Origin of the sequence: Kribbella sp. NPDC051137 (genome assembly GCF_040682535.1) — a bacterium.
Classification (GTDB): domain Bacteria; phylum Actinomycetota; class Actinomycetes; order Propionibacteriales; family Kribbellaceae; genus Kribbella; species Kribbella karoonensis.
In genome coordinates this window covers 386,610-834,246 of sequence record NZ_JBFBBI010000006.1, presented here as the reverse complement: position 1 = coordinate 834,246, position 447,637 = coordinate 386,610, and the positions used below count along the sequence as shown (strand labels likewise).

Below are 447,637 nucleotides of genomic sequence, written 5' to 3'. Positions count from 1 at the left end.
CGGTGGTCGAGTACTTCATCGCCACCCACGGTGCCCGGAAGGGCCTGGCCGACACCGCGCTGCGGACCGCCGACTCGGGGTACCTGACCCGTCGTCTGGTGGACGTCTCGCAGGACGTGATCATCCGCGAGGAGGACTGCGGCACCGAGCGCGGCCTGCCGAAGAAGATCGGCGAGAAGGGCCCGGACGGCAAGGTCGTGCACGCCGAGAACGTGGAGACCAGCGCCTACGCCCGGACCCTGGCGACCGACGCCTTCGACCCGGACGGCAACCTCGTCCTGGCCGCCGGCAGCGACCTCGGCGACGTCTCGATCGCGAAGCTGGTCGCGGCCGGACTCGAGGAGGTCAAGGTCCGGTCGGTGCTCACCTGTGACGCCAAGACCGGTACCTGCGCGAAGTGCTACGGCCGTTCGCTGGCCACCGGCAAGCCGGTCGACATCGGTGAGGCGGTCGGCATCATCGCCGCCCAGTCCATCGGTGAGCCCGGTACGCAGCTGACCATGCGGACCTTCCACACCGGTGGTGTCGCGGGTGATGACATCACCCACGGTCTGCCGCGTGTGGTCGAGCTCTTCGAGGCCCGCCAGCCCAAGGGCAAGGCGCCGATCTCGGAGGCCGCCGGCCGGATCTCGATCGAGGACACCGACAAGACCCGGAAGCTGGTGCTCACCCCGGACGACGGTTCCGAGGAGGTCGCCTACCCGGTGTCGAAGCGTGGCCGCCTGCTGATCGAGGAGGGTCAGCACGTCGAGGTCGGTCAGCAGTTGACGCAGGGTACGCCGGACCCGCAGGAGGTTCTGCGGATCCTGGGTGTCCGCAAGGCGCAGGAGCACCTGGTGGACGAGGTCCAGGAGGTGTACCGGTCGCAGGGTGTTGCCATCCACGACAAGCACATCGAGATCATCGTCCGGCAGATGCTGCGCCGGGTCACGGTGATCGAGTCCGGCGAGGCGAACCTGCTGCCGGGTGAGCTCGCGGACCGGATCATGTTCGAGGCGGAGAACCGTCGCGTCGTGGCCGAGGGCGGTACGCCGGCCTCCGGTCGTCCGGTGCTGATGGGTATCACCAAGGCCTCGCTGGCCACCGAGTCGTGGCTGTCGGCCGCCTCCTTCCAGGAGACGACCCGGGTCCTGACCGAGGCCGCGATCCACGGCAAGTCCGACTCCCTGGTCGGTCTGAAGGAGAACGTCATCATCGGAAAGCTGATCCCGGCGGGTACCGGCATGGACCGTTACCGCAACATCCGGGTGGAGCCCACCGAGGAGGCGAAGGCCGCGATGTACTCGATGGTCGGCTACGAGTCGTACGACTACGACTTCGGGCCGTCCAGCGGTCAGTCGGTCCCGCTCGACGACTTCGACCTCGGTTCGTACCAGAACTGAGCCGAATCACCCCGCCGAGGGCGGTACTTCCCACCTGGGAGGTGCCGCCCTCGCGGCGTTTACCAGCCGGTACGGCGAGCGCCGGAGAAGACACTCGGGGTGGCGGCTGAAAGTGTGCCCGGGATGCGCCAAGATTGGTGCATGACGGATCTGCCGGCCTACCTGCGGCCTTTCGTCTTGGGGGTTCTGGAAGGTTCTGGAGTACGCGTCGATCGCCTGGGGGAGATCGACCTGTACCGCCCGCCCGGTACCGCCCGAGGCGGCGCAATTCTCTTCGTGCACGGGGGACCAGGGCCGGACGGCCTCGAGGTGATGCCTCGGGACTGGCCGGTCTACAAGGGCTACGCGACCGCTGCCGCCAGGCGAGGCCTGGTGGCCGCAGTCGTCGACCACAGCCTGATCCACGGCCTCGACCGCCTGGTCGAGGCCGCGGACGAGGTGGAGGCCGCGGTCGCCGTACTGCGTTCGGATCCGCGCGTCGACCCCGATCGGGTCGGCCTGTGGTTCTTCTCGGGCGCCGGCCTGCTGGCCGGGGAGTGGCTGGACAGCCGCCCCGACTGGCTGCGCTTCGTATCCCTGACCTACCCGTTGCTCGCCACCCCGCCCGGTGTCGACGATCTGGTAACTGCTGCCGAGGTGATCGGCAAACACAAGGACCTGCCGGTTTTGCTGACCAGAGCTGGACTCGAGCGTGAGGAGCTCGCCGGTCCGGTCGCGGAGTTCGTATCCGCGGGAGGCGCCGCGCTGGACATCATCGACGTACCGAAAGGGCACCACGGGTTCGACATGCTCGACCACACCGAAGAATCACGCGCCGCCGTGACCAAGGCTCTCGACTGGGCGATCGCCCACCTCGGCGAGCAGCCCGGGGACGACGGCAAGCTCCTCGTCCCACCACCTCCGGCCCGTAAGAAGGCCGCCACCCCACGCCGTCGTACGCCGGCCACGGCCAAGGCCGGTGTCGCCGTGCAGGAGACGCCGGTGGCTGCTGAACCCGCTACTCAGCAGGCACCCAAGGCCACTCCCGCCCCTGCCGCGCCGGTCGCGCCGGTCGCGCAGACACCGCTCGTGGATCTCGGTGCGGCGACGGTCGCCGCCGTCACCGTGGACACCCCGGCAGCGCGGGCGATCGGCCGCGAGCACGCGGCGTACGCCGCCCACGACCTCGAGGCGTTCCTGGCGATGTACTCGCCGACCGCCCGGATCCAGCTCGCGGACGGCTCCGAACTGAAGGGCCGCCGGTTCCTTCGCGAGTACTACCGCCCGCGCTTCGACGCCGGCCGCTGCAAGACCGAGGTCATCCAGAAGATCATGCTGGGCGAGTGGGTGGTGGAACACGTCAACTGCTACGAGGACGACGGTCCGACCGCGCAACTGGCCCTCTACCGGGTCGTCGACGGCCTGATCACCGACGTCGAGTTCCGTGCCTGACCAGTTAGACCATCTGATCGAGTTCGAGCGCGCGGCCGCGGACTTCGCGGCCGCCCTCGGGTGGGTGGATCCCGCCGCCGCGGTGCCGGCCTGCCCGGGGTGGACGGTTGCCGACCTCGCCCTGCACCTGGGGTCGGGCCAGCGCTGGGCGGCGTCGATCCTGCTCAGCGGTACCTCCCAGCAGGTTCCGCAGGTGCTGCGGACGACGATCTCCTGGAGCGACTGGTACTCCGGCACGAGCGCGGCGCTGGCCGCGGCGATCCGGGCGGTCGATCCGGACGAATCCTGCTGGAACTTCGCGCCGGTGGACCAGCGCGCGGGCTTCTGGGCTCGGCGGCGCCTGCATGAGACGGTTATCCACCTGGTGGACCTGGTCCAGGCCGGCGTGGCAGCGGGCGAGCAGGTCGACACTGGTCTGGCCGTCGTACCTGCGGCGCTCGCGGCCGACGGGGTGGACGAGGTGTTCGAGGTGTTCCTGCCCCGGATGGCGGCCCGCGGGTTCGCGCCGGCGGTCACCCGGCAGCTCGGCGTACGGGCCTCCGACACCGGTGACGAATGGACGCTGACGCCTGTGTCACAAGGGATTGCGCCGCATGTGGAGCGGGGGAAGGCGGTCGGGGAGGCGGTACTCTCGGGCGCCGCGGCCGAGCTCGCGCTGTGTCTCTGGAAGCGCTTGCCGCCGGCCGTTCTGAAGGTCACCGGAGACCCTGCCGTGGCCGCCGGATTCCTGACCGGGAGGGCCACTCCGTAGGCCTAGTACACTGAACTGGCGGAATGCTCCCGACGGCGGTCAATTACTCATTTTGACCGTGCTTGGAGCAGCCGCTAGTCTTAACGATCGTGCCCGGGGTCTTTCCTGGGCCGTCATGCGTGCCCCTCGTCCAACGGGTCGGGCCGCGTGGCACGGGACTCCTGCCGACAGTCTGGAAGATTACGGCTTCGGTCTGCTCGTGCGCACGCGACACACCCGACCGCGGGGGTCAGGTAACAAGCAACAAACCCAGCCGGACGACAGAAAGAGCTACGCGGTGCCCACCATTCAGCAGCTGGTCCGCAAGGGCCGCCAGGACAAGGTGTCCAAGAACAAGACGCCGGCCCTGAAGGGTTCCCCTCAGCGTCGTGGTGTGTGCACGCGCGTCTACACGACCACGCCGAAGAAGCCGAACTCGGCCCTTCGTAAGGTTGCGCGTGTCCGCCTGACCAGCGGCATCGAGGTCACCGCGTACATCCCCGGCGTCGGCCACAACCTGCAGGAGCACTCGATCGTGCTCGTCCGTGGCGGTCGTGTGAAGGACCTTCCGGGTGTCCGGTACAAGATCATCCGCGGTTCGCTCGACACCCAGGGTGTGAAGAACCGGAAGCAGGCTCGCAGCCTCTACGGCGCGAAGAAGGAGAAGAGCTAATGCCGCGCAAGGGCCCCGCCCCGAAGCGCCCGGTCATCATCGACCCGGTCTACAGTTCGCCGCTCGTCACCCAGTTGATCTCGAAGATCCTGGTCGACGGCAAGAAGCAGATCGCCCAGCGGATCGTCTACGACGCGCTCGAGGGCACCCGGACGAAGACCGGCACCGACCCGGTGATCACGCTGAAGCGTGCGCTGGACAACGTGAAGCCGAGCATCGAGGTGAAGAGCCGCCGCGTCGGTGGTGCCACCTACCAGGTGCCGATCGAGGTCAAGCCCGGTCGTTCCACCACCCTGGCGCTGCGCTGGCTCACCACGTACTCCCGCGCCCGTCGCGAGAAGACCATGTCCGAGCGACTGATGAACGAGATCCTGGACGCGTCCAACGGTCTCGGTGCGTCCGTGAAGCGCCGCGAGGACACGCACAAGATGGCCGAAGCCAACAAGGCTTTCGCCCACTACCGCTGGTGATCCGGGGTCCGATCCGGACCCCAGCTTTCACCCTTTGACGCAGTACAGAATCGAGAGGTAGACCACCGAGGTGGCCGTACAAATCACCACCGACCTGGCCAAGGTCCGCAACATCGGGATCATGGCCCACATCGACGCCGGCAAGACGACGACGACCGAGCGGATCCTCTTCTACACCGGTATCACTTACAAGATCGGTGAGGTCCACGACGGCGCCGCCACGATGGACTGGATGGAGCAGGAGCAGGAGCGCGGCATCACGATCACGTCCGCCGCGACGACCTGCACCTGGAAAGACCACACCATCAACATCATCGACACCCCCGGACACGTCGACTTCACCGTCGAGGTGGAGCGCTCGCTGCGCGTGCTCGACGGCGCGGTCGCGGTGTTCGACGGCGTTGCCGGTGTCGAGCCGCAGTCCGAGACCGTGTGGCGTCAGGCCGACCGGTACGGCGTACCCCGGATCTGCTTCGTGAACAAGCTGGACCGGACCGGCGCCGAGTTCATGCGCTGTGTCGACATGATCGTCGACCGGCTGGCCGCGGTGCCGCTGGTGCTGCAGCTGCCGATCGGGTCCGAGGCCGACTTCATCGGCGTCGTCGACCTGATCGGGATGCGCGCACTGACCTGGCGTGGCGAGACCACGATGGGTGAGGACTACACGGTCGAGGAGATCCCGGCGTCGCACACCGAGATCGCCGCCGAGTGGCGCGACAAGCTGATCGAGACGCTGGCCGAGGCCGACGACGAGATCATGGAGCAGTACCTGGAGGGCGAGGAGCCGACCCAGGAGCAGCTCGTGGCGGGCATCCGCCGCGCGACCCTGGCGAGCAAGCTCACCCCGGTGCTGACCGGCACGGCGTTCAAGAACAAGGGCGTCCAGCCGCTGCTCGACGCGATCAACGCCTACCTGCCGAGCCCGATCGACGTCCCGGCCATCGAGGGCCACGACGTCAAGGACCCGGAGCAGGTCGTGCTGCGCAAGCCGGCCGACGACGAGCCGTTCTCGGCGCTGGCGTTCAAGATCGCGGCCGACCCGCACCTGGGCAAGCTGACCTTCATCCGGGTGTACTCCGGCAAGCTGGAGACCGGCACGCAGGTGCTGAACCCGACCAAGGGCCGCAAGGAGCGGATCGGCAAGATCTACCGGATGCACGCGAACAAGCGTGAGGAGATCGCGTCGATCGGCGCCGGCCACATCGTCGCGGTGATGGGCCTGAAGGACACCACCACCGGTGAGACGCTGTGCGACCCGGCCAAGCCGGTCGTGCTCGAGTCGATGCAGTTCCCGGCCCCGGTCATCTCGGTCGCCATCGAGCCCAAGTCGAAGGCCGACCAGGAGAAGCTGGGTGTCGCGATCCAGCGGCTCGCCGAGGAGGACCCGACCTTCCAGGTCCGGACCGACGAGGACACCGGCCAGACGATCATCGCCGGTATGGGCGAGCTGCACCTCGAGGTGCTGGTCGACCGGATGAAGCGCGAGTTCCGCGTCGAGGCCAACGTCGGCAAGCCGCAGGTCGCCTACCGCGAGACCATCAAGAAGAAGGTCGAGAAGGTCGACTACACGCACAAGAAGCAGACCGGTGGTTCGGGTCAGTTCGCGCGCGTGATCATCGACATCGAGCCGACTTCGGTCGAGGCCGGTGGCGAGGGTGGCTACGAGTTCGTCAACGCCGTCACCGGTGGCCGCATCCCCCGGGAGTACATCCCGTCGGTGGACGAGGGCGCCCAGGAGGCGATGGAGTTCGGCGTACTGGCCGGCTACCCGATGGTGGACGTCAAGGTGACGCTGCAGGACGGCGCCTACCACGACGTCGACTCCTCCGAGCTCGCGTTCAAGATCGCCGGTTCGATGGCCTTCAAGGACGCCGCCCGGCGGGCGGATCCGGTCATCCTGGAGCCCATGTTCGCGGTCGAGGTCACCACCCCCGAGGACTACATGGGTGAAGTGATCGGCGACCTCAACTCTCGCCGTGGCCAGATCCAGCAGATGGACGAAGGCCCCGGTGGCAGCCGGGTCGTGAAGGCCCTGGTGCCGTTGTCGGAGATGTTCGGGTATGTCGGTGACCTGCGGTCGAAGACCCAGGGCCGCGCGTCCTACTCGATGCAGTTCGATTCCTACGCCGAGGTTCCGAAGAACGTGGCGGAAGAGATCATCAAGAAGGCCCGGGGCGAGTAACAACTCGTTCCTGGCCACCACACCCAAAGCGCGTCGGCGTACGGCGTAGTCAACATTTATCTAGGAGGGCCCCAGTGGCGAAGGCGAAGTTCGAGCGGACTAAGCCGCACGTCAACATCGGCACCATCGGTCACATCGACCACGGTAAGACCACTCTTACCGCGGCGATCACCAAGGTGCTGCACGACAAGTACCCGGACCTGAACGAGGCTTCGGCCTTCGATCAGATCGACAAGGCGCCGGAAGAGCGCCAGCGCGGTATCACCATCTCGATCGCGCACGTCGAGTACCAGACCGAGGCCCGGCACTACGCCCACGTCGACTGCCCGGGTCACGCGGACTACATCAAGAACATGATCACCGGTGCGGCCCAGATGGACGGCGCGATCCTGGTCGTCGCCGCCACCGACGGCCCGATGCCGCAGACGCGTGAGCACGTGCTGCTCGCCCGTCAGGTCGGCGTGCCGGCGATGGTCGTCGCGCTGAACAAGTGCGACATGGTCGACGACGAGGAGATCCTGGAGCTCGTCGAGCTCGAGGTCCGCGAGCTGCTCTCGGAGCAGGAGTTCGACGGTGACAACGCGCCGATCGTGCGGGTTGCCGCGCACCCGGCGCTGCAGGGCGACGCCAAGTGGGGCGAGTCGATCCTCGAGCTGATGAACGCTGTGGACTCCTACATCCCGCAGCCGGAGCGCGAGATCGACAAGCCGTTCCTGATGCCGGTGGAGGACGTCTTCACCATCACCGGTCGCGGTACGGTCGTCACCGGCCGGATCGAGCGCGGTGTCATCAAGGTCAACGAGACCGTCGACATCGTCGGCATCCACGAGACCAAGCTGACCAGCACGGTCACCGGCATCGAGATGTTCCGCAAGCTCCTCGACGAGGGCCAGGCCGGTGAGAACGTCGGTCTGCTGCTTCGTGGCACCAAGCGCGAAGAGGTCGAGCGCGGCATGGTCGTCATCAAGCCGGGCACCACCACCCCGCACACGAACTTCGAGGCGTCGGTCTACATCCTTTCCAAGGAGGAGGGCGGCCGTCACACGCCGTTCTTCCAGAACTACCGCCCGCAGTTCTACTTCCGTACCACCGACGTCACCGGTGTCGTCACGCTGCCCGAGGGCACCGAGATGGTCATGCCGGGCGACAACACCGACATGTCGGTCGAGCTGATCCAGCCGATCGCCATGGAGGACGGTCTGAAGTTCGCGATCCGTGAAGGTGGCCGCACCGTCGGCGCCGGCCGGGTCACCAAGATCATCAAGTGATCTCATGAGGTCCGCGAGGGCTCGGAACTGAGCCCCCGCGGACCTCTGCTTTGCGCCCGATTCGGCGCTCAGGTGGTACCGGATCAGGCGTGAAGCCACCCGATTGGCGTTTCGGCGCCGATCTCTGGCACAATATTCAGGTTGCTCAGGCGAGGCCGCCGGGGTGCGCCCCAGATCTTCTTGATCTGGCTGGTGCGCCGGACCGGAGACCATGCCGAGGTTCCGGTCCGAGACCGGGCCCCGATCTCCATCCCAGGGTCGACAAAACGGTGAGTCACGTGCGTGCCGCGCGCGCGACACACCCGACCGCGGGGGTCGGAGCGACGAAGGCGAAGACGATAGAGAAGGACGAAGCGAAGCGATGGCGGGACAGAAGATCCGCATCCGGCTGAAGGCCTACGACCACGAGGTCATCGACAGCTCGGCACGCAAGATTGTCGACACGGTGACGCGTACTGGTGCGAAGGTTGCTGGCCCGGTGCCGTTGCCGACGGAAAAGAACGTGTTCTGCGTCATCCGCTCGCCGCACAAGTACAAGGACAGCCGCGAGCACTTCGAGATGCGCACCCACAAGCGGCTCATCGACATCATCGACCCCACGCCGAAGACCGTCGACTCGCTGATGCGTCTCGACCTGCCGGCCGGTGTCGACATCGAGATCAAGCTCTGAGGACGCGGAAAGACCAATGAGCAACGTGAAGAACACGCGCGGTCTGCTGGGCACCAAGCTCGGCATGACCCAGACCTGGGACGAGAACAACCGAGTCGTCCCCGTCACCGTGATCCAGGCCGGCCCCTGCGTCGTCACCGGTGTCCGTACCTCGGACCGTGACGGCTACGACGGCGTCCAGATCGCCTTCGGCGACATCGACCCCCGCAAGGTGAACAAGCCCATGCGCGGTCACTTCGACAAGGCCGGCGTGACGCCGCGGCGCCACCTGCTGGAGCTGCGCACCGCCGACGCCAGCGAGTACACCCTGGGCCAGGAGATCAAGGCCGAGGCATTCGCGGCCGGTGAGCGGGTCGACGTCTCCGCGACCAGCAAGGGCAAGGGCTTCGCCGGTGTGATGAAGCGGCACGGCTTCCACGGTCTGCGCGCCACCCACGGTGTGCACAAGAAGCACCGCTCGCCGGGTTCCATCGGCGGCTGCGCCACCCCGGGCCGGGTCTTCAAGGGCCTGCGGATGGCAGGCCGCATGGGCCACGAGCAGGTCACCACGCAGAACATCAGCGTTCACGCGATCGACACCGAGCGCGGCCTGATCCTGCTGAAGGGCGCCGTACCCGGCCCCAAGGGCGGCCTGGTGCTGATCCGCAACGCCGCGAAGGGAGCTGCGAAGTGAGCACCGTCGACGTCGTCGTCGTGAAGGGCGACAAGGTGAGCAAGAAGGGCTCCGCCGAGCTTCCGGCCGAGCTGTTCGACGTCCAGGTCAACGTGCCGCTGATCCACCAGGTCGTGGTGGCCCAGCTGGCCGCGGCCCGCCAGGGCACGCACAAGGCGAAGACCCGGGGCGAGGTGTCCGGCGGTGGCGCCAAGCCGTACCGCCAGAAGGGCACCGGTCGCGCCCGCCAGGGTTCGACCCGCGCGCCGCAGTTCACCGGTGGTGGCGTCGTCCACGGCCCGGTGCCGCGCGACTACAGCCAGCGGACCCCGAAGAAGATGATCGCCGCCGCGCTTCGCGGCTCGCTGTCGGACCGGGCCCGTGACGGCCGCGTGTTCGTCGTCGAGAGCTTCGTGGACGGCGACAAGCCTTCCACCAAGTCGGCGCTCAAGGTGCTCGGCGAGGTCACCGACCCGGGCAAGGCGCTGGTCGTGGTCGACCGCGCCGACGAGCTGACCTGGATGAGCCTGCGCAACGTGCAGCACGTGCACCTGATCGCGGCCGACCAGCTGAACGCGTACGACGTGCTGTGCAGCGACGCGGTGGTGTTCACCAAGAGCGCGCTCGATGCGTTCGTCGCCGGCGCGCCCAAGGGCAAGTCCGTCAAGGCCGTCGCCACGTCGACTGAGGCCGAGGAGGTAGAAGCATGAGCCACGGAGTCAACAAGGATCCCCGCGACGTGCTGCTCCGGCCGGTCGTGAGCGAGAAGAGCTACGGCCTGCTGGACGAGCAGAAGTACACGTTCGAGGTCGCACCGGACGCCAACAAGACCGAGATCAAGCTCGCGGTCGAGAAGGTGTTCAAGGTCAAGGTCAGCGACGTCAACACCCTGAACCGCAAGGGCAAGCGGCGCCGGACCCGGTCCGGCTTCGGTAAGCGCCCGGACACCAAGCGGGCGATCGTGACCCTCAAGGGCGACGACCGCATCGATATCTTCGGAGGCCAGTCGTAATGGGAATCCGCAAGTACAAGCCGACGACGCCGGGCCGCCGTGGCTCGAGCGTGGCCGACTTCGTCGAGCTCACCCGTTCGACCCCCGAGAAGTCGCTGCTGCGTCCGCTGCCGAAGAAGGGCGGCCGGAACAGCTCGGGCAAGATCACCACCCGGCACCACGGTGGCGGTCACAAGCGGGCGTACCGGCTGATCGACTTCAAGCGCTACGACAAGGACGGTGTGCCGGCGAAGGTCGCGCACATCGAGTACGACCCGAACCGCACCGCGCGGATCGCGTTGCTGCACTACGTGGACGGCGAGAAGCGCTACATCCTCGCCCCGTCCAACCTGCAGCAGGGCACGATCGTCGAGAACGGCCCGGCCGCCGACATCAAGGTGGGCAACAACCTGCCGCTGCGCAACATCCCGGTCGGTTCGACGATCCACGCGGTCGAGCTGCGGCCCGGCGGTGGCGCCAAGATGGCCCGTTCCGCCGGTTCCAGCATCCAGCTGGTCGCGAAGGAAGGCCGGATGGCCACCCTGCGGATGCCGTCCGGCGAGGTCCGGATGGTCGACGTGCGGTGCCGCGCCACCCTCGGTGAGGTCGGCAACGGCGAGCAGTCGAACATCAACTGGGGCAAGGCGGGCCGGATGCGCTGGAAGGGCAAGCGCCCGACCGTCCGCGGTGTCGCGATGAACCCGGTCGACCACCCGCACGGTGGTGGTGAGGGTAAGACCTCGGGTGGTCGCCACCCGGTGTCCCCGTGGGGCCAGCCGGAAGGCCGGACCCGCACCCGCAAGGAAAGCGACCGCATGATCGTCCGGCGCCGCAAGGCCGGCAAGAAGCGCTGATAGGGAGCCGGCCAAATGCCACGCAGCCTCAAGAAGGGCCCGTTCGTCGACCACCACCTGGCAAAGAAGGTGGAGGTGCAGAACGAGAAGGGCACCAAGAACGTCATCAAGACCTGGTCCCGCCGATCGATGATCGTGCCGGACATGATCGGCCACACGATTGCGGTGCACGACGGCCGCAAGCACGTGCCGGTGTTCGTCACGGACTCGATGGTCGGGCACAAGCTCGGCGAGTTCGCGCCGACCCGGACGTTCAAGGGTCACGAGAAGGACGACCGGAAGTCACGGCGTCGCTGACCCGCCAGGGACAGTGACGAAGCGAAAGCAATCTACGGAGAGATTCGAACATCATGAGCGTTCAAGAGCGTAGGGCGATCAGCGCCCGTCGCGAGAGCCTGCTGGGCGAGCAGCCCGGGGCCTTCGCGGTCGCGCGCTTCGTCCGCGTGACGCCGATGAAGGCGCGCCGCGTGGTCGACCTGGTGCGCGGTCTGGGCGTCGACGACGCACTCGCCACTCTGAAGTTCGCCCCGCAGGCCGCTGCCGCGACCGTGTACAAGGTCGTCGACAGCGCCGCGGCGAACGCCGAGGGCACCGAACACCTGAACCGGGCCGACCTGATCGTGGTCAAGGCCTACGTGGACGAGGGTCCGACGCTGAAGCGTCACCGCCCGCGTGCACAGGGCCGGGCCACCCGGATCGACAAGCGGACCAGCCACATCACCGTGGTCGTCGGCCCGCGGGAGACCGACGAGCCCGTCGAGAAGGCGCCGGCCAAGAAGGCGGCCGCCAAGAAGTCGGCGGACGCGGACTCGGCCAAGAAGGCTCCGGCGAAGAAGGCGGCCAAGAAGGCTGCCGACGCGCCGGCCAAGGACGAGGCCGCCGAGAAGCCGGCCAAGAAGGCGACCGCGAAGAAGGCCGCCAAGAAGGCCACCGCTGAGAAGAAGGAGTCCTGACGTGGGACAGAAGGTAAACCCGCACGGGTTCCGTCTCGGCATCAGCACCGACCACAAGAGCCGTTGGTACGCCGACAAGCTGTACAAGGACTACGTGGGCGAGGACGTCAAGATCCGCCGCCTGCTGAGCAAGGGCATGGAGCGCGCCGGCATCTCCCGCGTGGAGATCGAGCGCACCCGTGACCGGGTCCGGGTCGACATCCACACCGCCCGTCCGGGCATCGTGATCGGTCGCCGCGGCGCCGAGGCGGACCGGATCCGGGGCAGCCTGGAGGAGCTCACCGGCAAGCAGGTGCAGCTGAACATCCTCGAGGTGAAGAACTCCGAGGTCGACGCCCAGCTGGTAGCGCAGGGCGTGGCCGAGCAGCTGTCCGGCCGCGTGGCGTTCCGCCGCGCGATGCGCAAGGCGATGCAGACCACCATGCGTGGCGGCGCCCTGGGCATCCGGATCCAGTGCTCCGGCCGGCTCGGTGGCGCGGAAATGTCGCGGTCGGAGTTCTACCGCGAGGGCCGCGTCCCGCTGCACACGCTGCGGGCCGACATCGACTACGGCTTCTACGAGGCCCGGACGACCTTCGGCCGGATCGGCGTGAAGGTCTGGATCTACAAGGGTGACGTGGCCGGAACCCGCGCCGAGCGTGAGGCGCAGGCGGCGGCCCGGGCCGCGACCCAGCAGCGTGGCCGTCCGGCCCGCCGTGACGGTGGCGACCGCGGTGACCGTGGCGGTCGCGGTGGCGACCGTGGTGGCCGTGGTGGCCGCGGCGGCGACCGTCGGGACTCGCGTAACGACAACAACGCGACCGCGACCGCGACGGCCGACAAGGCCGCCGAGGCGAGCGCGCCGGTTGCCGACAAGGCCGCCGAGACGACCGGAACGGAGAGCTGAACCATGCTCATCCCCCGCAAGGTCAAGCACCGCAAGCAGCACCACCCGAAGCGCACCGGCGCTGCCAAGGGTGGCACCACGCTGGCCTTCGGTGACTTCGGCATCCAGGCCCTGGAGAGCCACTACGTCACCAACCGGCAGATCGAGTCCGCGCGTATCGCGATGACCCGGCACATCAAGCGTGGCGGCAAGGTCTGGATCAACATCTACCCGGACCGCCCGCTGACCAAGAAGCCGGCCGAAACCCGGATGGGTTCCGGTAAGGGTTCGCCGGAATGGTGGATCGCCAACGTGAAGGCCGGGCGCGTGATGTTCGAGCTGTCCGGTGTTCCGGAGGAGATCGCTCGCGAGGCGATGCGCCGCGCGATCCACAAGTTGCCGATGAAGTGCCGCTTCATCACCCGAGAGGCAGGTGAGAACTGATGGCTACCCTGACCGCCGCCGAGTTGCGGAACCTGGGCCGGGACGAGCTTCTGACGAAGCTCGGCGAAGCCAAGGAGGAGCTGTTCAACCTCCGGTTCCAGGCTGCCACGGGCCAGCTGGAGTCCCACGGCCGGCTGCGCGCCGTCCGCAAGGACATCGCCCGCATCTACACGGTGCTCTCCGAGCGTGCGCTCGGCATCACCGAAGAGGTCGACGCCCCGGCCGAGGAGGCCGCGGCTGAGGACACTGCGGACGACAGTGAGAAGGCCAACGCATGACCGAGAACGTGAAGGACGAGACCGTGAGCACGACCGCCGAGGCGCGAGGCCGCCGGAAGACCCGTGAGGGTCTGGTGCTGAGCGACAAGATGGACAAGACCGTCGTGGTTGAGGTCGAGGACCGGGTGAAGCACCACCTGTACGGCAAGGTCATCCGGCGGACCAGCAAGCTCAAGGCGCACGACGAGCAGAACGCCGCCGGCATCGGCGACCGCGTCCTCCTGATGGAGACCCGGCCGCTGTCGGCGACCAAGCGCTGGCGCGTCGTCGAGATCCTCGAGAAGGCCAAGTAGTTCCCGTCCCCCCGGGGCCGGCAACCAACCGAAATTTATTCGTTCCGCAAGGCTCACGTGAGTGAGAACCAGCGAGACAACCAGGAGATCAACAGATGATCCAGCAGGAGTCGCGACTGAAGGTCGCCGACAACACGGGCGCGAAGGAGATCCTTTGCATCCGCGTTCTCGGTGGCTCCGGTCGGCGCTACGCCGGTGTCGGTGACACGATCGTCGCCACCGTCAAGGACGCGATCCCCGGCGGTGGTGTGAAGAAGGGTGACGTCGTCAAGGCGGTCGTCGTGCGGACCGTGAAGGAGCGCCGGCGTCCGGACGGCTCCTACATCCGCTTCGACGAGAACGCCGCGGTGATCCTGAAGGCCGACGGCGAGCCGCGCGGTACCCGCATCTTCGGCCCGGTCGGCCGGGAGCTGCGCGAGAAGCGCTTCATGAAGATCATCTCGCTCGCACCGGAGGTGCTCTGAGATGGCTCAGCAGAAGAAGCTGCACGTGAAGAAGGGCGACCAGGTCCGCGTGATCTCGGGTCGTTCGAAGGGCCTTGAGGGCAAGATCATCCAGGTCTTCCCGGACGACGAGAAGGTCATCGTCGAGGGCGTCAACCGGGTGAAGAAGCACACCAAGGTGCAGCAGGCCCAGCGCGGCGGCACCACCGGTGGCATCGTCACCCAGGAAGCCCCGATCCACGTCTCGAACGTGATGCTTCTGGTCGAGGTCGAGAAGGACGGCAAGAAGCAGAAGGTGACCACCCGCGTCGGCTACAACCGCGTCGAGGTGCAGAAGCGCCGTCCGGACGGTTCGACGTACACCGGCACCCGGAGCGTCCGGATCGCCCGGCGTACCGGCGAGGAGATCTGATGAGCACGGCAGTTACCGAGAGCAAGGTCCAGCCGCGGCTGAAGACGAAGTACCGCGAGGAGATCGTCGGCAAGCTGCAGGAGCAGTTCCAGTACGCGAACGTCATGCAGGTGCCCGGCCTCACCAAGATCGTGGTGAACATGGGCGTCGGCGAGGCGGCCCGGGACGCGAAGCTGATCGAGGGCGCGGTGAAGGACCTGGCCGCGATCACCGGTCAGAAGGCCCAGGTCACCAAGGCCCGCAAGTCGATCGCGCAGTTCAAGCTGCGTGAGGGGATGCCGATCGGCGCCCACGTGACGCTGCGCGGCGACCGGATGTGGGAGTTCCTGGACCGGCTGCTGGCGCTCGCGCTGCCCCGGATCCGCGACTTCCGCGGCCTGTCCGCCAAGCAGTTCGACGGTACCGGGAACTACACCTTCGGTCTGACCGAGCAGGTGATGTTCCACGAGATCAACCAGGACCGGATCGATCGTGTCCGGGGCATGGACATCACCGTGGTGACCACCGCGAAGAACGACGACGAGGGTCGGGCCCTGCTGCGGGCGCTCGGCTTCCCGTTCAAGGAGAACTGACGTGGCGAAGACAGCACTCAAGGTCAAGCAGGCCCGGAAGCCGAAGTTCGCGGTGCGTGGCTACACGCGCTGCCAGCGCTGCGGCCGGCCGAAGGCGGTCTTCCGCAAGTTCGGCCTCTGCCGGATCTGCCTGCGGGAAATGGCGCACCGGGGCGAGCTGCCCGGTGTCACCAAGTCCAGCTGGTGACCGTCTCCACCCCCGAACTTCTCCCCATTCACCACCATCTAGTCACCGTAGGTCGCCGAACGGCGAAACCACGGCGGGAAAGAGGCCCCAGGCCATGACGATGACCGACCCGATCGCAGACATGTTGACGCGTCTGCGGAACGCCAACCAGGCGTACCACGAGTCGACCACGATGCCGTACAGCAAGATCAAGCAGGGCATCGCCGACATCCTCCAGCAGGAGGGCTACATCGCCTCCTACAAGGTCGAGGAGCCCAAGGAGGGCGCCGTCGGCAGGACCCTGACCGTGGACCTCAAGTTCGGCCCGAGCCGGGAGCGCTCCATCGCGGGTGTTCGCCGGATCTCGAAGCCGGGCCTGCGGGTCTACGCGAAGTCGACCAATCTGCCCAAGGTCCTCGGTGGCCTGGGCGTCGCGATCATCTCGACGTCCCAGGGACTGCTGACCGACAAGCAGGCCAAGAACAAGGGCGTCGGCGGGGAAGTCCTCGCCTACGTCTGGTGACGAAGAACCGGAAGGAGGACCACAGAAATGTCTCGCATCGGTAAGCTCCCGGTCACGGTCCCGTCCGGCGTCGACGTCACGATCGACGGCCAGACGGTCACAGTGAAGGGTCCGAAGGGTCAGCTGTCGCACGTTGTCGCTGAGCCGATCGCGGTCGACCGCGACGAGGACGGCGCGATCGCCGTCACCCGTCCGGACGACCAGCGCAAGAGCAAGGAACTGCACGGGCTGTCCCGCACCCTGATCGCCAACCTGGTCACCGGGGTGACGGAGGGGTACGAGAAGAAGCTCGAGATCGTCGGTGTCGGTTACCGGGTGATCTCCAAGGGCCCGACCCAGCTCGAGTTCTCGCTCGGCTACAGCCACACCATCACGGTGGACGCGCCGGAAGGCATCACGTTCAACGTCGAGGCGCCGACCCGGTTCTCGGTGATCGGTATCGACAAGCAGTCGGTCGGCGAGGTTGCCGCCAACATCCGCAAGCTGCGCAAGCCCGAGCCGTACAAGGGCAAGGGTGTGCGGTACGCGGGCGAGCAGGTGCGCCGCAAGGTCGGAAAGGCTGGTAAGTAACCATGGCGATCGGACTGCGGCACAACAAGCACTCCGCCAAGAAGACGGCCTCGCGTACGCGTCGCCAGATTCGGGTCCGGAAGAAGATCAACGGCACGGCCGACCGGCCGCGCCTGGTGGTCACGAAGTCGTCGCGGCACCTGTTCGTTCAGGTGATCGACGACGTCGCCGGCAAGACGCTGGTGTCCGCCTCCACCATGGAGGCCGACCTGCGCGGCGCGGCGGACAACAAGACCGACAAGGCCAAGACCGTCGGCGGCCTGATCGCCGACCGCGCCAAGGCAGCCGGTATCGACGCGGTCGTCTTCGACCGGGCCGGGAACAAGTACCACGGCCGGATCGCGGCCCTGGCCGACGCCGCCCGTGAGGGCGGGCTCGGGTTCTGACATGGCGTACACAAAGGAAGGTAGTTCGAAATGAGCGGAGGCCAGCAGCGTCGCGGAGGCGGCGCCGGTGGTGAGCGCCGTGGCCGCGACGGTGGTCGCGGTCAGCAGGCGGACAAGACCGCCTACATCGAGCGCGTGGTAGCCATCAACCGGGTCGCCAAGGTCGTGAAGGGTGGTCGGCGCTTCAGCTTCACCGCCCTTGTGGTCGTCGGTGACGGTGAAGGCACCGTCGGTGTGGGTTACGGCAAGGCCAAGGAGGTGCCCGCGGCGATCGCCAAGGGGGTCGAGGAGGCCAAGAAGGCGTTCTTCAAGGTGCCGAGGATCCAGGGCACCATCCCGCACCCGGTGCAGGGCGAGAAGGCTGCCGGCGTGGTCATGCTGCGTCCGGCCGCGCCCGGTACCGGTGTGATCGCGGGCGGCTCGGCGCGCGCCGTACTGGAGTGCGCCGGGATCCACGACATCCTCAGCAAGTCGCTGGGTTCGTCCAACTCCATCAACGTGGTGCACGCCACCGTTGAGGCGTTGCGCAGCCTGGAGACCCCGGAGGCCGTGGCCGCGCGCCGTGGCCTGCCGGTCGAGGACGTCGCTCCGGCAGCGCTGCTGAAGGCGCGGGCGGAGGTGGCTTCCTGATGGCACGCCTGAAGGTGACCCAGGTCCGTTCGGGCATCGGTGGCAAGCAGAACCAGCGCGACACGTTGCGCACCCTGGGCGTCAAGCGGATCGGCGACAGCGCGGTCCACGAGGACAAGCCCGAGGTCCGGGGCATGGTTCGTGCGGTTCGCCACCTCATCACCGTCGAGGAGGTCGACTGACATGGCGCTCAAGGTTCATCACCTGCGTCCGGCGCCCGGTGCCAAGACCGCCAAGACCCGCGTGGGTCGTGGTGAGGGCAGCAAGGGCAAGACCGCCGGCCGCGGTACCAAGGGCAGCAAGGCGCGGAACAACATCCCCGAGTGGTTCGAGGGTGGCCAGATGCCGCTGCACATGCGGCTCCCGAAGCTGAAGGGCTTCAAGAGCAGGAACCGAGTGGAGTTCCAGGTCGTTAACCTGGACAAGCTCGGACAACTGTTCCCCGAAGGTGGCGAGGTCGGCGTGGCCGACCTGGTCGCCAAGGGCGCGGTACGTCGTGGTCAGCCGGTGAAGGTGCTGGGTGACGGCGAACTGACCGTGGCACTGCAGGTCTCGGCGCACAAGTTCTCGAAGTCTGCCACGGACAAGATCCAGGCGGCCGGGGGAACCACGACCGAGGTGTGACACGAGGTCCAGGGCTCGTAACGATCGGTGCTTGATATCCTGCGCCGGTCGGACGGGCCCTGGCTCGTCTCTTGCCCAGAGGCTTAGCTAGGCCCCTGCCGTGCCCGCGGCCAGGGAAACTTGTGGGAGGACAGGGTGTTAAGCGCCTTCGCCAACGCGTTCAAGACGCCGGACCTGCGCCGGAAGATCTTGTTCGTGCTCTTCATCGTCGTGATCTTCCGGATCGGCTCCGTGGTGCCGGCCCCGGGTGTGAACGTTCAGTCGCTGCACACTTGTATCAAGATCTCCCAGGGCGGCCAGAACGCCAACCTGTACAACCTGATCAACCTGTTCTCCGGTGGGGCACTGCTGCAGCTCGCGATCTTCGCGCTCGGCATCATGCCGTACATCACCGCCAGCATCATCCTGCAGCTGCTCACCGTGGTGATCCCGCGGCTGGAGTCGCTGAAGAAGGAGGGCCAGGCGGGGCAGGCCAAGATCACCCAGTACACCCGGTTCCTGACCGTGGGGCTGGCGATCCTGCAGTCGACCGCGTTCGTGGCGCTCGCCCGGACCCCTGGCCGGCTGTTCCAGGGATGCACCGAGCCGCTGCTCTACAAGGACGACTGGTTCACGGTCACCGTGATGGTGCTGACCATGACCGCCGGCACCGGCGTGATCATGTGGCTGGGTGAGCTGATCACCGACCGTGGTGTCGGTAACGGTATGTCGATCCTGATCTTCACCCAGATCGTCGCCACCTTCCCGACCCAGCTGTGGAGCATCCGCAAGCAGAAGGGCGTCACCACCTTCGTCGTGGTGATCGCGATCGGTCTGGTCATCATGGCGGCGGTCATCTTCATCGAGCAGGCGCAGCGCCGGATCCCGGTGCAGTACGCCAAGCGGATGGTCGGCCGGAAGATGTTCGGCGGTACGTCGACCTACATTCCGCTGAAGGTGAACCAAGCCGGTGTCATCCCGGTCATCTTCGCCTCCAGCCTGCTGTATCTCCCCGTCCTGGTCAGTCAGTTCCAGCAGGGCAAGAGCTGGTCCAACTGGATCCAGGGCAACTTGGTCAAGGGCGACCACCCGATCTACATGGTGACCTACGTCGCCCTGATCATCTTCTTCACGTACTTCTACGTCTCGATCACCTTCAACCCGAAGGAAGTCGCGGACAACATGAAGAAGTACGGCGGCTTCATCCCGGGCATCCGGGCGGGGCGGCCGACCGAGGAATACCTGAAGTACGTGTTGGACCGCATCACGCTGCCGGGCGCGATCTACCTCGCGGCGATCTCGATGATCCCGCTGGTTGCTCTCGTCCTGCTGAACGCGAGCCAGAACTTCCCGTTCGGTGGTACGTCGATCCTGATCATGGTCGGCGTCGGACTCGACACGGTGAAGCAGATCGAGAGTCAGCTGCAGCAGCGTAACTACGAAGGGTTCCTACGCTGATGAGAATGTTGCTGATGGGTCCGCCCGGGGCGGGCAAGGGCACGCAGGCAAAGGTGCTTGCGGAACGCCTCAATATCCCGGCCGTGTCCACCGGCGACATCTTCCGTGCGAACGTGAAGGACGAGACGCCGCTCGGTGTCGAGGCGAAGCGCTACATGGACGCCGGCGACTACGTCCCGGACGAGGTCACGAACGCGATGGTGCGCGACCGGCTGTCCGAGGCCGACGCCGGCGACGGCTTCCTGCTCGACGGGTACCCGCGGACGCTGGCCCAGGTCGGCACGCTGGACGAGATCATCGCCGACCACGGCCACAAGCTGGACGCCGTGGTGGCGCTGGTCGCGGACACCGACGTACTGGTCGGCCGGATGCTCAAGCGGGCCCAGTCCGAGGGTCGCTCGGACGACTCCGAAGAGGTCATCCGGCACCGCCAGGACGTGTACGCCGCCGAGACCAAGCCGCTGCTCGCGGTGTACGGCGAGCGCGGCCTGCTGGTCGAGGTCGACGGCGTCGGCGAGATCGACGAGGTCAGCGAGCGCGTGCTGGCCGCCCTCAAATCGATCACGGAGTAACGAGAGCACGTGATCTTCAGGGACCGCGGTATCGAGATCAAGACCCGCGAGCAGATTCTGGCGATGCGCAAGGCCGGCCTGGTGGTCGGCCGCACGCTGGAGCTGCTCCGCGGTGCGGTGCGGGCCGGCATCACCACCGGCGAGCTGGACGCGATCGCGGAGGACAACATCCGGTCCTCCGGCGCGACGCCGTCGTTCAAGGGGTACCACGGCTTCACCGGGTCGATCTGCGCATCGGTGAACGACGAGATCGTGCACGGCATCCCGGGTGAACGGGTGCTCGCGGACGGCGACCTGATCTCGATCGACTGCGGCGCGATCGTCGACGGCTGGCACGGAGACGCCGCGATCACGGTCCCGGTCGGCGGTCCGGAGGCGGTCGCCGACGAACTGCTCGAACTGGCCCGGATCTGCGAGGAGTCGATGTGGCGCGGGTTCGCGGCCGCGCGGCTCGGCGGGCGGCTGTCCGACATCTCGGCGGCCGTCGAGGCGCACGTCCGCGCGAACTCGTCGTACGGGATCGTCGAGGACTTCGTCGGGCACGGGATCGGCTCGGCCATGCACCAGCCGCCGAACGTGCCGAACTTCGGCCGTCCCGGCAAGGGGCCGAAGCTGGTCGAGGGGATGGCACTCGCCGTAGAGCCGATGCTCACCCTCGGCAAGCAGGAGAACCACACGCTCGAGGACGACTGGACCGTGGTCACCGACGACGGCCAGGCCGCCGCACACACCGAGCACACGTTCACCCTCACTCCGGAAGGCCCCTGGGTGCTGACCGCCATCGACGGCGGCGAGGCCAAGCTCGCGGAGCTCGGCATCACCTACGGCCCGCTCGCGGACTGACGCGTCGGCCCGGCAGTCCGTTCAGCGGATGCCGAACACCTTGACGAACATCGGCGTATCGATGAGCGCATGCGGCGCGATCGCGTGGTACGCCCAGACATGCGTCGAGGCGTTGCCGGTGCGGATCGTGAGGAACGTCTTGAACATTCCCGGTCCGGTGTAGAAGAGCAGCACGTACAGCAGTGAGATCACGGCATCGGTCGGCGAGACGAAATTGGTCCAGCCGTCGAACACATGCAGCAGTGCGTACGTGAGGCCGCCGAGGACGAGGGTGGCCGGCACCGAGCCGGTCAGCGCGAGGTATCGCGGCGTGAGAATGCTGTAGACCAGGATCATCGTGGGCAGCACGGTGCCGGCGAACGACAGCGCCACGGTCAACGGGACGCCGAGCAGGAACTGCCGGAGCCCCAGCTGCAGTACCGCGGGATTCAGCAGGAGCTGCACCGTCGACTCGGTGACCAGCACGACGACGACGAGCAGGAGGTCGGCGCGCCGGTTCGAGGAGCGCAGGCTCAGCTGCTCAGGGGTGTACCGGCGCCGGAAGACGACGTACGGCACGACGGCGTACGCCAGCAGGTTGTACGCGGCCCAGCAGAACGTCTCCGCCGGCGTGACGTCCTGGCCGGTCCGGATGATCATTCCGTCCAGGTGGAAGCCGAACGCGTGCCACCCGAACGCATGCCCGAGGAGACAGCCGCCGAGCATCGCGATCGCCGCGTACCCGAGGACGAGCGCTGTCTCGCGGCGCGCGACCTCCCGCCCGGGCGCGCGGCCGGCGAGGTCGGGCACCTGGCGACGACGGGTCAGCAGGTGCACGAGACCCATCAGCGCGAAGATCTCCAGGTACATCAGGTTGGTCTGAAGGATCTCTCCTGACGCGGGCGGCTCGGTCAAGGACGACGCGTGGAAGGGCAGTTTGTCGCCGGCCAGGGCGAGCAGCACGGCGTTGATCGCCAGCCAGCCGCCGAGGGCACCACGGACGCTGCGACGGCGCAGGACGGCGATCAGCCGGCTGCTCTCGCGCGAACGGGGACTGGACAGGCGAGGCTCGGAGGTCGTCATCGCTCGACCATACGACTGTATAGTACAAGTGTATAGGCATTATCCCGACCGCGAAGGACAGCTGCGCATGGCCGAACCGACCCTGGACCGACTGCTGGACGCGTTCGCGACGATCACCGCGGAGCGCGGACTCGAACAGGCGACCATGCGGGAGGTCGCGGCCGCGGCCGGTGTGTCCGTCGGGACGGTGCAGTACTACTGCCGCACGAAGGACGAGATGCTGCTGCTCGCCTTCAAACACATCATCGACCGGATCACCACCAGAGCGGCCGGCGTCGAGCACACCGGCCCGGTGGGATCGGTGCTCAAACAGATCGTGCTCGAGTTCCTGCCGCTGGACGAACTTCGGCAGCGTGAGAGCCGGGTCTACCTGGCCTTCGCGGCGCGAGCTGCTGTCACACCCGCCCTGACCGGCTACCAGCATTCGCTGCTGGCCGATCTCCGCGATCAGTGTGCGCGTGCGTACGTGCTCGCGAAGGAGCGTGGTGAGAGCGTCACCGACTTCGATCCGGTCCTCGCGTCGATCCAGACGGCTGCCCTCGTCGACGGACTGGTCCTGCAACTGCTGAGCGATCCGGACGGGCTGTCGATCACGTCGGCAGTCGAAGCCGTCGACGCGCATCTGCGCAGGTACGTCGACCTCGGGTGATCAGGGAGCGCGGCCGACTGACGGACCCTCCGGGTCCACCCGTTGGGGGACGCGGAGGGGACCGGGGCTGAGGCACACTTGAGACATGCCTCAGTACCAGCCGCATCAGCGATTCACCGAAGCCGACCGGGAAAAGATCGCCGGGCGGCTGCAGGACGCGTTCGCGGACGGGCGACTGGACCAGCCGGAGTTCTCGTCCCGTCTCGACCAGCTCTACACGGTCCAGACGTACGGCGAACTCGAGCCGCTGGTGCGTGATCTGCCGCCGGTGCGTACGTATCAGACGCCTGAGGTGGTCCAGGACACCAAGCCGGCGCCGGAGCCGGGCAGCTTCCCGGAGCGGCGACGCGAGCGGCGGCCCGACCGCCGTGGCCGCTCGATCGGCGGCTTCACCGGCGTGGTGGCGATCAACGTCGTGATCTGGTTCGTGATCGGGCTCGGCAACGGCGGGCACTGGCCGCACTTCTGGCCGGTCTGGCTGCTGATCCCGTGGGCGATCATCGCGCTCGGCGGTCTCGGCAGGCGCCGTTGACCGCACACCCTGACGGCCGCGTGTCGAGTCCGCGGCTGCGGCCGGTCTGGGCGTGGCAGCTGCATCAGGGAGCCGCGGTCGTCTATGTGATCTGGTTCGTCGTCGCGGTACCGCTGGCGGTCGTCGGGCTGTTGCTGGAGCCGCGTTGGGTCGGATGGTTCGTGCTGGGGTGGTTCCTGGCGCTGGTTGCGCTGACGCTCGGCCTGCGGCTGGGAGAGAACCGCCGGCGGCGTGCGTGGGCGGACGCCGCGGGGCAGCTCGGCTGGCGGGTGAGTGCGTCCGCGGACGAGTTGCTGGATCGTTGGCCGTTCCCACCGTTCGACGCGGACCCGCGCGCGGAGGTCACGGAGGTGACGTCCGGCCGGCATCGCGGGCGGGAGTTCTGGACCGGTAGGTTCCGGCACAAGGTCCGGCGGCGTGAGCTCGGCTTCGACTTCCTCGATCTGCAGGTGGACCGGCCGCTCCCGCCGTTGCAGGTGCTGCCCGCGCGGCTCGCCCCGGTCGCGGCGGCGAGCCTGCTGCCGTTGCCGCTCACGGTCGACGGGCTGCCCACGCACTACCAGCTGTTCAACGGACGTGAGGATCACGCGCTGGCGGTGCTGCACCCGCGGGCGGCCGAGGCGCTGGCCGGCGTACCGGAGTTCGGGTTCAGCTGCGAGGGGCGGCGGTTCGTCGCGATCCTTCCGGCGTACCGCGATTCCGCCACTGTTCTCGCGCAATTGGATGCAGCCTGTGATCTTCTGGATCTGATGCCCGAGCAGGTCTGGCGCGCGGGGGAGCAGTGGGCCGCGACGCAGCAGGAGCCGTGACCTGCGGCATCTGCTCTCAGCGCGGCGACGGCTCGGCCGCGGTGCTCATGAGCGCGTAAGTCATGGCGGCCAGGCCGCACGCGGCTCCGGTCCCGCGCGCATTACCGACAGCCTGATCGAAGACCGCCGAGGGCAGGTCGCCGGTTCGGTGGTCGTAGCTCGCCTGGGCGTTGGTGCCGAGCCAGTCGAGATACTGCGTCTGCCCTCCCAGGGTGATGAACCTGGACAGCCCGCGCAGGAGGATGCCCTTGAAGACGATCTCGTAACTGTCGACCGGATCCGGCCGATAGCGGCCTTTCCCGTCCACGTCGTCCTCGTACACGACGAGCTGGCCGGAACCGGTCGTGAAGTGGGTCCTGGCGAAGTCGGCCACCCGTACGCCGTCGGCCAGGTAGGAACGGTCCTTCGTCAGGTCGTACAGGTTCGCGGCCAGTTCGAGGAACACCCCCGCGTTGTACGTGTAGAGGTTGCCGTCCCACTCCCGGCCGGAGAACGAGTTCTCGAATCTGCCGTCCGCACGCAGGAAGCTGTCCTTCAGCCAGTCGTAGGTGTCCTTCGCGATCTCGAGGTAGGTTCTGCCGGTGCCGAGCGGATCGTTGTGCACAGTCTCGGTCGGGTAGTACCTGGCCAGCTCCGCGGCAGCGATCGCGAACCCGTTCGATGGCACGTCCTTCTGGTCCTTGGTGCCGCGCTCGCGCCAGAAACCGCCGCCGTACGCGTCGTCGTAGTAGCCGCGGTAGAAGAAGTCGGTGTGCCACTTGGCCTGTTCACGCAGATGGCGGTCGCCGGTGACCTGGTACGCCGCGAGCGCGAACTGGACAGCCCAGGAGTAGTCGTCGTTCCAGTCGGTGTCGTTCGCGATCCAGCACTCGGGGTTGCCGAAGCGATCCGTCGAGTGGGTGTTCTCGTAGCGGTAGTACGTCTTGCTGATCTCGTCGTGCCACTGCCCGGTCAGCCGGGACGCGTCGGCCAGGGTCTGCCGGACGAAGGCCGCCTCCCAGAAGTGCAGCGGCTCGGCGTGCTCGAGATCGGTCCGGAAGTCTCCTTCGGCGGTCCCGTACGTCTCCAGGAAGGCGTTCACGGCCCGGACGAGATCCGCCCGGGTGAAGGTCACGATGTGTCCACTTGGCATGGCTCTGTTCTACCCGAGAGTGCGGTGTCATCACCCTGTGTAGCGGCTGCCATCGGCAATCGGTGGGCCCAGAGGGTACCCTTCGAGGGCCGATTGGGTTCATTGCCGCGCGTGGCGTAGACTTTCTCCTTGGCTCTTTGTAGCCATAGCCAGTCACGTCTACAGAAGTGCGAGGACATGCCCAAAAAAGAGGGAGTAATCGAACTCGAGGGCACCATCGTCGAGGCCCTGCCGAACGCGATGTTCCGTGTTGAGCTGTCCAACGGGCACAAGGTGCTCGCGCACATCAGCGGCAAGATGAGGCAGCACTACATCCGGATCCTCCCCGAGGACCGGGTCGTCGTGGAGCTGTCGCCGTACGACCTCACCCGGGGTCGGATCGTCTATCGGTACAAGTAACACCACCAACACCTGTCGAAGAAAGTAGCTCGATGAAGGTCAACCCGAGCGTCAAGAAGATCTGCGACAAGTGCAAGGTGATCCGCCGGCACGGCCGGGTCATGGTGATCTGCGAGAACCCGCGGCACAAGCAGCGGCAGGGCTGACAAAGCCTTCACGCAGTAACACGGCACTTTCGCACCACAGCGCGCATGCTCGTCCAGGATCCGTCCTGGACGTCGCCCCCGGAACAGAGGCCGGGGCCCTGCCGGTGAAACAACACTCACCGAGGCGGGCAGGGACGCAGCGCGCCACCACACCTCTGCCGACGAAAGGAACACCGCCACATGGCACGCCTCGTAGGAGTCGACCTGCCGCGCGACAAGCGCATCGAGGTCGCTCTCACGTACATCTTCGGTGTGGGCCGCACGCGCGCACTGGAGACGCTGAAGAACACCGGGGTCTCCCCGGACAAGCGCGTCCACGAGCTGGGCGACGACGAGCTGGTCAAGCTCCGGGACTGGATCGAAGGCAACTACAAGATCGAAGGTGACCTCCGTCGCGAGGTGACCGCGGACATCCGCCGCAAGATCGAGATCGGGTCGTACCAGGGTCGCCGGCACCGCAGCGGGCTTCCGGTGCGCGGTCAGCGCACGCGGACCAACGCCCGTAGCCGCAAGGGTCGTCGTAAGGCGATCGCCGGCAAGAAGAAGAAGTGACCCGGATGACCGTCAACCCCAGGAGCAACTGACCTATGCCTCCCAAGAGCCGCACCGCGGCCGGCGCGAAGAAGGTGCGCCGCAAGGAGAAGAAGAACGTGGCCGCCGGCCACGCGCACATCAAGAGCACGTTCAACAACACGATCGTGACGATCACCGACCCGACCGGCGCGGTCATCTCGTGGGCCTCCGCGGGCACCGTCGGCTTCAAGGGTTCGCGCAAGTCGACCCCGTTCGCCGCGCAGATGGCCGCCGAGGCCGCCGGGCGCCGGGCGATGGAGCACGGCATGCGCAAGATCGACGTGTTCGTCAAGGGTCCCGGCTCCGGCCGTGAGACCGCGATCCGTTCGCTGGGTGCGGTCGGCCTCGAGGTCGGCACCATCCAGGACGTCACCCCAGTCGCCCACAACGGTTGCCGCCCGCCGAAGCGGCGCCGGGTCTGATCCAGAGAGGTAGGTAGCGAACCATGGCCCGTTACACCGGACCTATGACCAAGAAGTCGCGCCGTCTCGGGGTCGACCTCGTCGGTGGCGACAAGGCGTTCGAGCGTCGTCCGTACCCGCCGGGTATGCACGGCCGCGGCCGCCCGAAGGAGAGCGAGTACCTGCTCCAGCTGCGCGAGAAGCAGAAGGCGCGTTACTCGTACGGCGTTCTCGAGAAGCAGTTCCGCCGGTACTACGAGGAGGCCTCGCGGCGCTCCGGCAAGACCGGTGACAACCTGCTGCAGATCCTGGAGTCCCGGCTGGACAACGTGGTGTACCGCTCCGGTCTCGCCCGTACCCGCCGCCAGGCCCGCCAGCTCGTCGTGCACGGTCACTTCACCGTGAACGGCGTCAAGGTGAACATCCCGTCGTACCGCGTCTCCGCCCACGACATCATCGATGTCAAGGCGAAGTCGGCCGAGACGACGCCGTTCATCATCGCCCGCGAGACGCACGCCGAGCGCGTCGTCCCGGCGTGGCTCGAGGTGATGCCCGAGCGGCTGCGGATCCTCGTCCACCAGCTGCCGACCCGGCAGCAGATCGACACCCAGGTCGCCGAGCACCTGATCGTCGAGCTCTACTCGAAGAACTGACCCGGTGCCGGTCGGCGGTCGACGGACCGCCGGCCGGTCCGGTGCGTTCTTCACCACTCGCGACCTCAAATAGTGGTCGTCGCGACGAAAGAAGGAATCAGAAGTGCTTATCGCACAGCGCCCAACCCTGACCGAAGAGGTCGTCGACGAGTTCCGCTCGCGGTTCGTGATCGAGCCGCTGGAGCCGGGCTTCGGCTACACCCTCGGGAACTCGATCCGCCGGACCCTGCTGTCCTCCATCCCGGGGGCGGCCGTCACCAGCATCAAGATCGACGGTGTCCTGCACGAGTTCTCGACCGTGGCCGGGGTGAAGGAAGACGCCACCCAGCTGATCCTGAACCTGAAGGACCTGGTCGTCTCCTCCGAGCACGACGAGCCGGTCACCATGTACCTGCGCAAGCAGGGCCCCGGTGACGTCACCGCCGCCGACATCGCGCCGCCGGCCGGTGTCGAGGTGCACAACCCGGACCTGAAGATCGCCACCCTGAACGAGAAGGGCCGGCTCGAGATGGAGCTGGTCGTCGAGCGGGGCCGCGGCTACGTGTCCGCCGTACAGAACAAGTCCGCGGACGCCGAGATCGGCCGGATGCCGGTCGACTCGATCTACTCGCCGGTCCTCAAGGTCACCTACAAGGTCGAGGCGACCCGTGTCGAGCAGCGCACCGACTTCGACCGCCTGGTGGTCGACGTCGAGACCAAGCCGTCGATGCTGCCCCGCGACGCCGTCGCGTCGGCCGGTAAGACCCTGGTCGAGCTGTTCGGTCTGGCCCGCGAGCTGAACGTCGAGGCCGAGGGCATCGACATCGGCCCGTCGCCGGTGGACGAGCAGATGGCCGCCGACCTGGCGCTGCCGGTCGAGGACCTGCAGCTGACCGTCCGGTCGTACAACTGCCTGAAGCGCGAGGGCATCCACACCGTGGGTGAGCTGATCTCGCGCAGCGAGCAGGACCTGCTGGACATCCGGAACTTCGGCTCCAAGTCCATCGACGAGGTCAAGCTGAAGCTGGCCGAGATGGGTCTGTCGCTGAAGGACTCCCCGCCCGGGTTCGACCTCCGCGCCGCGTCCGGTGCCTACGGCAACGAGGCGGACGACGAGGACGAGAGCTTCGCCGAGACCGAGCAGTACTGAGCTGACCAAGGCCCGTCGGGCCCTACATCCCTTCGGCCCGACGGGCCTTAGATTCCTGGAGTTACGAGATGCCAACCCCCACCAAGGGTGCCCGCCTGGGCGGCAGCCCGGCGCACGAGAAGCTGATCCTCAGCAACCTCGCGACGTCGCTGTTCGAGCACGGCGCCATCACCACCACCGCGGCCAAGGCCAAGCGCCTGCAGCCGCTGGCGGAGCAGATGATCACCAAGGCCAAGCGCGGTGACCTGAACTCCCGCCGCCAGGTGATGAAGCGGATCAAGGACAAGAGCGTCGTGCACGTGCTCTTCACCGAGATCGGCGAGCGGTACGCCGACCGTCCGGGCGGCTACACCCGGATCACCAAGCTCGGCCCGCGCAAGGGCGACAACGCCCCGATGGTGAAGATCGAGCTGGTCGAGGCGCTGTCCGACTCGCCGAAGGCGAAGAAGACCGCCGCCAAGAAGGCTCCCGCGAAGAAGGCCGCCGCGGCCGAGACCAAGGTCGAGGACAAGGTCGAGGACGCCCCGGCCGAGGACGCTGCCCCGGTGCAGGACGTCGTGGCCGGCAAGTACGAGAACTCCGCCGCCCCGAACGCCGACGGCTCCGCGCCGGAGGGCTACACGGTCAAGGGCAACGAGGACTCGATGAAGTACCACACCACCGAGTCCCCGTGGTACGAGAAGACCGTCGCCGAGGTCTGGTTCAAGACCGCCGAGGACGCCGAGGCGGCTGGTTTCGCCAAGGCCGGCGGCTCGGACGCCGACGACAAGTAACGCTGCCGACGAGGCCCCCGCACCGCACGGTGCGGGGGCCTCGTTGCGTTAGATTGGCGTGTGCGCTGGCGGATTGATCTTCGGTACGACGGAGCGGCCTTTCACGGGTGGGCCCGTCAGGAAGGTCTCCGGACCGTGCAGGGCTCGCTCGAGGAGGCCTTGCGGGTCGTACTGCGCCTGCCGGAGCCGTTGACCGTGACCTGTGCCGGGCGGACGGACACCGGCGTACACGCTCGCGGCCAGGTCGCCCATGTCGACGTCGAAGGCTCTGTGGACCCGCTACGGCTCCTCAGAGGGCTGAACGGCGTACTGCCCGCGGACGTGGCTGTGACGGCCGTGGTGGCGGCTCCAGAGGGTTTTGACGCCCGGTTCTCGGCGCTGGCCCGGCGGTATGTGTACCGGCTGTGCGACGATCCGGCCGGCTGGGACCCGCTGATGCGCGGCTACGTGCTGCGGGTGGGGCGGCCGATGGACGTGGACCGGATGAACGCAGCGGCGGCCAGGCTGCTGGGGGAGCACGATTTTGCCGCGTTCTGCAAGAAGCGTGAGGGTGCTAGCACCGTACGGGCCTTGCTGGAGTTCGCGTGGCAGCGGACGGGCCCCGGGCTGTTGGAGGGCACTGTGATCGCGGACGCGTTCTGCCACTCGATGGTGCGCGCCTTGGTCGGTTCCATGATCCCTGTGGGGGACGGGCGGCGGGACGTAGCGTGGCCGGGAGCAGTACTCGCCGGAAAGGTGCGGGACTCGGCTGTGTCGGTGCTACCGGCGCATGGACTCACGCTGGAGGAAGTGCGGTACCCGGCGGACGACGAGCTGGCCGCCCGAGCGTTGCAGGCGCGGCAGGTGCGAGGAGAGGTACATCAGCGTGGGTGACCACTTCTTTTCGGCGGACCCTGCTTCCGCGGACGTACGGCGTACCGTCGAGGCGCGGATCTGGGACAGGCCGTATGTGTTCACGACGGCGACCGGGGTGTTCTCACGGGACCGGTTGGACATCGGTACGTCGGTCCTGTTGCGGTCGGTGGACGCCCCGTCCGGCGCGGGGACGTTCCTGGACCTCGGGTGCGGGTACGGGCCGATCGCCTGCGCGCTGGCGGTGGAGGCGCCGGACGCGACCGTGTGGGCGGTCGACGTGAACAACCGGGCGCTGGAGCTCGCCCAGCTGAACGCGAAGGCGGCCGGCGTCGGGGACCGGGTGCGGGTCGCGGTGCCGGACGACGTACCCGAGGACGTGCGGTTCGACCAGATCTGGTCGAACCCGGCGATCCACATCGGCAAGGCCGAGCTGCACAAGATGCTCCTGCAGTGGCTCGGCCGGCTTGCCCCCGGCGGCGTGGGATGGTTCGTCGTCGGCAAGAACCTGGGCGGCGACTCCCTGCAACGCTGGATGACCGATCAGGGCTATCCCTGCACCCGTGTCGCCAGCGCGAAGGGTTTCCGCGTTCTGCGTGCAACGAACGCGGGTACAGCGCCGTCCTGAGGACATGGAGGCAGCCTTGGCGGCAGCGGAGGTGCGGGTCGAACCCGTCGACTTCGAGGCGTGGGTCACCGAGAAGGCCGACGCCTTGCTGCGGTTCGCCTATGTGCTGACCGGGGACTCCAACCTGGCCGAGGACGCCGTACAGGACGCCCTGACGACCGCCTGTGCCCGTTGGGGGCGGGTGAGCCGGGCGGACGACCCAGAGGCGTACGTGAAGCGGATGGTGGTGAACGCGCACATCTCCTGGTGGCGGCGGTTCCGGCGGCGGGAGGCTCCCGTCGACGACCCGGTAAGGACGGCGCGTGCAGTGCCGGACGGTACGGCGCAGCGGGCGGAGGCGGACGCCATCTGGGACCTGTGCGCGACGTTGCCGGACAAACAACGGGCAGCCGTCGTACTGCGGTTCTACGAGGAGCTGTCGTAGGCCGAGATCGCCCAGCTGCTGCACTGCGCGGAAGCGACGGCACGGTCGCACGTGCACCGAGCCCTGGCGACGCTGAAGACCACACTGAGCGACACGGAAGGAGCCGAGGATGCCTGAGCACGACCCTGAGCAGGAGCTCGGCCCCAAGATCACCTCGGCGCTCCAGGACCACGCGGACCTCACCGGCATGCAGAAAAGCGGCCTGGCGCGTGAAGCCCGTCGCCGGGTGCACCGGCGCCGGCAGGCGTGGTCGGCGGCAGCCGGCGCGGTGCTGGTCGCCGCTGTCGGAGGTGGCGTGTGGGGGCTCGTCGGTAGCCAGTCGCCGGTCGCCTCCAGCCACAGCGATGCTGCGTCGGCTCCTGCTGCGGGCACGGCGAAGGGCAGCCCCGGAATCGTCGGCCCACGGCTGCAAAGCGTGTGCCCTGGCGCCCCCGCGATCCAGCGGGCCGCAGGACCGAACGCATTGCCCGCCGGCACGGGTCTTGACCTCAGCACGCCGGTGACAGGCATGACGGCGTGCCGCTACAAGCTGTCCGACGGCACGGTGCTCGGCCAGCAGTCGTTCGACGCGTCTGCCGCGCGGCAGGTGGTCGCTGCGATCAGGGGCCTCCCGGAGCGCAACCCAGAGCTCCCGGTCTTCAAGTGCGCCCCACAGACCGCGAAGCCGGCCGAGGCGATCGTGTTGCGCTTCGACACGGCAGACGGCGTACGGGAGATCTGGGTGGAGTACGACGGGTGCGAGTCGCCCGGGTTCTTCACCGGGACCCACATCTACGGCCTGTACGCCGCGCCGCTGAAGCTGTTCATGGTCGGCGCCGTCCGACCGTCCGGCAGCACCTATCTGAACGCGCTGCAGGGCTGGTAGTCAGTCGATCTCGCGCTTGGGCGTCGGCTTCTGCAGCCGCCGCACGTTGTCCGGCCGCTCGCCTGTGCTCTTGTACACGCCGTGGCTACCGGGGCCGGTGGCGCTCCCGAGGAACCCCCGGAGCCGCTTGAGCTCCGCCTCGTCCGGTGCCTTCGCCCGCCCGGCCGGGCGGTCCGGTTCCTGCCCGTCCATCGCACCTCTTCCTCACCTGGCTCCACCCGATCATAGGGAATGACCGGGGGCGCCCGGCGATAACCGGTCGCCCGGTCCGTGGACTGTTGACAGACTGGGGCAATGGGTCACGTGGATGTCGCCGGGGTCGGGTACGAGTTGCCGGACGGGCGAGTGTTGCTGGACGACATCACGTTTCGGGTGGGGGACGGGGCGAAGGTCGCGCTGGTGGGGGCGAACGGGTCGGGGAAGACGACGCTCACGCGGATCATCGCGGGTGACCTGAAACCGCACAGCGGGAGCATCTCGCGGTCGGGCGGGCTCGGGGTGATGCGGCAGTTCGTCGGGTCGGTGCGGGACGAGTCGACCGTGCGGGACCTGTTACTCGGGGTTGCGCCGGAGGCGATCCGGGAGGCGGCCGCCAAGCTGGACAAGGCCGAGCTGGCGATGATGGAGGCCGACGACGAGAAGACCCAGCTCAAGTACGCGCAGGCGGTGGCGGACTGGGGCGAAGTCGGCGGGTACGACGCCGAGGTGCTCTGGGACGTCTGTACGACGGCCGCGTTGGGGATCCCGTTCGACCGCTGCCGTTGGCGTGAGGTCAAGACGCTGTCCGGCGGCGAGCAGAAGCGCCTGGTGCTGGAGGCGTTGCTGCGCGGGCCGGAGCAGGTCCTGATCCTTGACGAGCCGGACAACTACCTCGACGTACCAGGGAAGCGGTGGCTCGAGGAGCAGTTGCGTACGTCGGACAAGACCGTCCTGTACATCAGCCACGACCGGGAGCTGCTGGCCAACACCGCTACCCGGATCGTCACGGTGGAGCTCGGCGCGGCCGGCAACAACGCGTGGACGCACGGCGGCGGCTTCGCGACGTACCACGAGGCCCGGCGGCACCGGTTCGAGCGTTTCGAGGAGCTACGGAAGCGCTGGGACGAGGAGCACGCGAAACTGCGCGCACAGATGCTGATGTACAAGCAGAAGGCGGCGTACAACTCCGACATGGCGTCGCGGTATCGCGCCTCCCAGACGAGGCTGCGTAAGTTCGAGGAGGCCGGTCCGCCGCAGGCGTTGCCGCGCGAGCAGAAGGTCAGCATGCGGCTGACCGGCGGCCGTACCGGTAAGCGGGCTGTCGTGTGCACAGGGCTCGAGCTGACCGGCTTGATGAAGCCCTTCGACCTGGAGGTCTGGTACGGCGAGCGTGTGGCCGTGCTGGGGTCCAACGGCTCCGGGAAGTCGCACTTCCTCCGGCTGCTGGCGGCCGGCGGTTCTGACCCGGACGTGGAGCACCAGCCGATCGGGGACGTGCAGATCACACCGGTGGCGCATACGGGCAACGCGAAGCTCGGCGCGCGCGTACGGCCCGGCTGGTTCGCGCAGACGCACGAGCACCCGGAGCTGGTCGGGAAGACGTTGCTGGAGATCCTGCACCGCGGTGACGACCACCGTGAGGGCATGGGGCGTGAGCTGGCGTCACGGAAGCTGGACAGGTACGAGCTGGCGCATGCGGCCGAGCAGACCTTCGACAGCCTGTCAGGTGGTCAGCAGGCCCGTTTCCAGATCCTCCTGCTCGAGCTCTCCGGTGCGACGCTGCTCCTGCTCGACGAGCCCACCGACAACCTGGATGTCGAGTCCGCCGAGGCACTGGAGGAGGGCCTGGACGCCTTCGACGGCACTGTCCTGGCCGTGACCCACGACCGCTGGTTCGCCCGCGGCTTCGACCGCTACCTCGTCTTCGGCGCCGACGGCTCCGTCTACGAACCAACCGAACCCGTCTGGGACGAAGGCCGCGTGGACCGCGCCCGCTAGGGCCTTTTACGGCTGCAGGCACCAACCGTTGCGGTACGCCGTCCAGTCCGCGTCGGTGGCGGCGAAGTCGACGTACAGGGCCAGGCCGAAGTTCTTGCGGTCGGAAGTGCCCAGGCCGAGCCGGGCGCCGCGGACTGCGGCGCTGACGGTCTCGGCGTGGCCCCAGTGGGCGGGGTTGTTCTCCCAGTACGCCGGCAGCCCGATCAGGACGTCCGTGGCCGTCGGAGCGACCTCCAGGGCCAGTTCGGTCTGCTTGGCGACGTATCCGCCGTACAGGGACTCGAGCGGCATCGCGGTGTCGTACGTCATCACGGCGATCTGATCGACCCGCTCAGCGACCTGGCGGAAGTAGTCCTGCGACCACCACTTCTCGATCGGGATCGCGTGCAGGTACCAGAGCGGGTCGATCTGCGCCGCGGCCACGGACAGTGTGGTGCCGAGCGCACGCGTCTCGTCGAGTACCGCGAGATACCCCTTCGACCCGGACCGGACCGGCTCGAAGTCGTAGTGGATGCCCTGGAACCCCTGCTGCAGAACCGCTTCCGCCGACGCGACCACCTGTCGGCGTACCACCGGGTCGTCGAGGTTCATCCCCGGATTCTTGCCGGGCCGTACGACGTCGCCGAGCCACGCCTGCACCCGGATGCCGGGTACCGCCGCGTGCATCGCGTCGACGAACCAGCGGGCCTTCGGCGAGACCTTTGCCAGCGGCAACGACCCGTCGTGCTCCAGCGGGCCGGTGTGCACGTAGAGGTCGTGGATGCCGGTGTCCTTCAGGTGATCTGCCAGCGTGGTGACGTCGGCGGCGGTCTTCCGGCCGTCGACCCATGCATGGCCGAGCCACAGCGCGTCCTGGCCCCGGGTCCGGGCGTCCGCGGACGGGTCGCCGGCGTACTGCACGCGCAGCGAGATCGCGTACGTCCCGAGCGGTGCGACCACCAGCAGGACGATCGCCAGGACGACCGCGACCGTGATGCGGCGCGGGCGTGACCAGGGTCGCCGTTTCACGTAGGCGGCTTCAGGCCGTCGTACACGAGCGCGAGCATCCGGTCCCGGGTCTCGGCGTCCAGCCTGGCCGCGGTGGCGCCGCGGGACGAGCCGATCAGCAACGCGTACACCTCGGGGAAGTGCGCGTCCGGGCGGACCGCGCCGGCCTTCTGCGCGGCGGTGAGCAGGCCGTCGAACGCCTCCCGCATCCCGTGCCCGGCCGCCCGGGCCTCCTCGCCGGCCGCCGCCACGCCGGACGCGGTCAGGGCCTCGGCGATCGCCAGCTTGGACGCCGACTCCGAGACCACCTGGGTGAAGAACTCGTAGAACGCCGCGCCCGGATCCGCGCTCCCGGCCAGCTGCAGCGCCCGGTCCCGCAGCCGTTCGAGGCGCAGCGTCAGGACCGCCTCGAGCAGCTCGGTCTTGGTCGCGAAGTGCCGGAACACCGTGGCGATCCCGACCCCGGCGAGCTTCGCCACGTCGTCCGTCGACGCCGCCGGCGACTGTCCGAAGACCTCGTCCGCCGCCGTCATGATCCTGGCCCGGTTGTCCCGCGCGTCTGCCCGCACCCCAGCTCCCGTCCGTCGCCCCTCCGCAGCCATCAGCCTAGAAGACGCCCGGAGTGCTGATCCGGTTGTAAACGAAGTCACTACTCCATATATTTGATAGTCGTCACTCCGTTTAACTCCCGTGAGGAATCCGATGACTCCCGAAGAGGTCTTCCTGAAGCTGGTCCACGGCGTCGCCGACCGCGACTTCGCCGTACTGCCGGAGCTGTACGCCGAGCAGACCGACGTCCGGCACCCGATGAACCCGTACGGCGACCGACCGCTGCTCAGCCGGGACGCGCTCCGCGAGCACTTCGGCGGCGTCGGCCCGCGGGTGACCGAGGTGGTGCGCTTCCAGCCGGACAACATCCGCGTCCACCACACGACCGACCCGGAGGTGATCGTCGCGGAGTTCGAGTACGCCGGGACGGTCGTGGCGACCGGCGAGCCGTTCCGGGTGCCGGCGATCTTCATCCTCCGGGTCCGCGACGGCCTGATCGTGGAGTCCCGGGACTACATCGACCACCTGGCGATGATCCGCGCTCGCGGCCAGGTCGACGAACTCGTCAGCCACCTGCGGGAACCGGCGGACGCCCCGTCCGCGTCCTAGGACGCAGAGGCGCCGGATGGCCCCGGACCGCGGCTGCAGAGCCCGCCCGGGGCCATCTCCAATTCAGTACTCCAGCCGGCGCCCGTCCAGCTTCAGCCGCCGCACGGTGGTCTCCGGGAACCGCGCCCGGTCCCGAACGTCCGGGTACGGCGTCACGGTCACCGTCTGGCCCTCGATCGTGGCGATCTCGTCGATGAGGCGCTCCCGTAGCTCGGTCGCGACCTCCTGGTGGCCGGCGCTGTCGATCAGGTTGTCCAGCTCGTACGGGTCGGCCTCCAGGTCGTACAGCGCCCGCTCCGTGTAGTGGTCGGCCGCTGGTACGTCGCCGGCGTCCGGTGCGTGCACGTAGTACTTCCAGCGACCGGTCCGCAGCGCCCGGCCGACCTCCGATTCGCTCACCTGGATCAGTACGGCGTCCCGCCGGGACTCCCGCAGCGGTACGCCGTCCAGGTCGTGCGGCAAGGCGATGCCGGCCGCGTCGAGCAGCGTCGGTACGACGTCCACGGTGCTGACCGGGTTCGTCACCCGCGCGCCACCGCGGTAGCCGGGCCCCTCGACCACCAGGGGTACGCGGATCGAGCCGTCCTGGGGCGAGCGTTTGTACTCGCTGTTCCGCGTCTTGAAGTGCGAGCCGTGGTCCGACGTGTAGAGCAGGAGCGTGTCGTCGTTCAGGTCGAGGCTGGTCAGCGCGTCGCGGAGGCGGCCCAGGCATTCGTCGACGCGTTTGATCTGGCCGTAGTACCCAGCCGCGTGCTGGTGCGCCGTACCGGGAAGGGTGGCCAGGTCCGGTGGCAGCCAGGCGCCGGTGTAGGTGTCGCGGTAGACCTCCGGTGCCGGGTAGTCGTCGTGCTCGTTCTGGTGGTGCGGTTCGATCAGCGACAGGAACAGCAGGAAAGGGCGGTCCTCCGCCGACGCGCGGGTGACGTACCGGATCGCGGCGTCCGTGAGCGCGTCCGGCCGGAAACCTGGGAGGAAAACGTGTTCGCCGTTTCCGTCGGCGACCACGGTGCGGTACGCGTCGGAGGTGAACTCGAGCAGGTTGGACGCCAGCCAGTAGTCGTACCCGGCCTGCTCCTCCGCCGGCACCGGGTCCGTCGTCCCCAGATGCCACTTGCCGATGTACGCCGTCTGGTAGCCGGCCGCGCCGAACAGCCGGCCCAGGGTCGGCGCGTCGGAAGGCAACGGAATGTTGTTTCGGAAAACGCCGGCATTGGTCGGAAAACGACCGGTCTGCATGGCCGCCCGGGCCGGCGCACACACCGGGTTCGTGGTGCAGGCGGTCTCGAACATCGTCCCGCGGCGGGCCATCAGGTCGAGGTTCGGCGTCAGCCCGAGCGGGCAGCCGGCCGCGCCGACGGTGTCCCAGCGCTGCTGGTCGGTGAAGAACACGATCACATTGGGGCGCGTCAAGAGCTACTCATTTCAGTCCGGAGAGCGCGATGCCCTCGACGAGGAACTTCTGCGTGACGACGAAGAACAACGCGGTCGGCACGAACAGGATCAGCGCGCCGGCCGCGGTCAGGTTCCACTGCGTGAAGTACTCCTGGTTGAACAGCGTCAACCCGATCGGCAGCGTCCGCATCTCGGTCCGGCTGGTGGCGATCAGCGGCCAGAGGAACTCGTTCCACTGGAAGACGAACGTGAACAGCCCGAGTACGGCCAGCGCCGGCTTGCACTGCGGCAGGATCACCCGCAGGTAGATCCGGAACTCGCCTGCCCCGTCCACCCGGGCCGCCTCGAGCAGCTCGTCCGGCAGCGGCCGGATGAACTGCCGCATCAGGAAGATGCCATAGGCATCCATCAGGAAGGGCACCACCAGCCCTTGGTAGGTGTCGATCCAGCCCAGGCTGGCGAAGATCGAGTAGATCGGCAGCATCCGCACGAAGAACGGCACCATCAGCGTCGACAGCACCGCCACGAAAGCGGTTCGCTTGCCCGGAAACTCCAGTTTCGCGAACACGTACCCGACCAGCGGGTCGAAGATCAGGTGCGACACCGTGATCGCGCCCGCCATCACGAAGCTGTTCAGGAAGAACCGCCCGAACGGCGCGGCCTCGAACAGCCGGGTGAAGTTTCCCCATTGCAGGTGGGCCGGCCAGAGCACCGGATCCCCGGACTGCACCTCGCCGTCGCTCTGCAGCGCCAGCACGATCATGTACAGCAGCGGCAGCACGGTGACCAGCGCGAGCGCGACGAGGACGACGTACGCCGCGACGCGGTCACCGGGGAAGAGTCGTTCACGCATCGGCCCGGTCTCCGATCCGCAGCTGCGCCAGCGACAGGATCAGGACGACGACCAGCAGCAGCAGGGAAAGTGCTGAGGCGTATCCGAAATCGTTGTCGTTGAACGCGACCATGAACAGCCGGTGCGCGTACAACGAGGTCGCGTTGCCGGGACCGCCGCCGGTCACGATGTACGGCAGGGCGAACTGCTGCAGTGTGCTGATCAGCCCGATGATCGAGACGAACAGCGTGGTCGGCGCGAGCAGCGGCAGCGTGATCGCGAAGAACCGCCGCCACGGCCCGGCGCCGTCGATCCGCGCGGCCTCGTAGTACAGGCCCGGAATCCCTTGCAGGCCGGCCAGGAACAGCACCATCGTGTACCCGCCGCTGGACCAGACCGTGATGCCGACGATCGTCGCCAGCGGATGCGTGCTGAGCCAGGTCTGCCCGGGCAGGCCGATTGCCTCGAGCAACCGGTTCAGGATGCCGACCTGCGGGTCGAGGATGTTCCGCCAGAGCAGGCCGATGATCGACACCGACGTCAGGTACGGGATCAGCAGCACGGAGCGGAACAGCGTCCGCCCGCGCAGCGACTGGTTGAGGATCACCGCCAGCCCGAGGCCCACCGCCGTACCGACGACCAAGGTGCCGGCCGCGTAGACCAGCGTGATCAGGAACGAGTGCAGGACCTCGGGATCGCCGAACGCGCGGCTGAAGTTGGCCAGGCCGACGAACGAGGTCCCGTCGGAGTCGTACGCGCCGGTCAGCAGCTGGTTGCCGATCGGGAGGAAGAACAGCAGGACGAAGAACAGCACGGCCGGGGTGAGGAACAGCCACGCGGTCATCGCCTGGCGGCGACGGATCACAGCGCCGCCCCGGCCTGCTTGCGGAAGTCGTCCAGCGTCGGGCCGACCGGCGCGTGCTGGATGATCATCTGCTGGTACGCCTTCTTCCAGAGGTCCTGGATCTGCGCGGCCTTCCCGCTCGCCGACAGCGCGATATCTTGTTTCGCTACGACGGAAAGCGATTTCGCGATCACGGCCAGGTTCGGGTCCGCGGCGACGGACGGGTCGGCGGCCCAGCTCTTCCGCGGCATGGACATGCCGGCCTCCTTGGTGGCCGCCAGTTCGGTCTTGACCGCGCCGAGCCGGGTGATCAGCTCCCAGGACAGCTTCGGGTCCTTCGCCTTCGACGGGATCATCAGCCCGGAGCCGGCCATCGCCGCGGACTGCACGGTCCCGGTCAGCGGCTCCGCCAGCCCGAGCTCGATGTCCGGGCTGCCCTGGCGGATCGGGCCGATGTCCCACGGACCCGAGACGAACATCGCGGCACGCTTCGCGGAAAACAGCTTCTGCGGGCCCGAGTAGTCGGTGGTCGCAACCGGCGCGGGGGAGACCTTGTGCGTGTAAATCAGGTCCTGCAGAAACTGCATCGCCTTCAGCGCGTCGTCGGCGGGCTGCATGAACTGTTTGGCGGCGACGTCGCTGAAGTCGACCTTCTGCTGGTCGTAGTACGGCGCCGCGTAGCTCGGGTCCGAGTTCAGCGAACAGCCCGAGACCTTGTCCTTGGTGGCCGACTTCGCCGCGTCGAGGAACTCGTCCCACGTCGTGGGCGCGGTGCCGATCATCGCCTTGTTGTAGAAGAGCAGGCCGTTCGCCGTCAGGTGCAGCGGGACGGAGTACGTCTTGCCCTCGTACTGCCGGGCGACCACGGCCTGGTCGAGGTAGTCGCCGGGGAACCCGAAGGCCTTGTCCGCGGCGGCGAAGTCGTCCAGCGCGAGCACGTTCCCGGCCAGCCCGTACTGCGTCCCGGTGCCGGCGGAAACCTCCTCGACCAGGTCCGGAACATTTCCGGAACGGAAATCCGCGGTCAGCTTGGTGGTCAGGTCCGGCCACTGGAACTTCTGCCAGTTGATCTGCAGGTCGTGGTCCTTGCCGAACTGGTCGATCACCTGCTGGTACGCCTTGTACCCGTGGCCGGCGTTCCAGTAGATCGTGAACGTCCGGCTGTCCTCCTTCTTCGACGCGGGCTTCGCGGGAGAGCAGCCGACGGCACCGAGCACGGTGACGCCCAGCCCCAGCTGCAGGAACGAACGACGGTTGACGGCATGGCTGACAGGGGGCATGACAAACCTTTCGAACGGCGGTACGGCGGAAGCACCCGGCGCAGGGGCTACGCGGATGCGCGGTGGTTCAGCACCCAGGGCATCAACAGCTCCCGGGCCGGCAGCGTCGGATCGTCGATACGCGCGAACAGCGCCTCGACCATCTCGGCGAACTCGAGCTGGTGCATGCCGACGCTGGTCAGCGGCGGCAGGGAGTACGTCGCCTCCCGGGTGTTGCCGGTGCCGATCACGGCCAGGTCGTCCGGCACCTTCACGCCCCGGTCCGCGGCGGCCTGCAGCGCGGCGAACCCGCCCCGGTCGGACTCCGAGACGATCGCGTCCGGCGGATTCGGCCCGGCCAGCAGGTCGCGGACCACCAGCACCGCGTCCTCCCGGGACGCCGCGCCGACCCGGACCAGGTCGGGGTCGACGGCGCGGCCCGCGCGCTGCAGGGCGTCGACGTACCCGAGGTAGCGGTCCTCGCGGGCGTTGCTGTGTGAGAGGAACGCGATCCGCTCCCGGCCGGCCTCGATCAGGTACGTCGTGGCCTCGGCGAGCGCCGACCGGGCGTTGTTGCGGATCACGTCCACGCCGGGCATCCGCAGCGTGTCGCTGAACGCCATCAGCGCCCGGGTGGACCGGCGGGCCGCGGTCAGATCGAGGTCGTCGCTCAGGCTACCGACGAAGATCGCGCCGTCGACGTGCCCGCGGGTGATCACCCGGAGCGACTGCGCCGCCCGGTCGAGACGCCGTACCGGGACCCCGATGACCGAGTACCCGTGCGCGGCGGCGACGTCCTCGCACTCCCACGTCAGCTGGTCCAGCCACGGCCCGACCGGCGGCGCGTACACGATCGCGATCAACTCCGACCGCTGCCGGCGCAGGCTCCGGGCGGCCGTGTTGCCCTTGTACCCGAGCCGCCGGGCAGCCTCCTGCACCCGCTGCCGCGTCGGCTCCGGCAACGGCGTCGTCCGATCCGCCCTGCCGCTCAGAACGTACGAACAGGTAGCCACCGACACCCCCGCGGCCGCAGCCACGTCCCGAAGCGTCGTACGCCCTTCCCTGCTCATGGTGAAAGCATTAACCTGCCTACAGAAGAGAGCAATACCCCTAAGTTGGTTAATTCCCTACACATTAACCACCTGAGCACCCCCAAAGGTCACCGCTCCGCGGCGGCCACCCATCGGCCGCCTCCGGCGGCGTGCGCGGACTGCGGTCACGCGCGGAGGCCCCCGGCGCCGGGTGCTGCGTGTCGGAGCGTCGCAGCCGGCCCGCGCGAAACAGTCCGGCGTGTTGAAGGAGACGACTGATGGTGAAGATCGCAACGAGTGTGCCGCTCGACGACGTACTTGCCGCGATGGTTCGGCACCGGCCGGTCTTCCATTCCGAGGCCGATCTGCAACATGCATTCGCCTGGGAAGCTCACCGTCTCGATCCCGCGCTACAGGTGCGCCTCGAGACTCATCCTGAACCCAACGTTCGCCTGGACCTGCTCCTGTCGCGCTCTGATCTTGATCGACACACGGCGATAGAACTGAAGTATCTGACCGCCCTCTGGAGCGGTGAGTACGCCGGCGAGAAGTTCGCCCTGAAGAACCAGGGTGCACAGGACGTTCGGGCGTACGACGCCGTGAAGGACATTGGCCGACTCGAGCGGTTCGTTCGTCAGCGAAACAACTGGACCGGCGTCTTCATCGCGATCACGAATGACCCGCTGTACTGGCGCGCGCCGACCCACGGCCGCGCCACCAATGCTGCGGCCTTCCGCATCTACGAGGGAAGTGCCCTGTCCGGGCTTCGCGCCTGGGGACCGAACACCGGTGCAGGCACCGTGAAGAACCGAATGGACCCGATCCAGCTGGCCGGTTCTTATGACCTCACCTGGCGCGACTACTCCCGGATCTCCGGAGCGCGAGGGCAGTTCCGGGCCCTTGTGGTCGAGGTTGACTGATCCCTACTGCCGCTCGCGCAGCCGAGTCCGTTCCCGGCGCGTCGGAGCCTGATCCTGGCGCCGACTGCCTTCGCTCGGATTCACGGCCCGCGCACGCCGCCGGAGGCGGCCAAAAGACAGCCGCCGCGAAGCGGTGTCCGATTCGCGGCGGCTGTGGGGAGAACGGGTCAGCGGTCGCCCATGGGGACGTACTGGACGCCGCGGGCTCCGGTGTAGATCTGCTTCGGGCGGGCGATCTTCTGGTCGCTGTCGCCGAGCATCTCCAGCCACTGGGCCAGCCAGCCGGACGTCCGCGGGATCGCGAACAGGACGGTGAACATCTCCGGCGGGAACTGCAGTGCCTCGTAGATCAGGCCGGAGTAGAAGTCGACGTTCGGGTAGAGCTTGCGGGAGACGAAGTACTCGTCCTCGAGCGCGATCTTCTCCAGCTCGACGGCGATCTTCAGCAGCGGGTTGATGCCGGTGACCTCGAAGACGTCGTCGGCGGCCTTCTTGATGATCTTCGCCCGCGGGTCGTAGTTCTTGTAGACCCGGTGGCCGAAGCCCATCAGCCGCTCTTCGCCGTTCTTCACGCCCTCGATGAACGCCGGCACGTTGTCGACGGTGCCGATCCGGCGGAGCATCTTCAGGACCGCCTCGTTGGCGCCGCCGTGCAGCGGGCCGTAGAGGGCCGCGATGCCGCCGGTGACCGCGCTGTACGGGTCGACCTGGGTCGAGCCGATCGCCCGGACCGCGTTGGTGGAGGCGTTCTGCTCGTGGTCGGCGTGCAGGATGAACAGGATCTCGAGCGCACGCACCAGCCGGTCGTCGGCGGCGTACTTCGGTTCGCTCATCTTGAACAGCATCGACAGGAAGTTGGCGGCGTAGCTGAGCTCGTTGTCCGGGTAGACGTACGGCTTGCCCTGCGCGTGCCGGAACGCGAACGCGCCGAGCGTCGGCATCTTCGCGATCAGCCGGCGGATCTGCAGCGCCCGCGACTCCTCGTTGAAGATCTCCCGCGACTCCGGGTAGAACGTGGACAGCGCGCCCACGGACGCGAGCAGCATGCCCATCGGGTGCGCGTCGTACCGGAAGCCCTGCATGAAGGTCTTCAGGTTCTCGTGCACGAACGTGTGATACGTCACGTCGTGTGCCCAGGCCTCGTACTCCGCCTTGTTCGGCAGCGCGCCGTTCACCAGCAGGTACGCGACCTCGAGGTAGTTGGACTGCTCGGCGAGCTGCTCGATCGGGTACCCGCGGTACTCCAGGATGCCCTTGTCGCCGTCGATGAAGGTGACGGACGAACGGGTGGAAGCGGTGTTGACGAAGCCGGGGTCGTAGGTGGCCAGGCCACCGTCTCCGTCGGATGCACTGATCTGCTTGAGATCTGCGGCACGGATGGTGCCATCGGTGATGGCAAGGTCGTAGTCCTTGCCGGTCCGGTTGTCCCGGACGGTGAGCGACTGTTCGGTCACGATGCCCTCTTCGGAAGCTGGCGTCATCGCCTGGATGAATGAGGGTAGATCAGCCGGCGGGACGCGGGTCTGGACTGCAATCTTCACCGCTAAACTAGTGCGGTCCTCAGCTCGTTCCAAGCCGGGGTCGGTTCGGCGGGTCAGCTCACTTTGACCCGCACCTGCCGTCGCCGGTATTCTGGGCTGCTGTTGTGCGTATCAGGTCCAGTACAGACGTCTGTCTTGTCGGCTGACCGCTCGCCGACGTCCAGTTCTAGTCAATCTCTGAGAAACGAAGGTCAACGACCGTGCGCACGTACAGCCCGAAGCCTGCTGACGTCACTCGCGAGTGGCACGTGATCGACGCCACCGACGTCACGCTCGGTCGGCTCGCCGTCCAGATCGCAACCCTGCTGCGCGGCAAGCACAAGCCGACGTTCGCCCCGCACGTTGACGGTGGCGACTTCGTCGTCGTCGTCAACGCCTCCAAGGTGGCCCTGTCCGGCACGAAGCGGACCGACAAGCTGGCCTACCGCCACTCGGGGCACCCGGGTGGTCTGACTGCCACGCCGATCGGCGAGATCCTCGACAAGGACCCGCGTAAGGCCGTGGAGAAGGCCGTCTGGGGCATGCTCCCGAAGAACCGCCTGAGCCGGAAGCTGCTGACCAAGCTGAAGGTGTACGCCGGTCCGGAGCACCCGCACACGGCCCAGCAGCCGAAGCCGTTCGAGATCACCCAGATCGCCCAGTAAGCGATCGACGAACCAGGTAAACGAGGATTCACAGCGTGAGCGACATCACCACCGAGACCGAAGAGTTCGACCCCGAGGTCCCCATCGACAGCGAGGGCCCGGTCGCCTACACCTCCGAGACGAACCCGGCTCCGGAGCAGCGCGCCGAGACGGGTCGGGTCGCGGTCATCAACCCGGCCGGCGCCACTGGTCGCCGCAAGGAGGCCGTCGCCCGCGTGCGGATCGTCCCGGGCTCCGGCAAGTGGAAGATCAACGGCAAGGACCTTGACGTCTACTTCCCGAACAAGGTGCACCAGCAGCACGTGAACGAGCCGTTCGTCGTCGCGGGCCTCGAGGGTTCGTACGACGTGATCGCCCGGATCAACGGCGGCGGCATCACCGGCCAGGCCGGTGCGCTGCAGCTCGGTGTGGCCCGCTGCCTGAACGCGGCGGACCTCGAGGCGAACCGCCCGGGTCTGAAGAAGGCCGGTCTGCTCACCCGCGACGCGCGGATCAAGGAGCGCAAGAAGGCCGGTCTCAAGAAGGCCCGTAAGGCGCCTCAGTACAGCAAGCGCTGATCATCTGATGGGGCGTTTGTTCGGTACGGACGGAGTCCGTGGCCTGGCGAACGTGGACCTGACCGCGGAGCTGGCGCTCGACCTCTCGGTCGCGGCAGCTCACGTACTCGGCGAGGCCGGTGCCTTCGAAGGGCACCGGCCACGCGCCGTTGTGGGGCGGGATCCGCGTGCCAGTGGTGAGTTCCTGGAAGCCGCCGTGGTGGCCGGTCTGGCCAGCGCCGGCGTCGACGTCGTCCGGCTCGGCGTACTGCCGACCCCGGCCGTCGCGTACCTGACCGGTTCGACCGGTGCCGACCTCGGTGTGATGCTGTCCGCCAGCCACAACCCGATGCCGGACAACGGCATCAAGTTCCTGGCCCGCGGCGGGATCAAGCTCGACGACGTGATCGAGGACGCCATCGAGGCCCGGATGGGCGAGGAGTGGCAGCGCCCGACCGGCGCGGCTGTCGGCCGGGTGACGGACGACGGCCAGGGCTTCGAGACGTACGTCGCGCACCTGGTCCGCTCGGCGCCGAACCGGTTCGACGGGCTGAAGGTCGTCATCGACTGCGCGAACGGCGCCGCCTCGGAGACCGCCCCGGAGGCGCTCCGCCGGCTGGGTGCCGAGGTGATCTCGGTCGCCGCCGCGCCGGACGGGCTGAACATCAACCTGAACTGCGGATCCACGCACATCGAGGGTCTGCAGCGCGAGGTGGTCGGGCACCGCGCGGACGTCGGCATCGCGCTCGACGGCGACGCGGATCGCTGCCTGGCGGTGGACGCGAACGGCGAACTCGTCGACGGCGACCAGATCCTCGCGGTACTGGCGCTGGCGATGCGGGACAGCGGCCGGCTGTCGAACGACACCGTGGTCGCGACCGTGATGAGCAACCTCGGCTTCGTCCAGGCGATGGTGCGGGAGCGGATCGCGGTCGAGCAGACCAAGGTCGGCGACCGGTACGTCCTGGAGGCGATGAAGGCCGGCGGTCACAAGCTCGGCGGCGAACAGTCCGGGCACGTGATCCTGTCCGACCACGCCACCACCGGCGACGGCACCCTGACCGCGGTCAACCTGCTCGCCCGGGTCGCCCAGACCGGCAAGTCCCTCGCCGACCTGGCCGGCGCGATGACCCGCCTCCCGCAGGTCCTCGTCAACGTCAAGAACGTCGACAAGTCCCGCGCCGGCACCGACCCAGCCGTCCAGTCCGCCGTCGCCGAAGCCACCACCCGCCTGGGCGACACCGGCCGAGTCCTCCTCCGCCCGTCGGGCACCGAGCCCCTGGTCCGGGTGATGGTCGAAGCGGAGTCCTCGGACACCGCCCACGAGATAGCCCACTCCCTGGCCGACGTGGTCGAGAGTTCACTGAAGCTCTGAAACCTCAAGTGCGCCGGAGAGATCCTTCTCTCCGGCGCACTGCTGTTTTCAGGGCTCGAGTTCAGCGCGGCGTGCGCTGAGGCGGCGTTCGGGGGCGGGGGCGGCTTCGGCGAGGAGCTTGGTGTAGTCGTGTTGGGGGTTGAGGATCACGTCGTCGGCGGGGCCTTGTTCGACGACCTGGCCGTGGTAGAGGACCATGATTTCGTCGCTGAAGTGGCGGGCGGTGGCGAGGTCGTGGGTGATGTAGAGGACTCCTAGGTTTTCCTCGCGTTGGAGGGTGGCCAGGAGGTTGAGGACGCCCAGGCGGATCGAGACGTCGAGCATCGAGACCGGTTCGTCGGCGACCAGGATGGCCGGTTCGGGGGCGAGGGCCCGGGCGATGGCGACGCGTTGGCGTTGGCCGCCGGAGAGTTCGTGCGGCTTGCGGTGGGCGTAGGTCTCGTCGAGGCGGACTCGGCGGAGGAGTTCGAGGACGCGTTCGTCGACCTGGTTGCGGGTGAAGGCCGGGTGGTGGAGTTTCACCGGGCGGGCCAGGTGGTGGGCGATCGAGTGGTACGGGTTCAGCGACGCGAACGGGTCCTGGAAGACCATCTGGACGGCTTTGCGGTACGTCGCTGCCGCCGCGCCGCGGTACTCCATCGGCTTGCCGTCGACCAGGATCTCGCCGGACGTCGGGCGCTCCAGTTGGAGCAGGAGTTTCGCGATCGTGGACTTGCCCGAGCCGGACTGGCCGACCAGCGCGATCGTCCGGCCGGGCTGCAGTTCGAAGCTGACCTTGTCGACGGCCCGCAGTCGCTTGGTCCGCAGCCCGTTGCGCAGCCGGTACTCCTTCACCACGTCGCGCAGCTCGAGCGCACTCACAGTGCCTCCTCGACGCCGGTGCGGACAAAAGCGCCGCGTTCACCGGTCAGGCTGGGGAACGACGACAGCAACCGCTTCGTGTACGGGTGCTTCGGCTTCGTGTAGAGCGTCAGCGCGTCGTCGAGTTCGACGATCAGGCCGTCCCGCATCACCGCGATCCGGTCGCTGATCTCCAGCAGCAGCGGGAGGTCGTGGGTGATGAAGACGACCGCGAACCCGAGCTCGGCCCGCAGCCGGGTGATCTCGCGGAGGATCTCGCGCTGTACGACGACGTCCAGCGCGGTGGTCGGCTCGTCCATGATCAGGACCTGCGGTTCGAGCGCGAGCGCCATCGCGATCATCACCCGCTGCCGCATGCCGCCGGAGAGTTCGTGCGGGTACGCGCGCAACCGGTCGCGGTCGACGCCGACCCGTTCGAGGAGTTCGCCGCAGCGCTCCCGGCGTTCGGCCTTGCCCAGCTCGGGCCGGTGGGTGATGAAAACGTCTTCCAGCTGTTCGGAAACTCGCAGTACCGGGTTGAGCGAGTTCATCGCGCCCTGGAAGACCATCGCGATCTTGTCCCAGCGGAACGCGCGCAGGTCGTCGCCGGTCAGCGCAGCCAGGTCGATGTCGTACCCCTCGCGGGACGAGAACACCACCCGGCCGCCGGTGATCCGCGCCGGCGGTTTCAGCAGCCGGGTGATCGCATACGCGAGGGTGGATTTTCCGCAACCGCTTTCTCCCGCGAGCCCCAGGATCTCCCCGCGCTCCAGGGTGAGCGACACCTCGCGTACGGCGTGCACGGTGGTCTCGGCCAGGTAGTCGATGCTGAGATCCTCGATGCTGAGCACTCTCATGCCTTCACGCTCCACTTGTTGCGCTCGGCACGCGTCTGCGAGCGCAGCTTCGGGTTGATGATCTCGTCGATCGAGAAGTTGATCAGCGACAGCGCCGCGCCGAACAGCGCGATCGCCAGCCCCGGCGGCGCGAACCACCACCAGGCGCCGAGCCGCAGTGCGAGCCCGTTCTGCGCGTAGAACAGCATCGTTCCCCAGGTGAACGAGCCGGACGCGCCGAGCCCGAGGAACGACAGCCCGGCCTCGCCGAGGATCGCGAAGATGACCGCGAACACCACCTGCGAGGCGAGCAGTGGGATCAGGTTCGGCAGGATCTCGACGGCCAGGATCCGCCAGCGTTTCTCGCCGCCGATCCGTGCCGCCAGCACGTAGTCGCGGCTGCGGACGCTCAGCGTGAACCCGCGCAGCACCCGGGCGGACCCGGCCCAGCTGGTGATGGCGAGTACGGCGGCCACCAGCCAGATCGACTTGTTCGGAACGTAGCTGGAGATCACGATCACCAGCGGCAGCCCCGGGATCACCAGCATGATGTTGGTGAACAGCGAGAACGCCTCGTCCGCCCAGCCGCCGACGAATGCGCCGACCACACCGAAGAACGACGACAGCAGCAGCGTGATCGCACCGACCACGACGCCGATGATCAGCGAGCCGCGGGTGGCGTACGCGAGCTGGGCGAACACATCCTGCCCGCTCTGGGTGGTGCCCAAAATGAATCCGTGGCCCGGCCCTGTCAGGCCGATGTCCCGGACCGTCGACGGATTGCCGACCAGGAGCGGTCCGAGCACGCCGAACAGCACGATCAGTCCGGTGAGCGTCAGCCCGACCGCGAGCTTGAGGGTCATCGGCGGAAGCCGGCGCCGGGTCTGCGTGGCCGGCGACGGGCCGTCCGCCGCGGCGGTCTGTGCGGCCCCTTCAGTGGTGACAGTCATAGCGCCCTTCCTCAGGACCGCGCACGCGTGCGGGGGTCGATGACGCCGTACAGGAGGTCGACGAGCAGGTTCGCGCCGAGGACTGCGAGTGTGATGATCAGGAAGACGCCCTGCATCAGCGCGTAGTCGTTGTTGCCGACGGCAAGCAACAGCGCGGACCCGATCCCCGGGTACCCGAACACCGCCTCGGTCACGATCGACCCGGCGACCACGAAGCCGAGCGAGATCGCGAATCCGGAAACCGATGGCAGAATCGCGTTCCGGGCCACGTACCGGGACCGGATCCGGCGCGGCGTCAGGCCCTTCGCCTCCGCGGTCACGACGAAGTCCTCGGACAGCGTCGAGACCATCATGTTCCGCATCCCGAGCATCCAGCCGCCGATCGAGGAGATCACGATCGTCAGCGCGGGCAGCGCACCGTGGTACAGCACGGACTGCAGGAACGGCAGGCTCCAGCTCGGCGTCACGGAGTACACGTCGTACCCGCCGCTCAGCGGGAACACCGGCCAGCTGCTGGCCAGCAGGAAGAGCAGCAGCAGCGCGAGCCAGAAGTACGGCACCGACTGGAGCATCGTGGTGAACGGGATCAGGTTGTCGATCCAGGACCCGCGCCGCCAGCCGGCCGCGCGGCCGAGCAGGATCCCGACCGCGAACGAGATGACGGTCGCGATCCCGATCAGCCCGACCGTCCACGGCAGCGTCTGGCCGATCACCTGCGAGACCGGCGCCGGGAAGTACGCGATCGACGTACCGAGGTCACCGGTCAGCAGGTGGTGCAGATACCTCCAGTACTGCGTCCAGAGCGAGGAGCTGGTGTCCGTCCCGAGCAGCGCCTGGATCGCGGTCCGGGTGGTCGGGGTGACCGGGCCTTTCGTCGCGAGCTTGGAGAGCATCAGATCGACCGGGTTCCCCGGCATCAGCCGGGGAATCAGGAAGTTCAGCGTCAGCGCCGCCCAGAGCGCGACCACGTAGAAGGCGAGCTTCCGGAGCAGGTACCGCATCAGCTGGCGGGCTTGATCGTCTTGAGGACGATGCCGGCGTCCCACGCCTTCCACGCCGCGGGCAGCACGTACAGGTTGTCCTTGGTCGGCCAGCCGGTCGCACGCGAGGTGTTGAACTCCGTGAGCATCGAGTTCACGTAGACCGGGATGTACGGGAGCTGCTCCGCGATGATGCCCTGGATCTTCGCGTACTCCGCCTTCTGCGCGGCCTGGTCCGTGGTGCCCGCGGCCGCGGTCAACGCGGCGTCGACGGCGGGGCTGGAGAACCGGGACTGGTTACCGGCCGAGGCGCTCTTGCCGACCGGCGCGGTGTTCGTGGTGGCGAGCTTGCTGTCGTAGGTGAAGTACGGGTTGGTGGACGCGCCGAGGCCGACCGAGTCCAGCGACAGCTGGAACTTGCCGTTGGTCTGCGCGGCGTTCCACTCGTTCCACGACACCTGGCTCGGCTTGAGCTCGATGCCGACCGCGGCGAGCTGCTGCTTCAGGGTGTCGTTGATCAGGATGTAGTCGCTCCACCCGGTCACGGTCTGCACGGTCAGCGACAGCCGCTTGCCGTCCTTGGTCCGGACGCCGTCGCTGCCCTTCGTCCAGCCGGCCGCGTCAAGGGCCTTGTTCGCCGCGTCGGTGTCGGCGCTCTGCGGGAGTTTCGCCGTACCGGCGTCCGCGATCCACTGGTCGTCGCGGCCCGGCAGCAGCATGGTCGGCGAGCCGACGCCCGCGACGCCGCCGCCGGCCAGCTTCGCGAGCTGCTCGCGGTTCATCGCCAGGTAGATCGCCTTGCGCACGGCGGGATCCGTCTGCGGGCCGGTGCAGCCGAGGGCGGCGTTCGAGCAGCTCACGATGACGGTCGTCATCACGGGCGTGTTCACGTACGTGAGGTTCTTGCCGGACTTCATGATGTTGTCGATGCCCGGCAGGTACGCGCTCGCCCAGTCGACCTTGCCCGCGACGAGTGCGGCGCTCGCGGCGTCCGCGGACGTGACCGGGAGGTACCGGACCTCCTTGATCGTGGGCTTGCCGGCTTCCCAGTACTGGTCGTTCTTCGTCAGTACGAAGCTCTGCGGCGTGTAGGACTTCACCTTGAAAGGCCCTGTGCCGACGGGGTTCTTGTTGAGGTTCGTCGTCGGGTCCTTGATGTCCTTCCAGATGTGCTCGGGCACGATCGCCTGGTTGGCGAGCACGGCCGGCTCTTGCATCAGCGACTTCGTCTTGAACGTCAGTACGGCGGTGTCGTCCGACGTGGCCTTCGCGGTCGCGGCGAGACCGGACGGGTTCAGCGCGGGCGTCTTCGCGACCAGATTGAAGGTGAAGGCGACATCCTTCGCGGTGAACGGCTGGCCGTCGTTCCACTTCACGTCGTGCCGGGTCTTGATCGTCAGCTCGGTGCCGGCGGCGTTCCAGGAGAAGCTCGACGCGAGGACCGGCGTGGGCTCGGACTGCTTCGCGAAGTTGTACCAGTACAGCGGCTCGTAGATGACGCCGAGCGTCGGCTGCAGCGCCGTACTGCTGAACGGGTTGAAGTTCTCGGTGGTGATGTCGCCGGCCGCGACCGTGATCGAGGCGTCCTTGGCGGTGCCCTGGCTGCCGGTGGCGGCGCCGTTGCAGGCGGCGAGCAGCAGAGCGGTGGCGGTCACGACGGCAGCGGCGCTCACCAGGCGCCGGCCGCGGGTTCGGTTCGTCGGGTTCCGGAGCATTGATCAAATTCCTTTCCAACGCGGTCTTCGAACGCGTCACCCGGCACCCGCCAGGGAAGCTGGCCGTAACTTAGTTCGCCTAACAAAGAAGGCGCAAGGGGTCAGCGCGGTAACGATTTCGACACCAGGAGTGTTTGGAAAGGGTTTGCTAGGCAGAGATCGCGCGCTCGGAGCGGAGCATCATCAGCGCGGCGCCGATCGCGGCCGCGTCATGGCCGCGTTCGTCCAGCACCACCTCGGTGTTCACGGCCCGCCCGAACGCGGAGCTCATGATCCGGTCCTGGATGATCGGCAGGTAGATCGTCCCGGCGACGGCGAACGCCGGACCGGTCAGCACGAGCAGCTGGACGTCGTACATGTTGGTGATCGTCTGCGCGCCGAGGGCGAGCCAGGACGCGGAGTCGCGCAGGATCGCGTCGGCCCGCGAGTCCCCGGTCAGCGCCAGCCGGGCGATGGCAGCGAACGCCGCGACCCCGGTACGGCGCTGTGACCCGAGGTCGAGGCCCGCGGCCCGGGCCTTCGCGACCACCGTGGCCGGACCGGCGATCGCCTCCAGGCAACCGGTGCTCCCGCACCAGCACCGCGGCCCGCCGATCTGCACGCAGATGTGCCCGACCTCTCCGGCGTTGCCGTGCGCGCCCTGGTAGACGTTGCCGTTCAGCCGCAGGCCGGAGCCGATGCCCTCGCTCATGAACAGCCCGGCCATCACCGATACGTCGTGGCTGGTGGTGAGCCGGGTTCCCGCGGCGGCCGCGGTCGCGTCGTTCTCGAGCAGCGCGGGCAGACCGAGCCGCTCCTCCAGGCGCTCGTGGATCGGGAAGCCGACCCAGTTCGCCATGCTCGGCGGGGCCGAGGTGACGCCGAGGTTGCGGATCAGCGGGCCGGGACAGACGAATCCGAGGCCGAGGATCAGCTCCGGGTCGACGCCGGAACGCTCGATCAGCTCGGTGGTCTCGGCGGCGATCCGCTGCACCACCTGCTCCGGGTCGCTCTCGTCGCCCGGACCGGCCCGCCGCCAGCGCGCGAGCACCCCGCCCGCGTAGTCGACCAGCACGTACGTCAGGCTGTCGGGGCTCAGGTGGACGCCGACGACGTACCGCGCGGCGGCGCGGATCCGGAGCAGCGTGCGCGGCTTGCCGCCGGTGGACGAGCCGCGGCCGGCCTCGTCGACCAGGCCGTCGTCGATCAGTCGCCGGACCAGCGTGGTGACCGAAGGGGCGGTGAGGCCGGTGATCTGGGTGAGTTCGACCCGGCTGACCGTGCCTGCCGAGCGGATGCTGTCCACAATGAGGGCACGGCTGTTCGTCGGCGCCGGGTCGTAGCCCGGCGATCGCGACGCGTCGCTGACCTGCTGCATCGGGACATCCGCAATCTGTCGAGTTTGTTAGGTCTGTGAATATAGTGGCTTCGACGGCCTTGGAGGGCAGTTTATGCAGGAGCGCGAGCGGATCGCGGGGCTGGTGCTGGCGCGTCCCGGGCGACTGCTCGGGATGGAGCCGTTCATGGCCGACGTCGTCCAGGGGATCGAGGAGGTCTTCGCCGGGCGCGGCTGCAGTCTGCTGATCGAGTTCGCCGCGGACACTACCGCCGAGATCGAGATCTGGCGGCGCTGGGTGGCGAACGGGTACGTCGACGGCATCGTGATGGTCGACCTGCGGGCCACCGACCGGCGGCTCGACGAGCTGCAGCGGCTCGGCGTACCGGCGGTGCTGCTCGGCGGGCCGGAGCTGAAGGCGCCGATCACGAACGTACTGGTCGACAACGCCGAGGGCGCCCGCGCGGCGGTCCGGGCGCTCGCGGATCTCGGGCACGCCGACATCGCCCGGGTCAGCGGCCCGCGGGACATGCTGCACTGCCTGGCGCGCGACGACGCCTTCATGGCGACCTGTGCCGAGCGGGACGTACGCGCGCGCGTGATCGAGGGCGACTACTCGGAGGACTCCGGGCGGGACGCGACGAAGCAGTTGCTGACCGGGAGCCAGGTGCCGACGGCCGTTGTCTTCGACAACGACCTGATGGCGATCGGCGGGCTGGCGGCGGCGAAGGAGCTCGGCGTCGCCGTTCCCGAACAGTTGTCGGTGATCGCCTGGGACGACACAGCGGTGGCGCGGCTCGCCACGCCACCGCTCAGTGTCGTCACCGTCGACGTCCACGGCCTGGGCACGATCGTCGGCGAAGCGATCCTCGCCGTCATCGAGGGTGCCGGTCCCACCACCCACCACGTCCCGCAACCGACGATCCGCCTGGCCAACTCGACGGCTCCGCCGGCCGCGCGAGCCGATCGCCACGGCTCGGTGAAGGGGTCAGGCGAGGCCGACCGCGGCGAGGGGGTTGGGCCAGGACTTCAGGGCGGCGAGTAGGTCGGGGTTCTGGGTCGTCGACAGCGCCTCGGTGTGGGCCTCGGCGACGATGTCGGTGATGCGGACCGGTACGCCGGTGTTCGCCGAGCGTACGGCGGCCTCGACCATCGCGAGGCTGACCACGTTCGAGTGGACCTCGGACTGCGGAGTGGCCGACGTCCGGACGGCGTGCACGAACTCCGCGAGCGAGCCGGCGATCTCCTCGGGCTCGTCCCCGAGCGGCGCAGGTACGTCGGGTTCCGCGACCGGGGCGTTGTCGCCGTCCCAGGTCGCCGTACCGCTCGGGGTGCCGGCCCGCCAGAAGCCGTTCCAGGACGTCTCGAGACCCGGGGCGCACCAGCTTCCGGCGAAGGTGAAACGTGTTCCGTTGGCGTACGTGAAGATCGCCGATGCCGCCGCGTTGCCGTCGAACCAGCTCCAGGGCGGGTTGTACGAGTCGCAGTACACGGAGACCGGCTCCGACCCGATCAGCTTGCGGGACAGGTCGAACTGGTGGATCGCCATGTCGACGAGCAGCGGCTCGGCCATCCGCTCACGGAAGCCGCTGAAGTGCGGTGCCTTGTAGAACTCGCACGACAGCGTGCCGATCGGCCCGAGCTCGGCGATCTGCCGCTGGAAGGCGTTGACCGCCCGGAAGTACCGGCGGGACTGCGACACCATCAGCAGTTGCCCGCTGGCTTCGCTTGCGGCCGCCATCTGCAGACACTCACGAACGGTTTCCGCCAACGGTTTCTCGCACAGCACCGGGACACCGCGCAGCAACGCTTCCACACTGACTTTCGGATGCGCTACCGGCACGGTCACGTCGACGACGGCGTCGAACTCGACACCCAGTTTGTCCATCGAGGCCGCGACCGGCAGGCCGGAGTAGCCGTGCTCGTCGGCTGCGGCTCGGGCGGTCCCGACGTCGAGGTCGACCAGGCCGACCAGCACGACGTCGGGGTTGGCGGCGATGGTCCGCAGCCAGGCGCGGCCCATGCCGCCGGCTCCGACCTGCAGCAGGCGTAGGGGTTCAGGCATCGGCAGGCTCCTCGATGGGTCCGGTGTACCCGTGTCCGTTGAAGAAATCGTCGGTCTCGTAGCGCAGCAGCGTCGGCAGTTCCCGCTTCGGCAGGTCGGTCCGGGCCCAGGCGACGCCGTTCGCGATCACTTTACGGACGTCCTTGTGGTGGTACACCGGGAAGTCCTGGTCGCCGGGGGAGAAGTAGAAGATCTTGCCGTGCCCGCGGCGGAACGTGCAGCCGGAGCGGAACACCTCGCCGCCGGAGAACGAGGACACGAAGATCAGCTCGTCCGGCACCGGGATGTCGAAGAACTCGCCGTACATCTCCTGCTGCTCGATCTCGATCGGGTGCGGGACGCCCTGGGCGATCGGGTGCGTGGGGTTGACCGTCCAGACCAGCTCGCGGTCCCGCTCGCTGCGCCAGCGGAGCGTGCAGGTGGTACCCATCAGCTTGCCGAAGATCTTCGACCAGTGGCCGGAGTGCAGGACCACCAGGCCCATCCCGGACAGCACGTGCTGGTACACGCGCTCGACCACCTTGTCGTCCACCTCGCCGTGCGCGGCGTGGCCCCACCAGACCAGGACGTCGGTCTGCGCCAGTACCTCCTCGGTGAGGCCGTGCTCGGGTTCGTCGAGGGTCGTCGTGGAGACCTTGACGTCGGGCAGGTTCTCGGCGATCCCGGCCGCGATCGTCGAGTGCATGCCGTCGGGATAGATCTCCCGGACGTGCGGCTCGACCTGCTCGTGCCGGTTCTCGCCCCAGACAAGTACGTTCATTTTGTTGGTATCCCCAATGGTCATTTGACGGCGCCGCCGATGGCACCGGCGGCGATGTACTTCTGTGCGGCGACCAGCAGCACGACGGCCGGGATCGCCGAGAGCACCGCGGTCGCCATCACCGCGTTCCAGTTCTGCACCTGGGTGCCGAGGTACTGGTAGATCCCGAGCGTCACCGGCCGCACGCCGCCCTTGGTGGTCAGCGTCAGCGCGAACAGGAAATCGCTCCAGGAAAACAGGAAACTGAACAGTCCGGCCGTGATCAGCGAGTTCCTGCTGATCGGCAGCACGATCGCCACGAACGCCCGGAACAGCCCCGCGCCGTCCACCCGCGCGGCCTCCACCAGCGACGGCGGCAGCGAGAGCATGAACGACCGCAGGATCAGGATCGCGAACGGGATCCCGCTGGCGCAGTTCGCGATGATCAGGCCCGGGATCGAGTTCAGCAGCCCGATCCGTTCGTACGCCGTGTAGAGCGCGTTCGCGATCACGATGCCGGGGATCATCTGCGAGATCAGGATCGCGAGCAGCCCGATCGACACCCAGCGGGACCGGAACTGGGAGAGCGCGTACGCACAGGGCGTCGCGATCGCCAGGCTCAGCACGACCGTTCCGACCGCGATGATCAGGCTGGTGACGAGGTTCCCGCCCTGCTCGTCGAGCGCCCGCCGGTATCCGGAAAACGTTGGATGCAACGGCAGGAAACCGGCCGTCAACGTGTTCCCGGACGGCTGCAGGGAGGCGTTCAGCATCCAGTAGACCGGGAACAGCATCACGCACAGGATCAGCACGCCGATGATGGTGTACGCCGTACGTCGCATCGTGCTCCCCTTACTCATCGACGGCCTTGCGGTTGCCGCGCAGGTAGAAGATCGCGAACAGGAACGAGATCGCGATCAGGATGTTGGACAGTGCCGCGCCCTGGCCGAACCGGAAGTCCACGAACGACTTCTCGTACGACTGGGTCGCCAGCGTCTGGGTCGCGTTCGCCGGGCCGCCGCCGGTCAGGCCGAGGATGATGTCCAGGACCTTGATCGTGTAGACGACGCCGAGCATCAGCAGCACGCTGGCCACCGAGCGCAGGTTCGGCCAGGTGATGTACCAGAACGAGCGCCACCCGGTCGCGCCGTCCAGCTGGCCGGCCTCGTACAGCTCGTCCGGGATCTCCGCGAGGCCGGAGTACAGCAGCGTCACGTTGAACGGGATGCCGATCCAGATGTTCACGCCGATCACCGCGATCAGCGCGACCGAGGGCGAGTTCAGCCACGGCACCGGGTCACCGATGACGTGCAGGCCGAGCAGCGTCCGGTTGAGGATCCCGCTGTCCTGCTCGAGGATCGACCGCCAGGTCGCGCTGGACACGATCAGCGGCAGCAGCCAGGGCAGCAGCAGCAACGACCGGAGCACGCCGCTGAGCGGAAAACGGTTTCGGAAAAAGAGTGCGAGCCCGAGCCCGATCGCGAACTGGAACGCGATCGAGCCGACCGTGAACAGCGCGGTGTTCAGCATCGCGTCCGAGAACAGCTTGTCGGTCACGACCGTGCGGTAGTTCTGCAGCCCGACCCAGGGCGCGACGCCGGTGAAGAACGTCTTCAGCCCGTAGTCCTGCAGGCTCATCAGCAGGTTCTTCACCACCGGATAGCCGAACAGCGCGAGCATCGCGACCGCGGCCGGCAGCACGAACAGCACCTTGGTCAGGCTCTCGCCCCGGCGGTACCGGCCGCGCACCCGCGCGCGGCCGGCCGTGCTGGTTTCCGTCGTACGTGTGAGCGTCGCCATGCCGATCAGCCGCCGGAGGCCTGCTTGAAGGCGTCCTGGGCCGAGGCCTTACCGGTCAGCGCCAGCTGGATCGCCTGGTAGATCACCTTGGCGGCGTCCGGCCACTTGTCGCCGAGCTTGCCGGTCCGCGAGCGGGCGGTCTTGACCTGCTCGGTGAAGGCCTTCATCGACGGCACTTCCTTGACGTACTCGTCGAGCAGCGACGTCTTGGTCGGAATCGTGAACCGGGCCTTGGCCCAGGCCAGCTCGTTCTCGTCCGAGTTCAGGCACTTCACGAAGTCGGCGGCCTTCTGCTGCTTGGCCTGGTCCTTGTTCAGCGGGACCGTCCAGGCCTCACCGCCGAGCGGCGCGACCGGCGTCTGGTCCGGCTTGTTCACCGGGAACGTGACCACGCCCCACTTGATCTTGGGGTTCTTGTCCAGCGCCGGGATCTGCCACGGGCCGTTGATCATCATCGCGGCCTTGCCGGCGATGAACTGGTCGTTGACGTCGCCCTGGGTCCAGTTGATCACGCTCTTCGACGCGGACCCCGACTTCACCAGGTCCACCCACAACTGCAGCGCCTCGGCCACCTGCGGGCTCTTCAGGTCGGTCTCGTCGCCGCCGTTGGTCCACATCGCCGGCAGGAACTGCCAGGACCCTTCGTACGTCGCGTTCGCGTTGAAGGCCATCCCGTACCGGCCGGGCTTGGTGAGCTTCGCGGCGGCGGCCTTCAGCTCGTCCCAGGTCTTGGGCGGCTGCACGCCGGCCTGCGCCAGCATGTCCTTGTTGTAGAACAGCGCGATCGTGTTCGTCACCGGCGCCAGTCCGTAGAGCTTGCCCTGGTACGACGTCGCGTCGACCATGCCCTTGATGACGCCGTCCCCGTTCAGGCCCAGGTCGTTCAGGGGCGCCAGCGCGCCGGTCGCGGCGATCTGCTGGACGTCGGGGTTGTCGAGCATCAGCACGTCCGGCAGCGTCTTCGACGACGCCTGCTGCAGCACCTTCTGGATCAAGGTGTCACCAGGCACCGTCTCCCGCTGGATCGTGATGCCGAGCTGCGACGCGCAGCTGTCGAGTCCCTTCTGTACAAGGGACTTGTCGGGATCGTTGTTGTAGTAGTCCAGGATCGTGAGGCTCTTCACGCTGTCGCCGGAGCTGGACGACTGGCCGCCGCCGTTGCTGCCGCAGGCGCCCAGCAGGAGCGACACCGTCGTCGCACCCGCCAGCGCGGCGGCGATCCGCTTGCTGATCATGACATCGGACTCCTTCAAAGCGTTTAACCGATGGACGAAGGGCGTGGGAGTTGCTTGTGGATTTGGCGGTAAACCGCTTAACTGAGGTGTTGAAGGACTATGTTCCCTACGTCACACACCTGTCAAGAGGTCAGAGGGGGTCGATCGATGGTCACGATGAAGGACGTCGCTCAGCGTGCCGGTGTCTCGATCGCGACCGTCTCGTTCCTGCTCAACGACACCAAGCCGGTGACCGCCGCCACCCGGGCCCGGATCGAGCAGGCGATGCTCGACCTCGGATACCGCCGCAACATGGTCGCCCGCGCGCTCGCGTCCCGGCGGACGCACATCATCGCGATGGCCTACCCGGCGCTCGAGCACAGGTTCGGGATGTCGACCTCGGAGTTCTTCACCAGTGCGGCCGAGGCGGCCCGCAAGGAGGACTACCACCTGGTGCTGTGGCCGGTCGGCAACGACGGTGTCGAGCTCCGGGAACTGCTCGGGCAGGGCCTGGTGGACGGCGTCGTACTGATGGAGGTGCAGCTCGACGACCCGCGGATCGACGTACTGCGGCAGGCCGCGACGCCGTTCGCGCTGATCGGGCGGACGACCGAGCCGGCCGGGTTGTCGCACGTGGACATCGACTTCGACACCACGGTCGAGGACGCGGTCCGGCACCTGTACGAGCGCGGGCATCGGCAACTCGCCTTGATCTCGGGCGATCTGGACGACCCGCGGTTCCACGAGTACGGGCCGTGGGTGCGGGTCGACGCGGCGTACCGGCGGGTGGCGGCGGAGTACGGGCTGCCGGTCGTGGTGCTGCCGTGCTCGGACACGACCTCGGCGGGGAAGGCCGCGGTGGAGCGGTTGCTCGCGGAGCACCCGGAGACGACGGCGGTGCTGGTGCTGAACGAGTACGCCGCGATCGGGGTGGTGTCGGGGCTCAAGCGCGCGGGGTACGACGTACCGGGGGACCTGTCGGTGCTCGCGCTGCTGATGGTGCCGGAGACCGCGGCGATGACGGACCCCGAGTTGACGATGATGCGGACGCCGGGTCCGGAGCTCGGGCAGCTGGGCACCGAGGCGTTGATCCGGCAGCTCGAGGACGCGGATCCGCTGCCGCCGCAGCTGGTCCCCGCGAAGCTGTTGCCGGGGGCTACGGTCGCAGCGCCCAGAGCGCCGCGACCAAAGGCCGGTGCAGGTCGGCGCGGCGCGCGCAAAGCCCGATCGTGAGCGGGTCGAGCTCGGCCGGCAGCTCTTCCAGCTGATCGCGGACCGCGGACGATTCGAGCACCAGTCGCGGTACGACGCCGACGCCGCAGCCCAGCGCCACCAGGGCGAGCAGCGCTTCGTGGCCGTCGGGTTCCGCCGCGATCGTTGGCCTGACCCCCGTTTTCCGGAACCACCGGAACGCCGCCTCCCGAACCAGTCCCCGCGCCGGCACCACAAACGGCCCCCCGAGCGGACTGTCGGGTGGACGGGTGGATGGGTGGTCGGAGAGTGTGGTGCGGGATCTGACCAGGACCAGGTCGGTGACGGCGACTGTGCGGGTGATCAGGGTCTGGGGGAGGCGGCTCGGGATGCCGGCTACGGCGGCGTCGACCTCGCCCTCGTCGAGGCGGGCGAGCGCGGCGGCCGCGTCACCGGTGCGGAGGTTCAGCCGGATCTGCGGATGCTGAGCACGCAAGGGACGCAGCAGTTCGGGGAGCAGCGTCTGGCAGGCGGTCACGGTCGCGAAGATCCGGAGCTCACCGGTCAGATCCTCCTCGGCCGCCTCGCGATAGCCGGCCCACAACTCCAACGCCTTCTCCGCGTACGCCGTGAACCGCCGCCCCTCCGCCGTCAACGTCACGCCCCGCGGCCCCCGGTCCAGCAACCGCGCCCCTACCCGCGCCTCCAGCCGCTGAATCGTCCGCGTCAGCGTCGCCGCACTGACGTGACACTCCAGGCTCGTCCGCCCGTAGTTCAGCGACCGGCCCAGGTGCAGAAACAGCTCCAGCTCTCGCTGCTCCACCGCGACCTCCCAGCCATGTCGGACACCCCTTGGGGTCAGGCGACAGGCAATGGCTTGTTCACCGACACCGCCGGCTGTCGCTGTCCCAGTGTTGCAGATTGTGGAACGGTGCGGTGCAAAGGTTGCGCTTGCTGCAATGGCTAGGTAGGGCGTTGGGTGGTGGGCATGGAGAGTTCGGTGTTTCGGGTGGAGTCGATGGCGGTCCCGGGTGGGACCGAGGCGATCGTGCGGGGCGGGCGGGACCTGTTCCCGCTGCTGCCGGATGCGTTGCACGGGGTGGAGCGCATCGGGGTGCTCGGCTGGGGTCCGCAGGGGCGGGCGCAGGCGCTGAACCTGCGGGACTCGCTCGCCGGGACCGGGGTCGGCGTCGCGGTGGGGCTGCGTCCGGGATCCCGGTCCGCCGAGGACGCGCGGCAGCACGGGTTCGCCGAGGACGACGGGACGCTGGGGGACTGGCTCGAGGTGGCGGCGGGTGCCGACCTGGTGATCCTGCTGATCGCGGACGCGGCGCTGGCGGCGCATCACGAGGAGATCTTCGCGGTCCTCAAGCCCGGCGCGACCATTGGCCTGTCCCACGGTTTCCTGCTCGGCCACCTGCGCGAACGCGGCAGTGCGTTCCCGGCCGGCCACCCGGTGATCGCGGTCTGCCCGAAGGGGATGGGCGACTCGGTACGCCGCCTGTACCAGCAGGGCGCGACCGTCAACGGCGCCGGCATCAACGCGAGCATCGCCGTGCACGCCGACCCCGACGGCCACGGGTGGGACCGGGCGCTGGCGTGGTCGGTCGCGCTCGGGTCGCCGTACACGTTCGCGACAACGCTTTCCGCCGAGTACCACTCGGACATCGTCGGCGAGCGGGCGATCCTGCTCGGTGCGGTGCACGGCCTGGTCGAGGCGCTCTACCGGTACTTCCGGATCGACGGCGCGGACCCGGTCACGGCGTACCAGCGGTCGACCGAGGCGATCACCGGGCCGATCGCGCGGACCATCTCGAACGAAGGGATCCCGGCGGTCCGGGCGGCGTCCGGCGACGAGGACCTGTTCGACCGGGCGTACTCGGCGGCGTACGGGCCGGCCCGGGACCTGGTCGCGGAGATCTACGACGAGGTTGCCGACGGCACCGAACTGCGCAGCGTGATCCTCGCCGAGCAGCGCCTCGAGGACCGGCCGATGACCGAGATCGGCGGCAGCCCGATGTGGTCGCACAGCGCCGAGGTCCATGCGCTCCGCGGTACGCCCCGCGCGACGGTGGGGTACGCCGACGGCCGGGCGGCCGGCGTGGATCCGGTGACGGCCGGGCTGTTCGTCGCGACGATGATGGCGCAGGTGGACGAGTTCGCGGCTCGCGGGCACGCGTGGTCGGAGATCGTCAACGAGTCGGTGATCGAGGCGGTCGACTCGCTGCTGCCGTACATGCACGCCCGCGACGTCGCGTACATGGTCGACAACTGCTCCCGGACCGCCCGCCTCGGCACCCGCCGCTGGGGGCCGCGCTTCCAGGCGGCGTACGAACAGATCGCCCTCCCGCACCTCGACCAGGCCGCGGACCCCGCCAAGATCAAGGGTTTCCTGGACAATCCCGCCCACGAAGCCCTCGCCGCAGCCGCCAAGCTCCGCCCGTCCGTGGACATCTCCGTTTAGCCTATGGGCCATGACGCCCGAGAGAACGCGCGCCCGGCTGGTTCCGATGCGGCCTCGCGACCCGCACGAGCCCGGCCGGGTCGCGTCGTCGCTGGAGCTGTTCTTCGACCTGGTGTTCGTCGTCGCGGTCAGCGTCGCGGCGTCGCAGCTGCACCACTCGTTGTCCGAAGGTCACGTCGGCGGCGGCCTGCTGTCGTTCGTGATCGTGTTCTTCGGGATCTGGTGGGCGTGGATGAACTTCACCTGGTTCGCTACCTCGTTCGCCACCGACGACTGGCTGTACCGGCTGCTCACGATCGTGCAGATGAGCGGCGTGCTCGTGCTCGCCGCCGGGATCGAACGCGTCTTCACCGAACACGATTTCCGAATCGTTGTCCTGGCGTACGTAGTGATGCGCGTCGCGATGATCGCGCAATGGCTGCGCGCCTCGCACTCGGCCGGAGCGGCGCGCCGCGCGACGCTGTACTACGCCGGCGGGATCGCGATCGTCCAGGTGCTCTGGCTGATCATGCTGCTGCTCCCGGAATCGGTGCAGCTGTACGCCTGGATGGTGTTCGTGGTCGCCGAGCTCGCCGTACCGGTGGTCGCCGAGCGTCGCGGGATGACGCCGTGGCATCCGCACCACATCACCGAGCGGTACGGGCTGTTCACGCTGATCCTGCTCGGTGAAAGCCTGCTGGCGTCCGCGAACGCGATCATCGAGGCGCTGCACGACCACGAATCGCTCGGCAAGCTGATCGCGCTGTCGGTGCTCACGCTGGTGGTCACTGCCGCGCTCTGGTGGATCTACTTCTGGCCGCCGCACCACACCGCGATCACGTCGTTCGCCCGCTCGCTCCGCTACGGATACGTGCACTACTTCGTGTTCGCCGCGGCCGGTGCGTTCTCGGCGGGCATCGAGGTGGAGATCGACAGCATCACGCACCACACCGAGCTGAGCGAGGTGGCCGCGTCCTACACGGTGACGGTCCCGATCGCGATCTTCGTCCTCGGGATCTGGTGGATCGCGCTCCGCGACAACGCCGACCGGGTGGTGAACGTCGTCGTACCGCTCGGCGCGGTTCTCGTGCTGCTGGATCCGCTGATCCCGATCCCGTTCGCCCTCACCGCGATCTTCATGGCCGGCGTGGTCGCGACGCTGGTGCTCCGGCCGCCGGCCGAGCGGTCAGCTGAGCTCGGCTAGGGCGGTCGCGACCCGGCCGTGGGCCGCCTCGAGGGCGGCCTTGGCGGCTGGGATCGGAGTGCCGGTCAGCAGGTGGACCAGGGCCGGCTTGAGTTCGCCGTCGGCGGCGGCCAAGGCCGTTTCGCAGGCGGCCTCGTCGGCGCCGGTGGCCTCGCCGAGGATCCGGAGCATCCGGCCGCGGAGCTTCTTGTTGGTCGCGACCAGGTCGACCATCAGGTTCGACCAGGTGCGGCCGAGCTTGATCATCAGCGTGGTGGAAAACGCGTTCAGAATCATTTTCTGCGCCGTTCCGGCCTTCAGCCGGGTGGAGCCCGCGATCACCTCGGGGCCGGTGTCCGCGGCGACCACGATGTCGGCCAGCGGTGCCAGCGGGGCGTCCGGGTTCGACGTCACCAGCACGGTGGTCGCCCCGGCGGCTCGGGCGGCCTTCAGCGCCCCGGCGACGTACGGCGTACTCCCGGAAGCAGCGAGGCCGACGACGAGGTCCTGACCGGTGACGGCGGCCGCGTCGGAGGCGCCGCCCTCCTCGGAGTCCTCGACGTTCTCGACCGCGCGGAGCAGCGCCTGCATGCCGCCGGCGTGGTGCGCGACCACCAGACCGTCGGGGACGTGGAACGTGGGCAGCAGTTCGGCCGCGTCCAGGACCGCCAGGCGTCCCGACGTACCGGCGCCGAAGTAGTGCACCCGGCCGCCGCCGCGGATCGCCTCGACCGCCGCGTCCACGGCCTTGGTCAGCTCCGGGATCACAGCGCCGACGGCCCCGGCGACCCGGGCGTCCTCGTTGTTCACCAGTTGCAGGATCTCGGACGTGCCCACCGCGTCGATGGCGAGCGTCCTGGGGTTGCGCTGCTCCGTCGGTGAGGTCACAGGATCGATGTTAGTTTTCTACTGAAGGATTTTCAATTCCGTTCATCGTTGACGGAAATGGTTGACGTCACTCGGAACCTTTGAGCCGGTGCCCGCGGACCGACGTCGCGGTCTCCTCGAGCGCCTTCCGGGCGTCCGGCAGCACCTGCTGCGCGACCCCGATGAACAGGCAGTCGATCACCGTCAGCTGCGCGATCCGGCTCGACATCGCCCCCGAGCGGTAGGTCGTCTCGCGCGCGGCCGTGGTCAGTACCAGGTCGGCCGTCTTCGCCAGCGGGGACCGCGGGAAGTTGGTCACGGCGACCGTGGTGGCGCCGTGCTTGGCGGCCTCCTCGAGCGCCTCGACGACCTCGACCGTCGTACCGGTGTGCGAGATCCCGATCGCCACGTCGCCGTCGCCGAGCAGGGCCGCGCTCGGCAGCGCCACGTGGACGTCGTTCCAGGCGAAGGCCACGCGCCGGATCCGGTGCAGCTTCTGCTGCAGGTCCATCGCCACGAACGCGCTCGCGCCGAACCCGTACAGATCGACCCGCGGCGCCTTCGCCACCGCGTCCACGACCTTCGCCAACGCGTCCACGTCGACCTGCTGCGCGGTCTCCCGGACCGCGCGCTCGTCCGCGAACGACACCTTGCTGACCACGTCCGCCAGCGAGTCGCCGGGCTCGATGTCCCCGCCGACCTCGGGACGGACACTCTCCTGCGCCGACTGGGCCGCCAGCTGCAGGCGGAGCTGCGGATAGCCGGGAACGCCGATCTGCTTGCAGAACCGGATGACCGTGGTCTCCGAGGTGGATGCCACCTCGGCCAGTTCGGAGATCGTCATCGCCGCCACTCCGCCCGGGTCCGCGAGGACCGCGTTCGCCACCCGCTGCTCGGCCGGCGCCAGCGCGGGCATCACCGCGCGGACCCGGACCAGCAGCGGCCCCGTGGGTTCTGGAGAGGTTGTTGAATTCATGACAGCCACGGTACGGCGCCCATGCACGAGATGGGGTCACCGACGCGAAAGTCTCCAACCTGTTGCGGTAAATGATTCCGGCGTGCGTTCGCCGTCGAGAAGAAGACCACTCCCGCTCGTGATCTTCACACCGTCGACGTACACCCCGCGGCCCTGGTACAGCGGGTCGCTGGTGTAGCGCCAGCGGATCGTCTGCGGGCCCGGGGCGAGCTCGGCGGTGACCTGATGCCAGTGCCGGTCGCCGGACCCGCTGATCGAGCCGTCGGTGCCGATCACCGACCCCCGGTCTCGGACCGCGAACGGCACCTTGGTCCAGGTCGTTCCGTCCGTGGATGTCTCCAGATACAGGAGATCCGAGTCCTCGGTGTCGACGAACAGGTCGAACGCGAGCTTCGCTCCGCCCGCCGGTACGTCGACCCTGGTGGCCAGCGTGGTCGTCGCGTTGTCCGTCGTACCGGAGAACCAGGCGTCCTTGCCGTGCCGCGGTCCGACGCCGAGCGCCAGCGCGAGCCCTTGGGCGACGGCGCGCCGGGCCGGGTTGTTGCTGCCCCAGTTGCGGCTCGGGTGCACCCGGTTGGTGAGCAGGATCGCGAACGAGCGGGAGTCGAAGTCGATCACGATCGAGGTGCCGGTGTAGCCGGTGTGGCCGGCCGTGCGCGGACCGGACAGGCCGCCCATGTACCAGCGCTGGTCGAGCTCGAAGCCGAGGCCGTGGTCGTTGCCCGGGAACGCCTGGTTGAAGTTCGTGATCATCGCGGTCACTGAGGATTCTTTCAGGATCCGGGCGCCGCGGTAGCTGCCGCCGTTGAGGAACGTCTGCGCCAGTACCGCCATGTCGTCCGCGGTACTGAAAACACCGGCATGTCCGGCGACGCCGCCGAGTGACCACGCGTTCTCGTCGTGCACCTCGCCCCACACCATCCCGCGCGGCGGCGAGGACTGGTACTCGGTGGCGGCGATCCGCGGCTTCTTCTTCGGGTCCGGGTTGTAGCCGGTGTCGCGCATCTGCAGCGGTTTGGTGATCCCGTCCGCGACCAGCTTGTCGAGGGTCTTGCCGGTGACCCGGTGCGCGAGCTCGCCGAGCGCGATCAGGTTCAGGTCGCTGTAGAGGTACTTCGTGCCCGGCGGGTCCTGCAGCTTCGCCGTCAGCGCCATGTGCAGGCGGGACGCCGGATCCGGCTGCGAACTCCACAGCGGCAGCCAGGACGGGAAGCCGCTGGTGTGCGTGAGCGCCATCCGGACGGTGACGTTTTCCTTCCCGTTCTCCGCGAATTCCGGGATGTACGTCGCGATCGGGGCGTCCAGGTCGACCTTGCCCTTCTCGACCAGCTGCATCACGACGATCGACGTGAACAGCTTGGACACCGACGCCATGTCGAAGATCGTGTCGGTGCGCATCGGGATCTGCTGGTCCGCGGGCAGCTCGGTGCCGGCGCCGTCGGCGTACTTCAGGGCCATGCCGGTGGCGGTCCGGGTGACGATCTTGCCGTTGTGGCCGAGCAGTGTGACCGCCCCGGCGTACAACGGTTTCGCCGTACCGTTCGGCTTCGTCCAGCCGGCGACCTGGGCCAGCGCGGCGTCGATCGGCGCCGGGTCGAGGCCGGCCTTCGCCGGGGACTCGTCGCGGAGCAGCGTGGACTTCGGCGCGTACCCGTCGTACGGGTGGTCGAACCGGCCGGAGTTGTTGCTGCTGGCAACTGCAGGGGTGGCCATCGTGAGTATCACCGCTGAGATCGTCGTGATTGCGGCCCACCGCTTCATCGATGGGCTCCCTTGTAGAGCAGGTACTTCGCGCGCCGGGCCGTCCAGGCGTCCGTCTCGGACTTCCAGGCTGCCACGATCTCCTCGGCCGACGCATCGGCCGAAAGCATGGTCCGGAACCGGTCGGATCCGGTGAGCAGGTCGATCCACCGGCCGGGTGGGGTCTCCGCCCGCCAGGTGAAATCGGGGTAGAGCTTACGGGCCTCGACGATCATGTGCGTCGCCGCGGTGATCGCCTCCACCCGGTGCGGGTCGGTGATCTGGACCTGGACGCCGCCGCACAGCACGTTCGCGTTCTTGCTGATCGAAGGCGTGAAGTACGCCTCCCGGAACGCGACGCCCGGGATGTCCTTGGTCTGCAGCGCCTGCGCCCAGCGGTAGTCGGCGTACGGGGCGCCGATCAGCTCGAACGGGCGGGTCGTGCCGCGGCCCTCGGACATGTTGGTCGCCTCGAACAGGCAGAGGCCCGGGTACAGCAGGGCGGTGTCCGGGGTCGGCATGTTCGGGCTCGGCATCACCCAGGTGAGGCCGGTGTCGGCGTACAACTGGTCGCGTTTCCAGTTCTTCGCCTCGATCACGGTGAGCTGCTTCAGGCGGCCGCCGTCGGGCTCGAGCGGGAGGTACTCCGCGTCGAACATCCGGGCCAGCTCGCCGACCGTCATGCCGTGCTGCTGGAGGATCTCCTTCTTGCCGACGCCGGACGTGTAGCCGGGCTTCAGCATCGGGCCGCGGGCGTACCCGCCGACCGGGTTGGGGCGGTCGAGAACGACGAACCGCGCGCCCGTCCGGACGGCGGCCAGCATCGCCTCGAACATCGTCCAGATGTAGGTGTAGAACCGGGCGCCGACGTCCTGGATGTCGAAGACGACGGTTTCCACACCGGACTTCGCGTAGAGGGTCGCGAGCTTGTCCGCGTTCGCGCCGTACGCGTCGTAGACCATGATCCCGGTCCGCGGGTCGACGTGGTCGCCCTCCGAACCGCCGGCCTGGGCGGTGCCGCGGAAACCGTGTTCGGGACCGAACACCGCGACCACGTCGACCGTGCCGGACGCGTGCATGGTGTCGACGATGTGCTGCAGGTCCGGCAGGATCCCGGTCGGGTTGCTGATCACCCCGACCTTCTGCCCGGCCAGCGCCCGCCAGCCGTCGTTCGCCAGCACCTCGGCGCCGGTCTGTACCTTCCGGTTCGAGACCGCCTGCGCGGCCGGTACGTCGATCAACGGGGCGGCGGCCAGCGCACCGGCGCCGGCAAGCAAACTGCGTCGCTTCATGTCGGTCTCCTCAGGGACGGAACGAGAGGTCGGCGATCGTCGGCCGGTGGTCACTGGCAGCCTCGGCGAGCGGCACCTCGGCAGGTACTTCGGCTCGCCGGACGCTCAGGCCCGCGCCGACGGTGACGAAGTCGATCCGCTTGTTCGCCGCCACCGCCGGATAGGTGAACGGCCCGCCGGTGGTCGTGGCGGCCGCGGTCCAGGAGTCGGCCAGCCGCGTCCACAACCCGCTGAGCTCGGGTGCGGCGGCTTCCGCGTTGAAGTCTCCGACGAGGATCTGCAGGTCGGCCGCCGGGTCGTCGGCAAGGATCCGCAGCGTGTCGGCCACCTGCATCCGCCGGACCGTCGGATCGCCGCGGTAGTCCAGGTGCGTGCAGTACACGTGCAGCCGCCGTCCCCGTACGTCGATCTCGACCTCGAGGAAGCCGGGCGCCGGTGCCGGCACCGGATTCGGGTCCTGCGTGGACAGCCGGGTGATCGAGTGGTTCTGCACGTTGAGCAGGGGGAAGCGGGAGAGTACGCCGACGCCGTACTGCCGCCGCGGCTGTCCCGCCGCCGGCGGGTCGAAGTCGTAGATCGGCGCGAACGCCGGGTACATGCCGAGCCGGGCGGCCAGTTCCGCGATCGTGTCCAGCCAGTTGCTGCGCTTGTCCCAGTGGACGTCGACCTCCTGCAGCCCGATGACGTCCGCGTCCAGCGCCTTCAGCGCCTGCGCGGTCCGGTCCAGGTCGAACACGTTGTCCTCGCCGGCTCCGGCGTGAATGTTGTACGAGGCAACGGTCAGCCGGGTGTCCCGCGGATCGAAGGTCAGCCCGTGCCCGAACGGAAACAGTGTTTCCGGCGTTTCGGAATGCGTTGGAATTTCCACCGGGAGCTTGCCGGTCGGCGCGATCTCGCCGTACAGGACCTTCGCGAGCGCCTCCATCGACACCACGGTGCTGCCGTAGGTGACGAGCGCGGTCTGGGGTGCGTCGAAGTACGCGACGTCGTACGGGTCGCGGACCGGGACGACGATCACCGGGGTGCCGGTGGCGAGCAGGCCGTTGACGAGCTTCTGCTGCTTGGCCAGCTTGTCGGTGACCTCGGTGTCCCACGCTTTGTTGGTCAGCACCACGGCCAGGTCGACGGTCCCGGCGGCGGCCAGCGCGTCGGTGATCTTGGCGTCGCTCGGTGTCGTGCCGGTGTCCTTCAGGACCGTCGTGGCGCCACGACTCCGCAGCGCGGTCGCCAGTGTGGCTGGGCTGTACCCGGTGACGAGGACTTTCCGCGGCGCGGGGGAGAGCGGCAGCAGGTCGGCGTCGTTGCGGAGCAGCGTCGTGCTGTGGTCCGCGATCCGCTGGGCCTCGGCGTAGTTCGCGGGCGTGCCGACGATCGCCGGGATCCGGGACGCGTCGACGTACGGACGCCCGACCAGTCCGGTGTCGTATTTCAGTTTCAGAATACGTGTGACGCTCTCGTCGATCCGCGCCTCGCTGATCCGGCCGCCGCGGACGGCGTTCAGCACCGAGTTGTACGCCAGGCCGGGATCGACCGGCATCAGCAGCTGGTCGACACCCGCCTCGATCGCGCGCAACGGGATCTCCGCGTCGCCGTACTTGTCCCGGACACCCTGCATGCCGAGCGAGTCGGTGATCACCACGCCGTCGAAGCGCAGCTGGTCGCGCAGGATCCCGGTCAGGATCGGCCGGCTCAGCGTCGCCGGGTCGCCCGACGGATCGAGCGCCTTGACCACGATGTGCGCGGTCATGATCGAGTGGATCCCGGTCCGGATGGCGGCCGCGAAGGGCGGCAGGTCGATCCGGGTCCACTCCTCGCGGGTGTGGTGGATCTCCGGGATGCCGACGTGGCTGTCGGTGTCGGTGTCGCCGTGACCGGGGAAGTGCTTCGCGGTCGAGACGACGCCGCCGTCGCGCTGGTAGCCCTTGACCTGGGCGCTGACCAGCTGGGCGACCAGCGCCGGGTCGGAGGAGACCGAGCGGACGCCGATCACCGGGTTCAGCGGGTTCACGTTGACGTCCGCGTCCGGCGCGAAGTCGGTGGTGATGCCGAGCGCCTTCAGCTCCCGGCCGGCGATCGCACCCGCGGACCGCGCGAACGCGGGGGAGCGGGTCGCGCCGAGCGCCATCCCGCCGGGGAACTGGGTCGCCGGCGGCCCGACCCGGACCACCGAGCCGTACTCCTGGTCGGTCCCGATCTGCAGCGGTACGCCGGTGTCGGCCAGCGCGGCGGCCTGTAGCCCGTTCGACAGCCCGGCGATCTGTTCCGGGTTGCGGACCGAGTCGGTCCAGGTGAAGTAGATGACGCCGCCGAGGTGGTACTTCGCGACCACCTCGGCCGGCGTGGCGACGCCGTACAGGCTGGTGTTGCGGGTGTCGGCGGTGCCGGCCGTCGGGCCGTAGGCGTAGCAGACGAACAGCTGGCCGATCTTCTGTTCGAGGGTCATCCGGCGCAGCGTGTCGCGGACCCAGCGATCGGGGTGCGCGGGCGCGGCCGTGGCGGCGGTGGTTCCGGCGACCGTCGTACCTGCGACGGCGGCCGCCGCGAGTCCGAGAGTCTGGCGGCGGGTCAGTTCCATCGGTGTCACCAACTCAGTCCGGGCGGGCAGGGGCGAACGCCAAAGTAATTGAATTACTCATACTCCCCCGAGACGCGAAAGTTACCCACACGCGCACGGTGGGTCAAGAGTGAGTGACGCGCCGCGCGCCGGCGCCGGGCGTGCGGAACGCGACCGCGAGTACGGCGGACCCGGCCGTCGGCGGGTGGACCACTGTCAAGCCGGCGGGTGTCGGACGCCGCAGTCCACCGTTTTCCAACCCCGTTCCGAGGGCTTTTCCGACGGCTTCCTTGGCCGTCCACAGCTGCAGGAAGGCCCGCAGCCGGTCCGGCTGCCGCTCCATCCATTCCAGCTCTTGTGGGGCGAACCAACGGTTGGCGATCGGGTCCACGTCACGCGGGCGGACCTCCTCGAGATCGATGCCGAGCGGCCCCTCGTACGACGCGGCGACAGCGACGAGCTGGTGGCTGTAGCTGATGCTCACGGCGAGGCCGGGGATCCGTGGGCGGCCGGTGTCGTCGTGGGTGAGGACCGGGTCGTCCACGAGGGTGCTCGCGAGGTCCAGGAGTAGGGCGTGGGCGCTCGGGTGGGCCTCGGCGCCGGTCGGTGCGAGTCGGAGATGCACCGGGCTGGCCACGGCTAGAAGATAACTTGTCGACAAATACCCCCGGCGAACTGGTCCTCTGAGGCGGTCCGCGACTGGACCTGTAGCGCGTACCGGTTGCGCCTTAACTTCGAGCTATGACAGCCATCTGCGAGCTCCCCACGGCCCGCCTCGTCGACACGTCGTTCGCCAAGGTGCTGGCGATGGTCTTCGGCTCGGGGCTCAGCATGTACCTGCTGACCTCCGTCGTACCGCTGTACCTCGCGGCCAACGGTGCCGGCGGGATCGGCGCCGGGCTGTCCACCGGGGCGATGATGTTCTCCGCGGTCGCCGTCGAGTTGCTCGTACCGCGAATGCTCGCCCGCTGGGGCTACCGGGTCGTCCTCGGCCTCGGGCTGGTCCTGCTCGGCGCGCCGGCGCTGGTGCTGCTCGGCACCGCGGCGCTCCCGGTCGTGCTCGCGGTCTGCGTCGTCCGCGGCGCCGGGCTCGCGATCCTGGTCGTCGGCGCGGTCGCGCTGGTCGCGGACCTCACGCCGGCGGCCCGCCGGGGCGAGGCGCTCGGGGTGTACGGCGTGGCGGTCGGCGTTCCCGCGGTCATCGGTCTGCCGCTCGGCGTGTACCTGACCCACGTGATCGGGTTCGCCGCGCTGTTCGTACTCGCCGCGGTCGCCTCGCTCGCCGGGCTGGTCGCGTTGATCGGTCTGCCCGCGACGGCCGGCGGGGAGGAGCAGCACGTGCGGGTGCTCGGCGGCGTCCGGCGGAGCGGGCTGCTGATGCCGTCGCTGGTGTTCGCGGCGGTCACCGTCGCGGCCGGGATCAGCGTCACGTTCCTGCCGTTGGCGGTTGCTTCCGGCAAGCAGTCGATGGTGGCGACAGCTCTTCTGCTGCAGGCGATCGCTGCGCCGGCGGCCCGCTGGGTCGCCGGGCGGTACGCCGACCGCGTCGGCCCGGCGAAGCTGCTCGCTCCGGCTCTTCTGCTTGCCGCGGCCGGTGCCGGATCGCTCGTGTTCCTGCCGAGTCCGGTCGCGGTCCTGGTCGGCTCGACATGCTTCGGGATCGGGTTCGGTGCGGCGCAGAACCTGACGTTGACGCTGATGTACAACCGCGTGGACCGCAACCGCTACGGGCAGGTCAGCGCGCTGTGGAACCTCGCGTACGACGGCGGCTGGGGAACGGGTGCCATCGTTTTCGGAATCGTCGTTTCCGGGGTCGGCTATCCGATCGCGTTCGCCCTCACCGCGGGCGTGGTCGCGATGGCTGTCGTACCGGCCGTCAGAGCTTGCGGAGTCTGACCCAGCGGACCGCGTGGTCGGGGCCCTTGCGGAGGACGAGCGTGGCGCGGGAGCGGGTGGGCAGGATGTTCTCGCGGAGGTTCGGGCCGTTGATGCCGTCCCAGAGCGACTCGGCCTTCTTGATCGCCTCGTCGCGGCTCAGCTCGCCGTACCGGACGAAGTACGACTCCGGGTTGCGGAACGCTGTTTCCCACAGTTTCAGAAAACGTGCGACGTACCAGGAACGGATGTCGTCCGCGGCCGCGTCCACGTACACCGAGAAGTCGAAGAAGTCGCTCACCGCGAGCCCGCTCTTGCCGTCCGCGTGCCGTGGCGCCGGCTGCAGCACGTTCAGGCCCTCGAGCAGCAGGATGTCGGGCTGCTCGACGGTCGTCCGGACGCCGGACATCCGGTCGTAGTGCAGGTGCGAGTAGACCGGCGCCTCGACCGTGTCCATCCCGGACTTCACCTCGACCACGAAGCGCAGCAGCCCCTTGCGGTCGTACGACTCCGGGAAGCCCTTGCGCTGCATCAGGTTGCGGCGTTCGAGCTCGGCGTTCGGCCAGAGGAAGCCGTCGGTGGTGACCAGCGCGACCCGCGGGTGCTCGGGCCAGCGGGCCAGCAGTTCGCGGAGCAGCCGGGCGGTGGTGGACTTGCCGACGGCAACGGATCCGCCGATGCCGATCACGAACGGGGTGCGGGTCGCGGCCGGTTTGCCGAGGAAGCTCTCGGTGTCGGCGTGCAGCGCGCGGGCGTGCCGGACGTACAGCGACAGGATCCGGGACAGCGGCAGGTAGACCTCGCGGACCTCGTCCATGTCGATCTCGTCGCCGAGGCCGCGCAGCCGTTCCACCTCTTCGGCGGTCAGCGGGGAGATCGTGGTCTCGGCCAACTGGGCCCAGGTGGCCCGGTCGAGCTCGGTGTAGGGAGTCACCTCCCGCGACGGCTGCAGCATGTGGCCCATTCTTCCCATCGGTACGGGATGCACCCACATCGGGCGGGCGTGGCCTTGGTCTCAGCTACGGCACAGTGTCTCAGCTACGGTACGGTCTCGAAACTTTCGGTCACCGTTCCGTGACCGACCGATATGTAAGCATCAGCTCCGATGACTGACCTGGCCTGGCTGGCGACCCAGCGGCTGCCCGAGGTGACCGTGCACGCCTCCGGCGTGCTGGCCCAGACGATCCGGGCCGAGCTGCGGTAGATCCGGCGGTTCCGGACCGACGTGCAGGTCGCGATCTGCACGATGAGCCGGATCCGCGAGACCGTCCTCTGGCCGGAGGTCGAGGCGGCGCTGCCCGAGCACGGGCTCGGCGTCGAGGGATTCGTGGTGGTGCGACGAGGCAACGACCTGGTGGTCGCGGCCGAAGGCGGGCACGGGCTGCTGTACGGATACTTCTACCTGCTGCGGTACTTCGAGTGGATGAGCGGCGACTTCACCGTCGTCGAGCAGCCGGCCGTTCCGATCCGGATGCTGGACCACTGGGACGAACTGTCCGGCGCGGTCCGCCGCGGCTACTCGGGCGGATCGATCTTCTTCCGTGACGGTGCGGTGGTACCGGAGCTGAGCCGGGTGCGGGCGTACGCACGGTTGCTCGCGTCGGTCGGGATCAACGCGGTCGCGCTCGCGAACGCCGAACTGCCCGACGTCGCGCGGCTGGCCGGCGTGTTCCGGGAGTACGGGATCGCGGTCAGCCTGGCGATCGACTTCATCGACGACCCGCACGACGAACGGGTCGCGCGCTGGTGGTCGACGGCGATCTCCCGGGTGTACGACGTGGTGCCCGACCTGGGCGGCCTGCTGGTCCGGTCGGCGCGGGACGTGGAGGGCGCGAACCTGCTCGCCCGGGCGGTCGCGCCGTACGGCGGAACCGTTTTCTGGCGGGTTTCCGGTGCGGATCAGGGCCGGGACTGGCGGGACCGGCGGGCGGACCGCGCGCGGGCGGCGTACGACGAGTTCGCCCCGCTGGACGAGCGGTTCGAGGAGAACGTGGTGCTGCAGGTCCGGCACGGGCCGCTGGACTTCCAGGTCCGGGAGCCGGTCGCGCCGCTGCTCGGGGAAATCCAGGAAACCGTTTTCGGAATCGAGTTACAGGTCACGCAGGAGTTTTCCGGACAACAGCGGGACCTCTGCTACCTCGGGCCGTGGTGGCGGGAGATCCTGCAGTTCGACACCACCGGAGGCGGGGGCGTGACGGTTGCCGACCGCATCGGAGCGATCGTTGCCGTGTCCAACGTCGGCGACGACCCGAACTGGACCGGGCACAAGCTTGCGCAGAGCAACCTGTACGCGTTCGGGCGGCTGGCCTGGGACCCGTCGGCGGATCCGGTCAGCCTGCTGCACGAGTGGGCGGCCGCGACGTTCGCGATGGACGACCGTACCCGCAGCGAGCTGGTCACGATCATGGCGGGCTCGTGGCGGACGTACGAGCGGTACACCGCGCCGCTGGGGGTCGGGTACATGGTCACGCCGGAGACGCATTACGGGCCGAACGTCAACGGATACGAGTACTCCGGGCGTGGGGCGTACCACTACGCCGACCGGTACGGCGTCGGCGCCGACCGGACCGTGAAGACCGGTTCCGGGTTCACCGGGCAGTACCCGGAGCCGCTCGCGAGCGTGTACGAGGACGTCTACACGTGTCCGGACGAGCTGCTGCTGTTCTTCCACCACGTCCCGTACGACCACGTGCTGCAGAGCGGGAGCACGGTGCTGCAGCACATCTACGACACCCACTTCCAGGGGTACGCCGAAGTGGAGGCGATGGTCGCGCGCTGGCGGGTGATCGCCGAGCGCTTCGAGCCCGCCGTACGGGAGAACGTGAGTACGCGCTTCGACGTACAGCTGGCGACCGCGCGGGAGTGGCGCGACCAGGTGAACACGTACTTCTACCGCCTGAGTGGAGTCGCGGACGCCCAGGGACGGACGATTCACCGGTAGGCTGGTCCGAAAGTTTCGGGCTGGGAGGTGTGGTGAACGAGCGGCCGACGATTGCGAAAATTGCGGAGCAGGCCGGAGTGTCGGTGCCGACCGTCTCCAAGGTGCTGAACGGGCGGTCGGACGTGGCCGCGGCCACCCGGGCGCGGATCGAGAGCCTGATCCAGGAGCACGGGTACCGGCGCCGGAGCGCGAGTACGGCGGCCGGGCCGATGATCGACCTGGTGTTCAACCAGCTCGGCGGCGAGTGGGCGATGGAGCTGATCCGCGGCGTCGAGGAGGTCGCCCGGTCCGAGGGCGTCGAACTGGTGCTGTCCGAGTGCGGCGGCGCGCTGCGGCCGCGGCAGGAGTGGATCGAGTCGGTGCTGAACCGGCGCCCGGTCGGCGTGATCATGGTGTTCTCGGACCTGGACGCCGACCAGCGGGCGCAGCTGGAGACGCGGCGGATCCCGTTCGTGGTGGTGGATCCGGTCGGTGACGTCGGCGACGACGTACCGTCGATCGGCTCCGCGAACTGGAACGGCGGGCGGATGGCGACCTCCCACCTGCGGACGCTCGGGCACGAGCGGATCGCGATGATCGGCGGGCCGATCGACACGCTGTGCTCACGGCAACGGGTGGACGGATACACCGACGCGCTGCGCTCGACCGGGGTCGAGGTGCTGCCGGAGCTGATCCGCTGGGCGGACTTCGAGGTCGGCGGCGGCTACCGCGCGGCGCTCGAGCTGCTGCGCCTGCCGGACCGTCCGACCGCGATCTTCGCCGGCAGCGACATGCAGGCGCTCGGCGTGTACCAGGCCGCCCGCGAGCTGGGCCTCGACATCCCCCGTGACCTGTCGGTGGTCGGGTACGACGACCTCCCGGTCGCGCAGTGGGTCACCCCGGCGCTCACCACCGTCCACCAGCCCCTCCACCAGATGGCGGAGCTGGCCGCGCGGGTGGTCCTCGACCTGTCCCGCGGCAAAACCCCGGCGGCGCTCCGTCTCGACCTCGCGGTGGACATGAAGGTCCGCCAATCCACCACCCGGGGGCCGAGCTAGCAGCCCCCGGGTGCGACACCGCAGATGCGCTCGGCCGGGCCGTGGTGGGTGAGGCGGGACGTGGTGGCGCCGGGCGGGCGGGGGCGCGCGCGAGGCCGGGGCGCGGGTGAGGCCGGGGCGCGGGCGGGGGCGCGGGCGGGGCTGGACGTTGGGTGGGGCTGGGGTGAGGGCAACGGACGGCTATGGTGTGGGGATGATCGTCGGCGTGGGGATTGATGTGGTCGACGTGGATCGGTTCATGCGGACGCTGGAGCGGACGCCGGGGTTGCGGGATCGGGTGTTCACGGAGTTGGAGGCGGTGAAGCCTGCTGCTTCGCTGGCGGCTCGGTTCGCGGCCAAGGAGGCGTTGGCGAAGGCGTTGGGGGCGCCGGCGGGCATGCACTGGCACGACGCCGAGGTGCAGACCGACGAGACCGGGCGGCCCTGGCTGGAGATCACCGGCACGGTCGCGGCGCAGGCCGCCAAACTCGGGGTGCAGAGCCTGCATCTGTCGCTCAGCCACGACGCCGGGATCGCGTCCGCGGTCGTCATCCTGGAAGGTTGATTCGTGCCCGCTGTCGTCGGGGAGGTTTGAGCAATGCGCCAGGCGCACACGGTCGAGCAGGTTCGCGCGGCTGAGGCCGCGCTGATGGCGAGGCTTCCCGAGGGCACGCTGATGCAGCGCGCGGCGGCCGGGCTGGCGGTTGCTGTCAGCAACTTTTTGGGGAGTACGTACGGCGCCCGGGTGGTGCTGCTGATCGGCTCCGGGGACAACGGCGGGGACGCGCTGTACGCCGGCGCCCGGTTGGCGCGGCGTGGTGCGCAGGTCACGGCCGTCCTGCTCTCGCCCAAGGCTCACCAGCCCGGCCTCGCCGCCCTCGAGTCCGCCGGCGGCCGAGTCCTCACCGGAGGACAAGCTCACCCCGAGGAACCAGCTCACGCCGACCAAGCGGCCGACGCCGACCAAGAGGCTGACGCCGACGGTCCGGCTCATGCCGATGAACCAGCTCATGCCAACGGTTCGGCTCAGGTCGGCGAGGTCGAGCGGGTGGTTGCCGGTGCGGATGTAGTGGTGGACGGGATTGTGGGGATCGGGGGGCGGCCGGGGTTGCGGCCGGAGGCGCTGGCGGTGGTGCGGTTGGTCGAGCGGTACGGCGTACCGGTCGTTGCCGTCGACACCCCGTCCGGCGTGGACGTCGACACCGGCGAGACGCCCGAGCCGCACGTCCGGGCCGCGCTGACCGTCACGTTCGGCACGCACAAGGTCTGCCACCTGGTCGACCCGGCCGCGTCCGCGTGCGGCCCGGTGCACCTCGTCGACATCGGCCTGGAGGTTCCGCCCGCCGAGGTCCGCTCCCTCCAGGCCGCCGACGTCCGCGCGCTGTACCCCGTCCCGCACGGCGAGTCCGACAAGTACTCGCGCGGCGTCCTCGGCCTGATGGTCGGCTCCACGCAGTACCCGGGTGCCGCGGTGATCGCCACCTCCGGCGCCCTCGCCGGCCCGGTCGGCATGGTCCGGTACGTCGGCCCGGACCCGGTCGCGCACGCCGTACTCGCGGTCCATCCGGAGGTCGTCGTCGGCGAGGGTCGCGTGCAGGCGTGGGCGGTCGGCTCGGGTACGTCGACCGGCAGCGTCGACCTGGAGCGGTTCCACCGGATCACGCAGCAGCAGGACGTCCCGGTGATCGTCGACGCCGGGGCGATCGCCGCCCTCGACCACGACCGGGCGGGGCGCGTCGTCATCACGCCGCACGCGGGCGAGCTGTCCCAGCTGATCGGCGTACCGCGTGACGTGATCGAGCAGCGCCGGCTGCACTACGCACGTCAGGTGGCCGAGGACCGGCAGCTCGTCGTACTGCTGAAGGGCGCCACCACGATCGTCGCGGCACCCGACGGCTCCGTCCTCGTCAACCCGATCGCGAGTCCGTGGCTCGCCACCGCCGGGTCCGGTGACGTACTCGCCGGCATCTGCGGCTCGCTGCTGGCGGGCGGACTGCCGGAGTTCGAGGCCGCCGCGGTCGCCGCGTACCTGCACGCCGCCGCAGGCACCCTCGCCGCGTCGGCCGGCCCGGTCACCGCGATGTCCGTCGCGCATGCACTCCCCGAGGCGACCCGCCTACTTCTCGCCTGATCCGCCCGAGGCACGCGGTCTGCTGTTGCGGGCCGATCCAGGCGGACGTAGGACTGGAGAGTTGCTGGTGCCTCCGCCGCCTTTGGAGTGTGCTCGTGAAGCGAATCGTGGGGTTGTTGGTTCTCGCGTTGCTGGCTGTTCTGCCGGTGCCCGCTCAGGCACAGCAGACCAAGCAGTACGTCGCGGACGCGAAGACGAAGATCGACGTGATGGGCGAGTGGGCCCACCCGGACGACGACACGAGTTTCATCGGGCCGTGCGGCGTCTGGCATCAGCTGTACGGCGTGAAGTGCGGCGTGATCATGGTGACCCGCGGTGAGGGCGGCGGGAACGCGGCCGGCACCGAGCTCGGGCCGGACCTCGGGCTCCGCCGCGAGAACGAGGACCGTGTCGCGCACTACCGGTCCGGGACGATCGACATCTTCAACCTGGACCGGATCGACTTCTTCTACAACCAGAGCGCGCCGCTGACGCAGTACTTCTGGGACGAGCAGGAGACGCTCCGGCGGGTCACGCGGGTGATCCGGGAGACCCAGCCCGAGGTGTACATCGGCTTCACGCCGACGCTCGCGGCCGGCCACGGCAACCACCAGCAGGCCGGCCGGCTGATCTGGGAGGGAGTCCTGGCGGCCGCCGACCCGAACATGTTCCCGGAGCAGCTGACGGGGCCGCACGCGCTCAGCACCTGGCAGGTGAAGAAGGTCTTCTCCGGCGGCAGCACCGCGGGCACCGGCGGTACGACGACGTCCGCGAACTGCACGACCGGGTTCACCCCGTCCGGCCTCGACCCGGTCGCGGGCGTGTGGACCGGGTACAACTCGCCGTACACCTGGCCGGCCGGCAACTCCCAGGGGCAGCCGGCCGGTACGCCGAAGATCTGGCAGCAGGTGGCCGACGAGGGCCGCGCGGCGTATCCGACGCAGAGCCGGTTGATGTACAAGGGCGTGTCGGCGCCGGCCTGTCCGCGGTTCGGGATGACCGAGTCGTTCGTGCCGTTCCAGCCGAACAGCAGCCCGGCGGCCGGGCGTGACGACGCGATTCTGTTCGGGGCGACCAAGCCGGATCCGGGCGGGCTGCCGCTCGGGACGCTGGAATACCTGACGTTCAGCCGGTTCTACAACGTCGCGGGTGAACCCTTCCAGGCGACCCTGCACCTGCGCGGGAAGCTTGCCGAGGGCAACGTCCAGCTGACGGTGCCGGCCGGCTGGACCGTCGACGGGCCGAAGCCGGTGCCGGCCGGTTCGAGCGCCGACGTGACGTTCACGGTCACCCCGGCCGCGAACGCGACCGTGGACCAGAACGCGAAGATCTCCGCGCTGTACACCACCGGGAAGCACGCGACGGGCTACACGGAAAACGTTGTACGAATCGTTTCCGCGGCGGAAGGGCGTTTCCAGCGGTGGGGGAACTGGCTCGAGTACGACCAGTGGCTGGAGAAGACCGCACCGCAGGCGGACCGGCTCGGACGGTCGCAGGCGATCCAGTCGATGGGGATCGGGCAGACGATCGACGTACCGGTCGTCGTCCACAACTGGTCCACGAAGCAGCAGACCGGTGCCGTGTCACTCGACCTGCCGGCGGACTTCACGGTCGACAGCAACAGCAAGCCGTACGACGTGGCGCCGGGCGCGGACGTGACCGTCACGTTCAAGCTGACGAACACCGACACGACCCTGCCTGCCCAGCAGAACGTCAGCATCCCGATCAGGACCGCGACAGGAAGTGAAACGCTCACGCTGACGCTCGTCCCCACGACGGTGATCCCGCAGGCGACCCCGGTCGTCGACGGGACGGCCGAGCCGGGTGAGTACCCGGGGCCGACACTCGACCTCGGCCGGATCTGGCAGGGCGCTTCGGGCTGTACGGGCGTCGACGACTGCGGCGTTTCGGCAACCGGAGAAGGCAGTACGGCGAAGGTCAGCTGGTCCGACGACGCGCTGTACTTCTTCATCCACATCCGCGACGACTACCAGTCGTACGCCGTGACCCCGGCCGAATGCGTCGGGCACTGGCAGGCCGACTCCGTCGAGATCCTGCTCGACCCCCGCGGCACCGCGTCGCAGGATCTCAAGGACACCGCCAACACGTTCAAGCTCGGCATCTTCCCGTTCACCCAGAGCGGCGGGCCTTGCTGGGAACGCGACGCGGACAACCACCAGGGCTACTCCAGCGGCGCCCTCGACACCGGTAACGCGCCGGGCGTCCAGGTCGCGTCGACGGCCCAGTGGGTAGGCAGCAACCAGACGACGGTGCCGCACGCGTACGCCGGTGGCGGGTACGACCTCGAGGTGAAGATCCCGCTGGCGGATCTGCCCGCCGCGGTCGACCCGTCGCACCTCGGGCTGAACATCACGCCGTACGACAACGACGACACCTCGGCACCCGGTACGACGACGCTCCGGCACATCGACATGAGCACCCGGCTCGGCTGGTCGGCGCTCGGGTCCGTGCAGTCCGACCCGTACCGCTGGGGGATCGCCACGCTGCCCGGGTACACGCCGCCCGCGGGCCGGCCGACCACCCCGGCACCGCCGGACGTCTCGAACCCGAACCTGAACGGCGCGCTGTCCCCGCAGACGATCGCCCAGTCCGCGCGCAACGGCGTCCCGATCTCCGGGCGGGTCCCGACCGGAGACCTGTCGATCCAGTACGCCGGCCTCAGCGGCAACGCCGTACAACTCGTCACGTCGTCGAAGGGCTCCGGCACCGCCCGGGCGTTCCTGACCTCCGGCGAACTCGCGGCGATCCCGGTGTGGACGACCTCGTGTACGTCGGATCCGGCGCCGGACTACGGGTTCACGCCGTGTGCGATCACCGACGGCGCGACGCCGCCGTGGTCACCGGACATGAGCGGGCACCTGGTGAAACAGGCCACGCAGCAGGTGACCCGCGGTGTCCAGCACTGGACGATCCCGTTGACCGCGGCCCAGCGTCAGCAGTTGAAGGACCGCGGCCACCTGCTCGTTTCCTACGAGACGACGAGGAACGAGGTCCAGGCCTTCGACATCCGGATCGCGTAGCCGGGCTCGTCCAGTGGCTCGCTCGGGTCAGCGCAGGGCGGTGAAGTCCAAGCCGCCGCTGGACGACCGCAGGCTGAGCACCGAGCCGTCGATCCGGTAGGTCAGGTCGCCCTTCAATCCGTTCAGCAGCAGGGATTCCAGCTTCGCGGCGTCGCCCTTGCAGGCACGCCGGGTGGTGGCCAGCTCCCCGAAGGTCAGCTTGCCGGGGGCGTTCGCGACCACCCCCTGGAACTCGTTGCAACCGGTCGAGCCGGTCACCCGGTCGCCGTTCAGTGTCAGCCACGCCTTTTCGGCGCCGGCCGGGTGCGAGGCGGTCTCGCCGGCGACGATCGTGGAGAGCGCCCACTTCGTGCCGTCCAGCGCGGCGGCGGGCTCGGCGGTCTGCTTGTCGACCAGCGAGATCGTCGTACTGTCCGTGCTGACCACGAGCTTGTCGCCGTCGAGCTTCCAGGTCGGCTTCGCGCTGAGGACTCCGCCGATCCACTTGTCCGCGCCGGCGGCGGGGCCCAGGCATCCCATCGCCGTGGACGTGATCTCCTTGCCGAGGACCAAACGGTTGTCCGCGGTCGACACCGAGGTCTCGGAGGAGTTGCAGCCGGCGTACCACGACAAGCGGCCGTCGGTGGTGAACTGCAGGCGGACCTTGGTGGCCGGCGTTCGCGGCTTGCCGTTCTCGGTCACGGAGGTGGACAGGAACGTCCGTCCGCTCAGCCCGGAGCCGGGCGCGGGCGTGGCGTCGTTGCCGCAGGCGGTCAGGGCGAGCACGCCTGTCGCCACGAGAGCGATCATCCGTTTGTTCACACCCCAAGGACGCTGCGGGTGGCGCTCGCGTTGCAGTTCGAGGCATGGTTTCTCCGGGGAGAGTTGTTTCAAGGGGGAATCATGGGTTTCCGTTTTTCGCGCCGCCGTCTGCTACTCGTCGGCGTCGCCGTCCTGGTGGTCGGCGTACTGGTCGCGGTGCCGATCGTCGTACGGACGAACAAGGACTCGCCGGTCGAGACGGCAGCCGCCGCCATCGGCCCGAGCAAGAGCTGCCCGAATCCGTCGTTCGTCACCACGTCGCGCAACAACCAGGGTGAGGGGCGCGACTTCGGGCAGTACTACGTGCACAACAACATGTGGAACAACCAGGACGGCGTCTACACGATGTCGGCGTGCAACTATGACAACTGGTACGAGGACGTCACGCAGCCGAAGCCGGGTGACAACGGGGTGCAGGCGTATCCGAACGTGCACAAGGACTACGACGACGTACCGCTGTCCAGGATCAAGTCCGCGAAGTTCGCTGCCACGACACCCGCGGACTGTGCAGGCTGTGTCTACGACGTCGCGTTCGACGTCTGGATCGGCGACGGGCTGAAGAACGAGCTGATGATCTGGACCGAGAACAAGGGACAGACCCCCGGCGGGGACAAGATCGGGACGGTCAGCATCGGCGGGTTCACGTACGACGTTTGGCACGAGGACGGGTACACGGCGTACGTCTCGCAGGTGACGCAGAAGTCCGGCACGATGCCGCTGGCGAGCTTCTTCGACGACATGACGCGCCGCGGCTGGGCCCCGAAGCCGACCACCTGGCAGGTCGACTTCGGCGTCGAGATCGTCTCCACGGCCGGCGCCACCCGGCGCTTCACCTTCACCGACTTCGCCATCGAGGAGAGCTGACACTTAGGGTTCCGGTGTGACCGGACTGGTGATCTTCGACAACGACGGCGTGCTGGTGGATTCCGAGCGGCTCGCGAACACGATTCTTTCCGAGCTGCTGACCGAGGCCGGGGCGCCGTACACGTTCGAGGAAACGGTGCGGGACTTCATGGGCGGGTCGATGGCCTCGATGCGGCAGAAGGTCGAGGCGCAGCTCCGGCGGCCGTTGCCGGCGGACCTGGAGGACCGGTACCACCAGCGGCTGTTCGACGGGTTCGCCCACCTGCGGGCGGTCCCCGGCGTCGAGGCCGTCCTGGACCACCTGGACGCCCGCGGCGTCCCGTACTGCCTGGCGTCCTCGGGAACCCACCGACGGATCCGTACGGCGCTGACCGCGGTCGGCTTCCTGGACCGGTTCGAGGGGCGGATCTTCAGCGCCGAGGACGTCGCGCACGGCAAGCCCGCGCCGGACCTGTTCCTGCACGCGGCCGCGGAGATGGAGGTGAAGCCGGCCGACTGCCTGGTGATTGAGGACAGCCCGCTCGGCGTCGCCGCCGCGGTCGCCGCCGGGATGAAGGTCTTCGGGTACGCCGGGATGACCGATCCCGCGAAACTTGTCGATGCGGACACGGTTTTCCACGACATGACCGCCCTCGCGGACCTGATCGACGGAGCCTGAGACACTGGGTTGACCATGTCTACTCTTCAGTCACGCCCGGTCCGCGCTGAGGCGGTCGTCGATCTGGCGGCGATCCGCCACAACGTGAGCACGCTGCGTGGTCGCGCACCGGGTGCGCAGCTGATGGCCGTGGTGAAGGCCGACGGGTACGGGCACGGGATGGTGCCGGTCGCGCGCGCCGCTCGCGAGGCCGGGGCGGTGTGGATCGGGGCCGCGGTGCTCGAGGAGGCGCTCGGGCTGCGCGCCGCCGGTGACACCGGGCCGATCTTCTGCTGGCTGACCACCCCGGGCGAGCCGCTGGCCGACGCCATCGACGCCGGGATCGACCTGTCCGCGGGCGCTCCGTGGGAGATCGACGAGCTGGCCGCCGCGGTGCAGGACCGGCCCGCGCGGGTGCACCTGAAGATCGACACCGGGATGTCGCGCGGCGGCGCCGTACCGGAGGAGTGGCCGGCACTGATCCGGGCCGCGCTCCGGGAGCAGGGCGCCGGCCGGATCGAGATCAAGGGCATCTGGTCGCACCTGGCGTCCTCGGACGAGCCGAAGAGCGCGGTCAACGAGACCCAGCTGGCCACGTTCACCGAGGCGATCGAGGTCGCCGAGTCGTTCGGGGTCGACGCCGAGTTCAAGCACCTGGCGAACTCCGGTGCGACGCTCGCGCTGCCCGAGACGCATTTCGACCTGGTCCGGCCCGGCGTCGCGACGTACGGGCTGTCGCCGTTCGGGCACGCGCTGCCGTCGGCAGAGCTCGGGCTGCGACCCGCGATGACGCTGAAGGCCCGGCTCGCGATGGTGAAGCGGGTGCCGGCCGGTGCGGGCGTCTCCTACGGGCTGACCTGGACCGCGCCGCGGCCGTCGACCCTCGGCCTGGTCCCGCTCGGGTACGGCGACGGCCTGCCGCGGCACGCCTCGAACGGCGGACCGGTCCAGATCGGCGGCCACCGTCGTACCGTCGTCGGCCGGATCTGCATGGACCAGTGCGTGGTGAACCTGGAGGACGACCAGGCCGCGGCCGGCGACGAGGTCGTGCTGTTCGGTCCCGGTACGGCGGGCGAGCCGACCGCGGACGACTGGGCCGACGCCGCCGGCACCATCAACTACGAGATCGTCACCCGCCTGGGCGCCCGCATCCCCCGGCGGTACATCGACAGCGAAAGGTAGGACCAGCATGTCCAAAGCAGGACGGACTGCTGGTCTGATCGGGGCCGCGGTCGGAGTGCTGGCCGCCGGCGCCGCGGCCGGGGTCGCGGTCGAGCGCCAGGTGATCGGCCGCCGCTCCGGGCTGCGCAAGCAACTGGAGGCGGAGCCGTTCGGCACCCAGCACGGGACGCCGCACATCTTCACGGCCGACGACGGCGTCGAGCTGTACGTCGAGGTCGACGAGCTGAAACGCTCCCGCCGGCCCGCGCCACCGCCGAAGCGGAAGCTCGGCCTGACCGGGGCGGTGGGGCGGGGAAAGAATGAGCACAGCAAGTTACCCGTCCCGCCCGAGGACCTGACCGTGATCTTCGTCCACGGGTACGGGCTGAACCTGGACCTCTGGCACTTCGAGCGCCGCGACATGGCCGGGATCGGCACGATGGTGTTCTACGACCAGCGTTCGCACGGGCGGTCCGGCCGGTCGCCGAAGGAAGGCGTCAGCATCGACCAGCTCGGCAAGGACCTGTACGGGATCCTCGAGCGGTTCGCGCCGACCGGCCCGGTGATCCTGATCGGGCACTCGATGGGCGGCATGACGATCATGGCCCTTGCCGACCAGCACCCGGAGCTGTTCGGCGACCGGGTGATCGGCGTCGGGCTTTGCTCGACCAGCGCGGGCCGGTTGGACCAGGTGCCGATCGTGTTCCCGGGCAAGGCCGGCATGCTCGCCCGGGCGCTGGCCACCCCGACGGTGATTGCGCTGGCCCGGATCCCGGACATCGTCGAGCGCGGCCGCAAGGCAGGCTCGGACCTTACCTACCTGCTCACCCGGAAGTACGCGTTCGGTTCCGAGGTGCCGCCGGCGTTCACCGAGTTCGCGAACGAGATGATCGCGGCGACGCCGATCGAGGTGATCGCGGACTTCTACCCGATCTTCGCGCTGCACGACAAGTCCGAGGCCCTGGAGCCGCTGCAGAAGGTCGAGTGCGTGGTGATCGGCGGCGACAAGGACCTGCTGACGCCGTTCGAGCACGCCGAGGACATCGTCCGCCGGGTGCCCGGCGCGGAGCTGGTCGAGGTCAAGAACTGCGGGCACCTGGGTCTGATCGAGCACCACCGTGAGTTCACCGCGGCGCTGCTTGGGATGATCGAGCGAGCCGAACAGTCCCTGGCAGCATCCTGACCCTGCGAGATGACCCCGAGATGACCGACCTGCGCGTCCTGGACGCGACTCCCGAGCACGCCGCGGCGATCGTCGCGGTGATCCACCACGCGTTCGCCGCGCGCCGGGTGCTCGACCCGCCGTCGACCCAGCTGTCCGAGAACGTCGCTTCGGTGACCGCGGCGATCGAGCAGCACGGTGGACTGCTGGTGCTCAGCGACGGGGTGCCGGCGGGCGCGATGCTGTTCGAGCAGTCTGGCGACATCCTGAACCTGCGCCGCGTCTCGGTCGATCCGCGGAACCAGTCCCACGGTGTCGCCTCGGCGATGGTCGGCTGCGCCGAGGAGGTCGCCGTACGGCGTGGGCTGAGTCGGGTGAACCTGATCGCCCGGGTGGAGCTGCCGGACACCGTGGAGTTCTGGCGGCGGCGCGGGTACACCGTCGTCGACCGGCAGGCGCACAACCTGATCTATGCGAAGGCAATGCCGGTCGAGCTGACGGTACCGACCGCCGACGACATGCAGGCGATCGGCGAGGAGCTGGCGGGGCAGCTGCTCGCGGGTGACGTCCTCGTGCTGTCCGGCGATCTCGGTGCCGGGAAGACCACCTTCACGCAGGGGCTGGGCGCCGGGTTGAAGGTGCGGGGTGCGATCACGTCGCCGACGTTCGTGATCTCGCGGGTGCATCCGTCGCTGGTCGGTGGGCCCGCGCTGGTGCATGTCGACGCCTACCGGGTGGGCGGGTTCGCGGAACTGGACGATCTCGACCTGGACGCCAGCCTGGACGAAGCGGTCACCGTGGTCGAGTGGGGTCACGGGCTGGCCGAGGGGCTGGCGCCGGACCGGCTCGACATCGTGGTGACCCGCGGCGACGACGACACCGACGAGACCCGCGCACTCCGGATCACGCCGGTAGGCCCGCGCTGGGCGGCATCCGGCGTACGCGTGTCCGCACTGGAGACATAGTGTCCCGTCGGCGATGCTGCTCACACGCTAGCGGCGCCCAGGCACGCACCTCGCTGCGTTGGACGAGCGCCCACGATGAACACCGCATCGAGGACGCTCGTCCGCCTTGCGATGCACGCACCTGGACGCCGCTATCGTGCAACCATCATCGCCGACGGGACACTGACTGACATGCTGCTTGCCTTCGACACCTCGAGTGCTGCTGTCACCGTCGCGTTGGCGACTCCGGACGGCGAGATCGTCGCGTCGTCGACGACCGTGGACGCCCTTCGCCACGGTGAGCTTCTCGCGCCCGCGATCGCGGCTGCGCTGCAGACCGCGGGCGTCACGCCGCGCGACCTGACCGGGATCGCGGTCGGTGTCGGGCCCGGGCCGTTCACGGGGCTGCGGGTCGGGCTGGTCACCGCCCGGACGATGGGCGACGTACTCGGGATCGAGGTCGCCGGCGTGTGCAGCCTCGACGTGCTGGCGCGGCAGTCGTCACTGACGCTGCCGGTCGCGGTTGCCACGGATGCGCGGCGCAAGGAGATCTACTGGGCGCTGTACGACGGCCCGGCCGCGGACGGGAGCCGCCGACGGCTGGAAGGACCGGCCGTGGACAAGCCTGCCGACGTCGCGCATGTACTGTCCGGGTTGCCGGTGATCGGGCGTGGCGCGGTGCTGTACGGCGACGTGCTCGGGGTGCCGGTCGACGACGTCGTCGAGTACCCGTCGGCCGAGGTGCTGGCGGCAGGCGTGGCGACCCGGACGCTGGAAGTCGTGGCACCGGAGCCGCTGTATCTGCGGCGGCCCGACGTGACCATGTCCAGCGGGCCGAAGAGCGTCCTGTGAGACCTGTGATCCGGGCGGCCGTCGCCGACGACCTGCCGGCGCTTGTGGCGCTGGACGAGGTCTGCTTCGGGCCGACCGCCTGGAGCGAGGTGGCCTGGCTGGACGAGTTCGAGCGACTGTCCGAGGACCGGGTGGTGCTCGTCGCGGACGACGGCGTGGTGGTCGGGTACGTCGTACTGCTGCTGCCGCCTGTTGCGCTCGATGTGGTGGAAGTCCTGCGGATCGCGGTGGCTCCGGACCGGCGGCGGACGGGTGTCGGCGGGCAGCTGATGACGGTGGCCCTGCAACGTTGTGCGGGCCGGACGGTTCTGTTGGAGGTTGCCGCGGGCAACGAGTCGGCGATCGGGTTGTACGCCGGGTTCGGGTTCGCGGAGATCAGCCGGCGGCGCGGGTACTACCCGGGCGGCGAGGACGCGGTGATCATGCGGTGGCGGGAGGAAGCATGAAGGAAGAGCCTCTGATCCTCGGGATCGAGACGTCGTGCGACGAGACCGGGGTCGGGATCGTGCGCGGTCAGACGTTGCTCGCGGACGCGGTCGCGTCGAGTGTCGAGGAGCACGCCCGGTTCGGCGGCGTCGTACCCGAGGTGGCCAGCCGGGCACATCTCGAGGCGATGGTGCCGACGATCCGCCGCGCCTGCGAGACCGCCGGCATCCGGCCGACCGACGTGGACGCGGTCGCGGTGACCAGCGGACCCGGTCTGGCCGGTGCGCTGCTGGTCGGCGTCGCCGCCGCCAAGGGTCTCGCGCTCTCGCTGGACAAGCCGATCTACGGCGTCAACCACCTGGCCGCGCACGTCGCGGTGGACACGCTGGAGCACGGCGACCTGCCGAAGGGCTGCGTCGCGATGCTGGTGTCCGGCGGGCACTCGTCGCTGCTGTCGGTCGAGAACATCACCGATGGCGTCGTCCCGATGGGGAGCACCATCGACGACGCGGCCGGCGAGGCGTTCGACAAGGTCGCGCGGGTGCTCGGGCTGCCGTTCCCGGGCGGACCGTGGATCGACAAGGCGGCACAGGACGGCGACCGCCTGTACGTGACGTTCCCGCGCGGGCTGACGTCGCAGCGGGACCTCGAGCGGCATCGGTTCGACTTCTCGTTCTCGGGGTTGAAGACCGCGGTCGCGCGTTGGGTCGAGGCTCGTCGGCGCGACGGCGAGGACGTGCCGGTGAACCATGTCGCGGCCGCCTTCCAGGAGGCGGTCTGCGACGTCCTGACCCGGAAGGCGATCGACGCCTGCAAGGACCGCGGGTTCGAGCACCTGCTGATCGGCGGCGGGGTCGCGGCGAACTCGCGGCTCCGGGCGATGGCCGAGGAGCGTGCCGCCGCGGCCGGGATCACCGTCCGGGTGCCGCGCCCAGGCCTGTGCACGGACAACGGCGCGATGGTCGCCGCCCTCGGCTCGGAACTCGTCCGCGCCGGCCGGACGCCGTCGCCGCTCGACCTTCCCGCCGACTCCTCGATGCCGATCACGGAGGTACTGAACAGATGAAGTGGACCGGGCCCGACGGCTTCGAGGCCGACGACAACGCCGAGCGCATCGACGCCGGGGTCGTGCAGGGCTTCCTGAGTACGTCGTACTGGGCGACCGGCGTGCCGCGCGAGGTGGTGGAGCGCGCGATTGCGGGCTCGCTGAACCTCGGGGTGTACGACGCGTCCGGCGCGATGGTCGGGTACGCGCGCATGGTGACGGACCGGGCCACGTTCGCGTGGCTGGCCGACGTGTTCGTGCTGGAGTCGCACCGCGGCCACGGGCTCGGCCGGTTCGTCGTGTCGACGTTGCTGGAACACCCGGACCTGAAGGGCCTCCGGCAGATCCTGCTGGCGACGGCGGACGCGCACGAGCTCTACCGCTCGTACGGCTTCGCCGAGACGCCGCCCGGCCGGATGATGGCGATCCGCCGGGATCCGACCGAGCTGTACGCCCGTCCGTGAGCCGCCCGGGTGTCGACCTCGTCCGGCATCCGGCGGGGGCGACCGACCTGGTGCTGCTCGCGCACGGCGGTGAGGAACGTTCGCAGGCCGCGCCACATCTGTGGCGGCCCGCGCTGCTGCGGATGTGGCCGTTCGCGGCGGCGGCGCGTGCGGCGGCACCGGAGGCCGCGATCGGGTTCGCCCGCTACCGCTTCCGCGGCTGGAACGACGTGGGCGACCCCGCCGTCGACCTGCGCACGGTGCTCGACGAGTTGCCGTTCGAGCGGGTGCTGCTGATCGGTCACTCGATGGGCGGCCGCGCGGTAGTTGCCGTCGGCGACCATCCGCGGGTCGCCGGGGTGCTCGCGCTGGCACCGTGGCTGCCATCCGGCGAACCGCTCGTCGCGCTCCGCCCGCCGGTCACCTTCGTCCACGGCACCGACGACACGATCACAGACCCGGCGGGTACGACGGCGTACGCGACCCGGCTCCGCGCGTCCGGGGTCGCGGTGACGACGTACGCCCTCGCCGGCGAAGGCCACGCGATGCTGCGGCGACCACACGACTGGAACCGCCTGGTGGGCGAGTTCGTCAGCGGCTGCGCGGCCGGCGGCGACGAACACCTGGCGCCGACGCGCGCACGGGTGGTGTCGGCGGTTGCCGGGATCGCGGTGGCGCGGATCCGGCTGCCCGTCAAGGAACGGCTCCGGGCAGAGGCCTGGGGGTGACGCGCACCGCTTGCTCCCCAGGCGAACGGTCAGCGGCCAACCGGTTCCACTCCCACCCTGGCCGACGTACATGAACGAACGGTGACCCCTTAGTGGCGGGCCTCCGGGGAGCGCGGCAACGAGCGCAGCACCTCGCTCGTCGGCAAGTCACCCGGAGACCCGCACGCGTCATCGATCATATGTTCGAATGTAGGTCGAGCGCAAGTGCACGATGCCGGCCGGGTGTGGTGCCGACGATCGCGGCGAAGGCGGCGATGAAGCCGCTCGGGTTCGCCCAGCCGCACGCGTGCGCGACGTACGCCGTGTCATGACCGGCGGCCAGCAGCACCAGGGCGTGGTAGATCCGGAGCTGTGTGCGCCATTCGTAGTACGTCATGCCGAGCTCGTTGCGGAGGAGGCGGCTGAGCGTTCGGGCGCCGGCTCCGGCCTGCCGGCCGAGGTCGGCCAGCGATGTGTTGTCCCCGGGGTTCTCCTGCAGGTGTCGTGCAATCGCGCGGAGGCGGTCGTCCTGCGGTTCGGGGAGTTGCAGGGGTTGCTCGGTCGCTTCGTCGAGTTCGTCGACGAGGACCCGGTGGAGCCGGGTGCGTGCGGTCGTCTCCAGCTCGCGGCTGGTCAGGGCGAGCAGGACCTCGCGGGCGAGGCCAGAGGCCAGGAAGACCGCCGGCCGATCGGGCAGCCGCCTGGACAGCGCAGGCGACAGGAACACGATCCGCATGTCGGTCTCGCCGTGCGCGCGGTGGTGGTGGGTGGTGCCGGCCGGGGTCCAGGCGACGCGGTTGGCCGGGACGATCGACGTACGCCGGTCCGTGTGGACGGACAGTACGCCGCGGGCGGCGTACACGAGATGGCCCTCGCCGTGGGTGTGGACCGGGCTGATGCCACCGGATTCCCACTGGTGGGCGCCGGCTGACGGGAAGAGCTCCGAGCGGACGGGTTGGCGGCCAACGGGCATAGCTTGGCATTCTATCGGTGGTCGGCCACTGGTTGCTCCGGCGAGAGTGAACGCATGACGATGCGTGCGGCGGTTTGTGTACGGGCGGGCGGCCCGGAGGTGCTGGAGATCCGCGAGCTGCCGGTGCCGGCGGTGCGGGACGGGTGGAGCCTGGTCCGGGTGTACGGCGCCGGGCTGAACCGGTCGGAGTTGCGCACCCGGCAGGGGCACTCGCCGTCGGTGGAGTTCCCACGGGTGCTCGGGATCGAGTGCGTCGGCGTGGTCGAGGTCTCGACGGATCCCGCCGTACCGGAGGGGACGAGGGTCGCGGCGGTGATGGGCGAGATGGGCCGGGCCTACGACGGCGGGTACGCGGAGTACGCGTTGTTGCCCAACGCAACGTTGATGCCAGTCGTCTCCACGTTGCCGTGGGACCTGCTGGCGGCCTTGCCGGAGACCTACCTGACGGCGCAGGGCTCACTGGACGCGTTGGGGATCGAGCGCGGTGGGCGGCTGCTGATCCGCGGCGGCACGTCGTCGGTCGGGATGGCGGCCGCCGCGATCGCGGCGGGGCACGGGGTGGAGACGGCGGTGACCACGCGGCAGGCTCACAAGGCTTCGGCGCTCACGGCCGACCACGTCCTGGTCGACGGGGCCGTGCTCGACATCTGGCCGGACGGACCCGACTACGTTCTCGATCTGGTCGGCGCCCGGACCGTGGTGGACTCGCTGCGGGTCGTGCGGCGCGGTGGCACGGTGTGCGTGGCGGGATCGCTCAGCGGCTGGCTGATCGAGGCGTTCGAGCCGATCGCGATGATCCCGACCGGGACCCGGCTGACGGCCTTCCACAGCGAGACGATGCGGGGCCGGTCCGACGTGCTGCAGCGGATCGTCGACGAGGTCGAGGCAGGCGTCTACCGGCCGAACGTGGATCGCGTGTTCACGCTGGACGAGATCACCGCGGCGCACCGCCACATGGAGGACGATCAGGCGACCGGCAAGGTGGTCGTCACCCTGCGGCAGGAGTAGGCGACCGCGTCCCGGCCGATCCGCGTGACGATCAACGTCGCCGCCACGGAACCCTTCGGTGCCAGCTTCTTCCGGAGTTGGGCCGGGTCCAGGTCGACGCCGCGCTTCTTGATCTCCAGCGTCCCGATGCCCTGGCCGCGGACCCACGCACGGAGCGCCTTCTCCTTGTAGGGGCGCTCTTCCAGGACCTCGTACGCCGATGCCAGTGGAGTCGGGACGTACTCCGCGGCCGTCACATAGGCGATGCGCGGATCCAGCAGCCACCCGTCGACGGCGGCGGCCACCGCGGTGACCAGGCCGGCCCGGACGACGGCGCCGTCGGGCTCGTAGACGTACTGCCCGACCGGCCCCGCGTCCACCTCGGGTGCGTCGGTGACGGTCGCACCGCTCGGGAGGAGTGTGGCGCGCCGGGAGGCCTCTGTGGAGAGGCGCCCGGACCAGAGCGCGGCCTCCTTCACCTCGCCGGCGTCGCTGATCCACTCGGCCTCGACGCCGTCGGGGACCGCGTCGTGCGGGATGCCGGGCGCGACCTTGACGCACGCGGTCCGCTCGAGCAGCGCGGTCACGAACGACCACGGCGGCGAGTAGGCGTTGTGGTCGAACACCCGCCGCCCGTCCGCGCGACGAGCCGGGTCCGCGAAGACCACGTCGTACGGCGTGAGGTCGGTGGACTCGGCGTCGCCCACCAGCACGTCGCCTGGCAGGGCCAGTGCGGACAGGTTGGCGCGGGCGGTGGCTGCTGTCTCCGGGTCACGTTCGACGCCGGTGACCCGGAGTCCGGCGCGCGCCGCGGTGATGAGGTCACCGCCGATGCCGCAGCCCAGGTCGACCAGACTCGCGCCGGGCATCGTCGTCGCCAGGCGCTCGGCGCGGTGGGTGGCGACGGTGGTGCGGGTGGCCTGTTCCAGGCCGTCCGGGGTGAAGTACATGCGTTGGGCGTCGGGGCCGAACTTGGCGACGGCGCGGTGCCGCAGGGCGGCTTGGGTGACAGCCGTCGTGACCAGGGCAGCGTCGTACCGGCGTCTGAGCTTCTCCACCAGTTGCAGTTCGCTGCCGGGGCGGAACCCGGCGCACGCGGCAGCCAGTACCTCAGCGCCCGGTCCGTCGAGCAACGCAGTGACAGTCACCCCGGCAACTTTAGAGGGGCCTGGAACAGATTCCTTTGGCACTCGAGTTGACCGAGTGCTAATCGCGGCCTAGATTCGGTGTTGGCACTCTCGGTGTGAGGGTGCCAGCGGTCCGGCCTCTGACCCCCGCGACGGCAGGGGAGCGCGACCACATGTCACAGACAAGCGAATTCGACCGTGGAGGTCAGCAAGTGTCGGTCACGATCAAGCCGCTCGAGGACCGCGTCCTCGTCGCGCCGCTCGAAGCCGAGCAGACCACGAAGTCCGGCCTGGTGATCCCGGACACCGCCAAGGAGAAGCCGCAGGAGGGCGAGATCCTCGCCGTCGGCCCGGGCCGGATCGACGACAACGGCAACCGCGTCCCGCTGGACGTCGCCGTCGGCGACAAGGTCATCTACTCCAAGTACGGCGGCACCGAGGTCAAGTACGACGGCCAGGACTACCTGATCCTGGGCGCCCGCGACATCCTCGCAGTCGTCAGCAAGTGACGACCGCCCGCTGTTCCTGACTGACACCGCCCCGGCTACCTCTGGTACCGGGGCGGAGTGGGTCAGGGCAGCGGGAATCGCCGTACGGACATTTCAGAAAAGGACTGGTTTTCTTCATGCCGAAGATCCTCGAGTTCGACGAGAATGCCCGGCGCGCGCTGGAGCGCGGCGTCGACAAGCTCGCGAACACGGTCAAGGTGACGCTGGGCCCGAAGGGCCGCTACGTCGTCCTGGACAAGAAGTGGGGCGCCCCGACCATCACCAACGACGGTGTGACCGTCGCCCGTGAGGTCGAGCTGGACGACCCGTTCGAGAACCTTGGTGCGCAGCTCACCAAGGAGGTCGCCACCAAGACCAACGACATCGCCGGTGACGGCACCACCACCGCGACGGTGCTGGCGCAGGCGCTGGTGCACGAGGGCCTGCGGGCGGTCGCCGCCGGCGCCAACCCGATGGGTCTGAAGCGCGGTATCGAGGCGGCCGTCGAGGCCGTGTCGGCCAAGCTGGTGGACACCGCCAAGCCGGTCGACGACAAGGGCGACATGGCCCACGTCGCGACCATCTCCGCCCGCGACGCCGAGATCGGCGCGCTGATCGCGGACGCGTTCGACAAGGTCGGCAAGGACGGTGTGATCACCGTCGAGGAGTCGAACACCTTCGGTACCGAGCTCGAGTTCACCGAGGGCATGCAGTTCGACAAGGGCTACATCTCGCCGTACTTCATCACCGACGCCGAGGCCGGCGAAGCGGTGCTGGAGGACCCGTACATCCTGATCCACCAGGGCAAGATCTCCGCGATCGCGGACCTGCTGCCGCTGCTGGAGAAGGTCGTGCAGTCCGGCAAGACGCTGCTGATCATCGCCGAGGACGTCGAGGCCGAGGCGCTGTCGACCCTGGTGGTCAACAAGATCCGCGGCAACTTCACCTCGGTCGCCGTCAAGGCGCCGGGCTTCGGCGACCGCCGCAAGGCGATGCTGGAGGACCTGGCCGCGCTCACCGGCGCGCAGGTCGTCGCCCCCGAGGTCGGGCTGAAGCTCGACCAGGTCGGCCTCGAGGTGCTCGGTTCGGCCCGCCGGATCGTGGTCTCGAAGGACAACACGACCGTCGTCGAGGGTTCCGGCAAGGCCGAGGACATCGAGGGCCGGGTCAGCCAGATCAAGTCCGAGATCGAGCGCACCGACTCCGACTGGGACCGCGAGAAGCTGCAGGAGCGGCTGGCCAAGCTGGCCGGCGGCGTCTGCGTGATCAAGGTCGGCGCGGCCACCGAGGTCGAGCTGAAGGAGAAGAAGCACCGGATCGAGGACGCGGTGTCCGCGACCCGGGCCGCGATCGAGGAGGGCATCGTCGCCGGCGGCGGCTCCGCCCTGGTGCACGCCTCCGCCGTCCTGGACAACAACCTGGACCTCGAAGGTGACGAGGCCAGCGGCGTCCGGATCGTCCGCAAGGCGATCGTCGAGCCGCTGCGCTGGATCGCCGAGAACGGCGGCTACGAGGGCTACGTCGTGACCTCGAAGGTTGCGGAGCTCGAGGCCGGCAGCGGCTTCAACGCCGCCACCGGCGAGTACGGCGACCTGCTGGCCCAGGGCGTGCTGGACCCGGTCAAGGTGACCCGGTCCGCGCTCGCCAACGCCGGCTCGATCGCCGCGCTCCTGCTGACCACCGAGACCCTGGTGGTCGACAAGCCCGAGGAAGAGGAAGCCCCGGCGGCCGGTCACGGCCACGGTCACGGCCACTGATCCTCAGGCAGTAGTTCGACAGCACAGCACACCCAGCACCGCCCGGCAGCCCAGCTGCCGGGCGGTGCTCTGCTGTCTGCCACCCGCCGGATGGCATCTGAGGTCGGGGAACAAGCAATGGTGTGTGGGGACAGGTAATACCTTGTCGCCAGACACCGGGAGTTGTCGCCAGCACCCGGTTTCGGGGTGGGGAGCGGGATCTGCTGGGATGGGCGGGTGTTGATTCGGGCGCGGTGTGACGAGGATCTGACGGTGTGTGTCGGGTTGTTGCGGGCGGTGCACGAGCAGTCCGGATACCCGATCAACTGGCCCGCGGATCCCGCCGACTGGCTGACACCGGAGACCGCGCTCGGGTGCTGGGTCGCCGTCGATGACGGGCGGGTCGTAGGGCATGTCGTGCTGACGGCCGTGGGGGAGCGGGCCGAGGTCGAGCGGTTGTTCGTGGATCCGGCCGCGACCGGGCGAGGGACCGGGCGGCAGTTGCTCGACCACTGCGTGACCGTGGCCGGCGAGCTCGGGCGGGAGCTGTCGCTGGAGGTGGTGGACAACCGCGGCGCCGCCGAACGCCTGTACCGGCGGGCCGGCTGGACCGAGACCGCCCGTACGCCGATCGACTGGGGCGGTGACCACGCTACGGAGCTGATCCGCTTCAGAGCGCCCGCAGTACCGCACCGCAGCCCGCGCTGAGGTAAGCGACCGGCCAGTAGTGACAGATTGTGATCAAATCAAGGGCTTGACCTCGCCTTGCTACTAGGCAAGGGAAGATGAGCGTTGTACCGTCTTTCAGGCTGACCGGTCCGAACACGAGGGGGCGACGGTGACTGAGGTCGGAGGGGGTCCGGGTGCCTGACACCCAGGTCGAGCTCAGGGATCTTGCCGCGTTGGCCGGTGAAGGTAACCGAACAGCTCTCAACGATCTGCTCACGAGGGTGCGCGCTGTGGCGCACCGTTACGTACGGTCCCGTCTGTGGACCTATCCCGGCGGCGCCGACATGGTCGACGACGTCGCACAAGAGGTTTGTGTCGCGGTGTTCGGTGCGCTCAGCCGGTACCGTGACGAGGGGAGGCCTTTCGAGGCTTTCGTCTACGGCATCGCGGCCCGCAAGGTCGCCGATGCCCAGCGTGCGTTCGCGGTCGCCGACGTCTCGACGCCGGACCTGCCGGACGGCGCGGACGAGTCACCGACGCCGGAGGAGCGTGCGGTTCGGCAGTCCGAGGTCCAGCACATCTGGGGACTGATGGACAAGCTGCCGGAGAAGCTGCGCGAGATCCTGCGCCTGCGCGTCGTTGCGGGGATGTCAGCCGAGGAGACCGGCCGGGCACTGGGGATGACACCGGGGGCGGTGAGGGTCGCACAGCATCGGGCGTTGAACACGCTCAGGGGGTTCGTGGGGCATGAAGCACAGTTGGAACGAGGAGCAGCAGGGGAGGGGCATCATGGCTGACCGTTTCGACCTGGACGCGATCGAGGCCGATGACGCACTGCTCGATCTGCTTGCCGCCGGTGGGGAGTCCGCCCGCTCGGCGGGCGAGCACGACCCGGCCGTCGCCTTGCTGGCCGAACTACGGCTGGCGGTGGAGGTCGAGGACGAGCTCCCGGTGGAGACGATCGACGATCCCGAGTCCTTCCTGGCGCGCTGCGCCGCGCTGAACCCGATCACCGATCCGTTCGCCCGCAAGGTGGCGACCCGGGGGCTGGCGTTCGGTGTCGCCGCGGTCGCCGCGCTGTCGGTGTCCGGGGTGGCCGCCGCGGTCACCGGCGACCCGTTGTCGCCGTACGAGAAGGTCATCGAGAAGATGGTCGACGCGGTCCGGCCGCAGACCAGCTTCCCGAAGCAGGACCTGAACGGGCTGCCGGTGGTGGACCGGCAGAAGATCGTGAAGGTCGGCAAGGACTACCAGAAGATCCGCAGCGAGCAGGCCGACTCGAACGGGACCGGCGACAACACCGGCGACAGCCAGCCGCAGGCGCGGGACAACATCAACCCGCCACTGGTGCCGCCGGCCATCGACGACAAGGCGGTCATCCAGCCGCTGAAGCCCGAGCAGAAGCCGCAGGACCTGGTCACCGACCAGAACGGCATCAAGACCACGCCGGAGCCGACCGACACCAAGACGCCGCTGCCGTCGGACACCAAGACCGACACGCCGACCAGCGAGCCGACCGGGACGCCGACGGACGGGACGACCGGCGAGCCGACGGATCCGTCCACGCCGCCGCCGACCGACACCACCGGTACGCCGTCGCCGACCCCGACGGACACCACCACGACGCCGCCGGCGAACGTGGACAACGGGTCCGGCGACACCGGCACCGGGACGACCGACGGCGGTACGTCGACCGACCCGACCACGGCGCCGACCAACGACAGCGCCGGCACGACCGACGGAACGGGTACCTCCGGCGGCGCCGGTGCGGCCGACGGTACCGGCACGACGACGGACGGAACCGGCACGACCACGGACGGCGCCGGGACGAGCGGTGGGGCCGGGACCGGCACGCCGCCGGCCGGTGACACGGGCGGTACGGACAGCACCGGAACCGGGTCGACTGGAACCGGGTCGACCGGGACGGGTTCGACCGGGGCCGACGGGACCGGGACGACGACGCCGGCTGACGTGGCGAACGCGATCCCGAGCGCGGTCGAAGGCGTGCTCGACAGCGCGCTGGGCGCGGTGCCCGCCGACGTACTGCCGACACCGACCGGCCAGCCGCCCACGCTGGACAGCGCCCAGCAGTACTTCGCGCCGTCCGGCACGAGCGCCAAGTCCGAAGCCGCCGCGAAGCCGACCGCTTCTGCCCGGTCCGGGAAGGCCAAGCCGAAGGTCGCGAAGCACTCCAGCGGCAAGGTGAACACCGGTTCGGTCAAGAAGGCCTACGCCAAGGGCAAGCACTCCTCCGGCCACTACCCGGAGGGCAAGCACGCCGCCATCGCCCGGACCCACGGTTCGACCGACGACGCGAGCCTGCTGCAGATCCTCGGCGTCGTCAACGTGCCGACCGACCTGCAGAAGTAACACCCGGTCACCGCCCGCCGCGCAACCGTGGCGGGCGGTCGCCTGTGGACGGCGGATTCGGGGCCTGCGCGGCGCGCGGATAGGATGGGGTTCCGTTCTCGCCGTACAAAGGTGCACGTTTTCCCCATGGACATCACCCCCGCTGGAGTTCCCGACAAGTTCGCCGTCCTCGGCCTCACCTTCGACGACGTACTGCTGCAGCCGAACGAGTCCGACGTCATCCCGTCCGAGGCGGTCACCCGGTCCCGGGTGAGCCGCAACGTCTGGGTGAACATCCCGCTGGTGTCCAGCGCGATGGACACCGTCACCGAGGCCCGGATGGCGATCGCCATGGCCCGGCAGGGCGGTCTCGGCGTCCTGCACCGCAACCTCTCGATCGAGGACCAGGCCCAGCAGGTCGACCTGGTCAAGCGCTCCGAGTCCGGGATGATCGCGCAGCCGATCACGATCGGCCCGGAGGCGAGCATCGGCGAGGCCGACGCGCTCTGCGGGCAGTACCGGATCTCCGGCGTCCCGGTGGTGGACGACGCCGGTGTCCTGGTCGGCATCGTCACCAACCGCGACATGCGCTTCGAGACCGACCTGTCCCGGCCGGTCCGCGAGGTGATGACCAAGCAGCCGCTGATCACCGGCAAGCAGGGGATCGCCGCGGACGACGCGATGGCGCTGCTCAGCAAGCACAAGGTGGAGAAGCTGCCGCTGGTCGACGACGCCGGCAAGCTCACCGGCCTGATCACGTTGAAGGACTTCGTCAAGCGCGACAAGTTCCCGCTGTCCACCAAGGACGCCACCGGCCGGCTGATGGTCGGCGCCGCGATCGGCTTCTTCGGCGAGGCGTACAAGCGCGCGATGACGCTGGTCGAGGCCGGTGTCGACGTGCTGGTGGTGGACACCGCGCACGGGCACTCGAAGGCGCAGATCGAGATCATCCGCAAGCTCAAGGCCGACCCGGCGACCCGCGGCGTGGACGTCGTCGGCGGCAACGTCGGCACCCGGGTGGGCGCGCAGGCGCTGGTCGACGCCGGCGCGGACGGCGTCAAGGTCGGCGTCGGACCGGGCTCGATCTGCACGACCCGGGTCGTCTCCGGTGTCGGCGTACCGCAGGTGACCGCGATCTACGAGGCGTCGCTGGCCTGCAAGCCGGCCGGTGTCCCGGTGATCGGCGACGGCGGCCTGCAGTACTCGGGCGACATCGCGAAGGCGCTCGTCGCGGGCGCGGACACGGTCATGCTGGGCTCGCTGCTGGCCGGCTGCGAGGAGTCGCCGGGCGACCTGGTGTTCATCAACGGCAAGCAGTTCAAGGCGTACCGCGGGATGGGTTCGCTCGGCGCGATGTCGTCCTCCGGCGGCCTCCGCAAGTCGTACTCGAAGGACCGTTACTTCCAGCACGACGGCTCCTCCGACGAGAAGCTGATCGCCGAGGGCGTCGAGGGGCAGGTGCCGTACCGCGGCCCGCTGTCCGCGGTCGCGCACCAGCTGATCGGCGGCCTCCGGCAGTCGATGTGGTACACCGGCGCCCGCACCGTCGAAGAGCTGCAGGAGAAGGGCCGCTTCGTCCGGATCACCTCCGCCGGCCTGCAGGAGTCCCACCCGCACGACATCCAGATGACGGTCGAGGCCCCGAACTACTCCGGCCGCTGACCGCCTGACCTAAGGAATCACCAGATGACCGAGATCGAGATCGGCCGCGCCAAGCGCGGCCGGCAGGCGTACGCGTTCGACGACATCGCGATCGTGCCGTCGCGGCGGACGCGGGATCCCGAGGAGGTCTCGGTCGCCTGGCAGATCGACGCGTACCGGTTCGAGCTGCCGATCCTGGCCGCGCCGATGGACTCGGTGATGTCGCCGCAGACCGCGATCGCGATCGGCAAGGCCGGCGGGCTCGGCGTCCTCAACCTCGAGGGGCTGTGGACGCGGTACGAGGACCCGTCGAACCTGCTCGCCGAGATCACCGAGCTGGACGCGCAGCAGGCGACGCACCGGCTGCAGGAGATCTACGCGGCGCCGATCAAGCCCGAGCTGATCTCGCAGCGGGTGCAGGAGATCCGCGCCTCCGGCGTGACCGTGGCCGGGGCGCTGTCGCCGCAGCGCACCAAGCAGTTCGCGAAGCACGTCGTGGACGCGGGTGTCGACCTGTTCGTCATCCGCGGTACGACGGTGTCCGCCGAGCACGTGTCCGGCCAGGCGGAGCCGCTGAACCTCAAGCAGTTCATCTACGACCTCGACGTCCCGGTGATCGTCGGTGGCTGCGCGACCCACCAGGCTGCCCTGCACCTGATGCGCACCGGTGCGGCCGGCGTGCTGGTCGGCTTCGGCGGCGGTGCCGCGCACACCACCCGCAAGGTGCTCGGCGTCGCGGTGCCGATGGCGTCGGCGGTCGCCGACGTGGCGGCGGCGCGGCGGGACTACATGGACGAGTCCGGCGGGCGCTACGTGCACGTGATCGCGGACGGTTCGGTCGGCCGGTCCGGCGACGTGGCGAAGGCGATCGCCTGCGGCGCGGACGCGGTGATGGTCGGTTCGCCGCTGGCCCGCGCGAGCGACGCTCCCGGCGGCGGGTACCACTGGGGTGCCGAGGCCTGGCACCAGGACCTGCCCCGCGGCGAGCGCGTCGAGGTCGGCGTCACCGGCACGATGGAGCAGATCCTGTTCGGCCCGTCCTGGGTCCCGGACGGCACGATGAACCTGGTCGGCGCCCTGAAGCGCGCGATGGCCACCACCGGTTACACGGAGCTCAAGGAGTTCCAGCGGGTCGAGGTCGTCGTCGGTTGAGCATGGTTGGCGTACTGCTCCTGCACGGTTCCAGTGGTACGCCGGATCTCGGGCGGGCGCGACTGCTCGAGGCCGAGGGGTACGACGTACTCGCGCCGACGTGGGCGGTGACGCACGAGGTGCCGCTGGAGTCGTTTCCGCTGGACGAGTTGGCGCGCAACGACCGGGTGGTCGTGATGGGTAGCTCGTGGGGCGCGGAGGCGGCGCTGCTGCTCGGAGCGCTCGACGAGCGGGTGGACGCGGTGATCGCGTTCGCCCCGAGCGCGTACGTCTGGGGGCGGAACCTGGAGGACGGCAGCCAGCGGTCCGGGTGGACGTGGCAGGGGAAGCCGCTACCGTTCGTCCCGTACGACCGGGACTGGCAGCCCGACACCGACCCGCCGAGCTTCACCGGGCTGTACCGGCAGAGCCTGCGGGCGGCGACCGAGCAGATGCGGATCCCCGTGGAGCGGATCCGCGGCGAGGTCCTGCTGGTCGCGGGCGGCGACGACCGGGTGTGGCCCGCGGTCGAGTTCGCCGACGAGATCGTCCGGTGCCGCGGCGACCGCCCGACCGGCGTCGTCACGGTCGCCGCCGCCGGGCATCGCGCCGTACTGCCGGGCGAGGAAACGAAGACCGCCGGGCAGCGGATGGCGCGCGGCGGGACCGACGCGGCGGACCGGGAGCTGGGCGCACTGGCCTGGCCGGAGGTGCTCCGGGTGCTCGCCGGAAGCTGAGCCTGCCCGGCCGGCGGCGCCGGGGGCTGACGGGTGCCCGGATGCTGGGCGACTTGCTGGTGGTGCTCGCGGTTTGACGGGTTCTGGAAGGATTGCGGCATGGGATTGTTCAGCCGACGAAACAGCCAGGACACGGACAACGTTGCCCTTGCCGTAGGGCGCGCGCGACTGTCCCCCGACGACGTTGACCAGGTGCGGTTCCTGATCACCACCAAGAAGGTGGTGAACGCGGTCAAGCTGGTCCGTGAGCGTACCGGTCTCGGACTCGTGCACGCGAAGGAGCTGGTGGACGAGATCCGGCTCGGCCGGTACGTGCCGCCGACCACCGAGACCCCGGTGGTCCGCCGCCCGAACACCAACCTCGCCGAGCGCACCCGCGCGTTGAAGGCGGCCGGCGAGCTCCACCAGGCAACCGCCCTGGTGGTCTCCGAGACCGGCATGACCGAAGCCGAAGCCGGCCTGTTCGTCGGCGCCCTGCGCGCCGACCCGACCGACTAGCACTTCACGTACGCGAGGTTCTTCCCGCCTCGGAAGCCGTCACCGACGCCGGAGTCCACCGCGGGTCGCGCCCGAAGGCGGCGAGCAAGGTGTCGGCCGGGTCGGTGAAGCCGGCCAGCGGCGCGCCGACCAGCCCGGCGGATCGGTAGATCTCCTCCCGGTCCGCGAACCAGGCTCCGACCTCCGCCACCAGGTCCGCCTCCAGCCTCGGCGGTACGCCGATCGCGACGGCCAGGTCCCACCCGTGGATCAGGTGGTCCGCCGCGAGCTGCCGCAGGTACTCCGGCGGATCCTCGTCGCCGTACGACAGGTGCACCGTGTCGATCGACCATGTCGCCGCGTCCTGTGCCGCGCGGGCCGCGGCCGCCGCGGCGGCGGCCGGATCGTCCCCGAGCAGATCGCCGTCGAAGGCGTCCCCGACCTCGGCGATCGTCCGGCCCTGCATCAGCGGCACCGTCCAGCGTTCCTCGCCGACGACGTGGTTCACCAAGGCCCGGATTTCCCAGTCCGTGCACGGCGTCGGCGCCGGCCACTGGTCGGCCGCCACCCCGGAGACCAGTTCCGCGAAGTTCGCGACCGCGCGGTTGTGCAACTCCACGACATCCATGTTCGCCACCCCCAGCGTCAGCGTCCGCCCGGGACCGGCCGGCCGTCAACGGCCGAGCTGGAGTTGCTCCGCGGCCTCGTGAGCGTGATGCGAGGCGGTGACGTCACCGGTTGCGGCGAGCAGGTTGCCGTGGTGCCGGTAGCAGGCGCCGGCCAGGTCCTTCATCTTCTCGTCGTCGTCGGCGAACGGGATCAGCGCGGTCGCGACCTCCGCGCACCAGCCGCCGAGGTCGAGCGCGATCTCGGTCCGGCCGGCCTGGAAGTAGGCCTCGGAGATGTCCAGCAGCAGCTGCGCCCAGATCGGCACGTACGTCGCGGTCTGGAAGCGCATCCGGTGCGACTCGCGCTCCGACGAGATCGCGAACAGGTAGTGCGCCTCCAGCCCGAGTGTCAGCGCGGCCGCCCCGTCCTGTGACAGCAGCGGCCGCACCAGCTCGGCCAGCTCGACCGCGCGCAGCGCCGCCGACTCCGGATCCGTCCGGCCCGACACGGTCGCCAGCGTCATCCCGGGCGCGGGCTCGCTCAGCGCCACCAGCCGGTGGTACTGCTCGAACGGCCCGAGCTTCGTCTCCGCGTTGTCCAGCGCCGCGACCAGTGTCAGCGGCAGCCCGCGGTCCAGCTCCTCAACCACCCGGGTCGCCGTCTCCGGGTCGGTGTCGTACGCCGTCTGCAGGCAGGACTCGCCTTCGAGGCGGCCGACGCTGCCGAGGTGCTTGCCCTTGCGGACCAGGGCGGCGACCAGCGTGCGCATGTCCGTCGCCGAGTCCGAGTCGGCGAGCGTGTCGGCCGTGGTCAGCCCGATCTCGTCGGCCTCGAGCGCGAGGTCCAGCCGTCCCTCGGCCGCGTGGACGTCGGCGGACACCGCGGTCGCCGTACACAGGTAGCGGGCGTACGACAGCGACTGCGGGCTCTCGTTGATCTGGTCCGCGAGCTGCAGGAAGAGTTGGGTCGCGGCGTCCGCGGAGGCGACCGCGAGTGCGGGGTCGCCGTACCGGCGGAGGATCAGCGCGTTCATCGCCAGCACCCGGGCGAAGTCGGGCTGGTGCTTCAGCCCGTCCGGGCCGCCGACGAGCTGGCCGTACGCGATCACCGCGCCGTCCATCTCCAGTACGGCGGTGGCGCCGTGGCCGCGGTGCGCCTGGGTCATCGCGCGCCGGGCGCGGACGTCGGCGAGGAAGCAGGTGGCGTCGAGGACACCGGCGTCCTGGAGCTCGGTGTAGCCGAGTTGCGCCTCGTGCAGCGCGACCAGCGCCTCCTCGTGCCGGCCGGAGGCGTTGAGAGAGCCGGCCAGCTCGTACTGCGTCGCGGCCATCAGGTGCTTGGCCTCGTAGTGGTTCGGGCGCGCCTCGGCGCGTTCCCTGGCCAGCTCGATGACCCGCTGCTGGTACGGCCCGGCCTCGTCGGCCCGGCCTTCCTCGATCAGCACCTGGGCTGTCTGCAGCGCCTCACTGAGCTCGTCCTCAGGAGGCGTCCAAAGCCCCCCGCTGTCCACCATCTTTACGTTCCACCCCTTCGCGAGCTTCAGCCGCTCAGCTTAACCATTCTCTGATACTGACAGCCGCTATTACCGGCAGGTAGCCTTCACGTATGAGCGAGCAGACGTCGATTCCAGCTGATCCGGAGCTCGATCCGACCGCGTCGTACGCGACCGATCAGTCGGTTATCCGGCGGTTGTCGGGGCTGCTGCGCGCGACGGCGGGCACCAGGACGTCGTACGCGCCGGCCACCGGGCAGCCGATCGCGGACCTGCCGACCTCGAGTGCGGACGACGTGACCGCCGCGGTCCGGGCCGCCCGGAAGACCCAGCAGACCTGGCGCCGGGTGCCGCTCGCGGAGCGCGCCGCGATCCTGCTGCGGTACCACGACCTGGTCCTCGACCACCGGCACGAGCTGGTCGACCTGATCATCCGCGAGTCCGGCAAGGCGCGGAAGCAGGCGTTCGAGGAACTCGCGCACGTCGCGCTGACCGCGCGGTACTACGGCCGCAAGGCGTTCGAGCTGCTGGAGCCGCAGCGCAAGCTCGGGATCTTCCCGGTGCTCACCCGCGCGGAGGAACGCTTCGCCCCGAAGGGTGTCGTCGGCATCATCTCGCCGTGGAACTACCCGCTGACGATGGCGATCTCCGACGGTCTGCCGGCGATCCTGGCCGGCAACACGGTCGTCCACAAGCCGGACAGCCAGACCCCGCTGACCGCGCTCCGCGGCATCGAGCTGCTGTACGAGGCCGGCCTGCCGCGCGAGGCCTGGCTCGCGGTGAACGGCGACGGCCCGACGGTCGGCGGCGCGCTGATCCAGAACGCCGACTACATCTGCTTCACCGGCTCGACGAAGACCGGCCGGCTGGTCGCGCGGCAGTGCGGTGAACGGCTGATCGGCTGCAGCCTCGAGCTCGGCGGCAAGAACCCGATGCTGGTACTGCGGGACGCCGACATCAACCGCGCCGCCGAGGGCGCCGTCCGCGCGTGCTTCGCGAACGCCGGCCAACTGTGCGTCTCGATGGAGCGGCTGTACGTCGCCGACCAGGTGTACGACGCGTTCGTGACCGCGTTCGTGGACCGGGTGAAGAAGCTCCGGCTGAGCGCCGGCACCGGCTGGGACGTCGACATGGGGTCGCTGATCTCGAAGGCACAGCTCGAGACGGTCACGCGGCACGTGGAAGACGCGCGAGAGAAGGGCGCCACCGTGCTGGCCGGCGGGAAACCGCGCCCGGACATCGGCGAGCTGTTCTACGAGCCGACCGTGCTGTCCGGGGTGACGCCCGCGATGGAGTGCTTCGACAACGAGACCTTCGGCCCGGTCGTCTCGATCTACCGGTTCTCCGACGAGTCCGAGGCGATCCAGCGTGCGAACGAGGGCGAGTACGGCCTGAACGCGAGTGTCTGGACCCGCGACGGCCGCCGCGGCCGCGCGGTCGCCGCGCAGCTGACGGCCGGCACCGTGAACGTCAACGAGGGGTACGGCGCGACGTTCGGCTCGATCGACACCCCGATGGGCGGCATGCGCTCGTCGGGTCTCGGCCGGCGGCAGGGCGTCGAGGGCATCCGCCGGTACGTCGAACCGCAGGCGATCGCGACCCAGCGGCTGATCCCGATCGCGGCCTCGCACGGCATCTCCGACGAGAAGTTCGCCGAGCTGATGACAGGAGCGTTGCGGGTCCTGAAGAAGATCGGCCGCCCATGAGCTTCGACTACGACGTGGTCGTCATCGGGTCCGGCTTCGGCGGGTCGGTGTCGGCGTTGCGGCTGACCGAGAAGGGGTACCGGGTCGCCGTACTGGAAGCGGGCGCCCGGTTCGACGACGCGTCGTACGCGAAGAACTCGTGGGACACCAAGCGGTTTCTCTTCGCGCCGAAGCTGGGCATGTACGGGATCCAGCGGATCAGCGCGCTGCGCGACGTGATCATCCTGTCCGGTGCGGGCGTCGGCGGCGGCAGCCTGGTGTACGCGAACACGCTGTACGAACCGTTGCCGGCGTTCTACACGGACCGCGCCTGGTCGCACATCACCGACTGGAAGGCCGAGCTCGCGCCGTACTACGACCAGGCGAAGCGGATGCTCGGCGTCACGACGTACCCGGGTTTCACGCCCGCCGACAAGGTGATGAAGCAGGTCGCCGAGGACATGGGCGTGGGGGAGACGTTCCACCCGACACCGGTCGGCGTGTTCTTCGGCGAGCCCGGGGTCGAGGTCGACGACCCGTACTTCGGCGGCGCCGGACCGCGGCGTACCGGCTGTGTCGACTGCGGCGAGTGCATGACCGGCTGCCGGCACAACGCGAAGAACACGCTCACCAAGAACTACCTCTACCTGGCCGAGAAGGCCGGCGCGGAGGTCTACTCGCTGACCACGGTCACGTCTGTCGAACCGCTCCCGGAGGGCGGGTACGCGATCGACACCCGCCGTACGTCTCATCGAAAGCTGACCCGGCGGTTCACCGCCCGGCAGGTGGTGTTCGCCGCCTCGGCGCTCGGCACCGCGAAGCTGCTGCACCGGCTGCGCGACGAGGGCAAGCTGCCGCGGCTGTCGGACCGGCTCGGGGTGCTGACCCGGACCAACTCCGAATCGTTGCTCGGGGCAATCTCCCGGGAGACCGACGTCGACTACACCCGCGGCGTGGCGATCACGTCGTCGTTCCACCCGGACGACATCACGCACATCGAGCCGGTCCGGTACGGGAAGGGCAGCAACGCGATGTCGCTGCTGCAGACCGTGCTGACCGACGGCGACGGCGACAAGCCGCGCTGGCGGACCTGGCTGCGTGAACTGGGCGTGCAGCGGAAGAACATCCGCCGGCTGTACGACCTGAAGCACTGGTCGGAGCGGACCGTGATCGCCCTGGTCATGCAGACCGCGGACAACTCGATCACGACGTACGGCAAACGGGACCGGCTCGGCCGCTGGAAGTTGACCTCCAAGCAGGGCCACGGCGCCCCGAACCCGTCCTGGATCCCGGTCGCGAACCAGGTCGTCCGGCGGATGGCGAAGCTGATGAACGGGACGCCGGGCGGGACGATCGGCGAGCCGTTCAACGTGCCGATGACCGCGCACTTCATCGGCGGCTGCGCGATCGGGGACTCGGCCGCCACCGGCGTCGTGGACCCGTACCACCGCGTGTACGGGTACGACGGCCTGCACATCGTCGACGGCTCCACGATCTCCGCGAACCTCGGCGTCAACCCGTCGCTGACGATCACCGCGCAGGCCGAGCGTGCCCTGTCGTTCTGGCCGAACAAGGGCGCGGACGACCCGCGTCCGGCACTCGGCACGGAGTACCGCCGGATCCAGCCGGTGAAGCCCGGGCACCCCGTCGTACCGGACGACGCCCCCGGGGCGCTGCGGCTGCCGATCTTCCCGAAGGAGACGGTGCGGGACTAGAGCATGTCACCCACCTCGCCCGGGGTCAGGGCGCGGCCGTAGATCCGCAGGTCGTCGACGGCGCCGGGCAGGTACGGGTCGCCCTGGAACTGCGAGCGGCCGACGTAGTTGCGGGTGGTGTCGCCGAGGTACATCGGGACCAGGTCCATTGCCGGGTTCGCGTCGACCTGGACGCCGTCAATGTACAGCCGCCCGCCTGCCTTGCCGGACAGCGTGACCGCGACGTGCTTCCACACCCCGGTCGGCAGCGCCGGAGCGTGCAGCCGCTGCTCGGCACCCGACCCGTTCATCGTGATCGCGAACATCAGCATGCTGTCGGTGAGCTCCGGCGGCCGCAGATTGTCGCCCTGGGCAACGAACAGGTACGTCGTCCGGTCGAAGCCGAAGTCGAAGATCCGCAGCCAGCGCGGGGCCGCGTCCAGCTTCACCCAGCACGCGACGGTCGCCTCGCGGGCATTGGCGAGAACCCCTTCCGGCAGCCGGAGGTGGCTGTTGCCGTCGAGCTGGGCCGCCTGCCCCACGCGGCCGCCGACCCAGGACACGCTGCCGGACACAGTCGCCGGCAGGCTCCGATAGCCGCTGGAGTCATTGGTGTCGCCGTCGAACTTGTACCAGGCCATCAGCTCCGGCGGCTTGGGGCCGCTGGCGACGACCGCGTCCGTGGCCTCGCTCCAGACCGCGCGACGTGTGCGGGTCGCCGGGTCGAGGTAACCCGCCTCGGCCTTGACCGTGAACCTGCCGTACGTCTTCGGAGGTGGCGTGACCGTCCACGTGGTCCGGACGGTCTGGCCGGTCCCGACGACGCCGAAGTGATCCGGGGTCCGCGGCTGTGCGGTCCAGCCGCGCGGGACCGCGAGCGTCAGCGTGACGTCGTCGACCGCGGCCGCGTCGTTCGTGAAGCGGGTGACGATCGCCACCGGTTGGCCGAGCTGGATCTCGTCAAGGGCGTCGATTGCCAGCCGGGTGGCCTTGGGCGCGAACGAAAACCAGATCGTCCGCCGGTACTGCCGGTCGCCCGAGTTCGGCCGGCCTGAGGGACCGGTGTCAGCCGGCACGTGGTTCTTGTTGCCGACCGGCGCGATCTCGTCGAGGAACGAGATGTTCCCGCCGGGGAAGACCGCGGTCGCGCGTCCCGGGTTCGGCCCGAAGCTGGGCGTGAACAGCCGCAGGAACAGGTCGTCCTGCTCGGTGACCATCGTGATGTCGCCCTCGCGGCTGCCCAGCACCGCCCAGTAGGTCCCGGCGTGATAGCCCTTGAACTCCGGGTACTGCCAGCCGTCGGCGCCGGTCACCGTGTCGTTGTACGTCTTCGACCACACACCCGTCGTCGGGCCCTGCAGGCGGTTCTTCCACACCCGGTACGGGCCCTTGCCGAGCCACTTCAGGCTGCCGACCTGGTCTTCCGGGTAGTCGAACGAGACACCGGAGTACGCCCGGTCGCCGCTGACGCCGTACGCGTACTCCAGCGCGAGCCACCCATCGCCCCGCAACCGCCAGGTCACCGACGACAGCCCGCCTGTGTAGTCGGCGCGGACGACGTACGCCGACCCGTCCCGGTGATGCGTGATGCCGGTGAGTGTCGCCGTACCGACCGCGGCCACCGGCCCGTTGGCGAGGGACAGCGTCCGGCCGTCCTTCCGTACGCCGACCAGTTGGCCGGTGTCTTTGCTGACGGTGATCTCCGTGCCCGCGGCGGTCATCGTGATCGTGCCTGCGGATTCGCAGGCCGTTGCCGTACCCGGTCCGGTCTTCACGATCCGGTCCCGGTGGCCGGCGGCGTCGGTGAGTGGCCACACCCACGAGGCCACCTCGCGGCCGGACGGGTCGGTCGCGGTCAGTGTCAGCGCGTCGGCGCGCGCCACGGCCGGAGCCGGCGGACGCAGGACGGAGGTCGTGCTGCGACCCGGTCCGGCGGTCGCCTTGACGGTGCCGGCGGCAACGACCGTGTGGCCGTCCTGGTCCTCGTCGGGCCGGTGGAAACCGATCAGGCTCCAGGCGAACCCGCAGTCGGCGAGATCGGTGAAGTCGTACTCGTTGCGCAGCTCGATCCCGAAGCCGCCGGTGCCGGCCGGGCTCAGCGTCGCGCGGATCGGCGACCAGATCTCCCGGATCGCGGCGAAGCTGCCCTCCCGCTCCCGGAACGGCCCGACCACGCCGTCCGGTCCGCGGTCGCCCGCCACGTTGATCCGGCCGCCCTGGTCGGCGCGGACGATCCCGGCGTCGAGCAGCGCCCAGATGAACCCGCCGCCGGAGTTCGGCCGGCTCGTCATCAGGTCCCAGTAGTCCGCCAGCGCCGCGCCGCCGCCACCGTCGTAGATCGCGTGCAGGAACTCGGTCGGCAGGTAGTTCGAGTCCGGCTCACCGGTCAGGTAGTCGACGGCGTTCTGGTACGACGGGTAGTGCGTGGTGCGGACGCCGTTGAACGGCGTACTCGACGGATGCAGCACGGTCCGGCGCTGCGGGTCGTACAGCGCGAAGTCGCCGTCGACCGCGGTGTTCCAGGCGCCCTCGTTGCCGTTGTCCCAGAAGATCACCGACGGGTGGTTCACGTCGCGGACCACCAGTTCCTTGACCAGCCGCTTCGCACTCGGGGTGTCGTACGGCGAACCCCAGCCGGTCAGCTCGTCGAGCAGGTACAACCCGAGCTCGTCGGCACAGTCGTAGAAGTCCTGGTCCTGCGGGTAGTGGGACAGCCGGACGGCGTTGATGTTCATCGCCTTCATCAGCAGGATGTCGTCCCGGTCGAGCTTCGCGCTGGTGGTGCGGCCGGACTCCGGCCACTCGGCGTGCCGGTTGATGCCCTTGAGCATGACCCGGGTGCCGTTGACGAACAGGCCCTGACCCGGCCGGACCTCGATCGTGCGGAACCCGAACCGCTCGATGATCTGGTGCAGGTCGGTGCTGCCGGCGGTGAGCGTCACCTCGGCCTCGTAGAGATTCGGGGTCTCGGCGGTCCACAATGCTGGGTCCTGCACAGTGGTGGTCAGGGTGGTGCTGCCGCCGGAGCCGAGCGCGGCGGTGACGGCGGGACCGACCGGTTTCCCCTCGGTGGTGCGGAGCTGTACGCGGACGCCGCCGGCGCGCGCGGTGGCGCCGGTGAAGACCTCGACTGAGAACCTCCCGTCGGCGGGTGCGTCGATCGCGACCCGCTTGACGTACTCGGCCGGCTGGGCGAGCAGGTAGACCGGCCGGTAGATGCCGCCGAAGATCCAGAAGTCGCCGCGGCGTTCGGCGCCGTTGATCGACGCGTTCGCGGACTCGTTGTCGACCGTCACCTGGAGCAGGTTCGGCCGGCCGAAGACCAGCCGCTCGGTCACGTCGTACCGGAACTGGACGAAGCCGCCCTGGTGGGTCGGCCCGACCGGTACGTCGTTGATCGCCACCGTGGTGTCGGTCATGCTGCCCTCGAAGACGAGGAAGATCCGCCGGCCGCGCCAGGCCGCCGGGACCGTGAACGCGTGCTCGTAGACGCCGCGGGCGGCGACCTCCTCGGGGTGGTCCTTGACGAGCTGGCCGTACTCGAAGGACCCGAAGCCCTGCAGCTCCCAGTTCGAAGGCACCGGGATCGTGCTCCAGGTGCCGGAGTTGTGGCCGCTGCTCACCATGAACCGCCAGTCGACCGGGTCGTCCTTGCCGGTGCCGGACAGGTACGCGATCTCGGACGTGATCGCCGCGGTACCCGCCGGACCGGCCGCGGCCGCCGTACCCGGCCGGACGAGCGGGCTCGCCACCACGCTCAGCCCGCCGAGTTTGAGCACCGTCCGCCGACTGACCATGAGTGACCACCGTCTCGAGAGGAGGTAAAGGTTTTCCTGCGGTCACCGAAGATGACATCGAGCCGCGGTGGTCGTCAACAGCTCAGGAAAACCTTTGCCTGACCCGGCCAGGGTGCGAGACGGCCGGCTGCGTTCCGTGATCGCTCCGTAACGGAGCTGCAATGTTCGGAATCATTGGTGCGGCAAATGAAAAAGCCTCAGCAGTAAGTTGCTGAGGCATTCTGAAAAGGCCCAGAAAAGGGAGCAGGTCCCTCGGGAACGTTTCCGCCCAAATCGTTTCCCGAGGGACCCACTCAAGCCGGGGTGAGGCGCCCGGCGCTTTGGGATCGGGTCACCAACCACAGCTGGCGACCCGAGCTCTTGGTTACTACCTTACCTCCGATTTCCGCGAGCTCCAGGCCTTGTGACCACTCTGCGTGCTGACTGTAATGATCAGCTTCAGTCGCTCTTGGTAATCGGGTGGCGGTCTTCCTTGCGGTAACCGCCTCTGCACACATCAACGAGCCCATCTACGGGGGGTTACGAGGTTCCGCAGAAAAATCCAGAAACTTTTCCGGGGAGTGCGGAGAGTGGCCGTGAGGCACTCCGGGCCGAGGTGTTCCACGTGACGCCCGCCGCAGTACCGGCGTACCCCTCTCGCTTACTGTGAGCCGGACCGTTCTGATGAGGCAGGAGAAGCATGGACATCCTGGACGTGGCACGTGCGCAGGTTCTGGAGCAGGGCATCGGGCTGCGCCAGGAGCAACTGGTCGAGGTGCTCCGGACGCCCGACGACCGGCTGCCCGAACTGCTCGCGCTCGCGCACGACGTCCGGGTGAAGTGGTGCGGCGAGGAGGTCGAGGTCGAGGGGATCATCTCGCTGAAGACCGGCGGCTGCCCCGAGGACTGCCACTTCTGCTCGCAGTCCGGCCAGTTCACCTCGCCGGTGCGCGCGGTCTGGCTGAACATCCCGGAGCTGGTCGAGGCCGCCAGGGAGACCGCGAAGACCGGCGCCACCGAGTTCTGCATCGTGGCCGCCGTGCGCGGCCCGGACGAGCGGCTGATGTCCCAGGTGAAGGCCGGCATCGACGCGATCAACGCCGAGGTCGACATCAACATCGCCTGCTCACTCGGCATGCTCACCCAGGCGCAGGTCGACGAGCTGAAGTCGTGGGGCGTGCACCGGTACAACCACAACCTCGAGTCGGCCCGGTCGTACTTCGGCGACGTGGTCACCACGCACTCGTTCGAGGAGCGCTGGGAGACCTGCCTGATGGTGCGCGAGTCCGGGATGGAGCTGTGCTGCGGCGGCCTGGTCGGGATGGGCGAGACGCTCGAGCAGCGCGCCGAACTGGCCGCGCAGCTCGCCGAGCTCGACCCGCACGAGGTCCCGCTGAACTTCCTCAACCCGCGCCCGGGCACGCCGTTCGGCGACCTCGAGGTGATGGACGGCAAGGACGCGCTCCGGACGATCGCCGCGTTCCGGCTGGCGATGCCGCGGACGGTCCTGCGGTACGCCGGCGGCCGCGAGCTGACGCTCGGCGACCTGGGCACCCGCGACGGCCTGCTCGGCGGCATCAACGCGGTGATCGTCGGCAACTACCTGACCACCCTCGGCCGCCCCGCCACCGCCGACCTCGACCTCCTCGCCGAGCTGAAGATGCCGGTGAAGGAACTCCAGAAGTCGCTGTGACGTACTGCGGGCGCTGCGGTGCGGAGGGCCGGCACGAGGCGTGCGTGCGAGCCCTGGCCCTCGAGCCGCCGCGGTACTGCGCCGAATGCCGCCGCCGGATGATCGTCCAGGTCCACCCCACAGGCTGGACCGCCCGCTGCTCGGTCCACGGCGTACTGACGGCGGGGTCCGGCTAGGGTTGAGGGTATGTCCGATGCCGTGCCGCGCCTGCTGGTTGCTCTGTACGGGCCGACGTCGGCGGGGAAGACCGCGGTGTCGGTCGATCTCTGCCTGCGGATCCGGGACGAGCTCGGGCTGCCGCCGATGGTGGTCTCCGCGGACTCGCGGCAGGTGTACCGGTACATGGACATCGGCACCAGCAAGACCACGCCGGAGGAGATGCGGGGTATCCCGCACACGATGATCGACGTCACCGAGCCGGTGCGGAAGCTCGAGCTGGAGACGTTCGTCGCCGAGGCACGCCGGCACATGGAGGACTGCTGGACGTCCGGCGGCGTCCCGGTGATCGTCGGCGGCACCAGCGTGTACGTCCGCTCGCTGCTCGAGGGCTGGGAGGTGGACGCGGTCGCCGAGGCCCGGAACGCGATCCGCCGGGACTTCCCGCGGAGCATGGCCGAGGACGCGTACGCCGTACTCGCCCGGCTGGACCCGAAGGCGGCCGGGAAGATCCACGAGAACAACTACGACGCGATCGTGAACGCGCTGGCCCGGGCCATGGGCAACGACCCCGGACGCGCCGTCGCCCCCGCCACCCGGCAGGTGGTGTTCGCGGTCGACCGTTCGCCCACGGACATCGACCAGCGCGTCGCCGCGACGTACGACCACCAGGTCGCCCGCGGCCTCCGCGACGAGGTGCTCGGGCTGGAGGAGCGGTACGACGTCCTCGCGCAGTACCGCCGGCTCGGCCAGAAGTCGCCGAACCAGGTCGTCCACACGCACGGGTACACCGAGTGGTTCGACGTGGCGCTGGACCGCGGCACGTCGGTGGCGAACCTCGACGAGTCCGACCGCGCCGAGGTCCGCTCCCGCGTCGTCGAACGCATCCAGACCCACACCCGCCGGCAACGCGCCGCCATCCCCAAGCTGACCGGCGTCCGCCCGATCCGCAACGCCGACGACGCCTTCACCCAGGTCAAGAGAACCCTGGAAACCCCCGAACCACCGCGCGACCAACCAGGCTCGGGCGGGGGGAAGAGAGGCGGGCCGGGCCGAACCGGCGGAACGACAGGCCGCCGCTCCGGCGGCAACCCCGCGGCCAAGCGCACCGGCGGCGCGTCCGGCCGCAACTCCGGCCGTGGCTCGGGTGGTTCGCCCGGTCGCGGCTCCGGTGGTTCAGCCGGCGGCGGTCGGCGGGGGCGGCGGTAGACGCGACAGCGGCCGGGTCCAACCGATCAACGGTTGTCCCGGCTGCGCCGGCGTGGCCCTGACTACTTGCTCTTGCCCTTGCCCTGGTTCTTCGCGTTCTCGCGGCCGCGCCGGGTGTTGGGGTTGGTCGACCGCTTCTGGTCGGCCAGCTTCCGGGAAGCGCCGCGCTCGTGCTTGGCCTGATTGCTCGGGCTCTGATTGTTGTCGTGCTCCTGGGGCTTGCCCTTCTTGCTCTGCGGCGTGTTGCTGCCCTGGTTCCTGTTCCTGCCGAAGGCCATATCGAGTCCTCTCATCGATGCCGCGAACCGCGGCGCGTTGTCGTCGTGTGTTCAGCTGCTCTGGGCCTGCCCGTCGCGACGGGGCGGAGCGGCTTCTTGCCGAAAGCCGTCTGGTTGCTCCCATCGATCAGGTACTCGAGCAGACGCGGTCTGCTGTCGATCGGTTCCCCGTCGGTTCAAGGCATCGGAAGGCTAACCACGGACGGGGTTCATCTCGTGTTCGCACAGGGATGCGGCCGCCGGACCGCTGACCTGGGAGGTCAGATATCGTTCGTGCGTGGTCAACGTCGCCGCCCTGAACGTGCTGCCCCAGCTGGACAAGGCGAGCTGGTCGGCGCCCGAGGCGATGGCGTACGAGATCGCCCAGGAAGGTGTCCGGCAGGCGATCGGCTTCTGTGCCCGCCCGATCACTGACGACGACCTCGAAACCGATCCCGAGGTCGGCGTGACCCGGCGCGCCGAGCAGCAGGACTGGGCCGCGCGTGGGCAGGAGCTCACCCCGCAGGACACCCGCGCGATCAAGCGGATCCGTAAGGACGCCGACGACCTGCTGAGCATCGACGACGAGGACGAGGAAGACGACGAGGACCTCGACGAAGACGACGATGAAGGCGACGAGGACGACACGGACGACGATGACGAAGACGAGGACGACGGGACGCTGGAGCAGTCGTGACGAGTCCGTGGGGGACCGAGTCGGCGGCCGCTGACCGGGAGATGCTGGACGCGGCGGAGAGCGCCCGGATCTTCCGCGAGCGGATCGTCCCCGACCAGCTCGCCGGCACCCGCCAGGAGCACCCGGTGGTGGCGTTCGTCGGCGGTCAGCCGGGCGACGGGAAGGCCTCGATCACCGCGCTGGTCGCCACGATCCTGCGGCGCCGCAGCCGCCCGGTCGTACTCACCCCGAGCGCCTACGAGCCGTACCACCCGCACTTCCACCAGCCGATCGCCGACGCGCCGCCGGTCCCGAGCCCGGACGTCGAGGCCGACGGCCTGCGCTGGTACGGGATGGCCGAGGCGCACGTGATCGAGCAGCGGTACGACGCGATCGTCGAGACCGAGTTCCTCGACACCGACGCGTTCGCCGAGTCGGCGCAGCGGTTCAAGACGGCCGGCTACCAGGTCGAGATCGCGCTCCTCGCGGTCACAGAGGTCTTCAGCCGCCTCGGCGTCCTCGAGCGGCACCTACGCGGCCTGGAGGCCTACGGCTTCGCCCGGCTCGTGCCGCCGAGCGCCCACGACAGCGGCTATGCGGGCGTGCTGCGGGCCGCCGACCTGATCGATGCGAGTACGTGGGCCGACCGGGTCGCCGTACTGCGCCCGGACGGGCAACTGCTGTACGGCAACCAGCGCGCCGCGGGCGGTGCCTGGGAACGACCGGCACGGACCGCCGAGGCGATCACGTACGAGCGGGACCGGCCGTGGACGGTCGTGGAGTCGCGGTACTTCCTGGAGACGGTCTCCCAGGTAGCGCGGATCGGGCTCGCGGCGCCGGTGCAGTGGATCCGGGACGAGTCGGTCGAGGGCGGCAAGGCGGTGACCGCGATGGCGCGCCCGCGGCTGCATCCCGACGCGGTGACGTTACACATCGCGACGGCCGGCACGCTGCCGTAGGAGACGTCGCCCACATCCTGACCACCCGCGCCGTCGCCGGCGACGTCCAGCGATTACCGTGGTGGGCCTCAGGACGGAAGGCGGACGGTGTCTCGGTCGGTCAGTGAGTGGGAGCAGCGGGATGCGGAGTTGCTCTGGCATCCGTACTCGTCGCTGAGCGCGCCGTCGCCGGTGCGGCTGGTGCGGGGTGCTTCCGGCGTACGGCTGCGCCTCGACGACGGGGCCGGCGGCAGTGTCGAGGCGATCGATGCGATGGCGTCCTGGTGGTGCATGATCCACGGGTACCGGAATCCGGTGCTGGACGCGGCGTTGAAGGCGCAGGTGGACGAGTTCAGCCATGTGATGTTCGGTGGGCTGACCCACGAACCGGCGATCCGGCTGGCGGAGCGGCTGGTGGAGATCACGCCGGATCCGCTGCGGCACGTGTTCTTCTGCGACTCGGGGTCGGTCTCGGTCGAGGTGGCGATCAAGCTCGCGCTGCAGTACCAGGTTGCCCGCGGCAACATCGGGCGGACCCGGATGCTGACGGTGCGCGGCGGGTACCACGGCGACACGTTCGCGCCGATGAGCGTCTGCGACCCGGTCAACGGGATGCACTCGCTGTTCACCGGCGCCCTCCAGAACCAGGTCTTCGGGCCCCAGCCTCCGGCCGGCTTCGAGCGGGCTGACGACGACCCGGAGCTGCAGGCGTGGGCCGACGCGATGGCCGCGCTCGCGGCGGCGCACTCCGACGAGGTCGCGGCGATCATCGTCGAGCCGGTCCTCCAGGGCGCCGGCGGCATGTACCCGTACAGCCCCGCCTGTCTCCGCGTACTGCGGGAGCTCGCCGACCGCCACGGCTTCCTGCTGATCTTCGACGAGATCGCGACCGGCTTCGGGCGGACCGGCACGCTGTTCGCCTCCGAGCACGCGGGCGTCGACCCGGACATCCTGTGCGTCGGCAAGGCGCTGACGGGTGGGTATCTGACGCTGGCGGCGATGTTGTGTACGCCGGACGTCGCGCGCACGGTGTCCGACGGACCGGGTGGCGCCCTGATGCACGGGCCGACCTTCATGGCGAACCCACTCGCGTGTGCGGTCGCCCTCGCATCGCTCGATCTGCTGTTCTCCCAGGACTGGGCTACCCGGGTTGCGCGGATCTCGGTCGGTCTGGAGTCGGGCCTGAGTAGGGCGTGGGACCTGCCGGCAGTGAAGGACGTGCGTGTGATCGGCGCTGTGGGCGTCGTACAACTCGGCGGTCCGGTGGATCTGCCCCGGATGACCGAGGCGGCGCTGAAGCGCGGCGTGTGGGTGCGGCCGTTCCGGGACCTCGTCTACACGATGCCGCCGTACGTCTGCACCGACGACGAGATCGCGACCATCGCCGCGGCGATCACCGGTGCGGTCGAGGAGGCCGGCTGATGCTCCACGACTGGCTTGCCCCGAAGGCCGCCGCGCTGGAGGCGCGCGGTCTGACCCGGCGGCTGCGCGCGCGAGCCGCGGGCGAGGATCTGATCGACCTGGCGGGCAACGACTACCTGGGCCTGACCCGGGACCCGCGCGTGATCGCGGCGGCGGCCGCGGCGGTCGAGACCTGGGGGACCGGCTCGACCGCGTCCCGCCTGGTCACCGGTACGACGGAACTGCACGAGCAGCTCGAGTCCGCGCTGGCGGCGTACGCCGGGCAGGAGTCCGCGCTCGCCTTCTCCTCCGGGTACCTGGCCAACCTCGGTATCGTCACCGCGCTCGGCGGACCGGGCACGCTGCTGGTGTCGGACGAGCACGTGCACGCGTCGCTGGTGGATGCCTGCCGGCTCGCGCGTTCGCGGGTCGAGGTCGTGCCGCACAACGACGCCGAGGCCGTCGAGAAAGTACTTGCCGGGCGCAACGAACCGCATGCGCTGGTGCTGACCGAGTCGGTGTTCAGCGTGCTCAGCGACGAGGCGCCGCTGACCGAACTCGCCGCGCTCGCGCTGGCCCACGACGCAGTACTGCTGGTCGACGAGGCACACGGGCTGGGGGTCAGCGGCGGCGGGCGCGGAGGTGTGCACGCGGCGGGCCTTGCCGGGCTCGACCACGTCGTGGTCACGATGACGCTGTCGAAGTCGCTGGCCTCGCAGGGCGGCGTCGTACTCGGGCCCTCGGTGCTGCGCGATCACCTGATCAACCGGGCGCGTCCGTTCATCTACGACACCGGGCTGAACCCGGCCGCGGGTGCGGCGGCGCTTGCCGCGTTGCGGGTGTTGCAGGCGGAGCCGCATCGTCCGGCCGCCGTCCACGCCGCCGCTGCACGGTTGGCCGCCGCCGGCGGGGTGCCGCCGTCGCGGGGCGCGGTGGTATCGGTGCCGATGCCCGGGCCCCGGGAGGCCGTGCGGGCGGCCGAGTTGTGTCTGGAGAACGGCGTACGGGTCGGGAGCTTCCGGCCGCCGTCGGTCCCGGACGGGATCTCCCGGGTGCGGCTGACCGCCCACGCCGGACTGTCGTCAACGGACCTCGATCGCGCCTGCGCCGTGATCGCCGACGCGATCGGACAGTTCTCATGATCACCTTCGTCACCGGCACCGACACCGACATCGGCAAGACGGTCGTCACGGCCGCGCTCGCGGTGTGCGCCGGGGATTCGGTCGCGGTGGTGAAGCCGGCCCAGACCGGTGTCGCGCCCGACGAGCCGGGCGACCTCGCGGAGGTCGGGCGGCTCAGCGGCGTGACCGCGCTGCACGAGGGCGTCCGGCTGCCGGAACCGCTCGCTCCGACGACGGCCGCGCGGCGGGCGGGGATCGTGCTGCCGTCGGTCGAGGAGTACGCCGCGTCGATCGACGACCTCGCCCGCACGTACGACACCGTGCTGGTCGAGGGCGCCGGCGGGCTGCTCGTCGGACTCGATGCCGACGGCAACAACCTGGCGGATCTGGCGGAGCACCTGACGTCCCCGTTCCGGTTCGTGGTGGTGACCCGCGCCGGGCTCGGCACGCTCAACCACACCGGCCTGACCGTCGAGGCGCTGCGGACCCGCGAGCTGCCCGTCGAGGGTCTGGTGATCGGCTCCTGGCCGGACGACCCGGACCTCGCCGAACGCTGCAACCTGGAGGACCTGCCGGCCACCGCCGGTGTCCCGCTGATCGGCCGGATCCCGTCCGGTGTGGGCGCCTGGCCCCGGGACAAGTTCCGCTCGACGGCGCCGAGCTGGTTCGAGTGACCGGGTGTCCGGCACGGTACGACGAGGGGCTCGGGTACTGGGTGGTCGACGACCCGGCGACGGCGCGTGAGGTGCTGCTCGCTCCGGAGATCTTCCGGCCGGACAACGCCGTACTCGCGCACACGCCGCTCTCCGTCAAAGCACTCCGCGTCCTGTCGGCCGTCGGGTTCGCGCTCCCGCCGACGCTGGCGAACAACGCCGGCGAGTCCCACCGTCCGATCCGCGGCGCCGTCGCCCGCTTCTTCAGCCCGGCGCGCGTCGCCGCCGTCGAACCGCTCGCGCGCGAACTCAACGCCTCCCGCGTAGCCGCCGCCTCGACCCGCCTGGCCGCCGGTGAAGAGGTCGATCTCGTCCAGGCGATCGCCGCCGAGCCTCCCGCTCTCGTCGTCCTCCACCTCCTCGGCCTGGAGGACGTCGACGTACCGTCGCTGAAAGCCTGGAGCCTCGACTCGCTCGAACTCTTCTGGGGTACCCCCGACGAGGACCGCCAGCTGGAACTCGCCCACACCGCGGCCGAGTTCTACGCCTGGCTCCGCGCCCGTACGACGGCTGCGCGCGAGGCCCGCGCTGGCGACCTGTTCGGCGTACTCGTCGACCTCGGCCTCACCGACGAAGAGATCTGCGCGGCCGCCTACTTCCTGCTGATCGCCGGCCAGGAGACCACCACCCAGCTCATCTCCACCGCCTTCCACCGTGCTCTCACCCGGCCGCTCGACCCGCCCGAAGCGGTCGAGGACACCCTCCGGCACGCCTCCTCGGTCCCTACCTGGCGCCGCATCACCGCCACCGCGACCACCCTCGGCGGCGGACAACTCCCGCCCGGTGCCCCGCTCCTCCTCACCCTGACCGGCACCGACGGCCCCGCCGACCTCGCCTTCGGCCTCGGCCTCCACCGCTGCCTCGGCGCCGCCCTGGCCCGCCTGGAGACCCGCGTCGCGTTGGAATGTGCGCAGAACCTGTTGACCACTGTGCGCCTGACCGAGGACCCACCGATGATCAACCTGCTCTCGTTCCGCGCCCCGAAGCGCCTCCGGGTGACTGCATTACAACCTTCCTGACCTGCACCGATACGCTTTGTGGGTGGCCCAAGATATTTCGCAGCATGAGCTGGTTCTGGTTGTCGACTTCGGGGCGCAGTATGCGCAGCTGATCGCGCGGCGGGTGCGTGAGGCGAAGGTGTACTCCGAGATCGTGCCGCACTCGATGCCGGTCGAGGAGATGCTGGCGAAAGGGCCGAAGGCGATCATCCTGTCCGGCGGGCCGCAGTCGGTGTACGCCGAGGGGGCGCCGCGGGTCGAGTCGGGGCTGTTCGAGGCGGGTGTCCCGGCGTTCGGCATCTGCTACGGGTTCCAGGCGATGGCGCAGACGCTCGGCGGCGAGGTCCGGCGGACCGGGCTGCGGGAGTTCGGCCGTACGCCGGTCACCGTGAGCGCGGCGGGTACGCTGCTCGCGGGCATCCCGGAGGACCTGAACGTGTGGATGTCGCACGGTGACGCGGTGCACGCGCCGCCGGCCGGGTTCGCCGTACTGGCGGGATCCGAGGGCGCGCCGGTGGCGGCGTTCGAGGACCTGGAGCGCAGGCTCGCCGGCGTGCAGTGGCACCCGGAGGTGCTGCACTCGCAGGCCGGGCAGACCGTGCTGGAGCACTTCCTGTACGAGATCGCCGGCTGCAAGGGCGACTGGACGACGACGAACGTGGTCGAGGAGCAGGTCGCGCTGATCCGCGAGCAGGTCGGTGACAAGCAGGTGCTGTGCGCGCTGTCCGGCGGCGTCGACTCCGCGGTCGCGGCCGCCCTGGTACACAAGGCGATCGGCGACCAGCTGACCTGTGTGTACGTCGACCACGGCCTGCAGCGGGCCGGTGAGTCCGAGCAGATCGAGAAGGACTTCGCCGCCGCGGTCGGGATCCGGCTGGAGGCGATCGACGCCGAGGACCAGTTCCTGGGCGCGCTCGCCGGGGTCACGGACCCGGAGCAGAAGCGGAAGATCATCGGCCGCGAGTTCATCCGGACGTTCGAGGCGACCGCGCGGAAGGTGGACGCCGAGCGGCACATCGAGTTCCTGGTCCAGGGCACGCTGTACCCGGACGTCGTCGAGTCCGGCGGCGGCGCGGGTACGGCGAACATCAAGTCCCACCACAACGTCGGCGGGCTGCCGGACGACCTGCAGTTCAGCCTGATCGAGCCGCTGCGGACGCTGTTCAAGGACGAGGTCCGCGAGCTCGGCCTGGCCCTCGGCCTGCCGGAGACGATGGTCTACCGGCACCCGTTCCCGGGGCCGGGGCTGGCGATCCGGATCATCGGCGAGGTCACCCGCGAGCGGCTGGACATCCTGCGCGCCGCGGACCTGATCGCCCGCACCGAGCTGACCGCGGCCGGCCTGGACCGCGACATCTGGCAGTTCCCGGTCGTGCTGCTGGCCGACGTCCGCTCGGTCGGCGTCCAGGGCGACGGGCGGACGTACGGCCACCCCGTCGTACTGCGCCCCGTGTCCAGCGAGGACGCGATGACGGCCGACTGGGCGCGGCTGCCGTACGACGTGATCGAACGCATCTCGACCCGGATCACCAACGAGGTGGACGAGATCAACCGGGTCACGCTCGACGTCACGAGCAAGCCGCCGGGCACCATCGAGTGGGAGTGACCTCCGGGTCGGCATCCTGACGGCCCCCTGTCCCCGCACCGCACGGAAACTCTTCTGACGTTGAGCCGGACGACTGTTATCGTCGGAGGGTCGCCCATTGGCCACGGCGGGTGACTTCCTCGGGGGAAGGGGATCGTGGTGTTCCGCATCTATTTCGAAACTGCGGATCTGGCGAGAACGACGATCGCGCAGCGACCGGATCCGTTGTGGGAGGTCCTGCTGGGCCTCCACATCCTGCAGCTCGACGAGGAGCCGGAGACCTTCGGGCCCTGGCGGGAGCGGGCCAGGCGCCATCTGAGTGCGCTCGAGCAGGAGCTCATCGCGCTGGCGCCACCGGTCGGGTACTCACCGGACTTCCTGACGCCACGTGCGGCGGGAGAAGGACTCGACGCCGGGCTCGCGGCGGTCGCCGCCACCTCGCCCGCGCAGCTGAAAGCCGAGCTGGGCCGGCTCTCCGACGCCGTCCGGCTGCCGGCCTGGACGCGGCGGCTCGCGAGCGGCGATTCGACGGTGATGACCCGGCTCGTGCACGGGTTGCGGTCGTTCCACCGGACGAAGATCGCGCCGCAGATGCCGATGATCTCGACCGCGATCGAGCCGGCGGTTGCCAAGCACAACGATACGGTCGCCAACGACGGGTTCGAGTCGCTCATCCCGCAGTTGCACCAGTCGCTGAGCTGGTCCGCGCCGGTGCTGTCGGTCGACATGCCGCACGTCAACCGCGACCTGTACCTGCACGGCCGCGGGATCCGGCTGGTGCCGTCGTTCTTCTGCTGGAAGTACCCGATGATGTTGCTCGACCCGGCGTTGCCCCCGGTGCTCGTCTACCCGGTGCGGCACGATCCCGCGCGGCCCGAGATCGTCGTACGCCGATCGGACCGGGACCGTGCCGTCGCCGATCTGCTCGGGCGGACCAGGGCGCGGGTGCTCAGGAGCATCTCGGACGGCGCGTGCTCGACGAGCGAACTCGCCGTACGGGCGGGGATCTCACCGGCGTCGGCGAGCGAACATGCCCGGGTGTTGCACGACACCGGTCTCGTCACCACGCACCGGGTCGGCAGCTCGGTGCGGCACACCCTGAATCAGGTCGGCGCGGACGTGCTGTCGGGGGTCCGGTGAGCCGGCAGAAGCCGACGCCACAGACCAGGTGGTCTGTGGCGCCGGCCCGCCGGCCGCTGGTCAGTGCACCAGCTTGATCGAGTTGACCGGCGTCAGGTTCTTGTTGCCGTACGTCCAGGACGCGATGTAGTCGTAGCACTTCGTCCCGTTCGATCCCTTGCACAGCCACACGCCGCTGCCGGGCGTCTGGTTGTTGAAGACGTAGTGCTTGCCGTACTGGTTGTGCAGCTTGTGGCTGCCGAACGACCAGTACACGTTCGACGGGTGGCCGTGGTTCCAGCCCTTGTTGCGCGGGTAGATGCAGACCGCGCCGTACGGGCAGCCCTGGTACTTGCGGCCGGTGACGGTGACCGACTGGGAAGCCAGGTCATTGGCCTGGGCAACCGTCGTCGTCGACCTGTCGGTCGGCTGGACGGCCTGTGCACTGGTAGCACCCACTGTCAGGGTCAGTACCGACCCCGCTGCGAGTCCGGCACCGGCCACGAGCTTGGTGATGTTTCGCATGATCTCCCCTTGATCTGCTGGCACCCCCTGGTGGGGTACTGGTTCCACCCTCCGTGACAGGTGCCTCGTCCGCCCGTCCATTCGTGATCGCGCGAAAGGCCCGACGGTTTTTTCGGCCTAGGCCGAAAGGGCTTGATGGCTAGCGAGGATTCATCGCCTGGATGCCGTCGAGCAGGCGGTCGAGGCCGTAGCGATAGGCGTCGTGGGCAGTGGACCTGTAGCCGTCGGCGTGCCAGATGGCCGTCATCGCCGGATGCCGGTCGACGTCGAAGTAGGTCTCCCAGAGGTCGTTGCGTTCGGACCACCAGGCGTTGTTGGTCTGGCCGGTGGTCCGCTCGACGAGGAGGCTCTCCGCCTCCAGGCCGGCGGCCGAGTCGACGTACGTCGTGATCGCCAGCGCGGCCGTGTTCGTCTCGGTGGGGGTGAGGCCCAGGTCGAGCAGTACGGACAGCAGGTACTCGCGTCCCGCGAGCATGCCCGGGCCGACCGGCGGGCGGATCGTGGAGACCTGCGACAACCACAGGTGCCGCTGGAACATCTCCCGCGTCTGGACGGAGTAGATCTCGACCTGCTCGCGCCAGTCGACCGGTCGCGGTTCGCCCGGGCCGGGCAGGCGGCGTTCGCCGAGCACCTGGTCGACCATCAGGTCGAGCAGTTCCTCCTTGGAGGGCACGTACGTGTAGAGCGTCATCGTGCCGACGGCGAGTTCCTTCGCCAGCCCGCCCATCGACGCTGCCGCCAGGCCTTGCTCGTCGGCGAGCCGGATGCCTGCGTGGACGACGTCGTCGACGGTCAGCGACGGCCGCCGCCCCGCGCCGCGCTTGCGCTGCAGATCCGAGGGCAGTTGGCGGTGGTTCCGCCACAGCAACGCCAGCGTCCGGTCCGGCTGGCCCTCACCACTTCGCCGCTCACTCACGCGGCCTACGATAGGCGCTCCGTCGAATTCTCGTATACCATACGGGAATTCATTGCTCGAGAGGAGACGGACATGACGATCCTGGTGACGGGCGCGACCGGGAGCGTGGGGCGGTTGCTGGTCGACGAGTTGGTCGCGGTGGGCGCGCCGGTGCGGGCGCTGACGTCGAACCCGGTGCGTGCGGCGCTGCCGGAGAGCGTGGAGGTCGCGCGCGGGTACCTCGGGAAGCCGGCGACGCTGCCCGCGGCGCTCGCGGGCGTCGACACGGTGTACCTCGCGCCGCTCCCGGCGTACGTCGACGACTTCGTCCGGTGTGCACGGGACGCCGGCGTGCGGCGGGTCGTCGTACTGTCGGGGGAGCCGGCGGAGTACGAGGCGCAGGGGGATCCGGACAGCTGGCACTACTACCGGCTCGAGCGGGCGATCGAGGCGGGCGGGTTCACGTGGACCTTCCTGCGGCCGGGGCAGTTCATGAACAACACGCTCGGCTGGGCGCCGTCGATCAAGGCCGAGGGGGTCGTGCGGGCGCCGTACGGGAATGCCGTGCAGACGCCGATCGATCTCGCCGACATCGCGGCGGTGGCGCGGGTGGTGCTGCTGTCGTCGGCGTTCGACGGCGCCAAGGTCACGATGAGCGGGCCCGAAGGGATCACGCCGCCGGAGCAGGTCGCCTGCATTGCGGCGGCGATCGGCCGGGAGGTCCGGTTCGAGGAGCAGACCCCGGACGAGTACCTGGCCGCGCTGGCGCCGGCGATCGGCCTGGAAACCGCCCAGTGGCTGCTCGACGGCTTCCGGATGATGGCCGAGTGGCCGATGAAGCCCGAGCCCGCGGTGCAGGAGCTGACCGGCCGCCCACCCACGACGTACGCCGAATGGGCCCGCGCCAACGCCGACGCCTTCCGCTGAATGGCATGATCGCGGGCGTGAAAGATCTCATGCACGGATACCTCCGCAGGGCCCGCGAGGCCATGGTCTGGAAGCTCGACGGGCTCAGCGAGTACGACGTACGCCGGCCGCTGACGCCCACCGGGACCAACCTGCTCGGGCTGATCAAGCACCTGTCGAGCGTGGAGGCCTGGTACTTCGGGAAGACGTTCGAGCGGCCGTTCCCCGAGGAGATGCCCTGGTGGGACGACGACGCGGAGCCGAACGCCGACTCGTGGGTGACCCCGGAGGAGACGCGCGAGGACATCGTCGGCCTGTACCGGCGGGTGTGGACGCATGCCGACGCCACGATCGACGCCCTGGCGCTGGACGCGCCGGGGCGCGTGCCATGGTGGCGGACGCCGGAGACGACGCTGCACGGGATGCTCGTCCACGTGATCGCGGAGACGAACCGGCACGCCGGGCACGCGGACATCCTGCGTGAGCAGCTCGACGGTGCGGTCGGGATGAGCCCGGGCAACTCCAACCTGCCGGAGGGGGACGCGGCCTGGTGGGCGGCGTACCGCGAGCGAGTCGAAGAGGCTGCGCGCGCCGCGAATTGACGACGACGTCGAACATGTGTTCGACTGTAGCGCATGAGGTGGGCTGGACAACGCATCGACGCCGAGACCCCGGGCACGTTGCCGGGGCTCGGGGCGATCGCGGGCCTGGTGCGGTCGGTGACGACGCCGGAGTTCCAGGGGATCACGTTCCACGAGGTGCTGGCACGCTCGGCGTTGAACTCCGTTCCCGGTTCGGCGCTGCCGTTCAACTGGACCGTGAATCCGTACCGCGGGTGCACACACGCCTGCCGGTACTGCTTCGCCCGCCCGACCCATGCGTACCTGGAGCTCGACACCGGGCAGGACTTCGACCGGCAGATCGTGGTGAAGACCAACGTCGCCGATGTCCTGCGCCGAGAGCTCGCCCGTCCGTCCTGGTCCCGCGAACCGGTTGCCCTGGGCACCAACACCGACCCGTACCAGCGCGCCGAGGGCCGGTATCGCCTGATGCCCGGCATCATCGACGCGCTCGCATCCTCCGGCACGCCGCTGTCCATCCTCACCAAGGGCACCCTGCTCCGCCGCGACCTGCCCCTGCTGACCGAGGCCGCCGCCGACGTCCCGGTCGGCGTCGCGGTCTCCCTCGCCCTGGGCGACGAGGTGTTACGCCGCCGCCTCGAGCCCGGCGTGCCGTCGGTCCGCGGCCGCCTCGACTTCATCCGCGCGATCCGCGACGCCGGCCTGCCGTGCGGCGTGATGGTCGCGCCTGTCCTGCCCTGGCTGACCGACTCCACCGAGCAACTCGACCAACTCCTCGCGTCCCTGTCGACCGCCGGCGCCACAGGTGTCACCCCACTCGTGCTGCATCTGCGTCCCGGGGTGAAGGAGTGGTTCATGAAGTGGCTCGCGTACGACCATCCCGCACTGGTCGGCCGGTACGAGTCCCTGTATGCCCACGGTGCCTACGCAGCCCCGAGCTACCAACGCGCCTTCGACGCCAAAGTCCGTCCCCTGCTGAGGAAGCACGGATTCGGCGGCCGCTCGTCACACCGCTCCGAACCCATCCGCGGCATGCACCGGCCGTCCCCGCCCCAAGACCCCTTGTTCTGAAGGCTTACGGACGGGTGAGGATGCGCGGGCCCTCGGGGGTGATCGCGACGGTGTGTTCGGCGTGGGCGCCGCGGGTGTGGTCGGCGGAGCGAAGGGTCCAGCCGTCCGCGTCGATCCGGTAGCCGGAGCCGGGGCCGGACCAGAACCACGGCTCGATCGCGAAGACGTGCCCGGCCTGCAGTTTCAGGCCGCGGCCCGGGCGGCCGTCGTTCGGGAGGTGCGGGTCCTGGTGCATCCGGCGGCCGATGCCGTGGCCGCCGAAGTCGAGGTTGGTGCCGACACCCGCGCGTTTGCCGACCCGGCCGATCGCGGCGCCGATGTCGCCGATCCGGTTGCCCGGTACCGCGGCCGCGATCCCGGCGGCGAGTGCTTCCTCGGTGGTCGCGATCAGCTCCAGGTCCGCGGCGCGCGGCGTGCCGACGCAGAAGCTGATCGCCGAGTCCGCGCACCAGCCGTCGACCGACGCGCCGCAGTCCACGTTCAGCAGGTCGCCGTCCTGCAGCCGCAGGTCGTTGGGCAGGCCATGCAGTACGGCGTCGTTCACCGACGCGCAGATCACGCCGCTGAACGGTGTCGTCGCGAACCCGGGCTGGTACCCGTCGAACAGCGACACCGCCCCGGCCGACCGCAGTACGTCCCGCGCGACCTCGTCGAGCTCGAGGAGTGAGACGCCGGCCGCGGCGTACTTCTTCACGCTCTGCAACGCGTTCGCGACCACTCGACCGGCCGTGCGCATCTGCTCGATCTCCGCCGGCGTCCTCAGCTCGACCATGGTCCACTTACTACCACACCGCCTTGGACACGATCAGGTCTCCGTCCCAACCAACCGCCCGGATCCGGCGTCTTCACCGACGACGCAAGGGGGCAGGAATGGTCGTACGACGACGCGCAGTACTCGGGGGAATGCTCGCCGGAGCCGCCGCGCTGGCGACCACCGGCTGTCTGGCGGACACGTACGCCGACACGCCGGGTTCTTCGCCGACGCCGGGTACGCAGAAGCAGCCGGAGAAGCCGCAGCGCATCACGGTCGTCGCGACCGGCGACGTCCTGCTGCACGAACGCCTCTGGACCACCGCGAAACGCGACGGATCCGGCGGCGCGTGGGACTTCGCCCCGCTGATGAGCGGCGTGAAACCCGTTGTGCAGCAGGCGGATCTCGCCATCGCGCACCTGGAGACGCCGCTCGCGAAGCCCGGCGGTCCGTACCACGGCTATCCGCTCTTCCAGGGCCCGCCGCAGATCGCGACCGCGCTCAAACAGACCGGGTACGACCTGTGCACCACCGCCAGCAACCACAGCTTCGACGGCGGCGCCGCGGGTGTCGACCGCACGCTCGACACGCTCGACAAGGCAGGCCTCAAGCACGCGGGTACGGCGCGGACGCGGTCCGAGGCCGAGCAGATCACGATCGTCGACGTCCACGGGGTGAAGGTCGCGTCGCTGAGCTTCACGTTCGGGTTCAACGGGCTGCCGTATCCGAACGGGGAGACGTGGCGGGCCGCCAAGATCAGCGTGAAGTCGATCCGGTTGCGCGCCCAGGAAGCCCGTGACCGGGGCGCGGAACTGGTGATCGTCAGCTGCCACTGGGGGACGGAGTACTCGAGCAAGCTGGACGATCTGCAGCGCGAAGTCGGTCCGCAACTGCTTGCCGACAGCAACATCGATCTGGTGATCGGGCATCATGCGCACGTCGTCCAGCCGATGCAGGAGATCGACGGGAAGTGGATCGCGTACGGGCACGGGAACCTGGTCGCCGCGCACCGGGAGCCGGAGAGCCGGAAGGCGGAGGGGCTGCTGACACGGTTCACGTTCACGCGGGGTGGGAGCGGGTGGCGGACGGTCGCGGAGTACGCGCCGCTGCTGATGACGGACGACCTGCCGGTCCGGGTTCTCGACGTACGGCGGGAGCTTGCTCGGGACACCGGTCGGCGGAAGCGGCTCGAGGTGGCGGAACGGCGTACGACGGAGACCGTGACGGCGTTGGGGGCGGCGCCGAAAATGCTTTGAGTCGTGGGGATGCGGCGTTTAGGGTCGGCGGCATGATTACGTACTTCGTGATGGTCCGTCGTGCCCGCCTCCGGGCAGGCGCGGGGTGCCTGGGGATGGCATCCGCTCGATAGTCGTTGGGCCCAGCGGGTTGTGGACGCGGCCGGGATCGTTCCCGGCGAACTCGTCCTCGACGTCGGGTCCGGCCTCGGCGCGCTGACCGCGCCGCTGGTCCGGGCCGGCGCCCGTGTGGTCGCGGTCGAACTCCATCCAGGTCGCGCCGACCGGTTGCGCCGGCGGTTCGCGGACGCACCGGTGACGGTGGTCCGCGCGGACGCCGGCGATCTTCGGTTGCCGTCCCGGCCGTTCCGGGTGGTGTCGAGCCCGCCGTACAACATCTCCACGGTGCTGCTGAAACGCTTGCTGGCGCAGGGGTCTCGCCTGGTGTCGGCCGATCTGGTGTTGCAGCGGCAGGTGGCGAATCGGTGGGTGCGCGGGGATGCGCCCGGGGCCAACAGGTGGTTCCGTTACTACGACCCGTCGATCGGCTTGCGCCTTCCACGCAAGGCTTTCACCCCACCACCCCACGTCGACTCAGCAGTCCTACTACTACGCAAACGCTAGAACCCCGCCCCTCGTTCGGGGCGGGGTTGGAAGGTTTAGCCGTGCCAGGAGTTCCAGAGGGCGGCGTAGGAGCCTTGGTGGGCTACCAGGTCGTCGTGGCTGCCTAGTTCGGTGATTCGGCCGTCTTCTACTACGGCTACTCGGTCGGCGTCGTGGGCTGTGTACAGGCGGTGGGCGATCGCGATCACCGTCCGGCCCTCGAGCACCGCGGCCAGCGAGCGTTCCATGTGGCGTGCTGCTCGTGGGTCGATCAGTGAAGTCGCCTCGTCGAGGACCAGTGTGTGCGGGTCCGCGAGGACCAGCCTCGCCAGCGCCAACTGCTGCGCCTGCGCCGGCGTGAGTGTCAGCTGACCAGAGCCCACCCGGGTATCCAACCCAGCGGGCAGCGTCTCAGCCCACTCCCGCGCGTCCACCGCACCCAGCGCATCCAACAGCTCAGCGTCAGTGGACGACGGACGTGCCATCGACAGGTTGTCGCGCAGCGTCCCCACGAACACATGGTGCTCCTGCGTGACCAGCGCGACCTGCTTGCGCAGCTCGTCCAGCGGCAGGTCCGTCATCCCGACCCCGCCGACCGTCACCGACCCGGTCCGCGGCGGATGGATCCCCGCGACCAGCCGCCCCAACGTCGACTTGCCCGCCCCGGACGGCCCGACCATTGCGATCCGCTCGCCCGGCTGGATCGTGAGATCCACCCCGTGCAACACGTCCCGCCCGTCGACGTACGAGAACCGCACGTCCCGCGCCTCGACCAGCTCGCCGTCCGGCTGCTCACCCGACGGCGTCCGATCATCCGGTACGTCGCTGATCCCCAGCAGCCGCGCGAATGCCGCACCACCCGACTGCAACTCGTCCAGCCACGACAGCAACCGGTCGACCGGGTCGATCAACTGGTTCACGTACAACACCGCGGCCGTCACGGCTCCCAGCGAGGCATGCCCGTTGAGATGCAGCCATCCGCCGAACAGCAGCGTCCCGACCACCGGCACCAGATACCCCAGCTCGGCCGCCGGGAAGTACACGGTCCGCAGGAACAACGTGTACCGCTCGGCGTTGTACGACCCGCGAATGTCCTCGTCCCCGCGCCGCACCCGGTCGTCGTACCGCCGCAGCGCCTCGACCGTCCGTGCCCCCTCGACCGTCTCCGCGAGCGAGCTGGTCATCTGCGCGTACGCCGCGTTCTCGCGCAGGTACCCGTCCTTCGCCCGGCGCAAGTACCACTTGGTACTGAGCAACAGCAACGGCACCATCGCGACCAACGGCACCAGCACCCAGACACCCACGAGCACCGTCGCGACCGCCGTGAAGATCACGGTGACGAACGCGATGATCGTCTCCGGTACGGCGAATCGCACCGTCCGCGACAGCGTGTCGACGTCCCGCGACGTCCTCGACAGCAGGTCACCGGTGCCGGCCCGCTCGACCGTACCGATCGGCAGCGCCAGCGCGTTGTCCACGAACTCCTCGCGCAGCTCGGCCAGCACCTGCTCGCCGAGCGCGAACGACTTGTACCGCGCCCAGCGGGTGAGCAGTGACTGCGCCACGATGAACCCGGCGATCACGACGATCACCAGATTCACCTTGGCCGCCGTCGTGCCGTGCTGGACGTCCTGGACCAGGTTGCCGATCAGCCGCGGCGCCGCCAGCCCGGACACCGCCGCCAACGCGTGCAGCAGCAACGCGGCCAGCAGGGTGCGCGGATGCCGGCGCGCCAGCCGCCGCGCGTGCCGCCGGATCTCGGCCGGCCCGGCCACGGGCAGGATCTGCCTCATCGCAGGGCCTCCTCTGCTGTCTCGGGTTCGGTCTGCCGGGTGACGGTCCGGCGGTACTGCGGGCTGGAGGCGAGCAGCTCACGGTGCTTGCCGACGGCAACGACGCGGCCCGCGGCGACGAAGATCACCTCGTCGACGCGGTCCAGCAGCAGCGGGCTCGCGGTCAGTACGACGGTGCTCCGGCCGGCCCGGTACTCGTGCAGCCTGTCCGCGATCCGCGCCTCGGTGTGCGCGTCGACCGCCGACGTCGGCTCGACCAGGACCAGCACGGACGGATCGGCGAGCAGCGCCCGCACCAGCACGAGCCGCTGACGCTGACCGCCGGAGAACGAGCGGCCCTTCTCCTCCACCTCGGAGTCGAGCCCGTCCGGCAGCGCCACCAGCACGTCCTCGGCGGACGCCGTACGCATCGCGGCCAGCAGCTCGTCGTCGGTACGCCGGCCGGTCGGGTCCAGCTCGGCCCGCAGGACACCGGTGAACAGCTGGGAACCGGTGTCGCTCACCAGGATCCGCTCGCGGATGTCCGCGCGGGCAGCGCTGGCCAGCGTGACCCCGCCGTACCGCACCTCGTTGGTGTCGTCGTACCGCCCGAGGCGGTCGGCGAGCGCGCCGTAGCTGTCCGGCTCGGCGGACACGATCGCGGTCAGCAGCCCGTCGCGGGCGCGGACGCCGGAGACCGGGTCGACCAGGTCGCCGTGGTCCGGCAGCCGCACCGGCGTGTCAGGCTCGACGATGTCCGGCTCCAGCTTCAGCACCCGGATCACGCGGCCCGCGGCCACGAGGCCCCGCATCAGCTGGTTCGCGAACTCGGTCGCCGTCCGCAGCGGCAGCACCAGGAACGTGGCGTACCCGTAGAACGCCACCAGCGACCCCGCGCTCAGCTGACCGCGCAGCGCGAAGTGCGCACCGAGACCGACGACCAGTACGACGAAGATGCCCGGCAGCAGCACCTGCGCCGCGTCGAGCACCGACTGGATCCCGGCCACCCGGACGCCGGCCTTGCGGACCTGCTGGGACTCGCTCCGGTAGCGCTTGGAGAACGACTCCTCTCCGCCGATGCCGCGCAGCACCCGCAGCCCGGCGACGATGTCGGAACCCAGCGAGTTCAGCTCGCCGACCGCCTCGCGCTGCGCGGACTGCCGCTTGTGCAGCGGCCGCAGCATCGGGCCGAGGGCGAACAGCATCACCGGTACGCCGATCAGCACCACCAGCCCGAGCACGGTCGACGAGGACAGCAGGATCACCGCGACCACGAAGAACGCCACGATCGCGCCAGCGAACCGGGCCGAGATCTCCATCAGGTTCCCGATGTACGACAGGTCGCCGGCGCCGATGCTGACCACCTCGCCGGTGGCCAGCTGCTTCGGCAGCGTGGCACCGAGGTCGGCCGACTTCCGGGTCACCGCCTGCACCGTCCGGTACGCCGCGGTCAGCCAGTTGGTGACCGCGAACCGGTGCCGCATGATGCCGGCCGTCGCCTGCACGACGCCGACCGCGAACAGCAGCGCCGTCCAGCGCAGCAGCCGCTCGCCGTCCCGCGCCGCGATGCCTTCGTCGATGGCCCGGCCGAGGATCGCCGGGATGAATGCCTGCGCGGCCATCCAGAGGATGCCGAAGCTCATCCCGCCGGCGAGCGTGCGGGACTGACCGCGGGCGACCCACCACAGGTAGCGGGCCGGCGAGCGATGGTTCGGGACGCCGGGATCGGCGAGCGGAAGCTGTTTCATGGCCCGTTCAGGCTAGGTCCCCGCTCGGACAGTTTGCATGCGAATTAATCGCACCTGTGGACCCCTTCGAACCGGCACCATCTACGACATGAACAGGGGACGGGGATGGCTGGTCGCGTACGGCGTACTGACCGTGGTGCACCTGGTCACGATCGCGACCGGCGAGACGTGGTCGCAGCTGATCACCAAGGTGCTGCTGATGCCGACGCTGGCCGTGTGGGTACGGCTGAACCGCGGCCCGGTGACGCTCGTGGTCGCACTGGTCGCCTCGCTGGTAGGCGACGTCCTGCTGCAGGTGGACCAGCTGCTGCCCGGCATGGCGGCGTTCGGTGTGGCACACGTCTGCTACGTGATGCAGTTCGCCCGCCGTGCGCGTAAACGGTCGCTGGTAGTGGTAGCGGCGTACGCCGTGGTCTGGCTGGGGGCACTGGTCCTGCTGTGGCCTGGTTTGGGCGACAACCGGATCCCCGTGGCTGTCTACTCATTGCTGGTGACAGCCACGGCTGTCACCAGTGCCTGGAACGGCTGGCGTCCTGGAGTGGGCGGTGGGTTGTTCTTGATCTCGGACGGGCTGATCGGCGCAGGTTTGGCAGGACATGACTTCGCGGGGCGTGACTATCTGGTGATGGCGACCTACTGCGTTGCGCAGTACCTGCTGTCGAGCGGTGTGCTGCGTGGTGACAGTCGGTAGACCTTCACCTTGCGTTGGGCAACGGGTTCCCGTCGGGCCATGTCGGGCCCCTGTCCTGGATCCATGTTGGTGATCGCGCATCGGGGAGCGAGCGGCTACCGCCCGGAACACACACCGGCGGCCTACCTGCTGGCCGCGGCACAGGGCGCCGACTACCTGGAACCGGACCTGGTCGCCACTCTCGACGGCGTCCTGGTCTGCCGGCACGAGAACGAGCTGTCCGGGACCACGGACGTCGCGGAGCACCCGGTGTTCGCGGACCGGAAGATCACCAAGATCGTCGACGGGACCGCCGTCACCGGGTGGTTCGCCGAGGACTTCACGTACGCCGAACTCCGCACGCTGCGGGCCCGCGAGCGGATGCCCGCGCTCCGGGCGAACAACACGGCGTACGACGGGCTGGAAGAGATCCCCACCTTCGACGACGTGGTCGGGCTGGCCCGCCGGGAGTCGGCGCGGCTGGGGCGGCCGATCGGGGTGATCCCGGAGATCAAGCATCCGGCGTACTTCCGGCGGCTCGGCCTGCCGCTGGAGGAACTGCTCACCGAGCGGATCCTGGCGCTCCGGCTGCGGCCGGAGGAGATCATGGTGCAGTCGTTCGAGCCGACGAGCCTGCGCCGGCTGTCCGTGATGGCCCACGTGCCGCTGGTGCAGCTGATCGACGCCGAGAGTGCGCCGAACGACTTCCTGCGGACGGGCGACGGACGGACGTACGCCGACCTGATCGAGCCGCGCGGGCTCCGGGAGGTGGCGACGTACGCACAGGTGCTGGCACCGCACAAGGACCTCGTCGTACCGCGTACTGCCGACGGCTGCCTCGGCGAACCGACCCGGCTGGTCGACCGCGCGCACCGTGCCGGGCTGGCGGTGCAGGTCTGGACGTTCCGGGCCGAGCGGCGTTTCCTGCCGACGGCCACCGATTTCCCGACCGAACTGACCCGCTTCGCCGCACTGGGCCTGCAAGGCGTCTTCTCCGACCACCCGGACCAGGCGGTGGCGGCGCTGCGCAAGTCGGCGCTGAACGTGTAGCAGCGGGGTAACCGCTGCCTGCGGTCACCCCGCCTGGGGTCCTGCGCCTCCGGCGGGCGCAGACGTCGTCACGCCGCCGGGGGCTTGTTGTTGGTGGTGTTGTCGGTGTCGTCGTAGATGCGGGAGGCGATGTCCTGCTCGGTGGTGTCCTGGTTCTGGTGCTGGTTCACCGACTGCTGGACGTTCTGCCAGACGGCCTTGCCGTCGGACTCGGGGATCACGATCCAGGCGACCGCGTAACCGATCATCGCGGCGCCGCCGGTGATCAGCGTCAGGCCGACCCAGCCGAGGCGGACCAGGGTCACGTCGATGTTCAGGTACTCGGCGATGCCGCCGGAGACGCCGGAGAGCATCCGCTGGTTCGCGGAGCGCCGGAGGACCTTGCCGGAGAGGTTCTGGAACGGTGCGTTGGAGTTCGTCATGGCTCTACTGTCCCGTTCCGGCACCCCTCAGCACATCAGGATCGGTACCGACCGACCCCTGACCCGACCCCGACGACTTTCGTGGAACCCGGGTCACCCGTCAGCCTGTCTCTAAGGGTGAGGAGGGGGAATGGACGAGTTCACCGAGTACGTGACCGCCCGCTGGCCGACGCTGGTCCGGGCGGCTGTTCTGCTCGGCTGTACGCCGTCCGAAGCGGAAGACCTCGTCCAGTCCGCCCTGGAACGATGCTTGCTCAAGTGGAACCGGGTACGCGTGGCAGAGGACCGTGACGCGTACGTGCACCGCGTACTGGTCAACTGCTTCCGCTCCTCACGCAGGCGCCGCTGGCACGGGGAACTGCCGTCGGAAACGCTCCCTGAAACCACAGGCACCGACCAGACCGCAACCGTCGACGACACCGACGCCGTGATGCGCGCCCTGGACAGACTGCCGGGCGAGCAGCGCACGGCGGTCGTACTGCGGTACTACGCGCACCTGAGCGAACAACAGATGGCCGCCGCACTAGGAGTACCCGCGGGCACCGTCAAAAGCCGCCTGTCCCGCGCCGTGAAGGCCCTGTCGCAGGACCCCCACCTGGCAGAACTGCGAGCACCCCAATGACCGACCTACCCGACCTCCTGGAACGCACCGCGGCCCGAACCCCGGTAGGCCCACCCCCGCTGGACGCGCTCCGCGCCGGCGCCGAACGCCGCAGACGTCGCCGTACGGCGACCCTCTCGGGAGCCGCTGCCGCAGCCGTCGGCACTGTCATCAGCGCGGCGACCCTCCTCGCTCCGGCTCCACAACCCACGCCGGCTGCCCCGCCACCGACCCGCCTGGTGGGTATCGGTCACGCGGCCATCGCCGTACCGGCCGATTGGCCGCGGAACCGAAGCATCTGCGGCACACCGCAGCAGGACACGGTGCAGATCGACGACTCGAGCATGGTGCTCGAGTGCCTGGCTGGGCGCCCGCAGGACGTGGACAGTGTCCAGGTCAGCGGCAGCCCGACCGTGGGCTTCCAGGCCGACGAGACGCTTGTCATCGACGGCGCGCGAGCGGAGCGCCAGCGGACGACCTGTTACGACAGCTCGGTGGGTAGCAGGGTCTGTGCTGGTGCGGTAGGGATCCCGGCCCTCGGGGTCTGGTTCCGTGCGGAGTCTTCCACGAGCGCGGAGCACGTTGACCGGCTGCTCAGCCGGATCCGGATCGTGCCGGACCAGGCCGGGGTACCCAGCCCGTGGTCGGTGACCGGGCCGCCGACAGGCGCGCTCGCGGGCGGCTATGTGCCGCTTCTGAGCGACGCCGGGTTGAAGGCTCAGGTCAAGCAGGTGAAATCGCCGAGTTATCCCTCCGGAACGCTGCTCGGAGTGTCGCCCGCGGCAGGCACGATGCTGCCACTGGGCGCGACGGTCACGCTGACGGTTGCGAAGTAAGGAACTGTCGGTGGGGGCGCCTAGCGTTCAGAGCTATGGATGCGGCGGCGGTGGTGAAGGTGATGGCGGGGTTGCCGGGGGCGGAGGAGCAGGAGGGGTGGGCGGGGCAGCCGGTGTTCAAGGTGCGGAACAAGAGCTTCGCGTACCTGTCCGAGGACCAGACGCGGATGCACCTGAAGGCGCTCCGTGAGGAGCAGGAGGCGCTCGTCGCCGAGAGCCCCGAGGTTTACGAGCCGTCCTGGGAGGGCGGCCGCTTCGCCTGGATCCGCATCCACCTGGAGCTGGCCGACGAGGAGGAGCTGGGCGAGCTGATCACGGAGGCGTGGCGGCTGACGGCCCCGAAGTACCTGGTCGCGCAGCTCGGCAGCTGAGGGCTGGCTTGCACTCGTTTGGGGCGAGTGCTAATACTTGGTTAGCACTCCAAGGGCGAGAGTGATAAAGCTCGTGCCCGGCCGGGTGTGCAAGAAGACGGCCTCGATGAGGTGCCGGGCAGCGGCGGGACATGAGCGTCGCGGGTCTTGGCGCCGTCCGTCGCGGGCATCGGAGCCGGCTGAACCACCAAAGACTCGACGCGGGAGGACTCGCGGAGAATGCCCAAGCTGATTGCTTTCGATGAAGAGGCGCGCCGCGGCCTCGAGCGGGGAATGAACACCCTCGCCGACGCCGTCAAGGTGACGCTCGGCCCGAAGGGCCGCAACGTCGTGCTGGAGAAGAAGTGGGGCGCGCCCACGATCACCAACGACGGCGTCTCCATCGCCAAGGAGATCGAGCTCGAGGACCCGTACGAGAAGATCGGGGCCGAGCTCGTCAAGGAAGTTGCCAAGAAGACCGACGACGTCGCGGGTGACGGTACGACCACCGCCACCGTGCTGGCCCAGGCTCTCGTCCGCGAGGGTCTGCGCAACGTCGCCGCCGGTGCCAACCCGATGGGCCTGAAGAAGGGCATCGAGAAGGCCACCGAGGCGGTCAGCGAGCAGCTGCTCAAGCTGGCCAAGGACGTCGAGACCCGCGAGCAGATCGCGTCGACCGCGTCCATCTCGGCTGCTGACACCCAGGTCGGCCAGATCATCGCCGAGGCGATGGACAAGGTCGGCAAGGAAGGTGTCATCACCGTCGAGGAGAGCAACACCTTCGGCCTCGAGCTCGAGCTCACCGAGGGTATGCGCTTCGACAAGGGCTACATCTCGCCGTACTTCGTGACCGACACCGACCGGATGGAGGCCGTCCTCGACGACCCGTACATCCTGGTGGTGAACAGCAAGATCGGCAGCATCAAGGACCTGGTCCCGGTGCTGGAGAAGGTCATGCAGACCGGCAAGCCGCTGGCGATCATCGCCGAGGACGTCGAGGGCGAGGCCCTGGCCACCCTGGTCGTCAACAAGATCAAGGGCACCTTCAAGGCCGTCGCCGTCAAGGCGCCGGGCTTCGGTGACCGCCGCAAGGCCATGCTGGTCGACATCGCGGTGCTGACCGGCGGTGAGGTGATCTCCGAGGAGGTCGGCCTGAAGCTGGACACCGTCGACCTGGAGCTGCTCGGCCAGGCCCGCAAGATCGTCGTCACCAAGGACGAGACGACCATCGTCGAGGGCTCGGGCGACGCCGACCAGATCACCGGCCGGGTGAACCAGATCCGCGCCGAGATCGAGAAGTCGGACTCCGACTACGACCGCGAGAAGCTGCAGGAGCGGCTGGCCAAGCTGGCCGGCGGCGTTGCGGTCATCAAGGTCGGCGCGGCCACCGAGGTCGAGCTGAAGGAGCGCAAGCACCGCATCGAGGACGCCGTTCGGAACGCGAAGGCGGCCGTCGAGGAGGGCATCGTCGCCGGTGGTGGCGTCGCGCTGCTGCAGGCGTCCGTCGCCGCCTTCGAGAAGCTGGAGCTCGAGGGTGACGAGGCGACCGGTGCACAGATCGTGCGCCAGGCCGTCGAGGCCCCGCTGAAGCAGATCGCCGTGAACGCCGGCCTCGAGGGCGGCGTCGTGGTGGAGAAGGTCCGCAACCTCGAGCCGGGTCACGGTCTGAACGCCGCGACCGGTGAGTACGTCGACCTGATCAAGACCGGCATCATCGACCCGGCCAAGGTGACGCGCTCGGCGCTGCAGAACGCGGCGTCCATCGCGGCCCTGTTCCTCACCACCGAGGCCGTCATCGCCGACAAGCCGGAGAAGGCCGCGGCCGCTCCGGGTGGCGCGCCCGACATGGGCGGCATGGACTTCTGATCCAGTAGTCCGAACAGCACACCGCACTACCCGAAGGTCCCGGGCTGATGCCCGGGACCTTTGTGGTGTTGGAGCGGAGCCCCAGCTTCCACCGCCCAGCTTCCGCCGCCCGGCGGGCGCGGCTCAGGTGCCGGTGAGGAGGTGGTGGGCCAGCACGGGGGAGAAGGTTCGGGCTGGAAGGGTGGGGGTGAGGCCGCACGGGCCGTCGGATTCGCCGGGGGTGCGGAGCCAGAGGTTCAGGTCTACCGGGGCCGTGGCGGGGCCCGGGGGTGTGCCGAGTTTGCGGGCGGGTGGGTTGCAGGAGCTGCCGTCGGAGCCGTTGCCGTTGCGGCTGGTGTCGACGACGTAGTGGGAGCCGCCGCCGAGCGCCGCCAGGATCTCGGTGCCGCGGGCGATCGACTGGTCGGTGGTGAAGTAGTTCGCGGTGTTCAGCGCGAACCCGCGGACCTTCCCGACGTCCGCGAGCCGCAGCCGTCGGGCGATCTCCTTGGCATCGCCGGACGCCACGTTCCCGGCGTCGAGGTACGTCCAGGTGTTCGGGTTCTTCGCCGCCAGCACGCCTACGGCGTACTTCAGCAGCGCGATCCGCGCTTTCCACTCCGAGGTCGGGTAGCAGTCGAGCCGCGCGAGGGCGTCCGGCTCCAGCACGACCACCGCGGGCCGCGTTCCGATCCCGTCCGACACCGCCGAGATCCATCTCCGGTACGCCGCGTCCGACGCGGCGCCGCCGCCGATCCCGCACTGCCTGCCCGGGAGGTCGTCCGTCACCAGCACCGGCAGCTTGTCCGCCTTCGCGGCAGCGCTCGTGTACGCCGTGACGGCCGCCCGCACGTCCCCGCTCCACGCGCCGATCCACCGCGCCGACGGCTGCCCGGCGATCTTCGACGCGAGCTCGGTGTCCTCGGGATGCCGCCGTACGTAGGCCGCCGCGTCCGACGCGGGATCGACGTACAGGCCGTTCGTCAGCTGCAGCGGATCGCCGGTCGCTTCGGCCAGCCCGGGGGCGGGCCGGCCGAAGACGAGCAGCGCGGCGGCCAGCACCAGGCCGGCGGCCGTAGTACGCAGGGTCGGCATCGTGAACAATCCTCCAGATCACTCAACGTGCCGAACAGACTACCGTCAGCTGTTCTCGTCGACCTCGCAGAACGAGGAGTAGTGATCGCTCGTGTAGTAGACGTGCGCCGGCGTGGTCTTCGCACCGCCGCCGATCAGCCGGCGGGCACCGCGGTCGGGAGAGCCCGGGGTGATCACGGTGTACTCGTGGTAGTAGCTGGACGACTCGGACGGCAGGATGCCCTCGCGGTTCGAGAAGACGGTTCCGTCCTGCTTGTACGGGAACGGCCCGCCGGAGTGGATCAGCTCGAGGGTGTCATCGGCCTGCGACGGCAACGAACTGAGCGCGCAGGTGTCGATCGTGGTAGGGGCGGTTGGGGCGGCGTACGCCGTGGACCCGAGGACAGCGGTGGATACCAGGGTCACGGCAGCGATGAGGGTTCTCATGCCCGGTACCTTCCCCGCCGGATCCACCGCGGTACATCCCAGCCGTGAATAACAGCTGGACTATGACCCCGGCGTACCTCTAGTGTCTGGCGCGGCGAGAGATCCCGGAGCGGAAGGAGCGACCGATGAAGACACCGACTTGTTTCCCGGCGCGCCCTGACCGCTCGCACAGCTCGCACTGAGCGGAGCGCGCCTCCTGCTGGAGGATTTGTGAACATCCGCACCACCGTCGAGGCCGACCTCGACACCATCTTCGCTCTGATCGAGCAGCGGTCCGTCAACACCGTCGCGTCCGCCGAGCACTACCAGGGCCAGGTTGCCGACGGCATGTACCGCCACGACTGGACGTGGGTCGTCGAGGACGACGGCAAGATCCAGGCGCTCGCCATCTGGTGGGGACGCCCCGGCGACGAGCATCCGTACAGCATCGACGGGCTGTACTTCGCGGGCGACGGCGATCCGGTACCCGCCTGGACGGCGCTGATCCGGCACGCGATCACGTCTCGCCCGGCTGACGTCGAGCCGCCGGAGTACCACATCTTCCTGGCCCCGGACTGGCAGGACGACCCGGAGGTGGTCGCCGCGGTGGAGCCGCGCAGCCAGGCGGCCGCGGCGGCCGGGCTGAGCGAGATCACCGACCGGCTGCGGTTCGAGTGGTACCCGGAGTACGGACTGCCGGCGCGGTCCACCCGGCTGCGGTTCGAGCCGGCCGACGACGATGCGTTCGTCGACGTGTTCGCGCGGGTCAGCGACGGCAGCCTGGACGCCGCCACCGCGCGGGAGATCGCGCGGCTCGGACGGGAAGGCGCGGCCCGGGCCGACCTCGAGGGGTACAAGGCGATGCCCGGAGACCGGTCGTGGTGGCGGCTCGCGTACGACGCCGACGGGGAGCTGGTCGGGATGGCGATGCCGTCGGCGAACGCGGGCGGCCCGGTGGTCGGGTACGTCGGCGTGGTGCCGGAGCACCGCGGGCACGGGTACGTCGACGACCTGCTGGCCGAGATCACGCACCAGTTGGCCGAGACCGGCGCCGAGCGGATCCGGTCCGACACCGACTTCGGGAACGTGCCGATGGCGAAGAGTTTCGAGCGCCTCGGGTACCGGAGGTTCGCGACCCGGCGGGTGCTGTCGTTCCCGGAGAACTGAGCCGTACGAGCTAGAGACGTGCAGGGCTGGAATCCCTATGCTCCCTGACATGTCAGGGAGGGTTCGGGAGTGCGATGCGTGACATCGCGCTGATCCTGCACGTCGTCGCCGGTCTCGTCGCCGTCCCGTTCGGCCCGTTGGCGATCGTGCTCACGCTGCGCCGCCGCGGGCTGAACTGGGCCGGCGAGATCTACCACTGGGCGATCGCGCTGGTCTGCCTGAGCGCCCTCGTGATGGTCCCGTACGACTGGGCCCGGCTCTGGTACTTCTGGCCGATCACGATCGCGTCGTACCTGTTCGTGTACTTCGGCCAGCGCGCCGCCGAGGCGCCCGGCGGCCTCTGGTATCGCGGGGTGCTCCGCGGCTACGGCGGAGGCTGGGTAGCTCTGTGGACCGCGATCGCCATCGTCATGCTTCCCGAAACGCCTTGGGTGTGGGCGGTCCCTGTTGTCGTGGGTCTCGCCTTGATCGAATGGCTGTGCGTACACCCGGCGGAAGGGTGGACCCGTCAGCCGCAGTCCGACGGCTGACAATGGATGGGTGACCGAGTTCGAGCGGTTCGTGGGGCAACTGTCCGAGGACGAGGCCGACCGTGGTCGTCGGCTGTTCCGTCCGCTGCGGGTCGAGCGCGGCGAGCTGTTCGTACGGCAGTTCACCCCGGCCCGTGGCATCACACCGCAGGTTGTTCGCGCTGTGCCGGACGGCGCCCGACTGACGATGCTCAGCCGGGCTGCCGAAGCCGGTGACCTGACCACGACGGTAGCCAAGACCCTGCCGCTGACCGATGCTCAGCAGGCCCTCGACCTGCTCGCAACCGGCGGCGCCGGCGGCAAGCTCGTGCTGCTCCCGTAGGACCTCAGGCCTGCCCGGCGAGTTCCTCGGGCGTGGCCCTGCGGACCACCAGGCGGGTCCAGGCGCCCACGTAGATGCGGTCGTCGGGGTTCAGCTCCTGGCGCTGGCCGGGGATGATCGGCGTTTCCGGGAGCGGGCCGGCGGCGGAGGCGACGTACGTGCCGTTGGAGGACTGCAGGTCCTCCACCCACCAGCGCTGGCCGTCGGTGGTCAGCTGGGCCTGGCGGCGGCTGACGCCGGTGTCGTCGCCGCAGTCGACCTCCGGCGAGATGCCGCGGCTGCGGGACGGCCGGCCGATCAGCAGGCTCTTCTCCACCAGCGGGATCACCGTCGGGAGACCGGGCGACGGACAAGGGTCGTCACTCTGCTGTACGGCGTACCAGTCCGGGTCGACCCAGCGCTCGACCACCCATTCCGCGGTCGCCGCCGGCGCCGGTGGGGTGGGCGGAGCCGGCGCGGTGCCGGGCAGATCGAGCGAGGACGCCGGCCGCGGCATCGTCCCGGTGGTGAAGTCGTACCCGCAGTTCTCACAGAACAGCGCGTCGGCGGACGCGGGATCCGAGCAGTTCGGGCAGGTCTGAGCGGCCGCGGTGCCGGGGACCGGAGCGTCCGGAGCGCCCGGCGTGGCACCGCCTGGAGTGCCGGGAGTCGCCGGTCCCGGAGCCGGAACGGCGGGAGCCGGCACCGCCGATCCCGCCGGAGTGGCAGCGGCGCCGATCGGCAGCCCGCAGACGTCGCAGTAGTCGGTGGAGGTGCTGGGGTGTCCGCTGGGACAGTTCACGGTCATTTGCGTACCCGGGTCGTCTTGGTGGAGGCCGTGTCGAGTGCCATCTCGTCGGCTTTCTCGACGGTGCGCTTGAGCCGCACCGTACCCGTTTCCTGGTCGTCGATGTCGACAACCTTCCGCAACCGGGTGGTCGCCTCCTCGTTGCCGGTCTGTGCGGCCAGCTGCACCGCACGGCCGAGCTTGGTGGTCGCGGTCGCCGTGTCGCCGGCCGCCTTCGCGGACAGGCCCTCCTGGATCGCCTGCGCCAGCTCGGTCTGACCGGTGTAGTGCGCGACCTCCGGACTGATCCGCGTGGTGAGCGCGTCGTCCGCCGACCACAGAGCCTTCACCAGGCCCTGCGCGACCGTCTGGTCACCGAGCACGAGCTGGACCCGGGCCGCGAGCTGCTCCTGCCCGACCGCCTTCGCGGCCAGCCGGATCGCCACGTGGTAGTCGCGGGACTCGTCACCCCACGACCCGGTGGGGTACGACCCGGTCAGCGGGTTGACCGCCGTACGCCGCGACGTCAGGTCCTCGACGGTCGGCGCGACCTGCCGGACGAACAGCACCTCGGCGCCCTGCGGCGCCCACACCCGCAGGTCGGCCTGCGCGACACCGCGGCTCATCGCGTTCTGGATGATCCTTGAGAACTCGGCGGCCAGCTGGTCCGGGGCCGGGATGATGTCGACCGTCCCGAGCAGCGCCTGCGCGATCCGCCGTACCTCGTCCACCTGCCAGGCCACGCCGACACCGCGGGCGTCGCACTGGAACTGGCCGGTCACCGACTCGATCGCCTGGGTCAGGGCCTCCGGCGTCTCGTGCTGGTTCTCGCCGTCGGTCAGCAGCAGCGCGTGCTTCTGCGACAGCGACGGCACGGTCGCGAACACCCGCGACGCCAGCCGCAGCCAGGTGCCCATCGCGGTCCCACCGTCGGCGTAGAACCGGGACACGGCGTCCTTGGCGGCCTGCCGGGTGTACGGGTCCATCCTGACCATCACCGGCTCCGCGGACGGCGGGAACGCCAGTTGCGCGCGGTCGTTGCCGGAGATCACCGCGAACCAGACGCCGTCGAGGATCTGGTCGAGCGCGGTCTGCGCGGCGTACGCCGCCGCCTGGACGCCGTCGCGGCCCATCGAGCCGGAGGTGTCGACGATGATGATCTCGCCCGCGTCACCGCTCCCGCTCTGCCCGGCGGCACCGGCTCCGGCACACGTCACGGTGACGATCGCGTGTACGTCGGTCCCGCCGTCCGGCAGGAACTCGTTCTGGTAGACGGTGGCGGTGAAGTCGGCCATCTCGGGTTCCTCCTCAAACGCGCGCGAGCGCGACGGTGATGTTGTCCTGGCCGCCCTGGGCGTTGGCCCAGTCGACAAGGGCGGACGCGGTGGCCTTCGGCTCGCCGTTGTGGTCCGCAGCTGTCTGACGTACGAGGTCGGCCAGCGGTGCCGCCTCCGAGCAGTAGTTCCACAGGCCGTCCGAGCAGACCAGCAGCCAGCCGGCGCCCTCGAGCTCCAGGGTCGTGGTCCGCGGCGTGTGGTCCGGGGCGTCCTTGCCGAGCCACCGGGTGATCGCGTGCGCGTGCGGCCCGGACTCGGCCTCCTCGCGGGAGACACCGCCGGCGATCAGTTCGGCGGCCCACGAGTCGTCGGTGGTCAGCGGGACCGGCTCGGCGTCGTCCGGGAACCAGTACGCTCGGCTGTCGCCGACATTGCCCGCGACCAGCAGCCCGTCCTCGACGATCGCGGCCACGAACGTGCAGGAGGCCGGGTTCGGGCTGTCGGGACTGGTGCTGTCGAGTACCGCGTCACTCGCCGCGTCGGCCGCCGCCTTGAGCCGGGCGCCGATCGCCGCGGCCCGCGACGACTCGGTGCCGATCCCGTGCGCGTGGTCGACGACCAGCACCTCGAGCGCCGCCCGGGCCGCGGCCAGCGAGGCGACGTCGGAGTCGAGCGAGGAGCTGACGCCGTCGCAGACCACGAGCAGCGCGCGGCTGCCCGGTTCAGCGTCGGCGCCGAGCGCCATCGCGTCCTCGTTCCGGCTGTGCCGGATGCCGCGGTCGCACACACCGGCCACCCAGGGAGCAGGCTGCTCGGCGAAGTGGTCCCGCGGCTTCGCGGCCTTGGTCCCGCAGGTCTCGCAGTACCCGTCGGCACCGACCGTGCCGCCGCAAGACGCGCACGGCCCGACCGGACCGCCCTCCAGGCTGCCGACCGCGGTGATCTCCACGGTGGGCTCGGTGTCGGTGTCCAGCGCCGCCGTGCCCGGAGCGGCGGCCGGCTTACCGGGCTTCAGCTCGGCGCCGCAAGCCTCGCAGAACAGGTCGGCCTCGGCCACCGGCCCGCCGCAGCTGGGGCAGGCCGTGTCGGTCGTACTCGTCATCGCAGCGTCCATCCTCGAACCTCGTTGGCCTGGTCGACCAGGGCGATCCGTTCCGTCCGGGTCTGTGCCTGGCCGGCCAGCAGCCGGTAGGTGGCCTCGAGCCCGTCCCGCAGGGACGCCTCGGTGGCTGCCCGTCCGTCGATCCGCAGGGCCTCCTGCGGACCGCTCTGCTGGACCTCGGTGAGCGCGGTCCGGAACACGTTCGCGGCCAGGTTGGCCCGGTCCGCCGGGTCGATGGTCAGCGTCGCGATGCTGTCCATCGCCTCGGCGAGCGCGGGAAGGCCACGCCCCGATCCTGCCAGGAGTCCGGCTCGCTGGCGACGAGCACGCACGTACTCGCCGCTGGTTCGCGGCACCAGGTCGAGCGCGTTGAGCGCTCCGTCGAGGTCGTCGCGCTGGGTCCTGATGTTGGCCAGACCGAACGCGGACGGCGCGATGTAGTTGGCGTCGGTCCGCGCGCAGGACAGGTAGAGGCCCTCGGCAACGTTGAACTCACCGCTGTGCTCACAGGCGATCGCCAGTGCGAGTTTCGGTGCCAGCTCGCCCGGAACCTGGCCGTAGACGGCGTTGAACGCAGACTGCGCGCCCTTGAAGTCACCGCGGGCCAGGGCGACCAGCCCGGACATCCAGACCGCACGCCACTCCCACGGATCCGCCGTCAGCAGGTCGTTCACCGCGGTGTCGACCATGCCGTACCGCTCCGGTCCGACCTCCAGCGCGGCCTGCGCCACTTCCAGTAGCGTCTGCGCCGACTGCTCGGGCGCGTCGACCAGCAGCTCCAGCCGCTTGGCCGGGTCCGGCACGCTCACGGTCTTGAGCCAGCCGGCCATCTTGTCGCCCTCGTCCGGCGCCAGCGACGGCAGCTGCTGCCACGGCGCGGCCGCGTCACCCAGACCGCCGGCCTTGTCGCCGGGGGACCCGAACAGCAGCGACGAGGCCGAGTGCTGGGCCGCCTTGACGCCCTGCTTGTCCGCAACGACCTCACGCAGTACGCCGAGCAGTTGCACGCGGAACTCGTCCGCCGACTGGAAACGGTCCGCCGGGGACGGCGCGCACGCCTTCGCCAGCAGCCGGTACACCGAGTCGTACTGCTGGAACAGCGGGACCTCGTCGACCGGCGGCAGCGACGCGACGTACCGGCTCTGGTAGCCGCGGAACTCCATCGCGAGTACGCACAGCGTCCGGCCGAGCGTGTAGATGTCGGATGCGATCGACGGGCCGACGTCGGCCACCTCGGGTGCCTGGAAACCGACCGTCCCGTAGATCGCCGAGTCCAGGTCGTCGATCCGCCGGACGCCGCCGAGGTCGATCAGCTTGACCGCGTCGCCGACCTGGATGATGTTGTCCGGCTTGAAGTCGCAGTACACCAGGCCGAGGTCGTGCAGGTACGAGAACGCCGGCAGGATCTCCAGCAGGTACGCGATCGCCTGGTCGATCGGGAGCGCGTCGTACTGGCCGTTGTTCGCCGCCATCCGGTCCTTGAGCAGGGACTTCAGCGATGTGCCGCCGACGTACTCCATCACGATGTAGCCGGCGCCGTCGTGGGTGACGAAGTTGTAGATCTCGACGATCAGCGGATGCTCGACGCGAGCCAGGAACTGCTGCTCGGCGATCGCCGCGGCGACCGCGTCCGGGTCCTCCGAGTTCAGCAGGCCTTTCAGGACGACCCAGCGCTGCGACACGTTCTGGTCCTGGGCCAGGTAGATCCAGCCGAAACCGCCGTGCGCCAAACAACCGCGGACCAGGTACTGCCCGCCGACCAGGTCGCCGTCCTGCAGCTTCGGCGCGAACGAGAACCGGCTGCGGCACTTCGGGCAGAAGCCCTCGGTGCGGCCCGGCTGCCCGTTGCGGGAACGGCCGACCGCGTTGCCGCAGCTCGGGCAGTTCCGCCGGTCCTCCGGGACCATCGGGTTGGCCAGGATCGCCTTGCTCGCGTCGATCGCGGGGATCGACGGGACGCTCGTCAGCCCGGCGCCGAGGCGGGCGCCGCGCAGCCGGGTGGACGACGTACCGAGTTTGCGGGTCAGCTTCGAACCGGCCTGCGCGGCGCGGGCCGAGCCGAGCGGCGTGGAGGCCAACCGGTTGGACGCGCGGGAGACGGTCGACACCGAGCTGATCGGATCCGGGTCCGCCGCCGGTACGACGGTACCGCCGCCGGGCGCGGGCGATCCGCAGACGTCGCAGTACCCGTCGGCGTACGTGCCGGTGCAACCGGGCTGCGTGCACGCGCCGGTCGCCGCGGGGGTGCTCGCCGCGGGGGTGCTCGCGGCGGCAGGGGAGCCGCAGACGTCGCAGTACCCGTCGAGGATCGTGCCGGTACAGCCCGGCTGGGTGCAGGTCGTCATCTTGTTCCTTCCAGGTAGGCCTGGTAGGCCGCTACCAACGCACCGAGTCGCGTCAGGTCCACCGGCTCGGTGTCGAGCACGACACGGCCGCGCCGGTACAGCTCGGCGAGATCTTCGTTGCCCGCGGCAACACTCGCCGCCTTCACCTGATAGGCGTCGAGCAGCTGGCCCAGCTCGTCGCGGCGGCCGAGCGCGCCGCCGTACGCCGCCTGCGCCTGCCCGAGTGCCCGCCGTACGGCGTCCAGCCGGGTCAGGTACTGCGCGAGCTCGGCCGGCGTGTTCGGCACCGGACCGAGCGCGGTGACATCCGGTACGGCGAGCCGGGGGGCCGGGGTGACCGTCGCGACAGCCTTGTCCGCGAGCGCGCGTACCGCCGTACCCTGGGCCTCCAGCTCACCGCGCAGGGTGCGGGCGCGAGCCACGTCGGCGGCGCGCTCCTTCCGGGTGGCGGCGCCGACGATCAGGTCCCGCTCGGTCTTCGCGGTGTCGAGCTCCAGCGGGCCGATCATGCCGCCGATGTCCGCGCCGCGTTTGTTGCGGTCGGCAAGATCCGTCAGTCGCCGGTCCAGATCGTGGTGCTTGGCGAGCGCGTCGTTGCGGACGTTGGCCGGCTCCTGCTTGACCAGGTCGCTGATCCGCTCCACCTGGGCCCGCAGGTCGCGCAGGCGCGCGGCCAGGTCGGCGTCGGCGGGGTCGAGCGCCAGCTTCGCCCGCAGACTGGAGGCGAGCGCGTCCGACAGTTTGCATGCCTCAGGCAATGAAACCGCGAGCGACCCGCCCGCGGCGCCGGCGTCCAGCCCGCCCCAGATCAGCGACGAGATCCGCTCGATCTCCTGCTGCCCCACGCGACCGGAGTCCCAGGTGACCAGGATCAGCTCGTACCGGTCCGAAACCGCCTTCCAGACCGTCATGCTGAGCACGACGTCCGCACTCAGCGCATCACCGTCCGGCGAGTGCAACGCGGCCTGGTCCAACTCGTCCAGCTCCGCCTTCCGCCGATCCCGCCACTCCCCGAGCGCCCCGAGATAGGAAAGCAACTCCGTCGCCGGAACACTGCTCCCCATCCTCCCCGGCGGCGCGGGCGCCGAGACCGTCGGCGTACGAACCGTCATTGGTGCACCGGAACGCGGCCGTAGACCGGGGTCGGCGGCGCCTTGAGCGGACCGAGGTCAGGCATGAGCCACTTGTTGTACGAGTCCATCCAGGTGCCGTCGGCCTTGATCTGCGCGAGCACGCCGTTCACGAACTGGACGAACTCGGGGTGGTTCAGCGAGATCCCCAGGCCGTACGGCTCGTCGCTGAACCGCTCCGAGAGCACCTTCGCGTACGGGTCCTGAGCGGCGTCGCCGGCGAGCACGGTGTCGTCACCGCTGATGCCGGCGGCCTTGCCCTGCTGGAACAGCACCAGGCATCCGGTGTCGGTGTCGGCGGTGACCGGGATGACCTTCGGGTTCTTCTTCTTGAGATTCTCCAGGCTGGTCGAGCCGGCCGGGGCGCAGATCTTCTGGCCGCTCAGGTCCGCGACCTTGGTGGCCTTCGAGTCGAGCTGTACGAGCGTCTTCTGGCCGGAGCGGTAGTACTCCGCGGAGAACGCGATCTGTCCCCAGCGCTCGCAGTTGATCGTCATGTTCCGGGCGACGATGTCGACCGGGTTCTTGGTGTCGCGCAGCGACGGGATGCGTGCCGGACTGGAGATCACCCGCAGCTCGACCTTGTGCGGCTGCCCCGGCAGCGGCGGGCCGAAGATCGCGTCCGCCACCGCGTTGATCATGTCGATGTCGAAGCCCTCGATCTGCCCGGTGATGGGGTTCCGGGCGCCGAGGTGCAGGCTGTCCGCGGACACGCCCGCGATCAGCCGGCCACGGTCCTGGATCGTTCGCATCCAGGACTTGTCCGGCATCTTCATCGGGGCCGGCTGGCTCGCGAGCGGCGTGTACGACGCCAGCGGGTCCTTGCCGTCGGAGCACCCTTGGTCGCTGGTGCCGGCGGGCGCCGTGGCCGTCGACTCCGTAGGCTCTGCCGGGAGCTGCGTGGCTGCGTAGTTGCCGGAGCTGCAGGCGGTCATTAGGAGGGCTGTTGCGGCGGCGATCGGGATCAGTTTCTTCATCGGTACTCCTCCAGGCGCTGCGACATGCCCCAGGCGACGAGCAGTGCGGCGGCGATGCCGATCGGCACGCCGAGCCAGCCGATCGGGGGCAGACCGTTGCGGGCATCCTTCAGCTTCGTCTGCACCGCCGTACTCGTCTGGGTCAGCTGGTCGTTGGACGAGGTGTCGAAAGCACTGAAGGTGTCGACCGAGTTGTTGGTCTTGTCGTGCCCGACCGCCATCGCGACGGCGCCGTCCCAGTTGCCCTTGTTGGCATCGGCGTCGCGCACCTGCTTGTGCACCGTCTTGTAGCTGTTCCAGGCGTTCTGCAGCCCGGCGCCGTCGCTGCCGAGCTTGCCGAGCTGGTTGTCGACCTCGGCGGCCGCGGCGTTGTACGCCTTGTCGAACTCGTCGCCGGAGCCGCGGGCGATCAGGGTGAGGCTCTCGTTCGAGCGGGCGTCGTACGCGGCGATCCGGGCCCGGGACAGGGCCAGCGTCCGTTCGTACTCCGAGTTCCGGGTGTCCTTCGCGGAGCTGGACGCGCCGGCCAGAGCGATGCCGCCGACCGCGGTGGTGAGCAGGACGAGCGCGGCGCCGGCGGCGATCGGGACGTTCAGGTAGCGGTGCGTACGGCGGGCCAGCCAGCGGAGCGTGATGCCGAACACCACCAGGCTGAGCAGCCCGCCGACGAGCACCCAGATCGTGCCGTAGCCGATCCCGTCGAACTCGGTGTCGACGCGCTTCTCGTTCGCCTCGACGAGTGCCTTCACCAGCGGCAGCGAGTCGTCCTGGAGCACGGAGTTCGCGTCCTTCAGGTACTGCGAACCGATCGGCAGGCCCTGGCGGTTGTTGGCGCGGGCCTGCTCGATCAGGCCTTCGTACGTGATCAGGGTCTTGTTGAGCTCGCCGAGTACCTCGCGGTCGGCGGGCTGGGCGGTCGCGGCCTCGGCGATCAGCCCGGCGGCCGCGGCCAGCGAGTCGACGAAGTGCTGGCGCTGTTCCGGCGGCTCGAGACCGCCGACCAGGAAGGCGTTGGTGGCGTCGGCGTTCGCGCTGACCAGGTTGGTGTGGATCGCCTGGATCCGGACCAGCTGGGCGGCGTTCGCCTGCGCGCGGTCGAGGGCGCCGTCGGACTGGCTGAACCCCTGCGCGGCGGCCAGCCCGAACACCACGCTCATCGCCGCGGCCAGCAGGAGGAACGCGCGCATCCGGCCCGGCGTACCGTCGAACCAGCCGGCGACCGCCCCGCGCCTGCTCGGAGCCGGGGCGGCCGGCGCTTGCTGCGGCACCCCGGCCGCCGGTCCGGGCGCCCAGGTCGCGGGCGGCGCACTCTGCGTCTGTGTCACGCCTGTTCTCCTTGCTCGTTCCGGTCCTCGTCAGGCGCCTCGGTGAGGTCCGCGGCGAGGATCTGACGCAGTTCGTCCCTGGTTGGTGCCGTGACGTCGCGGAGCCGCCAGGCCTGGCGGCCGATCGCGGCTTCCAGGACGTTGCGCGCGAACCGCCCGTTGCCGAACGAGCTGTCCCGCGGCGTGCTCGCGAGAATCTCCTGGAACCCGTCGACGGCCTCCGGCACCAGTTCGTAGTCCGCCGCGTCGGCGAGCCCGGTGAGGATGTCCGTGAGCTCCTCGTCGCTGTAGTTCTCGAACTCGATCGTGGTCCGGAACCTGCTCGCCAGCCCGGGGTTCGCGGCGATGAACGCCTGCATCGGCTCCGGGTACCCGGCGACGATGACGACCAGGTCGTCGCGCCGGTCCTCCATCTCCTTCACCAGCGTGTCGACGGCTTCGCGGCCGTACTGGTCGGCTCCTGTGTCACCGGCCGTCAGGCTGTACGCCTCGTCGATGAACAGCACACCGCCGGCCGCGGACTCGACCACCTCGGCGGTCTTCGTCGCGGTCTGCCCGAGGTATCCGGCGACCAGCTCCGACCGGTCCACCTCGACGAGCTGTCCCTTGGACAGCAGCCCGAGCGCCTTGTAGATCCCGCTCACCAGCCGCGCGACGGTCGTCTTCCCGGTCCCCGGATTCCCCACGAACACCAGGTGCCGGGTGATCGTCGCGTTCTTCAGCCCGGCCTCGGCCCGCAACTTCTCCACCCGCAGTACGGCGACCTGCCGATGCACCTCCTGCTTCACCCGAGCCAAACCTGTCAGCTCGTCAAGCTCCGCCAGCAACTCTTCAACCGTCTTCTCAGGTTCAGGAGCAGGCCTCTCTTCGACAGGATCTGTCGCTGGTGTGGACTGCGGCGTCGTACCGACCTGCAGCTGACGTGCTCCTGCCGCCTCCAGCTGTGCGGCAGCTGCCACCGAGGCGTTTCCGACGACCCGCATGGTCGGTTCGCCCAGCGTGCAGGCGGCTGACGCCAGCTCCGCGAGTGCTTCGGCGTACGCCGTCTTCTCAGGCGACCCGCTCGCGATCAGCTCGGTGAGTACGGCGGTCGGCGCGCCCCGCCAGCGGCGGCCGCGGACAGCGGCGTCGAAGAAGTCCTGGGTCGTTCCGCCTGGGACTGCTTTGCCCCAATCCGCGGGTGCCCCCGGCGCGGACTCGGCCAGGGCAGCTGCCAACGCGAGCGCCTCGGACCGGGCAGTTTCCTCGGTGACACCGGCGCGAGCGGCAACGGCGAGCAGCGCCGACAGCGCTTCCGGTAGTCCCCCCGTGCCGCTCATGCGCCTCCTCGTCCAGGTGGTGGTGACAGTGGTCCTGCCGGGCCTGCTCCGGGCTCCGGCGGCGGCGTCGGCGTCGTCGGGCCGAGAGCCAGGCCTCCGCCGGTCGAGCCGGTGCCGAACTTCTCCTGCAGGAACCTGCCGTGGGTGATCAGCGCCGCCGCGTCCGCCCGGTTCACCGCGTCGAACACCTTGTCCATCGTCGCCGCCAAGAGGTCCAACTGGTCGATCAGGATCATCAGCGACGTCTTGCCCCGGTCCACCGGCCGGGTGTCCGCCCACTGCCGCGGCAACCGCAGGTACCCGCCGATCGCATCCGGCAGGTAGTCCGTGCAGGTCGCCATCACCGAGTACGCCTGCGCGCTCCCGCCGAGGTTCCCGAGCCGCGGAATCGTCTCCCGTACGACGCGAACCACGCGCCCGACCCGCGACGCGACCACCGCCGGTACGGCGCCACCGGCAACCAGCTGCTCGACCCGGACGAGCGCCGCCAACAGGTCGTCGTTCGTCGGCGGCGCGGGCACCGGGGCAGGCTCGGGCTCCTCCTTGCGACCGGTCAGCCGCGCAAAGAAGTCACCGAGCGCCATGCAGTCCCCCGTCTCCAGCTGTAGGTCAGCGACCCAGGTTCAGGTCGAGGCTGCCGTGCACGACCTGCTGGTTCTGCTGGGCGACGCGGTCCAGGTACGAGCGGGACTTGGTCACCTCGTTCTCCAGCGTGCCGATCGTGGCGGCCATGTTGTCCAGCGCCTCGCCCTTGAACGTGTCGATCGCGTCCATGGTCGCGTAGATGTTCGCGAACGCGGCCTGCAGCTGCGGCAGCCCGATCGTCGCCGACGCGGCCTGCTGCTGGATCGCGACCGAGTTGTCCTTCAGCATCTGCGAGGTGCGCTCGATCATGCCGCTGGTGGTGCTGTTCAGCGCGGTGATCTGGTCCAGGACGAGCTTCTGGTTGCCGAGCGCCTGCGCGACGATGACCGCCGTACGCAGCGCCGACACCGTGGTGGTGGACGCCCGGTCGACGCCCTTGATCAGCTCGATGTTGTTCTTGATCACGATGTCGATGGCCAGGTAGTTCTGGATCGACACGGCCAGCTGGGTGAGCAGGTCCTGGTGCTTCTGCCGGACGTAGAACAGCACGTCCTCGCGGAACGCCTTCGCCTTCTCCGGGTTCGTCGCCTCGAGTTCCGCGATCGCCGCGGACAGCCGCGCGTCCAGGCGCTCGGCGACGTACACGTACTGGTTCAGCCGGGTCATCGCGTCCCAGAGCTGCTGCTTCTCCAGGTTCAGCGCGGCGTTGTCCTTGCCGAGCTCGTCCTGGCCGTTGCGCAGGCTGTGCAGGATGCCTTCGAGGTGGCTCTGCGCGCTCTGGTACTTGCGGAAGTAGTCCTCGATCTTGTCGCCGAACGGGATCATCCCGAGCAGCTTCTTCGGCCCGGTGGCTTCCTTCGGGTCGAGATCCTCGACGGTACGGCGGAGTTCGAGCAGCGTCTTGCCGACCGTCGAACCCTCCGACAGGCCGCCGCTCTGCAGCGCCCGCACCGGCGACTGCAGCAGCCGGTTCGAGCTTTCGGCGGCGGACCGGATGTCGACGTCGCCCATGCTGCGCACGTCGCTCGCCTTGGTGGCGAACTCCGGCGACCGCGGCTCGGCCGCCATCAGCCCGGTCAGGAACGCGTCGACCTTGCTGTCCAGTCCCGGCAACGCGGCCGGGTCGACCGCCGGCGCCATACTCGGCGCGGCCGTCTCGGCCACCGGCTGTGACGGCGGCGGAGCGGTCAGTATCAGCCCCGGCGCAGTGGCCGTCGGCGGCTGCAACGGCGCCGCGGCAGCAGGCTGAGCGGCAGCGGTGTTGTCGGCTTCAGTCATGGTGTTCCCCTCCGAGAGACGCCCCTGGTACTCCCGTGACGCGCGCCCAATCTAGTCGGTTCCAGGTCCCCACGGGCAGCCTGTCACCTAGCTGCGGCGATAACTGACGAAGTCGAAGCCGTCGTGGGGTTCACGGGCTGTCTCGGTCCAGTCGGCCGCAGTGAGCTCCGGGAAGGTGACGTCGCCGGTGGGGGACTGGTCGACCTCGGTGAGTTCGAGGGTGTCGGCGTGCGGGAGGGCCTGGCGGTAGATGTCGCCACCGCCGGCGACGTACAGGGTGCCGTCGTACTGCAAGGCGTCCTCGAGGGTGTGGACGACGTCGACGCCGGCCGCGGACCAGTCGCGGTTCCGGGTGACGACGACGGTACGGCGGCCCGGGAGCGGGCGGCCGATCGAGTCGTAGGTCTTGCGGCCCATGACCAGCGTGTGCCCGAGCGTCAGCTGTTTGAAGTGCTGGAGGTCCTCGCGGATCCGCCAGGGCAGGTCGTTGTCCCGCCCGATCACGCCGTTCCGGCCGACCGCGGCGATCAGAATGATCGTCATACCGCGATGGGCGCCTTGATCCCGGGGTGCGGGTCGTAACCGACCAGTTCGACGTCGGCGATCTCGTAGCTGTCGATCGAGTCGCGCTTCGCCAGCCTCAGTGTGGGCAGCGGCCGCGGCTCCCGGGTGAGCTGCAGGCGGGCCTGGTCCAGGTGGTTCAGGTACAGGTGCGCGTCGCCGAGCGTGTGCACGAAGTCGCCGACCTCGAGTCCGGTCTGCTGCGCGACCATGTGGGTGAGCAGCGCGTACGACGCGATGTTGAACGGCACGCCCAGGAAGATGTCGGCCGAGCGCTGGTACAGCTGGCAGGACAGCCGCCCGTCCGCGACGTAGAACTGGAACATCGTGTGACACGGCGGCAGCGCCATGTCGTCGACGTCCGCGACGTTCCACGCGCTGACGATGTGCCGCCGGGAGTCCGGGTTCTGCTTGATCGCGTCGATCAGCTTCGCGATCTGGTCGACGTGCCGGCCGTCCGGCGTCGGCCAGGACCGCCACTGGTACCCGTACACCGGGCCGAGCTCACCATCGGAGTCGGCCCACTCGTCCCAGATCGAGATGTTGTTCTCGTGCAGCCACTTGACGTTCGTGGAGCCGCTGAGGAACCAGATCAGCTCGCCGATCACCGACCGCAGATGCAGCTTCTTCGTCGTCACCGCGGGGAAGCCCTGACGGAGGTCATACCGCGCCTGGTACCCGAACACGCTCAGCGTGCCCGTCCCCGTGCGGTCGCCCTTCTCGGTCCCGTTGTCCAGCACATGCCTCAGAAGATCCAGGTACTGCTGCATGCCGCCAACTTACCAACCTGTTGACCTGTCGACCTGTTGCACCATGTCAGACTCGCCGCGTGGAACAGGTGCTGACGCTCGTGGTGCGGGTCGAGAAGAAGGCGCGGCCGGCGCAGACCGACGCGCTGGAGACGGCGGCGCGGGCGGTGCTCGCGATCCTGGCCGACGAACGTTCGTACGGCGAGGGGGAGTGGGCGGAGGCGATGACCGCCTGGCAGGACAACCGGATCCGCAAGATCGCCAAGCGCGCCCGTGGCATCGAGTGGCGCCGAGCTGAAGCGCTCCCGGGAATCACAGTCATCGGCACCGGTGCCGGCGGGGGAGAGAGCGGGGCTGTGGCTCCGGCCGAGGTGCGAGTGTTTCCGCCGACAGGGGTGGACGAGGTGCCGGTGGAGTTGTTCAAGCTCCAGGTGAGCGGGACCGACTTCGAGGACACCGAAGAGCTCCCAGTGCCGGCACCCGGCGTACCCGTGCTGTGGATCAATCCGGCCCTGGAAATGTCCAGCGGCAAAGCGATGGCGCAGTGCGGTCACGCAGCGCAGCTGGCCTGGTGGGCTCTCCCCGACGCCGCTCGCAAGGACTGGCACTCTGCCGACTTCGCACTGGCCGTCCGAACCGCCACTCCCGGCCAATGGGACGAACTGCTGACCACCGACCTCCCCGTTGTCCAGGACGCCGGCTTCACCGAGATCGCCCCCGGCTCCAGAACCGTGATCGCCGATCACCCTTTGCTGACCCGGTAGTGTAGGTGGGTGACGCGGTCGCCTTCGACGACGCGAGGGTTGTCGAGCAGGACCTCGGGGCCCACGTAGTCGCCGAAGAACCTGATGCCGGTGCCCAGGAGAGCGGGGGCGAGGTTGTAGGAGATCTCGTCGACGAGGCCGACGGCGAGCGCCTGGCCGGTGAGGTTGCCGCCGGTGATGCTCACGTCGGCGTCACCGGCGTACGACTTCGCCTGGGCGACAGCTTCTTCGATGCCGTTGACGAAGGTGTACGGCGCATCCGGGAACGGCCAGTTCGCCGGCGGTTCGTGCGTGACGACGAAGACGTGTTCTCCGTTCGCCGGTACGCCGTTCCAGCCGTTCGTGAGGTCGAACAGACGCCGTCCGATGATGCAGGCGCGTACGTTCGGCCAGGTCGACCGGATGTACTCCGCACTCGCCGTGCTGACGTGGAACGCGCGGTCCGGGTCTGTCCCATACACCTCGACCGGACCGTTGTTGTACCAGTCGAACAGCGGCCCGACCTGGTCGTCGGGGTCCGCGACGAACCCGTCCAGCGACACCACTGCGGTCGCAATAACGTTGCCCATGGCTACTTCACCACCCGGTACGTCAGGTGCTGCGCCGCCGGAGTGGACACAGCGTCCATGAGCTCCAGCCCGAACCCGGCAGACGGCTCCGCCGGCCACAACCGCGTACCGTCTCCCAGTACGACGGGAGCGACGTGCAACCGCAGTACGTCGGCCAGCCCTTGCGCGAGCACCTCGTGGCAGAGTTGGCCGCCGCCCATCACGACCACGTCCTTGCCGCCGGGAACCTCCATCGCCCGGGCTACCGCCTCGGCAGGACTGCCGACGAAGCGGAAGCGGTCTCCGAGCCGGGTCTTCCCGGGCGGGGTGTGCGTGACGACGAAGATCGGCGGGTTGGCTTCACCGTTCGGCTTGGCGCCGTACCCCATCTCGTCGTCCCACCCGCCGGGCCCGTCGACGACGTCGAAGAGGTTCCGGCCCTGGATGACCGCACCCGTTTCGGTGAACGAGGCGTCGAGAACCGCGCGGTCCGCGTCGTTGCCGTTGAAGACCCACGCGTGCACGGGCTCGCCGCCGTCGCCGAGTCCGTTGCCGACGCCGGCGTTCGGCCCGGTGACGAATCCGTCCAGCGACACCGAGATGTCCACGACGACCCGGCTCATGACTTCGCCAGCAGTTCGGCGAGACGGTCCATGGAGTCGTGGATGCCGTTCTCCATGCCGTACTCGATCGACTGGTCGCGGGCCTCGACCGACGGGAACACCGACTGCTGGTGCAGCCGGACGCCCTTCTCGGTCGGCTCGAGCGTCATCTTCTCCAGGCAGACCTCGCCCGGCGCGCCCTCCCACTCGAAGGTCTGGATGACCAGTTTGTCCTGCTCGACCGCGTGGAAGACGCCGCGGAACGCGTACTCGCCGGTCGCGTCGCGGTGCACGTAGCGGTACTTGCCGCCGGCCCGTACGTCGTACTCCTCGACCGTCGCCTCGAGGTCGCGCGGCCCGAGCCACTGGGCGACCAGGTCGCGGTCCGTCATCACCCGGAAGAGCTGCGCCGGGGTGGCCTCGAAGTCCCGGGTGACCTCCACGAACGGAGTGCCCGCGGGGGTGTTGATCGTCGTACCGCTCATCGTTCCTGCTCCTTGAGTAGTGCTTCCATCCGGCGGAAGCGGCGTTCGGTTTCGAGCCGGTACTCGTCGATCCAGCTCGTCAGCGCCTCGAGGGCGGCCGGCACCAGGTGGCACGGGCGGCGCTGGCCGTCCCGGGTCCGGGTGATCAGCCCGGCGGCCTCGAGCACCTGGATGTGCCGCGACACCGCCTGCTTGGTGATCGGGAACGGCTCGGCCAGTTCGTTCACCGTGGCCGGACCGCGCGACAGTCGCGCGATCATCGCCCGCCGGACCGGGTCCGCGAGGGCCGCGAACGCCCGGTCGAGCTGGTCTTCGTCAACCACCATCTTTATCAACCGTTCCCTTGATCAACTGATGTGTTGACTATAGGAGCGGAGTGCGGGCCTCGTCAAGGAGTCCTTCAGATCGTTTCGAAGCCCGCCATCATCGCCATGTCCTCGTGCTCGAGGTTGTGGCAGTGGATCAAGTACTTGCCCCTGTGCGCGCTGAACCGGACCAGCACCTCGACCACCTCGGCCGGCCGGATGTCCACGGTGTCCTTCCAGCCGTGGTCGTACTCCGAGAGCTTGCTCTTCCCGCCACGGCTCAGCACCTGGAACGGCGCGAGATGGACGTGCACGGGGTGGTGTACGTCGGTCACGAACGTCCAGATCTCGTACTGGTCGAGCTTGACCTGCGCCTGCATCACCTGCGGATCGAAGGCTTTCCCGTTGATCGTCCACCCGCGGTGGTCCCCGGCGTCGCCGCGACGGAACCGCCACTCCCGGCGGACCACCCCGGTCGGCCGGGGCGTCACGGCGTACGACGAGAGCGTCGCCGGGATGCTGGTGTCGTCGGCAGCCTTGCGGGCGATCCTGAACCGCAGCACGTTCGCGTTGCCGTCGAGCTTGTTGACGACCGTGACTTCGTCGCCCGGCCGGTACTGCGAGAAGTCCACGATCACGTCGAAGCGCTCCGCCGGCGCGATCACCAGCGTGGTGTGCTCGACCGGCTTGTCGAGCAGGCCGCCGTCGCTGCCGATCTGCACGAACTTCGCGGGGCCCTTGTCGAAGCCGAGCTCGTACCGGCGGGCGTTGGCGGCGTTGAGGATGCGGAAGCGGTACCGGACCGCGTCCACCTCGTGCACCGGCCAGGGCGCACCGTTGACGAGCGTGACGTCCCCGATCACTCCTTCCATGTACTTCTGCTCGACGCCGTGACCGTCCTTCGCGAGCGGATACAGGAACGATCCGTCCTCGTCGAAGGCGCGATCCGCGATCACCAGCGGGATCTCCCGATCGCCCTTCGGCAGCGGGAGATTCTCCTCTTCGGCATCACGGATGATGTGCAGTCCGAACAGGCCGTGGTAGACCCGCGGAGCGGTGTAGTCCATCGTGTGGTCGTGGTACCAGAGGGTCGCGGCGCGCTGGGCGTTCGGGTACGTGTACGTGCGCTTGCCCATGGTCATGTTGCCGCCACCCATCATGTGATGGCCGCCGCCGTGTTCGCCGTTCGCCGGCATGATCATGTCGAGCGGCCAGCCGTCGCTCGGTGCGGGCGTGTGGCCGCCGTGCAGGTGGACGACGGTGGGCACGTCGAGCTGGTTGACCTGCTCGATCACGCTGGTGCGGCCGCTGTGTACGTCGAAGGTCGGTCCGGGCAGCAGGCCGTCGTACCCGATGATCCCGGTCTTCAGGCCGGGCAGGATCTCTACGCTCGCTTTGCGTTGGACGACCTGGTAGTAGTCGGTCTTCGCGTCCGAGCGGAGCGGCTTCTTGGCCGGCGGGATCGGGAGCGGGACCTGGAACGGAGCGGGGAGTTTCGCCTTGCTGCGCAGGAGTTCCCCGGACTGCGCAGGCTGAGCCTCCTGGCCGCAGCCGGCCAGCGAAAGGGCGGCGCCGGTGCCTCCGGCAACGGCCAGGAGTCCGCGGCGGGACATGGTCATTTCTTCGCCTCCCGGCGGTTCAGGCGTGCGGATCTGCGGAAGGACCAGACCGTCATCCACAGCACGGTGCCGACGATCGCCGTACCGAGCGGGATGTGGACGGCGAAGTTCTGCAGGTAGCCGAAGGTGAGCTGGACGAACTCGGCGACGACCAGGACCGGCGACAGGATCGCCGGCCAGATCCGGCCGCGGCCGGCGATCGTGTAGCAGGCGGCGACGATCGTCTGCAGCAGCGCGATCATCCAGACCGAGCCGCCGATGGTGGCGTGGACGGTGGTCATCGCATCGACGTTGCCGGACAGGAAGTAGCCCGCGGCGATCGGCTGCGCGGCGATCAGGATCGCGTGCAGGACAAGGGTGACGCGTAACGCGTACAGGCTGATGCGAGGACGCCGTACGTCGTTCCGCGGTTGCGGTTCGAGCGTGATCATGCGCGCCTCCGGTTGATCCAGAAGGCGAACGCGACGGTGCTCGCGACCAGCGCGACCCCGAGCGGGATGTGGATCGCCAGTTGACGGCTGTATCCCACCGTCACCTGCACGACCTCGCCGGCGGTGATCAGCAGACTCACCGCGGGGGCGACCCAGCGGCCGCCGGATCGCCACCAGAACGTTGCTGCCAGCAACTGTGCGAGCCCGATGAAGACCAGGGCGTGCCCGGTCGGCTCGTGCATCCGCAGGCCGGCCGGGGAGCCGTTCAGGTAGATGCCCGCGAACACGGGCTGTAGACAGATCGCTACCGCGTGCAGCCCGGCCACGCCCCGAAGTGCGTAGAGAACCTTCATGTAGACAGACAATAGTAGTCTGGCTACATGTAGATCAATCAGGTATCTCCCGGAGGGCTAGGTGAGGCCTCCCAGGGGTGCGACCGTGATGCCGGCGCGTTCGCAGACCCAGTGCGGGTCCGGGCCGAGCTCGGGTTCGATGCGGAGCTCGTGGTCGTGGAGGTCGTCGCAGGCGGTGCAGCGGGGCCAGCGGATTCGGTTGTCCACCAGGCGGTCCTGGACGTCCTGGGCCACCAGCCCCGCGATGTGTTCGGCGCCGTCGGGCCACTGGTCGAGCCACCATTGGCGTTCCGCGATGGCGTCCTCCAGCAAGGACACCATCGCGGCGTCGTTGAAGCCGCGCGCGGCCAGGTCGTGGAGCACCATCGCCCGTGCGGTCAGCAATACCCCTGGCTCGTTCATCGCCCTTCAGGGTGCCAGACCCCGCCGACAAAACAAGCCAGGATGTCCGTCCGGGTGTCAGCTGGTCGGGCAGACGGGGTCGATGCGGTTCGCGAGGCGGACCTCGCGTTCGGCGGCGGATCGGAGTACGGCGCCGATGCGGGCGCGGACGGCGAAGCTCCGGCGCGGTGCGGGCTCGTCGTACGGCTGCTGGGGAGCGTTCGGGAGGGCCGACTGGCTCAGGCTGCGGGCGTTGTCGACCGCCGTGTTGCCGGCGATGAAGTAGGTCATGGTGCTGCTCCCTCCTGAGAGCGTGCTTGGTCGCCCCGGGAACCCGAGCGGTTCCGGGGAGGAATGTGGGGTTGTCAGCGCCGCGGAGCCGGTCCGCTGCTGGAGCGGACGATCAGCTGGGTCGGCATCAGTTGCTGCCGCTCGGTGGTCGCCGGGTCCAGCAGGATCCGGCCGACCGCGCGGCCCTTGTCCTTGATCGGCTGCCGGACCGTCGTCAGCCCGGCGGCCGCGGCGGCCGGGATGTCGTCGAACCCGGCCAGCGACAGATCGCGACCCGGGGTCAGCCCCCGGACCTTCATCGCCTCCAGCGCACCGAGCGCCTGGACGTCGCTCAGCCCGACGATCGCGGTCGGCCGGTCCTGCGAGTCCAGCACGAACTCCGCCCCGCGGAGCCCGGAGGCGATCGCGTTGTGCCCGCCGGAGACGATCCGCAGCCGCGCGTCCGGCATCGCCTTCTGCAGGCCGCGGATCCGCAGCTCGCAGTCGGTGTACCCGACCTCGTCGACGGTCAGCTCCATCGGCCGCCCGCCGGCGGCCTGCGCGTTGTCGACCAGTACGGCGACGTCGCGGTGCCCGAGCCGGGCCAGGTGCTCGCCCAGCTGCGCGGCCGCCTCGACCTCGTCGATCGCGACCCAGGACAGGTCCGGGTGGTCGCCCCGGTCCGTCGACACCGCTGGGATCCCGCGGTTCGCGAGGATCTCCAGCGCCGGGTGTCCGCCCGGTACGCAGAAGATCGCGGCCGCGTCGATCGCCGCCTGCTGCACGGCGTTGCTGCCGCCGGCGATGTCCGTGGAGCTGAGCGGCATCAGCAGCAGGCTGGTCGAGAACTCCTCGGCGACCTCCGCGAGCCCGGCGAGGAAGCCGACCGCGTACGGGTCCGAGAACGCGTAGGCGAGTTTGTCGGTGAACAGGACCCCGACCGCGCCGGCCTTCCCGCTCCGCAGGGCGCGGGCGGACGCGTCGGGTCCGGCGTACCCGAGCTCCTGGGCCGCCGCCAGGATCCGCTCGCGCAGTGCGGCGGAGAGCTGGTCGGGCTTGTTGTAGGCGTTCGAGACCGTCGACGGCGACACGCCCACGGCCTTCGCCACGGTCTTTAGTGTCACGCCGGCCATCTGCCCACCTCATCTGTATCGTTCTTCTAAATCGATCTAGAAAAACGATACAGAAGCTCTCCGGCAAGTGCAACAGCAATATGCGAGATGATGGCCCGCATGGGTTCGTTGCTGGAGATCATCGCGTTGCATCCGGCGGACGCGGAGGCGGCGCAGGAGGGTGGGGCGGACCGGCTGGAGCTGTGCGCCTCGATGGAGGCGGACGGACTGTGTCCGTCCGTGTCGACGGTGAGCGCGATCCGGCGGGTCACCGACCTGCCGCTGCGGGTGATGCTGCGGCTGGAGAACTCGTTCACCGCGAACGGTGCCGACCTGAACCGGCTGACCGCGATGGCGCAGTCGTTCCTGGCCGCGGGCGCCGACGGGTTCGTGCTGGGGTTCCTGACCCCGGACAACCAGGTGGACGTGGAGTCGGTCGGCCGGCTGGTCAGCACGTTCGCCGGTACGCCGTGGACGTTCCACCGCGCGATCGACGCCGTACTCGAGCAGCAGCCCGCCTGGCGGGCGCTCCGTACCCTGCCCGGACTGGACTGCGTACTGACCGCGGGCTCGTCCATCGGCGTCGGCCACGGGCTGGACGACCTGTGCAGGCTCGCGAAGGAGGACCCGGCCGTGGCCGGTGTGATGATGGCGGGCGGCGGCCTGCAGCCGGAGCACGTCCCGTGGCTGTACCAGTCCGGCGTACGCCGTTTCCACGTCGGTACGTCGGTCCGCCAGGACGGGTCGTGGACCAAGGCGTACGTGAACTCGCGCTTCGTCCGCTCCTGGCGCAACCTGCTCGACGCGCAGGACGCCCGCGAATGATCCTGATCGACCCGCCCGCCTGGCCGGCCTGGAACCGGATCTGGTCGCACCTGGTGAGCGACGAGTCCTACGAGGAGCTGCACGCGTTCGCGAAGGCAGCGGGCATCCCGGCCCGCGGCTTCGACCGCGACCACTACGACGTACCCAGTGACCGGTACGACGACCTCGTGAAAGCCGGCGCCGTACCGGTGTCGAGCCGGGAGCTGGTGGAGCGTCTGATCGCGGCCGGCCTCAGACACAGGAAACGGCCCCCAACGAATTGAGGGCCGTTCCTGATCAGTCGAGCAGTTCGGTCACGGTGCCCGCGGCGACGGTGTGGCCGCCCTCGCGGACCGCGAAGCCGAGGCCGACGTCCATCGCGACCGGCTTCTCCAGCTCCACGCCCAGCTCGATCGTGTCGCCGGGCATCACCAGGGTGATCTCACCGAGGTCGATCCCGCCGGACACGTCGGTGGTCCGGAAGTAGAACTGCGGCCGGTAGTCCGCGGCGAACGGCGTGTGCCGGCCGCCCTCGGCGGTGGACAGCGCGTGCAGGTTCGCCCGGAACTTCCGGTGCGGCCGCACGCTGCCCGGCAGCGCCACCACCTGGCCGCGACGGACCTCGTCGCGCTTCACGCCACGCAGCAGCACGGCCGCGTTGTCGCCCGCGTCCGCGGACTCCAGCGACTTGCCGAACGTCTCCAGACCGATCGCCGTACTGGTCACCGTCGGGCCGAGGCCGACCACCTCGACCTGGTCGCCGAGCTTCAGCGAACCGCGCTCGACGGCACCCGTGACCACCGTCCCGCGACCGCTGATCGTGAGCACGTTCTCGATCGGCATCAGGAACGGCTCGCCGAGCTCGCGGTCCGGCACCGGCACGTAGTCGTCGATCGCGTCCAGCAGCTCGCCGATCGCGGCGGTCCACCGCGGATCGCCCTCCAGCGCCTTCAGCCCGGACACGCGCACGACCGGTACGTCGTCGCCGGGGAAGCCGTACTCCGAGAGGAGTTCGCGGACCTCCAGCTCGACCAGATCGAGCAGCTCCGGGTCGTCGACGGTGTCGGCCTTGTTCAGCGCGACCACGAGGTACGGCACGCCCACCCGGCGCGCGAGCAGTACGTGCTCCCGCGTCTGCGGCATGGCACCGTCCTGCGCGGAGACGACCAGGATCGCGGCGTCCACCTGGGCGGCGCCGGTGATCATGTTCTTCACGTAGTCGGCGTGCCCGGGCATGTCGACGTGCGCGTAGTGCCGGGTGGCGGTCTCGTACTCGACGTGCGAGATGTTGATCGTGATCCCGCGCTGCAGCTCCTCCGGGGCCCGGTCGATGCCGTCGAAAGCGACGAAGCGGTTGACGTTCGGGTCGCGCTCGGCGAGCACCTTGGTGATCGCGGCGGTCAGGGTCGTCTTGCCGTGGTCGACGTGACCCATCGTGCCGATGTTGAGGTGCGGCTTGGTCCGCACGAACTGGCTCTTGGCCATGAGTTTTCCTTTGCCTGTCAGAAGATTCGGGACGAGCCAGGACCCTCCGGCAAGCCCTCGCAGCGCTGTCACCGCGGAGAGGGGGCCGGTTCGGGCCACCCTCCTCCGCGGGTCCTGCGAGGCAGGAGGAGGGTCAGCTTCGAGTGCCGGTGCAATCGACTGACGGTGCCCACGTGGGAGCGCCCGGCAGGCTCTTGCCTGACAGGTCGAACTCGGAAACCACGCGGAACATGCGGATCACGGTAGATAGCAACCGTGCCCGGAGCAACATAATTCCCAGCGGTCAGTTGAGCGCGAAGAGGCGGGTTCCGTCGGAGAAGATCGGGCGGGAGGCGGCCACGGTGACGGCCGGCTTGTCGCAGGTGACGGTTTCGGACTTGGCGACCGGCTGGGTGGTGGAGCCGGCCACGATCGGCCGTGCCTGGATGCCGTTGGAGCCGATCAGTACCGGCGAGCAGCTGCCGTCGGTCTGCGGCATCAGCGTGACGACCCGTCCGTCCGGCAACAGCCCGAACCCGTCCCGCGGGTACTCCGGGTGCTGCAGCTTCGGCGGTACCTGCAGCAGGTGGTGCCACTGCGGCGTACCGTCGGCGGGACTCGACGCGGACACGTCGTACGTCTGCGGCTGGCCGGAGTCGTTGCCGGTGCGGCAGGTGATCAGTACGAGGGACGCGTGCGTGGCGGCGAGCTGGGCGTCGCAGGACGACGAGCCGAGCCGCGGGCGTGGTGTGCCCGGTACGGGCGACGTCCACAGCAGGTTGCCGGTACTGGTGTCCACCGACCACTGGTAGAGCGTGCCGCCCGCGGCGCCGGTCCAGATCAGGCCGGAGACCTCACGGGTGTCCGGTACCGAGACCAGCTCGCCGACCCACGTCGACGGGTCCAGCTCGGCGCTCAGGTCGATCCGGGCGCCCAGGTTGACCTCCCACTTCTGGGCACCGGTCTTGAGGTCCAGCCCGCGTACGACGGCGCCGTTGCCGGCGCAGGCGTCGACCACGACCGCCTGGTCGCCGACCAGCGCGCCCTGGGTCACCGTGCAGCGCACCTGGGCCTGCCAGTGCGTCGGGCTGCTCACGCCGTGCGAGACGACGAAGTTGCCTTCCGCCACCAGCAACTGGTCGGAGTCGACGGCCAGCGCCGTACCGTCGGAGTCGACCTCGGTCAGCACCTTCCCGCTCACCGCGTCGAGTACGGCGTACGTCGGCAGGCTGATGCCCGCCGGCTCGCGGTACTGCGACCGTGGGAGGTGTGCGGCGACGACCTGCCCGTCCGCCGACACCACGAGGCCACGGGAGCCGCTGGACGCAGCGTCCTGTACGTCGGCCCGCGAGTAGCGCCACCGGATCTGGCCTGTGGCCGCGTCGGACATCACGACACCGTCAGCGCGCAGCTCCGCGACGCCGCCCGCCGTACCGGTGATGGCACCCGTCGCCGGAACCTCACGGCTCCAGGCGAGCGTCCCGTCGAGCTGTACCGGCTGCTGGGTCGGCTGGATCGTGGTGGTCGTGCTGACCGTGTTGGCGGTCTCCAGCCTCGCCTGTACGAAAGGCTCGCCGGCAGAGACCACGACCCACGCCAGTAGCGCCCCGCAGACAGCCGTGGCACCAACGCCCAGCCAACGCGGAGGTGCTTGCGCGTACGCCGGTGCGAGCCGCAGCCGGAGCGCCAACGCCAGCAACGCCCCTGCCAGTACCAGGGCTGCGGACGCGATCAGCAGGTACGGCCAACGCTCTGACATGGCCGCGCCGGGTTGGGCGGCCGGCCAGCGCCACCAGCACACGCCGATCGCGATCAGCCCGACAGCGGCGAAGGCGATCGCCGGGATGGTCACCAGCCGCCGCTGCGTCCGGCGGAACCACGCACACGCCAGGGCGGCCGCTACCGCCGTACCGGCGATGGGGGCCCATACCGGGAAGCCACTCACCTCGGACGGATCAGCCGGCCACTTGGCCGCCGCTCCGAGACCGCGGCCCAGCAGAACCGAGGAGGCGACCACCGCGCCGAGGGCGGCGCCGAAGTAGATGACCGGGATCAGCCCGCCGATCGGCCGGGCTGCCCTAGGGCCCAGGGCTTCGACCTCCCGCGTGAGGTTCTCCCGGGCCGGTCTCTCCCATTCCTCGTGGCCCCTGGGGGTCGCGTACAGCCGGGTCTCGCTCAGCGCCTGCAGGAAGGCCATCCGCCCGCGGGCGAAGTCCCGCTCCGCGACGTGCTCGTACTCCTGCCGGATCCCGGCCGCGTACTCGTCGTACCGCGTCTTCGGCAGGCTCAGGATCCGCAGGTCGGCGTCGCACAGCACGGCGCCGTTGCGGTCGTCCTCGGCGCAGTCGTGCTTGGCGGTCAGCCGGACCAGCCGTCCGATCTCCGCGACCCGGTCGGCGGCCACGCCGTACGCGGCCAGCTCGAGCTCGGCCAGCTGGGCCGAGACCTCCTCGTTCTCCCCGGGGTCGGCCTGCGGGTCGTAGATCGCGTCGTGGAACCAGGCCGCCAGCCGGACGGTGTCCGCGTCGTCCGCGTACTCGGCCAGTTCGTCGACCGTGGTCAGCACCTCGGTCAGGTGCTGCTGGTCGTGATAGTGGCGATGTTGCTCTGCGTAACGAGCCAGCAGGTCGTCGCCCAACGGCTGCGCGTGCGGCAGCAGGCGATTCCACTGGTCGCGCAGGTCCATGGCTATGGAGTCTGGCACCCGTTGGCAGTCCGGACGGACGGATCCGGGGTTCCCGAATCGGTCCGTGGCCAAAGGGTTATCGGCTTGTCACCTGACCCCCAGGAACTGCGGTACAGGTCACACTCCGCCGTCAACGATCCGGGGGTCGACACCTCTTGACTACGTGGAGTCACTACCGCAGTGCGATCACGGTATTCGGGCCGGAGGTGAGCACGAGATTGCCGACCGCCCGGGGGTCCCGGCCGCAGACAATGCCGGTCGGCAGCCGGACCTGGCGGAAGCCGGCTCGGCTGATCACGTTCGCGACGCAGCCGGTGCCGGTACGGCTCAGCGAGATCACGCGGCCGTCGGCGGTCACCGTGACCTTCGCCCGAGGGCTGACCGGTGCCACCGTCTGCCAGGCGGTCAGGCCGGTGTTCGCGTCGATGGCCGTGACCACGGTCCGGCGGCTCTCCACGGTGCTCGGCCCGGGGCAGTCCACGACGATCAGGTACTTCCCGGCGGCGTTCAGCAGGGTCCGGCAGGCCCAGCTCCCCGGTACGTCCCAGCGCCACCGGATGTCGCCCGTACTCGGCTCGATCGCGGTCAGTTCCACCGGTACGTCGGTGTCGCCGCCAGGCTCGGCCACCACGACCAGACCGGCCACGACGACCGGCCGGCGGTAGCTGTTCTGTGCGGTCTTGGTCCACAGCTTCTTGCCGGTCTGCACGTCGAGCGCGGCCATCTCGTCCGGCTGCTCGTCGCAGGTGTGGCTGACGAACGTGAGCACCGTCTCGGCTGTAGCGATCGCGCCCAGGTCGGTGCAGCTGCCGGACTCGTACGTCCAGCGCTCGTGCCCGCTGGGGTCGACACCGTGCAGCTTGCCGCTGCGTTCGGCGGTCAGGAGCGGCTGGGGTTGCTGGATGATCCTGTCCCGCATCCGCCCCGGCCACGCGGCCTCACGGCGACCTGTGTCCGCGTTGAGCAGCAGATAGCCCACGTCGGCGAACTGGGCGAGCACGTACTCACCGTTGCCGGTGGCTGTGATCACCGGCTTCTCGTCGGAGTCGGAGCGGCTGTAGCGCCAGCGCAGGGCCCCAGTGGCCGCGTCGAGCATCTCGACCACGCCGTCCGGGCGGGGGATCGCGACACCGAAGCGGGTGCCGATCGCTTCGTCCGCACCAGTACCCGTGACGGACTCGCTGACCCAGGCGACGCCCCCGTCGAGAACGGACGGGCTGGCCCGGCCGGCTTGCTGCGGGGAGCCTTCGAGGCGTTCGTTGGACGAGAGCACGTAGCTGCGCGACAGCGGCTGGACGATCAGCAGCAGTACAAGGGCGACAACGGCCGGTACGACGAGCCAGGCGAGCTGCTGGCCCACGTTGCGCGCCGGGAGGTAGCGGGCGGTCCGGGTACGGAGCAGCGACGCGACCAGGGCCGCTGCGCTTGCTATCAGCAGCAGGAGCAGTGCGGAGATCAGCAACGGCACACGCAGGCCTACGCCGATGGCTGCGTTGGTCCTTGGAGTCTGGGCCCAGGCGATGAGCAGCCCGGTCACGGCGATGGCTAGGGCTGCGCCTGCGATCAGACGGGCGCGTTGGCTCGCGCTGCGGGCGCAACGGAACAGCACTGGTGCGCTGAAGAACGAGAGAGCTGCCAGGGCGACAGTGGGCCAACCCACCTCGTCGTCGGCGGCCGGCACCTGCCAGGACGCGCCAGACGCGGCAATCGCGACCACCGCGGCCGCAACCGCGCCGAACGTGGCCGTGGCCGTCAGCCCGGCCTGCTGCCAGCCACGCCAGGGTGCCGGCAGCTCACTGTCCAGGCCGGCGAGTTCTGACTCCAGGTTGAGGCGTGCGACCTGGCCGAGCCGTTGACGTGCGAGCTGCGTCCGGTACAGGTGCCCGTCGAGCAGGTTGCCGACGTCGTCGTACCGGTGCTCGAGCGCTGCCTTCCGTTCACCGGCGTCACGGCGTACCTCGGCGGTGTGTACGGCGTACCGGGTGGGGTCCGAGGCGAGGATCGCGTTCACGGCATCGAGCAGTACGTCGCCGTTCGCGTCGCGGCGGGGTGGCGCGTAGGAGTCCGGCGGCGGCGCGGCGAGGTCCCCGGTCAGCCGGATCAGCCGCGCGACCTCGGCGATCCGGATGGACGGTACGCCGTACTGCGGGAGCAGTTGCTCGGCCAGCCGGGCCGAGGCCTCCGCGTCCTCCGGCGGGGTGCCGCCGGGTTCGTGGACGGCTCGGTGGAACCAGGCCGCCAGCCGGACGCTGGTGGGGTCGGTGGACAGCTGGATCAGCGAGTCCAGCGCGGTCAGCACGATGTTCAGGTACTGGTCGCGGTACGCGCGGCGGGTGCGGTCGACGTACCGCGCGACCAGGTCGTCCGCCAGCGCGGCAGAGCCAGGCAGCAGGTCGTCCCAGCGCGCCCGGAGTTCCACCACCGCTTCAGTCTGCCAAACGCACTACTGCAACCAGCCCACGATCACCCCACCGCTACCTTGCGGTTGGTTACTGCTTGGCTGACAGGACTCCGGTGAGGAGGCCGGGGTACAGCCCTTCGAGGTCGTCGCGGCGTAGCAGGCTGACCCGGCGGGTGCCGTCGGTATGGGTCGAGATCACGCCGGCCTCGCGGAGGGTCTTGAGGTGGTGCGCCCGGGTGGAGGCGGTGACCGGGAGCTCGATCTCGCCGCAGCAGACGCCGGCCGGGTTGTCGGCGAGCGCCCGGACGATGGTCAGCCGGACCGGCTCGCCCAACGCCTGCAGAACCGCCTCGACGCGGATCTCGTCCCGCTCCGGCTGCGGGAGGACTTTGGTGGCCATGAGTCCATAGTACGACGCCTGTCGAAGTTCGATGATCTTCGTAGTACGATGATCGTCGAACTAACGAACCTCTCCGGAAGGTCCTCAGATGTCCGCACGGATCTACCTGCTCGGCGCCGGCGCGTTCGCGGTCGGCACCAGCGCGTACGTCGTGTCCGGGGTGCTGCCCGACGTCAGCTCGGAGCTGCACGTCTCGCTGACCGCCGCGGGCCAGCTGGCCACCGCGTTCTCGCTGTCGTACGCGATCGGTGCGCCGATCCTGTCCACGCTGACCGGCCGGTGGGAGCGCCGTACCCTCCTGATCGCCGCGCTGGTCCTGGCCGCGCTCGGCAACCTGATCGCCGCCGTGGCCGACAGCTACCCGCTCCTCATCGTCGGCCGGGTCGTGGCCGCGTTCGGCGCCGCCGTGTACACCCCGGCCGCCACACTCTTCGCCACCAGCCTGTTGCCGCCCGAGGAGCGCGGCAGGGCGGTGGCCATCGTCTTCGGCGGCCTCACCTTCGCCCTGGTTCTCGGCGTACCGGCAGGCACGCTGCTGGGTCCGACGCTCGGCTACAAGGGCGTCTTCGCGCTCATCACCGCAGTCGCCGTCCTGGTAGCCGTCGCCGAGCGTGCCGCGCTGCCGAAGGTCGAGGCGGCACCTGTGGTCAGCCTGCGTGAACGTTTCGCCGGGGTGACCGACCGGCGCGTGCAGATCGTGCTGGCGATGACCGTGCTCGCTGTGCTGGCTGCCTTCAGCGTGTACATCTACATCGTCCCGCTGCTCAAGCACACCGCGGGCCTGACCGGCAGCGTCACCGGTCTGCTGCTCCTGCTGTACGGCGTGGGCGCTGTCGTGGGCAACTTCGTCGGTGGGCGGATCACCGACCGCTTCGGCAGCCTGCCCACGCTGGTGGTTCTGATGCTGGGCATCACCGCAGTCCTGGCAACGCTCGACCTGACACTGACGACAGCGGCCGGTGCCGGTGTCGCGCTCGTTGTCTGGGGGATGCTGACGTGGGCCTTCAACCCGCCGATCCAGAACCTGCTGCTGGAGCTCGGTGGCGGCCTGCTGATCTCGCTGAACGCCTCAGCGATCTACCTGGGCGCCGGGCTGTCCGCTGTGGTCGGCGGACTGGTCATCCAGACGCTAGGCGTCGGTTATCTGCCGGCGTTGGCTTCCGTGCTGTCGCTGGTGGTGCTCGGGCTGGTGTACCTGCTGTGGCGCGACCCGTCGCTGCGCCAGGTGGAGCAGTTGGAGCGTGACGAGGACCTGTATCTCACAGCCTCAGCTGACTAGTACCTCAGGCAGGTCCTCACTGTGCAGGACGACCAGTGAGGTGACGGCACGAGTCAGGCAGACGTACAGGCGTCGGAGGCCGGTCCGCTCGTCGGCCTCCCCGGCCACGATGCCGGCCGGCTCCACCAGCACCACGTGGTCGAACTCGAGACCCTTGGCGAGTGACGCCGGCACGACGTCCAGGTGAGCGTCGACGTCGTCCTCGTCGCCCAGCACCGAGAAAGCCACGCCCTGCAAGGCTTTCCTGGTCGCCGGGACCAGGGCGTCCGGGACGATCAGGCCGATCGACCCCGGCCGCTCGGACGCCTCCTGTACGGCGGTGACCGCGGCGGTGAGGCTGTCCGGTACGCGGGTGATGGTCAGCTCACCACGTGCCCGCCGTACGGCCGTCGGTGGTTTGAGGTGCGGAGCGATCGTCGGGAGCAGGCGGGCGGCGTACTCGATCACTTGACCGGGGACGCGGAAGCCGGCGGTCAGCTCCTCGGTGTGGGCGCTCGTCTTGCCGAGATGGGTCAGGGCCTCGTCCCAGGAGGGTGTAGCCCACGGTGTGGTGCCTTGAGCGATGTCACCGAGCACAGTCATCGACCCGGTGGAGCAACGACGGCCTACGGCGCGCAGTTGCATCGCGGACAGGTCCTGGGCCTCGTCCAGCACCACGTGGCCGAGCGACGGCGTACGGTCGACCAGGTCGGCGATCTCGTCGATCAGGGTGGCATCGGCAACGGACCACTTGGCGGCGCCGGGGGAGCGGGGGACCTTCTCCCAGATCAGCAGGGCCTGCTCCTCCGCGGTGAGGATGCCGTCCGCGTGCCGGGCGAGCAGGTCCGGCTCGGTGAAGAGGCGGAACAGGAGCTTGGCCGGATCCACCGCCGGCCACAGGGCCTCGGCGTACTGCTTCACCGGGCGGCTCCTGGCGACGGAGTCCTGCACGCGATCGTCCGGCGAGTCACCGGCCGCCTCCATCCGCAGCAGCACCGCATGGGCCAGCCGTTGCGGCAGCATCGCGCGGCCGGCGCCGTACCGGATGCCACGCGTCCGGAGCTCGGTGACCAGCTCTTCTGCCTGGTACGTCGCCACCCGCCAGCGGTGCGCGCCCCGCGGTACGACGAGGGCCTCCTCGGGCTGCCGCACGTGCGCCCAGACGGCCCGATGCAGGACCTCCGCCATCCGGGCGTCGCCCTTGAGGACGTCGACCGGCGCGGGGCCCGGCCCGGCGATCTTGACCCGGGCAACCATCTCCTCGACCGTCGTCTGCTTCGCCTCGATCTCACCGAGGGCCGGCAGGACGTCGCCGATGTAGCGCAGGAAGCTCGCGTTCGGGCCGACCACGAGGACACCGGCGCGGCTGAGCTGGTCCCGGTACGCGTAGAGCAGGTACGCCGCCCGGTGCAGCCCGACCGCGGTCTTCCCGGTGCCGGGCGCGCCCTGGACGCAGATGGTCTCGTCGACGCCGGCCCGGACGATCACGTCCTGCTCCGGCTGGATGGTGGCGACGATGTCGCGCATCGGGCCCGAGCGGGGCCGCTCGATCTCGGCGTCGAGGATGTCGCTGTGCTGCTCGGCCGCGCCCCCCGCGGTCAGGTCCTCGTCCTCGAAGGCGGTCATCTCGCCGTGTGTGAACCCGAACCGCCGGCGGATGCCGACGCCCATCGGCTCGGTCTTGCTGGCCCGGTAGAACGGCACCGAGATGTCCGCCCGCCAGTCCACCACCAGCGGCTCGCCGAGCGCGTCGTTCACGTGCCGGCGGCCGATGTGGAAGGTCTCCTCGGCCGGCTCCAGGTAGTCCAGCCGGCCGAAGAACAGCGGTACGTCGGGGTCGTCCTCCAGTTCCTTCATCCGCCGGAAGATCGCGGCCTGCAGGAACTCCTGGTTGACCCGGTCCGCGCTGTGGATCTCCAGCGCGCCCGTCTTCTCCCGCATCATCGCCAGCGCGGCCCGCGAGGTCTTCAGATAGTCCTTCTCGGCCTGGAGAGTGTCGGACGTGTCTGAGGGCATGCTGAAACCTCCGGCGAGTAGGGGGAGCCCAGCTACGTTACTCGACCACCATCCACCAAGAAACCGGATTTCAGCCCTTCACCGCGCCGGTCAGGACCCCCTTCGCGAAGTGCCGTTGCAGGAACGGATAGATGATCAGGATCGGCACGATCGACACCACCAGGATCGCCATCTGGATCGATGCCTGCGGCGGCAGCAGTTCGGTCCCGAGCTCGGCGCTGCCGAGCTGCGTGTCGTTGATGACGTACGTCCGCAGTACCAGCTGCAACGGCCACAGCTTGGAGTCGTTCAGGTACAGCAGCGCGGAGAAGAACGCGTTCCAGTACGCCACCGCGTAGAACAGGCCGATCACCGACAGCACGGCCTTGGACAGCGGCAGCACGATGTACGAGAACGTCATCAGCTCACCCGCCCCGTCGATCCGGGCGCTCTCGGTGATCTCGTTCGGCAGGTTCATGAAGAACGCCCGCAGTACGACGACGTTGAACGCGCTGATCATCGTCGGCACGATCAGCGCCCAGATGCTGTCCAGCAGCCCGACGCCCTTGACCGTCAGGTACAGCGGGATGATGCCGGGGGAGAACAGCATGCTGAACAGCACGATCAGCAGGATCGGCCGGCCCGCCGAGAACCCGGGCCGCGACAGCGCGTAGGCGAGCAGGCACGACACAGTCAGGCTGAGCAGCGTGCCGACGATCGTCACGAAGATGCTGACCAGCAGCGCCCGGGTCACCACGCCGCCGGCGAACAGCGACTCGTACGCCCGGAAGTTGATCGACTTCGGCAGCAGCACCAGGCCGCCGGACTCGTTGATCTGCTTGTTCGGCGCGACACTGGTCGAGATCACGCCGACGAACGGGATGATCACGACCGCGCAGAAGACCAGCAGGACCAGGCCCTTGAAGATCCGCATCGGCCAGCCGGGCATCGGTACGCCCTGGACAATCTTCCGGCTCATTTCTGGTACACCCCCTGCTCGCCGAAGATGTGCGCGACCTTGTTCGCGGTCAGCACGAGGATCACACCGACGACGCCCTTCACCAGGCCGACCGCCGCCGCGACGCCCCAGGCGCCGCCGAGCACACCGTTGTTGTAGACGTACGTGTCCAGCACCTCGCTGACGTCCCGGCCGACCGCCTGCTGCTGCAGGACGATCTGCTCGAACCCGACGGTGAGCGAGTCACCCAGCCGCAGGATGAACAGCAGGATGATGATCCCGCGCAGCCCCGGCAGCGTGACGTGCCAGAGCTGCCGCATCCGGGTCGCGCCGTCCACACTTGCCGCCTCGTACAGCTGCGAGTCGATCTGGGACAGCGCGGCCAGGAACAGGATCGTCGCCCAGCCGGTGTCCTTCCAGATGATCTGCGACGTCAGCAGCACGTGGAACAACTCGGAGTTCCCGATGATGTTGACCGTCGAGAGGTCGTGCGAGCGCAGGTAGTTGTTCAGCAGGCCGCTGCCGCCGAGCATCTGCTGGAACAGCGCGACCACGATCACCCAGGACATGAAGTGCGGCAGGTACAGGATGCTCTGCGCGATCCGCTTGATCCGCTCGGAGAACAGCGAGTTCAGCAGCAGCGCGAGCAGGATCGGCGCCGGGAACACGAACACCGACTGCAGGCTGGTGAGGATCAGCGTGTTCTTCAACGCCCGCAGGAACGCCGGGTCGCCGTTGAAGATCACGCTGAAGTTCTCCCAGCCCGACCAGTCGCTGCCGCCGATCCCGAGGAACGGCTGGTAGTCCTTGAACGCGATGACGTTGCCCAGCAGCGGCACGTAGTGGAACGCGATGATCAACGCGACCCCGGGCAGCGCGAACAGCAGCAGCACGCGGTCCCGCAGCAGCCGCCGGCCGAGGCTCAGCTGCTGCTGCGGCCGCTTGAAAGTCCGTTGCAGCATTACTTCCCGCCTGCCGTGGCGAAAGCGTCCTGCAGTTCGCCGCGGATCTTCTCACCGCCGGACGACAGGAACGTCTTGACTCCCGCGGCCCAGTCCGACACGGGCTTCTTCCCCTGCACGATCTGGTTCTCCAGGTCGTTCATGGACTTCACCAGCTGCGCCGACTTCTTCGACGACGTGTCGGAGTACAGGCCGTACGACGCGTCGTACACCAGCCGGTCCGCGACCTTCGCCTGGATCGCGTGCTGCTTCTGCGGCACGTCAGGCTTGCCGGCCCAGTAGAGCGCCAGCGTGGAGTCGCTGATGTACTGCAGACCGATGCCGGTCTCGACCGTACCGACCTTCGTCGGAACCGGGTCCGTGCCCTGCAGCGTGTAGTGCCGCCCGGCCACGCCGTACTTGCGGAACAGGTACTCCTCGGTGCCGAACGGCGCCGCCATCCAGTTCGCGATCTTCAGCAGCGTCTCGGCGGAGTGCTTGCTGTCCTTGTTGAACGACGTCACGTTGTTCAACGCCGCACCCATCCACGGCTTGCCCTCGCCGCCGGCGAACCCCGGTACGTCGAGCATGTTGACCCCGAACGCCGGTCCGGCCGTGTTGTCGTTGTAGTACTGGTTCCACGCGACGAAACTGTCGTAGTCGAAGGCCGCGATACCGCCGTTGAACCACTGCTTGCGGGCGCTCGCCTTGTCGTTGAACGCATCCGGGTTGACGACGCCGGCGGCGACCAGCTTGCGCGCCGCCTCGAGCGCCTCGGTGTTCGCGTCCGCCTCGTACATCGAGGTGAACTTGCCGCCGTCTTCCTTCCAGTTGTTGGGAAGACCAAGCATCATCCGGAGGTACGACAGCGGTACCCGGGTCCACGCCCAGCGGTTGTCCTTCGCCGAGGTCATCTCCTTGCACAGGTCGAAGAACTCCTGGAAGTTCTTCGGCGCCGGGTCGGTGATGCCCTTCGCGGCGAGCAGGTCCGTGCGGTACAGCGGCAGCGACGTCCGGGACATGCCGCGCGGCACCGGGACGCCGTAGATCGCGCCGTTGAAGACGCAGCCCTTCCAGTACTCGGTCGGGATGTTGGCCAGGAACGGGTACTTCTTCGCGGCGTCGCCGGACAGGTGCTCGGTCAGGTCCATGCACTTGGACTTCACCAGGCCGGGGATCTGCGGGGTGTCGGTCGGGATGTTCAGGATGTCCGGCAGGTCACCGCCCGCGATCCGGGTCGCGAACTTGTCCTTGTACTCGTCGTTCGACGCCATGCTGATCTGCAGCTCGGAGCCGAGGCGCTTGTTGACTTCCTGCCAGAACTGGTTCTTGTCGGCGGCCGGCGGGATCGCGCCGGGGATGTTCGTCATGAACGTGATCGGCTTGCCGTCGCCGGGGACGTCGGTGATCGCCTTCACCGGGCTCGCCGGGTACTTGAGGAACCCGTCGAGCACCACGTCGGTGCCGGGCAGGTCCGGCTTCACCTCGCCGTACTTCACGTACGTCGGCAGCTTCACGGCCGCGTTCGCGGCGGCGGTGTTCTTCTTGTCGGACGCGCACCCCGCCAGCAGCGGCGTACCCGTGACCGCGACAGCGGCAGCGGCCAGGCCGCCACCGAGGAAACTTCTTCTGCTGACCGGCATGAGGCCTCACTTCCATCGGAGGGCCACACCATGACATAGTACGTCCTATGTCTTCAAGAGTCGGCGCTTCGGAAATCTTCGATCCGGCGGGCAGCGGGTATCACACGTTCCGCATCCCGGCGGTGCTGGCGCGTGGCTCGGTGCTGCTCGCGTTCTGTGAGGGCCGGCTGCACGGGTCGGGTGACGCCGGTGAGATCGAGGTGGTGCTGCGGCGCTCGCTCGACGGCGGCCGGACCTGGCTGCCGTTGCAGGTGGTGTCCGCGGCGCCCGGCAAGACCTGCGGGAACCCGGTGCCGCTGCTCGACCCGGCGTCCGGCGACATCGTGCTCGTGACCGTGCAGAACGGCGCGGACGCGGTCGAGATGTCGCTTGCCCGCGGCACCGATCCGGTCTCCGGCCGGCGGATTTTCGTGCAGCGTTCGTCCGACGACGGCGCGACCTGGAGCCCGACGGTCGAGATCACGGCGCAGGTCAAGCCGGACGACTGGGGCTGGTACGCGACCGGTCCGTGTCACGGGATCACCTTGCGTACCGGGCGGCTCGTCGTACCGGCGAACCACTCGTTCGTGCCGTCCGAGCCGGTCGAGGACCTGACCCGGCTGAACGGCGGGCACTGCATCTACAGCGACGACGGCGGTGTCACCTGGTCGGTCGGGTTCGTCGACCGCAACGACGGCCCGGAGATCAACGCGAACGAGACCGCCGTCGCCGAACTGCCCGACGGGCGGCTGTACTTCAATGCCCGCAACCACCAGGGCACCGGTCCCGCTCGTGTGCACGCCTGGTCGTCGGACGGCGGCCGGACCCTGGACGCGCCGTACGCCGGGATCCCCGAGATCACCGCGCCGGGGATCCAGGGCAGCGTGCTGTGCCTGCCGGACGGGCGGCTGCTGTTGTCCACGCCGGTGAACCCGACGTCCCGCCGGGAACTGACCGTTTTCGTCAGCTCGGACGCAGGAGCCTCCTGGAAGCCGGAGCTGGTCGTGCACGAGGGCATGGCCGGGTATTCCGACCTGGTGCTGCTCCCGGACGGTTCGGTCGGCATCTTCTACGAGGCCGGTGAGACGTCCTCGTTCGCGACCTTGCGCTTCGCCACATTCGCCCTTTAGAGGTTGGAGTTGTTTTGACCGAGTCCGCCCAGCTGACCGGCGTCGTACCGCCGCTCGTCACCCCGCTCACCCCGTCGTACGACGTCGACACAGCGTCCCTGGCCCGGCTGATCCAGTACCAGCTCACCGGGGGTGTGGACGGGGTGTTCGTGCTCGGCACCTCCGGCGAGGGAACGTTCCTGACGGACGAGCAGCGCCAGGTCGTGCTGGAGACGACCGTCGCGGAGGTCGCCGGCCAGGTGCCGGTGCTGGCCGGTGTCATCGACACCTCCACCAACCGCGTCGCCGCCCATGTCTCGGCCGCCCTGAAGGCCGGCGTGGACGGACTGGTCGCCACAGCTCCCTTCTACGCCGCCACGCATCCCGCGGAGATCGAGCGGCACTTCAAGCGGCTGGCCGCGCAGGCCGAGGACACCCCGCTGTATGCCTACGACATCCCACCCCGGGCCGGCACGAAGCTGCCCGCATCCCTCGTCATCTCCCTGGGGGAACAGGGCGTGATCGCCGGCGTGAAGGATTCGTCCGGCCAGGAGACCTCGCTCCGCGAACTGGTCATCTCCCGCCGCGAGAAGCACCTCGACGGTTTCACGATCATGACCGGCTCCGAGGTGACGGTCGACTCCTCGCTGGCCTTCGGCGTCGACGGCGTCGTACCCGGCCTGGGCAACGTGGACCCTGCGGGCTACGTGCGGTTGTACAAGGCGGCTGTCGCCGGGGAGGCCGTGGCGGCGCGTGAGGAGCAGGACCGGCTGTTCCGGCTGTTCGACATCATCAAGGTGCCCGACCGGTCCCGGATGGGCGCCAGTTCGTCGGCGTTGGGTGCGTTCAAGGCGGGCCTGCACCTGCTGGGCGTGATCGACTGCCCGATCACGGCGTACCCGTGTATTCCGTTGAGCGACACGGAGATCGCCGCGATCCGGCCGCTACTGGACCGCGCCGGATTACACTGAACGGTCCAACGGGGTCCAAGGGAGGCGTGCGGTGACAACGGGTGGACTCAGCCGGGCACGCGGCGCAGCCGGGAACCAGTCCTTCATCCGGGACGCGATGAAGTCGTACATCCTGGAGCGCGGGCTGAAGGCCGGTGATCCGCTGCCGAACGAGCAGGACCTGATGGCCCAACTCGGCGTCGGCCGGCACCCGCTCCGCGAGGCGATGAAGGCACTGCAGGCCGTCGGGATCATCGAGATCCGGCACGGCTACGGCACGTACGTGGGCGAGGTCAACCTCCAGTCCCTGGAGGACGGCCTGGCCTTCCGCATGTCCCAGTCGATGGCCGGCGACCTCCGCGACGTACAGAACGTCCTGGAGGTCCGCCAGGCCATCGAGGTCGGCTTGGCCGACGACGTGGTCGAACACTTCAAGAACCACGGCTACAAGACCCTCGAGCCCATCGTCGAACGCATGGAAGCCCAGGCCGCCGAAGGCAACTACTTCCCCGACGAGGACTGGGCCTTCCACCAGGCCCTGTACGAGCCCCTGGGCAACGCCCTGGTGATCGACCTACTGTCGGTCTTCTGGCGAACCTTCGCCCAGGTCGACGCCCGCCTCCCCGGCGCCCGCTACACCCCCGCCGACGCCGCCGCCTGGCACCGAGACCTCCTCAGAGCCCTCGAATCCGGCAACCCCACCACCTACGCCACCTCGATGAAGTCCCACTTCAACGGCATCCACACCCGCCTGGGCGAGTAGGGGGCGAGGTACACACCGACAGGACATGTAGCCCAAAGCGGCGCGGGGGAGGACCCGGTTGAGCGCAGATGTCCTGAGTGCCGGAGGACATGTCCTGTCGCTCTGTCCCCTGTGGACAACCGAAGTCGCGAGTGGGCCCCGATCAGGCACCATCCACCGATGGAATCGCTCTCGGAGATCCTCGGACGGCAGGGCGGCTGGGCCACGTTCTCCGACCTGGCCACTTTCGTCTCGAGGAAAGCACTCAGGGCTGCCCTTGCGCGGGGAGAAGTGCAGCGGATCGGGCGTGGGATCTACGCTCTGCCTGAACTTCCGGCCGGCATCGCGGCGGCGCTCTCGTACGACGGTGTCCTCTCACACACGAGCGCGGCAGCAGCGATGGGCTTCCCGTTGCTGGTGGCACCGGAGAAGCCGCACATCATCGTCCCGCCGAACCGCCACTCTCGCTCCGGCCCACCTGCTGTCCTGCACTGGGCCGACACAGACTCCGACGAGCGCCGGAGGCGGATCACCGCACCACTGCGGACAGTAGTCGACTCCGCTCGCATTCTCCCGTTCGGTGAAGGCCTCGCCGTCGCGGACGCGGCGCTCGGCACCGGTCGGATCAGTCAGGACGAACTGCTGGCGGCGACCGCGGCGATCCGCGGCTACGGTTGTCCCAACGCCCGCGCTGTGGCTGAGGCCGCGATCGGCTTGTCCGGCAGTTTCCTCGAATCCATGCTCCGGGCCCTTCTGATCAGCGCGGGCATCGACGGGTTCGAACCACAACTCGTGGTGGGCAACGGGTCGTTCCGCGCCCGGGTCGACCTCGGTCATCGGCGACCCCGCCTGGGTGGTCGCCACTGTCCGCTCGGTGTTGGCTCAGCGTCTGGCCGCCTGAGGTACACAGTGACAGGAGATGTCTTGCTTGATCGAGCGACCGTGACCGCGGCCGAGCGCGCCGCGGGACGGGTTGATCCGACATCTCCTGTCGGTCTGTACCGCTCAGGCGAACAGGTTCTCTGCGTCCACGATCGTATAGGCGTAGCCCTGTTCGGCGAGGAAGCGTTGGCGGTGGGCGGCGAATTCGGCGTCGATGGTGTCGCGGGCGACGATGGAGTAGAAGCGGGCGGTGCGGCCGTCGCCCTTGGGGCGGAGGACGCGGCCGAGGCGTTGGGCTTCTTCCTGGCGGGAGCCGAAGGTGCCGGAGACCTGGATGGCCACCGACGCTTCGGGGAGGTCGATGGAGAAGTTGGCGACCTTGCTGACCACCAGGCGGGTGATCTCGCCGTGCCGGAAGGCGTCGAACAGGCGCTGCCGTTCGCGGACGGTGGTTTCGCCCTTGATCACCGGGCATTCGAGGCGCTCGCCCAGCTCGTCCAGCTGGTCGATGTACTGACCGATGACGAGCAGCGGTTCGCCCGCGTGGTGCTCGGCGATGCGGCGTACCAGCTTGGACTTGGCCGGCGTGGACGCGGCCAGCCGGTAGCGGTCCTCCGGCTCGGCCGTCGCGTACACGAACCGCTCGGTCTGCTCCAGGTCCACCCGTACTTCGACGCAGTCCGCGGGCGCGATCCAGCCCTGCGCCTCGATGTCCTTCCACGGCGCGTCGTACCGCTTCGGCCCGATCAGCGAGAACACGTCGCCCTCGCGCCCGTCCTCGCGGACCAGCGTCGCGGTCAGCCCGAGCCGCCGGCGGGTCTGCAGGTCCGCCGTCATCCGGAAGATCGGCGCCGGCAACAGGTGCACCTCGTCGTACACGATCAGGCCCCAGTCGCGGGCGTCGAACAGCTCCAGGTGCGTGTAGACGCCCTTCCGCCGCGTCGTCATGACCTGGTACGTCGCGATCGTGACCGGGCGGATCTCCTTGCGCGCCCCGGAGTACTCGCCGATCTCGTCCTCGGTCAGCGTCGTACGGCGCAGCAGCTCGTCCTTCCACTGCCGGGCGGACACCGTGTTCGTGACCAGGATCAGCGTGGTCGCGGACGCCTGCGCCATCGCGGCCGCGCCGACGATCGTCTTGCCGGCGCCACACGGGAGCACGACGACACCGGAGCCGCCGTGCCAGAACGAGTCGGTCGCCTGCTCCTGGTACGGCCGCAGCTCCCAGCCGTCCGTCACCAGGTCGATCTGGTGCGCCTCGCCGTCGACGTACCCGGCCAGGTCCTCGGCCGGCCAGCCCAGCTTCAGCAAGGTCTGCTTGAGGTGGCCGCGCTCCGACGGGTGCACCAGGACGGTGTCGTCGTCGAGCCGTGCGCCCAGCATCGGCTTCACCTTGTTGCTGCGCAGGACCTCTTCCAGCACCGGCCGGTCGGTCGTCACGAGTACCAGCCCGTGCTGCGGGTGCTTCTCGAGCCGCAGCCGCCCGTACCGATCCAGGGTCTCGGCGATGTCGACCAGCAGCGAGTGGGGGACCGGGTAGCGGCTGTAGCGCAGCAGTACGTCGATCACCTGCTCCGCGTCATGCCCGGCGGCCCGTGCGTTCCACAGGCCGAGCGGGGTCAGCCGGTACGTGTGCACGTGCTCCGGCGCCCGCTCCAACTCGGCGAACGGCGCTATCGCCTTCCGGCACTCGTTGGCGTCCGCATGCGCCGTCTCCAACAACAAGGTCTTGTCCGACTGCACGATCAAAGGACCGTCCGTCACCACAGCTCCCATCCACGACACCCGACCCTCCATTGTGCCTGTTCCGGCCAAACACCGTTCGAGGTGGAGGCAAAGTCGACTGAGCCTCCGCAACCTGGGGTTGTAGATTGCGCTGCCATGGGAACTTGGGATGCGTCGGTGTTCGGGAACGATGACGCTGCAGACTGGGTGGGTGATCTGGCCGATGGTGGGACGACGGACCAGGTTGAGGATCTCCTTCGCGAGGTAGCCGGGTTGTCCCTGGACGACTACCTGGAGGCTGGGCAGGGAGCAGAAGCGCTGGCCGCAGCGGAGCTGGTGGCTGTCGCGCTAGGGCGTGGGTTGCCGCCCAACCCGTACAGCGAGTCCGGTGTCGCGTGGGTCGCGCAGCACCCTGAGGTGGCGAAGCTGCAGAGTGTCGCGAAGGCGGCGGTCGAGCGAGTCCGGGCCGACGAGTCGGAGTTGCTCGAGCTCTGGCAGGAAGCGGATCCGTCAGCGTACGACGCGTGGCAGGCGGCGTTAGTCGACTTGTCCGCCCGGTTGGGCTGAGCTACTCCACCCGGCTCTGACAGTGTCGAGCTGTTGTTGGAGGGGCCAGTTCGCCTGGACCGTGATGGCTTCGGTGGGGGGTTGGAAGCGCCGGTGGACGCGTTGGATGACGGCGTCGGAGAGTTTGTGGCGGTCAGGGGCGGGGATGGTTCGGCGAGACGCGAGCAGGACGTCGTCGGCGGCTACGTAGACGACTTGGTGGTCGATGCCTTGTGCGGCGGCGAAGGATTGCCAGCGTTGGCGGTCGTGGTTGGTGGGGTTGACCCAGCTGAGGACCACCACCTCGAAACCATCAGTCAGATGCTGAGTGATGCGGGTTTCCGCCTGGCGGATGGTTTCGGGCCATTCGGCCATCGGTACGCCGTCCTCGATGCGGAAGCCGCGTTCGCGGTTGATGTGGTCCAGTTCGACGACCGCGGCGCCTCTTTCTTCAAGGGCGCGGCCCAGGGTGGTTTTACCGCTGTAGGGGAGTCCGGTCAGGATCAGCAGCAGTGCGGGCAAGCTTCACTCCACGGGACGGGCGGCTGAGATTCGGTGTAGGGCGTAGGTGCGAGGGGCTTCGGTGGTGTCGTCGTAGGCGGTGAGCCAGCCGTCGGCGACGCGGGCCGGTTCTACGATGCGTTCGGAGGCGTGGCCGTTGTGGTCGACGTACGAGATCCAGGTCCGGGTGTGGGCCTCGGCGGCGTTCGTGAGGATGGCGATCGTCTCCGCGGGAGCGGCCGGCTCGACCAGGCCCTCGTCGCCGGGGCGTTCGGCGGCGATGCGGTCGCCGGTGCGGACCTTTTCGATGACGGCCTTCACCTGCTCGTCGGTGAGGTCGAACGCGCTCTCGTTGAAGTCCCGGCTGGTACGGCGTCGCGGTGCCTCGCCCCGGCGCGGCGTACCGGTGACATGCAGCGCGCCGTCGAAGGTCTCCGCCAGCGGCGCCAGCCCGGCGTCTCGCAGCCTGCTGAGCACCATGTCGGGCGGTGACGGCGACACCACCACGGTCGGCGCCAACCGCCGGAAACGCACACCAGGCAGGTTCGAGCTGAGCAGTTGCGTCAGCACGGCCTCGTCGTCACACCGCAGGTACGTCGATGCCGTCCCCAGCCGCAGTACGCCGTGCCGCCGCGCTACGTCGTCGACGAGGTACGCCAGCGGCTGCGGCACCGGCGTACGCGAGTGTTCGGCCAGCCACGCGTGCAACTGCTCAGCCGTACGCCCTAGGTCGAATGCACGCCGTACCGAGCTCTCACTGAACCGATAGACACCAGCTCCACCGTCCGACTCCACGTCGGCCATAGCTGACAGCTCGTCCTGCACAGACCGCACCAACGGACCAGGAGCAACAGCCGTGAGGTCAGCCTGCAGCAGCACCTCAGACACCGGCTCCGGCATCAGCGGGCTGATTGCCTCTGCCAGCTCGTCAGCCGTCGGCTCAGCACCCAGCAAAGGCTGCGCGTGCTTCGCCAACGACCCCAGCCCGGTCAGCCCGAGCAGGGCCGCCTCAGAGATGCTCCACTCGACCAGATCGTCCCGGAACTGCCCGCCACGCCGAGGCCGATGCCAGGCCACCCAGGTCACCACAGCCTCTGGTGCAGGCGCCGTACCTGTGCCGGCATCGGCCAGTGCCTGCAGCGCCAGCAACCGGATCTCGGGCGCCAGCAACCGCTCCAGGTCCGGGGCCAACGCGTTGATCAGCCGCTCGCGTGCTGTCGCGCTACTGCCGGTGCTGTCGCGCCGTCCGATCAGCCCGATCGCCCTGAGCCCGTTGAACCACGCGACAACCAGCTGCGCCCAGCGATGCGCCAGGTCCAGCTCCAGCCAGTCGTCGTACGCACTCGTGGGCAGCCAGAGCTCACTGGTACCGACTTCGACCGCAGCGACCAGCCCGGCCGCATAAGCCATTTCCAGCACAGCCGCGGCCGTGTGCTCTTCCGCACCGATCTTCCCGGCCAGACTGCGCAGGTCGCGGACCCCAACGCCGCCGGTACGAAGCACCGGCGGAGGCTCCGTCCCCAACTGCTCCAAAGCACGATCCACGAGCCGCACGACGTCCAGCGCAGCACCGGCCGCGGCCCGGTCGGCGATCATGGCCGACACCTTCTTGCCGTCCAACGGAGGCGGCACCGGACGGGTCGACGCCAGCACCCGACCGCCGCGCAGGTGCAGTCCGATCTGCCGGGGCAGGACGACGGTGTTCGCGTCCTTCGGTACGACGAGCCCGCGGGCCAGCAACCGCTCCACCGGCGTCCGGGCGGACGCGATCGTCACCGGCCGGTCCGCCTTCTCGACCGACCCGGTCGGCGGGCCCCACGCCAGTTTCTCGAGTACGGCGCGCGCGTCCGGGCCCGCGTCCTCGATCAGCTTGTCCAGGTCCCCGAAGTGCCGGGTGGTACTCGGACCGAGCCCCGCCGGGGTCGGCCCGAGCAACTCGTGCACCGCCCGGATCGGCCGCAGGTCGTCCTCGGTGCCCCACACCAGCGCAAGCTCGAGCAACTCGGCGACCCGCGGCTGGACGACGTCCGCCGGCTGCCCGACGCCCTGCGCCAGCGCGGCCAGATCGACCGGCTCGGGGAGCGCGGACAACGCCTCCAGCAGGTCCACGCCGAACTCGTCGAGCCGGTTGATCGCGCGCGCCGCCGACGCGTTGCTGGTCGCCCGCGCGGCCAGCTGTCCGGTGTCCCCCGGGATCGGCAGCGCCAGGTCGGGACGCCGGCGGAGCAGCTCGCCGAGCGCGGCGTCGCCCCAGCTCCGCAGCGCCTCGGCGAGGGTACGGGGGCGGGTCGGCTCGGTCGTGCTCATCCTTCCAAAGGTACGGGATCCGCGCGGAGGTCGGTCAGGATCCGGGTCACCGTCTCGTCGAGCGCGCTGCCCGGGCCGATCACGGTCTGTTCGACACCGTCCAGTAGGTCGCGCTCGCGGTACCACTCCCGCATCGCGTCCGGCCCGAACTCGTGGCGGTTGTCCCGGGTCCCGTGCCGGGCGACGGTCTCGGCGAACGGGATGTCGAAGTAGTAGTGCAACGTCGTCCCGCGGTGTTCGGCCGTCAGCCGGCGGAGCATGTCGCCGTACCGGCCGGCGTTCAGGATGCCCTCGAGGACCACGTCGTACCCGTGGTCGAGGGCGTACCTGACGTTCAGGTCGATCAGGCCGATGTTCACACCGCCCGGTACGTCGTGCTCGCGGAGCAGGATGCGGCGCAGGTGGTCCTGCTCGACCCAGGCCGTACCGCGGCCGAGGCGTTCGCGGAGCGTCCGGGCAGTGGTGGTCTTGCCGGAGCCCGAGTTGCCGCGCAGTACGACGAGGCGGGTGCTCGGGCTCCCGGTCACTCCGCTGCTCCCGTGTGACCGATCCGGTGGAAGCCGACGCGCTCGTAGACGGCAGCCACCGCATCGTCCTCGGCAGAGAGCAGTACGAGGTCCACACCGTTGTCCAAGGCGTGCTGGACGAGCGTTGAGGTCACGGCAGCGGCCAGGCCTCGTCGCCGGAGCGCGGGCAGCGTGCCGACGCCGACGATCTCGGTAGCCGCGCCGACCGGCTGGTGAGTACCAGCAGCGACCAGACCCTCCTCGGTGAACGCCCCAGCGCCGACTGACACGCCACGGCCTATCCGGTCGCGCAGCGTTGCCACCATCTCGTCTGCGAGCTGAGCAGCCGCGGTGTCCCTCTCGGCAGGCCCTGCGTTCCCAACGGCCGTACCGGACTCGCCGAAGGCCAGGTTGACGACAGCCCGTGCCTGGCGGACTACGTCCTCGTCAGCAGACAGGACCTCACAGCGCGCATCAGCCACGGCAGGGCGGAAGTCAGCACGCTCCAGCACCAGCAGCGGGTGCTGAACGACCTCGAGCCCGGCAGCCGCAGCAGCGTCTCCCAGCGACGGGCAGGTCTCGACGACCCATTCGAAGCTCAGCGGGATCTCCAGCTCGGCGCAACGCTTCCGCACCAGCTCCACGTCGCTAGGCTCGATTGTTGCCCCGCTACCGGGGACAGGGCGCGCGTAGTACGGCCAGATCGTCGTACTGCGGAACAAGGTGAAGGGACCGACCTGCTCAGCCTCCGCCCCGGACAGCGGGACGGCGTGGAGGTAGTCGTCGACTCTGGTAATCATCGCGAAGCAGTGAACCACCCGGACCGGTCACTCGCCAACGGTTAAGCCAAGGAGGAACAGATGGAGCACGTGAGGTCGCGCAGCAGGTGACCGCCACACCCGACCTGACGCACGCCGTACTGCCGGAAGCCCTGGCTCCGGTCTTGAAGGACTTCCTCAGGCGGTGATCTCGATCGACACCTTGTCCGGGTAGAACGCGACGTGGTCCCGGATGTCGGCGACCGCGTCGTACGGCTGCTCGTACGTCCAGACCGCGTTCTCCGCGTCGGGCAGCAGCGTGTAGTAGGAGGCGTCGCCCTTGTAGGGGCAGTACGTCTGGTGGTCGGTGCGCTCGAGCTGCGCGAAGTCGACGTCCGCCCGCGGGATGTACTGCACCGCGGGGTAGTTCGCCTCCTGCAGCGACAGCGCGTCCCGGGTGTCCGCGACGACCCGGTCACCGACCTTCACGACGACACGGTCCGGGTTCTTCACCACAGTGATCGGGTGGTCCGGCCCGGGAATCTTCACAGTCTTCTCCGCCATGACCAAGCACAACCCCGCCCGCCCGCGCCCCATTCCCGCGCGATGATCGGCACATGGAGTTTCGGCAGATTCAGTACTTCGTCACGGTCGCGGAGGTGCTGAACTTCGGGCGTGCGGCCGAGCAGCTCGGCATCGGTCAGCCCGGTGTCAGTCAGCAGGTCGCCCGGCTCGAACGCGAGCTCGGCGTCCAGCTCTTCGACCGCTCCGCCCGCGCCATCCGTCTCACCGAGCCCGGCCAGCGCTTCCTCCCCGCCGCGAGAGCAGTCCTGGCCGCAGTAGAAACCGCCCGAGCAGCCGCGACCGGATCGAGCAGAACCCTCCGGCTGGGTACCAGCACAGGGCTAGGAGAACGGCTGGAGACGGTCGTCGCGGAACTCTCGTCCCAGGGCCTGTACGTCGAGCTTGTGAGTACGTCGACCCGCGCCCGCCTGGACCGGGTGCGAAGCAGACAACTCGACGCCGCTTTCGTCCGAGGCACCACTGAGGCCGCCGGACTGGAATTTCTGCCCGTCTGGGAAGACGATCTGCTCGTCGCCCTCCCCAAAGCAACCGCGCCCGACGGCACCGTGTCATTGAAAGACCTCCGCCAGATCCCGCTGAGAATCACCCAGCGCCGGACCAACCCGCCGCTCGTCGACCTGGTCATATCGGCCTGCGCCGCCGAAGGCTTCGAGCCGGTCCTGGGCCCCCGCTCCAGCAGCCTCCAGGACACCCACGCCGCGATCGGCGCCGGCACCCCGAGCTGGACCGTCATCTACGAGTCGCACGCCCGCCTGCTCCGTGAGGGCCGAGTGGCGTTCCGTCGCCCGCGGCCCCGGCTGGCGCTCACGACCAGCCTCGCGGTCCCCGCCGGTACGACGGTCGGCGGCGACCTCGCCGTACTGCTGGCGGCCTGCCGGAAGGCGTCCGATCAGTTCGAGTGATCGGAGCACATCGGATCTGCGTCTCGTTCGGGCCGCCCGAAGCGACTGGAATGGAACGCAGAAACCCCAACGAACGAAAGGGAATCCGATGCCCATCGTCACCGTCCTGCAAGGCCCGCGGACCCCGGAGCTGAAGCGCGAACTCGTCCAGAAGGTCACCGACGCGTTCGTCGACAGCCTCGGCGTACCGGCCGACAGCGTCCAGGTCTGGATCCAGGAGACCCCGCCGGAGAGCTGGGCGATCGGCGGGACGCTCACGGCTGACAAATAGTTGCCCCGGCCGCCTCCGCGAGTTCGGGTCCGAGGGCGCAGGCCGGCGTGTACGCACCGCGCCGGCCTTCGCCGCGGGCCAGTCGTACGGCGGTCTCGGCGGCGGCGCTCGTGGTGAAGTCCATCGCGTCGCCGGTGCGCAGCCACGCCTCCCGCGTCGTACCGTCCGCCCAGGTCACGACCGCGTGACCCCAGGAGTGCTCCCGCGGTCGCGGTGCGGGCTTGAACTCCATCGCCGCCATCCGCCGTACGGCGAACTGCTGCAGCGGAGGGATCTTCAGCAGCGCACCGGCCGCGGGCAGGATCGCCCGGACCAGCGGCGCCGTCGGCAGCAGACCGGTCGTCGCCACGACGTCCGGGGCACCGCTCGCCAGGTGTGCCGCCAGCAACTCGCCCGTCGGACCGCTCGCGGACCTCGCCGTCTGCCCGTCCGGCAACGCGTGCGTCCGCGGATCGGCGGCGAGCCGGGCCGGGACCATGCGCCCGCCCTGATACCGCCTGCCACCGGTCGTCAGCCCCGACACGATGGACTGCGCCAGGGCCTCGCCCAGCTGCCCGGCGGTGATGGCGACCGACGGCAACGCGTCCACCCGCATGGCAGCCGGCGCCGGCCGATCCGCGCACAGCCACGCGACCACCACCTCGGTCCCCAGTACGCCGAACCCCGCGCCGGTGACGAACGTACTGCCGCCCGCCACCGCCTCGTCGTGCAGCGCGAGCAACTGTGGCATCGCGAGCAGGTCGTTGGCCAGGTCAACGTAGTGCCCGCCGGGCAGGCAGGCCCGCGCGATCGGGACGGCGGTCTCGGCGTACCCGCCGATCGTGTTCACCACCACCGCCGGCCGTGCGGCGGCGATCGCGGCGGCCGGATCATCGGTCGCAACCACCTCGGCGTCACCGAGCCCGAGGTCCGCGGCCGTCTTCCGGAGTCGCTCCGCGTTGCGCCCGACCAGCACCGGCGTACCCCCACGGGCCGCCACCTGACGCGCGATCTCCCGCCCGGTCCGGCCGGTGGCACCCAGAATCCAGATCATCACAAGCTCCTTATGTCTCACAGTGTCATCACTCACGATAACACTCTGAGACATCACTGTTGCTAGACTCCCGGTATGGCGCGATGGGACCCCGGTGCGGAGCAGCGGCTGCGGAAGGCCGCGCTCGAGCTGTACGCCGCGCACGGGTACGACGCGGTCACCGTCAACCAGATCGCCGAGCACGCCGGCCTGACCCGCCGCTCGTACTTCCGCTACTTCCCGGACAAGCGAGAGGTCCTGTTCGCCGGCTCCGAACGGCTCCCGGCCGCGGTGCTCGACGCGCTCCGGGCCGTGGACCCCGACGTACGCCCGTGGCCCGCCGTACTGCAGGCTGCCGCGACTGTCGGTGAGCTACTGGCCGAGCTGGCCGAGGATTCCGACGTACGCCGGGCCGTGATCGCCGCGAGCTCCGAGTTGCAGGAGCGCGAGCGGACCAAGCTCGCCTCGGTCACCGCCGCCCTGCGCGACGGGCTCGCGGAGCGCGGGCTGTCCCCCGAGGACGCGACACTCGTGGCACAGATCGGGTCGGCGGTGTTCCAGAACGCGTTCGGTCGCTGGATCGACGGCGGCGGGCAGCAGACCTTCAGGTCCTGCCTGGACGCCGTCGTGGCCTCACTCGGCCGAGAGCTCGACGACTAGGCACGGCCCGCCGTCGAAGGCACCGCCGTCGATGCCGAGCACCAGGCCGTCGGCGTACAGGTGCGGGCCGGTCAGGAACTCCGGGTCGATGTGCAACTGGTCGGCGATGATGCTGTGGCCGTGCACGATCCGCCGGCCGCCGAGGTGCTGCAGCATGATCCGCGCGACCTCCGGGCCGCTGTCGCCGCGGAACGCGTACCGCGACGTCATCCGGCGCCAGACCTCCCACCACACCTCGATGTCGTCGGAGTGCAGCTCGGCCCGGGCGGCGGCGTTGATCTGGTCGAGCGTGTCGCCCCACTCGACGTACTCGGCGGTGTCGGAGTGCATCAGCAGCTGGTCCGCGTCCAGGCCGAGGAACGGCTGGTCGAGCAGCCACGCCACGTCGTCGTCGGTGAGCAGCTCCTGGTCGCGGTCCTGGCCGCCGTTCAGCGCCCAGGAGCGCTCGAAGCTGCGCAGCGTGATGCCGTCGTGCGGGACGAACGTGTCGCCGAACTTGTGCATCCCGAGCGCGAGGATCTCGTGGTTCCCGAGCAGCATCCGGACCGCGCCCTCCGGGGCCTGGCCGATCAGCTCACGGACATAGCGCAGTACGCCGATGCCGTCCGGGCCGCGGTCGAAGAAGTCGCCGAGGAACCACAGCCGGGCGTCCTCGCCGGCCCAGTTGCCGTCGGCATCGGTGAGGCCGGCCGCGTGCAGAGCGGGCTTCAGCTTCTCCAGGTGGCCGTGGATGTCGCTGACGGCGAACACCCGGGTCACGTCAGCCTCGCACGGTCAGCACGATCAGTACGACGTTGAGGGCCGTGACGGCGGTGGCTACCAGGCATGCGGTGAGAGTAGTCGCCCGGCGGTTGACGAGGTCGCCCATGACGCGCCGGGATGCGGTCAATCTCACCAGCGGCCAGAGCGCGCACGGGATGCCGAAGCTCAGCACCACCTGCGAGATCACCAGCGCCCGGCTCGGGTCGATGCCGATCGCAAGCACCAGCAGCGCGGGCGTCAGGGTCACCAGCCGCCGTACGCCGAGCGGCACGCGGCGCTGCCAGAAACCGTCCAGGATCACGGATCCGGCGTACGTCCCGACCGACGAGGAGGCGAAACCGCTGGCCAGCAGGGCGAGCGCGAACAGCAGTGCCGGGAGCTGGCCGATCCGCTCGCCGATCGCGACGTGCGCCGCGTTCAGCGAGTCCGCACCTGTGCCCTTCAGGGCAGCCGCGGCCAGCACGACCATCGCCAGATTGACCGCTCCGGCCAGCGCCATCGCCACCGCGACGTCCAGCCGGGTGGCCCGCAGCACCCGGGACTTGCCGTCCGCGGAACGGATCGCTTTCCAGTGCCGGTCGGTGACGAGGGCGCCGTGCAGCCAGATCGCGTGCGGCATCACGGTCGCGCCGAGCATGCCGGCCGCGAGGACGAGCGACTGGGTGCCGTCCAGCCGCGGCACCAGCCCGCCGACGATGCCGCCGGCGGACGGCCCGGCCTGCGCGGTCGAGACGACGAAGCCGAGCAGTACGACGGCGAGCAGGCCGATGATCGCGGCCTCGAACGGACGCTGCCCGCGTTTCGACTGGTAGATCAGCAGGCCGAACGACACCGCGCCGGTGATCACGCCGCCGAGCAGCAGCGGGAGGTGGAACAGCAGGTTCAGCGCGATCGCCCCGCCGACCACCTCGGCCAGGTCGGTCGCCAGCGCGACCACCTCGGCCTGCGCCCACAGCCCCGTCGAGGTCGACCGTCTGAAGTGGTCACGACAGAGCTGCGGCAGCGTCCGCCCGGTCGCGATACTCGCTTTGGCGGCCAGGTACTGCACCAGCACGGCCATCAGGTTCGCCCCGACCACCACCCAGCACAGGAGATAGCCGTACGTCGCACCGGCGGCGATGTTGGTGGCGAAGTTGCCCGGGTCGACGTACGCAACGGCCGCAACGAACGCCGGTCCGAGCAGTAGCAGCCCGGACCGGTTCAGTTGCCGCCGCAGCGGAGCCGGTGCGTACATGAGAGAAGTCTCTCTGCCTGTACCCACCGCGCAACCCCTGTGCGCGAATTGAGACAGCCGTTACGCCCAGGCGAAGTGCACTTCGAGCGTGACTTCGACACTGGTGTCACCCGGAGTGACGTTGATGGCCGCATCGAAGGGCGCGCCCTTGCTCGCGTTGGCCGCCGCCCGGCGGATCGGGAAGTGGTTCTGCGTCTCCGCGATCGCGGAGACCGCGCCGAGCGAGAACCCGGCGAGCGAGGCGAGATGCTCGGCCTTCGCACGAGCCTGTTGGAAAGCGAGTTCCCGGGCCTGGACGAGCAGCTCGGACTTGTCCTCGATGTCGAACTGCAGCCCGTTCATCGTCAGACTGTTGCCCGCAGCATCTACCGCCGCGTTCAGCAGCGCACCGAACCCGGTCAGCTCCTTCGACTCGACCTGAATCGTGTGTGACGCCTGGTACCCCACGTCCGTGCCGGGCTCCCGATAGTGCTGGAACACGCTCACCGTACTGGTGCTCAAGCGCGACCCCTCGATCCCGTGCGCGCGCAGCGCCGCGACGACCGCTTCCGTCCGCTCACCGACCCTCGCCACCGCCGTCGCAACATCCGGCGCGAACAGCTCGACACCGAGCATCACCCGCAACACGTCGGGCGTACCACTGACCCGCCCTGACCCGACAACACTCACCCCTGTGTCCATACCCGCCAGTCTTGCATCCGATCAGCTGGCACGGCGGACTATTCGGGCGGGGATGTCGTGGAGGTGGCAGAGGGAGAGGAGGGCGGTGCCGTCGATGAGTTGGAGGGGTTTGCCGTTGGCGAACTGGTAGCTGCTGGGCCCGAAGCCTGAGGTGGTGATCAGGATGCCCTTGGTGGCGCCTGCGTCGACGACAGTGCCGAAGAGGTCGCGGACGGCTGACGGGGGAACGGTGCGGGTCCACAGCTTGGCCTGTACGACGAACTTGCCGCCGGTGATCGGGCGTGGGTCGTACGCGACGCAGTCGATGCCGCCGTCGGTGCCGCGGCGGAACAGTCTGGTTTCCAGGCCCATCCGGGTCAGCAGGTTGTGCACCAGGTGCTCGAACGACTCGGGGCTGAGGTCCAGCAGGTTCGGGCGGGCGTCGATCTCGCTGATCACGTCGACCGCCTCGACGATGCGCGGGTCGGTCAGGTCGAACTCCAGCACGGGTTCCACTGGCTGCAGTTCCTCCGGGTGCCGAGACACCTCAGCCGCGAAATAGTGCCGTACGCAGGCCACCGGGTCGAGTTGGTCGAGCACCAGCGCCTGGTACTGCTCCCGGGTCGCCCGCAGCGTGATGAGGCACGGCCGTACGGTCTGACCGGTCGTGAGGTCCACCGACTCCACCATCCCGTTGAACACGACCGTTTCGACCACGCCGTACCGGTCAGTGCCAAAAACGAGGTGCAGCGCGCGTAGTGCGAGCTGTGCGACCAGCTGCTGGTACAGCCGCCGTAACTCGACAGGGTCTCGTGGCACCGCCAGTACGGCGTCCAACGCGCGGTCATAGCGGTACGACGCCTCGGCGGGTACGACGCTGACGTCGGGTAGGTCCCACTCGACCGCGAGCAGCGTGGACTCGGGCACGTACCCGACCTTGTGGCGCCGTGGGAAGCCCAACGGTTCCGGGTGACTGTCCAGCGCCTTCGTGAAGTACCGCATCACGGCCACACGGTCCCGGCCTTCCACGGCCCGTTCGTACGCGTCGATCCGCGCATGCTGTTCCGCGGTTGTCTCGTCGAGCCGGCGCTGTCGCTCGACCTGCTCCCGCAGTGCCTTGGCGACACGCTCGCGGCGGGTCTCCTCGGCGGCCCGGTGCCGTTCGATCGCCTCCGCGAACCGGTCCTCCGCGTCGGCGAGCCGGCGCGCGAACCTGCGTTCGGCACCCCACCACCGGAACCGGCCCGGCGGATGAGGCACGAACGCATCCCAGACAGGCCCGGGATGCGCCTCGAGATCGGCCGGCGACACGGTCGGCGGGGCCCGTCGCGGCGCTCGTTTCAGGGTCTGCAGATCGGTGCCGTGGACGGCGACGGCGAGTGCACCGGCGAGGATGTTCTCCAGCGCCTGGACGTGTTCCCGCACCGCAGCGGTACGTTGCGCCGCCTCGGCTGTGCGGCCGGGCGGACGGTCGCTGCGGGCATGACCTTCGGCAGATCGGCCCATCGCCTCACACCTCTCTACTCCAATGTAACGGTCCAACCACGCTGCGCGACCGAATGTGACGGAGAGTTGGTAAGGACATTGCTTGCCGTCCACCCCCTGTTTCCTGCCGCACGTGCAGGTGCGGCGGCCCGCGTGTGGTCTTGCCGCCTGCGCGGACTCGGGGCGACGATGCAGGGATGAGCCTTCCGTCGTACGCGTCCGGGGTGTCCGAGGTTCCGTTGCTGGGTGAGACGATCGGCGCGAACCTGAGACGGACGATCGGCGAGTACGGCGACCACGAGGCACTGGTGGAGGTCCGGACCGGAAGACGCTGGACGTACGACGAGTTCGGCGCGGAGGTCGAGCTCGTCGCCCGCGGCCTGATGGCGCGCGGGATCGCGAAGGGTGACCGGGTCGGCATCTGGGCGCCGAACCAGGCCGAGTGGACGATCACGCAGTACGCGACCGCGCTGATCGGCGCGATCCTGGTGAACATCAACCCGGCGTACCGCACCCACGAGCTCGCCTACGCGCTGAACCAGTCCGGCGTCCGGATGCTCGTCTCGGCGACCGAGTTCAAGACCAGCAACTACCGCGCGATGGTCGACGAGGTCCGCCCGAACTGCCCGGCGCTCGAGGAGACGATCTACCTCGGCACCGGCGACTGGGACGCGCTCCGCGACGACGCCGACCGGATCACCGTGGAAGAGCTGAACGCCCGCGAGGCCGAGCTGTCCTTCGACGACCCGATCAACATCCAGTACACCAGCGGTACGACGGGCTTCCCGAAGGGTGCGACGCTCAGTCACCACAACATCCTGAACAACGGCTTCTTCGTCACCGAGACGATCGCGTTCACCGCCGAGGACCGGCTCTGCATCCCGGTGCCGTTCTACCACTGCTTCGGCATGGTGATGGGCAACCTCGGCTGCACCACCCATGGCGCCTGCATGGTGATCCCGGGGCCGGCGTTCGACCCGGCCGCGACGCTGCAGGCCGTGCAGGACGAGCGGTGCACCGGGCTGTACGGCGTACCGACGATGTTCATCGCGGAGCTCGGTCTGGCCGACTTCGCGTCGTACGACCTCAGCAGCCTCAGGACCGGCGTGATGGCCGGGTCGCCGTGCCCGGTCGAGGTGATGAAGCGGTGCGTCGCGGACATGCACATGGCCGAGGTCGCGATCTGCTACGGGATGACCGAGACGTCGCCGGTGTCGACGCAGACCCGCCGCGACGACGACCTGGACCGCCGTACGTCGACCGTCGGCCGGGTGATGCCGCACGTCCAGGTGAAACTCGTCGACCCGGCGACCGGGCTGGTCGTGGAGCGCGGCGAGCCGGGGGAGCTGTGCACCCGCGGGTACTCGGTGATGCTCGGCTACTGGGACGAGCCGGAGAAGACCGCCGAGGCGATCGACCAGGCCCGCTGGATGCACACCGGCGACCTCGCGACGATGCGCGACGACGGGTACGTGAACATCGTCGGCCGGATCAAGGACATGGTGATCCGCGGCGGCGAGAACGTGTACCCGCGGGAGATCGAGGAGTTCCTCTACACGCACCCGTCGATCGCGGACGTCCAGGTCGTCGGCGTCCCCGACGAGAAGTACGGCGAGGAGCTGTGCGCCTGGATCAAGCTGAAGCCCGGCGTGGACCCGCTGGACGCGGAGGCGGTACGGGCGTTCGCCACCGGGAAGCTGGCGCACTTCAAGATCCCGAAGTACGTCGTCCTGGTGGACGACTTCCCGATGACGGTCACGGGCAAGATTCGCAAGGTCGAGATGCGGGAGAAGTCCGTCGAACTGCTCGGACTGAGCTGACCAGGGCGCCGAGACCGAAGGCCGCGCCGAGGACGCAGACGGCGGTCCAGCCGGCCCGTTCGTACAGCGCCGTCGAGGCGATCGCCCCGGCGGCGCTGCCGAGCGAGTAGAACACCATGTACGCCCCGATCAGCCGGCCGCCGGAGTCCGGCCGATAGATCATGCTCTGGTTGCTGACGTGGATCGCCTGGACGGCGAGGTCGAGCAGCACGGCCCCGATCGCCAACCCCGCCAGGGAGTGCGCCGTCACGAGCCAACTGGTTGCCAACAGCACCGAAGCTCCGACGGTCACCACCGGCCCGCGCCCCCAATCGGCCAACCGGCCCGCCGGTCCCGCCGCCAGCGCGCCCGCCGCGCCGATCAACCCGAACGCCCCGATCTCGGTGTGCGACAGTCCGCGCTCGCTCAACGGCAACGCGATCGAGGTCCACAAGGTGCTGAACGAAGCAAAGATGAAGAACGCGCGAACAGCACTCTCCCGAAACAGTCGCTCCCGCCAAAGCCCAACAGTAGAACGCAGGAGCTCCCGGTAGCCCAACCTCGGCTGGGGCCGAAGGCCCGGAGCGGGGCGGCCGAAGAGCGCGGTGATCGCCAGGCAAGCGGCGCAGGCGGTCAGGTAGGCGGTCCGCCAGTTGAACAGGTCGGTGAGGACGCCGGAGGTGGTGCGGGCCAGGAGGATGCCGAGCACTATCCCGGTGGTGATCGTGCCGACCGTGCGGCCGCGCTGGGCGGGATCACTCAGCGCGGCGCCGTACGCGACCAGCGACTGGGTGACGACCGCGAGCGCGCCCACGAAGGCCAACCCGATGAACAGCGTCAACGCGTTCCGGGCAAGCGCCGTGACCAGGAGAGCGACGGCCAGTAGCGCGAACTGCAGCCGGATCAGCCGGCGCCGATCGAGGAGATCGCCCAGCGGGACCAGGAAGAACAGCCCGAGCGCGTACCCCGCCTGCGTGACCGTCACGAAGACGCCGACCTTCCCGGCGGCGATCCCGAGGTCCTGCCCGATCGTGACCAGCAGCGGTTGCGCGAAGTACACCGTCGCGACCGCGACACCCGCCGCGACCGCGAGCAGCGCCCGCCCGGCCACTCCAAGATTCGGTTGCATCTTGCTACCGTAAGCGCAGCTGGTAGCATGTTGCAACCATGGTCAAGCGCACCAGATTCGACGACGAGAGCTGCCCGGTAGCTCGCTCGGTGGACGCGGTCGGCGACTGGTGGTCGCTGCTGATCGTCCGCGACGCCTTCGACGGCAGCCGCCGCTTCGGCGACTTCCAGCGCAGCCTCGGCGTCGCGAAGAACATCCTCGCCGCCCGCCTCAGAGCCCTGGTGGACAACGGCATCCTGGAGCACACCGACCGCGACTACACGCTGACCGCGAAGGGCGAGGCCCTCTTCCCGGTCATCGTCGCCCTCCGCCAGTGGGGCGAGTCCTTCGCCTTCGCGCCTGGCGAACAGCATTCGGTACTGCGGGACCGCCGCGACCAGCAGCCGCTCCGCCCGCTGGAGGTCCACGCCGCCGACGGCCGCCTGATCACGGCAGCCGACACCGAGGTGCACAAGGTCAGGTGAGGTACTCCGCGAACGCCCGGATGGAGGGGGTTTCCTCGCCGCGTCGCCAGATGAAGGCGAGGGCTGATTCTGGGAAGCCGGTGAGCGGGACGGTGGTGAGGTCGGCGCGGCGGTTGTTCGTGCCCGTGGGTTGGCAGATCAGCATCGCGCCGCGGCCGGCGGCGATCAGCGACAGGCCCTCCTGCAGCGTGGCGACCTCGGGGCCGCGGTGGATGAGCGCGCCGCTCGGGGTCTGGGTGGGAGCCTGCGCCTGACGCCAGTACCCGGGCGCCGGGCCGGAGAACGCGATCAGGGTCTCGCCGGCCAACTCCTCGGCGTCGACCGAGTCCCGTCCGGCCAGCCGGTGCTGTTTGCAGACCGCGAGCGTCTGCGGGTGCCGCGAGAAGACCGGACCGACGACCAGATCGTCCTCGGCGACCGGGAGCAGTACGACGGCCGCGTCGACCATGCGCCGCCGGAGTCCGCCGAACGGGTCGTTCAGCGGCAGTTCGCAGACGCTGATCCGGCAGTTCGGGTTGCGTTCCTGGAACGCCGACACCGCCCGCAGGATCTCGTCGCCGGCGGTTCCCTGGAACCCGATCCGCAGTGTCCCGCCCGCGGCGGCGGCGTACTCGCGGGCGTTCTCGACGACCCGCTCCAGCGCCGCGTACGCCGGCCGCAGGGAGGTCAGGAACTCCTTGCCCAACGGTGTCAGCGCCACCCGCCGGCTGGTCCGCTCGAACAACGGCCCGCCGATCCGCCGCTCCAGTGACTGCAGCAGCTGGCTGACCCGGCCCTGCGACAGGTAGAGCCGTTCCGCCGTACGCCCGAAGTGCAACTCGTCCGCCAGAACGAGAAAGCATTCCAGCTCCCGTACGTCGAGCGCCACGTCGCACTCCTCCGATCGATCAGTCCTACTAATACAAGCATCACCAGATCGTCGTTGTTCCGCACCGGTCGTCGGCCGCTCACTGGTGACATGACAACAATCTGCGCCGACACGACCCGGACGCATGGGTGGGCGGCGTCCGTGACGATGGCGGCCACCGTGTTCACGGTGGTGACCGCCGAGATGCTTCCCGTCGGGCTGCTGACGCCGATGAGCGACTCCCTGCACGTGACGGAAGGCGCCGCGGGCCTGGCTCTGACAGCAACAGGTGTCACCTCAGCGGTTGCCGCGCCGGTGCTCCCGTTGCTGCTGGGAAAGGTGGACCGCCGAGCGGTCCTGGGTGGACTGATGGTTCTGCTTGCCGCGTCCGCGTTCGCGGCCGCTGTCACGTCGGCGTTCGCGGCCGCTGTCACGTCGGCGTTCGTCGTGCTGATGGTCGCGAGGGTCGTGATGGGCGTCTCGATCGGCGGCGTCTGGCTCTTCACGGTCAGCCTCGCGCGTCGCGTCGTACCGGAGCACGCCGCAGGTCCCGCGACGAGCCTGATCTTCTCCGGTATCGGCGTCGCCTCGGTCCTGGGGATCCCGGCCGGCGCGTATGTCGGTGAGCTGGCCGGCTGGCGCTGGGCGTTCGCCGGCGTCGGCGTACTCGCGCTGATCCTGGCCGTTGCCCTGAGCATCCATTTGCCGAGCCTCCCGCCGGAGCGGGCCGTCCGGCTGTCCGACGTCCGGGAGGTCATCGAGCTACGCCAGGTACGGGTGGGGCTCGTCCTGGTCGCGTTGATCGTCACCGGCCACTTCGCGGCGTACACCTACGTCCGCCCGCTCCTCGAAGCGCACGTCGCCCCGGCGCTGATCGGTGCGTTCCTGCTCGCGTACGGCGTGGCCGGTGTCCTCGGCAACTTCCTCACCGGCGCCCTCCGGCCGCGCCGCGCCCTGATCGTGATCGCCACCGGCATCGCTCTCACGGCGTTGGCAATGCCAACCATCGGATCCTCGGCGGCCGGATCGCTTGTGCTGCTGGTGATCTGGGGTCTCGCGTACGGCGGTACGACGGTCAGCACCCAGGCGTGGGCGCACGCCGCGGCGCCCAGTGCCCCCGAATCATCGTCCGCTGTCCTGGTGGGGGTGTACAACGGATCGATCGCACTTGGCGCCTTCACCGGCGGCCAGGTCGCCGACCACTTCGGCACGGCGACGGTCACCTGGCTTCCCGCGGTCCTCGCGACCTCGGCGCTTGTCGTGCTACTGGCGAACCGCCGCCAGCGCGGCTGAGTCCTCGTCGCCGAAGGTGTCCTCGAGTTTCTCCGGGGAGTAGTCGAGGTCGATGCCGGCGAGGTCCGCGCCGACCGCCGACTCGATCGCGCCGAGCCGGCGGGTGGCGCGGTCGCCGGCGTACGTCATCAGCGCGGTCGGGTTGATCTCCGGCGGGAGCTCGGGGGAGTTGTCCATCGCCCACTGGATCTGCGTCAGCGCGTGCGGGAGGAGCTCCTCCATCGTGTCGGTGACGACCTTCCAGTTCGACTCGTCGGCGGCGACGTGCCGGCGGCAGGTGAACGTGCCCCAGGCCATGTGCCGGCGCTCGTCGTCACCGATCCTGCGGATCAGCTCCTGCATGCCGGGCAGTACGCCGCGGGACGTGCAGAGCAGGTTCCACGCGTGGTACCCGGTGAGGGCGAGCGTGCCTTCGACGACATGGTTGTACGTCACCGACGCGCGGACCTGGTTCCTCGGTGACGGGTCGTCGGCCAGCGACTTCAGGGCGACCGGTAGCGCCTCGTAGAAGATCGCGCGGTACCCGGGGTTGTTCTCGACGTACCGGTGCAGGTCCTCGGTGACGCCGACCGCGTCCAGCCAGAGCCGGAACACCGCGGTGTGCTTGGCCTCCTCGAAACAGAACTGGGTCAGGTACATCTCGTCGCCGAACCGACCCTCGGCGGACATGGCCTGCAGGAACGGCTGCAGATCCTCGGTGACCGCCTCCTCGCCCGCGATGAACTGCGAGCAGAGCATCAACGCGTTGTCCTTGTCGTTGTCGCCCAGCTCCTGCCAGTCCTTCGCGTCCTGGCTGAAGTCGATGTCCCGCGGGTTCCAGAACTTGCGATTGCCCTTGTCGAAGAGCCGGAGCGGCAGCGCGTCCCAGTTGAGCCCGCCGGCCCTCAACGAGCTGAAGCCCTGCCTGTGCAGATCGTTCATACGTGCAACCTCCGGGATTCGGCAAGGAACGGTGAGAGGACGCGGGCCAGTTGCGCCGCCACCACCGCGGGGGAAGGGCCCGGGGTGACGATGTGGCTGATGACGACGCGCAACGCGACGTCGACGCAACTGGTCGCGTCCTCGGCGGGCACCTCCGGCCAGTGCTCCCTGACATGGGCATCCAGCCGGAGGTGTGCCAGCTCCAGCACCTGCTGTCCCCGTGTCGTCAGCAGCTGACTGGCCTGGTCCGATCCCGGCTGGCTCAGCGCGGCCTTCACCAGCGGGGTCTCCCCGGCCAGCGTGAGGGCCCGTTCGACCGCGGCCCGGAGGCCGTCGATCGGGTCGGACTTCTCGGCGAGCGCTGCGTTCACGTCCAGCAGGAACCGCTCGGTCTCGCGTGCCGCGACGGCCTCCAGTACGCCCCACTTGTCCCCGAACTCGTTGTAGACGGTCTGCCGGGACACCCCGGTCCGACGAGCGACCTCCGCCATCCGGAGCCCGTCGTACCCACCTGTCTCGATGGCGTCCTGCGCAGCGTCCAGCAACTCGTCACGAAGGCGGCGTTTGGTCCGATCGGCGAACGAGTCCATGCCGACGAGGGTTTACAAAAACATCAAAGATGTCAAGAGCCAGGACAGTGTGTCCTCGAATGTCAATCGTGGATGAGCGTGCGGGACCGGGTGGGTGACGGGTCACGTAGTGTGGGGGTGTGTCGACCGCCGCTCTTGAATCTGCCCCCGATACCGCCGACGTGCCGGAGTTGGTCGTCGGGTTCGACCTGGACATGACGTTGATCGACTCGCGGCCGGGGATCCAGGCGGTGTGGGACCTGCTGGCCGCGGAGACCGGCGTACCGATCGACTCCGAGCTGGTCGTCAGCCGGCTCGGGCCGCCGCTGACCTGGGAGATGGCGAACTGGTTCCCGCCCGAGCAGGTCGACGCGATGGTCGCGCGGTACCGCGAGCACTACCCGGAGCACGCGATCAGCGGCAGCCTGCCGCTGCCCGGTGTGGCCGAGTCGCTGGCCGCGATCCGGGCGCTCCGCGGGCGCACGATGGTGGTGTCCGCGAAGTACACGCCGTCGGTCCGGCTGCACCTGGAGCACCTCGGCCTGGACGTCGACGAGCCGGTCGGCGACCTGCACGGCGCCGAGAAGGGTACGGCGCTGCGTGAGCACCGCGCGACGGTCTTCGTCGGCGACCACACCGCGGACATCGACGGCGCGCACGCGGCCGGCGCGGTCGCGGTGTCGGTGGCGACCGGGCCGTTCAGCGCGGACGAGCTCCGCGCGTACGGCGCCGACGTCGTACTGAACGACCTGACCGAGTTCCCCGCGTGGCTCGACGAGTACGTGCTCGAGCAGCGGCTCGAGGCGTTGATGCGACGGCTGTCGTCGTACGACAAGATGGTCGTCGCGTTCAGCGGCGGCGCCGACTCGGCGTTCCTGCTGGCGGCCGCGGCGCGGGCGATCGGCCCGGCGAACGTGATCGCCGCGACCGCCGTCTCGCCGTCGTTGCCGTCCGCCGAACTGGAGCCGGCGGCGCGGTTCGCGGACAGCCTCGGCGTCCGGCATGTCACCCCGCACACGCACGAGATGGAGCGCGAGGGATACCAGGCGAACTCGGGTGCCCGGTGTTACTTCTGCAAGGCCGAGCTGATCGAGACGCTGCAGCCGATCGCCGACGAGTTCGGCATCACCGCGATCGCCACCGGCACCAACGCCGACGACGCGATCGCGGGCTTCCGGCCGGGGATCCGCGCGGCCCACGAACGCGGCGCGCTGACGCCGCTGAAGGACGCCCGGCTGACCAAGACCCAGATCCGTACGGCGTCGCGCAGCTGGGGACTCGAGACCTCGGACAAGCCGGCCGCGGCGTGCCTGTCGAGCCGGATCGCGTACGGCATCCGGATCACCCCGAACCTGCTCGTCCGGGTCGACCGCGCCGAGCAGGCGGTCCGCTCGCGGCTGACGTCGTACGGCGTCGAGAACGTCCGCGTGCGCGACCTCGGGGACAGCGCCTCGATCGAGATCGACGCGGCGCTGCTGGACCGGGTGGACCAGCAGGAGCTGGTGGACGCGGTGGTCGCGGCGGGGTTCACGACCGCGCAGGTCGACCCGCGCGGATTCCGCTCCGGATCGATGAACGAGCGGCTGCCGGAGCCCGAGAAGTACCGCGACCTCTGAGGGGTGCGGGACGCTGCCGGATCAGGTAGTTTCCCGGAGGCGCCGTTGCGCCGGTTCACGTACGCTTGGATTTCGATTCCAACGATTGACGACTGAAGAGGTTCCCGTGCCCGTTGGCAAGGTGAAGTGGTATGACTCCGAGAAGGGGTTCGGATTCCTCAGCAAGGAGGAGGGCGGGGACGTCTACGTCCGCGCCGAGGCCTTGCCGTCGGGTGTGACCAACCTGAAGCCGGGCCAGAAGGTCGAGTTCGGCGTCGTCGAGGGCCGCAAGGGCGAGCAGGCCCTGCAGGTCCGGCTGATCGACCCGCCGCCGTCGGTGGCGAAGGCGATGCGCCCGAAGCCCGACGAGATGCAGGTCGTCATCGAGGATCTGATCAAACTCCTCGACCGCCTCGGCGAGGGTTACCGGCACGGACGTCAGCCCGACAACAAGTCCGCCCGCCAGGTCGCGACCGTGCTGCGAGGTGTCGCGGACAAGCTCGACATCTGAGAGTCCTCAGCTCTCCAGCCGATCGATCCGGGACTGGATGCCGTCCAGCACGGTGTCCAGTCCGAACCCGAACTCGGCCGCGTCGAAGTCGCCCGCGTAGCCCCCGTCCGGCGGCACTTCGAGCGTCGCGGCGATGCCCGGGAACCGGTCCGGTGTTGCCAGCATCGTGAGCCGCTGGGTGTAGAGCCGGTCGGCCACCTCGACGGCGTCGGGCTCGGTCAGCATGTTCGCGGTGAGTTGCGCCGTGCCGCGGACGTAGATGTTCACGAGCAGCATCGCGGACAGCCTGTCCTGTGGCGTCAGCGGCGTACCGTCGAACGCCTGTAGGCCGGCCTCCATCCAGGCCAGCTGGTTCGGTGACAGCGGCGGCTCCTGGACCGGGATCTGCAGGATCCACGGGTGCGCACGCAGCCCGTCGCGGAACGCCTCCGCCCAGGCCGTGATCTGTTGCCGCCAGCCCTCGCCTGGGTCGAGCTCGGGCGGGACGCCGAAGGCGTGTTCGAGCATGACGACGTACAGGTCGTCCTTGGCGTCGACGTACCGGTAGAGCGACATCGTGGTGAAGCCGAGTTCGGCGGCCACCTTGCTCATCGAGACCGCGGTCAGCCCGCCGGTGTCCGCGAGTTTGATCGCGGCCCGGGCGATGTCGCTGATGTGAAACGCCGGCTTGGGTCCCGGCCGGCTGCGCGCCTCGAAACCCCAGAGCTGCTGCAGGACTCTCGGTAGCTCTTCCATGGTCGGCATCTTATCTGTTTACAGCATAGACAGTCATGTGTATGGTCTGTGTATGGCGCACACAGTGTGCGGCGTAGACAGATAACTCCGGAGGGGTCATGGGTACGAACGAACGGGCGGGACGCAAGGAGTGGATCGCGCTCGGCGTGCTCGCACTGCCGCTGCTGCTGGTCTCGATGGACGTCTCGGTGCTGTACTTCGCGGTCCCGTTCATCAGCGCCGACCTCGGCGTGAGCGCGACCGAGCAGTTGTGGATCTTCGACATCTACGGCTTCGTGCTCGCCGGCCTGCTGATCACGATGGGCTCGCTCGGCGACCGGATCGGACGCCGCAAACTGCTGCTCTTCGGCGCGCTCGGGTTCGGGCTCGCGTCCGTCGCGGCGGCGTACGCGCAGAGCCCGGAGCAGTTGATCGCCGCCCGCGCCGTGCTCGGCATCGGCGGCGCGACCCTGATGCCGTCGACGCTGGCGCTGATCCGGAACATGTTCCACGACGCCAAGCAGCGGCAGAAGGCGATCGCGTTCTGGAGCGCGGTGATGATGGGCGGGATCACCCTCGGGCCGGTGCTCGGCGGGTTCCTGCTGGAGCACTTCTGGTGGGGTTCGGTGTTCCTGATCAACACCCCGGCGATGGTGCTGCTCGTCGTTCTCGCGCCGGTGCTGCTGCCGGAGTTCAAGGCGTCGGCGCGCGGGCGGTTCGACCTGCTCGGCTCGCTGCTGTCGCTGGCCGCCGTACTGCCGGTGATCTGGGGGATCAAGGAACTGGCCGCTCACGGTGTCTCGGCGCTGCCGGTGGTCGCGATCGTCGCCGGGCTGGTGTTCGGGGTGCTGTTCGTGCGGCGGCAGCGGACCGCGGAGCACCCGATGGTGGACCTGTCGATGTTCCGGAACCGTGCGTTCAGCGGGTCGCTCGCGGCGAACACGGTCGGGACCTTGGCGCTGGTCGGCAACGCGGTGTTCCTCACCCAGTACCTGCAGTTGGTGCACGGGCTGTCGCCGCTGAAGGCCGCGCTGTGGTCGCTGGCGCCGTCGGTGCTGGTCGGCGGTGCCGCTCCGCTGGCGACGGCGCTGGCCGGGAAGCTGGATCGTGCCTACGTGATCGGTGGGGCCTTCGTGCTCGCGGCTTCCGGGTACGGCGTACTCACCCAGGTGCGGGTCGACTCGTCCCTGGCAGTCCCGCTGGCCGGGGCCGGTCTCCTCGCGGCGGGACTGGTGATGGTGATGACGCTGGTGACCGAGGCTGTCGTCGGTTCGGTCGCCCCGGAGCGCGCCGGGTCGGCGTCCGCGGTGATGGAGACCTGCTCGGAGTTCGGCGGGGCGCTCGGCATCGCCGTACTGGGCTCGATCGGTACTGCGGTCTATCGCTCGGACCTGCCCGCTGGTGCGGCGGGACCCGTCCGCGAGGGCCTGCCGGCAGCGACCGCCGCAGCCGCCCACCTGCCCGCGCAACTGGCCGGCACCGTGCTGACCACCGCACGCCACGCCTTCACCCACAGCATGAACGTCGTCGCGCTGGTCGGAGCCATCCTCCTGCTCGCCACCGCAGTCACCACCACCGTCGTCCTCCGCGGCACCAAGCCGGCCGCACCTGCCGAGGAGCCGGCTCCCGAGGAGGCGGGCTTGGTCAGCGGGGTGGGCGGCGGGGGTTGCCCGGACGGCGTTTGAAGGGGGAGCGGTCGCGTTCTTCGGTGGGCTCCTCGGACCAGGGGGCCGGTTGTTCTTCGGTGGTGTTCTCGTCGTCCTCGGGTTGGCCGCTCCACCAGGGGCCGATCGGCTGCTCGGGCGGGGGTTTCCGATCGCCCGAGCGCCATTCGACGGTCGGCTCGTCGTGGGAGCTCGAGCGCCGCGCCCGGTTCGCACGTTGTTCGGCGACGCTGAGGATGGTCCGGGTGGTGCTCTCGGAGTGCGGGTCGTCCGAGGGAGCCTGGTGTGTGTGCTGCGGGTGGGGGCCGTCCGTCCGCGGCCCGCCGAGCCCGCCGGGACGCAGTGGCCCCGCGGTAGGACGGGGTGCCGGGCGCATCCGCAGTACCAGGAAGACCACGATCAGCAGCACACCCGCGAGGAACCCGAACCCGAGCCGAGGGATCAGCGGCAGCACGATCCCGCATCCGCCGCCGATCACCCACGCGAGCTGCAGCACCGTCTCCGAGCGCGCGAACACCGACGTACGCACGGACTCCGGTACGTCGCGCTGGATCATCGCGTCCAGCGACAGCTTCCCGAGCGAGCTGCACAACCCGGCGACCAGGCCGAGCGCCACCAGGATCGGCAGTCCGTACAGCACCGCGACCGCGACCGCCACGGCCGCGTCCGCGAGCAGTACGACGAGGACGACACCCTCCGGTTTACGGGCCTTGAGCAACGATCCGAGGAGGGTGCCGAGGCTGTTGCCGATCCCGGCCGCGGCGACCACCGCGCCGGCCGCGACCGCGCCCTTCACGCCGCTGATCGGCTGGTCCCGGAGCAGGAACGCCAGGTACATGGTGAGGAACCCGGACACGAACCGCAGCCCGAGGTTGCAGCGGATCCCGCGGGCCACCGCGGCGGTGATCGCGCGCTTGCGGGCGTTCCGCCCCGCCGTACCGGTGACCTCCTCGTCGGCGGGGGAGTCGACCGCGCTCGGCAGCCGGATCGCGAGGATCAGGCCGACGATGTACACCAGTGCGGCCCAGCGCAGCGACCACTGCGGGCCGATCGCGGCGAACGCTCCCGCGAGCCCGGCCCCGATGGTCGCACCGGCGACACCCGCGAGCGAGATGCGGGAGTTGGCCGTGACGAGCGTGATCTGTTTCGGGAGCAGACGTGGTACGGCGGACGCGCGCGTGACGCCGTACGCCTTGGAGGCCACCAGACAGCCGAGCGCCGCCGGGTACAGCCAGACGGAGTTGTGGCTGGTGACCGACGAGGCGAGCGCCCAGACGAGGAACGCGCGGGCCCCGAGGGTCGCGCCGATCGCCCAGCGGCGGCCGTGCCGGAACCGGTCGAGGACCGGACCGATCAACGGCGCCATCAACGCGAACGGCGCCATCGTCAGCAGCAGGAACAGTGCGACCCGGTCCCGCGCCTGGCCGCTCGGGACCGTGAAGAAGACGGTGCCGGCCAGCGACACGGCGAACGCGGTGTCACCCGCGGCGTTGACGGCGCCGAGCTCGATCAGCCGCGACAGGCCGGACTCGCCCGCACCCTGCGCGCCGGTCAGGCCGCGGATCCGCCGCCCGGTCGCCCGGCCGAACCTCCCGCCGACGGTGGCCGCCTTCTTCGAGGCCGACGCCACCCCCTCGGCACCGATCTTCGAGGCGTGCCCGACCTTCTTCCCGGCGCTGCCGACCTTCTTGCCCGCACTCCCGACCCGCTCCCGCGCATCGCCGAGCCGATCCGCGGCCGACCTCGCCCCGCCCGCGGAATCGGGGCCGCGGCGGTTCTGCGGGTCGGACGGGTCGGGCTGCATGACACCATCCTGCCTCCTACCGGGGACAGACCGCAGTCACCGCGCGTACGAACCTCGGCCGTAGGCGGTTCGGCGTACGGCAGGAGGCGTGCGAGAATGGGCGATTGTGACTCCCGTCAAAGCCCCGGAACCGGTACGTGCCAAGCCCGACGCCGTCTGCGTCGCGGCGGTCGAACCGGCCCGGGAGGCCGCGATCGCCGAAGCAGGCGCCGCCCAGGTCGGGGAACACCTCGGTCACCTGGTCGAGGGTGAGCGCCTCGTCACGCACTACTTCGCCTCCACGCACCCGGGGTACCGCGGGTGGCGCTGGGCCGTCACGCTGACCCGCGCGTCCCGGGCCAAGACCGTCACGATCAACGAGGTCGTGATGCTCCCCGGCGAGGACGCGGTGGTCGCGCCGGAGTGGGTCCCGTGGTCGGAGCGCGTCCAGCCCGGCGACCTGCGTCCCGGCGACCTGTTCCCGACGCTCCCGGACGACCCGCGACTGGAGCCCGGCTTCACCGACACCGCGGACGCTCCCGAGGAAGTGCTGACGGTCGTCGAGGAGCTCGGCCTCGGACGCGAGCGGGTGCTGTCGCCGTTCGGCCGCGAGGAGGCGGCGGAGCGCTGGTACGCCGGCGACTTCGGCCCGGCGTCCGCGATCGCCCAGGCGGTCCCGTACAAGTGCCACTCCTGCGGCTACTGGATCCGCCTCGCCGACAGCCTCGGCCAGGCGTTCGGCGTCTGCGCCAACGAGATGGCCCCCGGCGAGGCCCGCGTGGTCGCCTACGACTACGGCTGCGGCGCCCACTCCGACGCCACCGTCGAAGCCGCCGACCACCCCACCGCCGAACACGCCTTCGACACCACCGGCTACGACACCCTCGAACTAACCCCGTCCGAGGACTGACCTTCCGGAAAGCGGAGGTCAGGCACGGAGTTCAGGTCTATGCCTTGGCGGGCGTAGAGCTCGGTGGTGTTCGCGGTGGTGAGGTCCTGGTAACCCAGGAGCGCGGCGACCTCGAGGACGTGGGCGCGCGAAGTGCGTTCGATCTCGAGGTACGGCGGGAGGCCCGGCCAGCGGTCGATCTCCAGCTCGGCGTCGTTCAGGGTGAAGCTGCTGCGGTGGTTCTCCTGGTAGGCCTTCGGCGTGTGGCCGAGCTGACGCAGTAGCTCGTGCGTGATCTCGAAGTCGCCGACGCTGACCTCGGTCTCTGCCGTACCGTCGATGCCGTCGTGGTGAATCTGCTTGACGGTCAGCGTGACCGCGGTGCCGGTGTCACGCAGTCGGAGCCAACGGGTCGGGTCACCCGGGGTGATGTCGTAGACATACCGCCGTTGCAGCCGCGCACCGGCCCGGGCGCCCCCAAGCTCGAGAATGCGCTCCGCGACCGCGGCCGGCTCGACCGCGAGGACCTTCGCCTCGTACTCGATCAACTCAGTCGTCGGTGGCGGGGCGGTGGCCGGCTTGGATGGCGGTCCAGCGGCGTTTGCAGTACCAGAGGCCGATCAGGCCGAGGCCGAAGCCGGCGACCGGGACCCAGAGCCACCAGTCGAGGCCGTTGTCCTTGAGTTGGCCGCGGAAGATCAGCAGTACGACGAACGCGACCGCCCAGAGCGCGATCCCGGTGATCACGCTCGGGATGCCGGACAGGTCGAGCGGCTTGACCTCCGCATGCACCAGCTCCCCGCGCGCCAACTGGCTCGTCGGGTCCGTGCGCTTCTTGGATCCAGCCTCCTCGGTCACACACCTACCTTAACGCGCAACGGTTTGACGTCAGTGCTCGCAACTGCCCGGTAGGAACTGGCACTATGCGGACCATGAGCTCGCCCCAGGGCACGAAGGCCCGCTCCCCGTACGGTCCACTCGACTCGTTCTTCAAGATCAGTGACCGCGGATCCACGCTCGGGCGCGAGATCCGCGGTGGCCTGGTCACGTTCTTCACGATGGCGTACATCGTCGTGCTGAACCCGCTGATCATCGGCACCGTCAAGGACGGCGCCGGCCAGTTCGTCGGCGGCGGGACCGACCCGGCGGCCGCGATCGCGAAGATCGCCGTGGCCACCGCGCTGGTCGCGGGCGTGGTCACGATCCTGATGGGCCTGGTCGCGAACTTCCCGCTCGCCCTGGCCACCGGCCTCGGCCTGAACGCGTTCCTGGCGTTCTCGGTGGCGACCAAGATGACCTGGGCCGACGCGATGGGCCTGGTGGTCCTCGAGGGCCTGATCATCCTGATCCTGGTGCTGACCGGTTTCCGGAAGGCCGTCTTCGAGGCCGTGCCACTGCAACTGAAGGTCGCGATCAGCGTCGGCATCGGCCTGTTCATCGCGTTCATCGGCGTGATCGACGCGGGCTTCGTACGCCGTCCCGCCGCGATCTCCGGCCCGCCCGTCGAACTCGGGGTCGGCGGCAGCCTGCGCGGCTGGCCGGTGCTGGTGTTCGTGTTCGGCCTGGTCCTGATCGCGATCCTGTACGCCCGGAAGGTGAAGGGCGCGATCCTGATCGGCATCCTGGCCGCGACCGTGGTGGCGATCGTCATCGAGGCGATCGGCAACATCGGCGCCCGCAGCGACAAGAACCCGGGCGGCTGGGGCCTGAGCGTGCCGAAGCTGCCGGACCAGTGGTTCACCAAACCGAACCTGGACACGATCGGCGAGTTCAACCTGTTCGGCTCGTTCGGGAAGATCGGGGTGGTGTCGGCGCTGCTGCTGATCTTCACGCTGATGCTCGCGGACTTCTTCGACACGATGGGCACGATGACCGCGATCGGCGCCGAGGCCGGGCTGAACGACGCGGACGGCATCCCGCCGAAGTCGCAGGCGATCCTGATCGTGGACAGTGTCGCGGCCGCGGCCGGCGGTGCCGCCTCGGTGTCCAGCAACACGTCGTACATCGAATCGGCGTCCGGTGTCGGCGAGGGCGCCCGGACCGGGCTGGCGAGCGTGGTCACCGGGATCTGCTTCCTGATCTCGATGGTGATCGCGCCGCTGGTGACGCTGGTGCCGTACGAGGCCGCGACGCCGGCGCTGATCCTGGTCGGGTTCCTGATGATGACGCAGGTCAAGGGGATCGACTTCGACGACATCGAGGTCGCGTTCCCGGCGTTCCTGACGATCGTGCTGATGCCGTTCACGTACTCGATCTCGGCCGGTATCGGGGCCGGCTTCGTCTCGTACGTGATCCTGAAGCTGGTCCGCGGCAAGGCCCGCCAGGTGCACCCGCTGATGTGGGTCGTGTCGGCGCTGTTCGTGGTGTACTTCGCGATCGGCCCGCTGACCGACTGGCTAACCTGAGCAGGGTGGACCCGCTCGAGGACTTCCCCGCCCAATCCGCACGCACCGGCCGCTTCACCCACGGCCTGCCCAAGTCCTTCACCGTCGGTGAAGAGCAGGTGCTGTTCCTCCGGACCACCGGCCCGGAGGACCGCGCCAGTTGCCTGTGGCAACTCACAGCGAACGGCGAGGAACAGCTCGTGGTCGCGCCGGAGGACCTGCACGCCGACGGCGTCCTGCCAGAGGCGGAGCGGGTACGGCGGGAACGTACCCGCGTACGGACCTCGGGCATCGTCGCGTACTCCGCCGACCGGACCGCCCGGCAGATCGTCTTCGCGCTCCAGGGCGTGCTCTACCACCTCGACGGGCCGGCCGCGTTGCCCCGCGAGATCTGGACCGCGGGCCGGGTGGTGGACCCGCGGATCGACCCGACCGGCTGCCGGGTCGCGTACGTCACCGGCCGGCAGTTGCACGTCGTGGATCTTGCCGACGGCAACGACGTCACTGTGGCCGCGGACGAGGACCCCGAGGTCGGGTGGGGTCTTGCCGAACACGTGGCCGCGGAGTCGATGGGCCGGACCCGCGGGTACTGGTGGTCGCCGGACGGTACCCGGCTGCTCGCGGCCCGCGTCGACCAGACCCCGGTGCAGCGCTGGTGGATCGCCGACCCGGCGAACCCGGACCGCCTGCCCCGCGAGGTCGCGTACCCGGCCGCGGGTACGCCGAACGCGATGGTCACGCTGCACGCGTTCGACCTCACCGGCGGCGCGGTCGAGCTGCGCTGGGACCGGGCGGCGTACGAGTATCTCGCCGCGGTGACGTGGGACGCGCACGGCCCGCTGCTCGCCGTCCAGTCCCGCGACCAGCGGACGCTCCAGGTCCTCGCGGGTGATCCCGACACCGGCGTGACCAAGCTTCTGCACGAGCAGCGGGACCCGGCGTGGGTCGAGCTGATCCGCGGTACGCCCGCCCGTACGTCGTCCGGGAAGCTCGTGCACCCCGTGGACGACGGCGACACCCGTCGGCTGGCGATCGACGGCGTACCGGTCACGCCGAACGGTCTGCAACTCCGCGCTGTCGTCGACGTGACCGGGGAGGAGGTGCTGTTCGAGGCAAGCGACGAGCCGACCGAGAGCCACCTCTGGCGGTACGACGGCACGCTCCGCCGGCTCACCGACGAACCGGGCACCCACACCGCGACCCGCACCGGCGACACCCTCCTCGTCGAGTCGAACACCGAGACGCACCGGTCCTTCGTCGTACGCCGAAACGGTCAGCCGGACCAGACGATCGAGTCCCGCGCCGCCGAGCCGGTCGTCACGCCGAACATCACCTGGCTGCGCGCGGGCACGCTCGAACTGCGCACCGCGGTCCTCCTCCCGTCGTGGTACGACGGCGGGACGCTCCCGGTGCTGATGGCGCCGTACGGCGGTCCCGCGATGCAGTTGGTCATGCGCCGGTCGAGTGGGGCGTTCGCAACCGCGCAGTGGTTCGCGGAGCACGGGTTCGCGGTCGTGATCGCGGACGGCCGCGGTACGCCGGGACGCGGGCCGGCGTGGGAGAAGACCGTGCACCTCGACAACCTGACGGCGCCGCTCGAGGACCAGGTGACCGCACTGCACGCAGCTGCCGAACAGACCGGAGCACTCGACCTCAGCAGGGTCGGTATCCGCGGCTGGAGCTACGGCGGCCTGCTCGCCGCGGCCGCCGTCATGCTCCGCCCCGACGACTTCCACGCCGCTGTGGCAGGCGCGGCGCCGGCCGACCAGCGCCTGTACGACACCCATTGGCGCGAGCGCTTCCTCGGGCACCCGGCCGACAACCCCGAGGTCTACGACCGCCTGTCGCTGATGACGTACGCCGCCGGCCTCCGCCGCCCGCTGCTCCTCGTCCACGGCCTCGCCGACGACAACGTGTTCGCGGCCCACACGCTCCGGCTGTCGGCGGCACTCACCGCAGCCGGCCGCCCGCACCAGGTCCTGCCGCTGTCGAACGTCACCCACATGGCCGGCAACGAAGCCGCGGTCGGCCTCATGCGCTCGGAGCTGGCGTTCCTGTCAGACCACTTGACTCCCGCAGCGCCAGGTACTCCGCCCGCGCCGTGAACAGGTCGCGGAGTTCCGCACCGACGTTGTCGAGGAAGTCGGTGCGGAACGTCGAGTCGGTGAGCAGCGCGATCGAGTAGTAGAGGCCGGTGAAGTTCGCGATCCCGACCGCGACCTTGACCAGCGACGCGCTGACCAGCAGCGGGTGGTGCATCAACGTGATCTCGTACGACCAGGCGCCAGGCGTGACACCCCATTGGTCGTAGACGTGTTGGCTGATCGCGAGCATCCCGAACCCGACGAAGAACAGCCCGACGCCGGCGCTCACCACCAGAACCTGCATCCACTGCCGGATCACCAGGCTGATGCTCAGGTTCATCCGCTGGCTCCGGCGCAGCGGCGGCCCGGAGCCGGCGTCGCGCTCGATCGCGTCCACCTCGCGCGGCAGCCGGATCAGCAGGAAAAGCGTGCTCAGTGCGGTGAACGCGACCATCAGGAGCACGATGAACGCGGCCGGCATGCCGCCGAAGACCTGCCACATGTCCGCGGTCACGAACAGGACCAGCGAGAAGACCAGCAGCAGCGGGAGGGCGCGGACCAGGCTGGCCACCGAGTTCCCGAGCTCGGTCGCGAGCCGCCGGAGACCCCAGTACGTCGTCGCGATCAGGCCGTAGCCGATCACGACGTACACGATGCCGACGAGCACCAGGTTGGCGAGCGCGATCCCGAAGAACTGGCGGAGCTGCTCCTGGGTGACGACCGGCAGCAGCGCCGGGAGGAACACGAACACCGCCAGCTCCGGGATGCCGAAGCGGGTCGGCAGCGACCAGAACGGCCGGCCGCGGAACCCGTTCAGCAGGCCGAACCCGACCACCAGCGCCACCAGCCCGCCGAGCGCGGCCAGCAGGTTCTGCCACCAGTGCCAGTCCAGCGAGGTGGCGCCGAGCATCTCGACCAGGAACACCACCACGAGCAGCGGCGCCGCCCGCGTGAAGATGTCGTGCGTCGGCGAGAAGTCCTCGATGAACAGCGGCAGCCCCGCGCGCCGGAAGCGCTGCTCGTACCGCTCCAGCTGGGCATTCATGCCCGGAACTCTAGCGGCCCGGGAATACCGCCCCGGTGGCGAGCGTTTTTAGTTAGCAAAGGTAATGAGTTAAGGTAAAGACATGCCCGAGGTCGTAGCGCAGCAGGTGAAGAGTGACGTCGGGCTGGCGAGCGCCCTCCGGTCGTCGACCCTGCGGCTGTCCCGGCAGATCCGCCGGCAGCGCGAGCCCGGTCACGACCTCACCGCGAACCAGCTCAGTGTGCTCGGCGCGCTGTCCAAGCACGACGCGATGACGATCGGCGAGCTGGCCGGCCACGAGCAGGTCAAGCCGCCGTCGATGACGCGGATCGTGACCAACATGGAGGAGGCGGGCCTGGTGGTCCGCCGCCCGCATCCCACCGACAAGCGGCAGATCGTCGTCGAGCTGACCGACCGCGCCGACGAGCTGATCCTGGCGAACCGCCGGCGCCGCGACGAGTGGCTGCAGACCAAACTGAAGCAACTGACCCCCGAGGAGCGCGACATCCTGCGCAAGGCAGCACCCGTTCTGGAACGGCTGGCGGCTCGATGAGCCCCACCTTCCGTGCCTTCAAAGTCCGAAATTTCCGTCTCTACGCCAGCGGTGCGATCGTCTCGAACGTCGGCACCTGGATGCAGCGTGTCGCCCAGGACTGGCTGGTCCTGGAGCTGACCCACTCCGGGACGGCGCTGGGCATCGTCACCGGCCTGCAGTTCCTGCCGGCCCTGCTGTTCGGGCCGTACGCCGGCCTGGTCGCCGACCGCTTCCCGAAGCGGCAGGTGCTGACCGTCACGCAGATCGCGATGGCGAGCGTCGCGCTGGTCCTCGGTGGGCTCACGATCGCCGGCGTCGTCCAGCCCTGGCATGTGTACCTGCTGGCGTTGCTGTTCGGTGTCGGCACGGCTTTCGACGCCCCGACCCGGCAGGCGTTCGTGGTCGAGATGGTCGGCCGTGACGAGCTGTCCAACGCCGTCGGGCTGAACTCCGCCTCCTTCAACGCCGCCCGGCTGTTCGGCCCGGCGCTGGCCGGTCTGCTGATCAACTGGATCGGCACCGGTCCGGTGATCCTGATCAACGGGTTCACCTACGCCGCCGTCATCCTGTCCCTGCGGTTGATGCGGGTCGCCGAGCTGCACACGCCGAAGCCCGCGGCGCGCGACAAGGGCATGATCCGGGACGGCATGCGCTACCTGTGGCGCCGGCCTGAGCTGATGATGGTGCTGGTCGCGGTCTTCTTCGCCGGCACCTTCGGCCTGAACTTCCAGCTGACCTCGGCGCTGATGGCCACCCAGGCGTTCCACAAGGGCGCGGGGGAGTACGGCATCCTCGGCTCGGTGCTGGCGATCGGCTCGCTGGCCGGCGCACTGCTGGCGGCCCGCCGGGTCCGGATCCGCGCCCGGCTGGTGATCGGCGCCGCGGTGCTGTTCGGTCTCTTCGAGATCGTCAGCGCGCTGATGCCGACGTACCTGACGTTCGCGCTGGTGCTGCCGCTGGTCGGGCTGACCTCGCTGACCATGCTGACCTCGGCGAACGCCACCATGCAGCTGAGCATCGAGCCGACCATGCGCGGCCGGGTGATGGCGCTCTACATGACGGTCCTGATGGGCGGTACGCCGATCGGGTCACCGTTCATCGGCTGGATCGGGCAGGAGTTCGGCGCCCGGTCCTCGCTGATCGTCGGCGGCGGGCTGACCGTGCTCGGCGCCGTCGGGTCGGTGCTGTACTTCTCGCACAAGCGCGGCCTGGCGATCCGCCCGCGGCTGCTGCCGCGCCCGCACCTGGAAGTACTCCCGCAGACCGAGCTCCTCGGCGACAAGGCCGCCGTCGACGCGGCCCCGACGAGCCCCCGGGTCGCCTAGGGGCGGATCCGGGTCAGCAGGCGCGCCGCGAAGAACAGTACGTCGAGGTCGGTGTCCCGCTCGCTGACCATCGCGGCCGGGTCGTGTTTCGGCTTCGGGCGGTCGAGTGGCGTCCGGTCGGTGCCGATCCGCAGGTAGCCGCGGCCGCCGAGCCCGCCCTGCTCCGGGCGCCACTGCACGTCGAGGATCGTGGCCAGGGGCACCGACCACGGGTTGCCGTACGCCTTCTTCCGGCGCCCGGCGCGGAGTTCGTACGTGAACGTGAGCTGTCCGTTCGCCACCGACAGCTTCGCGTCCCGCCCGCTGATCCGGTCCGGCGCGGGCGGCGGCGCCAGCAACCAGCGCGCGGCCGCGACCGGTACGTCGCGGCGGGCGAGTGTGCGGCGGATCTCCCCGGCGACCCGCTCCGCTTGCTCCGGGTCCACGCCCGGGAAGTCGTAGAGGTCGCCCAAGACCTCCACGCCGCCGACCTCCTGCAGCGGATCGGCGCCGTCCCGCAGTACCAGACGGAGGCCGTTCCCGCCGACCTCCACCGACTGCAGTGCCTCGACCGGCAGCACCCGTTCGCCCAGCCGGGTCCGCAGCGCCGCGGTCAGCGGATCGAGCCCCGGCTGCGTCCCGTCGTACCGCATCCGTAGGGTTCCGACGCCGTCCCAGACGACCGTGCCGCTCGTGCTCGCCAGCTCACCACCTGTCACCCACCCATCCTCCCCGGTCCGCAGGTCCACCGCAGGTTCTGGGCTGTAACGCGCACAATGGGGTGTGACCACTTACGACCTCGTCGTCATCGGGACCGGATCCGGGAACACGATCGTGAACCGGCGGTTCGCGGACCAGAAGGTGGCGATCGTCGAACGCGGGACGTTCGGCGGCACCTGCCTGAACTTCGGCTGCATCCCGACCAAGATGTTCGTGCATGCCGCCGACGTCGCCGCGACGCCGTCGGTGAGCTCGCGGTACGGCGTCGACGAGCAGCTGCTGGACGTCCGCTGGACCGACGTCCGGGACCGGATCTTCGGCCGGATCGACCCGATCTCCGCGGGCGGCTCGGAGTACCGGCACCACGATGCGAACGTGCACATGTACGACGGCACCGGGCGGTTCACCGGCTTCAAGGAGCTGACCGTCGACAACAAGGACGGCTCGACCAGCGTGTTCAGCGGCGAGCGGTTCGTGATCGCCGCCGGCAGCCGGCCGATCGTGCCGCCGATCCCGGGACTCGAGGAGACCGGGTACCACACCTCGAACACGATCATGCGGCTCGACGAGCTGCCGCCCCGGATCGCGATCATCGGCAGCGGGTTCGTCGCGGCCGAGTTCGCCCATGTCTTCGGGGCGTTCGGCGTCGAGGTGACGATCGTCGCCCGGTCCGAGGAGCTGCTCCGCTCCGAGGACGCGGAGGTGGCCGCGCGGTACACGGAGATCGCGCAGCAGAAGTACGACGTACGGCTGAATCACGAGACCGTGCACGTCGCCCGGCAGGACGACGGGACGGTGCTGATCAAGATGCTGCACCCCGACGGCACCGACGTACTGGTCGTCGACGAGCTGCTGATCGCGGTCGGCCGCGAACCGAACTCGGACCTGCTGAACCTCGCCGCGACCGGCGTCGACGTCGACGGCGCCGGCCGCGTGGTGGTCGACAAGTACCAGCAGACAAACGTCGAAGGCATCTACGCGCTCGGCGACGTGACGAACCCGCACCAACTGAAGCACGTCGCGAACCACGAGGCCCGGGTGGTCAAGCACAACCTCCTGAACCCTGACGACCGCATCGAGTCCGACCACCGCTTCGTCCCGCACGCCGTCTTCAGCTCACCCCAGATCGCCTCCGTCGGCCTCACCGAGGCGCAGGCCCAGGAACGCGGCATCCCTTACGTGACAGCGATCCAGCGGTACGCCGACATCGCCTACGGCTGGGCGATGGAGGACACCACCGGCTTCGCCAAGGTCCTGGCCGACCCGACCACCGCCCAACTCCTCGGCTGCCACATCATCGGCCCCCAAGCCCCCACGCTCATCCAGCCAGTCATCCAGGCCATGTCCTTCGGCCTCGACGCCCACACCATGGCCCGCAACCAGTACTGGATCCACCCCGCCATGCCCGAACTAATCGAAAACGCCCTCCTCAAGCTCGACGTACACCCGAAGAACTAAGGGAAAGGAGACGAAAAGGAGAAAGAAGAAGAACAAGTACAAGAGATTTAGAGTGGTCGCCGGCTTCACTGGCTCTTCGCAGTTCAGGGTGTGCAACTGAGCGGACAGCCACATCCGCAACTGGGGACGAGCCGAACAACGACCCCGGGGGATGTCCCGAGCCCTACACCGGACTCAACTGCCTCGACCGGTGTTCAGGTTGATGCGTTCGGTGTCATCCGGTGCGGAGTGACTCGCCGAAGTCCTGTACGAGTGGTTCGCCGGCGTAGCGGCTTCGCAGTTCGTGGTTCAGTTCGTGGGCGATCATGTAGAGGTGCACGCGGCTCTGGCGGCCGTCCTTCAGGCCTTCGCGACCGAGGCTGACGGCCTGTTCCAGGTCGCCGTCGCGGCCGGCCACGAACGCGAGGGTGAGGCGGCTCTCGGCAATCCTCATCGGGCTCAGCTCCGTGCCGTCGGGTGCGGTGTTGTCGCGGATGACCGCGCGGGCGTAGTCGCCGGCGAGGTCGTCGTCTCCGGCCATCCGGTGGACGTCCATCGCGTAGTAGTCCCACTTCGCAGGGTCGATCTTGAAGTGGTTGTCCGGGCGGTCGGGGTACGGCATGCCGTCGAGCATCGCGCGGCCCTCGGCGAGGAGATCAGCCAGCCCGGACTCACCGAGGCGAGCACGGGCCTTGGCCTCCTGGGCGATCAGCTGGACGTGCACACTCGACGTACCCGCCGCTGCCTGACCGCGGCGCGCGGCAGCGACCGCCTGGGGAAAGCGACCTTGCGTGAGCGCGAACCACGCCGTCATCTCATGCCCCCAGCCAATGATCTCCGGGTGCCCGGCCTCCTCACCGAGCTGCTGCGCGGCAACACGGGTCGACTCGGCCGCGGTCATCAGGCCGAGGTCGTACTCGACGCATCCGGCGAGGAGTGCAAGGTAACCTCCGGCAACCAACAGGTCCTGATGTGCCTTCAGCCCGACCGGGCGGCTCAGGAGAGCCGTCACGCGCTTCAGCCACTCGTGCGCCTCTTGGCGTAGTTCCAGAGCGTCGCGGCGGTTGTACTGGCAGCACAGCTCCTGGACGGTGGAGTGCAGGACTTCGAGGGTGTCGGCAGTCGTGTCGCTGGCGCGCATGCGTTGCACCAGTTCGGCGGTTTGCCATGGTGTTTGCTCGAGGCGGAGAACATCGGCGCCTCGCGCGGCGGCAATGAGCGCGCCTTTCGCGCGGAGCGCCGCGTCACATGCGCGGGCGAGGTGCTCGGTCGGTGTCTTGCGCCCATTCTCGATGTTCGACAGATAGCTGCGACTGAAGTTCGTTGCGCGAGCAAGCTCCGCCAGCGACCACCCGCGATGGTCACGGTACTCACGTAGCCGACTGCCGAACGTCATGTTCCCAGTGTTACCCATGCGCGTATCCCTGTCTCCTCATGCCGAGGGATACGCGGGAACTCTGCCCTCTGTGCGCGGAACGCGGCAGCCTGTGACCATGAGTGACGGGGTCGAGTGGACAGGTCGGAGCCCACAGCCGCTGCCACCCGCGCCGGTTCCGGCCGGTGATGGGTGGCCGGAGATGCGATCTGCACAAGAGGTCGCGAACGAACCGTGCGACGGAGAGCACCCGAAGACCGGAGCTCCGTGCGTCCTCCAGTGGCACCGCGGACACCACCGCGACAAGTCGGGGGTTGAGTGGCTTGATGCGTAGGTCGTAGACCCGGTGGGGCGGCGTGTTGATCCCTGCGTCCGCGCCGCTCCGCCGTACCAAGGAGAGAGGGACGTCTGGCGTGCTGGACCCAAATAACCCGTGGCTCTGGGGGCTGCTGTACCTACTCGCTGGCGGAGGTGCTGCCTTCGTCGTACTTCCGCGAACCTTGATTCGCCGCAGTCCCGCAGAGTTGGACGAGTTGCGCGGTCGGCCGCTGTTGCTGCTGGCGGGCCTGTGGGCGCTTTTCGTCGTCAGTTGGCCGGTTCAGGTGGCCCGATGCCTGCTTGTGCTGCGCCAGCAGGCGCGGAAGCCGTAGCTGCAACCCCGTCGCGGTTCACCTGGCCACTCCGGTGCCGCCTGCCTGAGGGTGCCTTCCGCAAACTCGGACTACATCCGGAATGCTGAGATCACCTCGGCGGCCGTCTCGATTGTGTTGAGGTCGGGGAGGGTGATCATTACCTCGGATACGCCGGCTTCGGAGAGTTCGCGGAAGCGGCCGATCTGGTCGTCGATCGTGCCTGCGTTGACCGATGCGGCGTACTTCTCTGGGCTGACGTTGCGGGGGCGGAGGGCGCGGATCAGCTGGTCGAGTTGATTGCGGTCCTTTGCTACGAGGGTTGTGGAGAGGTGTGTCAGTTCGATCGGCTTCGTCAGGTGCTTTGCTCGTTCGCGTACGGCGGACACGTCGCCGAAGACGTTCACCGCGTCCGCGTAGCGGCTTGCCAGGCGGAGGGTCCTGGGTCCGCTTCCGCCAACCAGCAAAGGCAGATGCTCTTGCAGGGGACGGGGATAACAAGTGGTGTCCGGCACCTCCAGCACCTTGCCGTGGAAAGGTTTGTTGCCTGGGCCCCATAAGACGGGAAGCAGCTGCAGGGCATCCTCGAGCAAGGCGTAGCGGTCCGAGAGCGAGGGAAACGGCCAGCCGTACGCCTTGTGTTCGGCCTCGAACCATGCCAGCCCGACGCCACACACCGCCCGCCCGCCGCTCAGCACGTCCAGCGTGGCCGCGATCTTGCCGAGATGTGCGACGTTTCGATAGGTGATGCCGGAAACCAGCGTTCCCAGCCGCACCCGCGTCGTCGAAGCAGCCAGGTACGCGAGCGTCGTCCAGCTCTCCAGGAAGTCCTCCCAGGCTCGCCCGACCTGCGGAATCTGCCGGAAGTGATCCATCACGTAGATCGAGTCGAACCCGGCCGCCTCCGCTCGTCCGGCCACCTCGCGCAGCCAGGTCGCCGTCGCCGCCCGGCCGCCGGGATGGGTGTAGCTGCTCAGCTGCAGACCGAACCGCAGCCCGACCGGAGCTTCCGATTGCCGGGTCTGCGCCGCATCCGATCCGACGAACGCTGTCGGCACCACCCGCGCGGCAGTCGGCTCGAGTACGTCGTCGTACCCCTCCGCTGCCAGCTCCTCCTTCACCCGCCGCCACGACCTGAGCTGAGCCGTCAGCGCATCAGCCGGTATCCGCTTCGCCGCCCGCTCCCGATTCCGCCGCCGGCACTCCTCAGCCGGGGTGTCGAACCCGACCGCGACACATGCCAGCCCCGCCCCACGAGCCGCCGCCAACCACCCGACCCGCCGCTCACGATCCAACCCGAGCGTGTCGACAACAGTCGTCAACCCGCGCCCGATCCGCTGCCGCACCACCTCTTCCAGCAACGCGAAAGCGTCCGTACTGGCCGCGATGTCGTCCTCCCCGGACCCCACCAATGCCCGCAACCGATCGCTGGAAACGATCAGCTCCGGCGCGAAGTGCTCCGCCGCCCACGTCGACTTCCCGGACGCGCCGGGCCCGACCAGGATCACCAGGCACGGTGACGGCAGCTTGAGTTCCATGAAATGCAGTTTCCACCACCGTTAGCATTTTGGGATGCGATTGTTCGTGGCCGTGGTGCCACCAACCGAAGTTGTGGAGGATCTGGACAAGTTCGTCGAGCCGCGCCGGGAGCATCCGGACGAGGACATCCGCTGGGCGTCGGACGATCACTGGCACATCACGCTCGCGTTCCTCGGTGACGTGCCGGACTGGAAGACCGAGGAGCTGGAGGAGCGGCTGGAGCGGGCCGCGGGGCGGCAGCGGCCGTTCGAGTTGCGGATCGCCGGAGCCGGCGCGTTCCCCGGCGTACCGGACGCGCGGGTGCTGTACGCCGGGGTCCGCGACGACACGGAGTCACTCAAGCACCTGTCGATGACCACCCGGGCCGCGGCGAACCGGGCCGGGATCGAGGTCGAGGGGCGGAAGTTCACGCCGCACCTGACGCTCGCGCGGCTGCGCCGGCAACTGGACGTCACCAAGTGGGTGCGGATCTTCGACAACTACGAGAGCCCGGCGTGGACGGCGGGCAGTCTGCAGCTGATCGAGTCCCGGCTGGGCGAGGGCCCGGGCCACAGTGCGGCGTACGTCACGGTAGGCGAATGGGACTTCTTAGGCTAACCTCATCAAGGTTAGCCGTACCTAAGAAGACGAAAGTGTCCCGCCATGCTCGCGAACTATCTGATCGGACTCCGTGAAGGACTCGAGGCCTCGCTGGTGGTCAGCATCCTCGCGACGTTCCTGGTCAAGTCCGGGCACCGGGACCGGCTCAAACTGGTCTGGATCGGTGTCGCCACGGCCCTCGCCGTGGCGGCCGCCGCCTGGGGTCTGCTGCAGTTCGTCACCGCGCTGACCGCGAAGTCGTTCACCACCCAGGAGACCGTCGGCGGCGTGATGTCGATCCTCGCGGTCGGCTTCGTCACCTGGATGATCTTCTGGATGCGGAAGGCGTCCCGGAGCATCGCGAAGGAGCTCCGCGACCGGATGGGCCAGGCCCTCGAGGTCGGTTCCCGCGCGGTCGTCATCCTGGCCTTCCTCGCGGTCTTCCGGGAGAGCATCGAGACCGCGTTCATCGTGTACGCGTCCGCCGCCACGGCGACCACCGCCGTACCGCTGATCGGCGTCCTGCTGGGCCTGGCCACCTCGGTGCTGCTCGGGATCGCGATCTACAGGGGCGCGGTGAAGATCAACCTCGCGGTGTTCTTCAAGTGGACCGGCGCGGTGCTCGTACTGGTCGCGGCCGGCATCTTCGCGTACGGCTTCCACGACCTGCAGGAAGCCGGCATCCTGCCCGGGATCGGCCACCTCGCGTTCGACATCTCGCACGTGGTCCCGCCGGCCAGCTGGTACGGCGTACTGCTGAAGGGCATCTTCAACTTCAACCCGGCACCCACCGTGCTGGAAGCGACCGCATGGGCCGTCTATCTCGTGCCGGTGCTGTTCCTCTACTTCCGCCCGGTGAAGAGTCCCACCTCGCCTGCCGTGCCGGCGACGACCGCTCACAAAGCGGCCTGAATCTCAGGAGAGACATGTCTGCGTCAATCGGCCGCAAGGCCTCGATCGTTGGTGTCGTCATCGGTCTCGCCGCGCTCAGCGCGTGTGCGAAGAACGACGCGGCGGCGAAGGACGACGGCACCGGACCGGTGTCGGTGAAGGCGACCGACTCGGGGTGCGACCTCAGCCGCCGGGACGTGAAGTCCGGCACCAGCACCTTCTCGGTGTCGAACAGCGGCAGCAAGGTCACCGAGTTCTACGTGTACGCCGACGGCGACCGGGTGATGGGCGAGGTCGAGAACATCGGGCCGGGCCTGAAGCGGGACCTGATCGTCGAGCTGCCGACCGGGAAGTACCAGGCGGTCTGCAAGCCCGGGATGGTCGGCGACGGGATCCGCGGCGACCTCACCGTCACCGGTGACGCTCCCGCGCAGACCTCCGAGGACGCGTTGCTGAAGCAGGCGACCGAGAGCTACCAGCGGTACGTGAACTCGCAGGCGGTCGCGCTGGAGCAGAAGACGGCCGAGTTCACCGCCGCGGTGAAGGCCGGCGACGTGGCCAAGGCGAAGGCGCTGTACCCGGTGTCGCGGACGTACTGGGAGCGGATCGAGCCGGTCGCGGAGTCGTTCGGCGACCTGGACCCGAAGATCGACGCCCGGGTGAACGACGTCGAGTCCGGCACCGAGTGGACCGGGTACCACCGGATCGAGCAGGCCTTGTGGGTCTCCGGCACCACCAAGGGGATGGAGAAGTACGCCGACCAGCTGCTCACCGACGTGAAGACGGTCGTGGCGAAGGCGAAGGTCGTGAAGCTCACGCCGCTGCAGCTGGCGAACGGCGCGAAGGAACTCCTCGACGAGGTCGCGACCGGCAAGGTCACCGGCGAGGAGGACCGTTACTCGCACACCGACCTGTGGGACTTCCAGGCGAACGTCGAAGGTTCGCAGGCGGCGATCCAGGCTCTCCGCCCGGCGCTGCAGACCCGCGACGCGGCACTCGTCACCCAGCTCGACACCAACTTCAAGACGGTCTTCACCGCTCTGGACAAGTACCGGACGGGCGACGGCTTCAAGCCCTACACGGCATCGGAGCCCGAGAAGAAGGCATTGGGTGCAGTAGTAGACGGCCTGGCCGAACCCGTCAGTCAGGTAGCCGGAGTAATCGCAAAGAAATGACACAGAGCAAAGGGATTTCGCGGCGCGGCCTGTTCGGGGCCGCGGGTGCGGCTGTTGCTACCGGGGTCGCCGGGTACGCCGCCCACTCGGCGCTCGCCACCGACAAGTCGCAGGCTGCGGACGACAACGGGCCGGTGGGGTTTCACGGGCCCCACCAGGCGGGAATCACCACGCCGGTGCAGGACCGGCTGCACTTCGCGGCGTTCGACGTGACGACGACCAAGCGCGAAGAGCTCGTCGCGCTGCTGAAGGAATGGACCGCCGCGGCCGCGCTGCTCACCGCCGGGCGTGACATCGGCCAGTACGGCGCAGTGAACGGCCCGGACGAAGCACCCCCGGAGGACACGGGCGAGGCCGTCGGCCTGCCCCCGGCGCACCTGACGATCACGGTCGGCTTCGGCCCGTCCCTGTTCGACAAGCGCTTCGGCCTCGCGGCGAAACGCCCGAAAGCTCTCGTCGACCTCCCGCACTTCATCGGCGACGACCTCGAGGAAGCCCGCTCGTACGGCGACATCGCCGTACAGGCCTGCTCCGACGACCCGCAGGTGGCGGTGCACGCGATCCGCAACCTCGCCCGCATCGGCTTCGGCCGTACGGTCGTCCGCTACTCCCAGCTCGGCTTCGGCCGTACGTCGTCCACGTCCCGCGCGCAGGCGACCCCGCGGAACCTGTTCGGCTTCAAGGACGGCACGAACAACCTCAAACTCGAGGACGCGGCGAAGCTCGAGCAGCAGCTCTGGGTGCAGCCCGAGGACGGCCCGGACTGGATGGTCGGCGGCTCGTACCTGGTGTCCCGGCGGATCCGGATGAACATCGAGATCTGGGACCGGACGTCGCTCGGCGAGCAGGAGGCGGTCGTCGGCCGCGGCAAGGGCACCGGCGCTCCGCTGGGCAAGGCGGACGAGTTCGACGCGATCGACTTCACCGCGAAGAACGCCGACGGCGAACCGAAGGTCCCGGCCGACTCGCACGTCCGGCTCGCCCACCCGGACTTCAACAACGGCGCCGAACTCCTCCGCCGCGGCTACAACTTCGTCGACGGCTCCGACGGTCTGGGCCGCCTGGACGCGGGCCTGTTCTTCCTCGCCTACCAACGCGACCCGCGCAAACAGTTCATCCCGATCCAGAACCGCCTGGCCAAGAACGACAAGATGAACGAGTACATCCACCACGTGGGCTCCGGCATCTTCGCCTGCCCACCCGGCGTCACCCCCGGCTCCTACTGGGGCGAGAAACTCTTCAGCTGAAGGAAGTTCAGCACGATGCAGGAGAAGACCAGCGCATCGTCCTGATTGAGCAGCTCCGCGCGGGTGCGTACCAGGCCGCGGTCCGGTTTCGACTTGCTCGGGCGGGCTTCCAGTACTTCGGTACGCAGGCGGAGGACATCGCCCGGGCGGACCGGGGCGAGCCAGCGGAGTTCGTCGACCCCGGGCCCGCCGAGGCTGGCGTGCTTCGAGAGGTACTGGTCGGCGTACAGGCGCATCATCAGGCCGGCCGTGTGCCACCCGCTGGCGATCAGGCCGTCGAACGGGCCGTCCGCCGCCGCCTCGGGGTCGACGTGGAAGTACTGCGGGTCGAACTGCTCGGCGAACTCGATGACGGCGGACTGGTCGACGGTGATCGTGGCCGGGTGCTCGACGCGAGCACCCGGCACGTAGTCCTCGAAGTACATGCGTCCTATTTGACCGCACCGGCGGTTACACCGGCGACGAAGTGTCGTTGTGCGAGCAGGAAGCCGATGACGACCGGGACGCTGACCACCAGCGCGGCGGCCATGATCTGGTTCCAGTAGATATTGGTCTGCGTCGAGTACTGCCGCAGGCCGACCGACAGCGTGCGGTTCGCCTCGGTGGTCATCACCGACGCGAACAGGACCTCGCCCCAGGCGGTCATGAACGAGTAGATCGCCACCGCGATCACCCCGGGCCGTGCCGCCGGCAGGACGACCCGCCACAGCGCGCCCATCGGACCACACCCGTCCACCAGCGCGGCCTCGTCGAGCTCGCGCGGGATGCTGTCGAAGTACCCCGCCAGCATCCAGATCGAGAACGGCAGGCTGAAGGTCAGGTACGTGATGGTCAGCCCGAGCCGCGTCCCGACCAACTGCAGCCCGAACGAGTTGTTGATGTTCACGAAGATCAGGAACAGCGGCAGCAGGAACAGCACACCCGGGAACATCTGCGTGGACAGCACCGTCGTGGTGAACACCGTCCGCCCGCGGAACTTGAACCGCGACACCGCGAACGCGGCCAGGATCGCGATCGCCACCGAGAACACCGTCGCGGACACCGACACGATCGTCGAGTTCACGAAGTACTTCGCCAGCGGCACCGTCTTCCACATGTCGACGAACGGCGCCAGCGTGATGTTCGACGGCCACCAGGTGAACGCGCCCTGCACGTCCTTCAGCGGTTTCAGCGACGAGGTGACCATCACGTACAGCGGAACCAGGACGAACAGCCCGAGCACGGTCAGCGTGACGCCGCGGTAGATCTTGAAGCCTCTGGTCTCACGCACGACGTGACCTCCTGCCGGTGACGAGCAGATAGATGCCGGTGACGATCATCAGGAAGATCAGCAGCAGCACGGACATCGCCGCACCCGTGCCGAAGTTCCAGGTCAGGAACGACGCGTTGTAGATGTGGAACGTGATCAGGTCACCGGCCGGCGGCTGCGCCGTACCGAACAGCACGTACGGCGTGTTGAAGTCGCTGAACGTCCACAGGAACAGCACGAGTACCAGCACCAGGTTGACCGGGCGCAACGACGGCAGCGTGATGTTGCGCCACTGCCGGATGTTGCCGGCGCCGTCGACCGACGCGGCCTCGTACAGATCCCGCGGGATGCTCTGCATACCGGCCATCAGCGTGAGGAACGCGAACGTCCACAGCTTCCACCCGGCCACCGTGATCAGCGAGACCAGTGCGTTGCCGCCGATCAGCCAGAACGTCTTGCCGTCGCTCAGGTGCAGCTGGTTCAGCACGTGGTTCACCGCGCCGGTGTCACGCTGGAGCATGAAGTTCCAGGTCAGGATCCCGGCGTACGCCGGAAGCGCGTACGGCACCAGGAACAGCGTCCGTACGACGCCGCGCCCGCGGAACTCGGGCTGCAACGCGACCGCGGCCGCCATCCCGAGCACCCACGAGAACGCGACCGTGACCAGCGAGAACACGATCGTGACGCCGAAGGACTTCAGTAGTCCCTGCCCGACGGCGTTGTTGAAGTCGAGCGCGACCTTGTAGTTGTTCAGCCCGGCGCCGGGTGCGGAGGACCAGTTCGCGATGAAGAACTTGGTCAGCTTCACGAAGCTCATCCAGATCCCGACCAGCATCGGGATGATGTGGATGAACAGTTCCAGCAGGACGGCCGGGGCGAGCAGTGCGTACGGCAGCCACCGGTTCAGCCCCGGACGGTGCTCGGGGCGGCCCCGGCGCTTGGTCTGCGCCGGAGCCGCGGTCTCGGTTGCGACGGCCATCGTCAGCTGCTCGCCGCCACCTGGTCCTCGGCGGTCTTCAGGGCCGCCTTCACGTCGTCGGCGGTCACCGTTCCGCCGGTCGCGATCTTCGCGAACATCGAGTTCATCGCCTTGCCGACGGTGCTCTCGAACTGGTCCTCGGCCGGCACCAGCGGCAGCGGCTTGGACTTGGTGTTGTAGATGTCCTGGAAGGTCGCGGCTTCGGCGGCGTCGGTGGTGAAGTTCGGCTTCGCGTCCTTCAGCACCGGCAGCGCGGAGAACGGCTTGTCCAGCGTGCTCTGCGTGGTCGCGTCGGTCATGTACTTCACGAACTTCAGCGCCGCGTCCTTGTGCTTGGTGTTCTTGAACACCGACAGGTTGATGCCGGCCACGTGGCTGGCGACCTGCTCGCCGCCGGACGGAGCCGGGAACGGCACGACGCCGTACTCGCCGGCCTTCATCCCGTTGGCGACGATCGAGGAGTCCGCGTTGTTCTGGTTGATGACCATCGCGACCTTCTTGGTGGCGAAGTCGTTCACGGACTTGGTGCCGTTGTCGTACTGCGCGTTCGACGGGTTCGCGACCTTGTCCTTCTGCATCAGGTCGAGGTACCGCAGCACGCCCTGGACGTTGCCGTCACCGGTGAAGGTCGGCTTGCCCTCGTTGTTGAACCAGTCGGCCTTGTTCTGCGCCGCGTTGATGAACGCGAAGTGCACGTTCTCGGTGTAGCTGCCGGCCGCGATCGCCATTCCCCACTGCTTCTTCGCGGGGATGGTCAGCTTCTGCGCGTCGGTGACCATCTCTTCCCAGGTCTTCGGCGGCTGCAGGCCGGCCGCGGCGAACATCGCCTTGTTGTAGTACAGGCCGTACGCCAGACCGTAGAGCGGGACCGAGGTCGGGTCGGTGCCTTCCTTGCCGCCGGTCGCCAGAGCCGTCGGCACGAACTTGTCCTTGCCGCCGATCGCGGTCATCGCGTCGCCGTCGAACGGCAGGAACGCGTCGGTGGCCTGCAGGGAGGCCGCCCAGGTGTTGCCGATGTTGACCACGTCCGGCGCCTGGCCGGAGGTGATCGCGGTCTGGATCCGGGTCTGCAGGTCGTTCCAGCCGATCACCTCGAGGTTGACCTTGATGCCGGTGTCCTGGGTGAACTTCTGCAGGACCGGGGTCAGCACCTCCTTGTCGTTGTCCAGGCTGGTGCCCTGGTTGCTGGCCCAGTAGGTCAGCGTCTGGTCCCCGGAACTGCCGCCGGAGGAGTCGTTCTTGTCGCCACCACCACAGGCGGCGAGGCTGACTCCCATGGCGGTCGCAGCCACCGCGGCTACAAGTGAACGCAGTCTCACGTCGGACTCCCTCGTCCCGTTACGAGCCCCCGCGGACCTGCGGGGGCGGATCGGCCCCATCCTGACCTAACCGGTTAAGTTTCGAAACCCTAACCGGTTCAGTAGAAGCGTGTTCGTTACGACCTCGTGACCCGACAAACCTTCACCGCATCGAGGGAAAACGCAATCCAACACACACCGGAACCGCCTGATTTCACACAGTCTTCAAACTGTGGAGGTCATGAGTGTGCGGGACCGGACGACTCGCGCACCCGCAGCTCGCCCGCCGGCGCCTCTTCGTGCAACGGGGAGTTCCCCGTGACGATCCGCAGCAGCAGATCCGCCGCCGCCCGCCCGCGCTCCATCGTCTTCTGGTCGACCGCCGTGATCCCGGGCCGCGCGAGCTCGCACAGCGGCGAGTCGTCCCACGCCACCACCGACACCTGCCCGGGCACCGCCGTACCGAGATCCATCGCGACCCGCAGCGCCGCGACCGCCATCAGGTCGTTCCCGAGCACGATCGCGGTCGGCGGGTTCGGCCCGGTCAGCAACTGCCGGGTGAGCTCGGCCCCGTCGTCGTACCGGTAGCTCCCCTCGATGTGCCGCACGGTGACCCCGCGCCGCACCCCGACCTGGTGCAGCGTCTGCACGCGCGACCGCTCGTGGATGAACGTGAACGGTCCGCTGATGTGCGCGATGTCGGTGTGCCCGAGCTCGACCAGGTGATCGAGGATCAGGTCGACGGTCTCCGTCGACGAGCTGATCAACCGCCCGACCTCGTCGTCCGGCTCGTTCGAGCTGACCACGACGCACGGTACGCCGAGCTCCTTCAGCAGCGGGATCCGCTGGTCGTCCTCGAGTTCGTCGAACAGGATGAACCCGTCGACCCGCCCCTGCCGCGACCACCGCCGCAGTACGTCGAGGTCCTCGCCGTGCTCGCCGGTGAGCCGGAGCAGCAGCGAGGAGTCGACCTCGTTCAGGTACTGCTCGATGCCGACCAGCGTGCGCATGTAGAACGCCTCGGTGGAGATCAGCGTGGGCTCCCGCGCGATCACGATCCCGATCGTCCGGGTCCGGCTCGCGGACAGCGCGACCGCGGCGGAGTTCGGGTGGAACCCGAGCTCCTCGGCCAGGTCGAGCACCCGTTGCCGGGTCTCCTCGCTGACGCCGGCGCGGCCGTTGAGTGCGTACGAGACCGACGCTTTCGAGATGTGCAGGCGACGGGCGAGGTCGCTGATCGTGACCCGGTGGCTGCGGCGCGTGCCGTTGACCGGGCCGTCGCCGCCGGCGTCACCGTCCGCAGCGGATCCGCTCGTCGTCATCGCCCGGCCACCCCTCGCGCAGACGGAAAAGTGTTCATGTCAGACCGGAGGTTAGCAGCGGCATTTCGGGCCTGGCGCCGGCCAGGAGATTTGGATAGCGTTTTCCCATGCTGCCGAACGAGCCGTTGCGCCTCGATTTCCTGCCCTGGGAGTACGCCCGGAAGGCCTCCGCCGCCGAGCGCGACCGGCAGTCCGAACGGCAAGCCCGGCTCGGCGGGTCGGTCGAGCTGGCCGCCGACGTGTACGTCGCCGAGTCGGCCGCGGTGTACTGCGACGAGCTCCGGATGGGCGAGCGTTCGTACATCGCCGCGCACGCCTACGTCACCGGCCGGATCGCGCTCGGCGCGGACTCGACGATCAACCCGTTCGCGGCCGTTCGCGGCGTGGTGACGATCGGCGACGGCGTCCGGATCGGCGCGCACACGTCGCTGCTCGCGTTCAACCACGGCACGGCGCCGGGCGAGCCGATCTTCAAGCAGCCGCACACCGCGCTCGGCATCACGATCGGCGACGACGTCTGGATCGGGTCGAACGTGACGATCCTGGACGGCGTCACGGTCGGCCCGCACACCATCATCGGCGCCGGCGCGGTCGTCACGAAGGACATCCCGGCCAACTCGGTCGCGGCCGGCAACCCCGCCCGCATCCTCCGCTCGCGGACAGGAGCATCCATGTCAGGTGACCTACCCACTCTGCTGACCGCGTTCGCCGCGAAGGCCCGCGCGCAGACCGACGACGTACTCGCGCGCTGCTGGGACGGTACGCGCTTCGTCGACCGCCCCGGGCAGGATCGCGCGCCGGAGATCCGCCCGTGGTGCGACGCCGTCGAGATCGCCGATCTGCTGGTACGCCGTACCCCGGCCGGTCACACCCGCGACGACCTCGTCCGCCGGCTCCGCGAACACCAGGATCCGGCGACCGGACTGGTACCACCACTGGACCAGCCGGACGCCGAACTCGCTGTCCTGGAAGGGCCTGCCAGCTACCACGTGCTGTGCGTCGGGTATGCGCTCCAGCTGCTCGGAAGCAGCTTCGAGCACCCGATCGACACGACCTTCACGGTCGAGGACCTCGACAAGTTGCCCTGGGCAAGAAAGGCGTGGTCGTCCGGCAGCGGGATCGACGCGCTCGGTACGGCGCTGGCGCTGCAGCACGGCGGCGAGCCCGGCCACCTCGAGCTGCTGATGGGCTGGCTGCACACCCGCGTCGATCCTTCGACCGGCATGTGGGGATCGCCGCATCCCGACGACGGCCTTCTGCAGGTGGTCAACGGCTTCTACCGCCTCACCCGGGGCACGTACGCGCAGTTCGGCCTGCCGCTTCCGTACCCCGAGCAGGCCGTCGCGACGGTGCTTGCGCACAGCAACGACCAGCGGATGTTCACCGGCGACAACTACAACGCCTGCAACGTGCTCGACGTCATCCACCCGCTGTGGCTGGCGCGCAAGCAGACGTCGTACGGCGAGGCCGAGGCGCGTCGCTGGGCCGAGCAGCAGCTGCGGGCGATCCTGCCCAGGTGGGTGGACGGTGCCGGGTTCGCGTTCGCGCCGGACGGGACCGACGATCGCGCGATCCCCGGTCTGCAGGGGACGGAGATGTGGCTGGCGATCATCTGGCTGCTGTCCGACTACCTCGGCATGTCGGACGCGCTCGGCTACCGCCCGCGCGGCGTCCACCGCCCGGAACCCCTGGTCTGACCCGTGCAGGGGCGAGTCGTAACACCGGAAAGCCCGGACTGGGACCAGGTACGGCGCGGCTGGAACCTTTCCGTCGACCAGCAGCCGGCCGCGGTCGTAGAGGCTGCCGGGCCGGGCGACGTCGAGGAGGCCGTCAAGTACGCCGCTACGCGCGGCCTGCAGGTCTCTGCCCAAGCCGGCGGACACGGTGCGACCCGTGCGCTCGACGGCACGGTCGTCGTACGCACGGACGCGTTGGACTCGCTCTCTGTCGACGTAAGCGCCCGCACTGCGCGGGTGGGTGCCGGTGTGCGGTGGGGAGCGTTGCAGGCCGCGCTTAACGGCACTGACCTCACCGGACTGCCCGGCTCGTCGGCGAATGTGTCTGTGGCTGGGTACTGCTTGAACGGTGGCTTCTCCTGGTTCTCCCGTCCGTACGGGAGCGGTGCGGGGAGCCTGCGGGCTGTTGAGCTCGTTGACGCGGCGGGGGAGCTCCGGTGGATCGACGACGCTGATGATCCGGACCTGATGTGGGCGTTGCGTGGTGGCGGCGGCAGCTTCGGTGTGGTCACGGCGGTCGAGCTGGACCTGCATCCCGCTCCCGCCATCACGGGCGGTCGGCTGATCTTTCCGATAGAGCAAGCGGGCGCGGTGCTCACGGCGTACGGTCAGGCGACCCGTGAGGCGCCGGCGAACGTCACGTTGTGGGCCTACCTCGCTCAGTATCCGACAGCAGCCTGCATGGTCGACGTGATCACTCCGGACGCTTCTTCCGCTGACCTGGATCGCGTGCTGGCGGTCGTGCGGGCAGCTGGTACGCCGGTGTCCGAGGACATCCGCCCGCTCCAGCCAAGTGAGGTGGCTGACTTCAACTCGGTGCCCACGCCACCGCAGGCGTTGTCGCTGATCACCAGCCCGTTCCAGGAGGTCACTCCCGAGCTGATCGAGACGCTGCAGGAGCACGGAAAGCCGCCGCTCTTCCAGGTGGTAATCCGACACCTACGGTCCGGCCAGGACGGCTCTTACCCCGGGGTGGCAGCCGCCGACCCCCAGGCGCCGTACCTGGTCCTGGCTGTTTCCATCGCACGCACACCCGACCAGCAGGAGCCCGGTGAGCGTGCACTACGGGCACTCGAGGAGGCCTTGTCGCCGTGGCGAGTCGGCCAGAAGATACCGACCGGGCTGTCCGCCTGGAACACGCTGGACGACTGCTACGGCCCGGACGACCTGGCCCGGCTACGGGAGATCAAGCGGAGGGTGGACCCCGGTGGCTTGTTCGCCGGGAACTTCCGCCTACCCTGACCTCGTGGACCCCCGCACGCGCCGACTGGTGACCTCCCTCGTACTGGCAGCCCTGGTCGCCATCGTCGTGGTGGCAGCCTTCCTCCGGTAACGTCACCGCATGACCACCTCCGCCGGTGAACGTTCGTCGTACCTGATGCGGGCCGGGATGGTCCGCAACGTTCGGTCCGGGGAGCACCTGACGACGTTCGTGGTGTCCGGGGTGGCGACGGTGCTGATCACCCGGCTGCTGCTCAGCCTCAGCGGCTACCCGCAGATCGGTGGCAAGGGCCTGCACATCGCGCACGTCCTGCCCGGCGGGCTGCTGATGTTCGTCGCGATCTCACTGCTTCTGGGGTACGTCGGACCGGTGGTCCGGCCGGCCGCGGCGACGATCGGCGGGATCGGGTTCGGGCTGTTCATCGACGAGGTCGGGAAGTTCGTCACCTCGGACAACAACTACTTCTACAAGCCGACCGCGGCGATCGTGTACATCGTCTTCGTGCTGATCGTGCTGGGCTTCCGCTTCCTCACCACCCGGCGGCCGATCGACCCGCGGGAGGAGCTGGCGAACGTCATCGACCACGCGGTCGAGGGGGTCGCGGGCGGCCTGTCCCGCCGGCGGCGTGCGGAGGCGTCCGAGCTGCTGGGCCAGGTACCGCGGGAGGTGAGCGGACGGCGGGAGACCGCCGACCTGCTGGCTGCCTGCCCGCCGGACGAGGTGGAGCTGGCCGCTCCGGTGGATGCTGCCTGGCAGGTCGCGCAGCGCGGCTTCGAGCGGCTGGCCACGCACCCGAAGGCTCCGACCGTCGCGGTCGCCGTACTGGCGATCCAGGTGGTCGGAGAGCTACTCATCGCCGCCGTGCTGGGAGATGGGCTCAACACGCTTCCGGTGCTCGGTGTGACGGCCGGGAGCTTGCTGTCGGCAACCTTCACGGTGCGCGGTGCGCTGGCCTTGCGGAAGGCGAACCGGGCGCGGGCGGTCCGGTTGTTCGAGCTGGCGGTCCTGGTGTCTTTGCTGATGACGCAGGTCTTCCAGTTCGCCGCTACACAGTTCGCGGCCGCCGGGGGCATGCTGCTGGACCTGGTGATGCTCGGGCTGCTGCGGGCGGAGCGGGACCGCATGCGGCGCGCGGTGGACGACAGCACGAAGGCTAAGACGCACCGGCTGCCACCCGAGCCGGATCTGCCGCCGTTCCCGGAGGACCCGTCGGATCCGGTGTAGCTTTCCAGTTCTCGTGGCGGCCGATCAGCACCGGGGACATGGTGGCGATCAGGTAGATCGCACCGCCGGCCAGCAGTGCGGGTGCCAGGCCGATCGCGGCGATCGCGGCACCGGCCGCAACACCACCCAGCGGCACACCGGTCCAGCAGACTGCATTGGACAGCGAGTTGACGCGGCCGAGCAGGTGGCTGGGGATGCGTTCGACCCGGATCGCACCTAATACCGGGTTGATGAAGCCGGCGCCGATGCCGGCCACGGCGTACACGGCCATCAGCGTCCACACCGGTGCGTCGGTTGCCATTGCCACGAAGCGCGGTGCGCCGGCGATCAGGAAGGCCAGCGTGAAGATGAGCTTGCGCGGGATGCGGTCACCGATCGCCGATGCGAGTAGGGCGAACGCCGTTGCGGTCACGCTGAACGATGTGAGGATCAGGCTGGTATGGCCGGGTCCGTAGCCGTGCTCTCTGATCCAGACGGGCAGTAATACGGTGCTGGTCGCCGCGTCGAGCAGGTTGGTGACGGCGATCATCACCACCAGCGGCAACAGCAGCCTGTCGCTGCGGAGGAACTGCCAGCCTTCCAGCAGACGCCGCCCGTACGCCTCCTCGTTGTTGACCGGCTGCCTGTCCTGCTTGGGGATCCAGCGGGCGATGAGTACGGCGCAGATGCCGAACGACGCGGCGTCGATCCACAGCGCGTTGACCGCACCGACGAGGGTGATCAGTCCGCCGGCCAATGCGTACGCGAAGAAGCCGGCCAGGCGTTCTGTCGTACTCTCCAGGCCTGTCACTCGCTCGAGCGGCACCTGGGCGGCCCGGGCGATGTCCGGGATCAGCGTCTCCTTGGCGGAGTCGCCTGGCCCCCTGAGCGCGCCGGCGACCGCGACGAGCACCAGCAGCGTTGGGAAGTGCAGCAGACCGAGTGTGTGCAGGAGCGGTACCAGGGCGACCACACCGGTGCTGGCGGTGTCTGCCAGCAGGCTGATCCGACGGGCGCCGACCTTGTCGATCAGCGGGCCGCCCACGGCCTTCACGACGACCAGCGGCGCCATCTCGGCCAGGGCGACCATGCCGGTCTTGACGGGCGAACCTGTGGTGATCAGTACGAACCAGGGGATCGCGATCGCGCTGACGCGGGTCCCGCAGATCGACACCACGTTCGCCACCAGGAACGCGATCAGCGGCTTTGACTGCCTCACGAGTGGTCCTCCTACCGCGTCTCGCGGGGGAACGCCTGGATCTGGACGGTGACCTGTTCGGCACCTTCCGGCAGGGGAGCGGTCAGGTCGGGCGTCTTGTACTTCTCCAGGACCGCCATCACCTCCTGCATCATCGCGTCGAGCTGGTCGGCGCGAAGGTGGAAGAAGTAGTCCGACAGCACGCTCGCGTCCCGCCAGTCCGCCGGCATGGTCTGCATCGCGTCGATGAAGCTGAAGATGTTCTCGGCGTACGACTGCCCGACACCGTGCAGGAATCCCAGCGCCAGCTCCGGCTCCTGGTCCAGCAGCTCGGCCTTGTCGAACTCGGTCCCCTGATGAGCCGCCTTCCACCACCGGTCACGGGCGTTGCCCCGGCTGTCGTCCTCGGCCACCAGACCGGCCTCCGCGAGCTGCCGCAGGTGGTAGCTGGTCGCCCCGGTGTTCACCCCGAGCCGGCCGGCCAGGGTGGTCGCGGTCTGCGGCCCGTACACCCGGAGCAACCCCAGGATCCGGTTCCGCATCGGATGCGCCAACGCCCGCACCAGCTCCCGATCCAGCCGAACGTTCCGCGGCGTCTCGTTACTGCTCTCGTCGCTCATGCTCCCGACTGTACGACTGCAAAGAGTCTTTGCAAAGGGATTTTGCAAACTGATTGTGTGGTCGGTTGTCCACAGCTTTCAGATCGCTTGGCCGGGGTAGTGCGAATCGCGGCATCTTCTCTGCCGACCAGATCCCTCAGGACCAACCGAAAGAGGAACCCGAGATGATGCGCGTGATGCTCGACGACGCCGACTACTGCGACGTCCCCGCCGACCTGATGACCTTCGACAACGGGGCGGTGATCTTCTGGCAGAAAGGCGAGGAGGTAGGCCGCCACCGCCAGTCCCGGATCCGCTCCCTGGAGCCCATCAACCCCAAGTCCATGACCCGCAAGATCCAGAAGGCCCGCCAGACCGCCCCGAACGCCTTCCGCCAGTGGACCCCCGAAGACACCGAAACCCTCACCGACATGTACAACAACGGCGCCTCCCTGGAAGACCTCACCGAAGCCCTCGGCCGCCAGGAAGGCGGCATCATCTCCCGCCTGAGAACCATCGGCATCCTCGAAGAAGACCCCAACACCCCACCCGCCCACGTGGCAGCACGGGACGCATGAGTGCAAAGGCCGCCGCCTCAGTTGATCGCCCTTCCAACGACACGAGGCTCCCGCGGGCCGAAGGGAACAGCGACTGTTCCTTGGCCGCCTCCAGCGGGCACGGAAGGCCCCGCCGGTCGCAGGTGGTCGGCGAGGTGTGAGGTGATTCGCGGGGTGTGGGATCGCCGCCGTCTCGGTTGCCGGTCTGCGTGCGGACGTGGGGTGTTTGCGAGCGGATGGCTGCGGCGGCTGTGTTTCTGGCCGCCTTCGGCGGCGTGCGGAAGGCGACACCGGGCGCTGGTGGTCGGCGAGGCGCGAGGTGGCTCGGGGGGATGGGGTGGATCCGCGGGTCGTGCGCGGAAACGACGCCGTCGTAGCTACGGTGCTGGCCTGCCGGCGCCGGGTGGACGTGGGCGATGGGGAGTCCTAGCTGCCCCTGGCGGGGAGTGGAGTTGCGGTGCGCCGGCTGCCGAGAAGAACGGACCTATCGCCTCCAGGCGGTGTGAGTCTGGCGAGGTTGCTCCCGTCTCCATGCGTCGGAGTTTCATGACCACCTCGACATCGATTCCGTCGGCACGTATTGCAGCGTCGACCGCTCTCCGACTGGCACGATTCTCCTTGTATGTAAGGGGTTCGTGCCCATCGCCGATTTGCCCGTGATCATTCTGTGATCTACAATAGAACACATGTTCGACACTGATCTGGATGACCTGTCCACCGCGGAACTGCTGACCGCGGCGGCCGAGTACGCCCATGATCAAGAACGCGCCGAGGTCGGCGTCTTGCGCACCACGCTGGCTTTCGCTGACCGCAATGCTGTCGTCGAGTGGCCCGGCCGTGAGCCGCTGCCCGGTTACGAACGGCTCCGGGTCTACGGCGGCGAGGGCTGTCCCGGGGTCGCGGAGTTCGCCCCGATCGAGCTGGGTGCTGTGCTCGGGATGTCGTCCGGTGCCGCCAGTTCCCTGATGGGTGAGGCTCTGGCGCTGCGGCATCGTCTTCCCCGGGTGTGGGCAGCCGTGCTGTCCGGGAACGCGGTCGTGTGGCGGGCCCGCAAGATCGCCCACGCCTGCCTGTCGCTGTCGATCGAGGCCGCCGCGATCGTCGACGGCCGTGTCGCCGGCATCGTGAACACCGTGACGCCGGGCCGGTTGAAGAAGATCGTCACCGCCGCGCTGTGGGAAGCCGACCCCGAACAAGCCCGGGCCGATGCCGAGGCCGCCGCGAAGACCCGCGGCGTGTTCGTGGCCCAGTCCGATCCCGACGACGACCACGGCACCAAGCGCATCTTCATCCGCGCCTCCACCGGCGCCGTCATCCGCTTCGACGCCACCGTCGACGACCTGGCCCGGGCGTTGAAGGCCCTCGGCGACACCGACTCACTGGACGAACGCCGCGCCAAGGCCATCGACTGGCTCTCCGACCCCGCCGCTGCCCACCACCTCCTCCAGCTAGCCCGCCACCTCGCCCGCACCACACACGCCGACTCCAGCCAGACCACACCCGAACACGAACACGCCGAGGCCCGCGAACCCGCTGAACCAGGTCAACCAGGTCAACCAGGTCAACCAGGTCAACCGGGTGGACCGGGTGGACCGGGTGGACCGGGTGGACCGGGTGAACCGGGTGAACCGGGCGAACCGCGGCACGCTGACGTTGCCGTGGACGAGGACCCGGCGCCGGCTCACCACGACCAGTGGAGCGAGCAGGATGACCTCGACGAGCGGGATGACCTCGACGAGCGGGACGGCCTCGACGAGCGGGACGGCCTCGACGAGCGGGACGAGCGCGACGGGCGGGAGACCCCGACCGCCGACGACCTCGACCGCACAGGCGACCTGGACGGCGAATCCGGCACACACCGCACGGACGGTACGCGCGGCCACAACGGCGGGTACGACCTGACCGAGACGGACGCCGCGTACGACATGACCTACGCGGACGCTGCGTACGACCCGACCGACCTGACCAGCTTGACCGACCTGACCAGCCTGACCAGGCTGACCGACCCGACCGACGCGGACGCTGCGTACGGCCCGACCGAGGCGGACGCGGAGTACGACATCGCCTACGCGGGCGGTCTCAGCGGTGCGGATGATGTGCGCGGCGCGGCGGGCGCGTCCAGTGTGGTGGAGTTTGGTGGGCTGGATGGGGCTGGTGCGGGGCAGGAGTTCACGCGGTTGGGGCTTGGTGACACGCTGGAGGCGCGGCTGGCCGCGATCAAGCATGAGGCCCATGGTCGTGGGCTCGGCGCGGGTGGTGGCCGGCGGAATCGGCACACGTTGTATGTGCATCTGACCGACAAGACCCTCGCGACCGGGACCGGTGTAGTCCGGACCGAAGAGTTCGGGCCGCTGCTCGCGAGTCAGCTGAGCGAACTGCTCGGCCACGATCGGGTGGTGGTGAAGCCGGTCATCGACCTGCACGACCAGGTCAGCGTCGACAGCTACGAGATCCCCGACCGGATCCGCGAGCGTGTACGACTGCGCCATCCCGTCGACATGTTCCCGTACGGCGCGGCCGAGACGACGCCGCGGATGGACCTCGACCACATCACCCCGTACAAGCACGCCCTCACCCCGGACCACTCCAGGCCCGAGCAGTCCCGGTTCGAGCAGTCCCGGTTCGAGCAGTCCAGGTACGAGCAGTCCAGGTACGAGCAGTCCAGGCCGGAGCAGTTGAAGCCGGATGACCGGGGCTTGGATCGCCTGGGCGCGGGGGACTTCGGTTCGGGTTGCCTCAGCGGCGCAGCCGACACCCGCCGATCGGACTGCGTGACGCGGTCCGGCTCCCCGGGCCCGGACAGTCGGACAGGTCTGTCTCGAGACGCCAGGCCACCCGGACGAGCAGCGGCGTCAGCGCCTCCCGGACGGGCGGGGCAGACCAGTGTCGACAATCTCATACCGCAAGGACGACTCCACCACCGCGCCAAAACCTTCGGCGGCTGGCGTAACCGACGCCTGCCCGACGGCGGAATCGAGTGGACCAGCCCTCACGGGTTCGTGTTCCGGGTCGACCACACCGGGACCCATCCGCTGTCGGCCGGCCTACCCGCAGCCAGGCACCTCGGCGGCCCCACAGATCTTGACACTGCGAACTGACGGCTCGCGCCGTACAGCTTCCGCGAGATCTCCGCCGGGCGGGTGGCTCTGCTGGTGGGTGGGCGAGACCATTTTGTGATCGGGGGCGGGGGTCGGGGACAATGGCGCGGTGCAGCCAGAGGTGTGTTCGGGTGAGGTGCCGGTGGGGGCCGGGGCGTTGGGGGTGGTTCGGGCTGCGCTGCTGGAGCGGGACGGGCTGGTCCGGGGGGTGGGGTCCGGGCGGCGGCGGGGGGTTGCGGCGCCGGGGTTCGTCAGGGTCGAGGTGCGGTACGTCGACCTCAAGGGGGAGCGGTATCTGCAGGTCACCGAGTTCGACGAGCGGCAGGCGCATACGCGGAACGTGCCGGCGGGCGAGCTGGAGAAGGTGGTCGACGAGCTCCTCGGAGCGGGGTACGGGTCGTGGCATGTCGAGATGACCACCGAGACGTTGCGGCTGCGGTACACCAAGAAGGGCAAGGAGTTGCTGCACCGGCAGGAGGACAGCCGGGAGCAGCAGACGAGTCATGACCGGGTGAAGCGGCGGGTGCTGGATCCGGCCGCGCCGTTCCTGATCGAGCTCGGGATCAGTGACCACCAGGGGCGGGTGAAGCCGTCGCGGCAGGCGAAGTACAAGCAGATAGAAGAGTTCTGCAAGCTGCTGCAGCCGGCGCTCGACGAGGCGGTTGCTGCCGGGCGGATCGACAACGACCGGCCGCTGCAGGTGGTGGACCTCGGCTGCGGGAACGCGTACCTCACGCTGGCGGCGTACCACCTGCTGACGGCGGGCGGGCACGACGTACGGATGACCGGTATCGACCACAATCCGGCGGCCCGGAAGCGGAACACGCGGGTGGTCGAGGCGCTCGGTTGGGAGCAGCACCTGCGGTTCCTGGACGCGACGATCGAGGGAGCCGAGCTGGACGTGCGGCCGGACGTCGTACTGGCGCTGCACGCCTGCGACACGGCCACCGACGACGCGCTGGCGCGGGCCGTCCGCTGGGAGGCCGCGCTGGTACTTGCGGCCCCATGTTGCCATCACGACATCCAAAAGCAGCTGAAGAGCGTCACACCACCGGCGCCTTACGCGCTGATGACGAGGTATGGCATCGTTCGTGAGCGGTTCGCCGACGTCCTGACGGATACCCTGCGGGCGGCGGTGCTCCGACAGGTCGGCTATCGGGTGGAGGTCGTGCAGTTCGTGGACAGTCAGCACACGCCGCGCAATCTGCTGCTCCGCGCCGCGCGGACCGGGGCCGAACCGGCCGCGGACCTGCGCGCCGAGTACCAGGCAATGGTCACCGAATGGCAGGTGACGCCGCGCCTGGCGCAGCTGTTGCTCCCCGCGGGTGCTGAGGTGGTCTCGTGAGACAGCTCCGGGTCGCTCTCGCGCTGCTGGGTGCGACGCTCTGCGCCCTCGCAGGTGCCGCCCTGCCGACCGCCTCGGCGACCGGGAGCGCGAGCCCGGCGGCGAAGAAGCTGTTCTCGATCAAGGACGACCGGATCAAGCATCCGACCGGACTGGTCCGGAGCACCAAGCACCAGGGCACGTACTGGGCCGTGAGCAGCTCCGGCGACACCGGCCGGGTGTTCGCGCTCGACGCGACCGGCAAGGTGGAGGCGGTGTTCCGGTTCGGCGCGAAGGTCTCCGACGTCGAGGCGCTCGGCATCGACCGGAACGGCACGCTCTACGTCGCCGACATCGGCGACAGCAAGCAGAGCCGGGACCAGGTCGAGATCTACACGATCCCGGAGCCGGAGAGCCTGCAGGACGCCAACGTCAAGTACCACCAGTACGACTTCAAGTACCCCGACGGCGCCCACGACGCCGAGACGCTGCTGGTCGATCCGGGGACCAGTCAGCTGTACGTCGTGACGAAGTCGTCGCAGGGGGCCGGCACGATCTACTCCGCGCCTGCTTCGCCGACGCGCCAGGGCACCAACGACCTCACCAAGCTCGCCGCGGCACCGACCGGCGTGATCACCGACGGTACGTTCCTGCCGGACGGCCAGCGAGTGGTACTGCGGACCTCGACCGACCTGGCGACCGTGGCCTGGGGCGACAACCCGAACGCCATCGCCCGCAGCGCCGCCCTGCCCGGTGAGGGCGGCAGTGTCGCGCTCGGCGGCACCGACGGCACCGTGGTGTTCGCCGCCGACGGCAACAGCCCGGGCGTCTACGAGCTCGCGGTGCCCGCGAAGGCGGCGACCGGCGGTACGAAGACACCGTCGGCGAGCGCCACGCCGAAGCCCGCGACGACCGATAGCAACGGCACGGACACCTCCACGAAGAGTCACAACCTGCGCTGGATCATCATCGGCGCGGCCCTGTTCGCGCTGCTCATCACCGTCTTCACGTTCCCCCCGGGCCGCCGCGAACGCCGCGACCGCCAGGCCGAGAACGACCGCCTCACCGGCCAGTCACCGCCGACCCCGCACCGGCGTCAGCACTCCTGACAAACAGAACAGCCGCCGCCCCCAAGAGGGACGGCGGCTGTTTCGTAGCAGCAGGAGTTACTTGAGGTTCTCGACCACGTAGTCGATGGCCTGGGTGAGCTTCTCGACGTCGTCCGGGTCGACCGCCGGGAACATCGCCACCCGGAGCTGGTTGCGGCCCAGCTTGCGGTACGGCTCGGTGTCGACGATGCCGTTCGCGCGCAGCGTCTTCGCGACCGCGGCGGCATCGATCGAGTCGTCCAGGTCGATGGTGCCGATGACCAGCGAGCGGGCGTCGGGGTCGGTGACGTACGGCGTCGCGTACTCCGACTTCTCGGCCCACGTGTACAGCCGGTTGCTGGAGTCCGTCGTACGGCCGACGCTCCACTCCAGGCCGCCCTGGCCGTTGATCCAGTCGGTCTGCTCCGCCATCAGGAACAGCGTGGCCAGCGACGGCGTGTTGTAGGTCTGGTTCTTGCTGGAGTTGTCGATCGCGGTCGCCAGGTCCAGGAACGCCGGGGTCCAGCGGCCGGACGCGGTGATCTCCTCGACGCGCGCGAGCGCCGCCGGGCTCAGCACCGCGATCCACAGGCCGCCGTCCGAGGCGAAGCACTTCTGCGGGGCGAAGTAGTACGCGTCGACCTCGTTGATGTCGACCGGCAGGCCACCGGCGCCCGAGGTGGCGTCAATCGCGACCAGCGCACCCTCGTCGGCGCCCTCGACCCGCTTCACCGGCGCCATCACGCCGGTGGAGGTCTCGTTGTGCGGCCACGCGTACAGGTCGACGCCGGCTTCCGCGACCGCGACCGGACGGGTGCCGGGCTCGGCCTTCACGATCGTCGGGTCACCGAGGTGCGGCGCCTGCTGGGCGGCCTTGGCGAACTTCGAGGAGAACTCGCCGAAGCTCAGGTGCTGGCTCTTCTGCCGGATCAGCCCGAACGTCGCGACGTCCCAGAACGCGGTCGAGCCGCCGTTGCCGAGCACGACCTGGTAGCCGTCGGGCAGCTGGAACAGCTCCGCGACGCCCTCCTGGACCCGCTTCACCAGGTTCTTCACCGGCGCCTGCCGGTGCGAGGTGCCGAGCAGCTTGGCGCCCTCGGTCGCGAGCGCGGCGACCGCCTCGGGACGGACCTTCGACGGACCCGCGCCGAAGCGGCCGTCGTTGGGCTTGAGCTCTGCAGGAATCTGAATTTCGCTGGTCACCAGCGCGTTCCCTTCGTCGTCTGCCTCTCAGAAAGCCGACGACGCTGTCAGCGCGCTCTATCCTCGCACACCCCGCCCAACCGACACGCCGGGGTGTCTCATTCGTGCTTGCGGCTCACCGTCTCGGTCCCGGTCAGTACGGCGACCGGCCCGTCCGGGGTGTCGGTCCACTCGCCGCATGCACCGCCGCCCTCGGCGACTTCCAGGACCAGTTCGGACCCGTCCATCCGCAGCGCCGGGTGGTAGTACTGCGCGACGCGCTCCGCCTCGCCCTGGATGTAGTGCCCGATCAGCGCCCGCCGGAACCGGTCCGTGGTGACGTTCGGGTTGCTCCCGTGCACGAGCGCGCCGTGGAAGAACAGCACGTCGCCCGGCTCCATCTCCACAGGTACGGCGGCCTCGGCCGTCGGCAGCGGAACCGTGACGTCTGTGAAGCTGACCGTGGTGTCGGCCTTCTCGGTGCAGAGGATCGGCCAGCGGTGCGAGCCCGGCACGACCTCGAGGCACCCGTTCGCGACGTCGACGGTGTCGAGCGCCATCCAGGCCGCGATACAGGTCCCCGGGTCGGCCTTCAGGTAGAAGTTGTCCTGGTGCAGCGCCTGCCCGCGCGAACCGGCCGGCTTGAAGTAGACCATTGTCTGGACCGCGTACGGCGACCTCCCGAGCAGCTCGGTCATCACCGCGTCGATCCGCGGGTCGATCATCCACTGCAGCGACACGTCGTCCCAGCGGTGCATCTGCGCCATCCGCGGGTACCGCTTCAGCGGGTCCCGGTCGGTCGAGGTGTGGCCGGCGAAGTCGTGGTCGCGCGGGCCGCGCCGGCGGGCCTCCATGTAGTGGTCGCGGAGCCGCTCGGCCTCCTCCGTGGAGAACAGCCCGCGCACCAGCGTGTACCCGGTCTGCTCGAACTCTTCCCGGAGAGTGGACGTGTTGTATGAAACGCTCATGCACGACTCCCGCGCTCGTGTCCTAATCTGCCTGCACCGCCAATTTTCCTTCCGGGGAACAGTGGAAGGCCACGGACGATTCACGCGAGGAGTTGACTTTTTGACGCATCGCCTACAGCTCGAGACCATGTCACCGCCGACCTTCTGGCGGTGTGAGCCGAGCTGGTCCTGGACGTCGCGGCCGCTCGGCGACCATCTGCTGTGGTGTGTCCTCGACGGACGGGGCGAACTGGAGCTCGACGGCCGCCGGCAAGAACTGCGCCCAGGCGTCTGCGCGGTCTTCCGGCCGGGCGACGAGCCGCGGGCGACCCACGACCCGCACCGGCGGCTGCTGGTCTTCGGCATGCACTTCGAGACGGCCGGCACCGCCGCGCCCGATCCGCGCTGGGGCGAGGTGCCGGACCGTGAGTTCCTCGGTGTCCTCGCCCGCACCAGCGACGCGTCGTACCGCCGGGCTGATCCGCTCGGCCGGCACCAGGCCGAGCTGTGTCTCGAACAGCTCGTCGCGCTGGTCTGGGACGCCGTCCATCGCCCGGGCCGCACCGCGACGGACAGCGCCGTCGACGAGATCGCCAGGCAGCTCCGGCAGGACCCGGGCCGCGAGTGGACGGTCAGCGAGATGGCCGGTCGTGCCGCGCTCAGCCGGGCGCAGTTCACGCGCAGGTTCGTCAAACAGTTCGGGATGTCACCGGCGCAGTACCTGATCCAGGCGCGGATCGACCGCGCGCACCAGTTGCTCACCGAGAGCGGCATGACCGTCACCGCGACGGCCGCCGCCCTCGGCTACACCGACGTCCCGTACTTCAGTCGCCAGTACAAGCAACGCACCGGCCGAAGCCCGAGCCAGGAACACTAGGCCCAGGCCGGGTTCCAGCCCTCGATCGAGTCGGCCGGGCGGGTCGACGGGCCGGAGTAGATCGCGGACGGGCGGATCAGCCGGCCGGTGCGCTTCTGCTCCAGGACGTGCGCGCTCCAGCCCGCGGTCCGTGCACAGGTGAACATCGAGGTGAACATCGGCGGCGGCACCTCCGCGAAGTCCAGCACGATCGCCGCCCAGAACTCCACGTTGGTCTCCAGCACCCGGTCCGGCCGCCGCTCGCGCAGTTCGGCCAGTGCGGCCTGCTCGAGCGCCTCGGCCACCTCGTACCGCGGGGCGGCCAGCTCACGAGCGGTACGGCGGAGCACTCGGGCACGCGGGTCCTCGGCGCGGTACACCCGGTGCCCGAAGCCCATCAGCCGCTCGCCCGCGTCCAGCAGGCCCTTCACATAAGACCTGGCGTCGCCGGACCGCTCGACACCCTCGATCATCGTCAGTACGCGCGCCGGTGCGCCGCCGTGCAGCGGGCCCGACATCGCGCCGACCGCGCCGGACAGCGCCGCGGCGGCGTCCGCGCCGGTGGACGCGATCACCCGCGCGGTGAACGTCGACGCGTTCATGCCGTGCTCGGCCGCGGACGTCCAGTACGCGTCGACCGCCTTCACGTGTTTGGGATCCGGTTCGCCGCGCCAGCGGATCATGAACCGCTCGGTGATCGTGGTCGCCTTGTCCACCTCACGCTGCGGGACCATCGGGTGCCCGATCCCGCGGGCGGCCTGCGCGACGTACGACAACGCCATCACCGCCGCGCGGGACAGGTCCTCGCGGGCCTGGACGTCGTCGATGTCGTACAGCGGTCGCAGGCCCCAGGCGGGTGCGAGCATCGCCAGCGCGGACTGTACGTCGACCCGGACGTCGCCGGTGTGCACCGGCAGCGGGAACGGCTCCGCCGGCGGCAGGCCGGGCGTGAACGCACCGTCGACCAGCAGGCCCCAGACGTTCTCGAACGGCACCCGGCCGACCAGGTCCTCGATGTCCACACCGCGGTAGCGGAGGGCCGAACCTTCCTTGTCCGGCTCGGCGATCTGCGTGTCGAACGCGATCACGCCCTCCAGCCCGTGCTGCACCTCGGTCCTCGGATCAGACATACGACTCCCTCGTCCTCGTGGTCAGGCGCTCAAGCAGCATAGACGGGAAGGGTGGACCGCCGAGAGGTCTAGTCTCGATTCATGTCAAAGCCCCTCCCCGCACTCGGGCTCGTGATCGGCGTCATCGCCTGCTACGTGGCGATCCTCTGCGCGCAGTACTCGACGGCCAAGCTGCTGATCCGGATGCAGATGTACCGCAGCGATCCCGGTCAGATGCTGCCCGGCCTCGGGATCCTGCTCGTCGTCGCGGTCGTGCTCGGCCTGCTGATGATGGTGCCCTCGATCGGCGCCGGCGTGACGACCGGGGCCGGGGCACTGCTGACCGTCGTCGGTCTGGCCGCTCTGCTGCTGCCGCTGCGGCAGGCGTTCGACCTCGGGCGGCTGTTCCAGTTCCCCGGGACCCGGTACGGCGGCTACCTGCTGTTCGACGGTTCGTTCCTGCTGTTCGGCATACCGCTGTTGCTGGTGGGGATCCGGCGGTGGGCAGTGGATGCCAAGCTGGCCAAGCTTCCGCAAGGCCCTGGCTACCTGCAGCAGCCGCAGCAGCCGTATTACCCGGGGCAGCAGCCACGTCAGTAGGCTCGACGCGTGGACCTTGCGGAGATGCGGGAGACGTATGGGCTCGGTGAGCTGCTGGAGAGCCAGGTGGCGGCGGATCCCGTCGTACAGTTCGAGATCTGGCTCGACCAGGCGCGGCAGGCGGGTTTGGCGGAGCCCAATGCGATGGTGCTGGCCACGGCCGACGCCAACGGGCGTCCGTCCGCGCGGACCGTACTCCTGAAGCGTGTCGACGAACGTGGCTTCGTGTTCTACACCAACCAGCAGTCCCGCAAGGCCGAAGACCTGGCCGCGAACCCGCACTGCGCGCTGGTGTTCCCGTGGCACGCCATGGAGCGCCAGGTCCGTGTCGAAGGCACGGTGACGAAGCTGCCGACCGACGAGGTCGACGAGTACTTCGCCAGCCGCCCGCGCGGGTCGCAGCTCGGCGCCTGGGCGTCCCAGCAGAGCCAGCCGGTGGAGTCCCGCGAAGAGCTGGACCTGCAGTACGCGTCGTACGAGCGGCAGTGGCCGGAGGGCACCGAGATCTCGACGCCGTACTTCTGGGGCGGCTATATGGTCACTCCGGAGGCGTTCGAGTTCTGGCAGGGCCGCACCGGCCGGCTGCACGACCGGCTCGCCTACCGGCGCACCAATTCCTCCTGGGTGCTCTCCAGACTCCAGCCCTGAGGCTCCTCGCGGAAGCCGTGCCGCGTCCACCAGCGTGCCAGGGGCGCCGGCGCCCACCAGTTCGCGCGGCCGAGCAGCCGCATCGTCGCGGGGACCAGCAACGCCCGCACGATGGTCGCGTCCAGCGCGATCGCGATCACCAGCCCGACGCCGATCATCTTCACGAACACGATGCCCGAGGTGGAGAACGCCGCCACCACGATGATCAGCAGCAGCGCCGCGCTCGTGATGATCCCGCCGGTGCGCTGCAGCCCGAGGGCGACCGACTGGGTGTTCTCGCCGGTCCGGTCGTACTCCTCCCGGATCCGGCTGAGCAGGAAGACCTCGTAGTCCATCGACAGCCCGAACAGTACGGCGAACAGCAGCACCGGGTTGGTCGCGTCCAGGAACCCGGCCGGCGTGAAGTCCAGGAACCCGGACAGGTGGCCCTCCTGGAAGATCCACACCATCGCCCCGAACGCCGCGGACAGCGACAACACGTTCATCACCAGGGCCTTCAACGGCAGCACGAAGGAGCCGAAGGCAACGAACAGCAGGACGAACGTGACGATCACGATGAACCCGGCCATGTACGGCGCGCGTTCCTTCAGTACCTGCAGCAGGTCGATCACCGCCGCCGTCTCGCCACCCACCTGCACAGAGGTGCCGCTCGGCGCCGGCACTTCCCGCACCCCGTGGACGACGTCCCGCGCCGGCAGCTCCTGCCCGGTGTAGTGCGTGTGTACGACGACCGACGCGACGCCGTGCGCATATCCGCCGAGCCGCACGTCCTGCACGTCCCGAACCTGCTTCAACCGCGCGATGTACGGCGCCAGCGCCGTCGACGGATCAGCCGGGGGAGAGGAGAACCGCACGGCCGCGTAGATGTCCGACCCTCCCGCACCCGGGAAGTCCCGCTGCAGCGTCTCGGTGACGGTCCGCGAGGTCGCACCGGCCGGCAACGACCGGTGGTCGACGCCGCCGAGCTGGGCGCTCAGGAACGGGATACCCAGCACGAGCAGCACCGGGACGAGGACGACCACGTACCGCACCGGCCGCCGCATCACGCTGTGCGCGAGCCGGTACCAGGCGCCGTGCTCGGCAGCAGCCCTGCGGGGCTTGAAGATCCGCAGGTTGTTCACCCGGTGCCCGAGCACGGCGAGCAGCGCCGGCAGCGCGGTGAGGGCCGCGATCATCGCGATCGCGACCGCCGCGGCGCCGCCGTACGCCATCGACTTCAGGAACATCACCGGGAACAGCACGAGGCTGCTGATCGCGACGCCGACGGTCACTCCGGAGAACGCCACCGTACGCCCGGCGGTCGCCATCGTCGCGGTCAGCGCGGTCTCCACATCGTTGCCGTGCGCAAGCTCTTCGCGGAACCGGGTGACGATGAACAACGCGTAGTCGATCGCCAGCCCGAGCCCGATCATCGTGACGATGTTGATCGAGAAGATCGACACGTCGGTGACCGCGGACAGCCCGCGCAGCAGGACGAACGCGCCGAGGATCGCGAGCGCGCCGACGAACAGCGGCAGCGAAGCGGCGACCAGACCGCCGAAGACCACCACCAGCAGCACCAGCACGATCGGCGTCGAGATCGACTCGGCCTTCACGATGTCGTGCTCGGTCTGCGTGTTCACCTCGTCGAACACCGCGACCTCGCCGCCGACCTTGGTGTCCAGTGCGTGCGCCTGCGACCGCAACTGGCCGGACACCTTGTGGAACGTGGTCAGCCGGTCCTCCTGCGTGGCGCCGGCCAGCGTGAGGACGGCGTACGTGCTGTGCTGGTCCTTCGAGACGAAGGCGGGCGACTTGGTGCTCCAGTACGTCGCGACGCCGGTCACGTCGGCGGACGGCAGCGCGGACAGATGCTGCTCGACCGCCTGGCGGAACGCCGGATCCGCGACCGTCGCGGACGGGCTGCGGTAGAGCACGATCACGTCGGTGCCGGTCCGGCCGACGTTCTGCTCGATCGTCGTGACCGCGTGCGCGGCCTCGGTGTCCGGCGCGTCGAAGCCGCCGTTCGCCAGCGATCCGAACACGCCGGTGCCCCAGGCGAGCCCGAGCACCACGAAAACCCCGGTCAGGGCGAGCACCAGACGGCGCCGCCGGTACGTGAAGTGGCCGAGCGTCTCGAACACGAAACTCTCCCGAAGGGCGTAGATTGAGCGAAAGGCGTCGAGTGAACAGTGTTAACTGTTAACGGTGTTCACTCTAGGCGCCGGACCTGTGCCGATGTCAAGGAGTGTTTTCGCGTGGTGACCCGGGACCGACGGCGGGCGGCGACGCTCGCGGAGATCAAGGCGGCCGCCCGCCGGCTGCTGGTCTCCGGCGGTACGTCGGCGGTCGGCCTGCGTGCGGTCGCCCGCGAACTCGGGCTCACGCCGCCCGCGCTGTACCGCTACTTCCCGAGCCACGAGGCGCTGATCGGCGCGCTCGTCACGGACCTGTACGACGAGTTGACCACCGCGCTGATGGACCTGGCCGGCGCCGATGACGGCGACCTCGGTGCCAAGCTCTACCTGCTCGCGAACGGGCTCCGCGACTGGGCGCTCGCGCATCCGGCGGAGTTCGGGCTGGTGTTCGGTACCGCCGTACCGAATCCGGAGGGCGACGAGCACGAGGTGACGCCCGGGCATCAGGCCGCGATGCGGTTCGGGGGGCTGTTCAAGGAACTGGTCGCGCAGATCTGGCACCAGAAGCCGTTCCCGCATCCGGCCGACGAGCAGCTGGGGACCGTGCTGGTCGAGCAGCTGACCGCCGAGTCGGAGCATTTCCACGGGATGCCGGCCGGCGCGATCTACCTGTCGCTGAACTACTGGACCAGGCTCTACGGGCTGATCTGCATGGAGGTCTTCGGCCAGCTGCACTGGGTGCTGCCGGATGCCGCCGCCTACTTCGAGGCCCAGCTCTACGAGATCGGCCAGGCGCTGGGGCTCGACTGCCCGGAGCCTGGGTAACCGTATCCCGGAGATCTGGCGGGGACGGCCGCGAGGTGCTGCTGTTGCTGGCGGCCTCGGAGTCGACGCGGGTCCGTGCATTCGGCTGGTCGCCAAGCACAGTTGCACGGCTCGCGCCGAGCACGCACTGCGGCTGGCCAGCTAAGGAGGTCAAAGACGCCAGTTGCAGGGTTTGTTGCCGCGTTAGTCGTCCTCGACGAACCGCCCCCGAATGACCGCTGACTTGTGGCTTCGGAGTGTGTCCTCCACGCCCGCAAGTTCTTTAGCCGGGTACGCAGCGAGGCCCTGGGCGAGGCCGTCGAGCAGGGCGCAGCCGTTCTCCTGCATGAGGGCGCTGCGGATGATGACGAATGCACGGTCGCGATCGTCGGAATAGTTGTGCGCGTGTTCGACGATGCTGAAACCTGCCTGTGCGCGGACCGTGGGATTCTCGTCCACGACCATGGTGGCGAGGAACGGGAGTTTGCGTTCGGAGTTCCAGGCGGAGAGCGTCCTGCTGAAGCCGACAGGGTCGGCGCGGCGTTCGCTGAGGAGCTGCGCCTCGACTTCTAGGTCAGGCACGGTTCCGGCGGCGATGCGCAGGTGGGTCACGACGGCGGCGTACTCGTTGGCGCCGAATGAGATCCCGAACGATCGACCATTCAGGGTCGGTGCTAGCTTCTTCAGCTTCCTCTGCACGTGCGGCGGGAGTTCCTGGAAGCGCGAGGCAAGACGGCGGACTGCCCGCTGCTGCTGCGTCTCCTCGATGACGCATGCCTCGAGGGCGTCCGTGACCTCCTTCCACAGCGCTCGATCGTCGGTGTTGAGCGCGGCCAGGGTTAGGTCGTCGAGCTGGTCATTGACATAGCCGGTCATCTTCATCGTGCCGTTTTTGCCGCGAGCATCGGCAACCATGGCGCGCACGGCCTTCGCGGCAGTTCTGCCGAGCGCGAGGAAGTCGTCGCGGGCGGTTGAGCCGGCGACCAGGAGAGAGCGGACAGCGTTACTGTCGCCCGCGGCCGCGTGCCTACGGAGTTCTGCAACAGCGTCTGGGCTGACCGGTGTGATGACTTCGAGCAGGCCGATGGAGTATTGGTCGGCCCGCTTGATGGCTGCTTTGAGGAGCTTGTTGACCCGTGTGACGCCGAGGACCGCTGTGGCGAGGGAGTTGGCGACGCGCAGGTACGCCTGCGCGATCGAGTCGTCGCAGGTCGCGAAATCGGTTGCGATGAGATCGGCGACCTTCTTGTGCGACTTCACCGAGGCTGCCTTCAGGACCCGAGCCAGTGTGCCGTCGGCTTCGGACCAGCGATAGCTCCAGGCGCTACCGTGAACGCGTACGAGCCCGTCGGTCTTGAGCAGGTCCAGGATGCGCTGCACGAGGTGGTCCGCAGCTTTTGCGTCGAGGAGGTCGCCGGCCCGGGAGAGGACGACCATCGCTGGGCCCTCGTCGCGCTTGGTCCATGGGCGGTATGCAAGGGCGTTCACCAGAGGATGCAGGCTGTCGAGCGGCCCGTCCAGCCACATTTTGTGCGCGGCGTCCTTTGCTGCCTTCTTGTCGCCGATGAATATCAGTTGGCCCAGAGCTCCGGCGACACGGTCCGGGTCAGTCGTCGACGTGAACGTGAGCTGGGCGTTCATCGCAATGAGATGCCGCCAGGAGTTCCAGGCGCCGCTGAAGGCGGCGTTCCAGGCCACTGTGGTCAGGTCGTCGTGGGCGGAGCTGTTGATGAACCGCATGGAATTGTTCGAGGTCCAGCCTTCAAACCGGAGCTTCAGGTCCTTCTCGAGCGCCCAGCTGACGTCCTGGGCGCGCCACCAGTTCCCGGCATGGTCCTGTGCAGTGATCGTGGCCGCGAGGTCGCCCGTGGCGAACCCAGCGACGGTGTACAGGATGGACGCGGCTGCTCCGCGAATGGCGCTGATGGACAGGTCGCCGTCGAGTGCCTTGGTCGCAACCAGGGCCTTCTTCGCGGTCTGGGCAGCCTCCGCAGGCTTATCGAGTTCGAGAAGGAAGGCGGCTCGCTGGACCAGAAGCCATCCGCGGTCGGCCGGTTTCGTGGCTGAGCTGAGTTTGAGGACGTCCACTGCCTCCTGCGTCTGCTCTCTGGCGTAGGCCGCGCAGGCCCGGATGACGAGGCAAGCATCACGTTCGAACCGATGGCGGGCGTCTGCTGCGAGGCGCTCAAACCGGTCGCTGCCGCCGGTGCTCACGAGCTCGCGGAGAGCGTAGACGAACTGCCAGCTCCACTCCTTGTGGGACTCCCAGTCCTTGACCATTGGGCAGTGCCCTTCACGGGCGTGGTGCGCAAGCTCGGCGTACCGGCTCCGCATGACCAACGCCACAGCTTCTTCGAAGCTGACCTTGTCGATGGTCCGGTTGGCGTGCGGAGCGACGAGGCGAGGAAGCACTAAGGCGTTGCGGAGGCGGTCCGCAGGCGCGAGGTCGTTCAGGGCGCCGTTCCAGACCGCGCCCTCCAGGGCGTACTTGCGCCGCGAGACCGCGATTTTGGTCAGCGCGTCAATGTTAGCCTCGTCGACCTTCTGGTCAGCGGGGACGAAGATCTTGCGGCCCTTGCCAGTTGGGATGATGGCGTCACCGGTGACCTCGGCCCAGTACCCGATCTGATTCTTGGTATCGACGAGGACCAGCAAGTACGGCAGGCCGAAGGAAAGCCAGTGGTCGAAGTGGTACGTGTCGGACTCGTCGAACCACCAGCCGGACTCGCCGTTCCGCTTGTTGGCCGGCTTCAGGTACTCGGTATCGCTGCCCTTGACCTGCATGAAGACGGGCGCGCCGAGGTCCCAGGCGTTTTCCTTCTCCTCTGGCACTGCATTGTCGCGTGCGAACGTGACGAGGTCGGTCCCGATGTCCTCGCTGAGCTTCACCGGGGGAGCCCACCCGATGTCGGCGAAGATGACTTGCGCCTTGAGCTCGCCACGGGAGCCCGTCGTTTTGGTCGAGTGCACCGGCGTAGTCATGACCATAGTTCATCAGATTGAGCAAGCCTGCCTTGCAGGCATACGACCAGCACGCAGCCGTCTTGTTGGTTCGACGGCTCCATCTCGACAGAAAGAAGCCCGCGGGCGCTTCCTAAGACGCGACCGGGTGGCCGTGCTCAGGGTCAGGCGGACTGTCCTGACTGCCCGCGGGCCCGGTGGCTGGCGTTGTATTGGCCGACCACTTGCCCACTTAACTGTGGTTGGCGGTTAGCCCGCCGCCACCTCACGAGTCCGATAGCAATTCATGCGTTGGACCACCTCCCTTCGCGTGTACCGAAAACTTAGCGCCGGGCGGATCGCCGTTCAACCCGTTTTCGCCCAGGGATGAACGAGAATCGGGACATGATCGAACTGGGCCTGATTCCGCTGCTGCTCCTGATCGGAACCGGGTGGATCGCGTGGGCGTCGTACCGCCGGGCTGACCAGGCCGAGCAGGCGCTGGCCGCGGCCAACGCCGAGCAGCGGGCGCTGATGCAGGAGGTCAGAGCACTGGAGCGGGCGGTCGCGGCCGCGGAGCAGGGGCTGCGTACGCTCAGCTCGCATCCATCGGTGCCGCGCGACGTCGCGGTCACCGCCGACCTGACCTTGGCCGACGTACGGCGCATGGTGGAACACAAGGAGCACGACGACTGATGGCGAAACTGGGGAACGCGGCCGCCGCGATCAAGCCGAAAGGCAGCGCGAAGGTGAAGGTGATCGGGGGCCTGATCGTCGGCGTGATCGCGCTGATCATCCTGTTCAACATCTTCAACTTCGCGAACACCGACGCCAACCGGATCGGCCTGCACTACGGCGGCGGCGTCATCGAGGACAAGAAGTTCAAGTCGATCATCCCGCCCGGTTCGACGAACAAGCTGATCGGCCCCGGCGACACGGTCTACACGTACCCGATCGACCAGCGCTCGTACATCATCGGCGGCGACGGCGCGGACACGGACGCGGCCGACGAGGTCACCGTGGTCAGCAAGGACAACGTCCGGCTGGGGGTCCGGGTCCAGGTCTACTTCACGCTGAACCGGGACAAGGACGTGATCAAGTCCTTCCACGAGCGGATCGGCCTGAAGACCGAGGCGTACGAGGAGCGCGGCTGGAACGACATGCTGCAGAGCTACTTCCGCCCGCAGATCGACCGGGCGCTGGCCGCGGTCGCGACCAACTACGGCTGGGCCGAGCTGTACAACAACGAGGCGAAGAAGTCCGCGTTCCAGACCGCCGCGGCCAAGGAGTTCACCCGGCTGCTGCCGGCCGCGGTCGGCGGCGACTACTTCTGCGGCCCGGGCTACAACGGCAGCAACGACTGCGGCGAGCTGTCGTTCACGATCCAGAAGCCGATGCCGCTGGACAAGGGCATCATCGACGGGCTCGAGGCGAAGCAGCGCGCGGAGCTGGCGAAGGCGACGCAGGAGCAGAAGAACCAGCAGGTCCAGGTCGAGCTGCAGTCGGTCCAGCAGCAGGTCAAGCTGCTCGGCGCGAACGGCTACCTGCTGAAGTCCGCGATCGAGTCCGGCAAGATCCAGTTCATGGTCATCCCGCAGAACGGCAACGTCAGCATCCCGGTGCCGACCACCCAGCCGACGACCGCACCTTCACAACCCGCACGATGAGTTCGCTGCCGTCCCACCTCCAGCTTGTGCAGGGTGTCGTGCTGCCCAAGCCGGTGGGCGCGCACCCGGTGCTCGACTTCGTCAACACCCGGTCCGAGTGGACCACCCGCGGCCCTGCCCGGACCGAGTGGCTGACGTCGTACGACGCTTTCCTGATCTGGTGCTCGTACGTCGGTCTCACGGCCGGCGGTGACGGAGAGTTGGAGCCGGTGCTCGACTTCCGGTCCGACCTGTACGACGTACTCACCGGGCAGGCGACCGATCACACCTTCGCGTCCGCCGCTCGGCTGATCGAGAAGGCGACCGCCCAGCGGCGGCTGGTGCGGACCGACGACGGGCCTGCCTGGGAGCTGCCGGAGGACCCGCTGCAGGTCGTCGCACTAAGAGCGGGCGAGTTGCTCACCGGCCCGTCGCTCGGGCACGTCCGGACCTGCCCGTCCTGCGGGTGGCTGTTCCTCGACCCGCGCGGCCGCCGTCGCTGGTGCTCGATGGCCACCTGCGGCAACCGCGCCAAGGTCCGCGCCCACGCCGCGCGCGTACGTTAGTTGAAGGCGGCTGGGTCGACCGTGATCCAGGTGTGTTTCGCCCGGGCCAGCACGCGGCCGTCGGCGTCGTACAGGGTGCTGGCGGTGAAGGTCTTGCGGCCGTCCTCGCCGAGGTAGCGGCCGAGCGCGACGCACTCCTCGCCGATCTGCGGGCGGGCGTCGACGCACGCGGTCAGCTGGCCGAGGACCGACGGGCGTCCTTCGAGGTCGATCGTCCAGCCGCCGGGGCAGTCCAGCGCCGCCCACAGATACACCTCGTCGACGAGACCGTCCGTACCGAGGTCCGCCGTCGGCCGCCACGTGCACGCCGTACGGCCGCTGCCGATCGGGCCGGGCCTGAGCTGCAGGCCTCGCCGGTTCGCGGGTCCGCAGACGAAGCAGGTCGGGAACGGGTGGTCGTGCAGCCCGCGGTACGACGCCTCGGCCGCGCGCGCCTCCTCCGGCGGCACCGGGTCGATCGTCGCGTCGGCCAGGAACTCGCTGTCCATCGGCACGGCCTCGGCGACCAGCGTCTCACCGTCGGTCAGCCGGCCGTCCGACAGTTCGAGGTCGGTCTCCAGCGGCGGCGGCATCCGCAGCGTGACCTTCGGCACCTGCGACCCGTCCAGCTGCGCCGCGGTCCCGACCAGACCGGCGACGTACCCGCCGTTCCCCGATCGCTCCGGCCCCTGGAACCGCCGCTCGACCCGCACCAAAGTCATGGCCCACGACCCTAACCCACTCACGGATTTCACCCGCCTGCGCACGGGGCGTGGTGGAGGTGTGAAGGGTGTGGGTGGTGGGAAGGAAAGGGGTTCCGGGAAATCTGAGGATTTCTCGGAGACAACTGAGCTGAGCCCTCCAGTTCAAACGACCGTTTGAACTATGCTGACTGCAGGCTACTGCGCGTGAGCAGGTGGGGTGCCTGCGCGGGTGGTGGCCGGGGGGAAGGAGAACTCTGTGGAAACACCGGTCGAAACGACCAGGGAAAGGTTGCTCAACGTCGCCGAGCAACGGTTCGGCGAAGGGGGCTACGAGGGGACGTCGCTGCGCGCCATCACGGTCGCGGCGGCCGCGAACATCGCGGCGGTGAACTATCACTTCGGATCCAAGGAAGCGCTGCTGCGCGCGGCCGTGGCCCGGGCGATGGGACCGGTGAACGCCGAACGGCGGCGCCGGCTGGACCAGCTGGAGGCGGCCGACGATCCGGACGCCGAGCAACTCATCCGGGCCTTCGTCGAGCCCGGGCTGGACCTGGTGCTGCGGCGCGGCGAGCGCGGCGCGGTGGTGGCGCGGTTCATCGGGCGGATCGCGTTCGACCCGAGCCGGCGGATCCGGGAGCTGTACGCGGCCGAGTCGGACCCGGTCGAGAGCAGGTACCTGGCGGCGCTGCAGCGGGCGCTTCCGCGGGCGGCGCCGGACGCGGTCGCCTTCGGATACCTGAACATGCAGGGCCTGCTCGCGCTGCACCAGTCCCAGGCCCTCTCCCCGGCGCCCGGGGCGGAGGCCGCGGGAAACCTGGCCGAGAGGCTGGTGATGTTCCTGGTGGCCGCCTTTCACCACGGCCTCGGCTCGTAGCGAGTGGTCCTGGGCAGTTTGTCCATGATTTGCTCATGGATGTTCGAATCAGGGAAGAACGCTGCATAATGGCGCTCTGTGGACCCCTGTGAAATCGCGGTTGCCGTCGACCTCGGTGGAACCCGGATGAAGTGCGGCCTGGTCGCCGCCGACGGTGCGGTGCTGTACCGCGAGACCAGGCCGACGCCCCGGGCCGATGCCCGCGACGGCGGCCGCGCCGTGCTCGACGCGCTGCTGGAGACCGTCGTCGAGCTCGGCCAGAAGGCCACCGCCGAGGGGCACCGGGTGCGCGCGATCGGCGTCGTCGTACCGGGTGTGATCGACGCCGAGCACGGCACCGTCGGCGCCGAGAACCTCGAGTGGGTCGGTACGCCGGTGCTCGCCGAGCTGCAGGCCGCGGTGGCCGAGGACGTGCCGATCGTGCTCGCCCACGACGTCCGGGCCGGCGGGTACGCCGAGTTCCGGCAGGGCGCGCTGGCCGGCACCACGAACTCGATGTTCCTCCCGCTCGGCACCGGGATCGCGGCCGCGATGATCGTCGACGGACGGCTGGTCAGCGGGGACGGGTACGCCGGTGAGCTCGGACACTCGAAGTTCATTTACGGCGACGCCGCCGAGCTGTGCGCCTGCGGTCAGTGGGGCTGCCTGGAGACCGTCGCGTCCGCCGCCGCGCTGGCCCGGCGGTACGCCGCCCGCACCGGGCGGACCGTGGACGGCGCCCGCGAGGTGATGGAGCTGCTCGCCGCGGGCGACCCGGACGCGGCCCAGGTCTGGCAGGACGCGCTGACCGCGCTGGTCGACGCCTTGGTGCTCTACACGACACTGGTCGCACCGACCCGGATCGCGATCGGCGGCGGTCTGATCGGTGCCGGTGAAACGCTGCTGCAGCCGTTGCGCGAAGGTGTGCACGCGCGGCTGACGTTCCAGCGCGAGCCGGAGATCGTGGCGGCGGTGCTCGGCGAGGAGGCCGGCATGCTCGGCGCCGCGCAGATGGCCTGGGACCGCGCCAACGAGGAGGCAGCAGCATGACGACGTACCGGGTGGGCCGGGTGGTGACGCCGGACGACGTTCTGGAGAACGCCTGGATCCAGGTGGACGGCGAGGACATCCGGTCGTTCGGCCGGCGCTCCGAGGGGATGCCGGCCGACGGCAAGCGGCCCGAGGACCTCGGCGACGTGACCGTCGTACCGGGCTTCGTGGACATCCACACGCACGGCGGCGGCGGGGCGACGTACTCGACGACCGACCCCGAGGAGGCGCGCAAGGTCGCGGCCTTCCACGCCGGGCACGGTACGACGACCACGATGGCGAGCCTGGTGACCGCGTCGCTCGACGACCTGGTCGCGCAGACCGCGTGCCTCGCGGACCTGATCACCGACGGCGTGATCGCGGGTGTCCACCTCGAAGGACCGTTCCTGTCCCAGGCGCGCTGCGGTGCGCACGAGCCGTCGCTGCTGCGGGCGCCGCTCAAGGACGACGTCGCGCAGGTGCTGAGCGACGCGGTCAAGATGGTGACGATCGCGCCCGAGCTGGAGAACGGGCTGGACGCGATCCGCCAGGTCGTCGACGCCGGCGCGGTCGCGGCACTCGGGCACACGGACGCGACGTACGAGCAGATGGTCGCCGGTGCGGATGCCGGCGCGACCGTCGCGACCCACCTGTTCAACGGGATGCGGCCGTTCCACCACCGCGACCCGGGTCCGGTCGGCGCGGCGCTGAACGACGAGCGGCTGCTGCTCGAGGTGATCAACGACGGCATGCACCTGGACCCGCAGGTCGTCCGGGTAGCGCTCGCGGCCGCCGGGGTGAACCGGATCGCGCTGATCACCGACGCGATGATGGCGACCGGCATGCCGAACGGCAGGTACCACATCGGCAGCCTCGAGGTCGACGTCGAGGACGGCCTCGCGACGCTCGCGCACGGCAGCCACTCGATCGCCGGCTCCACGCTGACCATGGACGTCGCGTTCCGGAACGCGGTGAACGCCGGCACCTCGCTGGTGGACGCGTCCCGGATGGCGTCGACGACCCCGGCACAGACCTTCGGCTGGTACGACGTCGGCTCGATCGAGACCGGGAAGCGGGCGGACCTGGTGCTGCTCGACTCCGAGTACGCCGTCCAGAAGGTGATGCGGGCGGGGTCGTGGCTGGACTGATCGGGACCGTCACGCTCAACCTCGCGCTGGACGTGACGTACGAGGTCGACGAGTTGCGGGTCGGCGGTAGTCACCGGGTCGACCGGATCCGGCGGCGGGCGGGCGGCAAGGGCGTGAACGTCGCCCGGGTCGCCGCGACGCTCGGGCATCAGGCGCTGGTGCTGGGCTTCGTCGGCGGGGTCACGGGTGAGCTGGTCGCGGAGGAGCTGTTCGACGCCGGGCTGACCGCGCTGCTCACCCCGATCGCCGGCGAGACCCGCCGTACCGTTGCCGTCGTCAACGACGTCGACGGGGACGCGACGATCTTCAACGAGGCCGGTCCTTCGGTGAGCGCCGACGAGTGGCGGGCGTTCGGGGACCGGATGCCGTGGGGGCGGCTCGGGGTGCTCGCTTGTTCGGGCAGCCTGCCGCCCGGGATCCCGGGCGACGCTTATGCGGAGCTCGCCGTACGGGCCCGGCATCACGACGTGCTGTCGGTGATCGATGCCGGGGGCTCCGCGTTGAAGGCTGCGGCTCAGGCAGGTGCTGTGGTGCGGGCGAATGCAGCTGAGCTGCGTGCTGCGGTGGGGGATGTCGAGGTCGAGGAAGGCGCGTCCGAGCTGGTCGCGCTGGGCGCTTCGGCCGCCGTGATCACCGACGGGCCGCGCGGGATGGTTGCTGCCAGCAAGAAAGGCGTGTGGCGGGCGCTGCCGGTCGAGACCGTGCGCGGAAACCCCACAGGTGCGGGGGATGCGTGTACGGCGGTCGTCGCGGCCGCTGTTGCGGAAGCGCCGGAGCCCGACTGGTCCGTCGTACTCAAGTCTGCTGTCGCCGCGTCCGCCGCGGCGGTGCTGACGCCGGTTGCCGGGGACATCGATCTGGCTGCCTATCGGCGTTGGCAGCCCCAAGTAATGGTGAATTGAGGAGTTCTCATGCCGTTGGTGTCCGGTGCCGAGGTTGTGCTGAGTGCGGCCAAGGCCGGTCGGGGCGTCGGTGCGTTCAACGTGATCCAGCTGGAGCACGCGACCGCGCTGATCGCCGGCGCCGAGCAGGCCGGTGCGCCGGTGATCCTGCAGATCAGTGAGAACGCGGTGAAGTACCACGGCGCGCTGAAGCCGATCGGGGTCGCGACCCTGGCCGCCGCGTCGGCCGCGTCGGTGCCGGTCGTCGTCCACCTCGACCACGCGATGGACCGGGACCTGGTGACCGAGGCGGTGACGCTCGGGTTCACGTCGGTGATGTACGACGCGTCGAAGCTGGACTATGCCGACAACGTGGCCGCGACGACCGAGGTCACGGCGTTCTGCCACGAGCACGGTGTGTTCGTCGAGGCCGAGATCGGCGAGGTCGGCGGCAAGGACGGCGTGCACGCCTCCGGCGCCCGCACCCGCCCTGACGAGGCCCTCGCCTTCGCCGAGGCCACCGGCGTCGACGCTCTCGCGGTCGCGGTCGGCTCATCCCATGCGATGACCGAGCGTACGGCGACGCTCGACTTCGGTCTGATCACCCAACTGAAGGACGTCGTACCGGTTCCGTTGGTGCTGCACGGCTCGTCCGGCGTGGCCGATGCCGATCTGACGCGTGCGGTGGAAGCCGGCATGACCAAGGTCAACATCGCCACCCACCTCAACAACGTCTTCACCGGCGTGGTCCGCGAGATCCTCGCCGACAATCCGAAGCTGGTCGACACCCGCAAGTACCTCGGCCCGGCGCGGGACGCGGTAGCGGCCGAAGTGGCCCGCCTGCTCGACGTACTGAAGGCTGTCTAGAGGGTCGCGGCGCCGCGGATCCAGTGCGCGCGGAGGTCGTCGCGGGCGCGCTGGACCTCCTCGCGGGCGGTCGGGTCGGGTACTTCGAAGTCGTCGATCAGCCGGGTGAGGGCGAGTTCGAGCGCCGCGACCAGCGCGTCCTCCTCGGACAGGTCGGATTCGGCCACCCCGCGCAGCCCGGCGGCGAGCGCGCTCAGGCCGGTGCGCTCCTGCTCGGTGAACTGGATCCGGAACTCGGTCCTCTCCTTGCCCGCACCGCCTCGACCGTCCACGCCGTCCCTCCTCGCTGTTGGTACAGTCATCGTGCAGTGCAACGACCATGTTGCACAAGGGGCAAAGGGGCCGCCGGTGGACGAGACGCTGCGTACGGCGACCATCGCCGTACTGTCCGAGCACGGCTGGGCCGGCGTGACGCTCGAACGGGTCGCGGAGAAGGTCGGGCGGTCCCGGGTGACGCTGTGGCGGCAGGGGCTGACCGTCGAGTCGTTGCTGAGTTCGCTGCTGGACGCGCTGGCCGACGACTACCGGGACACGATGTGGCCGGTGCTGGCCGGCTCGGGGACCGGCCGGGAAGGGCTGATCCGGACGCTCGAGGCGCTGTTCGACGTGATCGACCGGCATCTGCCGTTGATGTTGTCGTCGGACCTGGTCTTCCACCAGGAACAGGCGCGGAACGGTCCGGTGTCGTTCCTGGACCCGTTCGAGCGGTTCCTCCGGGAGGGTGAGGCGGACGGAACGCTGCACCCGCACGGGCGGATCAGCGACGTCGCAGAGGTGCTGATGGTGTCGGCGGCCATGACCTACGTGCACATGCGCGGCCGGCACCACTGGTCGCGGTCCCGGGCCCGGCGGCTCACCCTCGACCTGGTGCTGCGCGGCGTGATCGAAGCATGAAACATGCCTGTTGCATTTTCTGCAACAGGCGTGTTTCACTGGCGCTCTCATCATCGTTTGGGCAGGAGACCGCCATGACCCTTCCGTACGCCGAACCGCTGGTCGCCCTCGAACCGCAGCCCCGGGTGATCCCCGAACCGCTCCGCCTCGGCGAACCCGACGGCGCGCCCTGTGGCCTGTGTGACTGGCTCGCCGACTTCGAGCAGTCCGAGCACGACGCGCCACTGTGGTACGACGACAACTGGGCGCTCTGCCGCGCGAGCGGCGTCACCATTCCCGGCGTGGTCTGGCTGACCAGCCGGAGCCACCACGACTCGTTCGCCGACCTGCCGGACAAGCTCGCACAGAGCTACGGCCCGGTGGTCGGGCGCGTCGAGCGCGCCATCCTGGGACTCGGTGACATCGCCCGGGTCCACGTCTACCGCTGGGGCGACGGCAACGCGCACTTCCACGTGTGGTTCTACCCCCGCCCGCTGGGCATGCTCGAGGCCAAGCGCGAGATGCTGGCCGTGTGGGCGAACGTCCTGCCCGAAGCCCCCGAGGAGGTTGTTGCCGATGCCGAAGCGAAAATCGCCGCGGCCATGGCGGAGACCGACTGACATGGCCGCATCCGGCTCCGTCGTACCCTCCCCGGGCGGTTTGGCGCGCCGGCTCGGGGTCGGGGATGCGGTGCTGATCGGACTCGGCTCGATGGTGGGAGCGGGTGTCTTCGCCGTCTGGTCGCCCGCCGCGCACGCCGCCGGGTCCGGACTGCTGCTGGGGCTCGTGATCGCCGCGGTTGTTGCCTACTGCAACGCCGTGTCGTCGGCCCAGCTGGCGGCGGTCTACCCGGTGTCGGGTGGCACGTATGTGTACGGACGGGAACGCCTGGGAGAGTGGTGGGGGTTCGCCGCCGGGTGGTGTTTCGTCATCGGCAAGACGGCCTCGTGTGCCGCGATGGCCTTGACGTTCGCGACCTATGTGGTGCCGAACCACTGGGCTCAGCGGGTGATTGCGTTGGCGGCTGTTGTGGTGCTTGCAGGGGTCAACTACCGGGGCGTGACGAGGACGGCACGGCTCACGAGGATTCTGGTCACCTGCACCTTGGTGGTGCTCGCGCTGGTGCTCGTCCTGCTCTACGCGGCTCCGTCGAGCCACCACAGTACGGCGAGCACCTCGCCGTACGGCGTGCTCCAGTCGGCCGGGCTGTTGTTCTTCGCGTTCGCCGGCTACGCGCGGATCGCCACCATGGGCGAGGAGGTCCGCGAGCCGGCCCGCACGATCCCACGGGCGATCGGCATCGCGCTGGTGATTGCCATCGGCATCTATCTCGCGGTCGCCTTCGCGCTGCTCCGGACCAGCGACCCCGCGTCGACCGCGGCGCCCCTCGCGTCCGCGGTCGACGGGGTCGGTGCGGCCTGGGCGGCGCCGGTCGTCCGGATCGGTGCCGCGCTGGCCAGCCTCGGCGCCCTGCTCGCCCTGATCGCCGGCATCGGCCGTACCTCGCTCGCGATGGCGCGGAACGGCGACCTGCCGCGTTGGCTGGCCGCCGTACATCCGCGCTACCAGGTCCCGCACCACGCCGAGTTCGCACTCGCCGTGGTGGTCGGGGTCCTGGTTCTCACCACGGATCTCCGTGGCGTGATCGGCTTCTCGTCGTTCGGTGTCCTGCTGTACTACGCGATCGCGAACGCCTCCGCGTTCACCCAGCCCCCCGACCAGCGCCGCTGGCCCCGCGCCGTCAACGTCCTCGGCCTCACCGGCTGCGTAGTACTCGCCGTCAGCCTGCCCTGGACCTCCGCCGTCGTCGCCGCAGCCGTCCTGGCAGCAGGTCTGCTGGTACGCCGGTTCACGAGAGGTCGCGCCGGATCCGCCAGAAACTGAACCCGGTCAGCAGCGCCGCCAGCAACAGGAAGAACCCGAACTCCCGCCACTGCAACGCCCAGAACGTGTTCGACCCGAAGTACTTGATGTGCTGCCGATAGCCCTCGTCGGCCAACCGCTTGAAGCAGGCGGCAGCCTTGGCGGACACAGGGCCCGCGGAGGAGACGCTGCTGTTCCCCGGCGGCGGCGGTCCGCTCGGTGCACAGTCGACCACCCAGTCCGGCAGCGAACCCACTGTCTTGCCGGCCTTGTCGACGGTGCGGTCGTAGAACTTCCAGGCGCCGACCGACCCGGAGGCCACCTCGATCTGCTTGACCGAGCCGTTCGGGCCGGTCATCCCGAAGCCGCGGATGGTGTCCTGCGTCACGGTGAGGTACGACTCCGTCGGCGCCAGCAGGTGCGGCCGGATCAGCGACGGCGCCAGCACCTCGACCAGGATGACCACGGTCAACGTGACCGCGAGGGCGACGACCGTACGGCGGATGACCAGTCCCATCGCGACACCGAACGCGAACGCGAACGCGACGTATGCGACGGGCACCAGACCACGGGCGCCGAACGGCAACGGGAACATCCGCGGCAGGTAGGTGTTCGAGTCCTGGCCCGCGTCGAGGGCGGCGTCGATCGGGGCCGACCACTTGGTGACCGCGAAGCTGAGCAGTCCCGCGATGCCCAGTGCGGCCAGGCCGGTGAGGCCGAGTTTGGTGGCCAGCCAGCGCCACCGGGAGATGCTCTGGCTCCACACCAGCCGGTGGGTGCCCGTCTCCAGTTCTCGGGCGATCAGCGGCGCGCCCCAGAACGCGCCGATCACCGGCGGTACGGCGTACAGCATCACGATCCCGACCTGGTACAGCATGGGGTTCAGCCGCTGGTAGCCGAGGTTCTGGAGGAAGGCCGTGGTCCACCGGTGGTAGTCGTCGGCCAGGCCGGGACCGGTCGCGGCGAAGAAGATCGCGGCCACGACGATCGCCGTCGCCACGACCAGGAACTGGACGCGGAACTGCCGCCAGGTCAGCCAGATCATCGCTGCACCTCCAGGGCCGGGCGCTCGGGCTGCACGTCGCGGCCCATGTAGGCCAGCACGAGGTCCTCGAGCGTGAGTTGGGAGACCGTCCAGGCCGGATCGTGGATCGGCCCGTCGGTGCGGATCAGGAACGTCGACTGCCGGTCGGTGTGGCTCGCCGTGACGACGTGCTGGTCGCGGGGCAGATCCTTCTGGTCGCGCCGCGGACCGGTGATCCGGAAGTGCGTGGCGAGCAACGTGTCGATCTCACCGCTGACCTGCACCCGCGAGTCGACCAGCACGATCAGGTAGTCGCAGGCGCGTTCCACGTCGGAGACGAGATGCGAGGACAGTACGACGCTGAGCTCCTGCTCGGCGACCGCCTCCATCAGGTCCTGCAGGAACTCGCGCCGGGCCAGCGGATCCAGTGCGGCCACCGGCTCGTCGAGGATCAGCAGCTCGGGCCGTTTCGCCAGCCCGAGGGTCAGTGCGAGCTGTGCCCGCTGACCTCCGGACAGCCGCCCGGCCCGCTGTTTCAGGTCCAGCTTGAGGCGATGGATCCGTTGCTGTGCAAGGGATTCGTCCCACGCCGGGTTGAGTCGCGCACCGAGCTTCAGGTGATCGCCGACGCTCAGCCGGCCGTACGTCGGCGTGTCCTGGGCGACGTACCCGACCTTCGCCTGCTGCGTCCCGGCCGCCGCCCCGAGCACCTCCACGGAACCGGCGCTCGGCGACAACATGCCGACGGCGAGGTTCAGGAGCGTGCTCTTGCCGGCGCCGTTGGGCCCCACCAGTCCGACCACGTGTCCGGCCGGCACCTCCAGATCGCAGTCGGTCAACGCCCAGCGCCGCCCATACTTCTTCCCCAGCCCGTGGGCTTGCAGAACGGTCATGCTATGTCCTCCTGAGCGGCGGACCGAAAGGTTGTCAGGAACAGCGCCTCGATGCTCTCGTCGTCGAGACCGGCTTTGCGGGCCTTCGTGAGCCAGCGCCGGAGGTCCTGGCGGAGCGGACCGTGGGCGGCGAGGGTGTTGTCGGTGAGTGTGCGGGTGACGAACGTGCCGCGGCCGGGACGGGCCTGGACCAGGCCTTCGTGCTCCAGCTCGCGGTACGCCTTGAGCACGGTGTTCGGGTTGATCGCCAGCGCCGCGACGACGTCCTTCACGGTCGGCAGCTGGTCGCCTTCGCGCAGGAGTCCGAGCCGCAACGCGTTCCGGACCTGCTGGACGATCTGCTGGTACGGCGAGACCCCGGACCGGCCGTCCAGGTGGAACTCGATCATGCTGGTTACCTCATTCATCTAGGTAACTAGCACTATAGAGCTATGGATCAAGCGGGCGTCAAGAGCGGATCGCCTCGTAGCGGCGCAACGACTCCCGCCGCGCCTCGGCGTGGTCGACGACCGGCCCGGGGTAGTCGCCGGCGCCGTACTTCCACGGCTCGTGTGCCTGCTTGCCGTGGAGGTGCCGCAGCTCTGGGACCCAACGCCGTACGTAGCTGCCGTCAGGGTCGAACTTCAGGCCCTGGCCGACCGGGTTGAAGATCCGGAAGTACGGCGCCGCGTCCGCGCCGCAGCCCGCAACCCACTGCCAGTTCAGCGCGTTCGAGGCGAGGTCGCCGTCGGTCAGCGACCGCATGAACCAGCGCGCCCCGAACTTCCAGTGCACATGCAGGTCCTTGACCAGGAACGACGCGACCACCATCCGCACCCGGTTGTGCATGAATCCGCTCGCCGCCAGCTGCCGCATCCCCGCGTCCACGAACGGGAACCCGGTACGGCCCTCGCGCCAGGCGTCGAACAGCGCGCCCGGTTCGTCGTACTGCATCTTCTCGAACTCCGGACGCAGCGGTTTCCATGCGGCTTCCGGGTACCGGACGAGCAGATCCGCGCAGAACTCCCGCCACGCGAGCTCCCGCCGGTAGGCCTCGCTGCCGAGCCCCGCGAGCATGGTCCGCGGATGGATCTCGCCGTACTTCAACGGGACCGACATCCGCGACGTGCCGTCCAGATCGGGCCGGTCCCGCTCGGCTTCGTATCCGGTCGGGTTGTACGAACGCCACCGGTCGAGCGCCGCCTGCTCACCCGCGGTGGCCGACCCGGCCGGCAGGTCCTCGCTCGGCGCGGACATCCACTCGACGTTCGTGGGTGCCGCCACCGGTTGCCGCCATCCGTGCGCGAGCCAGGCCTTGAAGTACGGCGTGAACACCTGGTACGACCGGCCCTGCTGGTTCAGCACCCGCCCGGGCGCCACCGCGTACGGCGATCCGGTCCGCACCAGCGGACACCTCAATGAGGCTTCAACTGCTTGATCACGCTGCTGTCCGTACGGCGCGTAGTCCGCGCTGATGTGGACACTCGACGCGCCGATCTCGTCCGCGACGGCGGGAACCACGACGGCCGGATCGCCCCGCCGTACGACCAGCCGCCCGCCGGTCGACGCGGACAGGCTGCGCAACGAGGCGGCCAGGTGCTCGCGCCGTGGATCGCCGGCTCGCCCCCAGAGCAGGGGATCCAGGACGAACAGCCCGAGAACGCGCCCGCCGGCCACCGCGTCGAGCAGCGCCGGGTTGTCGGCCAGCCGGAGATCACGCCGGAACCACATCACTGTCGTCACTGTGCTCATCCTCCGCCTGTACCCGTTGCGATTGGGTAAGGCTTGCCTGCATAGGTGAGAATGGTTGTCGTGAGCGACCTGATCGATACCACCGAGATGTACCTGCGGACCGTCTACGAGCTGGAAGAAGAAGGCATCGTGCCGCTGCGGGCACGGATCGCCGAGCGGCTCCACCAGTCGGGTCCGACGGTCAGTCAGACGGTCGCGCGGATGGAGCGGGACGGTCTGATCAAGGTGGAGGGCGACCGCCACCTGGAGCTCACCGACGTCGGCCGCAAGCAGGCGGTCCGGGTGATGCGCAAGCACCGGTTGGCCGAGCGGCTGCTGGTCGACGTGATCGGGCTCGAGTGGGAGGACGTGCACGCCGAGGCCTGCCGCTGGGAGCACGTGATGAGCGACGCCGTCGAGCTGCGGCTGCTGCAGCTGCTCGGCAACCCGACCGAGTCGCCGTACGGGAACCCGATCCCGGGCCTGGAGGAGCTGCAGACCACCAGCGCGGCGAGCGGGATCGAGGACTTCCGGATCGGCGTCGAGCCGCTCGACCAGGTGCTCGACGCGGCGACCGGCGAGAGTGTGCGGGTGCTGGTCCGCCGGATCGCCGAGCCGGTGCAGACCGACGACGGCGCGATGGCGGTGCTGCGGAAGGCCGGTGCGCTGCCCGGTCGCGAGGTGGACTCGACGCTGGACGCCGAGGGCGTCCTGGTCGGCAGCCGGGAGGCCGGCGGCGTGATCAGCGACGAGACCGCCGGTCACATCTTCGTCAGCCGGGTCTGACAGCTCGGGTGTTCTGCCGGTAGCGTCGGTCCGCGATGTCTGAGAATCCTGTCGATTGGCCGCAGTACCTGCGGGAGTTCCATACCACCACGCCCGGTAGCACCGAGGCGTTGCTGTCCCGTGCGGTGGCGGGCGATCACACGCCGTACCGCTGGCTGGTCCGGGCGGTGTCCGGGGAGGCGCGCCGGATCCTCGACCTGGCCTGCGGCAACGGGCCGGTCGCGCGGGAGCTGTACGGGCGCTGGGTGGTCGGCGTCGACAACAACGCGGCCCAGCTCGCGGGCGCGCCGGGCCCGAAGGTCCGGGCGGACGCCGTGCACCTGCCGTTCGCGAACGAGGTCTTCGACGTCGTGACGTGCTCGATGGGGCTGATGGTGCTGCAGCCGCTGCCGGACGTGCTCGCGGAGGCGGCCCGGGTGCTGCGGCGGGGCGGCGTACTGGCGGCGATCGTGCCGGCCGTCCGGCCGTTGCGGCGCGGCGACATCCGGACGCTGAGCGGGCTGGCCACGCGACTGCGGTCGACGCCGCAGTTCCCGGCCGGCGGCGAGATCACCGAGCTGAAGGACCAGCTGAAGCACGCCGGGTTCGACGTACTGGAGAGCCAGCGCGAGCGGTACGTGTACATGATCCGCAGCCGCGACGACGCTGTGCGCCTCGTGAACGCGCTGTACCTGCCCGGTACGCCCGACGCGCGGCGGGACACCGCGGCTGCCTGGCTCGCAGACCGGGCCGAGGCCAAGGACGGGCTCGAGGTGGCGATCCCGATCCGCCGGATCACCGCGATGCGGACCAAGGTCGCGCTGACTGTCTGAGCCGGTTCTGAGCCAGTAACGTGTGCTTGTGAGTGCGCTGCGCTGGTCCGTCCGGACGCTCGACCGGGCGCTCGACGGTGAGACGGTCTACCGCGAGCTGCTGGCGGCCGAGCCGGTCGCGTACTGGCTGGACGGCAGCCTCACGGATCGCACACCCCGGCACGTGTCGGTTCTGGGTACGACGACCGCGCCGGTGATGACCCGCAACGTCGCGGACGGTGACGTCTTCGCGGAGCTGAACGACCTGCTCGCCGAGCGGGCGGGCGAGCCGCCGACGGAGCTCGCCGGACTGTTCTGCGGCGGCTACGTCGGGTACTTCGGGTACGAGCTGAAGGCGCTCACCGGGGGAGTCGCCGCGCACGAGTCGCCGACTCCCGACGCGCTGTGGATCTGGGCTGACCGGTTCGTCGTCATCGACCACGACCACCACCGCACTCACCTGGTGACGCTCGACGGCGGTGACGACTGGCTGGACCGGGCCGAGCGGGCTGCGACGGACTGGTGGATGGGCTGGGTCGATCCGCCGGCGATCGCCCGGCTCGACCTCGAGTCGCACCTCGAGCAGGACCGTACGACGTACCTCGCCGGAATCGCGCGGGTCCTGGCCGAGCTCGAGGCGGGGCAGACGTACGAGGTCAACCTGACGAACCGTGTCCGGCTGCCCGCGGTCCCGGACCCGTTCGAGTTCTTCTGCTGGCAACGCTCCGCGAACCCGGCGCCGTACGCCGCCTTCCTCCGGTACGGCGACCTCGCGGTGGCCAGCTCGTCGCCGGAGCGGTTCCTCACCGTGGACGGCGACGGGTGGGCCGAGTGCCGCCCGATCAAGGGCACCGCGCCGCGCGACGACGACCCGCTGCAGGACCGGCTCGCCGCGAAGGCGCTGGCCGAGGACGACAAGACCCGCGCCGAGAACCTGATGATCGTCGACCTGATCCGCAACGACCTCGGCCGGGTCAGCGTCCCGGGGACCGTCAACGTCCCGCAGTTGATGCAGGTCGAGAGCTACCGCACGGTGCACCAGCTGGTGACGACGGTCCGCGGCCGGCTGCGTGACGGCGTCACCGCGGTGGACGCCGTCCGGGCGTGTTTCCCGCCGGGGTCGATGACCGGGGCGCCGAAGATCCGGACCATGCGGATCATCGACGAGCTGGAGCCGAGCGCACGGGGTGTGTACTCCGGGGCGCTCGGCTACCTGACCGTGGACGGGCGGGCGGACCTGAGCGTGGTGATCCGGACGGCGGTGCTGACCCCGGACGCCACCGTGATCGGGGCCGGGGGTGCGATCGTGCTCGACTCGGACCCGGTCGCGGAGTACGACGAAATGGTGCTGAAGGCAACGGCTGCCGTCGGCGGATCTGTTGGGGGAGTCAATGGGTGACCTGTTGGTGGCGGACTCGTTCCTGGTTGCCAATGGCAAGGTTCGGGGATTGGAGCTGCACCGGGACCGGTTCGTCAGGTCGTGTGCCGCGGCGGGGGTGGCCGCGGAGCCGTTCTGGGACGAGCAGATCGGGCGGTTGCCCGGGTTCGGGCGCTGGTTCCCGCGGTTCGAGTTGCCCGCGTCGGGGGAGCCGGCGGTGCAGTTGCGGCCGGCGCCGCCGACCGGAGGGCGTGTGCGGGTCGCGGTGTACGAGGGCCCGGATCCGCGGAGCGCGCCGCGGGTGAAGGGTCCCGATCTGGAGTTGCTCGGCAAGCTCCGGGAGGCCGCTCCGGATCGCGCCGACGAGATCCTGCTGCTGGACGCCGACAGGACCGTGCTCGAGGCGGCGTACTCCGCCGTCGCCTGGTGGGAGGACGACACCCTCTGCTTCCCGCCGTCCGAGCGCCCGATCCTCCCGTCGGTCACCGCGGCGCTCCTCCGCCGGATCGCCACAGCCCAGGGGGTCGAGGTCTCCGAACACCCGATCACCCCCGCAGCTCTCGCCGAAACCACCGAGGCGTGGCTCCTCAACGCCCTCCACGGCATCCGCCCCATCCACGCCTGGGGCCCGTCCCCGATCGACCCGCTCCCCAACTCCCGCTCCACCGAGTGGCAAACCCACCTGGAGTCCCTCACCACCCGCCTCCCCTGAAGCCCGCCTCTCCACTACTCCCGGCGAAGCCGGGTCTGTTCTTCTCGTCTTGCAAAAGTGATATCACTTTGCTACCTTCGAGCTATTCGAGAGGAGCATGTGATGACGGATGTGGTTGTGGAGATGCCGGCCCCGAAGGTGACCGAGCGGGCCGGCCGGCAGCAGAACGGGTGGCCGTTCGCAGGGCTGGCGTTCGTGCTGGCGGTGATCGGGGTGGTCGTGTTCGTCCTCGGCGCCGGCGCGGGGAACGGCTGGATCGTCGGGCTCGGCATCCTGGTGTTCCTCGTTGCGGTGTTCGTCGCCGCCGGGCTGACCGCGGTGTCGCCGGGCCGGGCGCGGGTGCTGCAGCTCCTCGGGCAGTACGCCGGGACCGTCCGGACCACCGGCCTGCGCTGGGTGGTGCCGATCGCGACCCGGCGCGAGGTGTCGACCCGGATCCGCAACCACGAGACCGCGGTCGCCAAGGTGAACGACGCCGACGGCAATCCGATCGAGATCGCCGCGGTGGTGGTCTGGCAGGTCGAGGACACCGCGCAGGCGATGTTCGAGGTGGACGACTTCGTCGAGTTCGTGGCGATCCAGACCGAGACCGCGGTCCGGCACATCGCCAACAGCTACCCGTACGACGTGCACTCCGAGGAGGACGTGCTGTCGCTGCGGGACAGCACCGACGAGATCACCGAGAAGCTGTCGGCGGAGATCGGCGCCCGGGTGCACGCGGCCGGCGTGCAGGTGATCGAGTCCCGGATCACGCACCTGGCGTACGCGCCGGAGATCGCGCAGGCGATGCTGCGCCGCCAGCAGGCGGGTGCTGTGGTCGCGGCCCGGCAGCGGATCGTCGAGGGCGCGGTCGGGATGGTCGAGCTGGCGCTTGACCGGCTGTCCGAACACGAGGTGGTCGAGCTCGACGAGGAGCGCAAGGCGACCATGGTCAGCAACCTGATGGTGGTGCTGTGCGGCGATCGGGACGCACAACCGGTCGTCAACACCGGCTCCCTGTACCAGTAGAGCGATCGACGTGGCTGTCGAACGGAAGAAGGTCCTGCTCCGGCTGGATCCCGCGGTGCACGACGCGCTCGCCCGCTGGGCGAACGACGACCTGCGCAGCACCAACGCCCAGATCGAGTACCTGCTTCGTCGCGCCCTGGCCGAAGCCGGCCGCCTTCCGGCCGGTGTCAGCAAGCAACGCCGGCCGGGCCGTCCGTCCAAGGAGGAAGACGATGAGTAGAGCTGTGGTGACGCCGCTCCGGCGGCCGGAACGCTCGACACCGGCCAGGCAGCCCGCCCGACCGCGGAAGACCGTTGCGCTCGGCAACGCGACGGCCCCGGAGTCCTTGGCTGCAAGGCTTTTCCTGCTCGCCTACGACCCGGCCCGCGGCCGGCTGACGGCGCGGCCGAAGCTGGGGAAGGTCCTGCGGGCCGCCGTACTGGTGGACCTGCAGCTGAGTGGGATCCTCGACGACGACAGCGGGCGTGCGCGGGTGATGTCCGGTCCGGCGCCGGCCGATCCGGTGGCGGCGGGGGTGCTGGACGAACTGCGGGGCGTCGGTCCGCGGCGCTGGCGGCACTGGATCGACCGGCGCGGCGGCGTGACCGTGCGGCAGGTCCGCGACGAGCTCGCCCGCGCGCACCTGATCAAGGTGGAGCCGCACCGCGTGCTCGGGATCATCCCGGCGGACCGGATCACGCTCCGGCATCCGCTGGTACGGCGTGACGTCCTGCGGACCGCGCAGGACACGCTCCGGCCGTCGCGGCTGGTGTCGCGGGTGGACCTCCGGGACGCGTCGGTCGTCGTACTCGCGGCGACCGCGGATCTCCGGACCGTCGTGACGAAGGACCAACGCACGCGGCACAAGGACCGCCTGGCGCAGCTTGCCGTTCGGGTCGGTCCCGTCGTACCGGCGCTGAAGAAGTCGCTCCAGCAGTCCCAGTACTCCGCCGCGGGCTGACCTGCCCCGGTGCTACGGTCCATCACTCAACCGACGAACCGAGGGGGTGGGGGTTGTGTTCGACGACCGGCGTCCGATCTATCTGCAGATTGCCGAGCAGATCAAGAACGACATCGTCAGCGGTGCGCTGGCCGAGGACGAGCAGGTGATGTCGACCAACCAGTACGCCGCCTTCTACCGGATCAACCCGGCGACCGCGGCCAAGGGGTTCGCGCAGCTGGTCGACGACGGGATTCTCTACAAGAAGCGCGGGATCGGGATGTTCGTCGCACCGAACGCCCGCGACCTGCTGCGGACCGGCCGGCGGGACTCGTTCTTCGCGGACGTCGTCGACCCGATGATCCGGGAGGCGAAGGCGATCGGGATCCCGTTGAACGAGATCGTCCAGCGCATCGGGGGTGCGAGCTGATGACCACCGCGCTGACCGTGCGCACAGAGGAGTTGTCGGTCCGGTTCGCCGGGGTGCCCGCACTGGACCGGCTCGACCTACGACTCGCCCCCGGCAAGATCCACGGGCTCCTCGGCCGGAACGGCTCCGGCAAGAGCACGCTGGCGGCGACGCTCGCCGGGTTCCGCCGGCCGGACGTCGGCCGGGTGCTGATCGAGGGCGGTGACCTCGGCGCGGCGCAGGAGCCGTACGAGAACGCGGTCGTCACCAGCCGGACGTGCCTGATCCGCGAGTCCGGCGACGTACCGGACGCCGTACCGGTGAAGCACGCGGTCCGGCTGGCCGCCGCACTCCGCCCGTACTGGGACGCGGACCTGGCCGCCGAGCTGATGGATCGCTTCGAGATCCCGCAGGACAAGAAGATCCAGAAGCTCTCCCGCGGTCAGAAGTCCGCGCTCGGCGTCGTCCTCGGTCTCGCCAGCCGCGCCCCGCTGACCATTTTCGACGAGAGCTACCTGGGGATGGACGTCCCGTCCCGGAACCTGTTCTACGACATGCTGCTCGCCGACTACGCCGAGGTGCCGCGCACGATCGTGCTCTCGACGCACCTGGTCGGCGAGGTCAGCACGATGCTCGAGGAGGTCGTGATCCTCGACAAGGGCCGGCTCGTCACGCAGTCGCCGGTGGACGCGCTCCGCGGCCGCGGAGCGTCGATCGTGGGGCCGGTCGCGACGGTCGACGAGTTCACTGCCCGGTTCACGGTGCTCGCGGAGGAGCGGCTGGGTGGCACGAAGTCCGCCACGGTCCTCGGCGATCTCGACCCGGCGCTCCTCACCCAGGCGGCCGCGGCCGGCCTGGAAGTCGGCCCGGTCGGCCTGCAAGATCTGTTCGTTCATCTCACGGGAGCCCAGTCATGAGTACTGCGGTGCTGCCGCGCGAGGCCACCCACGGGCACCGGTTGCGGCAGTCGGTGCTGTCGATGGTGATCGGGCTGCGGCCGATGCTGACCGTGTACTGGGCCGTGATGGTGTTCGCGCTGTTCTTCGTCGGATTGCTCATCCAGCTGGTGTCCGGTGGGGTCACCGCGAGTGCCTGGGACTACGGGACCCAGTCCCCGAAGTACTTCTCGATGGCGCTCGGCATCACGATCACCCCGGCGTACTTCGCGCTGCTGGTCTCCCAGGGCATCACCCGGCGGATGTTTTCGGTTGCCGCAGGCATCTACCTCACCGGTGCCGCGGTCGCGACGTCGGTGCTCTGGGTGCTGGTCTACCAGGTGGAACGCGGCCTGTACGCGTGGCAGGGCTGGCCGGACAAACTGACCAACGCGCACCTGTTCGGCAGCCCGTCACAGGCGGGGCTGATCTTCGCGGAGTACTTCCTGATGATCCTGTCCCACGAGGTGACCGGCTGGCTGCTCGGGATCACGTTCGTGCGGTTCGGGCTCTGGCGGGGGGTGCTGCTGCTCCCGCTGGCGCTGCTACCGGCCGCGGCGGCCGAGTTGCTGCTGGTGGCGCAGTGGCTCGCGGCCATCCTGAACAACGTCGGCTACCACCGCCCGCCGCTCGCCGTCGCCGTACCGTCGGTGCTCGTCGTCAGCGCTCTCGGCCTGTACGCCGGGTACCGCCTGCTGCAGCCGATGGCGGTCAAACCTCCTAAGGGCTAAGACACGTTATGCACAGGGGGTGTGCATAACTCGGGTCGTTCCTGTGGATGGTGACGCGATCACTGTGGACGACCGAATCTGTCCTCAGGAAAGGCTTGTGCCGACCTCGCCGACGGGCGTAGAACTGTCGATACGTTGCCTCGGATCGGGGTAACGGGTCGAACGGAAACCGAGGGCCCTCGCGGTGGGGATCCCCACCGAGGTAGACCGGTGACGGGGTCTGCCGGCCTCCACGGACCCGGTTCGGGAAGCTGGAGACGTCACTTTCCTTCAGCTGTGCGGGCCCCTCCGACTCATACGCGGAGGGGCCCCACCTTTGTCCGGAGCTACTGCAGTGTGATCACCAGGGTCGTGTGCGCATCGCGTGCCGGCACGTGGACCTCCGTTCCACGACTGGTGGTGACGAGCTGGTACGCCGCCGCGTGCCCGTTCACCGTCACGCCGCGGACCTTCGCCCCGGCCGGCAGCACCGCGCCCGCCGTCAGCGCCGCCCCGACACCGTGAGCGGTCACGTCGGTCGTCAACGCCTTGCCGGCAAGGCTCGCGGACACGTCCACGGACCCGTTGCCGACCCGGATGTTGCGACCGGCAACCTTCGGCTGACCCTGCGGGAGCTGCGGCACGACAGAGATTCGCCGGTGGCCCAGATCCGGGTCGACGCCGAGCTGCTGATGGATCACCGGCCAGAGGATGCCGTACGTACCCCAGGCCTGCAGCGCCATCGAGCGGTCGTAGAACGCGCGGCCGATGTTGGCGGGGGAGTCCGGCGACGGCGCGATCTCCGGCATCGCCCCCGGGGTCTCCCAGACCGTCGGGTCGAGCTGGATCCGTGCGTTGCCGGTGGTGTACACCTGCTGCTGCTTCGTACCCAGGCGGCCGAAATTGCCCTCGGCGACCGCCATGATCGAGGTGTTCAGGCCGAAGATGCTGCGCTCGCTCGGCACCTGCGACACCACGCCGTCACACGACGGGCCCGGGTTCCCCTTCGGGTCCGAGGTCGGACCGGTGCCGGTGTGGAACAGCCCGAACTCGCCGGTGTAGCAGGGCTTCTCGCGCTGGTCGAGCGCGACGTTCGCGTGCTCCGTCGACGCGAGCGGCGAGGTCCCGTCCGGGCGGGTCAGCTCCACCTCCATCGGGGTCACGCCGATCCAGTGCCGCTGGAAGATCGGGGTGTTGTCGTTCGCCGGGTCGGCCGGGTCGTCGATCGAATCGGCGTACCCCATCGCCTGCGGCACCCACCACTGCGCCTCGAAGCGGGACTCCAGGTCGGTCGCCCGCGCGGTCGCCCACTGCGCGGTCCTGGTGTCGTGCTTGGAGGCGGCGAGGTCGGCCAGGTCACGCAGCCCGCGGTCGAGGTACACGGTGCTGTCCAGCTTCTCCACGCCCATGCCGGCCCGTTCGACGTTGGCCAGGCCCTCGGGCCAGCCGTCGCCGTCCTTGTCGAGGTTCTTGTAGACGTACCGCAGGTTCCGGACGGAGAAGTCGTACATCTCGTCGCGGAACTTGTCGTCGCCGGTCCACCGCCACAGCAGCGCGACCGTACTCGGGAACTTCACCGTCTCGTCGGTGTTGCCGGCGCTCTGGTTCGAGCCGAAGTACACGTCGCCGGTCGGCGTCACCTCGTGCGCGACCTTGCCGCTGCGGTTGTTCAGGATGTCGCTGACGTCGCGGAGCGCGCGCAGGTGTTCCTTGACGGTGCCGAACTGCCCCGCCGCGACGGCCGCGAACGCGGTGTACTCGCCGTCGGTCGCGAACAGCCACGGATAGTCGGGGAAGCCGGCACCGAACCAGCGGGCGGTCGGCACCGTACCGAGCGAGGCCGGGTAGTCCTTGCCCTCGTTGACGTCGCGGATCTGCAGGTTGTTCGCCTGCTGCACCGAGTCCGCCAGGTTCTGCTTGCTCCACTCGACGCTCTGCTGCAGGAGCCGGTCACCAGGAAGGTCCACTGCGGACTGCGCGTCGATCTGTGCCCGCGCCGCTGTCTTTGCCCGCAGCAACAGGTCCGGGTTACTCAGCGCCTTGCGGTACTCGCCCTCGGCGACCTTGCTGCCCTGGTCCGATCCGGCCACCGCGAACCAGATCGTCTTCTGCTCGCCGGCCTTCAGCGGTACGTCGTACGTGAGCCCGCCGCCGGTTCCCTTGCCGGTGAGCGAGTCGTCGCAGCGCGCGGGCGTCGTACCGTCCTTTGGGCAGATCACCGCCGGGCTCTGCGGACCGCGGTGGTCCGGGCCGAGCGTGTGGTCCGCCGGACGCAGGGACGATCCGACGAACGCGGCGAAGTCGTGCGGCTTCGCGTTCGGGTACGACGGGGTGCCCTGCTCGCGGAACCGGAGCGCACCGTCGACGAAGTCACCGGTGTCCGGCAGATTGGCGTCGATCGCGGTCGGGGCCGTCCAGTCCCACGGGTACGGCTGCATCAGCTCGGAGTGCGCGTCGACGTCCAGCTTGACCGTCTTCGCCGTACTCGAGCTCAGTGTCAGGCCGACCAGGGTGGCACGGACGCCGTCGGGGACGAAGTCGGTACGGCGGACGTTCACGGAGCCGGAGTAGTCGATCCGGCTGTAGCCGTGGCCGCTGGTGTACTTCGCGGCCGGGACCTGTTTGCCGAGCCAGTTCCCGTCGAGGCCGAACCAGATGCCGTCCAGCAGCTTGATCGGCTGCGTCCAGAAGCCGCCCATCTCGCCGCGGACATGCCAGCCGGCGGCGGGATAGAGGCCGGACTCGTCGCCCATCGCGTAGGCGCGATCGCCGACCACGAGCGACCGCCGATCCGCGAGGCGAGTGCTCTCGGAGAGCTCGGACGGTGCGCTTGCCGTTGCCGTCCTGCCGGTGGTTGTCGTCGGGCCGGCGAGTGCGGAGGCTGAGCCGGCCAGCACGGTCGCGGTGGCCAGCAGCGTGACGCCGACGGCGCGGCCGACCGGCCTTCGCCGGAGCGGGGGCGTGCTACCTCGGCTACTTCGGTTGGTGGGATCGGGAGTCATGGCGGTTCCTCCTTCTCGCGGCGCCGGGGGAGCGCCGGGTCAGCCAGGGGCGGAGCTGCCCCTGATCACCAGTTCGGGCAGCAGCAGCCGTTCGGCCGGCTGCTGGTCGCCGGTGAGGATCGTGATCAGCTCCTCGGCGATCCGGTCCATCGGTTGCCGGAGGCTGGTCAGGCCGGGCGAGACGACCTCGGCGAGCGGTGAGTCGTCGTACCCGACGACCCCGACGTCGACGCCGGGGGTGAGTCCGCGGGCGGTCAGTTCGCGGAGCGCGCCGAGCGCGAGAACGTCGCTCAGGGCAACGATCCCGTCGAACGCGCGGCCGGAGTCGAGCAGTCGCGCGGTGCCGCGGGCACCTTCCTCGATGCTGTCCACGCGGCACCGGACGGCCAGGCCGGTGGTCGGTACGCCGAGATCCCTGCAGGCACCGCGCCAGCCCGCCAGCCGGTCCTCGGCGAGCCCGGACGACTTCGGCCAGCCCAGGAAGGCGATCCGGCGGCGACCGGTGTCGTGCAGGTGCCGGACCGCGATCGCGGAACCGGTCGCACCGTCGACGTCGACCCAGGGTCCGGGTTGGGTGGACTGCTTCCACACCCGGCCGAAACTCACGAACGGGATGCCCTGCTGCTTCAGCCAGCCGTGCCGCGGGTCGTGCGTCTCGGTCTGCGACAGCACGAACCCGTCCACCATCCGGCGGGCGTGCAGATCGTCGTACGTCGGCATGCCGTCGACGCCGGGCGGTGCGGTGAACAGCAGGATGTGCCGGCCGGTGTGTTCGGCGGCGGCGCAGAGGGCGTGCAGGAACTGGTCCATCACCAGGTGCGTCTGGTTCGGCCAGTTCGGCACGCAGTACCCGATCAGCTCGACCGCGCTGGTGCGCAGGCTGCGGGCGTTACGATTGGGGCGGTAGTTGAGCAGCTCGATCGAGCGGTTCACCCGCTCGAGCGTGTCGGCGCGGAGCCGGTGCGGCGCGTTGAGAGCGTTCGATACCGTCTGAACGGAAACCTCGGCGTGCGCGGCCACCTGCTTCAACGTAGCCAAGGCGACCTCCCGCAGGTTTGAACGTTCAAATCACCCGCAGTCTCTCGCCGGTCCGCCCTGCTGTCAACGGTTCAGATCTCCGGGGGTCCTTGCCGCACCATCGCCAGTGTGTCCTCAGCCGGGCCTGGCGCGATCCATCGTCCCCACCAGTCCCCCCCGCCGCCGCGAACGCAGCGGGATCTCCGCCACTCACCTTCACCTCGACCGCCCCGCCGGCCAGCAGCTCCCGCACATCGTCCGGCGTGATCTCCTGCGGTGCGTCCGTACTCCCTTTGTACGCACACGATCCGCCCCACCGCCGGATCCGCCGCCGTACCGCGGGAACCAGCATGTTCCCGCCGACCCAGACCGGCACCCGCGGACGCTGCACCGGCCGCGCCGTGAGCTGCGCGTCGTCGAGCGTGTAGTGCTTCCCGTGGAACGTCACCGGCTGCCCGCTCCACAACCGGTCGATGATCTCGAGCCCTTCGTCGAGCATCTCCGCCAGCACCCGCGGCTGCTGCCGCTCCAGGAACGGATCCCCGGGGTCGCCACTCCCGACCCCGAGGATCATCCGCCCGCCGGACAGCTGATCAAGCGCCACCACCTCGGCGGCGACTTTCCACGGATGCCTGCGCGGCAACGGCGTCACCGTCGTACCGAGCGTGATCCGCTCGGTCGTCATCGCCATCGCCGCCAGGCAGATCCACGGGTCGTACGTCGGCAGGCTCGCGTCCCCCTGGTAGACGAGGTAGTCCTCCAGGAACAACCCGTCCCACCCGGCCCCCTCCACCACCCGCGCCAACTCCGCCAGCCCCCGCGGATCCCGCCCCGGCCCCGCCGCCCCAACCGTCACCGAGAACTTCACCCCGCCAACGCTAGCGTGCTCAGGCGGTGTGGCCGCCGGCGATGGTTAGTTCGGTGCCGGTGATGTAGGCGGCCTGAGGGCCGGCCAGGTAGGTGATGGCGGCGGCTACCTCGGCCGGGGCGGCGAAGCGGGGGAGGGACAGGTCGGCGAGTTGGGGGTCGGCGAACGGGCCGTTGGCCGGGTTCATGTCGGTGTCGGTGGGGCCGGGCTGGACTACGTTGGAGGTGATGTTGCGGGAGCCGAGTTCGCGGGCGAGGGCTTTGCTGAGGCCGGTGAGGGCGGACTTGCTCATCGCGTAGAGGGTCATCCCGGGGGACGTGACTCGCTCGGCGGCGCAGCTGCCGAGGTGGATCAGGCGTCCGCCGTCGGACAGCAGCGGTACGGCGGCCTGCGTGGTCGCGTACACGCCGCGCACGTTGACGGCCAGCACCCGGTCGAGGTCCGCCGGCGAGATATCGCCGATCGGCGCGATCGCCCCGACGCCTGCGTTGTTGACGAGAATGTCCAACCCACCAAGGGCTTCCGCGGCCCGCCGTACGCCGTCTCCGGCCGCCACCGCGTCACCCGCGTCGACCGCGAACGCGTACCCGCGCCGCCCCAGCCCCTCGATCTCCTTCACCACCGTCGCCGCCGCGTCCGCGGACGTGCTGTACGTGATCGCGACCTCGGCCCCACGCTCCGCCAGCGCGACGGCGGTGGCCGCGCCGATCCCGCGGCTGCCGCCGGTCACCAGTGCCTTCTTGCCCAGTAGTTCGTTCATGTTTCAATCTCACCGGCGCGCGGTCCGTGAAGCTGGCGAGAATCCGCCACCGGATCCTGCCGTCGCAAACCCGCGAATCGACCGGTCACCTCCATGTCGTAAATCCGCTAGTGATTGTCGGTGGCGGCAGGGATGCTGGAGGGCGTGTACGAGTGCAGGGAGCGATGCGTCCGCGCGGTGCAGTCCAAGGACGCGCGGTTCGACGGGTGGTTCTTCACGGCGGTGCTGACCACGAAGATCTACTGCCGGCCGAGTTGCCCGGTGGTGCCGCCGAAGGTCGAGAACATGCGGTTCTACCCGAGCGCTGCCGCCGCCCAGCAGGCCGGGTTCCGCGCCTGCAAGCGATGCCGGCCGGACGCCAGCCCGGGATCCCCGGAGTGGAACGACCGCGCCGACCTGGTCGCCCGGGCGATGCGGCTGATCGCGGACGGCGTCGTCGACCGTGACGGCGTACCGGGGTTGGCCACCCGGCTCGGGTACAGCGTGCGGCAGGTGCAGCGGCAACTGCTCGCCGAGCTCGGCGCCGGGCCGCTCGCGCTCGCCCGCGCGCAGCGTGCGCAGACCGCCCGGCTGCTGATCGAGACGAGCGAGCTGCAGATGGCGGACGTCGCCTTCGCCGCCGGGTTCTCGAGCGTACGGACGTTCAACGAGACCGTGCAGGAGGTCTTCGCGCTCGCGCCGACGGAGCTCCGCCGCCGCGCCCGCCGGGGTGCGGCGTCCGTCGCGCCGGGCACGATCTCGCTGCGGCTCCCGTTCCGCGCGCCGTTGACGCCCGACAACCTGTTCGGCCACCTGATCGCGACCGGCGTACCAGGGGTGGAGGAGTGGCGCGACGGCCACTACCGCCGTACTCTCCGGCTTCCGCACGGTCACGGCGTCGTCGCGCTCAAGCCGATGCCGGACCACATCGCGTGCCAGCTGTCGCTCACCGACCAGCGGGACCTGGCGATCGCGATCAGCCGTTGCCGCCGGATGCTCGACCTGGACGCGGACCCGGTCGCCGTCGACGACCTGCTCGGCGCCGATCCTGTGCTCGCGCCGCTGATCGCGAAGGCCCCGGGGAGACGCGTTCCCCACACCGTCGACGGTGAGGAGTTCGCCGTCCGCGCGGTCCTCGGGCAGCAGGTGTCCACGGCTGCCGCCCGTACGCACGCGCACCGCCTGGTCCTGCAGCACGGTGAGCCGATCGAGGATCCCTCCGGTGGGCTCACGCACCTGTTTCCGACGATGCAGGCGCTGGCCGGGCTGGATGCGGAGACGCTCGCGTTCCCGAAGACCCGGCGTACGACGCTCACCACGCTGATCGGGACCCTCGCGAACGGCGACATCGACCTGGGCGCGGGCGCCGACTGGGACCGGGCCCGCGAGCAACTGGCGGCGCTCCCCGGGATCGGGCCGTGGACGGTCGAGTCGATCGCGATGCGAGCCCTCGGTGACCCGGACGCCTTCGTGGCCAGCGATCTCGGTATCCGTTACGCCGCGCGGGACTTAGGCTTGCCCGAGGCCCCTAAACCCCTGACCGACCACGCCCGCGCGTGGCGGCCCTGGCGTGCGTACGCGGTGCAGTACCTCTGGGCCACCGGTGACCATGCGATCAACAAGATCCCCGTGGAGTGACATGACCGAGCTGACCACCGACCGCCTGCTGCTGCGGAACTGGCGGGACTCCGACCGTGATCCGTACGCCGCACTGAATGCCGATCCCGCCGTGATGGAACACTTCCCGGCGCCGCAGACGCGCGAGCAGAGCGACGATCTGATCGACCGGAACCGCCCGCTGATCGACGAGCGCGGCTGGGGACTGTGGGCGGTCGAGGTGCGGGAGACCGGCGAGTTCATCGGGTTCACCGGACTCTCGGTGCCGAGGTTCGACGCACACTTCATGCCGGCGGTCGAGATCGGCTGGCGACTCGCTCAAGGGGCTTGGGGCAACGGTTATGCGAGCGAGGCAGCCCGGGCGGCGCTGGCGTACGGGTTCGGGCCGGGCGGGCTGGACGAGGTCGTGTCGTTCACCGCGACCACGAACGTGCCGTCGCAGCGGGTGATGCAGCGGATCGGCATGGTGCACGACGAGGCCGGCGACTTCGACCACCCGCGGATCGAGGACGGGCACCGGCTGAAGCGGCACGTGTTCTACCGGATCGACCGCGGCCGGTGGGAGTCCATCCGGTGACGTACGCCGTCGTTGACAGCCCGCTCGGTCCGCTCACGCTGGTGGGGACGGATGCGGGCGAGCTGACCGGGCTTTACATGGACCGGCAGCGGTACCGGCCCGACGAGAGCGGGTTCGGGGAGCGGGACGATGCGGTGCTGCCCGTGGTGGCGGAGCAGTTGGACGAGTACTTCCACCACGGGCGGACGACGTTCGACGTACCGCTGCACCTCAACGGGACGGCGTTCCAGCGGCGGATCTGGGCGGCGTTGCAGGACATCCCGTACGGCGAGACCACGACGTACGGCGGACTGGCGGCGGCGCTCGGACTGAAGCCGCAGTCGGCCCGGGCGGTCGGGCTCGCGAACGGGAAGAACCCGATCAGCATCATCGTTCCGTGCCACCGCCTGGTCGGCTCGACCGGCAGCCTGACCGGGTACGGCGGCGGCATCGACCGCAAGCGCGCACTGCTCGACCACGAAGCGGGCGGGTCAGGTTGGGGTGTTGGCGGGGTCGTCCAGGCGCTCCGCGGCAGGGGCTTCCACAGGGGGTGACTGTTTCCGGGTGAGGCGGCGGGCAAGCGGCTCGGTGTAGCGGGCGGCGAGCGGGCCGAGGATGACCAGGATGAGGACGTACGCCGTCGCGAGTGCGCCGAGCTTGGGTTCGACGCCGACGGCCAGGCCGGCGATGACGATCGAGAACTCGCCGCGGGCGACGAGCGTTCCGCCGGCCCGCCAGCGACCGGCGGCCGAGATCCCCGCGCGCCGGGCGGCGAACCAGCCGGTGGCGACCTTCGTGAGCGTGGTCAGCACGGCCAGGCCGAACGCGACCGCCAGCACCGGCGGGATCTTCCGCGGATCCGTGCTCAACCCGAAGAACACGAAGAACACCGCGGCGAACAGGTCCCGCAACGGACTCAGCAAGTTCCGCGCACCGTGCGCGACCTCACCCGACAACGCGATCCCGACCAGGAACGCCCCGACCGCCGCCGACACCTGCAGTTGCTGCGCGATTCCGGCGACCAGCAGCGTCAGCCCGAGTACGACGAGCAGCAGCATCTCCGGGTTGTCCGACGACACCGCCCGGCTGATCACCCGCCCGTACCGCAGCGCGATGAACAGTACGACGCTCACCGTCCCCAGCGAGATCAGCAACGTCATACTCCCGCCGGCCAGCCCCACGCCCGCGAGCACCGCGGTCAGAATCGGCAGGTAGACCGCCATCGACAGGTCCTCGAGGACGAGAATGCCCAGCACCACAGGCGTTTCGCGATTACCCAGCCGGCCGAGGTCGCCGACCACCTTCGCGATCACCCCGGACGACGAGATCCACGTGACACCGGCCAGCGCGACCGCCGCCACCGGACCCCAGCCGAGCAGCAGCGCCACGGCCGCACCGGGCAACGCGTTGAGCAGGAAGTCGACCGCGCCCGAGACGTACTGCGTCTTCAACGTGCCGACGAGATCCGACGCCGTGTACTCGAGCCCGAGCAGCAACAGCAGCAGGATCACGCCGATCTCGGCGCCGGTGGCAACGAACTCCTCGCTCGCGGCCAGCGGCAGGAGCCCGCCGTGCCCGAACGCCAGTCCGGCCAGCAGGTACAGCGGAATCGGGGAGAATCCGAGCCGTCCGGCGATCCGCCCGAGCACGCCCAGGGCAAGGATGACCGCGCCGAGCTCGATCAGGAGCGCGGTGATGTTCTCGTGCATGCTCAGCCCCCCGCGATCAGATCGGCCACCGCGTCGACGCCCTCGCGGGTGCCGACCACGACCAGCGTGTCCCCGGTCGCGAACCGGAAGTCCGGCGTCGGCGAGGGCGTCGCCCCGGTCCGCCGCAGGACGGCCACGATCGACGCACCGGTACGGCTGCGGGCCTGGGTGTCGCCGAGTGTCCGCCCGGAGTACGGCGACATCGCGGTCACCGGGATGTGCTCGGTGACGAGGTCGATCTCCATCTCACCGCGGACCGGGTCGATCCGCTGCGGGACCAGCAGTTGCGCGAGTGCGGCCGCTTCGCCCCGGCCTAAGGGGACCGACGCCTGGCACTCGTCGTCGTCCTCCGGTTTGTGGAACCCGAGGAACCGGCGGCCGTCGTTGTGCGCCACCACCGAGACGTGCTTCCCGGACCGGGTGACCAGGTCGTACCGGATGCCGATGCCGGGCAGCGTCGTCTTCGTCGGGTGGGCCTGGGCGTCCATGGGGATACTCCGAATCCATCGGTCGTCAATATAAGGCGTCTGCAATCAATTCTCTCAAACCGGATCAAGCGCATGATGTGACCTGGGATGCAGTCAGGTGCAGTGCAACGAGTTGCATAGGTAAGGTCTGTTCATGGCGCTGGAGCACGCGATCCTGGTCTCGCTGACCGAGCGAGCCGGTTCCGGGTACGAGCTGGCCCGCCGGTTCGACCGCTCGATCGGGTACTTCTGGCCGGCCACCCACCAGCAGATCTACCGGGTGCTGCGGCGGATGGACGAGGCCGGCTGGGTGCGGCACACCGAGATCGCGCAGGACGGCCGCCCGGACAAGAAGGTGTACCGGATCGCCGCCGCCGGGAAGGCCGAGCTGACCCGGTGGCTGGCCGAGCCCGAAGACCCCGCCGTACTGCGGGACGGCCTGGGCGTGAAACTCCGCGGCGCCTCGGTGGGCTCCCCGGACGTCGTCCTGCGGGAGGTCCAGCGGCATCGGGCCGAGCACGCCACCCGGCTCGAGGTGTACCGCGGCATCCAGAAACGCGACTTCCCGAAACCGTCCACCCTGCACGGCCGCGAACTCCACCAGTACCTCGTACTCCGCGGCGGTATCCGCGCCGAGGAGTCCTTCGTCGCCTGGTGCGACGAGGTGATCGACGCCCTCCGGAAGGACAACCGATGACCGCGTACCCGCATATGCTCGAACCGCTCGATCTCGGTCACGTCGTGCTGCCGAACCGGGTGATCATGGGCTCGATGCACACCGGCCTCGAGGACCGCTTGAGCGATCTGCCCAAGCTGACCGCGTACTTCGCCGAACGCGCCCGGGGCGGTGCCGGGCTGATGGTGACCGGCGGCTACGCGCCCAACTGGCAGGGCTGGCTGACGCCGTTCGGCTCCAAACTCACGAGCCGTCGGCAGGCCCGCGCGCATCGTCAACTGACCGACGCCGTACATGCGGAGGGCGGCCGGATCGCTTTGCAGATCCTGCACGCCGGCCGGTACTCGTACCACCCGTTCAGCGTCTCCGCCTCCGCGCTCAAGGCCCCGATCAACCCGTTCAAGCCCCGCGCATTGTCCGACGGCGGCGTCCTGCAGCAGATCAAGGCGTACGTCGACTGCGCGGCGCTCGCCCGCGAGGCCGGGTACGACGGGGTCGAGGTCATGGGCTCCGAGGGGTACTTCATCAACCAGTTCCTGTCCGAGCGGACGAACAAGCGGACCGACCGCTGGGGCGGCATCCCGGAGAACCGGCGGCGGATCGCGGTCGAGATCGTCCGGCGGACCCGGGAGCGGGTCGGCGAGGACTTCCTGATCATCTACCGGTTGTCGATGGCCGACCTGGTCGAGGGCGGTCAGAGCTGGGACGACGTGGTGGCGCTGGGCAAGGAGATCGAGGCGGCCGGGGCGTCGATCATCAACACCGGGATCGGCTGGCACGAGTCGCGGGTGCCGACCATCGTCACGTCCGTACCGCGGGCGGCGTTCACGTCCGTGACCGCGGCGTTCAAGCCGCACGTGAACATCCCGGTCGTCACCTCGAACCGGATCAACCTGCCGCAGGTCGCCGAGGAGGTGCTGGCGCGCGGTGACGCGGACCTGGTCAGCATGGCCCGCCCGTTCCTGGCCGATCCGGAATGGGTGCTGAAGGCAACCACCGACCGGGCGGACGAGATCAACGTCTGCATCGCCTGTAACCAGGCGTGTCTGGACCATGTGTTCGCGAAGAAGAAGGCGAGCTGCATGGTCAACCCGCGGGCGGTCCGCGAGACGGAGCTGCGACTGCTGCCGACCCGCCGTACGAAGAACGTCGCGGTCGTCGGGGCCGGTCCGGCCGGGCTCGCCGCCGCGGTGACGGCGGCCGAGCGCGGGCATCACGTCGAGTTGTTCGAGGCGACGGACGAGATCGGCGGGCAGTTCGGGATCGCGCAACGGATCCCGGGCAAGGAGGAGTTCGCCGAGACGATCCGGTACTACCGGCGGCGCCTCGACCTTACCGGCGTGAAGCTGCACCTCGGCCGCCGGGCGGGTGCCGACGACCTGACCGGATTCGACGAGATCGTGCTCGCGACCGGCGTCGTACCGCGGGTGCCGGCGATCCCCGGGATCGACCATCCGACGGTGCTCTCGTACGTCGACGTGGTGCGCGATCGCAAGCCGGTGGGGGCAACGGTCGCGGTGGTCGGGGCCGGTGGGATCGGGGTGGACGTCAGCGAGTTCCTCACGACCGCGGGGTCTCCGGATCTCGATGCGTGGAAGGCGGAGTGGGGGGTCGGCGATCCGACGCGGCTGCCGGGAGCGCTCGCCGTACCGCGACCGGAGCCGTCGCCGCGGAAGGTGTACCTGCTGCAGCGCAAGGCCGGGAAGATCGGCGCCGGGCTCGGGAAGACGACCGGATGGGTGCACCGCGCGGCGCTGAAGAGCAAGCAGGTCGAGCAGCTCCGGGGTGTGAACTACGAGCGCATCGACGACGAGGGCCTGCACATCACCTTCGGCCCGAAGCACGAGAAGCCGCAGGTCCTCGCGGTCGACAACGTGGTGATCTGCGCCGGCCAGGAACCCCTCCGCGAGCTGGCCGACGCACTCCCCGGCCACTCGGTTCACCTGATCGGTGGGGCGGATGTGGCGGCCGAGCTGGACGCCAAGCGAGCCATCGAGCAGGCCACCCGGCTGGCGCTCACGCTCTGAGGGCGGTACGCCTAGTGCACTCACCCCGGGTGCACTAGTGCGCGCTGGTACTCCGCCTTTGATCTAGTGCACCGTGTACGGCGTACGCGCACTAGTTGAAGGGTGGAGAGATGAAGACTGTGCTGATTTCCGGTGCTGGGATCGCGGGTCCGGCGTTGGGGTACTGGTTGCGGCGGTTCGGGTTCGCGCCGACGATCGTCGAGATCGCGCCGGGGCCGCGGCCGGGTGGGCAGACCGTGGACTTGCGTGGGGTGTCCCGCGTGGTGGCCGAGCGGATGGGGTTGATGCCGGGAGTGGCCGAGCGGCAGGTGCACGAGCGAGGTCTCGCTTATGTGAAGGCCGACGGGCGGACGTCCGCGACCATGCACCTGGAGGCGTTCGACGGTGCGGGACCGGTCGCCGAGATCGAGATCCTCCGCGGCGACCTGGCCGAGCTCCTGGCCGCGGCCGCCGGCGACGTGGAGTTCCGGTACGGCGACTCGATCGCCGCGCTGGAGCAGGACGCCGACGGGGTCGAGGTCAGCTTCGCGAGTGGGGGCCGGCAGCGGTTCGACCTGGTGATCGGCGCGGACGGCGTGCACTCCCGGGTCCGGCGGCTCGCGTTCGGTCCGGAGGAGGAGTTCGTCCAGCACCTCGGCGGCTACACGTCGTACTTCACGATCGAGACGCCGGAGGACCTGGACGACTTCATGAAGATCTACACCGCGCCCGGCGGCCGCTGGGTCGCGCTGCGGCCGGACCGCGACCCGCGGTACGCGAAGGTCCTGCTGAGCTTCCGGTCGCCGATCCTGACCTACGACCGGCGCGACATCGAGGCCCAGAAGCGGATCGTCCGCGAACGGTTCGAGGGGCTCGGCTGGCACACCCCGCAGGTCCTGCGGGGGCTCGACGCGGCGGACGACTTCTACCTCGACACCACCAGCAAGGTCGTCGTACCGGAGTGGTCGCGCGGGCGGGTCGCGCTGGTCGGCGACGCCGGGTACTGCGGTTCACCGATGGCCGGCCACGGTACGGCGCTGTCGCTGGTCGGGGCGTACGTCCTGGCAGGGGAGCTGGCCGCGGCGGCGGGCGACCACGCCCGGGCGTTCCCGGCGTACCAGCGGCGGATGCAGGCGTACGTCGCGCAGCGGATGGAGCTGCCGCCGGGCGGGATCAAGATGGCGATGCCGATGTCCGCGTTCGGGATCGCGTACCGGGACTTCGTGCTCCGCGTGATGACGTCGAAGCCGATGTCCGGCGCGCTGAAGAAGATGGCAGGCGGTACGCCGGACGCCATCGACCTGCCGCACTACTCAGTCGAGCGGGGAGACCCACTCCGGGTTGCGGCCGAGGAGGCCGAGTAGCTGGTCGAGGTCGGGAGCCGTTCCGGAGACCTTGACGCTGCGCTCGAACGCGTAGCCGGAGCCGCGGTTCGCAGCGGTGTCGGGGATCCGGCGGGCCAGCGTGAGCGCGAGCTCGACCATGTCCGGCGGCGGGTTGTACGGGACGTCGATCGCGCGGGCCAGGTCCCAGGCGTGCACGATGCAGTCGAGCTGGTGGAAGGTCAGCGCGATCCGGCGCGGGAACGAGCCGAACTCGCGGACCTCCACCAGCCGGTCCAGCGCGCCGCCGTCGGCGAACGCGTCGGCGACCCGAACGTTCGAACGGCGGTACGCACCGGCGGGGTTGTCGGCGAGGCGGCCGCCGTTCCAGGTGTGGACGGAGGCGGAGCCGTTCAGCGCGGCGGCGGCGAGGCCCTCGTTCTGGCTGACCAGGTGCCGCAGCAGGCCACGCACGGTCCAGTCCGGGCACGGCGTGGGGAACCACAGTTGCTCGGGCCGCACCTGCATCACGACTTCCCCGAGCACCGCCCCGGCCCGACGATCCAGATCCCGGATGTCCATCCGCGCTCCTCCCGTTGCCTAAGCAACGATAAGTCAGCGTGATTGACTTCGCAGGGAATCGCGCGGATCAGGCCTTGGCGGCGGCCTTGGCGGCCTTCTTGAAGTTGCGGACCTGCTGCAGCGAGGTGGCGTCGGTGACGTCGGCGATCGAGCGCCGGGACCCGCGGTCGCCGTAGTTGCCGGCGGCCTCGCGCCAGCCCTTGGGAGCCACGCCGCGTTGCTTGCCGAGCAGGGCCAGGAAGATCTTGGCCTTCTGCTCTCCGAACCCGGGGAGTGCCTTCAGCCGCTTCAGCACCTCGGCGCCGTCCGGCTTCGGGCGGCCGGACAGCCAGATGTTGGCGACCTCCCCGTCGTACTTCTCGATGATCTCCTGGGCGAGCGCGTGCACCCGGCGGGCCATCGAGCCGCCGTACCGGTGGATGGCCGGCGGGGTGACGCAGAGCTCGACGAACGTCTCCAGGTCGGTCGCGGCGATCTTGTGCAGGTCGAAGCCGTCCATCCGGTTCGCGATCTTCAGCGGGCCGGAGAAGGCGTGCTCCATCGGGTACTGCTGGTCGAGCAGCATCCCGACCAGCAGGGCGAACGGGTCGTCGTTCAGCAGCTTGTCGGCGTCCGGATTGCCCGTGAGTTGCAGTTCGCGCAGCATGGCGACCATCTTGACACGATCGAGCCAGAGAGGGACGGGATGAGCGAGTCGCCGTACCAGACGATCGCGGGCGCGCTACGTCGTCGGATCGAGGCGGGCGAGTTGCTGCCCGGCGACCGGGTACCGTCGACGCGGGCCTTGACCCGGGAGTTCGGCGTGGCGATGGCGACCGCGACGAAGGCACTGCAGGTGCTGCAGGCGGAGCGGCTCGTGCACGCGTCGCCCGGCGTCGGGACGGTGGTCGGCCCGCCGCCGCGGTCCCGGCGTACCGCGGCCGCCGTACCGGACGGGCTGGACCGGCACGAGATCGTCCGGATGGGGGTCGCGATCGCGGACGCCGACGGGCTGGCGGCGCTGTCGATGCGGCGGATCGCGGCCGAGCTCGGAGTGTCGACGATGGCGCTCTACCGGTACGTCGGCGGCAAGGACGCGCTCGTCGTGCAGATGGTGAACGAGGTGCTCGGGGAGTTCCCGCTCGGCGAGATCCCGGAGTACTGGCGGGACGCTGTCGCGATGGTGGCGCGCGTGCACTGGGCGGCGTACCGCAGGCATCTGTGGCTCGCGAGTGCGATCAGTCTGAGCCGGCCGCAGATGGTGCCGCGGTTGCTGCCGCACACGGACGCGGTGCTCGGTGCGCTGCGGGGATTCGAGAAGCATGCGGCGATGTCGACGATGATCAGCCTGTTCGCGTACGTCCGCGGGATCGCGCTGGTGATGGAGGCCGAGGCACAGGCCGAGCAGGACACCGGCGAGACGGCGGACGAGTGGGTGGTGCACCAGAGCGACCAGCTGGCGGCGATGATCGCGGCCGGGAATCTCGGGGCGTTCCGGGAGTTGCTGGCGGACGGGTTCGACTACGAGTACGACCTGGATCAGTTGTTCGAGTTCGGGCTCGCGGTGTTCCTGGATGGGCTCGCTGCCCGGCTACGCTGAGTGGTGACGACTTCTCCGGAGGTGCCGATGGAGCCTGTGTTCGCGCCGGATGTGCCGGCGGGCGTACGCCGGTTGTACGAGCACAGGCCGGAGTTGTTCGTGGCGGCCGACGCGCCGCGGCCCAAGCGTGAGACGTCCTGGTCGGCGGCGCCCGGGAACACGTTCGGCACCTTGCTGGTGTGGGTCGCGGTGTGCGTCGGCGGGTGGATCCTCGCGCTGATCGTCATGGCCGCGACGCTGCCGACCGCGGTGGCGGCGTGGGGCGCGGTCGCGCTGGCCGGGGTCGCCGTACTGGCCACCGGCGGGATCCTGGCGAAGTCGATGATCGAGGACCGCGCGCACAAGGCGGTCCGGAAGCAGTACCGGAAGTACCTGCTGCCGGAGGACTTCGACAGCGAGGCAGCGTGGTTGCTCGGGCGGGCCCAGCGCGCGGTGAAAACGGTGCTCGAGGCAACCGTCACGCGGCGCGGGTTGCTGGACGACGTGAAGAACGAACTGGTGCTGCCCGAGCAGCTGTGGGACATCGCGCAGGTGCTGCGGGAGCAGACGGTACTGCGGGCGCGGCAGCAGGACATCGCGCGCGGGGCGAAGACGGCCGAGCTGGACGCCGTGCTGGGGCCGCAACGCCGTGCGCTCGCACTGTCAGCCGAGGCGATCAAACGCAAGGTCGATCTCCTCGACCAGTACGCCGACCGAGTCCGCTCCGCCGACGCCGCGCTCCGCGCCGAGGCGGCGCTGGAGGACGGGGACCGTTACATAGAACTCCTCGCCCGCACGGAGGCCGCCGGCGACACTGCCGTCGTAGAAGGCTTCACCGACGAAGCTACGGCGTTGAAGGACACCCTCACCCGCTCCATCAACGCGGCCCGGGACGCCGGCCGGACGCTCGCGCTCCCGGAGTAGGCCGGCCCTGGGCGTCTAACGTCCTTCGAGGAGTTGCTGCTCCTGTTCGGGGGTGAGACCGATCGTCAGGGCGGGTTCGCCACGGCTCTTGTCCCAGCGCAGGACGTCTTCGACGGTCGTCCGGAGTGGGGTGACGGGCATGCCCGCGGCGCGGGACTTGGCGGGGTTCCGGCGGCGTTCGCCCCATTCGGATTCGGGGTCGATGAGCGGGAAGCGGGGCGGGACCGCGTCGCGGGGGACCGGGACGATGTCGACGGTGGTGCCGGACAGGTCGGCGGCGGTCCGGATGAGTTCGGCGAGGGTGGAGTCGGGGCCGACCGCGTTGTACGCCCCGGGGCGCGCGTCGGTGATCAGCTGGGTGATGAGGCGTGCCACGTCGCGGCTGTCGACCAACTGCAGCGGTGCCTCCGGCTTGGTGGGAAGCGCGACCCGCCCGCCGCGAGCACCCCGGCGGATCCAGTAGAGCGCCGTACCGGACGAGTCCCCGGGCCCCGTGACCCGGCCCGGCCGGATCAGCGTCGCCCGATCGCCGTACCGCTCCACGACGTCGTCCTCACACGCCACCTTGCACGGTCCGTACGTCTCGTTCGTCAGTACGTCGGCATCCCGCAGCGGCTCTCGCCGTGGCGCGGTCTCGTCCGTCCCGGCGGGCAGATCCCGCACGTACACCGCGTGACTCGACACGAACACGTACCGCCCGACCCGGTCCCCGAGCAGGTCCATCGCCTGGTCGACGTCGCGGGCCCGGAACCCGCTCAGGTCCACCACCGCGTCCCACTCGCCGGTCTTCAGCGCCGAGTAGTCGCCGCTCGCCCGATCCCCGACCAGTTGCGTGACTTCGGGCGGCAGCGGCGTACCGCTGACCCCCCGGCTGAACGACGCGACCTCCGCGCCCTGCTCGAGTGCGTCGTCCACGACCGCACGTCCGACAAAACCGTTCCCGCCCAGAATCAGAATCCGCACAACCGCCCAACCTAGCGCCGCACCCCCGCGACCGCGACCGGATTGATCGACAACCGAATGACCCTGTAACACGTCTGAACAGGTGAGGGAGCGGTCTGTACCGCACACTGGAGCTGAGGTGTGCGGAACCGGGGACAGGGGAGCCGATGGGGAGTGCGCGCGCGACGGCGAAGCGGCCGCGGTCGATGCCGAAGTTGCTGGGGTTCACCCTGCTGGGCGCACTGCTTCCAGGACTCGGACTGATCGTCGGCGGGCGCCGGAAGCTGGGCGCGTTCGTGCTCACGGTGTTCTTCGCGCTGGCCGGGGTCGCGGCGTACGTCGCCCTGACCCGGCGTGACGAGGTGATCGCGGCGGCCGTCGTACCGAGCCGGCTGCTGATCACGTCGGTGCTGATCGGCGCGCTCGCGTTCCTCTGGATCGTGGTGGTCGTCGGCTCGCACCGGTCGTTGCGTCCGGCAACGGGCGGTACCGGCGGGCGGGTGGCCGGCGCGCTGTTCGTCGGCGTGCTGTGCTTCGCGATCGCGGCACCGGCGGCGATCGGCGTACAGACCGTGCTCGCGCAGCGGACGCTGGTGCAGGACGTGTTCCAGTCGCAGGGCGAGAGCAAGAGCGCCACCCGGCCGACCACCGTCAACGTGAAGGACCCGTGGGAGGACCGGCCGCGGCTGAACCTGTTGCTGCTCGGCGGTGACGACGCGCCGAGCCGCGAGGGCGTGCGGACCGACACCGTGATCGTCGCGAGCATCGACACCAAGACCGGGAACACCTCGCTGATCTCGATGCCGCGGAACCTGACGTTCATGCCGTTCCCGGCGGACTCGCCGTTGCACAAGTTCTACCCGGACGGGTTCGGCAAGGAAGGGCTGAGCCTGGACGGGCGGCTGGAGTGGATGCTGACCGCGATGTACCAGAACATCCCGGACGCGCACCCCGGCATCCTCGGTCCGTCGGACAACGAGGGCGCCGACGTGGTGAAGCAGTCGGTCGGCGAGGCGACCGGGCTGAAGATCGACTACTACCTGCAGGTCAACCTGACGAGCTTCCCGGAGATCGTGGACGCCCTCGGCGGCATCACGGTGAACGTCAACGAGCGGGTCGCGATGGGCGGGGTCAGCAGCGCGGGCATCCCGCCGAAGGAGTGGATCGAGCCGGGTCCGCGGCAGCACCTGGACGGCCGGCACGCGCTGTGGTTCGCGCGCGGGCGGTACGGCGCCGACGACGACCAGCGGCAGGTCCGGCAGCGGTGCGTGATCAAGGCGATGGTGGACGCGGCGGATCCGCAGACGCTGGTCACGAAGTACAAGGCGATCGCGAAGGCCGGGCGGCATCTGCTCCGCACCGACATCCCGCAGGAGTTGCTGCCCGCGATGGTGCAGCTGGCGCTGAAGGTGAAGTCGGCAACGGTCGCGAACGTCACCCTCGACTCCGAGAAGCTCCGCCTCAAGTACCTCCACCCCGACTACCAGGCCCTCCGCGCCACGGTCCAGGCAGCCATCAGCACGGACCCGGCCCCCGCCACCACTCCGGTCACCCCGACCTCCCCGAAGGCCACCCGCAAACCCACCACCACAACCACCACCCCGCCCCCGGGCCCCACCCAGAACCTCGCCGACGCCTGCGCCTACAACCCGTCAGGCGACCAGCCGAACTAACTGTTGTGCGCCAGGGTGTCGATCCGGCGCCTGCCCGCTCGACGTGAGAGTAAGTGAGCGACCCACACGACGAGGAGCAGCGATGCGATTCATGATCATCAACAAGGCGGACGCGGACAGCGAGGCGGGCAAGTTGCCGCCGGCGGAGGTCGGGGAGGCGGTCGGGCAGGTCGTCGAGGACCTGTCGAAGGCCGGCGTACTGCTGTTCGCCGAGGGGGTGCACCGGAGTTCGCTCGGCGCCCGGGTGAAGGTCGAGGGCGGCCGGCGGACCGTGACCGACGGGCCGTTCGCGGAGACCAAGGAGCTGGTCGGCGGCATGATCGTGGTCGAGGTGCGCAACCGCGACGAGGCGATCGAGTGGGCGGCGCGACTGGCCGAGGCACTGCGGGACGAGGTCGAGGTACGCCGGGTCGTCGAGGAGGCCGACTTCGGCCCGGACTCGGACGTGTTCGCGGGCTGAGGTCCATTCCTGCCCCTCCCGTCCGTGGGAGGGGCATGAGCACATTCGAGGTATCCGACGCAGAGCTGTACTACGAAGTGCGCGGTAATGGCCCGTTGACGGTCCTGGTCGGCGCACCGATGGACGCGGACGCGTTCGCCCCACTGGCCGCGCTGCTGGCGACCGACCGTACCGTCCTGACCCTGGACCCGCGCGGCGTGAAGCGCAGCACGCTGACCCCGGGCGGTACGTCGCGCCCGGAGCAGCGCGCCGACGACCTCGCGCAGCTGATCCGGCACGTCGACGCGGGCCCGGCCGACGTACTGGGGTCGAGCGGCGGAGCCGTCAGCGCGCTGGCGCTGGCGCAGTACCACCCGGACGTGGTGCGAACGGTGATCGCGCACGAGCCGCCGCTCGACCGGCTGCTGCCGGACGCGGACCAGCTGCTCGCGCGGTCCGAGAGGCTGATGGCCGACTACCTGGCCGGGGACGTGGTCGGCGCCTGGAAGCAGTTCTTCCGGCTGGCCGGCATCTTCCTCCCCGACGAGGCGGCCGAGGCGATGTTCGGCGGCGAGCGGGACCCGGAGCAGGTGGCGGCCGAGCGGTTCTGGTTCGGGCACGAGATGCGCGAGACGATCACCTGGCTCCCGGACGTCGACCGGCTTCGTGAGGCGGACGTCGTGGTCGGCATCGGCGCGGACTCGACCGGCCAGCTCTGCGACCGTACGTCGACCGCGCTGGCCGGCCGGCTGGGCCTCGAACCGACCAGGTTCCCGGGCGGTCACACCGGGTTCGTGGATGCCCCGGAGGCGTTCGCGGCGGCGTTGTGTGCGGGGCTGGCTGCCCGAGGTGAGACTCGCTCGTAGGCTGCTGGGGAGAGTATGTGAAGCTGGAGGTGTCCGGTGGGTGCGCAGGCGTGTGGCGGCGGTCGTACCGGGCACCGGTCCGAGTGCCGCGTCGCCCGCGTGGCTACTTGACCTCAACCGTGGTTGAAGTTTCAAGCTGGTGTCGCTGAACCAGGACATCGGAGAGATATCGGCCCCCGCTGGGCCCCGACGAAGGAGCAGAGTTGACCACGTACACGCTTCCCGACCTCCCTTACGACTACGGTGCACTGGCGCCGAGCATCGCCGGCGAGATCATGGAGCTGCACCACGACAAGCACCACGCGACCTACGTGAAGGGTCTGAACGACACCCTCGACAAGCTGGCCGAGGCTCGCGACAAGGGTGACTTCGGCGCGATCGTCGGGCTGGAGAAGACGCTGGCCTTCAACCTCGGCGGGCACGTCAACCACTCCATCTTCTGGAAGAACCTGTCGCCGGACGGCGGCGACAAGCCGGACGGCGAGCTGGGCGCGGCGATCGACGAGTTCTTCGGCTCGTTCGACGCCTTCCAGGCGAACTTCACCGCGAGCGCGACCACCATCCAGGGCTCCGGCTGGGCGATCCTCGGCTGGGACGCGCTGGGCGGCAAGCTGCTCATCCACCAGCTGTACGACCAGCAGGGCAACCTGCCGGCCGGGCAGATCCCGATCGCCATGCTGGACATGTGGGAGCACGCGTTCTACCTGCAGTACAAGAACGTGAAGCCCGACTACGTCAAGGCATGGTGGAACGTCGTGAACTGGGCCGACGCGCAGGCCCGCTTCGACGCGGCCCGCTCCGGCGCGAGCGCGCTGATCACCGGCGCCTGAGACAACACGCGGTACGACGAAGGGCGCCTGGCTCCGGCCGGGCGCCCTTCGTGCTGTCAGCCACAGAAGTCCGCGATCACCGGGGCGATCGCCGACGCCTTGATCATGTGGTTCTGCCCCGGAATCTCGGTGTGCCCGGCGCCCGGTACGGCGGCCGCGAGCGCCCGCGTCGACGTCTTCATCCACGCGGGGCTCTTGCCGCCGCTCGCCACCAGCACGGGCTGGTCGATCGGCGCCCACTGCGCGGCGTCCATCGGTTCGCCGAAGCAGTTCTCGCCGAGCACCTGGGCGTCGTACGGCAGCGTGTGCGCGATCGCCCGCATGTTCTTCCAGGCCGGCATCAGCTTCATCACCGTGACCAGGATCCCGGGCAGTCCGATGCCCTTGGTGAAGAAGTACTTGATCGCGTCGTCCGGGCCGAGCGCGGTCAGCTCCGCGACCCAGTCACGCGGGATCTGCTTGCGGCTGTCGTCGACGACGTACGGCGGCTCGAACGCGACCAGCTTCTCGACCGGTAGCCCGGCCGCGGTGGCCCGGAGCGCGAGCGCCGCACCGGACGACGAGCCGTAGACGTACGCCGATCCACCGGCCGCCTCGATCACCGCGGCCAGGTCCTCGATCTCGCGGTCCACGGCGTACGCGCCGGTGTCGCCGGAGTCGCCGCGTCCGCGCCGGTCGTAGTTGTAGACCGTGAACCGGTCCGCGAGCGCCTCGGCGAGCTCGGGCATCGGGCCCTGCGCGCGCGAGCAGAGCGCGCCGTCGACGAGGACCAGGGCGGGCCCGCTGCCGCGCCGGTCGTAGGCGATGGTGGTGCCGTCCTTCGAGAGCACGGTTTCCATGGTGGGTTCCTCCTGTTGGATGACGATCTCACCACTGCGTCGAGCACGCGGAAGCGATGTCGACAGGCTGTGATCTACATCACACGGACTTCAGGCTGGATGCGTAGCGTCACGGCCTCTGGGTACCGGGTCCGAAGCCGAGCACGGGAGGCGGTCCAGGTGACAACCCATCCGGAGATCGTCCGGCATCCGGCCGGACCGAACGGTCAGCACGACAACGTCGGCGCACTGGTCAGCCAGGCGACCAGCGATCTGAGCCAGCTGGTTCGCGACGAGCTGCAGTTGGCCAAGGCCGAGCTGAAGCAGAAGGGCAAGGAGGCCGGCGTCGGCGCCGGACTTTTCGGCGGAGCCGGCACGCTCGCGGTCTACGGACTCGGTGTGCTGATCGCCGCCGCGGTGCTCGGACTGGCCACCGCGTTGCCGGGTTGGCTGTCGGCGCTGATCGTCGCCGCGGTGCTGTTCGTGATCGCGACCGTCGCGGCCCTGCTCGGCAAACGGCACGTCACGCGGGCCACTCCGCCTGTTCCGCAAGGCGCCGTCGACGGTATGCACGAGGATCTGGAAGCACTCAAGGGACACCAGCCGGAAGGGAAGGCCCGATCGTGAGCACCACCAGGAATGCGGCGCACCGCGAGCCGATGTCCGAGAGCGAGACGCTCCGCGTCGATCTGGAACAGACCCGGCAGCACCTGGCCGACACCGTGCAGGAGCTGAGCCGGCGGCTGAATGTGCCACACCGGATGAAGGAGACGGCCGGACACGCCGGCCAGACGATGAAGGACCTGCCGGGCGTCGGCAAGCGGCACCCGAAGGCGACCGCCGCGATCGGCGGAGCGGTCGTCGCCGGCGCCGGTGCGATGGCCTGGATGGCCAGCCGGCACAAGTAGTTCAGCAGGCGGCGGCGCGTTCGAGCAGCAGCTTGCGTTCGCGTTCGTTGCGAGTGAGCGCGGCGGCCTTCTCGAACTCGGCGCGCGCCTCGTCGAGGCGGCCGAGCTTGAACAGCAGGTCGCCGCGGACACTCGGCAGCAGGTGGTAGTCCTTCAGCGACGGGTCGTCGGCGAGCAGGTCGACCGCCTGCAGCCCGCGTTCGGGCCCGAACGCCATCGAGATCGCGACCGCCTGGTTGAGCTCGACCACCGGTGACGGCGTGAGCTGCGCGAGTACGGCGTACAGGCCGGCGATGCGGGCCCAGTCGGTGTCGTCCGGGTCGGCGGCCCGCGCGTGACAGGCGGCGATCGCGGCCTGCAGGAGGTACGGGCCGGGCGGCTTCTCCAGGGCCCAGGCGCGGTCGATGCCCTCCAGGCCGCGGCGGATCAGCAGGCGGTCCCAGCGACGGCGGTCCTGGTCGAGCAGCAGCACCGGCTCGCCGTCCGGGCCGGTCCGGGCGTTCGCGCGGGAGGACTGCAGCTCCATCAGGGCGAGCAGGCCGAGCACTTCGGGTTCGGCCGGCATCAGCTCGACGAGCAGCCGGCCGAGGCGCATCGCCTCGTTGCACAACGCCGGGCGCATCCAGTCGTCACCGGCGGTCGCGGAGTACCCCTCGTTGTAGATCAGGTACACGACCTCGAGGACCGACTGCAGGCGGTCGAGCAGCTCGGGTCCGGACGGCACCTCGAACTCGACGCCGGCCTTCGCCAGGTTGCGCTTGGCCCGGACGATCCGCTGCGCGATCGTCGGCTCCGGGGCCAGGAACGCGCGGGCGATCTCGTCGGTCTTCAGGCCGCCGAGCAGTTTCAGCGTCAGCGTGACCCGGGCGTCCATCGTCAGCACCGGGTGGCAGGCGGTGAACACCAGCCGGAGCAGGTCGTCCTCGATGTGGTCCTCGAGGATCGCCTCGACGTCGTCCTCGACCGATTCGCCGTCGATCTCCAGTTCGTGGCCCAGCTCGGCCAGCTTGCGCTGGTACGTCTCCTTGCGCCGGATCAGGTCGATCGCCCGGCGCTTCGCGATCGCCATCAGCCAGGCACCCGGATTCTGCGGTACGCCGGACTGCGGCCACTGCTCCAGCGCCGCCACCAGCGCGTCCTGGGCCAGCTCCTCGGCCAGGCCGACGTCCCGGACGATCCGCGCGACACCCGCGACGATCCGCGCCGACTCGATCCGCCAGACCGCGTCGACCGCCCCCTGCGCCTCAGCTACCGTCACCCGCCGATAGTAGACACTGCACAGGTGGACCTGCTGCGCACCGCACTCAGCCTCCTCGTCCTGGACCTCCGGAGTACCGGTGGCCTCACCCTGCAACTGCTGGACGAGCCCGCGCTCGACGACCCGGCGTACGACTCGCTCTGGCTGCTCTCGGGCGACGACTGCCGCACCGGCCTGCTCGCCTTCCGCGACCTGCCCGCCGCCGAGCAGGTGGTTCAGGTCGCCGAACAGGTCCAGGACTTCGTCCACGAGGAACTGTGCCGCCTGGGCCTCCCTGTCACCTGGCCGGAGTGCCCCGACCATCCGGCGTCCCATCCGCTGACCCCGGCACTGTCAGGCGGTCATCCCAGCTGGCAGTGCCCGAAATCAGCCCAACCGGTCGCCGCGATCGGCGAGCTGTAGGAAGGCGAACGGTATCCGGGGGATAGCACCGGCACGCAGCGAATAGACTTCGTGACCGGAAACCCCCAGACGATGGCATGAGGTTTGCTGTGCTCACCATGCAGGACGCGCTGCTCGCGCTGACGAAGTACTGGACCGACCGGGGCTGCATGATCGTGCAGCCGTTCAACACCGAGGTCGGTGCCGGAACGCTGAACCCGGCGACCATCCTGCGGGTGCTCGGTCCCGAGCCGTGGCGGGTGGCGTACGTCGAGCCGAGTGTCCGGCCGGACGACAGCCGCTACGGCGAGAACCCGAACCGGCTGCAGACGCACACCCAGTTCCAGGTCGTGCTGAAGCCGGATCCGGGCAATCCGCAGGAGCTGTTCCTGGACAGCCTCGAGGCGCTCGGGATCGACATCGACGCGCACGACGTACGGTTCGTCGAGGACAACTGGGCGAACCCGGCGACCGGTTCCTGGGGGCTCGGCTGGGAGGTCTGGCTGGACGGCCTGGAGATCACCCAGTTCACCTACTTCCAGCAGGCCGGCGGCATGACGCTGGACCCGGTGTCGGTGGAGATCACCTACGGCATCGAGCGGATCATGATGGCGCTGCAGGGCGTCTCGCACTTCAAGGACATCGCCTACGCGCCGGGCATCTCGTACGGCGAGGCGTTCGGCCAGGCGGAGTACGAGATGAGCCGGTACTACCTCGACGACGCCGACGTGGAGTCGCAGAAGCGCCTGTTCGAGGAGTACGCGAACGAGGCCCGGCGGATGATCGACGACCGCCTCCCGGTGCCCGCGCACATTCAGGTGCTGCGGTGTTCGCACACGTTCAACATCCTCGACGCCCGGGGCGCCGTGAGTACGACGGAACGCGCGAAGGCGTTCGGCCGGATGCGGACGCTGGCCCGCGAGGTGTCGCGGCTGTGGGCGGAGCGCCGCGACGAGCTGGAGCACCCGCTGGGGCTCGCCGAGTTGCCGCCGGCCGCGCCGGAGCCGACCGGGTTCCCGGCGATCAGCGGCACCCGGCAGCTGACCTTCGAGATCGGCACCGAGGAGATGCCGCCGTCCGAGGTCACCAAGACCGCCGCCGCGGTGCAGGCCGCGCTGGAGGAGAAGCTGGCCGCGACGCGGCTCGAGCACGGGAAGATCACCACGTACGCGACCCCGCGCCGGGTCGTCGCGTTCGTCGCCTCGGTGCACGCGGGGGAGCCGGACGCGGAGCGGGTGGTGCGCGGTCCGCGGAAGGCGGCCGCGTACGACGCCGACGGCAACCTGACGAAGGCCGCCGCCGGGTTCGCCCGCGGGCAGAAGGCCGACGAGAGCGAGCTGCACGACCTGGAGGTCGACGGCGTCGAGTACGTCGCGGTCACCAAGCCGGACCCGGGTCGCGGTGCGGCTGAGGTGCTGAGCGGCGTACTCAGCGAGATCGTCGCCGGCCTGCGCTCGGACAAGAACATGCGGTGGAACGACGCGAAGCTGTCCTTCACCCGGCCGATCCGCTGGCTGGTCGCGCTGCTCGGTGACGAGATCGTCCCGGTCTCCGTGTCGAGCCTGGCCGCCGGCCGGACCACCCGGGTGCACCGGACCGCGGCGCAGCCGAAGGTCGAGATCGCGTCCGCCGAGGGGTACCTGGACCTGCTCCGGATCCACGGCATCGAGGCCGACCCGGCGCGCCGCCGCGCGACCGTCGTGGAGGCCGCGGCCGACCTGTCCGCGAAGGTACAGGGCACGGTCGACGTCGAGGGCGAGGCCGCGCTGGTCGACCAGATCGTCAACCTGATCGAGGAGCCGACGCCGATCCTGGGCGGGTTCGCGCCGGAGTACCTCGACCTGCCGGGCGAGATCCTGACCACGGTGATGCGCAAGCACCAGCGGTACCTGCCGGTGCGCGACCACGACGGCAAGCTGCTGCCGCACTTCGTTGCCGTGGCCAACGGTTCGGTCGACGAGGACGTCGTCCGCGCGGGCAACGAGGCGGTCCTGCGGGCCCGTTACGAGGACGCCGCGTTCTTCTGGCGGGCCGACCTCGACACGCCGCTGGAGTCGATGAAGGGCGAGCTGGACAAGCTGGCCTTCGAGGAGCGGCTCGGCTCGATGGCCGACCGGGCCGGACGGATCGGGCGGATCGCGCTGAAGCTCGCCGCGACGCTCGAGCTCGACGGGGACGATCTCGCGACCCTGAAGCGCGCGGCGGAGTTGGCGAAGTTCGACCTCGGCTCGCAGATGGTCGTCGAGCTGACCAGCCTGGCCGGGACGATGGCCCGCGAGTACGCGAACCGTGCGGGTGAGACGGAGGCGGTCGCGCAGGCGCTGTACGACATGGAGCTGCCGCGGTCGGCCGGTGACCCGGTCCCGTCGACGACTCCCGGCGCACTGCTCGCGCTGGCGGACCGCTTCGACCTGCTCGCCGGGCTGTTCGGCGTCGGCGCGAAGCCGACCGGCAGCTCGGACCCGTTCGCACTGCGGCGGGCGGCCGCGGGTGTGGTCGCGATCCTCCGGGAGCACCCGGAGCTGCGGGCGATCACGCTGCCGGTCGGCCTGCGGGCGGCCGCGGACGAGATCGGTGCCCAGGGCATCGACGTACCGGCGGAGTCGCTGGACGAGGTCGCCGAGTTCACCGTACGGCGGTACGAGCAGCAGCTGATCGACCGCGGCGACGACCACCTCCAGGTGGCCGCCGTGTTGCCGCTGGCAACTGCTCCGGCCGCCGCGGACGAGACGCTGAAGGCCCTGCAGGACCTGGTCGGTAACAGTGACTTCGCCGGCCTGGTCGCGGTCCTCCAGCGGGTCCGGCGGATCGTCCCCGAAGGCACCGCGGCGGAGTACGACCCGGCCAAGCTCACCGAGCCGGCCGAGGTCGCCCTGCACGAGGCGGTCCAGAAGATCGGCCAGGCACCCACCGGCCTGTCCGACTTCGTCACCGCCACGTCCGTCCTGGTCGGCCCGGTGAACGCGTTCTTCGACGACATCCTCGTGATGGCGAAGGAGCCGGACCTCCGCGCCGCCCGCCTCGGCCTGCTCGCAACCATCAGCAAACTCGCCGCCCCGGTCCTCGACTGGCAGGCCCTCGGCACCAGCCTGAGCCCCGCGGAATGATCGGTCCCGCAGAGGTTGCCGAACGGGCCGGGCAGATCGCTCCGGCCCTTCGGCAGCACCTGACGTTGACACCGTTCGTGCGGTACGAGGCGCTCAGCGACGACGTCGGTGCCGAGGTGCTGGTGAAGTGCGAGCATCAGCAGCGGACCGGGTCGTTCAAGGCGCGTGGGGCGATGGCGAAGGTGCTCACGTTGACCGGCGAGCAGCGCGCGGCCGGTGTGGTGACGGCGTCCACGGGTAACCACGGGCTCGGGGTCGGGAACGCGTTGGCGACGCTGGGTGGACAGGGGATCGTCTATCTGCCGGAGAACGCGGCTCCCGGAAAGGTGGCCGCGCTCAAGCGCTTCGGGCTCGAACTGCGGGCCGAGGGCAACGACACCGGTGTGCTGGAGTCGAAGGCTCGCGTGTACGCCGCGGAGAACGGGCTGACGTACGTGCCGCCGTACAACGACCCGGAGATCGTGGCCGGGCAGGGGACCGTCGGCGTGGAGATCGTGGAGCAGCTCGACGGTCGGCCGCTCGACGCGATCGTGGTGTCGGTCGGTGGCGGTGGGCTGATCAGCGGGGTCGCCGCGGTGCTGAAGAAGCAGCTGCCGAACGTCAAGGTGTACGGCGCCCAGCCGGCCGTCGACGACGCGATGGCGGCATCGGTGCGAGCCGGCGAGATCGTCCGGGTGGAAGCCGAAGCGACCTTGTCGGACGGTACGGCGGGCAGCGTCGAGCCCGGGAGTATCACGTTCGGGCTGTGCCGGGACCTGGTCGACGACTGGGTGCTCGTGCCCGAGGACCGGATCCGGGACGCGTTGCGGCTGGTGATCGACACCGAGCACCAGTTGATCGAAGGCGCGGCGGCCCTGGCGTTCGCGGCCGCGCGCGAGCGACGTACCGAACTGGCCGGGCAGCGGGTCGCGGTGGTGTCCTGCGGCGGCAACATGTCGTCCTCGACCTTGGTGCGCGCGCTTGCGTGAGCTCGTCGTCCTCGGGACCGGCAGTCAGGTGCCGTCGCGGGAGCGGACACAGAACGGGTACTTCCTGCGGTGGGACGACCAGGGGTTCCTGTTCGATCCGGGGGAGGGCACCCAGCGGCAGATGATCTTCGCCGGGGTTCCGGCCGGTGCGATCACGCGACTGTGTGTGACGCACTTCCACGGGGACCACTGCCTCGGCGTACCGGGGGTGGTGCAGCGGCTGTCGCTGGACGGCGTACCGCATCCGGTGCACGCGCACTATCCGGCGTCGGGACAGACGTACTTCGACCGGTTGCGGTACGCGGCCTCGTTCTTCGAGCGGGCCGAGCTGCTCGAGGAGCCGGTGGAGGAGGACGGGCTGCTGTCCGTCGGGTCGTTCGGGCAGTTGTGGGCGCGCCGGCTGGAGCACCCGATCGAGTCGTTCGGGTACCAGTTGGTCGAGCCGGACGGGCGGCGGATGCTGCCGGGGCGGCTCGCGGAGTACGGCGTGACCGGGCCGGACGTCGGGCGGTTGCAGCGGGCGGGATCGATCGAGGTGGGCGGGCGGACCGTGCGGATCGAGGACGTCAGCGAGGTACGGCGGGGGCAACGGTTCGCGTTCGTGATGGACACCCGGTTGTGCGCGAACGTGCTGCGGCTGGCCGAGGACGCCGACCTGCTGGTGATCGAGTCGACCTACCTGTCGGCGGAAGCGGAGCTGGCCCGCCGGTTCGGGCACCTGACCGCGCGGCAGGCGGCGCGGGTCGCGGCCGAGTGCGGCGTACGGAAACTGGTCCTGACGCACTTCTCCCAGCGGTACCTGGAGCCGGAGCGCTTCCACGAGGAGGCGGCCGAGGAGTTCTCCGGAGAGGTCGTGGTGGCGTCGGATCTCAGCAGAATCTCAGTTCCGGCCCGTCGCTAGCGAACAGTTAGTGACGGCGCGGCGAACACGCCCGAACCGGGAAGACGGCATCATCGGCCGGGATTAGCATTGCCCGCGAATACAACGGCCGATCCCCAGGAGCAGATCTCGTGCGCACGCCCCGTCCACTGCCGGCGGTTGTGGCGCTGGTTGTGCTGGGAGCGGCGGCCGGGGTGACGGTATGGCGGCCCTGGGAAGGTGCGGCCGGCGCGACGGCCGGATCGAGCGGGATCAGCGTGTCCAGGAGCCAGTGCGGGCAGGGCTGGACGGACCCGCGGATCGGGCGGCAGGTGCTGACCGTGCACAACACGGGCGATGCTTCCGCCGAGGTCGACGTGGTCGAGGTCGACAGCCGGAAGGTGTACGGCGAGGTCGAGGGACTCGGGCCGAACACCAGCGCGCAGGTCGACGTACAACTCGGTGCCGGGAAGTACGCGATCCGTTGCCTGATCGAGGACACCGACGCGATCACCGGCCCGACCGTCACGATCAGCGGCGACGGGCAGGGCGGACCGGCCGTGGTGCCGGTGACCAAGAACGACATGCTGCCGCTGGTGAAGAAGTACGAGGCCGGTGTCGCGCGCGGTGTCGCGGATCTGGTGACGAAGACGGGCAAACTGCGCGCCGACGTGGACGGCGGCAATCTCGACGCCGCCCGGACCGACTGGCTGGCCGCGCACCTGGCGTACAACTCCCTCGGCGCGGCCTACGGTGCGTTCGGCGACTTCGCCGACAAGATCGACGGCTCGGACGCCGGGTTCCACCCGCTGGAGAAGGGTTTGTGGCACAACGCGTCCGCCGCGGCCCTGAAGCCGATCGCGACCCAGTTGGCCGCCGACGTACGCGCCCTGCAGAAGGACCTGCCGAACGAGCAGGTCGATCCGAACGACCTCGGTCTGCGTGCCCACGAGATCATGGAGAACGCGCTCCAGTTCGAGCTGACCGGCGAGAACGACCAGGGCAGCGGTACGTCGCTGAACACCGCGCTGGCGAACCTGAACGGTACGGCGAACGTGCTGGCCGTCCTCGACCCGGTCCTCAAACCCCGGTACGCCGACCTGCCACAGGTGCGGAAGTGGGAGAACCGCGTGCGGGCGCTGCTGGCCGCCCACCAGAACACGCCCGTCGACAAGCTCGACCACACGACGCGGCAAGAGCTCAACGGCGCGGTCGGCGAACTGTTGGAGAAGCTCGCCCCGGTGGCCGCGATCTGCGACGTACGGAGGACCGGATGAGCGGATTCGACCGGCGGTCCTTCCTGCGCGGGACGTTGGCCGGGGCCGGTGCGGCCGCGGTGACCGGGCTGACGCTGAACGCCGACGCCGCGACGCCGACGTCCGTGCCGTTCCACGGCGTACATCAGGCAGGCATCGTCACGCCGCAGCCGGCGCAGGCGGTCTTCGCGTCGTTCGATGTGATCGCGGCGGACAAGGGCGAGCTGACCGACCTGTTCACGACGCTGACCGAGCGGGCGCGGCTGCTCACCGCGGGCGGCGCGCTGCCGCCGCTCGGGATCACCGCGCCGCCGGCCGATTCCGGCGTACTCGGGCCGGAGATGCCGGGCGACGACCTGACGGTCACCGTCGGTGTCGGCGCCTCGCTGTTCGACGCGCGGTACGGACTCGCCGAACTGAAGCCGGCGAAGCTCACCGCGATGAAGACGTTCCCGAACGACAGCCTCGACGAGGCCTTGTGTCACGGGGATCTGAGCCTGCAGCTGTGCGCGACCGAGACCGACACCGTGCTGCACGCCCTGCGCGACATCGCCCGGCACACCCGCGGCGCGATGCAGCTGCGCTGGCGGGTCGACGGGTTCCGGAGCAAGCCGCGGCCGGCCGGGACGCCGCGCAACCTGATGGGCTTCAAGGACGGGATCGTCCAACCGGCCTCGGCCGACCACGACAAGCTCGTGTGGGTCGGCAAGGGCAACGGCGAACCGGCCTGGACCGAGGGCGGCAGCTACCAGGTGCTGCGCCAGATCCGGATGCTGGTCGAGTTCTGGGACCGGGTGTCGCTCGGCGAGCAGGAGAACATGTTCGGCCGCCGCCGCGACACCGGTGCGCCGCTGGACGGCAGCAGCGAGACCGACCTGCCGGACTACCCGGCCGACCCGACCGGCTCGGCGATCCCGCTGACCAGCCACATTCGCAAGGCGAACCCGCGGACGCCGGACACCGCGTCCAGCCAGTTCCTGCGCCGTGGCTACAACTACGACAAGGGCACCGACGCCGTCGGTGACCTGGACCTGGGCCTGCTGTTCTGCGCCTACCAGCAGGACATCGCCCGGCAGTTCGAGGCCGTCCAGACCAGGCTGGCCGACGAGCCGCTCGTCGACTACATCCGGCCGGTCGGCGGCGGCTATTTCTTCACGCTTCCCGGTGTACGGGACGGCAACGACCACTTCGCGCGGTCGTTGCTCGCATGAGGTATTCATCAGGAGGAGAAGGCATGCGCGCAAGACTCCCTGTCGCCGCCACGGCAGTCGCTGCCGCGACGGGCTTGTTGCTGGCCGCCTGCGGCGCACCCGGCGCCGCCCAGCAGGTGACCGACGCCGGCGCGGCGTTCACGGCGGCCGACGCCGCGTCGTACCGTCCGGCTGGGACCACCACGCCGATCAAGCACGTGGTGGTGATCTTCGGCGAGAACATCTCGTTCGACCACTACTTCGGCACCTACCCGAAGGCGGCCAACACCGACGGTACGCCGTTCACGGCCGCCCGGCACACGCCCCAGGTCAATGGTCTGACCAACCAGTTGCTGACGAACAACCCGAACGCGTACAACCCGAAGCGGCTGTCGCCGTCGCAGGCGATGACCTGCGACCAGAACCACGGGTACTCCGCGGAGCAGAAGGCCGTCAACGGCGGCAAGGACGACAAGTACGTCGAGTACACCGAGACGTCCAAGTGCACCGGGCAGCCCGTCCTGTTCGGTGAGCCGGGTCTGGTGATGGACTACTTCGACGGCAACACCGTCACCGCGATGTGGAACTACGCCCAGCACTACTCGCTGAGCGACAACTCGTTCGACTCCGTGTACGGCCCGTCCAGCCCGGGTGCCATCAACCTGATCTCCGGGCAGACGCACGGCGTCCAGGCCTACGACCCGAAGACGGGGCAGCCGACCACCGACGCGTACGCCGTACAGTCGCCGGACGCCAACGGGATCGGCACCATGACCAACGATCCCGACCCGTTCTACGACGACTGCTCGGACAACAACGGCAAGTCGACGAACAACCTGGCCGTGATGCACGGGCAGAACATCGGTGACCTGCTGAACAAGCAGAAGGTCACCTGGGGCTGGTTCCAGGGCGGCTTCAAGCCGACCGGTACGGCCAACGGCAAGGCTGTCTGCGGTGCCCAGCACACCAACGTCGGCGGCAACGCGGTGAACGACTACAGCCCGCACCACGAGCCGTTCATGTACTACAAGTCGACGTCCAACCCGAAGCACCTGCCGCCGTCGTCGGTGGCCGCGATCGGTCACACCGACCAGGCCAACCACCAGTACGACACGTCGGACTTCGACGCGGCGCTGGCGGCGAACAACCTGCCGGCGGTCAGCTTCCTGAAGGCCGGCGCGTACCAGGACGGCCACGCCGGGTACTCCGACCCGCTGGACGAGCAGGCGTTCATCGTCAAGGAGATCAACGCGCTGCAGAAGTCGCCGGAGTGGAAGTCCACCGCGATCGTGCTGGCCTACGACGACTCCGACGGCTGGTACGACCACGTGACGCCGCCGAGCGTCAACGGTTCGAACGACGCGGCGCTCGACCAGGCGGCGTTGTGCGGCCAGAAGCACGTCGCGGGCGGGTACGCCGACCGCTGCGGCTACGGCCCGCGGCTCCCGCTGCTGGTGATCTCGCCGTACGCGAAGACCAACCACGTCGACCACGCGCTGACCGACCAGACCTCGATCCTGAAGTTCATCGAGGACAACTGGGGGACCGGCCGGATCGGTGACCACTCGTTCGACGAGCGGGCCGGCAGCCTGAACAGCCTGTTCAGCTGGTGGTCGCACCCGAACACCAAGCAGCTGATCCTGGACCCGAAGACCGGGGCCGTCGTCAGCTGAGCACCTCCCCGCGATGCCCTGATCGACAAGAGGTCGTCGATCAGGGCATCGCGGCGTTCAGGCGGGTCGCCAGGGCGCGGATGGCGTCGATCAGTTCCGGAGGGTCCTGCACCTCGAACGGCAGGCCGAGGAGGCCGAGGTGCGCCGCGATCTGATCGAGTTCGTGAGCGCCGGTCTCGACCAGTGTGGTCGTCTCGTCGATCGCGGTCACCGAGGCGACGTTCGGGCCGTAACGGTCGGCGACGTCCGCGGCGGACGCATGCACCAGGATCCGCGCCTGGTAGCGGTAGCCGCCGTACGCCACGCCACGGTTCGTAGTGGCCAGCTCCGGTACTTCGCGCGGGGTGAACCGCGGACCGGTCGGGACCCGCGGCTCCAGCCGGTCGACGCGGAACGTGCGCCAGTCGTCGCGGTCGAGGTCCCACGCGACCAGGTACCACCGCCGTCCGGTGTGCACGAGCCGGTGCGGCTCGGCCGTCCGCGTGGTCGCCGTACCGTCGTGGTTGCGGTAGTCGAAGCGCAGCCGGTGGCGGTCGCGGCAGGCCGCGGCGACGGCCAGCAGGACGTCGGGTTGCACGGACGGGCCGCCCGCGGGCGTCACGGTGACCTGTTGGAGCAGCTCGATGCGGTAGCGGAGGCGGGACGGCAGGACCTGCTCGAGCTTGGTGAGTGCGCGTACGGCGGCCTCCTCGGTACCTGCGACGGTTCCGTTGGCGGCGGCGCGGAGGCCGACCGCGACGGCGACCGCCTCCTCGTCGTCGAGCAGCAGCGGCGGAAGCGCCGCGCCGGCACCGAGGCGGTAGCCGGCCACCCCGGGTACGGCGTCGATCGGGTAGCCGAGGTTGCGCAGCTTGTCGACGTCCCGCCGTACCGTCCGGACCCCGACACCGAGCTCACCGGCCAGGGCTGAGCCGCTCCACTCCTTGGGCTGCTGCAAGAGGCTCAGGAGCTTGAGCAGTCGTGCGGACGTTTCGATCATGTCTTCAGTGTGCCAACGGGTTAGGACCGAAGCTGTCCTAGGTAGGCGGCACAGTAGAGCCATGATCAAGGAATTCAGCATCGACGTCCCGCAGAGCGCACTCGACGACCTCGCCGCGAAACTGGCCGGCACCCGGTTCCCCGCACCGCTGCCCGGCGACGACTGGAACACCGGCGTACCGGTGTCGTGGCTGTCGTCGCTGGTCGACTACTGGCGCACGTCGTACGACTGGCGGGCGGCGGAGAAGGAGCTGAACTCGTACCCGCAGTTCACCGCGGAGATCGACGGGCAGCGGATCCACTTCATCCACGTCCGCTCGGCGGAACCGGACGCGTTGCCGCTCCTGCTGACGCACGGCTGGCCGGGGTCGATCGTCGAGTTCCTGGACCTGATCGGGCCGCTGACCGACCCGGTGTCGCACGGCGGGCAGGCCGCGGACGCGTTCCATGTGGTGATCCCGGCGCTGCCCGGGTTCGGGTTCTCCGGGCCGACGTCGGACGGCAACTGGACGTTCGAGCGGATCGGGCGGGTGTGGGCGGCGCTGATGAACGAGCTCGGGTACGAGCGGTACGGCGTACAGGGTGGGGACCTCGGCGGATCGGTGTCACCTGAGGTCGGCCGGGCCGCGCCTTCGCACGTCGTCGGCGTACACACCAACGGTGGGACGAACCTGCCGCCGTTGCAGCTGTCCGACGAGGAGCTGAAGTCGCTGACGCCGTTGGAGCAGCACAGGATGGCGCGGATCGGGCAGTTCATGAAGGACGAGTTCGGCTACATCTCGATCCAGTCGACCCGGCCGCAGACGCTGGCGTACGGGCTGGTCGACTCGCCGGTCGCGCAGCTGGCCTGGATCATGGACAAGTTCAAGTCCTGGACGTGGCCGGGAGAGTCCTTGCCGGAGGCAATCATCGGCAAGGACCGGCTGCTCACCAACGTGATGCTGTACTGGCTGACCGGGACCGGCGGGTCGGCGGCGTACATCGGCTACGCCCAGCCGCGTTCGTGGGCCCCGCGCCCGAACTCGGGTGTCCCGACCGCCGTCCTGGCCACCGCCCACGACGTCGCGATCCGCCGGTACTGCGAGACCTCGAACAACATCACCCGCTGGACCGACCTGGACCACGGCGGCCACTTCGCCGCCCTCGAGATCCCGGAGGAACTGGTCGCGGACGTCCGCGCGTTCTTCCACGACCTGCGGAGCTGACTACCGGAAATCAGTTGAGGTTGTGAGGTGGGCCCAGGCCTGCGCCTCCTCGGCGCGTGACCGCGACGAGCTGTCGGCGAGGGCCAGGGCGTCGCTGCCGAGCAGCAGCCGGAGCGGCGTGGCCTCGGCGTCCACCACCTCGAGGATCGCCCGGGCGGCTCGGACCGGGTCTCCGGGCTGCTTGCCGTCCATCTCCAGGCGGCGGCGGTGCATCTCGCCGACGGTGTCCTCGTAGTCCGGGTGGACCTCGTGGAGCTGCATCGACGAGCCGCCCCAGTCGGTCCGGAACCCGCCCGGCTCGATGATCGTCACCTTGACGCCGAACGGCCGGACCTCGTTGTTCAGCACCTCGGAGAACCCCTCGACGGCGAACTTCGCGGTCTGGTACGCACCCATCCCCGGTGTCCCGCCGGCCCGCCCGCCGATCGACGAGAACTGCAGGAAGTGCCCGCTGCGCTGCTCCCGGAACACCGGCAGCGCGGCCTTCGTCACGTTGACCACCCCGAACAGATTCGTCTCGATCTGCGCCCGGAAGTCCTCGTCCGCCAGCTCCTCGATCGACCCGCTGTTGGCGTACCCCGCGTTGTTCGCCACGACGTCCAGCCCGCCGAACTCCTCGACGGCCGTCCGTACGGCGGCCCGCGCGGCGCCGGGGTCCGTCACGTCGAGCGCCACGGCCCGGAGCTGATCGCCGTACTTCGTGACCAGGTCGTCGAGCTGCTCGGGCCTGCGTGCCGTCGCGACGACCCGGTCGCCGGCCGCCAGCACCGCCTCGGTCAGCGCCCGGCCGAGGCCGCGCGAGCTGCCGGTGATCAGCCAGATCTTGCTCATCTCTACTTCCTAACTAACCAGTTGGTTCGGATCTGTCTCAATCTAACCAACTGGTTGGTTAGAAATCAACCAACCGGTTGGTTGGTATGCTGCGGGCATGCAGGAACGGAACGCAGACCGGACCCGGGCGCGCATCCTGGACGCGGCCACCGAGGAGTTCGCCGCCCGCGGGATCGGCGGTGCGCGGATCAACCGGATCGCGGAGGTGGCCGGCTGCAACAAGGCCATGCTGTACGCGTACTTCGGCAACAAGGACGAGCTGTTCGACGCGGTGTTCAGCGCGTCGCTGGAGAAGTACCTCGCCGAGGTCGGCTTCGACGTCGACGACCTGCCGGCCTACGCGGGCAAGGTGTTCGACTACTTCGAGGCGCATCCGGACCGGCTGCGGCTCTCCGTCTGGTACCGGCTGGAGCGGCCGGACGGGCAGCCGCTGGAGGCGATCATCGCGGTCAACCAGCAGCGGTTGGAGGAACTGCAGCGCGGGATGCGGCGACGTACCGTGTCCCGCCGGTTCACGCCGGTGAGCCTGCTGTCGCTGATCCAGGCGATCGCGACCAGCTGGTCGTCGATGAATCCGGAGTACGGCGCGGAGCTCCCGGACGCGAAAGTACGCCGTGCGGCGGTGGTGGCGGCCGTGGAGCGGATTCTCAGCTAACTCATTGGTTGAGCCGATGGAGTTCTCAGCCTGGCGCGGTCTACTCGTAGCAGAGGGAATTGGGCCGAGGAGGGCGACAGTAATGAACGAGAGCGCTGGACCGGGACCGTACAACGGTGGGCAGCCCCAGCAGGGGGTGCCGCAGTACCAACCGGGGGCGCAGTACCAGCAGGCCGTATACGGTCCGCAGTACCAGCCGGGGCCGTACGGGCCGCAGTACCCGTTCGGACCGCAGCAGCAGCCCCCGAAGAAGCATGGGCGGCGGCTGCTCGGCGCCGGAGCGCTCGGGCTGGCCGCGGTGCTCGTCGCCGGATCGGTTGCCTGGGGCATCGGCCAGCGAGCGACCGGGCACAACGCGGAGCTGTCGCAGAAGGCGTTCGACGCCTCGTCCGTCGCGGCCAGTGTGTCGCCGGGGCTGGTCGACGTGAACACCACCCTCGGGTACGAGAACGCCCGGGCCGCCGGCACCGGGATCGTGCTCACGTCCGACGGCGAGGTGCTCACCAACCACCACGTGATCGAGGGCGCGACGGCGATCACGGTCACCGACATCGGCAACGGGAAGACGTACACCGCGAGCGTCGTCGGGTACGACGAGACGCACGACATCGCCGTACTGAAGCTGAAGGACGCGTCCGGGCTGCAGACCGCGAAGACCGGGAACTCCGACCAGGTGAAGCTCGGCGACCAGGTGGTCGGCGTCGGGAACGCGGGCGGCACCGGCGGTACGCCGAGCTACGCGGCCGGCAAGGTGACCGGACTGAACCAGTCGATCACCGCGACCGACCAGAACGGGCAGGACCCGGAGAACCTGACGAACCTGATCGAGACCGACGCGAACATCCAGGCCGGCGACTCAGGTGGGCCGCTGGTGAACGCGAACGGCGACGTCGTCGGCGTCGACGTGGCCGGGAACGGTGGCAGCAACGGCGGGCAGGGGCGTCCGGGGCAGAGCTCGGTGTCCACCGCGCAGGCGGCAACCGCGACGCTGGCCGCCTGGGGCGGCGGCAACGGGTACGGCGACGGTGATGGCACCGGCTTCCCGTTCGACAACGGCAATGGCTACGGAAACGGCAACGGCGACGGTTCCGGGAACGGCAACGGGTACGGCGACGGTTCCGGGAACGGCGACGGGAACGGGACCGGCAATGGGACCGGGGCGACGACCGAGGGGTACGCGATCCCGATCAACGAGGCGCTCGACATCGCGAAGCAGATCGAGAACGGCAAGTCCTCAGCGTCGGTCCACATCGGCGACTCGGCCATGCTCGGTGTCTCGGTCGTGACCAGCGCCGGTACCAGCGGCGCGGTCGTCGGCGACGTGCTCGCGAACGGCCACGCGGACGAGGCCGGCATCACCGCCGGTGACGTGATCACATCGTTCGCCGGTCACACCGTGGACTCGCCGGACACCCTGTCCACGCTGCTCAACCAGCAGCACCCGGGCGACAAGGTCGAGGTCGGCTGGACCGACCAGAACGGCCAGACCCACAAGACCACCATCCAACTCATCGAAGGCCCGGTCCGCTAACGTCCACCCTCCCCACCCCAGCTGATCGGACCCGCGCGCTCCCCTCCCCCTCGGAGCGCCGGGTCCGATCACTGTGTGCGAACCCGGCGCTCAGGTGAGCGCGTCGAGGAAGTGCGGGTGTGCCGGGACCCAACCGAGAGCGCGCGCACGCGCATTAGTCGCCCCCCGCGCCCACGGCGTTCGTGCGGGTGCGTCCGCCGGCGTTGGGTCGGCCGGGGCTGGTGGGGGAGCGCCGACGGAGGCGGCGAAGGCTGGGGACCAGGCGGAGGCGGGGAGGGGTTCGTCGTCGACGATGTTCACCGGGCCTGACGGCCAGGTGAGGGCCGCCATCGCAGCCTCGGCGGCGTCGTCGATGTGTAGGAAGCTCGTGATGTCGGGGCCGGTCGGGAGCTGGGCGGTCGCCATCAGGCCGCCCTTCGTGTACCAGGTGTCCGGCCCGTAGAGCATTCCGTACCGCAGCACCACCGACTCCGGCGCCTCCGCCGTGATCGCCTCCAGCGTGGCGACTGCCTCGACCGTCGTACGCCGGGTCTCGTCCGCCGAGCGCACATCGAGCGGCGTCGACTCGTCCGCCGGGCCGGCCCCCGGCTCGTACGCCCACGCGATGCTCTGCGAGATCACCCGCCGTACCCCGGCCGCCAGCGCGGCGTCCACCAGGTTGCGCGTCCCCTCACGCCGGATCCGGCTGTTCGCGGCGAAGTCCCGCGTCCCGAGGTCCGTCAGCTGGTGAATCACCACCTCCGGCCGTGCCGCGGCCAGCACCGCGTGCAACCCGTCCCGGTCGTACACGTCCCCGACGGCGCGCGTCACGCCGCCCGCTCCTTGGCCGGCATGCCGGCTGAGGGTGGTGACTTCGTGGCCCTGGGCGACCAGGAGGGGGACGAGGCGGCGGCCGATCACGCCGGTGGCGCCGGCGACGAAGATCCTCATGCCGACCAACCGTAGTCAGTGCCCCGGCTGCCCGCCTGGTCCAATCGGCGAGCGGTTTCCCGGTCCATTTCCGGTCCGGTGAACAAGCGTTTACGATTCCTGAGTAAACAGCAGTTCACCCCTGTGAGGATCCGCTTGACTGCCCGTCCCCGCCTGATCCTGTCCGCACTCGCCTTCTGCGGCGTCCTGGTCTCGGTCAGCCAGACCATCGTCGTACCGCTGCTCCCCGCCCTTCCCGCGATCACCGGCAGCCCGGTGGCCGACGTCAGTTGGCTGATCACCGTCACGCTGCTCACCGGCGCGGTCTTCACCCCGCTGCTCGGCCGGGCCGGCGACATGTACGGCAAACGCCGGGTGCTGCTGATCGCGCTGTCCTCGATGATCATCGGCTCGCTGCTCTGCGCGACCAGTTCGAACCTGACCGTGCTGATCGCCGGCCGGGCGTTCCAGGGCGCCGCGGTCGCCGTCGTACCGCTCGGGATCAGCATCCTCCGCGACGAGCTCCCGCCGCGCCGGGTGATCCCGGCGATCGCGATCATGAGTTCGACGCTCGGTATCGGCGCCGCGTTCGGCATCCCGGCCGCGACGCTCGTGGTCGAGTACGCGAACTGGCACACGATGTTCTGGATCAACCTCGGCCTGGGCCTGCTGGACATCGTCCTGGTGCTGCTGATCGTCCCGGAGTCCGCCGTCCGCAGCAGCGGGCGCTTCGACGTCCTCGGGGCACTCGGCCTGAGCGCGTTCCTGGTCTGCCTGCTGCTCGCGGTGTCGAAGAGCAGCACCTGGAGTACGCCGACCCTCGTCGGGCTGTACGCCGTTGCGGTGCTGCTCGTGCCGCTGTGGGGATGGTACGAACTGCGCACCATCAGCCCGCTCGTCGATCTGCGGGTGTCGGCGCGGCCCGCCGTGCTGTTCACCAACTTGAGTGCTCTGCTGATCGGGTTCGCGTTCTACGCCAACTCCTTGTCCACGGCCCAACTGGTGCAGGAACCGACGTGGACGGGCTATGGGCTGGGCGAATCGATCGTGGTCAGCGGGCTGTGCCTGCTCCCCGGTGGCGTCGCGATGGTGTTGCTGTCGCCGGTGTCGGCGAGGATCTCCACTGCCAAAGGCCCGCGGTTCACGCTCGGGATCGCGTCGGTGATCATGGCGGCCGGATATGTGGTGCGGTTGTTCACCAGCGGGAGTGTGGCCGGGATCGTCGTGGGCGCGACCGTGGTCAGTGCGGGAACGGCCGTGGCGTACTCGGCACTCCCGGCGTTGATCATGCATGCTGTGCCGGTGACCGAAACCGCCGCGGCGAACGGCCTCAACACGCTGATGCGCACGATCGGGCAGGCGATCTGCAGCACGATCGTCGCGACCGTGCTGGCCAACGTGACGATCTCGCAGGCCGGAAAGGTCGCGCCCGCGCTGTCGGCGTACCTGATCGTGTTCGTGATCGCGGGGATCGCGGCCGCGGTCGCCTCCGGGCTGGTGCTGCTGATCCCGGTACGGCGCCCCGAGCCCGCGTACGAGGTGACTGTGAAGGTGGACGGGCCGTGACCGATCCCGGGCGTCCGTCGATCCTCCGGGCCGCCCGGAAGGCGTTCGCGCGGGAACCGTACGACGCGGTCACGCTCCGCGGGGTGGCCGCGGACGCGGGGGTCAGCGCGGCGCTGATCGTGAAGCACTTCGGCAGCAAGGAAGCGCTGTTCGAGCGGGTCGCCGACTTCAGCGAGGCGGCGCAGTTGCTGCTCGCCGCCCCGAACGAACGGCTCGGCGAGCATGCCGTCCGGACCCTCGTCGAGTACCGCCGGGAGAACGACCAGGACCTGCTCGTCCGGGTTGTGTTCGCGGCCGGCAAGGGCGACGAGCGGGCACAGATCCGCGAGCACTTCCGCGACCAGGTGACACGAGCCTTCGCGGCCCGCCTGACCGGGCCGGACGCCGAACTCCGGGCCGGGCTGATCACCGCCCAGTTGCTCGGCCTCGGCGCGCTGCTGGCGATCGACAAGACCGGCCCGGTCGCGGCGGCGACCCCGGAGGTCGTCGCCGGCCTCTACGCCCCGGCGATCCAGGATCTCATCCACTGATTGAACACCCGTCCTACTATGTGGACGGAGGACTTGGCGGACGATGTGACGCCACTAACATGGAGCATCCAGGCCGAGAGGCGCTGCAACGGACCCAGGTCCGCCACGCTCGACCTGGAGCACCGACTGCAAGGGCGCCTCCGGAGAGTTCTTCTGGAGGGGTTGGCAGATGAGTGAAGCCGCGTTGCGCGAGCTGCTGGACCAGCGGATCGCGGTCCTCGACGGGGCCTGGGGCACGATGCTGCAGGGCGCGAAACTGGAGCCCGCCGACTATCAGGGCGATCGCTTCGGCAACCACACGCACGACGTCACCGGCGACCCGGACCTGCTGAACCTGACCCGTCCGGACGTCATCCTCGACGTCCACCGGCAGTACCTGGCGGCCGGCGCCGACATCACCACCACGAACACGTTCACCGCGACCAGCATCGGGCAGGCCGACTACGGCCTGCAGGAGTACGTCCGCGAGATGAACGTCGCCGGCGCACGCCTCGCCCGGCAGGCCGCCGACGAGTGCGACGGCCGGAAGTTCGTGGCCGGCTCGATCGGCCCGCTGAACGTGACGCTGTCGCTGAGCCCGCGGGTCGAGGACCCGTCGTACCGCGCGGTGTCCTTCCAGCAGGTGAAGGACGCGTACGCCGAGCAGATCGCGGCGCTCGCCGAGGGCGGTGTCGACCTGCTGCTGATCGAGACCATCTTCGACACCCTGAACGCGAAGGCGGCCGTCGCCGCGGCCCGCGAGGTCGCGCCGCAGCTGCCGCTGTGGATCTCGGTGACGATCGTCGACCTGAGCGGGCGCACGCTGTCCGGCCAGACCGTCGAGGCGTTCTGGAGCTCGGTCGAGCACGCGGAGCCGCTGGTCGTCGGCGTGAACTGTTCGCTCGGCGCCGCCCAGTTGCGCCCGCACGTGGCCGACCTGGCCCGGTTCGCCGGCACGTACGTCGCCTCGCACCCGAACGCCGGCCTGCCGAACGCCTTCGGCGGGTACGACGAGACGCCCGCGGAGACGTCGGCGCTGTTGCAGGAGTTCGCCGAGTCGGGTCTGGTCAACATCGTCGGCGGTTGCTGCGGTACGACGCCCGCGCACATCGCCAAGATCGCCGAGGCGGTACGGCCGCTCGAGCCGCGGACCGTCGTACCGACCGACCACACCACCCGGTTCTCCGGGCTGGAGCCTTTCAAGATCGGTGCGGACACCGGGTTCGTGATGATCGGCGAGCGGACCAACGTCACCGGGTCGGCGAAGTTCCGCCGGCTGATCGAGGGCGACGACCACCAGGCCGCGGTGGACGTGGCGCTGGAGCAGGTCCGCGGCGGCGCGAACCTGCTGGACGTGAACATGGACGCCGACCTGCTGGACAGCGAGCAGGCGATGACCACGTTCCTGAACCTGATCGCGACCGAGCCCGAGGTGGCCCGGATCCCGATCATGATCGACAGCTCGAAGTGGTCGGTGCTGGAGACCGGGCTGAAACACGTGCAGGGCAAGGGCGTGGTGAACTCGATCAGCCTGAAGGAGGGCGAGGAGCAGTTCCTCGAGCACGCCCGGAAGATCCGCGACTACGGTGCCGGCGCGGTGGTGATGGCGTTCGACGAGCAGGGGCAGGCGGACACCGTCGACCGCAAGGTCGAGATCTGCGCGCGGGCGTACGACCTGCTGACCGGGATCGGCTTCCCGGCCGAGGACATCATCTTCGACCCGAACGTGCTGGCCGTCGCGACCGGCATGTCCGAGCACAACGCGTACGCGAAGAACTTCATCGAGGCGCTGCCGCGGATCAAGGAACGCTGCCCCGGGGTGCACATCAGCGGCGGGATCTCGAACCTGTCGTTCTCGTTCCGCGGCAACGACATCGTCCGGGAGGCGATGCACTCGGCGTTCCTGTACCACGCCGGCAAGGCCGGTCTGGACATGGGAATCGTGAACGCCGGGCAGCTCGCGGTGTACGAGGACATCCCGAAGGACCTGCTGGAGCTGGTCGAGGACGTGATCTTCGACCGCCGCGACGACGCCACCGACCGGCTGGTCGAGTTCGCCGAGACCGTGAAGGGCAAGGGCAAACAGCGCGAGGTCGACCTGACCTGGCGCGAGGGCCCGGTCGAGCAGCGGCTGTCGCACGCGCTCGTGCACGGCATCGTCGACTACATCGAGGCCGACACCGAGGAGGCACGGCAGCAGTTGCCGCGGCCGCTCGACGTGATCGAGGGTCCGTTGATGGACGGCATGAAGATCGTCGGCGACCTGTTCGGGGCCGGGAAGATGTTCCTCCCGCAGGTGGTGAAGAGCGCGCGGGTGATGAAGCGGTCGGTCGCGTACCTCGAGCCGTTCATGGAGGAGGAGAAGGAGCAGGCCCGCCGCGAAGGCCGGGCGGAGATGGTCCGCGGGCAGGGCAAGGTGGTGCTCGCGACCGTGAAGGGCGACGTCCACGACATCGGCAAGAACATCGTCGGCGTGGTGCTCGGCTGCAACAACTACGAGGTGATCGACCTCGGCGTGATGGTGCCGGCGGCAAGGATCCTGGACACCGCGGTGGCCGAGGGCGCGGACGCGGTCGGCCTGTCCGGGCTGATCACGCCGTCGCTGGACGAGATGGTGTCGGTGGCGAGCGAGATGCAGCGCCGCGGGCTGAAGCTGCCGTTGCTGATCGGCGGCGCGACCACGTCCAAGCAGCACACCGCGGTCCGGATCGCGCCCGCGTACGAGAACACCACCGTGCACGTCCTGGACGCGTCCCGGGTGGTCGGCGTGGTGTCCGACCTGCTCGACGACGACCGCGCCGAACAGCTTGCCAAGAGCAACAGTATCGAGCAGGAGCGGCTCCGCGAGCAGCACGCGAACAAGCAGCGCGCGCCGATGCTGACGCTGGCCGAAGCCCGGGCGAACAAGGAGCCGGTGGAGTACGGCGAGCTGCCGGTGCCGGCGTTCACCGGGCTGAAGCGGGTGTCACCGAGTATCGAGACGCTGCGCGAGATGGTCGACTGGCAGTTCCTGTTCCTGGCCTGGGAGCTGAAGGGGAAGTACCCGGCGATTCTCGAGCAGCCGGTGGCGCGCGAGCTGTTCGACGACGCGAACGCCTTGCTGGACGAGATCATCGCGGACGGGTCCTTCACCGCCGAAGGTGTGTACGGCTTCTGGCCGGCGCACAGCGAAGGTGACGACATCGTGCTCGACGGGCTGGACCGGTCGTTCCCGATGCTGCGGCAGCAGACGGAGAAGCCGGCCGGCCGGCACAACCGGTGCCTGGCCGACTACGTCGCGCCGTCCGGCGACCACCTCGGCGGATTCGGGGTCGCGATCCACGGTGCCGGGGCGCTGGCGAAGTCGTACGAGGAACGCAACGACGACTACAAGGCGATCATGGTGAAGGCGCTCGCCGACCGGCTGGCGGAGGCGTTCGCGGAGTGGATCCACCTGGAGGCGCGGAAGGCGTGGTTCGAGCCCGGCGTAGAGCCGGTGCTGGAGGACCTGCACGCGGAGCGGTTCCGCGGCATCCGGCCGGCCCTCGGGTACCCGGCGAGCCCGGACCACACCGAGAAGAAGGACCTGTTCGAGCTGCTGGAAGCGGAGAAGATCGGCCTGGGCCTGACGGAGTCGTATGCGATGACGCCGGCCGCGGCGGTCAGCGGCCTGATCTTCGCGCACCCGGCGTCCCGGTACTTCAGTGTCGGCCGGCTGAACCGCGACCAGATCGAAGACTACGCAGTACGGCGCGGACTCCCGACGGACGAGGTCGAGCGCTGGCTTCGTCCGAACCTGGCGTACGACCCGGAGTAGGCGATCGGAGCGCCGGGTCCTTGGCCAACCCGGCCGTACGGTCGTCGACGGGTCCGGGCCGGCCGTCGGTGGTGGTGCGGACGGCCGCGGCCAGCTTCCGGGTGGCGACGGCCGCCGGGGATTCCGGCGTACCGCTGCCGGGGTTGCGGGCGTCGACCGCGGACTTGAACTGGGTACGGAGCCGGTGGCCGAGGTTCATCCGCTCGTCGCGGGTCAGCTTGTCGCCGCCGGGCATCGAGCTGACCAGCGTGGCCCAGCGGCCGTCGGGCTTCATCCGGATCAGGTCCTCGCAGGTGCCGACGTAGGACGGGTCCTGCCCGTTCTGGCGGGCGAGCTCGGTGAGGACGTCGCGGGTGGCGTCGGCCGCCGGACCACGGCCGGCGTACGAGAAGTCCGGGTTCGGGACGTCGGCGGCCGACATCAGGCGGGCGGAGTCGCCGTTCTCCCAGACGTACTGCAACCGCTCCTGGGTCCAGACGTCGGCCAGGCCGCCGTTGAGGTCGGCGTCCGCCTGTCCGACCGGGTGCATGTCGGCGAGCGGGGTCAGCAGCCCGGTGGCCTGCGACGCGACATAACCGGTCGCCTCGACCAGCGTGTCCCAGCGCTCCTGCCGCTGCTCGGCGGTCAGTTGCGCCGAATCCTGCTGTACGGCGTCGACGTGCTCGCGGAGCATGAACAGGTAGTACTGCGCGCCGTTCATCCCGGACTCGGACGTCGTCGCGCTCGGCATCCGGTCCGACTCGCGGACCATGACCTCGCCGTCCCAGCGGGTGTCGACGCCGCTCGGCCCGGCGACACCGACGATCGACTCTGCCCACGCGCTCGCCGGGGAGTCGTAGGGGAGCAACTCGGCCATGGAGCAAGCCTAGGTTGCCGCGAGGGCCACTACGCTGGCGAAATGACTCTCAGGCCTGCTGTCGACGCGGACGCCGGGGCGATCGCCGACATCTGGTACGCCGGCTGGCGGGACGGGCATCTGGGGCACGTGCCGGAGGCGCTGGTCGCCGTACGGACCGAGGAGTCGTTCGGGACCCGGGCGGCCGAGCGAATCGTGGACACCACGGTGGCCGTCGTCGGGGAGACGGTTGCCGGGTTCGTGATGGTGGTGGCGGACGAGGTCGAGCAGGTGTACGTCGGCGGTGCGCACCGCGGATCCGGGATCGCCGGGACGCTGCTCGCGGAGGCCGAGCGGCAGGTGCGGGCGAACGGGTACGACGAGGCCTGGCTGGCCGTCGCCACCGGGAACGCGCGGGCCCGCCGGTTCTACCAGCGCCAGGGCTGGACCGACCGCGGCCCGTTCGACTATCCGGCAGCGGTCGGTAGCGGAACGTTGCCGGTGCCGTGTCACCGGTACGTGAAACCGGTCTGATCCGCAGGATTCCCCTTGTTGCGGAGCTTGTCCCGCAGCCGACCGGGCCGGAACGGGGTTAGCGTGCCCTGGCAAGCATTCCCGTTCTGAAGAGGTCACCATGCATTTAGGGGCATTCCGTTCCTGGCGCCGGCCGTCCCGGCGGATGGTCCTGACCAGCGTCGCCGCGGTCGCGATGACATCGGTCGTCGGCGGGGTCGCGTACTCGGCCGGTGCCGCCACGCAGCAGCCGGCCATCCAGACGTCGACGCCGCGCAGCGAGAACCAGGTCACCAACCTCGACGTACTGCGGCAGCAGCTGCGCAACTACTACGGCGACCCGCTCGGCACCGGGACGTTCGGCGCGGACAGCAACTACGCCAAGGAGGCCCGCTCGGTGGCCGCCGCCGGGACGCGCTGGATCTCCGTCCCGCACCACACCCGCAAGACGAAGGCGATCCTCCTGGACGTCGACGACACGGCGCTGGCCACCTGGAACTACGAGCTGGCCAGCAACTGGGCGTACAACCCGACCAGCAACGCGGACTACGTGCTGAACCAGAAGTTCCCGGCCGTGCCCGGCATGGTGGACCTGGTGAAGGCCGCCGAGCGCGAGGGCTACGCGATCTTCTTCCTGACCGGCCGCGGTGCCGCGCAGGAGCAGGCCACGCTGGGCAACCTGACCGAGGACGGCGTCGGCGTGGACGCGGGCTTCCCGAAGCCGACGACGCTGAGCGACGGCGAGGACGGCCTGTTCACCAAGCCGGCCGTCGCCAACTACCCGGACTACCTGAAGCAGGCCTGCGCGAACGACCCGAACGGCTCGTGTACGACGATCCACTACAAGTCGGCCACCCGCGCGCACATCGAGTCCCTCGGGTACGACATCGTCGCGAACTTCGGCGACCAGTTCTCCGACCTCAAGGGCGGGTACGCCGACCGCACCTTCAAGCTGCCGAACCCGAACTACTACCTGCCCTAGTCGCGCGGCAGGACGCCGTACAGCAGGGTCCGCAGTCCGGCCGTGAGCGACGGCTCGAAGGCCATCCGGATCGCCTCCAGCGACGGATCGGCCGCGTAGGCGGCGAGGATGGCAGGGACGGGGTGGGAGTGGCTCCAGATCGCACCGGCGAGCAGGCTGCCGGTGGCGATGAAGTGGCCCGCCCCGTCCGTGCCCAGCTCCGGCACGACCGCGGCCACCGCGGCGATCATCCGCTCGTAACTGACCGCGGCGGCGCGCTTGAACGCCAGCGCCGTCTCGGTGCTGATGTTCCGCTCCAGCACCGCCGCCTGCGCACTGATCAAGTCGCAGAGCACCGGCCGCTTCGTCAGCGTGCCGACGACCGCGGTGATCAACTTCTCCGCGCGCTCGTCGCGCGGCAGCGTCGGTGAGATTCCGGCCAGCGTCGCCGACAGTTCGGCCACCCACTCCGTCAGCTCGCTGCTCGACAGCTCGAGCAGGACGGCCTCGCGGGAGTCGAAGTAGTTCAGCACGTTCGACTTCGCCAGGCCGACGCGCCGGCTCAGTTCGTTCAGGCTGAGGTCCGCGACCGGCATCTCGGTCAGCATCGTGGCCGCGGTCGCGAGGATCGCCCGCCGCCGCTCGGCCCGCTGCTCGGCGCTCCGGGCGCGTTTGAAGTTCATCTCACACATTCTACAGACCGGCGGTCTATTGTTATCGGACCGCTGGTCTGATAGCGTCGAGCCATAACAGACCACCAGTCTTTTATGGAGCGTGCAGCATGTACGAGGTCCCTGACCAGACCGGCAAACTCGTTGTCGTGACCGGTGCCAACAGCGGTACCGGCAAGGAGGCCACCAAGCGCCTCGCCGCGGCCGGTGCCCGCGTGGTGATGGCGGTCCGCACCCCGGCGAAGGGCGAGGCGGCCCGCGCCGAGATCCTCGCCGAGCACCCGGACGCCCAGCTCGAGATCCGCCGGATCGACCTGGCCGACCTGGCGTCGGTGCGGGAGTTCGCCGATGGGCTCGCCGCCGACGAGCAGCACGTGGACGTGCTGGTGAACAACGCCGGCGTGATGACCCCGCCGACCAGGATCGCCACCTTGGACGGGTTCGAGCTGCAGTTCGGGTCGAACTACCTCGGCCCGTTCGCGCTCACGGTCCGGTTGCTGCCGCTGATCCTGGCCGCCCCTGCGCCACGGATCGCCACCATGTCGAGCGGGGCGGCGTACCTGGGCAAGATCGACTTCGACGACCTCCAGTGGCAGACCCGCCGGTACCGCCGGACCGCGTCGTACGCGCAGTCCAAGCTCGCCGACCTGATGCTCAGCAACCACCTCGCGCAGCTGTCGGTCGAGCGCGGCTGGGGCCTGACCAGCGTCGCAGCGCACCCCGGTTACACCCGGACCAACCTGCAGACCGCCGGTGCCGCCCTAGGCCGGGAACGGCCGTCGGCGCTGAACCGGCTGATGATGGGCTACAACCCGCTGCCCAAGCAGGACGTGGAGACCGGCACCGAGCCGCTGCTGTTCGCGGCCGCCGACCCCGCGGCCAGGTCGGGGGAGTATTACGGGCCTGACGGAATCCTCGGACTGGTCGGCAGGACCACCCTGGTCCGCAACCCGAAGACCGCGACCGACCCGGCGGTCAACGCCCGGCTGTGGCGGGTCTCCGAGACCCTGACGGGAGTCGCGTTGCCCTCTATGCTGCGGAAGTGAGCGAGTGGTCCAGTGGGGGAATCTACGAGTCGTACGTCGGCCGATGGAGCCGTCTCGTCGCAGCCGAGTTCGTTGACTGGCTGAAGCAGCCGCCGGGACAGCGTTGGCTGGACGTCGGCTGCGGCACCGGCGCGCTGACCAGCACGATCCTCGGTACGGCGGACCCGGGGTCGGTGCTCGGCGTCGACCCGTCGGAGGGCTTCGTCGAGTACGCGCGGCAGACCGTCGACGACGAGCGGGCCGCGTTCGAGGTGCGGTCCGCGGCCGAGCTGCCGGACGGCCCGTACGACGCGGTCGTCGCCGGGCTGGTGCTGAACTTCGTCCCCGAGCGGGTCGAGGCCCTGCGCCGGATGCGGGAGATCGGGAGCACGGTCGCGGTCTACGTCTGGGACTACGCGGGCGGCATGCAGCTGATGCGGTACTTCTTCGACGCGATGACCGAGCTCCGCCCGCAGGACCGGGAGGTCGACGAGGGGCGCCGGTTCCCGTTCTGTACGGCGGAAGGGCTCGAGCGCTTGTTCGGCCAGGCCGGGTTCACGGACGTGCGGACCCGGGAGATCGTCGTGCCGACGGTGTTCGAGTCGTTCGACGACTACTGGCAGCCGTTCCTGGGCGGTCAGGGCGTCGCACCGGCCTACCTTCGCGGGCTCGAGGTCCCGGACCAGGAGGCGCTACGCGACGCCGTACGGAAGCGCTTGCCGATCGGCGCGGACGGCTCGATCAGACTCACGGCACGCGCGTGGGCCGCTGCGGGTTGAGAAAGCCGTACAACAGGTCGTCCGTCCACTCACCTTTGCATGTCAAAACCCGGCGCTCGGCTCCGTCCTGTTGGTGAGAGGAGAGCGCCGATGAAGTTCCTACTGATTCTGCAGGGTGCCGGTGACCCGCGGCTGCCGCGCGAAGTGTTCGAACGGGCCGCGGGCGACGCGGGCGAACTGGTGTCCGGCGAACTGCTCGCCGATCCGCAACTGTCCGTCCAGCTCCCGGCCGGCGAACCCTCGCGCATCGACGGGTACTACGTGATCGATGTCGAGGACCGCGACCGCGCCGTCGAGCTCGCCCGCCTGCTGCCGGACGCACGGACCGGCGGCCGCTCCGTCGAGATCCGCGCGCTGATGCACCCGGCGGCAGTTGATCTCTAGACCACGTCGAACCACAGGCTGGTGGCCAGCGGGGTTTCGGTGACGCTCCGGCGTTCCAGGCGGACCGTGCGACCGCCCGGGTGCGCGAACAGCCGGGTGCCGTCGCCGAGCATCACCGGCGCGTAGAGCACCAGGACCTCGTCGAGTTCGCCGGCCTCGATGCACTGCCGGGCGATGGTCGCGCCCATCACGTTGACGTACCGGTCCCCGGCCGCCTCCTTCGCCTGTGCGAGTGCCTTCGCGAAGTCGTCGACGTACATGACACCGGGCCGTACGTCGGCCGGCGGGCGGTGCGTGACGACGTACTCCGGTCCGTCGTAGCCGCCGCCGAACGCCTCGCCCTCGTTCGGGTCGCCCTTGTGCGGGTCGTCGCCGTCGTGCGTCCGGCGGCCGACCAGCAGCGCGCCGATCCGCGGCACGAGCTCGTCGACCTCCGGGTTCGGGCCGAGGTACGGGCGCATCCACTGCATGTCGCCGCCGGGTCCGCTGATGAAGCCGTCCACCGACAGCGTCACGGAGTACAGCACCTTCGCCATGGTCGTTCCTTTCGTAGCGGGGATGTGCTGTTGAGACGAGCGGCGGCCGGAAAACTCATCGCGATCCGGTGCGGACCGGTCCATCATGGCGGGTACATGACATCGCGGACGGACTGCATCGAAGTGGCGTGCGACGAGTCGGGGTTCTCCGGTACCAACCTGCTCGATCCCGCCTCGCCGGTCATCACCCACGCCGGTGTCGATCTCGACGTGTCCGCGGCCGCCGACGTCATCGCCGTACTGCGGACCAGTCTGCGCCGGAGTTCGGAGTACAAGTCCAACCAGTTGCTGCGTCCGGAGCAGCGGCCCGCGCTCGAGTGGTTGCTGACCACGCTGCGCGGGCGGGCGCATGTGCACGTCATCGACAAGACCGCGTACGTCGCCGCGCGGGTGTTCGAGCTGTTCACCGAGGAGCCGACGTACGGCGCCGGCACCAGCCTCGGATCGGACCACTCGGCAGCCGCCGAGGCGCTCCGGCACCGGACAGGGTTCCTCGCCGCGTTCGTGGAGCTGACCCGGACGAAGCGGGTGCGGCTGATGGATCATGCGGCGGTCGACCGGTTCTTCGCGACGATGCCGGCCGACGTACCCGCCTTGCGGGCGCTGACCCGGGCCCGGGTCGAGACGGTCATGCAGCGGCTGATCGACGAGGACCCCGAGCTCCCGCCGCCGCTGGAACCGTTGGTCCCGGCGCTCGCCGAGACGGTGCTGTACTGGAGCGCCGGCGGCCGTTCGGTCGCCGTGGTACACGACGAGCAGAGTGCGTTGACGCCGGGGCGGGTGGACCGGCTGGGGCAGTTCCTGGCCGCGCGGGTCGATCCGCCGCCGTTGCGGTCGTTCGTGCAGGTCGACTCGCGGGAGGATCCGCGGGTCCAGGTCGCCGACTTCCTGGCCGGGATCGCACGGCGCGGGCGGCCCGACCTGGAGGAACTGCTCGAGCCCTACACGTGCGCGGCCTCCTGACCTTCCACGAAGTCTTCCCAACTGTGAGTACCGAATGTCGCTCCGGTCAGCGTGAGGTTGGCGCCCGCGCGGTACACCTTGCCCGCCTTGCCGGGGACACGGATCGGCACCGACAACCGGTGCTTGCCGGTCGCCCGCAGGTAGTCGTGGGCCAGCTCCGGCAGCGTGTAGACCTTCGGCCCGACCAGGTCGGCGACCAGGCCCTGCGGTTCACCGAGGACCAGCTCGGCGAGCCGCGCGGCCACGTCCCGGCCGTCGACCGGCTGGAACCGGATCCCGCCCGGCATCGGCATCACCGGCAGCTTCGCCATCGCCCGCACCGTCGTCCAGGCGAAGTCGTGCAGCTGCGCGACCCGCAGTACGGTCGACGGGACCGAGGAGCGCCGGACCGCCTGTTCGGCGCCGAGCTTGGACTTGAAGTAGCCGAACGGCAGCCGGTCGACCGCGGTCACCGAGATGTGCACCAGGTGGCCGACCTTCGCCCGCTCGGCGGCCTTGACCAGGTTCGCCGTGGTGATTTCGTCGCCCTTCGGCGCACCGGCGAGATGCAGGACCACGTCGACGCCGTCCAGGGCCGAGTCCAGCCCGTCGCCGATCCGCAGGTCGACGGCCAGGTACGCGACGCCGTCGCCGCGGTCGCTCGGATGCCGGCTGAGGACCCGCACCGTGCAGCCGGCCGCCTGCAGCAGCGGCACGACCTGTTGGCCGATCCGTCCGGTTCCGCCGGTCACCAGCACTGTGCTCATGATTCCTGCTCCGTTCTCGGGGTCTTGTAGCGCTGACGGAGCCCGGCGGGGTGAGTGTGACCGAATGTGAGCTGGAATACAGCCAGGCAAAATGTCGAGGGCCTGCCACTGCCTCCGACGTCCGGGGTGTATCGGCACAACACAGGAGGTTCTGAGATGAAGTACGTGGTCCTGATCCACTCCAACCCGCAGCCGTGGGGACACCCGACGATCGACTTCACCGAGGTCGGCCGGGCGATCCCGGCCGACGAGCGGGCGGCGATGGGCAAGGAGTTCGACGAACTGCTCACCGAGCTGTCCGCGTCCGGCGAGCTGGTCAGCGGACTGGCGCTGGACGCGCCGTCGACGTCGCGGACCTATCGCTGGGAAGGCAAGAAGCCGGTCAGCACCGACGGCCCGTACGCCGAGTCGAAGGAGCAGCTCGCCGGGTTCTTCGTGCTGAACTGCGCCAGCCGGGCGCGGGCGGAGGAGCTGGCCGCGAAGTTCGCCGGTCCGGGCGACGTGATCGAGCTGCGTCCGGAGATGGAGTTCTGAACGCGCTTGCGCACAGTTCCGCGCGGATGTGACGTACGTCGGATTTTTCGAGTGACGTACGCCGTACCGCGGGGTACCGGAGTTCCCATAATCTTGGGGACTTACCGAGAGTCAGGAGTGCGCCGTGACGACTGTCTTGCTGATGGGGCCGCCCGGAGCGGGTAAGGGCACGCACGCGGGCCACCTGGCCGGACATCTCGGCGTACCGGTGATCTCCACCGGCGACCTGTTCCGTCGCAACATCGCCGACGGTACGGAGCTCGGCCGCACCGCGCAGCGCTACCTCGACGCCGGGGAGTACGTGCCCGACGAGGTCACCAACGACATGGTCCGCGACCGGCTCGCGGCGACCGACGCCCGTCCGGGATTCGTCCTGGACGGGTATCCGCGGACCCTCGAGCAGGCCCGCGTACTCGACGGCATCCTCAGCGAGCAGGGCCGTTCGCTGGACGCGGCCGTGGTGCTGAAGGTCCCGGTCGACGCGCTGGTCGGCCGGCTCCTCAGGCGCGCCGAGATCGAGCATCGCTCGGACGACACCGAAGACGTGATCCGGCGGCGCTTCGAGGTCTACCACGAGCAGACCGCGCCGCTGCTCGAGTTCTACTCCGCCCGCGGCATCGACCACGAGGTCGACGCGTCGCCCGACATCGACACGGTCCGCGTCCAGGTCCGCCAGGTGGCGGTGCAGCTCAAGCTCGCGGCGTAGGGAACAAGCGCTCTCCGGAGCCAGTTGTTCTGAGCATGCATGGTGAGTACAAGGTCCCCGGCGGGAAGCTCGTCGTCGCGGACCTCGACGTGGTGGACGACCGGGTGCGCTCGGCGCAGATCTCCGGGGACTTCTTCCTCGAGCCGGACGACGCGCTGGAGCGGATCAACGGTGCGCTCGCCGGGCTGCAGGTCGACACGGCCGCCGCGCAGATCGCGGCCCGGGTACGGGGCGCGCTGGGCGACGGCGTCGAGATGCTCGGGTTCTCGCCCGAGGCCGTCGCGGTCGCCGTCCGGCGGGCGCTGACCGGAGCGACCGGCTGGCACGATCACGAGTGGCAGTTCGTGCACGACGTACCGCGGGAGCCCGCGCTGCAGATGGCGCTCGACGAGGTGCTGACCGAGGAGGTCGGTGCGGGCGAGCGGCCGCCGACGCTGCGGGTCTGGGAGTGGGCGTCGAACGCGGTCATCATCGGCAGCTTCCAGTCCGTGCGCAACGAGGTCGACCTGGACGGTGCGGCCCGGAACGACGTCACCGTGGTACGCCGGATCAGCGGCGGCGGGGCGATGTTCGTGGAGCCGGGGAACACCATCACGTACTCGCTGTACGTCCCGGAGTCGCTGGTCTCCGGGCTGTCGTTCGTCGAGTCGTACGCGTTCCTCGACGACTGGGTCATTGGTGCCCTCAACGACCTCGGGATCGCCGCGACGTACCAGCCGATCAACGACATCACCTCCCCGGCCGGGAAGATCGCGGGCGCCGCGCAGAAGCGGTTCGCCGGCGGTGCGGTGCTGCACCACGTGACGATGGCGTACGACATGGACGCCTCGAAGATGCTCGACGTACTGCGGATCGGCCGCGAGAAGCTGTCCGACAAGGGCACGACGAGCGCGAACAAGCGGGTCGACCCGCTCCGCAGCCAGACCGGCCTCGACCGGGCGGAGGTGATCTCGCGGATGGTCGGCACCTTCCGGAACCGCTACGGGCTCGCGGACGGCACGATCTCCGCCGGCACCGTGGCGCTCGCCGAGGAGCGGGTGGCGGCGAAGTTCGGCACCGAGGAGTGGCTTACGCGGGTGCCGTGATCGGTACGGCGTTGCCGCTGACCCGCACCCGCCGGTCGTCCGGGCGCAGCTCGACCGTGATCAGGCTCGGCCGCCCGAGGTCGTCGCCCTGGTGGAGCGTGATCTTCGGCTGATCGCGGCCGAGCTCGCGGAGGTACGCGCCGAACGCGGCCGCGGCGGCACCGGTCGCCGGGTCCTCGACGACGCCGCCGACCGGGAACGGGTCGCGGACGTGGAACACGGTCGGCGATGCCGGCCAGACGAGCTGCAGCGCGGTCAGGTCGCGGTCGAGCATGTACCGGCGCAGGCCGTCGAAGTCGTAGTCCAGGTCGGCCAGGCGCTGACGGGTTCGCGTTCCCAGCACGAGATGGCGGGCACCGGCGTACGCGATCCTCGGCGGCAGGTCGGGGTCCAGGTCGTCGGCGGACCAGTTGAGCAGGGCCAGCGCGCCCGGGACGTCGTCGGCCTCCTCGACGGACGGCTCGACGCTCGTGAGCGTGGCGCGCAGCTCCGCGTCGACAGTGACCGGGACGAGTCCGGCCTTCGTCGAGAAGACGAGTTCGCCCGGGCCGTTGCGCTCCGCGAGGGCGACGGCGGTCGCGACGGTCGCGTGCCCGCAGAACGGCACCTCGGCCTCGGGAGAGAAGTAGCGCACCGGCTGTACGCCGCTCGGCTGCATGAGGAAAGCCGTCTCGGAGTACCCGACGTCCGCCGCGATCGTCTGCATCGCGGCGTCGTCGAGGTCACGCGCGTCGAGCACCACCCCGGCGGGGTTGCCGCCGGCCGGGTCGGAGGTGAAGGCCGCGTACCGCAGCACCGTCGTCATAGGCCCATCCAATCACCGCGTCCAGTCCAGCTGCGCCTCAGGAATCCGCAACCCCCGCCCGTACTCCTTCGCGACCGACAATTGCCGGTATGGAGATCGGGTACGTCATCTTGTATGTCGAGGACCTGGCGGTGTCGGTGGGGTTCTACCGGGACGTGGTGGGGCTCGCGTACAAGTTCACCGATGCGGGGTATGCGGAGTTCGACGCGGGCGGCCTGCGGTTCGGGCTGTACGAACGGCGTCGCGCGGAATGGCTGACCGGGCGTGCGGTGACGCCGGGAGCGGGTGGAGAAGTGGTGGTGACGGTCGAGGACGTGGACGCGTGCGTCGCCCGGCTGCGGAGCGCGGGCGTCGAGGTGCTGAGCGGGCCCGCGGACCGTCCGTGGGGACACCGGACGGTCCACGTCGCCGACCCGGACGGGTTCGTCGTGGAGTTCGCGGAGGAGATCCCGCGGACCCGTCAGCGCCGGTAGTGCTGCCAGCGGCCGCGGGAGATGCCGCTGATCATGACGACCCAGAAGACACCCCAGAGCAGCCACGGTGCGGTGAGCGCGACCGAGCTGACCACGAGGCCGATCATCAGGAACGGAGCGATCATCAGGAACGCCGGCGGCGGCCCGGAGCGCCGCGCCGGCGGACCGGCCGGGACGGGCTGCAGTGCGGCGGACCGCGGAAGCTCGTCGAAGAGCACGTCGAACTCGTCGGCGTACCGGGCCTTGGTCGCCCGCTCGCTCCGCTCCTCGAACTCCTCCTGCGTCAACCGCCCGGCCACGAAGTGCTCACTGAGCATCGCGACCGCCTGGTCCCGCTCGGCATCCCCGATCCGCACCCGCTTCGCCGGTACGTCGTTCGTCGGAAGATTCGCGGGCTGGTCGGTCACCGGGTTCTCGCGTGGTCCGGCTGGATCGCTCCACGCCGTGGCTCGCCAGTCACCGGACCAGCCGCGGGCGTGCCAGTCGCCGCCCCAGTTGTGCTGCCGGGAGCGGGCGTGCGGCTCGTCGAACCACCCGTTCCAGCCCTCGTCCCAGGTCGGGCCGCCCTGCCAGTCGCGCCGGCGGCGGCCGGCGGGACCGCCTCGGCGCCGGCGGTCCCGGTCGGCGGGGCTCATGACGGCTCCTGCTCGCCGTCGTCGTCGGTCTCCGCGAGGATCCCGTACAGCTTCCGCCGCAACTCCACGACCGCCTCGCGTGCCTTCGCCTGCTGCTCCGGCGTACCGCTCGCGAGCACCTGCCACATCGCCGTCGCGACCTGCCCGAACAGCGGCTTGAACCCGTTCTCGTCGTCGCCGGACGGCGCGCTCATCGCCTCCCACGGCGCGGACACCTCGTCCTGGTGCTCGGCGACGTACGCGCGTCCCTCGTCGGTCAGCCGGAACGTCCGCCGCCCGACCTCCGCGTCCGCCGTCACCAACCCCTCGTCCTCGAGCTGCTGCAGCGTCGGGTAGATCGAGCCGGGGCTCGGCTTCCACACCCCGCCGCTGCGCTCGGCGATCTCCTGGATGATGCCGTACCCGTTCATCGGCTGCTCGGCGAGGACCGCGAGGATGGCCGCGCGGACGTCACCGCGGCGCGCCTTCGGCCCGCGCCAGCGCGGCGGCGGCGGACCCCACGGCGGCGCGAACATCTGCCCGCCGCCGAACATGCCCCACTGCGGCCCGAAGCCCTGGTGCCCGCCGCGGTGTCCCTGGTGCCCGCGGCGGCCGGTCATCGCCGCGCGCAGCTCGTCCTTGATGTCGTCGAAGGCAGCACAGTTCCGCCCGAGCTGCCGCTCGAACTGCCGCACGAAGTCCTGCCACGGGAACCCCGCGGCGTACGCCGATCCGGTCATCTCGACCACCCGTCCCTCACGAATGTGATTGCGATAGTTCGACGATATATCGCGAACCATCGCAACCCAAGGGAGTCACCGGGTGAAGCTGAGGACCTTCACGGTCGCGTCGAGGACCACCGCGTTGTCCTGGATGCTCACCTGCGTCAGCTGGGCGTCGTACGGGAGCTTCGGGAGCTCGATCCCACCGGCGAGCTGACTCTTCAGGGCCCCCGGGATCGAGCCGGACTGGTCCGCGAGCACGAGGGCGATCTTGCCGTCCTGAAGCTGCGGCGACACCGGCACGTCGAGGTTGATCCCGTTCGCCGCGTACTTCAGATGCAGCTTGCCGCCGACCACCTCCGTCGACAGCCCCTGGATGTTCGTGGTCCTCACCGCCAGCCGGCCGAGCTCCCGCGGCGACAACTTCACCTGCATGTCGGTGGTGCCGACGGTGACCGTGCCGCTCTGGCCGAACAGCAGCGACCGCGGGACGTGCACGTTCTTCATGTCCACGGTCAGCTTCTCGCCTGGAACCTTGGCGAACGCCGGCTTGCCCATCGTCAGCGTGACCTTCGAGAAGTCCTGCTTGATCAGCTGCGGAAGGAACCCGAACCCGCCGATCTTCACGGAGGTGTCGGCGGAGCGCACCTGGTACTTCGCCGCCTCCTTCTGCGCCATCGACGCGAGCTGGTTCTGTGCGACGACCGCCGCGATCCGGTCGACGGCGACCAGTAACACCACCAGCACCACCAGCGTGACGACGAGCCGGCGCAAACCCCGGCCCTGCCTGCTAGGACTCATGACTGCCCTTCCCGATCATTTCCCGGAGCGCGTCGTCGGTCGGCGCCGCTTGGATGCCGAAGGCAACCGTAGCCGCGGTCGAATCGACCACGAACGGTCGCTGCCACTGGTACTGCATCTCCACCATCTCCCGGGCGGCCGGATCGACCAACCCGGCCAGCCGGAGTACCGCCGCCGGCATCGCGGCGACCCGCGCCGGCGGTGCACCCGCCAGTACGGCGGCGCGCGCGGCGAGCTGGTTGACCGACAGCGGCTCCGGTGTCGGTACGTGCCAGGCGCGGCCCCACGCCTTCTCGTCGTCGGCGACCGCGATCAGCATCCGCGCGACGTCACCGACGTACGTCCAGCTGTGCGGCGCGTCCAGGTCGCCAGGAAGCATCCCGCGCTTCCCGCGAACCACCTTCGGCAGCACGGTGACGCTGAACGGCGACACTGCGCCGGCGCCCAGGTAGTCGGACCCGCGGACCTCGGCGGTCCGGATCCGTCCCGCCTCGTGCGCGGTCAGCTGGTCGTTCCACAGCCGCGCCCGCACCCGCCCCTTCACGGTGTTCGGCCGCAGCGGGAGGTCCTCGGTCATCGGCCCGTCGACCGGGCCGTACCCGTACAGGTTCCCGGTCGTGACCAGCACCGCCCCGGACGCCTCCGCCGCCGCGATCAGCGCGGCACCGAGCGGCGGCCACTCCGTCGTCCACTTGTCGTACGCCGGTCCCGCGCACGAGTAGATCGCCGCGGCGCCGTCGACGTACTGCGTCAATCCGGCCTTGGCGTCCGCCGCGACCAGCTCGGCCCCGTCCGGCCCGGCGCCGGACCGGGTGATCACCCGAACCTGCTCGCCGCGCGCCAGCAGGAGTCGCGCCACGACACTCCCGACCGCACCAGCACCCACTACGACCCGCACACGCTTCCCTTCCAGCCGACCAGCCCACACAGTACAGATCAAACAGCCTGTGTATTCGCGGAGCTGAAGGTCCTCTCAGGTAGAGCGCTTTCCGACCGTCGCGGGCCACCGATCCGCGATCCACTCGCGCCAACTCCCGAAACCGTCCGGCGGATCACCGACCGGATCACTCCCGTCCAGCTCACCCGCCGTAGGCACGTCGAACCGCGCCGCCCAGGACGCCAGCTCCTCGTCCGAGATCGGCCAGGTGTCCTCCGGCCGCGCCGCCAGCCGCTCGTCCAACCGCCGCCGCTGCTCGTCCGCCGGCACCTCGAAGTACCGCACCTCGACCCGGGCCCCCACCCGCGCCGCCGCATCCCGCAACGCGTCCCGCTCCTCCCGGCTCCACAACCCGAAGTCGATCACCACGTCAACCCCGAGCTCCAGCCCCCGCAACCCGACCCCGATCAACCGCCCCTCGATCACAGTCGACGCAACCTCCGGGTTCCCGTCCCCGTAGAGCGCCTTCACCCACTCGTCCTTCGTCAACCGAAGCGCCCCCTCCGCCTCGACCCCCCGCGCCCAGGTCGTCTTCCCCGTCCCCGGCAACCCCACAGTCAGATACAACGTCGGCTTCTTCATCACAGAAGATTCTGACGAACTTCTACTCTCCCCGCTGAGGATTTGTCTGGTGTCCGCTCTGCTTGCCCGCCTGCTTGGAGGTGGGCGCTGACGATCGGCTCCCGAACGCGGTCTCGCTCAGCGGCCGCGCTCCCGTCAACGGCTTCTGCCCATCGAAGGCATGCGCGATCGCGCGGTTCGCGTCGAGGACCGGGTGCCGCTGATGCGCCTTGCCGCCGCTGCCCACCTGCGCCGCACCGAACCGGTCGAGTTGCGGGAGCCGCTGGTCCGGAGCCCGTCCGAGGCGCTCCGCCGTCCGCTGATACACGTTGTTGTTGCCGTGCCGGTGGCCGACGGCGATCACATCGCGCGCATCGGTCCCACCGGCGTTCCGGCCCGGGATCTCACGGAACGTGAGCCGATGGCTAGGCGGTCCGGTGCCGTCTTCGACCTTGGACACGACGATGTCCCGGCCGTCGCCAAGCCCCCGGTGCTCACCGAGGACGTGATGTCCTTTGGACGCTCCGGTCTCGAGATCCTCCAGCTCACGCAACGTGTTCTTGAAGAGTCTGCGATTCGCGTTGTGCGCAGGCGACTTGTCATCGGGGTACTGCTGGGCCTCCGCGGCGGCCGCGTCCCGCAGGCGTGTCAGGTCCTGGACGGCGTCCTCACCGAGCAGGACCTGGAACGGTCGCTCTGACTCGTCCTCAGCCATCGCTGGAGCCGCGTTCGCGGCGCATCTCGTCGAGCATCTGCTGGGTGAACGGGTCGTCCTTGGCCCACTCGTCGAGGCTGAACGGCTTACTGCCTGGCGTCGGTGCGGAGTCGTAGCTGCGGACCGTCGGATCGTCCAGCACGCCCGGCGGTGGCTCGTCGTCGCCGCGCATGGTCCGGTACTGCTGGGTCGACATCACCACCAGCACCGGTTCGGCAGCGCTGCCCACGAGGACGGGAGGCCCGAAGGTGCCGCGGCGCATCGCCTCCACCATCTCAGGCAGTTGCCGGACGAGTACGTCGGGAGCGACGACTTCCCGGTAGCGGCCGAGGGTCTCGTCGCCGTTGAGGTCGTCGTACTGGTCGTAGCTCGCGATGACGGCCTCAGGCACACCATCGTCTCCGAACGCGAACGCATGTGTGTCGCCGTGCGTCATCCGCTGAACCACGCCCGAGATGTCACCAGCGACGTCGGTAACGGACGGCAGATCAGGGTACGGCGAAGTGGACATGCTCACGATGGTAGGCGTCCACCAGGGGCGCTCCTGGTCCGCGACGGGCTTCCCGGCCTGCTGCGGACCGAGCCTGCTGACATGAATGTTTCCTTGGAGGTGGTGGTGTGGACTTCTCGTTGGACGGTCGGACGGCGCTGGTCACCGGGTCGGTGCGAGGGCTGGGGCTGGAGATGGCCCGTGGTCTCGCGGGGGCGGGGGCCCGGGTGCTGCTGAACGGGCGCGACGAGGAGACGGTCGCTGCCGCGGCGCGTGGGGTGCCGGGGCGGGTCGGGCATGCTGCGTTCGACGTGACCGATCTCGAGGCGGCGCGCGCCGCGGTCGACGGCCTCGGGCCGATCGACATCCTGGTGAACAACGTGGGGCATCGCGATCGGCGCGGATTCGGCGTACTGGACGCTGCGGATCTGCGGCGGATGCTCGACGTGCACGTGGCGTCGGCGTACTCGCTGAGCCGGCAGGTCGCGCAACGGCTGATCGACGCCGGCCGACCCGGGCGGATCATCAACGTGTCGTCGGTGATGGGACAGCTCGGGCGGTCCGGCGACGTCGCCTATCCGGTCGCCAAGGCGGCCCTGGACGGGCTGACGAGAGCACTCGCGGCCGACCTCGGACCACACGGCATCACGGTGAACTCGGTGGCGCCGGGAACGTTCGCGACCGAGGTCAACGCTCACCTGGCGGCAGATCCGGACTGGGTGGACTGGCTGCGCACCCGCACGGCACTGGGCCGTTGGGGCCGGCCCGAGGAGATCGCCGGCGCGGTCGTGTTCCTGGCCGGCGACATGGCGTCCTTCGTCACCGGCCAAACGCTCGCCGTCGACGGCGGAATGACCACAACTTTCTGACCAGCCGTCAGCGCGGCGCGGGCGCGGTGCTGCCGCGGACGACGAGTTCGGTGGCGAGTTCCAGCCGGTGGTGCTTCGGTGTCTCGCCGCGGCCGAGGGCGATCGCGAGGTTGGCGGCCGACGCGGCCATCTCGGTCAACGGCTGGCGGATCGTGGTGAGCGGGGGAGTGACCCAGTTCGTGACCGGAAGGTCGTCGAACCCCACCACACTGAGGTCCTCGGGGATGCGCAGCCCGGCCTCGGCGGCGGCTCGGTAGAGCCCGAGTGCCTGCAGGTCGTTGTGCGTGAAGACCGCGGTGGGCCGGTCCACGAGCTCGAGCAGGGTCCGGCCGTGGACCAGCCCGTCCTCGGTCTGGAAGGTGCCTTCGTAGATCAGGTCGGGTGCGACCGGCGTACCCGCGGCGTCCATCGCGGCGCGGTAGCCGTCGAGCCTGGCCCGGCTCGACAGCATCCGGTGCGGTCCGGTGATCGTCGCGATCCTGCGGTGCCCGAGCTCGAGCAGATGCCTGGTCGCCGAGAAACCGCCGCTCCAGTTCGCGGCGCCGACCGACGGGAACGCGTGACCCGGATCGCCGGTCGGGTCGAGCAACACGAACGGGATGTCGCGGCTGCGGATCTGGTCGCTCTGCTGCGGGGTGAGGCCGGAGAACACCGCGATGACGCCGATCGGCCGCCGGGCCAGTACACCTTCGATCCAGCCCCGGCCAGGAGTGTGTCCACGCATCTCGGACAGTACGACGGCCAGGCCGTTCTGGTCGGCGACACGTTCGACGCCCTTGATGATCTCCATCGCATAGGCGCCGGCCAGTTCGTGGAACACCAGCTCGACCAGCGCGGACCGGCCGGCGGGCTTCTTCAGCCGGCGGAAGCCGTGCCGGCTGATCACCTCCTCGACCTTGGCGCGCGTCCGCGGCGCGACGTCCGAGCGGCCGTTGATCACCCTCGAGACGGTCGGTACGGAGACGCCGGCCAGCTCGGCGATCTGGGCCACGGTCATCTCCGGAGCCGTCGTCTCGGCCGCGAGCGATGGATCGGTGGTACCGGTCATGGCGGCGAGTGTAGCTCCGAAAATTCCGGCCTGAATGTTTCGGAAGAACTTCCGGAATGAGGCATTGACCTCGAATGTGACCCGCCTTACAGTTCCGGCGTTCTTTCGGATTCAATTCCGAAACTTTCAGGCTTCATCGGTGTGTCCGCACTGCAGGAGGTTCGCCATGAAACGTCGTATCGCCGCCGTCGCCGCGGGCGTCGCGATGCTTGTCGCCGCCGGATGCTCGGGCAACAGTTCCGGGTCGGGCGGCGACTCGAAGTCGTTCGACTTCTGGTCGTTCTCCGGGATCAACCAGAAGGCAGCCGTCGAGGAGTACCAGAAGAAGCATCCCGACCTGCACGTGAAGCTCACCGAGGTCGGCTCCTCGGTCGAGACGGCGCAGGCACTGACCACGGCGCTCGCGGGCGGCAAGGTTCCGGACCTGGTGCTGATCCAGGGCGACGACATGCCGAAGTTCGTCGAGCAGCCGCAGAACTTCGTCGACCTGCGCACGCTCGGCGCGGACGACATCAAGAAGGACTACCTGGACTGGGTCTGGTCGCAGAGTGTCGCGAAGGACGGTCCGGTGCTCGGCATCCCGACCGACGTCGGCGGTCTGGCGATCGCGTACCGCAAGGACCTGTTCGCGGCGGCCGGGTTGCCGACGGACCGGGTCGCGGTCGGCAAGCTGTGGCCGACCTGGGACAAGTTCCTCGACGTCGGCAAGCAGTACAAGGCAAAGACCGGAAAGGCGTTCATCGACAACGCCGGGACGAGCGTGTTCTACCAGGCCGTGCAGCAGGGCGACATGAAGTACTACGACGCGGACCGCAACCTCGCCTACGACCGCAGCCCGCAGGTCCGCAAGGCCTTCGACTACGGGATCGCCGCGGCGCAGTCCGGCATCACGGCCAAGCTCGCCTCGTTCACCGAGAGCTGGTCGGCCGGCATGGCCAAGGGTGACTTCGCCGTGGTCGCGGCGCCGTCCTGGATGCTCGGCTCGATCCGGACCAACGCCCCGTCCACCAAGGGCAAGTGGGACATCGCCACGATCCCCGGCGGTGCCGGGAACTGGGGCGGCAGCTACCTGGCGATCCCGAAGAACGCGAAGAACCCGAAGGCGGCCTGGGACTACATCAAGGAGATGCAGTCGCCGCAGTCGCAGCTCGCGCACTACGTCGAGGCAGGTTCGCTCCCGTCGACCCCGTCCGTCTACAAGGACCCGAAGCTGACCTCGCACAGCGACCCGTTCTTCTCGAACGCGCCGACCGGCAAGATCTACACCGACTCGCTGCTGGGCCTGAAGCCGTTCTACATCGGCCCGGACAGCTCGGCGATCGGCCAGGAGTTCCTGAACGCGGTCACGAACGTGGAATCGGGCAAGGGCGATCCGGCGAAGGCCTGGGACACCGCCCTGCAGAACATCAAGACGGCGATCGGGAAGTGAGCAGTACGCTCACCGCACCGCGGACCTCGACGCGACCACCCGTCGCGTCGAGGTCCCGGATGCGGCAAAGCCTCGGCGAACGCGTCGCGCCGTACGCCTATATCGCGCCGTTCTTCCTGATCTTCGCGGTCTTCGGCCTGTTCCCGTTGCTGTTCACGTTCTACGTGGCGCTGTTCGACTGGAATCCCGTCGGGGCGCACACGTTCGTCGGCCTCGACAACTTCACCCGGTTGTTGGACGACACCCGGTTCTGGAACGCGTTGTGGAACACGATCAGCATCTGGGTGTTGTCCACCGTGCCGCAGCTGCTGATCGCGCTCGGCCTGGCGCACCTGCTCAATCACGCGCGCCTGCGGTTCGCGACGCTGTTCCGGATGTCGATGCTCGTCCCGTACATCACCTCGGTCGCCGCGACCACGGTCGTGTTCGCGCAACTCTTCGACCGCGACTACGGCCTGCTGAACTGGGTGCTGCACCTGGTCGGTGCCGGCCCGATCGACTTCGCCCAATCCACCTGGGGCAGCCAGGTGATGATCGCAACCATGGTGATCTGGCGCTGGACGGGTTACACGACGTTGCTCTACCTCGCGTCGCTGCAAGCGATCTCGCGGGACATCTACGAGGCGGCGTCGGTGGACGGCGCCGGCAACTGGAAGCAGTTCCGTCACATCACCATTCCGTCGCTCCGCCCGGTCATCGTGTTCACGATCGTCACTTCGACGATCGGCGGCCTGCAGATCTTCACCGAACCGCTGCTGGTGTCGCGCAGTTCGCCGATGACCTGCGGACCGGTCCGGCAATGCCAGACCCTGACGCTGTTCCTGTTCGAGCAGGGCTTCGGCCAGTTCAAGTTCGGGTACGGCGCGGCGATCGGCGTCTCGCTGTTCGTACTGATCGTCGCGTTCGCGCTGCTCAACTTCCTGCTGTCAACACGCCTCCGCCGGGAGAAGCCATGAGTTCGACACGTCGCCGGATCGACCGCGTGCCGTGGTGGGTCTACGTCCTGCTGGTGCTGGCCGTGGCCGGTGCGGTCTTTCCGCTGTACTGGATGTTCGTGGTCGCGTCGAACGACTCCGCGACCGCGTACAAGATGCCACCGCGGATCTTTCCGGGCGGGAACCTGTTCCACCTCGCGCAGCTCGTGTTCAGTACGGTCCCGTTCGTGCGGTCGCTGGTCAACAGCGCCGTGGTCGCGGTCGCGATCGGAGTCGGTCAGGGGGTGCTCTGCGCGCTGGCGGGGTTCGCGTTCGCGAAGCTGCGGTTCCCGGGCCGGAACACGCTGTTCCTGATCGTTGTGCTGACGATGACCGTACCGACCCAGCTGGCCGTGATCCCGCAGTACATGATCATGTCGAAGCTCGGCTGGGTGGACACGCTGCAGGCACTCATCGTGCCCGGCCTGGCCAGCGCGTTCGGGATCTTCTGGATGCGCCAGCACATCGGGTCGACGGTGTCCGACGAGTTGTTGCAGGCGGCAAGGATCGACGGGGCGAACAGCTGGCAGATCTTCTGGCAGATCGTGTTCCCGCTGGTCCGGCCGGCCGCGTTCGTGCTCGGGTTGCTCGGGTTCGTGACGGCCTGGAACGACTTCCTCTGGCCGTTCATCATTCTCAAGTCCCCGGAGATGTACACGGCCCAGATCGCCATCAAGGCGCTGCAGAACAGTTACGTCGTCGACCTCGGGCTCGCGATGGCCGGCTCGTTCCTGGCCACCGTGCCGCTGCTGGTGCTGTTCGCCTTCGTCGGCCGCCGCCTGGTGAGCGGCATCATGGACGGAGCCTTCAAAGGCTGATCACGGGCTGGGAGGTGGACCGGCGGAGTCGCGGATGATCACGTGCGTACCGATCATGGTGTGCTGGCTCAGCGCGTGGCGTTCGCGGTTGAGTGCGTGCCGTACGGCGGTCCGGCCCAGCTCCTCATAGTCCACGTGCACGGTCGTCAGCTCGGGGGTGAGGTCCCTGGCCAGCGGAATGTCGTCGTACCCGACGAGCGAGACGTCCTCCGGCACCCGGAGACCGGCTTCTCGTAACGCGACCAGTACGCCGCTGGCCACGACGTCGGTCGCCGCGAAGATCGCGGTGAACTTCCGGTCGCGCGCCAGCAGCTCGCGAGTGGCCTGGTATCCGGACTCGCGGTCGAACGTGACCGCGCTGGTCCGGTGCGACGTCATCGGCAGGTGGTGCGCCTCGTGGGCGCGCTCGAAACCGCGGAGGCGTCCGTCGACCGTACTGTGGCCGGCTTCGCCTGCACCGAGGAAGGCGATGTCGCGATGTCCCAGGGAGATCAGATAACTGGTCATGGCGTACGCGCCGCCTTCGTTGTCGTACTCGACCACGGTCGCGGGTGCGTCGGTGCCGAGCGGCGGACGGCCGCAGAGCACAAGCCGGGACCCCGACTTGTCGAGCGCGCGGGCTGCCTGCGTCAACCGGTCGACGTAGCTCCGGTTGCCGCTGCCGCCGCCGACCAGGACGACTGCCTCGGCCTGCTGCTCACGCATGAGCTCGACGATCTCCAGTTCGCGGTCCGGATCGCCGTGGCTAGTACAGACCAGGCACAGCCGTCCCTCGGCCGTGGCCTGCTGCTCGACGCCTTGGCCGACGTACGCGAACGCGGGGCCGACCAGGTCGTGGACGATGAACGCCACGGTCTTGGTGCCCCCGCCCCCGAGCGCACGCGCCTGGGCGTTGATCACGTAGTCGAGCTCGCGGACGGCCTTCATCACCCGCGCACGGGTCTCCGCCGAGACCGGGTAGTTGCCGGCCAGCACCCGGGAGACCGTGGTGGCGGAAACACCCGACGAGGCGGCGACGTCCTTGACCGTCGGCCGTTCGCCAGAGGTCGGCTGTCGCGCCACCGCGGCCCCTTTCGAAAGAGAACTGGAACGGGTCAACGATAGGCTAGGCGACCCGGTCCAGATCGGAGGCCGCGATTGCGTGGGCGAACGGGCGGCCGCTGAGGAAGCGTTCGAGTTCGTCGATGATGCAGTCGCCCATCCTTGCGAGCTCGTTGCCGTGTGAGCCGGCGATGTGCGGTGTCAGGAACGTGTTGGGTAGCTCCCACAGCGCGGAGCCGGTCGGCAGCGGCTCGGGCTCGGTCACGTCGAGTACGGCGTACAGCCGTCCGGCCTGAAGGTGCCCGATCAGCGCGTCGGTGTCGACGAGGCTGCCACGTGCGGTGTTGATCAGTGTCGCCCCGTCGCGCATCAGCGCGAGCTGTTCGGCCCCGACGAGGCGATCGGTCCGTGGATTCGCGGGAGCATGCACACTGACGACGTCACTGGTACGCAGCAGCGTGTCTAGGTCGACCAGCCGTACGCCGAGCTCGGCAGCACCGGCGGCGTCGACGTACGGGTCGAACAAGCACACCTCGAGGTCGAACGGACGGAGCAGCTCGATGACGCGCCGACCGATCCGGGACGCTCCGATGAGTCCGACCGTACGGCCGTAGTTCCCCACCCCCGTCTGGACCTCGGCCAGGGTGAAGTGCCGGGTCGAGTGGTACCGGTCGCGGAGACCGAACACGTTCTTGCCGGCGAACAGGATCGCGGCGACGGTGTACTCAGCCACAGGTACGGCGTTCGCCGCGGCCGCCGAGGTGATCGCCAGGCCGCGTTCCCAGAAAGCCGGGGACAGGAGTGCCTTGACCGAACCCGCGGTGTGCAGGACCGCCTGCAGCCGGGGTGCCAGGTCGAGGACATCCGCGGTGATCGGCGGGCAGCCCCAACCGGTGATCAAGAAGTCGGCCGATGCCAGGGCGGCCCGGGCGTCATCGGTGTCGAACCGCTCGGCGACGACGGTCGGGTCGATTCGCACGAGTTGCTGCAGCCGGTGCATGGACCGCGGTGGGTACAGGTCCGGCAGGTGGTGTGCACCGAGGGCGAATAGCGCCGCAGGGCGGTCGGCCACGGGTTCCTCCGTTCGTGGGTGGAAGGCTATTTCAGGCTGCCCAGCGTGATGCCGGAGCGCCAGTACCTCTGCATGGACAGCATCAGCGCGACGATCGGGACGAGCGAGACGATCGCGCCGACGATGACCAGCCCGGTGAGGTCGACGGACTGGTCGACCTTGATGTTCAGCCAGGAGTACAGGCCGAGCATGACGGTCCATTTCTGTTCACCGCGCAGGAACACCAGCGGTCCGAAGAAGGAGTTCCAGGAGCCGACGAACCCGAGCAGGAAGACGGTCGCCGATCCGGTCGTCATCAGCCGCGCTCCGATCGTGAAGAAGGCCCGGTACTCGCCCGCTCCGTCGACGCGGGCCGCCTCGAGCAGCTCCGGCGGTACGGCGCCCTCGGCGTACACCTTGGCCAGATAGACCGAGAAGGCGCTGAAGAAGTGCGGCACGATGATCGCCCAGGGCGTGTCGACCATGTGCAACCGGCTGTAGAGCAGGAACGACGGGATGGTCAGCAGCGCGCCGGGGATCAGGAACGAGGCGATGATGCAGCCCATCAGGACGCCACGGCCGCGGAACCGGTACATCGCCAGGGCGTATCCGCAGGCGACGCAGACGACGGTCATGCCGACCGTGCCGGCGACGCCGTACAGGAGCGTGTTCGCCATCCAGCGCAGGAAGATGCTGTCGTGGTAGGTGAACAGGTCCCTGGTGTTGTCGAGGAGGTGGAAGTCCGCGAACCACAGTCCGTTGGTCGTGTACAGGTCGCGCTGGTCCTTGGTCGCGGAGACGATCAGGAACCAGACCGGCGCGATCGAGTAGACCAGGAAGAACACGAGGCCGGTCCAGACCAGGATCCTCGACACCTTCGACGGATGGTGGCCGGCTGGCAGGTCGTCATCGTACCGACGCCTGCGGGCAGCAGTGGTTGTCATGCGGGAGCCTTGTTCGTGAGTTTGTAGAAGATCGCCGAGATCAGACCGACCACGAGCGCGAGGACGATGGACAGCGCGGCGGCGTAGTTGAAGTCGCCGACCGCGAACGCCTGGTTGTAGATGGTCATGATCGGCGTGAAGTCCTTGGTGACGGTCTCCGGGGTCATCGAGCGGAACAGCAACGGCTCGCTGAAGATCTGCAGTGTTCCGATGATGCCGAGAACGCTGACCAGTACCAGCGAACGCCGGACGTACGGCACCTTGATCGACCAGGCGATCCGCCATTCGGACGCCCCGTCGACCCGGGCGCTGTCGAAGATGTCGCGCGGCACCGCCTGCAGGGCGCCGTACACGATCAGCATGTTGAAACCGATGCTGCCCCAGGCCATCAGGTTGCCGACCGACACCCAGATCAGCTGACTGCTGTAGAAGTTCGCATTGATCCCGAACAGCTTGAAGAACGGCGTGAGTGGACCGACGGCAGGGCTGTAGAGATAGATCCAGATCAGGGTGGCGACGATGCCCGGACTCATGTAGGGCACCAGCATCGCGATCCGGAGTTTTCCGGCGACCCGTCGGCGGACCGAGTCGAGCAACAGCGCCAAGCCCAGGCTGATCACCTGGATCAGCGGGATGATCACGATCGCGAACAGCGCGACCCGCCACAGGCTGCCCCAGAACTTCCCGTCGTGCAGGGCGCGGTCGAAGTTCTCGAATCCGCTGAAGCTGACGGTCTTGTCGCCGAATCCGAGGCCCGAACTCTTGGCGGTGTAGAGGCTCTTGCTCAGTGCCATGATCACCGGGACCACCGTGAAGACCACGAATCCGGCGAAGAACGGCACGGTGAACGACGCGCCCTTGAGCGCTACGGTACGGCGCCAACGCGTACCGGAGGAACGGGTGTCCCCGGCCCGATCGGCAGGTGGGGTGGTCAACGGCTTCGGCTTCAGGTCCAGGGACATCCGTCCTCCTCGCACTCGGTCGGCGGTCTCAGTTCGCGACGTTGATGCCCTTGGCCTTCAGGTCGTCGACGGTGAACTTCTGCATGTTCTCGAGGAGCTGGTGGAAGGTGATCTTCTTGGTGACGGCCTGGGCCCACTGGTCCTGCAGTTCCTTGAAGACACCGGTGTAGTTGGGCCCGACCAGCCAGTTGTCCACCCCGGACGCGGACGCCTTGTTGATGACGGCTTCGGCCTCCGAGCGGTGGCTGCCGAACAGCTTCCGCGGTACGGCGGCGTCGATCCACGGCGACGGGTCGGGCATCGCACCCGGCCACGCGTAGGCGCCGGTCGTCTTGTCGAAGGTCGCGTCGATGCCGTCCTTCGTCGTGTTCATCCAGATGCCGACCTCACTTGCTTCCTTGGGGTGCGGGCATCCCTTCGGCACGAGCAGCGCGTTGCCGTGCGCGGGCGTCGCGAACTTCGTCGCGCCGGCGAACTGCGGCAGGTCGATCGGCTCCCAGTCGCCGATGGTCTTCTTGAAGTGGAGCTCGTAGTTGGTCAGCTGCCAGGTGGAGGTCGGCAGCGAGACCATCTTGCCTTGGTCGAAGTACGCGATCAGCGCGGGACGGTCCTGGTAGGTCTGGTTAGCGACCAGGCCGTTGTCCACGAGTTGCTGGAGAATGTTGGCGGCGGCAACGGACTCGGGGGACAGGAAGTCGACCTTCCAGGCGTCGTTCTGCACCGAGTACCAGGATCCGCCGGCCTGGACGATCAGGTTGACCAGCGTGCTGGGGTCCTCACCGGCCAGATTCATCACCTGGACGCCATGCGGCTTGAGCGCCTTCCCGGCGGCGATCACGTCGTCCCACGTCTTCGGCACCGGTACGCCGTACTTGTCGTAGGCGGCGCGGTTGATCATCATGAACGTCGGTCCGGTGCCGAGCGGAATGCCGTAGTACTTGCCCTGGACCTTGGCGCCGCTGAGCGCGGTGGCATTGAACTTGCTCTCCGCCGGCTTGACGTAGTCCGTCACGTCGGTGAGCAGGCCTTCCGACAGCAGGGCCGGTACGTCCCCGAAGTTCTGCGCCAGGCAGGGGATCGCGCTGCCTGCCGCGACGGTGTTGCGCAGAGCCGTCGCGGTACCGGGAAGATCCGCCTGCTTGACGAACTTGACCTTGATGTCGGTGTGGGTGGCGTTGAACTTGTCCACCACCGGCTGGATATCCGTCCAGCCCCAGTAGTCGATCTCGACCGGGCCGGCGGCCGACTTCTTACCGGTGTCGTTGCTGCAGGCGACCGCGGTGGCGGCCAGGCACAGGGCGAGGCCGGCCAGCACGGCGCGACGGCTGTTTCTGGGCATGCGTGTATCTCCGGGGTGAGCTAGGGGAATCGGGGCTGGTGACGGGCGTCATAGTTAACGATTTCTATGAAAGCTAGGAGAGGAATCTCTTGTCGTCAAGGCCTTGCGCTGCCGCCAGGGAGTCCTCATGATGCCGGGCATAGAAACCGATAACTACAGACTCGAAGTTCTCCTGCCTCCGCCTCAGGAAAGAAGGTGCTGTCTGTGTATCCGACTCCAGCCGCTGTCCGCGGCCGCGTCCGGCGGCTCGGCGCGTTGAGCGCAGCTCTCGTACTCGTCACCGGACTCCTCTTCGCCGCGGCCCGACCGGCCGCGGCCCGGGAACTGGGCGGGTGTGACCTGTCGTTCCACACCACGGTCAGCCCGCAAGGATTCGTCCACCCCGGCGTCGGGCTGACCCAGCCGATCCTCGAGAACGCCCGCCGGCAGCTCGCCGCGGGCGCCGAACCCTGGACGTCGTCGTACCAGGCGATGCTCCGGTCGTCGGCGGCCGGGCCGACGGTGACATCGTCCAACCGCAGCAGCGCGGACCCGACCAAGCCCGCCTCCGACGCGTTCAACAGCCAAGGTTTCAACGGCCGATTCATCGCCGACGGTCTGAAGTCCTACACGCAGGCCGTCCGCTACGTGCTCACCGGTGACGAGGTCTACCGCAAGAACGCGCTGGACATCATCCGCATCTGGGAGCAGATGGACCCGGCCAAGTACGAGTACTTCACCGACGCGCACATCCATACCGGCATCCCGCTCAACCGGATGGTGTCCGCCGCCGAGTTGCTGCGGTACACCTCGTGCGCCGGCGAGGCGTACCCGTGGACGGACGCGGACACGCAGGCGTTCGCCCGCAACCTCGTCACCCCGGTCATCGAGACGTTCCAGAACGACAACAACCACTTCATGAACCAGCACAGCTACCCGTTGATGGGTGCGATGGCCGGTGCGATCTTCACGGACGACACCGCGCTCTACAAGCGGTCGGTCGAATGGTTCACGGTGAACGCCACCGCGAAGGACCAGGGCTTCAACGGCTCGATCGCGCGGCTGTTCCGCTGGGTCGACCATGACGACAAGACCGGGAAGCCGATCAAGAACCCGCACGTCCAGCACGCGGAGATGGGTCGTGACCAGGCCCACGGCGGTGGTGACCTCACCAATGCGGTGATCATCTCCCGGATGTTGCTGGCACAGGGCACAAAGGTCGACCCCGTGGCCGGCACGGTGTCCGACGCGACGAACGCGGTCGGGCCGTACGAGTTCCTCAACAACAGGATCCTCGCCGCCGCCGACTACTTCTGGCGCTTCATGCTCGGCTACGACACGCCGTGGACCCCGATGGCGTACGCGATCTCGCCGGACGGCACGATCCGCGACACCTACAACCACATCGCCGACGGCTACCGCGGCCGGTATGTGACCGCGAGCTTCTGGGAGATCTATTACTACTACAGGTTCACGCTGGGCAAGGACGTCAAGGCGATGGCGCCCTACTACGCGGAGGCCTACGCCAAACGTCCAGGCCCGCTGTACTCGCGCGGCGGAGCGATCGGCAACTCCTGGGACGGCGCCGACGGCGGCGGCGATTCCTGGCTGTTCGCGCCGGCCGCCGCGGCAGGTGAGTCAACTCAACCACTGGGGAGCAACCCCAACATCTACGAGGTCGAGGACCGCTACACGCACCTGGCCGGCGACGTCACGACCGGCGACGGATACGTACGGATGTCCTCCGGCTCGAAGATCGCCTACCTCAACGGCGCGACGGACCGCCCGAAGCTGGGTTTCCGCGTTCGTACCAACGGTGAAGCCGTGATGCACCTCCACACCGCCAGGAACGGCCGCACCCTGAAACGCGACTATCCCGTGCTCGTGCCGAACACCGGCGGCAAGTGGCGCTACGTCACCACCGACGGACCCATGGACGACATCCTCTTCATCGAGGTCGACGGCGCCACCGTGGACCTCGACCACATCAACATCAACGCCGCGGCCGAGCTCACCGGGCCGGTCTTTCCTAGCGCCGCAAGCCGGGTCGTCGGCTGGCTTGGTGCTCAGGCTGAGGTCAATCTCGCCGCCACGGCCACTGCCGGTACGACGTACGCCGCGACCGGGCTCCCCGAAGGCGCCACGCTCGACTCGGCCACCGGCGTCCTCACCTGGAAGCCGACCCGGGCCGGTACGTGGACGGTCACCGTCGCCGCTGACGACGGCACCAATATGGCCGCTCGCCGCATCACCCTCACCGCGACCGGTGACCGCCTGAGCGCTGTGGAACTCGCCAAGCACGGCTACAACCCCGAGACCGTGTACGAGTCCGCGACTGCGGATGCGTACCACAGTGCGGTCGATGCCGCCGACAACCAGTGCGCGAAGGGATCCGACACCGAGTGCCTGACCGCGCTGACAGCTGTCGTGGCGGCCGTTGACGCACTGCGCCCGCTCTCGCCGAAGATCGCTCAGGACGGCAGCCTCGACTACCCGGACCTGGTCGCGTCATCCACTGCCGGGGACCGGATCGTCAACCTGGTCGACGGCGACGAACAGACAGGCACCGTTTACCCCCAGGCCGTGAACCTGTCGCACACCTTCGACTTCGGGCCGGACTACCGGGTGTCCGCGACGAAGTTCGGCTTCCAGAGCAACATCTTCGCGGACCGGATCGCGAACTCGGCGGTGTTCGGTTCCAACGACGGAGTCACGTGGACTCGGCTCACCCCCGGGGTCACGGCGTTCACGCAGGACTACAACACCCTCGACGTCGCCAAGGACCTGCAGGACGACCAGTTCCGGTACCTGAAGGTCCAGATGATCAAACAGTTGCCGGACGTGCTCTACGGGATCGTGCGCGGCGTGTTCGAGATGACCGAGTTCCACATCTACGGAGAACGGCACGAGATCGGCAACCTGGTGAAGTCGACCTCGATCACGTCCGCTCAGGCCATCGCGGGCAAGATCATGACCGGCGACACCGTCGACGTTGCAGTCACCGCGAAGAAGCCGCTGCAGCAGGTGACGGTCACCGTCCAGGGCATCACGGCGAAGGCGACCTCGGCGGACGGAGTCAACTGGAAGGCCTCGGCCAAGCTGGACAACGTGGCTGCCGGCAACATCCTGGTCGCGGTCGACTACGTCGATGCCAGTGGCAAGGCCGGCCCGACGGCGTACGGGACGACCGACGGATCGAAGCTCTTCGTGGCGGGCGACCCCGCACACTACATCGACGTTGCCAAGGTGGCGACCGTCACGGCCTCCGACAAGCAATGGCCGGGGAACGGACTGGGCGCCGACCAGGTCGGCTACCTGCTGTTCGACCGCAATCCTGATACGTACGGCGATCTGAACAGCGGACCCGGCGCGTACTACGTCCTCGACTTCGGCGCGCACGCGACCGTACGGCCCGAGGAGGTGCTGTTCCTGCCGCGGGCCAGCCACCCACAGCGGGCCAACGGAACCGTCGTACAGGGCTCGAACGACGGCCAGACCTGGACCGATCTCACCACATCGCTCACCGGAGCAGCAGCGAACACCTGGAGCGACCAGCAGACCTCCGGCGAGAGCCATTACCGGTACCTGCGTATCTACAACGCCACGAGCTGGTTCGGCGACCTCTCCGAGGTCGAGCTCTACGGCGACATCCAGAACGACGCCTGACCCTGCCCGTCTCGCACTGTTTGACGGACTCGCCCCTTGACAGCCATCACCGCCGAGCGTAGAACTTCATTCTACGGAATTGATATTCCATAATGCGGAATATGGAGGATCGATGTCGGCTGACCTCACGTCAAGGAAGCGAACCCCGGGCAGCTATGTCCGGTTTCTGCTGGCGGCGGCACCCTGGGTCGGGCTGCTCGGGCTCACACCGTTCGTGAACCGTGTGGAGCCGTTCGTCCTGGGGTTGCCGTTTCTGCTGTTCTGGATCGTGCTGTGGGTGGTGCTCACGTCGGTCTGTATGGGGATCGTCTACTGGACCGACCCGGTGAACCGCGGCGGAGGCGAGCGATGAACGCGGCGTTGCCGGTCCTCGGCCTATTCTTCCTCGTCGCGCTCGCTCTCGGCCTGCGGGCGCGGCGCGGCAAGAAGATGGACCTGGAACAGTGGAGCGTCGGCGGCCGGGGTTTCGGCTCGATCGTGGTGTTCTTGCTGCTGGCCGGCGAGATCTACACGACGTTCACCTTCCTCGGCGCGAGCGGGTACTCCTACAAGTACGGCGGCGCCAGCTTCTACATCCTCTGCTACGGCGCGCTGGCGTACGTGATCTCGTACTGGCTCGCGCCCGCGATCTGGCGGTACGCCAAGCGGGAACGCCTGGTCTCCCAGCCTGACTGGTTCGTCCGCAAGTACCGCAGTCGCAACCTCGGCCTGGTGGTCACGCTCATCGGCGTGATCGCGATGATCCCGTACCTGGAACTGCAACTGACCGGTCTCGGCGTGATCGTCGAGGAGACGTCGTACGGCGCCATTCCCAGCTCGGCCGCGATCTGGATCGGCGCCGTCGCGCTGGCGGTCTATGTGATGATCTCCGGAATCCACTCGGCCGCCTGGAACGCCATCATCAAGGACGTACTGGTGCTGGCTGTCGTGGTCGGAATCGGGCTCTACCTGCCACTGCACCACTTCGGCGGCGTGTCGCAGATGTTCCACGCCGTGCAGACCGCCAAGCCGGACATGCTGCGCCTGCACGAGGCGACTCACGACTCCGGCTGGTTCATCACCTCGGTCTTGCTGTCAGCGCTCGGATTCTTCATGTGGCCGCACTACTTCGGCGCCGTCTACGCCTCGAAGAACGAGCAGAGCTTCCGGAGGAACGCCACGTTCCTGCCGCTGTATCAGCTGATCTTGTTGTTCGTGTTCTTCACCGGGTTCACGGCGATGCTGGTGGTTCCCGGCCTGAAGAACGGCGACCTGTCGCTGCTGCGCATCACCCGCGAGACGCTGCCACCGGTGGTGGCCGGGCTTGTCGGGGCCGCCGGGATGTTCTGCGCGCTCGTACCCGGTGCGATGCTGCTGACCACCTCAGCCACGATGCTGGCCAAGAACGTCTACCAGGACTATGTCCCGGGGGCGACCAGTGAGCGGGTGAGCCTGCTGGCCAAGGCCCTGGTTCCGGTGATCACCGCGATCGCTGTGTATCTGACCTTCGCCGGGGGCGACGCGATCGTCAACCTGCTGCTGCTCGGATACGCCTTCGTCACCCAGCTCTTCCCCTCGATGATCATGAGCCTGCTGCGACGGAATCCGGTGACCAAATGGGGCGCGGGCGCCGGCATGGTGGTCGGCACCGCGATCGTCACCTGGCTCACTCTCGGCAAGATCGCAGTGGGCCAGATCCTGCCGTTCCTGCCGCAGTCGCTCCATCACCTCAACGTCGGCATCGTCGCCCTGATCGCCAACATCGCCGTCTGCGCGATCATCTCCGTGGCCACCAGATCAACGACCACACCACAGCACGCCGAGGCGGTGCCGACACTCGACCTGGCCAGCGACCGGTAGGTGCCCCCGGCAGGATTCGAACCTGCGACGCACGGTTTAGGAAACCGACGCTCTATCCCCTGAGCTACGGGGGCGCACGCGGGACAGCTTAGCGGAGGTGGGGTGGTCAGCCGGTCAGTGCGGTGACGCCGAGGTGGCCGGCTATCGAGTTGTAGCGTTCGGCGTAGAGGGTGGTGCAGCGGGAGGCGGCGCAGCCGGCGCCGGCGAAGGCGATGCCGCGGATGGTGGCGGAGCTGCTGCCGCGGCGGGAGTAGACCGGGCCGCCGGAGTCGCCGCCGATGATCGCGACCAGGCCGCCGCGGGTCGCGCGGATCACGTACGTCGTGCAGCCGTCGGTGTCGCAGTAGCTGGCCGACGTGGAGCGGACCGTCAGGTTGCACACCGACGTACTGAAGCTCCCGGACTGGCAGACGACCGTTCCGACGCCCGGGTCGCCGCCGCCGGTCACCGTGCGGGTGTTGGCCGTGTCGCCGGGCCCGTCGGTCCAGATCTTCGGGCCGTACGAGCTGCCGGTGACCAGCGACTGGTCGTAGTCCGGGTAGTTCGTGCGGACCGTGGTCGTGCCGTAGTAGTTCGTGCCCGACTTCCACGCCGTCCCCGGCGCGCCGCAGTGCCCGGCGGTGACCGAGCCGCGTTGGCCGTTCGACCGCCGTACGACGGAGAACCCGGCCGAGCAGTTCTTCAGCGCTGAGGTGATCCGCGCGCCGCCCCAGTGCCCGCCCTTCGGGGTGTCGCTGAGCCGCGAGGTACGAGCGAGCGAACCCGCCACCAGTTGTACGCCGGACAGCCCGCGGAGGCCCGCGAGTGCGGCGGGGGAGGTGGTCGCCTGGTCGTACTCGACGACGACGTTCTCGCTGGACGGGTCGAGGTCGGCCGAGAACGTCGTACGGGCGGCATCCCCGGACCACGCGCGCTTGCCGACCGTCCGCCAGGTGTCGGCGATCGCCTGAGCTGAGCGGCAACTGTGCTCCACCTTCACCATCTGCTTGCCGGCCGCCGGCAGGTTCCGGGCCATCGCAGACTGGTACTTCTTGGCGTCCACGTTCGCCGAGTCGACGACGACCTCGTACCCGCTGGCGGCCGAGCCGACCACGCCGACGACGCCCTGGCTGAGCCCGTACGGCAGGCCGGACTTCGGACGGCCGGTGGCGTCCAGCGGCTCCAGCGAGCGGATCGCGGCCGAGATGCCTTCGCCGAGCGACTCGCCGAGCGGGCGAGGGTCGGACGCGGATGTCGGCTGCGCGAGCCGGGAGGCCTCGGTCGAGCTCACGCTCGGCTGGGCGTGGGAGCACGCCGCAGCGCCCGCCACCGCACTCGATGAGGGGCTGGCGAGGGCGACTGCGAACAGTGAGACTGAGCCGAGTGTGACCAGCGGGACGGTAACGGAGAGTCGCACGAAGCTCCCAACATCGGTGGACCAACCACTAGATGGTCCGGTCAGGAACTCCTTTCCGTCAAGAGCTGATCACTTTCTGCGAGCAGAATCGACTACCGTGCGCGAGCGTAGCTCGCAAGTCGAGTCCCGTCGGCGCCGAAGAACTCGAGTGTGTCGCCGTTGATCGCCACTCGCTTGGCTGCCGCCAGTACGCCGGTGTGCGGCACGTTGTCGCAGCCGATCATGTGCTGCGGCCCGACCGTCGCACTGAACGCACCGCGCTGACCGATGCTGTACGTGCCCTGGAGGCCGTTGCAGCCGTCCGAACCGGACCAGGTGCCGTCGGCCTTGAACACGATCACCGGGTCGTTCGGCCGCGCCTTCTTCAGTGCTCTGAAGCCGTCCATCTGCTGCATGCGCCAGGTGCCGGACACTGTCTGCGCGGTCACCGGCCGGGCGGACGGCGTCGTCGCGACGGACTGCGGGCCGCCGGCGACCGGCGGCTGGGAAGGCTTGTTCTGCGAGCCGGCCAGCCCGAAGGCGGTGACGGCGACAGCGGCCACCGCGACAGCGGCCGCGCCCGTGCCGATCCAGGTACGGCGTTGTGCGCGCCGGGCGCCGGTGGTGGCGCGCTCGGTCAGGTCCGCGCTCTGCGGCACGCTGGCCGCGGCGCGTTCGAAGGTACCTCGGAGGTCGTCCTCGAGATCGGTGCTCACTTCAGCCTCTCATCGACGCGATGGGATTCGTGGGTCTTCCGCAGCGCCGCCAGCGCCCGGCTCGCGGTCGCCCGGACGGAGGACGGCTTGATGCCGAGCAGGTCGGCGATCGTCTGGTCGTCGAGGTCCTGGTAGTAACGCAGGACCAGCACGACGCGTTCGCGTGCGGACAACGTCGCCAGCGCCTGCCACAGGCCGTCGGAGTTCGCGATGCCGGTGGCGTGGTCGGGCACGGTGTGCTGCGGGTCCAGGTCGGCGGTCGGTGCCTCGCTGAACGAGCGCCGCCGGGTCATCGACAGGTACTCGTTCACCAGGATCCGCCGGACGTAGTGGTGCGGGTCGTCCGCGGCGCGCACCTTCCGCCACTTGCGGAACGCCTGCATCAACGCGATCTGGGCCAGGTCCTCCGCCCGTTGGTAGTCGCCGGAGACGGTGAACCCGAGCCGCACCAGTTCCTGTCCGCGGGCGGACACGTACTCCTCGAACTCCACTCGCCGCTCCCTGGCTGGGCGTACAACTCCTCACACCTATTAGACGCATCGAGTCGCCCAGCTGATGCAACCGTTGCCGCACAGTTCGATCTCTAGTGCAGCAGGAACGTCCGGACCGCCTGCCGGCCCCTGGGATCGCGCTGCACGCTGTGACCGCTGCCCGGTATGACGACCAGCTGTGCCGACCGGGCGTGGGCCTGCTCCCATCTGGACCAGTCCAGTGGGCAGAACAGGTCATTGCTCCCGTGCAGGATCAGTGTGCGCGGCAACAGCTCCTGCGCGGTCGGGTACGTCGACACCCGCGAGGCGGGCCACCGCAGACATCCCTGGATCATTAGTTGCTCGCGGGCGGTCGCCACGTCGTACGGGTACAGGCGTTTCGGATCCAGGCGGCGTACCGCCTCATCCAGCGCCGCCTGGCGGTTGGGCTTGCCCGACCATGGGAAGCGCAGGTCCGAGCACAGCGTGGCCATGTGGAGTCCGGCCGAGAGCTGGTCGTAGGGCAGGCCTTTGCTGGTGGTCCGTTGGATCAGCTCCTTCAACGTGGAGTCGTCGCCGTTGCGGGCCGCGTGGAGGGCGGCCGGGATCCCTGCAAGGGCCGGGTTGACGGAGTTGAGGCTCGACACGGACAGCATCTCCATCAGGTCGGTGCCGCTCACACCGTGCTGCACGAGCCAGGCCAGGTCCGCCACGGGGTCCGTAGTACATCCCTGGCAGGTCGACCGGAGTACTGCGCTCGTTGCTGCCATCAGGTCGACGCCCATCGGGTCGAAACCCTTGTGCGGTACGACGGAATCCAGCACAAGCGCCTTGACGCGGTCCGGGTACTTCAGGCCGTACTGCGCCGCGGTGAAGCTCCCGTACGACGTGCCGTCGAGCGTCAGCCGGTCCACCTTGAGGAACTGGCGGAGCTGCTCGATGTCGTCGACCGTGTCGGGCGTGCCGTAATACCCGGCATTGGCCCCGAGCTGCTTGGCGCACTGGTCGACGGCCTCGGCGGGTGGGGTGAGGAAGTCGGAACCGCCCACAGTCTCTTGTAGAGCAGGGCAATTGAGACCACCGGCTCCGGTACCGCGCTGGTCGAACATGACGAGCCGGTACTCACGCAGTACGTCCGGATCCACGTTGCGGCTGAGCGCCGGGACGGCGGGTTGGCCGGGGCCGCCGGAAAGCATCAGGAGTACGCCGCGGGGAGCGTCCACGTTGTCGGCCGCGATCACCGGGAGGTCGAGCGACGGGCCGTCCGGACGCTGACGGTCGAGAGGGACCTGCAGCGTCGTACACGTGAACCCCTCGGCGCAGGAGGAATCCGCCGGCTGCCGGCTCGAACACGCCGTGCAGGTCAACACCAGCGCACAGAGCAGCCGGATCGTACGCATGCACCCTCCCCTCAGGCCGAGCGTGCATGCACCGCGACCGGCACCGCAACCTGCCTCGCGGGTCGACCCCGGAAGGGACCCGCAAGGCAGGCGCGGCTCGACCCCACTCGGACGGCTTCGGGGTGCACGTCCGTGACGGGGTCAGCGAAGACCGAGCGACTTGATCAGCTCGGCAGTCACCTGGCGGGGCGCCGGCAGTACGCCGGGCTTGCCCTGCCCTTCCAGCGAGGTCGCCACCAGGCGGCGGCAACCGAAGGCCTCGGCGGTGAACGACAGGACGCCGCGGTCGTTGTCGGTGAACCGCAGGACGTAGGTCGGACCGAGCTCCTTGGTGCAGATGCTCGGCTTCTTCGCGACGGGTTTCGCCGCGTTCACCAGCGCCAGCAGTTCGGTGGCCTGTTCGCCGGTGCGCTTCGTGGTGACGGTGGCGTAGTCCTGCCCGGTCGCCTGGGCGTCGTACTGGCAGATGGTCACGCTGACCGGTACGAACTTCGAGGCGGCGACGCCCTGGCCCCAGACCACCTTCTCGGTGGCGGTGCGGACGGCGGTGATCGTGCTCGGGCAGTCCGTGCTCGGCTTGCCGCTGGGGGTGGGGGTGCTCGGGGTGGGCGACGGGGTGTCCGTGGGCTGGGCGGCGGGCGGGGACGAGGCGTTCTCGGTGCCGCAGGCGGCGGCGATTCCGAGCACAGCCACGACGAGCGTCGCACCGATCAGGCCCCGTGTCCGTTGTGCACTCACGACTCGGTCCTTCCGGGTTGGCAGGGGCAACATGATGGTGGACCGGAGTCTCACCCGGCGTGCCGGAACATCACGGCGGCGCGTCTATCCGGTCACGCCGCCCGATCGATCCGCAACCGAGGCACAGCTGTAACCTGCACGCGCTGGCGACCCGCCGAGCTGCCGGTGTCCCCGTCCGCACCTAAGATGCTTGTCGTGGGCAGGAAGAAGGCGAACGCGGAGGCCGCCGCGCAGCGGGAGTGGGAGCTCGGTATCGACTGGGCGCGTTGGCTGCTCGACGGCAACGTCCCGCAACCGCTCCGGGTGTACGGCGTCGTCCTGGAGCCGAACGAGGTCGCCTACCTGCAGACCACCGCGCAGTACTCCCGGCTGTACGGCGGGAGCGGGCGCTACACCACCAGCGGCGGGTTCTTCTTCGGCAAGCCGGGGATGGTGCTCGGCATGATGGCCGCCAACGCCGCGGTGAACGCGAGCCGCAAGGCAGCCGCGAAGCGCGACATGCAGGCGTCCTGGCGCGACGTCCAGGAGCTCCCGGTGCTGGCCACCAACCTGCGGCTGATGTGCCAGCTGCCGGCCAAGGGCTGGATGAGCTTCTATTACAGCGCCGTGCAGGAGTTCTACCCCGATACGGAGAACTGGACGATCACCTTCGGGTTCCAGAACGCCGTGCCGCTGCGGATCGCCGGCCTGAGCACGCCCACGCTGGCCGTGCTGTCGGCGTGGTGCGTGCACGGGAACGGCCGCTGGCACGGCGAGCCCGGGATCGCCCCGCTGGTCCAGGCCGCGCTCGCTCCACGCCCACCCGTTGCCGAGGTCCCGTACGACGCACCCGCCGAGGTGCCGTACGACGCCAACTCCGAGATCCTGGACGAGACTCCGGGCAACCCGGCCGGCGGCCGGACGACCGGTAACGCGTACGAGGACCTGCTGCGCTCGAAACTCAATCCCGAAGACCGCGGCTGACTCGGTAACCTGGACACATGACGAGCCCGTACGAAGACGACGAGCCGCTGCTGCCCGAGCAGACCCGCGACGACGACCCGCGCACCTGGGGCGACAACGACTTCGGCAGCGACGACGACGATCGGATCCTCAACGAGGTCCCGCCGCACCACGGATGACCGTCTCGGTGCTCCTTGTCCACGGTGGCCTCTGGGACGCCATGGACGCCGATGGCTTCTGGGGTAGACCGGGCATCACCGCTGCCTTGACCGCCGCGCTCGACCCCGACGTGTCCGGGCGGGTGGAGGTGCTCGCGCCCGACCGGCCGCAGCGGGCCACCGGATGGGATCTGGAGGTCGCCGCGCTCGGTGAACACCTGGCGAAACGTTCCGGTCCGGTAAGGATCGTTGGGGCCTCCAATGGATGTACGGCCGCCGTTCTGCTGGCGGCGAGGTTTCCGGAGCTCGTCGACCGGTTGCTGCTGGCCTGGCCGGCCACCGGCGACGACCCCGCCGGGAACGAACGTGCCCGGGTCGGGATGATGAACCGCGGTTGTCCGGCCGAGGTCGCGGACGGACTGCTCGGGGTTGGAATTCTGCGTGGGGTTCCGGATGCGGAGCTGGCGTCGCTCGACCGTATCCCGGTGGCGGTCCTGCCGTCGGTGCCGGAGAATCCGTCCCATCAGCGGAAGACGGTCGACGCGTTGCTGCGCTCGATCCGGGGGAGTCGCGAGCTGCCCGGGTGTGCCGAACCGCCGGTGCCCGGATTCCCGCCGTTCCTGGATCAGCTGGTGCGAACGATCGTGGAGTTCGTCAACTGAGGGGAAGAGCGTGGAGCTTCGGGGGTTCGACGACGGGTACGGGGTCCAGGTCGCGGCCTGGGCCGTGGACGAGAAGGAAGTCGCGCTGCTGTCCGGACGGGTGGCCTACCCGTTCCCGGAGGAACTGCGGACGAGTTGGCGGACGGCCGACGCGGACATTCACTCCTATCTGTTGTTCGACGGCGAGCGGCCGGTCGGGTACGGCGAGGTGTGGCTGGACGACGAGGAGGACGAGGTCGAGCTCGCCCGAATCATCGTGGACCCGGCGGTCCGCGGCCGCGGCTTCGGCGGCGAGCTCGTCCGGGCACTGCTCGGACCGGCGCTGGACGCCGGGTACTCAGAGGTGTTCCTGCGGGTCCGTCCGGAGAACGCTCCGGCGATCCGCGCGTATCACCGCAGCGGCTTCGTCGATGTCCCGGCCGGGTTGATGGAGGAGTGGAACGACGGCCAGCCGGTGCCGTACCGCTGGATGCGGTACGCCGGGGCGCAGGTGGGTGCCGGCGAGCTCAGGGGCTGAGGATTACGCACCCACCTGCCTCGGGCAGCGGGTTACCGCTCCGCCTGCCGCGCACGCAGCAGGTCGCGGATCTCGGTCAGCAGCTCCTGGTCGGTGGTCAGCGGGTCGGGCTCCGGCTCCACCCCGCGCTTGCGGCGCTCGGCGAGCTTGTTGAGCGGCATCACGATGAAGAAGTAGACCGCCGCCGCGACGAACAGGAAGTTCAGCGCCGCCTGCACGATGTTTCCGATGTGGAACTCGGCACCGTTGATCTTGAAGAAGAACAGCTTGCTGGCGTCTGCCTTGCCGAAGATCGCCGCGACCAACGGGTTGATGAAGTTGTTCACGACAGCCGTGACGATCGTGCCGAACGCTGCGCCGATGACGACGGCGACCGCAAGGTCGACGACGTTGCCGCGCATGATGAATTCCTTGAAGCCCTTGAGCATGTGTGGTGCCTCCACGAAGCGGGTGGTTGTACCCGGACAAGGTAGGGCCGCAGGGTCGCCCATGCGAGGGACCGCGCCGATCGGCAACGCATCGTGCCGCCGCGAGTCCGGAGGGTGATCATCCGGTGTCCGGCGCCAGCGCCACGGTGATGCGTGAGTTCGTACTGGCCTGGGCCAGTCGGGTCGCGACCTCCGGTGCGGTCGCGACCACGATCAGCGCCCCCGACGTACCCGATCGGGGCGCCGGCAGCGCGACCACCGGAACCGAACGAGCGAGCAGCCGGGCGACATCGGCGTTCGTGCCGTTCGCCGCGTACAGGTTCAGACGGTCGCCGACGCGCAGCAGTGTGGTGATATCGGAGTCGTCGACGCGGAACGGGTAGGCGACCGAACCGGCCGGCACGGCAGCCGGCGCCAGGAATCGGGCGTCGGTCAGGGGTTCGCCGGCTCTGACCGGGCCGCTGAGCACACGTGTGGTCAGCTCACTGCCGGGTCTGAGCGCGCCGGCGGGCACGGCACCCGGCGGCAGTTCGACGGTGCGCAGGTCGGCACGTGTGGGCGGGGCGCCGCCGGTGAGGTCGTGCGCCGCGGCCAGCACCTTGACCGTCGGCGGCGGTGCGGGGGAGAGGGCGAGGAGGCCGAAGTACACGGCGGCTGCCGCGGCCGCGCCGGCCAGGAGTCGACGGTGCCACCGGGCGGCCCGGAGCAGATCACGAAACAGCGAGGAGAGATTCATGCCGGAGAAAGTACGAGTTTCGCCGGCACCCGCCGTTCAGTTGTCCACAGGCAGCGGTCAGGCCGCGCTGGTCCCCGAAGAGGACGAGCCGCTCGACGACGAGCCGGACGACGCGGCCGACGAGGATCCCGACGTACCGGACGAGCTCGCCGAGCCGGACGACGACGAGTCCGACGCCTTGGAGCTGCCCGAAGAGGACGAGTCGGACTTCGCCGGCACCGAGCCCTTGCCGGAGGACCGGCTGTCGGTGCGGTAGAACCCGGAGCCCTTGAACACCACGCCCACGGCGTTGAAGACCTTGCGCAGGTTCCCCTGGCAGTTCGGGCACACGGTCAGCGCGTCGTCCGTGAAGCTCTGGCGCACCTCGAGCGCTTCGCCACAGTCGGTGCACTGGTACTGGTACGTCGGCACGGTCGGTTCCCTTCAAGCCGCTGGCACTCCTACTACCCGACTGCTAATAATGCGCCAGCGGCCCGAAGTATTCCAACTCAGGCCTGTCGGCGCACCGTGAAGTTCCAGCAACCGGCCACCACGTTCCGCACCTGAACGGTGTCCACGGCCGGGTCCTCGAACAGCCGTAGGAGCTCCTTTTCGCTGGTCCCAGGCTCTGTGACGACACCGTCCAGCATCTGGCCCGCGCTGTCGTACGGCCGCAGTACCGCCCGCCGGTCCCGGAAGTCGGCCGGGAAGCCCGCGGCCGGCCGCGGGCAATCCGTCAGGTGGACGAAGACCGGCCCGACCTCGGCGTACGGGCCGCCGGCCTCCATCGGCCGGTGGGAGACCAGCGCGATCCGATCGCCGGCGCCCGCGACGGTCAGGCAACAGCGCAGCGGCTCACCGCCTTCCGAGGCCCGGGAAACGACGGCGTTTCCGAAATCGTCGTGGTGGTTGCAGCGGATCCGGTCCAGGTGCGAAACCGGTACGCCCTCATACCTCAACTCTGCGTTCATGTCGAGGGAACGCAGAGCAACGCAAAGTTGTGAGGGACCCCATTTGGGGTGGGGGCCCGGATTCTCTACGGTTGGTCCGTGCGTCGCCTGCTTCGAGTCGTCATCATCAGCGGAATCGCCCTCGCCACGGTCCTCCTGGTGATCGCCGGTACCGCCGTCTACGTCGTCCGCCACTCGTTCCCGACCTACGAGGGAACGATCGACCTGGAGGGGCTCGACGGTGACGTGAACGTGGTCCGGGACGCCAACGGCATCCCGCAGATCTACGCCGACACCCCGGCGGACCTGTTCGCCGCGCAGGGCTACACCGCGGCGCAGGACAGGTTCTTCGAGATGGACTTCCGCCGGCACGTGACGGCCGGCCGGCTGAGCGAGCTGTTCGGCAAGACGGCCCTCGAGACCGACAAGTTCGTCCGGACGCTCGGCTGGCGGCGGACCGCGGAGAAGGAGCTGCCGCTGCTCAGCCCGAGCACCCGGCAGTACCTCGACGACTACGCGCGCGGTGTCAACGCCTACCTGTCCACGCACAGCGGCTCCGGTCTCAGCCTGGAGTACGGCGTCCTCTCGCTGCAGCCCGGCGGGCCGAAGAACTACCGGCCGGAGCCGTGGACCGCGGCCGACTCGCTCTCCTGGCTGAAGGCGATGGCCTGGGACCTGGGCGGCAACCTGGACGAGGAGATCACCCGCACCAAGCTGCTCGCGGCGTTCCCGTCGCGCAACATCGAGAGCCTCTACCCGCAGTACCCGTACGACCGGAACCAGCCGATCATGCCGGCCGGCTCGGTCGGCAAGGACGGGAAGTTCAGCGCCGCCCCGGTCAGCAGCGAGGTGCGCCGGAGCATGCTCACGCAGGACCTGCTCAAGTCGCTGGACTCGGTGCAGAGCGTCGCCAAGGGCCTGCCCCAACTGCTCGGGCAGGGCGACGGCGTCGGCTCGAACTCCTGGGTGGTGTCCGGCGACCACACCACCACCGGCAAGCCGTTGCTGGCGAACGACCCGCACCTGGGCGCCACCATGCCGGGCATCTGGACGCAGGTCGGCCTGCACTGCAACAACGTCGGCAAGGCCTGCCCGTTCGACGTATCCGGCTTCAGCTTCTCCGGACTGCCCGGTGTGGTGATCGGGCACAACAACGCGATCTCCTGGGGCTTCACCAACCTCGACCCGGACGTCCAGGACCTGTACCTGGAGCGCGTCGACGGCAACAACGTCCTCTACAACAACAAGTGGCGACCGATGGCCACCCGTGAGGAGACGTTCAAGGTGGCCGGCGAGGACAAGCCGGTCAAGATCACCGTCCGCGAGACCCGGCACGGTCCGCTGATCTCGGACGTCGGCGACGACGAGAAGAAGGTCGGCGAGCAGGCCGCGGCACAGGCGAAGTACCCCAAGGCGTACGGCGTCGCCCTGCAATGGACCGCGCTGAACCCGGGCAAGACCGCCGACGCGCTGTTCGCGATCAACACCGCGCAGAACTGGACCCAGTTCCGGGCCGCCGCCGCGCAGTTCCAGGTGCCCTCGCAGAACCTGGTGTACGCCGACACCGACGGCCACATCGGCTACCAGGCGCCCGGGCTGGTGCCGATCCGCTCGGTCGGCCGCGGTGACTGGCCGGTGCCCGGCTGGGACCCGAAGTACTACTGGAAGGGCTACATACCCTTCGACGCGCTGCCGACCGAGCTCGACCCGCCGAGCGGGATCATCGTCACCGCCAACCAGGCCGTGGTGCCGAACACGTACTCGTACTACCTGACCAACTCCTGGGACTACGGGTTCCGCGCCCAGCAGATCCTGGACCGGATCAAGGCCGCCGGGAAGCTGGACGTGAACGCGATGGCGTCGATCCAGCTGGACACCAAGAACAAGGCCGCCGAGATCCTGGTGCCGTACCTGCTGCGCATCAGCATCAACGACGCCTTCGACCGGCAGGGCCAGGACACCCTGCGGAACTGGGACTTCACCCAGCCGCCGGACTCCGCGGCCGCGGCGTACTTCAACGTCGTCTGGCGCAACCTGCTCGCGCTGACCTTCCACGACCAGCTCCCCGAGGGCACCTGGCCGGACGGCGGCTCCCGTTGGTTCGAGGTGATCCACACGCTGCTCGGCCAGCCGAACAGCAGCTGGTGGGACGACGTCCGGACGCCGCAGCGCGAGAGCCGCGACGACATCCTCCGCGAGGCGCTGGTGAACGCCCGTACCGAGATCACCCAGAAGATGGCGCGGGAGCCCGCCAACTGGCAGTGGGGCCGGCTGCACAAGCTCACGCTGACCAACCAGACGCTGGGCAAGTCCGGGATCGGCCTGGTCGAGAAGATCTTCAACCGCGGCCCGTACGAGCTCGGCGGCGGTACGTCGATCGTCGACGCCACCTCCTGGGACGCCTCCGAGGGGTACGACGTGACGTCGACGCCGTCGATGCGGATGGTCGTCGACCTGTCGGACTTCGACAAGTCCCGCTGGATCAACCTGACCGGTATCTCCGGACACGCGTACTCGTCCAACTACACCGACCAGACGAAGCTGTGGGTCAAGGGCGAGACCCTGCCGTGGGCCTACACGAAGGGCGCGGTCGAGGCCACCCGCAAGCACTCCCTCACCTTCACCAAGCCGGACAGCTAGTAGCTCAGCCCTGTCCGGCGGCGAACGGCATGTCGCGCCACTGGGCCGTGAACATCCGGATGCCGTCCGCCAGGTCGGGGAACTGCGGGACCAGCGGGGTGCAGACGATGACCTGCAGGACACGCGCCAGGTCCATCAGTTGCTGGACCTCCGGGTCGAGCGAGGCGCCGTACGCGCGGCACAGGTCCGGGCCGAACCCGGCAAGGTCCCACTCGCGCGGGCCGATACACACGTCCTCGAAGTCGGCCCACAGCGGGCCGTCAACCGTGTTGATCAGGTTCCACGACGGAGCGTCGCCGTGGATCGGCTGGACCGCTACGGATGGGAAAGCGGCCTCGAAACCGGACCGGCTGGTCAGGATCGGCTCCAGCACCTTCCACTCGGCTCTTGCGCGCTCCAGGTCCTCCTGCTCGAGCAGGCCGGGCACGGGCTCGGCCGTAGTGAGACCTGGACCGATCAGCCGGAGCGGGGTCATCCAGGGCAACTCGCCCGGGTACGACGCCAGCCTGGTGTGGAGGTCAGCTACGCGTGCGGTCGCACCCAGGTAGTCCGGCTCAACTGCCTGGTCCACGTCGACGTACTTCCAGAACGTCATGCACAGCCCGTCCTGCTCTACCGGCACGGGGTGGGCCGGCTGCACTACCGGGACGCCCTGTTCGGCCAGCCAGGTCATGGCGTCGATCTCGCGCTGTTGGCGACGTACGGCGGGCTTTGGTTCCTGCAGGCTCGACGGCAGGTTCATAGGCACCCGAGCGACGACGGGGGACGGTTTCAGGTGCACCACTGTCGAGAAGGCTTCGTAGAGGACGGTCGGGTCGGTCACCGTCAGCCCGAGGAAGCGTGCGGCTGTGGCTGCTGCTTGGACAGCGGCGTCAGGCATCCAGAGACCTTCGCAGGGGGATCAAACGGTTAGGCGTGAGCGCCGCGTCCACCGGGTGGTCGTGGGAGTCGGACGGGAGCGTGTCCACGACCTCCGTGTCGTACACGGCGGCCCACACCGGCGTACCGGGGCGGACACGGGCCAGTGCCCGGTCGTACGAGCCGCCGCCGCGTCCCAGCCGTACGCCGTTGTACGCGACCGCCACGGCCGGGCAGATGACAAGGTCCGCGGTGGCGATCGCGTCGGAGCCCAGGTCGATCGGTGGCTCCGACAGCCCGAGCCGCCCGGGCACCAGGTCCGCCGCGCCGGGCGCAACGCCCCAGCCCAGGTCGTTGTCGGCGTACAGGATCGGGAGCAGCACCTCGTGGTGCGTCGAGAGCAGCCAGTCGATCAGTGCGCCGGTCTGCGGCTCAGGCCCCATGGACACGTACAAAGCGACCCGGTACACGTCCGGCAGCACCTGTTGGGCGCTCGCCAGCAGTCCCTCCGCGTGGTGCCGAGCACCCCGCGCCTCCAGGAACTGCTGCCGCGCCACGGCCTTCGTCAGAAACACCCTCTGATCGTAGAAGCGTGACGCGGACAACACTGGGATTACCGTGCGTCCCCTAGGGTTGGTGCATGGGTGAGGTGGGTCTCAGACAAGCGCAGGAGAAGATGCGCGCAGCCGGTGCTGCCGACGTTGCAATACGCGTCTTCACGCACTACTACCGGCTGCTCGAATCCGGGCAACAGGGCAAGATCCCCGAGGACGACATCGAGCCCGTCGGCGACCTGCCGCACCTGGACCACCTGGACACCGACCCGGACGCGCTCCGCGCCGCGCTCGCCGAGACCGCGGTGATCAAGCTCAACGGCGGCCTCGGCACGTCGATGGGCGTCACCGGCCCGAAGTCCGCGCTGCCGGTGAAGGACGGGCTGAGCTTCCTGGACATCATCGCCCGGCAGATCCTGGCGACCCGGCGCAAGTACGACGTCCGGCTGCCGCTCGTGCTGATGAACTCGTTCCGCACCAAGGACGAGTCGCTGCGGATCCTCGGCGAGTACGACGGTCTCGCGATCGACGGCCTGCCGCTCGGCTTCCAGCAGAACATGGAGCCGAAGCTGCTCGCCGACGACCTGACGCCGGCCGAGTGGGAGCCGGACCCGGAGCTCGCCTGGTGCCCGCCAGGCCACGGCGACCTGTTCACCGCGTTGGTTGCCTCCGGCACCCTGGAGGCGCTCCGCGAGCACGGTTTCCGGCACGCGTTCATCTCGAACGCCGACAACCTCGGCGCCACCGCGGACCCGCGGATCGCGGCCTGGATGGCCGAGCACGACGTACCGTTCGGGATGGAGGTCTGCCGGCGCACCCGGTCGGACCGCAAGGGCGGGCACGTCGCGGTCCGGAAGTCCGACGGGCGGCTGATCCTGCGGGACAGCGCCCAGGTCGCCGACGACGAGACGCAGTACTTCCAGGACATCTCGCGGCACAAGATGTTCAACACCAACAACCTGTGGATCGACCTGGACCGGCTGGCCGAGCTGATGGCCGGGCACGACGGGATCCTCGGGCTGCCGATCATGGTGAACCGCAAGACCGTCGACCCGGCCGACCCGGCATCGCCGAAGGTGATCCAGCTGGAGACCGGGATGGGCACCGCGATCGAGACCTTCGAGGGGTCGCAGGCGGTGATCGTGGACCGCAGCCGGTTCAAGCCGGTGAAGACCACGAACGACCTGCTCGTGCTGCGCTCGGACGTCTACGAGCTGGACGAGGCCGGTGAGCTGACCACGAAGCACGAGGGCGACGAGCCGTACGTCGACCTGGACCCGGACTACTTCAAGATCCTGGCCGACTTCGAGGCGCGGTTCCCGGCCGGGCCGCCGTCGCTGGTCGCCGCCGACCGGCTGGCGGTCCGCGGTGACGTTGCCTTCGGCAAGGACGTGTCGGTGGTCGGGGACGTCGAGGTGACCGCGCCGGCCGGCGAGCGCCGGGTGATCCCGGACGGAACCGAGCTGCGTTGACCGACGACCTCCTGGTCCGTCCGCTGGAGCCGTCCGACACCGCCGAGGCCGCCGCCGTCTGGTGGCGGTCGCGACATGCCGACGGAGCCCAGCTGCCGCCGGCGATCCACACCGCGGAGCAGGTCGCGGGCTGGTTCGCCGACGTACTGCTGCCGGACGGGCAGACCTGGGTGGCCCTCGACGCGGACCGGATCGTCGCGGTCCTGACCCTCGACGGCGACGACCTCGACCAGTTGTACGTCGCCCCGGAGGCCGCCGGGCGGGGGATCGGCTCGGTGCTGGTCGACCTGGCGAAGGACCTCCGCCCCGGCGGGCTGGCGCTGTGGACGTTCCAGACCAACGTGCGGGCCCAGGCCTTCTACCGGCGGCACGGCTTCCACGAGGTACGCCGTACCGACGGCGCGGCGAACGAGGAACACGCGCCGGACGTACGGATGACGTGGGGCGACCACCCCGAATCGGAACCCATCCGGACTTCTTGACGCACTCCTCCGGAACTATCGACGGAAACCCGCGAGCCGTCGATTAAGGTCGGGCTCGTGAGACGAAGTGTGGATGAGCATCTCGAGGCCGTACTCGGACGGGTGACGGCCCTGCCGGCGTTCGATCAGCCGTTGATGGACGCGGTCGGGCTGATGCTCTGCGAGGACATCGTTTCGGGGGTGAGCCTGCCGGGCTTCGACAACTCGGCCATGGACGGGTACGCCGTGCGCGCCGCGGACCTGGCCGGTGCCTCGGACGAGAACCCGATCGGCCTGCCGGTGGTCGGGGAGTTCCGGGCCGGGCGCAGCGAGCCGATCGTGGTCACCCCCGGGACCTGCGTGCGGATCATGACCGGCGCGCCGATGCCGCGCGGGGCGGACAGCGTCGTGCCGGTCGAGTGGACCGACGGCGGGACTGTCACCGTCAGGATCACCCAGCAGCCGCCGGTCGGTGGGTCGGTGCGGTACGCCGGTGAGGACGTGGCGGCCGGGGTGCAGGTGCTCGACCGGGACACCGTCCTCGGGCCGCGGCAGATCGCAGTGCTGGCGGCGGTCGGCCGGGCCCGGGTGAAGGCGCGACCGCGGCCGCGGGTGGTGGTGATCTCGACCGGGGCCGAGCTGCGCGAGCCGGGCACCCGGCTGGGCGAGGGGCAGATCTACGACTCGAACAGCTACACGCTGGCGGCCTGTGCCCGGGACGCCGGCGCGGTGGCGTACCGGGTCGGGATCGTCGACGACGACCCGAAACGGATCATGGACACGCTCTCCGACCAGCTGGTGCGGGCCGACCTGGTGATCACCACCGGCGGCGTCAGCATGGGGGCGTACGACATCGTCAAGGAAGAGCTCTCCAAGCTCGGCACCGTGGACTTCCCGCAGGTCGCGATGCAGCCCGGGAAGCCGCAGGGGTTCGGGGTGGTCGGCGACGACGAGGTGCCGATCTTCACGCTGCCCGGCAACCCGGTCTCGGCGTACATCTCGTTCGAGGTTTTCGTCCGGCCCGCGCTGCGCAAGATGATGGGGCAGATGCCGTACCGGCGGACGCTGGTCCCGGGAGTGACGCTCGACGGGTTCAGCTCACCGGCGGGGCGGCGGCAGTTCGTCCGCGCCGCGGCCACCTCCGGCGACGAGGGCTGGATGGCCAGTACAGTCGGCGGGCACGGCTCCCACCTGCTGGGCGGCCTGAGCCGGGCGAACGCACTGATCGTGGTCCCGGAGGACGTGACGTCGGTCCGGGCCGGCGACCAGGTGGAGCTGATGCTGCTAGGGAGTGTCTGATGACCGAGCGCCCGACGGGCCTGACCCATGTCGACGAGACCGGAGCGGCGCGGATGGTGGACGTGTCCGCCAAGGACGTGGGTGCCCGGCGGGCCGTTGCCAGCGGCAAGGTTTTCGTCTCCGCCGAGGTGGTGGCGGCGCTGCGCGGTGACGGCGTGCCGAAGGGCGACGCGCTCGGGGTCGCCCGGATCGCCGGCATCATGGGCGCGAAGCGCACCCCGGACCTGGTGCCGTTGTGCCATCCGATCGCGATCACCGGCGCCAAGGTCGACCTGGAGGTCGCGGACGACGCGGTGCTGATCCGTGCGCAGGTGAAGACCGCCGACCGGACCGGCGTCGAGATGGAGGCGCTGACGGCGGTCGCGGTCGCGGGGCTCGCGGTCATCGACATGGTGAAGGCGCTGGACCCGGCGGCGGTGCTGTCCGACGTACGGGTGGAGCTGAAAGAAGGCGGCAAGACCGGGCACTGGGAGCGGCCGTGAGAGCTCTCGTCGTCAGCATCTCGAACCGCGCCGCGGCCGGGGTCTACACCGACACGACCGGTCCGCTGATCGCGGCCCGCCTGGTGGAGTGGGGTTTCGACGTGTCAGGTCCGGACGTCGTCCCGGACGGTGCTCCCGTCGGCGAGGCATTGCGAGCCGCGGTCGAAGCGGCGTACGACGTCGTGCTGACGACCGGCGGTACGGGGATCTCGCCGACCGACGAGACCCCCGAGCAGACGGCCGCCGTGCTGACGAAGGTCCTGCCCGGGATCGCGGAGGCTATCAGGGCCTACGGCATCGCGAACGGCGTACCGACTGCTGCACTGTCCCGAGGTATGGCCGGAGTCGCCGGCAGTACGGTCATCGTCAACCTGCCCGGGTCACGGGGTGGTGTGAAGGACGGTCTCGCCGTCCTCGAGCCGCTGCTGCGACATGCCGTCGAGCAGGTGCACGGTGGCGACCACGTGCGGACGGACACCGACTGATGGCGATCGTGCAATGGCCTGTGGAGCTGCAACACGGGCAGGTCGGTCTACGCCCGCTGCGGACCAGCGACGGCAGCGAATGGGCCGCTGCCCGCCAGCGCAACGTCAGCTGGCTGCGGCCGTGGGACGCGACCCAGCCACCGGGCGCCGAGGACGGCGCGCGCACCTTCCGGGCCATGGCCCGCGACTGGAACCGGCAGGCCCGCTTCGGGCGGATGCTCCCGTTCGTCATCACGTACGGCGGAGCGGCCGGTGCCGGCGCCCGCGCGAAGTGGCCGCTGGTCGGACAGCTCACGGTGTCCGGAGTCACCTACGGATCGGCGCGTTGGGCGAACCTCGGCTACTGGGTCGACGAGCAGTACGCGGGCCGCGGCATCGTCCCGACCGCTGTCGCGATGGCCGCCGACCACTGCTGGTTCACCCTCGGCCTGCACCGCATCGAGGTGGCGATCCGCCCGGAGAACAAGGCAAGTCTGCGGGTCGTGGAGAAGCTCGGCTTCCGCTACGAAGGCGAGCGGCCGCGGTTCCTGCACATCGACGGTGACTGGCGCGACCACCGGATCTTTGCCCTCAACATCGAAGAGGTCGGACCCGGTCTCGTAGCGCGACTGACCTGACTACGCTGCGTGCTATTCACATCAGTCACACGAGTCTTCTTGCGACACACCGCGCCACGTACCTCATCTGGCCCCCGCCGCGCCTTAGCGTCGTCGCATGGGGACGACAGGACTGATCTATGTGGCGATCGTCGCCGCGTGGGCTGCCTATCTCGTCCCGATGTGGCTGAAGCGCGGTGACGAGGCCCGGCGCAAGCCGGTCGTGCCGTCGTCCGACGAAGCCCGGGTGCTGTCCCGCGATCCGTCCCGGCCGCGGTACGTCGTGCGCCCGCCCGGACCGGCCGCGGCCGACGACTCGTCGCCGCCGAAGAAGTACATCCCGAACCGAGCCCGCCGGGTGGCCGCGATGCGCCGCCGGCGGGTGCTGTCGATCCTGACCCTGTCGCTGCTGTCCGTCGTCGCCCTCGCCGGTCTGGCGATCCTGCCCTGGTGGACCGTGTCGGTGCCCGGGGCAACGATTGGCGGATTCGTCGTTCTCACCCGGATCCAGCTGCGGCGTCAAGCCAGTGCGCGCGCCGCGGCCGCCGCGGAACGCCGTACCCGGGTCCGTGCCAAGCACGACCGCGGACCCGCCGGCAAGCCCGCGACCCCCGACGAGGAGATGACCGTCGAGGTCAAGCTCCCCGTGGAACCCGCCCCTGCCCCCGCGCCGGCCGCCAAGGAAGAGAAGCCGGCCACCGAGGGTCTGTGGGACCCGGTGCCGGTGACGCTGCCGACGTACGTGATGAAGGAGAAGGCGCCCGACCGCACGGTCCGGACCATCTCCCTCACCGACGACGCCGTGTTCTCCAGCGCCCGCACCACAGACCCCGCGGAGAAGCCCGCCGCCACCGAAACCCCGGCCCCCGAGCCGGTCGTCGAGCCAGAGGTGAAGCGCGCCGTCGGCGACTGATATCCAGTTTTAGATCGCGGGCCTCTCCGTGTTAGAGTTTCGCGGTCGCCAGGGAAACCTGGCGGGCAAGCCTGGGGCTGTGGCGCAGTTGGTAGCGCGCTTCGTTCGCAACGAAGAGGCCAGGGGTTCGAATCCCCTCAGCTCCACGAAGGCGATGGGCGGCTCGTGCCTGCGGAAAGCGCAGGCCGGGTCGCCTTCGTCGTGTTGTGCGGCTGCGCTTCGCTTGCCGCGAGCGGGGGCTCCGCCACCCGCACCCCCTACGCCTTCGCTTCGCTCGGCGGCTGTGGTCGAGTCGGGCACGCCGCCGCGGTAGGCCTTCGCTTCGCTCGGCTGTTGTGGTCGGGTTGGGCGCGCCGCCGCGGTGGGCCTTCGCTTCGCTCGGGTGTTGTGGCTGGGTTAGTTGTGGGGGTTGGGGATGTAGGGCTGGACGATCTCGGTTCGCCAGGTGTTGGGGTCCGGGTGGGTGCCGGGGTCGGAGTAGTAGATCTCCCACGGGTCGCCGATCGGGCTCGCGTTGTGGGTGGTGATCCACTGTGTGAGTGCACCGTAGGCGGGTTCCATCGTGTCGTACGGACCGATGTGGACTGTGGCGGCAGCTGGGCCGGCGGGGAGGGTTGCGGCTTGTACGTCGTTCGTCGGGGTGAGAGCCGCGGTGACTGGGAACCCGGCCTGTACGTCGAAGCGCCCGTCGCCGAGCGGGTGGTACCGGGCGAACGGTGCACCCGCCGGTGCGGCACCCTGCGCGAGGATCGTGCTCGCGACGGTCCCGTACGCCTTGCCCAGCCAGGCCCCGATGTCCGGTACGGCCAACGTCGCCGACACCACCGCCGTCGGCTGTTCCTTGCGCAGCTCCTCGACAACCTCGTAGGTGTTCATGCCGCCAGCGTCCGCACGCCCCGGCCGCCGAACCAGTGCCGAAAGACCCGTACGCCCCGGCAGGTCTTCGAGGGCGGCGAGTCTTTGGGCGCGAGTGATACACAGGATGTGCTGTCGGACAGTAACCGCGCTGCTCCACAGTGCGAGCTGGAGGACGCATCGAGGCTGCACTCCAGACCACGCACAGATCCAGCCGGCAGCTGTTACCGGGACGCGGTCGTCCCGACCCTCGAGAGCCTTGTTTGATGGAAGGAGAGGCGGTTCAGCGATGTTGCCCGACCGCTTGAGCGAAGAGACGTTCGCGGTGATCGCCGCCGCACTGGACAGCGCCCGCGGTGACCGGCGTACGGAGGTGGACGCGGGGGATGTACTCCGCGGGCTGCGTCACGTGCCCGGACCGGCCGCGGATGGCCTCAAGGCTCTTGGCCTGCCTGACACGCACCGCGCTGCGGGTGCCGGGGACGCGGACTTCGTGACGATGTCGAGCGAAGTGAAGGAGCTGCTCGCGACGTCCGTGCAGGTCGCCGACCTCGTCCGGCAGCAAACCGTCGAGCCGTGGCACCTGCTCGTGAGCCTGCTGGCCAGCCCGGTCCTCAGTGCGCACCGGATGCTGACAGCTGTCGGAGTGTCCGCCGGTCAGGCGGCCGCACTGCAACGTGGGCTGATTCATCGCGGCACCGCAGCTGCATGAGCTGCAGCGGGCGCGGGCGCCCGGGGTGACCGAGCGTCAGGGGAGGGGGACGTCGTTGGGTGGGGGGAGGGTGGTGCCGTCGCGGAGGATGATCGGGCCGACTGGGGTGGGGACGGTGACTGGTGGAGGTGGCGGCTGGGTGGGGTGCGGTGTGGGGCTGGGCGGGACGGGTTGGGCGATCGTGGTGCCGTGGGGCGGCGGGGGCGGGTTGAGGGTGGCGTTGGGGGACAGGTCGACCAGGTCGGCCAGGCCCTTGTCGTTGTCGACTCTGGGGACGCCCAGTGTGGGTAGGCCCAGGAGGTCGAGGGCGGTTTTGGGGATGCTGGGGTGCCAGGACCAGCGGTGGTCGATGCCGGGCTTTACCCGGCCGCCGAACATCAGCAGGGGCACCCGCGGGCCGTAGGCCAGTTGGATGCCGTCCGGGGTTGTCTCGACGTTCGGCGTCTGCACGTGATCGTCGTAGCCGCCCCAGTCGTCCCAGGTGAGCAGGAAGACCGTGGAGTCCCAGGCGCCGGCGGCGCGCACCGCGTCCACCACCTGCCAGACGGCGTCCATGCCTTGGGTCACGTTGGCCGGCGGGTGCTCGTCGAGCGGCGAGTCGTGCCACACCATCGACAGCGCGGGCAGCGTGCCTGCCTTCGCATCGGTGATGATGTCGGCCGAGCGGACGATGTTCGGAGAACCCTTCAGTTGCTCGTAGAACTCGACCGGGTAGCCGCTGCTACCGGTGTAGGCCTTCCAGGTCAGTCCGTGGTCGTCGGCATGTCCCGGCAGCGACGGCATGTCCCAGACCGGGCTGGGCGCGCTGCGCGACGGGTTGCGCAGCGTCGGCGTCTGCCCGCCGACGATCAGCAGATGGTTCGGCGTCGAGTTCGTGCCGTATCCGGCGCAGTGGTTCTCGATGAAGGCGCCGCTCGCCGCGAGCCACGCATAGAACGGCAGGTCCTTGACCGTGTCGAACTGGAGGTGGGCCCCGGTGCTCTTCTTCGTCAGCCACCGGTAGTAGGCCTTGCGGTCGTGCGGCTGGTCGGACGCGGGCGGGTTGGGGCTCGCCGGCCAACCGGTCGCGACGTTCGCCCCGAACGCTGCCATCGAGGCGAAGTAGTTGTCGGTGGTGTGGTTCTCCTGGACCATCACGATGACGTGGTCGATCGTGGCGTTGGCCATGGGAACGCCCTTTCGGTCAGTGCGTCGGGGTCTGAAGTGCTGCCAGGAGCGCTTCGCCGTCAGGACTGCCCAGTCCGGTGCACGGGTCCCAGCCTGGGGCTGCCTGATAGGCCCCGTTGGTTCCGCTGGTGATGTCGTGGAAGCCTGGCTGTACGGCGCCCGGGCGGACGCCCTGGTACAGCTGGGTGTGGACCAGGCCGAGGCTGCGCCCGGTGGCTTGGGCGAGGCGAGCCAGGAGTGCGGCCCACAGCGGGGCTACGGCGCTGGTGCCACCGACCACGATGCGCTGACCGTCGACGAGAACGTTGTAGCCGGTTGCGGGATCGGCGTTGCCCGCTACGTCGGGTACGCCTCGGCCGGTACCACCGCCGGCCCGCGTGGGTACTCCCGCAGTGGACTGGAACGCCGGTACCGGGAACGCGTCGCTGACACCGCCGCCGGTGGCGCCACCGCCAGAGGTGTTCCATACCGTCTCGGAGCTGATCGTGGGCGGGGTGCCTTCGAGATGCGTGCCGCCGCAGGCGAGAGCGTGCGGGCTCGACGCGGGGAAGTCGGCGTGCTGTGCGCCGTCGGTCTGGCCGTCCGTACTGCCGTTGTCGCCGCTGGCCGCGCACACGGTCACGCCGAGCGCTGCGGCGTCGGCGAACGCCTGATCCATCGCCGTCCGTGCCTGCGCCGTCCACTGATCCTCGGACTGTCCCCAGCTGATGCTGACCACGGTCGGCGTCGGGGTCGCGTGGACTGCGGTGGTGACCGCGTCCAGGAAACCCTGATCGGTGTTGGGCGCGAAATAGACCAGTTGCTGGGCACCTGGTGCGAGCGCACCCGCGACCTCGATGTCGAGCATCACCTCACCGTCGGCGGATCCCGGGTCGCCGGTCGGGGCGTTCTTGCCGCCGTCCACCTCGACCGCGGTCACCTGCGGAGCGGGGATCTTCAAGCCGGCGAAGTAGGTGCTGAGATCGGCCGGCTTGAACCCGCCGCCGAGCTCGATGATCGCGATGGTGTGTCCGGTCCCGTCGGTCTGGGCCGGGAAGTTGTAGAGGGACCCGAGCTGGTCCGGTGTGAAGGCCTTCGCGGCTGCCGGGGCCGCGTGCAGCCGGAACTGGGCGCGGGCCTGTGGGCGGTTGTCGAGACCGAGTACCGCGACGACGATCCCGTCGAGTTCGGCGGGCACGGACACTGCACCGGACCGGACACGGTGCTCCACGGGCGTGCCTGCGCTGTCCTGGCTGCGGACCAGGGACAGTTCGGTACCGAACACCTCCGTCAGCGCGGACGCGGGTCCGCGGACTGTCACTCGCCGGGCACCGACGTGCGTATCGGTGATGGTCAGTCCCGCTGCCGTGAGTACCTCCGTCACCCGGGCGAGGTCGTCGTCGCGGGCTCCGAACCGGCGGGCGAACTCCTCCGCGGTCACGGTTTCGGGTCCGGTGACGAGGGCTTCGTCCAGCTCGGTATGACGACGCAGTACGAGCGTGACCGTGATCGAACTGTCGGGAGAGACCGGGCCGACTGTCTCGGCACCGGTGTACGCGCTTCGGGAGCTTCCGGGAAGGGGGATGTTCGACACGCGATACATGATGAACCACAAAAGGGCCTGCTAAACCACCCACTGTGCTTATGTCATTACGCTCAGCATTCTCTCAGCGAAGGTGGGCTGTTGCTGCCTGCAGGTCGTTGAGCGCGGCTAGTGCGTGCGGGGCGAGGTCTGAGTCATCCTCTGTTGCCGTCCAGGATTCGTAGCCCTGTTTGAAGGCCAGAACGCCCAATTCGGCTGCCAGATGGGCCACCGGGGTTGGTACGCCTCTTGCTCGGAGGGCTGCTGTCATGGCGCTTGCCAGGCCTACGGTTTTGAGGGCGTCACGTTCCTGGAGTTCGGTGCTTGCGGCGATTGCAGCCCTCAGTCGAGGACCCAGCTCCCGGTTCATGGGGCCCATGAAGCTCGAGGCCTTGGTGAGGCCTGCGGCTACTGCTTCCAAGGGTGTGGCTTCTTCGGGGGCTTCGGTGATTCCTTCGGACAAAAGGCTGCTCAGGGCGTCTTGGCCGGCGACCAGGAGTTCTCGCTTGTCCGGGAAGTGGCGGAAGAAGGTGCTTTTGGTGACGCCGGCGCGGTCGGCGATCTGGGCGACGGTGGTGGCGTCGTAGCCGTGCTCTGCGAACAGGTCCACGGCTGCCAGGACCAGTCGCTCGCGGGCTCCGGGTTGCCATCTCGCCATGCCCGCCATTGTAGGTGATGGGACCTTTGTCCCGTCGGTGCTATCGTGACGGGACAAAGGTCTCATCACTGAGGAGTGTCCTATGAAGGTGTTCGTCACCGGCGGTACCGGGCTGATCGGGTCCGCCGTCGTGCGGGAGTTGCTCGGCAGCGGGCACGAGGTTGTCGGGCTGGCGCGGTCTGAGGGGTCGGCGGCGGCGTTGCGAGAGGCCGGTGCCGAGGCGGTGCGGGGTGGCCTTGGCGATCTCGACGTCGTACGGGCAGGTGCGGCGAAGGCCGACGGGGTGATTCACCTTGCCTTCAGCAACGATTTCAGCAGTCCGGAGGCCCTGGCCGCGGGGGTCGCCGAGGAGGCGGCCGCGCTGCAGGCTCTTGGGGAGGAGTTGGTTGGCAGTGGGCGACCGCTCGTGACCGTGTCAGGTACGCCGTGGGTCGCCGGGCGCGCGTCCACCGAGGAGGATCCGGTGCCCACGGACGGCCCGGTCGGTGGTCGCGGGCGTTCCGTGACGGCGGCCCTCGCGCTGGCGGAGCGTGGGGTGCGGAGCGCCGCTGTGCGGATGCCGCGGACCGTGCACAACGAGGGCTCCGGCGGGTTCGCCGGCCTGCTCACGCAGATCGCCCGGCAGTCGGGGGTGTCGGGGTATCCGGGGGACGGGTCGCAGCGGTGGCCCGCGGTCCACGCGCTCGATGCGGCGGTGCTGTTCCGGTTGGTACTGGAGAACGCGCCGGCGGGTACGGCGTGGCACGCGGTCGACGACGAGGGGGACGCCGTACGGGATATCGCCGCCGTCATCGGCCGGCGTCTCGGCCTGCCGGTGCAGCCGGTGCCCGAGGAGACGTACGGACCGCTCGGCCCGATCTTCGCGGCCGACCAGCCGTCCTCGAGTGCCCGCACCCGTCAGGCGCTGAACTGGCGGCCGCAGCACCCGAAACTGCTCGACGACCTGGAGAACATCACGGCCTGATGCCGGACATGACCAGGCTGATGACGCTGTCCACCTGCTCGCTGCTGACCGGCGCGGTGTGCAGGAGCATCCGGTAGTAGAGGGGTGCGTAGAGGAGTTCGACGACCACGGCCAGGTCCACGTCGGCGCGGATCTCTCCCGCCTGCTGGGCCTTGGCCAGGCGCTCGATACAGAGTTGCACGCGCGGCCTGATCAGCGTGTCGAGGAGTGCGGCAGAGATCGCCGGATCGGTCTGGGCGGCGACGATCAGACCTCTGCCGTAGGCGCCGAACATCGGGTCCGTGAACAGGCGGACCAGTTCGTACATCTGGCCGCGGAGGTCTGCGAGCAGGTCGCCGGTGTCGGGGAAGTCGAGGCTCTGGTCGGCCCGCTCCGTGATCGCCTCGAGCAGGATCGCGGCCTTCGACGGCCACCAGCGGTAGATCGTCTGCTTGCCGACCCCGGCGCTCTTCGCGATGCCTTCCATGGTCAGGCCCGCGTACGTCTGCGTGCTGCACAGCTCCAGTGCGGCGTCCAGGATCGCACGCCGGGCGCGCTCGTTCCGGCGGTCGGGGTTCGGGGTCGTCGCCATGGGGTCGCAGTCTACACAAGACGAGACGTTGTGTCTTGACAGTGAACCTTGACGAGACTTACCGTCTCGTGATGAGACGAGACGTCTCGTCAACTGTCACTGCCAGGAAAGGGAACGACCGTGTCCGAAGCCTCGGTACGCCGCTACGCCGGCCTGTTCGGGATGATCGCCAGCGCCTTGATCGTGGTGCAGGTGCCGCTGTACTTCCTCTACTCCGGCGCTCCGCCGGATTGGAACATCCTGACCCGCAGCCTGATCGGGATCGTGGGCTGCGTGTTCTACATCCTGTTCTTCACCGGCCTGCGGCAACTGATCCACCAGGTCGACCTCGCGTCGGACTGGATCGCCGGCGTGATCCAGGCGGCCGGCCTGCTCTGGGTGGCGATGGTGTTCGTGCCGCAGTCGATGGAGGCCGGTGCCGCCATCTCGGTCGACCACGACATCGACACCACGCGCGAGGGTCCGTTCGCGGCCGCGCAGTACTTGATGCAGGGTCTGATCTCGCGTCTGTTGATGGCGCTCTTCCTGATCGCGCTCGGGATCGCCGTCACCCGCCTCCGGCTGCTGCCGAAGTGGGTCGGATGGTCCGCTTTCGTGCTCGCCGCGATCAACCTCGCGTTCGTCCCGGCGATCTACTCCAATGACGACCCGTCGAACTTCTACGCCGTCCAGGGCTGGGGTACGACGGCCAGCATGGGCGCACTGTGGAGCATCTGGACGCTGGCCTTGAGTATCAGCGTGTTCCGCAGTGCCCGCCGTACCGCCGCCGGTTCCGCCTCAAGGCGTCTCGGCAGTCCTGCCACGGCCCTCTGACCGGTCTGCCGGTGCAGACTGGGTAATGGAGGTCTGCGATGGCTACCGTTCGCTACATAGTTCATGACATCGACGCTGCGATCGCCTTCTACTGCGATCTGTTGGGGTTCCGCGAGGTGATGCACCCGGCTCCGACGTTCGCCATGGTCGCCCGGAACGACCTGCGGCTGACGCTCAGCGTCCCCGCGGGCGGGCCGGGCGGCGGGCGGGCGATGCCCGACGGCACGTTGCCGGCGCCGGGCGGCTGGAACCGGATCTCGCTCGAGGTCGCGGACATCGAGGCCGACGTCGATCGGCTGCGCGCGGCCGGAGCCGTGTTCCGCAACGACATCGTGACCGGTGTGGGCGGCAAACAGATCCTGGTCGAGGACCCGTCCGGCAATCCAGTCGAACTCTTCCAGCCGCTCATCCCCGAGGCGGCCGAGTAGATCGGAAACACCGCAGCTAATCTTGACTCATTCCAGAAAACGCGCAAGACTGCGGGGCATGCCGACGACGGACGAGCTCCAGGGGCTGTTGCGTGGGGTCTCGCTGCGGGTGACGCGACCGCGGCTGGCGGTGCTGGCCGCGGTGTACGGGAATCCGCATGCGGACACGGACTCGATTATCGGTGCCGTGCGCAACGAACTGCCCCAGACCTCGCACCAGGCGGTGTACGACTCGCTGCAGACGCTGACGGCGGCCGGCCTGGTACGCCGGATCCAGCCGCTGGGGTCGGTGGCGCGGTACGAGTCCCGGGTCGGCGACAACCATCACCACGTCGTCTGCCGGTCGTGCGGAGCGATCGCCGACGTCGACTGTGCGGTCGGGCATGCGCCCTGCCTGACCGCGTCCGAGGACCACGGGTTCGTCATCGACGAGGCCGAGGTCATCTATTGGGGCCGGTGCGCGGACTGCGCACGACAAATCTGAGCTCGAAGCCGACAACGTCCAGTCCTGGAAGGAATCCGATGTCCGAGAACCATGAGCCCCTGCCCGGCGAGGCCTCTGCGGAGAGCCGCGGCGCCGAGACCGGTGGCTGCCCGGTGAACCACGGTCAGGGCGTGCACCCGACCAGCGGGAACGCCAACCGCGAGTGGTGGCCGAACCAGCTGAACCTGAAGATCCTGGCCAAGAACCCGGCCGTCGCGAACCCGCTCGGCGAGGAGTTCGACTACGCCGCCGAGTTCAAGACCCTGGACCTGGCCGCGGTCAAGGCCGACATCGCCGAGGTTCTGACCACCTCACAGGACTGGTGGCCGGCCGATTTCGGCAACTACGGCCCGCTGATGATCCGGATGGCCTGGCACAGCGCCGGTACGTACCGGATCCACGACGGCCGCGGTGGCGCGGGCGCCGGTCAGCAGCGGTTCGCGCCGCTGAACAGCTGGCCGGACAACGGCAACCTGGACAAGGCCCGGCGGCTGCTCTGGCCGGTCAAGAAGAAGTACGGCCAGAAGATCTCGTGGGCCGACCTGCTGATCCTCACCGGTAACGTCGCGCTGGAGACGATGGGCTTCAAGACCTTCGGGTACGCCGGCGGCCGCGAGGACGTGTGGGAGCCGGAGGCCGACGTGTACTGGGGCCCGGAGACCACCTGGCTCGGCGACGAGCGGTACTCCGGTGACCGCGACCTCGAGCGTCCGCTCGGCGCGGTCCAGATGGGCCTCATCTACGTGAACCCGGAAGGCCCGAACGGCAACCCGGACCCGGTCGCGGCCGCCCGCGACATCCGCGAGACGTTCGGCCGGATGGCGATGAACGACGAGGAGACCGTCGCGCTGATCGCCGGCGGCCACACGTTCGGCAAGACCCACGGTGCCGGCCCGGCGGAGAACGTCGGCGCGGAGCCCGAGGGCGCGCCGATCGAGCAGATGGGCCTGGGCTGGAAGAGCACGTACCAGTCCGGCAAGGGCAAGGACGCGATCACCAGCGGCCTCGAGGTCACCTGGACCACCAAGCCGACGCAGTGGACGAACGACTTCTTCGAGATCCTGTTCGGCTACGAGTGGGAGCTGTCGAAGAGCCCCGCCGGAGCCAACCAGTGGGTGGCGAAGAACGCCGAGGCGATCATCCCGGACGCGCACGGCGGACCCGGCAAGCTGCCGACCATGCTGACCACCGACCTGTCGCTGCGGTTCGACCCGATCTACGAGCCGATCTCCCGGCGGTTCAAGGACAACCCGGACGAGTTCGCGGACGCGTTCGCCCGCGCCTGGTACAAGCTGACCCACCGCGACATGGGCCCGGTCGCCCGCTACCTCGGTCCCGAGGTTCCGAGTGAGGTGCTGATCTGGCAGGACCCGCTGCCGGCCGTCGACCACGAGCTGGTCACGGACGCGGACGTGACCGCGCTGAAGGCCGCGATCGCCGCCTCCGGCCTGAGCGTCTCGCAGCTGGTCTCGACCGCGTGGGCGTCGGCGTCGACGTTCCGCGGCAGTGACAAGCGCGGCGGCGCGAACGGCGCCCGGATCCGCCTGCAGCCGCAGAGCGGGTGGGAGGTCAACAACCCGGACGAGCTCGCTCAGGTACTGCGGACGCTCGAGGGCATCCAGCAGTCGTTCGGCAAGCCGGTCTCGCTGGCGGACCTGATCGTGCTGGCCGGCGGCGTCGGCGTCGAGATCGCGGCCAAGAACGCCGGTGTCGACATCGTCGTACCGTTCACTCCCGGCCGTACGGACGCGACCGCGGAGCAGACCGACGCCGAGTCGTTCGCGGCGCTCGAGCCGGTGGCGGACGGTTTCCGCAACTACTACGGCAAGGGCAGCAAGCTCCCGGCCGAGTACCTGCTGCTCGACCGCGCGAACCTGCTCACGCTGAGCGCTCCGGAGCTGACCGTCCTGGTCGGCGGGCTGCGCGTCCTCGGCGCGAACTACGACGGCTCGAAGTACGGCGTACTGACCGACAACCCCGGCACGCTGACGAACGACTTCTTCGTCAACCTGCTCGACCTCGGCACCGAGTGGCACGCCGCGGACGACAGCCAGGAGACGTTCGAAGGCACCGTCGACGGCAAGGTCAAGTGGACCGGCACCCGCGCCGACCTGGTCTTCGGCTCGAACTCCGAACTCCGCGCCCTCGCCGAGGTCTACGCGAGCGACGACGCCAAGCAGAAGTTCGTCACCGAGTTCGTCGCCGCCTGGCACAAGGTCATGGAACTCGACCGCTTCGACCTGCACAACTGACGCACCCGAACCGGCTCCCCCTCCCGAGGGGGAGCCGGTTTCGTACGCCCGGCCACAGCGGGTGACGAGGGTAGGCTGGCGGGGTTTGTACTCGGGCGGAAGGGGTCTGGCATGCGGTTTCACCATGATCGGGAGCCGGCGGGCGACCTGACGTTCAGTGATGTGTTTCTGGTGCCGAACCGGTCGGGGGTGGCGTCGCGGCTGGATGTGGATCTGTCGACGGCGGACGGGACCGGGGCGTCGATTCCGGTGGTGGCGGCGAACATGACCGCGGTGTCCGGGCGGCGGATGGCGGAGACTATCGCGCGGTGCGGTGGGCTGGCGGTGATCCCGCAGGACATCCCGGTGGACGTGGTCGCGGAGGTCGTTGCCTGGATCAAGCAACGCGACCCGGTGCACGACACGGCGCTCACACTGGCGCCGACCGGGACCGTGGGTGAGGCCCTCAACCTGCTGCCGAAGCGGAACCACGGCGCGGTGATCGTGGTCGACAACGGCCGTCCGGTCGGCGTGGTGACCGAGGCGGACTGCTCCGGTGTGGACCGGTTCACGCAGCTCGACGCGATCATGTCCCGGGAACTGCTGACTGTGCCCGCCGGCATCGACCCCGAGACAGCGTTCAACAAGCTGCACGACGGTCGGCACCGGCTCGCACCCGTTGTCGACGGCAACGGTCAGATCGTCGGCATCCTCACCCGCCAGCGGGCCCTTCGCGCGACCCTGTACGACCCGGCACTCGATGCCAACGGCAAGCTCCGGGTGGCCGCCGCGATCGGGATGAACGGCGACGCCGAGCAGAAGGCGAAAGCCCTGCTGGACGTGGGCATCGACGTACTCGTGCTGGACACCGCGCACGGCCACCAGGAGCGGATGCTCGAGGTCGTGGAACGCGTCCGTGCCCTCGGGCCACGCGTACCGATCGTGGCCGGCAACGTGGTGACCGCCGAGGGCGTGACCGACCTGGTGAACGCCGGCGCGGACATCGTCAAGGTCGGTGTCGGGCCGGGCGCGATGTGCACCACGCGGATGCAGACCGCGGTCGGCCGCCCGCAGTTCTCCGCCGTGCTGGAATGCGCGACCCGGGCGCGGGAACTCGGCAAGCACGTCTGGGCGGACGGCGGCGTACGGCATCCGCGCGACGTCGCGCTCGCGCTCGCGGCCGGTGCGTCCAGCGTGATGATCGGGTCCTGGTTCGCCGGTACGTACGAGTCGCCCGGCGACCCGCACCGGGACAGCCAGGGCCGGATCTACAAGGAGAGCTTCGGGATGGCGTCCGCGCGGGCCGTGAAGTCCCGTACCGCCGAGGACTCGCCGTTCCAGCGGGCCCGGAAGAGCATCTTCGAGGAAGGCATCTCGACCGCGCGGATGTACCTGGACGCCGAACGCCCGAGCGTCGAGGACCTGCTGGACTCGATCGTCTCGGGCATCCGCAGCTCGTGCACGTACGTCGGGGCCGCGAACCTCACCGAGTTCCACGAGCGCGCCGTGGTCGGCCTGCAGACCGCCGCCGGGTACACCGAGGGAAAGCCGCTCGACACCAGCTGGCAGTGATCTCACCCCGCGGGTGAGACCGGGGCCCGGCAAGTTCATGCCCAGGGCGATGGTCACGCACGGCGATCGGTGGCACTGTGTAGCCGACAGGGGGAGGAAGGACACCGGTCAACCGTCGGGGGGTCGCGGATCAGCCTGGGGGCACGCGGATCCGGTCGGCGCGGGGGGCGCACAGTTGCGGTGTCCTGGTCGTGGGCGCGGGTGGTGGCGACGCCACCCGCGACCACGGCGGCGATCAGCTGCTTGATCAGCCACGGATACAGCGGGATAGTCGGAGGATCGACACCGCAACGGTTGTGGGGAGCCGGCTCCGTGGAAGGGGACAAGAGGGCCCCGCTGCGGGTTGATGCGGACACCGCGATCATCCTGCGCGAGGCTTACCACAAGATCGAGACCATGTTCCGGTCGGACCACTACGGTCTGTACGACTACGTACGCGTGGTCGCCGGGAAGGTGGCCCCTGTCGACGCGTTCTTCGTCGGCTTGCTGCAGGGCGCCCGCCGGGTGCGCTACCCGTACGGGTACCTCGACGGGCAGTACGTCGACCCGGCGACCCACAACTACGGTCCGGCCGGGCAGACCGCGTGGCTGATCGAGCACCGGCAAACCTATCGGTACGCCGAGGACGGCGGGGCCGCGCTCCGGGCCGGCGTACCGGTCTCGGATCCGCGGCGGCGCGCGGCGGACGTCGTCACGGTGCCGATCTTCCGGTCTGCCAAGAACGGGCCCGACCAGCTGTTCGGCATGCTCTCGATGCAGAGCTACGAGCCCAGGTCGTACGACGACAACGCGGTGCGGGCGTTCGAGTGGTTGTGCGAGATGGTGGAGCGGGTGCTGACCCGCGAGGGCGAGGACCGGGATGCGTTGCGCCGGTTGCCCGCGGGCGACAACAGCCCGAACACGCTGACGTCGGACCACGTGATGGAGTACCTGACGCACCGGGTCGCGTCGATCCGCGAGATCGCCGCCGAGGCGCTGGACGAGCCCGAGGTGAGCTCGGCCCTGCAGGCGCACCTGGAGCGGATCGTTGACGTCACCAAGCACATCCAGTCCGAGATGATCGAGATGCTGATGGACACCGACCTGGCACCCGAGCGCCGGTTCGCCAGCCTCACCAAGGCACAGCAGGGCGTTGCGCTGCTGCTCGCGGACGGTCTCGACAACGACCAGCTCGCCGCCGAGCTCGGCGTCAGCCTCAACACCGTGAAGACCCACCTGAGCGCGATCCTGCGGAAGTACGGACTCGGGTATCGCGCCCAGGTGGCCGATGACGTCCGGCGTTACCTGGCCCGCTAGTACGAGCGGCCGACGTACGCCGTCAGTCCGGACTCGTCGTCCTCCACCGGCAGCGAGCCGTCCGGGCGCTGCAGGCAGCGGACGGTGATGCCGGACTCGCCCAGGCGGTCCTCGCCGTCCTCGCCGATCACGTCGTACGGCAGCCGGGCCCAGCCGGACGCGGCGGCCTCGATCGCCTCGCCGACCGTCGCGACGTCGGCGATCCGGGACTCCTGCCGCGCGGTTGCTTCGGCCAGCAGGTGGGCCTGGTCGGCCTCGAGGGCGTCGACCACGGTCGGCGTCAGCTCGGACAGGGCGACAGCGGACTTGGCGGAGCGCAGCCGGCGTACGACGGTGGCGGCGCCGGCGGCCAGGTCCCGCGGGCCGATCTCGATCCGGACCGGGACGCCCTTCAGCTCCCAGTTCACCGCGCGCCGCCCGAACGGCTGGTCGGCCCGGTCGTCGACCGACACCCGCAGTCCGGCCGCGGTCAGCTCGCCGGCGATCGTCCGCGCGGCGCCGATCGCCTCGTCCTTGACCGCGAGTACGACGACCTGGATCGGGGCGACCGCCGGCGGGACCCGGAGGCCGTCGTCGTCACCGTGCGCCATGATCAGGCCGCCGACCATCCGGGTGCTGCTGCCCCAGGAGGTCGTCCAGGCCAGCTCGCGCTGCCCCTCGCGGGACAGGTAGCCGATGTCGAACGCGCGCGCGAAGTTCTGCCCGAGTTCGTGCGAGGTGCCCATCTGCAGGGCCTTGCCGTCGCGCATCATCGCCTCAAGCGTCATCGTGTTCACCGCGCCGGCGAACCGCTCCCGCCGCGTCTTCCGGCCGGCGACGACCGGGATCGCGAGGACGTCGACCATCACCGCGCGGTAGACGTCGTACAGGATCTTCGTCGCGTAGGCACGGGCGTCCTCGGCCGAGCCGTGGGCCGTGTGACCTTCCTGCCAAAGGAATTCGGTGGTCCGCAGGAACAGTCGCGGACGGAGCTCCCAGCGGACGACGTTCGCCCACTGGTTCAGCAGCAGCGGGAGGTCGCGGTAGCTCTGGATCCACTTCGCCATGTACTCGCCGATCACGGTCTCCGACGTCGGCCGGATCACCGCGGGCTCCTCGAGCTGCTTCCCGCCGGCGTGCGTCACCACGGCCAGCTCGGGGCTGAAGCCCTCGACGTGCTCGGCCTCGCGCTGCAGGTAGCTCTCGGGGATCAGCAACGGGAAGTACGCGTTCGCAGCGCCGGTCGCCTTGATCCGCCGATTCATTGCCTCCTGCAACAGTTCCCAGATCGCGTACCCGTACGGTCGCACCACCATGGTCCCCCGCACCGGGCCGTTCTCCGCGAGCTCGGCCTTGGCGATCACATCCTGGAACCAACGGGGGAAGTCCGTGGCCTGCGCGGCAAGCACGGATCGGGTAGCTGTCATGACGGTCAGTGTAGGAATCCCCCACGACGTACTGCCACGTATTTCCGGGGCGCCAATGTTCATCCGGGAGTGCCCGGGCGTTCACCACCGGGCCGAAAAGTTGGCCCGTACCCGTCCAGACCTGGAGGATTCAGTGAGAGTACGTCGTGCGCCCGTGATCACCGCCTGCCTGGCCCTGGCCGCCGTCGCTGTCGGCGTCCCGAACGCCGCTGCGGACCGGGGACCGGACCCGTACACGTTCGCCGTGATCGGCGACATTCCGTACGGCCCCGCGCAGATCGCCCGGTTCCCGAAGGTGGTCGACCAGATCAACGCGGACAAGCCGGTCAAGCTGGTCACGCACCTCGGCGACATCAAGGACGGCTCGTCGGTCTGCAGCGACGAGTACTTCGCCCAGGTGAAGACGCAGTTCGACCGGTTCGCGGACCCGCTCGTGTACACCGTCGGCGACAACGAGTGGACCGACTGCCACCGTGCCAACAACGGCGGCTACAACCCGCTGGAGCGGCTGGCGAAGATCCGGCAGGTGTTCTTCCCGCAGCCCGGTCGCACGCTCGGGCAGCACTCGGTGGAGGTCGAGAGCCAGGTCGCGAACGGCATCCCCGAGGACGTCCGGTTCACCCGCGGCGGCGTCGCGTTCGCGGCCCTGCACATCGTTGGCAGCAACAACAGCATGGCGCCCTGGACCGGCAGGACCGCGCCGACGCCTGAGCAGACCGCCGAGGTGCTGAACCGCACGTCGGCCGTCATGCAGAGCATCCACGACACGTTCGCGCAGGCGCGGGCCGATCGCGACAAGGCCGTCGTACTGCTGACTCAGGCCGACATGTTCGACCCGACCGTGACGAATCCGTCGTACGCGGACTACTACGCCTTCCAGCCGATCGTGCAGGAGATCGCCCGCGAGTCGGCGAACTTCCGCGGGCCGGTGTACCTGTTCAACGGTGACAGCCACGTTTACAACAGCGACAAGCCGCTCGCGGCGAACTCGTCGTGGACCAAGTTCTACGGTGCGACGCCGGCCGGGAACCTGTCCCGGATCACCGTCGACGGCTCGACCGGCGACGACGACTATCTGCGGGTGACGATCGACCCGCGGAACCCCGCCGTACTGAGCTGGGTCCGGGTGCCGTTCTCTTCCTGACGACAACGCAAAGGGCGCCCGGGAGAACCCGGGCGCCCTTTGTCAGCAGGTCAGAGCGAAGCGAGCGCTTCGTTCCAGGTCTTCGACGGGCGCATGATCGCGGCCGCCTTCGCCGGGTCCGGCTGGTAGTACCCGCCGAGGTCGGCCGGGCTGCCCTGGACCGCGAGCAGTTCGTCGACGATGGTCTGCTCGTTCGCGGCCAGCGTCTCCGCCAGCGGGGCGAAGACCTTCGCCAGCTCGGCGTCGTCGGTCTGCTTGGCCAGCTCCTGCGCCCAGTACAGCGACAGGTAGAAGTGGCTGCCGCGGTTGTCGATCCCGCCGACCCGGCGGGTCGGGGACTTGTCCTCGTTCAGGAACGTGGCGGTCGCCCGGTCCAGGGTGTCGGCGAGGACCTGCGCCCGCGCGTTGCCGGTCGACTGGGCCAGGTGCTCGAAGCTCGCGGCCAGCGCGAAGAACTCGCCCAGGCTGTCCCAGCGCAGGTAGTTCTCCTTGACGAGCTGCTGCACGTGCTTCGGTGCCGAACCGCCCGCGCCGGTCTCGAACAGGCCGCCGCCGGCCATCAGCGGCACGACCGACAGCATCTTCGCGCTGGTCCCCAGCTCGAGGATCGGGAACAGGTCGGTCAGGTAGTCGCGCAGCACGTTGCCGGTCACCGAGATCGTGTTCTCGCCGCGGCGGATCCGCTCCAGCGACAGCTTGATCGCGTCCACCGGCGCCAGGATCTTGAGGTCCAGGCCCTCGGTGTCGTGCTCCGGCAGGTACTCCTTGACCTTCGCGATGATCTGCGCGTCGTGGGCGCGGGTCTCGTCCAGCCAGAACACCGCCGGGTCGCCGGTCGCCCGGGCCCGGGTCACGGCCAGCTTCACCCAGTCGCGGATCGGCGCGTCCTTGGTCTGGCAGGCGCGGAAGATGTCACCCGGCGCGACGGCCTGCTCGAGTACGACGTTGCCGTCGGTGTCGACCAGCCGGACGGTGCCGGCGACGCCGATCTCGAAGGTCTTGTCGTGCGAGCCGTACTCCTCGGCCTTCTGCGCCATCAGGCCGACGTTCGGCACCGAGCCCATGGTGGCCGGGTCGAACGCGCCGTTCGCGCGGCAGTCGTCGAGGACGGCCTGGTAGATCCCGGAGTAGCTGCTGTCCGGCAGTACGGCGAGGGTGTCGTGCTCGGCGCCGTCCGGGCCCCACATGTGCCCCGAGGTACGGATCATCGCCGGCATCGACGCGTCCACGATCACGTCCGACGGGACGTGCAGGTTCGTGATGCCCTTGTCCGAGTCGACCATCGCGAGCGCCGGCCCGGCCGCCAGTTCGGCGTCGAACGAGGCCTTGATCGCGGCGCCGTCCGGCAGGTCGGCCAGGCCGTTCAGGATCGAGCCGAGGCCGTTGTTCGGCGACAGGCCGGCCTTGGCGAGCGTCTCGCCGTACTGCTCGAAGGTCTTCGGGAAGAAGACCCGGACCACGTGGCCGAAGATGATCGGGTCGGAGACCTTCATCATGGTCGCCTTCAGGTGGACCGAGAACAGTACGTCGTCGGCCTTGGCCCGCTTGATCTGCGCGGCGAGGAAGTCCCACAGCGCGAAGACGTGCATCACGGACGCGTCGACGACCTCACCGGCCAGCACCGGGACCGACTCGCGCAGCACGGTCGTCGTACCGTCGGCGGCGACGTGCTCGATCCGCAGAGCGCCGTCGGACTCGATCACCGTGGACTTCTCGGTCGAACGGAAGTCGTCCTGCCCCATGGTGGCGACGTTGGTCTTGGAGTCCGGGCTCCAGGCACCCATCCGGTGCGGGTGGGTCTTGGCGTAGTTCTTCACCGAGGCGGGTGCGCGGCGGTCCGAGTTGCCCTCGCGGAGCACCGGGTTCACCGCGGAACCCTTGACCTTGTCGTAGCGGGCCTGGACCTCGCGCTCCTCGTCGGTCTTCGGCTCGTCCGGGTACTCCGGCAGGGCGTAGCCCTGCGACTGCAGCTCGGCGATCGCGGCCTTCAGTTGCGGGATCGAGGCCGAGATGTTCGGCAGCTTGATGATGTTCGCGGCGGGCGTCTTGGCCAGCTCGCCGAGCTCGGTGAGCGCGTCCGCGATCCGCTGGTCGTCCTTCAGGTACTCCGGGAAGACGGCCAGGATGCGGCCCGCGAGTGAGATGTCCCGGGTCTCCACGCCGACACCGGCCTGGCCGGCGTACGCCTGGACGACAGGGAGGAACGAGTACGTGGCGAGCGCCGGAGCCTCGTCGGTGTGGGTGTAGATGATCGTCGAGTCAGTCACAGGGCCCACCTTAATGGGCCGTCCGGCCGAACCGACCCGGGCGTGGGCAGGCTCACCCCGTGCAAGGGCTGGGCTGCTGCGATCGGTCAGTCGAGGTCGTCGGGGTGCGCGAGTGTGATACCGCTCGCCACGGTGACCGCGCTGGTGAAGGCGAGGGTGTCGATGGGGGAACTCGCGGCGACCGTCGCGCCGGACAGCGAGGCGAGGCCCTTGGCGCCGTCCCAGGTGCAGTCGACGAACACCGCCTTGGCCGCCTTGACCTGGGAGAACTCCACGCCGGACAGGTCGCAGCCGCGGAACGTCGCGCCGGTCAGGTCGGCCGAGACGAAGTCGGCGCTCTGCAACCGGCAGTCGGTGAACTCGGCCTTCTGGAACTTGGCGAACCGGAACGACGCGAAGTCCAGCACGGTGTCGCGGACCGTCACATGCTGGAAGTTCGCCCCCGGGCCGGCGAAACCGATCATCCGCGAGCCGGTCACCGCGACCCGGGTGAGCGCCGCGTCCGCCCAGCGGGAGTTCGCGAGATCACACTGCGTCAGCTCGGTGTCGACCAGGATCAGCTTCTCCAGCTCGGACCCGGCCAGCTTGGACCTCGTCAGCCGGCAGCCGCTGATCTCGACGTGTTCGGCCTCCACGTCGCTCAGATCCACCTCCGTCAGCTCGAGATCGAGCAGCCGCTCCTCGTCGTCGACCTCCTCGGGCGTCGCGGAGTCGAGCTGAGCACGAAGGCGAGGCGCGGCGATCTTCACAGCACCGACCGTAGCGGGGCCGTCCGTCAGGCGGTGCGTTGGTAGTGGGCGGCGGCGCCGATCAGGGCTGAGTGTTCGGTGTCGTGGGTGGCGGAGGCGGGGAAGTCGAGGGCGGAGCGGATCAGGTCGAAGGCTCCGGAGATCGAGCCGCCGAGGACTGTCCTGGTCACCCCGAAGCGGTCCAGCCAGGGGTGCAGCGCGGCGGCCAGGTCGGTGAAGCAGGCGGTCAGGACCTGGTGGGCGGCCTCGTCGCCGGCGCGGGCCTGGTCGGCGATCTCCTTGACGCCGGGGGCTTCCTGGCCGGTGGCCTCGGCGTAGCGGCGGAGGATGGCGCGGGCGGAGATCGAGTCCTCCAGCGGTTTTCCGGCGTACGACGTCTTGTACAGCTCGCCGCCCGGCGGGACGGTGCTGCCCTCGCGGAGCACCCGGCCGTCGGCGAGGAACGCCGTACCGATGCCGGTGCCGATCGTCACGCCGACGCAGCGCTCGACGCCGCGCACCTCGCCCGCGGTCCACTCGCCGACCGCGAACGCCTCCGCGTCGTTCATGAACATCAGCCGGTCGACGCCGAGTTCGTTGCCCAGGGCAGCGCCGAGGTTGAACCCGTACAGCTGGTCGAACTTCCCCTGGTCGCGGTACCAGGCGACCCCGGTGCCGAAGTCGAACGGCCCCGGCAGCGCGACCGCGAGACCGTTTGCCAGCGGCAACTTCCGGGCCGCGTCCGCGAGTTGCCCGACCACCACCTCGGCCGCCGCCTGGGACGCGAGCTCCGCCCGGTCCACCTCGGTCACGTCCCACGTCCCCGGCGCCACCACGGCCGCCGTCACGTGACTTCCCCCGATCTCCAGCACCGCTACGTCCATCGGGCCATCATGGCAGCAGGTCAGTACTTGTCCCGGAACACCTGCTTGCCGGAGGCGTCGAACATCGTGATGTACACCGGGTCGGTGTTGCCGTTCCGAATGTCGTCCGTGTAGACGCGATGCGCCCAGTACCCGTCCTTGATCGTGGCGTCCGCATGCTTCCCGAGGCCGGAGAACGCGATCCGTGTGACTCCCTCCGGCACTCGGCCCGCGTAGCTGTAGACGACGCCCCGACAGTTGATCCCGTCGCTCCGGTCGACCTTCGCGTCGCCGCACGCCACGCTCCAGTACCGCTGGATCTGGAACAGCCGGGTGACGATGCCGGTGTTCAGCAGGGTCGCGCCGAACCCGCCCACCGGCTTCCCCTGGATCGGTACGCCGGCCACGCAGTACGCGTACTGCGTCCCGTCCGGCGACCGGCGGACCGTCATCGCGCCGTCGGCGTCGGTGACCTCCACCACCTTGTCCGTCCAGGTCCGCACGACCGTCGCGCGCCAGGCGTCGTTGTTCGCGGTCCGGAAGAAGTCGTCGGATTTGGCGCACAGGTCCGTCACCGCGGCCGGCCGGGCAACTGCCGGTGTCACAGCGGGCTGCGGTTCGCTCCGGGTGCTACGGAGCGGACCGGCCAGCAGTACGGCGGCGACCGCGACGACGGCGGCGGCGCCTGCGCCTGCGCCCACCACGGCCCGGCGTACGCGGGTCCGGTGCTGCCCGGCGGCGACGAGCGCGCCGACGTCCGGGGTGAACGCGTCGCGGCGGTCGGTGGCCTGGTCCATGAGGGTCTTCAGATCGGTCATGCCTTCGCTCCGATCAGGTCGGCGAGATCGGCCAGCGCCGGGTGTGCACGGAGTTTGTCGAGTGCGCGCATCGTTTGGCTCTTCACGGTTCCGGGGCGGCAGTCGAGGGCGGTCGCGGTCTCCTCGACGGACAGTTCGTCGAAGTACCGCAGGACCACGCAGGCACGCTGCCGGGGCGGGAGTTCGGCGAGCGCGGCGGTGATCACCATCCGGCTCTCGACCACCCCCAAGGCGTCCGCGTCGGGCTCGTTGACGAAGTAGTCGTTGCCGGTGACGACTTCCTGGCTGGACTTCCGCCGCAGGCCGTCGAGGGTGGTCGAGACCACGACCTTCCGGGCGTACGCCGCGACCACGCCCTTGCGCTGGATCCGGCCCCAGACCCGGTACAGCCGGATCAGCGCCTCCTGCGTCGCGTCCTCTGCCCGTCGCCAGTCCCCGCACAGCAGGTAAGCGGTACGGCACAGAGAGTTCGCGTGATGGGTCACGAAGTCCACATAGTCCTGCTCCGTCTCCGCCTTCACCCGTGCTGCTCCCTGGTCATGCCGAGTCCAACGTGGCGAGTCCCGCCGAAGGTTGCACGTGGACCGGGGGAACCCGAACCCGCCGCTGTCCGTAGAGTGACACGACAGAGGGGATCGAATGCCGACCGAGAGCAGGAGCACGTCCGTAGTCGCGGCGCTGAGCGTGGCGGTGGCGGTGCTCGGTCATGTGCTCGTCGGAGGCGGCGGCGTACCGCTCGGAGTCCTCCCGCCGCTCGCGGCACTGGCCGGCGTGTGCTGGCTGCTCGGCGAGTACCTGGCGGGCGAGCGGCTGCTGACCGGCCTGGTGCTGGCCGGCGTCCAGCTCTTCGTGCACGTGACGCTGGACACAGCGACGATGCCCCACATGATGTCGATCACGGACAGCCTGGTGATGACCGCCGCGCACCTGGGCGCCCTGCTCGCCGGCATCCTCGCGATCGGCCGCGCCCACCGCTGGGTTCATCGGGTACGGCGGGTCTTCGCGCGGCTGCTCCCTGAGCTACCGGTCCTGCGTCCCGTCCGGCTCGTCCCCGCGACGCCCGGCTTCTCCAGGTCGTGGACCCCGACCGGGGCCCGGCTCGGCACGAGCATCTCCGGGCGCGGGCCTCCCGGCGTACGAGTGGGTCCAGCTCTCTGAACCGGCGCTCGCGTCGGATTACTCGTATGCCTTGAAAGGTTCTCTCATGCCCAAGAGATATGTCCTGCGCGCCGCCGCGATCGCCGCGGCGTCCGCGTTGGTGGTGATCGGTGCCGCGAGTTCGGCGTCGGCCCACGTCACGGTGTCGTCGCCGGACGCCAAGCCCGGCGGCTACGGCAAGCTCGTGTTCCGGGTGCCGACCGAGTCGGACAACACCAGTACGACGAAGGTCGTCGTCGCGCTGCCGAAGGACCACCCGTTCGCGCACGTCGGCGCGCAGGTGAAGGACGGGTGGAAGGTGCAGAAGAAGGAGGAGAAGCTGCCCGCCGCGGTGAAGGTCGGCGACGTCACGCTGACCAAGGCGATCACGACCGTCACCTGGACCGCGACCGCGGGCGGGATCCCGCCGAACGACTTCGACGAGTTCGCGCTGTCGGTCGGGAAACTGCCGGACGGGGTGGACGCGCTGAGCTTCCCGACCGAGCAGACGTACAGCGACGGCTCGGTGGTGAAGTGGGCCGATCCCGCGAAGGACGGCGCGGACGAGCCCGAGCACCCGGCGCCGACGCTGAAGCTGGCGGCCGCGGTCACTCCGGTCGCCGCGACCACGTCCGAGGGTACGTCCGACACGTTGGCGCGCTGGCTCGGCGGCGGCGGTCTGCTGGTCGGGCTGCTCGGACTGGCGTTCGGGCTGCGGCCGCGACGGGTCGCCGCGGAGCCCGGGAAGTAGCCGTGCGCCGATTGATCGCAGTACTGGTGGCGTCGCTGTTCATGCTGGCGGGTACCGCCGGCGTGGCGGCGGCGCACGCCAAACTCGAGTCGATGACGCCGGCCGACGGTTCGTCGATGGCCGCGCCGCCGGCCAAGGTGGTGCTGACCTTCAACGAGCCGGTCGGCTCCGACGGGACCCAGGTCCAGGTCAAGTCGCCGAGCGGCAAGGACGTCGCGAGCGGGGACGTGCAGGTGATCGACAACACCGTCACGCAGCCGGTCGGCGCGATGGTCGAGGCCGGCAAGTACACGGTCGAGGCCCGGGTGGTCTCCGCCGACGGCCACCCGGTCGAGGTCTCCGGTGCCTTCACGGTGACCCACGCCGGGCACCCCGCGACCGAGCCCGCCGCCGGGACGCCGGCGAGCTCGCCGTCCGGGGGCGGTTCGAACACGGTCACGATCGTCGCGATGTGCCTGGTGATGCTGGTCGTGGTCGCGCTGGCCGTGGTGATCGTCCGCCGCCGTCCGGCGTCATGAGACGTCCGCAGGCGATCGGCGGGCTGGTTGCCGTCGGCATCGTTGTGATGGTGGCCGCGTTGTTCGCCGGCGGCGGCGCGCCGCAGAAGCCGGTGAGCGGACTGCTTGGCGCGGGTCTCGGGGTGTCCTGGGCGGTTCCGGTACTGCGGATCCTCGCCGACGCGGCCGCGGTGGCGACCGGCGGTGCCGTTGTCGCGGTCGTGCTGTTCCTGCCGGCCACCGAAGGAAAGCTCGGCGGCAAGGCGCTGCGTGCCTGTCAGGACGCGGCGCTCGCCGCCGGGATCTGGGCGGTCGCCAGCATCGGCGGGCTGATCGCGACCGCGACCGTGATCCTCGGCGTCCCGCTGTCCCACCTGGCGGAGCATGCGGACTCGGCCGGGCGGCTCAGTCAGGTGCGCGCGCTGGCGGTCGCCGTCGTGCTCACCGCCGTACTCGCCGTCGTGTTGAGCGGGACGAAGACGCTGCGGACTGCCCGGGCGGCCGCCGTACTGACGGTCGCGGCGCTGATCGGCCCGCTGCTCACCGGGCACGGCGCGATCGACCGCACGAATCTGTGGTCGGTGCTCGCGACCGTGTCGCTCGTCGTCCACGTCGTCGCCGCGACCGCGTGGGTCGGCGGGCTCGGCGCCGTACTGCTCTACACACGGTCGCGGGAGTCGGTCGAGTTGTTCAGCAGGCTCGCGTTCGTGTGCGCGGTGACGATGGGGGTCACCGGGCTGCTCACCGCGGAGATCCACCTGGACGGACGGCAGGGAGGGTGGGGGCTGATCACGCAGTGGGTGACGAGCGGGTACGGCGTGCTGGTGCTGGGGAAGACGCTCGCGTTCGCGGTGCTGGTGTTCATCGGCTGGCAGCACCGCCGGAGCAGCCTGCCGCGGCTCGCGACCGGCGACCCGGCGGCGTTCCGGCAACTCGCGGTCCTCGAACTCGCGGTGATGGCGGGCACGATCGGCCTCGCCGTCGCGCTCTCCCGTACTCCGTGACATGTCAACGTCCGTCCGTACAATCTAACTATGACGGAGTGGCTTGACGAGCGTGAGGCGCGGCTCTGGCAGACGTACCGCGACACGCATCGCGAGCTGATGCGCGCGCTCGAGGCGCGGATGATCGGCAACTCCGGGCTCTCCGGCGCCGACTACGCCCTGCTGCACCCGCTGTCCGAGGCCGAGAACGGGGTGCTCCGGACCCGCGACCTCGGCCGTTCGGTCGGGTGGGAACGCAGCCGGCTCTCCCACCAGGTCAGCCGGATGGAGAAGCGCGGCCTGGTCTGCCGCGAGGAGTGCACCTCGGACGCCCGCGGCTCGATGGTCCGCCTCACCGCCCTCGGCCGCAAGGCCATCGACGCCGCCGCCCCGGACCACGTCGAAGCAGTCCGCAACTACTTCTTCGACCGCCTCACCACCTCCGAGCAGGCCCAACTCACCACACTGCTCGACCGCATTGCCAGTCAGCTCCCCAGCACCTGCAGCCCTGCTGACTGCGCCGAGTAGGACGCCCTGACACGCCGTTACGGAGAGCGATCGGCGCCGCTGGCCGGAAAGAATGAAGGCGGTCCGGATGCGCGCTGGATTTGACAATCGTTTTCACTAAGGTGAGGATGTGGCGCGTGTCCGAGGCTTTGGGTAGGCGTGGGTTCCTGGGGATGGCCGGCGCGGTCGGGCTGGCGGCGGTCGGGGGTTGTGGGGCGGCGACCGCGGAGCCGAAGCAGGGCGGGCGGTTGCGGGCCGTGTACGCGGGCGGCGGGGCGAAGGAAGTGCTGGATCCGCACGTGCAGAGCCTGTTCGTGGACATCGCGCGGCACAAGGCGATCTACGAGAAGCTCGTCGAGCTGGGCCCGGACCTGAAGCCGGTCCCGCGGCTCGCCGCCAGGTGGGACCACGACGGTACGGCGACCACCTGGCGCTTCACGCTGCGCGACGCGACGTTCCACGACGGCGCCAAGCTGGTCGCCGACGACGTGCTGTACAGCCTGAGCCGGATCGCGGATCCCGCCGTACCGGACCGGGTCGCGCAGTCCTCGCTCGGGACGCTGGATCTCAAGCGCAGCAAGGCGATCGGCCCGTCGACGGTCGAGCTGGTGCTGACCGAGCCGAACGCCGAGTTCCCCGCGCTGCTCGCCGGCATCGGCACGCAGATCGTCCGCAACGGGTTCGAGGATCCGTCGAAACCCGTTGGAACAGGCGCATTCCGGTACGTGTCTTTCGAGGCCGGCCGCTCGATGGTCGCCTCCCGGTACGACGACTACTGGGACGGGCCGGCACGGATCGAGGAGTTGCACATCCTGTCCGCCGACTCCGACGCCCGGGCGAACGCGGTCCAGGGCGGGCAGGCGGAGTACGCGAACGACATGACCGCGACGTTCGCGCGGACCGCCGAGGCCGGGAAGACCCTGCGGATCGTGGCCGCGAAGGCGAGCACGATGCAGGCGTTCGTGATGAAGGTCGACCAGCCGCCGTTCGACAACCCCGACGTACGGCTGGCGTTCAAGCTGCTCGCGGACCGGCAGCGGCTGGTGGACGTCGTACTCGCCGGGCGCGGGGAGGTGGGAAACGACCTCTTCGGCAAGGGATATCAGTACTATCCGGCCGAGCTGCCCGTGCGGGAGCGGGACGTGGATCGGGCGAAGGCGTTGCTGGCGAAGGCCGGTCTGGCCGGGAAACAGGTGGAGATCTTCACCGCGGACGCGTCGGCCGGGTTCGTGGTGGCGGCGACGTTGTTCGCCGAGCAGGTGGCCGAGGCCGGGGTGCGGTTGAAGGTGACGACCGGGAGTCCGCAGACCTACGCCAAGGACCTGCTGACGAAGGGGGCTATCGGCAACCATCGGTCCGGCGCGATGCCGATCCCGCAGTACCTGACCGATCGGTTGCTGTCGCATTCGCCGTTCAACGTCACGCACTGGCGGCGGCCCGCGTTCGACGCGGCCTTCGCGGCTGCGCGTTCTACGACGGACGAGCGTGATCGGTCGCGGCGGTACGGCGCACTGCAGAAGACGTTGCGTGACGAGGGCGGGATCCTCGCCTGGGGGTTGCCGGACTATCTGGTGGCGGTCTCGGCGAAGGTGCAGGGGGTGCAGGCAGCGCCGCCGAACACCTTGGACCAGGGCCGGTTCGACAAGGTGTGGCTGGCCTGAATGCGGGCCTACGCAGTCCAGCGGGCGCTGCTCGCGGTGGTGCAGCTGGCTGTGCTCTCGGTGCTGGTGTTCGCGCTGACCTCATTGCTGCCGGGTGACGCGGCCGACCTGCGGTTCACCGAGACCCTGACCCCTTCGCAGGTCGCCGCTCTGCGGGCCGAGCTCGGACTGGATCAGCCGCCGGTCGAGCGGTTCGTGCACTGGCTGGGGAACGTGCTGACGGGTGACCTCGGTACGTCGTTGATCAGCGGGGGACCGGTCGCGGGCATCGTGCGCGGGTCGATCGGCGCGACGCTGGTGCTCACGGTCGCCACGCTGGCGGTCGTCGTACCGCTGGCCGTTGCCCTGGGCATCGTGATGGGGACACACGAGGGAGGGCGGATCGATCGCGCGCTCACCTCGGTGACAGTGGCGCTGTCGGCGATCCCTGACTTCGTGATCGCGGTGCTGCTCGTGGCGGTGTTCGCGTTGAGACTCGGGTGGTTGCCGGCGACGTGGGTCGGTGGGAACCTGCTCGCCTCGCCGGCGTTGCTGATCCTGCCGGTCGCCGTGTTGCTCGGTCGTACTGTCTGCCTTCTGTCGCGTCAGGTGCGGGCGGGGACGGTGGCGGCGCTTCAGGCGCAGTATGTGGTGCAGGCCCGGCGGCTCGGGGTCCCGCGACGGCAGTTGCTGTTGCGGCATGTGCTGCCGAACGCGGCCGTTCCCGGGGTGCAGGAGTTGGCCCGGACCGGCGACACCCTGCTCGGCGGGGTGTTGGTGGTCGAGGCCGTCTTCGCGATTCCGGGGTTCGCCACGGCGCTGGTCGACGGGGTGGAGAATCGCGATGTGCCTGTGGTGCAAGGGCTCACGCTGGTACTGGCCGTTGCCGCGCTGGTGATCAATCTGGCGGCGGACCTCGTCTGCAACCGGCTGGTCCCGCGCTCGGAGCTGCTCCGATGAGGCGCGTCGCGGTGGGGCTTGTCGTGGTGCCGTTGGTTGTCGCCGTGTTCGGGCCGTTCGTGCCGTACGACGCTCGCGAGGGCTTGCCGTACTCGTCCCAGGGCGTGCTCGGGACGGACGGGTTGGGGCGGGACGTGTTCGGGCTGTTGCTGGTCGGGGGACGGTCCGCGCTGGGGATGGCGCTCGGCGCGGTGGTACTGGCGTACGTCGTGGGCGGGGCGATCGGGCTGACGGCCGCGTCCACCCGTCACCGGTGGTTGGACGAGGTCTTGATGCGGCCCCTCGACGTACTGCTGCCGTTGCCGTCGCTGCTCGTGATCAGCGTGGTCGCGGTCGGCTGGCGGGCCTCCGCGGTGGCGATCACCGTGACCGTCGCGCTGTTGAACGTGCCGACCGTCGCCCGGCTGGTCCGCGCGGCCGCGCTCGACGCCGCCAGCGGACCGGTGGTCGAGGCGCTCCGGATGCAGGGGGAGTCCTGGGTGCGGATCCAGCTCGGGTACGTCGGACGCTCGGTGCTCGGGCCGGTCGCCGCCGACCTCGGCACCCGGATCACGCTGGCCGTGTTCCTCGTTGCCTCGGTCAACTTCCTGGGCCTCGGCCTGAGCCCGACCGCGCCCGACTGGGCCGTGACCGTCTCCCGCAACCGCGAGGGCCTGTTGCTCCAGCCCTGGTCGGTCCTCGCGCCCGCGTTCCTCCTCGTCTCCTTCACCCTCGGCTTCAACCTCCTCGCCGACCACCTGGTCCACCACTCCCGCCGTCCTGTGGAGACCCCAAGATGATGGGCCACCCGCAGGCGGACGAACCCAACAAGCCGACACCCCGGGTTGAGCGGCGGCACTCCGTGGGGGAGGCGCTGGTTCGGGTTGAGGGGTTGTCGGCGCGGGTTGGTGGGCTGACGTTGGTGGATGGGGTCTCGTTCGAGGTTGTGGCGGGGGAGGTGACGGCGTTGGTGGGGGCTTCTGGGGCCGGGAAGACCACGGCCGCGTTGGCGTTGCTGGGGGAGTTCGGGGAGGGGGTTCGGCCGGCGGGGCGGGTTGAGGTGTCCGGGGAGGTGGTTGTCGACGGCAACGGGGTGACCGGGGTCGACGTTCGGGGGCGGGTGGTGGCGTACATGCCACAGCATCCGGGGAGTGCGCTCAACCCGGCAAGGCGGATCGGGGCGACCTTGCGGGAGTTGGGGAAGCTGCACGGAGGCGACCCGGAGGCGGCTCTGCGGGCCGCGCAACTGTCGGCCGAACGCGCGACCCTCAAGCGGTTTCCGCATCAGTTTTCGGGTGGGCAGCGGCAGCGGGTGGCGCTTGCACAGACGTTGACCTGCCGGCCGAAGGTGCTGATCCTGGACGAGCCGAGCACCGGGCTCGACTCCATCACCCGGCTGCATCTCGTCCACGAGCTGCGCGAACTGGCCGCCTCCGGCCTCGGCATCCTGCTGCTCAGCCACGATCTGGACCTGGTCCGTGCCCTCGCCACCCGCGTCGTCGTCCTCGACGCCGGCCGCGTCCTCTCCGACACGCTCCCGGCAGCAACCGACCGGCCGCACCTGGGAACCTCCACCCCGGCCCAACCGTTGCTCAAGGCAATGAACCTGTCAGCCACCCAGCGCCGCAGCCCCGTACTGCGCGACATCGACCTCACGGTCCGTGCCGGCAGCTGCCTCGGCATCGTCGGCCGCTCCGGCAGCGGCAAGACCACCCTGGCCCGCTGCCTCGCCGGCCTGCACGAACGCCACACCGGCACGATCCTCCTCGACGACGCCGCACTTCCCGTACTCCGCAAACGCACCCGCGACCAGCATCGCCGCGTGCAGTACGTCTGGCAGGAGGTCCGGGGCTCCTTCGACGAGCGCCACCCCGTCGACCGGCAGGTCGCCCGTACGGCGGAACGCCTCCGCGGTCTCGCCCCGGACCAGGCCCACGCCGAGGCAGTCGCCACTCTCGCCCGCCTGGGCGTCGCCGCGATCACCGCCGCCCGCCCGCCCAGCCGGCTGTCCGGTGGCGAACTCCAGCGCGCGGCCCTCGCCCGCGCCGTCCTGGCGCACCCTGACGTGCTGATCTGCGACGAGATCACCACCGCCCTCGACGACCGCGGTACGGCGCTCGTCCTCGACCTGCTGGGCGAACTGAGGGACCGCGGTACGGCGTTGCTCTGGATCGGCCACGACCTGGGGCTGGTCGCCGCCGTCGCGGACGAGGTCATGGTTCTCGACGCCGGCCACGTGGTCGAACAAGGCCCGCCGGCCACGCTGACGACCGACCCGCGGCACGACCTGACAAGGCAGTTGGTCGCTGCCGCCCGGATATCTCCGCCCGCACCCATCGACCTGAGGAGCGAACCGCGCCGATGACGCGACTGCACGACCACCTCCACGAGCATTTCGCGGAGGCGATCAAGGATCCTGATCCGATCCGGGTGGACGACCTGATCTGCCTGCGGTTCGAGACCATGAAGGTGTACTCCGCGCTCGGCGCCGTCCGGCACCTGCTCGACAGCGGGCAGGTCCGCCCGGGCGACACGCTGATCGACAGCTCGAGCGGGATCTACGCCCACGCGCTCGCGCTGGCCTGCCACCGGTACGGGATGAAGTGCCACATCGTCGGATCCACCACGGTCGACCGGACGCTGAAGATCCAGCTCGAGATCCTCGGCGCGACGGTCGAACAGGTGCCGTCGTCGAACAACCTGCAGCTCGACCAGAACCTCCGGGTCCGCCGGATCGGCGAGATCCTGCGCGACAACCCGACGTACCACTGGATGCGGCAGTACCACGACGACGTCCACTACCTCGGGTACCGCGCGGTCGCGGACCTGGTCGCGTCGCTGGTGCCGAGCGGGCCGCTGTGCCTGGTCGGCGGCGTCGGTACGGGCGCGTCCACCGGCGCGATCGCGGCGTACCTGCGGGAGAGCGGGCGGGACGTGAACCTGGTCGGCGTGCAGCCGTTCGGGAGCGTGACGTTCGGGGCCGGGCACACGCAGGACCCGGAGATGATCATCGCCGGGATCGGCAGCTCGATCGAGTTCCGGAACGTGCGGCACGAGCTGTACGACCGGATGCACTGGGTCTCGTTCGAGTACGCGATGTCCGCGGCGGTGGACCTGCTCCGGACGTCCGGGGTGTTCGCGGGGCTGTCGGCGGGCGCGGCGTACCTGTCCGCGGCCTGGGAGCACAACTGCGACCGCGGGCGGAAACACGTCTTCCTGGCGGCGGACACCGGCACGCGGTACGTCGAGTCCGCGTTCGCCCGGCATGCCGAGGCGCGGCCGATGGCGTCGATGCGGCCCCGGGAGATCGACTCGCTGGACGAGCTCGCGGTGCCGTGGTCTGCGATGTCCTGGGACCGCCGGGAGTCCGCCCGGGCCGGCCATCAGCAGGTTCCATCTGCGACTCCGTCGCATTAAGATGTGCTGTACAACCCCGAAAGGCTGGCCCATGACCGTTGCCGAGCTCACCGCCTCCGTCCTCGCCGGCAGGCCGTCACCCGCGGACTTCGACGTCACCAGCGCGTTCTGGTTGCACCACACCACCCGCCTCCCCGGCGCCGACGTGACCTACCGCAACTACTACGTCCTACTGCGCGTCGGAGAGGTCTTCGGCGCCTGCTCCTTCGAGGCCGGCGAGCTCGACCCGGCGTACTGCGCGGACACCTCCGGACGCACGCTGGCCGACGTACTCACCTCCGACGACCCGCTGCCCGTCCGGATCGCCGCGCTCGACGCCTACCTGGCCGCGGTCCAGCCGCACCACACCTCGCCGTACGCCGAGGAAGTCGTCCTGCCCGCCGGTACGCCGGACGTCCGCGCGAAGGCCCGCGACGCCGCCGTGGCGGGTCTCCTGGATGTTGCCGAAGGCACCAAAGTGGCGCTGATCGGGGTGGTCAACCCGCTCGTCGACGCGATCACCGAGCGCGGCGGCGTCTGTCTCCCGTGCGACTTCAACCTCCGCGAGACCGCCTCCGGGCTGCCGGTCGCCCGGGACATGCGCGAGGTGATCGACGCCGCCGACGCGGTCGTCGCCACCGGGATGACGCTGTCCAACGGCAGCTTCGACGTACTGCTCCGGAGTTGCCGCGAGCAAGCGAAACCGCTCGCGATCTACGCCCAGACCGGAAGCGCGGTGGCCCGGGCCTTCCTCGGTGCCGGCGTCACCGCGCTGTCCGCGGAGCCGTTCCCCTTCTCCCAGTTCAGCTCCCGCCCGAGCAGCCTCTACCGCTACAGGACGGATACATGACCACGCAGCAGCTCACCGCCGAAGTACCGGGCGACCTCCGCATGGCCAAGCGGCTCTGGCCGTTCCTGCTCGCCTCGACCGTGAGCCTGATCCCGTTCACGGTCTTCGGCATGTACCTGGTGCCGATCTCCGAGGCCGCGGGCGGCAGCGTCGCGGAGATCGGCGGCCTCCGCGGCCTCGGCGGTCTCGCGGCGCTCGCGGTCGGCGTGACGTTGGCCCCGCTGATGGACCGCGTACCGCGGGAACTGGTCGCCGCGGGCGGTCTCGCGCTGCTCGGCGTCTCCGCCGCATTGGGTGCCGTGGGCAACGTGTTCGCAGTGGCCGCGTTCTGCTTGCTGATCGGCGCGTCGACGTCGATCCTGGCGCCGTCGATCGGCGCCGCGGCCGCGGACCGCTTCCGGTCCCCGGCCGCGGCCGGCCGGGCGGCGACCCTGGTGTCGGCGACCACCAGCGCGATGGCGATGCTCGCCGCCCCGGTGCTCGCCGGGCCCGGGCTGATCTGGGGCTGGCGCGGCAACCTGCTGGCCGCGGCGGCGATCGCGCTGATCCTGTCGGTCGCCTTCTTCGTCCGCGGACGTGGCCGGACAGCGCCGACGACGGGCAAGCAGCGCGTCAGCTACCTGGCGACGTACCGCGAACTCGCGCGGATCCCGGGCGCCGTTCCGCTGCTCGCGGTGGCGATGCTCCGGACCGCCGCGTTCATGGGGTACCTCGCCTATCTCGCCGCCTTCTACGACGACAGGTTCGACCTCTCGCCGGGGTGGTTCGCGCTGGTCTGGTCGCTGAGCGGCGCGTCGTTCTTCCTCGGCAACCTGCTCGCCGGCCGGTACCTCGCCACCGACCGCGCGTGGACCGAGCGGCTGCTGCTGATCGGCGTCGTCGTCGCGCTGGTCGCGGTCACGGCGTTCTACTTCTCGTCCAGCCTTCCGCTGACGCTCGCGCTGACCGCGGCGATGGGCGCCGGCCACGCCACTGTCGCCGCCTGCGTCACCACGCTGCTGGTCCGGCGCAGCGGTGACCTCCGCGGCTCGGCGCTCAGCGTCAACGCGGCGGGCATGAGCCTCGGGACGTTCCTCGGCGCCGCGCTCGGCGGACTCGGCCTCGGCCTCGGCGGCTACCCCGGTACGGCGCTCACCTTCGCCGCGCTCACCCTCGTCGCGGCCGGCTGCGCGCTCCGCGTCCGCCGCTGACCGCTTTCCGGAACTTTTCCGGCGCTGGGCGCGAATTTGTCTCCGCAAACCGGCGCGAACCAGGGGGAGGTTCAGGGTTGTCACGGGGGTTTCACGAGCCTGTACTCGATATATCGTTCCGTTTTATGGAGAACCTGCCCGACAACCCGCATCCGCACGCGCATCTGCGGGCGTCCGACGTGGATCGCGACCAGGTCGTCGATGTACTGCGGGATGCCCTGATGTCGGGGCGGTTGACGCAGGACGAGCACGCCGACCGGCTGGAGCAGACGCTGCAGGCGAAGACGCTCGGCGAGTTGGAGCCGATCACCCGGGACCTGATCGTGCCGGGCCAGGCCGCGCCGATCGCCCCGATGACACAGCCGGCCGCGGCCGCGTCGACCAGCCTGGTCCCGATCGAGGAACCGGCCGACCCGGCCGCGAGCCAGGACAACCTGGTGGCGATCTTCGGCGGCGGGGAGCGGAAGGGCCGCTGGCGGGTGAAGCGCCGGACGAACGCGCTCGCCGTCTTCGGCGGGCACGACCTGGACATGACCGACGCGGTGTTCGAGGGCCGCGAGGTGACGATCTACGCGGTCGCGGTGTTCGGCGGGATCGACATCACCGTGCCGGAGGGCGTGACCGTGCGGAACGAGGGGATCGGGATCTTCGGCGGTTTCGCCGCGCAGGGCTCGGACGCCCCGGACCCGAACGCGCCGACCGTCGTGATCAAGGGCCTCGCGTTGTTCGGCGGCGTCGGCGGGCAGTCGTCGGCGAAGCGCCACGGCAAGAAGTTCAAGCACCGCAACCGCCACGAGCTGCACTAATCGGATGCGGCGGCGTACCTTCGCTCGTAGCCTGCCGTCATGGCCGACTTCGTACCCCCCGACTTCGACGTACCGCTCGAGCTGAGCACGCCCCGGTTCCGGCTGGAGCCGTTGGGGCCGCAGCACAACGACGCGGACTACGCCGCGTGGACCGGCAGTATCGAGCACATCCGCTCGACGCCGGGGTTCGGCGGCAGTTGGCCGCCGGTGGACGGGATGTCGCTGGAGGCCAACCTCGGTGATCTCCGGCGGCACGCGGACGACTTCGCCGCGCGCCGCGGCTTCACGTACACAGTGCTCGACCCCGACGACGTCGTGATCGGCTGCCTGTACATCTACCCGTCGCGCAAGGACTCCGCCGTTACCGACGTCCGTTCGTGGGTGACCGCCACACGGGCCGGGCTGGACGTGGAGCTGTACGACGCGGTCAGCGACTGGCTGGCCACCCGCTGGCCGTTCGGGGACGTCGACTACGCGGTCAGATCCAGGACTTGAACCACATCCGGCTGAGCCAGTCCTGGTGTGGGAGCACCTTGTCGGTCAGGATCGGCCAGATGTAGGCGAAGTTCAGCACGACCAGTACGACGAACGCGCCGACCGCCGCGCTGCCGATCAGCCGGCGCGGGGTCGCGGTACTGAGGCCTGAACTCACCACTGCCCGCGCCGGGCCGAGGATCTTGCCGAGGACCAGCGCCAGCGCCATCACGGTGAACGGGATCATCGTCACCGCGTAGAAGAAGAAGATCGGTCTCTGGTCGTACGCGAACCACGGCGCCCAACAGGTCACGAACCCGATGACAGGTACGCCGAACCGCCAGTCGCGGGTACTGATCCACAGCACCAGCGCCGCGATCAGCGCGAGCGCGCCGCCCCACCACAGCAGCGGCGTCCCGAGGGCAGAGATCACCTGCAGACACGTCTGACCGGCCGGGACGTCGCACCCCGGCGTACCGGGCTTGATGTCGTTGACCGCGTCGAACCCGATCGGCCGCGCGATGATCGGCCAGCCCGCCGGGTTCGACTGGTACGGGTGGGTGGCGTGCTTGATGTAGTCGCCGGTGTGGAACGCGTAGACCTCTTTGTGGTACTCGAGCAGTGACCGGAAGTCGTCCGGGACCACCTTCATCACGCCGTGCGCCGGGTTGCTCGCCGCCCAGTTGTGGTCGTACGAGTTGTCGTGCAGCAGCCAGCCGGTCCACGTCGCGACGTACGTCACCGCGGCCACCAGCACCAGGCTGACGAACGCCGGGATGCCGTCCACCAGCGCGGACTTCACGAACGCGAACCGAACGCCGAGCGCGCGCCGGGCGCCGAAGTCCCAGGCGAACGCCAGGATGCCGAACGCGGCCAGCGTCCAGATCGCGGACCACTTGGTGCCGCAGGCGAGGCCGAAGCAGACGCCGGCCGCGATCCGCCACGGCCGGACGAGCAGCCAGCGGCCGATCGTACGGCGCCCGCCGTCCTCGACCGGCTTGTCCAGGGTCTCGGCGTGCCGCCGGCGGGTCCAGTCCCGGTCGCAGACCAGGCACGAGGTGGCCGCCACCAGCCAGAACGCCAGGAAGATGTCGAGCAGCGCGACCCGGGACATCACGAAGGACAGTCCATCGACCGCGAGCAGGAGGCCCGCGATCGCGCCGATCAGCGTGGAGCGGGTCATCCGGCGGACCGTCCGGATCAGCAGCAGCACGGTCAGCGTGCCGAACAAGGCCGGCATGAACCGCCAGCCGAACGTGTTCATCCCGAACAGTTGCTCACCGGCCGCGATCATCCACTTGCCGACCTCGGGGTGCACGGTCAGGCTCGGGGTGTCCTTGAAGACGTCCAGGTTGCCGGCCAGGATCGCCTTGTCGGCGGCCCCCTCCGGCTGGTCGATGAACTGCCGCGCGTACCCGAACTTGAGCAGGCTGAAGGCGTCCTTGGCGTAGTACGTCTCGTCGAAGACGAACTTCACCGGCGTACTCAGGTGCCAGAACCGCAGGATGCCGGCCACCAGCGTGATCGCCAGCGTGGCGATCCAGCCGCCGTCGAAATCCCGCGGCATCGCCGGATACAGCCGGTCCCTGAGCGGCGGCAGCCGCCTGCCGAGCACGTCCCGCCCGAGCATCTCGCGGTCGTCCTCAGCCTCGCTCCGCCGGACGGTCCCGTCCTCGATCACAGCAGCCACGCCCGCCATGCTACGGACCCCCCGGTCCGACCGCCTCCCCCCGTCGGCCGGAACGGCTGGGATGATGGCCCGATGACCGGGCGATTGGTTCTTGCGGGGACTCCTATCGGGGACGTTTCGGATGCTTCGCCGCGGTTGGGGAGAGTGCTTTCCGAGGCTGATGTGGTGGCCGCGGAGGACACCCGGCGGCTGCGGCGGCTGACGGCCGAGCTGGGGATCCAGCTGAGCGGACGGGTGCTCTCGTACTTCGAGGGGAACGAACGGGAGCGGACGCCGGAGCTGCTCGCGGCGTTGCGCGAAGGGCAGACCGTGGTCGTGGTGACGGACGCGGGGATGCCGAGCGTGTCGGATCCGGGGTACCGGCTGGTCGCGGCGGCCGTCGACGCCGACGTGGTGGTGACCGCCGTACCGGGGCCGTCGGCGGTGCTGACCGCGTTGGCGCTGAGCGGGCTGCCGGTGGACCGGTTCACGTTCGAGGGGTTCCTGCCGCGGAAGGCCGGGGAGCGGGGGCGGCGGCTCGGGGAGCTGAAGGACGAGCCGCGGACGATGGTGTTCTTCGAGGCGCCGCACCGGCTGACCGCCTCGCTGGAGGCGATGGCCGAGGCGTTCGGCGCGGATCGTCGTACGGCGGTGTGCCGGGAGCTCACGAAGACGTACGAAGAGGTCAAGCGGGGGCGGCTCGACGAGCTGGTCACGTGGTCCTCGGAGGGTGTCCGGGGCGAGATCACGGTCGTCGTCGCGGGCGCGAACCCGGACAAGGTGATGACGGCGGATGACCTCGCCCGGGAGGTCGCGGTCGACGAGGAGGCCGGTACGCCGCGTAAGCAGGCGATCTCCGACGTCGCGAAGCGCTTCAACGTCCCGAAGCGGACCGTGTACGACGCCGTACTGGCCGCGCGTAATCCGGGTTAACCGGGGCACTACTCTTTAAGGCATGTCCGAGAAGGCCTATTACGTCACCACCCCGATCTACTACGTCACGGCCGCGCCGCACATCGGCAGCGCGTACACGACGGTGGCCGGGGACGTCCTGACCCGTTGGCACGCCCAGCGCGGCGAGCGCAAGTGGTACCTGACCGGTACCGACGAGCACGGCGAGAAGGTGATGCGCAGCGCGCAGGCCCAGGGCATGACGCCGAAGGAGTGGACCGACAAGCTCGTCGAGGAGGCCTGGAAGCCGGCCTGGGTGGACGTCGACATCGCGTACGACGACTTCATCCGGACCACCGAGCAGCGCCACACCGAGCGGGTCCGCGAGTTCTGGCAGACGCTGTACGACAAGGGCGACGTCTACAAGGGCGAGTACGAGGGCCTGTACTGCGTGGGCTGCGAGGAGTTCAAGCTCCCCGCGGACATCCGTACCGACGAGGACGGGACCCAGCGGTGCATGATCCACGGCACCGAACTGGAGACGGTCTCCGAGACGAACTACTTTTTCCGGCTCTCGGCGTACGCCGACAAGCTGCTCGAGCTGTACGAGTCGCAGCCCGGCTTCGTGGCGCCCTCGAGTGCGCGCAACGAGGTGATCGCGTTCGTCAAGCAGGGCCTGCAGGACCTGTCGATCACCCGGTCGACGTTCGACTGGGGCATCCCGGTGCCGTGGGACGAGGACCACGTCCTGTACGTGTGGATCGACGCGCTGCTGAACTACGTGACCGCGGCGGGGTACGGCACCGACCCGGAGCGGTTCGAGGAGCTGTGGCCGGTCGACGTGCATCTGGTCGGCAAGGACATCCTCCGGTTCCACGCGGTGATCTGGCCGGCGATGCTGATGGCCGCCGGGGTCGCCGTACCGCGCCAGGTCTTCGCGCACGGGTGGCTGCTGGTCGGCGGCGAGAAGATGAGCAAGTCGAAGCTGACCGCGATCGCGCCGCACGAAATCACCGACCACTTCGGCTCGGACGCCTTCCGGTACTACTTCCTCCGGACCATCCAGTTCGGGTCCGACGGGTCGTTCTCGTGGGAGCACCTGAGCGCCGTCTACACCTCCGAGCTCGCGAACGGCCTCGGCAACCTGGCCAGCCGGATCGCGGCGATGGTCGGCAAGTACTTCGACGGCGTACTGCCCGAGCCGACCGACCACGGTCCGGCCGAGCAGGCGCTCGCAGACAAGCTCGCGCACACCGTGGTGACCGCTGACAAGGCGCTGGACACGCTCGCGTTCCAGGACGCGCTGGCCGCGATCAACGAGCTCGTCGGCGCGGTCAACGGGTACGTCACCGAGCAGGAGCCGTGGAAGGTCGCGAAAGACGAGTCCCAGCGGGCGCGGCTCGCGACGATCCTGTACTCGGCGGCCGAGGTACTGCGGGCCGTGGCCGTACTGCACAACCCGACGATGCCGAAGTCGTCCGCGAAACTGTGGACGCTGCTCGGGGCTGAGGACAAGCTCGGAGCGCTGGCGGACCAGCGGGTGCAGGACGCCGGGACCTGGGGTCAGCTGCCGGCCGGAGCGACGCTGACCAAGGGCGACCCGCTGTTCCCGCGCCTCGAAGAGAACTGATCGCAACACGCCTCGCGCCGCCGTCCGGGAATGCCGGGCGGCGGCGTCGGCTTTTCTTGTGGCAACAACTCATTCTTGGAGGCGGGCGCGATGCGGGCTGTGGTGTTCTCGGAGTACGGCGGTCCTGAGGTACTCGAGGTGCAGGACGTGCCGGAGCCGCACGCCGGTCCCGGCCAGGTGCGGATCAAGGTCCGGGCGGCCGGGGTGAACCCGTACGACACGAAGATCCGGCGTGGCTTCACGAAGGACTTCGCGCCGGCGAAGTTCCCCGCCGTCCCGGGGTTCGAGGTGGCCGGGGTGGTGGACGAGGCCGGGGACGGTGCCGCGTTCGCGGTCGGCGACGAGGTGGTCGGCTGGTCGGAGGGCGGTGCGTACGCGGAGTACGCCCTCGGTGGGAACCTGGCGCGCAAGCCTGCCGGGCTGAGCTGGGAACAGGCGGTCGGCGTACCGGTGGCCGGCGAGACCGCGCAGCGGGTGCTCGACCTGCTCGGCGTACGGTCCGGCGAGACCATCCTGATCCACGGCGCGGCCGGCGCGGTCGGGTCGGTCGCCGTACAGCTCGCCAAGGCCGCCGGGCTGACGGTCGTCGGTACGGCCTCACCCGCGAACCACGAGTACCTGCGCTCGATCGGCGCGATCCCGGTCGGGTACGGCGACGGACTGCTGGAGCGCGTCCGGGAGGCGGCTCCGCAGGGTGTGGACGCGGTGTTCGACACCGCCGGCAAGGGCGGTCTGCAGGAGTCGATCGAACTCCGCGGCGGCACCGAACGGATCGTCACGATCGCCGACTTCGGCGCGGCTGAGCTCGGCATCCAGACGTCCGGCGGCGGCACGGCCTCCCCCGAGGAGATCCGCACCGCCCTCGCCGCCCAGCTCCGAGCAGCCGCGGACGGCAACCTCACCATCCGCATCGCGGACACCTTCGCCCTGGCAGATGCCGGCAAAGCCCAAGCACTCAGCGAATCCGGCCACGCCCGCGGCAAGGTCGTCATCCGTCCGTAGGTGCGGACCTCAGATGTACGCGAAGCGTGACGGCGGTGTCGGTACGTCGTCCACGCGGGGGTCCCAGCGGTCGACGAAGTTCACGCCGGGTGGGATCTCGACGCAGTCCGTGGAGGTCCAGCCTCGGGTGAGGGTGGGGAAGTCGGGGACGTCCGGGTGGTAGTGGGGTTTGCCCGTGCCGAGGGCGTCGCGCGCCATCGGGGCAGTGCGGGCCTGGTAGCGGAAGTCGGCCGACAGTCGCAGGCGGTTCGTGCGGTTCGGCATGGCGCCGTGGACGGTGAGGCTGCCGAACAGGAGCACGTCCCCGGGCCGGTACGACGTGGTCCGCCACTCCGGGTGGTTCTCGTCCGCTTCGGCGCGCATCATCCCGGGCCCGTCGGACGCCTTCACCGGGAGTACGCCGAGCCGCGGCGAACCGGCGTACACCCGCAGCCCGCCGATCTCCGGCGGGGCCTCGCTCAGCGGTAGCCAGGTGGTGAGGGTGTCCACGCAGCCCTGGATGAAGCGGTAGTCCTGGTGTATCGGCGTCGGGTTCGCCCCGGGCGACGGTGGCGCGATCCGGCAGATGTGCGCCGGATGCGCGAACGCCTCCTCCCCGAGCAACCGCCCGGCCAGCGCCAGCAGTTCAGGTCGTACGGCGAGCCGGTGGAACGCCTCGGTGCTCTGGATCGCCGTGTACGCCCCGAAGAACCCGGCCGACCCTTCCTCCACCGCCCGCCCCGACGCGACCAGCCGAACCGGGTCCGCGTCACGGTCCAACCAGTCGCTGTCGTACAGGATCCGCGCCAGCTGCGCGTGCACATCCCCCACCACGTCCACCGGCAACAGCCCCCGGAAGAACAGATACCCGTCAGCCGCCAGCCGAGCCCGGAGCACCTCGGCGTCCAGGACATCGTCGTACGAGTCGGTCAGCTCTTTCACTTGTCGTTTCCGATCTTGTCCATGGACTTGGCGATGTCGGCGACCGGGACCTTGTTCAGGTAGAGGTCGTTGACGGTTTTGTCGATTTCGGGGGACTTGGCGGTCCAGCCTTCGGCGATCGGGAGGTTGACGGTGCTGCCGGCGGCGGAGTCGATGAACGGCTGGACGTCGATGTCCTTCTTCTTCCAGTACGCCTTGTACCCGGCGCCGGCGTCGTTCAGCGCGGGGATGATGTAGCCGGCGTCGCCCATCAGGCGCTGGGCCTTCTCGGAGCCGAGGAACGTGACCAGCTTGCCGGCCTCGTCGGGGTGCTTGGTCTTCGCGAACATCGCCTCGGCGAGGCCGTTGATCACGACCGTACGGCCGGCGGGTCCGGCGGGCATCGACGTGACGCCGATCGGGAACTTCACCTCGGGCAGCGCGAACGGCAGCAGCGCGTTGTTCGCCGGGAACATCGCGACCTCGCCGCGGTAGAACATCTCGGTCGCCTGACCGGTCGGCGGGTTCGTCCGGGTGCCGTCGGGCGACACCTTCCACTTGAACACCAGGTCGCGGGCGAACTGCAGCGCCTCGACGGACTTGTCACCGCTGAAGTCGAAGGTGCCGTACGGCTTGTCCATCGCGTGGCCGCCGTTCGAGGCGATCCAGTTCAGCCACTGGGTCTGGCTGTGGTTCCAGGAGCAGAACCCCCACTGCTTGTCGCCGACCGTCAGCTTGCGAGCGACCTCGAGGAAACTTCCGGACCCGTCCGGCGCCCAGGTCAGCTCGGCGGGCATCGTGATCCCGGCCTTGTCGACCAGCGTCTTGTTGTAGAGCAGACCGACGATGCCCATGTCCTTCGGCATCCCGAGTTGCTTGTCCTCGAACTTGTACGACTGCACGACGTTCGGGTGGTACGACGCGAGCTTCAGGCCGGCCTTCGAGATCAGGTCGTCGAGCGGCGCGAGCACGCCCTTGCTCGCGAAGTCCGGGAAGTAGTCGACGGTCAGCCAGAACACGTCCGGCGCCTTGCCGCTCGCGAGCTCGGTGGTGAGCTTGGTCCAGTACTGGTCCCACGGCAGCACCTCCATCCGGACGGTGATGTTCGGGTTCTCGGCCGTGAACGCGGCGAACACGGCCTTGTAGCCGACCTCCTGCTGCTCGTCCCAGAGCCGGTACACCAGCTCGACCTTGCCGCCGCTGCTCGCCTTGTTGTCCGACGAGCCGCAGCCGGCGAGCGCGAGCACGCTGCCCGCGCCGATCAGGAATGTCCTTCTGGACAACGACATCAGTACCTCCGGATTACTTGAGCCCGGTGACCGCGACCGAGCGGACGATGAAGCGCTGGAACACGACGAACAGCACGAGCAGCGGCGCCAGCGCGATCAGGCTGCCGGCCATCACGGCGTTGTAGTCGACGCCGATCTCCCCCTTGAACAAGGCGATCCCGACCGAGAGCAGCCGCTTGTCGTCGCTGCTGGTGACGATCAGCGGCCACAGGAAGCTGTTCCAGTTCGCCACCACGGCGAGGGTGGTGACGGTGACCAGGATCGGTTTCGACAGCGGCAGCACGATCGACACCAGGGTGCGGACCCGGCCGGCGCCGTCGATCCGCGCCGCGTCCTCCAGATCCGCGGGGATGCTGCGGAAGAACTGGCGGAGCAGGAAGATCGCGTACGGCGTACCGAGCATCGTCGGCAGCATCAGGCCGGCCCACGTGTCGACCAGGCCGAGCTTCTGCATCATGAGGTACAGCGGGATCATCGTGACCACCGGCGGCACCATCAGTGTCGACAAATATACCCAGAACAGGGCGTCCCGGCCGGGGAACGTCAGCCGCGCGAACGCGTACGCCGCCAGCACCGCGAACACCACCTGCCCGAGCGTGATCCCGGCCGTGACGAACGCGGTGTTCACCAGGTAGCCGCCGAACCCGGACGCGAACAGCCGGTGGAACGCCGCCGTACTGGGCGGGATCCCGGGCTCCCACGGCATCGTCGCGGACAGTTGCCCGGGGCCCTTGAACGCGGTGAGCACGGTCAGGAAGTACGGGAAGATCGCGAGCACGCAGCCGATCACGAGGACGGCGTACACGAAGACGCGCAGTTTCATCCGGTCACCTCGTAGGTGGTACGGCGTTCGAAGTACACGAACTGGGAGATCGTCGCGACCAGCACCACCGCGAACAGCAGCACCGAGATCGTCGACGCGTAGCCGAAATCGAACTTGTGGAACGCCTCGTCGTAGATCTGGTACGTCGTGACCTCGGTGCTGTGGCCCGGCCCGCCCTCGGTCATCACGAAGATCGTGTCGAACGCCTGGAACGACCCGATCACGTTGGTAATCAGCACGAACAGCATCGTCGGCCGCAGCAGCGGGAGCGTGATCGTGAAGAAGTGCGCGACCGGGGAGGCGCCGTCCAGCGACGAGGCCTCGCGCAGCGACGCCGGGATGTTCTGCAGGCCGGCCAGGAAGAACAGCATGTTGTACCCGGCGAACTGCCAGATGTGCACCGCCGCGACGCTCGGCATCGCCAGCACCGGCGACGACAGCCACGCCGGGCCGTGGATTCCGAACAGCCCGAGGAACTGGTTCAGTGCCCCACGCCCGGGGTCGAAGATCCAGCTCCAGACCAGCCCGAGCGCGACCGGTGTCGCCATCCACGGGATCACCAGCAGAGCCCGGAAGTACTTCATTCCGCGCAGCTTGCGATCCACCAGCAGGGCGAGCAGCAGCGACAGGATCGTCGTACCGGGCACGCAGATCAGGACGTAGTACAGCGTGACCAGCAGCGAGTGCCAGACGTCGGAATCCGCGAAGAGCTTCCGATAATTGGCCAGGCCAATGAACTCCGGTGTCGAGAGCAACTTCCAGTCGAACAGGCTGAGCACGAGCACGATCAGCACCGGCGCCAGCAGGAAACCGAGCACGCCGACCAGGCTCGGGGCCAGGAGCGCGTACGCCGCGGCCGTCTGGCGGCCGTGCCGTCCGCCGCGTCGGGTACGGGGCGCCGGCCTAAGCATCGGGATCCTTCAGCGGGTGCGGCCGCGGCGAGCTCGGGACGAGCAGCTCGCGGGTACGGTCGAGCGCCCACCGGTCGAGTGCGGCGATCGGATCGCTGGACATCCGCAGCCCGGGACCCTCCTCGATGTGCCGCGCCCAGATCTCCCGCTCCTGGACGTCCGGCCGCACGATCAGGCAGTCCGAGTCGTTCGCCCACCACCGGCCGTGGAGGAACTCGCGGGCCACCGACGTGGACCGGGCGCCGCGCTGACCGGGCTGGCTGATGTCGCCGGACGGCGGATCGACCAACGGGTCGGTGTCGGGGGAGATGCGCATGCAGTCGACCAGCCCGAGGCTCGGCAGGATCGGGGCGCCGCAGCCGTGCAGGATCCGGTTCGGCCCGACCGCCTCCCGGAGCAGTCGCAACCCGTGCCGGTACGCCGCGATGCCGTCGACCTGCTCGTACCGCGGCCCGTCGATGGCGCCGGCGTACACGAAGTCGAGCTTGAAGTGGTCGTACCCCTGCCGGCAGAGCTCGGTGAACACGTCGGTGAGGTGTCGTGCGGCGCCCGGGTGGGTGACGTCCAGAACCAGTTGCTCCTCGCCCCAGTTCGTGCCGGCGCTGATCCCGGGAACCAGCCAGTCCGGGTGCTTGCGGGCCGTCTCGCTGCCGGCCGCGACCAGGAACGGGGCCACCCAGATCCCGGCGCGGCGGCCGCCGGCGCGGATGTCGGCGGCCAGCGTGACGGTCGACCCGAAGTCGTCGCGCGGCGTCAGCCAGTCGCCGATCGCCGACTGGTACCCCTCGTCGAGGAGTACCAGGTCGACGCTGAGCTCGTGCTGGTCGAACTGCCGCACGTCGGCCATCACGTCCCGCTCGGTGACCTTGCCCCAGTACGCGTACCAGCTGCACCAGGACGGGCCGAACACGCGCACCGGCGGCGCACCGGCGCCGAACGTGTCGGCCCAGTCGGCGAGTGCCTGGTTCGGGTTGGCCTGCGTACCGGTCTTCACCGCGACGTCGCCGTCGGCGGTGATCACGAGCTTGTCGCCGTGAACCTCCGCGCGGATCGACGGTACGACGTCCGGGGTGAGCGCGGACACCACGACGACCTCGTCGCTGTTCGCCACCGCGAGCAGACCCTCGCCCTGGAACCGGCCGGCCTCGACGCCTGGTCGGTACGCCATCACGTGGTGGTTCGGGGCGGTCGGCCGTGGCGGCGACGCGTCGAGCCGGTACCAGCCGCTCGGGCTCCAGGACTGCCAGCCGTGCTCGAAGACCAGCGTGTGCGCGTCGTGGCCGAGCTCGGCGACCGGGCGGAAGGGCACGGATCCCTCGATTCACTAGAGGTGCAGGATCTTGCTGCTGTGCCGCTAATCTTGGGGCGCCGACGAGGAGATGGACCATGACGGAGCCTGCTGACTTCGAGCACGATCTTGCTACCCAGGTGCTGATCGAGCTGTACAGCGAGATCCCGCCGCCGAGCAAACTGGTGACCGGGCACTTCCACAGCGGCGGCGACTACCGCGTCGTCCGGCCGGACGGTGTGGGCAGCTGGTACCTGCTCTACACAGCCTCCGGGACGGGCCGGTACCTGCTCGGCGACAACAAGTTGACGCTGCGCCACGGGGACGTCGTACTGGTCAGTCCCGGGACGCCGCACGACTACGGGACCGTGGGTACGTACTGGGAGTCGTGGTGGGCGCACTTCCAGCCGCGCCGGGAGTGGCACTCGTGGCTTTCGTTGCCGCAGGCAATGCCCGGGCTGTCCTACGTCCGGCTGAGCAGGTCGTCGGAGACCGACCGGGTGGTGTCCGCGTTCGACCGCCTGCACCGGGACGCGCAGCGGGCCGGCCTGTCGCCGACCGGGGACACCGAGCTGCACCTGCTGGAGAAGAGCGTCGCGACCGAGCTCACGATGAACGGCATCGAGGAGGTGCTGCTGACCGCGGTCGCCAGCCTGCGTCGCGAGACGCAACAGCTGGACGCCCGGGTCCACCTGGTGCTCGAGGCAATCACCGCCGACCCGGCGCGGCCGCACACGTTGACGTCGCTGGCCGGCCTCGCGCAGGTGTCGGTGTCCCGCCTCGCCCACCTCTTCAAGGACCAGGTGGGCGACTCGATCATGAACGTCGTACTGGCGCTCCGGCTGCAGCGCGCCGCGGAGCTGCTCGGCGCCACCGACATGTCCGTCGCGCAGATCGCGGCGGCCGTCGGGTTCGACTCACCGCACTACCTGAGCCGCCAGTTCGGCCGCCGGTACGGCATGTCCCCGACGGCCCACCGGAGGGCGGTCAGGAACCCTGAGCTAGAGCTATATTGAGCTCGGTTGCCGCCGCGTAGTCCGCACCACCCGCGAGCCCGACCAGCCGCACGTAGCGGGCCGTCGTACCGGCCGGGAACCGGGCGATCTTCGCCTCGACGCTGCCGTCCCACGAGCCCTTGACGGCCGAGGTGAACGTGACACCGTCGGTGCTGGTCTGGACGTCGTACGACGAGATCCGCCCGTCCGGTACGTCGGCGTCCTGGCGCGGGGTGTAGACGAGCGCCTGGAGTGCGCGCGGGCTCTTGAGATCGAGCGTGAGGTACTGCGGCAGCGGTGCGTGCGGGCTCCAGTTCGAGTGCCACATCGTCGCGCAGTTGCCGTCGATCGCCGCGGACGCGCCGTACGCCGATCCGCCCTGGCTGGTCGCGGTCGCGGTCATCTCGCTCTGCGGCAGGAAGTCCAGCGGGCCGAACGGTCCGTCGGACGGCGGCGGCGTACCCGGGATCGCGGTCACCCGGCCCAGAGCCGGTGCCTTGAGCAACGGATGGGTCCGCAGGTAGTTGAGGAAGACCTCCTGCCCCATCCGCCGCGCCCGGGTGAGGTCCCTGTACTGCTGGAAGCCCGGATAGCCGTACTGCGCTCCGTGCAACGGCATCGCCGCGCTGGTCGTCACGCGGTACGTCTTGTCGAGCTGCAACGGCTTGCCGTCGATCAGCACCTTCGCCGGATTGACGCGGTCACCGATCGGCTGGCCGAGGTCGTACGTGTAGCGGAAGTTCGCGGAGGTGGCGAGTGCGGACAGGCGCGTGCAGCCGTACGCCGGCGGGATCCACTGCTGCTCCAGGACCTGCTCGACGGTGGCGCCCTGCATCGACTGCGTGGTGATCGGCGAGATCCCGGCGACCGGCCACGCGTCGCCGTACGTCACGGTTCCGGCCTTCAGGCCTGCCGCGATCACGTCGACGCCGAGGTCGGCCGGGACCAGCGCGAAGTCGCCGCCGGCCTCCGACTTGTAGAGGTCCGCGACGAGGTTGCCCGTTCGGCTCTCCGCTTTCGGTGCGAAGTCGAGGTCCCGGTCGAGCCTCGTGATCGGCTCCTTCTGACGCGCCGCCCACTTGTCCGTCCAGTACTTCACGATCTTCCGGACGCCCGGATCCGGCGTCACGTCCTTCGTCACCGCGTGGTTGACCGCCGTCGTCGCGGACCGGATCACCTCGCCGGTCGCCGGATCGAGCGACAGGTTCACCTCGCCGAGCACCCGCCCGTGGTTGCTCGCCTCCAGCACCGGCCGCGGTACGCCGTTCGGGTCCGGGACCATGCAGTTGAACGCGGTGTGCCAGTGCCCGCCGAGGATCACGTCGACGTCCGGCGAGATCGCCCGCGCGGCGTCGAAGATCGGACCGGTCGGGTTCTTGCACTCGTCGTACAGGCCGCCCTGCTGGCCGCCCTCGTGCATGCTGACCACGATCGCGTTGACGCCCTGCGCCTTCAGTTCGGCCGCGGCCCGGTTCGCCGCCTCGACGACGCCCTGGAACTCGAACCCCGAGCCCTTGATCGACAGTGTCTCGGTCGGCGTCCCCGGGAAACCCAGCCCGATGAACCCGATCCGCTGCGAGCCCGCGTTCGCGATCCAGTACGGCGGGAGCACCGGCTGCTTGCTCTTGGGGTCCACGATGTTCGCCGCGTGGTAGGCGTAGTCGGTGCTGTGGAAGTTCTTGCCGGTGGAGTCCTTGAAACAGCTGTCGAAGCCGGGCTTGCCGTAACAGGCTCCTGTCGTCATCCGGCGCAGGAACGGGAACTCCCGGTCGAACTCGTGGTTCCCGGCGACGTCGAAGTCCAGGCCGAGCGCGTTCATAACCTCGATGGTCGGCTCGTTCGCGAAGGCCTGCGTGTAGTCGGGCCAGCCGCTGAACTGGTCGCCGGACCCGATCAGGAAACTGTTCGGCTTCCGGAGCCGGTCGAGATGCGCCTTCAGGTACGCCGCACCGCCGACCTGCTGGGTCCCCGACGGACCGGCGATCGTCAGGTTCTCGGTCTCGGACAGGTAGCCGTGCAGATCGGTGAGACTGAACAGCTGCACCGGGATCGGTGGTGGGGCAGCCTCGGTCGGTACGGCGGTGACTCCCGCCAGCAGGCCGAGGACTGCGAGAGCTGAGCTGATCCGGAACGTCATCGCCGCAACCTAAACGCCGTCCCCGGCGTCCGGACATGGCCCGGAATGCTGACTTCCTGCACGATCCGGCTGACGCTTTTCTACAAGCCGGGGAGGTACGGCGGTCGTACTGTCGACCTATGACTGGTTATGTGGCAGTTGCCGAGATCGACATCGCGGCCCCGCCCGAGCGGGTGTGGGACGTACTCACCAAGCCGGAGGACCTGCCGGAGCTGTGGTTCGGCGCGGTGGTGGAGACGGACTGGCAGGTCGGCAGCCCGATCACCTGGAGCGGCGAGTGGCAGGGCAAGACCTACCAGGACAAGGGCGAGATCCTGGAGTTCGACCCGGGCCGTTCCTTGAAGCTGACCCATTACAGTCCGCTGACCGGGCAACCCGACGTACCGGAGAACTACCACACGCTCACCTACACCCTCACCGGCAACACCCACCTGAAGCTGGAACAGGACAACAACGGCAGCGAAGAAGAAGCCCAGCACGCCCAGGGCATGTGGGAAACGCTCGTCGCGAAGGTCAAGCAAGCCGCTGAGGGCTAGCGGCGAAGCGGTCCGCCATCGACTCAGTAATCTGGGCACCATGTCTGATGGTGTTGAGGTGGGCAGGCCGACGCGGGAGCGTGCGGCGGTCGGGGAGGACGGGCGGTCGCGGGACCGGAGCCGGCCGGCGGTGCCGGATCCGTTGCCGATGAGTGTGGTCGACGCGCATTGCCATCTGGACATCGCGGACGGGGAGGACGGGGCTTGGCTGAGTCCTGCCGAGGCGATCAAGCTGGCGGCGTCCGTCGGCGTGACGCGGATCGTGCAGGTCGGTTGTGACCTGCCCGGCGCGGAGTGGGCCGTCGAGGCGGCCGCGCAGTACCCGAACCTGATCGCCGGCGTCGCCCTGCACCCGAACGAGGCGCCGAAGCTGAAGGAGGCCGGCGAGCTCGGCAGCGCGCTCGCCGAGATCGAACGGCTCGCGTCGAGCTCCGGCAAGGTCCGCGTGATCGGCGAGACCGGCCTCGACTACTTCCGCACCGGCGCCGACGGCCGGGCTGCCCAGCACGAGTCGTTCGCCGCCCACATCGAGCTGGCGAAGCGCCTCGACAAGACGCTGATGATCCACGACCGGGACGCCCATGACGACGTACTGCGCATCCTCGACCGCGAAGGCGTACCCGACCGGCTCGTGATGCACTGCTTCTCCGGCGACACCGAGTTCGCCCGCGAATGCGTGAACCGCGGCGCGTACCTGAGCTTCGCCGGCGTCGTCACGTTCAAGAACGCCCAGTCCCTCCGCGACGCCCTCGCCGTCACCCCCCTCGACCACATCCTGGTCGAAACGGACGCGCCGTACCTCACCCCGTCCCCGTACCGCGGCAAACCCAACGCGTCGTACCTCATCCCCCACACCGTCCGCAAAATGGCCGACGTCCTCAACATCTCCGTCCCCGAACTCTGCACAGCCCTCAACGAAAACGCGAACAACGCCTTCGGCGGGCCGTGGTGACCGTCGGCCGGCCACCCGTCCGGATACGCTGAGTTCGTGGACCAGGTGGATTACGACACTGTCGACACACAGGTTCGGGCGCTGGCGGACTCGCTGGGCGAGGCCGATGAGGCCACGGTGGCCGCAGAGGTCTCGCGACTGAAGGCATTGGCCGAGAAGATCGCGGACGAGGACGACCGCCGCATGGCAGTCATCAGAGTGGAGAAGCTGCCCGAGTTGATCAGCGGCCCGCAGCCCGGCACGAGCCCGCAGTACTGGCGCGCGGCGAGCCTGGTCACGCAGGTGATCAACGACAAGGGCACCCCGGCCGAGCAGATCGAGCACGCCGAGCGTGCGGTGTCGGAGATCGGCACGCTGGCCAGGTCGGCTCCCGAGCGTGAGTTCCGGACGATCCTGCGGATGAACTCGACCCTCAAGCGGCTGATCGAGCGTCGTCGGCGGGAAAATCCCGACCTCGGATCGTGACCGACGTCGAGATCTCGCCGGAGACCTGGGAGTACCGGCTGGTGGCCGCGGTGGTGATCGCTGTCGATCAGCGGTTCGGTGGAACGGCGGCCGCACCCCGGACTTGCTGGACCGGAGCGGTGCTCGAGGAGAGCAATCCGGACTATCTCGGGACCGCCGGCGACGACGGGAGTATGTCGGTGTCCGTCGTCAACGTTCTCGAGCCGTTGCGCAAGGCACGGGATCTCGATCGGCCGCTGACCGGTGGCGAGGCCCTGGCGATCCGCGACGCCATCGGCACGCTGGCGCACGAAGCGGCGCATCTGGTTGCCGAGTCCGGTGACCCGACCGCTCCGGACGCCTACCCGTACGACTCCGCGGCGGAGATCGACAACGAGGGCCGAACCGAGTATTGGACGCACGACAATCTGGACAATATTGTCCGCGACGTGTTCCCGGACGTTGGTCTGGAACACGTTGTGCCGGACGTGTTGTCCCAGGAGAGCATTGACGCTTATCCCGCCTTCACGTCTGCGGTCCGAGACATCGATCGGGCCCTGGCCGACCGTAGCGGGCTGCCCAAGGAACAGGTCACACAGAAGCTGATGCTTGCCGACGACGCGCAACGCTGGAACGTCGCCGCCGACCTGGTGATCGATGCACGTCTCGCACAGCCAGGTCTGATGCCTGAGGCGGACCGAGGTGAGGTGCGGCGGCAGTTGGTTGCTCCGTTGCGCGCGGCTCTGTCCGGCTTGGAAGCGGTCGACGCGGACGACTCGCTGAACGACGGCCAGAAGACACAGGCTTCGATCCGAGCCGCTCAGAAGGCGATCGTCGAGTTGGACCGGGCGGTCGATCGGGTCGAACGGAAGTACCGGATCGACAATGCTGCGCGGGTGCAGCAGGCGCGGGAGGTTGGTGGACGGGCGGAGGGTGGGGAGCTGTCGCCTGAGCTCGGACGGTTGCGGGGGTTGACGGGGGCGCAGGCTGATGCTTCGGGGGCTGCCAAGCGGGGCAAGGAGGACGCGGGGGACGGGGCACGAGTGCGGGGGCAGCAGGTTGATCACCGGCCGGTCAGGCGGACGCCGGGACGGGGCTGAGTCCGGCTGTTCGGAGGTGGGGCGGGGCGTTGCTTGAGGAGCGATCGGGGCGGTGGATCGCCTTTGGCAGAAGGGTTTCCGACCGCCTCGTCTGCCTGGAGGGTCGTGTGATCGGTCGGGTGATCCTGGTGAACCTTGGCGGGGACCGAGTGGCTCGACGAGGGGTGCAGATGATGGCCGGGGGCGGTGTGGGGTGGCGGCGCTGGTAGACACATCTCATGGAGTTCAGTGAGGTGGTCCGCAGGCGGCGGATGGTCAGGAACTACGACCCGGACCGGGCGGTGCCTGAGGAGGTTCGTGAGCGGATCCTGGAGAACGGGTTGCGGGCTCCGTCCGGGGGGTTCAGTCAGGGGTGGGCGTTCCTGACGTTGGAGGGGGACGAGCGGGACCGGTACTGGCGGATCGCGGCCGAGGATCCGGACGAGAAGTATGTTGAATGGATCACAGGGTTGCGCCGCGCGCCGCTGCTGATCCTGGCGTTCGCGCACAAGGACGCGTACCTCGATCGGTACACCGAACCGGACAAGGGCTGGACCGATCGGGACGAGGGTCGCTGGACGGCGCCGTACTGGTACGTCGACACCGGGATGGCGGTCCTGCTGATGCTGCAGACCGTGGTCGACGAAGGCCTGGGAGCCTGCTTTTTCGGGCCGCCTGCAGAGAAAACGAGGCGATTGCTCGACGAGTTCGGCGTACCCGCGGGGTTCGATCTGGTGGGGGTGCTGTCGGTCGGCCACCGGGCTCCGGACAAGCGGTCGCCGTCGCTGAAACGGGGTCGCCGGACGACCGCCGAAGTGGTGCATCGGGGCCAGTGGGGCAATCACACCGAGTAAGGGTGCTGTTACACCTTTTTACGACGCGCCGAACAGGGGATTGGCACTTCCGCTACTTCTTCGTTATGGTCCCGTGATGTTGGCCGGGATCGGGGAAGTTCCCGGACATGCACAACCCCTCGGCGGGGTCACCAAGTCTGGACAGCCAGTCCAGCGGCGGCGGCCGGTGCCTGTGCTGTCCCACCCCGTGCCCGGGTAGCCCTACCTGGGAGCGTTAGTGCGTAAGTCCATCATCGTGGCCGTCGGTGCGACGGCTGCGTTAGCCGTCGCGGGCGGCTCCGTGGCATATGCCTCGAAGAGCAAGACCGTGAGCATCTCCGTCGACGGCCAGGTGCGGAAGGTGCACACCTTCGGCTCCACCGTGGCAGACGCGTTGAAGGCCGAAAAAGTTCAGGTCGGTGACCACGACAACGTCGCACCGTCGCTGGACTCGAAGCTGAAGGACGGCCAGGAGATCGCCGTGCAGTACGGCCGCGAGCTGACCGTGAACGCCGACGGCACGAAGAAGGCCTACTGGACCACCGCGGACAGCGTGAACGAGGCGCTCGCGGACCTGGGTCTGCGGTACGACGGCGCCCAGCTGTCCACGAGCCGGAGCGCGCCGCTCGGCCGCCAGGGCCTGGAGCTGACCGTCACCACGCCGAAGACCGTGCAGATCGTGCACCTCGGCAAGACCGTGACGATCAAGTCGCTCGCGAACACCGTCGGGCAGGCCCTGACGCAGGCGAAGATCCGCTGGGACGCCGACGACCGGATCACCCCGGCCGCCGCCACCCCGCTGAAGCTCGGTGTGAACAAGGTCGGCTACGTGCAGGTCCTGCAGAAGACCGTCACGAAGACCGAGGCGATCGCGCACGGCACCGACAAGACCGAGTCGGCGACGCTGCTCGAGGGCACCACGAAGACCACGACCAAGGGCACCGACGGCTCGAAGGCCGTCACGTACCTGTACACCTACCTGGACGGCAAGCTGTCGACCACGAAGGTGGTCTCGTCGAAGCTGGTGACCAAGGCCGTCGATGAGCAGGTCGTGGTCGGCACCAAGCCGAAGCCGACCGAGACGACCACCTCGACGACGGACAACAAGCCGCCGGCGACGTCGGGCGGTGACACCAGCGCCTGGGACCGGATCGCCGCGTGCGAGTCCGGCGGCAACTGGGCCGCGAACACCGGCAACGGGTACTACGGCGGTCTGCAGTTCGACCACGGCACCTGGGCGGCCTACGGCGGTACGGCGTACGCCAACAACGCGAACGGTGCGTCCAAGGCGCAGCAGATCGCGATCGCGGAGAAGGTCAAGGCCGACCGCGGTGGGTACGGCGCGTGGCCGGTGTGCGGCAAGAAGGCTTGAGCCTGACACACTGGCGGCGTGAGCTCGTCTGATTCATCCACATCAGCCGGACCGAGACTCCTCGGTCCGGCTGATGTGCGTTCGCTGGCCGCCGCGCTGGGAGTACGCCCGACCAAGCAGCGCGGCCAGAACTTCGTCATCGACCCGAACACGGTCCGCCGGATCGTCCGCGCCGCCGACCTCACCGAGGGCGAGCACGTGCTGGAGATCGGCCCGGGGCTCGGATCGCTGACGCTGGCGCTGCTCGCGGCGGGGCACCGGGTCACCGCGGTCGAGATCGACCCGGTGCTCGCGCAGGCGCTGCCGTCCACGGTGGCGACGTACGCGCCTGAGCAGGCGACGGACCTGACCGTGGTCGAGGCGGACGCGATGGACGTCGGTCCGGAGCAGATCGGTACGCCGACCGCCTGCGTGGCGAACCTGCCGTACAACGTCGCCGTACCGGTGCTCCTGCATCTACTGCAGGTGTCGGACTCGCTGCGGCACGGGCTCGTGATGGTGCAGGCGGAGGTCGCGGACCGGCTGGCGGCGGCGCCCGGCTCCCGGACGTACGGCGTACCGTCCGCGAAGGCCGCCTGGTACGCCGACGTGCGCCGGGCCGGCCCGATCGGGCGGAACGTGTTCTGGCCGGCGCCGAACGTGGACTCCGGGCTGGTCGCGTTCGAACGCCGTGACCCGCCGGCGACCGCGGCGACCCGGGAGGAGACGTTCGCGGTGATCGAGGCGGCGTTCTCGCAGCGCCGGAAGACCGTCCGCTCGGCGCTGGCCCGCTGGATGCCGGACCGCGAGCGCCTCGACGAGATCTTCCGGGCCACCGGGATCGACCCACAACTGCGCGGCGAGATGCTCGCCATCGAAGACTTTGCCGCCTTAGCCGGGGCAAGGCACTAGCCTGTCCGACGTGCCACCTTCTGCTGAGGTCACGGTGCGGGCGCCGGCCAAGATCAATCTCGGTCTGTCGGTCGGTCCGCCGCGCCCCGACGGGTTCCACCCGGTCGCCACGGTGTATCAGGCCGTGGCCCTCTACGACGACGTGACCGCGGTACTGCGGGACGACGACGGCGAGGTCTCCGTGGAGATCTCCGGCGACTTCGCGGACGACGTACCGACCGACGAGACGAACCTCGCTGTCCGGGCGGCGCAGCTGCTGCAGGCGGAGTACGACGTGGACGAGGGCGTCGACCTGACGATCCGGAAGACGATCCCGGTCGCGGGCGGGATGGCCGGCGGGTCCACGGACGCGGCGGCGACCCTGGTGGCCTGCAACCGGCTGTGGGGCCTGCAGCTGACCCAGACCGAGTTGCAGCACCACGCGGCCGAGCTCGGCAGCGACGTACCGTTCTGCCTGGTCGGCCACACCGCGCTCGGCCAGGGCCGCGGCGAGCAGGTCACCGAGGTGATGTCCCGCGGGACGTTCCACTGGGTGTTCGCGATCGCCGACGGCGGGCTGTCGACGCCGGAGGTGTACCGGCAGCTGGACCGGATGCGCCCGCTGCGTCGCGTCGAGTCGCCGCAGGTGCGCCCGGAGCTGCTCTCGGCGCTGCTGTCCGGCCAGCCCGCGGCCCTCGCGGTTGCGCTCAGCAACGACCTCCAGGCCGCCGCGCTCGCGCTCCGCCCGGAGCTCGGCGACACCCTGCAGTTCGGCCTCGACCACGGCGCCCTGGCCGCCCAGATCTCCGGCTCCGGCCCCACCTGCCTGTTCCTCGCCGCGGACAGCCGCAGCGCCGTCGACCTCGCCGTCGACCTGGCCGAGTCAGGCCTCTGCCGGATGGTCCGCCAGGCCGAGGGCCCGGTCCCGGGTGCCAGGATCCTGCCTGCCATCATCAGTCGCTAGAAAACCGCTCGTTCTCGTCCCCCGGCGGTGTTACCGTCCCGGAGAGAACTCGCTCGTCGACAGACAGGAGACCGGGATGCGCCGCGGATCGATCTACCGCATCGGTACTGATCGTTTCGACGCATTCGCGAGGACTCTTGAAATCTCTGACGATGGGCATTGTTGCGCATGTCGACGCCGGTAAGACCAGCCTGACCGAGCGGCTGCTGTACGCCGCCGGGGTCGTCGACCGGGTCGGACGGGTCGACGACGGGGACACCCGGACCGACTCCATGGAGCTGGAGCGGAAACGCGGGATCACGATCCGCTCGGCGGTGGTGTCGTTCCGGCTCGGCGACCTGCCGGTGAACCTGATCGACACGCCCGGACACTCGGACTTCATCGCTGAGGTGGAGCGGGCGCTGTCGGTGCTGGACGGCGCCGTACTGGTGATCTCCGCGGTCGAGGGCGTGCAGCCCCAGACGCGGCTGCTGATGCGTACGCTCGGCCGGCTGCGGATCCCGACGCTGCTGTTCGTGAACAAGGTCGACCGGGTCGGCGCCCGGTACGACGACCTGCTCGCGGACGTCCGGCGCCTGCTCACACCAGGCGCCGTACCGATGCAGGCGGTGCCGGACCTGGGCACGCGGGCGGCCTCCGTCGTACCGCTCGACGTACAGCGCGCCGAGCTCGGCGAGATCCTTGCCGAGCGCAACGACGACTTCCTGGAGCGGTACCTGCAGGGCCCCGTCGACCAGGCGGCGGAGCTGCGGAAGCAGGTCGCGACGGCCGACGTGCATCCGGTGTACTTCGGATCCGCGATGACCGGTGTCGGCATCGACGAGGTGATCGACGGTATCCGGCGCTGGTTGCCACGGGCAACAGGATCACCGGACGACGACCTGCGGGCGCGCGTGTTCAAGGTCGAGCGGGTCGAGGCCGGCCAGAAGATCGCCTCGGCGCGGATCGTCAGCGGCACGCTCGCCGCCCGCACACCGGTCGAGGTACATCCGGGCGACGGACCGTCGTACCAGGCCCGTCCGAGCGGGATCGAGGTGTACGCCGACGGCGCCCGGCGGCCGGTGGACCGCGTCGAGGCCGGGCAGATCGTGGCGTTGCGCGGCCTGAAGGGCATCCGGATCGGCGACCAGCTGGGCGTACCGTCGACGTACGCGCAACGGCTGTTCGCGCCGCCGACGTTGGAGACCGTCGTGCGTGCACGGGACCGGGTGCGGCTGTTCCAGGCGCTCACCCAGCTGGCCGAGCAGGACCCGCTGATCCGGGTCCGGAAGGCCGGCGAAATCACGGTCAGCCTCTACGGCGAGGTGCAGAAGGAAGTGATCGCCGCACTGCTGGAGACGCAGTACGGCGTCGACGTCACGTTCAGCGAGACCACCCCGATCCACGTCGAGCGGCTGAACGGCACCGGCGCCGCGATGCGCGAGATCACCGAAGGCCCGTGGGCGGCCGGCGTCGGCTTCCGCGTCTCACCGGTTGCCGAGGGCATCGAGTATCACCTGGAGGTGGAGCTCGGTGCGCTGCCCCGGGCGTTCCACACCGCGATCGAGGAGACCGTCCGGCAGACGCTGCACCAGGGCTTGTACGGCTGGGAGATCCCGGACATCCGGGTCGAGCTCACGCACACCGCGTACTGGAGCCCGGTCACCGTCGCCGCGGACTTCCGCCGGCTGGTGCCGCTCGTCCTGATGCAGGCGATCGCCGAGGCCGGTACGACGGTCCTGGAGCCGGTGAACCGCGTCGAGCTGGACGTCCCGGCGGACACCGTCGCCCGGATCATGGCGCACCTCGCGGAGCACCGCGGCGTCGTCACGCAGGCGACTCAGACGCACGTGGAAGGCACGATCCCGGCGGCGGCCACGCACGCGTTCGAGTCGCAGCTACCGACCCTCACGCGAGGTGAGGGCATGCTCGCCACCACGTTCGACAGCTACCACCCGGTCCCGGCAGCCCCTCCGATCCGCGCCCGCACCGACGGCAACCCGCTCAACGAGAAGCAGTACCTCCTGCACCTCAATCAAAGCTCTTGAGGATCGTGTGGATCTCACTGACCGTGTCGGGTACGTCGGGCGTGTGCGCGGTGATGCTGAGCAGCTCCCGCAGATGCAGCAGCGGGAGCCGTTCGCGCCAGCCGGGGGTCAGCGGGTGGATCTCCTCGTACGCCGTGAAGAGCTCGTCGGAGAGGCGGCCGTAGATCAGCAGCGTGGACAGGTCCGCCTCCGGCCAGCCGTAGTACACCGCCGGGTCGATGAGAGCGGGCGCACCGGTCGGCGCGGGCAGCAGGTTGCCGTGCCACAGGTCGCCGTGCAGCAACGCCGGGCCCTGAGGTGGGATGAGCTGAGGCAGGCGGCCGGCCACCCGTTCCAGGCGCCGGCGGTCCTCCTCGGGGAGCTGACGGTGACAGTTCGGCTCCTCGAGGTACCGCAGCAGCCGGTGCTCCGCGAAGAACGCGTGACCGTCCGTGGTCCACGGGTTTCGTTGCGGCAGTACGCCGAGGTAGTTGTCCCGGTCGTACCCGAACCTGTCCGCCGTCCGCAGGTGCTGTAGCGCGAGGGCGCGCCCGGCGTCCTCCCAGTACGTCGGCGACGGTTGCGACGTACCGAGGTCCGTCAGCACGATGAAATGCGGCGTGACCCGCAACACTTCCGGTACGGCGAATCCGCCGGGGGAGCGCAACGCGTCGAGACCGTCCGCCTCCAGCGCGTACAGGTCCGGCGGCAGGTTGTCCTGGGTCTTCACGACCACCGAGCGGCCCTCGGACGTACGGACGCGGAACGTCTTGCTCGCGTACCCGCCCTCCAGCGGATCAGCAGCGACCGGGTCACCCAACGAGAGCCCGTCGAGCCAGGCAGAAGTCAGCACTCGGACGATCCTGGCATGCCCGTCCGCGTCGGCTACCCTTGGGCGCGTTATGGCGGCACCTAACTTGGTCAATCTGGAAGCTGTTTCGAAGGGCTTCGGGACCCGCACACTGCTCGACTCGGTCAGTCTCGGCGTAGGCCGTGGTGAGCGGATCGGCGTGGTCGGGCGCAACGGCGACGGCAAGTCGACGCTCCTGCAGGTCCTGGCCCGGCGTGAGCCGCCGGACAGCGGACGGATCACACACAACCGCGACCTGCGGCTCGGGTACCTCGGGCAGAGCGACGACCTCGACCCGGAGCAGACCGTGCTGCACGCGGTCCTCGGCGACGTCGAGACCTACACCTGGGCGGCGGACCCGAAGGCCCGCTCGGTGATGGAGCACCTGCTCGGCGAGGTCGACCACCAGGCACTGGTCGGCAGCCTGAGCGGCGGTGAGCGGCGGCGCGCGTCGCTCGCGAGGCTGCTGCTCACCGAGGTCGACCTGCTGATCCTCGACGAGCCGACCAACCATCTGGACATCGAGGCGGTCAGCTGGCTCGCCGAGCACGTCGTCGACCGCGCCGGTGCGCTGATCGTGGTCACCCACGACCGCTGGTTCCTCGACGCGGTCTGCACGGACACGTGGGAGGTCCAGGGCGGCCGTGTGACGTCGTACGACGGCGGGTACGCCGCCTACGTGCTGGCGAAGGCGGAGCGGGCCCGGAGCGCGCAGGTCAGCGAGGAGAAGCGGCAGAACCTGCTGCGCAAGGAGCTGGCCTGGCTGCGCCGCGGCGCCCCGGCCCGGTCGACCAAGCCCAAGTTCCGGATCGACGCGGCGAACGCCCTGATCGAGAACGAGCCGCCGCCGCGGGACAAGCTCGCGCTGTCCCAGCTGGCGACGTCCCGGCTCGGCAAGGACGTGTTCGACGCCGAGGACGTCAGCCTGAGCTTCGGCGACCGGAAGATGCTCGACCATGTCACGTTCCGGCTCGGCCCGGCGGACCGGATCGGGCTGCTCGGCCCGAACGGCGCCGGCAAGACGACGTTCCTCCGGGTGCTCACCGGGCAGCTCCCGCCGGACCACGGCCTGGTCAAGCAGGGCAAGACGGTCCGGGTCGCGAGCCTCTCGCAGAACCTCGAGGAGATCGACGGCACGGTCACGGTCCTCGACCACATCACCTCGATCCGCCGTACGGCGGCACTGGCCGGCCGCGGCGGTGAGCTGACCTCGTCACAGCTGCTCGAGCGGTTCGGGTTCACCGGCGACAAGCTGACCACGCGGATCTCCGACCTGTCCGGTGGCGAGCGCCGCCGGCTGCAGCTGCTGCGCATCCTGCTGGACGAGCCGAACGTGCTGATCCTCGACGAACCGACCAACGACCTGGACGTCGAGACGCTCACCGTGCTGGAGGACTTCCTCGACGGCTGGCCGGGCGTGGTGGTCACGGTCACCCACGACCGGTACTTCCTGGAGCGGGTCAGCGACATGGTTTACGCGATCATGGGCGACGGCCGGGTCCGGCATCTGCCGCGCGGCGTCGAGCAGTATCTCGACGAACTCGCGGCCGGAATTCCGCGGCGGGCGACGTCGAATGCGTTGACACCGGCGGCGGATGTGTCAACGGATTTGCCGGGAACGGCTAATGCCGAGCTGGTTGAACGTACGACCGCTGACGCGGCAGCGGCCCGGGCGGCGAAGAAGGAGCTGAACCGGATCGAGCGGCAGCTCGCCAAGCTCACCGACACCGAGGCGAAACTGCACGACCAGCTCGCCGCGAGCGCGAGCGACTACGAGCGGCTGTCCGAGCTGGACGCCGAGCTGCGCAAGCTCGCGGACGAGCGCGGCGAGCTGGAAACCGCCTGGTTCGAAGCGGCGGAACGCGCCGAATAGCCCCGATTTGCGGGGATTTCGAGCCGCGGCGTCCCCTCCGATCCCCTGTGATTCGGAGGGGTACGCCGAGCTCCTGGGTGAGCGGGCCCCGTGCCGGCCGACGTTGTTCGGGCCCCGAGCCCCGGACACCGCGCAGCCGCTTTCGGCGGACCACCTCTTGCCGCCGAAGTCACCTTGTTTTGACATTTTGTAGTCGATTGGCCACCGACGGTCATGACCCTAGTAGGGGCGTGGACCGGTGTCGATACGACAGCCTCTCGATCCTGTTGCAACTAGCAACGATTGGAACAGGGCCGGAGTGACGCACCGTCTTTTCGGATAATTCCGGCGCAATTCCGAGGAGCTTTGTCGCGGCGTACAAAGCCTTTTGTTCTTGGCTATTCGAACGGGCGGACGAGTTCGCGCAACAGTCGCGCGATCTTCTGCTGGTCGCGGTCGCCGATGCCGCCGAGGAGGGTGCGCTCGTGGGCGAGCAGGTCCGCCATCGCGGCGTCGACCTTGTCCCGTCCGTCCGGTGTGAGCTGGACGAGCACGCCGCGCCGGTCGTTCGGATCCGGCAGGCGCTCGACCAGGCCGCGGGCAGTCAGCCGGTCGACCCGGTTCGTCATCGTTCCGGAGGTGACGAGGGTTTCCTTGAGGAGTCTGCCGGGGGAGAGTTGGTACGGCGTACCGGCCCGGCGGAGTGCGGCGAGGACGTCGAACTCCCAGGACTCCAGTCCGTGCGTGTCGAAGGCCTGGCTGCGGGCGCGGTCCAGGTGCCGCGCGAGCCGGCTGACCCGGGACAGCACCTCCATCGGCGCCACGTCGAGGTCGGGGCGCTCCCGCCGCCAGGCCTCGATCAGCCGATCGACCTCGTCCTCCATGGTCCGAGGGTACCGATCAAGACTCTTGACATCAAGACAAGTACCGTGGGTAAAGTATCTCGACATCAAGATAAATCGAGGGAAAGGGGCCGGCTGATGCGCAGGTCACCGGTGTGGAATCCGGAGCAGTACGGCACGTACGCCGACGAGCGGGCGCGGCCGTTCCGGGACCTGGTGGAGCGGGTCCGGGCGGACGACGTACGGACCGTGGTCGACCTCGGCTGTGGGCCGGGAGCGCTGACCGCGACGCTGCGCGAGGTCTGGCCGGAGGCGACGATCCGCGGGATCGACAGCTCGCCGCAGATGCTCGAGGCGGCCGCGCAGTACGCCGACGACCGGCTGAGCTTCGAGCTCGGCGACGTGCGCGAGTGGACCGGGTCCGGCCTCGACGTGATCGTCACGAACGCGACGCTGCAGTGGATCCCGGAGCAGCTCGACCTGCTGCCCGGGTTCGTCCGGGCGCTGCGGCCGGGCGGCTGGCTGGCGATCCAGATCCCCGGCAACGGGGACGCCCCGTCGCACGCGATCCTCCGCGAGCTCGCGAACACCCCGCCGTACGCCGAGTACGCCAAGGACGCCTCGCTGCGCCCCGAGGTACCAGGGCCGGCCGGGTACGTCGACGTGCTGAGTGCTCTCGGGTGTGTGGTCGACGCGTGGGAGACGACGTACTTCCACGTGCTGGCCGGCGACAACGCCGTACTGGAGTGGGTGAAGGGGACCGGGGCGCGGCCGGTGCTGCAGTCGCTGCCGGACGACGTACGGCCTGCGTTCGAGGCGGAGTACGGCGCGCGGTTGGCGGAGGCTTATCCGCGGAAGGAGTACGGGACGTTGCTGCCGTTCCGCCGGATCTTTGCTGTCGCTCAGAAGAAGGGGTGATACGCGTGCGACTCGATCATGTGCAGGTGTCGTGTCCGCCTGGTGGAGAGGACGTGGCGCGGGCGTTCTACCGGGACGCGCTCGGGATGAGCGAGGTGGAGAAGCCGGAGCTGCTGAAGACGCGCGGCGGGTGCTGGTTCAAGGCCGACGCCGCGGAGATCCATGTCGGGGTGGAACAGGACTTCAAACCTGCGAAGAAGGCGCACCCGGCGCTCGCGGTCGACGACCTGGATGTGCTCGCCGCCAAGCTCACGGACCTTGGCTTCCCGGTGACCTGGGACAACGAGACGATTCCCGGCCGCCGGCGGTTTCACACCGCCGACGGACATGGGAACCGCGTAGAGATCGTGTGACAAGCGGCTCGCCCGGCCCCCTCAAGCCGGGCGAGCCGCCGGCTCATTCCGTGGCCAGCGCGCCGGCCGGGGCGACCTTGGCCGCGCGGCGGGCCGGTAGCACCGAGGCGAGCAGGCCCGCGACCGCGGCGACGGCGGCGATCGCGATCAGCAGCGTCCCGGGTACGGCGTACTCGACGCCGCCGCTGACCGTCTGGCCGCCCATCAGCGCGCTCGTCCCCGTCCACCCGTAGATCAGGCCGAGCACGATTCCGAGCCCCGCCGCGACCACCGCCATCAGCAGCGACTCGACGGCGAGCATCCGGCGCAGCTGGCCGCGGGACAACCCCATCGCCCGGAGCAGCGCGTTCTCCCGGGTGCGCTCCAGTACCGACAGGCTGAGCGTGTTGCCGACGCCGACGAGCGCGATCAGCACCGACACCCCGAGCAGCCCGATCCCGACGATCAGCAGTACGTCGAAGATCTGCGTGTAGGTGGCCCGCTTGGCCAGGCCGCCCTCGACGGTCAGGTCCTTCACGCTCGGGATCGACTGCTGCACCGCGTCGATCACGTCCGGGGCGTTCGCCTTCGGGTCCGACGCCAGCCAGTACCCGGTGACCGACGCGGTCGGCGCCAGCTTCGTGAGGTCGGCCGAGGTGAGCGTGATCGGATCCAGCCCGATCGACAGCGCGACGGTCAGCGTGAGCTTGTGCTGCCCCGCCACGATCGTGATCGGCGAACCCTCCTGGACGTTCAGCGCGCGCATCGTAGAGTACGCGAGCAGCGCCGTGCCAGGCTTGAGCTTCCCGGCCAGCTCCTGGTTGTGGATCACCGAGCCGGCCTTGGCCGGGTCGATGCCGGTGACCGACATCTCCTGACCCCCGGCCTTCACGTCCGCGGTGCTGACCGGGACCACCTGGGTGATGCCCTTGATCTCGCGGAGCTGCTGCTCGGCGCCGGCCGGCATCTTCTCCTTCCACGCCGTCACCGTCAGGTCGACCGGGTACTGCCCGTTCATCGACACGTCGAACGTCTTCTGCACCGAGGCGATCCCGACACAGGTCAGGCTGATCAGCGTGACGCCGATGAGCAACGCGGACGTGGTGGCCGCGGTCCGCTTCGGGTTCCGTACGGCGTTCGCGACCGCGATCCGGGCCGGTACGCCGCCACCGCGGGCGGGCAGTGCGCCGATCAGCCGGATCAGTGCCGGTACCAGCAGCGCGCCGACCGCGAGCACCCCGAGGAACGAGATCACCCCGCCCGCGACGCCGATCAGCACCTGATGCATCGCGGCACCCGCCGCCAGCAGTACGCCGCCGCCCGCGAGCAGCAGGAAGCCGGTGAGCAACCGCAGTACGCCGGCCCTGGACGAGGCCGCCGGGGCAGCCTCCGGACGGAGGGCCGCCAGCGGTGCCACCTTCGTCGCCCGGCGCGCCGGTACGACGGCCGCGATCAGCGTGGCCAGCGTGCCGAGCAGCAGCGGGACGAACACCGACGCGAGGTCGAGGTGCAGCGGCACCTTCGGGATACCCCAGTCGAACTCGCGGGACAGCGTCAGCGCCAGCGCGGACAGCGCGACGCCGAACACCACGCCGACCGCGGATGCGACCACGCCGACCACGCTCGCCTCCGCGAGTACGGACGTGAACACCTGCCGCCGGGACGCCCCGACGCAGCGCAGCAACGCCATCTCCCGGGTGCGCTGGGCGATCACGATCGTGAACGTGTTGCCGATCACCAGGCACGCGACGAACAGCGCGATCAGCGCGAACATCCCGAACACGCCGCCGAGCACGTCGATGCCGTGCGTGTAGTCCTCGACCTCGTGCTGGACGAACTCCTTGCCGGTGTACACGGTCAGCTCACCCGCGACCACCGCGCGGGCCGCGTCCGCGAGCTGCACCTGCGAGACGCCGGGCTTGGCCGCCAGCGCGATCCCGCGGACGAACGCGTCCGGCGAGATGATCTTCATCGCGGCCGGCGTCACCACCGCGGGCGCCGTACCGACGGATTTCTCGTCGTCGAGCAGGCCGACCACGCGCAGCGTCCAGGACTTGCCGTCGAACGAACCGATCCGTAGCTGGTCGCCGAGACCGATCTTGTGCTTGGCCGCCTGCCGGGCCGCGATCGCGATCTCGTTCGTTGCGGTCGGCAACCGCCCGGACGAGGTGCCGGGGCCGGCGATCACCGTACTGTCGTGCAGCGAGTCGACCTCGATGCCGGTCGGCCGGACCAGGTCCGGGTAGGCGGCGTTCAGGTACGCCGTGGTGAGCGTGACGACCGCGGCCGCCTGCGAGACCTGCTGCGCCTTCGCGATATCGGTCGGTGAGATCGTCGCCCGCGACGGGTAGACGACCGCGTCGACGCCCTTGTACTGCGCACCGATCGTCTCGTCGATACCGTGCGACGCCGACGAGTGCACGATCATCGCCAGCGAGCCGAACCCGACCCCGAGGACGATCGCCAGGCAGGCGGCGACCAGGCGGCCCAGGTGGGCGCGCAGCGAGGAGAGGAGTGAACGTCGCACGTCAGGCCCCCAGCTGCCGCAGGGCGTCCAGGACGCTCTCCGGGGTGGGCTGCTGCAGTTCGCCGGCCAGCTTGCCGTCGGCGAGCATCACCACGCGGTCGGCGTACGACGCGGCCAGCGGGTCGTGGGTCACCATCACCACGGTCTGGCCGAACTCGCGGACCGAGCGGCGCAGGAACCCGAGCACCTCGGCCCCGGACCGCGAGTCCAGGTTGCCGGTCGGCTCGTCGGCGAACACCGCCTCCGGCCGGCCGACCAGCGCCCGGGCCACCGCGACCCGCTGCTGCTGACCGCCGGACAGCTCCGCCGGGCGGTGCGTGAGCCGGTCCTGCAGGCCGAGGACGTCGATGAGCGTGTCCAGCCACTGCTGGTCCGGCTTGCGGTTGCCGAGCTCCAGCGGCAGCAGGATGTTGTCCATCGCGGTCAGCATCGGCAGCAGGTTGAACGACTGGAAGACGAAACCGATCCGGTCCCGGCGGATCTTGGTCAGCTCCGCGTCGGCCAGCTGGGTCAGCTCGGTCTCACCGAGCAGCACCTGACCGCTGGTCGGGGTGTCGAGCCCGGCAAGGCAGTGCATCAGCGTCGACTTGCCGGACCCGGACGGGCCCATGATCGCGGTGAACCGGCCGACCCCGAAGTCCACCGAGACCCCGTCGAGGGCGGCCACCGCGGTGTCGCCCTGCCCGTACACCTTGCGCAGCTCGTGGGCGCGGATCGCGGTCCGCGGCGTACCGTCCTGCGGCAACCGGCCGACCGCGGGCTGCGGTGTCTGCAAGCTCATCTCACTCCTCGACTCAACTGAACGTTGGTGACGAAGTTAGTGAGCGGGGCCGCCGATCTCGTCGGACCGCAGACTGGAGTGTGCGTACGACCTGGGTATTACTTGGCCGGTTTCACGAGGCCGGTCTCGTACCCCAGGACTACCAGGGCGACCCGGTCGCGGAGGCCGGTCTTGGCCAGGATCCGGCCGATGTGGGTCTTGACCGTTGCCTCGGACAACGTGAAGAGCTTGGCGATCTCGGTGTTCGACAGGCCGCGGGCGACCTCGATCAGCACCTCGCGCTCGCGGGCGGTCAGGTCCTTGAGATCCGGCCGCTCGGTGTCCGCGTCGGGGAGCGCGCCGGCGAAGTGCTCGAGCAGGCGTCTCGTCGTACTGGGGGAGACGACCGCGTCCCCGGAGTGCACCTGGCGGATCGCGTTCAGCAGGTCCGCCGGCGGGGTGTTCTTGAGCAGGAAACCGGCCGCGCCGGCCTTGATCGCGGCGAACGCGTACTCGTCCAGGTCGAACGTGGTCAGCACGATCACCTTGGGTGCCTCCGGCAACGACTGGAGCCGACGGGTGGCCTCGACCCCGTCCAGGCGCGGCATCCGGACGTCCATCAGCACGACGTCGCAGGCGGTCACCTGGATCTTCTCCACCGCCTCGCCGCCGTCGCCCGCCTGGCCGACCACCCGCATGTCGGCCTGCGAGTCCACCAGCATCGTGAACCCGGCCCGGACCAGCTCCTGGTCGTCCACGAGGAACACCCGGATCACTTCGTCAGACACTTATGCTCCGCTCGGCAGGTTGTACGGCAGCCTGGCGACCACCTCGTACCCGCCGCCTGCCTTCGGTCCGGCGCTCACCGTACCGCCCGAGACCGAGACGCGCTGCCGCATCCCGACCAGGCCGTGACCCGGATCCGCGCTCGGCGCGACCCCGGCCCCGCGGCCGTCGTCGGTGACCACCACGGTCAGCATCTCGCGCCCGAAGTCCAGCGCGACGGAGGTACGCGCTCCCGGCCCAGCGTGTTTCAGCGTGTTGGTCAGCCCCTCCTGCACGATCCGGTACGCCGTCAGCCCGAGCAGCGCGGGCAGCTCCCGGACCTGACCGGTCACCGTGTACTCGACGGCCAGGCCCGCCTCGCGGACGTTCTCGATCAGCTCCGGAAGGCTGGACACGCCCGGCTGCGGGCGCGGCTGGTGCGGGCCGAGCTCGGACTGCTCGTCCTGCTTCAGCAGGCCCAGCATCTTCCGCATCTCGGTCAGGCTGGCCCGGCCGGTGTCACCGATCGTGGCGAGCGCCTTCTTCGCAGCCTCCGGCGACTGGTCCGCGGCGTACAGCCCGCCGTCGGCCTGCACGATCATGATCGACAGGCCGTGCGCGACCACGTCGTGGATCTCGCGCGCGATCCGGGTCCGTTCGTTGCTGACGGCCAGTTTCGCCTCGCGGTCCCGGTCCCGTTCGAGCTGGGCGGCCCGCTCCTCGAGCTGGGCGACGTACAGGCCCCGGGTCCGGCGGCGTTCGCCGAAAGCCCAGACGCCGAAGACGAGCGCGGCCAGCCCGCCCATCGTCGTGACCTGCTGCTTCCAGTCCGAGTTGGCCCAGTAGCGCGAGGTCGCCATCAGCACGCCGAGGCCGCCGATACCGAGGGCGACCCGGCTCAGGCGGACGTCGCCGTACACGGTGATCGCGTACAGCGCGACGAGCAGGCCGATGTTGCCGGGCTGCAGCTCGACGCCGGTCAGCCATTGCAGGGTGGCGACCGAGCAGACCGCGAAGAACACCAGCTCCGGGTGGGTCCGGCGCCAGATCAGCGGGAACAGCATGCCGAACGCGAGCAGCCCGCCGAAGTGCGCCTGCGCGAGCGACAGGAAGCCGAAAACCATGCAGAGGCCGCCGGCCAGCAGCAGGTCGAACGCCTTGCTCCGGGCAGGCAGCGGCCGCGCGGTCAACATCCCCGTCATGGTGGCCAGGGTACGGGGGAGTCGGGCGCCGGAGGTCATGCCACGGGCGGATGTCGCCGTACGACCGGGGTCGGCAGCCCGACTATTTGTGCGGTCGGGTCGAGAGGATGGGCTTGGCCTCGAGGCCGGACAGGCCGTTCCAGGCCAGGTTGACCAGGTGGGCGGCGACGTCCTGCTTCTTCGGTTTGCGGGCGTCCAGCCACCACTGGCCGGTGAGCGCGACCATCCCGACCAGCATCTGCGCGTACATCGGCGCGTTCTTCGGCTCCAGCCCGCGGCGCTTGAACTCCTCGGCCAGGATGTGCTCGACCCGGGTCGCGACGTCGCTCAGGATCGAGATGAACGAGCCGGTCGACGACCCGACCGGCGAATCCCGCACCAGGATCCGGAAACCGTCGGCGTTGTTCTCGATGTAGTCCAGCAGCGCCAGCGCCGCCTGCTCGACCAGTTCGTGCGCCCGGCCGGCCGTCAGGGACTGCGTGACGCCGTCGAGCAACGCCCGTACCTCGCGGTCCACGACCACGGCGTACAGACCTTCCTTGCCGCCGAAGTGTTCGTACACGACCGGCTTGGAGACCTCGGCGCGAGCCGCGATCTCCTCGACCGAGGTGCCCTCGTACCCCTTCTGCGCGAACAGGCCGCGGGCGATCGTGATGAGCTGCTCGCGACGCTCGGCACTGGTCATCCGGATCCGGCCGGATCGCCGCGGTTTGGGTTCCGTCACGTCGTGATCACGTCAGCATCATGCCGTACTTCGAGTCGTGCGCGAGTAGGTTTTCGCTCTCAGGCAGCCTTCAGAGTACGCGTCGAGGCGTCCACCCGGCGGGCTTCCAGCCGTTCCCTGACCGGCCAGCGGACATCCGACACCCAGCCGCACTTCTCGAAGAACCAGATGCACCGGGCCGACGTGTCGAGCTGCCCCTTGAGCACGCCGTGCCGCGCGCAGGTCGGGTCCGAGTGGTGCAAGTTGTGCCACGACTCGCCCTGGCTGAGGATCGCCAGCCACCACACGTTGCCGGACTTGTCCCGGCTCTTGAACGGCCGGTCGCCGATCGTGTGGCAGATCGAGTTGATCGACCAGGTGACGTGGTGCAGCAGCGCGATCCGGACCAGGCTGGCCCAGAAGAACGCCGTCAGCGCACCCGTCCACGACCAGGACCAGAGGCCCCCGATGACGGCCGGCGCCAGCATGCTCACCGCTACCAGCAGGGGGAACATGCGGGACACCTTGACGATGTCCTTGTCCCTCAGCAGGTCCGGCGCGTACTGCCGCTGCGGCGTCTGCTCGGTGTCGAACAGCCAGCCGACGTGCGCGTGGAAGAAGCCCTTGGTGAGCGCGCCCAGCGTGTTCCCGTACTTCCACGGGCTGTGCGGGTCGCCGTCGCGGTCGGAGAACTTGTGGTGCTTGCGGTGGTCCGCCACCCAGCGGATCACCGGCCCCTCGATCGCCAGCGATCCGGCGACCGCGAGCACGATCTTCAGCGTCCGGTTGGGCTTGAACGACTTGTGCGTGAACAACCGGTGGAAACCGATCGAGATCCCGTGGCCGGCGATCGTGTAGAACACCGCCGCCAGCACGACGTCCCGCCACCCGAGGAACCCGCCCCACGCGATCGGCACCGCCGCCAGCACCGCCAGGAACGGGATGCCGATGAACAATCCCAGCGCCACCTGCTCCCAGACCTTCTTCTGCTCACCACCGAGAGTCCCGGTGTGAACGTCGTCGACGGTCGCGCTACGGGTGGGCGCGTCCGGCAGGGTCGCAGTGGGTGGAGTCATAACTGTTCTTCCCTCGCTCAGGGGTCCTTACCTACGCAACCGTAACCTACGGACCCGTAGGTTGGAACCCCTCAGCGTGTCATCCACCCCACTCATGGCAAACTGTCCCGGCAACCACGATCCCCCGTGGGGTAATCGGCAGCCCGCGAGACTTTGAATCTCGAAGACCAGGATCGAAACCTGGCGGGGGAGCAGCACAAACCCCGGCTCGGGACCCTCTGAGCCGGGGTTTTGCCAACGGATTCGCTAACAGGCCACTGGGGCCGGGCGTCCGGGTCGTCATCATGCGGCTTCGTGCCCGCCGCTTCGGTGTAGCCGTCGAAGGCAGCGGCGAAGGTGTTAGCAACCTCGTCGGCGTGCTGGCGGATGACGTGCGCGTAGACGCGGAGGGTGATCGCCGGGTCAGCGTGCCTGAGCCGTTCCGCCACAACGTGAACCGGCACGCCAGCTGTCAGGAGCAGGGTGGCGTGAACGTGCCGGAGGTCGTGCAGCCGAGCGTGAGGACACGGCTTCGGCGGCAGGGGGAGTTCCTGCCGCTTGGTACGCCGGGTGGCCGGGATCGCAGGCTCGTGTCGTCGAACCGTCTTAGCGCTCAGCAGCCGACGTCGCTTGAACCGGTGCGTTTGAGTTTTGACAGCGGTGATGGCTCTGGGTCAGCCGCTTGCCAGTACTGGCCGGACCCGAGCTTGGAGGGTTCGAATTGGACCGTGGAAGCGGCGCCGGTCGTGCCTTTGATCTCGAATCTGATCGTGTGGGTCACGACCGGTTCTACAAACGCCGATGATTCACTGAATCCGTTAGGCACCCGGCCGAGCACGATATGGGTGACTTCGGCCTCCGCGACACGCGACACCTTCCACAAGATGACAGGTGTGGGCGCCGTCAAGTCGTACACCGCCACCTCGTTGATCGACTCGCCCGGACAGCTGCGATACCCGACGGCGAGCTGCCCGGTCGCCTCGCGTTCGACGTATCCGCGTGGACCGGGTTCGCCAGTCATGAGAGCCGTCAGGCCGACGATGGCGAGAGCGGCCGGGATGACGCCCAAGCCGCCGATGATGAGAGCTAGCCTCCACCGTGGCGGCACGATTCACCTCGCTCCATCAGCGCAGGTCACCCAGCGTAGTCCTCATCGGAGCCACCACGGTCCAGCCGGTGCAGAGTTTGCTAACACCAAACGTGGACGACAGCGGAGTGCCGGGAATCGCGGGCGCGTTGTATTGCCGAATGAGGACCGACATCAGGTTGGTGACGGTGTCACCGCCCGGCGCCGATTGATGTGCGGATCCCGCGATCGGCCCGAGAATGGGGTCATGGCCACCCGTGATGACATTGTGAGTCGGTACCTCGCCTACCTGGATGCCTGCAACCGGCGCGCGTGGGAGGAACTCAGGGGCCATCTTGCCGAGACGGTCGTGGTGAATGGGCTCTCGCGGACCCAAGACCAGTACCTCGCCGATGTGCGGGCCACGACCGCGACGTTTCCCGACTACCGGTGGCGCCTGGTCCGCGCTGTCGTCGAAGGCGAGTGGCTGGCCGTACACCTGCATGACGTTGGAACCCGCAGCAGGACGTTCCTGGGTGTCCCCGGGGACGGGACTCGTGTGGAAACCCAGGAATTCGACATGTATCGGATCATGGCCGGGCGGATACACGAGGTAGAAGGCACCGCTGACAACGCACGACTATGCCTCTGAAGAGATGGGCCGGACGATCGATTTGGCTCCTATAGATCAAGGCGCGCCTTCGGCCCGCGCCGCACGCTTCGGCATCTTCCGCTGAACAACCCAAGGGCTCCGTCCCGGGACCCCTGACCTCCATCCGGGATGCCACCGGGCCGCCTTCCCGCCTCACCGAGCGACGGGAAGCCACCCCTTCAACGTGCAGGCATGCTTAACGAGCGCTTCGTAGACCTCACCAGCCTGAATCGGGCCCGTGATAGGTAACGCCGTGCCGTAGGCAAGCGTCTGCTAGGGCCTGATCGGCTGCCCGGAGCTGGGCACCATCGATGATCATGACCTCAGCGAAAAGGCGGAAGCCCGAGGGTGGCGGATCGGCGCGAGAATCGACAAGAACGAATGGGAACGGGCCACCTGATTTTGGCCCAATCGCCCATACAAGTTGACGTGCCCACCGCTGGAGCAACACATGCCGCAGGTCGGCCCAGGCCACGGCCTCGCGGCGATCGCCCCGGTACATCCACACCAAGTGCTTGCCGTCGTCGACAAGCTGGCTTGTTGCGCACACTTTGGCCCACCACCACGCCCGGAAGAGCCCAGCGAGCACGATCCCGACGCCGAAGAGCACCAGGCCAAGGGTCTCGACCCCGATCCCACCCGCGGTGACGACAAACCCGGCCGACGTGAGCATGACAGCTCCTCGCCAAGCCCCCACGTGCAGAGGCCGAGGCAAGGATCAACGCATTCCCGGCGTCATCAGGTCGGTCACGCATGAGACCAACTATGCCGTCCGTTTGCTAACGGATTTGCTGGCAAGACGCGTGGACGGCTGTGGACAGGACCTGGGGATTCGGAGGGTCGGACGCGAGCGCGAAGAGTTGCCTGCACGGACAGGTCCTGAGCCGGGGTTCTGCTCGTCTCAGGGCCAGCAGTCTTCGAGGATGCGTGCAACCGTGGAGTCCAGGCTCTCGTCGGCCGTGATGACGCTTTCGTCCAGGTCCGTGATGGGTTGGAACCCCCGGTACCACTGCCGCATCTCGGCTTCACCGAAGGCCTTCGCGACGGGCTTCGTCGAGTGTCTGCGGACGGTCTCCTCGAAGGACAGGTCGTAGATGTAGCTGCGAGACACGCCGCGATGATCCGCAACCAGGCGCGGGAGGACCTGCGAGTACCACTTCGCGTTCAGGATTCCTTCGATGATCAGATCGAAGCCCTGCCCCAGCATGTATCTCGCGGCCAGGTCGATGAGCCCGACCGGGTGACCTCCGGCGTCGTCCCCAGTCCCCAGGATGTCGCGTCGGATGACGTCCTGCCCGAGGACGGCAACCGTGCCGACCGGCCGCGCGGCACGGATCGCGGCGGCCACCACCGACTTCCCTGACCCGCTGTTGCCTCGCAACGTGATCAGCCGCGTCGAACTCGAACCAACGGCTCCATTCCCCACCCAGCACTCCTCTCATACCTGACGATGCGTGGCCCGACGCGACTTGAATCAGCAGTCGGCGGTGACCGACGCCTAATGGTGGTCGCTGTCGAGCCGGCATCCCGGCGCCGCGGATGTCCGCTGGTAGTGATCGAACTCGTAGGCACACTCGCCGTGCAGGCCTTCAGCCCAAGTGCCGGAGTCGGCGAGCTCGCTCCCGACTCTCCGTCCACTGTGCACAGAAGCCGCTCACGGGTCGAGGATGCCATCTATTTCGTGGCTGGGCTGGACGCCGACTTCATGCAGATGCTGCGCCAGGCAGGGGACCCGGGTGCCTACCGCAGGGAGACCCGCTGCCAGAAGCTGTCGGAATCGTCGAGACCGATGTAGTACGGAATCCGCTGGTCATCCGGGTCGCCCCCATATTGCTCCACGAAGGTACGCGCGGCAGGGATGAGACCGTACTGCGGATTCCGTCCGTGGGCGAGGCTCTTGTACATCAGTGCGAGGTCGACATACCTGTCGCCCATGCCGAGATTGCCGACGTCGAGCATGCCGCTGAACTGCAGGGTCTCAGGATCGACGAAGACGTTCGGTGCCGCGTAATCGCCGTGCGTGACAACCTCTGGCGTGCCCGGAAACGGTGAGCTGAACGGCGAGCTCGGTAGGGCGTGCAGTTCGCGGAGACCGGTTGCGATCGCGCGGAGTACGGCGGGGCGGTCGGCAGCTGACCAGTCGTCGGTAACATCCCGGCCACGAAGCTCCGTGGTCAACATCCAGCCGTCGCCTCGGTCGACCACTCGCGGGCAAGAGAATCCGGTCGCAGCGAGCCATTCCAGCCGGTCTGCCTCGTCGCCGACGATTTCACCCTGCTTGTAGTAGAAGGACTCACGGCCGCGCGCGAGGCGGACCACGGTTGCTCCGGAGAGGCCGCCGTAGATTGGCTCGGCGGCGTCTGCGCCGAACCGACCCATCAGTTGCTGGAGATCCACGCAGCGAAAGATACGGTGAAACGCCAAGATCAGCCCCCCATTTGACCTTGTCATCGTCCCCGCCAACAGGGCCGCGACGCCTGGCCGAGGCCCGGCGGCAACTCCCGTACGAGGAGGACGTCGAAGATTCCTGGGATCGACAACGCCGTACAGCCCCGGCGCGGCACCACCTGTCGTGGCGAACGCTGGACCACAGTCGCCCGCGACGCGCCGTACCTGACTTCACCTGGTGCCTTCGACAACGAAAGCGGCCTCGCCGTTTGCCAGGGCAAACCTGCCAACTCCTAGGCCCGGTGCCGACTGCTCGCTCACCCGGGGCGCCGGGCAGTCCAACGGGTGGGTTCGGGGAGCCAGCAGGGGCAGAATGGGGGACCGGCTGGGGCGGCGTACCGGCGGGTGTGTGCTGTACGCCGTGCGCCCGATGCGGGCCGGATCGACGAGGGGGCGTGGGGACGTTGGCGACGGATGACGCCTGCGGGACCGGAGAGATGCCGGCGGCCGGCGGATCGGACCGTCGTACGCCGCCTGCGCCTGGGCCGTGGCGGCTGTCCGTGGTGGGTGGCTGGCGGCTTCTGGTGGCGCAGGTTTGTGTGTTGGCGGTGGCGGCGATCGGTCTGTTGGTGTTCGGTTGGGCGAGTGCTGGTCTGAACACATACCTGACTGTCGTCGACCCGCGAGGCGGTTCAACGCCGGGCAGGTCGATGGACCTGACGTGGGCGGTGATCGTCGGCGGCCTTTTGCTGGCTCTCTTCGCCGCAGCGGGACTTCCTCGGTCGACGCGTGCCTCGACCGTCGACCGGGGGCGGGCTTCGGGCGGTGCGGGCGGGGCGGTTGTGCAGTTCGTCGGGGGTTCCGTGGTTGTTGGCGGGACGTTGCTCGCGTACCTCGTCACTCATCCGTACACCTTCGGCGGACCCGACACCCCGTGC

453 protein-coding genes, 3 tRNA genes, 4 pseudogenes and 1 riboswitch (2 of these 461 only partly in view) are annotated in these 447,637 nt (G+C 69.3%); of the genes and pseudogenes, 268 read left to right on the top strand and 192 right to left on the bottom strand.

All coding sequences use genetic code 11. The features are described 5' to 3' along the window. From AB0M51_RS34800 to map (AB0M51_RS34650), 31 genes and pseudogenes are all read left to right on the top strand, one after another. Nucleotides 1–1,382: the final stretch of a DNA-directed RNA polymerase subunit beta' gene (locus tag AB0M51_RS34800; protein WP_344191638.1), read on the top strand. The gene continues 2,479 nt to the left of window position 1, outside the view; the window shows 1,382 of its 3,861 coding nt (coding positions 2,480–3,861); its start codon lies beyond the left edge, outside the window; it ends in the stop codon at nt 1,380–1,382. Between the two features lie 141 nt (nt 1,383–1,523). Then, nucleotides 1,524–2,813 (top strand): nuclear transport factor 2 family protein, encoded by a 1,290-nt coding sequence (locus AB0M51_RS34795; RefSeq protein WP_344191640.1) that lies wholly within the window; start codon nt 1,524–1,526, stop codon nt 2,811–2,813. Further along, on the top strand, nt 2,806–3,564 hold the full coding sequence (locus AB0M51_RS34790) for a maleylpyruvate isomerase N-terminal domain-containing protein (RefSeq protein ID WP_344191643.1): 759 nt from the start codon (nt 2,806–2,808) through the stop codon (nt 3,562–3,564). The genes AB0M51_RS34795 and AB0M51_RS34790 overlap by 8 nt, the downstream gene beginning before the upstream one ends. A gap of 277 nt (nt 3,565–3,841) precedes the next feature. Continuing rightward, nucleotides 3,842–4,216 carry a 30S ribosomal protein S12 gene (gene rpsL, locus AB0M51_RS34785; RefSeq protein ID WP_141854829.1) on the top strand — a complete coding sequence of 125 codons (375 nt, stop codon included), beginning with the start codon at nt 3,842–3,844 and terminating at the stop codon, nt 4,214–4,216. Next, nucleotides 4,216–4,686: a 30S ribosomal protein S7 gene (gene rpsG / locus AB0M51_RS34780; RefSeq protein ID WP_141854827.1), complete on the top strand. Its 471-nt coding sequence runs from the start codon at nt 4,216–4,218 to the stop codon at nt 4,684–4,686. The genes rpsL and rpsG overlap by 1 nt, the downstream gene beginning before the upstream one ends. 70 nt (nt 4,687–4,756) lie before the next feature. Further along, on the top strand, nt 4,757–6,868 hold the full coding sequence (gene fusA, locus AB0M51_RS34775; RefSeq protein ID WP_344191645.1) for an elongation factor G: 2,112 nt from the start codon (nt 4,757–4,759) through the stop codon (nt 6,866–6,868). A 74-nt stretch (nt 6,869–6,942) separates the two neighbouring features. Next, complete coding sequence (gene tuf / locus AB0M51_RS34770) at nt 6,943–8,136, top strand: elongation factor Tu (protein ID WP_344191647.1); 1,194 nt, start codon at nt 6,943–6,945, stop codon at nt 8,134–8,136. A 361-nt stretch (nt 8,137–8,497) separates the two neighbouring features. Then, nucleotides 8,498–8,806, top strand: a complete 309-nt coding sequence (rpsJ, locus tag AB0M51_RS34765) for a 30S ribosomal protein S10 (RefSeq protein WP_012923688.1) — start codon at nt 8,498–8,500, stop codon at nt 8,804–8,806. A gap of 16 nt (nt 8,807–8,822) precedes the next feature. Next, on the top strand, nt 8,823–9,479 hold the full coding sequence (gene rplC / locus AB0M51_RS34760; protein ID WP_344191649.1) for a 50S ribosomal protein L3: 657 nt from the start codon (nt 8,823–8,825) through the stop codon (nt 9,477–9,479). Further along, a complete protein-coding gene (gene rplD, locus AB0M51_RS34755) occupies nt 9,476–10,168 on the top strand; it encodes a 50S ribosomal protein L4 (protein ID WP_344191651.1) in 693 nt (230 codons plus the stop codon). The genes rplC and rplD overlap by 4 nt, the downstream gene beginning before the upstream one ends. Further along, nucleotides 10,165–10,470: a 50S ribosomal protein L23 gene (rplW, locus tag AB0M51_RS34750; RefSeq protein ID WP_130384643.1), complete on the top strand. Its 306-nt coding sequence runs from the start codon at nt 10,165–10,167 to the stop codon at nt 10,468–10,470. Before rplD ends, rplW begins: the two co-directional genes overlap by 4 nt. Further along, the gene (rplB, locus tag AB0M51_RS34745; protein ID WP_344191653.1) at nt 10,470–11,303 is read left to right on the top strand and encodes a 50S ribosomal protein L2; all 834 of its coding nucleotides are present in this window, start codon (nt 10,470–10,472) and stop codon (nt 11,301–11,303) included. The genes rplW and rplB overlap by 1 nt, the downstream gene beginning before the upstream one ends. A gap of 15 nt (nt 11,304–11,318) precedes the next feature. Then, the gene (rpsS, locus tag AB0M51_RS34740; protein WP_130384641.1) at nt 11,319–11,600 is read left to right on the top strand and encodes a 30S ribosomal protein S19; all 282 of its coding nucleotides are present in this window, start codon (nt 11,319–11,321) and stop codon (nt 11,598–11,600) included. 53 nt (nt 11,601–11,653) lie between these two features. Continuing rightward, nucleotides 11,654–12,100 (top strand): annotated as a pseudogene (rplV, locus tag AB0M51_RS34735) (50S ribosomal protein L22); the annotation flags it as partial. Nucleotides 12,101–12,257: 157 nt separating this feature from the next. Continuing rightward, a complete protein-coding gene (gene rpsC / locus AB0M51_RS34730; RefSeq protein WP_344191655.1) occupies nt 12,258–13,142 on the top strand; it encodes a 30S ribosomal protein S3 in 885 nt (294 codons plus the stop codon). Nucleotides 13,143–13,145: 3 nt separating this feature from the next. Next, nucleotides 13,146–13,565, top strand: coding sequence for a 50S ribosomal protein L16 (gene rplP, locus AB0M51_RS34725; protein ID WP_344191657.1), 420 nt, complete (start codon nt 13,146–13,148; stop codon nt 13,563–13,565). Beyond that, nucleotides 13,565–13,843, top strand: coding sequence for a 50S ribosomal protein L29 (gene rpmC, locus AB0M51_RS34720; protein WP_344191659.1), 279 nt, complete (start codon nt 13,565–13,567; stop codon nt 13,841–13,843). The genes rplP and rpmC overlap by 1 nt, the downstream gene beginning before the upstream one ends. Beyond that, a complete protein-coding gene (gene rpsQ / locus AB0M51_RS34715) occupies nt 13,840–14,136 on the top strand; it encodes a 30S ribosomal protein S17 (protein ID WP_141854802.1) in 297 nt (98 codons plus the stop codon). Before rpmC ends, rpsQ begins: the two co-directional genes overlap by 4 nt. A gap of 95 nt (nt 14,137–14,231) precedes the next feature. Beyond that, complete coding sequence (gene rplN, locus AB0M51_RS34710) at nt 14,232–14,600, top strand: 50S ribosomal protein L14 (RefSeq protein WP_012923677.1); 369 nt, start codon at nt 14,232–14,234, stop codon at nt 14,598–14,600. 1 nt (nt 14,601) lies between these two features. Continuing rightward, nucleotides 14,602–14,991 carry a 50S ribosomal protein L24 gene (gene rplX / locus AB0M51_RS34705; protein WP_344191661.1) on the top strand — a complete coding sequence of 130 codons (390 nt, stop codon included), beginning with the start codon at nt 14,602–14,604 and terminating at the stop codon, nt 14,989–14,991. Continuing rightward, nucleotides 14,991–15,563, top strand: coding sequence for a 50S ribosomal protein L5 (gene rplE, locus AB0M51_RS34700; RefSeq protein ID WP_344191663.1), 573 nt, complete (start codon nt 14,991–14,993; stop codon nt 15,561–15,563). Before rplX ends, rplE begins: the two co-directional genes overlap by 1 nt. 1 nt (nt 15,564) lies before the next feature. Beyond that, the gene (locus tag AB0M51_RS34695) at nt 15,565–15,750 is read left to right on the top strand and encodes a type Z 30S ribosomal protein S14 (RefSeq protein WP_012923674.1); all 186 of its coding nucleotides are present in this window, start codon (nt 15,565–15,567) and stop codon (nt 15,748–15,750) included. Between the two features lie 94 nt (nt 15,751–15,844). After that, nucleotides 15,845–16,252: a 30S ribosomal protein S8 gene (gene rpsH / locus AB0M51_RS34690; RefSeq protein WP_344191665.1), complete on the top strand. Its 408-nt coding sequence runs from the start codon at nt 15,845–15,847 to the stop codon at nt 16,250–16,252. Between the two features lie 27 nt (nt 16,253–16,279). After that, the gene (gene rplF, locus AB0M51_RS34685) at nt 16,280–16,822 is read left to right on the top strand and encodes a 50S ribosomal protein L6 (RefSeq protein WP_344191667.1); all 543 of its coding nucleotides are present in this window, start codon (nt 16,280–16,282) and stop codon (nt 16,820–16,822) included. A 2-nt stretch (nt 16,823–16,824) separates the two neighbouring features. Continuing rightward, on the top strand, nt 16,825–17,208 hold the full coding sequence (gene rplR, locus AB0M51_RS34680; protein WP_344191669.1) for a 50S ribosomal protein L18: 384 nt from the start codon (nt 16,825–16,827) through the stop codon (nt 17,206–17,208). A gap of 30 nt (nt 17,209–17,238) precedes the next feature. Beyond that, nucleotides 17,239–17,838, top strand: a complete 600-nt coding sequence (gene rpsE, locus AB0M51_RS34675) for a 30S ribosomal protein S5 (RefSeq protein ID WP_141854793.1) — start codon at nt 17,239–17,241, stop codon at nt 17,836–17,838. Further along, nucleotides 17,838–18,020, top strand: coding sequence for a 50S ribosomal protein L30 (gene rpmD / locus AB0M51_RS34670; protein WP_141854791.1), 183 nt, complete (start codon nt 17,838–17,840; stop codon nt 18,018–18,020). Before rpsE ends, rpmD begins: the two co-directional genes overlap by 1 nt. A 1-nt stretch (nt 18,021) precedes the next feature. Continuing rightward, nucleotides 18,022–18,462 carry a 50S ribosomal protein L15 gene (gene rplO, locus AB0M51_RS34665; protein WP_344191671.1) on the top strand — a complete coding sequence of 147 codons (441 nt, stop codon included), beginning with the start codon at nt 18,022–18,024 and terminating at the stop codon, nt 18,460–18,462. A 135-nt stretch (nt 18,463–18,597) separates the two neighbouring features. Then, nucleotides 18,598–19,899, top strand: coding sequence for a preprotein translocase subunit SecY (gene secY, locus AB0M51_RS34660; protein WP_344191673.1), 1,302 nt, complete (start codon nt 18,598–18,600; stop codon nt 19,897–19,899). Continuing rightward, nucleotides 19,899–20,471 carry an adenylate kinase gene (locus AB0M51_RS34655; protein WP_344191675.1) on the top strand — a complete coding sequence of 191 codons (573 nt, stop codon included), beginning with the start codon at nt 19,899–19,901 and terminating at the stop codon, nt 20,469–20,471. The genes secY and AB0M51_RS34655 overlap by 1 nt, the downstream gene beginning before the upstream one ends. Before the next feature lie 9 nt (nt 20,472–20,480). Next, nucleotides 20,481–21,314, top strand: a complete 834-nt coding sequence (gene map, locus AB0M51_RS34650; RefSeq protein ID WP_344191677.1) for a type I methionyl aminopeptidase — start codon at nt 20,481–20,483, stop codon at nt 21,312–21,314. 21 nt (nt 21,315–21,335) lie between these two features. Here map (AB0M51_RS34650) and AB0M51_RS34645 read toward each other — a convergent pair whose 3' ends face one another. Beyond that, a complete protein-coding gene (locus AB0M51_RS34645) occupies nt 21,336–22,376 on the bottom strand; it encodes a hypothetical protein (protein ID WP_344191679.1) in 1,041 nt (346 codons plus the stop codon). A 67-nt stretch (nt 22,377–22,443) separates the two neighbouring features. On the opposite strand from AB0M51_RS34645, the gene AB0M51_RS34640 reads away from it, so the two are divergent. The 3 genes from AB0M51_RS34640 to AB0M51_RS34630 all read left to right on the top strand — a co-directional run bounded on the left by AB0M51_RS34640 (nt 22,444) and on the right by AB0M51_RS34630 (nt 24,366). Then, on the top strand, nt 22,444–23,025 hold the full coding sequence (locus AB0M51_RS34640) for a TetR/AcrR family transcriptional regulator (RefSeq protein ID WP_344191681.1): 582 nt from the start codon (nt 22,444–22,446) through the stop codon (nt 23,023–23,025). Nucleotides 23,026–23,110: 85 nt separating this feature from the next. After that, nucleotides 23,111–23,557, top strand: a complete 447-nt coding sequence (locus tag AB0M51_RS34635; RefSeq protein ID WP_344191683.1) for a DUF1707 domain-containing protein — start codon at nt 23,111–23,113, stop codon at nt 23,555–23,557. A gap of 20 nt (nt 23,558–23,577) precedes the next feature. Then, a complete protein-coding gene (locus tag AB0M51_RS34630) occupies nt 23,578–24,366 on the top strand; it encodes a hypothetical protein (RefSeq protein WP_344191685.1) in 789 nt (262 codons plus the stop codon). Nucleotides 24,367–24,382: 16 nt separating this feature from the next. Here AB0M51_RS34630 and AB0M51_RS34625 read toward each other — a convergent pair whose 3' ends face one another. Further along, the gene (locus AB0M51_RS34625) at nt 24,383–25,498 is read right to left on the bottom strand and encodes a glycoside hydrolase family 76 protein (RefSeq protein WP_344191687.1); all 1,116 of its coding nucleotides are present in this window, start codon (nt 25,496–25,498) and stop codon (nt 24,383–24,385) included. A gap of 177 nt (nt 25,499–25,675) precedes the next feature. On the opposite strand from AB0M51_RS34625, the gene infA reads away from it, so the two are divergent. From infA to AB0M51_RS34565, 12 genes and pseudogenes are all read left to right on the top strand, one after another. Next, nucleotides 25,676–25,897 (top strand): translation initiation factor IF-1, encoded by a 222-nt coding sequence (gene infA, locus AB0M51_RS34620; RefSeq protein ID WP_012923661.1) that lies wholly within the window; start codon nt 25,676–25,678, stop codon nt 25,895–25,897. Between the two features lie 32 nt (nt 25,898–25,929). Further along, a complete protein-coding gene (gene rpmJ, locus AB0M51_RS34615; RefSeq protein ID WP_008361054.1) occupies nt 25,930–26,043 on the top strand; it encodes a 50S ribosomal protein L36 in 114 nt (37 codons plus the stop codon). Between the two features lie 180 nt (nt 26,044–26,223). Continuing rightward, nucleotides 26,224–26,595 (top strand): 30S ribosomal protein S13, encoded by a 372-nt coding sequence (rpsM, locus tag AB0M51_RS34610; protein ID WP_133789395.1) that lies wholly within the window; start codon nt 26,224–26,226, stop codon nt 26,593–26,595. Nucleotides 26,596–26,630: 35 nt separating this feature from the next. Continuing rightward, on the top strand, nt 26,631–27,038 hold the full coding sequence (rpsK, locus tag AB0M51_RS34605) for a 30S ribosomal protein S11 (RefSeq protein ID WP_131286332.1): 408 nt from the start codon (nt 26,631–26,633) through the stop codon (nt 27,036–27,038). Between the two features lie 23 nt (nt 27,039–27,061). Beyond that, a complete protein-coding gene (rpsD, locus tag AB0M51_RS34600; protein ID WP_344191691.1) occupies nt 27,062–27,670 on the top strand; it encodes a 30S ribosomal protein S4 in 609 nt (202 codons plus the stop codon). 103 nt (nt 27,671–27,773) lie between these two features. Beyond that, complete coding sequence (locus tag AB0M51_RS34595) at nt 27,774–28,799, top strand: DNA-directed RNA polymerase subunit alpha (protein WP_344191693.1); 1,026 nt, start codon at nt 27,774–27,776, stop codon at nt 28,797–28,799. A 68-nt stretch (nt 28,800–28,867) separates the two neighbouring features. After that, nucleotides 28,868–29,230, top strand: a pseudogene (gene rplQ / locus AB0M51_RS34590) (50S ribosomal protein L17); the annotation flags it as partial. A 402-nt stretch (nt 29,231–29,632) separates the two neighbouring features. Continuing rightward, complete coding sequence (gene truA / locus AB0M51_RS34585; protein ID WP_344191694.1) at nt 29,633–30,445, top strand: tRNA pseudouridine(38-40) synthase TruA; 813 nt, start codon at nt 29,633–29,635, stop codon at nt 30,443–30,445. Beyond that, nucleotides 30,438–31,052, top strand: coding sequence for a methyltransferase (locus AB0M51_RS34580; protein WP_344191695.1), 615 nt, complete (start codon nt 30,438–30,440; stop codon nt 31,050–31,052). The genes truA and AB0M51_RS34580 overlap by 8 nt, the downstream gene beginning before the upstream one ends. Nucleotides 31,053–31,068: 16 nt before the next feature. After that, the gene (locus tag AB0M51_RS34575) at nt 31,069–31,476 is read left to right on the top strand and encodes a sigma factor (RefSeq protein ID WP_363752201.1); all 408 of its coding nucleotides are present in this window, start codon (nt 31,069–31,071) and stop codon (nt 31,474–31,476) included. 6 nt (nt 31,477–31,482) lie between these two features. Further along, nucleotides 31,483–31,593 (top strand): hypothetical protein, encoded by a 111-nt coding sequence (locus tag AB0M51_RS34570; RefSeq protein WP_363752391.1) that lies wholly within the window; start codon nt 31,483–31,485, stop codon nt 31,591–31,593. Then, on the top strand, nt 31,586–32,341 hold the full coding sequence (locus tag AB0M51_RS34565; protein ID WP_344191699.1) for a hypothetical protein: 756 nt from the start codon (nt 31,586–31,588) through the stop codon (nt 32,339–32,341). The genes AB0M51_RS34570 and AB0M51_RS34565 overlap by 8 nt, the downstream gene beginning before the upstream one ends. Here the strand turns inward: AB0M51_RS34565 and AB0M51_RS34560 are convergent, their stop codons facing one another. Beyond that, nucleotides 32,342–32,533, bottom strand: coding sequence for a hypothetical protein (locus tag AB0M51_RS34560; protein ID WP_344191701.1), 192 nt, complete (start codon nt 32,531–32,533; stop codon nt 32,342–32,344). 102 nt (nt 32,534–32,635) lie between these two features. Between AB0M51_RS34560 and AB0M51_RS34555 the strand changes: the two genes are divergently transcribed. Continuing rightward, nucleotides 32,636–34,318, top strand: a complete 1,683-nt coding sequence (locus AB0M51_RS34555) for an ATP-binding cassette domain-containing protein (RefSeq protein WP_344191703.1) — start codon at nt 32,636–32,638, stop codon at nt 34,316–34,318. Nucleotides 34,319–34,324: 6 nt separating this feature from the next. Here AB0M51_RS34555 and AB0M51_RS34550 read toward each other — a convergent pair whose 3' ends face one another. After that, the gene (locus tag AB0M51_RS34550) at nt 34,325–35,326 is read right to left on the bottom strand and encodes a hypothetical protein (RefSeq protein ID WP_344191705.1); all 1,002 of its coding nucleotides are present in this window, start codon (nt 35,324–35,326) and stop codon (nt 34,325–34,327) included. Then, nucleotides 35,323–35,874, bottom strand: a complete 552-nt coding sequence (locus tag AB0M51_RS34545; protein WP_344191707.1) for a helix-turn-helix domain-containing protein — start codon at nt 35,872–35,874, stop codon at nt 35,323–35,325. Before AB0M51_RS34545 ends, AB0M51_RS34550 begins: the two co-directional genes overlap by 4 nt. Before the next feature lie 133 nt (nt 35,875–36,007). Here AB0M51_RS34545 and AB0M51_RS34540 point away from each other — a divergent pair, with 133 nt between their 5' ends. Continuing rightward, nucleotides 36,008–36,463 carry a nuclear transport factor 2 family protein gene (locus AB0M51_RS34540; RefSeq protein WP_344191709.1) on the top strand — a complete coding sequence of 152 codons (456 nt, stop codon included), beginning with the start codon at nt 36,008–36,010 and terminating at the stop codon, nt 36,461–36,463. Between the two features lie 63 nt (nt 36,464–36,526). Here AB0M51_RS34540 and AB0M51_RS34535 read toward each other — a convergent pair whose 3' ends face one another. The 5 genes from AB0M51_RS34535 to AB0M51_RS34515 are packed head-to-tail and all read right to left on the bottom strand — an operon-like array spanning nt 36,527 to nt 41,860. Further along, on the bottom strand, nt 36,527–37,873 hold the full coding sequence (locus tag AB0M51_RS34535; protein ID WP_344191711.1) for a sulfatase-like hydrolase/transferase: 1,347 nt from the start codon (nt 37,871–37,873) through the stop codon (nt 36,527–36,529). 7 nt (nt 37,874–37,880) lie between these two features. Further along, nucleotides 37,881–38,708 (bottom strand): carbohydrate ABC transporter permease, encoded by an 828-nt coding sequence (locus AB0M51_RS34530; RefSeq protein WP_344191713.1) that lies wholly within the window; start codon nt 38,706–38,708, stop codon nt 37,881–37,883. After that, nucleotides 38,701–39,552 carry a sugar ABC transporter permease gene (locus tag AB0M51_RS34525; protein WP_344191716.1) on the bottom strand — a complete coding sequence of 284 codons (852 nt, stop codon included), beginning with the start codon at nt 39,550–39,552 and terminating at the stop codon, nt 38,701–38,703. Before AB0M51_RS34525 ends, AB0M51_RS34530 begins: the two co-directional genes overlap by 8 nt. Next, entirely contained in the window at nt 39,549–40,811 is a 1,263-nt protein-coding gene (locus AB0M51_RS34520; protein ID WP_344191718.1) for an extracellular solute-binding protein, read from the bottom strand. Before AB0M51_RS34520 ends, AB0M51_RS34525 begins: the two co-directional genes overlap by 4 nt. 47 nt (nt 40,812–40,858) lie before the next feature. Beyond that, entirely contained in the window at nt 40,859–41,860 is a 1,002-nt protein-coding gene (locus tag AB0M51_RS34515) for a LacI family DNA-binding transcriptional regulator (protein ID WP_363752190.1), read from the bottom strand. Nucleotides 41,861–42,099: 239 nt separating this feature from the next. Between AB0M51_RS34515 and AB0M51_RS34510 the strand changes: the two genes are divergently transcribed. Continuing rightward, nucleotides 42,100–42,741 (top strand): hypothetical protein, encoded by a 642-nt coding sequence (locus tag AB0M51_RS34510; protein ID WP_363752187.1) that lies wholly within the window; start codon nt 42,100–42,102, stop codon nt 42,739–42,741. 167 nt (nt 42,742–42,908) lie between these two features. Here AB0M51_RS34510 and AB0M51_RS34505 read toward each other — a convergent pair whose 3' ends face one another. Next, entirely contained in the window at nt 42,909–44,195 is a 1,287-nt protein-coding gene (locus AB0M51_RS34505) for a citrate synthase (RefSeq protein ID WP_344191724.1), read from the bottom strand. A 287-nt stretch (nt 44,196–44,482) separates the two neighbouring features. Here AB0M51_RS34505 and rplM point away from each other — a divergent pair, with 287 nt between their 5' ends. The 3 genes from rplM to glmM are packed head-to-tail and all read left to right on the top strand — an operon-like array spanning nt 44,483 to nt 46,837. Beyond that, a complete protein-coding gene (gene rplM / locus AB0M51_RS34500; protein WP_131286311.1) occupies nt 44,483–44,926 on the top strand; it encodes a 50S ribosomal protein L13 in 444 nt (147 codons plus the stop codon). 35 nt (nt 44,927–44,961) lie between these two features. Then, complete coding sequence (rpsI, locus tag AB0M51_RS34495; RefSeq protein ID WP_344191726.1) at nt 44,962–45,483, top strand: 30S ribosomal protein S9; 522 nt, start codon at nt 44,962–44,964, stop codon at nt 45,481–45,483. A gap of 7 nt (nt 45,484–45,490) precedes the next feature. Next, nucleotides 45,491–46,837 (top strand): phosphoglucosamine mutase, encoded by a 1,347-nt coding sequence (glmM, locus tag AB0M51_RS34490; RefSeq protein WP_344191728.1) that lies wholly within the window; start codon nt 45,491–45,493, stop codon nt 46,835–46,837. A 48-nt stretch (nt 46,838–46,885) separates the two neighbouring features. Here glmM and AB0M51_RS34485 read toward each other — a convergent pair whose 3' ends face one another. The 6 genes from AB0M51_RS34485 to AB0M51_RS34460 all read right to left on the bottom strand — a co-directional run bounded on the left by AB0M51_RS34485 (nt 46,886) and on the right by AB0M51_RS34460 (nt 53,515). After that, the gene (locus AB0M51_RS34485; RefSeq protein ID WP_344191730.1) at nt 46,886–47,698 is read right to left on the bottom strand and encodes an ATP-binding cassette domain-containing protein; all 813 of its coding nucleotides are present in this window, start codon (nt 47,696–47,698) and stop codon (nt 46,886–46,888) included. Beyond that, nucleotides 47,695–48,534 (bottom strand): ABC transporter ATP-binding protein, encoded by an 840-nt coding sequence (locus tag AB0M51_RS34480; protein ID WP_344191733.1) that lies wholly within the window; start codon nt 48,532–48,534, stop codon nt 47,695–47,697. The genes AB0M51_RS34485 and AB0M51_RS34480 overlap by 4 nt, the downstream gene beginning before the upstream one ends. Continuing rightward, the gene (locus AB0M51_RS34475; protein WP_344191736.1) at nt 48,531–49,463 is read right to left on the bottom strand and encodes an ABC transporter permease; all 933 of its coding nucleotides are present in this window, start codon (nt 49,461–49,463) and stop codon (nt 48,531–48,533) included. Before AB0M51_RS34475 ends, AB0M51_RS34480 begins: the two co-directional genes overlap by 4 nt. Before the next feature lie 11 nt (nt 49,464–49,474). Beyond that, the gene (locus AB0M51_RS34470) at nt 49,475–50,464 is read right to left on the bottom strand and encodes an ABC transporter permease (RefSeq protein WP_344191738.1); all 990 of its coding nucleotides are present in this window, start codon (nt 50,462–50,464) and stop codon (nt 49,475–49,477) included. Next, nucleotides 50,464–52,158 carry an ABC transporter substrate-binding protein gene (locus tag AB0M51_RS34465; protein WP_344191740.1) on the bottom strand — a complete coding sequence of 565 codons (1,695 nt, stop codon included), beginning with the start codon at nt 52,156–52,158 and terminating at the stop codon, nt 50,464–50,466. Before AB0M51_RS34465 ends, AB0M51_RS34470 begins: the two co-directional genes overlap by 1 nt. A 148-nt stretch (nt 52,159–52,306) precedes the next feature. Beyond that, nucleotides 52,307–53,515 (bottom strand): ROK family transcriptional regulator, encoded by a 1,209-nt coding sequence (locus tag AB0M51_RS34460; protein ID WP_344191743.1) that lies wholly within the window; start codon nt 53,513–53,515, stop codon nt 52,307–52,309. Nucleotides 53,516–53,588: 73 nt separating this feature from the next. On the opposite strand from AB0M51_RS34460, the gene AB0M51_RS34455 reads away from it, so the two are divergent. Then, entirely contained in the window at nt 53,589–54,518 is a 930-nt protein-coding gene (locus tag AB0M51_RS34455) for a substrate-binding domain-containing protein (protein ID WP_344191745.1), read from the top strand. Here AB0M51_RS34455 and AB0M51_RS34450 read toward each other — a convergent pair. Genes AB0M51_RS34450 through AB0M51_RS34430 form a run of 5 tightly spaced genes read right to left on the bottom strand, consistent with a single transcriptional unit; the run spans nt 54,462 to nt 59,312 of the window. Next, nucleotides 54,462–55,538, bottom strand: a complete 1,077-nt coding sequence (locus AB0M51_RS34450; RefSeq protein ID WP_363752176.1) for a Gfo/Idh/MocA family oxidoreductase — start codon at nt 55,536–55,538, stop codon at nt 54,462–54,464. The genes AB0M51_RS34455 and AB0M51_RS34450 overlap by 57 nt on opposite strands. Further along, on the bottom strand, nt 55,531–56,298 hold the full coding sequence (locus tag AB0M51_RS34445) for a ThuA domain-containing protein (protein WP_344191749.1): 768 nt from the start codon (nt 56,296–56,298) through the stop codon (nt 55,531–55,533). The genes AB0M51_RS34450 and AB0M51_RS34445 overlap by 8 nt, the downstream gene beginning before the upstream one ends. 20 nt (nt 56,299–56,318) lie before the next feature. Continuing rightward, nucleotides 56,319–57,119 carry a carbohydrate ABC transporter permease gene (locus AB0M51_RS34440; RefSeq protein WP_363752171.1) on the bottom strand — a complete coding sequence of 267 codons (801 nt, stop codon included), beginning with the start codon at nt 57,117–57,119 and terminating at the stop codon, nt 56,319–56,321. A 10-nt stretch (nt 57,120–57,129) separates the two neighbouring features. Next, nucleotides 57,130–58,077, bottom strand: a complete 948-nt coding sequence (locus tag AB0M51_RS34435) for a sugar ABC transporter permease (protein ID WP_344191754.1) — start codon at nt 58,075–58,077, stop codon at nt 57,130–57,132. A gap of 5 nt (nt 58,078–58,082) precedes the next feature. Next, nucleotides 58,083–59,312, bottom strand: coding sequence for an ABC transporter substrate-binding protein (locus tag AB0M51_RS34430; RefSeq protein ID WP_344191757.1), 1,230 nt, complete (start codon nt 59,310–59,312; stop codon nt 58,083–58,085). A gap of 147 nt (nt 59,313–59,459) precedes the next feature. On the opposite strand from AB0M51_RS34430, the gene AB0M51_RS34425 reads away from it, so the two are divergent. Then, nucleotides 59,460–60,524, top strand: a complete 1,065-nt coding sequence (locus AB0M51_RS34425) for a LacI family DNA-binding transcriptional regulator (protein ID WP_344191760.1) — start codon at nt 59,460–59,462, stop codon at nt 60,522–60,524. Here AB0M51_RS34425 and ilvY read toward each other — a convergent pair. Beyond that, nucleotides 60,448–61,305, bottom strand: coding sequence for an HTH-type transcriptional activator IlvY (gene ilvY / locus AB0M51_RS34420; RefSeq protein WP_344191762.1), 858 nt, complete (start codon nt 61,303–61,305; stop codon nt 60,448–60,450). The two genes, AB0M51_RS34425 and ilvY, sit on opposite strands and share 77 nt — an antisense overlap. Before the next feature lie 165 nt (nt 61,306–61,470). Between ilvY and AB0M51_RS34415 the strand changes: the two genes are divergently transcribed. Next, nucleotides 61,471–62,946, top strand: coding sequence for a ketol-acid reductoisomerase (locus AB0M51_RS34415; RefSeq protein ID WP_344191764.1), 1,476 nt, complete (start codon nt 61,471–61,473; stop codon nt 62,944–62,946). 10 nt (nt 62,947–62,956) lie between these two features. After that, nucleotides 62,957–64,129, top strand: coding sequence for a low temperature requirement protein A (locus tag AB0M51_RS34410; RefSeq protein ID WP_344191766.1), 1,173 nt, complete (start codon nt 62,957–62,959; stop codon nt 64,127–64,129). On the opposite strand, the gene murQ is transcribed toward AB0M51_RS34410, so the two are convergent. The 6 genes from murQ to AB0M51_RS34380 all read right to left on the bottom strand — a co-directional run bounded on the left by murQ (nt 64,112) and on the right by AB0M51_RS34380 (nt 72,174). Then, entirely contained in the window at nt 64,112–64,996 is an 885-nt protein-coding gene (gene murQ, locus AB0M51_RS34405) for an N-acetylmuramic acid 6-phosphate etherase (RefSeq protein ID WP_344191768.1), read from the bottom strand. The two genes, AB0M51_RS34410 and murQ, sit on opposite strands and share 18 nt — an antisense overlap. Before the next feature lie 67 nt (nt 64,997–65,063). Then, nucleotides 65,064–65,951, bottom strand: a complete 888-nt coding sequence (locus AB0M51_RS34400; RefSeq protein ID WP_344191770.1) for a MurR/RpiR family transcriptional regulator — start codon at nt 65,949–65,951, stop codon at nt 65,064–65,066. A 36-nt stretch (nt 65,952–65,987) separates the two neighbouring features. After that, complete coding sequence (locus AB0M51_RS34395) at nt 65,988–67,712, bottom strand: serine hydrolase domain-containing protein (protein WP_344191772.1); 1,725 nt, start codon at nt 67,710–67,712, stop codon at nt 65,988–65,990. Continuing rightward, nucleotides 67,709–68,983: a DUF1343 domain-containing protein gene (locus AB0M51_RS34390; RefSeq protein ID WP_344191774.1), complete on the bottom strand. Its 1,275-nt coding sequence runs from the start codon at nt 68,981–68,983 to the stop codon at nt 67,709–67,711. The genes AB0M51_RS34395 and AB0M51_RS34390 overlap by 4 nt, the downstream gene beginning before the upstream one ends. Before the next feature lie 10 nt (nt 68,984–68,993). Next, a complete protein-coding gene (locus tag AB0M51_RS34385; RefSeq protein ID WP_344191776.1) occupies nt 68,994–71,558 on the bottom strand; it encodes a glycoside hydrolase family 3 N-terminal domain-containing protein in 2,565 nt (854 codons plus the stop codon). A gap of 103 nt (nt 71,559–71,661) precedes the next feature. Next, complete coding sequence (locus tag AB0M51_RS34380) at nt 71,662–72,174, bottom strand: 4'-phosphopantetheinyl transferase superfamily protein (RefSeq protein ID WP_344191778.1); 513 nt, start codon at nt 72,172–72,174, stop codon at nt 71,662–71,664. Nucleotides 72,175–72,278: 104 nt separating this feature from the next. Between AB0M51_RS34380 and AB0M51_RS34375 the strand changes: the two genes are divergently transcribed. Next, nucleotides 72,279–73,433 (top strand): MFS transporter, encoded by a 1,155-nt coding sequence (locus AB0M51_RS34375; protein WP_344191780.1) that lies wholly within the window; start codon nt 72,279–72,281, stop codon nt 73,431–73,433. Here the strand turns inward: AB0M51_RS34375 and coaA are convergent. Then, nucleotides 73,414–74,367 (bottom strand): type I pantothenate kinase, encoded by a 954-nt coding sequence (coaA, locus tag AB0M51_RS34370; RefSeq protein WP_344191782.1) that lies wholly within the window; start codon nt 74,365–74,367, stop codon nt 73,414–73,416. The genes AB0M51_RS34375 and coaA overlap by 20 nt on opposite strands. 270 nt (nt 74,368–74,637) lie before the next feature. Here coaA and AB0M51_RS34365 point away from each other — a divergent pair, with 270 nt between their 5' ends. The 5 genes from AB0M51_RS34365 to AB0M51_RS34345 all read left to right on the top strand — a co-directional run bounded on the left by AB0M51_RS34365 (nt 74,638) and on the right by AB0M51_RS34345 (nt 82,520). Further along, nucleotides 74,638–76,353 carry an alpha-glucuronidase gene (locus AB0M51_RS34365; RefSeq protein ID WP_363752158.1) on the top strand — a complete coding sequence of 572 codons (1,716 nt, stop codon included), beginning with the start codon at nt 74,638–74,640 and terminating at the stop codon, nt 76,351–76,353. A gap of 32 nt (nt 76,354–76,385) precedes the next feature. Continuing rightward, nucleotides 76,386–77,390, top strand: a complete 1,005-nt coding sequence (locus AB0M51_RS34360) for a LacI family DNA-binding transcriptional regulator (protein ID WP_344191787.1) — start codon at nt 76,386–76,388, stop codon at nt 77,388–77,390. 193 nt (nt 77,391–77,583) lie between these two features. Then, nucleotides 77,584–77,934, top strand: a complete 351-nt coding sequence (locus AB0M51_RS34355; protein WP_344191789.1) for a holo-ACP synthase — start codon at nt 77,584–77,586, stop codon at nt 77,932–77,934. Between the two features lie 33 nt (nt 77,935–77,967). After that, entirely contained in the window at nt 77,968–79,500 is a 1,533-nt protein-coding gene (locus AB0M51_RS34350) for an NAD(P)H-hydrate dehydratase (RefSeq protein ID WP_344191791.1), read from the top strand. Between the two features lie 95 nt (nt 79,501–79,595). Continuing rightward, a complete protein-coding gene (locus AB0M51_RS34345; RefSeq protein ID WP_344191793.1) occupies nt 79,596–82,520 on the top strand; it encodes a PIG-L family deacetylase in 2,925 nt (974 codons plus the stop codon). A gap of 27 nt (nt 82,521–82,547) precedes the next feature. Here AB0M51_RS34345 and AB0M51_RS34340 read toward each other — a convergent pair whose 3' ends face one another. Beyond that, nucleotides 82,548–83,309: an META domain-containing protein gene (locus tag AB0M51_RS34340; protein ID WP_344191795.1), complete on the bottom strand. Its 762-nt coding sequence runs from the start codon at nt 83,307–83,309 to the stop codon at nt 82,548–82,550. A 93-nt stretch (nt 83,310–83,402) separates the two neighbouring features. Here AB0M51_RS34340 and AB0M51_RS34335 point away from each other — a divergent pair, with 93 nt between their 5' ends. From AB0M51_RS34335 to AB0M51_RS34290, 10 genes are all read left to right on the top strand, one after another. Then, complete coding sequence (locus AB0M51_RS34335; RefSeq protein ID WP_344191797.1) at nt 83,403–84,185, top strand: hypothetical protein; 783 nt, start codon at nt 83,403–83,405, stop codon at nt 84,183–84,185. 16 nt (nt 84,186–84,201) lie between these two features. Further along, on the top strand, nt 84,202–84,843 hold the full coding sequence (locus tag AB0M51_RS34330) for an HAD family phosphatase (RefSeq protein ID WP_344191799.1): 642 nt from the start codon (nt 84,202–84,204) through the stop codon (nt 84,841–84,843). A 15-nt stretch (nt 84,844–84,858) separates the two neighbouring features. After that, nucleotides 84,859–86,004, top strand: a complete 1,146-nt coding sequence (alr, locus tag AB0M51_RS34325; RefSeq protein WP_344191801.1) for an alanine racemase — start codon at nt 84,859–84,861, stop codon at nt 86,002–86,004. Between the two features lie 7 nt (nt 86,005–86,011). Further along, nucleotides 86,012–87,166 (top strand): alpha/beta hydrolase, encoded by a 1,155-nt coding sequence (locus tag AB0M51_RS34320; RefSeq protein WP_344191803.1) that lies wholly within the window; start codon nt 86,012–86,014, stop codon nt 87,164–87,166. 20 nt (nt 87,167–87,186) lie between these two features. Beyond that, complete coding sequence (gene tsaE, locus AB0M51_RS34315) at nt 87,187–88,110, top strand: tRNA (adenosine(37)-N6)-threonylcarbamoyltransferase complex ATPase subunit type 1 TsaE (protein ID WP_344191805.1); 924 nt, start codon at nt 87,187–87,189, stop codon at nt 88,108–88,110. A gap of 171 nt (nt 88,111–88,281) precedes the next feature. Then, nucleotides 88,282–88,941, top strand: a complete 660-nt coding sequence (gene tsaB, locus AB0M51_RS34310; protein ID WP_344191807.1) for a tRNA (adenosine(37)-N6)-threonylcarbamoyltransferase complex dimerization subunit type 1 TsaB — start codon at nt 88,282–88,284, stop codon at nt 88,939–88,941. Further along, a complete protein-coding gene (locus AB0M51_RS34305) occupies nt 88,938–89,387 on the top strand; it encodes a GNAT family N-acetyltransferase (RefSeq protein ID WP_344191809.1) in 450 nt (149 codons plus the stop codon). The genes tsaB and AB0M51_RS34305 overlap by 4 nt, the downstream gene beginning before the upstream one ends. Continuing rightward, nucleotides 89,384–90,433 carry a tRNA (adenosine(37)-N6)-threonylcarbamoyltransferase complex transferase subunit TsaD gene (gene tsaD / locus AB0M51_RS34300; protein WP_344191811.1) on the top strand — a complete coding sequence of 350 codons (1,050 nt, stop codon included), beginning with the start codon at nt 89,384–89,386 and terminating at the stop codon, nt 90,431–90,433. The genes AB0M51_RS34305 and tsaD overlap by 4 nt, the downstream gene beginning before the upstream one ends. Further along, the gene (locus AB0M51_RS34295; protein WP_344191814.1) at nt 90,430–90,876 is read left to right on the top strand and encodes a GNAT family N-acetyltransferase; all 447 of its coding nucleotides are present in this window, start codon (nt 90,430–90,432) and stop codon (nt 90,874–90,876) included. Before tsaD ends, AB0M51_RS34295 begins: the two co-directional genes overlap by 4 nt. Beyond that, nucleotides 90,873–91,583 (top strand): alpha/beta hydrolase, encoded by a 711-nt coding sequence (locus AB0M51_RS34290; RefSeq protein ID WP_344191816.1) that lies wholly within the window; start codon nt 90,873–90,875, stop codon nt 91,581–91,583. The genes AB0M51_RS34295 and AB0M51_RS34290 overlap by 4 nt, the downstream gene beginning before the upstream one ends. 175 nt (nt 91,584–91,758) lie before the next feature. Here AB0M51_RS34290 and AB0M51_RS34285 read toward each other — a convergent pair whose 3' ends face one another. Beyond that, nucleotides 91,759–92,535 carry a helix-turn-helix transcriptional regulator gene (locus tag AB0M51_RS34285; RefSeq protein ID WP_344191818.1) on the bottom strand — a complete coding sequence of 259 codons (777 nt, stop codon included), beginning with the start codon at nt 92,533–92,535 and terminating at the stop codon, nt 91,759–91,761. Between the two features lie 54 nt (nt 92,536–92,589). Here AB0M51_RS34285 and AB0M51_RS34280 point away from each other — a divergent pair, with 54 nt between their 5' ends. After that, the gene (locus tag AB0M51_RS34280) at nt 92,590–93,543 is read left to right on the top strand and encodes a zinc-binding dehydrogenase (RefSeq protein WP_344191820.1); all 954 of its coding nucleotides are present in this window, start codon (nt 92,590–92,592) and stop codon (nt 93,541–93,543) included. On the opposite strand, the gene AB0M51_RS34275 is transcribed toward AB0M51_RS34280, so the two are convergent. Beyond that, complete coding sequence (locus AB0M51_RS34275; RefSeq protein ID WP_363752143.1) at nt 93,501–94,670, bottom strand: methyltransferase domain-containing protein; 1,170 nt, start codon at nt 94,668–94,670, stop codon at nt 93,501–93,503. The two genes, AB0M51_RS34280 and AB0M51_RS34275, sit on opposite strands and share 43 nt — an antisense overlap. Nucleotides 94,671–94,861: 191 nt before the next feature. On the opposite strand from AB0M51_RS34275, the gene groES reads away from it, so the two are divergent. The 9 genes from groES (at nt 94,862) to AB0M51_RS34230 (ending at nt 103,898) form a co-directional block, all read left to right on the top strand. After that, nucleotides 94,862–95,158, top strand: a complete 297-nt coding sequence (gene groES / locus AB0M51_RS34270; RefSeq protein ID WP_130384566.1) for a co-chaperone GroES — start codon at nt 94,862–94,864, stop codon at nt 95,156–95,158. A gap of 116 nt (nt 95,159–95,274) precedes the next feature. Then, on the top strand, nt 95,275–96,894 hold the full coding sequence (gene groL, locus AB0M51_RS34265) for a chaperonin GroEL (protein ID WP_344191824.1): 1,620 nt from the start codon (nt 95,275–95,277) through the stop codon (nt 96,892–96,894). 216 nt (nt 96,895–97,110) lie between these two features. Beyond that, complete coding sequence (locus tag AB0M51_RS34260; RefSeq protein ID WP_344191826.1) at nt 97,111–97,581, top strand: GNAT family N-acetyltransferase; 471 nt, start codon at nt 97,111–97,113, stop codon at nt 97,579–97,581. Between the two features lie 155 nt (nt 97,582–97,736). Beyond that, nucleotides 97,737–98,339 (top strand): RNA polymerase sigma factor ShbA, encoded by a 603-nt coding sequence (gene shbA / locus AB0M51_RS34255; RefSeq protein WP_344191828.1) that lies wholly within the window; start codon nt 97,737–97,739, stop codon nt 98,337–98,339. Further along, nucleotides 98,332–99,912 carry a hypothetical protein gene (locus AB0M51_RS34250; protein WP_344191830.1) on the top strand — a complete coding sequence of 527 codons (1,581 nt, stop codon included), beginning with the start codon at nt 98,332–98,334 and terminating at the stop codon, nt 99,910–99,912. The genes shbA and AB0M51_RS34250 overlap by 8 nt, the downstream gene beginning before the upstream one ends. Nucleotides 99,913–100,038: 126 nt before the next feature. Beyond that, on the top strand, nt 100,039–101,553 hold the full coding sequence (guaB, locus tag AB0M51_RS34245; RefSeq protein WP_344191832.1) for an IMP dehydrogenase: 1,515 nt from the start codon (nt 100,039–100,041) through the stop codon (nt 101,551–101,553). Between the two features lie 24 nt (nt 101,554–101,577). After that, the gene (locus AB0M51_RS34240) at nt 101,578–102,684 is read left to right on the top strand and encodes a GuaB3 family IMP dehydrogenase-related protein (protein WP_344191834.1); all 1,107 of its coding nucleotides are present in this window, start codon (nt 101,578–101,580) and stop codon (nt 102,682–102,684) included. A 2-nt stretch (nt 102,685–102,686) separates the two neighbouring features. Continuing rightward, nucleotides 102,687–103,400 (top strand): acyl-CoA thioester hydrolase/BAAT C-terminal domain-containing protein, encoded by a 714-nt coding sequence (locus AB0M51_RS34235; protein ID WP_344193510.1) that lies wholly within the window; start codon nt 102,687–102,689, stop codon nt 103,398–103,400. A gap of 99 nt (nt 103,401–103,499) precedes the next feature. Further along, nucleotides 103,500–103,898: a hypothetical protein gene (locus AB0M51_RS34230; protein ID WP_344191836.1), complete on the top strand. Its 399-nt coding sequence runs from the start codon at nt 103,500–103,502 to the stop codon at nt 103,896–103,898. Between the two features lie 4 nt (nt 103,899–103,902). On the opposite strand, the gene AB0M51_RS34225 is transcribed toward AB0M51_RS34230, so the two are convergent. Together AB0M51_RS34225 and AB0M51_RS34220 are read right to left on the bottom strand one after the other, a co-directional pair. Beyond that, nucleotides 103,903–104,505 carry a TIGR03086 family metal-binding protein gene (locus AB0M51_RS34225; RefSeq protein ID WP_344191838.1) on the bottom strand — a complete coding sequence of 201 codons (603 nt, stop codon included), beginning with the start codon at nt 104,503–104,505 and terminating at the stop codon, nt 103,903–103,905. A gap of 45 nt (nt 104,506–104,550) precedes the next feature. Continuing rightward, nucleotides 104,551–105,999, bottom strand: coding sequence for a hypothetical protein (locus AB0M51_RS34220; protein WP_344191840.1), 1,449 nt, complete (start codon nt 105,997–105,999; stop codon nt 104,551–104,553). A gap of 92 nt (nt 106,000–106,091) precedes the next feature. Here AB0M51_RS34220 and AB0M51_RS34215 point away from each other — a divergent pair, with 92 nt between their 5' ends. Beyond that, nucleotides 106,092–107,684 (top strand): succinic semialdehyde dehydrogenase, encoded by a 1,593-nt coding sequence (locus tag AB0M51_RS34215; RefSeq protein WP_344191842.1) that lies wholly within the window; start codon nt 106,092–106,094, stop codon nt 107,682–107,684. Beyond that, nucleotides 107,681–109,378 carry a GMC family oxidoreductase gene (locus tag AB0M51_RS34210; protein ID WP_344191844.1) on the top strand — a complete coding sequence of 566 codons (1,698 nt, stop codon included), beginning with the start codon at nt 107,681–107,683 and terminating at the stop codon, nt 109,376–109,378. Before AB0M51_RS34215 ends, AB0M51_RS34210 begins: the two co-directional genes overlap by 4 nt. On the opposite strand, the gene AB0M51_RS34205 is transcribed toward AB0M51_RS34210, so the two are convergent. Beyond that, nucleotides 109,375–113,154: a glycoside hydrolase family 2 TIM barrel-domain containing protein gene (locus AB0M51_RS34205; RefSeq protein WP_344191846.1), complete on the bottom strand. Its 3,780-nt coding sequence runs from the start codon at nt 113,152–113,154 to the stop codon at nt 109,375–109,377. The two genes, AB0M51_RS34210 and AB0M51_RS34205, sit on opposite strands and share 4 nt — an antisense overlap. A 679-nt stretch (nt 113,155–113,833) precedes the next feature. Here AB0M51_RS34205 and bioB point away from each other — a divergent pair. The 3 genes from bioB to AB0M51_RS34190 are packed head-to-tail and all read left to right on the top strand — an operon-like array spanning nt 113,834 to nt 116,191. Continuing rightward, the gene (gene bioB / locus AB0M51_RS34200) at nt 113,834–114,826 is read left to right on the top strand and encodes a biotin synthase BioB (RefSeq protein ID WP_344191848.1); all 993 of its coding nucleotides are present in this window, start codon (nt 113,834–113,836) and stop codon (nt 114,824–114,826) included. Next, nucleotides 114,823–115,002 carry a hypothetical protein gene (locus AB0M51_RS34195; RefSeq protein WP_344191850.1) on the top strand — a complete coding sequence of 60 codons (180 nt, stop codon included), beginning with the start codon at nt 114,823–114,825 and terminating at the stop codon, nt 115,000–115,002. The genes bioB and AB0M51_RS34195 overlap by 4 nt, the downstream gene beginning before the upstream one ends. Nucleotides 115,003–115,012: 10 nt before the next feature. Next, complete coding sequence (locus AB0M51_RS34190; RefSeq protein ID WP_344191852.1) at nt 115,013–116,191, top strand: hypothetical protein; 1,179 nt, start codon at nt 115,013–115,015, stop codon at nt 116,189–116,191. Nucleotides 116,192–116,253: 62 nt separating this feature from the next. Here AB0M51_RS34190 and AB0M51_RS34185 read toward each other — a convergent pair whose 3' ends face one another. Next, on the bottom strand, nt 116,254–116,469 hold the full coding sequence (locus AB0M51_RS34185; protein ID WP_344191854.1) for a hypothetical protein: 216 nt from the start codon (nt 116,467–116,469) through the stop codon (nt 116,254–116,256). A gap of 277 nt (nt 116,470–116,746) precedes the next feature. On the opposite strand from AB0M51_RS34185, the gene AB0M51_RS34180 reads away from it, so the two are divergent. From AB0M51_RS34180 to AB0M51_RS34145, 8 genes are all read left to right on the top strand, one after another. Further along, nucleotides 116,747–117,145 carry a hypothetical protein gene (locus AB0M51_RS34180; protein ID WP_344191856.1) on the top strand — a complete coding sequence of 133 codons (399 nt, stop codon included), beginning with the start codon at nt 116,747–116,749 and terminating at the stop codon, nt 117,143–117,145. Further along, nucleotides 117,142–118,083 carry a zeta toxin family protein gene (locus AB0M51_RS34175; RefSeq protein WP_344191858.1) on the top strand — a complete coding sequence of 314 codons (942 nt, stop codon included), beginning with the start codon at nt 117,142–117,144 and terminating at the stop codon, nt 118,081–118,083. Before AB0M51_RS34180 ends, AB0M51_RS34175 begins: the two co-directional genes overlap by 4 nt. An 87-nt stretch (nt 118,084–118,170) precedes the next feature. Continuing rightward, the gene (locus tag AB0M51_RS34170; protein ID WP_344191860.1) at nt 118,171–119,484 is read left to right on the top strand and encodes an adenosylmethionine--8-amino-7-oxononanoate transaminase; all 1,314 of its coding nucleotides are present in this window, start codon (nt 118,171–118,173) and stop codon (nt 119,482–119,484) included. Continuing rightward, on the top strand, nt 119,484–120,605 hold the full coding sequence (locus AB0M51_RS34165) for an 8-amino-7-oxononanoate synthase (RefSeq protein WP_344191862.1): 1,122 nt from the start codon (nt 119,484–119,486) through the stop codon (nt 120,603–120,605). The genes AB0M51_RS34170 and AB0M51_RS34165 overlap by 1 nt, the downstream gene beginning before the upstream one ends. Then, nucleotides 120,602–121,258 carry a dethiobiotin synthase gene (gene bioD, locus AB0M51_RS34160; protein WP_344191864.1) on the top strand — a complete coding sequence of 219 codons (657 nt, stop codon included), beginning with the start codon at nt 120,602–120,604 and terminating at the stop codon, nt 121,256–121,258. The genes AB0M51_RS34165 and bioD overlap by 4 nt, the downstream gene beginning before the upstream one ends. Next, nucleotides 121,255–122,316, top strand: a complete 1,062-nt coding sequence (locus tag AB0M51_RS34155; RefSeq protein ID WP_344191866.1) for a hypothetical protein — start codon at nt 121,255–121,257, stop codon at nt 122,314–122,316. The genes bioD and AB0M51_RS34155 overlap by 4 nt, the downstream gene beginning before the upstream one ends. Before the next feature lie 34 nt (nt 122,317–122,350). Further along, on the top strand, nt 122,351–123,901 hold the full coding sequence (gene guaA / locus AB0M51_RS34150; RefSeq protein ID WP_344193512.1) for a glutamine-hydrolyzing GMP synthase: 1,551 nt from the start codon (nt 122,351–122,353) through the stop codon (nt 123,899–123,901). 138 nt (nt 123,902–124,039) lie between these two features. Beyond that, entirely contained in the window at nt 124,040–125,020 is a 981-nt protein-coding gene (locus tag AB0M51_RS34145) for a winged helix-turn-helix domain-containing protein (RefSeq protein ID WP_344191868.1), read from the top strand. A 60-nt stretch (nt 125,021–125,080) separates the two neighbouring features. Here the strand turns inward: AB0M51_RS34145 and AB0M51_RS34140 are convergent, their stop codons facing one another. Beyond that, nucleotides 125,081–125,524 (bottom strand): hypothetical protein, encoded by a 444-nt coding sequence (locus AB0M51_RS34140; protein ID WP_344191870.1) that lies wholly within the window; start codon nt 125,522–125,524, stop codon nt 125,081–125,083. 139 nt (nt 125,525–125,663) lie between these two features. Beyond that, on the bottom strand, nt 125,664–126,440 hold the full coding sequence (locus AB0M51_RS34135; protein ID WP_363752121.1) for a TetR/AcrR family transcriptional regulator: 777 nt from the start codon (nt 126,438–126,440) through the stop codon (nt 125,664–125,666). A gap of 72 nt (nt 126,441–126,512) precedes the next feature. On the opposite strand from AB0M51_RS34135, the gene AB0M51_RS34130 reads away from it, so the two are divergent. From AB0M51_RS34130 to AB0M51_RS34120, 3 genes are read left to right on the top strand one after another with little or no spacing between them, the layout of a single operon-like run. Then, entirely contained in the window at nt 126,513–127,346 is an 834-nt protein-coding gene (locus tag AB0M51_RS34130) for an NAD(P)H-binding protein (RefSeq protein ID WP_344191874.1), read from the top strand. Between the two features lie 17 nt (nt 127,347–127,363). Beyond that, nucleotides 127,364–127,927 carry a DinB family protein gene (locus AB0M51_RS34125; RefSeq protein ID WP_363752118.1) on the top strand — a complete coding sequence of 188 codons (564 nt, stop codon included), beginning with the start codon at nt 127,364–127,366 and terminating at the stop codon, nt 127,925–127,927. 33 nt (nt 127,928–127,960) lie between these two features. Next, complete coding sequence (locus tag AB0M51_RS34120) at nt 127,961–128,977, top strand: Rv2578c family radical SAM protein (RefSeq protein ID WP_363752115.1); 1,017 nt, start codon at nt 127,961–127,963, stop codon at nt 128,975–128,977. A 4-nt stretch (nt 128,978–128,981) separates the two neighbouring features. Here the strand turns inward: AB0M51_RS34120 and map (AB0M51_RS34115) are convergent, their stop codons facing one another. Further along, on the bottom strand, nt 128,982–129,749 hold the full coding sequence (map, locus tag AB0M51_RS34115) for a type I methionyl aminopeptidase (protein ID WP_363752112.1): 768 nt from the start codon (nt 129,747–129,749) through the stop codon (nt 128,982–128,984). Nucleotides 129,750–129,847: 98 nt separating this feature from the next. Here map (AB0M51_RS34115) and AB0M51_RS34110 point away from each other — a divergent pair, with 98 nt between their 5' ends. Together AB0M51_RS34110 and AB0M51_RS34105 are read left to right on the top strand one after the other, a co-directional pair. Continuing rightward, nucleotides 129,848–130,984, top strand: a complete 1,137-nt coding sequence (locus tag AB0M51_RS34110) for a CapA family protein (protein WP_363752109.1) — start codon at nt 129,848–129,850, stop codon at nt 130,982–130,984. A gap of 60 nt (nt 130,985–131,044) precedes the next feature. Further along, nucleotides 131,045–131,587: an rRNA adenine N(6)-methyltransferase family protein gene (locus tag AB0M51_RS34105; protein ID WP_363752106.1), complete on the top strand. Its 543-nt coding sequence runs from the start codon at nt 131,045–131,047 to the stop codon at nt 131,585–131,587. A gap of 35 nt (nt 131,588–131,622) precedes the next feature. Here AB0M51_RS34105 and AB0M51_RS34100 read toward each other — a convergent pair whose 3' ends face one another. Together AB0M51_RS34100 and AB0M51_RS34095 are read right to left on the bottom strand one after the other, a co-directional pair. Next, nucleotides 131,623–133,359, bottom strand: a complete 1,737-nt coding sequence (locus AB0M51_RS34100) for an ABC transporter ATP-binding protein (RefSeq protein ID WP_363752103.1) — start codon at nt 133,357–133,359, stop codon at nt 131,623–131,625. Then, on the bottom strand, nt 133,356–135,086 hold the full coding sequence (locus AB0M51_RS34095) for an ABC transporter ATP-binding protein (protein WP_363752100.1): 1,731 nt from the start codon (nt 135,084–135,086) through the stop codon (nt 133,356–133,358). The genes AB0M51_RS34100 and AB0M51_RS34095 overlap by 4 nt, the downstream gene beginning before the upstream one ends. An 88-nt stretch (nt 135,087–135,174) precedes the next feature. On the opposite strand from AB0M51_RS34095, the gene AB0M51_RS34090 reads away from it, so the two are divergent. Both AB0M51_RS34090 and AB0M51_RS34085 read left to right on the top strand, forming a co-directional pair. Continuing rightward, complete coding sequence (locus AB0M51_RS34090) at nt 135,175–135,777, top strand: lysoplasmalogenase (protein ID WP_363752097.1); 603 nt, start codon at nt 135,175–135,177, stop codon at nt 135,775–135,777. 63 nt (nt 135,778–135,840) lie between these two features. After that, nucleotides 135,841–136,806 carry a glycerophosphodiester phosphodiesterase gene (locus AB0M51_RS34085; RefSeq protein ID WP_363752094.1) on the top strand — a complete coding sequence of 322 codons (966 nt, stop codon included), beginning with the start codon at nt 135,841–135,843 and terminating at the stop codon, nt 136,804–136,806. A gap of 68 nt (nt 136,807–136,874) precedes the next feature. Here AB0M51_RS34085 and AB0M51_RS34080 read toward each other — a convergent pair whose 3' ends face one another. Continuing rightward, the gene (locus AB0M51_RS34080; protein WP_344191895.1) at nt 136,875–137,228 is read right to left on the bottom strand and encodes a PspC domain-containing protein; all 354 of its coding nucleotides are present in this window, start codon (nt 137,226–137,228) and stop codon (nt 136,875–136,877) included. Between the two features lie 130 nt (nt 137,229–137,358). Here AB0M51_RS34080 and AB0M51_RS34075 point away from each other — a divergent pair, with 130 nt between their 5' ends. From AB0M51_RS34075 to groL (AB0M51_RS34060), 4 genes are all read left to right on the top strand, one after another. Beyond that, on the top strand, nt 137,359–137,850 hold the full coding sequence (locus tag AB0M51_RS34075; protein WP_344191897.1) for a SigE family RNA polymerase sigma factor: 492 nt from the start codon (nt 137,359–137,361) through the stop codon (nt 137,848–137,850). Then, on the top strand, nt 137,847–138,665 hold the full coding sequence (locus tag AB0M51_RS34070; protein ID WP_344191899.1) for a PASTA domain-containing protein: 819 nt from the start codon (nt 137,847–137,849) through the stop codon (nt 138,663–138,665). The genes AB0M51_RS34075 and AB0M51_RS34070 overlap by 4 nt, the downstream gene beginning before the upstream one ends. Nucleotides 138,666–138,700: 35 nt before the next feature. Further along, nucleotides 138,701–139,036, top strand: a complete 336-nt coding sequence (locus AB0M51_RS34065; RefSeq protein WP_344191901.1) for an MmcQ/YjbR family DNA-binding protein — start codon at nt 138,701–138,703, stop codon at nt 139,034–139,036. Nucleotides 139,037–139,255: 219 nt separating this feature from the next. Then, the gene (gene groL, locus AB0M51_RS34060; protein ID WP_344191903.1) at nt 139,256–140,881 is read left to right on the top strand and encodes a chaperonin GroEL; all 1,626 of its coding nucleotides are present in this window, start codon (nt 139,256–139,258) and stop codon (nt 140,879–140,881) included. A gap of 123 nt (nt 140,882–141,004) precedes the next feature. Here the strand turns inward: groL (AB0M51_RS34060) and AB0M51_RS34055 are convergent, their stop codons facing one another. Both AB0M51_RS34055 and AB0M51_RS34050 read right to left on the bottom strand, forming a co-directional pair. Next, nucleotides 141,005–141,955 (bottom strand): glycoside hydrolase family 6 protein, encoded by a 951-nt coding sequence (locus AB0M51_RS34055; protein ID WP_344191905.1) that lies wholly within the window; start codon nt 141,953–141,955, stop codon nt 141,005–141,007. 45 nt (nt 141,956–142,000) lie between these two features. Further along, entirely contained in the window at nt 142,001–142,381 is a 381-nt protein-coding gene (locus AB0M51_RS34050; RefSeq protein WP_344191908.1) for a ribonuclease domain-containing protein, read from the bottom strand. 210 nt (nt 142,382–142,591) lie between these two features. On the opposite strand from AB0M51_RS34050, the gene AB0M51_RS34045 reads away from it, so the two are divergent. From AB0M51_RS34045 to AB0M51_RS34035, 3 genes are all read left to right on the top strand, one after another. After that, nucleotides 142,592–143,527: a GNAT family N-acetyltransferase gene (locus AB0M51_RS34045; protein WP_344191911.1), complete on the top strand. Its 936-nt coding sequence runs from the start codon at nt 142,592–142,594 to the stop codon at nt 143,525–143,527. 74 nt (nt 143,528–143,601) lie between these two features. Further along, complete coding sequence (locus AB0M51_RS34040; protein ID WP_344191913.1) at nt 143,602–144,057, top strand: hypothetical protein; 456 nt, start codon at nt 143,602–143,604, stop codon at nt 144,055–144,057. 10 nt (nt 144,058–144,067) lie between these two features. Beyond that, nucleotides 144,068–144,379 (top strand): zinc-binding dehydrogenase, encoded by a 312-nt coding sequence (locus AB0M51_RS34035; RefSeq protein ID WP_344191915.1) that lies wholly within the window; start codon nt 144,068–144,070, stop codon nt 144,377–144,379. 4 nt (nt 144,380–144,383) lie between these two features. Here the strand turns inward: AB0M51_RS34035 and AB0M51_RS34030 are convergent, their stop codons facing one another. From AB0M51_RS34030 to AB0M51_RS33975, 12 genes are all read right to left on the bottom strand, one after another. After that, nucleotides 144,384–145,166, bottom strand: a complete 783-nt coding sequence (locus AB0M51_RS34030) for an FHA domain-containing protein (protein ID WP_344191918.1) — start codon at nt 145,164–145,166, stop codon at nt 144,384–144,386. Next, a complete protein-coding gene (locus AB0M51_RS34025; RefSeq protein WP_344191920.1) occupies nt 145,163–146,440 on the bottom strand; it encodes a VWA domain-containing protein in 1,278 nt (425 codons plus the stop codon). Before AB0M51_RS34025 ends, AB0M51_RS34030 begins: the two co-directional genes overlap by 4 nt. Before the next feature lie 13 nt (nt 146,441–146,453). Next, nucleotides 146,454–147,536: a PP2C family serine/threonine-protein phosphatase gene (locus AB0M51_RS34020; RefSeq protein WP_344191923.1), complete on the bottom strand. Its 1,083-nt coding sequence runs from the start codon at nt 147,534–147,536 to the stop codon at nt 146,454–146,456. Next, nucleotides 147,521–149,869, bottom strand: coding sequence for a tetratricopeptide repeat protein (locus tag AB0M51_RS34015; RefSeq protein WP_344191925.1), 2,349 nt, complete (start codon nt 149,867–149,869; stop codon nt 147,521–147,523). The genes AB0M51_RS34020 and AB0M51_RS34015 overlap by 16 nt, the downstream gene beginning before the upstream one ends. Then, complete coding sequence (locus tag AB0M51_RS34010) at nt 149,866–150,981, bottom strand: hypothetical protein (protein ID WP_344191927.1); 1,116 nt, start codon at nt 150,979–150,981, stop codon at nt 149,866–149,868. Before AB0M51_RS34010 ends, AB0M51_RS34015 begins: the two co-directional genes overlap by 4 nt. After that, entirely contained in the window at nt 150,978–151,976 is a 999-nt protein-coding gene (locus tag AB0M51_RS34005; RefSeq protein ID WP_344191929.1) for a glutamate ABC transporter substrate-binding protein, read from the bottom strand. The genes AB0M51_RS34010 and AB0M51_RS34005 overlap by 4 nt, the downstream gene beginning before the upstream one ends. Further along, nucleotides 151,973–153,301, bottom strand: coding sequence for a hypothetical protein (locus AB0M51_RS34000; RefSeq protein WP_344191932.1), 1,329 nt, complete (start codon nt 153,299–153,301; stop codon nt 151,973–151,975). Before AB0M51_RS34000 ends, AB0M51_RS34005 begins: the two co-directional genes overlap by 4 nt. Beyond that, nucleotides 153,298–154,620: an AAA family ATPase gene (locus AB0M51_RS33995; protein ID WP_344191934.1), complete on the bottom strand. Its 1,323-nt coding sequence runs from the start codon at nt 154,618–154,620 to the stop codon at nt 153,298–153,300. Before AB0M51_RS33995 ends, AB0M51_RS34000 begins: the two co-directional genes overlap by 4 nt. Further along, on the bottom strand, nt 154,617–155,204 hold the full coding sequence (locus tag AB0M51_RS33990) for a hypothetical protein (RefSeq protein ID WP_344191936.1): 588 nt from the start codon (nt 155,202–155,204) through the stop codon (nt 154,617–154,619). Before AB0M51_RS33990 ends, AB0M51_RS33995 begins: the two co-directional genes overlap by 4 nt. 25 nt (nt 155,205–155,229) lie before the next feature. Next, nucleotides 155,230–156,483: a toxic anion resistance protein gene (locus AB0M51_RS33985; RefSeq protein ID WP_344191938.1), complete on the bottom strand. Its 1,254-nt coding sequence runs from the start codon at nt 156,481–156,483 to the stop codon at nt 155,230–155,232. Between the two features lie 87 nt (nt 156,484–156,570). Continuing rightward, a complete protein-coding gene (locus tag AB0M51_RS33980) occupies nt 156,571–157,026 on the bottom strand; it encodes a dihydrofolate reductase (protein WP_344191940.1) in 456 nt (151 codons plus the stop codon). After that, nucleotides 157,023–157,814 (bottom strand): thymidylate synthase, encoded by a 792-nt coding sequence (locus tag AB0M51_RS33975; protein ID WP_344191942.1) that lies wholly within the window; start codon nt 157,812–157,814, stop codon nt 157,023–157,025. Before AB0M51_RS33975 ends, AB0M51_RS33980 begins: the two co-directional genes overlap by 4 nt. Before the next feature lie 59 nt (nt 157,815–157,873). Here AB0M51_RS33975 and AB0M51_RS33970 point away from each other — a divergent pair, with 59 nt between their 5' ends. Next, nucleotides 157,874–158,557: a peptidyl-tRNA hydrolase gene (locus tag AB0M51_RS33970; RefSeq protein WP_344191944.1), complete on the top strand. Its 684-nt coding sequence runs from the start codon at nt 157,874–157,876 to the stop codon at nt 158,555–158,557. Here AB0M51_RS33970 and AB0M51_RS33965 read toward each other — a convergent pair. From AB0M51_RS33965 to AB0M51_RS33920, 10 genes are all read right to left on the bottom strand, one after another. Further along, a complete protein-coding gene (locus tag AB0M51_RS33965) occupies nt 158,536–159,126 on the bottom strand; it encodes a dihydrofolate reductase (RefSeq protein WP_344191946.1) in 591 nt (196 codons plus the stop codon). The genes AB0M51_RS33970 and AB0M51_RS33965 overlap by 22 nt on opposite strands. A gap of 2 nt (nt 159,127–159,128) precedes the next feature. Then, nucleotides 159,129–159,728 carry a dihydrofolate reductase family protein gene (locus tag AB0M51_RS33960; protein WP_344191949.1) on the bottom strand — a complete coding sequence of 200 codons (600 nt, stop codon included), beginning with the start codon at nt 159,726–159,728 and terminating at the stop codon, nt 159,129–159,131. Next, nucleotides 159,725–160,192 (bottom strand): SRPBCC domain-containing protein, encoded by a 468-nt coding sequence (locus AB0M51_RS33955; RefSeq protein ID WP_363752073.1) that lies wholly within the window; start codon nt 160,190–160,192, stop codon nt 159,725–159,727. Before AB0M51_RS33955 ends, AB0M51_RS33960 begins: the two co-directional genes overlap by 4 nt. Continuing rightward, nucleotides 160,189–160,518, bottom strand: a complete 330-nt coding sequence (locus tag AB0M51_RS33950; protein ID WP_363752070.1) for a metalloregulator ArsR/SmtB family transcription factor — start codon at nt 160,516–160,518, stop codon at nt 160,189–160,191. The genes AB0M51_RS33955 and AB0M51_RS33950 overlap by 4 nt, the downstream gene beginning before the upstream one ends. 74 nt (nt 160,519–160,592) lie before the next feature. Further along, nucleotides 160,593–162,116, bottom strand: coding sequence for a multicopper oxidase domain-containing protein (locus AB0M51_RS33945; protein WP_363752067.1), 1,524 nt, complete (start codon nt 162,114–162,116; stop codon nt 160,593–160,595). Next, nucleotides 162,113–162,547 carry a hypothetical protein gene (locus AB0M51_RS33940; protein ID WP_344191958.1) on the bottom strand — a complete coding sequence of 145 codons (435 nt, stop codon included), beginning with the start codon at nt 162,545–162,547 and terminating at the stop codon, nt 162,113–162,115. Before AB0M51_RS33940 ends, AB0M51_RS33945 begins: the two co-directional genes overlap by 4 nt. Then, the gene (locus tag AB0M51_RS33935) at nt 162,544–162,900 is read right to left on the bottom strand and encodes a hypothetical protein (protein WP_344191961.1); all 357 of its coding nucleotides are present in this window, start codon (nt 162,898–162,900) and stop codon (nt 162,544–162,546) included. The genes AB0M51_RS33940 and AB0M51_RS33935 overlap by 4 nt, the downstream gene beginning before the upstream one ends. A gap of 57 nt (nt 162,901–162,957) precedes the next feature. Continuing rightward, on the bottom strand, nt 162,958–163,302 hold the full coding sequence (locus tag AB0M51_RS33930) for a hypothetical protein (protein WP_344191964.1): 345 nt from the start codon (nt 163,300–163,302) through the stop codon (nt 162,958–162,960). A 57-nt stretch (nt 163,303–163,359) separates the two neighbouring features. Next, complete coding sequence (locus AB0M51_RS33925) at nt 163,360–163,572, bottom strand: hypothetical protein (RefSeq protein WP_363752062.1); 213 nt, start codon at nt 163,570–163,572, stop codon at nt 163,360–163,362. 74 nt (nt 163,573–163,646) lie between these two features. Next, on the bottom strand, nt 163,647–164,660 hold the full coding sequence (locus AB0M51_RS33920) for a LacI family DNA-binding transcriptional regulator (protein ID WP_363752059.1): 1,014 nt from the start codon (nt 164,658–164,660) through the stop codon (nt 163,647–163,649). 123 nt (nt 164,661–164,783) lie between these two features. Between AB0M51_RS33920 and AB0M51_RS33915 the strand changes: the two genes are divergently transcribed. Both AB0M51_RS33915 and AB0M51_RS33910 read left to right on the top strand, forming a co-directional pair. Further along, complete coding sequence (locus AB0M51_RS33915) at nt 164,784–165,488, top strand: copper homeostasis protein CutC (RefSeq protein ID WP_344191970.1); 705 nt, start codon at nt 164,784–164,786, stop codon at nt 165,486–165,488. Further along, the gene (locus AB0M51_RS33910; protein WP_344191972.1) at nt 165,485–165,751 is read left to right on the top strand and encodes a DUF4031 domain-containing protein; all 267 of its coding nucleotides are present in this window, start codon (nt 165,485–165,487) and stop codon (nt 165,749–165,751) included. The genes AB0M51_RS33915 and AB0M51_RS33910 overlap by 4 nt, the downstream gene beginning before the upstream one ends. 13 nt (nt 165,752–165,764) lie before the next feature. Here the strand turns inward: AB0M51_RS33910 and tuf (AB0M51_RS33905) are convergent, their stop codons facing one another. The 4 genes from tuf (AB0M51_RS33905) to AB0M51_RS33890 form a co-directional block, all read right to left on the bottom strand. Continuing rightward, nucleotides 165,765–166,952 carry an elongation factor Tu gene (tuf, locus tag AB0M51_RS33905; RefSeq protein ID WP_363752054.1) on the bottom strand — a complete coding sequence of 396 codons (1,188 nt, stop codon included), beginning with the start codon at nt 166,950–166,952 and terminating at the stop codon, nt 165,765–165,767. Between the two features lie 283 nt (nt 166,953–167,235). After that, entirely contained in the window at nt 167,236–169,617 is a 2,382-nt protein-coding gene (locus AB0M51_RS33900) for a hypothetical protein (RefSeq protein ID WP_363752051.1), read from the bottom strand. 172 nt (nt 169,618–169,789) lie between these two features. Further along, nucleotides 169,790–172,039, bottom strand: a complete 2,250-nt coding sequence (locus AB0M51_RS33895; protein ID WP_363752048.1) for a PQQ-binding-like beta-propeller repeat protein — start codon at nt 172,037–172,039, stop codon at nt 169,790–169,792. Nucleotides 172,040–172,106: 67 nt separating this feature from the next. Beyond that, nucleotides 172,107–172,418 carry an ArsR family transcriptional regulator gene (locus AB0M51_RS33890; RefSeq protein WP_344191981.1) on the bottom strand — a complete coding sequence of 104 codons (312 nt, stop codon included), beginning with the start codon at nt 172,416–172,418 and terminating at the stop codon, nt 172,107–172,109. 88 nt (nt 172,419–172,506) lie between these two features. On the opposite strand from AB0M51_RS33890, the gene AB0M51_RS33885 reads away from it, so the two are divergent. Further along, nucleotides 172,507–173,697, top strand: a complete 1,191-nt coding sequence (locus tag AB0M51_RS33885) for an MFS transporter (protein ID WP_344191983.1) — start codon at nt 172,507–172,509, stop codon at nt 173,695–173,697. Here AB0M51_RS33885 and AB0M51_RS33880 read toward each other — a convergent pair. From AB0M51_RS33880 to AB0M51_RS33865, 4 genes are all read right to left on the bottom strand, one after another. Further along, nucleotides 173,686–175,692, bottom strand: a complete 2,007-nt coding sequence (locus tag AB0M51_RS33880; protein ID WP_363752043.1) for an AAA family ATPase — start codon at nt 175,690–175,692, stop codon at nt 173,686–173,688. The genes AB0M51_RS33885 and AB0M51_RS33880 overlap by 12 nt on opposite strands. Before the next feature lie 70 nt (nt 175,693–175,762). Further along, complete coding sequence (locus AB0M51_RS33875; RefSeq protein WP_363752040.1) at nt 175,763–176,650, bottom strand: carbohydrate ABC transporter permease; 888 nt, start codon at nt 176,648–176,650, stop codon at nt 175,763–175,765. Continuing rightward, entirely contained in the window at nt 176,647–177,591 is a 945-nt protein-coding gene (locus AB0M51_RS33870; protein WP_363752037.1) for an ABC transporter permease subunit, read from the bottom strand. The genes AB0M51_RS33875 and AB0M51_RS33870 overlap by 4 nt, the downstream gene beginning before the upstream one ends. Then, nucleotides 177,591–179,213, bottom strand: a complete 1,623-nt coding sequence (locus tag AB0M51_RS33865; protein ID WP_363752034.1) for an extracellular solute-binding protein — start codon at nt 179,211–179,213, stop codon at nt 177,591–177,593. Before AB0M51_RS33865 ends, AB0M51_RS33870 begins: the two co-directional genes overlap by 1 nt. 47 nt (nt 179,214–179,260) lie before the next feature. Here AB0M51_RS33865 and AB0M51_RS33860 point away from each other — a divergent pair, with 47 nt between their 5' ends. The 4 genes and pseudogenes from AB0M51_RS33860 to AB0M51_RS33845 form a co-directional block, all read left to right on the top strand. Continuing rightward, nucleotides 179,261–180,322 carry a sialidase family protein gene (locus AB0M51_RS33860; protein ID WP_363752031.1) on the top strand — a complete coding sequence of 354 codons (1,062 nt, stop codon included), beginning with the start codon at nt 179,261–179,263 and terminating at the stop codon, nt 180,320–180,322. A 14-nt stretch (nt 180,323–180,336) separates the two neighbouring features. Next, nucleotides 180,337–181,272, top strand: a complete 936-nt coding sequence (locus AB0M51_RS33855; protein WP_363752028.1) for a dihydrodipicolinate synthase family protein — start codon at nt 180,337–180,339, stop codon at nt 181,270–181,272. A 31-nt stretch (nt 181,273–181,303) separates the two neighbouring features. After that, entirely contained in the window at nt 181,304–182,014 is a 711-nt protein-coding gene (locus tag AB0M51_RS33850; RefSeq protein WP_363752025.1) for an FCD domain-containing protein, read from the top strand. A 159-nt stretch (nt 182,015–182,173) separates the two neighbouring features. After that, a pseudogene (locus AB0M51_RS33845) lies at nt 182,174–182,260 on the top strand (hypothetical protein); the annotation flags it as partial. Between the two features lie 108 nt (nt 182,261–182,368). Here the strand turns inward: AB0M51_RS33845 and AB0M51_RS33840 are convergent. Both AB0M51_RS33840 and AB0M51_RS33835 read right to left on the bottom strand, forming a co-directional pair. After that, nucleotides 182,369–182,830, bottom strand: coding sequence for a hypothetical protein (locus AB0M51_RS33840; RefSeq protein WP_363752022.1), 462 nt, complete (start codon nt 182,828–182,830; stop codon nt 182,369–182,371). A 168-nt stretch (nt 182,831–182,998) separates the two neighbouring features. Further along, nucleotides 182,999–184,639 carry a DNA repair helicase XPB gene (locus AB0M51_RS33835; protein ID WP_344192001.1) on the bottom strand — a complete coding sequence of 547 codons (1,641 nt, stop codon included), beginning with the start codon at nt 184,637–184,639 and terminating at the stop codon, nt 182,999–183,001. Nucleotides 184,640–184,756: 117 nt separating this feature from the next. On the opposite strand from AB0M51_RS33835, the gene AB0M51_RS33830 reads away from it, so the two are divergent. Continuing rightward, nucleotides 184,757–185,167, top strand: a complete 411-nt coding sequence (locus tag AB0M51_RS33830; RefSeq protein ID WP_363752386.1) for a DUF4259 domain-containing protein — start codon at nt 184,757–184,759, stop codon at nt 185,165–185,167. Here AB0M51_RS33830 and AB0M51_RS33825 read toward each other — a convergent pair. The 5 genes from AB0M51_RS33825 to AB0M51_RS33805 all read right to left on the bottom strand — a co-directional run bounded on the left by AB0M51_RS33825 (nt 185,138) and on the right by AB0M51_RS33805 (nt 189,782). Next, entirely contained in the window at nt 185,138–185,668 is a 531-nt protein-coding gene (locus tag AB0M51_RS33825; RefSeq protein ID WP_363752018.1) for an AAA family ATPase, read from the bottom strand. The genes AB0M51_RS33830 and AB0M51_RS33825 overlap by 30 nt on opposite strands. A gap of 3 nt (nt 185,669–185,671) precedes the next feature. Continuing rightward, nucleotides 185,672–187,954 carry a helicase C-terminal domain-containing protein gene (locus AB0M51_RS33820; RefSeq protein WP_363752015.1) on the bottom strand — a complete coding sequence of 761 codons (2,283 nt, stop codon included), beginning with the start codon at nt 187,952–187,954 and terminating at the stop codon, nt 185,672–185,674. Beyond that, entirely contained in the window at nt 187,951–188,481 is a 531-nt protein-coding gene (locus AB0M51_RS33815) for a kinase (RefSeq protein ID WP_344192007.1), read from the bottom strand. The genes AB0M51_RS33820 and AB0M51_RS33815 overlap by 4 nt, the downstream gene beginning before the upstream one ends. Next, nucleotides 188,478–189,260 carry a GNAT family N-acetyltransferase gene (locus tag AB0M51_RS33810; RefSeq protein ID WP_363752011.1) on the bottom strand — a complete coding sequence of 261 codons (783 nt, stop codon included), beginning with the start codon at nt 189,258–189,260 and terminating at the stop codon, nt 188,478–188,480. Before AB0M51_RS33810 ends, AB0M51_RS33815 begins: the two co-directional genes overlap by 4 nt. A 156-nt stretch (nt 189,261–189,416) precedes the next feature. Continuing rightward, complete coding sequence (locus tag AB0M51_RS33805) at nt 189,417–189,782, bottom strand: DUF427 domain-containing protein (protein ID WP_344192013.1); 366 nt, start codon at nt 189,780–189,782, stop codon at nt 189,417–189,419. 53 nt (nt 189,783–189,835) lie between these two features. Between AB0M51_RS33805 and AB0M51_RS33800 the strand changes: the two genes are divergently transcribed. Beyond that, nucleotides 189,836–190,705 (top strand): LysR family transcriptional regulator, encoded by an 870-nt coding sequence (locus tag AB0M51_RS33800; protein WP_344192015.1) that lies wholly within the window; start codon nt 189,836–189,838, stop codon nt 190,703–190,705. Between the two features lie 88 nt (nt 190,706–190,793). Next, the gene (dmpI, locus tag AB0M51_RS33795) at nt 190,794–190,976 is read left to right on the top strand and encodes a 4-oxalocrotonate tautomerase DmpI (RefSeq protein ID WP_344192018.1); all 183 of its coding nucleotides are present in this window, start codon (nt 190,794–190,796) and stop codon (nt 190,974–190,976) included. Here the strand turns inward: dmpI and AB0M51_RS33790 are convergent. Continuing rightward, the gene (locus tag AB0M51_RS33790) at nt 190,960–192,009 is read right to left on the bottom strand and encodes a saccharopine dehydrogenase NADP-binding domain-containing protein (RefSeq protein ID WP_344192020.1); all 1,050 of its coding nucleotides are present in this window, start codon (nt 192,007–192,009) and stop codon (nt 190,960–190,962) included. The two genes, dmpI and AB0M51_RS33790, sit on opposite strands and share 17 nt — an antisense overlap. Nucleotides 192,010–192,084: 75 nt before the next feature. Here AB0M51_RS33790 and AB0M51_RS33785 point away from each other — a divergent pair, with 75 nt between their 5' ends. After that, nucleotides 192,085–192,648: a helix-turn-helix domain-containing protein gene (locus AB0M51_RS33785; RefSeq protein WP_344192022.1), complete on the top strand. Its 564-nt coding sequence runs from the start codon at nt 192,085–192,087 to the stop codon at nt 192,646–192,648. Here the strand turns inward: AB0M51_RS33785 and AB0M51_RS33780 are convergent. From AB0M51_RS33780 to AB0M51_RS33765, 4 genes are read right to left on the bottom strand one after another with little or no spacing between them, the layout of a single operon-like run. Then, nucleotides 192,622–193,407, bottom strand: coding sequence for a metallophosphoesterase (locus tag AB0M51_RS33780; RefSeq protein WP_344192024.1), 786 nt, complete (start codon nt 193,405–193,407; stop codon nt 192,622–192,624). The genes AB0M51_RS33785 and AB0M51_RS33780 overlap by 27 nt on opposite strands. A gap of 1 nt (nt 193,408) precedes the next feature. Further along, the gene (locus tag AB0M51_RS33775; protein WP_344192026.1) at nt 193,409–194,644 is read right to left on the bottom strand and encodes an Nramp family divalent metal transporter; all 1,236 of its coding nucleotides are present in this window, start codon (nt 194,642–194,644) and stop codon (nt 193,409–193,411) included. A gap of 60 nt (nt 194,645–194,704) precedes the next feature. Next, nucleotides 194,705–195,325 (bottom strand): SIMPL domain-containing protein, encoded by a 621-nt coding sequence (locus AB0M51_RS33770; protein WP_344192028.1) that lies wholly within the window; start codon nt 195,323–195,325, stop codon nt 194,705–194,707. A gap of 21 nt (nt 195,326–195,346) precedes the next feature. After that, complete coding sequence (locus AB0M51_RS33765; protein ID WP_344192030.1) at nt 195,347–196,810, bottom strand: restriction endonuclease; 1,464 nt, start codon at nt 196,808–196,810, stop codon at nt 195,347–195,349. A gap of 176 nt (nt 196,811–196,986) precedes the next feature. Between AB0M51_RS33765 and AB0M51_RS33760 the strand changes: the two genes are divergently transcribed. Continuing rightward, on the top strand, nt 196,987–198,609 hold the full coding sequence (locus AB0M51_RS33760; RefSeq protein ID WP_363752001.1) for an AMP-binding protein: 1,623 nt from the start codon (nt 196,987–196,989) through the stop codon (nt 198,607–198,609). On the opposite strand, the gene AB0M51_RS33755 is transcribed toward AB0M51_RS33760, so the two are convergent. Further along, nucleotides 198,545–199,717, bottom strand: a complete 1,173-nt coding sequence (locus AB0M51_RS33755; RefSeq protein WP_363751998.1) for an MFS transporter — start codon at nt 199,715–199,717, stop codon at nt 198,545–198,547. The two genes, AB0M51_RS33760 and AB0M51_RS33755, sit on opposite strands and share 65 nt — an antisense overlap. Nucleotides 199,718–199,755: 38 nt before the next feature. On the opposite strand from AB0M51_RS33755, the gene AB0M51_RS33750 reads away from it, so the two are divergent. Continuing rightward, nucleotides 199,756–200,181: a helix-turn-helix domain-containing protein gene (locus tag AB0M51_RS33750; protein WP_344192036.1), complete on the top strand. Its 426-nt coding sequence runs from the start codon at nt 199,756–199,758 to the stop codon at nt 200,179–200,181. Here AB0M51_RS33750 and AB0M51_RS33745 read toward each other — a convergent pair. Then, on the bottom strand, nt 200,174–201,049 hold the full coding sequence (locus tag AB0M51_RS33745) for a LysR family transcriptional regulator (RefSeq protein ID WP_363751994.1): 876 nt from the start codon (nt 201,047–201,049) through the stop codon (nt 200,174–200,176). The two genes, AB0M51_RS33750 and AB0M51_RS33745, sit on opposite strands and share 8 nt — an antisense overlap. A gap of 90 nt (nt 201,050–201,139) precedes the next feature. Here AB0M51_RS33745 and AB0M51_RS33740 point away from each other — a divergent pair, with 90 nt between their 5' ends. Continuing rightward, nucleotides 201,140–202,321 carry an MFS transporter gene (locus AB0M51_RS33740; protein ID WP_363751991.1) on the top strand — a complete coding sequence of 394 codons (1,182 nt, stop codon included), beginning with the start codon at nt 201,140–201,142 and terminating at the stop codon, nt 202,319–202,321. Here the strand turns inward: AB0M51_RS33740 and AB0M51_RS33735 are convergent. Further along, a complete protein-coding gene (locus AB0M51_RS33735; protein ID WP_363751988.1) occupies nt 202,292–203,242 on the bottom strand; it encodes a R2-like ligand-binding oxidase in 951 nt (316 codons plus the stop codon). The genes AB0M51_RS33740 and AB0M51_RS33735 overlap by 30 nt on opposite strands. Next, a complete protein-coding gene (locus tag AB0M51_RS33730) occupies nt 203,239–203,832 on the bottom strand; it encodes a TetR family transcriptional regulator (RefSeq protein WP_344192044.1) in 594 nt (197 codons plus the stop codon). The genes AB0M51_RS33735 and AB0M51_RS33730 overlap by 4 nt, the downstream gene beginning before the upstream one ends. Nucleotides 203,833–203,993: 161 nt before the next feature. Between AB0M51_RS33730 and larE the strand changes: the two genes are divergently transcribed. Together larE and AB0M51_RS33720 are read left to right on the top strand one after the other, a co-directional pair. Next, entirely contained in the window at nt 203,994–205,427 is a 1,434-nt protein-coding gene (gene larE, locus AB0M51_RS33725; protein WP_363751984.1) for an ATP-dependent sacrificial sulfur transferase LarE, read from the top strand. A gap of 106 nt (nt 205,428–205,533) precedes the next feature. Then, nucleotides 205,534–205,917: a cold-shock protein gene (locus tag AB0M51_RS33720; protein WP_344192048.1), complete on the top strand. Its 384-nt coding sequence runs from the start codon at nt 205,534–205,536 to the stop codon at nt 205,915–205,917. A gap of 6 nt (nt 205,918–205,923) precedes the next feature. Here the strand turns inward: AB0M51_RS33720 and AB0M51_RS33715 are convergent, their stop codons facing one another. Further along, a complete protein-coding gene (locus AB0M51_RS33715) occupies nt 205,924–206,652 on the bottom strand; it encodes a TetR/AcrR family transcriptional regulator (RefSeq protein WP_344192050.1) in 729 nt (242 codons plus the stop codon). Nucleotides 206,653–206,750: 98 nt separating this feature from the next. On the opposite strand from AB0M51_RS33715, the gene AB0M51_RS33710 reads away from it, so the two are divergent. Continuing rightward, a complete protein-coding gene (locus AB0M51_RS33710) occupies nt 206,751–208,316 on the top strand; it encodes an MFS transporter (RefSeq protein WP_363751979.1) in 1,566 nt (521 codons plus the stop codon). On the opposite strand, the gene AB0M51_RS33705 is transcribed toward AB0M51_RS33710, so the two are convergent. Further along, nucleotides 208,276–210,099 (bottom strand): MFS transporter, encoded by a 1,824-nt coding sequence (locus AB0M51_RS33705; RefSeq protein WP_363751976.1) that lies wholly within the window; start codon nt 210,097–210,099, stop codon nt 208,276–208,278. The genes AB0M51_RS33710 and AB0M51_RS33705 overlap by 41 nt on opposite strands. Nucleotides 210,100–210,205: 106 nt before the next feature. On the opposite strand from AB0M51_RS33705, the gene AB0M51_RS33700 reads away from it, so the two are divergent. Next, a complete protein-coding gene (locus AB0M51_RS33700) occupies nt 210,206–210,988 on the top strand; it encodes a DUF3027 domain-containing protein (protein ID WP_344192056.1) in 783 nt (260 codons plus the stop codon). Here AB0M51_RS33700 and AB0M51_RS33695 read toward each other — a convergent pair. Both AB0M51_RS33695 and AB0M51_RS33690 read right to left on the bottom strand, forming a co-directional pair. Further along, nucleotides 210,952–211,515, bottom strand: coding sequence for a class IV adenylate cyclase (locus tag AB0M51_RS33695; RefSeq protein ID WP_363751972.1), 564 nt, complete (start codon nt 211,513–211,515; stop codon nt 210,952–210,954). The genes AB0M51_RS33700 and AB0M51_RS33695 overlap by 37 nt on opposite strands. A gap of 1 nt (nt 211,516) precedes the next feature. Beyond that, nucleotides 211,517–211,825 (bottom strand): DUF2530 domain-containing protein, encoded by a 309-nt coding sequence (locus AB0M51_RS33690; RefSeq protein ID WP_344192058.1) that lies wholly within the window; start codon nt 211,823–211,825, stop codon nt 211,517–211,519. Nucleotides 211,826–211,899: 74 nt separating this feature from the next. On the opposite strand from AB0M51_RS33690, the gene AB0M51_RS33685 reads away from it, so the two are divergent. Next, a complete protein-coding gene (locus AB0M51_RS33685; RefSeq protein WP_363751968.1) occupies nt 211,900–213,372 on the top strand; it encodes an NCS2 family permease in 1,473 nt (490 codons plus the stop codon). Between the two features lie 5 nt (nt 213,373–213,377). Next, a complete protein-coding gene (locus tag AB0M51_RS33680) occupies nt 213,378–215,456 on the top strand; it encodes a prolyl oligopeptidase family serine peptidase (protein WP_363751965.1) in 2,079 nt (692 codons plus the stop codon). Here AB0M51_RS33680 and AB0M51_RS33675 read toward each other — a convergent pair. Beyond that, nucleotides 215,383–216,480, bottom strand: a complete 1,098-nt coding sequence (locus AB0M51_RS33675; protein ID WP_344192066.1) for a hypothetical protein — start codon at nt 216,478–216,480, stop codon at nt 215,383–215,385. The genes AB0M51_RS33680 and AB0M51_RS33675 overlap by 74 nt on opposite strands. An 82-nt stretch (nt 216,481–216,562) precedes the next feature. Here AB0M51_RS33675 and AB0M51_RS33670 point away from each other — a divergent pair, with 82 nt between their 5' ends. Both AB0M51_RS33670 and AB0M51_RS33665 read left to right on the top strand, forming a co-directional pair. After that, on the top strand, nt 216,563–217,012 hold the full coding sequence (locus AB0M51_RS33670; protein ID WP_344192068.1) for a MarR family transcriptional regulator: 450 nt from the start codon (nt 216,563–216,565) through the stop codon (nt 217,010–217,012). Next, the gene (locus AB0M51_RS33665) at nt 217,009–218,319 is read left to right on the top strand and encodes an MFS transporter (protein WP_344192070.1); all 1,311 of its coding nucleotides are present in this window, start codon (nt 217,009–217,011) and stop codon (nt 218,317–218,319) included. Before AB0M51_RS33670 ends, AB0M51_RS33665 begins: the two co-directional genes overlap by 4 nt. On the opposite strand, the gene AB0M51_RS33660 is transcribed toward AB0M51_RS33665, so the two are convergent. Further along, entirely contained in the window at nt 218,316–219,017 is a 702-nt protein-coding gene (locus tag AB0M51_RS33660) for a DUF4429 domain-containing protein (protein ID WP_344192072.1), read from the bottom strand. The genes AB0M51_RS33665 and AB0M51_RS33660 overlap by 4 nt on opposite strands. Nucleotides 219,018–219,081: 64 nt before the next feature. Here AB0M51_RS33660 and AB0M51_RS33655 point away from each other — a divergent pair, with 64 nt between their 5' ends. Next, nucleotides 219,082–220,476 carry a mycothione reductase gene (locus AB0M51_RS33655; RefSeq protein ID WP_344192075.1) on the top strand — a complete coding sequence of 465 codons (1,395 nt, stop codon included), beginning with the start codon at nt 219,082–219,084 and terminating at the stop codon, nt 220,474–220,476. A gap of 214 nt (nt 220,477–220,690) precedes the next feature. On the opposite strand, the gene AB0M51_RS33650 is transcribed toward AB0M51_RS33655, so the two are convergent. Both AB0M51_RS33650 and AB0M51_RS33645 read right to left on the bottom strand, forming a co-directional pair. Then, the gene (locus tag AB0M51_RS33650) at nt 220,691–221,869 is read right to left on the bottom strand and encodes a helix-turn-helix transcriptional regulator (protein WP_363751959.1); all 1,179 of its coding nucleotides are present in this window, start codon (nt 221,867–221,869) and stop codon (nt 220,691–220,693) included. Nucleotides 221,870–222,551: 682 nt separating this feature from the next. Beyond that, nucleotides 222,552–223,997: an LLM class flavin-dependent oxidoreductase gene (locus AB0M51_RS33645; RefSeq protein ID WP_344192078.1), complete on the bottom strand. Its 1,446-nt coding sequence runs from the start codon at nt 223,995–223,997 to the stop codon at nt 222,552–222,554. Nucleotides 223,998–224,031: 34 nt separating this feature from the next. Here AB0M51_RS33645 and thpR point away from each other — a divergent pair, with 34 nt between their 5' ends. Genes thpR through efeB (AB0M51_RS33625) form a run of 4 tightly spaced genes read left to right on the top strand, consistent with a single transcriptional unit; the run spans nt 224,032 to nt 227,890 of the window. Continuing rightward, on the top strand, nt 224,032–224,595 hold the full coding sequence (gene thpR, locus AB0M51_RS33640) for an RNA 2',3'-cyclic phosphodiesterase (RefSeq protein WP_344192080.1): 564 nt from the start codon (nt 224,032–224,034) through the stop codon (nt 224,593–224,595). 45 nt (nt 224,596–224,640) lie between these two features. Further along, nucleotides 224,641–225,489: an iron uptake transporter permease EfeU gene (gene efeU / locus AB0M51_RS33635; RefSeq protein WP_344192082.1), complete on the top strand. Its 849-nt coding sequence runs from the start codon at nt 224,641–224,643 to the stop codon at nt 225,487–225,489. 14 nt (nt 225,490–225,503) lie between these two features. Next, the gene (gene efeO / locus AB0M51_RS33630) at nt 225,504–226,643 is read left to right on the top strand and encodes an iron uptake system protein EfeO (protein ID WP_344192084.1); all 1,140 of its coding nucleotides are present in this window, start codon (nt 225,504–225,506) and stop codon (nt 226,641–226,643) included. Further along, nucleotides 226,640–227,890 (top strand): iron uptake transporter deferrochelatase/peroxidase subunit, encoded by a 1,251-nt coding sequence (efeB, locus tag AB0M51_RS33625; RefSeq protein ID WP_344192086.1) that lies wholly within the window; start codon nt 226,640–226,642, stop codon nt 227,888–227,890. The genes efeO and efeB (AB0M51_RS33625) overlap by 4 nt, the downstream gene beginning before the upstream one ends. Here efeB (AB0M51_RS33625) and AB0M51_RS33620 read toward each other — a convergent pair. The 5 genes from AB0M51_RS33620 to AB0M51_RS33600 all read right to left on the bottom strand — a co-directional run bounded on the left by AB0M51_RS33620 (nt 227,863) and on the right by AB0M51_RS33600 (nt 232,738). Beyond that, on the bottom strand, nt 227,863–228,315 hold the full coding sequence (locus AB0M51_RS33620) for a MaoC family dehydratase (RefSeq protein ID WP_344192088.1): 453 nt from the start codon (nt 228,313–228,315) through the stop codon (nt 227,863–227,865). The two genes, efeB (AB0M51_RS33625) and AB0M51_RS33620, sit on opposite strands and share 28 nt — an antisense overlap. A 5-nt stretch (nt 228,316–228,320) precedes the next feature. Further along, nucleotides 228,321–229,160: a carbohydrate ABC transporter permease gene (locus tag AB0M51_RS33615; RefSeq protein ID WP_344192090.1), complete on the bottom strand. Its 840-nt coding sequence runs from the start codon at nt 229,158–229,160 to the stop codon at nt 228,321–228,323. Then, on the bottom strand, nt 229,153–230,118 hold the full coding sequence (locus AB0M51_RS33610) for a sugar ABC transporter permease (RefSeq protein ID WP_344192092.1): 966 nt from the start codon (nt 230,116–230,118) through the stop codon (nt 229,153–229,155). Before AB0M51_RS33610 ends, AB0M51_RS33615 begins: the two co-directional genes overlap by 8 nt. A 2-nt stretch (nt 230,119–230,120) precedes the next feature. Further along, nucleotides 230,121–231,437, bottom strand: coding sequence for a sugar ABC transporter substrate-binding protein (locus tag AB0M51_RS33605; protein WP_344192094.1), 1,317 nt, complete (start codon nt 231,435–231,437; stop codon nt 230,121–230,123). A gap of 218 nt (nt 231,438–231,655) precedes the next feature. Continuing rightward, nucleotides 231,656–232,738, bottom strand: coding sequence for a LacI family DNA-binding transcriptional regulator (locus AB0M51_RS33600; RefSeq protein ID WP_344192096.1), 1,083 nt, complete (start codon nt 232,736–232,738; stop codon nt 231,656–231,658). A 107-nt stretch (nt 232,739–232,845) separates the two neighbouring features. Here AB0M51_RS33600 and AB0M51_RS33595 point away from each other — a divergent pair, with 107 nt between their 5' ends. The 3 genes from AB0M51_RS33595 to AB0M51_RS33585 all read left to right on the top strand — a co-directional run bounded on the left by AB0M51_RS33595 (nt 232,846) and on the right by AB0M51_RS33585 (nt 236,920). Then, nucleotides 232,846–234,435 (top strand): acyltransferase, encoded by a 1,590-nt coding sequence (locus tag AB0M51_RS33595; RefSeq protein WP_363751948.1) that lies wholly within the window; start codon nt 232,846–232,848, stop codon nt 234,433–234,435. A 3-nt stretch (nt 234,436–234,438) separates the two neighbouring features. After that, on the top strand, nt 234,439–235,716 hold the full coding sequence (locus AB0M51_RS33590) for an FAD-binding oxidoreductase (protein ID WP_344192100.1): 1,278 nt from the start codon (nt 234,439–234,441) through the stop codon (nt 235,714–235,716). Between the two features lie 100 nt (nt 235,717–235,816). Beyond that, entirely contained in the window at nt 235,817–236,920 is a 1,104-nt protein-coding gene (locus tag AB0M51_RS33585; protein WP_344192102.1) for a hypothetical protein, read from the top strand. On the opposite strand, the gene AB0M51_RS33580 is transcribed toward AB0M51_RS33585, so the two are convergent. Both AB0M51_RS33580 and AB0M51_RS33575 read right to left on the bottom strand, forming a co-directional pair. Beyond that, nucleotides 236,850–238,118: an MFS transporter gene (locus AB0M51_RS33580; protein ID WP_363751942.1), complete on the bottom strand. Its 1,269-nt coding sequence runs from the start codon at nt 238,116–238,118 to the stop codon at nt 236,850–236,852. The two genes, AB0M51_RS33585 and AB0M51_RS33580, sit on opposite strands and share 71 nt — an antisense overlap. An 11-nt stretch (nt 238,119–238,129) precedes the next feature. Further along, entirely contained in the window at nt 238,130–238,717 is a 588-nt protein-coding gene (locus AB0M51_RS33575) for a helix-turn-helix domain-containing protein (protein WP_344192106.1), read from the bottom strand. Between the two features lie 176 nt (nt 238,718–238,893). Here AB0M51_RS33575 and AB0M51_RS33570 point away from each other — a divergent pair, with 176 nt between their 5' ends. The 4 genes from AB0M51_RS33570 to AB0M51_RS33555 all read left to right on the top strand — a co-directional run bounded on the left by AB0M51_RS33570 (nt 238,894) and on the right by AB0M51_RS33555 (nt 244,784). Next, entirely contained in the window at nt 238,894–239,274 is a 381-nt protein-coding gene (locus AB0M51_RS33570; protein WP_363751938.1) for a hypothetical protein, read from the top strand. 665 nt (nt 239,275–239,939) lie between these two features. Then, entirely contained in the window at nt 239,940–242,351 is a 2,412-nt protein-coding gene (locus AB0M51_RS33565) for a DUF222 domain-containing protein (RefSeq protein WP_363751935.1), read from the top strand. Nucleotides 242,352–242,460: 109 nt separating this feature from the next. After that, a complete protein-coding gene (locus AB0M51_RS33560; RefSeq protein WP_344192112.1) occupies nt 242,461–243,696 on the top strand; it encodes an SAM-dependent methyltransferase in 1,236 nt (411 codons plus the stop codon). Next, the gene (locus tag AB0M51_RS33555) at nt 243,693–244,784 is read left to right on the top strand and encodes a hypothetical protein (protein WP_344192114.1); all 1,092 of its coding nucleotides are present in this window, start codon (nt 243,693–243,695) and stop codon (nt 244,782–244,784) included. Before AB0M51_RS33560 ends, AB0M51_RS33555 begins: the two co-directional genes overlap by 4 nt. Nucleotides 244,785–244,841: 57 nt before the next feature. Here AB0M51_RS33555 and serC read toward each other — a convergent pair whose 3' ends face one another. Further along, entirely contained in the window at nt 244,842–245,969 is a 1,128-nt protein-coding gene (gene serC / locus AB0M51_RS33550) for a phosphoserine transaminase (RefSeq protein ID WP_344193514.1), read from the bottom strand. Nucleotides 245,970–246,064: 95 nt separating this feature from the next. After that, nucleotides 246,065–246,913 (bottom strand): phytanoyl-CoA dioxygenase family protein, encoded by an 849-nt coding sequence (locus AB0M51_RS33545; RefSeq protein ID WP_344192116.1) that lies wholly within the window; start codon nt 246,911–246,913, stop codon nt 246,065–246,067. Nucleotides 246,914–247,040: 127 nt separating this feature from the next. Between AB0M51_RS33545 and AB0M51_RS33540 the strand changes: the two genes are divergently transcribed. After that, nucleotides 247,041–247,769 carry an AraC family transcriptional regulator gene (locus tag AB0M51_RS33540; protein ID WP_344192118.1) on the top strand — a complete coding sequence of 243 codons (729 nt, stop codon included), beginning with the start codon at nt 247,041–247,043 and terminating at the stop codon, nt 247,767–247,769. On the opposite strand, the gene AB0M51_RS33535 is transcribed toward AB0M51_RS33540, so the two are convergent. Further along, a complete protein-coding gene (locus AB0M51_RS33535) occupies nt 247,766–248,878 on the bottom strand; it encodes a citrate synthase 2 (protein WP_344192120.1) in 1,113 nt (370 codons plus the stop codon). The two genes, AB0M51_RS33540 and AB0M51_RS33535, sit on opposite strands and share 4 nt — an antisense overlap. Nucleotides 248,879–248,959: 81 nt before the next feature. On the opposite strand from AB0M51_RS33535, the gene AB0M51_RS33530 reads away from it, so the two are divergent. Both AB0M51_RS33530 and pdxH read left to right on the top strand, forming a co-directional pair. After that, nucleotides 248,960–249,457 carry a hypothetical protein gene (locus AB0M51_RS33530; RefSeq protein WP_363751929.1) on the top strand — a complete coding sequence of 166 codons (498 nt, stop codon included), beginning with the start codon at nt 248,960–248,962 and terminating at the stop codon, nt 249,455–249,457. A gap of 9 nt (nt 249,458–249,466) precedes the next feature. Further along, nucleotides 249,467–250,105 (top strand): pyridoxamine 5'-phosphate oxidase, encoded by a 639-nt coding sequence (gene pdxH, locus AB0M51_RS33525; RefSeq protein ID WP_344192124.1) that lies wholly within the window; start codon nt 249,467–249,469, stop codon nt 250,103–250,105. Here the strand turns inward: pdxH and AB0M51_RS33520 are convergent. Then, entirely contained in the window at nt 250,057–252,228 is a 2,172-nt protein-coding gene (locus AB0M51_RS33520; RefSeq protein ID WP_363751925.1) for an MMPL family transporter, read from the bottom strand. The genes pdxH and AB0M51_RS33520 overlap by 49 nt on opposite strands. A gap of 114 nt (nt 252,229–252,342) precedes the next feature. Here AB0M51_RS33520 and AB0M51_RS33515 point away from each other — a divergent pair, with 114 nt between their 5' ends. After that, nucleotides 252,343–253,047 (top strand): TetR/AcrR family transcriptional regulator, encoded by a 705-nt coding sequence (locus AB0M51_RS33515; protein ID WP_363751922.1) that lies wholly within the window; start codon nt 252,343–252,345, stop codon nt 253,045–253,047. Nucleotides 253,048–253,230: 183 nt separating this feature from the next. Here the strand turns inward: AB0M51_RS33515 and AB0M51_RS33510 are convergent, their stop codons facing one another. Then, nucleotides 253,231–256,008 carry a DUF4365 domain-containing protein gene (locus tag AB0M51_RS33510; protein WP_363751919.1) on the bottom strand — a complete coding sequence of 926 codons (2,778 nt, stop codon included), beginning with the start codon at nt 256,006–256,008 and terminating at the stop codon, nt 253,231–253,233. A gap of 363 nt (nt 256,009–256,371) precedes the next feature. Here AB0M51_RS33510 and AB0M51_RS33505 point away from each other — a divergent pair, with 363 nt between their 5' ends. Genes AB0M51_RS33505 through AB0M51_RS33495 form a run of 3 tightly spaced genes read left to right on the top strand, consistent with a single transcriptional unit; the run spans nt 256,372 to nt 258,178 of the window. Continuing rightward, nucleotides 256,372–256,662 (top strand): hypothetical protein, encoded by a 291-nt coding sequence (locus tag AB0M51_RS33505; protein ID WP_363751916.1) that lies wholly within the window; start codon nt 256,372–256,374, stop codon nt 256,660–256,662. Beyond that, nucleotides 256,662–257,633, top strand: coding sequence for an SPFH domain-containing protein (locus tag AB0M51_RS33500; RefSeq protein ID WP_344192131.1), 972 nt, complete (start codon nt 256,662–256,664; stop codon nt 257,631–257,633). The genes AB0M51_RS33505 and AB0M51_RS33500 overlap by 1 nt, the downstream gene beginning before the upstream one ends. Further along, nucleotides 257,630–258,178 (top strand): CGNR zinc finger domain-containing protein, encoded by a 549-nt coding sequence (locus AB0M51_RS33495; RefSeq protein ID WP_344192133.1) that lies wholly within the window; start codon nt 257,630–257,632, stop codon nt 258,176–258,178. The genes AB0M51_RS33500 and AB0M51_RS33495 overlap by 4 nt, the downstream gene beginning before the upstream one ends. Here AB0M51_RS33495 and AB0M51_RS33490 read toward each other — a convergent pair. Continuing rightward, nucleotides 258,175–258,879 (bottom strand): hypothetical protein, encoded by a 705-nt coding sequence (locus tag AB0M51_RS33490; RefSeq protein ID WP_344192135.1) that lies wholly within the window; start codon nt 258,877–258,879, stop codon nt 258,175–258,177. The two genes, AB0M51_RS33495 and AB0M51_RS33490, sit on opposite strands and share 4 nt — an antisense overlap. 238 nt (nt 258,880–259,117) lie before the next feature. On the opposite strand from AB0M51_RS33490, the gene AB0M51_RS33485 reads away from it, so the two are divergent. The 5 genes from AB0M51_RS33485 to AB0M51_RS33465 all read left to right on the top strand — a co-directional run bounded on the left by AB0M51_RS33485 (nt 259,118) and on the right by AB0M51_RS33465 (nt 263,639). Then, complete coding sequence (locus tag AB0M51_RS33485; RefSeq protein ID WP_344192137.1) at nt 259,118–259,735, top strand: TetR family transcriptional regulator; 618 nt, start codon at nt 259,118–259,120, stop codon at nt 259,733–259,735. A 78-nt stretch (nt 259,736–259,813) separates the two neighbouring features. Continuing rightward, the gene (locus AB0M51_RS33480; protein WP_344192139.1) at nt 259,814–260,764 is read left to right on the top strand and encodes an ROK family protein; all 951 of its coding nucleotides are present in this window, start codon (nt 259,814–259,816) and stop codon (nt 260,762–260,764) included. Beyond that, the gene (nagA, locus tag AB0M51_RS33475) at nt 260,761–261,891 is read left to right on the top strand and encodes an N-acetylglucosamine-6-phosphate deacetylase (RefSeq protein ID WP_344192142.1); all 1,131 of its coding nucleotides are present in this window, start codon (nt 260,761–260,763) and stop codon (nt 261,889–261,891) included. Before AB0M51_RS33480 ends, nagA begins: the two co-directional genes overlap by 4 nt. Next, nucleotides 261,879–262,793, top strand: coding sequence for a hexose kinase (locus AB0M51_RS33470; RefSeq protein WP_344192144.1), 915 nt, complete (start codon nt 261,879–261,881; stop codon nt 262,791–262,793). Before nagA ends, AB0M51_RS33470 begins: the two co-directional genes overlap by 13 nt. Nucleotides 262,794–262,802: 9 nt before the next feature. After that, the gene (locus tag AB0M51_RS33465; protein WP_344192146.1) at nt 262,803–263,639 is read left to right on the top strand and encodes a class II fructose-bisphosphate aldolase; all 837 of its coding nucleotides are present in this window, start codon (nt 262,803–262,805) and stop codon (nt 263,637–263,639) included. Here the strand turns inward: AB0M51_RS33465 and AB0M51_RS33460 are convergent. Continuing rightward, complete coding sequence (locus AB0M51_RS33460) at nt 263,636–263,911, bottom strand: hypothetical protein (RefSeq protein ID WP_344192148.1); 276 nt, start codon at nt 263,909–263,911, stop codon at nt 263,636–263,638. The two genes, AB0M51_RS33465 and AB0M51_RS33460, sit on opposite strands and share 4 nt — an antisense overlap. Before the next feature lie 76 nt (nt 263,912–263,987). On the opposite strand from AB0M51_RS33460, the gene AB0M51_RS33455 reads away from it, so the two are divergent. The 3 genes from AB0M51_RS33455 to AB0M51_RS33445 all read left to right on the top strand — a co-directional run bounded on the left by AB0M51_RS33455 (nt 263,988) and on the right by AB0M51_RS33445 (nt 266,396). Next, a complete protein-coding gene (locus AB0M51_RS33455) occupies nt 263,988–264,533 on the top strand; it encodes a hypothetical protein (protein ID WP_344192150.1) in 546 nt (181 codons plus the stop codon). A gap of 74 nt (nt 264,534–264,607) precedes the next feature. Further along, on the top strand, nt 264,608–265,132 hold the full coding sequence (locus tag AB0M51_RS33450) for a hypothetical protein (protein WP_344192152.1): 525 nt from the start codon (nt 264,608–264,610) through the stop codon (nt 265,130–265,132). 1 nt (nt 265,133) lies between these two features. Next, a complete protein-coding gene (locus tag AB0M51_RS33445) occupies nt 265,134–266,396 on the top strand; it encodes an APC family permease (protein ID WP_344192154.1) in 1,263 nt (420 codons plus the stop codon). On the opposite strand, the gene AB0M51_RS33440 is transcribed toward AB0M51_RS33445, so the two are convergent. Genes AB0M51_RS33440 through AB0M51_RS33425 form a run of 4 tightly spaced genes read right to left on the bottom strand, consistent with a single transcriptional unit; the run spans nt 266,362 to nt 270,023 of the window. Then, nucleotides 266,362–267,420, bottom strand: a complete 1,059-nt coding sequence (locus AB0M51_RS33440; RefSeq protein ID WP_344192156.1) for an ABC transporter permease subunit — start codon at nt 267,418–267,420, stop codon at nt 266,362–266,364. The two genes, AB0M51_RS33445 and AB0M51_RS33440, sit on opposite strands and share 35 nt — an antisense overlap. Continuing rightward, a complete protein-coding gene (locus AB0M51_RS33435) occupies nt 267,417–268,292 on the bottom strand; it encodes an ABC transporter ATP-binding protein (RefSeq protein ID WP_344192158.1) in 876 nt (291 codons plus the stop codon). Before AB0M51_RS33435 ends, AB0M51_RS33440 begins: the two co-directional genes overlap by 4 nt. Further along, on the bottom strand, nt 268,289–268,699 hold the full coding sequence (locus tag AB0M51_RS33430; protein ID WP_363751905.1) for a GntR family transcriptional regulator: 411 nt from the start codon (nt 268,697–268,699) through the stop codon (nt 268,289–268,291). Before AB0M51_RS33430 ends, AB0M51_RS33435 begins: the two co-directional genes overlap by 4 nt. Before the next feature lie 40 nt (nt 268,700–268,739). After that, nucleotides 268,740–270,023, bottom strand: a complete 1,284-nt coding sequence (locus AB0M51_RS33425; protein WP_363751902.1) for a deoxyribodipyrimidine photo-lyase — start codon at nt 270,021–270,023, stop codon at nt 268,740–268,742. 60 nt (nt 270,024–270,083) lie between these two features. On the opposite strand from AB0M51_RS33425, the gene AB0M51_RS33420 reads away from it, so the two are divergent. From AB0M51_RS33420 to AB0M51_RS33375, 10 genes are all read left to right on the top strand, one after another. Further along, nucleotides 270,084–270,788 (top strand): metal-dependent transcriptional regulator, encoded by a 705-nt coding sequence (locus tag AB0M51_RS33420; protein WP_344192164.1) that lies wholly within the window; start codon nt 270,084–270,086, stop codon nt 270,786–270,788. A gap of 35 nt (nt 270,789–270,823) precedes the next feature. After that, entirely contained in the window at nt 270,824–271,600 is a 777-nt protein-coding gene (locus tag AB0M51_RS33415) for a methyltransferase domain-containing protein (RefSeq protein WP_344192166.1), read from the top strand. A 28-nt stretch (nt 271,601–271,628) separates the two neighbouring features. Further along, the gene (pabB, locus tag AB0M51_RS33410) at nt 271,629–272,978 is read left to right on the top strand and encodes an aminodeoxychorismate synthase component I (protein ID WP_344192168.1); all 1,350 of its coding nucleotides are present in this window, start codon (nt 271,629–271,631) and stop codon (nt 272,976–272,978) included. Next, complete coding sequence (locus AB0M51_RS33405; RefSeq protein ID WP_344192170.1) at nt 272,971–273,669, top strand: aminotransferase class IV; 699 nt, start codon at nt 272,971–272,973, stop codon at nt 273,667–273,669. Before pabB ends, AB0M51_RS33405 begins: the two co-directional genes overlap by 8 nt. Before the next feature lie 102 nt (nt 273,670–273,771). Further along, nucleotides 273,772–274,677, top strand: a complete 906-nt coding sequence (locus AB0M51_RS33400) for an SPFH domain-containing protein (RefSeq protein WP_344192173.1) — start codon at nt 273,772–273,774, stop codon at nt 274,675–274,677. A 10-nt stretch (nt 274,678–274,687) separates the two neighbouring features. Continuing rightward, entirely contained in the window at nt 274,688–274,897 is a 210-nt protein-coding gene (locus AB0M51_RS33395) for a hypothetical protein (protein WP_344192175.1), read from the top strand. Next, nucleotides 274,890–275,618: a GPP34 family phosphoprotein gene (locus AB0M51_RS33390; RefSeq protein ID WP_344192177.1), complete on the top strand. Its 729-nt coding sequence runs from the start codon at nt 274,890–274,892 to the stop codon at nt 275,616–275,618. The genes AB0M51_RS33395 and AB0M51_RS33390 overlap by 8 nt, the downstream gene beginning before the upstream one ends. Nucleotides 275,619–275,673: 55 nt before the next feature. Next, nucleotides 275,674–276,027: a GntR family transcriptional regulator gene (locus AB0M51_RS33385; RefSeq protein ID WP_344192179.1), complete on the top strand. Its 354-nt coding sequence runs from the start codon at nt 275,674–275,676 to the stop codon at nt 276,025–276,027. Continuing rightward, nucleotides 276,027–276,923: an ABC transporter ATP-binding protein gene (locus AB0M51_RS33380; protein ID WP_344192181.1), complete on the top strand. Its 897-nt coding sequence runs from the start codon at nt 276,027–276,029 to the stop codon at nt 276,921–276,923. Before AB0M51_RS33385 ends, AB0M51_RS33380 begins: the two co-directional genes overlap by 1 nt. Continuing rightward, entirely contained in the window at nt 276,920–277,672 is a 753-nt protein-coding gene (locus tag AB0M51_RS33375; RefSeq protein WP_344192183.1) for a hypothetical protein, read from the top strand. Before AB0M51_RS33380 ends, AB0M51_RS33375 begins: the two co-directional genes overlap by 4 nt. Before the next feature lie 326 nt (nt 277,673–277,998). Here the strand turns inward: AB0M51_RS33375 and AB0M51_RS33370 are convergent, their stop codons facing one another. The 4 genes from AB0M51_RS33370 to AB0M51_RS33355 are packed head-to-tail and all read right to left on the bottom strand — an operon-like array spanning nt 277,999 to nt 283,298. After that, nucleotides 277,999–280,653 carry a glycogen debranching protein gene (locus AB0M51_RS33370; protein ID WP_344192185.1) on the bottom strand — a complete coding sequence of 885 codons (2,655 nt, stop codon included), beginning with the start codon at nt 280,651–280,653 and terminating at the stop codon, nt 277,999–278,001. A 39-nt stretch (nt 280,654–280,692) separates the two neighbouring features. Then, nucleotides 280,693–281,691: a LacI family DNA-binding transcriptional regulator gene (locus tag AB0M51_RS33365; RefSeq protein ID WP_344192187.1), complete on the bottom strand. Its 999-nt coding sequence runs from the start codon at nt 281,689–281,691 to the stop codon at nt 280,693–280,695. 25 nt (nt 281,692–281,716) lie between these two features. Next, on the bottom strand, nt 281,717–282,538 hold the full coding sequence (locus tag AB0M51_RS33360; protein WP_344192189.1) for an LLM class flavin-dependent oxidoreductase: 822 nt from the start codon (nt 282,536–282,538) through the stop codon (nt 281,717–281,719). Between the two features lie 19 nt (nt 282,539–282,557). Continuing rightward, a complete protein-coding gene (locus AB0M51_RS33355) occupies nt 282,558–283,298 on the bottom strand; it encodes an SDR family oxidoreductase (RefSeq protein ID WP_344192191.1) in 741 nt (246 codons plus the stop codon). Between the two features lie 144 nt (nt 283,299–283,442). Here AB0M51_RS33355 and AB0M51_RS33350 point away from each other — a divergent pair, with 144 nt between their 5' ends. The 3 genes from AB0M51_RS33350 to AB0M51_RS33340 are packed head-to-tail and all read left to right on the top strand — an operon-like array spanning nt 283,443 to nt 286,004. Further along, complete coding sequence (locus AB0M51_RS33350; protein ID WP_344192193.1) at nt 283,443–284,915, top strand: AlkA N-terminal domain-containing protein; 1,473 nt, start codon at nt 283,443–283,445, stop codon at nt 284,913–284,915. 1 nt (nt 284,916) lies between these two features. Continuing rightward, on the top strand, nt 284,917–285,471 hold the full coding sequence (locus AB0M51_RS33345; protein WP_344192195.1) for a GNAT family N-acetyltransferase: 555 nt from the start codon (nt 284,917–284,919) through the stop codon (nt 285,469–285,471). Further along, a complete protein-coding gene (locus AB0M51_RS33340; RefSeq protein WP_344192197.1) occupies nt 285,468–286,004 on the top strand; it encodes a methylated-DNA--[protein]-cysteine S-methyltransferase in 537 nt (178 codons plus the stop codon). Before AB0M51_RS33345 ends, AB0M51_RS33340 begins: the two co-directional genes overlap by 4 nt. Here AB0M51_RS33340 and AB0M51_RS33335 read toward each other — a convergent pair. Beyond that, entirely contained in the window at nt 285,942–287,159 is a 1,218-nt protein-coding gene (locus AB0M51_RS33335) for a cation:proton antiporter (RefSeq protein ID WP_344192199.1), read from the bottom strand. The genes AB0M51_RS33340 and AB0M51_RS33335 overlap by 63 nt on opposite strands. Nucleotides 287,160–287,161: 2 nt before the next feature. Then, on the bottom strand, nt 287,162–287,647 hold the full coding sequence (locus AB0M51_RS33330) for a TrkA C-terminal domain-containing protein (protein WP_344192201.1): 486 nt from the start codon (nt 287,645–287,647) through the stop codon (nt 287,162–287,164). Between the two features lie 133 nt (nt 287,648–287,780). Here AB0M51_RS33330 and AB0M51_RS33325 point away from each other — a divergent pair, with 133 nt between their 5' ends. From AB0M51_RS33325 to AB0M51_RS33315, 3 genes are all read left to right on the top strand, one after another. Further along, complete coding sequence (locus AB0M51_RS33325; RefSeq protein ID WP_344192203.1) at nt 287,781–288,323, top strand: PadR family transcriptional regulator; 543 nt, start codon at nt 287,781–287,783, stop codon at nt 288,321–288,323. Then, a complete protein-coding gene (locus tag AB0M51_RS33320; RefSeq protein ID WP_344192205.1) occupies nt 288,320–290,329 on the top strand; it encodes an NADPH-dependent 2,4-dienoyl-CoA reductase in 2,010 nt (669 codons plus the stop codon). The genes AB0M51_RS33325 and AB0M51_RS33320 overlap by 4 nt, the downstream gene beginning before the upstream one ends. Nucleotides 290,330–290,439: 110 nt before the next feature. Further along, a complete protein-coding gene (locus tag AB0M51_RS33315; protein WP_344192207.1) occupies nt 290,440–291,672 on the top strand; it encodes an FAD-dependent monooxygenase in 1,233 nt (410 codons plus the stop codon). On the opposite strand, the gene AB0M51_RS33310 is transcribed toward AB0M51_RS33315, so the two are convergent. Both AB0M51_RS33310 and AB0M51_RS33305 read right to left on the bottom strand, forming a co-directional pair. Continuing rightward, nucleotides 291,622–292,212 (bottom strand): TIGR03086 family metal-binding protein, encoded by a 591-nt coding sequence (locus AB0M51_RS33310; RefSeq protein WP_344192209.1) that lies wholly within the window; start codon nt 292,210–292,212, stop codon nt 291,622–291,624. The genes AB0M51_RS33315 and AB0M51_RS33310 overlap by 51 nt on opposite strands. Before the next feature lie 67 nt (nt 292,213–292,279). After that, nucleotides 292,280–292,867: an HhH-GPD-type base excision DNA repair protein gene (locus AB0M51_RS33305; RefSeq protein ID WP_344192213.1), complete on the bottom strand. Its 588-nt coding sequence runs from the start codon at nt 292,865–292,867 to the stop codon at nt 292,280–292,282. 30 nt (nt 292,868–292,897) lie between these two features. Here AB0M51_RS33305 and AB0M51_RS33300 point away from each other — a divergent pair, with 30 nt between their 5' ends. Continuing rightward, nucleotides 292,898–293,791 (top strand): GntR family transcriptional regulator, encoded by an 894-nt coding sequence (locus AB0M51_RS33300; RefSeq protein WP_344192215.1) that lies wholly within the window; start codon nt 292,898–292,900, stop codon nt 293,789–293,791. Between the two features lie 3 nt (nt 293,792–293,794). Further along, complete coding sequence (locus AB0M51_RS33295) at nt 293,795–294,694, top strand: hypothetical protein (protein WP_344192217.1); 900 nt, start codon at nt 293,795–293,797, stop codon at nt 294,692–294,694. A gap of 15 nt (nt 294,695–294,709) precedes the next feature. On the opposite strand, the gene AB0M51_RS33290 is transcribed toward AB0M51_RS33295, so the two are convergent. Next, a complete protein-coding gene (locus AB0M51_RS33290; protein ID WP_344192219.1) occupies nt 294,710–295,657 on the bottom strand; it encodes an NAD-dependent epimerase/dehydratase family protein in 948 nt (315 codons plus the stop codon). A gap of 146 nt (nt 295,658–295,803) precedes the next feature. On the opposite strand from AB0M51_RS33290, the gene AB0M51_RS33285 reads away from it, so the two are divergent. The 4 genes from AB0M51_RS33285 to AB0M51_RS33270 all read left to right on the top strand — a co-directional run bounded on the left by AB0M51_RS33285 (nt 295,804) and on the right by AB0M51_RS33270 (nt 299,444). Then, nucleotides 295,804–297,309, top strand: a complete 1,506-nt coding sequence (locus AB0M51_RS33285) for an LCP family protein (RefSeq protein WP_344192221.1) — start codon at nt 295,804–295,806, stop codon at nt 297,307–297,309. Nucleotides 297,310–297,391: 82 nt separating this feature from the next. Next, complete coding sequence (locus AB0M51_RS33280; RefSeq protein WP_344192223.1) at nt 297,392–297,769, top strand: YciI family protein; 378 nt, start codon at nt 297,392–297,394, stop codon at nt 297,767–297,769. A 35-nt stretch (nt 297,770–297,804) separates the two neighbouring features. After that, nucleotides 297,805–298,614, top strand: a complete 810-nt coding sequence (locus AB0M51_RS33275; RefSeq protein WP_344192225.1) for an alpha/beta hydrolase — start codon at nt 297,805–297,807, stop codon at nt 298,612–298,614. Nucleotides 298,615–298,817: 203 nt separating this feature from the next. Then, a complete protein-coding gene (locus AB0M51_RS33270) occupies nt 298,818–299,444 on the top strand; it encodes a superoxide dismutase (RefSeq protein WP_344192229.1) in 627 nt (208 codons plus the stop codon). A gap of 56 nt (nt 299,445–299,500) precedes the next feature. Here the strand turns inward: AB0M51_RS33270 and AB0M51_RS33265 are convergent, their stop codons facing one another. Beyond that, the gene (locus tag AB0M51_RS33265) at nt 299,501–300,283 is read right to left on the bottom strand and encodes an alpha/beta hydrolase (protein WP_344192231.1); all 783 of its coding nucleotides are present in this window, start codon (nt 300,281–300,283) and stop codon (nt 299,501–299,503) included. Nucleotides 300,284–300,442: 159 nt separating this feature from the next. Here AB0M51_RS33265 and AB0M51_RS33260 point away from each other — a divergent pair, with 159 nt between their 5' ends. Next, the gene (locus tag AB0M51_RS33260; protein ID WP_344192233.1) at nt 300,443–300,889 is read left to right on the top strand and encodes a phage holin family protein; all 447 of its coding nucleotides are present in this window, start codon (nt 300,443–300,445) and stop codon (nt 300,887–300,889) included. Continuing rightward, on the top strand, nt 300,886–301,170 hold the full coding sequence (locus tag AB0M51_RS33255; RefSeq protein ID WP_344192235.1) for a DUF3618 domain-containing protein: 285 nt from the start codon (nt 300,886–300,888) through the stop codon (nt 301,168–301,170). The genes AB0M51_RS33260 and AB0M51_RS33255 overlap by 4 nt, the downstream gene beginning before the upstream one ends. A 1-nt stretch (nt 301,171) precedes the next feature. On the opposite strand, the gene AB0M51_RS33250 is transcribed toward AB0M51_RS33255, so the two are convergent. Then, nucleotides 301,172–302,428, bottom strand: coding sequence for an RNA polymerase sigma factor (locus tag AB0M51_RS33250; protein ID WP_344192237.1), 1,257 nt, complete (start codon nt 302,426–302,428; stop codon nt 301,172–301,174). Nucleotides 302,429–302,452: 24 nt separating this feature from the next. Between AB0M51_RS33250 and AB0M51_RS33245 the strand changes: the two genes are divergently transcribed. The 7 genes from AB0M51_RS33245 (at nt 302,453) to AB0M51_RS33215 (ending at nt 311,862) form a co-directional block, all read left to right on the top strand. After that, complete coding sequence (locus AB0M51_RS33245) at nt 302,453–302,830, top strand: hypothetical protein (protein ID WP_344192239.1); 378 nt, start codon at nt 302,453–302,455, stop codon at nt 302,828–302,830. Between the two features lie 77 nt (nt 302,831–302,907). After that, nucleotides 302,908–305,916: a glycine--tRNA ligase gene (locus tag AB0M51_RS33240; RefSeq protein WP_344192241.1), complete on the top strand. Its 3,009-nt coding sequence runs from the start codon at nt 302,908–302,910 to the stop codon at nt 305,914–305,916. Further along, nucleotides 305,913–306,884, top strand: coding sequence for a pyridoxal-phosphate dependent enzyme (locus AB0M51_RS33235; RefSeq protein WP_344192243.1), 972 nt, complete (start codon nt 305,913–305,915; stop codon nt 306,882–306,884). Before AB0M51_RS33240 ends, AB0M51_RS33235 begins: the two co-directional genes overlap by 4 nt. After that, nucleotides 306,877–307,785: a ribonuclease Z gene (locus tag AB0M51_RS33230; RefSeq protein WP_344192245.1), complete on the top strand. Its 909-nt coding sequence runs from the start codon at nt 306,877–306,879 to the stop codon at nt 307,783–307,785. The genes AB0M51_RS33235 and AB0M51_RS33230 overlap by 8 nt, the downstream gene beginning before the upstream one ends. Before the next feature lie 110 nt (nt 307,786–307,895). Further along, the gene (locus AB0M51_RS33225; RefSeq protein WP_344192248.1) at nt 307,896–309,020 is read left to right on the top strand and encodes an EfeM/EfeO family lipoprotein; all 1,125 of its coding nucleotides are present in this window, start codon (nt 307,896–307,898) and stop codon (nt 309,018–309,020) included. Continuing rightward, nucleotides 309,017–310,210 (top strand): iron uptake transporter deferrochelatase/peroxidase subunit, encoded by a 1,194-nt coding sequence (gene efeB, locus AB0M51_RS33220; RefSeq protein WP_344192250.1) that lies wholly within the window; start codon nt 309,017–309,019, stop codon nt 310,208–310,210. The genes AB0M51_RS33225 and efeB (AB0M51_RS33220) overlap by 4 nt, the downstream gene beginning before the upstream one ends. Nucleotides 310,211–310,233: 23 nt before the next feature. Beyond that, nucleotides 310,234–311,862, top strand: coding sequence for an alkaline phosphatase family protein (locus AB0M51_RS33215; protein WP_344192252.1), 1,629 nt, complete (start codon nt 310,234–310,236; stop codon nt 311,860–311,862). 40 nt (nt 311,863–311,902) lie between these two features. Here AB0M51_RS33215 and AB0M51_RS33210 read toward each other — a convergent pair whose 3' ends face one another. Then, entirely contained in the window at nt 311,903–312,841 is a 939-nt protein-coding gene (locus tag AB0M51_RS33210; protein WP_344192254.1) for a YafY family protein, read from the bottom strand. 61 nt (nt 312,842–312,902) lie between these two features. On the opposite strand from AB0M51_RS33210, the gene AB0M51_RS33205 reads away from it, so the two are divergent. After that, nucleotides 312,903–314,045, top strand: coding sequence for an epoxide hydrolase family protein (locus tag AB0M51_RS33205; RefSeq protein ID WP_344192256.1), 1,143 nt, complete (start codon nt 312,903–312,905; stop codon nt 314,043–314,045). Here AB0M51_RS33205 and AB0M51_RS33200 read toward each other — a convergent pair whose 3' ends face one another. Further along, complete coding sequence (locus tag AB0M51_RS33200) at nt 314,046–314,876, bottom strand: oxidoreductase (protein WP_344192258.1); 831 nt, start codon at nt 314,874–314,876, stop codon at nt 314,046–314,048. Between the two features lie 97 nt (nt 314,877–314,973). On the opposite strand from AB0M51_RS33200, the gene AB0M51_RS33195 reads away from it, so the two are divergent. Then, nucleotides 314,974–315,531 (top strand): TetR family transcriptional regulator, encoded by a 558-nt coding sequence (locus AB0M51_RS33195; RefSeq protein ID WP_344192260.1) that lies wholly within the window; start codon nt 314,974–314,976, stop codon nt 315,529–315,531. A gap of 82 nt (nt 315,532–315,613) precedes the next feature. Next, complete coding sequence (locus AB0M51_RS33190; RefSeq protein WP_344192262.1) at nt 315,614–317,062, top strand: trypsin-like peptidase domain-containing protein; 1,449 nt, start codon at nt 315,614–315,616, stop codon at nt 317,060–317,062. Nucleotides 317,063–317,152: 90 nt separating this feature from the next. Here the strand turns inward: AB0M51_RS33190 and AB0M51_RS33185 are convergent, their stop codons facing one another. Further along, the gene (locus tag AB0M51_RS33185) at nt 317,153–317,992 is read right to left on the bottom strand and encodes an NAD-dependent epimerase/dehydratase family protein (RefSeq protein ID WP_344192264.1); all 840 of its coding nucleotides are present in this window, start codon (nt 317,990–317,992) and stop codon (nt 317,153–317,155) included. 135 nt (nt 317,993–318,127) lie between these two features. Here AB0M51_RS33185 and AB0M51_RS33180 point away from each other — a divergent pair, with 135 nt between their 5' ends. From AB0M51_RS33180 to metH, 3 genes are all read left to right on the top strand, one after another. Next, nucleotides 318,128–319,537, top strand: coding sequence for an MFS transporter (locus AB0M51_RS33180; RefSeq protein ID WP_344192266.1), 1,410 nt, complete (start codon nt 318,128–318,130; stop codon nt 319,535–319,537). Further along, on the top strand, nt 319,534–320,067 hold the full coding sequence (locus AB0M51_RS33175; protein ID WP_344192267.1) for a TetR family transcriptional regulator: 534 nt from the start codon (nt 319,534–319,536) through the stop codon (nt 320,065–320,067). Before AB0M51_RS33180 ends, AB0M51_RS33175 begins: the two co-directional genes overlap by 4 nt. A 69-nt stretch (nt 320,068–320,136) precedes the next feature. Further along, nucleotides 320,137–320,214, top strand: a riboswitch (S-adenosyl-L-homocysteine riboswitch). 22 nt (nt 320,215–320,236) lie between these two features. Beyond that, a complete protein-coding gene (gene metH / locus AB0M51_RS33170; protein ID WP_344192269.1) occupies nt 320,237–323,842 on the top strand; it encodes a methionine synthase in 3,606 nt (1,201 codons plus the stop codon). Here the strand turns inward: metH and AB0M51_RS33165 are convergent. After that, nucleotides 323,727–324,698, bottom strand: coding sequence for a hypothetical protein (locus tag AB0M51_RS33165; RefSeq protein WP_344192271.1), 972 nt, complete (start codon nt 324,696–324,698; stop codon nt 323,727–323,729). The genes metH and AB0M51_RS33165 overlap by 116 nt on opposite strands. A 42-nt stretch (nt 324,699–324,740) precedes the next feature. On the opposite strand from AB0M51_RS33165, the gene AB0M51_RS33160 reads away from it, so the two are divergent. Further along, nucleotides 324,741–325,211 carry a GNAT family N-acetyltransferase gene (locus tag AB0M51_RS33160; protein ID WP_344192273.1) on the top strand — a complete coding sequence of 157 codons (471 nt, stop codon included), beginning with the start codon at nt 324,741–324,743 and terminating at the stop codon, nt 325,209–325,211. 100 nt (nt 325,212–325,311) lie between these two features. Beyond that, on the top strand, nt 325,312–326,172 hold the full coding sequence (locus AB0M51_RS33155; RefSeq protein ID WP_344192275.1) for an HAD family acid phosphatase: 861 nt from the start codon (nt 325,312–325,314) through the stop codon (nt 326,170–326,172). On the opposite strand, the gene AB0M51_RS33150 is transcribed toward AB0M51_RS33155, so the two are convergent. Continuing rightward, nucleotides 326,169–326,834 carry a TetR family transcriptional regulator gene (locus tag AB0M51_RS33150; RefSeq protein WP_344192277.1) on the bottom strand — a complete coding sequence of 222 codons (666 nt, stop codon included), beginning with the start codon at nt 326,832–326,834 and terminating at the stop codon, nt 326,169–326,171. The two genes, AB0M51_RS33155 and AB0M51_RS33150, sit on opposite strands and share 4 nt — an antisense overlap. A gap of 98 nt (nt 326,835–326,932) precedes the next feature. Here AB0M51_RS33150 and AB0M51_RS33145 point away from each other — a divergent pair, with 98 nt between their 5' ends. The 3 genes from AB0M51_RS33145 to AB0M51_RS33135 all read left to right on the top strand — a co-directional run bounded on the left by AB0M51_RS33145 (nt 326,933) and on the right by AB0M51_RS33135 (nt 329,010). After that, nucleotides 326,933–327,868 (top strand): SDR family oxidoreductase, encoded by a 936-nt coding sequence (locus tag AB0M51_RS33145; RefSeq protein WP_344192279.1) that lies wholly within the window; start codon nt 326,933–326,935, stop codon nt 327,866–327,868. After that, nucleotides 327,865–328,626, top strand: coding sequence for a class I SAM-dependent methyltransferase (locus AB0M51_RS33140; protein ID WP_344192281.1), 762 nt, complete (start codon nt 327,865–327,867; stop codon nt 328,624–328,626). The genes AB0M51_RS33145 and AB0M51_RS33140 overlap by 4 nt, the downstream gene beginning before the upstream one ends. 90 nt (nt 328,627–328,716) lie before the next feature. Continuing rightward, entirely contained in the window at nt 328,717–329,010 is a 294-nt protein-coding gene (locus tag AB0M51_RS33135) for a hypothetical protein (RefSeq protein ID WP_344192283.1), read from the top strand. Here the strand turns inward: AB0M51_RS33135 and AB0M51_RS33130 are convergent. After that, entirely contained in the window at nt 329,007–329,546 is a 540-nt protein-coding gene (locus AB0M51_RS33130) for a dihydrofolate reductase family protein (protein WP_344192285.1), read from the bottom strand. The genes AB0M51_RS33135 and AB0M51_RS33130 overlap by 4 nt on opposite strands. Nucleotides 329,547–329,642: 96 nt before the next feature. On the opposite strand from AB0M51_RS33130, the gene AB0M51_RS33125 reads away from it, so the two are divergent. Beyond that, nucleotides 329,643–330,509 (top strand): DUF3800 domain-containing protein, encoded by an 867-nt coding sequence (locus AB0M51_RS33125; RefSeq protein ID WP_344192287.1) that lies wholly within the window; start codon nt 329,643–329,645, stop codon nt 330,507–330,509. On the opposite strand, the gene AB0M51_RS33120 is transcribed toward AB0M51_RS33125, so the two are convergent. Beyond that, nucleotides 330,488–331,255 (bottom strand): NAD(P)H-binding protein, encoded by a 768-nt coding sequence (locus AB0M51_RS33120; protein ID WP_344192289.1) that lies wholly within the window; start codon nt 331,253–331,255, stop codon nt 330,488–330,490. The two genes, AB0M51_RS33125 and AB0M51_RS33120, sit on opposite strands and share 22 nt — an antisense overlap. A gap of 156 nt (nt 331,256–331,411) precedes the next feature. Here AB0M51_RS33120 and AB0M51_RS33115 point away from each other — a divergent pair, with 156 nt between their 5' ends. The 3 genes from AB0M51_RS33115 to AB0M51_RS33105 all read left to right on the top strand — a co-directional run bounded on the left by AB0M51_RS33115 (nt 331,412) and on the right by AB0M51_RS33105 (nt 333,580). Continuing rightward, nucleotides 331,412–331,789, top strand: a complete 378-nt coding sequence (locus AB0M51_RS33115; RefSeq protein ID WP_344192291.1) for a YciI family protein — start codon at nt 331,412–331,414, stop codon at nt 331,787–331,789. Between the two features lie 124 nt (nt 331,790–331,913). After that, nucleotides 331,914–332,495 (top strand): adenylate kinase, encoded by a 582-nt coding sequence (locus AB0M51_RS33110; RefSeq protein ID WP_344192293.1) that lies wholly within the window; start codon nt 331,914–331,916, stop codon nt 332,493–332,495. A gap of 35 nt (nt 332,496–332,530) precedes the next feature. Then, nucleotides 332,531–333,580 carry a biotin/lipoate A/B protein ligase family protein gene (locus AB0M51_RS33105; protein WP_344192295.1) on the top strand — a complete coding sequence of 350 codons (1,050 nt, stop codon included), beginning with the start codon at nt 332,531–332,533 and terminating at the stop codon, nt 333,578–333,580. Here the strand turns inward: AB0M51_RS33105 and AB0M51_RS33100 are convergent. Continuing rightward, nucleotides 333,564–334,385, bottom strand: coding sequence for a PhzF family phenazine biosynthesis isomerase (locus AB0M51_RS33100; RefSeq protein ID WP_344192297.1), 822 nt, complete (start codon nt 334,383–334,385; stop codon nt 333,564–333,566). The two genes, AB0M51_RS33105 and AB0M51_RS33100, sit on opposite strands and share 17 nt — an antisense overlap. Before the next feature lie 89 nt (nt 334,386–334,474). Between AB0M51_RS33100 and AB0M51_RS33095 the strand changes: the two genes are divergently transcribed. Further along, on the top strand, nt 334,475–334,858 hold the full coding sequence (locus AB0M51_RS33095) for a VOC family protein (RefSeq protein WP_344192299.1): 384 nt from the start codon (nt 334,475–334,477) through the stop codon (nt 334,856–334,858). On the opposite strand, the gene AB0M51_RS33090 is transcribed toward AB0M51_RS33095, so the two are convergent. The 7 genes from AB0M51_RS33090 to AB0M51_RS33060 form a co-directional block, all read right to left on the bottom strand. Further along, entirely contained in the window at nt 334,846–335,493 is a 648-nt protein-coding gene (locus AB0M51_RS33090; RefSeq protein WP_344192301.1) for a DUF1707 domain-containing protein, read from the bottom strand. The genes AB0M51_RS33095 and AB0M51_RS33090 overlap by 13 nt on opposite strands. Beyond that, entirely contained in the window at nt 335,490–336,212 is a 723-nt protein-coding gene (locus tag AB0M51_RS33085; protein WP_344192303.1) for a PadR family transcriptional regulator, read from the bottom strand. Before AB0M51_RS33085 ends, AB0M51_RS33090 begins: the two co-directional genes overlap by 4 nt. A 75-nt stretch (nt 336,213–336,287) precedes the next feature. After that, a complete protein-coding gene (locus AB0M51_RS33080; protein WP_363751873.1) occupies nt 336,288–336,995 on the bottom strand; it encodes a DUF2993 domain-containing protein in 708 nt (235 codons plus the stop codon). Continuing rightward, on the bottom strand, nt 336,985–337,881 hold the full coding sequence (locus AB0M51_RS33075; RefSeq protein ID WP_363752381.1) for an NAD-dependent epimerase/dehydratase family protein: 897 nt from the start codon (nt 337,879–337,881) through the stop codon (nt 336,985–336,987). Before AB0M51_RS33075 ends, AB0M51_RS33080 begins: the two co-directional genes overlap by 11 nt. 87 nt (nt 337,882–337,968) lie before the next feature. Next, nucleotides 337,969–338,514 (bottom strand): ATP-binding protein, encoded by a 546-nt coding sequence (locus AB0M51_RS33070; RefSeq protein WP_344192311.1) that lies wholly within the window; start codon nt 338,512–338,514, stop codon nt 337,969–337,971. Between the two features lie 22 nt (nt 338,515–338,536). Further along, the gene (locus AB0M51_RS33065; RefSeq protein WP_363751870.1) at nt 338,537–339,208 is read right to left on the bottom strand and encodes a hypothetical protein; all 672 of its coding nucleotides are present in this window, start codon (nt 339,206–339,208) and stop codon (nt 338,537–338,539) included. Next, nucleotides 339,201–339,719: a hypothetical protein gene (locus tag AB0M51_RS33060; RefSeq protein ID WP_344192315.1), complete on the bottom strand. Its 519-nt coding sequence runs from the start codon at nt 339,717–339,719 to the stop codon at nt 339,201–339,203. The genes AB0M51_RS33065 and AB0M51_RS33060 overlap by 8 nt, the downstream gene beginning before the upstream one ends. A gap of 107 nt (nt 339,720–339,826) precedes the next feature. Between AB0M51_RS33060 and AB0M51_RS33055 the strand changes: the two genes are divergently transcribed. Then, nucleotides 339,827–340,567: an SDR family oxidoreductase gene (locus AB0M51_RS33055; RefSeq protein ID WP_344192317.1), complete on the top strand. Its 741-nt coding sequence runs from the start codon at nt 339,827–339,829 to the stop codon at nt 340,565–340,567. A 7-nt stretch (nt 340,568–340,574) separates the two neighbouring features. On the opposite strand, the gene AB0M51_RS33050 is transcribed toward AB0M51_RS33055, so the two are convergent. Beyond that, on the bottom strand, nt 340,575–341,615 hold the full coding sequence (locus tag AB0M51_RS33050) for a LacI family DNA-binding transcriptional regulator (protein WP_344192319.1): 1,041 nt from the start codon (nt 341,613–341,615) through the stop codon (nt 340,575–340,577). A gap of 166 nt (nt 341,616–341,781) precedes the next feature. Here AB0M51_RS33050 and AB0M51_RS33045 point away from each other — a divergent pair, with 166 nt between their 5' ends. Genes AB0M51_RS33045 through AB0M51_RS33035 form a run of 3 tightly spaced genes read left to right on the top strand, consistent with a single transcriptional unit; the run spans nt 341,782 to nt 344,836 of the window. Continuing rightward, the gene (locus AB0M51_RS33045; RefSeq protein ID WP_344192321.1) at nt 341,782–343,044 is read left to right on the top strand and encodes an extracellular solute-binding protein; all 1,263 of its coding nucleotides are present in this window, start codon (nt 341,782–341,784) and stop codon (nt 343,042–343,044) included. Continuing rightward, the gene (locus tag AB0M51_RS33040; protein WP_344192323.1) at nt 343,041–344,000 is read left to right on the top strand and encodes a sugar ABC transporter permease; all 960 of its coding nucleotides are present in this window, start codon (nt 343,041–343,043) and stop codon (nt 343,998–344,000) included. Before AB0M51_RS33045 ends, AB0M51_RS33040 begins: the two co-directional genes overlap by 4 nt. Next, nucleotides 343,997–344,836: a carbohydrate ABC transporter permease gene (locus tag AB0M51_RS33035; protein WP_363751866.1), complete on the top strand. Its 840-nt coding sequence runs from the start codon at nt 343,997–343,999 to the stop codon at nt 344,834–344,836. Before AB0M51_RS33040 ends, AB0M51_RS33035 begins: the two co-directional genes overlap by 4 nt. Here the strand turns inward: AB0M51_RS33035 and AB0M51_RS33030 are convergent, their stop codons facing one another. The 5 genes from AB0M51_RS33030 to AB0M51_RS33010 are packed head-to-tail and all read right to left on the bottom strand — an operon-like array spanning nt 344,837 to nt 350,173. After that, nucleotides 344,837–345,898: a LacI family DNA-binding transcriptional regulator gene (locus AB0M51_RS33030; RefSeq protein ID WP_344192327.1), complete on the bottom strand. Its 1,062-nt coding sequence runs from the start codon at nt 345,896–345,898 to the stop codon at nt 344,837–344,839. Between the two features lie 43 nt (nt 345,899–345,941). Further along, nucleotides 345,942–346,949: a hydroxyacid dehydrogenase gene (locus AB0M51_RS33025; protein ID WP_344192330.1), complete on the bottom strand. Its 1,008-nt coding sequence runs from the start codon at nt 346,947–346,949 to the stop codon at nt 345,942–345,944. A 26-nt stretch (nt 346,950–346,975) separates the two neighbouring features. Then, a complete protein-coding gene (locus tag AB0M51_RS33020; RefSeq protein ID WP_344192333.1) occupies nt 346,976–347,872 on the bottom strand; it encodes a carbohydrate ABC transporter permease in 897 nt (298 codons plus the stop codon). After that, on the bottom strand, nt 347,869–348,834 hold the full coding sequence (locus AB0M51_RS33015; RefSeq protein ID WP_344192336.1) for a sugar ABC transporter permease: 966 nt from the start codon (nt 348,832–348,834) through the stop codon (nt 347,869–347,871). The genes AB0M51_RS33020 and AB0M51_RS33015 overlap by 4 nt, the downstream gene beginning before the upstream one ends. A gap of 28 nt (nt 348,835–348,862) precedes the next feature. After that, entirely contained in the window at nt 348,863–350,173 is a 1,311-nt protein-coding gene (locus AB0M51_RS33010; RefSeq protein WP_344192338.1) for an extracellular solute-binding protein, read from the bottom strand. Between the two features lie 204 nt (nt 350,174–350,377). Between AB0M51_RS33010 and AB0M51_RS33005 the strand changes: the two genes are divergently transcribed. The 3 genes from AB0M51_RS33005 (at nt 350,378) to AB0M51_RS32995 (ending at nt 355,657) form a co-directional block, all read left to right on the top strand. After that, nucleotides 350,378–353,818 (top strand): putative Ig domain-containing protein, encoded by a 3,441-nt coding sequence (locus tag AB0M51_RS33005; protein ID WP_344192340.1) that lies wholly within the window; start codon nt 350,378–350,380, stop codon nt 353,816–353,818. A 112-nt stretch (nt 353,819–353,930) separates the two neighbouring features. Continuing rightward, the gene (locus AB0M51_RS33000; RefSeq protein ID WP_344192342.1) at nt 353,931–354,170 is read left to right on the top strand and encodes a DUF3311 domain-containing protein; all 240 of its coding nucleotides are present in this window, start codon (nt 353,931–353,933) and stop codon (nt 354,168–354,170) included. After that, a complete protein-coding gene (locus AB0M51_RS32995) occupies nt 354,167–355,657 on the top strand; it encodes a sodium:solute symporter family protein (protein WP_363751861.1) in 1,491 nt (496 codons plus the stop codon). Before AB0M51_RS33000 ends, AB0M51_RS32995 begins: the two co-directional genes overlap by 4 nt. Nucleotide 355,658: 1 nt before the next feature. Here AB0M51_RS32995 and AB0M51_RS32990 read toward each other — a convergent pair. From AB0M51_RS32990 to AB0M51_RS32965, 6 genes are all read right to left on the bottom strand, one after another. Further along, nucleotides 355,659–355,731, bottom strand: a tRNA-Arg gene (locus AB0M51_RS32990). A 32-nt stretch (nt 355,732–355,763) separates the two neighbouring features. Then, a complete protein-coding gene (locus AB0M51_RS32985) occupies nt 355,764–356,927 on the bottom strand; it encodes a hypothetical protein (protein WP_344192360.1) in 1,164 nt (387 codons plus the stop codon). Between the two features lie 218 nt (nt 356,928–357,145). Beyond that, nucleotides 357,146–357,748, bottom strand: coding sequence for an META domain-containing protein (locus AB0M51_RS32980; protein WP_344192362.1), 603 nt, complete (start codon nt 357,746–357,748; stop codon nt 357,146–357,148). After that, nucleotides 357,745–358,239: a SigE family RNA polymerase sigma factor gene (locus tag AB0M51_RS32975; protein WP_344192364.1), complete on the bottom strand. Its 495-nt coding sequence runs from the start codon at nt 358,237–358,239 to the stop codon at nt 357,745–357,747. Before AB0M51_RS32975 ends, AB0M51_RS32980 begins: the two co-directional genes overlap by 4 nt. A gap of 92 nt (nt 358,240–358,331) precedes the next feature. After that, entirely contained in the window at nt 358,332–359,618 is a 1,287-nt protein-coding gene (locus tag AB0M51_RS32970) for an alpha/beta hydrolase (protein ID WP_344192366.1), read from the bottom strand. A gap of 141 nt (nt 359,619–359,759) precedes the next feature. After that, complete coding sequence (locus AB0M51_RS32965; RefSeq protein WP_344192368.1) at nt 359,760–360,356, bottom strand: hypothetical protein; 597 nt, start codon at nt 360,354–360,356, stop codon at nt 359,760–359,762. A 195-nt stretch (nt 360,357–360,551) separates the two neighbouring features. On the opposite strand from AB0M51_RS32965, the gene AB0M51_RS32960 reads away from it, so the two are divergent. Genes AB0M51_RS32960 through AB0M51_RS32945 form a run of 4 tightly spaced genes read left to right on the top strand, consistent with a single transcriptional unit; the run spans nt 360,552 to nt 362,635 of the window. Then, entirely contained in the window at nt 360,552–361,319 is a 768-nt protein-coding gene (locus AB0M51_RS32960) for a hypothetical protein (protein WP_344192370.1), read from the top strand. Between the two features lie 17 nt (nt 361,320–361,336). Then, the gene (locus AB0M51_RS32955; protein WP_166679625.1) at nt 361,337–361,477 is read left to right on the top strand and encodes a hypothetical protein; all 141 of its coding nucleotides are present in this window, start codon (nt 361,337–361,339) and stop codon (nt 361,475–361,477) included. After that, nucleotides 361,474–362,118, top strand: a complete 645-nt coding sequence (locus AB0M51_RS32950; protein ID WP_344192375.1) for a hypothetical protein — start codon at nt 361,474–361,476, stop codon at nt 362,116–362,118. The genes AB0M51_RS32955 and AB0M51_RS32950 overlap by 4 nt, the downstream gene beginning before the upstream one ends. A gap of 10 nt (nt 362,119–362,128) precedes the next feature. Beyond that, complete coding sequence (locus tag AB0M51_RS32945) at nt 362,129–362,635, top strand: GNAT family N-acetyltransferase (RefSeq protein ID WP_344192377.1); 507 nt, start codon at nt 362,129–362,131, stop codon at nt 362,633–362,635. Nucleotides 362,636–362,667: 32 nt separating this feature from the next. On the opposite strand, the gene mscL is transcribed toward AB0M51_RS32945, so the two are convergent. The 4 genes from mscL to AB0M51_RS32925 form a co-directional block, all read right to left on the bottom strand. After that, complete coding sequence (gene mscL / locus AB0M51_RS32940; protein WP_344192379.1) at nt 362,668–363,078, bottom strand: large conductance mechanosensitive channel protein MscL; 411 nt, start codon at nt 363,076–363,078, stop codon at nt 362,668–362,670. Between the two features lie 103 nt (nt 363,079–363,181). Then, nucleotides 363,182–363,799 (bottom strand): SAF domain-containing protein, encoded by a 618-nt coding sequence (locus AB0M51_RS32935; protein WP_344192381.1) that lies wholly within the window; start codon nt 363,797–363,799, stop codon nt 363,182–363,184. A 57-nt stretch (nt 363,800–363,856) separates the two neighbouring features. Next, entirely contained in the window at nt 363,857–364,210 is a 354-nt protein-coding gene (locus AB0M51_RS32930; protein ID WP_344192383.1) for an FmdB family zinc ribbon protein, read from the bottom strand. A 77-nt stretch (nt 364,211–364,287) separates the two neighbouring features. Then, nucleotides 364,288–364,749 (bottom strand): DUF1203 domain-containing protein, encoded by a 462-nt coding sequence (locus AB0M51_RS32925; RefSeq protein WP_344192385.1) that lies wholly within the window; start codon nt 364,747–364,749, stop codon nt 364,288–364,290. Between the two features lie 78 nt (nt 364,750–364,827). On the opposite strand from AB0M51_RS32925, the gene AB0M51_RS32920 reads away from it, so the two are divergent. Continuing rightward, the gene (locus AB0M51_RS32920; RefSeq protein WP_344192387.1) at nt 364,828–367,368 is read left to right on the top strand and encodes a penicillin acylase family protein; all 2,541 of its coding nucleotides are present in this window, start codon (nt 364,828–364,830) and stop codon (nt 367,366–367,368) included. Between the two features lie 4 nt (nt 367,369–367,372). Here the strand turns inward: AB0M51_RS32920 and AB0M51_RS32915 are convergent, their stop codons facing one another. Both AB0M51_RS32915 and AB0M51_RS32910 read right to left on the bottom strand, forming a co-directional pair. Beyond that, nucleotides 367,373–368,248: an aminoglycoside phosphotransferase family protein gene (locus AB0M51_RS32915; protein WP_344192389.1), complete on the bottom strand. Its 876-nt coding sequence runs from the start codon at nt 368,246–368,248 to the stop codon at nt 367,373–367,375. After that, nucleotides 368,241–368,801, bottom strand: coding sequence for a 5-formyltetrahydrofolate cyclo-ligase (locus AB0M51_RS32910; protein WP_344192391.1), 561 nt, complete (start codon nt 368,799–368,801; stop codon nt 368,241–368,243). Before AB0M51_RS32910 ends, AB0M51_RS32915 begins: the two co-directional genes overlap by 8 nt. Before the next feature lie 65 nt (nt 368,802–368,866). On the opposite strand from AB0M51_RS32910, the gene AB0M51_RS32905 reads away from it, so the two are divergent. From AB0M51_RS32905 to AB0M51_RS32870, 8 genes are all read left to right on the top strand, one after another. Next, complete coding sequence (locus AB0M51_RS32905; protein WP_344192393.1) at nt 368,867–370,252, top strand: UTP--glucose-1-phosphate uridylyltransferase; 1,386 nt, start codon at nt 368,867–368,869, stop codon at nt 370,250–370,252. Then, complete coding sequence (locus tag AB0M51_RS32900; protein WP_344192395.1) at nt 370,249–370,734, top strand: GNAT family N-acetyltransferase; 486 nt, start codon at nt 370,249–370,251, stop codon at nt 370,732–370,734. The genes AB0M51_RS32905 and AB0M51_RS32900 overlap by 4 nt, the downstream gene beginning before the upstream one ends. A 57-nt stretch (nt 370,735–370,791) precedes the next feature. Beyond that, nucleotides 370,792–372,012 carry a gephyrin-like molybdotransferase Glp gene (gene glp / locus AB0M51_RS32895; RefSeq protein ID WP_344192397.1) on the top strand — a complete coding sequence of 407 codons (1,221 nt, stop codon included), beginning with the start codon at nt 370,792–370,794 and terminating at the stop codon, nt 372,010–372,012. Next, nucleotides 372,012–372,494: a cyclic pyranopterin monophosphate synthase MoaC gene (moaC, locus tag AB0M51_RS32890; RefSeq protein WP_344192399.1), complete on the top strand. Its 483-nt coding sequence runs from the start codon at nt 372,012–372,014 to the stop codon at nt 372,492–372,494. Before glp ends, moaC begins: the two co-directional genes overlap by 1 nt. Then, nucleotides 372,491–372,979: a MogA/MoaB family molybdenum cofactor biosynthesis protein gene (locus tag AB0M51_RS32885; protein ID WP_344192401.1), complete on the top strand. Its 489-nt coding sequence runs from the start codon at nt 372,491–372,493 to the stop codon at nt 372,977–372,979. Before moaC ends, AB0M51_RS32885 begins: the two co-directional genes overlap by 4 nt. Beyond that, a complete protein-coding gene (locus AB0M51_RS32880) occupies nt 372,979–373,596 on the top strand; it encodes a GNAT family protein (protein WP_344192403.1) in 618 nt (205 codons plus the stop codon). Before AB0M51_RS32885 ends, AB0M51_RS32880 begins: the two co-directional genes overlap by 1 nt. 97 nt (nt 373,597–373,693) lie before the next feature. Beyond that, entirely contained in the window at nt 373,694–374,488 is a 795-nt protein-coding gene (locus tag AB0M51_RS32875) for a hypothetical protein (RefSeq protein ID WP_344192406.1), read from the top strand. A gap of 73 nt (nt 374,489–374,561) precedes the next feature. After that, nucleotides 374,562–374,634: transfer RNA gene (locus tag AB0M51_RS32870), tRNA-Ala, on the top strand. Nucleotides 374,635–374,884: 250 nt separating this feature from the next. Here the strand turns inward: AB0M51_RS32870 and AB0M51_RS32865 are convergent. After that, a complete protein-coding gene (locus AB0M51_RS32865) occupies nt 374,885–375,364 on the bottom strand; it encodes a GyrI-like domain-containing protein (RefSeq protein ID WP_363751849.1) in 480 nt (159 codons plus the stop codon). A gap of 268 nt (nt 375,365–375,632) precedes the next feature. Here AB0M51_RS32865 and AB0M51_RS32860 point away from each other — a divergent pair, with 268 nt between their 5' ends. Then, nucleotides 375,633–376,055: a hypothetical protein gene (locus AB0M51_RS32860; protein WP_363751847.1), complete on the top strand. Its 423-nt coding sequence runs from the start codon at nt 375,633–375,635 to the stop codon at nt 376,053–376,055. A gap of 36 nt (nt 376,056–376,091) precedes the next feature. Here AB0M51_RS32860 and AB0M51_RS32855 read toward each other — a convergent pair whose 3' ends face one another. The 3 genes from AB0M51_RS32855 to AB0M51_RS32845 all read right to left on the bottom strand — a co-directional run bounded on the left by AB0M51_RS32855 (nt 376,092) and on the right by AB0M51_RS32845 (nt 379,441). After that, on the bottom strand, nt 376,092–377,222 hold the full coding sequence (locus AB0M51_RS32855) for an alkaline phosphatase family protein (protein ID WP_363751845.1): 1,131 nt from the start codon (nt 377,220–377,222) through the stop codon (nt 376,092–376,094). Between the two features lie 16 nt (nt 377,223–377,238). Then, complete coding sequence (locus tag AB0M51_RS32850; protein ID WP_344192411.1) at nt 377,239–378,795, bottom strand: S53 family peptidase; 1,557 nt, start codon at nt 378,793–378,795, stop codon at nt 377,239–377,241. Nucleotides 378,796–378,868: 73 nt separating this feature from the next. Next, complete coding sequence (locus AB0M51_RS32845; protein ID WP_344192413.1) at nt 378,869–379,441, bottom strand: TetR/AcrR family transcriptional regulator; 573 nt, start codon at nt 379,439–379,441, stop codon at nt 378,869–378,871. 82 nt (nt 379,442–379,523) lie between these two features. Between AB0M51_RS32845 and AB0M51_RS32840 the strand changes: the two genes are divergently transcribed. Beyond that, the gene (locus AB0M51_RS32840; protein WP_344192416.1) at nt 379,524–380,405 is read left to right on the top strand and encodes an SDR family oxidoreductase; all 882 of its coding nucleotides are present in this window, start codon (nt 379,524–379,526) and stop codon (nt 380,403–380,405) included. Here AB0M51_RS32840 and AB0M51_RS32835 read toward each other — a convergent pair. Next, complete coding sequence (locus tag AB0M51_RS32835; RefSeq protein WP_344192418.1) at nt 380,395–380,976, bottom strand: TetR/AcrR family transcriptional regulator; 582 nt, start codon at nt 380,974–380,976, stop codon at nt 380,395–380,397. The two genes, AB0M51_RS32840 and AB0M51_RS32835, sit on opposite strands and share 11 nt — an antisense overlap. Before the next feature lie 120 nt (nt 380,977–381,096). Between AB0M51_RS32835 and AB0M51_RS32830 the strand changes: the two genes are divergently transcribed. From AB0M51_RS32830 to AB0M51_RS32805, 6 genes are all read left to right on the top strand, one after another. Continuing rightward, a complete protein-coding gene (locus AB0M51_RS32830) occupies nt 381,097–381,789 on the top strand; it encodes a hypothetical protein (RefSeq protein ID WP_344192420.1) in 693 nt (230 codons plus the stop codon). Between the two features lie 38 nt (nt 381,790–381,827). Continuing rightward, on the top strand, nt 381,828–382,217 hold the full coding sequence (locus tag AB0M51_RS32825; RefSeq protein ID WP_344192422.1) for a VOC family protein: 390 nt from the start codon (nt 381,828–381,830) through the stop codon (nt 382,215–382,217). A gap of 58 nt (nt 382,218–382,275) precedes the next feature. After that, the gene (locus AB0M51_RS32820; RefSeq protein WP_344192424.1) at nt 382,276–382,701 is read left to right on the top strand and encodes a Fur family transcriptional regulator; all 426 of its coding nucleotides are present in this window, start codon (nt 382,276–382,278) and stop codon (nt 382,699–382,701) included. Nucleotides 382,702–382,739: 38 nt separating this feature from the next. Further along, nucleotides 382,740–384,953, top strand: a complete 2,214-nt coding sequence (katG, locus tag AB0M51_RS32815; RefSeq protein WP_344192426.1) for a catalase/peroxidase HPI — start codon at nt 382,740–382,742, stop codon at nt 384,951–384,953. Between the two features lie 111 nt (nt 384,954–385,064). Then, the gene (locus AB0M51_RS32810; RefSeq protein ID WP_344192428.1) at nt 385,065–386,504 is read left to right on the top strand and encodes a GuaB1 family IMP dehydrogenase-related protein; all 1,440 of its coding nucleotides are present in this window, start codon (nt 385,065–385,067) and stop codon (nt 386,502–386,504) included. Nucleotides 386,505–386,816: 312 nt separating this feature from the next. Next, nucleotides 386,817–387,800, top strand: coding sequence for a LuxR C-terminal-related transcriptional regulator (locus AB0M51_RS32805; RefSeq protein ID WP_344192430.1), 984 nt, complete (start codon nt 386,817–386,819; stop codon nt 387,798–387,800). Here AB0M51_RS32805 and proS read toward each other — a convergent pair. Then, a complete protein-coding gene (gene proS / locus AB0M51_RS32800; RefSeq protein ID WP_344192432.1) occupies nt 387,797–389,206 on the bottom strand; it encodes a proline--tRNA ligase in 1,410 nt (469 codons plus the stop codon). The genes AB0M51_RS32805 and proS overlap by 4 nt on opposite strands. A 133-nt stretch (nt 389,207–389,339) precedes the next feature. Between proS and AB0M51_RS32795 the strand changes: the two genes are divergently transcribed. Next, complete coding sequence (locus AB0M51_RS32795; protein WP_344192434.1) at nt 389,340–390,350, top strand: metallophosphoesterase; 1,011 nt, start codon at nt 389,340–389,342, stop codon at nt 390,348–390,350. Between the two features lie 50 nt (nt 390,351–390,400). Here the strand turns inward: AB0M51_RS32795 and AB0M51_RS32790 are convergent, their stop codons facing one another. The 5 genes from AB0M51_RS32790 to AB0M51_RS32770 all read right to left on the bottom strand — a co-directional run bounded on the left by AB0M51_RS32790 (nt 390,401) and on the right by AB0M51_RS32770 (nt 395,547). Then, complete coding sequence (locus tag AB0M51_RS32790; RefSeq protein WP_344192436.1) at nt 390,401–392,617, bottom strand: NADP-dependent isocitrate dehydrogenase; 2,217 nt, start codon at nt 392,615–392,617, stop codon at nt 390,401–390,403. A gap of 86 nt (nt 392,618–392,703) precedes the next feature. Beyond that, nucleotides 392,704–393,366: a pentapeptide repeat-containing protein gene (locus AB0M51_RS32785; protein ID WP_344192438.1), complete on the bottom strand. Its 663-nt coding sequence runs from the start codon at nt 393,364–393,366 to the stop codon at nt 392,704–392,706. A 26-nt stretch (nt 393,367–393,392) separates the two neighbouring features. Further along, nucleotides 393,393–394,229 carry an ROK family protein gene (locus AB0M51_RS32780; protein WP_344192440.1) on the bottom strand — a complete coding sequence of 279 codons (837 nt, stop codon included), beginning with the start codon at nt 394,227–394,229 and terminating at the stop codon, nt 393,393–393,395. Between the two features lie 20 nt (nt 394,230–394,249). Beyond that, nucleotides 394,250–395,026 (bottom strand): hypothetical protein, encoded by a 777-nt coding sequence (locus tag AB0M51_RS32775; protein WP_325035549.1) that lies wholly within the window; start codon nt 395,024–395,026, stop codon nt 394,250–394,252. Next, on the bottom strand, nt 395,023–395,547 hold the full coding sequence (locus AB0M51_RS32770; protein WP_344192444.1) for a SigE family RNA polymerase sigma factor: 525 nt from the start codon (nt 395,545–395,547) through the stop codon (nt 395,023–395,025). Before AB0M51_RS32770 ends, AB0M51_RS32775 begins: the two co-directional genes overlap by 4 nt. A 118-nt stretch (nt 395,548–395,665) precedes the next feature. Between AB0M51_RS32770 and AB0M51_RS32765 the strand changes: the two genes are divergently transcribed. The 14 genes from AB0M51_RS32765 to AB0M51_RS32700 all read left to right on the top strand — a co-directional run bounded on the left by AB0M51_RS32765 (nt 395,666) and on the right by AB0M51_RS32700 (nt 408,217). Then, nucleotides 395,666–396,184: a hypothetical protein gene (locus AB0M51_RS32765; protein WP_344192446.1), complete on the top strand. Its 519-nt coding sequence runs from the start codon at nt 395,666–395,668 to the stop codon at nt 396,182–396,184. A 46-nt stretch (nt 396,185–396,230) separates the two neighbouring features. Beyond that, nucleotides 396,231–396,914 carry a YcnI family protein gene (locus AB0M51_RS32760; RefSeq protein WP_344192448.1) on the top strand — a complete coding sequence of 228 codons (684 nt, stop codon included), beginning with the start codon at nt 396,231–396,233 and terminating at the stop codon, nt 396,912–396,914. A gap of 2 nt (nt 396,915–396,916) precedes the next feature. Continuing rightward, on the top strand, nt 396,917–397,432 hold the full coding sequence (locus AB0M51_RS32755) for a copper resistance CopC family protein (RefSeq protein ID WP_344192450.1): 516 nt from the start codon (nt 396,917–396,919) through the stop codon (nt 397,430–397,432). After that, nucleotides 397,429–398,415 (top strand): CopD family protein, encoded by a 987-nt coding sequence (locus AB0M51_RS32750; RefSeq protein ID WP_344192453.1) that lies wholly within the window; start codon nt 397,429–397,431, stop codon nt 398,413–398,415. Before AB0M51_RS32755 ends, AB0M51_RS32750 begins: the two co-directional genes overlap by 4 nt. Nucleotides 398,416–398,445: 30 nt before the next feature. Beyond that, nucleotides 398,446–398,922, top strand: coding sequence for a MarR family winged helix-turn-helix transcriptional regulator (locus AB0M51_RS32745; protein ID WP_344192455.1), 477 nt, complete (start codon nt 398,446–398,448; stop codon nt 398,920–398,922). Between the two features lie 116 nt (nt 398,923–399,038). After that, the gene (locus AB0M51_RS32740; RefSeq protein WP_363751835.1) at nt 399,039–400,562 is read left to right on the top strand and encodes an ABC transporter substrate-binding protein; all 1,524 of its coding nucleotides are present in this window, start codon (nt 399,039–399,041) and stop codon (nt 400,560–400,562) included. After that, nucleotides 400,563–401,501, top strand: coding sequence for an ABC transporter permease (locus tag AB0M51_RS32735; RefSeq protein ID WP_344192460.1), 939 nt, complete (start codon nt 400,563–400,565; stop codon nt 401,499–401,501). It abuts the gene before it with no gap. Beyond that, nucleotides 401,498–402,280 (top strand): ABC transporter permease subunit, encoded by a 783-nt coding sequence (locus tag AB0M51_RS32730; protein ID WP_344192462.1) that lies wholly within the window; start codon nt 401,498–401,500, stop codon nt 402,278–402,280. The genes AB0M51_RS32735 and AB0M51_RS32730 overlap by 4 nt, the downstream gene beginning before the upstream one ends. Nucleotides 402,281–402,342: 62 nt before the next feature. Further along, on the top strand, nt 402,343–403,845 hold the full coding sequence (locus tag AB0M51_RS32725; protein ID WP_363752378.1) for an ATP-binding cassette domain-containing protein: 1,503 nt from the start codon (nt 402,343–402,345) through the stop codon (nt 403,843–403,845). Then, nucleotides 403,842–404,897 carry a pyridoxal-phosphate dependent enzyme gene (locus AB0M51_RS32720; protein WP_344192467.1) on the top strand — a complete coding sequence of 352 codons (1,056 nt, stop codon included), beginning with the start codon at nt 403,842–403,844 and terminating at the stop codon, nt 404,895–404,897. Before AB0M51_RS32725 ends, AB0M51_RS32720 begins: the two co-directional genes overlap by 4 nt. Before the next feature lie 31 nt (nt 404,898–404,928). Beyond that, nucleotides 404,929–405,726: a DUF364 domain-containing protein gene (locus tag AB0M51_RS32715; protein ID WP_344192469.1), complete on the top strand. Its 798-nt coding sequence runs from the start codon at nt 404,929–404,931 to the stop codon at nt 405,724–405,726. Beyond that, nucleotides 405,723–406,916: an MFS transporter gene (locus tag AB0M51_RS32710; protein ID WP_344192471.1), complete on the top strand. Its 1,194-nt coding sequence runs from the start codon at nt 405,723–405,725 to the stop codon at nt 406,914–406,916. The genes AB0M51_RS32715 and AB0M51_RS32710 overlap by 4 nt, the downstream gene beginning before the upstream one ends. A 125-nt stretch (nt 406,917–407,041) precedes the next feature. Beyond that, nucleotides 407,042–407,722: a DUF1707 domain-containing protein gene (locus tag AB0M51_RS32705; RefSeq protein ID WP_344192473.1), complete on the top strand. Its 681-nt coding sequence runs from the start codon at nt 407,042–407,044 to the stop codon at nt 407,720–407,722. A gap of 39 nt (nt 407,723–407,761) precedes the next feature. Next, entirely contained in the window at nt 407,762–408,217 is a 456-nt protein-coding gene (locus AB0M51_RS32700; protein ID WP_344192475.1) for a hypothetical protein, read from the top strand. Here AB0M51_RS32700 and AB0M51_RS32695 read toward each other — a convergent pair. After that, nucleotides 408,201–409,763 (bottom strand): phospholipid carrier-dependent glycosyltransferase, encoded by a 1,563-nt coding sequence (locus AB0M51_RS32695; protein WP_344193516.1) that lies wholly within the window; start codon nt 409,761–409,763, stop codon nt 408,201–408,203. The genes AB0M51_RS32700 and AB0M51_RS32695 overlap by 17 nt on opposite strands. 195 nt (nt 409,764–409,958) lie before the next feature. Between AB0M51_RS32695 and rsmI the strand changes: the two genes are divergently transcribed. From rsmI to AB0M51_RS32680, 3 genes are all read left to right on the top strand, one after another. Beyond that, nucleotides 409,959–410,798 carry a 16S rRNA (cytidine(1402)-2'-O)-methyltransferase gene (rsmI, locus tag AB0M51_RS32690; protein WP_344192477.1) on the top strand — a complete coding sequence of 280 codons (840 nt, stop codon included), beginning with the start codon at nt 409,959–409,961 and terminating at the stop codon, nt 410,796–410,798. 22 nt (nt 410,799–410,820) lie between these two features. After that, nucleotides 410,821–412,386, top strand: coding sequence for a methionine--tRNA ligase (gene metG / locus AB0M51_RS32685; protein ID WP_363751829.1), 1,566 nt, complete (start codon nt 410,821–410,823; stop codon nt 412,384–412,386). A gap of 90 nt (nt 412,387–412,476) precedes the next feature. After that, nucleotides 412,477–413,388, top strand: coding sequence for an NADP-dependent oxidoreductase (locus AB0M51_RS32680; protein ID WP_363751827.1), 912 nt, complete (start codon nt 412,477–412,479; stop codon nt 413,386–413,388). Nucleotides 413,389–413,397: 9 nt separating this feature from the next. Here the strand turns inward: AB0M51_RS32680 and AB0M51_RS32675 are convergent, their stop codons facing one another. The 5 genes from AB0M51_RS32675 to AB0M51_RS32655 are packed head-to-tail and all read right to left on the bottom strand — an operon-like array spanning nt 413,398 to nt 418,620. Further along, nucleotides 413,398–414,309: a phytanoyl-CoA dioxygenase family protein gene (locus tag AB0M51_RS32675; protein ID WP_363751825.1), complete on the bottom strand. Its 912-nt coding sequence runs from the start codon at nt 414,307–414,309 to the stop codon at nt 413,398–413,400. Then, nucleotides 414,306–415,577, bottom strand: a complete 1,272-nt coding sequence (locus AB0M51_RS32670) for a sugar ABC transporter substrate-binding protein (RefSeq protein ID WP_363751823.1) — start codon at nt 415,575–415,577, stop codon at nt 414,306–414,308. The genes AB0M51_RS32675 and AB0M51_RS32670 overlap by 4 nt, the downstream gene beginning before the upstream one ends. Nucleotides 415,578–415,590: 13 nt before the next feature. Further along, nucleotides 415,591–416,400: a carbohydrate ABC transporter permease gene (locus AB0M51_RS32665; RefSeq protein WP_344192487.1), complete on the bottom strand. Its 810-nt coding sequence runs from the start codon at nt 416,398–416,400 to the stop codon at nt 415,591–415,593. Beyond that, nucleotides 416,397–417,311, bottom strand: coding sequence for a sugar ABC transporter permease (locus AB0M51_RS32660; RefSeq protein ID WP_344192489.1), 915 nt, complete (start codon nt 417,309–417,311; stop codon nt 416,397–416,399). The genes AB0M51_RS32665 and AB0M51_RS32660 overlap by 4 nt, the downstream gene beginning before the upstream one ends. After that, complete coding sequence (locus AB0M51_RS32655; RefSeq protein WP_344192491.1) at nt 417,304–418,620, bottom strand: glycoside hydrolase family 36 protein; 1,317 nt, start codon at nt 418,618–418,620, stop codon at nt 417,304–417,306. Before AB0M51_RS32655 ends, AB0M51_RS32660 begins: the two co-directional genes overlap by 8 nt. Before the next feature lie 77 nt (nt 418,621–418,697). Here AB0M51_RS32655 and AB0M51_RS32650 point away from each other — a divergent pair, with 77 nt between their 5' ends. Further along, on the top strand, nt 418,698–419,615 hold the full coding sequence (locus tag AB0M51_RS32650) for a helix-turn-helix domain-containing protein (protein ID WP_344192493.1): 918 nt from the start codon (nt 418,698–418,700) through the stop codon (nt 419,613–419,615). On the opposite strand, the gene AB0M51_RS32645 is transcribed toward AB0M51_RS32650, so the two are convergent. Continuing rightward, a complete protein-coding gene (locus AB0M51_RS32645) occupies nt 419,587–421,731 on the bottom strand; it encodes a discoidin domain-containing protein (RefSeq protein WP_344192495.1) in 2,145 nt (714 codons plus the stop codon). The genes AB0M51_RS32650 and AB0M51_RS32645 overlap by 29 nt on opposite strands. A gap of 119 nt (nt 421,732–421,850) precedes the next feature. On the opposite strand from AB0M51_RS32645, the gene AB0M51_RS32640 reads away from it, so the two are divergent. The 9 genes from AB0M51_RS32640 to AB0M51_RS32600 all read left to right on the top strand — a co-directional run bounded on the left by AB0M51_RS32640 (nt 421,851) and on the right by AB0M51_RS32600 (nt 430,808). After that, entirely contained in the window at nt 421,851–422,267 is a 417-nt protein-coding gene (locus AB0M51_RS32640; protein WP_344192497.1) for an SRPBCC domain-containing protein, read from the top strand. Between the two features lie 40 nt (nt 422,268–422,307). Further along, on the top strand, nt 422,308–423,219 hold the full coding sequence (locus AB0M51_RS32635; RefSeq protein WP_344192499.1) for a TatD family hydrolase: 912 nt from the start codon (nt 422,308–422,310) through the stop codon (nt 423,217–423,219). A 36-nt stretch (nt 423,220–423,255) separates the two neighbouring features. Further along, nucleotides 423,256–423,684, top strand: a complete 429-nt coding sequence (locus tag AB0M51_RS32630; RefSeq protein WP_344192501.1) for a hypothetical protein — start codon at nt 423,256–423,258, stop codon at nt 423,682–423,684. Continuing rightward, complete coding sequence (locus AB0M51_RS32625; RefSeq protein ID WP_344192503.1) at nt 423,681–424,763, top strand: hypothetical protein; 1,083 nt, start codon at nt 423,681–423,683, stop codon at nt 424,761–424,763. Before AB0M51_RS32630 ends, AB0M51_RS32625 begins: the two co-directional genes overlap by 4 nt. Before the next feature lie 218 nt (nt 424,764–424,981). Next, nucleotides 424,982–425,596, top strand: coding sequence for a nitroreductase family protein (locus AB0M51_RS32620; RefSeq protein WP_344192505.1), 615 nt, complete (start codon nt 424,982–424,984; stop codon nt 425,594–425,596). A gap of 217 nt (nt 425,597–425,813) precedes the next feature. Continuing rightward, nucleotides 425,814–426,947 carry a ubiquitin-like domain-containing protein gene (locus tag AB0M51_RS32615; protein ID WP_344192507.1) on the top strand — a complete coding sequence of 378 codons (1,134 nt, stop codon included), beginning with the start codon at nt 425,814–425,816 and terminating at the stop codon, nt 426,945–426,947. Between the two features lie 18 nt (nt 426,948–426,965). Next, on the top strand, nt 426,966–427,838 hold the full coding sequence (gene rsmA, locus AB0M51_RS32610; RefSeq protein ID WP_363751818.1) for a 16S rRNA (adenine(1518)-N(6)/adenine(1519)-N(6))-dimethyltransferase RsmA: 873 nt from the start codon (nt 426,966–426,968) through the stop codon (nt 427,836–427,838). 10 nt (nt 427,839–427,848) lie between these two features. Further along, nucleotides 427,849–428,781, top strand: coding sequence for a 4-(cytidine 5'-diphospho)-2-C-methyl-D-erythritol kinase (locus AB0M51_RS32605; protein WP_363751816.1), 933 nt, complete (start codon nt 427,849–427,851; stop codon nt 428,779–428,781). Between the two features lie 152 nt (nt 428,782–428,933). Continuing rightward, nucleotides 428,934–430,808 carry a translation factor GTPase family protein gene (locus AB0M51_RS32600; RefSeq protein ID WP_344192517.1) on the top strand — a complete coding sequence of 625 codons (1,875 nt, stop codon included), beginning with the start codon at nt 428,934–428,936 and terminating at the stop codon, nt 430,806–430,808. On the opposite strand, the gene AB0M51_RS32595 is transcribed toward AB0M51_RS32600, so the two are convergent. Next, nucleotides 430,792–431,640, bottom strand: coding sequence for a fructosamine kinase family protein (locus AB0M51_RS32595; RefSeq protein ID WP_344192519.1), 849 nt, complete (start codon nt 431,638–431,640; stop codon nt 430,792–430,794). The two genes, AB0M51_RS32600 and AB0M51_RS32595, sit on opposite strands and share 17 nt — an antisense overlap. 49 nt (nt 431,641–431,689) lie before the next feature. Here AB0M51_RS32595 and AB0M51_RS32590 point away from each other — a divergent pair, with 49 nt between their 5' ends. Then, nucleotides 431,690–433,510, top strand: a complete 1,821-nt coding sequence (locus tag AB0M51_RS32590) for an ABC-F family ATP-binding cassette domain-containing protein (protein ID WP_344192521.1) — start codon at nt 431,690–431,692, stop codon at nt 433,508–433,510. Between the two features lie 377 nt (nt 433,511–433,887). On the opposite strand, the gene AB0M51_RS32585 is transcribed toward AB0M51_RS32590, so the two are convergent. Further along, on the bottom strand, nt 433,888–434,373 hold the full coding sequence (locus AB0M51_RS32585; protein WP_344192523.1) for a MarR family transcriptional regulator: 486 nt from the start codon (nt 434,371–434,373) through the stop codon (nt 433,888–433,890). 96 nt (nt 434,374–434,469) lie between these two features. On the opposite strand from AB0M51_RS32585, the gene AB0M51_RS32580 reads away from it, so the two are divergent. Both AB0M51_RS32580 and AB0M51_RS32575 read left to right on the top strand, forming a co-directional pair. Then, on the top strand, nt 434,470–435,249 hold the full coding sequence (locus AB0M51_RS32580) for a methyltransferase domain-containing protein (protein ID WP_344192525.1): 780 nt from the start codon (nt 434,470–434,472) through the stop codon (nt 435,247–435,249). A gap of 5 nt (nt 435,250–435,254) precedes the next feature. Beyond that, on the top strand, nt 435,255–435,602 hold the full coding sequence (locus AB0M51_RS32575; protein WP_344192527.1) for a VOC family protein: 348 nt from the start codon (nt 435,255–435,257) through the stop codon (nt 435,600–435,602). Between the two features lie 43 nt (nt 435,603–435,645). On the opposite strand, the gene AB0M51_RS32570 is transcribed toward AB0M51_RS32575, so the two are convergent. The 6 genes from AB0M51_RS32570 to AB0M51_RS32545 form a co-directional block, all read right to left on the bottom strand. Then, nucleotides 435,646–438,108, bottom strand: coding sequence for an ABC transporter permease (locus tag AB0M51_RS32570; RefSeq protein ID WP_344192529.1), 2,463 nt, complete (start codon nt 438,106–438,108; stop codon nt 435,646–435,648). A gap of 1 nt (nt 438,109) precedes the next feature. Next, complete coding sequence (locus AB0M51_RS32565) at nt 438,110–438,889, bottom strand: ABC transporter ATP-binding protein (protein WP_344192531.1); 780 nt, start codon at nt 438,887–438,889, stop codon at nt 438,110–438,112. A gap of 98 nt (nt 438,890–438,987) precedes the next feature. Further along, nucleotides 438,988–439,656 carry a response regulator transcription factor gene (locus AB0M51_RS32560; RefSeq protein WP_344192535.1) on the bottom strand — a complete coding sequence of 223 codons (669 nt, stop codon included), beginning with the start codon at nt 439,654–439,656 and terminating at the stop codon, nt 438,988–438,990. Further along, nucleotides 439,657–440,835, bottom strand: a complete 1,179-nt coding sequence (locus AB0M51_RS32555) for a sensor histidine kinase (protein WP_344192537.1) — start codon at nt 440,833–440,835, stop codon at nt 439,657–439,659. It abuts the gene before it with no gap. Nucleotides 440,836–440,917: 82 nt separating this feature from the next. Further along, nucleotides 440,918–441,559, bottom strand: coding sequence for a TetR/AcrR family transcriptional regulator (locus tag AB0M51_RS32550; protein WP_344192539.1), 642 nt, complete (start codon nt 441,557–441,559; stop codon nt 440,918–440,920). A gap of 59 nt (nt 441,560–441,618) precedes the next feature. Continuing rightward, nucleotides 441,619–442,614, bottom strand: a complete 996-nt coding sequence (locus AB0M51_RS32545) for an acyl-CoA desaturase (RefSeq protein ID WP_344192541.1) — start codon at nt 442,612–442,614, stop codon at nt 441,619–441,621. Between the two features lie 120 nt (nt 442,615–442,734). Here AB0M51_RS32545 and AB0M51_RS32540 point away from each other — a divergent pair. After that, nucleotides 442,735–442,806 (top strand) — tRNA-Gln (locus AB0M51_RS32540). Nucleotides 442,807–442,988: 182 nt separating this feature from the next. Here the strand turns inward: AB0M51_RS32540 and AB0M51_RS32535 are convergent. Further along, nucleotides 442,989–443,105, bottom strand: a pseudogene (locus AB0M51_RS32535) (tyrosine-type recombinase/integrase); the annotation flags it as partial. A 101-nt stretch (nt 443,106–443,206) separates the two neighbouring features. Next, nucleotides 443,207–443,662 carry a hypothetical protein gene (locus AB0M51_RS32530; protein ID WP_363751808.1) on the bottom strand — a complete coding sequence of 152 codons (456 nt, stop codon included), beginning with the start codon at nt 443,660–443,662 and terminating at the stop codon, nt 443,207–443,209. A gap of 265 nt (nt 443,663–443,927) precedes the next feature. On the opposite strand from AB0M51_RS32530, the gene AB0M51_RS32525 reads away from it, so the two are divergent. Then, the gene (locus tag AB0M51_RS32525) at nt 443,928–444,311 is read left to right on the top strand and encodes an ester cyclase (RefSeq protein ID WP_363751806.1); all 384 of its coding nucleotides are present in this window, start codon (nt 443,928–443,930) and stop codon (nt 444,309–444,311) included. A gap of 217 nt (nt 444,312–444,528) precedes the next feature. Here the strand turns inward: AB0M51_RS32525 and AB0M51_RS32520 are convergent, their stop codons facing one another. The 3 genes from AB0M51_RS32520 to AB0M51_RS32510 all read right to left on the bottom strand — a co-directional run bounded on the left by AB0M51_RS32520 (nt 444,529) and on the right by AB0M51_RS32510 (nt 446,708). Further along, complete coding sequence (locus AB0M51_RS32520) at nt 444,529–444,984, bottom strand: hypothetical protein (RefSeq protein ID WP_363751804.1); 456 nt, start codon at nt 444,982–444,984, stop codon at nt 444,529–444,531. Between the two features lie 228 nt (nt 444,985–445,212). Further along, entirely contained in the window at nt 445,213–445,737 is a 525-nt protein-coding gene (locus tag AB0M51_RS32515) for a kinase (protein WP_363751802.1), read from the bottom strand. Between the two features lie 314 nt (nt 445,738–446,051). Beyond that, nucleotides 446,052–446,708 carry a phosphotransferase gene (locus AB0M51_RS32510; protein ID WP_363751800.1) on the bottom strand — a complete coding sequence of 219 codons (657 nt, stop codon included), beginning with the start codon at nt 446,706–446,708 and terminating at the stop codon, nt 446,052–446,054. A 701-nt stretch (nt 446,709–447,409) separates the two neighbouring features. Here AB0M51_RS32510 and AB0M51_RS32505 point away from each other — a divergent pair. Continuing rightward, on the top strand, nt 447,410–447,637 hold the 5' portion of the coding sequence (locus AB0M51_RS32505) for a hypothetical protein (RefSeq protein WP_363751798.1). Its footprint extends 222 nt past the window's final position; the window shows 228 of its 450 coding nt (coding positions 1–228); its start codon is at nt 447,410–447,412; its stop codon lies off the right edge, out of view.

Coding starts and splice junctions, on each gene's coding strand:
- AB0M51_RS34220 (WP_344191840.1), bottom strand. CDS start 105,999: ATGGTGGACAGCGGGGGGCTTTGGACGCCTCCTGAGGACGAGCTCAGT.
- AB0M51_RS32705 (WP_344192473.1), top strand. CDS start 407,042: ATGGAGAACCTGCCCGACAACCCGCATCCGCACGCGCATCTGCGGGCG.
- AB0M51_RS33710 (WP_363751979.1), top strand. CDS start 206,751: ATGGGTACGAACGAACGGGCGGGACGCAAGGAGTGGATCGCGCTCGGC.
- AB0M51_RS33415 (WP_344192166.1), top strand. CDS start 270,824: ATGTCTGAGAATCCTGTCGATTGGCCGCAGTACCTGCGGGAGTTCCAT.
- alr (WP_344191801.1), top strand. CDS start 84,859: ATGTCTACTCTTCAGTCACGCCCGGTCCGCGCTGAGGCGGTCGTCGAT.
- AB0M51_RS34095 (WP_363752100.1), bottom strand. CDS start 135,086: ATGAAACAGCTTCCGCTCGCCGATCCCGGCGTCCCGAACCATCGCTCG.
- AB0M51_RS34205 (WP_344191846.1), bottom strand. CDS start 113,154: ATGGTCAGTCGGCGGACGGTGCTCAAACTCGGCGGGCTGAGCGTGGTG.
- AB0M51_RS33505 (WP_363751916.1), top strand. CDS start 256,372: ATGATCGAACTGGGCCTGATTCCGCTGCTGCTCCTGATCGGAACCGGG.
- AB0M51_RS34320 (WP_344191803.1), top strand. CDS start 86,012: ATGTCCAAAGCAGGACGGACTGCTGGTCTGATCGGGGCCGCGGTCGGA.
- AB0M51_RS33125 (WP_344192287.1), top strand. CDS start 329,643: ATGACATCGCGGACGGACTGCATCGAAGTGGCGTGCGACGAGTCGGGG.
- AB0M51_RS34460 (WP_344191743.1), bottom strand. CDS start 53,515: ATGCAGCAGGTCAGCGACGCGTCGCGATCGCCGGGCTACGACCCGGCG.
- AB0M51_RS32845 (WP_344192413.1), bottom strand. CDS start 379,441: ATGGCGAGATGGCAACCCGGAGCCCGCGAGCGACTGGTCCTGGCAGCC.
- AB0M51_RS33080 (WP_363751873.1), bottom strand. CDS start 336,995: ATGAGTCCTAGCAGGCAGGGCCGGGGTTTGCGCCGGCTCGTCGTCACG.
- katG (WP_344192426.1), top strand. CDS start 382,740: ATGTCCGAGAACCATGAGCCCCTGCCCGGCGAGGCCTCTGCGGAGAGC.
- AB0M51_RS33120 (WP_344192289.1), bottom strand. CDS start 331,255: ATGAGCACAGTGCTGGTGACCGGCGGAACCGGACGGATCGGCCAACAG.
- rsmI (WP_344192477.1), top strand. CDS start 409,959: ATGACCGGGCGATTGGTTCTTGCGGGGACTCCTATCGGGGACGTTTCG.
- AB0M51_RS33930 (WP_344191964.1), bottom strand. CDS start 163,302: ATGAACGAGCCAGGGGTATTGCTGACCGCACGGGCGATGGTGCTCCAC.
- AB0M51_RS33950 (WP_363752070.1), bottom strand. CDS start 160,518: ATGGTGGTTGACGAAGACCAGCTCGACCGGGCGTTCGCGGCCCTCGCG.
- tsaD (WP_344191811.1), top strand. CDS start 89,384: ATGAAGGAAGAGCCTCTGATCCTCGGGATCGAGACGTCGTGCGACGAG.
- rpsE (WP_141854793.1), top strand. CDS start 17,239: ATGAGCGGAGGCCAGCAGCGTCGCGGAGGCGGCGCCGGTGGTGAGCGC.
- AB0M51_RS34520 (WP_344191718.1), bottom strand. CDS start 40,811: ATGCCCCCTGTCAGCCATGCCGTCAACCGTCGTTCGTTCCTGCAGCTG.
- AB0M51_RS34230 (WP_344191836.1), top strand. CDS start 103,500: ATGGGATTGTTCAGCCGACGAAACAGCCAGGACACGGACAACGTTGCC.
- AB0M51_RS33285 (WP_344192221.1), top strand. CDS start 295,804: ATGGGGAGTGCGCGCGCGACGGCGAAGCGGCCGCGGTCGATGCCGAAG.
- AB0M51_RS32580 (WP_344192525.1), top strand. CDS start 434,470: ATGCGCAGGTCACCGGTGTGGAATCCGGAGCAGTACGGCACGTACGCC.
- AB0M51_RS33890 (WP_344191981.1), bottom strand. CDS start 172,418: ATGGCCACCAAAGTCCTCCCGCAGCCGGAGCGGGACGAGATCCGCGTC.
- AB0M51_RS33315 (WP_344192207.1), top strand. CDS start 290,440: ATGAAGACTGTGCTGATTTCCGGTGCTGGGATCGCGGGTCCGGCGTTG.
- AB0M51_RS32680 (WP_363751827.1), top strand. CDS start 412,477: ATGCGGGCTGTGGTGTTCTCGGAGTACGGCGGTCCTGAGGTACTCGAG.
- AB0M51_RS34795 (WP_344191640.1), top strand. CDS start 1,524: ATGACGGATCTGCCGGCCTACCTGCGGCCTTTCGTCTTGGGGGTTCTG.
- AB0M51_RS33150 (WP_344192277.1), bottom strand. CDS start 326,834: ATGAACTTCAAACGCGCCCGGAGCGCCGAGCAGCGGGCCGAGCGGCGG.
- AB0M51_RS33330 (WP_344192201.1), bottom strand. CDS start 287,647: ATGGACGCCCAGGCCCACCCGACGAAGACGACGCTGCCCGGCATCGGC.
- AB0M51_RS32775 (WP_325035549.1), bottom strand. CDS start 395,026: ATGACCGATCTGAAGACCCTCATGGACCAGGCCACCGACCGCCGCGAC.
- AB0M51_RS33735 (WP_363751988.1), bottom strand. CDS start 203,242: ATGAACGATCTGCACAGGCAGGGCTTCAGCTCGTTGAGGGCCGGCGGG.
- AB0M51_RS33045 (WP_344192321.1), top strand. CDS start 341,782: ATGAAACGTCGTATCGCCGCCGTCGCCGCGGGCGTCGCGATGCTTGTC.
- AB0M51_RS34565 (WP_344191699.1), top strand. CDS start 31,586: ATGCCTGAGCACGACCCTGAGCAGGAGCTCGGCCCCAAGATCACCTCG.
- AB0M51_RS32745 (WP_344192455.1), top strand. CDS start 398,446: ATGACGGAGTGGCTTGACGAGCGTGAGGCGCGGCTCTGGCAGACGTAC.
- AB0M51_RS33740 (WP_363751991.1), top strand. CDS start 201,140: ATGACAACAATCTGCGCCGACACGACCCGGACGCATGGGTGGGCGGCG.
- AB0M51_RS33960 (WP_344191949.1), bottom strand. CDS start 159,728: ATGAGCCGGGTCGTCGTGGACATCTCGGTGTCGCTGGACGGATTCGTC.
- AB0M51_RS33050 (WP_344192319.1), bottom strand. CDS start 341,615: ATGACCGGTACCACCGATCCATCGCTCGCGGCCGAGACGACGGCTCCG.
- AB0M51_RS32865 (WP_363751849.1), bottom strand. CDS start 375,364: ATGAACACCTACGAGGTTGTCGAGGAGCTGCGCAAGGAACAGCCGACG.
- rpmJ (WP_008361054.1), top strand. CDS start 25,930: ATGAAGGTCAACCCGAGCGTCAAGAAGATCTGCGACAAGTGCAAGGTG.
- AB0M51_RS33805 (WP_344192013.1), bottom strand. CDS start 189,782: ATGGCGGAGAAGACTGTGAAGATTCCCGGGCCGGACCACCCGATCACT.
- AB0M51_RS33935 (WP_344191961.1), bottom strand. CDS start 162,900: ATGAAGGTTCTCTACGCACTTCGGGGCGTGGCCGGGCTGCACGCGGTA.
- rpsM (WP_133789395.1), top strand. CDS start 26,224: ATGGCACGCCTCGTAGGAGTCGACCTGCCGCGCGACAAGCGCATCGAG.
- AB0M51_RS33165 (WP_344192271.1), bottom strand. CDS start 324,698: ATGGCCGAGTTGCTCCCCTACGACTCCCCGGCGAGCGCGTGGGCAGAG.
- AB0M51_RS34340 (WP_344191795.1), bottom strand. CDS start 83,309: ATGATCGCTCTCGTGGCGACAGGCGTGCTCGCCCTGACCGCCTGCGGC.
- AB0M51_RS34100 (WP_363752103.1), bottom strand. CDS start 133,359: ATGAGGCAGATCCTGCCCGTGGCCGGGCCGGCCGAGATCCGGCGGCAC.
- AB0M51_RS33435 (WP_344192158.1), bottom strand. CDS start 268,292: ATGACCGTTCTGCAAGCCCACGGGCTGGGGAAGAAGTATGGGCGGCGC.
- AB0M51_RS33980 (WP_344191940.1), bottom strand. CDS start 157,026: ATGACGATCATTCTGATCGCCGCGGTCGGCCGGAACGGCGTGATCGGG.
- AB0M51_RS32905 (WP_344192393.1), top strand. CDS start 368,867: ATGGGTGAGGTGGGTCTCAGACAAGCGCAGGAGAAGATGCGCGCAGCC.
- AB0M51_RS33955 (WP_363752073.1), bottom strand. CDS start 160,192: ATGAGCGGTACGACGATCAACACCCCCGCGGGCACTCCGTTCGTGGAG.
- tsaB (WP_344191807.1), top strand. CDS start 88,282: ATGCTGCTTGCCTTCGACACCTCGAGTGCTGCTGTCACCGTCGCGTTG.
- AB0M51_RS34280 (WP_344191820.1), top strand. CDS start 92,590: ATGACGATGCGTGCGGCGGTTTGTGTACGGGCGGGCGGCCCGGAGGTG.
- AB0M51_RS34435 (WP_344191754.1), bottom strand. CDS start 58,077: ATGGCGACGCTCACACGTACGACGGAAACCAGCACGGCCGGCCGCGCG.
- AB0M51_RS34395 (WP_344191772.1), bottom strand. CDS start 67,712: ATGAAGCGGTGGGCCGCAATCACGACGATCTCAGCGGTGATACTCACG.
- AB0M51_RS33275 (WP_344192225.1), top strand. CDS start 297,805: ATGAGCACATTCGAGGTATCCGACGCAGAGCTGTACTACGAAGTGCGC.
- AB0M51_RS33965 (WP_344191946.1), bottom strand. CDS start 159,126: ATGGGCAACGTTATTGCGACCGCAGTGGTGTCGCTGGACGGGTTCGTC.
- bioD (WP_344191864.1), top strand. CDS start 120,602: ATGATCACCTTCGTCACCGGCACCGACACCGACATCGGCAAGACGGTC.
- AB0M51_RS32765 (WP_344192446.1), top strand. CDS start 395,666: ATGCCGACCGAGAGCAGGAGCACGTCCGTAGTCGCGGCGCTGAGCGTG.
- AB0M51_RS33540 (WP_344192118.1), top strand. CDS start 247,041: ATGTCACCGCCGACCTTCTGGCGGTGTGAGCCGAGCTGGTCCTGGACG.
- AB0M51_RS33650 (WP_363751959.1), bottom strand. CDS start 221,869: ATGGGTAACACTGGGAACATGACGTTCGGCAGTCGGCTACGTGAGTAC.
- AB0M51_RS34010 (WP_344191927.1), bottom strand. CDS start 150,981: ATGACGGTTCGTACGCCGACGGTCTCGGCGCCCGCGCCGCCGGGGAGG.
- AB0M51_RS32635 (WP_344192499.1), top strand. CDS start 422,308: ATGTCTGATGGTGTTGAGGTGGGCAGGCCGACGCGGGAGCGTGCGGCG.
- AB0M51_RS33990 (WP_344191936.1), bottom strand. CDS start 155,204: ATGGCGCTCGGTGACTTCTTTGCGCGGCTGACCGGTCGCAAGGAGGAG.
- AB0M51_RS33240 (WP_344192241.1), top strand. CDS start 302,908: ATGAGGTTTGCTGTGCTCACCATGCAGGACGCGCTGCTCGCGCTGACG.
- dmpI (WP_344192018.1), top strand. CDS start 190,794: ATGCCCATCGTCACCGTCCTGCAAGGCCCGCGGACCCCGGAGCTGAAG.
- proS (WP_344192432.1), bottom strand. CDS start 389,206: ATGACAGCTACCCGATCCGTGCTTGCCGCGCAGGCCACGGACTTCCCC.
- AB0M51_RS33305 (WP_344192213.1), bottom strand. CDS start 292,867: ATGGTCGCCATGCTGCGCGAACTGCAACTCACGGGCAATCCGGACGCC.
- AB0M51_RS34385 (WP_344191776.1), bottom strand. CDS start 71,558: ATGGAACTGACCCGCCGCCAGACTCTCGGACTCGCGGCGGCCGCCGTC.
- AB0M51_RS32555 (WP_344192537.1), bottom strand. CDS start 440,835: ATGACGGGGATGTTGACCGCGCGGCCGCTGCCTGCCCGGAGCAAGGCG.
- AB0M51_RS33570 (WP_363751938.1), top strand. CDS start 238,894: ATGCTCGACGACGCCGACTACTGCGACGTCCCCGCCGACCTGATGACC.
- AB0M51_RS33130 (WP_344192285.1), bottom strand. CDS start 329,546: ATGGCGAAGGTGCTGTACTCCGTGACGCTGTCGGTGGACGGCTTCATC.
- efeU (WP_344192082.1), top strand. CDS start 224,641: ATGCTCGCGAACTATCTGATCGGACTCCGTGAAGGACTCGAGGCCTCG.
- AB0M51_RS33135 (WP_344192283.1), top strand. CDS start 328,717: ATGAAGTTCCTACTGATTCTGCAGGGTGCCGGTGACCCGCGGCTGCCG.
- AB0M51_RS33860 (WP_363752031.1), top strand. CDS start 179,261: ATGTCTTCAAGAGTCGGCGCTTCGGAAATCTTCGATCCGGCGGGCAGC.
- AB0M51_RS34055 (WP_344191905.1), bottom strand. CDS start 141,955: ATGCCGACCCTGCGTACTACGGCCGCCGGCCTGGTGCTGGCCGCCGCG.
- AB0M51_RS33610 (WP_344192092.1), bottom strand. CDS start 230,118: ATGGCCGTCGCAACCGAGACCGCGGCTCCGGCGCAGACCAAGCGCCGG.
- rplX (WP_344191661.1), top strand. CDS start 14,602: ATGGCTCAGCAGAAGAAGCTGCACGTGAAGAAGGGCGACCAGGTCCGC.
- AB0M51_RS32600 (WP_344192517.1), top strand. CDS start 428,934: ATGGGCATTGTTGCGCATGTCGACGCCGGTAAGACCAGCCTGACCGAG.
- AB0M51_RS33565 (WP_363751935.1), top strand. CDS start 239,940: ATGTTCGACACTGATCTGGATGACCTGTCCACCGCGGAACTGCTGACC.
- AB0M51_RS33490 (WP_344192135.1), bottom strand. CDS start 258,879: ATGACTTTGGTGCGGGTCGAGCGGCGGTTCCAGGGGCCGGAGCGATCG.
- AB0M51_RS34190 (WP_344191852.1), top strand. CDS start 115,013: ATGTCCGATGCCGTGCCGCGCCTGCTGGTTGCTCTGTACGGGCCGACG.
- groL (WP_344191903.1), top strand. CDS start 139,256: ATGCCCAAGCTGATTGCTTTCGATGAAGAGGCGCGCCGCGGCCTCGAG.
- AB0M51_RS33820 (WP_363752015.1), bottom strand. CDS start 187,954: ATGAGCACGACCGAGCCGACCCGCCCCCGTACCCTCGCCGAGGCGCTG.
- AB0M51_RS34625 (WP_344191687.1), bottom strand. CDS start 25,498: ATGCCAAGTGGACACATCGTGACCTTCACCCGGGCGGATCTCGTCCGG.
- AB0M51_RS33600 (WP_344192096.1), bottom strand. CDS start 232,738: ATGACGACGAGCGGATCCGCTGCGGACGGTGACGCCGGCGGCGACGGC.
- AB0M51_RS33870 (WP_363752037.1), bottom strand. CDS start 177,591: ATGCTGCAACGGACTTTCAAGCGGCCGCAGCAGCAGCTGAGCCTCGGC.
- groL (WP_344191824.1), top strand. CDS start 95,275: ATGCCGAAGATCCTCGAGTTCGACGAGAATGCCCGGCGCGCGCTGGAG.
- AB0M51_RS33375 (WP_344192183.1), top strand. CDS start 276,920: ATGAGTACTGCGGTGCTGCCGCGCGAGGCCACCCACGGGCACCGGTTG.
- AB0M51_RS34645 (WP_344191679.1), bottom strand. CDS start 22,376: ATGACGACCTCCGAGCCTCGCCTGTCCAGTCCCCGTTCGCGCGAGAGC.
- AB0M51_RS34120 (WP_363752115.1), top strand. CDS start 127,961: ATGAGGTGGGCTGGACAACGCATCGACGCCGAGACCCCGGGCACGTTG.
- metH (WP_344192269.1), top strand. CDS start 320,237: ATGAGTGAAGCCGCGTTGCGCGAGCTGCTGGACCAGCGGATCGCGGTC.
- AB0M51_RS33545 (WP_344192116.1), bottom strand. CDS start 246,913: ATGAGCGTTTCATACAACACGTCCACTCTCCGGGAAGAGTTCGAGCAG.
- AB0M51_RS34390 (WP_344191774.1), bottom strand. CDS start 68,983: ATGAAGCGACGCAGTTTGCTTGCCGGCGCCGGTGCGCTGGCCGCCGCC.
- AB0M51_RS34240 (WP_344191834.1), top strand. CDS start 101,578: ATGACCGAGATCGAGATCGGCCGCGCCAAGCGCGGCCGGCAGGCGTAC.
- AB0M51_RS34450 (WP_363752176.1), bottom strand. CDS start 55,538: ATGCCTGAACCCCTACGCCTGCTGCAGGTCGGAGCCGGCGGCATGGGC.
- AB0M51_RS33900 (WP_363752051.1), bottom strand. CDS start 169,617: ATGGACCTGCGCGACCAGTGGAATCGCCTGCTGCCGCACGCGCAGCCG.
- AB0M51_RS33875 (WP_363752040.1), bottom strand. CDS start 176,650: ATGAGCCGGAAGATTGTCCAGGGCGTACCGATGCCCGGCTGGCCGATG.
- AB0M51_RS34165 (WP_344191862.1), top strand. CDS start 119,484: ATGCTCCACGACTGGCTTGCCCCGAAGGCCGCCGCGCTGGAGGCGCGC.
- AB0M51_RS32950 (WP_344192375.1), top strand. CDS start 361,474: ATGACCGTCTCGGTGCTCCTTGTCCACGGTGGCCTCTGGGACGCCATG.
- AB0M51_RS33715 (WP_344192050.1), bottom strand. CDS start 206,652: ATGGAAGAGCTACCGAGAGTCCTGCAGCAGCTCTGGGGTTTCGAGGCG.
- AB0M51_RS33400 (WP_344192173.1), top strand. CDS start 273,772: ATGACGGATGTGGTTGTGGAGATGCCGGCCCCGAAGGTGACCGAGCGG.
- AB0M51_RS32760 (WP_344192448.1), top strand. CDS start 396,231: ATGCCCAAGAGATATGTCCTGCGCGCCGCCGCGATCGCCGCGGCGTCC.
- AB0M51_RS34445 (WP_344191749.1), bottom strand. CDS start 56,298: ATGAACGTACTTGTCTGGGGCGAGAACCGGCACGAGCAGGTCGAGCCG.
- AB0M51_RS34005 (WP_344191929.1), bottom strand. CDS start 151,976: ATGAAGAAACTGATCCCGATCGCCGCCGCAACAGCCCTCCTAATGACC.
- AB0M51_RS34210 (WP_344191844.1), top strand. CDS start 107,681: ATGAGCTTCGACTACGACGTGGTCGTCATCGGGTCCGGCTTCGGCGGG.
- AB0M51_RS32935 (WP_344192381.1), bottom strand. CDS start 363,799: ATGAATCTCTCCTCGCTGTTTCGTGATCTGCTCCGGGCCGCCCGGTGG.
- AB0M51_RS33380 (WP_344192181.1), top strand. CDS start 276,027: ATGACCACCGCGCTGACCGTGCGCACAGAGGAGTTGTCGGTCCGGTTC.
- AB0M51_RS34250 (WP_344191830.1), top strand. CDS start 98,332: ATGGCTGACCGTTTCGACCTGGACGCGATCGAGGCCGATGACGCACTG.
- AB0M51_RS34140 (WP_344191870.1), bottom strand. CDS start 125,524: ATGCGAAACATCACCAAGCTCGTGGCCGGTGCCGGACTCGCAGCGGGG.
- AB0M51_RS33675 (WP_344192066.1), bottom strand. CDS start 216,480: ATGAATGCCCAGCTGGAGCGGTACGAGCAGCGCTTCCGGCGCGCGGGG.
- AB0M51_RS33015 (WP_344192336.1), bottom strand. CDS start 348,834: ATGTCCCTGGACCTGAAGCCGAAGCCGTTGACCACCCCACCTGCCGAT.
- AB0M51_RS32660 (WP_344192489.1), bottom strand. CDS start 417,311: ATGCTTAGGCCGGCGCCCCGTACCCGACGCGGCGGACGGCACGGCCGC.
- AB0M51_RS34475 (WP_344191736.1), bottom strand. CDS start 49,463: ATGACTGTCACCACTGAAGGGGCCGCACAGACCGCCGCGGCGGACGGC.
- rpsQ (WP_141854802.1), top strand. CDS start 13,840: ATGACCGAGAACGTGAAGGACGAGACCGTGAGCACGACCGCCGAGGCG.
- AB0M51_RS34110 (WP_363752109.1), top strand. CDS start 129,848: ATGGTCGTACGACGACGCGCAGTACTCGGGGGAATGCTCGCCGGAGCC.
- AB0M51_RS32520 (WP_363751804.1), bottom strand. CDS start 444,984: ATGCTCACGTCGGCCGGGTTTGTCGTCACCGCGGGTGGGATCGGGGTC.
- AB0M51_RS34080 (WP_344191895.1), bottom strand. CDS start 137,228: ATGACGAACTCCAACGCACCGTTCCAGAACCTCTCCGGCAAGGTCCTC.
- AB0M51_RS34470 (WP_344191738.1), bottom strand. CDS start 50,464: ATGCGGTACCTGCTCCGGAAGCTCGCCTTCTACGTGGTCGCGCTCTGG.
- AB0M51_RS34225 (WP_344191838.1), bottom strand. CDS start 104,505: ATGGATGTCGTGGAGTTGCACAACCGCGCGGTCGCGAACTTCGCGGAA.
- AB0M51_RS32565 (WP_344192531.1), bottom strand. CDS start 438,889: ATGAGCTTGCAGACACCGCAGCCCGCGGTCGGCCGGTTGCCGCAGGAC.
- AB0M51_RS33685 (WP_363751968.1), top strand. CDS start 211,900: ATGAGCTCGCCCCAGGGCACGAAGGCCCGCTCCCCGTACGGTCCACTC.
- AB0M51_RS33300 (WP_344192215.1), top strand. CDS start 292,898: ATGAGCGAGTCGCCGTACCAGACGATCGCGGGCGCGCTACGTCGTCGG.
- AB0M51_RS33500 (WP_344192131.1), top strand. CDS start 256,662: ATGGCGAAACTGGGGAACGCGGCCGCCGCGATCAAGCCGAAAGGCAGC.
- rpsJ (WP_012923688.1), top strand. CDS start 8,498: ATGGCGGGACAGAAGATCCGCATCCGGCTGAAGGCCTACGACCACGAG.
- AB0M51_RS34555 (WP_344191703.1), top strand. CDS start 32,636: ATGGGTCACGTGGATGTCGCCGGGGTCGGGTACGAGTTGCCGGACGGG.
- AB0M51_RS33090 (WP_344192301.1), bottom strand. CDS start 335,493: ATGAGCCCCGCCGACCGGGACCGCCGGCGCCGAGGCGGTCCCGCCGGC.
- AB0M51_RS34560 (WP_344191701.1), bottom strand. CDS start 32,533: ATGGACGGGCAGGAACCGGACCGCCCGGCCGGGCGGGCGAAGGCACCG.
- efeO (WP_344192084.1), top strand. CDS start 225,504: ATGTCTGCGTCAATCGGCCGCAAGGCCTCGATCGTTGGTGTCGTCATC.
- rplE (WP_344191663.1), top strand. CDS start 14,991: ATGAGCACGGCAGTTACCGAGAGCAAGGTCCAGCCGCGGCTGAAGACG.
- AB0M51_RS33940 (WP_344191958.1), bottom strand. CDS start 162,547: ATGATCACGCTCGAACCGCAACCGCGGAACGACGTACGGCGTCCTCGC.
- AB0M51_RS32995 (WP_363751861.1), top strand. CDS start 354,167: ATGAACGCGGCGTTGCCGGTCCTCGGCCTATTCTTCCTCGTCGCGCTC.
- AB0M51_RS33265 (WP_344192231.1), bottom strand. CDS start 300,283: ATGGAAACCGTGCTCTCGAAGGACGGCACCACCATCGCCTACGACCGG.
- AB0M51_RS32545 (WP_344192541.1), bottom strand. CDS start 442,614: ATGACTCCACCCACTGCGACCCTGCCGGACGCGCCCACCCGTAGCGCG.
- AB0M51_RS33105 (WP_344192295.1), top strand. CDS start 332,531: ATGCATGGTGAGTACAAGGTCCCCGGCGGGAAGCTCGTCGTCGCGGAC.
- AB0M51_RS33915 (WP_344191970.1), top strand. CDS start 164,784: ATGGGTTCGTTGCTGGAGATCATCGCGTTGCATCCGGCGGACGCGGAG.
- AB0M51_RS33235 (WP_344192243.1), top strand. CDS start 305,913: ATGATCGGTCCCGCAGAGGTTGCCGAACGGGCCGGGCAGATCGCTCCG.
- AB0M51_RS32710 (WP_344192471.1), top strand. CDS start 405,723: ATGACCACGCAGCAGCTCACCGCCGAAGTACCGGGCGACCTCCGCATG.
- AB0M51_RS33910 (WP_344191972.1), top strand. CDS start 165,485: ATGATCCTGATCGACCCGCCCGCCTGGCCGGCCTGGAACCGGATCTGG.
- AB0M51_RS33755 (WP_363751998.1), bottom strand. CDS start 199,717: ATGCAACCGAATCTTGGAGTGGCCGGGCGGGCGCTGCTCGCGGTCGCG.
- AB0M51_RS33200 (WP_344192258.1), bottom strand. CDS start 314,876: ATGAGCAAGATCTGGCTGATCACCGGCAGCTCGCGCGGCCTCGGCCGG.
- AB0M51_RS34350 (WP_344191791.1), top strand. CDS start 77,968: ATGCGCCAGGCGCACACGGTCGAGCAGGTTCGCGCGGCTGAGGCCGCG.
- AB0M51_RS33405 (WP_344192170.1), top strand. CDS start 272,971: ATGGGTGACCTGTTGGTGGCGGACTCGTTCCTGGTTGCCAATGGCAAG.
- AB0M51_RS34510 (WP_363752187.1), top strand. CDS start 42,100: ATGGTGAAGATCGCAACGAGTGTGCCGCTCGACGACGTACTTGCCGCG.
- rpsK (WP_131286332.1), top strand. CDS start 26,631: ATGCCTCCCAAGAGCCGCACCGCGGCCGGCGCGAAGAAGGTGCGCCGC.
- AB0M51_RS34070 (WP_344191899.1), top strand. CDS start 137,847: ATGACCGACCTACCCGACCTCCTGGAACGCACCGCGGCCCGAACCCCG.
- AB0M51_RS34465 (WP_344191740.1), bottom strand. CDS start 52,158: ATGCTCCGGAACCCGACGAACCGAACCCGCGGCCGGCGCCTGGTGAGC.
- AB0M51_RS33430 (WP_363751905.1), bottom strand. CDS start 268,699: ATGAATGAGGTAACCAGCATGATCGAGTTCCACCTGGACGGCCGGTCC.
- AB0M51_RS33730 (WP_344192044.1), bottom strand. CDS start 203,832: ATGGACTCGTTCGCCGATCGGACCAAACGCCGCCTTCGTGACGAGTTG.
- AB0M51_RS33620 (WP_344192088.1), bottom strand. CDS start 228,315: ATGTACTTCGAGGACTACGTGCCGGGTGCTCGCGTCGAGCACCCGGCC.
- AB0M51_RS34065 (WP_344191901.1), top strand. CDS start 138,701: ATGGATGCGGCGGCGGTGGTGAAGGTGATGGCGGGGTTGCCGGGGGCG.
- AB0M51_RS32955 (WP_166679625.1), top strand. CDS start 361,337: ATGACGAGCCCGTACGAAGACGACGAGCCGCTGCTGCCCGAGCAGACC.
- AB0M51_RS33115 (WP_344192291.1), top strand. CDS start 331,412: ATGAAGTACGTGGTCCTGATCCACTCCAACCCGCAGCCGTGGGGACAC.
- metG (WP_363751829.1), top strand. CDS start 410,821: ATGTCCGAGAAGGCCTATTACGTCACCACCCCGATCTACTACGTCACG.
- AB0M51_RS33185 (WP_344192264.1), bottom strand. CDS start 317,992: ATGAGGATCTTCGTCGCCGGCGCCACCGGCGTGATCGGCCGCCGCCTC.
- AB0M51_RS33495 (WP_344192133.1), top strand. CDS start 257,630: ATGAGTTCGCTGCCGTCCCACCTCCAGCTTGTGCAGGGTGTCGTGCTG.
- AB0M51_RS32670 (WP_363751823.1), bottom strand. CDS start 415,577: ATGTCGTTGTCCAGAAGGACATTCCTGATCGGCGCGGGCAGCGTGCTC.
- AB0M51_RS32855 (WP_363751845.1), bottom strand. CDS start 377,222: ATGGCCAACGCCACGATCGACCACGTCATCGTGATGGTCCAGGAGAAC.
- AB0M51_RS34040 (WP_344191913.1), top strand. CDS start 143,602: ATGCGTGACATCGCGCTGATCCTGCACGTCGTCGCCGGTCTCGTCGCC.
- AB0M51_RS32640 (WP_344192497.1), top strand. CDS start 421,851: ATGACTGGTTATGTGGCAGTTGCCGAGATCGACATCGCGGCCCCGCCC.
- AB0M51_RS33800 (WP_344192015.1), top strand. CDS start 189,836: ATGGAGTTTCGGCAGATTCAGTACTTCGTCACGGTCGCGGAGGTGCTG.
- AB0M51_RS34215 (WP_344191842.1), top strand. CDS start 106,092: ATGAGCGAGCAGACGTCGATTCCAGCTGATCCGGAGCTCGATCCGACC.
- AB0M51_RS33010 (WP_344192338.1), bottom strand. CDS start 350,173: ATGCCCAGAAACAGCCGTCGCGCCGTGCTGGCCGGCCTCGCCCTGTGC.
- AB0M51_RS33390 (WP_344192177.1), top strand. CDS start 274,890: ATGAGTAGAGCTGTGGTGACGCCGCTCCGGCGGCCGGAACGCTCGACA.
- AB0M51_RS32585 (WP_344192523.1), bottom strand. CDS start 434,373: ATGGAGGACGAGGTCGATCGGCTGATCGAGGCCTGGCGGCGGGAGCGC.
- AB0M51_RS32730 (WP_344192462.1), top strand. CDS start 401,498: ATGAGGCGCGTCGCGGTGGGGCTTGTCGTGGTGCCGTTGGTTGTCGCC.
- AB0M51_RS33925 (WP_363752062.1), bottom strand. CDS start 163,572: ATGACCTACTTCATCGCCGGCAACACGGCGGTCGACAACGCCCGCAGC.
- guaB (WP_344191832.1), top strand. CDS start 100,039: ATGGACATCACCCCCGCTGGAGTTCCCGACAAGTTCGCCGTCCTCGGC.
- rplN (WP_012923677.1), top strand. CDS start 14,232: ATGATCCAGCAGGAGTCGCGACTGAAGGTCGCCGACAACACGGGCGCG.
- AB0M51_RS33145 (WP_344192279.1), top strand. CDS start 326,933: ATGTACGAGGTCCCTGACCAGACCGGCAAACTCGTTGTCGTGACCGGT.
- AB0M51_RS33325 (WP_344192203.1), top strand. CDS start 287,781: ATGGCGCTGGAGCACGCGATCCTGGTCTCGCTGACCGAGCGAGCCGGT.
- AB0M51_RS34335 (WP_344191797.1), top strand. CDS start 83,403: ATGGGTTTCCGTTTTTCGCGCCGCCGTCTGCTACTCGTCGGCGTCGCC.
- AB0M51_RS32750 (WP_344192453.1), top strand. CDS start 397,429: ATGAGACGTCCGCAGGCGATCGGCGGGCTGGTTGCCGTCGGCATCGTT.
- AB0M51_RS32620 (WP_344192505.1), top strand. CDS start 424,982: ATGGAGTTCAGTGAGGTGGTCCGCAGGCGGCGGATGGTCAGGAACTAC.
- AB0M51_RS33465 (WP_344192146.1), top strand. CDS start 262,803: ATGCCGTTGGTGTCCGGTGCCGAGGTTGTGCTGAGTGCGGCCAAGGCC.
- AB0M51_RS34020 (WP_344191923.1), bottom strand. CDS start 147,536: ATGGACGCTGCGATGACGAGTACGACCGACACGGCCTGCCCCAGCTGC.
- AB0M51_RS32810 (WP_344192428.1), top strand. CDS start 385,065: ATGCGGTTTCACCATGATCGGGAGCCGGCGGGCGACCTGACGTTCAGT.
- AB0M51_RS33945 (WP_363752067.1), bottom strand. CDS start 162,116: ATGACCATGTCCCGCCGCGGACTCCTGGCCGTTGCCGGAGGCACCGGC.
- AB0M51_RS32925 (WP_344192385.1), bottom strand. CDS start 364,749: ATGAACGCAGAGTTGAGGTATGAGGGCGTACCGGTTTCGCACCTGGAC.
- AB0M51_RS32860 (WP_363751847.1), top strand. CDS start 375,633: ATGTTGCCCGACCGCTTGAGCGAAGAGACGTTCGCGGTGATCGCCGCC.
- AB0M51_RS32525 (WP_363751806.1), top strand. CDS start 443,928: ATGGCCACCCGTGATGACATTGTGAGTCGGTACCTCGCCTACCTGGAT.
- AB0M51_RS32590 (WP_344192521.1), top strand. CDS start 431,690: ATGGCGGCACCTAACTTGGTCAATCTGGAAGCTGTTTCGAAGGGCTTC.
- AB0M51_RS34455 (WP_344191745.1), top strand. CDS start 53,589: ATGCAGGAGCGCGAGCGGATCGCGGGGCTGGTGCTGGCGCGTCCCGGG.
- AB0M51_RS33210 (WP_344192254.1), bottom strand. CDS start 312,841: ATGATCGAAACGTCCGCACGACTGCTCAAGCTCCTGAGCCTCTTGCAG.
- AB0M51_RS33195 (WP_344192260.1), top strand. CDS start 314,974: ATGCAGGAACGGAACGCAGACCGGACCCGGGCGCGCATCCTGGACGCG.
- efeB (WP_344192250.1), top strand. CDS start 309,017: ATGAGCGGATTCGACCGGCGGTCCTTCCTGCGCGGGACGTTGGCCGGG.
- AB0M51_RS33450 (WP_344192152.1), top strand. CDS start 264,608: ATGACCCTTCCGTACGCCGAACCGCTGGTCGCCCTCGAACCGCAGCCC.
- AB0M51_RS34295 (WP_344191814.1), top strand. CDS start 90,430: ATGAAGTGGACCGGGCCCGACGGCTTCGAGGCCGACGACAACGCCGAG.
- glmM (WP_344191728.1), top strand. CDS start 45,491: ATGGGGCGTTTGTTCGGTACGGACGGAGTCCGTGGCCTGGCGAACGTG.
- AB0M51_RS34130 (WP_344191874.1), top strand. CDS start 126,513: ATGACGATCCTGGTGACGGGCGCGACCGGGAGCGTGGGGCGGTTGCTG.
- AB0M51_RS33280 (WP_344192223.1), top strand. CDS start 297,392: ATGCGATTCATGATCATCAACAAGGCGGACGCGGACAGCGAGGCGGGC.
- moaC (WP_344192399.1), top strand. CDS start 372,012: ATGACCGAGCGCCCGACGGGCCTGACCCATGTCGACGAGACCGGAGCG.
- AB0M51_RS32700 (WP_344192475.1), top strand. CDS start 407,762: ATGGCCGACTTCGTACCCCCCGACTTCGACGTACCGCTCGAGCTGAGC.
- AB0M51_RS33370 (WP_344192185.1), bottom strand. CDS start 280,653: ATGACTCCCGATCCCACCAACCGAAGTAGCCGAGGTAGCACGCCCCCG.
- AB0M51_RS33065 (WP_363751870.1), bottom strand. CDS start 339,208: ATGGCTGAGGACGAGTCAGAGCGACCGTTCCAGGTCCTGCTCGGTGAG.
- AB0M51_RS34015 (WP_344191925.1), bottom strand. CDS start 149,869: ATGACGACCTGCACCCAGCCGGGCTGTACCGGCACGATCCTCGACGGG.
- AB0M51_RS32820 (WP_344192424.1), top strand. CDS start 382,276: ATGCCGACGACGGACGAGCTCCAGGGGCTGTTGCGTGGGGTCTCGCTG.
- AB0M51_RS34075 (WP_344191897.1), top strand. CDS start 137,359: ATGGACGAGTTCACCGAGTACGTGACCGCCCGCTGGCCGACGCTGGTC.
- AB0M51_RS33335 (WP_344192199.1), bottom strand. CDS start 287,159: ATGCACGAGAACATCACCGCGCTCCTGATCGAGCTCGGCGCGGTCATC.
- rplR (WP_344191669.1), top strand. CDS start 16,825: ATGGCGATCGGACTGCGGCACAACAAGCACTCCGCCAAGAAGACGGCC.
- AB0M51_RS33995 (WP_344191934.1), bottom strand. CDS start 154,620: ATGAGCGGCACGGGGGGACTACCGGAAGCGCTGTCGGCGCTGCTCGCC.
- AB0M51_RS33510 (WP_363751919.1), bottom strand. CDS start 256,008: ATGACTACGCCGGTGCACTCGACCAAAACGACGGGCTCCCGTGGCGAG.
- AB0M51_RS34655 (WP_344191675.1), top strand. CDS start 19,899: ATGAGAATGTTGCTGATGGGTCCGCCCGGGGCGGGCAAGGGCACGCAG.
- AB0M51_RS33750 (WP_344192036.1), top strand. CDS start 199,756: ATGGTCAAGCGCACCAGATTCGACGACGAGAGCTGCCCGGTAGCTCGC.
- AB0M51_RS33790 (WP_344192020.1), bottom strand. CDS start 192,009: ATGATCTGGATTCTGGGTGCCACCGGCCGGACCGGGCGGGAGATCGCG.
- AB0M51_RS33100 (WP_344192297.1), bottom strand. CDS start 334,385: ATGACGACGGTGCTGCGGTACGCGGCCTTCACCTCCGACCCGGCCGGC.
- tsaE (WP_344191805.1), top strand. CDS start 87,187: ATGACCGACCTGCGCGTCCTGGACGCGACTCCCGAGCACGCCGCGGCG.
- AB0M51_RS33070 (WP_344192311.1), bottom strand. CDS start 338,514: ATGAAGAAGCCGACGTTGTATCTGACTGTGGGGTTGCCGGGGACGGGG.
- bioB (WP_344191848.1), top strand. CDS start 113,834: ATGGACATCCTGGACGTGGCACGTGCGCAGGTTCTGGAGCAGGGCATC.
- AB0M51_RS33095 (WP_344192299.1), top strand. CDS start 334,475: ATGGAGATCGGGTACGTCATCTTGTATGTCGAGGACCTGGCGGTGTCG.
- AB0M51_RS33985 (WP_344191938.1), bottom strand. CDS start 156,483: ATGACTGAAGCCGACAACACCGCTGCCGCTCAGCCTGCTGCCGCGGCG.
- efeB (WP_344192086.1), top strand. CDS start 226,640: ATGACACAGAGCAAAGGGATTTCGCGGCGCGGCCTGTTCGGGGCCGCG.
- rpsD (WP_344191691.1), top strand. CDS start 27,062: ATGGCCCGTTACACCGGACCTATGACCAAGAAGTCGCGCCGTCTCGGG.
- AB0M51_RS34375 (WP_344191780.1), top strand. CDS start 72,279: ATGACAGCCATCTGCGAGCTCCCCACGGCCCGCCTCGTCGACACGTCG.
- AB0M51_RS33060 (WP_344192315.1), bottom strand. CDS start 339,719: ATGTCCACTTCGCCGTACCCTGATCTGCCGTCCGTTACCGACGTCGCT.
- rpmC (WP_344191659.1), top strand. CDS start 13,565: ATGGCTACCCTGACCGCCGCCGAGTTGCGGAACCTGGGCCGGGACGAG.
- rpmD (WP_141854791.1), top strand. CDS start 17,838: ATGGCACGCCTGAAGGTGACCCAGGTCCGTTCGGGCATCGGTGGCAAG.
- AB0M51_RS33975 (WP_344191942.1), bottom strand. CDS start 157,814: ATGCAGCAGTACCTGGATCTTCTGAGGCATGTGCTGGACAACGGGACC.
- AB0M51_RS33585 (WP_344192102.1), top strand. CDS start 235,817: ATGACCACCTCCGCCGGTGAACGTTCGTCGTACCTGATGCGGGCCGGG.
- AB0M51_RS33575 (WP_344192106.1), bottom strand. CDS start 238,717: ATGAGCGACGAGAGCAGTAACGAGACGCCGCGGAACGTTCGGCTGGAT.
- AB0M51_RS33190 (WP_344192262.1), top strand. CDS start 315,614: ATGAACGAGAGCGCTGGACCGGGACCGTACAACGGTGGGCAGCCCCAG.
- rplC (WP_344191649.1), top strand. CDS start 8,823: ATGAGCAACGTGAAGAACACGCGCGGTCTGCTGGGCACCAAGCTCGGC.
- AB0M51_RS33530 (WP_363751929.1), top strand. CDS start 248,960: ATGTCAAAGCCCCTCCCCGCACTCGGGCTCGTGATCGGCGTCATCGCC.
- AB0M51_RS33000 (WP_344192342.1), top strand. CDS start 353,931: ATGTCGGCTGACCTCACGTCAAGGAAGCGAACCCCGGGCAGCTATGTC.
- AB0M51_RS33355 (WP_344192191.1), bottom strand. CDS start 283,298: ATGAACGAACTACTGGGCAAGAAGGCACTGGTGACCGGCGGCAGCCGC.
- rplW (WP_130384643.1), top strand. CDS start 10,165: ATGAGCCACGGAGTCAACAAGGATCCCCGCGACGTGCTGCTCCGGCCG.
- AB0M51_RS32835 (WP_344192418.1), bottom strand. CDS start 380,976: ATGGCGACGACCCCGAACCCCGACCGCCGGAACGAGCGCGCCCGGCGT.
- AB0M51_RS33425 (WP_363751902.1), bottom strand. CDS start 270,023: ATGAGCACAGTGACGACAGTGATGTGGTTCCGGCGTGATCTCCGGCTG.
- coaA (WP_344191782.1), bottom strand. CDS start 74,367: ATGCTGCAGCCGTCGCGGGAGGTGACTCCCTACACCGAGCTCGACCGG.
- AB0M51_RS34640 (WP_344191681.1), top strand. CDS start 22,444: ATGGCCGAACCGACCCTGGACCGACTGCTGGACGCGTTCGCGACGATC.
- AB0M51_RS32645 (WP_344192495.1), bottom strand. CDS start 421,731: ATGACGTTCCGGATCAGCTCAGCTCTCGCAGTCCTCGGCCTGCTGGCG.
- rpsS (WP_130384641.1), top strand. CDS start 11,319: ATGCCACGCAGCCTCAAGAAGGGCCCGTTCGTCGACCACCACCTGGCA.
- AB0M51_RS32715 (WP_344192469.1), top strand. CDS start 404,929: ATGACCGTTGCCGAGCTCACCGCCTCCGTCCTCGCCGGCAGGCCGTCA.
- AB0M51_RS32840 (WP_344192416.1), top strand. CDS start 379,524: ATGAAGGTGTTCGTCACCGGCGGTACCGGGCTGATCGGGTCCGCCGTC.
- rplP (WP_344191657.1), top strand. CDS start 13,146: ATGCTCATCCCCCGCAAGGTCAAGCACCGCAAGCAGCACCACCCGAAG.
- AB0M51_RS33705 (WP_363751976.1), bottom strand. CDS start 210,099: ATGCAGCCCGACCCGTCCGACCCGCAGAACCGCCGCGGCCCCGATTCC.
- AB0M51_RS33770 (WP_344192028.1), bottom strand. CDS start 195,325: ATGGACACAGGGGTGAGTGTTGTCGGGTCAGGGCGGGTCAGTGGTACG.
- AB0M51_RS34085 (WP_363752094.1), top strand. CDS start 135,841: ATGTTGGTGATCGCGCATCGGGGAGCGAGCGGCTACCGCCCGGAACAC.
- AB0M51_RS33445 (WP_344192154.1), top strand. CDS start 265,134: ATGGCCGCATCCGGCTCCGTCGTACCCTCCCCGGGCGGTTTGGCGCGC.
- AB0M51_RS33645 (WP_344192078.1), bottom strand. CDS start 223,997: ATGGAACTCAAGCTGCCGTCACCGTGCCTGGTGATCCTGGTCGGGCCC.
- AB0M51_RS34030 (WP_344191918.1), bottom strand. CDS start 145,166: ATGACCGTGAACTGTCCCAGCGGACACCCCAGCACCTCCACCGACTAC.
- AB0M51_RS32650 (WP_344192493.1), top strand. CDS start 418,698: ATGACGGAGCCTGCTGACTTCGAGCACGATCTTGCTACCCAGGTGCTG.
- AB0M51_RS33160 (WP_344192273.1), top strand. CDS start 324,741: ATGACTCTCAGGCCTGCTGTCGACGCGGACGCCGGGGCGATCGCCGAC.
- AB0M51_RS34285 (WP_344191818.1), bottom strand. CDS start 92,535: ATGCCCGTTGGCCGCCAACCCGTCCGCTCGGAGCTCTTCCCGTCAGCC.
- AB0M51_RS32780 (WP_344192440.1), bottom strand. CDS start 394,229: ATGGACGTAGCGGTGCTGGAGATCGGGGGAAGTCACGTGACGGCGGCC.
- AB0M51_RS33535 (WP_344192120.1), bottom strand. CDS start 248,878: ATGTCTGATCCGAGGACCGAGGTGCAGCACGGGCTGGAGGGCGTGATC.
- rpsG (WP_141854827.1), top strand. CDS start 4,216: ATGCCGCGCAAGGGCCCCGCCCCGAAGCGCCCGGTCATCATCGACCCG.
- AB0M51_RS32720 (WP_344192467.1), top strand. CDS start 403,842: ATGACGCGACTGCACGACCACCTCCACGAGCATTTCGCGGAGGCGATC.
- AB0M51_RS33810 (WP_363752011.1), bottom strand. CDS start 189,260: ATGATTACCAGAGTCGACGACTACCTCCACGCCGTCCCGCTGTCCGGG.
- AB0M51_RS34480 (WP_344191733.1), bottom strand. CDS start 48,534: ATGAGAGTGCTCAGCATCGAGGATCTCAGCATCGACTACCTGGCCGAG.
- rplB (WP_344191653.1), top strand. CDS start 10,470: ATGGGAATCCGCAAGTACAAGCCGACGACGCCGGGCCGCCGTGGCTCG.
- AB0M51_RS33205 (WP_344192256.1), top strand. CDS start 312,903: ATGATCAAGGAATTCAGCATCGACGTCCCGCAGAGCGCACTCGACGAC.
- AB0M51_RS34440 (WP_363752171.1), bottom strand. CDS start 57,119: ATGCGACGTACGGCGTACACCATCATCGGCGTGCTGATCCTGTGCGTG.
- AB0M51_RS33085 (WP_344192303.1), bottom strand. CDS start 336,212: ATGACCGGATCGGCGTACGCCGCGGGGTTCCCGTGGCAGGACTTCGTG.
- AB0M51_RS32735 (WP_344192460.1), top strand. CDS start 400,563: ATGCGGGCCTACGCAGTCCAGCGGGCGCTGCTCGCGGTGGTGCAGCTG.
- AB0M51_RS33840 (WP_363752022.1), bottom strand. CDS start 182,830: ATGACCGAGGTCGACCCGGGCGCGGAACGACCCGTTGCCCACCACGAG.
- AB0M51_RS32915 (WP_344192389.1), bottom strand. CDS start 368,248: ATGCCTGACGCCGCTGTCCAAGCAGCAGCCACAGCCGCACGCTTCCTC.
- AB0M51_RS32970 (WP_344192366.1), bottom strand. CDS start 359,618: ATGCGTACGATCCGGCTGCTCTGTGCGCTGGTGTTGACCTGCACGGCG.
- AB0M51_RS34430 (WP_344191757.1), bottom strand. CDS start 59,312: ATGATCAGCAAGCGGATCGCCGCCGCGCTGGCGGGTGCGACGACGGTG.
- AB0M51_RS34235 (WP_344193510.1), top strand. CDS start 102,687: ATGGTTGGCGTACTGCTCCTGCACGGTTCCAGTGGTACGCCGGATCTC.
- rplF (WP_344191667.1), top strand. CDS start 16,280: ATGTCTCGCATCGGTAAGCTCCCGGTCACGGTCCCGTCCGGCGTCGAC.
- AB0M51_RS33320 (WP_344192205.1), top strand. CDS start 288,320: ATGACCGCGTACCCGCATATGCTCGAACCGCTCGATCTCGGTCACGTC.
- AB0M51_RS34425 (WP_344191760.1), top strand. CDS start 59,460: ATGGTCACGATGAAGGACGTCGCTCAGCGTGCCGGTGTCTCGATCGCG.
- AB0M51_RS34355 (WP_344191789.1), top strand. CDS start 77,584: ATGATCGTCGGCGTGGGGATTGATGTGGTCGACGTGGATCGGTTCATG.
- AB0M51_RS34415 (WP_344191764.1), top strand. CDS start 61,471: ATGGAGAGTTCGGTGTTTCGGGTGGAGTCGATGGCGGTCCCGGGTGGG.
- AB0M51_RS34540 (WP_344191709.1), top strand. CDS start 36,008: ATGACTCCCGAAGAGGTCTTCCTGAAGCTGGTCCACGGCGTCGCCGAC.
- AB0M51_RS33880 (WP_363752043.1), bottom strand. CDS start 175,692: ATGCCCTCAGACACGTCCGACACTCTCCAGGCCGAGAAGGACTATCTG.
- AB0M51_RS33345 (WP_344192195.1), top strand. CDS start 284,917: ATGACCGAGCTGACCACCGACCGCCTGCTGCTGCGGAACTGGCGGGAC.
- AB0M51_RS33765 (WP_344192030.1), bottom strand. CDS start 196,810: ATGGGCCGATCTGCCGAAGGTCATGCCCGCAGCGACCGTCCGCCCGGC.
- AB0M51_RS32880 (WP_344192403.1), top strand. CDS start 372,979: ATGGCGATCGTGCAATGGCCTGTGGAGCTGCAACACGGGCAGGTCGGT.
- AB0M51_RS34050 (WP_344191908.1), bottom strand. CDS start 142,381: ATGAGAACCCTCATCGCTGCCGTGACCCTGGTATCCACCGCTGTCCTC.
- AB0M51_RS33215 (WP_344192252.1), top strand. CDS start 310,234: ATGCGCGCAAGACTCCCTGTCGCCGCCACGGCAGTCGCTGCCGCGACG.
- AB0M51_RS34410 (WP_344191766.1), top strand. CDS start 62,957: ATGACGCCCGAGAGAACGCGCGCCCGGCTGGTTCCGATGCGGCCTCGC.
- AB0M51_RS34090 (WP_363752097.1), top strand. CDS start 135,175: ATGAACAGGGGACGGGGATGGCTGGTCGCGTACGGCGTACTGACCGTG.
- AB0M51_RS34185 (WP_344191854.1), bottom strand. CDS start 116,469: ATGGCCTTCGGCAGGAACAGGAACCAGGGCAGCAACACGCCGCAGAGC.
- AB0M51_RS33020 (WP_344192333.1), bottom strand. CDS start 347,872: ATGACAACCACTGCTGCCCGCAGGCGTCGGTACGATGACGACCTGCCA.
- thpR (WP_344192080.1), top strand. CDS start 224,032: ATGCGATTGTTCGTGGCCGTGGTGCCACCAACCGAAGTTGTGGAGGAT.
- AB0M51_RS33775 (WP_344192026.1), bottom strand. CDS start 194,644: ATGTACGCACCGGCTCCGCTGCGGCGGCAACTGAACCGGTCCGGGCTG.
- AB0M51_RS33035 (WP_363751866.1), top strand. CDS start 343,997: ATGAGTTCGACACGTCGCCGGATCGACCGCGTGCCGTGGTGGGTCTAC.
- AB0M51_RS33760 (WP_363752001.1), top strand. CDS start 196,987: ATGAGCCTTCCGTCGTACGCGTCCGGGGTGTCCGAGGTTCCGTTGCTG.
- AB0M51_RS34530 (WP_344191713.1), bottom strand. CDS start 38,708: ATGCGTGAACGACTCTTCCCCGGTGACCGCGTCGCGGCGTACGTCGTC.
- AB0M51_RS33865 (WP_363752034.1), bottom strand. CDS start 179,213: ATGCCGGTCAGCAGAAGAAGTTTCCTCGGTGGCGGCCTGGCCGCTGCC.
- AB0M51_RS33155 (WP_344192275.1), top strand. CDS start 325,312: ATGCATTTAGGGGCATTCCGTTCCTGGCGCCGGCCGTCCCGGCGGATG.
- AB0M51_RS34400 (WP_344191770.1), bottom strand. CDS start 65,951: ATGAATTCAACAACCTCTCCAGAACCCACGGGGCCGCTGCTGGTCCGG.
- AB0M51_RS34635 (WP_344191683.1), top strand. CDS start 23,111: ATGCCTCAGTACCAGCCGCATCAGCGATTCACCGAAGCCGACCGGGAA.
- AB0M51_RS32825 (WP_344192422.1), top strand. CDS start 381,828: ATGGCTACCGTTCGCTACATAGTTCATGACATCGACGCTGCGATCGCC.
- map (WP_363752112.1), bottom strand. CDS start 129,749: ATGGTCGAGCTGAGGACGCCGGCGGAGATCGAGCAGATGCGCACGGCC.
- AB0M51_RS33310 (WP_344192209.1), bottom strand. CDS start 292,212: ATGGACATCCGGGATCTGGATCGTCGGGCCGGGGCGGTGCTCGGGGAA.
- AB0M51_RS33830 (WP_363752386.1), top strand. CDS start 184,757: ATGGGAACTTGGGATGCGTCGGTGTTCGGGAACGATGACGCTGCAGAC.
- nagA (WP_344192142.1), top strand. CDS start 260,761: ATGACGACGTACCGGGTGGGCCGGGTGGTGACGCCGGACGACGTTCTG.
- AB0M51_RS33595 (WP_363751948.1), top strand. CDS start 232,846: ATGCTGCCGAACGAGCCGTTGCGCCTCGATTTCCTGCCCTGGGAGTAC.
- AB0M51_RS33440 (WP_344192156.1), bottom strand. CDS start 267,420: ATGATCTGGCTGACCTGGCGGCAGTTCCGCGTCCAGTTCCTGGTCGTG.
- AB0M51_RS34025 (WP_344191920.1), bottom strand. CDS start 146,440: ATGGCCGACTTCACCGCCACCGTCTACCAGAACGAGTTCCTGCCGGAC.
- AB0M51_RS33670 (WP_344192068.1), top strand. CDS start 216,563: ATGCCCGAGGTCGTAGCGCAGCAGGTGAAGAGTGACGTCGGGCTGGCG.
- AB0M51_RS33785 (WP_344192022.1), top strand. CDS start 192,085: ATGGCGCGATGGGACCCCGGTGCGGAGCAGCGGCTGCGGAAGGCCGCG.
- AB0M51_RS33885 (WP_344191983.1), top strand. CDS start 172,507: ATGTCCGCACGGATCTACCTGCTCGGCGCCGGCGCGTTCGCGGTCGGC.
- AB0M51_RS32695 (WP_344193516.1), bottom strand. CDS start 409,763: ATGCCGCGGGATTTCGACGGCGGCTGGATCGCCACGCTGGCGATCACG.
- AB0M51_RS34515 (WP_363752190.1), bottom strand. CDS start 41,860: ATGAGCAGGGAAGGGCGTACGACGCTTCGGGACGTGGCTGCGGCCGCG.
- rpsH (WP_344191665.1), top strand. CDS start 15,845: ATGACGATGACCGACCCGATCGCAGACATGTTGACGCGTCTGCGGAAC.
- infA (WP_012923661.1), top strand. CDS start 25,676: ATGCCCAAAAAAGAGGGAGTAATCGAACTCGAGGGCACCATCGTCGAG.
- AB0M51_RS32665 (WP_344192487.1), bottom strand. CDS start 416,400: ATGAAACTGCGCGTCTTCGTGTACGCCGTCCTCGTGATCGGCTGCGTG.
- AB0M51_RS32875 (WP_344192406.1), top strand. CDS start 373,694: ATGGGGACGACAGGACTGATCTATGTGGCGATCGTCGCCGCGTGGGCT.
- tuf (WP_363752054.1), bottom strand. CDS start 166,952: ATGGCCAAGAGCCAGTTCGTGCGGACCAAGCCGCACCTCAACATCGGC.
- AB0M51_RS33665 (WP_344192070.1), top strand. CDS start 217,009: ATGAGCCCCACCTTCCGTGCCTTCAAAGTCCGAAATTTCCGTCTCTAC.
- rplO (WP_344191671.1), top strand. CDS start 18,022: ATGGCGCTCAAGGTTCATCACCTGCGTCCGGCGCCCGGTGCCAAGACC.